The organism is Caldimonas thermodepolymerans (assembly GCF_015476235.1).
GTDB lineage: Bacteria > Pseudomonadota > Gammaproteobacteria > Burkholderiales > Burkholderiaceae_C > Caldimonas > Caldimonas thermodepolymerans.
Genome location: NZ_CP064338.1, coordinates 1844321 through 2300986 on the forward strand (window position 1 = coordinate 1844321; position 456666 = coordinate 2300986).

General features: G+C 70.6%; 410 protein-coding genes, 5 tRNA genes, 1 other RNA gene, 1 pseudogene and 2 riboswitches (2 of these 419 only partly in view). Of the genes and pseudogenes, 154 read left to right on the forward strand and 263 right to left on the reverse strand.

Features of this window, described 5'->3' with window-relative positions; translation table 11 throughout:
- Positions 1-933: the 3' portion of a serine/threonine-protein kinase gene (locus IS481_RS08705; protein WP_104356801.1), read on the forward strand. 468 nt of this gene lie to the left of the window's left edge; only the last 933 of its 1401 coding nucleotides appear in the window; the start codon falls outside the window, past its left edge; its stop codon occupies positions 931-933.
- Positions 934-994: 61 nt separating this feature from the next.
- Here IS481_RS08705 and mdoH read toward each other — a convergent pair whose 3' ends face one another.
- The 5 genes from mdoH to IS481_RS08730 form a co-directional block, all read right to left on the reverse strand.
- Positions 995-3259 carry a glucans biosynthesis glucosyltransferase MdoH gene (mdoH, locus tag IS481_RS08710; RefSeq protein WP_232529508.1) on the reverse strand — a complete coding sequence of 755 codons (2265 nt, stop codon included), beginning with the start codon at positions 3257-3259 and terminating at the stop codon, positions 995-997.
- Complete coding sequence (locus tag IS481_RS08715; protein WP_104356799.1) at positions 3256-4749, reverse strand: OpgD/OpgG family glucan biosynthesis protein; 1494 nt, start codon at positions 4747-4749, stop codon at positions 3256-3258. The genes mdoH and IS481_RS08715 overlap by 4 nt, the downstream gene beginning before the upstream one ends.
- 286 nt (positions 4750-5035) lie before the next feature.
- Positions 5036-6394 carry a sigma 54-interacting transcriptional regulator gene (locus tag IS481_RS08720; RefSeq protein ID WP_104356798.1) on the reverse strand — a complete coding sequence of 453 codons (1359 nt, stop codon included), beginning with the start codon at positions 6392-6394 and terminating at the stop codon, positions 5036-5038.
- A gap of 34 nt (positions 6395-6428) precedes the next feature.
- Entirely contained in the window at positions 6429-7022 is a 594-nt protein-coding gene (locus IS481_RS08725) for a hypothetical protein (protein ID WP_132763307.1), read from the reverse strand.
- A complete protein-coding gene (locus IS481_RS08730) occupies positions 7012-8436 on the reverse strand; it encodes a sensor histidine kinase (protein WP_104356796.1) in 1425 nt (474 codons plus the stop codon). Before IS481_RS08730 ends, IS481_RS08725 begins: the two co-directional genes overlap by 11 nt.
- A gap of 222 nt (positions 8437-8658) precedes the next feature.
- Positions 8659-8761, forward strand: a riboswitch (TPP riboswitch).
- A 79-nt stretch (positions 8762-8840) separates the two neighbouring features.
- Between IS481_RS08730 and thiC the strand changes: the two genes are divergently transcribed.
- Genes thiC through bioB form a run of 6 tightly spaced genes read left to right on the forward strand, consistent with a single transcriptional unit; the run spans position 8841 to position 15479 of the window.
- Positions 8841-10727, forward strand: coding sequence for a phosphomethylpyrimidine synthase ThiC (gene thiC / locus IS481_RS08735; protein ID WP_104356795.1), 1887 nt, complete (start codon positions 8841-8843; stop codon positions 10725-10727).
- 28 nt (positions 10728-10755) lie between these two features.
- Positions 10756-11826 carry an FAD-dependent oxidoreductase gene (locus IS481_RS08740; RefSeq protein WP_104356794.1) on the forward strand — a complete coding sequence of 357 codons (1071 nt, stop codon included), beginning with the start codon at positions 10756-10758 and terminating at the stop codon, positions 11824-11826.
- On the forward strand, positions 11823-12083 hold the full coding sequence (gene thiS / locus IS481_RS08745) for a sulfur carrier protein ThiS (protein ID WP_104356793.1): 261 nt from the start codon (positions 11823-11825) through the stop codon (positions 12081-12083). The genes IS481_RS08740 and thiS overlap by 4 nt, the downstream gene beginning before the upstream one ends.
- Before the next feature lies 1 nt (position 12084).
- Positions 12085-12879, forward strand: coding sequence for a thiazole synthase (locus tag IS481_RS08750; RefSeq protein WP_104356792.1), 795 nt, complete (start codon positions 12085-12087; stop codon positions 12877-12879).
- Entirely contained in the window at positions 12876-14429 is a 1554-nt protein-coding gene (thiD, locus tag IS481_RS18355; RefSeq protein WP_114699329.1) for a bifunctional hydroxymethylpyrimidine kinase/phosphomethylpyrimidine kinase, read from the forward strand. The genes IS481_RS08750 and thiD (IS481_RS18355) overlap by 4 nt, the downstream gene beginning before the upstream one ends.
- Positions 14430-14486: 57 nt before the next feature.
- Positions 14487-15479, forward strand: coding sequence for a biotin synthase BioB (gene bioB / locus IS481_RS08760; RefSeq protein WP_104356791.1), 993 nt, complete (start codon positions 14487-14489; stop codon positions 15477-15479).
- A gap of 92 nt (positions 15480-15571) precedes the next feature.
- Here bioB and IS481_RS08765 read toward each other — a convergent pair whose 3' ends face one another.
- The 5 genes from IS481_RS08765 to IS481_RS08785 form a co-directional block, all read right to left on the reverse strand.
- Positions 15572-15763, reverse strand: a complete 192-nt coding sequence (locus IS481_RS08765) for a hypothetical protein (RefSeq protein ID WP_104356790.1) — start codon at positions 15761-15763, stop codon at positions 15572-15574.
- A gap of 3 nt (positions 15764-15766) precedes the next feature.
- A complete protein-coding gene (locus tag IS481_RS08770) occupies positions 15767-16219 on the reverse strand; it encodes a hypothetical protein (RefSeq protein ID WP_104356789.1) in 453 nt (150 codons plus the stop codon).
- A gap of 229 nt (positions 16220-16448) precedes the next feature.
- Entirely contained in the window at positions 16449-17729 is a 1281-nt protein-coding gene (gene egtB / locus IS481_RS08775) for an ergothioneine biosynthesis protein EgtB (RefSeq protein ID WP_104356788.1), read from the reverse strand.
- On the reverse strand, positions 17726-18784 hold the full coding sequence (gene egtD, locus IS481_RS08780; protein ID WP_232529509.1) for an L-histidine N(alpha)-methyltransferase: 1059 nt from the start codon (positions 18782-18784) through the stop codon (positions 17726-17728). The genes egtB and egtD overlap by 4 nt, the downstream gene beginning before the upstream one ends.
- A gap of 49 nt (positions 18785-18833) precedes the next feature.
- Positions 18834-19313: a CBS domain-containing protein gene (locus IS481_RS08785; protein WP_232529510.1), complete on the reverse strand. Its 480-nt coding sequence runs from the start codon at positions 19311-19313 to the stop codon at positions 18834-18836.
- Positions 19314-19491: 178 nt separating this feature from the next.
- Here IS481_RS08785 and IS481_RS08790 point away from each other — a divergent pair, with 178 nt between their 5' ends.
- Together IS481_RS08790 and IS481_RS08795 are read left to right on the forward strand one after the other, a co-directional pair.
- Positions 19492-21006: a S8 family serine peptidase gene (locus IS481_RS08790; protein WP_104356785.1), complete on the forward strand. Its 1515-nt coding sequence runs from the start codon at positions 19492-19494 to the stop codon at positions 21004-21006.
- Between the two features lie 8 nt (positions 21007-21014).
- Positions 21015-21260 carry a hypothetical protein gene (locus tag IS481_RS08795; protein WP_104356784.1) on the forward strand — a complete coding sequence of 82 codons (246 nt, stop codon included), beginning with the start codon at positions 21015-21017 and terminating at the stop codon, positions 21258-21260.
- Positions 21261-21282: 22 nt separating this feature from the next.
- Here IS481_RS08795 and IS481_RS08800 read toward each other — a convergent pair whose 3' ends face one another.
- Positions 21283-21705 (reverse strand): four-helix bundle copper-binding protein, encoded by a 423-nt coding sequence (locus IS481_RS08800; RefSeq protein WP_198425464.1) that lies wholly within the window; start codon positions 21703-21705, stop codon positions 21283-21285.
- Between the two features lie 108 nt (positions 21706-21813).
- On the opposite strand from IS481_RS08800, the gene IS481_RS08805 reads away from it, so the two are divergent.
- Positions 21814-22317, forward strand: coding sequence for a hypothetical protein (locus IS481_RS08805; RefSeq protein WP_146079521.1), 504 nt, complete (start codon positions 21814-21816; stop codon positions 22315-22317).
- Between the two features lie 61 nt (positions 22318-22378).
- Here IS481_RS08805 and flhC read toward each other — a convergent pair whose 3' ends face one another.
- From flhC to IS481_RS08830, 5 genes are all read right to left on the reverse strand, one after another.
- Positions 22379-22915, reverse strand: a complete 537-nt coding sequence (gene flhC, locus IS481_RS08810) for a flagellar transcriptional regulator FlhC (protein ID WP_104356782.1) — start codon at positions 22913-22915, stop codon at positions 22379-22381.
- A gap of 30 nt (positions 22916-22945) precedes the next feature.
- Positions 22946-23275, reverse strand: coding sequence for a flagellar transcriptional regulator FlhD (flhD, locus tag IS481_RS08815; protein WP_104356781.1), 330 nt, complete (start codon positions 23273-23275; stop codon positions 22946-22948).
- 218 nt (positions 23276-23493) lie between these two features.
- Positions 23494-23676 carry a hypothetical protein gene (locus tag IS481_RS08820; RefSeq protein ID WP_104356780.1) on the reverse strand — a complete coding sequence of 61 codons (183 nt, stop codon included), beginning with the start codon at positions 23674-23676 and terminating at the stop codon, positions 23494-23496.
- A 149-nt stretch (positions 23677-23825) separates the two neighbouring features.
- Positions 23826-24218 carry a TraR/DksA family transcriptional regulator gene (locus tag IS481_RS08825; RefSeq protein ID WP_104356779.1) on the reverse strand — a complete coding sequence of 131 codons (393 nt, stop codon included), beginning with the start codon at positions 24216-24218 and terminating at the stop codon, positions 23826-23828.
- A gap of 55 nt (positions 24219-24273) precedes the next feature.
- Positions 24274-26283: a serine/threonine protein kinase gene (locus IS481_RS08830; RefSeq protein ID WP_104356778.1), complete on the reverse strand. Its 2010-nt coding sequence runs from the start codon at positions 26281-26283 to the stop codon at positions 24274-24276.
- A gap of 377 nt (positions 26284-26660) precedes the next feature.
- Here IS481_RS08830 and IS481_RS08835 point away from each other — a divergent pair, with 377 nt between their 5' ends.
- The 3 genes from IS481_RS08835 to IS481_RS08845 all read left to right on the forward strand — a co-directional run bounded on the left by IS481_RS08835 (position 26661) and on the right by IS481_RS08845 (position 29048).
- Complete coding sequence (locus IS481_RS08835; protein ID WP_104356777.1) at positions 26661-26873, forward strand: hypothetical protein; 213 nt, start codon at positions 26661-26663, stop codon at positions 26871-26873.
- Between the two features lie 57 nt (positions 26874-26930).
- A complete protein-coding gene (locus tag IS481_RS08840; RefSeq protein ID WP_104356776.1) occupies positions 26931-27593 on the forward strand; it encodes a phosphoribosyltransferase in 663 nt (220 codons plus the stop codon).
- Between the two features lie 234 nt (positions 27594-27827).
- On the forward strand, positions 27828-29048 hold the full coding sequence (locus tag IS481_RS08845; protein WP_104356775.1) for an ABC transporter substrate-binding protein: 1221 nt from the start codon (positions 27828-27830) through the stop codon (positions 29046-29048).
- A 42-nt stretch (positions 29049-29090) separates the two neighbouring features.
- Here the strand turns inward: IS481_RS08845 and IS481_RS08850 are convergent, their stop codons facing one another.
- Positions 29091-29582, reverse strand: coding sequence for a Rossmann-fold NAD(P)-binding domain-containing protein (locus IS481_RS08850; RefSeq protein ID WP_104356774.1), 492 nt, complete (start codon positions 29580-29582; stop codon positions 29091-29093).
- Between the two features lie 356 nt (positions 29583-29938).
- Here IS481_RS08850 and IS481_RS08855 point away from each other — a divergent pair, with 356 nt between their 5' ends.
- On the forward strand, positions 29939-30610 hold the full coding sequence (locus IS481_RS08855; RefSeq protein WP_232529511.1) for a Crp/Fnr family transcriptional regulator: 672 nt from the start codon (positions 29939-29941) through the stop codon (positions 30608-30610).
- On the opposite strand, the gene IS481_RS08860 is transcribed toward IS481_RS08855, so the two are convergent.
- Together IS481_RS08860 and IS481_RS08865 are read right to left on the reverse strand one after the other, a co-directional pair.
- Positions 30611-32701, reverse strand: coding sequence for a GAF domain-containing protein (locus IS481_RS08860; protein WP_104356773.1), 2091 nt, complete (start codon positions 32699-32701; stop codon positions 30611-30613).
- Entirely contained in the window at positions 32701-33438 is a 738-nt protein-coding gene (locus IS481_RS08865; RefSeq protein ID WP_104356772.1) for a winged helix-turn-helix domain-containing protein, read from the reverse strand. Before IS481_RS08865 ends, IS481_RS08860 begins: the two co-directional genes overlap by 1 nt.
- A gap of 256 nt (positions 33439-33694) precedes the next feature.
- On the opposite strand from IS481_RS08865, the gene IS481_RS08870 reads away from it, so the two are divergent.
- The 3 genes from IS481_RS08870 (at position 33695) to IS481_RS08880 (ending at position 36699) form a co-directional block, all read left to right on the forward strand.
- The gene (locus IS481_RS08870) at positions 33695-34060 is read left to right on the forward strand and encodes a YbaN family protein (protein WP_104356771.1); all 366 of its coding nucleotides are present in this window, start codon (positions 33695-33697) and stop codon (positions 34058-34060) included.
- 318 nt (positions 34061-34378) lie between these two features.
- Positions 34379-35350, forward strand: a complete 972-nt coding sequence (locus tag IS481_RS08875) for a response regulator (RefSeq protein ID WP_104356770.1) — start codon at positions 34379-34381, stop codon at positions 35348-35350.
- Complete coding sequence (locus IS481_RS08880; protein WP_146079520.1) at positions 35347-36699, forward strand: sensor histidine kinase; 1353 nt, start codon at positions 35347-35349, stop codon at positions 36697-36699. Before IS481_RS08875 ends, IS481_RS08880 begins: the two co-directional genes overlap by 4 nt.
- Here the strand turns inward: IS481_RS08880 and cqsA are convergent.
- On the reverse strand, positions 36675-37934 hold the full coding sequence (gene cqsA, locus IS481_RS08885; protein WP_104356768.1) for an alpha-hydroxyketone-type quorum-sensing autoinducer synthase: 1260 nt from the start codon (positions 37932-37934) through the stop codon (positions 36675-36677). The two genes, IS481_RS08880 and cqsA, sit on opposite strands and share 25 nt — an antisense overlap.
- A gap of 370 nt (positions 37935-38304) precedes the next feature.
- On the opposite strand from cqsA, the gene IS481_RS08890 reads away from it, so the two are divergent.
- Complete coding sequence (locus tag IS481_RS08890; protein ID WP_104356767.1) at positions 38305-40632, forward strand: penicillin-binding protein 1A; 2328 nt, start codon at positions 38305-38307, stop codon at positions 40630-40632.
- A 260-nt stretch (positions 40633-40892) separates the two neighbouring features.
- Positions 40893-42257 carry a sensor histidine kinase gene (locus IS481_RS08895; protein WP_104356766.1) on the forward strand — a complete coding sequence of 455 codons (1365 nt, stop codon included), beginning with the start codon at positions 40893-40895 and terminating at the stop codon, positions 42255-42257.
- Positions 42258-42314: 57 nt separating this feature from the next.
- Here the strand turns inward: IS481_RS08895 and IS481_RS08900 are convergent, their stop codons facing one another.
- Positions 42315-42812 carry an acyl-CoA thioesterase gene (locus IS481_RS08900; protein WP_232529512.1) on the reverse strand — a complete coding sequence of 166 codons (498 nt, stop codon included), beginning with the start codon at positions 42810-42812 and terminating at the stop codon, positions 42315-42317.
- A gap of 638 nt (positions 42813-43450) precedes the next feature.
- Between IS481_RS08900 and IS481_RS08905 the strand changes: the two genes are divergently transcribed.
- The 7 genes from IS481_RS08905 to IS481_RS08935 all read left to right on the forward strand — a co-directional run bounded on the left by IS481_RS08905 (position 43451) and on the right by IS481_RS08935 (position 51821).
- Complete coding sequence (locus tag IS481_RS08905; protein ID WP_165908611.1) at positions 43451-43603, forward strand: hypothetical protein; 153 nt, start codon at positions 43451-43453, stop codon at positions 43601-43603.
- Positions 43604-44063: 460 nt separating this feature from the next.
- Positions 44064-44486 carry an arsenate reductase (glutaredoxin) gene (gene arsC / locus IS481_RS08910; protein ID WP_104356765.1) on the forward strand — a complete coding sequence of 141 codons (423 nt, stop codon included), beginning with the start codon at positions 44064-44066 and terminating at the stop codon, positions 44484-44486.
- Positions 44487-45002: 516 nt separating this feature from the next.
- The gene (locus IS481_RS08915; protein WP_104356764.1) at positions 45003-45317 is read left to right on the forward strand and encodes an ATPase with chaperone activity; all 315 of its coding nucleotides are present in this window, start codon (positions 45003-45005) and stop codon (positions 45315-45317) included.
- Positions 45318-45400: 83 nt separating this feature from the next.
- Positions 45401-47410 (forward strand): acetoacetate--CoA ligase, encoded by a 2010-nt coding sequence (locus IS481_RS08920; protein WP_104356763.1) that lies wholly within the window; start codon positions 45401-45403, stop codon positions 47408-47410.
- Between the two features lie 490 nt (positions 47411-47900).
- Complete coding sequence (locus IS481_RS08925; protein WP_194963350.1) at positions 47901-49391, forward strand: M20 family peptidase; 1491 nt, start codon at positions 47901-47903, stop codon at positions 49389-49391.
- An 85-nt stretch (positions 49392-49476) separates the two neighbouring features.
- Complete coding sequence (locus IS481_RS08930; RefSeq protein ID WP_104356762.1) at positions 49477-51120, forward strand: ExeA family protein; 1644 nt, start codon at positions 49477-49479, stop codon at positions 51118-51120.
- On the forward strand, positions 51120-51821 hold the full coding sequence (locus IS481_RS08935) for a general secretion pathway protein GspB (protein ID WP_104356761.1): 702 nt from the start codon (positions 51120-51122) through the stop codon (positions 51819-51821). The genes IS481_RS08930 and IS481_RS08935 overlap by 1 nt, the downstream gene beginning before the upstream one ends.
- Here the strand turns inward: IS481_RS08935 and IS481_RS08940 are convergent.
- Together IS481_RS08940 and IS481_RS08945 are read right to left on the reverse strand one after the other, a co-directional pair.
- Positions 51815-54253: a membrane-bound PQQ-dependent dehydrogenase, glucose/quinate/shikimate family gene (locus IS481_RS08940; RefSeq protein WP_104356760.1), complete on the reverse strand. Its 2439-nt coding sequence runs from the start codon at positions 54251-54253 to the stop codon at positions 51815-51817. The two genes, IS481_RS08935 and IS481_RS08940, sit on opposite strands and share 7 nt — an antisense overlap.
- A gap of 65 nt (positions 54254-54318) precedes the next feature.
- Complete coding sequence (locus IS481_RS08945) at positions 54319-54642, reverse strand: thioredoxin family protein (RefSeq protein WP_104356759.1); 324 nt, start codon at positions 54640-54642, stop codon at positions 54319-54321.
- 549 nt (positions 54643-55191) lie between these two features.
- Between IS481_RS08945 and IS481_RS08950 the strand changes: the two genes are divergently transcribed.
- Entirely contained in the window at positions 55192-55497 is a 306-nt protein-coding gene (locus tag IS481_RS08950) for a hypothetical protein (RefSeq protein WP_146079519.1), read from the forward strand.
- 75 nt (positions 55498-55572) lie between these two features.
- Here the strand turns inward: IS481_RS08950 and IS481_RS08955 are convergent, their stop codons facing one another.
- The 8 genes from IS481_RS08955 to glgB form a co-directional block, all read right to left on the reverse strand.
- Complete coding sequence (locus IS481_RS08955; RefSeq protein ID WP_243654540.1) at positions 55573-56190, reverse strand: L,D-transpeptidase; 618 nt, start codon at positions 56188-56190, stop codon at positions 55573-55575.
- Positions 56191-56234: 44 nt separating this feature from the next.
- On the reverse strand, positions 56235-57263 hold the full coding sequence (locus IS481_RS08960) for a squalene/phytoene synthase family protein (protein ID WP_104356756.1): 1029 nt from the start codon (positions 57261-57263) through the stop codon (positions 56235-56237).
- Between the two features lie 55 nt (positions 57264-57318).
- On the reverse strand, positions 57319-58596 hold the full coding sequence (locus tag IS481_RS08965; protein ID WP_104356755.1) for an amylo-alpha-1,6-glucosidase: 1278 nt from the start codon (positions 58594-58596) through the stop codon (positions 57319-57321).
- 144 nt (positions 58597-58740) lie between these two features.
- On the reverse strand, positions 58741-60900 hold the full coding sequence (gene glgX, locus IS481_RS08970) for a glycogen debranching protein GlgX (protein WP_104356754.1): 2160 nt from the start codon (positions 60898-60900) through the stop codon (positions 58741-58743).
- Between the two features lie 84 nt (positions 60901-60984).
- Entirely contained in the window at positions 60985-61680 is a 696-nt protein-coding gene (locus IS481_RS08975; protein WP_104356753.1) for a mechanosensitive ion channel family protein, read from the reverse strand.
- The gene (treS, locus tag IS481_RS08980; RefSeq protein ID WP_104356752.1) at positions 61667-65017 is read right to left on the reverse strand and encodes a maltose alpha-D-glucosyltransferase; all 3351 of its coding nucleotides are present in this window, start codon (positions 65015-65017) and stop codon (positions 61667-61669) included. The genes IS481_RS08975 and treS overlap by 14 nt, the downstream gene beginning before the upstream one ends.
- 15 nt (positions 65018-65032) lie before the next feature.
- Complete coding sequence (locus IS481_RS08985; protein WP_104356751.1) at positions 65033-67075, reverse strand: alpha-1,4-glucan--maltose-1-phosphate maltosyltransferase; 2043 nt, start codon at positions 67073-67075, stop codon at positions 65033-65035.
- Positions 67068-68981: a 1,4-alpha-glucan branching protein GlgB gene (gene glgB / locus IS481_RS08990; protein ID WP_194963351.1), complete on the reverse strand. Its 1914-nt coding sequence runs from the start codon at positions 68979-68981 to the stop codon at positions 67068-67070. The genes IS481_RS08985 and glgB overlap by 8 nt, the downstream gene beginning before the upstream one ends.
- A gap of 204 nt (positions 68982-69185) precedes the next feature.
- On the opposite strand from glgB, the gene IS481_RS08995 reads away from it, so the two are divergent.
- The 4 genes from IS481_RS08995 (at position 69186) to IS481_RS09010 (ending at position 72774) form a co-directional block, all read left to right on the forward strand.
- On the forward strand, positions 69186-69533 hold the full coding sequence (locus IS481_RS08995) for a hypothetical protein (protein ID WP_104356749.1): 348 nt from the start codon (positions 69186-69188) through the stop codon (positions 69531-69533).
- Positions 69534-69603: 70 nt separating this feature from the next.
- On the forward strand, positions 69604-70854 hold the full coding sequence (locus IS481_RS09000; protein ID WP_104356748.1) for a cytochrome P450: 1251 nt from the start codon (positions 69604-69606) through the stop codon (positions 70852-70854).
- A gap of 132 nt (positions 70855-70986) precedes the next feature.
- Positions 70987-71748, forward strand: a complete 762-nt coding sequence (locus IS481_RS09005; RefSeq protein ID WP_165908612.1) for a PRC-barrel domain-containing protein — start codon at positions 70987-70989, stop codon at positions 71746-71748.
- A gap of 30 nt (positions 71749-71778) precedes the next feature.
- Complete coding sequence (locus IS481_RS09010; RefSeq protein WP_104356746.1) at positions 71779-72774, forward strand: SDR family oxidoreductase; 996 nt, start codon at positions 71779-71781, stop codon at positions 72772-72774.
- 9 nt (positions 72775-72783) lie between these two features.
- Here the strand turns inward: IS481_RS09010 and IS481_RS09015 are convergent, their stop codons facing one another.
- From IS481_RS09015 to IS481_RS09030, 4 genes are read right to left on the reverse strand one after another with little or no spacing between them, the layout of a single operon-like run.
- Positions 72784-73176 (reverse strand): ChaB family protein, encoded by a 393-nt coding sequence (locus IS481_RS09015; protein ID WP_104356745.1) that lies wholly within the window; start codon positions 73174-73176, stop codon positions 72784-72786.
- A gap of 59 nt (positions 73177-73235) precedes the next feature.
- Complete coding sequence (locus tag IS481_RS09020) at positions 73236-74756, reverse strand: tripartite tricarboxylate transporter permease (RefSeq protein ID WP_104356744.1); 1521 nt, start codon at positions 74754-74756, stop codon at positions 73236-73238.
- Positions 74757-74763: 7 nt separating this feature from the next.
- Entirely contained in the window at positions 74764-75255 is a 492-nt protein-coding gene (locus IS481_RS09025; RefSeq protein WP_104356743.1) for a tripartite tricarboxylate transporter TctB family protein, read from the reverse strand.
- Positions 75255-76229, reverse strand: a complete 975-nt coding sequence (locus IS481_RS09030; RefSeq protein WP_104356742.1) for a Bug family tripartite tricarboxylate transporter substrate binding protein — start codon at positions 76227-76229, stop codon at positions 75255-75257. Before IS481_RS09030 ends, IS481_RS09025 begins: the two co-directional genes overlap by 1 nt.
- A gap of 399 nt (positions 76230-76628) precedes the next feature.
- Here IS481_RS09030 and glgX (IS481_RS09035) point away from each other — a divergent pair, with 399 nt between their 5' ends.
- Genes glgX (IS481_RS09035) through IS481_RS09045 form a run of 3 tightly spaced genes read left to right on the forward strand, consistent with a single transcriptional unit; the run spans position 76629 to position 85754 of the window.
- A complete protein-coding gene (gene glgX, locus IS481_RS09035; protein ID WP_104356741.1) occupies positions 76629-78773 on the forward strand; it encodes a glycogen debranching protein GlgX in 2145 nt (714 codons plus the stop codon).
- Complete coding sequence (gene treZ / locus IS481_RS09040) at positions 78757-80568, forward strand: malto-oligosyltrehalose trehalohydrolase (protein ID WP_104356740.1); 1812 nt, start codon at positions 78757-78759, stop codon at positions 80566-80568. The genes glgX (IS481_RS09035) and treZ overlap by 17 nt, the downstream gene beginning before the upstream one ends.
- A complete protein-coding gene (locus IS481_RS09045) occupies positions 80565-85754 on the forward strand; it encodes a malto-oligosyltrehalose synthase (protein ID WP_104356739.1) in 5190 nt (1729 codons plus the stop codon). Before treZ ends, IS481_RS09045 begins: the two co-directional genes overlap by 4 nt.
- Before the next feature lie 188 nt (positions 85755-85942).
- Here IS481_RS09045 and IS481_RS09050 read toward each other — a convergent pair whose 3' ends face one another.
- The 6 genes from IS481_RS09050 to mltG form a co-directional block, all read right to left on the reverse strand.
- Positions 85943-86599 (reverse strand): ankyrin repeat domain-containing protein, encoded by a 657-nt coding sequence (locus tag IS481_RS09050; protein ID WP_232529203.1) that lies wholly within the window; start codon positions 86597-86599, stop codon positions 85943-85945.
- A gap of 43 nt (positions 86600-86642) precedes the next feature.
- Positions 86643-87458, reverse strand: coding sequence for a TatD family hydrolase (locus IS481_RS09055; protein WP_104356737.1), 816 nt, complete (start codon positions 87456-87458; stop codon positions 86643-86645).
- Between the two features lie 101 nt (positions 87459-87559).
- Positions 87560-87943 carry a PilZ domain-containing protein gene (locus IS481_RS09060; protein WP_104356736.1) on the reverse strand — a complete coding sequence of 128 codons (384 nt, stop codon included), beginning with the start codon at positions 87941-87943 and terminating at the stop codon, positions 87560-87562.
- Positions 87940-88941, reverse strand: a complete 1002-nt coding sequence (gene holB / locus IS481_RS09065; RefSeq protein ID WP_104356735.1) for a DNA polymerase III subunit delta' — start codon at positions 88939-88941, stop codon at positions 87940-87942. The genes IS481_RS09060 and holB overlap by 4 nt, the downstream gene beginning before the upstream one ends.
- A 4-nt stretch (positions 88942-88945) precedes the next feature.
- Positions 88946-89557 carry a dTMP kinase gene (gene tmk / locus IS481_RS09070; RefSeq protein WP_104356734.1) on the reverse strand — a complete coding sequence of 204 codons (612 nt, stop codon included), beginning with the start codon at positions 89555-89557 and terminating at the stop codon, positions 88946-88948.
- Complete coding sequence (gene mltG, locus IS481_RS09075) at positions 89554-90564, reverse strand: endolytic transglycosylase MltG (protein ID WP_104356733.1); 1011 nt, start codon at positions 90562-90564, stop codon at positions 89554-89556. The genes tmk and mltG overlap by 4 nt, the downstream gene beginning before the upstream one ends.
- A gap of 72 nt (positions 90565-90636) precedes the next feature.
- Between mltG and ygfZ the strand changes: the two genes are divergently transcribed.
- The 3 genes from ygfZ to IS481_RS09090 all read left to right on the forward strand — a co-directional run bounded on the left by ygfZ (position 90637) and on the right by IS481_RS09090 (position 92803).
- The gene (gene ygfZ, locus IS481_RS09080; protein WP_104356732.1) at positions 90637-91581 is read left to right on the forward strand and encodes a CAF17-like 4Fe-4S cluster assembly/insertion protein YgfZ; all 945 of its coding nucleotides are present in this window, start codon (positions 90637-90639) and stop codon (positions 91579-91581) included.
- Between the two features lie 71 nt (positions 91582-91652).
- Positions 91653-91940, forward strand: coding sequence for a DUF4936 family protein (locus IS481_RS09085; RefSeq protein ID WP_104356731.1), 288 nt, complete (start codon positions 91653-91655; stop codon positions 91938-91940).
- Positions 91931-92803 (forward strand): NRDE family protein, encoded by an 873-nt coding sequence (locus tag IS481_RS09090; protein WP_104356730.1) that lies wholly within the window; start codon positions 91931-91933, stop codon positions 92801-92803. Before IS481_RS09085 ends, IS481_RS09090 begins: the two co-directional genes overlap by 10 nt.
- A 29-nt stretch (positions 92804-92832) precedes the next feature.
- Here the strand turns inward: IS481_RS09090 and IS481_RS09095 are convergent, their stop codons facing one another.
- From IS481_RS09095 to IS481_RS09105, 3 genes are read right to left on the reverse strand one after another with little or no spacing between them, the layout of a single operon-like run.
- A complete protein-coding gene (locus tag IS481_RS09095; RefSeq protein WP_104356729.1) occupies positions 92833-93690 on the reverse strand; it encodes a YbgC/FadM family acyl-CoA thioesterase in 858 nt (285 codons plus the stop codon).
- Positions 93687-94625: an alpha/beta hydrolase gene (locus IS481_RS09100; protein WP_232529204.1), complete on the reverse strand. Its 939-nt coding sequence runs from the start codon at positions 94623-94625 to the stop codon at positions 93687-93689. Before IS481_RS09100 ends, IS481_RS09095 begins: the two co-directional genes overlap by 4 nt.
- A complete protein-coding gene (locus IS481_RS09105) occupies positions 94622-95491 on the reverse strand; it encodes a 2-keto-4-pentenoate hydratase (RefSeq protein ID WP_232529205.1) in 870 nt (289 codons plus the stop codon). Before IS481_RS09105 ends, IS481_RS09100 begins: the two co-directional genes overlap by 4 nt.
- Positions 95492-95592: 101 nt before the next feature.
- Between IS481_RS09105 and IS481_RS09110 the strand changes: the two genes are divergently transcribed.
- Positions 95593-96729 (forward strand): iron-containing alcohol dehydrogenase, encoded by a 1137-nt coding sequence (locus IS481_RS09110; protein ID WP_104356727.1) that lies wholly within the window; start codon positions 95593-95595, stop codon positions 96727-96729.
- Between the two features lie 10 nt (positions 96730-96739).
- Here IS481_RS09110 and paeA read toward each other — a convergent pair whose 3' ends face one another.
- From paeA to IS481_RS09140, 6 genes are all read right to left on the reverse strand, one after another.
- Positions 96740-98059, reverse strand: coding sequence for a polyamine export protein PaeA (paeA, locus tag IS481_RS09115; protein ID WP_194963284.1), 1320 nt, complete (start codon positions 98057-98059; stop codon positions 96740-96742).
- Between the two features lie 57 nt (positions 98060-98116).
- Positions 98117-99223 (reverse strand): patatin-like phospholipase family protein, encoded by a 1107-nt coding sequence (locus tag IS481_RS09120; RefSeq protein ID WP_104356725.1) that lies wholly within the window; start codon positions 99221-99223, stop codon positions 98117-98119.
- A gap of 105 nt (positions 99224-99328) precedes the next feature.
- A complete protein-coding gene (locus IS481_RS09125) occupies positions 99329-99862 on the reverse strand; it encodes a superoxide dismutase family protein (RefSeq protein ID WP_104356724.1) in 534 nt (177 codons plus the stop codon).
- Between the two features lie 102 nt (positions 99863-99964).
- On the reverse strand, positions 99965-102304 hold the full coding sequence (locus IS481_RS09130; RefSeq protein ID WP_272867898.1) for a Tex family protein: 2340 nt from the start codon (positions 102302-102304) through the stop codon (positions 99965-99967).
- Between the two features lie 128 nt (positions 102305-102432).
- A complete protein-coding gene (locus tag IS481_RS09135; RefSeq protein ID WP_104356722.1) occupies positions 102433-103026 on the reverse strand; it encodes a hemerythrin domain-containing protein in 594 nt (197 codons plus the stop codon).
- Positions 103027-103074: 48 nt separating this feature from the next.
- A complete protein-coding gene (locus IS481_RS09140) occupies positions 103075-104577 on the reverse strand; it encodes an MFS transporter (RefSeq protein WP_104356721.1) in 1503 nt (500 codons plus the stop codon).
- Positions 104578-104745: 168 nt separating this feature from the next.
- Here IS481_RS09140 and IS481_RS09145 point away from each other — a divergent pair, with 168 nt between their 5' ends.
- Together IS481_RS09145 and IS481_RS09150 are read left to right on the forward strand one after the other, a co-directional pair.
- Positions 104746-105381 (forward strand): L,D-transpeptidase family protein, encoded by a 636-nt coding sequence (locus IS481_RS09145; RefSeq protein WP_104356720.1) that lies wholly within the window; start codon positions 104746-104748, stop codon positions 105379-105381.
- 90 nt (positions 105382-105471) lie between these two features.
- Entirely contained in the window at positions 105472-106089 is a 618-nt protein-coding gene (locus IS481_RS09150; RefSeq protein WP_104356719.1) for a hypothetical protein, read from the forward strand.
- Positions 106090-106198: 109 nt separating this feature from the next.
- Here the strand turns inward: IS481_RS09150 and sorU are convergent, their stop codons facing one another.
- Entirely contained in the window at positions 106199-106531 is a 333-nt protein-coding gene (gene sorU / locus IS481_RS09155) for a SorU family sulfite dehydrogenase c-type cytochrome subunit (RefSeq protein WP_104356718.1), read from the reverse strand.
- A gap of 3 nt (positions 106532-106534) precedes the next feature.
- Positions 106535-107722: a SorT family sulfite dehydrogenase catalytic subunit gene (sorT, locus tag IS481_RS09160; RefSeq protein ID WP_419186895.1), complete on the reverse strand. Its 1188-nt coding sequence runs from the start codon at positions 107720-107722 to the stop codon at positions 106535-106537.
- Between the two features lie 357 nt (positions 107723-108079).
- Between sorT and IS481_RS09165 the strand changes: the two genes are divergently transcribed.
- The gene (locus IS481_RS09165; RefSeq protein ID WP_104356716.1) at positions 108080-109246 is read left to right on the forward strand and encodes a rhodanese-like domain-containing protein; all 1167 of its coding nucleotides are present in this window, start codon (positions 108080-108082) and stop codon (positions 109244-109246) included.
- Between the two features lie 180 nt (positions 109247-109426).
- Positions 109427-109912: a hypothetical protein gene (locus IS481_RS09170; protein WP_104356715.1), complete on the forward strand. Its 486-nt coding sequence runs from the start codon at positions 109427-109429 to the stop codon at positions 109910-109912.
- Between the two features lie 3 nt (positions 109913-109915).
- On the opposite strand, the gene thiD (IS481_RS09175) is transcribed toward IS481_RS09170, so the two are convergent.
- Positions 109916-110764, reverse strand: a complete 849-nt coding sequence (gene thiD, locus IS481_RS09175; protein WP_104356714.1) for a bifunctional hydroxymethylpyrimidine kinase/phosphomethylpyrimidine kinase — start codon at positions 110762-110764, stop codon at positions 109916-109918.
- A 24-nt stretch (positions 110765-110788) separates the two neighbouring features.
- A complete protein-coding gene (locus IS481_RS09180) occupies positions 110789-111829 on the reverse strand; it encodes an AraC family transcriptional regulator (protein WP_232529206.1) in 1041 nt (346 codons plus the stop codon).
- A 323-nt stretch (positions 111830-112152) separates the two neighbouring features.
- Here IS481_RS09180 and IS481_RS09185 point away from each other — a divergent pair, with 323 nt between their 5' ends.
- Complete coding sequence (locus tag IS481_RS09185) at positions 112153-112914, forward strand: Crp/Fnr family transcriptional regulator (protein ID WP_165908613.1); 762 nt, start codon at positions 112153-112155, stop codon at positions 112912-112914.
- A 45-nt stretch (positions 112915-112959) separates the two neighbouring features.
- Here the strand turns inward: IS481_RS09185 and IS481_RS09190 are convergent, their stop codons facing one another.
- From IS481_RS09190 to IS481_RS09265, 16 genes and pseudogenes are all read right to left on the reverse strand, one after another.
- Positions 112960-113880, reverse strand: a complete 921-nt coding sequence (locus tag IS481_RS09190; RefSeq protein ID WP_104356712.1) for an SDR family oxidoreductase — start codon at positions 113878-113880, stop codon at positions 112960-112962.
- Between the two features lie 79 nt (positions 113881-113959).
- The gene (locus tag IS481_RS09195; RefSeq protein WP_104356711.1) at positions 113960-115633 is read right to left on the reverse strand and encodes an isovaleryl-CoA dehydrogenase; all 1674 of its coding nucleotides are present in this window, start codon (positions 115631-115633) and stop codon (positions 113960-113962) included.
- Positions 115634-115691: 58 nt separating this feature from the next.
- Complete coding sequence (locus IS481_RS09200) at positions 115692-116711, reverse strand: NADP-dependent oxidoreductase (protein WP_194963285.1); 1020 nt, start codon at positions 116709-116711, stop codon at positions 115692-115694.
- Positions 116712-116769: 58 nt separating this feature from the next.
- On the reverse strand, positions 116770-117228 hold the full coding sequence (locus IS481_RS09205) for a PaaI family thioesterase (protein ID WP_104356710.1): 459 nt from the start codon (positions 117226-117228) through the stop codon (positions 116770-116772).
- Positions 117225-118010, reverse strand: coding sequence for an SDR family oxidoreductase (locus IS481_RS09210; protein WP_104356709.1), 786 nt, complete (start codon positions 118008-118010; stop codon positions 117225-117227). Before IS481_RS09210 ends, IS481_RS09205 begins: the two co-directional genes overlap by 4 nt.
- A gap of 136 nt (positions 118011-118146) precedes the next feature.
- Positions 118147-118428: pseudogene (locus tag IS481_RS09215) on the reverse strand (Dabb family protein); the annotation flags it as partial.
- Entirely contained in the window at positions 118425-118628 is a 204-nt protein-coding gene (locus tag IS481_RS09220; RefSeq protein ID WP_132763371.1) for a hypothetical protein, read from the reverse strand. The pseudogene IS481_RS09215 and the gene IS481_RS09220, both read right to left, overlap by 4 nt.
- A 5-nt stretch (positions 118629-118633) precedes the next feature.
- Complete coding sequence (locus IS481_RS09225; protein WP_104356706.1) at positions 118634-120454, reverse strand: acyl-CoA dehydrogenase; 1821 nt, start codon at positions 120452-120454, stop codon at positions 118634-118636.
- A gap of 84 nt (positions 120455-120538) precedes the next feature.
- On the reverse strand, positions 120539-121714 hold the full coding sequence (locus tag IS481_RS09230; protein ID WP_104356705.1) for an acetyl-CoA C-acyltransferase: 1176 nt from the start codon (positions 121712-121714) through the stop codon (positions 120539-120541).
- 85 nt (positions 121715-121799) lie between these two features.
- Positions 121800-123893, reverse strand: coding sequence for a 3-hydroxyacyl-CoA dehydrogenase NAD-binding domain-containing protein (locus IS481_RS09235; protein ID WP_104356704.1), 2094 nt, complete (start codon positions 123891-123893; stop codon positions 121800-121802).
- Positions 123894-124024: 131 nt separating this feature from the next.
- The gene (locus tag IS481_RS09240) at positions 124025-124720 is read right to left on the reverse strand and encodes an ABC transporter ATP-binding protein (protein WP_104356703.1); all 696 of its coding nucleotides are present in this window, start codon (positions 124718-124720) and stop codon (positions 124025-124027) included.
- A gap of 17 nt (positions 124721-124737) precedes the next feature.
- On the reverse strand, positions 124738-125520 hold the full coding sequence (locus IS481_RS09245; RefSeq protein ID WP_104356702.1) for an ABC transporter ATP-binding protein: 783 nt from the start codon (positions 125518-125520) through the stop codon (positions 124738-124740).
- Complete coding sequence (locus IS481_RS09250) at positions 125517-126860, reverse strand: branched-chain amino acid ABC transporter permease (protein WP_104356701.1); 1344 nt, start codon at positions 126858-126860, stop codon at positions 125517-125519. The genes IS481_RS09245 and IS481_RS09250 overlap by 4 nt, the downstream gene beginning before the upstream one ends.
- Before the next feature lie 15 nt (positions 126861-126875).
- Positions 126876-127910, reverse strand: a complete 1035-nt coding sequence (locus IS481_RS09255; RefSeq protein WP_104356700.1) for a branched-chain amino acid ABC transporter permease — start codon at positions 127908-127910, stop codon at positions 126876-126878.
- 153 nt (positions 127911-128063) lie between these two features.
- Positions 128064-129284, reverse strand: a complete 1221-nt coding sequence (locus IS481_RS09260; protein ID WP_104356699.1) for a branched-chain amino acid ABC transporter substrate-binding protein — start codon at positions 129282-129284, stop codon at positions 128064-128066.
- 143 nt (positions 129285-129427) lie between these two features.
- Positions 129428-131062: a 3-(methylthio)propionyl-CoA ligase gene (locus tag IS481_RS09265; protein WP_272867897.1), complete on the reverse strand. Its 1635-nt coding sequence runs from the start codon at positions 131060-131062 to the stop codon at positions 129428-129430.
- A 168-nt stretch (positions 131063-131230) separates the two neighbouring features.
- Here IS481_RS09265 and IS481_RS09270 point away from each other — a divergent pair, with 168 nt between their 5' ends.
- The 5 genes from IS481_RS09270 (at position 131231) to IS481_RS09290 (ending at position 134950) form a co-directional block, all read left to right on the forward strand.
- Entirely contained in the window at positions 131231-132733 is a 1503-nt protein-coding gene (locus tag IS481_RS09270) for a protein adenylyltransferase SelO (protein ID WP_104356697.1), read from the forward strand.
- On the forward strand, positions 132730-133134 hold the full coding sequence (msrB, locus tag IS481_RS09275) for a peptide-methionine (R)-S-oxide reductase MsrB (protein ID WP_104356696.1): 405 nt from the start codon (positions 132730-132732) through the stop codon (positions 133132-133134). Before IS481_RS09270 ends, msrB begins: the two co-directional genes overlap by 4 nt.
- Positions 133135-133156: 22 nt before the next feature.
- The gene (locus IS481_RS09280) at positions 133157-133783 is read left to right on the forward strand and encodes a septation protein A (RefSeq protein WP_104356695.1); all 627 of its coding nucleotides are present in this window, start codon (positions 133157-133159) and stop codon (positions 133781-133783) included.
- A 5-nt stretch (positions 133784-133788) separates the two neighbouring features.
- A complete protein-coding gene (locus tag IS481_RS09285) occupies positions 133789-134055 on the forward strand; it encodes a BolA family protein (RefSeq protein WP_104356694.1) in 267 nt (88 codons plus the stop codon).
- An 82-nt stretch (positions 134056-134137) separates the two neighbouring features.
- A complete protein-coding gene (locus IS481_RS09290; protein ID WP_104356693.1) occupies positions 134138-134950 on the forward strand; it encodes a peptidylprolyl isomerase in 813 nt (270 codons plus the stop codon).
- A gap of 55 nt (positions 134951-135005) precedes the next feature.
- On the opposite strand, the gene IS481_RS09295 is transcribed toward IS481_RS09290, so the two are convergent.
- A complete protein-coding gene (locus tag IS481_RS09295) occupies positions 135006-135743 on the reverse strand; it encodes an acetyltransferase domain-containing protein (RefSeq protein ID WP_104356692.1) in 738 nt (245 codons plus the stop codon).
- A 79-nt stretch (positions 135744-135822) separates the two neighbouring features.
- On the opposite strand from IS481_RS09295, the gene IS481_RS09300 reads away from it, so the two are divergent.
- The gene (locus tag IS481_RS09300; RefSeq protein WP_104356691.1) at positions 135823-137772 is read left to right on the forward strand and encodes a peptidase U32 family protein; all 1950 of its coding nucleotides are present in this window, start codon (positions 135823-135825) and stop codon (positions 137770-137772) included.
- 54 nt (positions 137773-137826) lie between these two features.
- Here the strand turns inward: IS481_RS09300 and purL are convergent, their stop codons facing one another.
- Positions 137827-141822: a phosphoribosylformylglycinamidine synthase gene (gene purL / locus IS481_RS09305; RefSeq protein ID WP_104356690.1), complete on the reverse strand. Its 3996-nt coding sequence runs from the start codon at positions 141820-141822 to the stop codon at positions 137827-137829.
- Positions 141823-141993: 171 nt separating this feature from the next.
- Between purL and map the strand changes: the two genes are divergently transcribed.
- Together map and IS481_RS09315 are read left to right on the forward strand one after the other, a co-directional pair.
- A complete protein-coding gene (gene map / locus IS481_RS09310; RefSeq protein ID WP_104356689.1) occupies positions 141994-142824 on the forward strand; it encodes a type I methionyl aminopeptidase in 831 nt (276 codons plus the stop codon).
- 9 nt (positions 142825-142833) lie between these two features.
- Positions 142834-145437 (forward strand): [protein-PII] uridylyltransferase, encoded by a 2604-nt coding sequence (locus tag IS481_RS09315; RefSeq protein WP_104356688.1) that lies wholly within the window; start codon positions 142834-142836, stop codon positions 145435-145437.
- Positions 145438-145456: 19 nt separating this feature from the next.
- On the opposite strand, the gene def is transcribed toward IS481_RS09315, so the two are convergent.
- Genes def through smc form a run of 4 tightly spaced genes read right to left on the reverse strand, consistent with a single transcriptional unit; the run spans position 145457 to position 152677 of the window.
- Positions 145457-145993 carry a peptide deformylase gene (gene def, locus IS481_RS09320; protein WP_104356687.1) on the reverse strand — a complete coding sequence of 179 codons (537 nt, stop codon included), beginning with the start codon at positions 145991-145993 and terminating at the stop codon, positions 145457-145459.
- A 12-nt stretch (positions 145994-146005) separates the two neighbouring features.
- Positions 146006-148075 carry an NAD-dependent DNA ligase LigA gene (gene ligA, locus IS481_RS09325; protein ID WP_104356686.1) on the reverse strand — a complete coding sequence of 690 codons (2070 nt, stop codon included), beginning with the start codon at positions 148073-148075 and terminating at the stop codon, positions 146006-146008.
- 13 nt (positions 148076-148088) lie between these two features.
- Entirely contained in the window at positions 148089-149165 is a 1077-nt protein-coding gene (locus IS481_RS09330) for a cell division protein ZipA C-terminal FtsZ-binding domain-containing protein (protein ID WP_104356685.1), read from the reverse strand.
- Positions 149162-152677 carry a chromosome segregation protein SMC gene (smc, locus tag IS481_RS09335; RefSeq protein ID WP_104356684.1) on the reverse strand — a complete coding sequence of 1172 codons (3516 nt, stop codon included), beginning with the start codon at positions 152675-152677 and terminating at the stop codon, positions 149162-149164. Before smc ends, IS481_RS09330 begins: the two co-directional genes overlap by 4 nt.
- A gap of 167 nt (positions 152678-152844) precedes the next feature.
- On the opposite strand from smc, the gene queF reads away from it, so the two are divergent.
- The 9 genes from queF to IS481_RS09380 all read left to right on the forward strand — a co-directional run bounded on the left by queF (position 152845) and on the right by IS481_RS09380 (position 161734).
- Positions 152845-153348 carry a preQ(1) synthase gene (gene queF, locus IS481_RS09340; protein WP_104356683.1) on the forward strand — a complete coding sequence of 168 codons (504 nt, stop codon included), beginning with the start codon at positions 152845-152847 and terminating at the stop codon, positions 153346-153348.
- A 16-nt stretch (positions 153349-153364) separates the two neighbouring features.
- Entirely contained in the window at positions 153365-154570 is a 1206-nt protein-coding gene (gene dapC, locus IS481_RS09345) for a succinyldiaminopimelate transaminase (RefSeq protein WP_104356682.1), read from the forward strand.
- 16 nt (positions 154571-154586) lie between these two features.
- Positions 154587-155408 (forward strand): 2,3,4,5-tetrahydropyridine-2,6-dicarboxylate N-succinyltransferase, encoded by an 822-nt coding sequence (gene dapD / locus IS481_RS09350; RefSeq protein ID WP_104356681.1) that lies wholly within the window; start codon positions 154587-154589, stop codon positions 155406-155408.
- Positions 155409-155464: 56 nt separating this feature from the next.
- On the forward strand, positions 155465-156679 hold the full coding sequence (locus IS481_RS09355) for a PilT/PilU family type 4a pilus ATPase (protein ID WP_104356680.1): 1215 nt from the start codon (positions 155465-155467) through the stop codon (positions 156677-156679).
- Between the two features lies 1 nt (position 156680).
- A complete protein-coding gene (gene dapE, locus IS481_RS09360) occupies positions 156681-157835 on the forward strand; it encodes a succinyl-diaminopimelate desuccinylase (RefSeq protein WP_104356679.1) in 1155 nt (384 codons plus the stop codon).
- Positions 157832-158707 carry a 50S ribosomal protein L3 N(5)-glutamine methyltransferase gene (prmB, locus tag IS481_RS09365; protein ID WP_104356678.1) on the forward strand — a complete coding sequence of 292 codons (876 nt, stop codon included), beginning with the start codon at positions 157832-157834 and terminating at the stop codon, positions 158705-158707. Before dapE ends, prmB begins: the two co-directional genes overlap by 4 nt.
- Positions 158704-160653 carry an ABC-F family ATP-binding cassette domain-containing protein gene (locus IS481_RS09370; protein ID WP_104356677.1) on the forward strand — a complete coding sequence of 650 codons (1950 nt, stop codon included), beginning with the start codon at positions 158704-158706 and terminating at the stop codon, positions 160651-160653. Before prmB ends, IS481_RS09370 begins: the two co-directional genes overlap by 4 nt.
- A gap of 77 nt (positions 160654-160730) precedes the next feature.
- Complete coding sequence (locus tag IS481_RS09375) at positions 160731-161234, forward strand: MarR family winged helix-turn-helix transcriptional regulator (protein ID WP_104356676.1); 504 nt, start codon at positions 160731-160733, stop codon at positions 161232-161234.
- 74 nt (positions 161235-161308) lie between these two features.
- Positions 161309-161734, forward strand: a complete 426-nt coding sequence (locus IS481_RS09380) for an organic hydroperoxide resistance protein (protein WP_104356675.1) — start codon at positions 161309-161311, stop codon at positions 161732-161734.
- 22 nt (positions 161735-161756) lie between these two features.
- On the opposite strand, the gene IS481_RS09385 is transcribed toward IS481_RS09380, so the two are convergent.
- Positions 161757-162701 (reverse strand): asparaginase, encoded by a 945-nt coding sequence (locus tag IS481_RS09385; RefSeq protein ID WP_104356674.1) that lies wholly within the window; start codon positions 162699-162701, stop codon positions 161757-161759.
- A 108-nt stretch (positions 162702-162809) separates the two neighbouring features.
- On the opposite strand from IS481_RS09385, the gene lexA reads away from it, so the two are divergent.
- The 3 genes from lexA (at position 162810) to IS481_RS09400 (ending at position 165087) form a co-directional block, all read left to right on the forward strand.
- On the forward strand, positions 162810-163484 hold the full coding sequence (lexA, locus tag IS481_RS09390; RefSeq protein ID WP_104356673.1) for a transcriptional repressor LexA: 675 nt from the start codon (positions 162810-162812) through the stop codon (positions 163482-163484).
- A gap of 4 nt (positions 163485-163488) precedes the next feature.
- A complete protein-coding gene (locus IS481_RS09395; RefSeq protein WP_104356672.1) occupies positions 163489-163971 on the forward strand; it encodes a helix-hairpin-helix domain-containing protein in 483 nt (160 codons plus the stop codon).
- A 201-nt stretch (positions 163972-164172) separates the two neighbouring features.
- Positions 164173-165087, forward strand: coding sequence for a hypothetical protein (locus IS481_RS09400; protein WP_104356671.1), 915 nt, complete (start codon positions 164173-164175; stop codon positions 165085-165087).
- Between the two features lie 62 nt (positions 165088-165149).
- On the opposite strand, the gene IS481_RS09405 is transcribed toward IS481_RS09400, so the two are convergent.
- From IS481_RS09405 to IS481_RS09445, 9 genes are all read right to left on the reverse strand, one after another.
- Positions 165150-166772: an ABC transporter ATP-binding protein gene (locus IS481_RS09405; protein ID WP_104356670.1), complete on the reverse strand. Its 1623-nt coding sequence runs from the start codon at positions 166770-166772 to the stop codon at positions 165150-165152.
- Positions 166769-167917, reverse strand: a complete 1149-nt coding sequence (locus IS481_RS09410; protein WP_104356669.1) for an ABC transporter permease — start codon at positions 167915-167917, stop codon at positions 166769-166771. Before IS481_RS09410 ends, IS481_RS09405 begins: the two co-directional genes overlap by 4 nt.
- Positions 167918-167925: 8 nt before the next feature.
- The gene (locus IS481_RS09415) at positions 167926-168966 is read right to left on the reverse strand and encodes a microcin C ABC transporter permease YejB (protein ID WP_104356668.1); all 1041 of its coding nucleotides are present in this window, start codon (positions 168964-168966) and stop codon (positions 167926-167928) included.
- A gap of 19 nt (positions 168967-168985) precedes the next feature.
- Entirely contained in the window at positions 168986-170815 is a 1830-nt protein-coding gene (locus IS481_RS09420; protein WP_104356667.1) for an extracellular solute-binding protein, read from the reverse strand.
- 38 nt (positions 170816-170853) lie between these two features.
- Entirely contained in the window at positions 170854-171816 is a 963-nt protein-coding gene (locus IS481_RS09425) for an LD-carboxypeptidase (protein WP_104356666.1), read from the reverse strand.
- On the reverse strand, positions 171813-172421 hold the full coding sequence (gene tadA, locus IS481_RS09430) for a tRNA adenosine(34) deaminase TadA (protein WP_165908615.1): 609 nt from the start codon (positions 172419-172421) through the stop codon (positions 171813-171815). The genes IS481_RS09425 and tadA overlap by 4 nt, the downstream gene beginning before the upstream one ends.
- Before the next feature lie 223 nt (positions 172422-172644).
- A tRNA-Val gene (locus tag IS481_RS09435) sits at positions 172645-172721 on the reverse strand.
- Between the two features lie 48 nt (positions 172722-172769).
- Complete coding sequence (locus tag IS481_RS09440; RefSeq protein WP_104356664.1) at positions 172770-175019, reverse strand: RelA/SpoT family protein; 2250 nt, start codon at positions 175017-175019, stop codon at positions 172770-172772.
- Positions 175016-175894 (reverse strand): alpha/beta fold hydrolase, encoded by an 879-nt coding sequence (locus tag IS481_RS09445; RefSeq protein WP_104356663.1) that lies wholly within the window; start codon positions 175892-175894, stop codon positions 175016-175018. Before IS481_RS09445 ends, IS481_RS09440 begins: the two co-directional genes overlap by 4 nt.
- 84 nt (positions 175895-175978) lie before the next feature.
- Between IS481_RS09445 and IS481_RS09450 the strand changes: the two genes are divergently transcribed.
- On the forward strand, positions 175979-176749 hold the full coding sequence (locus tag IS481_RS09450; RefSeq protein ID WP_104356662.1) for a 3-hydroxybutyrate dehydrogenase: 771 nt from the start codon (positions 175979-175981) through the stop codon (positions 176747-176749).
- A 15-nt stretch (positions 176750-176764) separates the two neighbouring features.
- On the opposite strand, the gene IS481_RS09455 is transcribed toward IS481_RS09450, so the two are convergent.
- A complete protein-coding gene (locus tag IS481_RS09455) occupies positions 176765-177481 on the reverse strand; it encodes an SIMPL domain-containing protein (RefSeq protein WP_104356827.1) in 717 nt (238 codons plus the stop codon).
- 244 nt (positions 177482-177725) lie between these two features.
- On the opposite strand from IS481_RS09455, the gene ompR reads away from it, so the two are divergent.
- Both ompR and IS481_RS09465 read left to right on the forward strand, forming a co-directional pair.
- Positions 177726-178463 carry an osmolarity response regulator transcription factor OmpR gene (ompR, locus tag IS481_RS09460; RefSeq protein WP_104356661.1) on the forward strand — a complete coding sequence of 246 codons (738 nt, stop codon included), beginning with the start codon at positions 177726-177728 and terminating at the stop codon, positions 178461-178463.
- Between the two features lie 146 nt (positions 178464-178609).
- Entirely contained in the window at positions 178610-179944 is a 1335-nt protein-coding gene (locus tag IS481_RS09465) for a sensor histidine kinase (RefSeq protein WP_104356826.1), read from the forward strand.
- Positions 179945-179961: 17 nt separating this feature from the next.
- On the opposite strand, the gene ispF is transcribed toward IS481_RS09465, so the two are convergent.
- Together ispF and ispD are read right to left on the reverse strand one after the other, a co-directional pair.
- Entirely contained in the window at positions 179962-180441 is a 480-nt protein-coding gene (gene ispF, locus IS481_RS09470) for a 2-C-methyl-D-erythritol 2,4-cyclodiphosphate synthase (RefSeq protein WP_104356660.1), read from the reverse strand.
- On the reverse strand, positions 180441-181133 hold the full coding sequence (gene ispD / locus IS481_RS09475) for a 2-C-methyl-D-erythritol 4-phosphate cytidylyltransferase (protein ID WP_104356659.1): 693 nt from the start codon (positions 181131-181133) through the stop codon (positions 180441-180443). Before ispD ends, ispF begins: the two co-directional genes overlap by 1 nt.
- A gap of 105 nt (positions 181134-181238) precedes the next feature.
- Between ispD and mfd the strand changes: the two genes are divergently transcribed.
- A complete protein-coding gene (gene mfd, locus IS481_RS09480) occupies positions 181239-184685 on the forward strand; it encodes a transcription-repair coupling factor (RefSeq protein ID WP_104356658.1) in 3447 nt (1148 codons plus the stop codon).
- A gap of 21 nt (positions 184686-184706) precedes the next feature.
- Positions 184707-185402, forward strand: a complete 696-nt coding sequence (gene serB, locus IS481_RS09485; protein ID WP_104356657.1) for a phosphoserine phosphatase SerB — start codon at positions 184707-184709, stop codon at positions 185400-185402.
- An 18-nt stretch (positions 185403-185420) separates the two neighbouring features.
- On the opposite strand, the gene IS481_RS09490 is transcribed toward serB, so the two are convergent.
- Positions 185421-186734, reverse strand: a complete 1314-nt coding sequence (locus IS481_RS09490) for a sigma-54 interaction domain-containing protein (RefSeq protein ID WP_232529208.1) — start codon at positions 186732-186734, stop codon at positions 185421-185423.
- A 220-nt stretch (positions 186735-186954) separates the two neighbouring features.
- Between IS481_RS09490 and IS481_RS09495 the strand changes: the two genes are divergently transcribed.
- From IS481_RS09495 to IS481_RS09510, 4 genes are read left to right on the forward strand one after another with little or no spacing between them, the layout of a single operon-like run.
- Positions 186955-187146 carry a YgaP family membrane protein gene (locus IS481_RS09495; protein WP_104356655.1) on the forward strand — a complete coding sequence of 64 codons (192 nt, stop codon included), beginning with the start codon at positions 186955-186957 and terminating at the stop codon, positions 187144-187146.
- A gap of 35 nt (positions 187147-187181) precedes the next feature.
- Complete coding sequence (locus tag IS481_RS09500) at positions 187182-188066, forward strand: MBL fold metallo-hydrolase (RefSeq protein WP_232529209.1); 885 nt, start codon at positions 187182-187184, stop codon at positions 188064-188066.
- A 43-nt stretch (positions 188067-188109) separates the two neighbouring features.
- The gene (locus IS481_RS09505) at positions 188110-189783 is read left to right on the forward strand and encodes a bifunctional protein tyrosine phosphatase family protein/NAD(P)/FAD-dependent oxidoreductase (protein ID WP_104356654.1); all 1674 of its coding nucleotides are present in this window, start codon (positions 188110-188112) and stop codon (positions 189781-189783) included.
- Complete coding sequence (locus IS481_RS09510) at positions 189783-191519, forward strand: SulP family inorganic anion transporter (RefSeq protein WP_198425420.1); 1737 nt, start codon at positions 189783-189785, stop codon at positions 191517-191519. Before IS481_RS09505 ends, IS481_RS09510 begins: the two co-directional genes overlap by 1 nt.
- Before the next feature lie 10 nt (positions 191520-191529).
- Here the strand turns inward: IS481_RS09510 and rraA are convergent, their stop codons facing one another.
- The gene (gene rraA, locus IS481_RS09515) at positions 191530-192039 is read right to left on the reverse strand and encodes a ribonuclease E activity regulator RraA (protein WP_104356652.1); all 510 of its coding nucleotides are present in this window, start codon (positions 192037-192039) and stop codon (positions 191530-191532) included.
- Positions 192036-192521 carry an Lrp/AsnC family transcriptional regulator gene (locus tag IS481_RS09520; protein ID WP_259371682.1) on the reverse strand — a complete coding sequence of 162 codons (486 nt, stop codon included), beginning with the start codon at positions 192519-192521 and terminating at the stop codon, positions 192036-192038. The genes rraA and IS481_RS09520 overlap by 4 nt, the downstream gene beginning before the upstream one ends.
- Before the next feature lie 136 nt (positions 192522-192657).
- Here IS481_RS09520 and yedA point away from each other — a divergent pair, with 136 nt between their 5' ends.
- The 6 genes from yedA to IS481_RS09550 all read left to right on the forward strand — a co-directional run bounded on the left by yedA (position 192658) and on the right by IS481_RS09550 (position 199506).
- Positions 192658-193563 carry a drug/metabolite exporter YedA gene (gene yedA, locus IS481_RS09525; RefSeq protein WP_104356650.1) on the forward strand — a complete coding sequence of 302 codons (906 nt, stop codon included), beginning with the start codon at positions 192658-192660 and terminating at the stop codon, positions 193561-193563.
- Positions 193564-193594: 31 nt separating this feature from the next.
- Positions 193595-193835: riboswitch (cobalamin riboswitch) on the forward strand.
- A gap of 82 nt (positions 193836-193917) precedes the next feature.
- Positions 193918-195771, forward strand: a complete 1854-nt coding sequence (locus IS481_RS09530) for a TonB-dependent receptor domain-containing protein (protein WP_104356649.1) — start codon at positions 193918-193920, stop codon at positions 195769-195771.
- Positions 195772-195781: 10 nt separating this feature from the next.
- Entirely contained in the window at positions 195782-196786 is a 1005-nt protein-coding gene (locus IS481_RS09535; protein WP_104356648.1) for a FecCD family ABC transporter permease, read from the forward strand.
- Positions 196783-197565: an ABC transporter ATP-binding protein gene (locus tag IS481_RS09540; RefSeq protein WP_104356647.1), complete on the forward strand. Its 783-nt coding sequence runs from the start codon at positions 196783-196785 to the stop codon at positions 197563-197565. The genes IS481_RS09535 and IS481_RS09540 overlap by 4 nt, the downstream gene beginning before the upstream one ends.
- 134 nt (positions 197566-197699) lie before the next feature.
- A complete protein-coding gene (locus IS481_RS09545; protein WP_232529211.1) occupies positions 197700-198197 on the forward strand; it encodes a cob(I)yrinic acid a,c-diamide adenosyltransferase in 498 nt (165 codons plus the stop codon).
- Positions 198198-198204: 7 nt separating this feature from the next.
- Positions 198205-199506 (forward strand): cobyrinic acid a,c-diamide synthase CobB, encoded by a 1302-nt coding sequence (locus tag IS481_RS09550; RefSeq protein WP_104356645.1) that lies wholly within the window; start codon positions 198205-198207, stop codon positions 199504-199506.
- A gap of 8 nt (positions 199507-199514) precedes the next feature.
- Here IS481_RS09550 and IS481_RS09555 read toward each other — a convergent pair whose 3' ends face one another.
- Positions 199515-200408 carry a cobalamin-binding protein gene (locus IS481_RS09555; protein ID WP_104356644.1) on the reverse strand — a complete coding sequence of 298 codons (894 nt, stop codon included), beginning with the start codon at positions 200406-200408 and terminating at the stop codon, positions 199515-199517.
- A gap of 31 nt (positions 200409-200439) precedes the next feature.
- On the reverse strand, positions 200440-201369 hold the full coding sequence (locus IS481_RS09560) for a cobalamin biosynthesis protein CobD/CbiB (protein ID WP_104356643.1): 930 nt from the start codon (positions 201367-201369) through the stop codon (positions 200440-200442).
- Positions 201370-201537: 168 nt separating this feature from the next.
- Here IS481_RS09560 and IS481_RS09565 point away from each other — a divergent pair, with 168 nt between their 5' ends.
- Entirely contained in the window at positions 201538-201822 is a 285-nt protein-coding gene (locus IS481_RS09565) for a hypothetical protein (protein ID WP_104356642.1), read from the forward strand.
- A 351-nt stretch (positions 201823-202173) separates the two neighbouring features.
- On the opposite strand, the gene IS481_RS09570 is transcribed toward IS481_RS09565, so the two are convergent.
- Both IS481_RS09570 and IS481_RS09575 read right to left on the reverse strand, forming a co-directional pair.
- Positions 202174-203469 carry an ISL3 family transposase gene (locus IS481_RS09570; protein WP_194963286.1) on the reverse strand — a complete coding sequence of 432 codons (1296 nt, stop codon included), beginning with the start codon at positions 203467-203469 and terminating at the stop codon, positions 202174-202176.
- Between the two features lie 173 nt (positions 203470-203642).
- Complete coding sequence (locus IS481_RS09575) at positions 203643-204938, reverse strand: ISL3 family transposase (protein ID WP_194963287.1); 1296 nt, start codon at positions 204936-204938, stop codon at positions 203643-203645.
- Positions 204939-205374: 436 nt separating this feature from the next.
- Here IS481_RS09575 and IS481_RS09580 point away from each other — a divergent pair, with 436 nt between their 5' ends.
- Positions 205375-206700: a UDP-N-acetylglucosamine 1-carboxyvinyltransferase gene (locus IS481_RS09580; RefSeq protein WP_104358472.1), complete on the forward strand. Its 1326-nt coding sequence runs from the start codon at positions 205375-205377 to the stop codon at positions 206698-206700.
- Positions 206701-206704: 4 nt separating this feature from the next.
- On the opposite strand, the gene IS481_RS09585 is transcribed toward IS481_RS09580, so the two are convergent.
- Positions 206705-207454 (reverse strand): metallophosphoesterase family protein, encoded by a 750-nt coding sequence (locus tag IS481_RS09585; protein WP_104358471.1) that lies wholly within the window; start codon positions 207452-207454, stop codon positions 206705-206707.
- A 110-nt stretch (positions 207455-207564) separates the two neighbouring features.
- Here IS481_RS09585 and IS481_RS09590 point away from each other — a divergent pair, with 110 nt between their 5' ends.
- The gene (locus IS481_RS09590; protein WP_232529213.1) at positions 207565-208377 is read left to right on the forward strand and encodes a nucleotidyltransferase domain-containing protein; all 813 of its coding nucleotides are present in this window, start codon (positions 207565-207567) and stop codon (positions 208375-208377) included.
- A gap of 13 nt (positions 208378-208390) precedes the next feature.
- On the opposite strand, the gene IS481_RS09595 is transcribed toward IS481_RS09590, so the two are convergent.
- The 5 genes from IS481_RS09595 to IS481_RS09615 form a co-directional block, all read right to left on the reverse strand.
- Complete coding sequence (locus tag IS481_RS09595) at positions 208391-209548, reverse strand: GGDEF domain-containing protein (protein WP_104358469.1); 1158 nt, start codon at positions 209546-209548, stop codon at positions 208391-208393.
- A gap of 205 nt (positions 209549-209753) precedes the next feature.
- Positions 209754-211034 (reverse strand): TIGR03862 family flavoprotein, encoded by a 1281-nt coding sequence (locus IS481_RS09600; protein WP_104358468.1) that lies wholly within the window; start codon positions 211032-211034, stop codon positions 209754-209756.
- 46 nt (positions 211035-211080) lie between these two features.
- Positions 211081-211668, reverse strand: coding sequence for a DUF3592 domain-containing protein (locus IS481_RS09605; RefSeq protein WP_104358467.1), 588 nt, complete (start codon positions 211666-211668; stop codon positions 211081-211083).
- 145 nt (positions 211669-211813) lie between these two features.
- Positions 211814-213532: a thiamine pyrophosphate-binding protein gene (locus IS481_RS09610; RefSeq protein WP_104358466.1), complete on the reverse strand. Its 1719-nt coding sequence runs from the start codon at positions 213530-213532 to the stop codon at positions 211814-211816.
- A gap of 51 nt (positions 213533-213583) precedes the next feature.
- The gene (locus IS481_RS09615; RefSeq protein ID WP_104358465.1) at positions 213584-214846 is read right to left on the reverse strand and encodes an MFS transporter; all 1263 of its coding nucleotides are present in this window, start codon (positions 214844-214846) and stop codon (positions 213584-213586) included.
- Positions 214847-214943: 97 nt separating this feature from the next.
- On the opposite strand from IS481_RS09615, the gene IS481_RS09620 reads away from it, so the two are divergent.
- The 5 genes from IS481_RS09620 (at position 214944) to IS481_RS09640 (ending at position 219840) form a co-directional block, all read left to right on the forward strand.
- Positions 214944-215840: an AraC family transcriptional regulator gene (locus IS481_RS09620; protein ID WP_104358464.1), complete on the forward strand. Its 897-nt coding sequence runs from the start codon at positions 214944-214946 to the stop codon at positions 215838-215840.
- A gap of 208 nt (positions 215841-216048) precedes the next feature.
- Positions 216049-217332 carry a roadblock/LC7 domain-containing protein gene (locus IS481_RS09625; RefSeq protein WP_104358463.1) on the forward strand — a complete coding sequence of 428 codons (1284 nt, stop codon included), beginning with the start codon at positions 216049-216051 and terminating at the stop codon, positions 217330-217332.
- Between the two features lie 121 nt (positions 217333-217453).
- Positions 217454-218566 carry a quinolinate synthase NadA gene (gene nadA, locus IS481_RS09630; RefSeq protein WP_104358462.1) on the forward strand — a complete coding sequence of 371 codons (1113 nt, stop codon included), beginning with the start codon at positions 217454-217456 and terminating at the stop codon, positions 218564-218566.
- A 12-nt stretch (positions 218567-218578) separates the two neighbouring features.
- Positions 218579-219445, forward strand: coding sequence for a carboxylating nicotinate-nucleotide diphosphorylase (nadC, locus tag IS481_RS09635; protein ID WP_104358461.1), 867 nt, complete (start codon positions 218579-218581; stop codon positions 219443-219445).
- 110 nt (positions 219446-219555) lie between these two features.
- A complete protein-coding gene (locus IS481_RS09640) occupies positions 219556-219840 on the forward strand; it encodes a late competence development ComFB family protein (protein ID WP_104358460.1) in 285 nt (94 codons plus the stop codon).
- 4 nt (positions 219841-219844) lie between these two features.
- Here IS481_RS09640 and nadB read toward each other — a convergent pair whose 3' ends face one another.
- Complete coding sequence (gene nadB, locus IS481_RS09645; RefSeq protein ID WP_104358459.1) at positions 219845-221482, reverse strand: L-aspartate oxidase; 1638 nt, start codon at positions 221480-221482, stop codon at positions 219845-219847.
- A gap of 249 nt (positions 221483-221731) precedes the next feature.
- Here nadB and IS481_RS09650 point away from each other — a divergent pair, with 249 nt between their 5' ends.
- The gene (locus IS481_RS09650) at positions 221732-222964 is read left to right on the forward strand and encodes a hypothetical protein (protein ID WP_104358458.1); all 1233 of its coding nucleotides are present in this window, start codon (positions 221732-221734) and stop codon (positions 222962-222964) included.
- A 66-nt stretch (positions 222965-223030) separates the two neighbouring features.
- Here IS481_RS09650 and clpB read toward each other — a convergent pair whose 3' ends face one another.
- The 9 genes from clpB to IS481_RS09695 form a co-directional block, all read right to left on the reverse strand.
- On the reverse strand, positions 223031-225634 hold the full coding sequence (clpB, locus tag IS481_RS09655; protein WP_104358457.1) for an ATP-dependent chaperone ClpB: 2604 nt from the start codon (positions 225632-225634) through the stop codon (positions 223031-223033).
- Between the two features lie 99 nt (positions 225635-225733).
- Positions 225734-226120: a fluoride efflux transporter CrcB gene (gene crcB, locus IS481_RS09660; protein ID WP_104358456.1), complete on the reverse strand. Its 387-nt coding sequence runs from the start codon at positions 226118-226120 to the stop codon at positions 225734-225736.
- Positions 226120-226611, reverse strand: coding sequence for a molybdopterin synthase catalytic subunit MoaE (gene moaE / locus IS481_RS09665; protein ID WP_104358455.1), 492 nt, complete (start codon positions 226609-226611; stop codon positions 226120-226122). Before moaE ends, crcB begins: the two co-directional genes overlap by 1 nt.
- Before the next feature lie 3 nt (positions 226612-226614).
- Entirely contained in the window at positions 226615-226866 is a 252-nt protein-coding gene (gene moaD / locus IS481_RS09670) for a molybdopterin converting factor subunit 1 (RefSeq protein ID WP_104358454.1), read from the reverse strand.
- Positions 226863-228086: a molybdopterin molybdotransferase MoeA gene (locus IS481_RS09675; RefSeq protein WP_232529214.1), complete on the reverse strand. Its 1224-nt coding sequence runs from the start codon at positions 228084-228086 to the stop codon at positions 226863-226865. The genes moaD and IS481_RS09675 overlap by 4 nt, the downstream gene beginning before the upstream one ends.
- A complete protein-coding gene (mobB, locus tag IS481_RS09680) occupies positions 228064-228588 on the reverse strand; it encodes a molybdopterin-guanine dinucleotide biosynthesis protein B (RefSeq protein WP_104358452.1) in 525 nt (174 codons plus the stop codon). The genes IS481_RS09675 and mobB overlap by 23 nt, the downstream gene beginning before the upstream one ends.
- A gap of 34 nt (positions 228589-228622) precedes the next feature.
- Complete coding sequence (gene thrC, locus IS481_RS09685) at positions 228623-230029, reverse strand: threonine synthase (protein WP_104358451.1); 1407 nt, start codon at positions 230027-230029, stop codon at positions 228623-228625.
- Positions 230030-230055: 26 nt separating this feature from the next.
- Positions 230056-231366, reverse strand: a complete 1311-nt coding sequence (locus tag IS481_RS09690; protein WP_104358450.1) for a homoserine dehydrogenase — start codon at positions 231364-231366, stop codon at positions 230056-230058.
- A 21-nt stretch (positions 231367-231387) separates the two neighbouring features.
- Positions 231388-232614: a pyridoxal phosphate-dependent aminotransferase gene (locus tag IS481_RS09695; RefSeq protein ID WP_104358449.1), complete on the reverse strand. Its 1227-nt coding sequence runs from the start codon at positions 232612-232614 to the stop codon at positions 231388-231390.
- Positions 232615-232763: 149 nt separating this feature from the next.
- Between IS481_RS09695 and IS481_RS09700 the strand changes: the two genes are divergently transcribed.
- The 3 genes from IS481_RS09700 (at position 232764) to IS481_RS09710 (ending at position 235540) form a co-directional block, all read left to right on the forward strand.
- A complete protein-coding gene (locus IS481_RS09700) occupies positions 232764-233138 on the forward strand; it encodes an Mth938-like domain-containing protein (RefSeq protein WP_104358448.1) in 375 nt (124 codons plus the stop codon).
- A gap of 103 nt (positions 233139-233241) precedes the next feature.
- Positions 233242-233718 carry a peroxiredoxin gene (locus IS481_RS09705; protein ID WP_104358447.1) on the forward strand — a complete coding sequence of 159 codons (477 nt, stop codon included), beginning with the start codon at positions 233242-233244 and terminating at the stop codon, positions 233716-233718.
- 172 nt (positions 233719-233890) lie between these two features.
- Complete coding sequence (locus tag IS481_RS09710; RefSeq protein WP_104358446.1) at positions 233891-235540, forward strand: PhoH family protein; 1650 nt, start codon at positions 233891-233893, stop codon at positions 235538-235540.
- A 75-nt stretch (positions 235541-235615) separates the two neighbouring features.
- On the opposite strand, the gene dnaB is transcribed toward IS481_RS09710, so the two are convergent.
- The 10 genes from dnaB to ppsA all read right to left on the reverse strand — a co-directional run bounded on the left by dnaB (position 235616) and on the right by ppsA (position 244918).
- On the reverse strand, positions 235616-237052 hold the full coding sequence (gene dnaB / locus IS481_RS09715) for a replicative DNA helicase (protein WP_104358445.1): 1437 nt from the start codon (positions 237050-237052) through the stop codon (positions 235616-235618).
- A gap of 159 nt (positions 237053-237211) precedes the next feature.
- A complete protein-coding gene (gene rplI, locus IS481_RS09720; RefSeq protein ID WP_104358444.1) occupies positions 237212-237664 on the reverse strand; it encodes a 50S ribosomal protein L9 in 453 nt (150 codons plus the stop codon).
- Positions 237665-237676: 12 nt separating this feature from the next.
- On the reverse strand, positions 237677-237961 hold the full coding sequence (gene rpsR / locus IS481_RS09725) for a 30S ribosomal protein S18 (RefSeq protein ID WP_104358443.1): 285 nt from the start codon (positions 237959-237961) through the stop codon (positions 237677-237679).
- A 47-nt stretch (positions 237962-238008) separates the two neighbouring features.
- The gene (gene priB, locus IS481_RS09730) at positions 238009-238290 is read right to left on the reverse strand and encodes a primosomal replication protein N (RefSeq protein WP_194963288.1); all 282 of its coding nucleotides are present in this window, start codon (positions 238288-238290) and stop codon (positions 238009-238011) included.
- 41 nt (positions 238291-238331) lie between these two features.
- A complete protein-coding gene (gene rpsF, locus IS481_RS09735) occupies positions 238332-238694 on the reverse strand; it encodes a 30S ribosomal protein S6 (protein ID WP_104358441.1) in 363 nt (120 codons plus the stop codon).
- A gap of 256 nt (positions 238695-238950) precedes the next feature.
- On the reverse strand, positions 238951-241071 hold the full coding sequence (locus IS481_RS09740) for a sodium:solute symporter family protein (RefSeq protein WP_104358440.1): 2121 nt from the start codon (positions 241069-241071) through the stop codon (positions 238951-238953).
- 3 nt (positions 241072-241074) lie between these two features.
- On the reverse strand, positions 241075-241332 hold the full coding sequence (locus IS481_RS09745; RefSeq protein ID WP_104358439.1) for a DUF4212 domain-containing protein: 258 nt from the start codon (positions 241330-241332) through the stop codon (positions 241075-241077).
- A 143-nt stretch (positions 241333-241475) separates the two neighbouring features.
- Positions 241476-242069: a tetratricopeptide repeat protein gene (locus IS481_RS09750; protein WP_194963289.1), complete on the reverse strand. Its 594-nt coding sequence runs from the start codon at positions 242067-242069 to the stop codon at positions 241476-241478.
- Positions 242060-242356, reverse strand: a complete 297-nt coding sequence (locus tag IS481_RS09755; RefSeq protein WP_104358438.1) for a hypothetical protein — start codon at positions 242354-242356, stop codon at positions 242060-242062. The genes IS481_RS09750 and IS481_RS09755 overlap by 10 nt, the downstream gene beginning before the upstream one ends.
- Positions 242357-242518: 162 nt before the next feature.
- Positions 242519-244918 carry a phosphoenolpyruvate synthase gene (gene ppsA, locus IS481_RS09760; protein WP_104358437.1) on the reverse strand — a complete coding sequence of 800 codons (2400 nt, stop codon included), beginning with the start codon at positions 244916-244918 and terminating at the stop codon, positions 242519-242521.
- A gap of 193 nt (positions 244919-245111) precedes the next feature.
- Between ppsA and ppsR the strand changes: the two genes are divergently transcribed.
- Positions 245112-245933 (forward strand): posphoenolpyruvate synthetase regulatory kinase/phosphorylase PpsR, encoded by an 822-nt coding sequence (gene ppsR / locus IS481_RS09765; RefSeq protein WP_104358436.1) that lies wholly within the window; start codon positions 245112-245114, stop codon positions 245931-245933.
- On the opposite strand, the gene IS481_RS09770 is transcribed toward ppsR, so the two are convergent.
- From IS481_RS09770 to rpsB, 16 genes are all read right to left on the reverse strand, one after another.
- Positions 245927-246709, reverse strand: coding sequence for a TrmH family RNA methyltransferase (locus IS481_RS09770; protein ID WP_104358435.1), 783 nt, complete (start codon positions 246707-246709; stop codon positions 245927-245929). The genes ppsR and IS481_RS09770 overlap by 7 nt on opposite strands.
- Positions 246709-247332, reverse strand: a complete 624-nt coding sequence (gene rnhB / locus IS481_RS09775) for a ribonuclease HII (protein ID WP_104358434.1) — start codon at positions 247330-247332, stop codon at positions 246709-246711. Before rnhB ends, IS481_RS09770 begins: the two co-directional genes overlap by 1 nt.
- Entirely contained in the window at positions 247304-248446 is a 1143-nt protein-coding gene (gene lpxB / locus IS481_RS09780; RefSeq protein WP_232529217.1) for a lipid-A-disaccharide synthase, read from the reverse strand. The genes rnhB and lpxB overlap by 29 nt, the downstream gene beginning before the upstream one ends.
- An 8-nt stretch (positions 248447-248454) precedes the next feature.
- Positions 248455-249243, reverse strand: coding sequence for an acyl-ACP--UDP-N-acetylglucosamine O-acyltransferase (gene lpxA / locus IS481_RS09785; protein WP_104358432.1), 789 nt, complete (start codon positions 249241-249243; stop codon positions 248455-248457).
- 11 nt (positions 249244-249254) lie between these two features.
- Complete coding sequence (gene fabZ / locus IS481_RS09790) at positions 249255-249695, reverse strand: 3-hydroxyacyl-ACP dehydratase FabZ (protein WP_104358431.1); 441 nt, start codon at positions 249693-249695, stop codon at positions 249255-249257.
- A gap of 2 nt (positions 249696-249697) precedes the next feature.
- Positions 249698-250726, reverse strand: coding sequence for a UDP-3-O-(3-hydroxymyristoyl)glucosamine N-acyltransferase (gene lpxD / locus IS481_RS09795; RefSeq protein WP_104358430.1), 1029 nt, complete (start codon positions 250724-250726; stop codon positions 249698-249700).
- A gap of 10 nt (positions 250727-250736) precedes the next feature.
- On the reverse strand, positions 250737-251252 hold the full coding sequence (locus IS481_RS09800; protein WP_104358429.1) for an OmpH/Skp family outer membrane protein: 516 nt from the start codon (positions 251250-251252) through the stop codon (positions 250737-250739).
- Positions 251252-253579: an outer membrane protein assembly factor BamA gene (gene bamA, locus IS481_RS09805; RefSeq protein WP_104358428.1), complete on the reverse strand. Its 2328-nt coding sequence runs from the start codon at positions 253577-253579 to the stop codon at positions 251252-251254. Before bamA ends, IS481_RS09800 begins: the two co-directional genes overlap by 1 nt.
- 5 nt (positions 253580-253584) lie before the next feature.
- Positions 253585-254952 carry an RIP metalloprotease RseP gene (gene rseP / locus IS481_RS09810; protein ID WP_104358427.1) on the reverse strand — a complete coding sequence of 456 codons (1368 nt, stop codon included), beginning with the start codon at positions 254950-254952 and terminating at the stop codon, positions 253585-253587.
- Complete coding sequence (ispC, locus tag IS481_RS09815) at positions 254949-256151, reverse strand: 1-deoxy-D-xylulose-5-phosphate reductoisomerase (protein ID WP_104358426.1); 1203 nt, start codon at positions 256149-256151, stop codon at positions 254949-254951. The genes rseP and ispC overlap by 4 nt, the downstream gene beginning before the upstream one ends.
- Positions 256148-256984, reverse strand: a complete 837-nt coding sequence (locus IS481_RS09820) for a phosphatidate cytidylyltransferase (protein WP_104358425.1) — start codon at positions 256982-256984, stop codon at positions 256148-256150. The genes ispC and IS481_RS09820 overlap by 4 nt, the downstream gene beginning before the upstream one ends.
- 4 nt (positions 256985-256988) lie before the next feature.
- Positions 256989-257720 (reverse strand): polyprenyl diphosphate synthase, encoded by a 732-nt coding sequence (gene uppS, locus IS481_RS09825; RefSeq protein WP_259376934.1) that lies wholly within the window; start codon positions 257718-257720, stop codon positions 256989-256991.
- 24 nt (positions 257721-257744) lie between these two features.
- Entirely contained in the window at positions 257745-258305 is a 561-nt protein-coding gene (gene frr / locus IS481_RS09830) for a ribosome recycling factor (protein ID WP_104358424.1), read from the reverse strand.
- A 14-nt stretch (positions 258306-258319) separates the two neighbouring features.
- On the reverse strand, positions 258320-259030 hold the full coding sequence (pyrH, locus tag IS481_RS09835) for a UMP kinase (protein ID WP_104358423.1): 711 nt from the start codon (positions 259028-259030) through the stop codon (positions 258320-258322).
- Between the two features lie 62 nt (positions 259031-259092).
- Positions 259093-259983, reverse strand: a complete 891-nt coding sequence (tsf, locus tag IS481_RS09840) for a translation elongation factor Ts (RefSeq protein ID WP_104358422.1) — start codon at positions 259981-259983, stop codon at positions 259093-259095.
- A 116-nt stretch (positions 259984-260099) separates the two neighbouring features.
- The gene (rpsB, locus tag IS481_RS09845) at positions 260100-260846 is read right to left on the reverse strand and encodes a 30S ribosomal protein S2 (RefSeq protein WP_104358421.1); all 747 of its coding nucleotides are present in this window, start codon (positions 260844-260846) and stop codon (positions 260100-260102) included.
- A 261-nt stretch (positions 260847-261107) separates the two neighbouring features.
- On the opposite strand from rpsB, the gene IS481_RS09850 reads away from it, so the two are divergent.
- Genes IS481_RS09850 through IS481_RS09860 form a run of 3 tightly spaced genes read left to right on the forward strand, consistent with a single transcriptional unit; the run spans position 261108 to position 265366 of the window.
- Positions 261108-262457: an amidase gene (locus IS481_RS09850; protein ID WP_104358420.1), complete on the forward strand. Its 1350-nt coding sequence runs from the start codon at positions 261108-261110 to the stop codon at positions 262455-262457.
- A gap of 5 nt (positions 262458-262462) precedes the next feature.
- Positions 262463-263773 (forward strand): NAD(P)/FAD-dependent oxidoreductase, encoded by a 1311-nt coding sequence (locus IS481_RS09855; RefSeq protein WP_104358419.1) that lies wholly within the window; start codon positions 262463-262465, stop codon positions 263771-263773.
- 54 nt (positions 263774-263827) lie between these two features.
- Complete coding sequence (locus IS481_RS09860) at positions 263828-265366, forward strand: NAD(P)H-hydrate dehydratase (protein WP_194963290.1); 1539 nt, start codon at positions 263828-263830, stop codon at positions 265364-265366.
- Between the two features lie 13 nt (positions 265367-265379).
- Here IS481_RS09860 and rnr read toward each other — a convergent pair whose 3' ends face one another.
- Positions 265380-267566: a ribonuclease R gene (gene rnr, locus IS481_RS09865; protein ID WP_104358417.1), complete on the reverse strand. Its 2187-nt coding sequence runs from the start codon at positions 267564-267566 to the stop codon at positions 265380-265382.
- A 112-nt stretch (positions 267567-267678) separates the two neighbouring features.
- Between rnr and IS481_RS09870 the strand changes: the two genes are divergently transcribed.
- Positions 267679-267763: transfer RNA gene (locus tag IS481_RS09870), tRNA-Leu, on the forward strand.
- 266 nt (positions 267764-268029) lie between these two features.
- A tRNA-Leu gene (locus tag IS481_RS09875) sits at positions 268030-268114 on the forward strand.
- A 255-nt stretch (positions 268115-268369) separates the two neighbouring features.
- Here IS481_RS09875 and IS481_RS09880 read toward each other — a convergent pair.
- The 20 genes from IS481_RS09880 to IS481_RS09975 all read right to left on the reverse strand — a co-directional run bounded on the left by IS481_RS09880 (position 268370) and on the right by IS481_RS09975 (position 289239).
- Complete coding sequence (locus tag IS481_RS09880; RefSeq protein ID WP_104358958.1) at positions 268370-268891, reverse strand: phosphoribosyltransferase; 522 nt, start codon at positions 268889-268891, stop codon at positions 268370-268372.
- 61 nt (positions 268892-268952) lie between these two features.
- Positions 268953-270284: an adenylosuccinate synthase gene (locus tag IS481_RS09885; RefSeq protein WP_104358959.1), complete on the reverse strand. Its 1332-nt coding sequence runs from the start codon at positions 270282-270284 to the stop codon at positions 268953-268955.
- A 69-nt stretch (positions 270285-270353) separates the two neighbouring features.
- Positions 270354-271517, reverse strand: coding sequence for an ATP phosphoribosyltransferase regulatory subunit (locus IS481_RS09890; RefSeq protein WP_104358960.1), 1164 nt, complete (start codon positions 271515-271517; stop codon positions 270354-270356).
- A 90-nt stretch (positions 271518-271607) separates the two neighbouring features.
- Entirely contained in the window at positions 271608-271796 is a 189-nt protein-coding gene (locus IS481_RS09895) for a DUF2065 domain-containing protein (protein WP_104358961.1), read from the reverse strand.
- 12 nt (positions 271797-271808) lie between these two features.
- Positions 271809-272693 carry a protease modulator HflC gene (gene hflC / locus IS481_RS09900; RefSeq protein ID WP_104358962.1) on the reverse strand — a complete coding sequence of 295 codons (885 nt, stop codon included), beginning with the start codon at positions 272691-272693 and terminating at the stop codon, positions 271809-271811.
- A 36-nt stretch (positions 272694-272729) separates the two neighbouring features.
- Positions 272730-274043, reverse strand: coding sequence for an FtsH protease activity modulator HflK (gene hflK, locus IS481_RS09905; protein ID WP_232529218.1), 1314 nt, complete (start codon positions 274041-274043; stop codon positions 272730-272732).
- An 89-nt stretch (positions 274044-274132) separates the two neighbouring features.
- Positions 274133-275377, reverse strand: coding sequence for a GTPase HflX (hflX, locus tag IS481_RS09910; RefSeq protein WP_104358964.1), 1245 nt, complete (start codon positions 275375-275377; stop codon positions 274133-274135).
- Between the two features lie 60 nt (positions 275378-275437).
- Entirely contained in the window at positions 275438-275680 is a 243-nt protein-coding gene (hfq, locus tag IS481_RS09915; protein ID WP_104358965.1) for an RNA chaperone Hfq, read from the reverse strand.
- A 67-nt stretch (positions 275681-275747) separates the two neighbouring features.
- On the reverse strand, positions 275748-277094 hold the full coding sequence (gene der, locus IS481_RS09920) for a ribosome biogenesis GTPase Der (RefSeq protein WP_104358966.1): 1347 nt from the start codon (positions 277092-277094) through the stop codon (positions 275748-275750).
- Between the two features lie 22 nt (positions 277095-277116).
- Positions 277117-278214, reverse strand: coding sequence for an outer membrane protein assembly factor BamB (gene bamB, locus IS481_RS09925; RefSeq protein WP_232529220.1), 1098 nt, complete (start codon positions 278212-278214; stop codon positions 277117-277119).
- A gap of 53 nt (positions 278215-278267) precedes the next feature.
- On the reverse strand, positions 278268-278933 hold the full coding sequence (locus IS481_RS09930; RefSeq protein WP_104358967.1) for a YfgM family protein: 666 nt from the start codon (positions 278931-278933) through the stop codon (positions 278268-278270).
- 52 nt (positions 278934-278985) lie between these two features.
- Entirely contained in the window at positions 278986-280272 is a 1287-nt protein-coding gene (gene hisS, locus IS481_RS09935; RefSeq protein WP_104358968.1) for a histidine--tRNA ligase, read from the reverse strand.
- A gap of 90 nt (positions 280273-280362) precedes the next feature.
- On the reverse strand, positions 280363-281646 hold the full coding sequence (gene ispG, locus IS481_RS09940) for a flavodoxin-dependent (E)-4-hydroxy-3-methylbut-2-enyl-diphosphate synthase (RefSeq protein WP_104358969.1): 1284 nt from the start codon (positions 281644-281646) through the stop codon (positions 280363-280365).
- Positions 281647-281676: 30 nt separating this feature from the next.
- Positions 281677-282600, reverse strand: coding sequence for a helix-turn-helix domain-containing protein (locus tag IS481_RS18525; RefSeq protein WP_104358970.1), 924 nt, complete (start codon positions 282598-282600; stop codon positions 281677-281679).
- Positions 282593-283363, reverse strand: coding sequence for a type IV pilus biogenesis/stability protein PilW (gene pilW / locus IS481_RS09950; RefSeq protein ID WP_232529221.1), 771 nt, complete (start codon positions 283361-283363; stop codon positions 282593-282595). The genes IS481_RS18525 and pilW overlap by 8 nt, the downstream gene beginning before the upstream one ends.
- A gap of 38 nt (positions 283364-283401) precedes the next feature.
- Positions 283402-284541 (reverse strand): dual-specificity RNA methyltransferase RlmN, encoded by a 1140-nt coding sequence (gene rlmN / locus IS481_RS09955; RefSeq protein ID WP_104358972.1) that lies wholly within the window; start codon positions 284539-284541, stop codon positions 283402-283404.
- Between the two features lie 40 nt (positions 284542-284581).
- On the reverse strand, positions 284582-285007 hold the full coding sequence (gene ndk / locus IS481_RS09960) for a nucleoside-diphosphate kinase (protein ID WP_104358973.1): 426 nt from the start codon (positions 285005-285007) through the stop codon (positions 284582-284584).
- A 125-nt stretch (positions 285008-285132) separates the two neighbouring features.
- Entirely contained in the window at positions 285133-286914 is a 1782-nt protein-coding gene (rluB, locus tag IS481_RS09965) for a 23S rRNA pseudouridine(2605) synthase RluB (protein ID WP_419186836.1), read from the reverse strand.
- Positions 286904-287968 carry an SMC-Scp complex subunit ScpB gene (gene scpB / locus IS481_RS09970; protein WP_104358975.1) on the reverse strand — a complete coding sequence of 355 codons (1065 nt, stop codon included), beginning with the start codon at positions 287966-287968 and terminating at the stop codon, positions 286904-286906. Before scpB ends, rluB begins: the two co-directional genes overlap by 11 nt.
- Before the next feature lie 284 nt (positions 287969-288252).
- Positions 288253-289239: an RluA family pseudouridine synthase gene (locus IS481_RS09975; RefSeq protein WP_104358976.1), complete on the reverse strand. Its 987-nt coding sequence runs from the start codon at positions 289237-289239 to the stop codon at positions 288253-288255.
- An 86-nt stretch (positions 289240-289325) separates the two neighbouring features.
- Between IS481_RS09975 and IS481_RS09980 the strand changes: the two genes are divergently transcribed.
- Positions 289326-290129: an outer membrane protein assembly factor BamD gene (locus IS481_RS09980; protein WP_104358977.1), complete on the forward strand. Its 804-nt coding sequence runs from the start codon at positions 289326-289328 to the stop codon at positions 290127-290129.
- 18 nt (positions 290130-290147) lie between these two features.
- On the opposite strand, the gene IS481_RS09985 is transcribed toward IS481_RS09980, so the two are convergent.
- Positions 290148-292211 (reverse strand): DNA repair helicase YoaA, encoded by a 2064-nt coding sequence (locus IS481_RS09985; RefSeq protein ID WP_104358978.1) that lies wholly within the window; start codon positions 292209-292211, stop codon positions 290148-290150.
- Entirely contained in the window at positions 292208-292411 is a 204-nt protein-coding gene (locus IS481_RS09990; protein ID WP_104358979.1) for a DUF465 domain-containing protein, read from the reverse strand. The genes IS481_RS09985 and IS481_RS09990 overlap by 4 nt, the downstream gene beginning before the upstream one ends.
- 106 nt (positions 292412-292517) lie before the next feature.
- Between IS481_RS09990 and IS481_RS09995 the strand changes: the two genes are divergently transcribed.
- Positions 292518-293297, forward strand: a complete 780-nt coding sequence (locus tag IS481_RS09995; RefSeq protein WP_104358980.1) for a PP2C family protein-serine/threonine phosphatase — start codon at positions 292518-292520, stop codon at positions 293295-293297.
- Between the two features lie 15 nt (positions 293298-293312).
- Here IS481_RS09995 and zapE read toward each other — a convergent pair whose 3' ends face one another.
- The 10 genes from zapE to IS481_RS10045 form a co-directional block, all read right to left on the reverse strand.
- Complete coding sequence (zapE, locus tag IS481_RS10000) at positions 293313-294413, reverse strand: cell division protein ZapE (protein WP_104358981.1); 1101 nt, start codon at positions 294411-294413, stop codon at positions 293313-293315.
- Between the two features lie 73 nt (positions 294414-294486).
- A complete protein-coding gene (gene lpdA / locus IS481_RS10005; RefSeq protein WP_104358982.1) occupies positions 294487-295917 on the reverse strand; it encodes a dihydrolipoyl dehydrogenase in 1431 nt (476 codons plus the stop codon).
- Between the two features lie 17 nt (positions 295918-295934).
- The gene (gene odhB / locus IS481_RS10010; protein WP_114699313.1) at positions 295935-297188 is read right to left on the reverse strand and encodes a 2-oxoglutarate dehydrogenase complex dihydrolipoyllysine-residue succinyltransferase; all 1254 of its coding nucleotides are present in this window, start codon (positions 297186-297188) and stop codon (positions 295935-295937) included.
- A gap of 109 nt (positions 297189-297297) precedes the next feature.
- Positions 297298-300156 (reverse strand): 2-oxoglutarate dehydrogenase E1 component, encoded by a 2859-nt coding sequence (locus IS481_RS10015; RefSeq protein WP_104358985.1) that lies wholly within the window; start codon positions 300154-300156, stop codon positions 297298-297300.
- Between the two features lie 259 nt (positions 300157-300415).
- Positions 300416-300676 carry a hypothetical protein gene (locus tag IS481_RS10020; protein ID WP_132765212.1) on the reverse strand — a complete coding sequence of 87 codons (261 nt, stop codon included), beginning with the start codon at positions 300674-300676 and terminating at the stop codon, positions 300416-300418.
- 73 nt (positions 300677-300749) lie between these two features.
- The gene (gene soxZ / locus IS481_RS10025) at positions 300750-301061 is read right to left on the reverse strand and encodes a thiosulfate oxidation carrier complex protein SoxZ (RefSeq protein WP_194963292.1); all 312 of its coding nucleotides are present in this window, start codon (positions 301059-301061) and stop codon (positions 300750-300752) included.
- A gap of 32 nt (positions 301062-301093) precedes the next feature.
- A complete protein-coding gene (gene soxY / locus IS481_RS10030) occupies positions 301094-301603 on the reverse strand; it encodes a thiosulfate oxidation carrier protein SoxY (protein ID WP_419186837.1) in 510 nt (169 codons plus the stop codon).
- Between the two features lie 127 nt (positions 301604-301730).
- Entirely contained in the window at positions 301731-304172 is a 2442-nt protein-coding gene (locus tag IS481_RS10035; RefSeq protein WP_104358989.1) for a sensor domain-containing protein, read from the reverse strand.
- Positions 304169-305461: a cyclic di-GMP phosphodiesterase gene (locus IS481_RS10040; RefSeq protein ID WP_104358990.1), complete on the reverse strand. Its 1293-nt coding sequence runs from the start codon at positions 305459-305461 to the stop codon at positions 304169-304171. Before IS481_RS10040 ends, IS481_RS10035 begins: the two co-directional genes overlap by 4 nt.
- 149 nt (positions 305462-305610) lie before the next feature.
- A complete protein-coding gene (locus IS481_RS10045; protein ID WP_104358991.1) occupies positions 305611-307506 on the reverse strand; it encodes a propionate--CoA ligase in 1896 nt (631 codons plus the stop codon).
- 283 nt (positions 307507-307789) lie between these two features.
- Here IS481_RS10045 and IS481_RS10050 point away from each other — a divergent pair, with 283 nt between their 5' ends.
- From IS481_RS10050 to moeA, 6 genes are all read left to right on the forward strand, one after another.
- Positions 307790-308437, forward strand: a complete 648-nt coding sequence (locus tag IS481_RS10050) for a C40 family peptidase (protein WP_104358992.1) — start codon at positions 307790-307792, stop codon at positions 308435-308437.
- A 63-nt stretch (positions 308438-308500) separates the two neighbouring features.
- A complete protein-coding gene (moaA, locus tag IS481_RS10055) occupies positions 308501-309616 on the forward strand; it encodes a GTP 3',8-cyclase MoaA (RefSeq protein WP_104358993.1) in 1116 nt (371 codons plus the stop codon).
- 7 nt (positions 309617-309623) lie between these two features.
- Positions 309624-309935 (forward strand): hypothetical protein, encoded by a 312-nt coding sequence (locus tag IS481_RS10060; protein ID WP_104358994.1) that lies wholly within the window; start codon positions 309624-309626, stop codon positions 309933-309935.
- Positions 309932-310525: a molybdenum cofactor guanylyltransferase MobA gene (gene mobA, locus IS481_RS10065; protein ID WP_104358995.1), complete on the forward strand. Its 594-nt coding sequence runs from the start codon at positions 309932-309934 to the stop codon at positions 310523-310525. Before IS481_RS10060 ends, mobA begins: the two co-directional genes overlap by 4 nt.
- Positions 310518-311057, forward strand: coding sequence for a GNAT family N-acetyltransferase (locus IS481_RS10070; RefSeq protein ID WP_104358996.1), 540 nt, complete (start codon positions 310518-310520; stop codon positions 311055-311057). Before mobA ends, IS481_RS10070 begins: the two co-directional genes overlap by 8 nt.
- The gene (gene moeA / locus IS481_RS10075) at positions 311054-312355 is read left to right on the forward strand and encodes a molybdopterin molybdotransferase MoeA (protein ID WP_104358997.1); all 1302 of its coding nucleotides are present in this window, start codon (positions 311054-311056) and stop codon (positions 312353-312355) included. Before IS481_RS10070 ends, moeA begins: the two co-directional genes overlap by 4 nt.
- Before the next feature lie 69 nt (positions 312356-312424).
- Here moeA and IS481_RS10080 read toward each other — a convergent pair whose 3' ends face one another.
- From IS481_RS10080 to IS481_RS10095, 4 genes are all read right to left on the reverse strand, one after another.
- Positions 312425-315508, reverse strand: a complete 3084-nt coding sequence (locus IS481_RS10080; protein WP_104358998.1) for an efflux RND transporter permease subunit — start codon at positions 315506-315508, stop codon at positions 312425-312427.
- 26 nt (positions 315509-315534) lie between these two features.
- Positions 315535-316758 (reverse strand): efflux RND transporter periplasmic adaptor subunit, encoded by a 1224-nt coding sequence (locus IS481_RS10085; protein WP_104358999.1) that lies wholly within the window; start codon positions 316756-316758, stop codon positions 315535-315537.
- Positions 316759-316879: 121 nt separating this feature from the next.
- On the reverse strand, positions 316880-317332 hold the full coding sequence (gene rnhA, locus IS481_RS10090) for a ribonuclease HI (protein WP_104359000.1): 453 nt from the start codon (positions 317330-317332) through the stop codon (positions 316880-316882).
- A gap of 70 nt (positions 317333-317402) precedes the next feature.
- Positions 317403-318212, reverse strand: a complete 810-nt coding sequence (locus IS481_RS10095; RefSeq protein ID WP_104359001.1) for a class I SAM-dependent methyltransferase — start codon at positions 318210-318212, stop codon at positions 317403-317405.
- Between the two features lie 25 nt (positions 318213-318237).
- Here IS481_RS10095 and gloB point away from each other — a divergent pair, with 25 nt between their 5' ends.
- Together gloB and IS481_RS10105 are read left to right on the forward strand one after the other, a co-directional pair.
- Positions 318238-319008, forward strand: a complete 771-nt coding sequence (gloB, locus tag IS481_RS10100) for a hydroxyacylglutathione hydrolase (RefSeq protein WP_104359002.1) — start codon at positions 318238-318240, stop codon at positions 319006-319008.
- 11 nt (positions 319009-319019) lie between these two features.
- Entirely contained in the window at positions 319020-320666 is a 1647-nt protein-coding gene (locus IS481_RS10105; protein ID WP_104359006.1) for a transglycosylase SLT domain-containing protein, read from the forward strand.
- 19 nt (positions 320667-320685) lie between these two features.
- Here the strand turns inward: IS481_RS10105 and IS481_RS10110 are convergent, their stop codons facing one another.
- The 4 genes from IS481_RS10110 to dnaX all read right to left on the reverse strand — a co-directional run bounded on the left by IS481_RS10110 (position 320686) and on the right by dnaX (position 324713).
- Positions 320686-321753: an ABC transporter substrate-binding protein gene (locus IS481_RS10110; RefSeq protein WP_104359003.1), complete on the reverse strand. Its 1068-nt coding sequence runs from the start codon at positions 321751-321753 to the stop codon at positions 320686-320688.
- 114 nt (positions 321754-321867) lie between these two features.
- Positions 321868-322455 carry a recombination mediator RecR gene (gene recR, locus IS481_RS10115; protein ID WP_104359004.1) on the reverse strand — a complete coding sequence of 196 codons (588 nt, stop codon included), beginning with the start codon at positions 322453-322455 and terminating at the stop codon, positions 321868-321870.
- A gap of 28 nt (positions 322456-322483) precedes the next feature.
- Positions 322484-322810, reverse strand: a complete 327-nt coding sequence (locus IS481_RS10120) for a YbaB/EbfC family nucleoid-associated protein (RefSeq protein WP_104359005.1) — start codon at positions 322808-322810, stop codon at positions 322484-322486.
- 64 nt (positions 322811-322874) lie between these two features.
- Positions 322875-324713 (reverse strand): DNA polymerase III subunit gamma/tau, encoded by a 1839-nt coding sequence (gene dnaX / locus IS481_RS10125; RefSeq protein WP_114699314.1) that lies wholly within the window; start codon positions 324711-324713, stop codon positions 322875-322877.
- A 115-nt stretch (positions 324714-324828) separates the two neighbouring features.
- Between dnaX and ffs the strand changes: the two genes are divergently transcribed.
- Together ffs and IS481_RS10135 are read left to right on the forward strand one after the other, a co-directional pair.
- Positions 324829-324926: signal recognition particle sRNA small type (gene ffs, locus IS481_RS10130), an RNA gene on the forward strand.
- Positions 324927-325038: 112 nt separating this feature from the next.
- Positions 325039-325115, forward strand: a tRNA-Pro gene (locus IS481_RS10135).
- A gap of 48 nt (positions 325116-325163) precedes the next feature.
- On the opposite strand, the gene pbpC is transcribed toward IS481_RS10135, so the two are convergent.
- The 3 genes from pbpC to IS481_RS10150 form a co-directional block, all read right to left on the reverse strand.
- Positions 325164-327431, reverse strand: a complete 2268-nt coding sequence (pbpC, locus tag IS481_RS10140) for a penicillin-binding protein 1C (protein WP_419186838.1) — start codon at positions 327429-327431, stop codon at positions 325164-325166.
- A gap of 19 nt (positions 327432-327450) precedes the next feature.
- Positions 327451-332523: an alpha-2-macroglobulin family protein gene (locus IS481_RS10145; protein WP_104358940.1), complete on the reverse strand. Its 5073-nt coding sequence runs from the start codon at positions 332521-332523 to the stop codon at positions 327451-327453.
- A 103-nt stretch (positions 332524-332626) separates the two neighbouring features.
- Complete coding sequence (locus IS481_RS10150; protein ID WP_104358939.1) at positions 332627-333562, reverse strand: carbohydrate kinase family protein; 936 nt, start codon at positions 333560-333562, stop codon at positions 332627-332629.
- Between the two features lie 116 nt (positions 333563-333678).
- Between IS481_RS10150 and modA the strand changes: the two genes are divergently transcribed.
- Positions 333679-334476, forward strand: coding sequence for a molybdate ABC transporter substrate-binding protein (gene modA / locus IS481_RS10155; RefSeq protein ID WP_104358938.1), 798 nt, complete (start codon positions 333679-333681; stop codon positions 334474-334476).
- On the opposite strand, the gene hrpA is transcribed toward modA, so the two are convergent.
- On the reverse strand, positions 334466-338356 hold the full coding sequence (gene hrpA, locus IS481_RS10160) for an ATP-dependent RNA helicase HrpA (RefSeq protein ID WP_104358937.1): 3891 nt from the start codon (positions 338354-338356) through the stop codon (positions 334466-334468). The genes modA and hrpA overlap by 11 nt on opposite strands.
- A gap of 67 nt (positions 338357-338423) precedes the next feature.
- On the opposite strand from hrpA, the gene argA reads away from it, so the two are divergent.
- Positions 338424-339764 (forward strand): amino-acid N-acetyltransferase, encoded by a 1341-nt coding sequence (argA, locus tag IS481_RS10165; RefSeq protein ID WP_104358936.1) that lies wholly within the window; start codon positions 338424-338426, stop codon positions 339762-339764.
- A gap of 36 nt (positions 339765-339800) precedes the next feature.
- The gene (locus tag IS481_RS10170) at positions 339801-340079 is read left to right on the forward strand and encodes an oxidative damage protection protein (RefSeq protein WP_104358935.1); all 279 of its coding nucleotides are present in this window, start codon (positions 339801-339803) and stop codon (positions 340077-340079) included.
- Here IS481_RS10170 and IS481_RS10175 read toward each other — a convergent pair whose 3' ends face one another.
- Positions 340080-340583 carry a response regulator gene (locus IS481_RS10175; RefSeq protein WP_146079564.1) on the reverse strand — a complete coding sequence of 168 codons (504 nt, stop codon included), beginning with the start codon at positions 340581-340583 and terminating at the stop codon, positions 340080-340082.
- Positions 340584-340735: 152 nt separating this feature from the next.
- On the opposite strand from IS481_RS10175, the gene IS481_RS10180 reads away from it, so the two are divergent.
- The 5 genes from IS481_RS10180 to IS481_RS10200 all read left to right on the forward strand — a co-directional run bounded on the left by IS481_RS10180 (position 340736) and on the right by IS481_RS10200 (position 344889).
- Positions 340736-341776, forward strand: a complete 1041-nt coding sequence (locus tag IS481_RS10180; RefSeq protein ID WP_104358933.1) for a Fe(3+) ABC transporter substrate-binding protein — start codon at positions 340736-340738, stop codon at positions 341774-341776.
- Positions 341777-341978: 202 nt separating this feature from the next.
- Complete coding sequence (locus IS481_RS10185) at positions 341979-342284, forward strand: H-NS histone family protein (RefSeq protein WP_104358932.1); 306 nt, start codon at positions 341979-341981, stop codon at positions 342282-342284.
- Positions 342285-342464: 180 nt separating this feature from the next.
- Positions 342465-342881 carry a DUF2946 family protein gene (locus IS481_RS10190; protein ID WP_104358931.1) on the forward strand — a complete coding sequence of 139 codons (417 nt, stop codon included), beginning with the start codon at positions 342465-342467 and terminating at the stop codon, positions 342879-342881.
- 160 nt (positions 342882-343041) lie between these two features.
- Positions 343042-343548 carry a copper chaperone PCu(A)C gene (locus IS481_RS10195; RefSeq protein WP_104358930.1) on the forward strand — a complete coding sequence of 169 codons (507 nt, stop codon included), beginning with the start codon at positions 343042-343044 and terminating at the stop codon, positions 343546-343548.
- 258 nt (positions 343549-343806) lie between these two features.
- Positions 343807-344889 (forward strand): TRAP transporter substrate-binding protein, encoded by a 1083-nt coding sequence (locus IS481_RS10200; RefSeq protein WP_104358929.1) that lies wholly within the window; start codon positions 343807-343809, stop codon positions 344887-344889.
- A 97-nt stretch (positions 344890-344986) separates the two neighbouring features.
- On the opposite strand, the gene IS481_RS10205 is transcribed toward IS481_RS10200, so the two are convergent.
- The 29 genes from IS481_RS10205 to IS481_RS10345 form a co-directional block, all read right to left on the reverse strand.
- Complete coding sequence (locus IS481_RS10205; protein ID WP_104358928.1) at positions 344987-345670, reverse strand: tetratricopeptide repeat protein; 684 nt, start codon at positions 345668-345670, stop codon at positions 344987-344989.
- A complete protein-coding gene (locus tag IS481_RS10210) occupies positions 345667-346098 on the reverse strand; it encodes a cytochrome c-type biogenesis protein (protein WP_104358927.1) in 432 nt (143 codons plus the stop codon). The genes IS481_RS10205 and IS481_RS10210 overlap by 4 nt, the downstream gene beginning before the upstream one ends.
- Positions 346091-346621: a DsbE family thiol:disulfide interchange protein gene (locus tag IS481_RS10215; RefSeq protein WP_104358926.1), complete on the reverse strand. Its 531-nt coding sequence runs from the start codon at positions 346619-346621 to the stop codon at positions 346091-346093. The genes IS481_RS10210 and IS481_RS10215 overlap by 8 nt, the downstream gene beginning before the upstream one ends.
- Complete coding sequence (locus IS481_RS10220) at positions 346618-348576, reverse strand: heme lyase CcmF/NrfE family subunit (protein WP_104358925.1); 1959 nt, start codon at positions 348574-348576, stop codon at positions 346618-346620. The genes IS481_RS10215 and IS481_RS10220 overlap by 4 nt, the downstream gene beginning before the upstream one ends.
- Positions 348573-349004 (reverse strand): cytochrome c maturation protein CcmE, encoded by a 432-nt coding sequence (gene ccmE / locus IS481_RS10225; protein WP_104358924.1) that lies wholly within the window; start codon positions 349002-349004, stop codon positions 348573-348575. The genes IS481_RS10220 and ccmE overlap by 4 nt, the downstream gene beginning before the upstream one ends.
- A complete protein-coding gene (ccmD, locus tag IS481_RS10230) occupies positions 349001-349177 on the reverse strand; it encodes a heme exporter protein CcmD (RefSeq protein ID WP_104358923.1) in 177 nt (58 codons plus the stop codon). The genes ccmE and ccmD overlap by 4 nt, the downstream gene beginning before the upstream one ends.
- Positions 349174-349914, reverse strand: a complete 741-nt coding sequence (gene ccmC, locus IS481_RS10235) for a heme ABC transporter permease CcmC (protein WP_104358922.1) — start codon at positions 349912-349914, stop codon at positions 349174-349176. The genes ccmD and ccmC overlap by 4 nt, the downstream gene beginning before the upstream one ends.
- 8 nt (positions 349915-349922) lie before the next feature.
- Entirely contained in the window at positions 349923-350594 is a 672-nt protein-coding gene (gene ccmB / locus IS481_RS10240) for a heme exporter protein CcmB (RefSeq protein WP_232529229.1), read from the reverse strand.
- A 15-nt stretch (positions 350595-350609) separates the two neighbouring features.
- The gene (gene ccmA / locus IS481_RS10245; RefSeq protein WP_104358921.1) at positions 350610-351245 is read right to left on the reverse strand and encodes a heme ABC exporter ATP-binding protein CcmA; all 636 of its coding nucleotides are present in this window, start codon (positions 351243-351245) and stop codon (positions 350610-350612) included.
- The gene (locus IS481_RS10250) at positions 351242-352369 is read right to left on the reverse strand and encodes an AgmX/PglI C-terminal domain-containing protein (RefSeq protein ID WP_104358920.1); all 1128 of its coding nucleotides are present in this window, start codon (positions 352367-352369) and stop codon (positions 351242-351244) included. The genes ccmA and IS481_RS10250 overlap by 4 nt, the downstream gene beginning before the upstream one ends.
- Positions 352366-352866 carry an ExbD/TolR family protein gene (locus IS481_RS10255; protein ID WP_104358919.1) on the reverse strand — a complete coding sequence of 167 codons (501 nt, stop codon included), beginning with the start codon at positions 352864-352866 and terminating at the stop codon, positions 352366-352368. The genes IS481_RS10250 and IS481_RS10255 overlap by 4 nt, the downstream gene beginning before the upstream one ends.
- Positions 352867-352870: 4 nt before the next feature.
- Complete coding sequence (locus IS481_RS10260; protein ID WP_104358918.1) at positions 352871-353365, reverse strand: ExbD/TolR family protein; 495 nt, start codon at positions 353363-353365, stop codon at positions 352871-352873.
- Between the two features lie 5 nt (positions 353366-353370).
- Positions 353371-354024: a MotA/TolQ/ExbB proton channel family protein gene (locus IS481_RS10265; RefSeq protein WP_104358917.1), complete on the reverse strand. Its 654-nt coding sequence runs from the start codon at positions 354022-354024 to the stop codon at positions 353371-353373.
- 29 nt (positions 354025-354053) lie between these two features.
- Positions 354054-354344, reverse strand: coding sequence for a hypothetical protein (locus IS481_RS10270; protein WP_104358916.1), 291 nt, complete (start codon positions 354342-354344; stop codon positions 354054-354056).
- A complete protein-coding gene (locus IS481_RS10275) occupies positions 354341-355030 on the reverse strand; it encodes a tetratricopeptide repeat protein (protein ID WP_114699316.1) in 690 nt (229 codons plus the stop codon). The genes IS481_RS10270 and IS481_RS10275 overlap by 4 nt, the downstream gene beginning before the upstream one ends.
- Entirely contained in the window at positions 355017-357851 is a 2835-nt protein-coding gene (gene bamD / locus IS481_RS10280) for an outer membrane protein assembly factor BamD (protein ID WP_104356837.1), read from the reverse strand. Before bamD ends, IS481_RS10275 begins: the two co-directional genes overlap by 14 nt.
- On the reverse strand, positions 357835-359739 hold the full coding sequence (locus IS481_RS10285) for a hypothetical protein (RefSeq protein WP_104356838.1): 1905 nt from the start codon (positions 359737-359739) through the stop codon (positions 357835-357837). Before IS481_RS10285 ends, bamD begins: the two co-directional genes overlap by 17 nt.
- A 16-nt stretch (positions 359740-359755) precedes the next feature.
- Positions 359756-360325: an AraC family transcriptional regulator gene (locus IS481_RS10290; RefSeq protein ID WP_104356839.1), complete on the reverse strand. Its 570-nt coding sequence runs from the start codon at positions 360323-360325 to the stop codon at positions 359756-359758.
- Positions 360326-360340: 15 nt separating this feature from the next.
- The gene (locus IS481_RS10295) at positions 360341-361540 is read right to left on the reverse strand and encodes a DUF3570 domain-containing protein (RefSeq protein ID WP_104356840.1); all 1200 of its coding nucleotides are present in this window, start codon (positions 361538-361540) and stop codon (positions 360341-360343) included.
- A complete protein-coding gene (locus IS481_RS10300) occupies positions 361527-361760 on the reverse strand; it encodes a DUF4266 domain-containing protein (RefSeq protein WP_104357076.1) in 234 nt (77 codons plus the stop codon). The genes IS481_RS10295 and IS481_RS10300 overlap by 14 nt, the downstream gene beginning before the upstream one ends.
- 5 nt (positions 361761-361765) lie before the next feature.
- The gene (locus IS481_RS10305; protein ID WP_232529231.1) at positions 361766-362293 is read right to left on the reverse strand and encodes a TlpA family protein disulfide reductase; all 528 of its coding nucleotides are present in this window, start codon (positions 362291-362293) and stop codon (positions 361766-361768) included.
- A 22-nt stretch (positions 362294-362315) separates the two neighbouring features.
- The gene (locus IS481_RS10310; RefSeq protein ID WP_104356841.1) at positions 362316-362966 is read right to left on the reverse strand and encodes an outer membrane beta-barrel domain-containing protein; all 651 of its coding nucleotides are present in this window, start codon (positions 362964-362966) and stop codon (positions 362316-362318) included.
- 17 nt (positions 362967-362983) lie between these two features.
- Positions 362984-363772, reverse strand: a complete 789-nt coding sequence (locus tag IS481_RS10315; RefSeq protein ID WP_232529233.1) for an outer membrane beta-barrel protein — start codon at positions 363770-363772, stop codon at positions 362984-362986.
- Between the two features lie 8 nt (positions 363773-363780).
- On the reverse strand, positions 363781-364395 hold the full coding sequence (locus tag IS481_RS10320) for a hypothetical protein (protein ID WP_104356842.1): 615 nt from the start codon (positions 364393-364395) through the stop codon (positions 363781-363783).
- Between the two features lie 11 nt (positions 364396-364406).
- On the reverse strand, positions 364407-367385 hold the full coding sequence (locus IS481_RS10325; RefSeq protein ID WP_104356843.1) for an HzsA-related protein: 2979 nt from the start codon (positions 367383-367385) through the stop codon (positions 364407-364409).
- Positions 367386-367430: 45 nt separating this feature from the next.
- A complete protein-coding gene (locus tag IS481_RS10330; RefSeq protein WP_104356844.1) occupies positions 367431-368420 on the reverse strand; it encodes an FAD:protein FMN transferase in 990 nt (329 codons plus the stop codon).
- Between the two features lie 488 nt (positions 368421-368908).
- Positions 368909-369292: an HU family DNA-binding protein gene (locus IS481_RS10335; RefSeq protein ID WP_104356845.1), complete on the reverse strand. Its 384-nt coding sequence runs from the start codon at positions 369290-369292 to the stop codon at positions 368909-368911.
- A 252-nt stretch (positions 369293-369544) separates the two neighbouring features.
- Positions 369545-371062: a class I adenylate-forming enzyme family protein gene (locus IS481_RS10340; RefSeq protein ID WP_104356846.1), complete on the reverse strand. Its 1518-nt coding sequence runs from the start codon at positions 371060-371062 to the stop codon at positions 369545-369547.
- The gene (locus IS481_RS10345) at positions 371059-372225 is read right to left on the reverse strand and encodes an acetyl-CoA acetyltransferase (protein ID WP_104356847.1); all 1167 of its coding nucleotides are present in this window, start codon (positions 372223-372225) and stop codon (positions 371059-371061) included. The genes IS481_RS10340 and IS481_RS10345 overlap by 4 nt, the downstream gene beginning before the upstream one ends.
- A gap of 150 nt (positions 372226-372375) precedes the next feature.
- On the opposite strand from IS481_RS10345, the gene IS481_RS10350 reads away from it, so the two are divergent.
- On the forward strand, positions 372376-372903 hold the full coding sequence (locus tag IS481_RS10350; protein WP_232529234.1) for a PAS and helix-turn-helix domain-containing protein: 528 nt from the start codon (positions 372376-372378) through the stop codon (positions 372901-372903).
- A gap of 22 nt (positions 372904-372925) precedes the next feature.
- Here IS481_RS10350 and IS481_RS10355 read toward each other — a convergent pair whose 3' ends face one another.
- From IS481_RS10355 to cysS, 15 genes are all read right to left on the reverse strand, one after another.
- A complete protein-coding gene (locus tag IS481_RS10355) occupies positions 372926-373771 on the reverse strand; it encodes a helix-turn-helix transcriptional regulator (RefSeq protein ID WP_147280038.1) in 846 nt (281 codons plus the stop codon).
- Between the two features lie 131 nt (positions 373772-373902).
- Positions 373903-374880: a Bug family tripartite tricarboxylate transporter substrate binding protein gene (locus tag IS481_RS10360; RefSeq protein WP_104356850.1), complete on the reverse strand. Its 978-nt coding sequence runs from the start codon at positions 374878-374880 to the stop codon at positions 373903-373905.
- Between the two features lie 72 nt (positions 374881-374952).
- Positions 374953-375963, reverse strand: coding sequence for a quinone oxidoreductase family protein (locus IS481_RS10365; RefSeq protein ID WP_104356851.1), 1011 nt, complete (start codon positions 375961-375963; stop codon positions 374953-374955).
- Positions 375964-375996: 33 nt separating this feature from the next.
- The gene (locus tag IS481_RS10370; RefSeq protein ID WP_104356852.1) at positions 375997-376578 is read right to left on the reverse strand and encodes an NADPH-dependent FMN reductase; all 582 of its coding nucleotides are present in this window, start codon (positions 376576-376578) and stop codon (positions 375997-375999) included.
- Between the two features lie 4 nt (positions 376579-376582).
- Positions 376583-377554 (reverse strand): Bug family tripartite tricarboxylate transporter substrate binding protein, encoded by a 972-nt coding sequence (locus IS481_RS10375; protein WP_104356853.1) that lies wholly within the window; start codon positions 377552-377554, stop codon positions 376583-376585.
- Between the two features lie 47 nt (positions 377555-377601).
- Positions 377602-378594 carry a fumarylacetoacetate hydrolase family protein gene (locus IS481_RS10380; protein ID WP_104356854.1) on the reverse strand — a complete coding sequence of 331 codons (993 nt, stop codon included), beginning with the start codon at positions 378592-378594 and terminating at the stop codon, positions 377602-377604.
- Positions 378591-379172 carry a VOC family protein gene (locus tag IS481_RS10385; RefSeq protein ID WP_104356855.1) on the reverse strand — a complete coding sequence of 194 codons (582 nt, stop codon included), beginning with the start codon at positions 379170-379172 and terminating at the stop codon, positions 378591-378593. Before IS481_RS10385 ends, IS481_RS10380 begins: the two co-directional genes overlap by 4 nt.
- 33 nt (positions 379173-379205) lie before the next feature.
- Complete coding sequence (locus IS481_RS10390) at positions 379206-379547, reverse strand: NIPSNAP family protein (protein WP_104356856.1); 342 nt, start codon at positions 379545-379547, stop codon at positions 379206-379208.
- Positions 379548-379631: 84 nt separating this feature from the next.
- Entirely contained in the window at positions 379632-381245 is a 1614-nt protein-coding gene (locus IS481_RS10395; RefSeq protein ID WP_170067445.1) for a bifunctional 3-(3-hydroxy-phenyl)propionate/3-hydroxycinnamic acid hydroxylase, read from the reverse strand.
- A gap of 388 nt (positions 381246-381633) precedes the next feature.
- Positions 381634-381726 (reverse strand) — tRNA-Ser (locus tag IS481_RS10400).
- A gap of 56 nt (positions 381727-381782) precedes the next feature.
- Positions 381783-383054: an aspartate kinase gene (locus IS481_RS10405; protein ID WP_104356858.1), complete on the reverse strand. Its 1272-nt coding sequence runs from the start codon at positions 383052-383054 to the stop codon at positions 381783-381785.
- Positions 383055-383172: 118 nt separating this feature from the next.
- Positions 383173-384498: a tRNA lysidine(34) synthetase TilS gene (gene tilS / locus IS481_RS10410; protein WP_104356859.1), complete on the reverse strand. Its 1326-nt coding sequence runs from the start codon at positions 384496-384498 to the stop codon at positions 383173-383175.
- A complete protein-coding gene (locus IS481_RS10415) occupies positions 384498-385469 on the reverse strand; it encodes an acetyl-CoA carboxylase carboxyltransferase subunit alpha (protein ID WP_104356860.1) in 972 nt (323 codons plus the stop codon). Before IS481_RS10415 ends, tilS begins: the two co-directional genes overlap by 1 nt.
- A 56-nt stretch (positions 385470-385525) precedes the next feature.
- Complete coding sequence (locus tag IS481_RS10420) at positions 385526-386167, reverse strand: DNA-3-methyladenine glycosylase family protein (RefSeq protein ID WP_104357079.1); 642 nt, start codon at positions 386165-386167, stop codon at positions 385526-385528.
- Between the two features lie 15 nt (positions 386168-386182).
- Positions 386183-387562 carry a cysteine--tRNA ligase gene (cysS, locus tag IS481_RS10425; RefSeq protein WP_104356861.1) on the reverse strand — a complete coding sequence of 460 codons (1380 nt, stop codon included), beginning with the start codon at positions 387560-387562 and terminating at the stop codon, positions 386183-386185.
- A gap of 359 nt (positions 387563-387921) precedes the next feature.
- Between cysS and IS481_RS10430 the strand changes: the two genes are divergently transcribed.
- Genes IS481_RS10430 through IS481_RS10445 form a run of 4 tightly spaced genes read left to right on the forward strand, consistent with a single transcriptional unit; the run spans position 387922 to position 390586 of the window.
- Positions 387922-388488, forward strand: a complete 567-nt coding sequence (locus IS481_RS10430; RefSeq protein ID WP_104356862.1) for a peptidylprolyl isomerase — start codon at positions 387922-387924, stop codon at positions 388486-388488.
- Positions 388489-388490: 2 nt separating this feature from the next.
- Complete coding sequence (locus tag IS481_RS10435; protein ID WP_104356863.1) at positions 388491-388985, forward strand: peptidylprolyl isomerase; 495 nt, start codon at positions 388491-388493, stop codon at positions 388983-388985.
- Between the two features lie 53 nt (positions 388986-389038).
- A complete protein-coding gene (locus IS481_RS10440; protein ID WP_104357080.1) occupies positions 389039-389794 on the forward strand; it encodes a UDP-2,3-diacylglucosamine diphosphatase in 756 nt (251 codons plus the stop codon).
- 18 nt (positions 389795-389812) lie between these two features.
- Positions 389813-390586, forward strand: a complete 774-nt coding sequence (locus IS481_RS10445) for a M90 family metallopeptidase (RefSeq protein ID WP_104356864.1) — start codon at positions 389813-389815, stop codon at positions 390584-390586.
- 82 nt (positions 390587-390668) lie between these two features.
- Here the strand turns inward: IS481_RS10445 and clpA are convergent, their stop codons facing one another.
- Entirely contained in the window at positions 390669-392972 is a 2304-nt protein-coding gene (clpA, locus tag IS481_RS10450) for an ATP-dependent Clp protease ATP-binding subunit ClpA (RefSeq protein WP_104356865.1), read from the reverse strand.
- Positions 392969-393325, reverse strand: a complete 357-nt coding sequence (gene clpS / locus IS481_RS10455; RefSeq protein WP_104356866.1) for an ATP-dependent Clp protease adapter ClpS — start codon at positions 393323-393325, stop codon at positions 392969-392971. Before clpS ends, clpA begins: the two co-directional genes overlap by 4 nt.
- Positions 393326-393522: 197 nt before the next feature.
- On the opposite strand from clpS, the gene IS481_RS10460 reads away from it, so the two are divergent.
- Positions 393523-393801, forward strand: a complete 279-nt coding sequence (locus IS481_RS10460) for a cold-shock protein (RefSeq protein ID WP_104356867.1) — start codon at positions 393523-393525, stop codon at positions 393799-393801.
- Positions 393802-394244: 443 nt separating this feature from the next.
- Here IS481_RS10460 and IS481_RS10465 read toward each other — a convergent pair whose 3' ends face one another.
- Together IS481_RS10465 and IS481_RS10470 are read right to left on the reverse strand one after the other, a co-directional pair.
- On the reverse strand, positions 394245-395078 hold the full coding sequence (locus tag IS481_RS10465; protein ID WP_104356868.1) for a GntR family transcriptional regulator: 834 nt from the start codon (positions 395076-395078) through the stop codon (positions 394245-394247).
- A 16-nt stretch (positions 395079-395094) separates the two neighbouring features.
- Positions 395095-396786, reverse strand: coding sequence for a sigma-54-dependent Fis family transcriptional regulator (locus IS481_RS10470; protein WP_104356869.1), 1692 nt, complete (start codon positions 396784-396786; stop codon positions 395095-395097).
- A gap of 301 nt (positions 396787-397087) precedes the next feature.
- Here IS481_RS10470 and IS481_RS10475 point away from each other — a divergent pair, with 301 nt between their 5' ends.
- The 18 genes from IS481_RS10475 (at position 397088) to IS481_RS10560 (ending at position 410763) form a co-directional block, all read left to right on the forward strand.
- Positions 397088-397303 (forward strand): phenol hydroxylase subunit, encoded by a 216-nt coding sequence (locus tag IS481_RS10475; protein WP_104356870.1) that lies wholly within the window; start codon positions 397088-397090, stop codon positions 397301-397303.
- 46 nt (positions 397304-397349) lie between these two features.
- A complete protein-coding gene (locus IS481_RS10480) occupies positions 397350-398342 on the forward strand; it encodes a ferritin family protein (protein ID WP_104356871.1) in 993 nt (330 codons plus the stop codon).
- A gap of 29 nt (positions 398343-398371) precedes the next feature.
- Positions 398372-398656, forward strand: coding sequence for an MmoB/DmpM family protein (locus IS481_RS10485; protein WP_104356872.1), 285 nt, complete (start codon positions 398372-398374; stop codon positions 398654-398656).
- 30 nt (positions 398657-398686) lie between these two features.
- Positions 398687-400261: an aromatic/alkene/methane monooxygenase hydroxylase/oxygenase subunit alpha gene (locus tag IS481_RS10490; protein WP_104356873.1), complete on the forward strand. Its 1575-nt coding sequence runs from the start codon at positions 398687-398689 to the stop codon at positions 400259-400261.
- Complete coding sequence (locus tag IS481_RS10495) at positions 400258-400614, forward strand: phenol hydroxylase subunit P4 (RefSeq protein ID WP_104356874.1); 357 nt, start codon at positions 400258-400260, stop codon at positions 400612-400614. The genes IS481_RS10490 and IS481_RS10495 overlap by 4 nt, the downstream gene beginning before the upstream one ends.
- Positions 400615-400624: 10 nt before the next feature.
- Positions 400625-401689 (forward strand): NADH:ubiquinone reductase (Na(+)-transporting) subunit F, encoded by a 1065-nt coding sequence (locus IS481_RS10500; RefSeq protein ID WP_104356875.1) that lies wholly within the window; start codon positions 400625-400627, stop codon positions 401687-401689.
- Positions 401690-401705: 16 nt separating this feature from the next.
- On the forward strand, positions 401706-402089 hold the full coding sequence (locus IS481_RS10505) for a 2Fe-2S iron-sulfur cluster-binding protein (RefSeq protein WP_104356876.1): 384 nt from the start codon (positions 401706-401708) through the stop codon (positions 402087-402089).
- 1 nt (position 402090) lies between these two features.
- Entirely contained in the window at positions 402091-403035 is a 945-nt protein-coding gene (locus IS481_RS10510) for a catechol 2,3-dioxygenase (RefSeq protein WP_104356877.1), read from the forward strand.
- Positions 403036-403051: 16 nt separating this feature from the next.
- On the forward strand, positions 403052-403510 hold the full coding sequence (locus IS481_RS10515) for a GlcG/HbpS family heme-binding protein (protein WP_104356878.1): 459 nt from the start codon (positions 403052-403054) through the stop codon (positions 403508-403510).
- A 22-nt stretch (positions 403511-403532) separates the two neighbouring features.
- Complete coding sequence (locus tag IS481_RS10520) at positions 403533-404987, forward strand: 2-hydroxymuconic semialdehyde dehydrogenase (RefSeq protein ID WP_104356879.1); 1455 nt, start codon at positions 403533-403535, stop codon at positions 404985-404987.
- On the forward strand, positions 404984-405835 hold the full coding sequence (locus tag IS481_RS10525) for an alpha/beta fold hydrolase (RefSeq protein ID WP_104356880.1): 852 nt from the start codon (positions 404984-404986) through the stop codon (positions 405833-405835). The genes IS481_RS10520 and IS481_RS10525 overlap by 4 nt, the downstream gene beginning before the upstream one ends.
- A gap of 19 nt (positions 405836-405854) precedes the next feature.
- Positions 405855-406640 carry a 2-oxopent-4-enoate hydratase gene (dmpE, locus tag IS481_RS10530; RefSeq protein ID WP_104356881.1) on the forward strand — a complete coding sequence of 262 codons (786 nt, stop codon included), beginning with the start codon at positions 405855-405857 and terminating at the stop codon, positions 406638-406640.
- A 20-nt stretch (positions 406641-406660) separates the two neighbouring features.
- The gene (dmpH, locus tag IS481_RS10535; protein ID WP_104356882.1) at positions 406661-407449 is read left to right on the forward strand and encodes a 2-oxo-3-hexenedioate decarboxylase; all 789 of its coding nucleotides are present in this window, start codon (positions 406661-406663) and stop codon (positions 407447-407449) included.
- 26 nt (positions 407450-407475) lie between these two features.
- Positions 407476-408048, forward strand: coding sequence for an antibiotic biosynthesis monooxygenase (locus tag IS481_RS10540; RefSeq protein ID WP_104356883.1), 573 nt, complete (start codon positions 407476-407478; stop codon positions 408046-408048).
- A gap of 26 nt (positions 408049-408074) precedes the next feature.
- A complete protein-coding gene (locus tag IS481_RS10545) occupies positions 408075-408989 on the forward strand; it encodes an acetaldehyde dehydrogenase (acetylating) (protein ID WP_104356884.1) in 915 nt (304 codons plus the stop codon).
- A gap of 13 nt (positions 408990-409002) precedes the next feature.
- The gene (dmpG, locus tag IS481_RS10550; protein ID WP_104356885.1) at positions 409003-410040 is read left to right on the forward strand and encodes a 4-hydroxy-2-oxovalerate aldolase; all 1038 of its coding nucleotides are present in this window, start codon (positions 409003-409005) and stop codon (positions 410038-410040) included.
- A 28-nt stretch (positions 410041-410068) separates the two neighbouring features.
- Positions 410069-410260: a 2-hydroxymuconate tautomerase gene (locus IS481_RS10555; protein ID WP_104356886.1), complete on the forward strand. Its 192-nt coding sequence runs from the start codon at positions 410069-410071 to the stop codon at positions 410258-410260.
- 104 nt (positions 410261-410364) lie between these two features.
- The gene (locus IS481_RS10560) at positions 410365-410763 is read left to right on the forward strand and encodes an RcnB family protein (RefSeq protein WP_165908681.1); all 399 of its coding nucleotides are present in this window, start codon (positions 410365-410367) and stop codon (positions 410761-410763) included.
- Between the two features lie 97 nt (positions 410764-410860).
- Here IS481_RS10560 and icd read toward each other — a convergent pair whose 3' ends face one another.
- The 3 genes from icd to hemN form a co-directional block, all read right to left on the reverse strand.
- The gene (icd, locus tag IS481_RS10565; RefSeq protein ID WP_104356888.1) at positions 410861-412114 is read right to left on the reverse strand and encodes an NADP-dependent isocitrate dehydrogenase; all 1254 of its coding nucleotides are present in this window, start codon (positions 412112-412114) and stop codon (positions 410861-410863) included.
- Between the two features lie 122 nt (positions 412115-412236).
- On the reverse strand, positions 412237-412905 hold the full coding sequence (locus IS481_RS10570; protein ID WP_104356889.1) for a sulfite exporter TauE/SafE family protein: 669 nt from the start codon (positions 412903-412905) through the stop codon (positions 412237-412239).
- A complete protein-coding gene (gene hemN / locus IS481_RS10575; protein ID WP_419186839.1) occupies positions 412905-414290 on the reverse strand; it encodes an oxygen-independent coproporphyrinogen III oxidase in 1386 nt (461 codons plus the stop codon). The genes IS481_RS10570 and hemN overlap by 1 nt, the downstream gene beginning before the upstream one ends.
- 205 nt (positions 414291-414495) lie before the next feature.
- Between hemN and fnr the strand changes: the two genes are divergently transcribed.
- Positions 414496-415215: a fumarate/nitrate reduction transcriptional regulator Fnr gene (fnr, locus tag IS481_RS10580; protein WP_104356890.1), complete on the forward strand. Its 720-nt coding sequence runs from the start codon at positions 414496-414498 to the stop codon at positions 415213-415215.
- Positions 415216-415275: 60 nt separating this feature from the next.
- Here fnr and IS481_RS10585 read toward each other — a convergent pair whose 3' ends face one another.
- Genes IS481_RS10585 through IS481_RS10625 form a run of 9 tightly spaced genes read right to left on the reverse strand, consistent with a single transcriptional unit; the run spans position 415276 to position 423194 of the window.
- Entirely contained in the window at positions 415276-415566 is a 291-nt protein-coding gene (locus tag IS481_RS10585) for a hypothetical protein (protein WP_232529237.1), read from the reverse strand.
- 11 nt (positions 415567-415577) lie between these two features.
- Positions 415578-415892: a FixH family protein gene (locus IS481_RS10590; protein ID WP_104356891.1), complete on the reverse strand. Its 315-nt coding sequence runs from the start codon at positions 415890-415892 to the stop codon at positions 415578-415580.
- 22 nt (positions 415893-415914) lie between these two features.
- Entirely contained in the window at positions 415915-417378 is a 1464-nt protein-coding gene (ccoG, locus tag IS481_RS10595) for a cytochrome c oxidase accessory protein CcoG (RefSeq protein ID WP_104356892.1), read from the reverse strand.
- 23 nt (positions 417379-417401) lie between these two features.
- Positions 417402-418337, reverse strand: a complete 936-nt coding sequence (gene ccoP, locus IS481_RS10600; RefSeq protein ID WP_104356893.1) for a cytochrome-c oxidase, cbb3-type subunit III — start codon at positions 418335-418337, stop codon at positions 417402-417404.
- 21 nt (positions 418338-418358) lie between these two features.
- Positions 418359-418502 carry a cbb3-type cytochrome oxidase subunit 3 gene (locus tag IS481_RS10605; protein WP_419186840.1) on the reverse strand — a complete coding sequence of 48 codons (144 nt, stop codon included), beginning with the start codon at positions 418500-418502 and terminating at the stop codon, positions 418359-418361.
- A 10-nt stretch (positions 418503-418512) separates the two neighbouring features.
- Positions 418513-419139 carry a cytochrome-c oxidase, cbb3-type subunit II gene (gene ccoO / locus IS481_RS10610; protein WP_104356894.1) on the reverse strand — a complete coding sequence of 209 codons (627 nt, stop codon included), beginning with the start codon at positions 419137-419139 and terminating at the stop codon, positions 418513-418515.
- 28 nt (positions 419140-419167) lie between these two features.
- Positions 419168-420616, reverse strand: a complete 1449-nt coding sequence (gene ccoN, locus IS481_RS10615; protein ID WP_104356895.1) for a cytochrome-c oxidase, cbb3-type subunit I — start codon at positions 420614-420616, stop codon at positions 419168-419170.
- A 28-nt stretch (positions 420617-420644) separates the two neighbouring features.
- Positions 420645-420845 carry a cbb3-type cytochrome oxidase assembly protein CcoS gene (ccoS, locus tag IS481_RS10620; RefSeq protein WP_104356896.1) on the reverse strand — a complete coding sequence of 67 codons (201 nt, stop codon included), beginning with the start codon at positions 420843-420845 and terminating at the stop codon, positions 420645-420647.
- A gap of 12 nt (positions 420846-420857) precedes the next feature.
- Positions 420858-423194 carry a heavy metal translocating P-type ATPase gene (locus IS481_RS10625; protein WP_104356897.1) on the reverse strand — a complete coding sequence of 779 codons (2337 nt, stop codon included), beginning with the start codon at positions 423192-423194 and terminating at the stop codon, positions 420858-420860.
- Positions 423195-423291: 97 nt separating this feature from the next.
- Between IS481_RS10625 and IS481_RS10630 the strand changes: the two genes are divergently transcribed.
- Complete coding sequence (locus IS481_RS10630; RefSeq protein WP_104356898.1) at positions 423292-423771, forward strand: DUF192 domain-containing protein; 480 nt, start codon at positions 423292-423294, stop codon at positions 423769-423771.
- Positions 423772-423781: 10 nt separating this feature from the next.
- Here IS481_RS10630 and IS481_RS10635 read toward each other — a convergent pair whose 3' ends face one another.
- From IS481_RS10635 to IS481_RS10655, 5 genes are all read right to left on the reverse strand, one after another.
- Positions 423782-425170, reverse strand: a complete 1389-nt coding sequence (locus IS481_RS10635; protein WP_104356899.1) for a sensor histidine kinase — start codon at positions 425168-425170, stop codon at positions 423782-423784.
- Positions 425171-425185: 15 nt separating this feature from the next.
- The gene (locus IS481_RS10640) at positions 425186-425896 is read right to left on the reverse strand and encodes a response regulator (protein WP_104356900.1); all 711 of its coding nucleotides are present in this window, start codon (positions 425894-425896) and stop codon (positions 425186-425188) included.
- A gap of 163 nt (positions 425897-426059) precedes the next feature.
- Positions 426060-426641, reverse strand: a complete 582-nt coding sequence (locus IS481_RS10645) for a superoxide dismutase (RefSeq protein ID WP_104356901.1) — start codon at positions 426639-426641, stop codon at positions 426060-426062.
- Between the two features lie 73 nt (positions 426642-426714).
- Positions 426715-428028, reverse strand: coding sequence for an exodeoxyribonuclease VII large subunit (gene xseA / locus IS481_RS10650; protein WP_104356902.1), 1314 nt, complete (start codon positions 428026-428028; stop codon positions 426715-426717).
- A gap of 76 nt (positions 428029-428104) precedes the next feature.
- Complete coding sequence (locus IS481_RS10655) at positions 428105-428329, reverse strand: hypothetical protein (protein WP_132765079.1); 225 nt, start codon at positions 428327-428329, stop codon at positions 428105-428107.
- A gap of 62 nt (positions 428330-428391) precedes the next feature.
- Between IS481_RS10655 and IS481_RS10660 the strand changes: the two genes are divergently transcribed.
- The 6 genes from IS481_RS10660 to adk all read left to right on the forward strand — a co-directional run bounded on the left by IS481_RS10660 (position 428392) and on the right by adk (position 432263).
- Complete coding sequence (locus IS481_RS10660; protein ID WP_104356903.1) at positions 428392-429021, forward strand: MotA/TolQ/ExbB proton channel family protein; 630 nt, start codon at positions 428392-428394, stop codon at positions 429019-429021.
- Positions 429022-429052: 31 nt separating this feature from the next.
- On the forward strand, positions 429053-429475 hold the full coding sequence (locus tag IS481_RS10665; protein ID WP_104357084.1) for an ExbD/TolR family protein: 423 nt from the start codon (positions 429053-429055) through the stop codon (positions 429473-429475).
- A 38-nt stretch (positions 429476-429513) separates the two neighbouring features.
- On the forward strand, positions 429514-430527 hold the full coding sequence (gene lpxK, locus IS481_RS10670; RefSeq protein WP_104356904.1) for a tetraacyldisaccharide 4'-kinase: 1014 nt from the start codon (positions 429514-429516) through the stop codon (positions 430525-430527).
- A 12-nt stretch (positions 430528-430539) separates the two neighbouring features.
- Entirely contained in the window at positions 430540-430746 is a 207-nt protein-coding gene (locus tag IS481_RS10675) for a Trm112 family protein (RefSeq protein ID WP_104356905.1), read from the forward strand.
- Positions 430743-431507, forward strand: coding sequence for a 3-deoxy-manno-octulosonate cytidylyltransferase (gene kdsB / locus IS481_RS10680; protein WP_104356906.1), 765 nt, complete (start codon positions 430743-430745; stop codon positions 431505-431507). Before IS481_RS10675 ends, kdsB begins: the two co-directional genes overlap by 4 nt.
- A 102-nt stretch (positions 431508-431609) precedes the next feature.
- Positions 431610-432263 (forward strand): adenylate kinase, encoded by a 654-nt coding sequence (adk, locus tag IS481_RS10685; RefSeq protein ID WP_104356907.1) that lies wholly within the window; start codon positions 431610-431612, stop codon positions 432261-432263.
- Between the two features lie 56 nt (positions 432264-432319).
- On the opposite strand, the gene IS481_RS10690 is transcribed toward adk, so the two are convergent.
- From IS481_RS10690 to IS481_RS10745, 13 genes are all read right to left on the reverse strand, one after another.
- Complete coding sequence (locus IS481_RS10690; RefSeq protein WP_104356908.1) at positions 432320-432721, reverse strand: RidA family protein; 402 nt, start codon at positions 432719-432721, stop codon at positions 432320-432322.
- The gene (locus tag IS481_RS10695) at positions 432721-433176 is read right to left on the reverse strand and encodes an acyl-CoA thioesterase (RefSeq protein ID WP_104357085.1); all 456 of its coding nucleotides are present in this window, start codon (positions 433174-433176) and stop codon (positions 432721-432723) included. The genes IS481_RS10690 and IS481_RS10695 overlap by 1 nt, the downstream gene beginning before the upstream one ends.
- Before the next feature lie 8 nt (positions 433177-433184).
- On the reverse strand, positions 433185-433895 hold the full coding sequence (locus IS481_RS10700; protein ID WP_104356909.1) for an ABC transporter ATP-binding protein: 711 nt from the start codon (positions 433893-433895) through the stop codon (positions 433185-433187).
- Positions 433892-434647, reverse strand: a complete 756-nt coding sequence (locus IS481_RS10705; protein WP_104356910.1) for an ABC transporter ATP-binding protein — start codon at positions 434645-434647, stop codon at positions 433892-433894. Before IS481_RS10705 ends, IS481_RS10700 begins: the two co-directional genes overlap by 4 nt.
- Positions 434644-435669 (reverse strand): branched-chain amino acid ABC transporter permease, encoded by a 1026-nt coding sequence (locus IS481_RS10710; protein WP_419186841.1) that lies wholly within the window; start codon positions 435667-435669, stop codon positions 434644-434646. The genes IS481_RS10705 and IS481_RS10710 overlap by 4 nt, the downstream gene beginning before the upstream one ends.
- Before the next feature lie 4 nt (positions 435670-435673).
- Positions 435674-436594, reverse strand: a complete 921-nt coding sequence (locus IS481_RS10715; protein WP_104356911.1) for a branched-chain amino acid ABC transporter permease — start codon at positions 436592-436594, stop codon at positions 435674-435676.
- A 61-nt stretch (positions 436595-436655) separates the two neighbouring features.
- Positions 436656-437831, reverse strand: a complete 1176-nt coding sequence (locus IS481_RS10720; protein ID WP_104356912.1) for an ABC transporter substrate-binding protein — start codon at positions 437829-437831, stop codon at positions 436656-436658.
- A gap of 70 nt (positions 437832-437901) precedes the next feature.
- Positions 437902-439536, reverse strand: coding sequence for an AMP-binding protein (locus IS481_RS18370; protein WP_104356913.1), 1635 nt, complete (start codon positions 439534-439536; stop codon positions 437902-437904).
- A gap of 15 nt (positions 439537-439551) precedes the next feature.
- Positions 439552-440706 carry an acyl-CoA dehydrogenase family protein gene (locus IS481_RS18375; protein ID WP_104356914.1) on the reverse strand — a complete coding sequence of 385 codons (1155 nt, stop codon included), beginning with the start codon at positions 440704-440706 and terminating at the stop codon, positions 439552-439554.
- Positions 440707-440727: 21 nt separating this feature from the next.
- The gene (locus IS481_RS10730; RefSeq protein ID WP_104356915.1) at positions 440728-441588 is read right to left on the reverse strand and encodes an enoyl-CoA hydratase family protein; all 861 of its coding nucleotides are present in this window, start codon (positions 441586-441588) and stop codon (positions 440728-440730) included.
- A 2-nt stretch (positions 441589-441590) separates the two neighbouring features.
- On the reverse strand, positions 441591-442115 hold the full coding sequence (locus IS481_RS10735; protein ID WP_104356916.1) for a MarR family winged helix-turn-helix transcriptional regulator: 525 nt from the start codon (positions 442113-442115) through the stop codon (positions 441591-441593).
- On the reverse strand, positions 442112-442879 hold the full coding sequence (locus IS481_RS10740; protein WP_104356917.1) for an SDR family NAD(P)-dependent oxidoreductase: 768 nt from the start codon (positions 442877-442879) through the stop codon (positions 442112-442114). The genes IS481_RS10735 and IS481_RS10740 overlap by 4 nt, the downstream gene beginning before the upstream one ends.
- A gap of 4 nt (positions 442880-442883) precedes the next feature.
- Positions 442884-445244 carry a bifunctional salicylyl-CoA 5-hydroxylase/oxidoreductase gene (locus tag IS481_RS10745; protein WP_104356918.1) on the reverse strand — a complete coding sequence of 787 codons (2361 nt, stop codon included), beginning with the start codon at positions 445242-445244 and terminating at the stop codon, positions 442884-442886.
- Between the two features lie 174 nt (positions 445245-445418).
- On the opposite strand from IS481_RS10745, the gene IS481_RS10750 reads away from it, so the two are divergent.
- From IS481_RS10750 to IS481_RS10770, 5 genes are all read left to right on the forward strand, one after another.
- Positions 445419-446177, forward strand: a complete 759-nt coding sequence (locus IS481_RS10750; RefSeq protein ID WP_104356919.1) for a 3-hydroxyacyl-CoA dehydrogenase — start codon at positions 445419-445421, stop codon at positions 446175-446177.
- 119 nt (positions 446178-446296) lie between these two features.
- A complete protein-coding gene (ggt, locus tag IS481_RS10755) occupies positions 446297-448066 on the forward strand; it encodes a gamma-glutamyltransferase (RefSeq protein WP_104356920.1) in 1770 nt (589 codons plus the stop codon).
- A gap of 62 nt (positions 448067-448128) precedes the next feature.
- Entirely contained in the window at positions 448129-449988 is a 1860-nt protein-coding gene (gene dnaG, locus IS481_RS10760; protein ID WP_104356921.1) for a DNA primase, read from the forward strand.
- A gap of 353 nt (positions 449989-450341) precedes the next feature.
- Positions 450342-452618: an RNA polymerase sigma factor RpoD gene (gene rpoD / locus IS481_RS10765; RefSeq protein ID WP_104356922.1), complete on the forward strand. Its 2277-nt coding sequence runs from the start codon at positions 450342-450344 to the stop codon at positions 452616-452618.
- Between the two features lie 282 nt (positions 452619-452900).
- Positions 452901-453839, forward strand: a complete 939-nt coding sequence (locus IS481_RS10770) for an adenylate/guanylate cyclase domain-containing protein (RefSeq protein WP_104356923.1) — start codon at positions 452901-452903, stop codon at positions 453837-453839.
- 13 nt (positions 453840-453852) lie between these two features.
- On the opposite strand, the gene IS481_RS10775 is transcribed toward IS481_RS10770, so the two are convergent.
- Positions 453853-454545 carry an HAD family hydrolase gene (locus tag IS481_RS10775; RefSeq protein WP_232529240.1) on the reverse strand — a complete coding sequence of 231 codons (693 nt, stop codon included), beginning with the start codon at positions 454543-454545 and terminating at the stop codon, positions 453853-453855.
- A gap of 148 nt (positions 454546-454693) precedes the next feature.
- On the opposite strand from IS481_RS10775, the gene IS481_RS10780 reads away from it, so the two are divergent.
- On the forward strand, positions 454694-456666 hold the 5' portion of the coding sequence (locus IS481_RS10780; RefSeq protein ID WP_146079524.1) for a PAS domain S-box protein. The gene runs 1642 nt beyond the window's last position; 1973 of the gene's 3615 nt are visible here — the first part of the coding sequence; the start codon lies at positions 454694-454696; its stop codon lies off the right edge, out of view.

A 456666-nucleotide genomic window follows, 5' to 3' on the forward strand; every position in this document is an offset into this window, starting at 1 on the left:
GGCATCGCGCGCGTGGATGCCGTGGGCCTGACCCAGGTGAACTCGGTGGTCGGCACCCCGGGCTACATGTCGCCCGAGCAGTACACCGGCCAGCCGGTCGACCACCGCGTCGACATCTGGGCGGCCGGCGTGGTGCTGTACCAGCTGCTGACCGGCCAGCTGCCCTTCAACGGCTCGGCGCAGAGCCTGATGTACAAGATCGTCCACGAGGAGCCGGTGTGGCCGTCCGAGCATGCCGGCCTCGCCTGGGCCCGTCGCTATGACGCCATCCTGGCGCAGGCGCTGAGCAAGCGGCCCGATGGGCGCTACGCCAGCGCGCTGGCGTTCCGCGAGGCGCTGCTCAGCCAGACCAGCGAACCGGTCCAGCCGGTCGTCTCGGAAGAAACCGTGATCATGGACCTGGGCCGTCACGAGGGCCGCAGCGCCGGCACTCCTTCACAGGGCGGCAGCGGAGCGGGCGCGGTGACCACGGCCCCGCCTTCGGGATGGGACGCCGACACGCTGTCGCGGCTGGAGGCGAGCCTGGCGAGGTTCGTCGGCCCGGTGGCCAAGGTGCTGGTGCGGCGGGCGGCACGTGACTGCGCCGACATTGACACGCTGGCGGCACGCCTGGCCGGGCACCTGCAGACCGACCAGGAGCGCGCGGCCTTCCTGCAGCAGACCGGCAGTCGCCCGAAGGCGCCCGGGCCGGCGTCCACCGGCAGCGGCATGACGGCCACGCTGGTGATGGACACCACGCGCCTGGATGCGGCCGTGGTCGATCAGGCCCAGCGCATCCTGGCCGCGCACATCGGGCCGATCGCGAAGATCATCGCCAGGCAGGCCGCGGCCCAGGCCGCGACGCGCTCGGCGTTCTTCGAGCTGGTGTGCGCCCGGATCGACAACGAGGACGAGCGCGCCCGGGTCCTGGCCGAGCTGCGCGCCATTCCCTGAGCCGGGGACGAAAAAAGCCCGGCCGCACGCGGCGGCCGGGCCGGGACGGGGAGGACCCAGGTCAGTGCAGCGTGCGGCTGTTGCCGCCGGCCGGGCGCAGGCTGTTGATCGCCAGCGCGTGCGGCGCGGCGCGCGGGCGGTCCATGTCGCGTGCCAGCTGGCGGCCGTAGACCTGGCCGCGCAGGATGCTGTGCCGCAGGCGCAGCTGTTCCAGGCTCTGCGGCTCGCTCAGGAAGCGCATGCGCTCCGTCGGTGCGAGGCTTTCGGCGCTGCGTTCGGCCGACAGGTCCAGCAGCAGCTGGCGGCGCGCCAGCGCGCGACGGCCGCGGTCGGTGTGGCGGTTGCCCATCGCGGTGCGCACGAGGTCGAACAGGCTTTCGTCCTGCAGCACGTCGGCCCAGCGGGTCGGGCGCTGCTGGCGCGCCGCGTAGCTCCAGGCGTGGCGCAGCACGGCCGGGGTCCAGGTTTCTTCCGGGATGCGCAGCAGGCCGCGTTCGCTGACGCGCCTGCCCCGGCCCTCCTGGCTGGTGAAGACGGCCAGCGGCACCGCCATCAGCAGCGGCAGCGCGATCGGCGCCATCCACAGCATCAGGGCCGGGTTGACGGCCGCGGCGGCCACGGCCGCGCCCAGGATCACCGAGGTGCTGGGCAGCAGCCGGCGGGCGGCATCGCGCCAGCGCAGGGATTCGGCCTCGCGCGGGGGCGACTTCCAGTCGATGCGCCAGCCGGTCAGGGCAGCGAACACGAACACGCTGTGCGCCACCATGCGCACCGGCGCCTGCAGCACGGACAGCCCGGCTTCCAGCAGCGCGCTCTTGAGCAGCACCGCGGTGCCGCCGTAGAAGCGCTGCTCGCCGCGCAGCAGGATGCCGGCAATGCCCAGCACGCGCGGCAGCACCAGCATGGCCAGCGTGCCGACCCACAGGCCGCCGACGGCGATCGGCAGGCCGAACGCGGTGACGCTGGCGCCCAGGCCACCGGTGAGCCACAGCGCGACGCCCAGCACCACGAAGGCCAGCCACAGCGGTGCCGAGGCATAGGCCAGCGCGCCGGTGGCCAGCATCGCGCGGTGCACGGCGTGCAGGCCGGGCTCGGCGATCAGGCGCGCGTTCTGCAGGTTGCCCTGGCACCAGCGGCGGTCGCGCTGCAGCTCTTCCAGCAGGTTGGGCGGCTGCTGTTCGTAGCTGCCGGTCAGGTCGGTGGCCAGCCAGACGTGGTAGCCGGCGCGGCGCATCAGCGCGGCCTCGACGAAGTCGTGCGACATGATCTCGCCGCTGAGCGCGCCGCGCCCGGGCAGCGGCGCCAGGCCGCAGTGTTTCATGAAGGGCTCGACGCGGATGATCGCGTTGTGGCCCCAGTAGTGCGACTCGCCCAGCTGCCAGTAGGCCATGCCCAGCGTGAACAGCCGGCCGGTGACGCGGCTGGCGAACTGCTGCGAGCGCGCGTGGATGGTGGCGTGGCCGACCGCCTGCGGCGCGGTCTGGATGATGCCGGCCTTGGGGTTGGCCTCCATCAGGCGCACCAGGTTGACCAGGCAGTCGCCGCTCATCACGCTGTCGGCGTCCAGCACCACCATGTAGCGGTAGTTGCGTCCCCAGCGGCGGCAGAAGTCGGCCACGTTGCCGGCCTTGCGCTTGGTGCGGCGCTGGCGCCAGCGGTAGTAGATGCGGGCGTTGTCGCCCAGTGTCTCGCGCAGCTCGCCCCAGGCCTTGATCTCGGCGCTGCGGATGTCCGGGTCGCTGGTGTCGGACAGCACGTAGACGTCGAACAGCTGCTGCGCCCCGGAGTTGGCGAGCGATTCGCAGGTGGCGCGCAGGCCGGCGAACACGGTGCTCACGTGCTCGTTGCAGATCGGCATGATGATCGCGGTGCGCGCGTCCGGGCGGATCGGGTCGTGCCGGACGTCCTGCCTGGACAGCGCGTGTCGATCGCCGCGCAGCATCACGTAGAAGCCCATCACCGCGGTGAAGAAGCCCGCCGAGACCCAGGCGAACAGCAGCGCGAACAGCACGATCTGGCCGTATTGCAGGGCCGGGTGCTGGTAGGGCGGCTGCACCTGCGCCATCAGCGCGGTCGCGATGGTGGTGGACAGGGCGATCAGCGCCAGGAACACGCGCCGGCGCGTGATCGCGGCGCGTTCCCACGCGGCAAGCGGTGCGGCGGGCGCGGCGTCCTGGCGGCGCAGCAGGCCGGCCAGTCCGGCGGCCAGGCCGCGGAAGAAACCGTGCCACGGCTGGGCCGGCATGGATGCCCGGCGGATCGGCGGCGCACTCGCGCCGGCCGTGGGGCCGGACGTGTGCGGCGGGGTGATGCCGCGAGGGCTCATCGGGGAAGAATGATGTTGCTCCATGTCTCGGTCAGGATGTCGTTGCCGTGTTGGAGGTAGCCCCGCAGCTCGACCGGCACGCCGGGTTCGAGCTGCTGGACGCGTACGGCCATCCGCCACGTGCCATTGGCCACGTTGCGGTAGACGTTGCGTTCGGTGATCCGGCCGTTGCGGTCGGCGCTGACGACGGCCTGCAGCGGGGCGTCCGCCGGCAGGGCCGCCAGCTCGGGGCCGGTGAAATCGACGATGAACTGGTGTTCGCCCGGTGCCAGCGGCTGCACGCCGCGTCCGGCACGGGTCTGCACCACCCAGCCGCCGGGCGGGCGCCGCTGCTCGTCGCCCTGCCAGTGCATGCGGTAGCGCAGTTCCAGCGGCTGGCCCGGTGCGGGCTGGCGATCGGGCACCCAGTAGGCGACGATGTTGTCGTGCGTCTCGTCGGGCGTGGGCAGCATGACCAGCTCGACGCGCCCCGGGCCCCAGTTGCCCATGGGCTCGATCCAGGCGCTCGGGCGGCGGTCGTAGCGGGCCTCGGCGTCCTCGTAGCTGGCGTAGGCACGGTCGCGCTGCATCAGGCCGAAGCCCTGCAGGCCGTCCATCGCGAACGAGGTGGGCAGGGGCCGGCGCGGGTTCTGCAGCGGGCGCCAGAGCCACTCGCCGCCGCGGGTGGCGACCATCAGCCCGTCGGAGTCGTGCACTTCGGGGCGGAAGTCCTCCGGGTGCGGCTGGTTCTCGCCGAAGAAGTACATGCTGGTCAGCGGCGCCAGGCCCAGCGTGGCGACCGGCGCACGCAGGTACAGCCGCGAGCGCACCTCGACCAGCGTCTCGGCGCCGGGGCGGATCTCGAACTGCCAGGCACCGGCCGCGCGCGGCGAATCGAGCAGCGCGTAGACCGTCAGCGACGTCGCGCCGGGCTCGGGCTTGCGCAGCCAGAACTCGGTGAAGCGGGGGAACTCCTCGCGTTCGGCCCCCACGGTGTCGATCGCGAGCGCCCGGGCCGACAGGCCGTAGTGCTGTCCCGCGCCCAGCGCGCGGAAGTAGCTGGCGCCGAGGAAGACGATCAGCTCGTCCTTGTAGTCGGGCCGGTTGAGCGGGTAATGCACCCGGAACCCGCTGAAGCCCAGGTCGCCCCAGTCGCGATTCCGAGACAAGGGCGTGCGGCCGTAGTCGAAATCGTCCGCATTGAAGGGGATCGTGCGCACGCCCTGCGGGGTGATCTCGTGGATGCGCACCGGCTCGGTCTGCAGGTTGCCGAGGTGGAAGAACATCACCTCGAACGGCAGTCCGTCGTTGCGCCACAGGGCGCGCTCGGGCTTGAAGCGGATGTCGCGGCGCTGGTCGTAGCTCAGCGCCTGCAGTTCGGCCGGCAGGGTGGCGGGGGAGGGACGGTACGGCTGCTGCGCCAGCTGGCGCGCGCGCCGGTCGAGCTCGTCAAAGCCGAAGGCGCTGGCCACCCCGGGCAGCGCGAGCGCAGCTGCCACGCAGACGACCATCCATCCGCCGGCCAGGCGGTCTCGTACAGGCACTTGCGAATCCTTTCCCTGATGCGTTCGAGCTCTGTCGGATGCCCCCGGCCGGAGGGCCGGAAGCGTCCGGTCGTGACGCAGTTCGCAATGCCTGTGCCAGGCAAAAAAACGCCGTCAAATCAACGGCTTGGAGGGATGTTTCAGGGTTTTTCAGTAGTGTGACATCCCGGGCGGCCGGAATCCGTCGCCGATCGGCGACAGGATTTCCGGCGGATCACCCAAGTGCCTGATTTTTCAGGGAAAAGTCCTGTCGCTAATCGGCGACGTGGCCATCGTTGCGGAACAGCCCGGGGGTCAGCCCGTGCTTCTGCAGCAGCCGGTAGAACTCGGTGCGGTTGCGCTCGGCCAGCCGCGCCGCATCGGCGACATTGCCGTCGGTGAGCTTGAGCAGCCCGACCAGGTAGTCGCGCTCGAAGCGGTGGCGCGCCTCGGCATAGCTCATCACCTCGACGCTGGGCACGCGCAGCGCCCGCTGCACCAGCGCCAGCGGCACCAGCGGCGTGGTGGCCAGCGCGCAGACCTGCTCGACCACGTTGTAGAGCTGGCGCACGTTGCCGGGCCAGGACGCCGTGGCCAGCGCCTTCAGCGCTTCGGGGGCGAAGCCGTTGAGCCGCTTGCCGTACTTCACCGACAGCCTGGCCAGGAAGTGGTTGGCCAGCAGCGGGATGTCCTCGCGCCGCTCGGCAAGCGTCGGCAACGTCAGCGTGACGACGTTGAGGCGGTAGTACAGGTCCTCGCGGAACTGGCCGGCCGCCATGGCCTCGTCCAGGTCGCGGTGGGTGGCCGAGATGATGCGCACGTCCACCGGCACCGCCTGCGCCGAGCCGACCGGACGCACCGAGCGCTCCTGCAGCACGCGCAGCAGCTTGACCTGCAGCGGCAGCGGCATGTCGCCGATCTCGTCCAGGAACAGCGTGCCGCCGTCGGCCGCCTGGAACAGGCCGCGGTGGTTGGCCACCGCGCCGGTGAAGGCGCCCTTGACGTGGCCGAACAGCTCGGACTCGAGCAGCGCCTCGGGGATGGCGCCGCAGTTGACCGCGACGAACGGCCGGGTGGCGCGCACGCTGGCCTTGTGGATCGCCTGGGCAAGCAGCTCCTTGCCGGTGCCGCTTTCGCCGCGGATCAGGATGCTGGCGTCGGAGGCGGCGACCAGCTTGGCTTCGGCGAGCAGCTCGGCCATGCGGGTCGAGCGGCTGACGATGGCCTCGCGCCAGCTCTCCTGGGCCGGCACGGCCTCGCCCTCCGGCGCGGCCAGCGCCAGCGCCTGGGCGATCTTCTCGAGCAGCTCCTTGCCGTCGAACGGCTTGGTCAGGTAGGTGAACACGCCGCGCGAGGTGGCTTCCACCGCGTCGGGGATGGTGCCGTGCGCGGTCAGCAGGATCACCGGCAGCGCCGGGTGCCGGGCGCGGATCTCGTCGTACAGCGCCAGGCCGTCCTTGCCCGGCAGCTGCACGTCGCTGACCACGAGCTGCGGGCGCTCCACCGCCAGCTGCGTGAGCGCCGCCTCGGCGCTTTCCACCGCGGTGACGCGGTAGCCGGCGGCGCCGAGGCGCATCGACAGCAGACGCAGCATGTCGCGGTCGTCGTCGACAACCAGCACGTGCGCACTCATGGCAGGCTCCTGGCGAGGACGGGCAGGGAGGGGTTCATGGCGAAGCCGGGCGCACGCCGGAGGCCGCCGGCGCCGGGGCCGGCGCCGGTCGGGGCGCCAAGCTGCGTTCGATGGCCTTCAGCGCTTCGAGTTTCTCGTTGAGCTGGTCGATGCGGCGCTGGCTTTCGCGCAGCTGCAGGTGCTGGCGGTCGACCTGCTCCTCGAGGCGACGCAAGTCGAGGAACCTGGCCAGCGTCATGCGCGCCATCGGCTGCCAGGGGGCGGCGTCGGGTTCGGTCGAGCGCGTCAGGCTCTCCAGCAGCGCGATGGCCTTGGGCAGGTCCCCGGGGATGCGGGTCTGGCCGAACACCAGCGCCAGTTCCAGCGTCGACACGGGCGTGACCGGGCTTTCGTTGAGCCGCACGATCTCCTGCTGCAGCTCGGGCAGCGACATCCGGCGCAGCCGTTCGGCGTACTCGAGCACGTGCCGGTTGGCCTGGTCCACCGGGTCCCGGACCGACACCGGAACCGGCACGTCCACGCGCACCGGCACCTTGACCTGCTTGACGTCGGTGACCTCGGGCAGGGGGGCGCAGGCGGTGGCGAGACACACCAGGCAGCAGAACAGCAGAAGGGACCTAGGCAGCATGCGGCAGCTCGATACGGAAATGCGCGCCGGGCGCGTTGGGCAGCAGCTCGACCCGTCCACCGTGCGCAGCGACGTACTCCTGCACGATGGACAGGCCCACGCCCGTGCCACGCGCCGCCCCTTCGGGTTGCCGTTCGCCGCGGTAGAAAGGTTCGAACACCCGCGCCCGGTCGGCCGGAGACACGCCGGGGCCCTCGTCGACGATGTCGATGCACGCGAGCCCGGCGCTTCGGGTGACGGAAAAGCGAATGGTACCGCCGGGGGGACTGAAGCGGATCGCGTTGGACAGCAGGTTGCCCACCGCGGTGCCGAGCTTGTCCGGGTCGACCTCGGCGTGCAGCGGCTCGCCGGTGATCTCGACGCGTAGGTGCTTGGCCTGCCACTGCAGCTTCTGTTCGTCGACCAGCTGCCGCAGCAGGGCCCGCAGGTCGGTGCGGCGGCGCTGCAGGCGGCGCGCCTCGAAGGCCGCGGCGTTGAAGCGCAGCAGGTCCTCGATCTGGCGCTGCAGCACCCCGGTGTTGTGGCGCAGGATGTGGGCGATCTCGCGCTGGTTGTCGGTGAGCTTGCCCGCGACCTCGTCTTCGAGCAGCGCGACGCCCTCGCGCAGCGCCGCCAGCGGGGTCTTCAGCTCGTGCGAGATGTGGCGCAGGAAGCGGGCCTTGTCGGCATCCAGCTCGGCCAGGCGCAGGCGCAGCCAGTCCAGCCGGCGGCCCACCTCGCGCACGTCGGTCGGGCCGCGGATCTCGATCGGCTCGTCCATGCGGTTCTCGCCCAGGCCCACGATGGCGCGTTCCAGGTCCTTGAGCGGGCGTGCCAGCCACAGGCCGAAGGCGAAGGCCAGCAGCACCGACACCGCGATCGCGGCAAGCACCTGGCGCGCCAGCACCAGGCGGCCGGCTTCCAGTTCCTGCTGCAGCTCGCGGTTGCGCTTCTCGTTGGCGCGGCGCACCTGCTCGGCCACCGCGGTGGTGACGTCGGCCAGCTCACGGAACGCCAGGCTCAGCGTCTGCTCGCGCATCAGCGCGGTGGCGCGTGGTCCCTGCATCTGCTCGCGGATGCTGTCCATGTGCAGCCGCCAGTCGTCGGCCAGCCGGGCCGGCAGGCCCTGCTCGGTCAGGCGATCGAGCACGGTTTCGGCGGCCGCCAGCTCCTCCTCGAAGCGCTTGTGCAGGGCCGGGTCGTCCAGCACCACGTACTGGCGTGCGGTGCGTTCCAGCCCGATGTTGCGGTCGGCCAGCGCCTGCGCCTGGGCGGTGAGTTCCATCGACTGCTCGGCGCCGGCCCGGGCCTGGGCGATCAGGCGCTCCAGCGTCAGCAACCCGCGCACCGACACCGCGCCGAGCACGGCGGCGATCAGCAGGAAGGCCACCAGCAGCAGCTGGCGGAAGGAGACGCGATGCAACAGCTTGAGCATGGAGGATCGAGGCGGCGTTTCACGACCGCCTTGCGGCGGCGACTATACCGGGGCCGGCCGGCCCTGTCGGGCGGGGGAGATGGCCGTGGGGGATGGCGGGCGCCTGTCCCCGGGGCGCCGTCGTCGCGTTCAGGCACGCGATGCGGTGCCGGTGGTCCCCATCGTCGCGGCGGGGCCTTGGCCGCTGCGGCTTGACCACGGGGGAGCCGGCTCCTTACACTTGCCGCCGCTCCGGGGTGCACTTGCTGTGCTGAGATGGCCGACAGGCCGAACCCGCGAACTTGATCCGGTTCATGCCGGCGGAAGGAGAGCAACATCCAGTCCCCTCGTGGCTTCCCTTGGCGGAGGCCCGTCGCCAGAGGGCACTTTCCGGAGCACCCACCACCACCGGAAGGAGCCCCGCGATGAACGCACCCGACAAGCTGACCCAACTGCTGGCGCTGACGCGCGAGCCATTCCCCGCCTCGCGCAAGATCCACGTGCCCGGCCAGCTGCATCCCGACATCCGCGTGCCGATGCGCGAGGTCACGCTGACCAACGGCGAGGTCGTCACGCTGTACGACACCTCCGGCCCCTACACCGACCCGCAGGCCCGCATCGACATCCGGCGCGGGCTGCCCGCGCTGCGCAGCGCGTGGATCGAGGCGCGCGGCGACGTCGAGCGCTACGAAGGGCGCGCGCGCCAGGCGCTGGACGACGGCGCCAGGCACGAGGCGCGCGACGCGCAGCGCCTGGAGCAGCTGCGCCGCGAGGCCGCCGGCCTGCAGCGCCAGCCGCTGCGCGCCCGGAGCGGCCGCAACGTCACGCAGATGCACTACGCGCGCCGCGGGATCGTCACGCCCGAGATGGAATTCGTCGCGATCCGCGAGAACCAGAAGCGCGAATGGATGCGCCAGTACCTGGGCGATGCCGAGCGCGAGGCGCGCCTGCGCGGCAATCCAATGGGCGCGGCCATCCCCGAGGTGATCACGCCCGAGTTCGTGCGCGACGAGGTGGCGCGCGGCCGCGCCATCATCCCGGCCAACATCAACCACCCCGAGCTGGAGCCGATGGCCATCGGGCGCAACTTCCTCGTGAAGATCAATGCCAACATCGGCAACTCGGCGGTGACCTCGTCGATCGAGGAAGAGGTGGAGAAGCTGGTGTGGGCGATCCGCTGGGGCGCCGACACCGTGATGGACCTGTCCACCGGCAAGAACATCCACACCACGCGCGACTGGATCATCCGCAACTCGCCCGTGCCCATCGGCACCGTGCCGATCTACCAGGCGCTGGAGAAGGTCGGCGGCGTGGCCGAGGACCTGACCTGGGAGATCTTCCGCGACACGCTGGTCGAGCAGGCCGAGCAGGGCGTCGACTACTTCACCATCCATGCCGGCGTGCGGCTGCCCTTCATCCCGCTGACGGCCCGGCGCCGCACCGGCATCGTCTCGCGCGGTGGCTCGATCCTGGCCAAGTGGTGCATCGCGCACCACAAGGAGAACTTCCTCTACACGCACTTCGAGGAGATCTGCGAGATCATGAAGGCCTACGACGTGGCCTTCTCGCTGGGCGACGGGCTGCGCCCGGGCAGCGCGGCCGACGCCAACGACGAGGCGCAGTTCGCCGAGCTGCGCACGCTGGGCGAGCTGACGCAGGTCGCGTGGAAGCACGACGTGCAGGTGATGATCGAGGGCCCGGGGCATGTGCCGATGCACATGGTGCAGGCCAACATGGCCGAGCAGCTCAAGCACTGCCACGAGGCGCCGTTCTACACGCTGGGTCCGCTGGTGATCGACATCGCGCCGGGCTACGACCACATTGCCAGCGCGATCGGCGCGGCGATGATCGGCTGGTTCGGCACCGCGATGCTGTGCTACGTCACGCCCAAGGAGCACCTGGGCCTGCCGGACCGCGACGACGTCAAGCAGGGCATCATTGCGTACAAGATCGCGGCACACGCGGCCGACGTGGCCAAGGGCCACCCGGGCGCGCGGGCACGCGACGATGCCCTGTCGGCGGCGCGCTTCGAGTTCCGCTGGCACGACCAGTTCAACCTCTCGCTCGACCCGGACACCGCACGCGACTTCCACGACGAGACCTTGCCGAAGGAATCGAGCAAGGTGGCCCATTTCTGCTCGATGTGCGGACCCAAGTTCTGCTCGATGAAGATCACCCAGGAGGTGCGCGAGTACGCGGCCCGGCAGGGTGTCAGCGAGGAAGCTGCGCTCGAGCAGGGGCTGCAGGCCAAGTCCGAGGAGTTCAAGCGCGCGGGCGGCGAGATCTACATTCCCATCGAGCCGCAAGGCTGATGGCATCCGAAGGAGTGCAATGAAACCCATGCATGTGGGGATCGCCGGGGCCGGCCTGCTGGGCCGGCTGCTGGCGTGGCGGCTGTCCACCCGGGGGCACCGCGTGACGGTGTTCGACCCGGCGCCCGACGCCGGCCCCCCGCAGCCCGGCAGCGTCTACGCGGCCGGCTGGACCGCCGCCGGCATGCTGAGCCCGCTGGCCGAGCTCGAATGCGCCGACGCCCACGTCGCCCGGCTGGGCCTGCGCTCGCTGGACCTGTGGCAGGCCATCGTCGCGCAGCTGCCCGGCGAGGTCTATTTCCACCGCCAGGGCAGCCTGCTGCTGGCGCACCGGCCGGACGTCGGCGCGGCGCAGCGGCTGCTGGACCTGCTGCACAGCAAGGCGCCCGGCGGGATGCAGCCGCGGCCGCTGCCGCTGGCCAAGCTGCGCGCGATGGAGCCGTCCATCCACGGCCCGGCGCAGGCCTGGCTGCTCGAGCAGGAAGGCCAGATCCACACCGTGCAGGCCATGCTCGCGCTGGCCGCGGGTGCCAGCGCGCAGGGCGTGCAGTGGCACTGGGGCCAGGCCGTGACGCAGGTGGCGCCGGGCCGCATCGAGGCCGGCGGCCGCACCCACGGCTTCGACTGGGTGTTCGACGCCCGCGGGCTGGGCGCGCGGCCGGACCTGCCGGTGCGCGGCGTGCGCGGCGAGATCTTCTGGCTGCATGCGCCGGGCGTGCAGCTGCTGCGGCCGACGCGGCTGCTGCATCCGCGCTGGCGCGTCTACATCGTGGCGCGGCCTGGCGACCTGATCGTGGTGGGCGCCAGCGAGATCGAGTCCGAGGACCGTTCGCCGGTCTCGGTGCGCACCACGCTGGGCCTGCTGAGCGCGGCGCACAGCGTGATCCCGGAGCTGGCCGAGGCGCGCATCGTGCACTCCGAATCCAACCTGCGCCCGGCGCTGCCCGACAATCTGCCCATGATCGACACACGAACAGGACTGACACGCCTGAACGGCCTGTTCCGCCACGGCTGGCTGATCGCCCCGGCCATCGTGGAGGACGCGCTGTCCCAGGTGCCCGGCCTCGAGGCCGGATCCCCCGAGCAGGTGACCGCATGAACGCCCGCAACGACGCCGCGAGCGACGCCTTCGTCGCCGCCGACCATCCGGGCGCCGTGCCCATCCACCTCAACGGCGAGGCGCGCCACGTGCCTGCGGGCACCACGCTCGCGCAGCTGCTCGAGCGCCTGGGCCATGCGCCGGCCTCGGTGGCCACCGCCGTCAACGGCAACTTCGTGGCGCGCGGGGCGCGCGACGGCTGCGTGCTGCAGCCCGGCGACCACGTGACCTGTTTCGCACCCATCGTGGGGGGATGAAATGAGCAGCAAGACCTCCGACATCCTGAAGCTCGGCGACGTCGAGCTGGGCAGCCGCTTCCTGCTCGGCACCGCCGGCTACCCGTCTCCCCAGGTGCTGAGCGACGCGATCGCGGCCTCCGGCACGCAGGTGGTGACGCTGGGCCTGAAGCGCCAGCTGGCCTCCGGCGCGGGCGACAACGGCTTCATCGAGATCATCCGCAACTGCGGCGCCAGGCTGCTGCCCAACACCGCCGGCTGCCGCACCGCGCGCGAGGCGGTCACGCTGGCGCACATGGCGCGCGAGCTGCTGGAGACGCACTGGATCAAGCTCGAGGTGGTGGGCGACGAGCACACGCTGCAGCCCGACCCGTTCGGCCTGGTCGAGGCGGCCGAGCAACTCGTCAAGGACGGCTTCGAGGTGTTCCCGTACTGCACCGACGACCTGGTGACCTGCCAGCGCCTGCTGGACGTGGGCTGCCGCATCCTGATGCCCTGGGGCGCGCCGATCGGCTCGGCGCAGGGGCTGCTGAACCCCTGGGCGCTGCGCACGCTGCGCGCGCGCTTGCCCGACGTGACGCTGGTGGTCGACGCCGGCATCGGTGCGCCGTCGCACGCCGCGCACGCGATGGAACTGGGCTACGACGCGGTGCTGCTGAACTCGGCGGTCGCGCAGGCGAGCGATCCGGTCGGCATGGCGCGCGCCTTCCGCCACGCGATCGAGGCCGGGCGGCTGGGTTACCTGTCCGGGCTGCTGGCGCCGCAGGACATGGCGGTGGCGTCCACGCCCGTGGCCGGCCGGCCGTTCGACCTATGAGCGCGCGGCCCATCGTCTGGAGCATCGCGGGCTCGGACAGCGGCGGCGGCGCGGGCATCCAGGCCGACCTGAAGGCGCTGGCCGCCTTCGAGGTGCACGGCTGCACCGCGATCGCGGCGCTGACGGCGCAGAACTCGGTGGCGGTCGAGCGCATCGAGGCGGTCGCCCCGGCAATGCTGGAGGCCCAGCTTGCCGCGCTCGCGTCCGACCTGCTGCCGCAGGTGGTCAAGACCGGGCTCCTTGCGAGCCTGGAGAACGTCGCGATCGTCGCGCGCTGGATCGACCGCCTGCGCGAGCGCGGCCCGGTCGCGCTGGTCGTGGACCCGGTGCGGCGCGCCAGCAGCGGCGCCAGCTTCGCGAGCGACGAGCTGCGCCGTGCCTTCGTCGAGCAGCTGCTGCCGCGCGCGACGCTCGTCACCCCCAACCGGGACGAAGCCGCCTGGCTGCTCGGCGTGGACGCGCTGGCCCAGGAACAGCTGCCCGAGGCGGCGGCGCGCCTGCGCGCGCTGGGCGCCCGGGCGGTGGCGATCACCGGCGGCGATGCGGCCGGCGAGTCCTCGCTGGACTGCATCGACACCCCGCAGGCGCGCGGCTGGCTGTCGCTGCCGCGCGTGGCGACCGCGCACACCCACGGCACCGGCTGCACCTATGCCTCCTCGGCCGCAGCGGCACTGGCGCTGGGCTTCTGCGAGGCCGACGCGACGGTGCTGGCCAAGATGGCGACCACCGCCGCGCTGCGCGACGGCTATGCCGCGGGGCAGGGACCCGGGCCGGTGCAGGCGCGCGCCGGGTTCGCGCTCCAGGGCGCGCTGCTGCCCGACCTGCTGGACCGACTGCTGGACGCGCCGGCCACGCCGTATGCCGCGCTGGCCAATGCCGACCTGGGCCTGTACCCGGTGGTCGACAGCGCCGACTGGGTCGAGCGCGTGCTGGCCGCCGGCGTGCGCACCGTGCAGCTGCGCATCAAGCAGGCAGCGCCCGGGCATCTCGCGCAGGAGGTGGCGCGCAGCGTCGCGGCCGCGCGGGCCGTGCAGGCGCAGCTGTTCATCAACGACCACTGGCGGCTGGCGATCGAGCACGGCGCCTACGGCGTGCACCTCGGCCAGGAAGACCTGCACACGCTCTCGGCGGCCGACCTCGCCGCGATCCGCGACGCCGGCCTGCGCCTGGGCCTGAGCACGCACAGCTACTGGGAGGTGTGCCGCGCCCGCGCGCACCGGCCGAGCTACATCGCCTGCGGGCCGATCCACGCCACCACCACCAAGGACATGCCGTGGCGCCCGCAGGGGCCGGACAACCTGGCCTACTGGTGCCGCGTGCTGGCCGAGCCGGTGGTCGCGATCGCCGGCATGGACGAGCCGCGCAGCCGCGTCGCGGCCAGCTGCGGCGCCTCCGGCATCGCGGTGGTGCGCGGCATCGTGCAGGCGGGCGACCCGGAGCAGGCGATTCGCCGCCTGCAGCAGGCCATCGCGCAGGGCCGGGCCGGCGCGCCCCATCCGGTGCCCGCGTTGCCGCGCCCGACGCTGGCCGGCCCCGTGCCCCGTGACTGAAACCGACCCGCCGGCGCCGGGCTCCCGTGCCCGCTGCCGGCATCGCAAGGAGATCCCATGACGAACACCGCAATCACCGCGCAGCCGGTGCAGGTGGTGCGCCGCGCCGCGCCATCGACCGGACCCTGGACCGTCGAGGCCGTGCAGGCGCTGCTCGACCTGCCGTTTGCCGACCTGCTGTACCGGGCCCAGACGGTGCACCGCGAGCACTTCGATGCCAACGAGGTGCAGCTGTCGACGCTGCTGTCGATCAAGACCGGCGGCTGCCCGGAGGACTGCGCCTACTGCCCGCAGTCGGTGCACCACGACACCGGCGTGGAGGCCGGCAAGCTGCTGGACGTCGAGGCGGTCAAGGCAGCGGCCGCCGCGGCGCGCGAGCAGGGCGCGACGCGCTTCTGCATGGGGGCCGCCTGGCGCGCGCCCAAGGACCGCGACATCGAGAAGGTCGCCGAGCTGGTGCGCAGCGTCAAGGCGCTGGGCATGGAGGCCTGCTGCACCCTGGGCATGCTGACCGACGAGCAGGCGCGCACCCTCAAGGAGGCGGGCCTGGACTACTACAACCACAACCTCGACACCGCCCCCGAGGCCTACGGGCGCATCATCACCACGCGCGACTACCAGGACCGGCTCGACACGCTGGAGCGGGTGCGCGCGGCGGGGATGCACGTGTGCTGCGGCGGCATCGTCGGCATGGGCGAGTCCCGCCGCGAGCGGGCCGGCCTGATCGCGCAGCTCGCCAACCTGGACCCGTACCCCGAGTCGGTGCCGATCAACCACCTGGTGCAGGTCGAGGGCACGCCGCTGCACGGGCTGGAGCCGCTGGACCCGCTGGAATTCGTGCGCACCATCGCGGTCGCACGCATCACCATGCCCCGCGCGCGGGTGCGCCTGTCGGCCGGCCGCCAGCAGATGGGCGAGGCCGTCCAGGCCCTGTGCTTCCTCGCCGGGGCCAACTCGATCTTCTACGGCGACAAGCTGCTCACCACCGGCAACCCGGACTGGGAGCGCGACCAGGCGCTGTTCGCCAAGCTCGGCCTGACCGCGGCCTGAGCCGGCCGCGGCGCTGTCGTGCCGGCGGGCGCGGCAGCGCAAAGGAAAGGCCCCGCGCGATGCGCGGGGCCGGTGGCGTCCAGCGGTTCAGCTCAACGTCCCTTGGAGCGGTCGTACCACATCCAGGCCATCGTGATCAGCCACGAGAAGACCGGCGGGCTCCAGTCATACATGCGCAGCGGGCGGGCGCCCATCGAGGTCGAGAAACCGATCACGATCAACGTCCAGATGAGCGCGACGGCGGTTATCAGGATGAAATGCTTGCCGGTGATCCGCTTTTCCATGATTCACCCCTTGCGGTTCTTGAAACCTTCCCACAGGAACAAGGGCTCGGCCTTTTTCCGCAGGTAGTCGACATAATAGCCACCATAAGCCAGCAGCAGGGAGCCGTTGATCAGCAGTTCCTGCGTCCCGGTGAATGCCTGCCGGGGGTGGGGCGACACGAACAGGTTGAGGTAGGAGATCTGCACGGTGATGCCGGCCATCACGATCAGCGCCAGCGGCACGAACCAGTTGAACAGCAGCATCGCGCCCAGCACCACCTCGAGGTACTTGACGAACGGGTAGAACCCGACGTTGTGCATCTCGGTCAGGTAGGGGCCCACCGGGCCGGCCTTGCTGAAGTCGGGCACGTAGTTGAAGATCACGAAATACAGCCCGGACTTGAGGTAATGGAAGGCGTAGTAATACCTCAGCCACATCACCAGGTATTTCCATGGTGATTCGTTTGCCTTGATCACGGCGTCTCCTCAATGATTGCGAACGCCGCGCAGCGTTAGAGAAGCCTGGAAAGCCGAACAAGCGCAAACACTGAATATCAGTTATGCGGCGGCGCAGGTATTCAATTCCGGACGAAAAGCCAGTTGGATATTCGCAACCCAGGGAAAATCCGGATATCCGGATCGGCGGGTATCCTGCGGACAAATCGGGGCAGCCCGTCACCCGGAAAAAGGGGCGGCGGGCGCCGCCTCACCAGGCGAGGCGGATGCCGCTGAACTGCCAGCGTGCCTGCGGCGGGAAGAAGTTGCGATAGCTGGCCCGCAGGTGCGAGGCGGGCGTCGCGCAGGAGCCGCCGCGCAGCACCATCTGGTTGACCATGAACTTACCGTTGTATTCGCCCACGGCGCCTTCAGCAGGGCGGAACCCGGGGTAGGGCAGGTAGGCGCTGCAGGTCCATTCCCACACGTCGCCGAACATTTGGCGCAACCCGCTGCCGGCGGCCGCCGGCCGGGGGTGGAACACGCCGTCCTCGAGCAGCGTGCCGAGCGAGGCGAGCGACGGCGGCGATTGCGCCGCATGCTCCCATTCGGCTTCGGTGAGCAGGCGAGCCCCCGCCCAGCGGGCGTAGGCATCGGCCTCGTAGTAGCTGACGTGGCACACCGGTTCGTCGGGCGCCACTTCGCGCAGCCCGTGCAGCGTGTAGTGCCACCAGCTGGGGCCAGGGCCGCGCTGCCAGTACAGCGGCGCCTGCCAGCCTTCGCGCAGGCGCGTGTCCCAGCCGTCGGACAGCCACAGCTCCGGGCGCTCGTAGCCGCCGTCGGCGATGAAGGCGAGGTACTCGGCGTTGGTCACCGGCCGCGCCGCCAGCGCATAGGGCTCCAGCCAGACACGATGCCGCGGCCGCTCGTTGTCGAAGCTGAAGCCGCAGCCGCCATGGCCGATCTCCACCAGCCCGCCGAGGAAGGTCAGCCGCTCGCCCGCAACATGTACCGCATGGACCGCGGGCGGCCGCGGACGGTAGGCCGGCGCCAGCGGGTTGCGCGAGAAATGGTGCTTCAGGTCGGTGAGGACGAGTTCCTGGTGCTGCTGCTCGTGATGCAGGCCCAGCTCGACCAGTGCGGCCAGGTCGTCCGGCAGGTCCGGCTGCGCCAGCAACCCGGCCATGCGTTCGTCGACCAGGCAGCGGTAGGCGCGCACCTCGTCGAGCGTGGGCCGCGACAGCATGCCGCGCTCGGGCCGCGGGTGGCGCTCGCCGACGCCGACGTAGTAGGAGTTGAACAGCCGGCGGTACGCCGGATCCACGCTGCGGTAGCCGGGCACCGCGCGCTCGAGCACGAAGGTCTCGAAGAACCAGGTCGTGTGGGCCAGGTGCCACTTGACCGGGCTGGCGTCGGGCATGGACTGCAGCAGGCAATCCTCGGCACTCAGTCCCTCGGCCAGTGCCTCGGTCTGCTCGCGCACCGCGCGGTAGGCACCATGCAGGGCGGCCGGACCGTGGCCCGGCGCCCGGGACGGGCTGGCCGCGCTCATGCCGCGGCCGCGACGAAGACATGGAACCAGCCGCGCTCGTCGCTCCAGTGTTGCAAGGCGCCGAAGCCGGCGTCGCGCAGCAGCGCGGCAAACCCGTCGGCAGCGTACTTGTAGGAGTACTCGGTCACGATGGCTTCTCCTGCGTCGAAGCGGCGCTCGGCAGCACCGATGCGCACCACCTGGGTCTCGCGCGAGACGAGCTGCATCTCGATGCGGCTCTCGCGGGCGTTGAACTGCGCGCGGTGCGCGAAGCGCCGCGGTTCGAAGTCGGCGTCGAGCTCGCGGTTCACGACGCGCAGCACGTTCAGGTTGAAGGCGGCCGTCACCCCCAGCGCGTCGTCGTAGGCGGCTTCGAGGACGTGGCGCTCCTTGAGGCCGTCCACGCCGATCAGCAGCCGCCCGTCGCGGCCAAGGTGCTCGCGCATCGAGCGCAGCAACGCGAGGGCCTCGTCGGGCGTGAAGTTGCCGATCGACGAACCGGGGTAGAAGAACACCGGCGGGGCGTCGAAGCGGGCCAGCACGCGCTGCAGGCGCAGCGGCCGGGTGAAATCGGTCGCCACCCCGGCGAGGGCCATGCCGGGAAAGCGCCCGGTGCCGGCCTGCAGCGAGATGCGCAGCCATTGCGGCGAGATGTCCACGCCGACCCACCGGCGTGCCCCCACCGCTTCCAGCCAGGGCCAGGACTTGGCGCCGTCGCCGCACCCCAGGTCCACCCACTGCGCGCCGCGCGGCAGGTGGCGCGCGATCTCCTCGCGGTGCCGTTCGAAGATCGCCGCCTCGGTGCGGGTCGGGTAGTACTCCTGCAGCTCGCAGATGGCGCTGTACAGCGCGCAGCCCTGGGCGTCGTAGAAGAACTTGGGCGAGACGCGTGCCGGCCGCTCGAACAGCCCGGCGCGCAGGGCGGCCAGCCGGGCGGCGCGGTCGGACAGCGCGTCGGCGGCCAGCATGTCGGTGATGTCATGGGCCCACGCCGCGGTCGGGACGTCGGGACGGGGGGAGGCGGGCGACCGCGCTGCCGCGGCGGCCTGGGCCGGGTGCTGTGGCGGAGGGTTCATCGAGGTCCTTGGCGGGGCCTGCATGCAGGTGCGGGTGGGAAAGGCGGGCTCAGTGCGCGGCGCGCGGGCCGCGGCCCGTGCGGGCCGTGCCGGTCGTCGAGCGGTCCGGCTCGGAGGGAGACGAAATGCGCTCCAGCGTGTCGTCCACGTCGGCGCCGTGGCGCGTGGCCAGGTCGCCCAGCGAGACGATGCCCACCAGCTGCTGCCGGCGGTCCATCACCGGCACGCGGCGGATCTGCACCTCGCCCATCTGCTGCATCACCTCGTCGACATCCTGGTCCTCGAAGCACCAGCGCACCTGCTCGCTCATCACGTCCTTCACCGGCGTGGCGTCGGGCGGCAGGCCGCTGGCCACCGCGCGCACGGTGATGTCGCGGTCGGTGATCATGCCGACCAGCGTGTGGCCGCTGCACACCGGCACCGCGCCGACGTTGATCTGGTCCATCAGCTGGGCGGCGACCTGCAGGCTGTCGTCGGGAGAGACCACGCGCACCTGGCGGGTCATGATCCCGGAGATCGGTCGTGGCATCGCATCCGCTCCTGGTCAGGCTGGCAAGGCAGGGGCGCACGCCACTGGGGGCGCGCGGACGTCCAGGCCCTGCGGCAAACCGCATGCCCGGCGCCTTGCAGGTCCGGACCCTGGCGTCGGGTGCCCGGTTGACTCCAGAATGGTCCACCCCACGACCACGACATCTCAGGAGGTTTCCTTGGCCCTCGCGACCTCATCCCCTGCGCCGGCCGCGCGGCGTTCCTCGCTGGCGCGCTTCCTGCTGTTGCCGGCCGCCGGCTTCGTCGCGGCCGGACGCTACACGTCGAACGCCACGCAGCGCCTGCTGCGCCAGCTGCAGCCCTGCGCGCCGGGGGAATCGCGCACCGTGGCGGGGGTGGCGTTGCGGGTCATCGCGTCGGCGGCGACCGACGGCACCAAGGTGATCGCGCTGCGCCCCGACGAAGCCGCCTTGCTGCAAGCCGAGGCGCCCGGGCTGCGGCTGGTGCCCGAGCGGCGTTACCTGCCGGCACGCGCGCCGCGGCTGCATGCGAAGCGCCGCCCGCAGGCCCGGGGCGGCGAGCAGCAGACCCTGGTGCTCAAGGTCACGGCCGGCGAAGGCGCACAGGCCCGGCCGCTGCCGGACTGCCTGGTCGTGATGCTCACCGACCTGGCCACCGGCGCGGGCGTCGAGGGCACCACCAATGCGCGCGGCGAGCTGCGGCTGCGCCTGCCGGCCGGCCTCGCCCAGGCGCCGCTGGTGGCAGCCTATCCGCTGCATGGCGCCTGGCCGCGCGAGTGGCGCCGGCTGCCCCTGCAGCCCGGGATGACGCTCGCGTTGCCCGCGCTGGAGCCCGATTTCGCGGATGCGCGCCGCACGCTCTACGGCGCGCCACAGGACCGCGCGGGCGAAGGGGTGACGGTCGGCGTGATCGACACCGGCGTCGGCCCGCATGCGGACCTGCCGGTCGCGCTGGGGCGCAACACGACATTGGTCGAGCCGGTCGACCAGTGGCACGACGAGGACGGCCATGGCACGCACGTGGCCGGCGTCATCGCCGCGCGGGCGCGCGCGGGCGAGCCGGGTGTCACCGGCGAGGCCGCCGGCGTGCGGCTGCACGCCTACCGCGTCTTCGAGCACGGCGAGGTGGGCGCCTCCAACGCGGCGATCCGCGAAGCCATCCGCCAGGCGGTGCTGGACGGCTGCGACATCATCAACATGAGCCTGGGCGGTGGCGGGCCCGACCCGGCGATCGCCGAGGCGATCCAGTTCGCGCGGCTGAGCGGCGCCGTGTGCGTGGTCGCGGCCGGCAACGAAGGCGGGCCGGTGAGCTTCCCGGCCAGCGACCCGCTGTCGGTGGCGGTATCGGCCATCGGGGTGCATGGCACCTGGCCCAAGGGGGCGGCGCAGCAACGCCACGTCACCACGCCGACCGGCAAACATGACAGCTTCGTGGCGCGTTTTTCCAACCGGGGGGTGCAGGTGCGGCTGGCCGCGCCGGGCGTGGGCATCGTCTCGACCATCCACCGCGACCGCTACGGGGTGATGGACGGCACCGCGATGGCCAGCCCGATCGCCGCCGGCGTGCTGGCCCGGGCGCTCGCACGCTCGCCGCAGCTGCTGCGCGTGCCGCGCGATGCGCGACGCTCCGAAGCGATCATCGAGCTGGCCATGCGCCATGCCGAAGACCTTGGCTTTCCTGCGACTATGCAGGGCAAGGGCCTGGCGCGATAATCGACCCCATGAAACGCTTCGTGCTCTACTGCGGTTCCGCGGGCGCGGATGGCCCGCAGGTCGGCCCCGAGGAGGCGGCTGCGGCCACCCGGGCCGAGGGCGCCACCGTGGTTGCCGCCGGCACGGGCACGCTGGTCGTCGACGCCGACCTGCCCCAGATCCAGCGCATCTCTCGCCAGCTGCCCGGCTGGTCCTACACCGTCGAGACCCGCAGCATCCGCAAGCCCGCGCCGCCGCGCCGCAAGGCCGCCTGAGGCGGCGGCTTCTCCGTCAGGTTCAACCGTAGGCGCCTTGGCGGGGCGGCCCGCCCGTGACGCCCGTGGTGGGCAGCTGGTCGCTGGCGTGCACGCCCGGCGCCTGCACGCCGCTGACGGTGCGGCAGCTGGCCGCACAGCGCTCGCAGGCGGCCACGCAGTGCTCCATCCCGTCCAGCTGCCGGCAGCTTTGCGCGCAGGCGCCGCAGACCGTGGCGCACAGGGCGCAGACCTCGGTGTGCAGCGTCGAGCCGGCCAGCATGAAGTGCGCCGCCGTGCCGCACAGCTCGGCGCAGTTGAGCATCAGGGTCAGGTGGCCGCGTTCGCTGTGCGCGCCCTGACGCTCCAGGCAAGGGCCCATGGCCATCGCCAGGCAGGTGGTGCGGCACTGCAGGCAGTCGTCGATGCACTGCCGTACGGCAGGGTCGTGGGTGATGCCGGTCATGTCATGGCTCCATCGGGTGTCCCGGGAGCGGCAAGCCGCATTCCCTGGGTATGGGGCTTGCCGTGCTCCCATCGCGCGGCCGCCCGGCCGCGACACGAGGAGCCTGGCATGATCCCTTCACCCGCGATGCGTACCCTGGCCGCCGGCGGTGCTGCCGGGCTGCTGTCGGCCGCCGCGCTCGCCTGGCGCGGGCGCCGCGACGCGCACAGCGCCGTTGCCCCGCTGAATGCCACCAGCCACATCGTCTGGGGCGAGGAGGCCTTGCACGCGGACCGGCCGACGCTGCGCCATACGCTGACCGGCTCGCTGCTGCATGCCGGCTCCGCGCTGATGTGGGGGCTGCTGTTCGACCGCCTGCTGCACCGGCTGCGGCCCCCGCGGCAGGCGCCGGCCGTGGTGCGCAGTGCGGTCGAGGCCACGGCCGCCGCGGCGGTGGTCGACCTGCTGCTGGTGCCGCGGCGGCTGACGCCGGGGTTCGAGCGCCGCCTGTCCGGACGCAGCCTGGCGCTGGTCTATGCGGCGCTGGCCGCAGGCATGGTCGCCGGCACCATGGCGATCCGCCAGGGCTCCCGGGAGGGGCAAAGAAAAACGGGCCCCGAGGGGCCCGTGTGAAGGCACAGCGTACTGTGCTTTTCTCAGGAGGAGACTGTCACCGACGCAAGGGGACAAGACGTCAATGGATGTGCAGGGCGCCCTTGGCCTTGCCCTTGCCGGCGCGCGCCGGCGGGTTGCACATGCCGCAGACGAAGTTGCGTGCGATCTCGTGCGGGTGGGTCACGAAGTGCCCGCCGCACTTGCTGCACTTGGTCATGGTCAGCATGCCGTTGTCGACGAACTTCACCAGGCGCCACGCGCGGGTGATCGACAGCAGCGGCTCCAGCGACTGCGCCTGGGTCTGCTCCAGGTACAGCCGGTAGGCCTTGATGATGGTGTCGATCTCGTCCAGTTCCGCGACCTTGTTCAGGTACTCGTGGATGTTCAGGAACAGGCTGGCGTGGATGTTGGGCTGCCAGGTCATGAACCAGTCGGTCGAGAACGGCAGCTGGCCCTTGGACGGTGACCGGCCGGCCACTTCCTTGTACAGGCGCAGCAGGCGCTCGTAGGAGAGGTCGGTTTCCGATTCCAGCACCTGCAGGCGGGCGCCCAGCTGGATCAGCGTGACCGCGCGTTCGATCTGACGCGCTTCGGAGAGGATGCTCTTGTTGCGCATGGCTGGCGACCTTCGCGATCGACGGGAGGATCAGGCGGCTTCCTGGTGGCGGCCGGCCATCAGGATCGAGGCGTGCAGGCGCGAGGTGCTGTCGTTGGCCGCGCTCTTGCCGTGGTTGGTGAGCAGGCCCCAGACCAGGTCGTCGTCGAAGCGGAAGCGGCACAGCAGCGTGTTGCCCGAGGCGATCTTCAACATCTGCGCGGGCGTCAGCATCGCCAGCATGTCGGCGGTGTCCTCGCTGATGCCCAGGCGGAACAGGGCTTCCTCGCGGTCGGCGCGGATCAGGTTCTGCGCCAGCATCAGGTACGACAGGTTGGCTTCGCGGATTTCGGTGAGGATCTGGTCGGCGGTGGTGCTCATCTTCGTTCTCCTTCGTGTCACCGCTGTCTCGCGGAACTGATGGTGTTTCGTGTGCTTGCTTTTGCTTGCAACGTGATACGAATTCTGTCCATCCCCGCAGGGCCAGCCCATCAGCCTCCTTCTGTTCGCGACGTCCCCTTCATCCGAGGGGTCATGTCAGACAAATTCCTACAAGGCCGCCTGAAACATCCCCTTGTTCCGGCTCAAGTTCACACTTTTCAGACATCCATGACCGGAACCACCTGGCAGACCCCGGCTTCCGGCCATTGCTCGGCCGCCAACGCGCAGGCCAACTGAAGCGCGCGTTCGCGCTCGGTTTCCGCGACTTCGATCCATCGGGGGGCGGTGTCCCCGGCCGGGTACTTGAAGGCGACCAGCCAGCCTGTGATTTCTGCAAACATCGGTGTCGTGCGCGCCGCCAGCGGACGCGCTCCACCCGCTCCATGCGGGGGCCAACGCATCGTATCGGCGCAGGCGGGCGCTGCGCGGCCGGGCAGCGCAGGCAGAAGGCGGTGGCGAGAAATATTTGTCCCGGCAACGCGCGCGGCGTTCAGCCGGGGTCGCGCAGGCGCGACGGGTGCATCTGCTCGTATCGCCCCTGGCAGAGGGCGCAGCGCAGCGCCGTGGGGTGGGCGAGCAGGCGCCGTGCTTCGATCGGTTGGTGGCAATCCACGCACTGGCCGTAGCTGCCGTCGTCCATGCGGCGCCGCGCGGCCTCGATCTCGACCAGCTCCTCGATGTCGCGGCTCATCTCCACGTGGCGGATGCCGTGCTGCAGCCGGTCGGTGGCGTTGTCGCCCTGGTCGCCCACCACCCCGGCCTGGCCGCTGGCCTGGTCCGCGGCGGCCTCGCGCGCGCCGCGCACCTGGGACTGCAGTTCGGCCTCGCGCTCGTCGAGCTTCTTGCGCAGCTGATGCAGCTGGGCGTCGGACAGGTGGGACATCGTTCGGCTTTCGGTGGGCCAGCCCGCAGGGGGCCGCGCGTGCGGCCCCGCGGTGCTACTGCATCACTTCATCGTGCTGGCGCAGGTAGACGCAGTGCGGATGGTTCACGAATTGCGCCTGCCGGCATTGCGTCTGCATGCAGTAGTAGAGGGCGAAGTTCGTGCGTGTGCCGCAGGCGGCGCGCGGGCTGCTCGGGCGCGCGACGACGCTGGTGCGGGTGATATCGGGCTCGGCGTCCTCCTCGGGCGGGTCCCGGGACGCCTCGGCGCGCGGCGGGGCCGCGGGCGCAGCAGGCGCTGCGGGCGTTGCCGCCTGGGGCGGGGCGGCCGGTGCGGACGGTTGCACCTCGACGATCTGCGGCGCGGTGCTTTCCGCACGCGTCGAGACCGGATCGGCATGCGGCGTCGGCCCGGCGGCAACGGGGGTGTCGGGTGGGGCGGCGGGAGCGGGCGCCGGCACGGGTGGCGACGGTGCCGGGGTGGCCTGCGCCGTCACCGGGGCGGGCGAGGGGACGGCCGCGGACGGGGCAGTGGCCGTGGCGGCCTCGGGCGCCGGGCCGGCGTCCGGCGCCAGCGGCGTGTTGGCCAGGCGCTCGAGCAGTTGCTGCGTCGTCCAGCGTTCCTGCCACTGCCAGGCGGCTGCACCCAGGACGAGCAGGATCGCCAGCGCAGCCATCCAGCGCGTGGTTGCCGGGCCACGCCTGGCCGCTGCGCGACGCTGCAGGTCGTCCTCGTCCGGGCGCATCGTCCCCCAGGCGGCATCGGGGCGGTCGTCGGGCAGGGAGCCGAGCGCCGCATCGAGCGCGGCCATCACGGCGGCGTCCGAAGGCACCTCCTCCGACAGCGTGGGCGGCACGGCCCCGGGGGCTGCCGCAGGCGAGGTGGCGGCCGGGGGACGGGCCGGTGCTGCCGCAGGCGGCGGTGTTCCGGCAGGAGGCTGCGGCGTGGCAGGCGCCACGGTGGCAGGCGGGATGGAGGCGAACCACGCGGGTTCGGCCGCCGGTGCCGGTTCCGGCGCGACGGGCGGCCGGATGGCCGTCGCCTCCGGCGGGGCGGCAGGGGGCGCTGCGACCCGGGGGCGACGCGGCGGCACCCAGCCCGGGGCGTCGAGTGCGTCGCGCAGCTGGGTGACGGTCTGCGGCCGGTCCTGCGGGCGCACGGCCAGGGCCCACTCGATCGCCGCGAGGAAGGACGGGCTGTAGCGCAGGTCGGTGAAGGTCTGCTGCAGCGAGGCGGCGACTTCGGCGAGCGGGCGCAGCTGGTCGTCGACGGCGCGTACCGTGGAGGGCAGCGGGGACCGCCCGCTGATCAGGTAGTACATCACCGCGCCGAGCGCGTAGAGGTCGGTCCAGGGCCCCTGCTGCAGGTGTCCGGCCTCGGCGTACTGCTCGATCGGCGCGTAGGCCGGCTTGAGGATGGCCGTCAGCGTCTGGGTGCGATCACCGATGACGCGCCGCGCCGCGCCGAAATCCAGCAGCACCGGCCGGCCGTCCGGCAGCACCAGGACGTTGTCGGGCGCGATGTCGCGGTGGTAGCAGGAGCTCGCGTGCAGCACCTCGAGCGCGCCCATCAGCGACAGCAGCAGCTGGCGCAGCCAGGCTTCGTCGGGCGGCCGGGTCATCGCAAGGCGTGCGGCGGCGACGGTCGTGCCTTCGTAGTACGGCATCACCATGTAGGCGGTGCCGTTGGCTTCCCAGAAGCGGTAGACGCGCACCAGCGACGGATGGTCGAAGCGGGCCAGCAGGCGCGCCTCGTTGACGAAGGAGCGCAGCCCCAGCTTGAAGGTCTCGGCGTGCGAGGTGGCGCGCAGCGTGACGGCGGCGCGTGCCCCGCGCGCGGCCAGCGCCGCCGGCAGGTACTCCTTGATCGCCACGTGGCGCTGCAGGCCGTGGTCCGCTGCGAGGTAGACGATGCCGAAGCCGCCTTCGCCGAGCACCCGCACCACCTCGTACTCGGCCAACCGCGTGCCGGGCGGCAGCGCGTCCTGGCTGGGCATCAACGTCTGGGTCGGCTGGAACGCCGGGTCGAACGGATCCGGCGCCGCAGGTGGACGGGGGTGGTTCATCGATCAGGCCAGTTCGGGCTTGGAAGCCCAGCAGGAACCGAGCCATCGCTCAGCAGATGTCTGGTGTTTATAGACGAAAGCGCTGCGCGCAACCGTAGCGAAGGGTGACCTGCACCAGGGACATTCCGGCGTGCGCTTGTCCCTGCCCGCGGGTGGGTCATGCCACGCGCCAGCGGCCCGCGCAGGGGCGGCGGGCCATGCGGGCGGCATCCACGGGCCGGCAGCGTTGCTTCACCCCAACGGCATGCCGACTAGTCCTCCCGGCGCCCGCGCTTCGTGGGATGCTTGCGGTCCCGTACCGGAACCGCAACGCCTGACGGCGCGAGCGGCTCAGCTGCCGAGGTGCCACCATGCCGCACGTCCTTCGCGATGCTTTCATGCTGTTGCACCATGTCGCCCGTCTGGTCCTGCCGCTGATGCGTCGCCGGCGCGGCGTCGCGGCGGGACCGAACGATGCCGCGGGGTTCAAGGGACCGTCGGCGCGCGTCGGCTTCCTGCCCCAGGCAGACTTCCAGGACACGCTGCCGCGCATCCACCCGGTGCCGGAGCTCCCGCCCACGGGCCGTGACGGCCCGTCCGCGCGGCACTGAGCGCCGCGGCACCTGGCGGGCCAGCGCGCGACGTGGCCAGGCGCGGGGCAGGTCATCATGGAGCCTCTGTTCGACGATCGAGCCCATGCCGGGCGGTTGCTCGCGCCGCGGGTGCAGGCGCTGGGCTGGCCGCATCCCCTCGTGGTCGCGCTGCCGCGCGGCGGCGTGGCCGTGGCGACCGAGGTGGCGCGGCGCCTGCAGGTGCCGCTGGAGCTGCTGCTGGTGCGCAAGATCGGCGCGCCGTGGCAGCCGGAGCGCGCCGTCGCCGCGGTGGTCGACGGCCTGCCGCCCGAGCTGGTGGTCGACGAGTCCGGCCTCGCGCAGGCGGGCGTCGAGCGCGCGCATGTCGAGGCCCAGGTGCGGGAAGCGGTGAACGAGATCGAACGGCGGCGCGCCGCCTACCTCGGCGACCGCCGCACGGCCGAGGTGGCCGGGCGCGACGTGGTGCTGGTCGACGACGGCCTGGCCACCGGCACCACTGCCCGTGCGGCCCTGCGGGCGCTGCGGCAGCGGGGGGCCCGGCGGCTGGCGCTGGCCGTGCCGGTGGGCGCGGCCGACAGCGTGGCCGCCTTGCAGGGCGAGGCGGACGAGATCGTCTGCCTGGCCACGCCGCGGTCGTTCTTTGCGGTCAGCCCGTACTACCGGCGTTTCGAGCAGCTCACCGACGCGCAAGTGATCGGGCTGCTGCGCCAGGCGGCCACGGACCCCGGTCGCGCGTGAGCCTGGTGCCGCATGCAGCAGCCGTGTTCAGCTGCGTTTCAGCATCGGTTCGCGCTCGTGCCGCGGTGCCGGCGTGACCGGTGTCGCGTTCCCTCCACAGTGCTCGTCGACCGACTGTGACATCGGTGGGGAAGCCGCGGGGAACGAGCGGTCCATCCGGTTTTCCGGGATCGCCAAGCGCCTCCACCCGCGCTAGCCTTGGCCGCCTCGAACATCCATGGAGGGAAGCCGGACATGAAGAACAGTGCAGCCCGACGGGCCCTGCGGTGGGGCGCGGCCCTGATGTTGTCCTGGTGTGCCGCGGCCGGCCACGCGCAGCCCCAGCCTCTGCGCATCGGGCTGGTCGGGCCGTTTTCCGGCGGCTCCGGCGACTTCGGCAACAGTGCCCGGTTCGGCGCCGAGCTGGCGGTCAAGGAGATCAATGCCGTGGGCGGCTTCCTGGGACGGCCGCTGGAACTGGTGATCCGCGACGACCAGGCGGTGCCCGACGTCGGACGCCAGGCCGCCGAGGACCTGGTGCTCAAGGAGAAGGTCGCCTTCACGATCGGCTACTGCAACACCGGCGTGGCGATGAAGGCGCTGGACGTGTTCCAGGACAACAAGCACCTGCTGATGGTGCCGTGCTCGCAGGGCACGGCGGTCACCACCAAGTACCCGCCGGCGCAGAGCTACATCTTCCGCGTCGCGCCGCCGGACCTGCTGAACGCGAAGTTCCTGATCGCCGAGATCGTCGACCGCCGCAAGCTGCAGCGCGTTGCCATCTTCGCCGACGAGACGGGGTACGGCGAGGGCGGGCTGCAGGACCTGAGCGCCGAACTTGCCAAGCGGGGCCTCAAGCCGGTGTACGTGGCGCGTTTCCCGCTGGGGGTGACCTCGCTGCACGCGCAGATGCGCGCGGCGCGCGACGCGGGCGCGGACGCGATCGTGGCCTACACCGTGGGCCCCGAGCAGGCCGTGGCGGTGCGCAGCCGGCTGGAAGTGGGCTACACGGCGCCGTTCTTCGCGCCGTGGACGCTGTCGTTCCGCAGCGTGCTGGAGAACGCCGGCCAGGCGGCCGTGGAGGGCACGATGATGGTCCAGACCATCATCCAGGACAACCACAACGAGCGGCGCGCCTCGTTCCTGGCGCGCTACTTCAAGCATTCGAACGAGACGCGCATCGGCTCGCTGATGGCCGCGGCGCAGACCTACGATGCGGTGCACCTGATGCTGTGGGCGCTGTTCCAGACCAAGGGTGACACCTCCGGCGACGCGCTCAAGCGCGCGCTGGAGACCCTCGAGCGGCCCTACCAGGGCGTGGTGACCACCTACGCGCGCCCGTTCAGCGACAAGGACCACGACGCCATTGCCGCCAACATGCTGTGGCTGGGCGTGTGGCGCAAGGGCCAGATCGAGTACTACTACCAGGACGACGCCCGGCGCACGGGGGTGGTGCGGCGCAAGGACGCGCAGTGAGGCCGTGAACCCGCGGGCCCGGCCGGCCCGCACCCGGCGCTGTCAGCCGAGCGTGTCGACCAGCAGGGCCTGCAGCAGGTAGGTCCGGCCGGCGCAGCCGGGCAGGCCCGGCTCGGCGTCGGCTTCGGCCTGCAGGTCCGGCAGCAGGTCGCACAGGTCGGCGTGCACCGGCACGCCGGTCTCGCGGCGCAGCGTGCACACCAGCTCGGCCGGCATGCCTTCGCACAGGATCGCGTCGTACAGGCGCCCGAGCATGCGCGCCGTCGTGGGGTCGTGCAGCCCGGCTTCCGAGGGGCGGATGCGCGCGACCTGCGCGCCCGCTTCGGTGGCGGCCCGGATCAGGTCGCGCGTGTCGTCGGCATCGTACGACTCGCTCAGCAGGGCGATGTTCTTGCCCCGCAGGGGGCGTTGGGGGGCCCCGGCATCGGCTGCCTGATACAGCGCCTGGGCCGCGTCCAGCAGCCGGCGCCTGCCGTCGACGGTGGTGAAGGGCAGGGAAGGCGCGGGACGGCGGTGGTCGAGGTTGGAATTCATGGAAACACGCAACGGCACTGCTGCAGTGCTCGTCCCGCGTAGGCTAGCGGCGCGGCCGGCATTCTTTTTGACAACCGTCAACGGTTTCGCCGCTCTAGGGGTTGACACGTACCGTATACAAACCGTTTACCCAGCGTTACCGAGCGAGCCCGTGCATTGGCATGGTGTTGACCGTGGCTTCCTAGAGTGACGCCATCGGACGAGGCGAGACCCGACGTCCGGTGACCGAACCAGAGGAGCCCATGACCATGCTTTCGATTGCTGCCCCCACCCCTGCCGTTGTCCGCGTTCCGCACACGGCCCGGCATGTCGATCGCGCGGCGCCCCAGACGGCCGGTGCACACATTGCCGAGGCGTTGAAGCTGCTGCAGGACACCCTGCCGATCCAGCGTCGCCTGGTGCATGCCGGGGACACGATCTACCAGGCGGGCGAGCGCTTCGGCTGCCTGCACGTGGTGCATTCGGGCATCTTCAAGATCATCACGTACTCGGCCGACGGTCGCGAGCAGGTCGCCGGCTTCCACTTCAAGGGCGACTGGATGGGCTTCGACGGCATCGCCAACGGCCGCTACGGCTGCGACGCGGTGGCGATGGACACGGCCGAGGTGTGGTCGTTCCGCTACGACACGCTGCTGCAGGCCTGTGTCGAGCATCCCGAGCTGCTGGCGCTGGTACACGCCGCGATGAGCCGCGAGATCACCCGCGACCGTGACTCGCTGCTGTCGCTGTGCACGCTGTCCGCCGATGCGCGCGTGGCCGACTTCCTGCGCTACTGGGCCGAGTCGCTCGCCGCACGCGGCCTGCGCACCGACCAGATCACGCTGCGCCTGACCCGCGCCGAGATCGGCAACTACCTGGGCATGAAGCTGGAGACCGTCAGCCGCGCGATGTCGCGCCTGGCGCGCGAGAAGGTGATCCGCTTTGCCGAACGCGGCCGCCGCGAACTGCAGATCCCGGACATCGACGCGCTGCGCGAGTTCGTGCAGCGCAGCCTGGGTGCACCGGCGGCCTCGCGCACGCTCCAGTGATCACCCTGCGCGCACGGCCGCCAGGGCCCGCGCCAGCGCCTGGGCCAACGCGGCCTTGGTGAACGGTTTGGGCAGCAGCTCGCAACGCAGGCCGGGGTCGCTGACGTCGGCCTGCGCCAGTTCCGACGAGTAGCCCGACATCAGCAGCACCGCCAGCTTCGGGCGGCGAGCGCGCACCTGGCGCACCAGCTCCGTGCCGCGCATGCCGGGGCCGAGCGCGACGTCGCTGAGCAGCGCGTCCAGTTCGGGTTCCGTGCCCAGCCGCACCAGCGCCTGTTCGGCGTTGGCACAGGCGATCACGCGGCACCCCAGTCCTTGCAGGAAGGCCTGCGCGACGGCGCGCACCTCCGGCTCGTCCTCCACCAGCAGCACCTTCAGTCCTGGCGGCAGCAGGCCGGCTCCGCTCTCGTCCCCGCTGCCCGCGGCCTGGCGCTCCTGGTAGCGCGGGATGTAGAGCGTCACGGTGGTGCCCGCGCCCAGCGCGCTGTCGATCAGGATGGCGCCGTGCGACTGCTTGACGAAGCCGTACACCGTGCTCAACCCCAGCCCCGTGCCGCGGCCCGGCTCCTTGGTGGTGAAGAAGGGCTCGAAGGCGCGCTCCTTGACCGCGTCGGGCATGCCGGTGCCGGTGTCGCTGATCGCGATGGCGACGAACGCATGCATCGGCGGGGCGTCGGTGTCCAGGTCGCTGAGAGCGGCCGCAGGCAGCGTCTCGCAGGGGCGGCAGCTGAACGAGATCAGGCCCCCCTCGGGCATCGCGTCGCGCGCGTTGATCGCGATGTTGAGCAGCGCCGATTCCAGCTGGCCCGGGTCGGCCAGGCAGGGCGGGCAGTCGGGGGCCGCGTCGACCTCGATGCGCACGCGCTGGTCCAGGGTGCGGCGCAGCATGTCGGCCAGCGACTGCAGCATCGTCACGACGTCCACCCGCGACGGCCGCAGCACCTGGCGGCGCGAGAAGGCGAGCAGCTTGCCGGTGAGCTCGGCGCCGCGCCGGCTGGCCCGCGCGGCAGCCGCCACCAGCTGCTGCGCGTACGCGTCGCCCTCGACGGCGGGGTGTTCCTCCAGCACTTGCAGGTTGCCCTGGATGATGGTCAGCAGGTTGTTGAAGTCGTGCGCGATGCCGCCGGTCAGCTGGCCGACGCTTTCCAGGCGCTGGGCGTGCTGCAGCGCCTCCTCGCTTTGCGCGCGCTGCAGCGTCGAGGCCACCAGGTTGGCGAGCGACTCGACGAAGCGGATCTCGTCGTCGCCGAAGGTCTGTGCGCGGCGCGAGCGCACGGTCAGCACGCCGATGGCGCGGCCGCGGTCGGACAGCGGCACCGCCACCGCGCTCACCAGGCCGGCGCGAAGGTAGGCGTCAGGCACCGAGAAGCGCTGCTCGGCAGCATAGTTCTCGATGACCACCGGCCGGCCGGCGTTGAGCACGTAGCCGAGCGGCGTGTCAGGCAGGTTGGGCACGCGCGCCCCGACATGTTCCTCGTCCAGCAGCCCGATGCCGCTGGCCACGCGGAACGCGAGCCGGTCGGGCTCGAGCAGGAAGATCGCGCACAGGTCGGCTTCCAGGCCGTTGACGGCCACCGCCGGCACCTGCTGCAACAGCAGCTGCGGGTCGCGCGTGTCGACCGCCAGCCGCCCCATCTGCGCCACGTGTTCGCTGTAGCGGGCGCGCTGCAACGCCTGCTTGACGCGCGGGTAGGCGCCGATGCCGCGGATCGCGGCCACCACGTACGGCAGGCCCTCGCCGTGCAGCGGGCTGAGCGCGATCTCGACCATCACCTCGCTGCCGTCGCGGCGCTTGGCCACCAGCTCCATCTGCGTGCCCATGGGCCGTGGCCGCGGGTTGACGCCGTAGGCCGCGCGGTAGGCCGCATGGCGCGGCCGGATCGCGTCGGGCACCAGGGCCTCGACCGGCAGGCCGACCAGTTCGTCCGGGGCGTAGCCGAGCAGGTCCGAGGCCATCGGGTTGGCCATCACGATCTGGCCGGTCGCGTCGACCAGCAGCAGCGCGTCGGGATAGGCCTTGAACAGGGCGCGGAAGACGCTCGGGTGGTCGACGTCGGGTCGCACCGAGCCGGGGGGAAGGTCGCCAGGCATCACACGAGCTCCACGTCCGGCACGAACAGGTAGCCGGCGCCGCGCACGGACTTGATGAAGGATTGCTCGCCGGCGTCGGTGCCGAGCTTCTTGCGCAGGCGGCCCACCAGCACGTCGACGGTCCGGTCGAAGGGCGCGGCTTCGCGCCCGCGGGTGTTCTCGAGCAGGAAGTCGCGCGACAGCACGCGCCCGGGGTGGCGTGCGAACACCGCGAGCAGGTCGAACTCGCCGGTGGTCAGCACCACCTCCTTGCCGTCGGGCGCCAGCAGGCGGCGCGCCGCGGTGTCCAGCTCCCAGCCGGCAAAGCGCAGCCGGGTGCGTTCGGCCGGGGGCGCCACGGCGAGCACGGCAGGCGGTGGCGCCGGCGGGGTGAGGCGCCTCAGCACGGCCTTGATGCGGGCCACCAGCTCGCGCAGGTCAAAGGGCTTGGTGACGTAGTCGTCGGCGCCGATCTCCAGCCCGACCACCTTGTCCACCGGGTCGCCGCGGCCGGTGACGATCACCAGCCCGCAGTGGAAGTGCTCGCGCAGCTGGCGGGCGATGACGAAACCGTCCTCGCCCGGCAGCCCGAGGTCCAGCAGCACGAGTTCCGGCGGATCGGCGCGCATCAGGTCCATCAGCGCGCGCCCGCTGTGGAGCTGGCTGACCCGGAAGCCGTGGCTGTGCAGGTAGCCGGCCAGCAGCTGGGTGATGTCGACTTCGTCGTCGAGAACGGCAATGTGGGTTACGGTGGTCACGGAATCGGTCTGGGAGGGAAGGGGGCCACGGCAGCCGTGGCGGTGTCGTTCTCTCCGGCTTTCGGCCGCATCCGGCATTCTGCCGTGCTCCGGCGCCGCCTGCGCGCGGGCCGCGTCCCGCCGTCCGGGTCTTGATGCATGTCAATCCGTTGCCCGCCTGCCGCGATGGCCCTTCGCACCCGGCGGGCACGCCGGGCCGTGGTACCGTTCGCGGCTGGATGCCGACTCCTGCGGTGCGCTTGCAACAACCGACTCCATGCTGCGTTCGACGGTGACCCTGCTGTGGCGCCTGCTGGCCGTGCTGGCGCTGGTCGCGGGAGCGATCGGGGTCTTCGTGCCCGTGCTGCCGACGGTGCCTTTCATCCTGGTGGCGGCCTGGGCCGGCAGCCGCGGCTGGCCCGCGCTGGAACGCTGGCTGCTCGACCACGCCCGCTTCGGCCCGGCGATCCGGGATTGGCGACACCGTGGTGCGGTGCCGCGCCGTGCCAAGTGGTATGCGACGCTGGCAATGACCGGCAGCGGCCTGATGATCTGGTGGTTCCCGCTGCCGCTGTGGGTGCAGGCCGGCGTGTGCGTCGTGATGGCGTGCGTCGCATGCTGGCTGTGGTGGCGCCCGGAGTAGGACAATGCAGGACTTTGTTGCGTCCTGTCACTTTCTACAGTTCACAGCACCGGGGCGGTGAATTGGAATCCGAGGCCAGCCTGAGGGACGGGTGCGTCGGTTGCGCGCCGCGTGACTTCCTTGGAGTTCCGACCGTTCCTGTCCTGACGCGCCCGCTTGCGCGGATCGGCAGCTGCCGCCACACTAGGCCGGTTGCCGTCCGGGCCTGCGGGCCCGGGCGATGGCAGGAGGGTACTGCAGAGGAGAGGCATCGGCGCCGCCCACACGGTGTCGGGACAAGACACTGAGCACTATCAGAGAAGGTAACGAAGGAACCTGATGTTCCACCCCACCCCCGAGCTGCTGCCGTACTGGTACACGACGGCCGTGCTCCTGGTCGATGACGACGAGGGCTACCTCGACGCTCTGGGTTCGCTGCTCTCCGCCGACCGCAAGGTTTACGCCTGTTCCAGCCACCAGGAGGCACTGGAAGTCCTGGAACACTCGAAGACGGTCAGCCGCAACTTCATCCGGCGCAGCACCGACCAGAGCACCGCCCCGCACGAACACCTGCTGGCCATCGACACCTCGCGCGTCACGAGCCTCGCGCACGAACCGCGCCGCCACGACGAGATCGCGCTGGTCATCGCCGACTACTCGATGCCCGAAGGCGACGGGCTCACGCTGTGCCGTGCGCTGTTGAACTATCCCTGCCGGCGCATCCTCCTGACCGGCGCGGCCGACGAACGGCTGGCGGTCGAGGCGTTCAACGAGCGCCTGATCCACCAGTTCCTGCGCAAGGCCGACCGGCTCGCCGACGTGTTGCCGCGCATGGTCGCGGTGCAGCAGCATGCCTATTTCCGCGAGCTGACCCGTCCGCTGGCCGAAGGGCTGCAGCAGCGCCTCGGCGCCTTCGAGCACGACCCCGCGGTGGCCGAGGCCGTGCTGGCGCTGTTTGCCGAAGCCGACGTGGCAGAGTACTACCTTTGCACCGAGCCCGGCGGCTACCTGGTGCGCACCGCGCGCGGGCAGTGGCGTTTCCTGCTCGTGCAGTCCAACGAGGAGCGCGAGTCCACCCTCGAGATCCTGCAGAGCATGCCGCGCTTCGAGCCGCTGGTCAGCCAGCATGCGCGCGGCGACGCGCTGCTGTACCTGTCCGACCCGTCGCGCCTGCCGCGTGCCGGTGGCTACGAGGGTTTCGTGGTGCCGCCGCTGCGGACCGTCTCCACCCCCGCGCAGACCTACCGCCTCGCGTGGGTCGACGCCCCGGGGCACATGACGCCGCACAGCGTGCGCGGAGGCCGCTGTTGAGCCGGCTGGCGTCGACCGGGCCCTATTCCTCCCCGGGGACACGCAAGCCGGGGGCGCTGTTTCACGCGTGGATCGCCCGCCTGCGGGCGATGATGGGCAGCTTCCAGCGGCCCAGTGGCGCGCCGATGCTCGATGCGGTGCTGGACAGCGCGATCGACGCCTGGCCGGCGCGGATCTGCGTCGGCCTGATGGGCGTGCTGGGGTTCCCGCTGTTCTACGTGGTGTGGAAGTACCTCGAGCCGCAACCCTACGAATCGCTCGCGCTGCGGCTGGCGCTGGCGGCGCTGTTCCTGCCGTTCCTGGCCCCGAGGTCATGGCTGGAGCCCTTGCGGCGCTACTGGCCGTGGTACTGGCACGGCACGCTGCTGCTCGCGCTGCCGTTCTTCTTCATGTTCATGGCGCTGGAGAACGACACCACGCAATGGGCGCTCAGCTACCTGACCGCGCTGATGTTCACCGTGGTGCTGGCGCCGGCCGCGCTCGCGGCGGTGATGGTGATCGCCGGTGGCGCCGCCGCGCTGCTGCTGCACCTGGCGCGGCACCCGGGCGCAGACCTGTCGCAGCACGTGATGGTCGACGCCTGGCCGGTGATGCTGTTCGCGTTCGGCGGCGGGCTGATCCTGAACCTCGCGGTGGCCCAGCACAAGCGCCGGCGCACCGAGGCGCTGCTGTCGGTGGCCGGCTTCGTCGCGCACGAGCTGCGCACGCCGCTGTCGGCCATCGAGATGCAGCTCGATGCCTGCGCCCACGCCCCGCAGCGCCTGGCCGAGCGCCTGCCGATGCTGCAGCGCGAAACCCGCCGTGCCCACGTGTTCATCGACATGCTGCTGGCCAGCGTGCAACCCACGCGGCTGCAGGCGCACCAGCACCAGCCGGTCAGCATCGCGCAGGTGGTGCGCAATGCCGTGCAGCGCTATCCGTACGCCAACGAACACCAGCGTCGCGCGGTGCGCATCCAGATGGCAGACGACTTCGTCGTCGAAGGCGTGGAGATCCTGCTCGAGCACCTGGTGCTCAACCTGATGAAGAACGCCTACACCCACGGCGGCGGCCTGCCGGGCTTCTGCATCACCATCTCCACCGAGACCCGTCCTGCGGCGCACGTGCTCGTGGTCGCGGACAACGGCCGCGGGATCGACGAGCACGAGCTGCCGCGCGTGCTGCAGCGCTACTACCGCGGGCAGGGCAGCACGGCCCTGGGCAGCGGGCTGGGGCTGTCGTTCTGCCAGGACGTGATGCGCAGCCTGGGCGGCAACCTGGAGGTCGAGTCCAGCACGCGGCGGGGGACCAGCATGAAGCTGGTGTTCCCCCGTTTTCCCGCCGATCAGGCGGCCAGGACCGCCGCCTGAGGCAGCGTCGGCACCGGCGCGGACGCCGCCGGTGCGGCGGTGCGGGCGGCGCCGCGGCCGGGCTGCAGGTAGGGCAGGGCGTACTCCATCGCTTCCAGCACGCGGTCGATGTCCGCGTCGCTGAGCCGGGCGTTGACGGTCAGCCGCAGGATGGCGTTGCGCCACTCGGTGGCCGGGTACCAGAACAGCGAGCCGTAGACCCCGCGGCGCTCCAGCGCGTCGCGCAGCGCCACCGCGTTGAGCACCGGGCCGCTGCGGATGCCGATGATCTGCTCTGTGCCGTTGCTGATGTCGTAGCCGAGCGCGCGGATGCCTTCGCGCAGGCGCCGCGTGTTGTGCCACAGCCGCTCGCGCCGCTGCGGCTCCCCGGCGATCACGTCCAGCGTCGCGTCGAGCCGGGCCACCTCGTGCTCCAGCAGCGTCGAGCTGAAGATCGCCGGGAACGACGAGAAGCGGATGTACTCCACGTAGCGCTTGCTGCAGGCGATGAAGCCGGCCCGGTAGGCGAAGGCCTTGGCCAGGCTGGCGGTGACGAAGTGCACCCGCGACGATAGGCCCAGCGCGCGGACCAGGCCCTCGCCGCGGTCGCCGTGGGTGCCCAGCGAGTGCGACTCGTCGACCACCAGCACGCAGCCGGTGGCCTCGGCGATCTCGACCATCGCAAGCAGGGGACAGACGCTGCCGCTGGTGCTGTAGACCGAGTCGACCACGATCACGCCGGGACCGTGGGTGGCCACCAGCTGGCGCAGCTCCTCGGTGTCGTTGTGCGGGAAGCGCACGGCCTGCGCCTCGGCGGCGTGGATGCCCTGCCACAGCGAGGCGTGCGCGTACTGGTCGATGTAGACGGGCTGCCCCTGCTGGGCCACGACCTGCAGCAGGCCGACGTTGGCGTCGTAGCCCGACTGGCACAGGATGCCCGCTTCCATGCCCATGTAGCTGGCCAGGCGTTCCTCGAAGCGCGCGGACGGGGTGGCCGCACCGCGCAGGAACACGAAGATCGGCGACATCACGCTGGCCGAGGCTTCCTCGCGCAGGCTGCGCACGGTTGCCTCGATGATGTGGGGATGGTCGGCCAGCGACAGGTAGTCGTTCGACTGCAGCGAGAGGCTGTCGCCCGCCGGCTGTTCCACGCTGTACCAGAACGGCAGTCCCGGCTTTCGCGGGTGGTCGAAGAACCGCTTGCGGAAGAAGCGGTCCACCTGCTGGTCGAGAAAGCTGGGATGGGTTGGCGTCATGGGAAGGCTCCTTGGTGTGAGTACGACTTGTGGAAAAGACGCGGGAACGACACCGGCGCTGCCTCGAGGACGAGCAGCCGGCCTCGAGACGGGTCGCCCGAAGGAAGGGTGAAGCCAATGACGCCTTCGGGAAGGGTTCTCTGCGATGCACGCCTGCTGCGACGCGGCACGCGCACCCCTGCTGCCTGACAAGGAGGGCACCGGCGGTCGCGTCCGCACAGAGCTTCGTGGATTGCGTGCAGGGCTGCAAGCTGCAACCGGACGGAGGGCAACGCCGTACCGATGACGGGCATGTCGTCGGGGCGGTCATCGGGCCAGGCGTGCATGGGCCTCCCTCTAGAATGCCGGCATTCCTCCAGTCCGAGCTGCCATGAGTGCCCCGCCTTCCGTAGCGACCGGTCCTGCGCGGCGATGGTGGCACGCCGTGCCGGCCGGCATGCGCGGGGTGCTGCGGGTCGTCTCGGTGGGGCTGGCTGCCGGTGCAGCACTCCTGGCCTCGGCGACGATGCTGGCCGGCATCTGCTACGCCGTGGCCTATCCCCACCTCCCGGACCTGGGCGAGCTTACCGACTACCGGCCCCGTCTGCCAATGCGGGTCTATGCCGCCGATGGCGTGCTGCTGGGCGAATATGGCGAGGAGCGCCGGCATTTCCTGTCGCTCGACGAGATCCCGCAGGTGATGCAGGACGCGCTGCTGTCGGTGGAGGACGCGCGCTTCCACCAGCACGGCGGCATCGACTTCCTGCGCGTGCTGGGTGCCAGCCTGCACAACCTCGTGGCACCGCTGAGCCAGGGGGCTTCGACGATCACGATGCAGCTGGCGCGCAACTTCTACCTGCCCACCGAGAAGACCTTCACCCGCAAGCTCTACGAAGCCATGCTGGCGCTGAAGATCGAGAGCCAGCTCGGCAAGCGGCAGATCCTCGAGACCTACATGAACCAGATCTACCTGGGGCAGCGGGCCTACGGCTTTGCCGCGGCCAGCGAGATCTACTTCGGCAAGCCCCTGCAGGACGTCACGCTCGCCGAGGCGGCGTTGCTGGCCGGCCTGCCGCAGTCGCCGTCGAGGCTCGATCCCCTGGTCAACCCGCAGCGCGCCAAGGCCAGGCAGCTGGTGGTGCTGGAGCGCATGTACCGCAACGGCATCATCACCCGCGAGCAGCGCGACGCGGCAGGTGCCGAGCCGCTGCACTACCGGGCGCGCGAGCAGCTGCCGCCCTATGCCCGCCCGCTGGCGGAGACGGCGCGTCGCATCGTCGTGCGGCAGTACGGCAGCGAGGCGTACACGCGCGGGCTGAACGTGCACCTGACCGTCACCTCCAGCGAACAGGAAGCGGCCTACCGCGCGGTGCGCGAGGCCGTGCTGGCCCATGAACGCGGCCGGCCCTACCGTGGCCCGGAAGGCGAAGTGCGCCTGCCCGACGATCCGGAGGCGGTGGACGAGCGGGTGGCCGAGGCGCTGCGCGCGCATCCGGACCGCGGCGAGCTGCTGGCCGCGGTGGTGCTGGAAGCGCAGCCCGGGCGCCTGCAGGTCATGCTGCGCGACGGCACGACGGTGACGCTGGGCGGGCCAGGGCTTGCGCTGGCCCCCCATGCAGCGACCTCGACACCGCTGCGGCGCGGCGCGATCGTGCGCGTGTGGCAGTCGCAGGCCGGTGCATGGCAGCTGACCCAGCTGCCCCGCGTGGAGGCGGCACTGGTGGCGCTCGACCCGCGCGACGGTGCGGTGCGTGCCTGGGTGGGCGGCTTTGCGCCGCGGCCCGGTGCCGAGGAGCGGGTCGCCCAGGGCGGGCGCGAGGCCGGCACCAGCCTGGCGCCCTTCATCTATGCGGCAGCACTCGAGCAGGGGCATACCGCGAGCACGGTGGTCGAATGGCGGCCCGGGGCACCGGAGGTCGCGGGGCAGGGGGAGGGGACGGTGCCCGAAGCGCGGAACGACGTCGCGCCGCTGGTGCTGCGCCAAGCGCTGGCCGCCGCGCAGCCGGAGACGACCCGGCGCCTTGTCGAGGCGCTGGGACCGGACCAGGTGCAGGCATGGTTGCGTCGCTTCGGCTTCGATCCGGCATCGCCGCCGGACGGTGCGTCGATGACCGCGGGCACCGAGGCGATCACGCCGCTGCAGCTGGCCTCGGCCCATGCCGTGCTGGCCAATGGCGGCTACCGGGTCCGCCCGGTGCTGGTGCGCCGGCTCACCGATGCGGACGGACGGGTGCTGAAGGAGACCTTGCCCCGGCTGCCGGGCGACTCGGCACGGGTCATCGATGCGCGCAATGCATTCGTGATCACCAGGCTGCTGCACGAGGCCAGCCGCATGAACTTCGGTGGCCGGGCAGGGCGCTGGCTGCACCGGCCGGACGTGCAGGGCCATGCCGGCAGCACCCGCGACGGCGGCGATGCCTGGTTCGCCGGCTTCCAGCCCGGTGTCGTGGCCGTGGCCTGGGTGGGCGACGAGCCGCCGCGCCCGCATGGCGAGCGCGATGCGCACGGCAAACCGAGCCTGCCGATCTGGCTGGACTACATGAGGTTTGCACTGCGCGACACCCCGGTCATGCGGCCGGCGGTGCCCGACGGCGTCGTGAACATCGACGGCCAGTGGTACTACCGCGAGTACACCCCCGACAGCGGCATCCGCAGCCTGGATCCGGCGCCGCCCGCAGGGCCGTCGCTGCCAGCCGATTCCCTGCCGAGCGGGGAGTGACGACCCGGTGCCGTGCCTGGCACGGCAGGCCCTGAAGCGCAACACCCTGGCAATCCTGCCGGCTTGCGCCGGCCATCCGCCGCGTCACACTCGGTGTCCGACGACCCGCCGGCGCATCCGGGCCGTCCGCGGCAAGGCGAGCACCACGGCGGGGCGTGCAGAAGTCGCAGGGGCGTGGCCCGCCTGCCGCCGCGCCCCGGACCGCGCTTGCTTCCGTCCGCCGGCATTGTCATCATCGTTGCGCGCTCGCGAACACGCCGATGTATTCCATCCTTCCTGCCCTCGTGGCTGCCCTGTTTCTCGCCTGTGGCCTGTACGTGGCCGTGGACCGCGGGCGCAGCCGCGTGACCGACGCGTTCCTGCTGCTGTGCCTGACCACCGCGGTGTGGCAGGGCACCTGGGCGGTGCTGTTCCAGACCGAGGATGCGGCTGTCGCGTCGGTGCTGGTGCGGGTCGGCTACCTGTTCATCCTGTTCCTGCCGACCGCGCTCTACCAGTTCCTCGCCGAGATCGCCGAGGTGCGCAGCGAGCGGCGCTGGGTCGGCGTGTCGTACGGCGTGGCGGGCCTGCTGGCGCTCACGCTGGTGACGACCGACTGGTTCGTCGCGGGCTACTACCGGTACGAATGGGGCTACTACCCCGAGGCCGGTCCGCTGCACCTGGTGCACGTGGCGCAGACCGCCATCGTCGTGCTGCGCGGGCTGTGGCTGAACGTGCGCGAGCAGGCGCATGCCCCGCCGCTGCAGCGCGCGCGCCTGCGCCTGTGCATCGCCAGCATGTTCATCTACTTCTTCGCGGCGACCGACTACCTCTGCAACTACGGCTACGACTTCTACCCGGTCGGCGTGCTGTTCAACGCGGCCAGCCTGGCCATCATCCTGGTCGCGATCCTCAAGTACGACCTGATGAACAACAACGTGGTCATCGCCACGGTGGCCCACGAGGTGCGCACGCCGCTGGCGACGATCCGGTTGCACGCAGCGGCGGTCGACCGTTACTGGCAGGAGGTGGTGGCCGGCTACCGGCTGGCCGTCGAACACGGGCTGTGCCCCACGGTGCCGACGATGGCGATCGAGGAGGTCGTCCGCCTGCCCGCGCGCATCGCGCGGGAGGTGGATCGTTCCAACATGATCGTCGACCTGATGGTGGCCTCCTCGCGGCTGAGCCGGGTCGACGAGAGCGACTTCGTGACCGCCAGCGCGGTGGCCTGCATCGAGGAGGCCGTCGAGCGCTACCCCTACGGCCCCGGCGAGCGCGAGCGCGTGCACGTGCGGCTGGGCGAGGACTTCGAGTTCTGGGGCTCGCCGGCACTGCTGGTCAACGTGATCTTCAACCTGCTGAAGAACGCGCTGCAGGCGATCAAGCAGGCCGGGCAGGGCGAGGTGACGATCGAAACCGGGCGGCAGGGCGCCCACCCGTGCATCATCGTCACGGACACCGGGCCGGGCATCCCGCGCCAGGTGCAGCGCCGCCTGTTCCACCCGTTCTGGACCACCAAGCGCGGCGATGCGGGCGGGATCGGGCTGGCGTTCTGCCGCAACGTCATGAAGGCGTTCGGCGGCAGGATCCGCTGCGATTCGCGGCCGGGACGCACGGCCTTCACCCTGCAGTTCCCGGCGGCTTGAGCCGCGCCGGCAGGGCGCCTGCCGGCACCCCGGCCGCGCAGCCGCATGCCGCCGCGCTCAGACGGGCAGCGGCGCTTCCGCGAGCTCGTACTCCTTGATGCGTGCCAGCACGTCTTCGGGCAGCCGCTGGATGCGCTTGTCCTCACGGGCGAAGACGATCTGCTGGTAGCCGGTCGACACCAGGGTGTCCTCGACGTGGAAGCGGAACAGCAGGTAGAACGAGCAGCGCGAGACGTTGAACGTGTTGAGGTGGCACTCGACGGTCTGGAACGGGAAGGTCTCGTGCACGTACTCCTGGTGCGCCCGCTTCGTGATGAACACCCCCTGGTCGCGCAGCAGGTCCGGCGCGATGCACTGGTAGAACCAGCGCTCGCGGCAGATGCCCTGCCACTCGAAGTAGCGCGAGAAATAGGTGTTCATGTAGGCGTTCGAGTCCTTCAGGTAGATCTCGATCGCGTGGCGGAAGGTCTTGGGCGCCGCCGGTTCGCAGACCTTGCGCTGCAGGGCGCGGGCGGGAGCCGTGACGGGGCCGCGGTGGGGGGCTTCGATGTACATTGAGTTCTCCTTCAGTTGAAAAGTGCTGTCCGCGACAGCGATATCCGCGGCCCATCGGCCGCAGGCATTCGGTGACTGTGAACTCAAGGGGACGCTTGCCGGGACATCGACCGGCCGCCGGTGCGTCGGCAGCGGCTCCTCCTCCAACGCTGCACGGTTGAAGCCGCCAGGGATCCGTCCGCCGTCGATGCTGTGGGGCGGCGATCCTTGCGTCAAGGCCCGTCGCGGCCCAGGACCGGTCCCTGGCGCGCGGGCTGGGTGCACCGCGAGCGGCTGCGACGGCATGACGGGTGGTGCGGGGCGCTGTGGATGGCACGTGGAGAGGCTCGCTGATGGCAGGTTCATGGCCTGCCTCCATTCGGGGATCCGGGGCAACCGACAGGGCAGGCGGGGCCGGTGGAGCGTCGGTCGCGTGCCGTACATGTCGGCGTTTGCGCGCCAAGCCTGAGGCTGCCACGGCCGAGGCTCGCACCGAGTTGGACGGCCGGCAGGACGTCGCGCGCTGTCTCCGGGACCCCTGTTGCGCATGCTTCACCCGCACGTCCGCTGCACCGCGCAGCGGGTTCGCCTTTCACGGCCCATTCCACGTGCGGTCGGCCAGTGAAGGGAACCTGTCAGTCTTCGCAGGTTCCGCTCGAGTGGGAGCGCCGCACTCGAGCCACCAGCCGGTGTACCAGTTCGAGTTCGTCGACGAGGACGCCCCGGTCCTCGGCGTGGGCATGCCGGCGCAGCCCGACCCCGGCTTCCGGCTGGGCGCCGAGCACCCGCCGCGCTCAACGGCCTGCTCCTGAACCGTTCGAACACCTCGCGCATCGACGCGACCGAGCTGCCTGCGCGTCGCAGCAGCTCGCCGGCCGCGCCACGCTGGCGGCGCCACGGTGCAGCGTCTGGCACCCGGCAAGGTCGGCCCGGTCGATGCGGCCAAGGCGCACCGTTGCGGGTTACGGCACGGGCTGTATCCGCAGCGCCTGCAGTGCTGAGTCCCGGCGCCGGCGCTGGACGCCCTGTCGCGCATCCGGGGCAGGGGGCGTTGACGCCCTCGCGTCGAACGGAACAGGAACGCATCAGCCCCTAGAATGGCCCGGCGCACCCGCCCGTGCGCAGGAAGATCCCCCGCCCGAATGCCCGACTTGGTGGCCGTGTCACTGGCGGATGCAGGATCGGCCCTTCATGCGCTCACCGTCGACCCGCGTGCGCAGTCCCGGGTCGACCGAGCCCGCGGGCAGATGTCTTTGTCCTGAAACAACCCTCATGAGCGAGATCACGATCTATCACAACCCTGCCTGCGGGACGAGCCGCAACGTGCTGGGGCTGATCCGTCACGCCGGCTTCGAGCCGCGCATCGTCGAGTACCTGAAGACGCCGCCGACCAAGGAAGAGCTGCGTCAGCTGCTTGCCGAGATGGGCATCGGCGTGCGCGACCTGTTGCGCGAGAAGGGCACGCCGTACGCGGAACTGGGCCTGTCCGACCCGAAGTGGACCGATGAAGAGCTGCTGGATTTCATCCAGCAGCACCCCATCCTGATGAACCGGCCCGTGGTGCGCACCCCGCTGGGGACCAAGCTGTGCCGTCCTTCGGACGAAGTGCTCGAGCTGCTGCCCGTGGGCAAGCTGGAGCCGTTCGTCAGGGAGGATGGCGAGACGGTCATCGACCACGGGAAGCGGCGCGGCTGAGGCCGCACGCGGCTGGCCTGCCTGGTGCGCCGGCCGGTCAAGGGGCCGGCACTGTCGCGGCATGCCGGCAGCCCCTCTGGTCAGGCGTGGGCGGATGTCCGAGGCTGCGGCTGGGTTCCGTCCGGACGTGTGGCCATGGCCGTTCGGAGAAACCGCTCGCACCTACGCGCCGGCTCGCAGCGAGGGCTGCCGGCCGGCATGCGATGCGCTTGCAGGGCGTTGGTTGCCGGAAGGCGACTCGACGGTCTCCCGGGGGCCGGTTCGTTCGCCTCGGCCCTCGCATCCTGTATTTGACATAACGCACATTCTGGAAAGTAAATCGGATGCCGAGAACAGATCCTGCCGATGCTTCCCCAAGGCCTGACGCCCATGGGCCGCCCGGCTTTCGCATGCGTTGCCCGTTTGCCGGCGCACGATAATCGCGGACCTGCCGTCCGGTCTCGTGCCGGCAGCGTGCAACCCGTCTTCCTCCGCTGCCGTGGCGCATCCGCGGCAGGCTCCTTGCGCAACCGACCCGTGTCCGACGACCACCAGCTGTACATCCCGCCGTCCTTCGTCGATCTCTACGTCGACCCCGGGCGCCTGAAGCCGCGCGAACCGCGCGACGTGATCGCGCAGCGCTACGAGTACTGCGAGGACCTGGCGCAGATGCTCACCGAGACCGCGCGCGACAAGCTCTGGCAGCTCCACGTCACCGAGGCCGACGTGCTCCAGCGCATCCACCAGGGCCTGGCTGGCGGCGATGCCGGCGTCGACGCAGCCGAAGCGCGCTGGGTGGTCCGGCGGCTGGCGGAACTGCTGGGCTGGGACGATCCGTTCCCGTCCGCCTGAGCCGCGCGCTTCGGGCGCATAGCGCACGCGCAAGGGACAAACCCTGAACCACGCGCCGCGGTGCGCCCCGTACGCTGCGGGTCATGAGACCCGCCTACGTTCCACAGCTTCGCCTCTACCAGGACTGGCTGCGCGAGCATCGCGGCCTGTCCTTTCCCGATTTCGAGTCGCTGCGCCGCTGGTCGGTCACCGACCTGGACGCCTTCTGGCGCAGCATCTGGGACTACGACCGCTTCGAGTCCCCGACCCCGTACACCGCCGTGCTGGAAGACGAGCGCATGCCCGGCGCGCGCTGGTTCCCGGGGGCGCAGGTCAATTACGCGCAGCGCGTGTTCCGCCATGTCGGGCCGGCGCACGCGGCCGGGATGCCTGCCATCGTCAGCGACAACGAACGCGGCGAGGCGCGCGAGCTGTCGTGGCCCGAGCTGCGCCGCCAGGTGGCATCGCTGGCGCTGACGCTGCGCGAGGCCGGCGTGCAGCGCGGCGACCGCGTGGCGGCCTACCTGCCCAACGTGCCCGAGACCGTGGTCGCGTTCCTGGCCTGCGCCAGCATCGGCGCGGTGTGGAGCGTCTGCGCGCCCGACATGGGCACGCGTGCCGTGCTGGACCGCTTCCGCCAGATCGAGCCGCGTGTGCTGATCGCGGCCGACGGCATTCATTACGCCGGCAAGGCGATGGACCGCGCGGAGACCGTCGCGGCGCTGCGTGCCGATCTGCCCAGCGTGCAGACCCTGGTGGTGCTGGAGACGCCCTACGCCAGCCGCCGGCTGCCCGCGGAACTGGGCTTTGCCGAGGCCACCGCGCGCGACGACGCGCAGACCGCGGCCTTCGAGCCCGAATGGCTGCCCTTCGACCACCCGCTGTGGATCGTCTACTCGAGCGGCACGACCGGCCTGCCCAAGCCCATCGTGCACGGTCACGGCGGCATCGCGCTGATGGCCGCCGCCAGTGCCAAGCACTTCGACATGGGCACCAGCTACAGCGCCAACAACTGGGGCGAACGCTTCCACTGGTACAGCAGCACCGGCTGGGTGATGTGGAACTGCCAGGTCAACGGGCTGCTGGACGGCGTCACGATCTGCCTGTTCGACGGCAGCCCCTCGGGGTCCAAGGACGCGCCGGACTGGGGCGTGCTGTGGCGCTTTGCGGCGAAACACCGCATCACCTACCTGGGCGCGGGCGCGGCCTTCTATGCCAACTGCATGAAGGCCGGGCTGGACCTGTCGCAATGCGGCGACCTGCGCGCGATCCGGGCGCTGGGCAGCACCGGATCGCCACTGTCGGAAGAGGTGCAGCGCTGGGGCACGGAGCAGTTCGAGCGCATCGGCACCCCCGGGATCTGGTGGAGCAACGTCTCCGGTGGCACCGACTTCTGCGGCGCCTTCATCGCCGGCAACCGCGAGCTGCCGCAGACGCCCGGGCGCATGCAGTGCCGGCAGATCGGCGCGGCGGTCGAGGCCTGGAACGAGGCCGGCCAGCCGGTCATCGACGAGGTCGGCGAGCTGGTCTGCACGCGCCCCCTGCCCTCGATGCCGCTGTACCTGTGGGGCGACCGCGACCATGCACGCTACCTGTCGAGCTACTTCGACGTCTACCCGGGCGTCTGGCGGCACGGCGACTGGCTGCGCATGCTGCCCGACGGCAGCTGCATCATCTACGGGCGCAGCGACGCGACCATCAACCGCCACGGCCTGCGCATGGGCACCAGCGAGATCTACGCGGCCGTCGAGGCGCTGCCCGAGGTGCTCGACTCGATGGTGATCGACCTGGAGTACCTGGGCCGTCCCAGCCGCATGATCTTGTTCGTCGTGATGCGTCCCGGGCACCCGCTGGACGCGCCGATGCAGGCGCGCATCCGCGACGCGATCCGCAACGCCCTGTCGCCGCGCTTCCTGCCGGACGACATCATCGAGGCGCCCGAGATCCCGCGCACCCTGTCGGGCAAGAAGCAGGAAGTGCCGATCAAGAAGCTGTTCCTCGGCCACGAGCTCGAGCGGGTGGTCAACCGCGACGCGATGGCCAATCCACAATGCCTGGCGTGGTACGCGCAGCAGGCGGCGGCCGCGGCCACTACCAGGGATGCCGCCCAATAGCCGTTGAATGACAACGAGATATCCATGATTTCTCGAGTTTTACATCAACAAATGTTCAAGTAAAACTTGAAGTCGTCTTCGGGTTGGCGCCGCTGGAGGCCCTGCGCCGTGGAAGCGCTTGGGCCGGCGTGGGACGCGTCGTAGACCGCCCCGGCCTGGCACGACGGGTGTCGACGAGGAGCTGCGCGCCCCTCGAAGTTGCGGGCGAGCACGGGGGCAGGATCAGCCGCTTGCCGTCCCAGCGTCGCCCGCTGGCTGGCGCCGCCGGCGGTGCAGCACGCCGCCCTGCACTTCCACCCGGTCGAGAGCCGCTTCGGGGGCCCGTCGGGTGTCGCAGTGGCGGATCGACCGCTTCGCGCGGGTCGAGCTGCATCGCTTGCTGGCCCCGGTCAAGCCGCTGTCGAGCTGACGCACCATCCGTGGGAAGCCCGATGCGGCGCGCCGCAGGGGCTTCCTATACTGCGCACGATCGTTCGTTTCCGGAGCTGTCGTGCGCATCACTGGCTGGACCGTCCTCAAGCGCCTGATCCTGGGCCTTCTGCTGCTGATCCTCCTCCTTGCGGCCGCCGTTGCGGTCAACACCTGGCGACAGGGCTCTCGACAGGTCGACGTCCCGGCCATCGCACCGCTGCCGGTCGACGAGGCCGGGCTGGCGCAGCGCCTGGCCGGCGCGATCCGCGCGCGCACGGTCTCCTCGGCCGACGATCCCGAGCTCAACGCCGACCAGTTCCGGCTGCTGCACGAGCACCTGCGCCAGAGCTATCCGCGCGTGCACGCCACGCTCAAGCAGGAGGTCGTCAACGGCCTGAGCCTGCTCTACACCTGGCCCGGCAGCGACCCGCAGGCCCGCCCCATCCTGCTGATGGCGCACCAGGACGTGGTGCCGATCGCGGCCGGCACCGAGGGCGACTGGACGGTGGACCCGTTCGCCGGCGAGATCCGCGACGGCTACGTCTGGGGGCGTGGCGCCTGGGACGACAAGGGCAACCTGGTCGCGCAGCTCGAGGCCATCGAGATGCTGCTGGCCGAAGGCTTCCAGCCGCGCCGCACCATCTACCTCGCCTTCGGCGCCGACGAGGAGGTCGGCGGCCAGCGCGGCGCGGTCGAGATCGCGAAGCTGCTCGCCTCGCGCGGCGTGAAGCTCGAGTTCGTGATCGACGAGGGCCTGCTGATCACCGAAGGCGTGATGCCGGGCCTGTCGAAGCCCGCCGCGCTGATCGGCATTGCCGAGAAAGGCTACCTCTCGGTGGTGCTGCGCGTCTCGGCCACGCCCGGCCATTCGTCGATGCCGCCGCCGCGCGGCAGTGGCGCGATCGCGATGATGAGTGCCGCGCTCAAGCGGCTCGACGACGAGCAGCTGCCGGGCGGCCTCCGCGGCGTGGCGCGCGAGATGTTCGAGACGCTCGCACCGGAGATGGACGGCTTCGGGCGCGTGGCGCTGTCCAACCTGTGGCTGTTCGGCCCGCTGGTGCAGAAGCAGCTGGAGGCCGGCGCCAGCACCAACGCGATGCTGCGCACCACCACCGCGCTGACGGTGGTGCATGCGGGCAACAAGGACAACGTCGTCCCCGGCCGAGCCGAGGCCACGGTCAACTTCCGGCTGCTGCCGGGCGACACGCAGGCCTCGGTGATGGAGCACGTGCGGCGCGCGGTCGGCAGCGACCGCTTCGAGCTGCAGGTGCTGTCGGGCAACGCCGAGCCCTCGCCGGTGTCGCCGACGCAGTCGCCGTCGTACCAGCTGATCCAGCGTACCGTGCGCGAGGTCTTCCCCGGCACCATCGTCGCGCCCGGCCTGATGATCGCGGCCACCGACTCGCGCCACTTCACCGGCATCAGCGACCACATCTACCGCTTCTCGCCGGTGCGCGCCCGGCCGGAGGACCTGCCGCGTTTCCACGGCACCAACGAGCGCATCGCCACCTCGAACCTGGCCGAGCTGGTGCGCTTCTACCACCGGCTGGTGTCGCAGGCCACCCGCTAGCCACCCGGTCCGGGCCCGGGCGGGGACACCGGCTTCGGCCGTCGCGTCGACAGGCTAGACTGCCACCCTGCTGCAGCCTGCTGACATGTACGCGAAGTTCTTCGGACTCAAGCAAGAACCGTTTTCGATCGCGCCCGATCCACGTTACCTCTTCATGAGCGAACGCCATCGGGAGGCGCTCGCGCACCTGCTGTACGGCGTGCGCGGCGGGGGCGGCTTCGTGCTGCTGAGCGGCGAGATCGGCGCCGGCAAGACCACCGTGTGCCGCTGCTTCCTCGAGAAGATCCCCAAGCGCTGCAACGTCGCCTACATCTTCAATCCCAAGCTCACGGTCGAGGAGCTGCTCCAGGCCGTGTGCGAGGAGTTCCGCATCCCGCTGCCCGAAGGCGGCCAGCGGGCGCTGACGGTGAAGGACTACGTCGACCGGCTCAACGAGTTCCTGCTGCGCACGCACGCCGTCGGACAGAACAACGTCCTGATCATCGACGAGGCCCAGAACCTTTCGGCCGACGTGCTCGAGCAGCTGCGCCTGCTGACCAACCTCGAGACCAGCGAGCGCAAGCTGTTGCAGATCATCCTGATCGGCCAGCCCGAGCTGCGCACCATGCTGGCGCGGCCCGAGCTGGAGCAGCTGGCGCAGCGCGTCGTCGCCCGTTTCCACCTGGACGCGCTGTCCGAGGCGGAGACCGAGCAGTACATCCGCCACCGGCTTGCGGTGGCCGGCATGGAGCGGCCGGTGCCGTTCGACCGCGGCGCGCTCCGGCGTATCCACGAGCTCTCGCGTGGCGTGCCCCGCCGCATCAACCTGCTGTGCGACCGTGCGCTGCTGGGGGCCTACGCGAGCGGGCGCAGCCGCGTCGACGAGCGCATCGTCGAGCAGGCCGCGCGCGAGGTCTTCGGTGCGCCGCGCAAGACGGCGTCGCGGCCGGTGCGCCGCATGGTGGCGGTCGGTGCGGTGGGCGTGGTCGCCGGTGCCGCGCTGATGGCCGCGATCGGCTACGCGATGCGCGGTACCGGCAAGCCCGTCGCGGCCATCGCGGCGGCCGCGCCCGCACCGGTGGCTTCGGCGGCGTCCGCCGGCCTGGCCCCGCGCGCCTCGGCGCCCGCGGTGCCGGCCGCAGCGGCGCGGCCGCAGGAAGACCTGCCGCCACGCGGCACCTTCAAGGCGCTGATCCCGGACGAACAGGAAGCCTGGCGCCAGCTGGCCGCGGCCTGGCAGCTGCAGCTCGGTCCGCGCGGCGACGCCTGCCAGGCGGCTCAGCGCCAGGGGGTGCACTGCTACCGCACGGCACGCAGCACCCTGGCGCAGATCCGGCTGCTCGACCGGCCGGGCATCCTGACTCTCGACGACGGCAGCCGCGACGGCGGGCGCGTGCTGCTGACCCGGCTGACCGCCGAGGAAGCGGTGCTGCGCGTGGGCGACATCGCGCACACCGTGCCGCTGTCGGCGCTGGCCCAGGTGTGGCGCGGCGACTTCGCCACCTTCTGGCGCGCGCCGGCCGGCTACGACAACAAGGCGGTCTCGGACCGCGGCCCGGTGGCCGAATGGCTGGCTCAGCAGCTCGCGAAGGTGCCCGGCCTGCCCAGCGAAGGCCCGCTGCGCGCGCGCATCCAGGCGTTCCAGCTGGCCGAAGGGCTGGAGGCCGACGGGCTGGCGGGACCGGTCACGTTCATGCAGCTCAACCGCGTGATCGGCGTCGACGAGCCGCGCCTGCAGGGAGTGCACTGATGTCCTACATCCTCGAAGCCTTGCGGCGGGCCGAGGCCGAGCGCGAACGCGGCGCGGTGCCGGGCCTGCATTCGCACACGGCGCCGCCGCCCGCAGGCGAGGCACCCGCGTCGCTGGCCGCGCGCCCCTGGGCCTGGATCGGCGTGGGCGCAGCCGTCGGCCTGCTCGTGCCGCTGGCCGCATGGTGGTTCTGGGGGAGCCAGCCCCAAGCGACCGGGGTCGTGGCGGCCCCGCCTGCCGCACCGGCGTCCCCCGCCCTGCCCCCGGCCCCGCCGGCGCGCGAGGCGGCCGCTCCCGTGCCGCGGGACCCGGCGCCGCCCGTGGTGGCCATCGCGCCGCCGGTGGTGGAGCGGGTCGCCCCTCCGCCACCACCGCCCGCCCCTGCCCCGGTCCCGGCCCAACCTGCCGCTGCCACGCCGGCCGCGCCGTCGCCCGCAGCTGCCGAGCCGGCACCGCCCCCGACCACCGAGGCGAGGATCTACCGGCAGGCCGAGCTGCCCGACGAGGTGCGCCGCAACCTGCCGGCCCTGACGGTGAACGGGTCGGTGTACTCGCCCCTGCGGGCCGACCGCCTGCTGATCCTCAACGGCCGGCCGGTGCGCGAAGGCGAAGCGGTGGCCCAGGACCTCACGCTGGAGGAGATCCGGCTCAAGAGCGCGGTGCTACGCTATCGCGACTACCGCTACACGATCGACTACTGACCGGAACGCGGCAGCGCATACGCGATGACGTGGTCGCCGGCCTGGGTGCCGAGCGAACCGTGGCCGCCCGCCACCACCAGCAGGTACTGCCGCCCGTCCTCGCCCAGGTAGCTCATCGGGGTGGCCTGGCCGCCGGCCGGCAGGCGTTGCGTCCACAGCTCGCGCCCGGTGGCCAGCTCGTAGCCGCGCACGTAGTAGTCCAGCGTCCCGGAGAGGAACGCGACGCCGCCTGCGGTGACCAGCGGCCCGCCCAGCGAGGGCACGCCCATGCGGAACGGCAGCGGCACGGGCGAGCTGTCGCGCACCGTGCCGTTGCGGTGCTTCCAGATCACCTCGCCGGTACGCAGGTCCACCAGCGCGACATGGCCCCAGGGCGGCGCCTGGCACGGGATGCCGAGCGGCGAGGTGAACGCGCCCATCTTCACCGCATAGGGCGCGCCGAAGTTCTCGTTCAGCGCGGGCAGCGGCTCGACGGGCTGCTGGCCCTGCACGTGCAGCGAGGTGTCGTCGCGCCGTCGCACCAGCTGCGAGGTGAAGGCCAGGTAGGCCGGCGTGGTGAACGCCACCTGCTGCACCGGGTCGACCGCGATGCCGCCCCAGTTGAACACGCCGAAGTTGCCGGGATAGACCAGCGTGCCCTCCAGCGACGGCGGCGTATAGCGTCCCTCGTAGCGCAGCCGGCGGAAGGCGATGCGGCAGTACAGCTGGTCGAACAGGGTCGTGCCCCACATGTCGCGCTCGCGCAGCGGCTCGGGTTCGAACGACAGCGCCGAGACCGGCTGGGTCGGCGCGGTGCGGTCGTCTTCGACCGCGCCTTGCGGGACGGGCCGCTCTTCCACCGGCAGCAGCGGACGGCCGTCGCGCCGGTCGAGCACGAACAGCTCGCCCTGCTTGGTCGGCTGCACCAGCGCCGGCACGCGCTCGCCGTCGATGGTCAGGTCCACCAGCGTGGGCTGCGAGGGCACGTCGTAGTCCCACAGGTCGTGGTGCACGGTCTGGAAGTGCCAGCGCACCTTGCCGGTGGCCAGATCCAGCGCGACCACGGAGGACCCGTAGCGCTCGACGTCCTCGCTGCGCTGCCCGCCCCACTGGTCCGGCGGCTGGTTGCCCAGCGGCACGTAGACCAGGCCGAGCTCGGTGTCGACGCTGGAGATGGACCAGCTGTTGGGCGAGCTCGGCGTGTAGGTGGCGTCGGGCGCGATCGGCTCGGTGGCCTCGGGCCGCGCCGGGTCCCAGTTCCAGACCAGCGCGCCGGTGCGCACGTCGAAGGCGCGGATCACGCCCGAGGGCTCGTTGGTGCTGACGTTGTCCAGCACCGTGCCGCCGACCACGACCACGCGGTCGGTCACCACCACCGGCGAGGTCGAGTAGTAGCCGCCCGCCCGCTTGTTCGGCATGTTGGCCCACAGGTCGATCTGGCCGGTGCCGCCACCGAAGCTGCGGCAGACCTGCCCGTCGTCCGGGTTCAGCGCGATCAGGCGCCCGTCGGCCGTGGGCATGAACAGCTTCGCCGGGCAGTCGTCCGTGGCCGGCGCGTCTTCCGCCGCGACGGGCTGGGAGCCGGAGCCGACCGGCGCACGCCCGGTGGCCGCGGGCGTCGCGGCGGTCCCTGGTGGCAGGTAGGACAGTCCGCGGCAGGTCAGGTGCTGCAACGCCAGCTCGCCTTCGATGCGCGGGTTGAAGCGCCAGACCTCGGCACCGGTGGTCGCATCGAGGGCCACCACCTGCTGGTGCGGCGTGCACAGGAACAGGCGGTTGCCGACCTTGAGCGGCGTGACCTCGAAGGTGGTTTCCTCCGGGTCGCCCGGCTGGCCCCGCATGTCGCCGGTGCGGAAGTGCCAGGCGACTTCGAGCCGCGCGACGTTCTGCGGCGTGATCTGGTCCAGCGGCGCGTAGCGCTGGCCGTGGCCGGTGCGACCATAGGCATGCCACTCACCGGCCGGCACGGGATCGTCAAGGGCCGCGGCGTTGCCCTGCAGCGGTGGCAGGCGCCCCTCGATGCGGTGCGGGTCCCGGGCCCACGAGGCCACGGCGACGACGACGAAGGCCAGCAGCGCGACCCCCAGCGCGATGCGGCCACCGCGCAGCGCCGGCGGTTCCAGGCGCCGCGCGATCCAGGGCGTGAGCAGCAGCAGGCCGAGCAGGAACGGCACGTTGTTGCGGATCGCCAGCGGCCACCAGTCCAGGCCGGCTTCCCACAGCGACCAGGCGATGGTCAGCCCCACCAGCGCCGCGAAGCTCCACAGCGCATGGGCGCGGCGGCGCGCCAGCAGCGCGGCGCCCAGCAGCATCAGCAGACCGGCCGCCAGGTAGTACCAGGCCCCGCCCAGGCTCAGCAGCCAGCCCCCGCCGATGGCCAGGGCCAGGCCCATGATGACGAGCAGCAGGGTCGTCAGCAGCAACAGCAGGGATGCGTGGGGTCGCACGGGCATCGGTCGCCTCCGTCGGCAGGTGGATGGTCCCGTCGACGGGCAAATTCGGCGCCTGCCGTGTCGGGCTACACGATGCCGGCCAGCGCCTGCGCGATCGCGGCCGCGTCCTGGGGGCGCACCAGCCGCGTGGTCTCCTGGCCGTCGCGCAGGAAGACCAGCGTCGGCCACAGCTTGACCTTGAAGGCGCGTCCCAGCGGCCGTCCCTTGCCGTCCTCGATCTTCAGGTGCCGCACCTCGGGATGCGCGGCCAAGGCCTGCGCGATCAGCGGCTGCGCGCCTTGGCACCAGCCGCACCACGGGGCGCCGAACTCGAGCAACAGGGGGCCGTGGCTGGCGTCGATCTCGGCGCGGGTCGGTTCGGCGATTTCGTACTGGCGGCTCATGGCCATGGCGGCACTCCGGATGGCGTTGTGCGGATCACTTTTCCGCGGACGGGCAAATTGTGCTCCGGCGATGCTGCGTGCGTGCGGTGGCGCGGGCGGCGCGCCCGGCCGCCTCCGTGCGCCGGCCTGCCGGGGTGAAGGTCCATGCCTGCGTCCCGCCTCCCGCGAGCGCTCGCTGCTGCGGATCCCGGGGCGAATCCGGTTCACCCATGGGGTCGACTCTTCGTCGTGAGGATGCGGATCGGGCCTCGCTTGGACCGGGCCGCTGAGCGCCAGCGACGCGGGCTTCTACCTGTTGATCTCGCGCGAGGAGGCCGGCAGGCCGGTCGGCTTCGGTCGCTGCGGCGGGCTGGCCACGATGCTCGCGCTGCGGTTGCCGTGGTGGGTGGGACGGCTGCCGCGTCGGGTGCCGCGTGGCGTCGGTGATCGGCTGACACGCGCGGGCGATCGCGGGCATGTGGGTTGCACGGCAAAGGTGTCGGGACGCCGGACGATTTCGTGGCTCGCCGAGCCCGCCGGTGCCCGTCGATCATCCCACCCTCACAGGAGACTCTGATGACCTCATTGACCAAGCGACTGGCCCTGGCCGCCGCGCTGTCCGCCGCCTTGGGCATGGCCCATGCGCAATCGACCGGCACGCCGGGCACGGCGCAGGGCTCGGGTGCTGCACCGACCACCCAGCCGGAAGCCGCCACCAATCCGGGCGGCGCTGCCACGCCGGAAGGTCGCGCCATGGGCAACGAAGCGGCCAGCGGCACCACCGGCACGACGCAGGGCACGCAAGGTATGGACTCGTCGTCCGACAGCATGGGCAGCAGCACGACGATGGAAGAGCGCGCCCCGCGCGCAGACCGCAACTGACCCTCGTCCTGCCGGGCGTGGCCACCCTGCGCGCCCGGCAGGACCGCACCCGACCGCATGGTCCGGTGCCTGGCATCAGTCCAGGAAGCCCAGCACCTCGTGCACCGGACGCGTTTCCGGCAGCACGTACACGACCGCATGGCGGGCCCGGAAGGTGGGCTTCAGGACGCGATCGTAGAAGTCCGCCGGCACGTTGATGCAGCCGTACGAGATGCGGTTGTCGGCAATGGTCGGTGACGCCAGCCGTTCGAGGCGCCGTTCGCGCGGGTTGGTCGCGCGGACGCGGTGCATCGAAACAGCAGCCTCGTAGTCCACCCAGATGATGTCCTCGCCCTGCACGTTGCGGCCATGCTCGGCCACGAAACGGCCCGCCGGCGTGGTGCGCTCGTGGGGCCGGATCTCGGACATCCTGCGCTCGCCGATCCCGGGTACGGAATGGTCGCCGCGTGCCAGCCCGAGCAGCACCGGTGCCGTCCCCTGCACGCGCCCCAGGGCGTCGTAGACGTGCAGGCGCGCTCCCGTCTTGTCGACGATCGCGAAGGCCATGCCCTGCGCGTCGCCGCTGCGCACCACGGCGTGGGCCACCTGCTGCACGACGCGCGCGCGCTCGCCCTCGTCGGCGCGGGACGCCGCCCATGGCAGGCACGCCCCGGCTGCGAGCATCGCCACGGCGCCCAGGTGCTTGAACGGCATCGGCATCTCCCCAAGGTGCGGCATGCGCCGCCCTGCCGCCTCGTTCAGCAAGCGGGGTGCCCGTCCAGCGCGCGGCAGGCGGCTTCGACCTCGGCCCAGGCCCGGTCGAACCAGTGCCGCAGCGCCCGGTCGGACAGGGCGAGCCACACCGAGCGGCCCAGGATGCGGTACACCTCGCCGCGCCGCACCTTGCTGCGGTGCCCCGGATCGGGCCAGTGCGGGTTGCGCGCGAGCTCGCGCAGGGTGGCCAGGCCGATCATCAGCGGCCAGAGGCTGGCCAGTCGCAGGCGCAGCGCACGACGCGGGATCGCCAGCACGTACGCCGCGGCCTGCCGGTACAGCGCGAGCGCCTCCAGGCTCAGCCGCCCCAGTGCCGGCAGCGCCTGGGGGCGCCCGAGCGGCCTGCCTTCCGGTGCGCCGGTGTACGCGCTCGGCAGGTAGCAGCGCCCGGCGGCCAGGTCCTCGCCGCAGTCGCGCAGCACGTTCGTCAGCTGCAGCGCCTTGCCGTAGTCCACTGCGAGCGCGCTCATCTGCGCGGCGGGCCAGTTGCGCACCGCCGGGCAATGGCGCATGGCCATCGCGGTCCAGAACTCGCCGACGCAGCCGGCCACGAGGTAGGTGTAGCGATCGAGTTCGGCGCGTTCGGCCAGCATCACCGGGGTGGCCGCCGTGCCGCCGGCAAAGCGGCGCAGGTCGTATTCCATCCCGTCGACCAGCGTGCCCAGCACGCGGCGGATCGCGGCCTGGTCTGCCGGGTCCAGGCGTTGCAGCAGCTGCAGTGCCTCGGGCAGCGCCGCCCACAGGCGGCGTTCGTCGTCCTGCCACGCCGGGGCCGCCGGCGGCAGGACCATGCCCTGCCCCAGGAACGCCGCGCGCAACTGCGCGAGGCCGGCGAGCCGCACGGCTTCGGGCTGGCCGGGCGTGTCGGCAACCGTGTCGGCCGCCCGCGCGAGCAGGTAAGCCAGGCTGACCGGCGTGCGCAGCCCCGCAGGCAGCGCCCGCAGGCTGAGATAGAAGGAGCGTGAGACGCGCTGCAGCAGTTCGCCCAGCAGCGCACCGGTGCGGTCGGTCATCGGCGATCGGCGTGAGGCCGCCCATGCGGCCGGCGCATTCTCGCCGATGCGGTGTTCAGATGGCGTAGCGTCCGCCGTCGAGCGCTTGCCTGGCGACCAGGAAGGCCGCGGCGTTCCAGCTCTGGCCGGCCATGCCGCACGGCTGCAGCGTGCGGCCGTGGAACCACTCGGTGAAGCGCCAGTCGTCCAGGCTCAGTGCCTGCGCCAGCTTGCCAAGCTCCTGCTGCGCCTGGTCGCGCTTGCCGAGCTGGGCCAGCGCCAGGGTCCAGAAGCCGCCGACGAACGGCCAGATGCCGCCGTTGTGGTACTGGTGCGGATGGTTCTGCCGGTGCCGGCCCATGTAGGCGCGCCACAGCGGATCGCGCGGGGACAGCGGGTCCACCACCACCCGCACCGGATAGGGGTCGGCCACGCGTGCCCGCGACAGCGCCTGCACGATGCCTTCGGCCATCGAGTCGCCGGCCAGGCCGTAGAGGATGGCCAGCACGTTGCCGAACACGTCGCCCTCGTTGCCGGCGAAGGACAGGTTCACGAAGCTGAGGTACAGGTCCGGGTTGCGCCGGCCGCGACGCGCGTAGTGGCCCAGCAGGCGGCTGCGCCGGTAGTCGGGCAGGTCGCGCCGGAACGGGTGGAACAGGTGGTTGAAGTGGTCGTGCGTCTCCTCCTGCCGCGGCAGGTCGTACAGGCGCTTGACGCGGTACCACAGCGCGTTGGTGTAGAGCACGAAGCCCGAGCGCGGCATGATGTCGGCCCAGTCGCTGGCCTCGTTCTGCTGCAGCAGGAAGAAGCGCTGGTGCTCCTGCGCCTGCAGCCAGGCGATCGCCTTGCGCACCTGGGGCTCCCAGCCGCCCTGCGCCTCGCACAGCGGGCTGTGGCGCCGCAGGTGGTCGACCGCGATGAGCCACCACAGTGTCGCGTCGATGCAGCCCAGGTACCAGAAATCCGCATCCTGCCCTTCCGGGTCGACGTACTTGGGGATCTGGCCGTTGGGCGCCTGCGCGCGCGCCAGCGCATCGATGCTGGCCAGCGCGCCGCGCTCCAGCGGTTCGACCCCGCTGCCGGCCATCGCCAGCACGCAGATCGCGGCGTCGCGGCCGAAGATGCGCGTGTAGCGGCGCGCCTCGGCCGCCTCGGTGGGGCTGGCCGCGAGGATGCCCTGCGGCGTCAGGTTGTCCTGCAGCAGCCGCAGCGACTCGACGGCGCAGCGGTCGAGCAGGTTGGGCGAGCCGGCCAGGCCCGCAGGCCGCAGCACGCGCGCCGGGCCGGCGACCGCCTCGGGGGCCGGTCCCGGGCGGGCAGCCGCGTCGCGGCTCGGGAGGATCTGCGGGTTCATGGTCGTTCCTGGCACATGGACTGCAGACCAGTTTAGGGAGGGTTTGGCGCACCGCCACCCCCGGATGGGGTGCGCGCGCCCTGCGCGTGACCCATTCAACGGCCGGATGTCACGCGTTGGCCGTGCGTTGCATGCGGCGGTGCCTTACCCCGGGGTGGCCGGCGTGTGCATGGGGCGCGTCAGCACCGCGAGCGATCGCCCCTGCAGCGGGTAGTGTTCACCGCGTGCGTGCTGCGTGGGCGGCGCTTCGCCGGTGTCGTGGCGCGTGTCGACCAGCGCGGTCCACGGCGCGCCTTCCAGCGGCGGCATGTGGAAGGCGATTTCGCTCTCGTGCGCGTTGAACAGGACCAGGAAATCGTCATCCTGCAGCGGCTCGCCGTGCGGAGAGACGTCGTCCAGCCCGGCGCCGGCCAGGTAGACGCCCAGGCAGCGGGCATGCTCGTGTTCCCAGGCCTCGGTGCCCATCTCGGTGCCGTCGGGCTTGAGCCACAGCAGGTCCTTCAGGTGCCCGCCCAGCAGGGCCTTGCCCTCGAAGAAGTCGCGCCGGCGGAAGGTCGGGTGGCCGCAACGCAGCTCGATCAGCCGGCGCACGAACTGCTGCAGCGCCTCGCGCTCGGGTGTGGGCGTCCAGTCGATCCAGCTGATCTCGTTGTCCTGGCAGTAGGCGTTGTTGTTGCCGTGCTGCGTGTGCCCGCGCTCGTCGCCGGCCAGCAGCATCGGCACCCCCTGCGACAGCAGCAGCGTGGCCAGCATGTTGCGCTTCTGGCGCTCGCGCAGCGCGTTGATGCCGGGGTCGTCGGTCGGCCCTTCGGCGCCGCAGTTCCACGACAGGTTGTGGTTGTTGCCGTCGCGGTTGTCCTCGCCGTTGGCTTCGTTGTGCTTGTCGTTGTAGGAGACCAGGTCGTGCAGCGTGAAGCCGTCGTGTACGGTGATGAAGTTGATGCTGGCGTGCGGGCGCTTGCCGGAGCGGCCATACAGGTCCGACGAGCCGGTCAGCCGCGTGGCGAACTCCCCGATCAGCCCGCCGTCCCCCTTCCAGTAGGCGCGCATGCCGTCGCGGTAGCGGTCGTTCCACTCGGCCCAGCCGAGCGGGAAGTTGCCGACCTGGTAGCCGCCATGCCCCAGGTCCCAGGGTTCGGCGATCAGCTTGACTCGGTTGAGCGTCGGGTCCTGCCGGATCACGTCGAAGAAGCCGCCCAGGTGCTCCACCCTGCCCCGCTCGCGTGCCAGTGCCGAGGCCAGGTCGAAGCGGAAGCCGTCGACGTGCATCTCCTCGACCCAGTAGCGCAGCGAGTCCATCACCATCTGCAGCACGCGCGGGTGCATCAGGTTGAGCGTGTTGCCGCAGCCGGTGAAGTCGTTGTAGTAGCGCGGGTTCTCCTCCGACAGCATGTAGTAGGCCGCGTTGTCGATGCCGCGCAGCGACAGCGTCGGGCCGAGCTGGTTGCCTTCGCAGGTGTGGTTGTAGACCACGTCGAGGATGACCTCGATGCCTGCCGAGTGCAGGCTCTTGACCATGGTCTTGAATTCCTTGACCTTGCGCGAGTACGAATACCGCATCACCGGAGCCAGGAAGCCGAAGGTGTTGTAGCCCCAGTAGTTCTGCAGCCCCTTCTCGGCCAGGTAGCGGTCGTTGACGAAGGAATGCACCGGCATCAGCTCGACCGTGGTGATGCCCAGGTGCTTGAGGTAGCTGACCGAGGGCGCCGACCCCAGCCCGGCGTAGGTGCCGCGCAGCGGCTCCGGCACCTTCGGGTTGAGCATCGAGAACCCGCGCACGTGCAGCTCGTAGATGACCATGTCGTGCCACGGGATCTCGGGGCGGCGGTCCTCGCCCCAGGTGAAGGCGGCTTCCAGCACCCGGCACTTGGGCAGGTAGGGGGCGCTGTCACGGCGGTCGAACGACAGGTCCTCCTTCCTGTGGCCGACGGTGTAGCCGTACAGCGCGTCGTTCCAGCGCAGCTCGCCGACGAAGTCCTTGGCGTACGGGTCGACCAGCAGCTTGTGCGGATTGAACCGGTGCCCCTCCTCCGGCCGGTAAGGCCCGTGCACGTAGTAGCCGTAGGTCTGCCCGGGGCGGGCTTCGGGCAGGTAGCAGTGCCACACGTGGTCGGTGCACTCCTTCATCGTGACGCGCTGGCGCTCGCGTCGGCCCGAGGGGTCGAACAGCGCCAGCTCGACCTTCTCGGCGTGTTCGGAGAACACGGCGAAGTTGACGCCTTCGCCGTCCCAGGTCGCCCCGCGCGGATAGGGCTTGCCCGGCCAGACGGCGGTGATCGGCGCTTCTCGGTCGGAGGATCTCATGGTCGGCCTGTGTGGTGATGCTGCGAAAGACGTTGCGTGCTGCGCCCGCGCTGCCTGCCGGCCCCGGGGCGCCGGGCCGGGCTGTCAGGAATCGTCGATGTCGTGGCGGGACCGGCCGGGCGTGGGCCACCACTGCTCCAGCCGCGCGGCGGCCCAGTCCTTGCCGCCCAGCCCGAAGGCGAGCGCGAAGGCCAGCACGATGCCGCCCAGCAGGATCAGGAAGGCATGCCGCACGATCACGCCGCCGATGTCCAGCTGGTCCAGCGCGATGATGACGACGAAGGCGGTGATGGCGTACCGGGCCAGCCGGCCCAGCGAATCGGCGTCGCGGATGCCGATGCTGCGCGTGTAGGCGGTGACCGAGGTGCCGACGAAGCGAGCGAAGTACATCCCGAACGCCAGGATCAGCAGCCCGACGACGACGCGCGGCACGAACAGCATCACGCGGCCGAGCAGCTCGGTGACGTAGGCCGCGCCCAGGCTGTTGAACGCGACGATCAGCGCGGCCAGGATCACCACCCAGTAGGCCAGCCGGCCGAGCAGGTCCACGGTGTCGGAGCTCGTGCCGCCGCGCTGCAGGAAGCCGTCCATGCCCGAGCGCTGGGTGACGATGTGGAGGTTGACGGCGCGCAGCCCCTTGACCAGCCCGAAGCGCAGCGCCCGCGCGAGCAGGTAGCCCACCAGCAGCACCACTGCCGCCAGCGCGAGCCGCGGCAGGAAGGCCGCGATCTGGTACAGGAAGGCCCGCGCGGGGTCGAGCAGCACTTCAATGCTTTCCATCGGGGCCTCCTGGGACCAGCGAGGCCAACCCGTGCAGCGGGATCTCCACCCAGTCCGGTCGGTGATCGAGCTCGTAGCGCAGCTCGTACAGCGCCTTCTGCAGCTCGAACAGCCCCAGCAGCCCGGCGCCCGGCGTCAGGGTGTCGTACAGCCCGGCGCTGCCCGCGGTGGCATGGTAGGCGTCGAGGAAGGCCAGGCGCACCTGGGCTTCCCATTCGGCCGCATGGGGCACCAGCGCGTCGTGTTCCTCGGGCGTCTGCGCCACCTGGCGCAGCGCCACCGCGCGCACGTAGCTGAAGGAGCGCAGCATCCCGGCCACGTCCTTCAGCGGCGACTGCTTCTCGCGGCGGGCCTCGAAGCTGTGACCCGGCTCCCCTTCGAAGTCGGTGATGATGAAGTCGTTGCGCTGCAGCAGCACCTGCGCCAGGTGGTAGTCGCCATGATGGCGCGTGCGCAACCCGTGCTGCGGCGCCGCCGCGGACTGCGCGATGCACTGCAGGACCGCGTCGCGGCGCTCGAAGACGCGGCGTGCCAGGGGCAGCACCCGCGGCGGCAGGGTCTGCAACGCGGCTTCCAGCCGGTCCAGCGTGTCGCGCGCCTGTGTGCCCGCGCGCTCGGCGTATGACGCGAGGTCCTCGGCCCGGAGGGGCTCGGGCTCGAAGGCCGGGTCGCCATGCGCCTGAGCAAAGGCCAGGTGCAGCTGGGCCGTGCGTTCGGCCAGCGTGCGCACCAGTGCCAGGTAGGCACCGTGCACGTCCGGCGGCACGGCTTCGGTGCTGGCGCGGCGCAATTCCAGGTAGCGCTCCAGGTAGTCCAGCGTGTAGGACCAGCCGTCGCCCTGGTTGGGCACGTAGGCCTGCACGATGCCGAGCGTCGCGCGGCTGCCGTCGCTGCCTTCGTACTCGATCACCCCGGCCACCGGCACGCAATGCGGGAAGCGGGCCTGTTCGGCCAGGAAGCGGCCGATCTCGTACTCGGGGTTCATGCCCTCTCGCAGGCGCCGGTAGCCCTTGAAGAACAGGCGCTCGTCCAGCGTCACCAGGGTGTTGCTGCTCTGCCCTTGCGGCTTGCGGATCGCCAGCCACGGCAGGTCCGGGCCGGCCAGCTCGGCAAAGGCGTCGGTCGGGCGGAAGCGGATCACGCCGTGCACGGTCGGGATCTCGCGCGCCTGCCCGAGCGCGGCCATCACCGCGCGCGTGAACGCGTCGTCCTGGAAGGCGTCGCCGACCACGCCGACGTTGGCCTGCTGACGGATGCGCGCGGCGGTGTTGAGCGCGACGCTGCGGTAGCGCTCCTCGTCCTGCTCCTCCCAGGCCAGGGCGAGCGGCACGAAGTAGCGCGGACGGTCGGCCGGGCCGTCCAGCTCGGTCAGCGCGAGCATCCAGCTGTGGTTGCCGTACTCCCAGATCGCCTGGTCGACCAGCCGCACCCGCTGCACCGCCTCGCCCTTGGACGCGTACCAGCGCTGCGCCTCGATGTAGCGCGGCAGCGTGTCGGTCTCGAACTGCTCGCGGATCTTCAGCGCCAGCCCGATGCGCCAGGGCACGACGTGGTCGCGGAACAGGCTGTTCCAGCCGTCGAACAGCACCAGCACCGGCCGGTCCTCGGTGGGCAGCACCTCCTCGTGCCAGGTCGGCACGGCCGCGTCGGTCGCGAGGCGGAACCAGTAGAAGCCGTGTGCCGGCAGTGTCAGCAGGTACGGCAGCTCGCCGATGGGCGGAAAGGTGGTGCGCCCGAGCAGCTCGACCGGCACGCGCGACTTGTAGGCCGAGAGGTTCAGCTCCACCGGCTGGGCCGAGCGCGACAGGTTGGCCACGCACAGGATGGTGTCCTCGCCGTGCTCGCGCAGGTAGGCCAGGATCTTGCGGTTGCCCGGCCGCAGGAAGGTCAGCGAACCGCGCCCGAAGGCGTGGCTGGTCCTGCGCACCGCGAGCATGCGGCGCATCCAGTTCAGCAGCGACGAGGGGTCGCGCAGCTGTGCCTCGACGTTGACCGACTCGTAGCCATACACCGGGTCCATGATGGGCGGCAGGTACAGGCGCTGCGGGTCGGCGCGGCTGAAGCCGGCGTTGCGGTCCGGGCTCCACTGCATCGGGGTGCGCACGCCGTTGCGGTCGCCGATGAACACGTTGTCGCCCATGCCGATCTCGTCGCCGTAGTAGATGATGGGCGAGCCCGGCATGGACAGCAGCAGGCTGTTCATCAGCTTGATGCGGTCCATGTCGTTGTCCATCAGCGGCGCGAGCCGGCGGCGGATGCCCAGGTTGATGCGCGCACGCGGGTCGGCGGCGTACATGCTGTACATGTAGTCGCGTTCCTTGCTGGTCACCATCTCCAGCGTCAGTTCGTCGTGGTTGCGCAGGAAGATGGCCCACTGGCAGGTGGGCGGGATCTCCGGCGTCTGCTGCATGATCTCGACCACCGGGTAGCGGTCCTCCTGTGCCATCGCCATGTAGATGCGCGGCATCAGCGGGAAGTGATACGCCGCGTGGCATTCGTCGCCGTCGCCGAAATAGTCGCGCACGTCCTCCGGCCACTGGTTGGCCTCGGCCAGCAGGAAGCGGTTCGGGTAATGGGCGTCGATCGCCGCGCGCAGCTGCTTGATGACCGCGTGGGTCTCGGGCAGGTTCTCGTTGCTGGTGCCGTCGCGCTCGACCAGGTACGGGATGGCGTCGAGCCGGAAGCCGTCCACGCCGCGGTCCAGCCAGAAGCGCATCACCTTGAACACTGCCTCCAGCACCAGCGGGTTGTCGAAGTTCAGGTCCGGCTGGTGGCTGAAGAAGCGGTGCCAGTAGTAGGCCCCGGCCACCGGATCCCAGGTCCAGTTGGAGGTCTCGGTGTCGGTGAAGATGATGCGCGTGCCCAGGTACTTCCGGTCGGTGTCGCTCCAGACGTAGAAGTCGCGCTCGGGCGAGCCGGGCGGGGCCTGGCGCGCACGCTGGAACCAGGGGTGCTGGTCCGAGGTGTGGTTGATGACCAGTTCGGTGACCACGCGCAGGCCCCGCCGGTGCGCTTCGTCCAGCATCAGCTGGAAGTCCTCCAGCGTGCCGTACTGCGGGTGCACCTCCTCGTAGCGGGCGATGTCGTAGCCGTCATCCTTGAGCGGCGACGGGTAGAACGGCATCAGCCAGAGCGTGTTGACCCCCAGGTCGCGGATGTAGTCCAGCCGGGACGCCAGGCCCCGGAAGTCGCCCATGCCGTCGTCGTTGGAGTCGAAGAAGGCCTTGACGTTGAGCTGGTAGATGACCGCGTCCTTGTACCAGAGCCGCTCGTCGTCATCGGGCGGGACCTGGCCGGCGTCCGGGGACGCCAGTTGCGGGGTGCGCGGGGCGTTCATGTCGGGGGACCTTGCTCAATCGAATCCGTCGAAGTCCTGCTCGCTGCGCACCCGGTGTTGCAGGCGGAACACGTGGGCCGGGACCTGGGAGGGGTCGAGGAGGATGAAGTTGCGGGTACCGTTCCAGACGAAGCGCTGATCGGTGAGCAAGTCATGTACCTGACAGGGCTGGCCCGCGTCGATGCCGAGCGCCTCGGCCTCCAGGTCCAGCCAGCCCGACTGCACGTGGTGCGGATCCAGGTTCACGACGGTGAGGATGACGTTGTCGCCGTCGGCGCTGCGCTTGGCGTAGGCGATCAGCTGCTCGTTGTCCGTGGGGAAGAAGCGCAGGCTGTCGTTGGACTGCAATGCCGGGTTGTCGCGCCGGATGCGGTTGATGCGCGCGACGAAGTGCCGCAGGCTGTCGGCGCGATCGAGGTCCCAGTGGCGCAGCTGGTACTTCTCGGAGTCCAGGTATTCCTCGCTGCCCGGCTTGAGCGGCGCGTGCTCCATCAGCTCGTAGGCCGGCCCGTAGATGCCGTAGCTGGCGCTCAGCGTCGCGGCCAGCACCAGCCGCGCCATGAACGCGGAGCGCAGCCCGGACTGCAGCGCCTCGTGCAGGATGTCCGGCGTGTTCGGCCAGATGTTGGGGCGGAAGTACTCCCTGCCCGGCCCCTGCGACAGCTCGGTGAAGTACTCGGTCAGTTCCTGGCGTGTGTTGCGCCAGGTGAAGTAGGTGTAGGACTGGGTGTAGCCCAGCTTGGCCAGCCGGTGCATCACCTTGGGGCGGGTGAAGGCCTCGGACAGGAAGATCAGGTCGGGGTGCTCGCGCTGGAGCGCGTCGATGCACCAGGCCCAGAACGCGAACGACTTGGTGTGCGGGTTGTCGACGCGAAAGATCTTCACGCCCTGCGCGATCCAGTGGTCGAAGATGCTCTTGAGCTCTGCCCACAGCGCCTGCCAGTCGCTGCTCTCGAAGTTGAACGGGTAGATGTCCTGGTACTTCTTCGGCGGGTTCTCGGCGTACTGCACCGTGCCGTCCGGGCGCCAGCGGAACCACTCGGGGTGTTCCTGGACGTACGGATGGTCGGGCGCGCACTGGAAGGCGATGTCCAGCGCGATCTCGATGCCGTGGTCGCGCGCGCGCTCCACCAGGTGCCGGAAGTCCTCCAGCGTGCCCAGCTCCGGATGCACCGCCTTGTGGCCGCCCTCTTCCGCGCCGATCGCCCAGGGGCTGCCCACGTCGTCCGGTGCGGCCGTCAGGGTGTTGTTCCTGCCCTTGCGCCTGGTTCGCCCGATCGGATGGATCGGCGGCAGGTAAAGCACGTCGAAGCCGAGCTCGGCCACGTACGGCAGGCGCGCCTCGACGTCGCGCAAGCTGCCGTGCCGGCCCGGTTCGGGCGCGGCCGAGCGCGGGAACAGCTCGTACCAGGTGCTGAAGCGCGCGCGTTGGCGGTCGGCCACCAGCGGCAGCTCCACCGGGTGGATCGCCGCGAACTTGCGGTCGGGATGGCGGTCGGCCAGCTCGGCCAGCTCCGCATCCAGCGCCAGGGCCTTGAGCGCCTGCGTGTCGGTGGCTGCCCCCGGCCCGGCTGCGGCGCCGCGCAGCCGCCGCGCCCAGTCCTTGAGGCGGCTGCGGTCGGCTCCGCCGGCGCGTGCGGCGGCCTCCTCCAGCAGCACGCCGCCGGCCAGCGCGGCGACGCGGATGTCCTCGGGATCGGTGCGGCGCTCGAGCTCGTGCCGCCAGGACCGGAAGTGGTCCACCCAGGCCGTGACGGTGTAGCGGTAGCGGCCTGGGGCCGGGGGCGCGAAGCCGGCCAGCCACTCGTCGTTGTAGCGCTGCTGCATCTCCACTTCCTGCCAGCCGGCGTCCGCCTCGGCGCGCCACAGCAGCAGCACGCGCAGCATGTCGTGGCCGTCGGCGAAGACATGCGCCTCCACCTGCACCGGCTCGCCGGCGATGCGCTTGACCGCGAACCGGCCCCCGTCGACGCAGGGGTGCACGGCATCGATCACGGCACGCACGCGCCCGTCGGGGACGGCGCCCTTGCGCGCGGGGCGGCGACGGGCCTCAGCCATGGGCCTCGTGCCTCAGCACGATGGTGGACAGCGGCGGCAGCGTGAGGCTCACCGACTGCGGCTGCCCGTGGGCCGGCTGCGGCACCGCGTCGACGCCGCCCAGGTTGCCCCAGCCGGCGCCGCCGAACTCCCGCGCGTCGCTGTTGACGATCTCGCGCCAATGCCCCGGCGCCGGCACGCCGACCACGTAGCGGGTGCGCGGCTCGGGCGTGAAGTTGCACACCACGAGCAGCGTGGCGGCCTGCGCAGCCTTGCCCCTGCGCAGGAAGGCGATCACGGTCGATTCGGTGTCGTTGGCCTCGATCCACTCGAAGCCGGCCGGCTCGAAATCCACCTCGTGCAGCGCCGGTTCCTCTCGCAGCACGCGGTTGAGCTGTTGCATGTAGCGTTGCACGCCCCCATGGTCGGGCAGCTGCGCCAGGTGCCAGTCGAGCTCGCCTTCGTGCGTCCACTCGCGGCGCTGGCCGAACTCGCCACCCATGAACAGCAGCTTCTTGCCGGGATGGGTCCACATGTAGCCGTACAGCGCGCGCAGGTTGGCGAACTGCCGCCAGGGATCGCCAGGCATGCGGCTGAGCAGCGAGCCCTTGCCGTGCACCACCTCGTCGTGCGAGAGCGCGAGCACGAAGTTCTCGTTGAAGGCATAGACCAGCGAGAAGCTCAGCCGTCCCAGGTGGTACATGCGATGGATCGGGTCTTCCTTCATGAACGACAGCGTGTCGTGCATCCAGCCCATGTTCCACTTCATGCCGAACCCGAGCCCGCCCAGGTGGGTCGGGCGCGAGACCATCGGCCAGGCGGTCGATTCCTCGGCCACCGTCATCACGTCCGGGTGCTCGCGGTACACGGCGCGGTTGAGCTCGCGCAGGAAATCGATCGCGTCCAGGTTCTCCTTGCCGCCGTGCACGTTGGGGATCCACTCGCCCGGCCGGCGGCCGTAGTCCAGGTACAGCATCGAGGCCACCGCGTCGACGCGCAGCCCGTCCAGGTGGTAGGTGTCCAGCCAGTACAACGCCGAGGACAGCAGGAAGCTGCGCACCTCGAGGCGGCCGTAGTTGAAGATGCTGGAGTTCCAGTCCGGATGGAAGCCCTGGCGGGGGTCGGCGTGCTCGTACAGGTGCGTGCCGTCGAAGTACTGCAGGCCGTGCTCGTCGCTCGGGAAATGCGACGGCACCCAGTCGAGCAGCACGCCGATGCCGTGGCGGTGCAGGTGGTCGACGAAGTACATGAAGTCCTGCGGCGTGCCGTAGCGCGCCGTGGGCGCGAAATAGCCGGTGGTCTGGTAGCCCCAGGAGCCGTAGAACGGGTGCTCGGTGACGGGCAGCAGCTCCACGTGGGTGAAGCCCATCGCCTGCACGTACTCCGCCAGCGCGTGGGCAAGCTCGCGGTAGCCCAGGGGCTGCCCGTCGGCGCGCCGCCACGAGCCTGCGTGCAGCTCGTAGATCGAGACCGGCGCGTCGAGTGCGTTGCGTGCCGCGCGCGTGCGCATCCACCCCTCGTCCTGCCATTCGTGGTCCAGGCTCCAGATGCGCGAGCCGGTCGCCGGCGGCACTTCCGCATGGACCGCGAACGGGTCGGCCTTGTCGACCACGTAACCTCCCTGCCCGTGCACGCGGTACTTGTAGACCTGCCCGTGGCGGGCCGCGGGGGCGTGGCCTTCCCAGATGCCGCTGCCGTCGGGGCGAGGCGCGAGCCGGTCGGCCCCGGGCGACCAGCCGTTCCACTCGCCGGTCACGGACACGGCATTGGCGTTGGGCGCCCAGACGGCGAAGCGTGCACCGCCGCCCGGATCCAGGTGGCAGCCGAGCTTTTCGTGCAGCCGCGCATGCGTGCCTTCCCGGAACAGGTAGACGTCGTGGTCGGTGATCGCGGCGGGCCGTGCGGCCCGCCTGCCTTGTTCGTGCATCGGTCGTCCTTGCCGCGTGGGGCCGTATGCCTGCATGCCGCAGGTGCGCATGGCGCGCGGCAATCCCTGTGCCCGCGGCCGGCCCGGCCAAGCGCGCTAGCATGTCGGCCTTTGCGCCAGGAATGACGCGATGAGCTTGCGCCGAACGATGCCGTTCTTCTTTCCGATCCGCCCGGCCCGGGCGCGCGTGCCGGGCTGCCACGCATGAGCACGCCCTCCGTTCCCGAGCACTGGGAGACCGATGCCGGCAGCGGCGACGTCGCCCACCTGGACATCCCGGCCGATGCCGTGCGCGACCGCCTGTTCGAGGTGTCGTGCACCTTCGTCGTCACGCACCGCGGCGACGCACCGGCCCGCCACGGCCTGCGCGTGCTGGTCGACGGCCGCCACCAGTGGTCGCGCGAGGTGCCGACGCACCCGGGCCAGGACACGCTGGACGTGAGCTTCCGCTGTCCCGTGCCGGTCGGCTCCCCGTTGCGCATCACCGCGATCGGCTCGGTGCACGGGGCGCTGCGCCAACGCCTGCTGGTCGTCGCTGAAGAACAGCTCTGACCGGCGCCCGCGCGAAGGCACGCCGGTTGCCGAAACCTCCGCAGCTCCACGGAGGTGACCCGTGTCCCGCATGCCCCGCGACCCCCGGCTGGACAGCAGCCTGGCCCTGCTCGCCGATCCGTACCGCTACATCGGCAAGCAATGCCGGGCATTCGGCACCGACCTGTTCGAGGCGCGCCTGCTGCTGCAACCGGCCATCTGCATGACCGGCCCGGCCGCCGCTGCGCTGTTCTACGACCCGCAGCGCTTCGTGCGTGCCGGCGCGGCGCCCGGGCCGTTGCGCGCGACGCTGTTCGGCAACGGTGGCGTGCAGGGCCTGGACGGTGCGGACCACCACCACCGCAAGGCGCTGTTCATGGCGCTGATGCAACCGGCCACGGTGGCCGAGCTCGGGCAGCGCTACCAGGAGCAGCTGGAACGCAGTGCCGCCGGCTGGATCGGCCAGCGGCGCGTGAGGCTCTACGAGGCGCTGCACCTGCCGCTGGCGCGGGCAGTGTGCGCCTGGGCCGACGTGCCCTGGCCCGAGGCCGAGGAAGCGGGCCGCTGCGCCGACCTCGTGGCGCTGTTCGACCAGGCCGCCGCCCCGGGCCGCGGCCACTTCTTTCATGCGCGCGCGGCGCGCAAGCGTTGCGAGGCCTGGGCGGGCCGACTCGTCGAGGCGGTGCGGCAGGGACGGCAGCCGGTGCGCGCCGGCAGTGCCCTCGCGGCCGTCGCCATGCACCGCGACGCAGGGGGCCAGCGCCTGCCCGTGCCGGTGGCCGCGGTCGAACTGCTGAACCTGTTGCGCCCGACCGTGGCGGTGTCGGTCTACGTCGTCTTCGTCGCGCATGCCTTGCACCGCCACCCCGAATGCGCGCTGGCGCTGCAGCAGCGCAGCAACGGCGACTACGCCGAATGCTTCGTGCACGAGGTGCGGCGCTGCTATCCCTTCTTCCCGGCGGTGGTCGCTCGCGTGCGCGAGGATTTCGAATGGAACGGCTACGCCTTCCCTGCCGGCCGCCGGGTGCTGCTGGACCTGTACGGCACCAACCTCGACCCGCGCACCTGGCACGATCCCCTCTCCTTCCAGCCGGAGCGTTTTCGCGAGCGCACGCCCGGCCGGTTCGACTTCGTGCCGCAAGGCGGCGGCGACCCGCACCTCGGCCACCGTTGCCCGGGCGAGGCCATCGCGCTGGAGCTGATGCAGCGCTCGGCGCGGTTCTTCGCCACCCGGCTGCGCTATGCCGTGCCCGAGCAGGACCTCACGCTGGACATGACGCGCGCGCCGGCGCTGCCGCGTGACCGCATGGTGATCGCACAGGCGATGCCCGCGCTGCCCTGATCCCCCTCCGCGCTGCGGGTACGCCCCTTGCCGCAAGCGGGGCGTGCATGTGCTTGTCCGGGAGCCCCGATGCCGAGTACCCCATCTGGCCGCCGTGCCGGGCTGCTGGCCGCCACTTGCGGCCTTGCCCTCATGCTGGCCGCCGCCTGGCCGGCCCTGGCGGCGGATGCCGGCACCCCTCGCGGGCCGGTCTCGGCCTCGCCCGACCTGCGCGCCAGCCGCCTGCTCGGCCGCGAGGTGCGCGACCCGCAGGGACGGGACCTGGGCGAGGTTCGCGACCTGATCGTCGACCTCCATTACGGGCGGCTGCACTACGCCATCCTCGCCTTCGGCGGCGTCCTGGGGCTGGGCGAGAAACTGCATGCCGTGCCGGTCAGCACGCTGCAGTGGACCGGCGCCCGGTGGGTGCTGGACCTGCCACGCGGGCGCGTCGAGCGGGCCCCGGGCTTCGAGCGCAGCCGATGGCCCGACTGGCAGGACCATCCCTACCGCGACGCGGTCGACCGCCACTTCGGCAGCGACGTGGCCCCTCGCCGGGACAGCGGCGAGCGCCTGATGCGCATCACCCGCTTGCTCGGCCTGGACGTGGAGGACCGCGACGGCCGGGAGCTGGGCGAGATCGAGGACGTGATCGTCAACCTGGGCCGCAGCGAGCTGCGCTATGTCGTGCTGGAGCTGGACGAGCGCTGGCAGCCCGGCGACAAGCTGCTGCCGCTGCCCCTGGGTGCCCTGAGTGTGCCGCAGGGACGCGGCGGCGACGCGCTGCTCAACGTCCCGCGCGACCAGCTGGACCCGTTCACGAGCTTCGACGAAGACCGGTGGCCGGACCTGGACGACCCGGCCTTCCGCGACCAGGTGGACCGGCTGCTGCGCGTCGACCCGCCGGCGCGCTGAACCGGTTGCCTCCACCGACAGGGAGATCCCATGCGCACGAGCGAGCCGCTGGTCGTGGTGGTGACGGGGGCCTCGGCCGGCATCGGCCGCGCCACGGTGCGCGCCTTCGCGGCGCGCGGGGCCTGGGTGGCGCTGCTGGCGCGCGGGACCGACGGACTGGCAGCCGCGCGGCGCGAGGTCGAAGCGGCCGGCGGGCGCGCGCTGGTGCTGCCCACCGACGTCGCCGACGCCGCCCAGGTGGACGCCGCGGCCGCGCGCATGATCGAGGCCTGGGGCCACATCGACGTGTGGGTCAACAACGCGATGGCGACCCTCTACGCCCCTTGCGAGCAGATCGTCCCGGACGACTTACGCCGTGCCACCGAGGTCACCTACCTGGGCGCGGTGTGGGGCACGCTTGCCGCGCTGCGCCACATGAAGCCGCGCAACCGCGGTGTCATCGTGCAGGTGGGCTCGGCGCTGGCGTACCGATCGATCCCCTTGCAGGCCCCCTACTGCGGCGCGAAGGCGGCGTTGCGCGCCTTCACCGACTCGCTGCGTTCGGAGCTGATCCATGACCGCAGCGCGGTGGCGCTGACCATGGTCCAGCTGTCGGCCTTCAACACCCCGCAGTTCGACTGGGCGCGCACCACCTTGCCCTGCAGGCCACGACCGGTGCCACCGGTCTTCCAGCCCGAACTCGCCGCGCAGGCCATCGTGTGGGCCAGCCGCCACCCGCGCCGCGAGGTCACGGTGGGCTTTCCGGCGTGGCAGGCCATGCTGGCGCAGAAGCTTGCCCCCGGACTGCTCGACCGGCTGCTCGCGCGGCAGGGCTACCGTGGCCAGCGCAGCGACACCCCCCTGCCGCCCGGCCACCCCGACAACCTGCATGCCCCGGTGCCGGGCGACCACGGCGCGCACGGTCGCTTCGACCACGGCGCGCGGCGCACCAGCTGGCAGTGGTGGCTGCACCACCACGCGCCGGAAGCCATCGCCACCCTCACCGCCGGGCTGCTGGCGCTGGCCCTGGCGCTGGTGCTGCGCTGAAGCGGTGCCTCAGTGGCGGTGCCGGGCCACCGCGCGCGCCAGTTCCTCCTTGCCCATGCGCGAACGCCCGGCAATGCCCAGGGCCTGCGCCTGGGCGTACAGCTCCTGGCGCGTGTGGCCCCGCACGTCCACGCCGCCCGCGGTGGCCTGGGGGCGTTCGCGCGCGGCGCGTCCCGACTGCGCGGCCTGGGCATCGGACGGCCCCTTGCGTGCCTTGGCGACCCACCGGTCGCCCACCTTCTCGAAGCCGTGCTTCAAGGCAGCATAGGCAGTGCGGGCGGCACGTGCGCCGCTGCCGTAGCTGTCCTCGGCACTGCGCAGCGCCTTGGCATAGGTGCGCTGCGCCTTGTCGGACGAGCGTTCCAGCGTGCCGGGCATCTCGACTCCGTACTTCCTGCTCATCGCGGCATCCTCCTGGTGAGAAGGAGGCAGGCAAACGCCATGCGCGGTCGCGTGAGGGCTCAGGCCGGCTGGTCCTGCACCGCCTGCCGTGCGGCCGCGCGCTGCCGCCGCCACGCGAACAGCGGCGGCAGGGCAAGCAGCAGCGCCGCGATCAGCAGCAGGCTGCCCGACAGCGGCCGGGTCACGAAGGTGCTCCACTGGCCCTGGCTGATCGTGAGCGCCTGGCGCATCGACTGCTCCATCATCGGCCCGAGGATCAGCCCGACCACCAGCGGCGCGACCGGGAAGTCGAAGCGTCGCATCGCGTAGCCCAGCGCGCCGAACGCGTACAGCAGGCCGACGTCGAAGACCGAGTTGCTCGCGCCGTAGACCCCGACCGTCGAGATCAGCACGATGCCGGCATACAGCAGCGGCGCCGGGATGCTGAGCAGCTTCACCCACAGCCCCACCAGCGGCAGGTTGAGCAGCAGCAGGATGACGTTGCCGATGTACAGGCTCGCGATCAGCGTCCACACCAGCCCGGACTCCGACGTGAACAGCATCGGCCCTGGCTGCAGGCCGTAGCCCTCGAAGGCCGACAGGATCACCGCGGCGGTGGCCGAGGTCGGGATGCCCAGCGTCAGCAGCGGCATCAGCACGCCGGCGGCCGAGGCGTTGTTGGCGGCCTCCGGCCCGGCCACGCCCTCGATCGCGCCCTGGCCGAACTCCTCCGGGTGGCGGGAAAGCTTCTTCTCGGTGTAGTAGGACAGCAGCGTCGGCAGCTCGGCGCCGCCGGCGGGCATGGCCCCGATCGGGAAGCCGAACAGCGCGCCGCGCAGCCAGGGCTTCCAGCTGCGCCGCCAGTCCTCCTTGCCGAGCCACAGGCGGCCGCTGACCTTGAGCACCTCGCTCTGGCCCTGGCGCCCTTGCCAGGCCAGGTACAGCGCCTCGCCGACGGCGAACAGGCCGACCGCCGCGGCGGTGAACTCGATGCCGTCCAGCAGCTCGGCCGTGCCGAAGGTGAAACGCGGCTGCCCGCTTTGCAGGTCCACCCCGACCAGCCCGAACAGCAGGCCCATGCACAGCGAGATCAGCCCGCGCAGCACCGAGGAGCCGAGCACCGCGGTGACCGCGACCAGCGACAGCACCATCAGGCTGAAGTATTCCGCCGGACCGAACCTCAGCGCCGCCTCGACGATCCACGGCGCGAAGAAGGTCAGCGCCAGCGTGCCGATCGTGCCGGCGACGAAGCTGCCGATCGCCGCCGTCGCCAGCGCCGGCCCGGCGCGGCCGCGGCGCGCCATCTTGTAGCCCTCCAGCGCGGTGACCACGGTGGCCGACTCGCCCGGCGTGTTGATCAGGATGGAGGTGGTCGAGCCGCCGTACATCGCGCCGTAGTAGACGCCGGCGAACATCACGAACATCGCCGCGGCCGGCACCTTGTAGGTCAGCGGCAGCAGCAGCGCGATGGTCAGCGCCGGCCCGATGCCGGGTAGCACGCCCACCAGCGTGCCGAGCAGGCAGCCGATGAAGCCGTAGATCAGGATCTGAGGTTGCAGCGCGGCGGCAAAGCCGCCCATCAGCGCGTCGAAGGTCTCCATCCGCGCCTCATCCCGGCCAGTGGACGAAGGGCCCGAGCTGCAGCCCCAGCAGCTGCTGGAACAGCAGCCACAGCGCGCCGCTCACCGCCAGCCCGATCAGCAGGTCGCGCAGCCAGCGCCGGCTGTCGAAGGCGCGCGCGATCAGCGCGAAGGCCGGCACCCCGGCCGCCCCGATGCCGAAGCCCGGCGTCAGCAGCACGAGCGCGGCCAGGCCGGCGACCATCCAGGCCGAACGGGCCACGCGACCGGGCAGCGGGCCCTCGACCTCGTCGTGCAGCGCGTCCGGGCTGCGTCCGCGCCAGCTCGCCACCAGGTACGCCAGCACCAGCACCGCCAGCACGGCGGCCACCGCCGCGGGCATCGCCGTGGCGCCCACCGGCGTGTAGCCGGGCGGCTCGGGGATCAGCGTGACCTGCCAGATCGCGATGCCGGTGAACGCGGCCAGCAGCAGCCCCAGGCCCAGGGCACCGCGCCGCTTGGGTGCAGCCGCGCCGTGCATCAGGCCAGCCCCAGGTCCTTCATCACCGTTTCCGTGGCCGCGATGTCCTTGGCGAGGAACTCGGCAAACGCGTCTCCGGCCAGGAAGGTGTCGGTCCACTTGCGCTGCTCCAGCAGCTGCTTCCAGGCGGGGGTGTCGTGCATGCGGGTCAGCAACTCGATCAGCGCGGCGCGCTGCTGCGCGCTGATGCCCGGCGCGCCGAACAGCGCGCGCCAGTTGGCGGTGGCCACGTCGACGCCCAGCTCCTGCAGCGTCGGCACGTCCACGCCCGGGATGCGCTTGCTGCCCGACACGGCCAGCGCGCGCATGCGCCCGGCCTGGATCTGCTCGGCAAACTCCGAGTAGCCCGAAATGCCCGCCGAGACCTGACCGCCGATGATGGCCGCGTTGGCCGGGCCGCCGCCGGCGAACGCCACGTAGGCGCCCTGGCGCGGGTCCTTGCCCAGCGTCTTGAGGATCATGCCGAGCAACTGGTGGTCGGTGCCGCCCGAGGAGCCGCCTGCCACGCTGACCGCACGCGGGTCGGCCTTGAAGGCGGCGGCCAGATCGTTCCAGCTCTTGTACGGGCTGTTGGCCGGCACGACGATGACGCCGGCCTCCTCGGTCAGGCGTGCCAGCGGCACCACGTCCTTGATCGTGACCGGGCTCTTGTTCGCGATGCCGCCACCCACCATCACCGAGCCGCCGACCATCATCGCGTTGCCCTGCCCCTTGCGCTGCGAGACGAAGCGCGGCAGGCCGACCATGCCGGCGGCACCGCCCACGTTCTCGAACTGGAAGCTGCCCACCAGGCCGGCGGCCTTGCAGGCCTGCTCGACCGCACGCGCCGTGCCGTCCCAGCCGCCACCTGGCGCGGCGGGCACGAACATCAGGATGGATTCGAACAGCGGCTGGGCCCAGGCCATGCCGGGCAGCGCGGCGGCCACCGGCGCGAGGCCCGCGGCGGTGATCAGGCGTCGACGATTGCGGTTCATGACGGTCTCCTCTCTCTGATGGGGGGTGGGTTCAGCGCACGCAACGGCACGCAGGTCGCCGGGATCGTCGTACAGGTCGGCGCGGCGCGCGATCAGGGCAAACGTCAGGCCCGCGCGCCGGGCGCCGGGCGATGCGGCGGTGGCGTCGCATCCATGCCACGCAGGCGTGGCGCGCTGCCGCCACCGTGGCTGCCCCCGGCGCGGCGGATTGCGAGGCACACCGATTGCCTCCTAGCCAGCGTGCGGCAGCCAGGACGCTGCACGCACCTTCGTGGCACGACAGGGAGCAGTCCATGGCGCACCAGCATACGCGCGAGCCGGCCCGCGGGCGACCCGTGAAACCGCGGCTTGCCACGGACACCGCCTGCCCGCCTGGCGCATGAACGTGCGGGACCCGGCATGCCGAAGAAGCCGCACGCGAGAACCGGCCGCCCCTGGCCGCTGGGCGCCACCTGGGACGGGCATGGCGTGAACTTCGCGCTGTACTCGGGCGTGGCCGAGCAGGTGCAGCTGTGCCTGTTCGACCGGGACGGCGGCCAGGAGCGGCGCCGCCTCGACCTGGCCCACCGTGGCAACGTCTGGTACGGCTACGTACCGGGCGGCGCGCCGGGCGACCTGTACGGCTACCGGGTGCACGGTCCCTACCGCCCCGAACAGGGCCTGCGCTGCAACCCGCACAAACTGCTGATCGACCCGTATGCCCGGGCCATCGTCGGTGCGCTGCGCTGGAGCGATGCGCACTACGGCTACGTGCGCGGCGCCGAGGACGCCGACCTTTCCTACAGCACGCAGGACAACGCGGCCGACATGCCCAGGTGCCAGGTGGTCGACGAGCGCTTCGACTGGGGCGACGACGCCCCGCCCCAGGTGCCATGGCGTGACACGGTCTTCTACGAGGCCCACGTCAAGGGCCTCACGCAGCGCCACCCGGACGTCCCCGCCGCCTGGCGCGGCACCTACGCCGGGCTGGCCTCACCGCCGGTGACCGAGCACCTGCGTCGCCTGGGCGTCACCGCGGTGGACCTGCTGCCGGTGCACGCCTTCGTCGACGACCACCGCCTGGTCGAGCTGGGGCTGCGCAACTACTGGGGCTACAACACGCTGGGCTTCTTCGCGCCGGAGCTGCGCTACAGCGCCTCGGGCACGGTGCAGGAGTTCAAGCAGATGGTCAAGGCGCTGCACGCCGCCGGCCTGGAAGTGATCCTCGACGTGGTCTACAACCACACGGCCGAAGGCAACCAGCTGGGGCCGACGCTGTCGTGGCGCGGCATCGACAACGCGGCCTACTACCGGCTCCGCCACGACGACCCGCGGCGCTACGACGACGTCACCGGCACCGGCAACACCCTGCACACCCGCCACCCGGTCGTCGTGCGCCTGATCATGGACAGCCTGCGCTACTGGGTCGGCGAGATGCACGTCGACGGCTTCCGCTTCGACCTGGCCACCGTGCTGGGGCGCGGCCCGGCCGGCTTCGATCCGCTGGCCGGGCTGTTCTCGGCCATCGCGCAGGACCCGGTGCTGGCCCATGTGAAGCTGATCGCTGAGCCCTGGGACCTGGGCGATGGCGGCTACCAGGTGGGCGGCTTCCCGGCCGGCTGGGCCGAGTGGAACGGCCGCTACCGCGACACCGTGCGCGCCTTCTGGGCCGGGGAGCCGGGGCACCTGCCGGAGCTGTCGCGCCGCCTGTGCGGCTCGAGCGACCTCTACCAGCTGCGCGGCCGCAGCCCCACCGACAGCGTCAACTTCGTGACCGTGCACGACGGCTTCACGCTGCACGACCTGGTGAGCTACCAGCACAAGCACAACGAAGCCAACGGCGAGGACAACCGCGACGGCGAGAACCACAACCGCAGCTGGAACTGCGGTGCCGAGGGCGAGACCGACGACGAGGTCGTGCTGGCACTGCGCGAACGCCAGAAGCGCAACCTGCTGACCACGCTGTTCGTCTCGCTCGGCACGCCGCTGCTGCTGGGTGGCGACGAGGTCGGCCGCACCCAGCGCGGCAACAACAACGGCTACTGCCAGGACAACGAGGTCAGCTGGCACGACTGGCAGCTCGACGAGCGCCGGCAGCGCCTGCTCGACTACGTGCAGCGGCTGATCGCCTTCCGCAAGGTCCAGCCGGCCCTGCGGCGCACCACCTTCTTCCACGGCGAGCCGGATGCCGGCGGCGTGCGCGACATCGCCTGGCTGCAGCCGAACGGCGAACCGATGACGCCCGCCGAGTGGGAGCAGCCCGGCCCCGGCGCGATGGGCGCGCTGGTGTGCGGCTGGCAGACCGGCGAGGTCGACGAGCGCGGCGCACCGCTGTGCGGCGATTCGGTGCTGATCCTCGTCAACGGCCAGCGCAACCCGCTGCCGTTCGTGCTGCCGCCGCTGCGCGGCGACGCGTGGGTGCCGCGCTTCGACACGCGCACGCCCAGCGGCCTGCCGCAGCACGAAGGCCGGCCCGTGCGTGGCGAGTACGTCGTCGGCGCCCGCTCGATCGCCATCCTCACCCAGGCCAGCACCGAGGATCCTGCCGATGCACTTTCAGCATGACATGCCCTTCGGCGCCCGGTTGCGCCCCGACGGTGGTGCCGGGTTCCGGCTGTGGGCTCCGGCCGCGCGTCGTGCCGCGCTGTGGCTGGGGGACCAGCGCATCGAGGCGCGGGCCGGCCCGCACGGCTGGTACGACGCCGAGGCCCCCGGGGCGCGCCCGGTCGACCTCTATCGCTGGGAGATCGACGGCGACCTCTTGGTGCCCGACCCGGCGTCGCGCTTCAACCCGCAAGGCCCGCACGGGCCCAGCCAGCTCGTCGACCCCCGGGCCTTCGCCTGGGAGGCAGGGTGGCGCGGCCGCCCCTGGCACGAAGCGGTGATCCACGAGCTGCACGTCGGCAGCTACACGCCGGACGGCACCTACGCCGCGGCCGAGGCGCGGCTGCCGGCGCTGGCCGGGCTCGGCATCACCGCGGTGCAGCTGATGCCGTTGGCCACCTTCCCCGGCCGCTACGGCTGGGGCTACGACGGCGTGCTGCCCTACGCGCCGCACCCGGCCTACGGCACGCCCGACGAGCTGAAGCACTTCGTGCAGGCCGCCCACCGGCTCGGGCTGATGGTGCTGCTCGACGTGGTCTACAACCACTTCGGCCCGGACGGCAACTACCTGCACCGCTACGCCCCGCCGTTCTTCAGCGACCGGCACCGCACCGCCTGGGGCGACGCGATGAACTTCGACGGACCGGGCAGCGACACCGTGCGCGAGTTCTTCATCCACAACGCGCTGTACTGGCTGCACGAATACCGCTTCGACGGCCTGCGCTTCGACGCCGTGCATGCGATGCTCGACGACAGCGAACCCGACATCATGGCCAGCCTCTCGCAGCGCGTGCGCGCGGCCTGTCCCGGCCGCCACGTGCACCTGGTGCTGGAAAACGACAGCAACGATGCCAGCCGCCTGGCCGCGCCGGGCACCGCCGGGCGCTTCGAGGGCCAGTGGAACGGCGACTTCCACCACGCCCTGCACGTGCTGCTGACCGGCGAGCGCGACGGCTACTACGCCGAGTACGACCAGCCGGTCGCGCAGCTGGCGCGCTGCCTCACGCACGGCTTCGCCCGCGAAGGCGGACCGCACAACGCCGAGCATGCACGTCCGCGGCAGGCCGCCCGCAGCACGCTGCCGCTCGGCACCACGGTCAACTTCCTGCAGAACCACGACCAGATCGGCAACCGCGCGTTCGGCGAGCGGCTGCTTGCCCTGGCCGACCCGCAGGCGGTGCAGCTGGCCGCGGCCATCCTGCTGCTTGCACCCGCGCCGCCGCTGCTGTTCATGGGCGAGGAGTTCGGCTCCACCACGCCCTTCCTCTACTTCGCGGACTGGGACGGCGACCTGCGCGAGGCAGTGCGCGAGGGGCGCCGTCGCGAGTTCGCGCACTTTCCGCGCTACGCCGAGGCCGCAGCGCGCGACGAACTGCCCGACCCGTGCAGCCAGCAGACCTTCGCGCGCTGCAAGCTCGACTGGGCGCAGGCCGCCGGCTCGCGAGCCTGGCGCGAGCTGCATGCCGCGTTGCTGGCCGTGCGCCGGCGCGTGCTGGCGCCGCACCTGCCGCGCCTGCTGACCGGCCGGCACGAGGCACGGATGCCCGGCGCCCGCATGCTGCAAGTGCGCTGGCGCTTCGACGGAGGCGAGGCGCTGGACATGTGCGTCAACCTCGGCCCGCAACCGCAGGCCGTCGCCATCGACCTGCCGGCGCTGCAGGACGCGGCGCTGCTGCATGCCGTCGGCGAGATGTCCGGCACCACGGCGGGGGCCTGGTCCGGCCGCTGGCACTGGGGACGGGAGTCGGCACGATGAACACGCAGCCCGGCCCCGCATTGCGCGCGCTGTGCGAGCGCGCCGGCGTGGCGATCCGCTATCGCGACTTCTGGGGCCATGAGCAGGACGTGCCGGCCGAGGCGCTGCGCGACCTCCTCGCCGCGCTCGGGCTCGATGCCCGCGACGAGGACGCCGCGCAGCGCAGCCTGCAGGCCCTGGAGGCGGCCCGCACGGCCGAGGTCCTGCCGCCGGTGGTGGTGGCCCAGGCCGGCACGCAGGTCGCCGTCCCGCTGCAGGCGCCCGGCCACGACGTGCGCTGGACGCTGCAGGTCGAGGACGGCGGCGTGCTCGAAGGCACGGCCGAGGCCGACGGCGTGGGCCATGCGATCCGCCTGCCGGCCGACCTGCCGCAGGGCTACCACACGCTGCTGGCCGCAGGCGCATGCAGCCGGGTGATCGTGTGCCCGGCCGCCTGCCACCTGCCGCCGGCGCTTGCGGCCGGCGAACGCCTGTGGGGCCTGTGCGTGCAGGTCTACGCATTGCGCTCGTCGCGCAACTGGGGCATGGGCGACTTCTCGGACCTCGCGCAGCTGGTCGAGGTCACCGCCGCGCTGGGCGGTGCCTTCGTCGGCGTCAACCCGCTGCACGCGCTGTTCATGCATGCCCCGGAACATGCCAGTCCCTACAGCCCCTCCAGCCGGCGCTGGCTCAACCCGCTGTACCTGGACGTCGAGGCCCTGCCCGAATACGCCGAGTGCGAGGCGGCGCGACGCCAGGTGGCGGCCCCGGCCTTCCGCCAGCGGCTGCGCCAGCTGCGCGAGGCCGAGCTGGTGGATTACGCCGGCGTGGCCGCCTGCAAGCGCGAGGTGCTGGAGACCTTGTACCGACACTTCCGGGCGCAGCACCTGGCCGCCGACACCGACTCCGCACGGGCATTCCGGCGCTTCCGCAGCGAACAGGGCCACGACCTGCACTGCCATGCCCTGCTCGAAGCGGTGCAGGCCCACCTGCATGCCCAGGATGCGAGCGTCTGGGGCTGGGCGGCCTGGCCCGAGGCCTGGCGCGACCCGCACGGCGCCGCGATCCGCGGTTTCGAGGCCGCCCATGCCGAACGCGTCGACTTCCACGCCTGGCTGCAATGGCACGCCGCCCTGCAGCTGGAAGCGGTGCAGCAGCGCGCGCTCGCGCTGGACATGCCGATCGGCCTGTACCGAGACCTCGCGGTCGGCGCCAGCGCCGGCGGCTCGGAGACCTGGTCGGCGCCGTGGGTGTATGCCCTGGGCGTGCACGTCGGTGCACCGCCGGAAGACGCCTACCCCGGCGGCCAGGACTGGGGCCTGCCGCCGGTGCGGCCCGAGGCGTTGCGCGCCCGGGGCCATGCCCCCTTCATCACGACGCTGCGCGCGAACATGCGCGCTGCCGGCGCCCTGCGGCTGGACCACGTGATGGCGCTGATGAGGCTGTTCTGGATCCACCCGGCGCACGGCGGGCGGCACGGCACCTACGTGCACTATCCGATGCACGAGCTGATGGGCATCGTCGCGCTCGAAAGCCAGCGCCAGCACTGCCTCGTCATCGGCGAGGACCTGGGCAACGTCGCCCCGGACGTGCGCGACGCCATGGCCCGACGCAGGCTGCTGTCGTACCGGCCGCTGTACTTCGAGCGCGACGACGCCGGCCTGGTGCGTCCACCGCGCCAATGGCCCGCGCGGGCCCTGGCGGTGATCGGCACCCACGACCTGCCGACGCTGCGCGGCTGGTGGCTGGGGCGCGACATCGCCGACCGGCGCCGGCTGGGCCTGTATCCCGAGGAGACCACCTGCCGCCGGCACGTGGTCGAGCGCGCCGCGGACCGCGCGCGCCTGCAACTCGCCTTGCAGGCCGAAGGCCTGCAGCCGGCCGAACCGGCGGCCGCGCCCCTGCCCGCGGACATCGACGCCGGCTTCAGCGCGCGGGTGCACGAGTTCCTCGGCCGCACCGCGGCGCAGCTGGTGGGCGTGCAGCTGGAAGACGTGCTGCTCCAGGTCGAGCAGCCCAACCTGCCCGGCACCAACGAGCAGCAATGGCCCAACTGGCGGCGCAAGCTCGCGGTCGACCTGGAAGACCTGCGCGCCGACCCGCGGCTGCGCGAGGTCGCCGAGGCGCTGCAACGCAGCCGGGCCCGGCCGGCCGCCGAGCCGGTGCCGGCGGCCTTGCCCACGCTCGACACCGCCCGGGTGCCGCGGGCCACCTACCGCGTGCAGCTGCATGCCGGCTTCACCTTCGACGACGCCACGGCCGTGCTGCCCTACCTGCACGCGCTCGGCGTCAGCCACCTCTACAGCTCGCCGTTCCTCAAGGCCCGCGCCGGCAGCACGCATGGCTACGATATCGTCGACCACAACGCGCTGAACCCGGAGATCGGCGACGCCGCCGCCTTCGAGCGCCTGTGCGCCACGCTCGCGGAGCTGGACATGCACCAGGTCGCCGACGTGGTACCCAACCACATGGGCGTGCTCGAAGCCGACAACGCCTGGTGGCTGGACGTGCTGGAACACGGCCCGGCTTCCCTGCATGCGCAGACCTTCGACATCGACTGGACGCCCCGTTCGCCCGGCCGCCCGCCGCAGGTGCTGCTGCCGGTGCTGGGAGCCCCTTACGGCGAGGTGCTGGAGGACGGCCAGATCCGGCTCGCGTTCGACGCCGCCCGCGGCGCGTTCGGGTTGCAGTACCACGACCATCGCTTCCCGCTCGACCCGCGCGACTACGGGCGCGTGCTGCACGCGGCCCCGCTGCCGGCCGCGCAGGACCCTGGGCAGACGACGGTGACGCTGGAGCTGCAGTCCCTGGCCGATGCCTTCGACGCCCTGCCGTCGCGCGATGACGGCGACCCGGCCTCGCGGCAGCGCCGCCAGCGCGACCAGGCCCTGCTGAAGGCGCGGCTGGCCGCCCTGGCCGCACGGCATCCCTGGGTGTGCCGCTGGGTGGACGCCTGCCTGCGCGCGCTCAACGGCCGGCCCGGTGCGGCGCGCAGCTTCGACGCGCTCGATGCGCTGATCCAGCGCCAGGCCTACCGGCTGGCCTACTGGCGGGTGGCCGGCGACGAGGTCAACTACCGGCGCTTCTTCGACGTCAACACGCTGGCTGCGGTGCGCATGGAAAGCGACGCGGTGTTCGACGCCACGCACCGCACGCTGCTGCGCTGGCTGTACGAAGGCAAGCTGGCCGGGCTGCGCATCGACCACCCGGACGGCCTGAGCGACCCGCTGCGCTATTTCGCCCGCCTGCAGGCGCGCCATGCCGCGATGCACCAGCGCGCGCTGTACCTGGTGATCGAGAAGATCCTGGCCGAGCACGAGCACTGGCCGCAGAGCTGGCCGGTGCACGGCGACACCGGTTACCGCTTCGCCAACCAGGCGGTGGGCCTGTTCGTCGACGGGCAGCAGGAAGCCGCGATGAGCGCGCTGTACGCGGGCTTCACCGGCGAACACGCGCCTTACGAGGACATCCTGCACGCCGCCAAGCATGCCGTCATGAGCGGCCCGCTGGCCGCCGACCTGCAGATGCTCACCGAAGCCGCCTACCGCCTCGCCCAGGGCGACCGGCGCACGCGGGACTTCACCCGCAACGGGCTGAAGGCGGCGCTGGCGGAGCTGGCAGCGGGCTTTCCGGTCTACCGCACCTACCTGACCGAGGACGCGGTCCATGACCTCGACCGCCAGCATCTGGACTGGGCCGTGGCCGCCGCGAAACGCCAGACGCAAGGCTGCGATCCGCTGGCGCTGGACTACCTGCGCGCGCTGATGCTCTCGCTGCCCGGGGAGCCGCCCGGCGCACGGCGCGAGGAACTGCTGCGCTTCGTGCAGCGCTTCCAGCAGTTCACCGCGCCGGTGATGGCCAAGGCCATGGAGGACACGGCGTTCTATCGCTACCACCGGCTGGTCTGCCTGAACGACGTGGGCGGCGAGCCGCAGCGCTTCGGCACCAGCGTGGCCGCCTTCCACGCCGCCAACCAGGCCCGTGCCCGCTTCCTGCCCCACACCCTGCTGGGCAGCTCGACGCACGACAGCAAGCGCTCGGAAGACGTGCGCACGCGCATTGCGGTGCTGTCGGAAATGCCGCAGGCCTGGGGCGAGGCGGTGCAGCGTTGGCACACGCTCGCCCACAAGCAGCTCGGGAACCTGGACGGCGGCCGCCTGCCCGCCCTGAACGACGAATACCTGCTGTACCAGACCCTGGTCGGCGCCTGGCCGCTGGAGCCGCCCGACGCCCCTGCCCTCGACGCCTTCCGCGCGCGGCTGCAGGCCTACATGCTCAAGGCCGCGCGCGAGGCCAAGGCGCACACCAGCTGGGAGCACCCGGATGCGGACTACGAGGCGGGGCTGGCACGCTTCATCGACACCCTGCTCGGGCAGCTGGAACCCAACCCCTTCCTCAACGACTTCCTGCGCTTCGTCGAGGTGCCGGCGCAGCTCGGTTGCTACAACAGCCTGGCGCTGGTCGCGCTCAAGCTCACCTCGCCCGGGGTGCCGGACCTCTACCAGGGCTGCGAGACCTGGAACTTCAGCCTGGTGGACCCGGACAACCGGCGCCCGGTGGACTACGCGGCGCTGCGAGGTCGCCTGCAGGAGGTGCAGGCGGCCTGTGCGGGCGGCGCGTTGCCGCGCGAGACGCTGGCCGGCTGGCGTGCCGGACTGGCCACGGGACACCTCAAGCTGCTGGTGACCTGGCGCCTGCTGCAGCTGCGACGCGCGCAGGCCGCGCTGTTTCGCGACGGCGGCTACCAGCCGGTCTCGGTGGACGGCCCCTGTGCGGAACACGTCGTCGCCCACGTGCGCAGCGACGCCAGCCTGCATTGCGTCACGGTCGCTGCACGCCTGCTGCACCGCCTCTGCGCGGGACGGCCTGCCGGCCTGTTCGGCGGGGGGGGGCTGGGGCGAGGCACGCCTGCCGGTGCCTGTAGGCCCTGCGGGGTGGATCGACGTGCTGACAGGCCACCGGCATGCAGGCGTGCCCGGCGAGGACGGCCTGCGGTTGTCGGCGCTGCTGGCCGAGCTGCCGGTGGCGGTGCTGGTGCCCGCCGGGGCGGCGGGCTGAAGCGAGGCGGCTTCAGCGCGGCGCGCGGAACTCCATGCCGTAGCTGCGCCCCTGCGGCCACTCGTCACGCTCGGCGGCGGGCCGGTCCAGCGGACGGTAGACGCGCCGCTGCAATCCGGCCAGCCGGGGCGACTGTTCCACGGCACTGAGCACCGCCTGCGGATCCATCATCAGCGCAAACGGGTTGCCGGTGCACGCCGGCGTTTCCGTCGGAGCGAGTTCGGGAGTCTGCATCTGTCTCTCCTTCCCTTCGAACGTCCATGGGCGGAATGTAGAGCCCGGTATCAGGCTGTAACCAGTCGGGATCGTGCCAATCTGCGTGTCAGATTTCCTCTGACTAGCGTTTTCCCGTGCCGTAGCGCGCCGCGTAGTCGCTGGCATAGCGCTCCAGCGCCTGCGCCAGCGCGTCCCGGCCGACGCTGCGCGCGAAGTCTGCCGCACTCAGCTCGCGCTCGTTGCGCAAGGTCGGATCGGCGCCGGCCTGCATCAGCAGGCGCGTGGCCTCCTCGCTGCCGTAGCGCGCGGCCATCATCAGCGGCGTCGTGCCGTTGGGCGAACGCGCGTCGGTGAACGCGTGGCGGTCGAGCAGCAGCTGGATGATCCCGACGTGCCCGCTGGTGGCCGCATAGTGCAGCGGCGTCCAGCCGGTCTTGTTGACATGCGCGCCACGCTCGACCAGGCGCTGGCACCACTCCAGCTCGCCGCGCAGCGCCGCCATCATCAGCGCGGATTCGGCCACCTGGTTGAGGCGGTTCACGTCCAGCTGCGGATGGCGCATCAGTGCCTCGGCGGCCTTGAACGACTGCTCCTGCAGCGCGATCACCAGGCCCGGGCGTCCTTCCGGGTCGACCGTGTTCGGGTCGAACCCCCGCTGCAACAGCGCCAGCACGGCGCCGCCGTCGTCGCGCCGCACGGCGCTGAAGAAATCCTCGTAGGCGCCGGCATGCACCGGCAAAACCCACAGCAGGACAAGAAGATGGAGAACGTTCTTCAAGTGATTTCTCAGCATCGGCCAGCCGGGGTTTGTCTGTTGAAAATCAACGGGTTGAAGCGGGCTCTTCAAGTCGCTTCGAGGGTGGCGCCACCTTGAACAAGCGCTCGAAATTGCGGCTGGTCGCCTCGCCCACGGCCTCGACCGGCAGGCCCTTGAGCTCGGCCAGCTGGCGCGCCACCCAGGGCACGTACGAGGGGTTGTTGGTCTTGCCGCGGTACGGCACGGGCGCCAGGTACGGGCTGTCGGTCTCGATCAGGCAGCGCTCCAGCGGCACGTGGCGCGCGACCTGGCGCAGGTCTTCGGCGTTGCGGAAGGTCAGGATGCCCGAGAACGAGATGTAGAAGCCCAGCTCCAGCGCGGCATCGGCGACCTGCCGAGACTCGGTGAAGCAGTGCAGCACGCCGCCCGCGGCTTCGGCCCCCTCCTCGCGCAGGATGGCCAGCGTGTCCTCGGCGGCGCTGCGGGTGTGGATCACCAGCGGCTTGCCGAGCTGCTTCGCGGCGCGGATGTGGTTGCGGAAGCGCTCGCGCTGCCATTCCATGTCGGCGACGCTGCGGCCGTCGAGCCGGTAGTAGTCCAGCCCGGTCTCGCCGACCGCGACGACCCGTTCGGCACGGCCCAGCTCGACCAGGCGCTCGACGCTCGGCTCCAAGACGCCCTCGTTGTCCGGGTGCACGCCGACCGTGGCCCAGAAGTTGTCGTACTGCTGCGCGAGGCCCAGCACCGCGGGGAACTCCTCCAGCGTGGTGCAGATGCACAGCGCGCGGTCGACCTGCGCCTCGGCCATCGCCTCGCGGATGGCTTGCAGGTTCTGGTTCAGCTCGGGAAAGGTGAGATGGCAGTGGGAATCGACGAACATGCGGCAGCCGCCACGGTGCCGGCGGGCGGACGTGACGGGGTCCTGGAAAAAAACGCTAGCCTACACGCCGCGCGTGCTGCGCGCAGGCGCCCCCGTGGTTCTCAGATGGTCTGCGTGGCCTTGGCCGACTGGATCGAGGTGCCCAGCAGCTCCTCGATCTTGGCCTTCAGCAGGCGCGACTTCTCGTCGCTCGGAAAGCGCACCCCCACCCCCTGCGTGCGCCCGTTGGACGCGTTGGCCGGCGTGATCCAGGCCACCTTGCCCGCCACCGGGTAGCGCTGCGGATCGTCCGGCAGCGACAGCAGCAGGTAGATGTCCTCGCCCAGGCGGTATTCACGGGTGGTCGGGACGAACAGGCCGCCGTCGGCAAACACCGAGATGTACGCGGCGTACAGCGCGCCTTTCTCGCGGAAGACCAACTGGATGACGCTGGGGCGCGACGGCGACGCCGTCGGTGCATGCGGACGCGACAGGGGCTCGTTCATATTGCATCCGAGTGTAAGGCGCGCTGCGCGTCGCTCACAAGCGACTCGAGCATCAGCCCGGCGTTCCAGGGATGCTCTTCGTGACGTGCGACACGCGAGAGCTCGCGCGACCAGGCCAGCAGGCCCGCCAGCGACGGGCGCGCATGCCGGAAGCATTCCGGCGCGAAGTAGCGCGGTCGCGCACCGGTGACGACGCACAGCGCGTCATGGCAGACCTTCTGCAAGGCTTCGACCGCGCGCGGCACCGGCCAACCGGCCAGCGCCTCGGCATCGCCCTTCGCGAGCCGCTCCGGCAGCTGCAGCCAGGCCTGCGCATCCAGCCCCTGCTGCTGCAGCTGCAGCGCGCTCACGGGCTGCCCGCCAGCGGCCGCGAGCAGCACCTCGGGACGCGGCATGCCCTGCTGCGCCAGCCAGGCCAGCGCGACCGCCTCGGGCGGCGGCGACAGGCGCAGGTGCTGGCAGCGGCTGCGGATGGTCGGCAGCAGCGCGTCGATGGCCTCGGTGCTGAGGATGAAGCGCGCCATGCCGGGCGGTTCCTCGAGCGTCTTGAGCAGCGTGTTCGCGGCGACGGCGTTCATGCGCTCGGCCGGATGGATGAGCACCACCTTGGCCACGCCACGCGAGCTGGTCTGCTGCGCGAACTCCACGACGCGCCGCAGCGCCTCGACCTTGATCTCCCGGCTGGGCTTGGCCTGGCTGGCCTTGGGCTCGGCCTCGAGCGGCGCCCAGCCCAGTTCTTCCTGCAAGGCCTCGGGCAGCAGCACCATCAGGTCCGGATGCGTGTGCGACGCCACCAGCGCGCAGCTGGCGCAGGTGCCGCAGGGCCGCGCCGCGTGGCCCTCTGCGCCTTCGCACAGCCAGGCCTGCGCCAGCGCCAGGGCCAACTCGAACTGGCCCACGCCCTGCGGGCCGGCCAGCAGCACCGCATGGCCGCGCTGGTGCGCCAGCAGCTCGCGCAGCGGCGCCTCCAGCCAGGGGTACGGCAACGTCACGCTCATCGATTCACAGCCCGCGCGCCTGCAGCGCCGCGGCGATGGCCTGCCCGACGGCCTCGCGCGTGCCCGAGGCGTCCAGCCGCACGAAGCGTGCCGGGTCGGCCTCGGCGCGGGCCCGGTAGCCCTCGTTGACGCGGCGGAAGAACTCGGCCGGCTGGGACTCGAAACGGTCCGGCACGCGCGCGCCGGCCAGGCGCTGCGCCGCGACCTCGGGCGAGAGGTCGAACCACAGCGTCAGGTCCGGCTGCCGGCCCTGCTGCACCCAGCGCTCCAGCTCGGCCAGCACCGCGAGGTCGAAGCCGCGGCCCGCGCCCTGGTAGGCGAAGGTCGCGTCGGTGAAACGGTCGCACAGCACGGCCTTGCCCGCCTGCAGCGCCGGCTCGATCACCTGCTGCAGGTGGTCGCGCCGCGCGGCGAAGATCAGCAGCGCCTCGGTCAGCGCATCCATCGGCGCGTGCAGCACCAGCTCGCGCAGCTTCTCGGCCAGCGCGGTGCCGCCCGGCTCGCGCGTCAGCACCACCTCGCGGCCGGCCGCACGCAGGCGCTCGGCCACGGCCTGGACGTGGGTCGACTTGCCGGCACCGTCGATGCCTTCGAAGGTGATGAAGATTCCGCTCATCGGCTCGCGGCGCTGCCGCGCCGCCGCTGGTATCGGTCCACTGCCCGGTTGTGCTCGGCCAGCGTCTCGCTGAACACGCTGGTGCCGTCGCCGCGCGCGACGAAGTACAGCGCCTTGGTGACGTCCGGTTGCACCGCGGCCAGCAGCGAGGCCTTGCCCGGCATCGCGATCGGCGTGGGCGGCAGTCCGGGGCGGGTGTAGGTGTTGTACGGCGTGTCAGTCAGCAGGTGGTGCTTGCGCAGGTTGCCGTCGAAGCTCTCGCCGATGCCGTAGATCACGGTGGGGTCGGTCTGCAGCGCCATGCCGATGCGCAGGCGGTTGTTGAACACGCCGGCGACCATGCCGCGGTCGGTCGCCAGCCCGGTTTCCTTCTCGACGATGGAGGCCAGGATCAGCGCCTCGTCCGGCGTCCTGACCATCGCGTGCGGCGCGCGCTGGGCCCAGGCCTCGGCCAGGCGTTTTTCCATCGCGCGGTACGCGCGCTTGAGCACGGCCAGGTCCGGGCTGCCGCGGCTGTAGGCGTAGGTGTCGGGGAAGAAGCGACCCTCCGGGTGTACGCCGGGCGCGCCGATCGCCGCCATGATCTCGGCATCGCTCATCGTCTGGCTGTCCGGCCGCAGCCCGGGCGCCTTGGCCAGCTCGGCGCGCACCTGGCGAAAGGTCCAGCCTTCGATGAAGCGCACGGTGGACAGGGTCTCGTCGCCCAGCACCATCTTGCGCAGCAGCTCGCGCGGCGAGGTGCCTGCGCCGATCTCGTAGCTGCCGGCGCGGATGCGCCGCGCCTGCCCCGACCAGCGGAACCACTCGTACAGCACGAAGGGCGAGGTCTGCACGCCCGCGGCGACCCAGCCGTTGGCGATCTGGCGCGGCGTCATGCCGGGCTCGACCGAGAACTCCACCGAGGGCGCGGCCAGGCGCAGCGGCTGGTGCAACCACCAGGCGACTGCTGCCGCGGCGCACAAGGCCAGCAGCACCAGGGTGCCAAGCAGACGCCGCAAGAATTTCATCGGTATCTCGAATCCCAGGTGAACGGAACCCCCGGCCGAACCGGTGGATGGGCCGCTGATGATAATGGAGCCATGACGACCGATAGTTTCAAGACCTCCACCATGGTGCCCCAGGGTGCGGTACAGCTCACGCACTGGGGCGTGATCGCCGTCGACGGTGCCGATGCCGCCAGTTTCCTGCACGGCCAGCTGACCCAGGATTTCTCGCTGCTGGGGGCGGACGAAGCCCGGCTGGCCGGCTACTGCTCGCCCAAGGGACGCCTGCTGGCGAGCTTCGTCGGCTGGAAGGAATCGTCCGAGCGCGTGCTGCTGGCCTGCAGCGCGGACCTGCTGGCGCCGACGCTCAAGCGGCTGTCGATGTTCGTGCTGCGCGCCAAGGCCAAGCTCAGCGACGCCAGCGCCGAGGTGCGCCTGTGGGGGCTGGCGGGCGATGCCGCCACCGGCTGGCTGGCCGATGCGGCCCCCACCCGCGCCTGGGGCAAGGCCGCAGCCCACGGCGGCACCGCGGTGCGGCTGCCCGACGCACACGGCAGCGCGCGCTACCTGTGGGCCGCGCCGGCGGACCGCACGCCGGACCTGCCTGCGCTGGACGCCGCGATCTGGCGCTGGCTGGAGGTCGAAAGCGCGGTGGCGCGCATCTGCGCCGCGACCGTGGACCAGTTCGTGCCGCAGATGGTCAACCTGGAGGCCGTCGGCGGCGTGAACTTCAAGAAGGGCTGCTACCCCGGCCAGGAGGTGGTCGCACGCAGCCAGTACCGCGGCACGCTCAAGCGGCGCGGCTACCTGCTCGCCTGCCCGGCCGAAGCCGTGGCCGGGCAGGAGGTGTTCCACAGCGGCGACCCCGGCCAGCCCTGCGGCATGGTGGTCGACGCCGCCGCCGCACCCGAGGGGGGCTGGAGCGTGTTTGCCGAACTGAAGATCGCCGCGACCGAAAGCGGCACGCTGCACCTGGGCTCGCCCCAGGGGCCTGCCCTGACGCTGCGCGTGCTGCCCTACGCGCTGCCGAGCGAACCCTGACGCGGCCGGCGAAAGCCCGGTCGAAGAAAGGCCGCAGCACGCCGCCCTGACCCCACCCGAGGAGCCCCCACATGCGCGCGCTGTTCATCTACTACCGCATCGCCTCGGCGGACGCCGGGGCCGCGCGGCCCGCGGTCGAGGCGATGCACGCCGCCTTGCGCCGGCGCCATCCCGAGCTGGAGGCGGCGCTGTGGCGCCGCCCGCAGGAGAAGGACGGCGTGCAGACCTGGATGGAGATCTACGCGCACCCGCAGGGCGTGAGCGAGGCGCTGGAAGCCGAGATCGAGGAGGCGGCTCGGACGCTGTCGCCCTGGCTGCAGGGAGCGCGCCACGTGGAGGTGTTCGTGCCATGTGTCTAGCGGCCGTCGCGATCGGCGCCAGCGCGCGCTTCCCGTTCGTCGTGGCAGCCAACCGCGACGAATACTTCGACCGCGCCGCCAGCGCGCTGGACTGGTGGACGCCGGCAGGCGGCGGCCCGGCCATCCTGGGCGGGCGCGACCTGCACGCCGGCGGCACCTGGCTCGGGCTGACGCAGGCCGGCCGCGTGGCGCTGCTGACCAACGTGCGCAACCCGGCGGACATCGTCCGCGACGCCCCCTCGCGCGGGGCCATCGTGCCGCACTGGCTGCGCGGCGACCTGTCGGTGGAGCACTTCTGGAGGCAGGTGGCGCAGGCCGGCTACAACGGCTTCAACGTGATCGCCGCGGACCTGGCCCGCGGCACCTGCGCCTGGGCCTCGAACCGGGCCGCGCGGCCGCACCCGTTGCGGCGCGGCATCCACGGGCTGTCCAACGCGCAGCTCGACACGCCCTGGCCCAAGGTCGAGCGCCTGAAGCGGCACCTGCGCGAGGCGCTCGACGCCGCCGCCTCGGCCGAGGCGCTGGCGCTGCGGCTGTTCGCGGCGCTGGGCGACGCCACCCCGGTGCCGGACGAACATCTGCCGCGCACCGGCGTGCCGCTCGAGTGGGAGCGCTGGCTCGCGCCCGCGTTCATCCGCACCCCGGACGGGCGCTACGGCACGCGCTGCTCCACCGTCATCGTCACCGAGCGGCGCGGCGCGCAGTGCGTCACCCACGTGATCGAGCGCAGCTTCCCCGGCCCGGAGGCCGGCCCGGGCGACGCGCTGGAGCGCCGCCACATGCTGCAGGACTGGCCGCCGGTGCGCGACGAGCGGCTGGCTGCCCCCGCACCCTGGGCAGAGGCGCCCCGGCCTGCCGGCTGACGGGCGGGGGGGGGCGCCCCTTCCCCCCTTTACAGCACCTTCACCATCTCGACGTGCGGGATGCCGGCCTCCTCGAACTCCGGCCCGCGCGCGGTGAACCCGGCGCGCGCATAGAAGCCGGCGGCCGAGGTCTGCGCATGCAGCAGCGCCTCGCGGTAGCCGCGCTCGCGCGCGGCCTGCATCAGCGCATCCAGCACCGCGCGGCCGACGCCGCTGCCACGCATCGTGCGTCGCACCGCCATGCGGCCGATCTTGGCCACGCCCGGCACGTGCTCGAGCATGCGGCCGGTGGCCAGCGCCATGCCGAAGCGGTTGTAGGCCACCGCGTGCAGGCAGCCGCGGTCGGCGTCGTCCCACTCCATCTCGGCCGGGATGCCCTGCTCCTGCACGAACACCTCGGTGCGCACCAGCTGCGCGTCGGCGCCCAGCTCGTCCCAGCCGCCCACGCGCACCTGGAACATCGGCTTGCCGGCCTCGAAGTCCGAGATCGTGTCGCGCAGCTCCTGCGGCACGCGCATCGAGGTCTGCGTGTTCGGGTCGGCGTAGACATACACCAGCTCGCCGGTGATCAGCAGCTCGTCCTGGCGGAAGATCCCCGCTTCGAACACCATCGACGAGTTGCCGATGCGCGAGCAGCGCAGCCCCACGTCCAGCACGTCGTCGTAGCGTGCCGAGGCGTGGTACTCGAGGCTGGCCTTCTTGACGTACAGGTCGCCGCCGTGGTGCTCCAGCGCGTCCGGGTACGGCATGCCGATGGCGCGCCAGTAGTCGGCGATCGCCGTGTCGACGTACATCAGGTAGTGCCCGTTGAAGACGATCTTCTGGGCGTCGACCTCGGCCCAGCGCACGCGCAGGCGGTGGAACAGGCGGAAATCACTGCGCTTCATGGAAACAGCACCTCCTTGAGCAGCTGCGCGCCGGCAGCCTGGGCCTGCAGGGCCTCGGGCACGGCCCGGCCCAGCTTGATGAAGTCGTGCGTGACGCCCTTGTACAGGTCCAGCGTCACGGGCACGCCGGCCAGCCGCAGCCGGTCGGCATAGGCCAGCCCCTCGTCGACCAGCGGGTCGCATTCGGCCAGGCACACCCAGGCCGGCGCGACGCCCTCCAGGTCCTCGGCCTCCAGCGGAGCGAAGCGCCAGTCCTTGCGCTGCGCGGCGTCGATGTACTGGGCGAAGAACCAGTCGATGGCCGGCTTCTCGAGGATGAAACCGTGCGCGAAGCGCTCGTGCGAGGGCGTGTCCTGGTGCGCCGTCGTGCCTGGCGTGATCAGCATCTGCAGCGCCAGCGGGAAGCCCGCGTCGCGCGCCAGGATCGCGCAGACGGCCGACAGCGTGCCGCCCGCGCTGTCGCCGCCGACCGCCAGCCGCGTGCCGTCCAGACCCAGGGCCGATGCCTGTTCGCGCAGGCGGCGCAACCCCGCCCAGGCGTCCTCGACCGCGACCGGGAAGTGGTGCTCCGGCGCGAGCCGGTATTCCAGCGACACCACGGCCGCCCCGCTGCGCAGCGCGAACTGCCGGCACAGGCTGTCGTGCGTCTCGACGCTGCCGATCGTGAAGCCGCCGCCGTGCAGGTACAGCAGCACCGGCAGCCGCTCGTGCGACGGGGCGTAGAGCCGGGCGCGCAGCGGCGTGCCGTCGTCGGCGGGCAGGAGGATGTCCTCCACGCGCGCCAGCGGCGCGCGCGGCAGGTCCAGGATCTCGGCCGCTGCCTCGTACGCCTGGCGCGCCCCGGCGGGCGTGAGCGTGTGGAACGGTGGACGGTTGGCGCGGCGGATGCGTTCGATCACGCCGCGCATCTGGGGCGTCAGCAGCGCTTCGCTCATTCGCGGAAACCCACCCGGACCTCGGGGGCGGCACCGGGGCCGCCCAGCCCTTCGTACACCACCCGCACCTGCAGGCCCGGCTTGGGCGGCAGCAGCTTCGAGAACGAACCCAGGCTCAGCAGGTCGCCCTTCTTGAGGCGCACGCCGCTGCGCGCCAGGTCCTCGGCCAGCCAGATCACCGCCTGCAGCGGGTTGCCGAGCAGGTCGGTGCCCTGCCCGCGGTCCAGCTCCTGGCCGTTGCCGTCCAGCACGCGCACCACCATGCGCTCCAGCTGCGTCTCCATGCCCGGCACCGGCTTGATCTCCGCGCCGAGCACGGCCCAGCGCGCGCCGACGTTGATCGCGGTGACGCCCGCACCGTCCAGCCTGGACGGATCGCGCACCAGCAGGTCGGGCAGCTCGATCATCGGGATGATCGCGTCGATGTGGCGCAGCACCTGCGCCGGGGTCTTCGCGCCGTGGATGCCGGCGTCCTTGACGCGCACCATCAGGTCGGCCTCGAATAGCGGCCGCGCGCCGAACCGCGCCGGCAGCTCGGCGCCGCTGGGCAGCAGCATGTCGGCGAACAGCACGCCGCGCACCGGCCGGTCGTGCCCGAAGCGCTTCTGCACCGCCGGGTTGGTCAGGCCCGCCTTGTAGCCCGCGCGCGGACCCAGGCGCTGCCCGATGAAGCCCACCAGCTTGTCGCGCGTGCACTCGGCGTCGGCCAGGCTCATCGGGCCGGGGTTGTCTGCGGGCTCGAGGTTCGCATAGCGCGCGGCCATCAGCGCCGCGTCGAGGTCGGACAGGCATGTCGCCTGCGCGACAGCGGCCGCGCCCGCAAAGGCGAATGCTGACAGGGTGCGAAGCATCGTTGTTCGGTTCATGGTGTCTCCTTGAAGGGCTGCCCCAGGTCGGCAAGCATACTGGCCTTCCCGTGCCGGCCGCATGAGCAGTTCACCCCTTCCCTTCACCGCGTCTGCCTGCCATGCCATTCATCAACTACGTCACCCAGATCCAGTTCGACTTCGGCGCGGTGTCGCTGCTGCCGCAGGAATGCGAGCGCATCGGCATCACCCGCGCGCTGGTGGTCACCGATGCCGGCGTGCGCGCCGCGGGCGTGCTGCAGCGCGCGCTCGATGCGCTCGGGACGCTGCCCTGCGCGGTGTTCGACCAGACGCCCTCCAACCCCACCGAGGCCGCGGTCCGCGCGGCCGTCGAGGTGCTGCAGCGCGAGCGCTGCGACGGGCTGATCGCGGTGGGCGGCGGCTCCAGCATCGACCTGGCCAAGGGGGTCGCGATCGCTGCCACCCACCCCGGCCCGCTCAAGACCTACGCGACCATCGAAGGCGGCAGCCCGAAGATCACCGCTGCCGTGCTGCCGCTGATCGCCGTGCCTACCACTTCGGGCACCGGCAGCGAGGTGGCACGCGGCGCGATCATCATCGTCGACGACGGCCGCAAGCTCGGCTTCCATTCCTGGCACCTGGTGCCGCGCGCGGCGATCTGCGACCCGGACCTGACGCTGGGCCTGCCGCCGCTGCTGACCGCGGCCACCGGCATGGACGCGATCGCGCACTGCATGGAGACCTTCATGTCCGCGGCCTTCAACCCGCCGGCCGACGGCATCGCGCTCGACGGGCTGAAGCGCGGCTGGGCGCACATCGAGCGTGCCACCCGCGACGGCAGCGACCGCGAGGCGCGCCGGCAGATGATGAGCGCGTCGATGCAGGGCGCGATGGCGTTCCAGAAGGGCCTGGGCTGCGTGCACAGCCTCAGCCACAGCCTGGGCGGCGTGAACCCGAAGCTGCACCACGGCACGCTCAACGCGATGTTCCTGCCCGCGGTGGTGCGCTTCAACGCCGAGGCCGAACCGGTGCGGCGCGAGCGGCGCCTGGAGCGCATGGCCCACGCGATGGGGCTGGCCTCGGCCAGCGACATCCCGGAGGCGATCCGCGACATGAATGCGCGCCTGGGCCTGCCGCGCGGGCTGGCCGAGATGGGCGTGGAGCGTGCCTGGTTCGACAAGGTGATCGCCGGCGCCCTGGCCGACCACTGCCACGCGACCAACCCGCGGCTGGCCAGCGCCGAGGACTACCGCGAGATGCTCGAAGCCTCGATGTGATCCGCCCGGCCTAGGCGCCGGTGGGGGTGGCTTCGGCCGTGGGCAGGCGCGTGACCATCACCTGGTCGATGCGGAAGCTGTCCACGTCCATCACCTCGAACTTGAACCCGCCCCAGACCACGCTGTCGGTGCGCCGCGGGATGCGGCGCAGCATCACCATCAGGAAGCCGGCCAGGGTGTCGTACTGGCCTTCGTGAGGCAGCGACTCGACACCGATCGCGCGCATCACGTCGACGATGGGCGTGACCCCGTCGATCAGCCAGGAGCCGTCGTCGCGGCGCACGATCTGCTCCTCGTCGTCCGGGCCGACCAGGCTGCCCATCACGGTGCTCATCACGTCGTTGAGCGTGATGACGCCCACCACCAGGCTGTACTCGTTGACGATGACCGCGAAGTCCTCGTGCGCCTGGCGGAACTGCGCCAGCATCTCCGACAGCGTGATGCGGTCCGGCACGATCAGCACCTTCTTGATCAGCCCTTCGGTGCGCTGCAGCGTCAGCGGCTGGTGTTGCAGCACGCGCTGGAACAGGTCAGCCGCATCGACGTAGCCCACCACCTCGTCGATGTGGCCGTCGCACACCAGGTAGGTCGAATGCGGTTCGGCCGCGATGCGCGTGCGGATCTGTTCCTCGTCGTCGCCGAGCAGGAAGTAGACGATGCGGTCGCGCGGCGTCATCGCGCTCTCGACGGTGCGCACGTCCAGCTCGAACACGTTGGCGATCACCTGCTGCTCCTGCTCCAGCAGCAGCCCGGCCTGCGCCCCGGCCTCGACCAGCGCGAGGATGTCGTCATGGGTGATGCGGTCGTCGCGCTGGCTGGGCAGCCCGAACAGCTTGAACAGCACGTTGGCCAGCCCGTTGAACACCCACACCACCGGCCGCAGCAGCAGGCCCCACCACTGCATCGGCCGCACCACGCGGATCGCCACCTGCTCGGGCTGGATCATGCCCAGCCGCTTGGGGAACAGGTCCGCGAACAGGATGAACAGCGAGGTCACCAGCAGGAAGGCGAGCACGAAACCGATCGACTGGGCGGCCGGCTCGGCGATCCCCGCCAGCTGCAGCCCCTGCACGAAGTACGGGCTCAGCGCGCCCTCCCCCACGATGCCGCCCAGGATGGCCACGGCGTTCAGGCCGATCTGCACCACGGTGAAGTAGTTGCCGGGCTGTTCCTGGACTTCCATCACGCGCAGGGCGCGCGTCTCGCCCTCGTCTGCCATCTGCTGCAGGCGCATGCGCCGGGACGCGGCCATGGAAATCTCGGCGATGGAGAAGAAGGCGCTCGCGCCGATCAGCAGCGCGATGACGATCAAGCTGGCAGTCAAACCCATGCACTGTCACTCCCCCGCTTCACGGCAGCGGGTTGCGGCAGTGTATTCAACCCGGGCTCACAGCGGCTGCACGTCGTCGACGGGCGCACCGCGCGCCAGCCACTGCGCCCACTCGTCGGCCAGGCGCTCGCTCTCGGCGACGGCCTGCGACCAGGCGCGCACCCGGGCGGCGGTGTCGGTGCCGTAGCGCTTGAAGTCGGTGCGGTCGGGCAGCTTGCCGTTGGGCAGGCGGGCCACCCACTCCGGCCGCGGCGCCAGCACGATGACGTTGTCCAGCCAGGGGGTCGGGCGGTGCCGCGCCTTCCAGGCCTTGTCCAGCCAGCCGGGCACCAGCGCGCGCTGGAAATGCGGGTACAGCACCAGCCCGCCGCAGCCGTCCGCCTGCGCCTGGGCGGCATCGAGCAGCGAGGCGTAGTTCCAGTGCAGGTGGTAGTCGGTGATGCCGCCATCCCAGTAGGCGCCCGGCGGCGCGCCGGGGATGTCGTGCACGGCCTTCAGGACGAAGGGGATCGAGCACGAGGCCAGCAACGCGGGCTTGAAGTTGCGCGCGTCCAGCGGCACCACGCGGTGCCGCAGGTCGCCCAGGTGCAGCGGCAGGCGCTCGCCATGGCTGGAAAACACCACGCGCTCCAGCCAGGCGCCCAGGGCCTTGCGGCTCGCGGCGTTGCACACCACCGCGCCGAGGTAGCCCAGCGGCGTGCGCCAGCGCCCTTCCCGGCGCAGCACGTGGCGGCCGCGCGAAGTGACGATGTGCACGCGGTAGCGCGGGTGCGAGAGCACGCCCTCGACCTCCCCGTCGAAGAACGCGTCGAGGGCGCGCGAGAAGGTGCGGCTGACCTCGTCCGCCGTGGGCAGGGAGCGGCCCGGCTCGACCTTGTATTCCTGGTGGATGTAGTCGTGCGCCAGCCGCTCGAACAAGCGGTGCGGGTCGCGGGTGGCCGCGGTGGCCATGCGCCATGCGCCGATCGAGGCGCCGATCAGGTGGACCGTGTGGGTGCTGCCGGGCAGCCAGTGCCCGAAGACGTGACGGTCCAGCGGGCCGAGGATCAGCCCCTTGGGCCCGCCTGCCGCGCCGGCGACGACGCGGATATCGCGCGGCGACAGGCCGCGCTCGGCGATGTGCCGGCGTGCCCGCGGCCCGGCAAAGATCTGGAGTGCTTGCATGCCCGAACCATCAGAGGCGTGCACCATCCCTTTCCGGGAAAGTGCACGATCGTTCGAAAGCCTGGATTATCGGGCGGGCCGCGCATCCGGCGCGGCACGGGGGCATCAGCTGCGGGTGATCACCGCGCAGGCCAGGCGCCCGCCGGCGTTGCCGACCGGCTGCGAGGTGTAGTCGTCCGGGTTGGCGTGGACGATCAGGCCGCGACCGACGATGTCGGTCGGACCCGAGCCGACGGTGACGCCGTCCAGGTGGAAGCGCGCCTCGGCCACGCCGTTGGCGTCGGCCTTCAGGTTCGGCATGTCCCCCGCATGACGCTCGCCCTGGCTGTAGTGGCCGTGCGGCTTGCCCAGCGGGTTGAAGTGCCCGCCGGCGCTCATGCCATCACCGCTGGAGCAGTCGCCCTTCTCGTGCACGTGGAAGCCGTGTTCCTGGTTCGGCTTCAGGCCGGTGACCCGCGCGTACACCATGACATGGTGGCCGTGCTGCTCGAAGCGCACCGTACCGGCCACGTTGTTGCCGCGGGTCGGCTGGAGCTCGGCCACGGCGGTCGCCTTGCTGCCATGGTGATGCCCGCCATGGGCGCAGGCGCCAAGCAGGGCGATCGCTGCCACCGGACCGATCCAACGGATGGAAAGCATGGACTGTCTCCTTGGTTGAAGTGGGTCAAAACCCGCGATGGTAGGACGCCCCGGCCGGACTGTGAAGTGGTTCACACCCTGCCGGGCGCCCGGGGTGCAGGATCAGCGCTTGGTCTGCTGCTGCAGCTTCGCGAAGGCCGCCGCCATCGCCGACTGGGGCTGGGCCTGCGCGCCGCGCGGGGCGCTGTAGCGCTCGCCGCGGCCGGCCGGGCGGTAGCTGTTGTCGCCCCGGTCCGCGCCGCCGCGCGGCGCGGCTGCATCCAGCTTCATCGTCAGCGAGATGCGCTTGCGGGCCAGGTCCACCTCCAGCACCTTCACCTTGACGATGTCGCCGGCCTTGACCACCTCGCGCGCGTCGTTGACGAACTTGTGCGACAGCTGGCTGACGTGCACCAGGCCGTCCTGGTGCACGCCCAGGTCGACGAAAGCGCCGAACTGCGCGACGTTGCTGACCGTGCCTTCCAGCACCATGCCGGGCTGCAGGTCCTTGATGTCCTCGACGCCGTCGTTGAAGCGCGCCACCTTGAAGTCCGGGCGCGGGTCGCGACCGGGCTTCTCCAGCTCGGCGAGGATGTCCCTGACCGTGATCGCGCCGAACTTCTCGTCGGCGAAGGCCTCCGGCTTGAGGCTGCGGATCACGTCCGAACGGCCCATGACCTCGGTGATGGGCTTGCCGACGTGCTGCAGGATCTTCTCGACCACCGGATAGGTCTCCGGGTGGACGCCGGACATGTCCAGCGGGTTGTCGCCGTCGCGGATGCGCAGGAAGCCGGCTGCCTGCTCGAAGGTCTTCGGGCCCAGGCCGGCCACCTCGAGCAGCTGCTGGCGGTTGCGGAACGCACCGTGGGTGTCGCGCCAGCGCACGATGCTCGCCGCCACGGTGGCGCTCAGCCCCGAGACGCGCGCCAGCAGCGGCGTCGAGGCGGTGTTCAGGTCCACGCCGACCGAGTTCACGCAGTCCTCGACCACGGCGTTCAGGCTGCGCGCCAGCTCGGCCTGGTTGACGTCGTGCTGGTACTGGCCCACGCCGATGCTCTTGGGCTCGATCTTCACCAGCTCGGCCAGCGGATCCTGCACCCGGCGCGCGATGCTGACCGCGCCGCGCAGGCTCACGTCCAGGTCCGGCAGCTCCTTGCTCGCGTATTCCGAGGCCGAATACACCGAGGCACCCGCCTCGCTGACCACGACCTTGTCGATCCTGGTGCCCTGGGCCATCTGCTGGATGCGCTTGATCAGGTCGGCCGCCAGCTTGTCGGTCTCGCGGCTGGCGGTGCCGTTGCCGATCGCGATCAGGCTGACGCCGTGCGTGGCGCACAGCCGGCCCAGCGTGTGGATGGCACCCTCCCAGTCGTTGCGCGGCTCGTGCGGGTAGACCGTGGCGGTGTCGACCACCTTGCCGGTCTCGTTGACCACCGCGACCTTGACGCCGGTGCGGATGCCCGGGTCCAGGCCCATCACCACGCGCTTGCCGGCCGGCGCGGCCAGCAGCAGGTCGCGCAGGTTCTCGGCGAACACCTTGATCGCGGTCTTCTCCGCCTCCTCGCGCAGGCGCGAGAACAGGTCGCGCTCCAGGCTCAGGCTCAGCTTGACCTTCCAGGTCCAGGCGATGGTCTTGCGGATCAGCTCGTCGGCCGGCCGCTTGGCGTGGCTCCAGCCCAGGTGACGCGCGATGCGGCCTTCGGCCAGCGTGGGCTGGCCCGGCACCACTTCCTCGTCCAGCACCAGCTTGGCTTCGAGGATCTCCTGCGTGCGGCCGCGGAACACTGCCAGCGCCCGGTGCGAGGGCACGGTGCGGATCGGCTCGCTGTAGTCGAAGTAGTCGCGGAACTTGGCGACGTCGGGGTTGTTCGGGTCCTTGCCGTCCATCAGCTTCGACTGGAACAGGCCCTCCTCCCACAGCCACTCGCGCAGCTTGCCGACCAGCACGGCGTCCTCGGCCCAGCGCTCGGACAGGATGTCGCGCACGCCGTCGAGCACCGCGAAGGCGTCGGCAAAGCCGGCGTCCGGGTTCAGGAAGGCCTGGGCCTCGGCCACCGGGTCCAGCGTCGGGTCGGCGAACAGCTTGTCGGCCAGCGGCTCGATGCCGGCCTCGCGGGCGATCATCGCCTTGGTGCGGCGCTTGGGCTTGTACGGCAGGTAGATGTCTTCCAGCTCCTGCTTGGTCGGCGCCGCCTCGATGGCCGCGCGCAGCTCGGGCGTGAGCTTGCCCTGCTCCTCGATGCTCTTGATGACGGCCTGGCGACGCTCCTCGAGCTCGCGCAGGTAGGTCAGGCGCGTCTCCAGCTCGCGCAACTGGGTGTCGTCCAGGCCGCCGGTCGCTTCCTTGCGGTAGCGCGCGATGAAGGGCACCGTGGCGCCGCCGTCCAGCAGTTCGACGGCGGCATTGACTTGGGCGGGGCGGACGTTCAGTTCCGCCGCGATTTGAAGAAGGATCTTGTCCAGCACTCGCGTCCCAGTGGTTCCTAGAAAAGAAGGGGCGCAGTTTGCCATAGCGGGCCCCGCCACCCGGCGAAAGTGCGGTGGCCGCACTGCCGGCGGCGGACGTGGGGCACGGCGGGGACGCGGGCGCCTCAGCGCCGGCCGCGGCTCACCCAGCCGCTGGCCTGCTGCATCAGGTAGGCGCCGGCGCCGACCGCGCCGCTGGCCATCACCGCAGCGCTCTCGGGGAAGGAGCGCACGGTGCTGGACATGATCTCGCCGGCATGCGCGGTCAGCAGCTGGGCGCGGCGGCGCATCATCTGCGCCCCCAGCTCGCCCAGGCGCTCGGGCATCAGGCGCTCGGCGGCCGGCAGCAGCGTGGTCTCCTCGTCGGCGACATGGTGCAGCGCGTCGCGCACCAGCTCGAGGAAGGTCGGGTCGTAGTCCGGGTCGATCGCGGTCATCGAGCGCAGGCGGGTGATCTGCCGGTGCATCTCGGCGTGCTCGGGAAAGCTCTTCTCGAGCACCTCGATGTCGCTGGCCAGCTCGCGCAGCGCCGGATAGAAGATCTCCTCCTCCAGCTGGGTGTGGATCTCCAGCGCCACGCAGGCACTGCCGACCAGCGCCTCCTTCTTGGCGATCGACATGCCGCTGCGGAACTGGTGGAAGGTTTCCAGGACCTGGCTGTGGTCCATGCGGATCATGTCGGTGATGCTGGGAGAGAGCTTGCTCAACAACGTACTCATGGCGGGCTCCGTGGCGCCTCGGATAGGGCAAACCGCGTGCCCGGTGCCTCAAGGTCCGTCCTGCGGCGGTGGTTCGGGCCGGTACACGGCGCGGTTGTGCATGCGCCGGTCGAACAGCCGGCCGAAGCTCATCAGGTTGCCCAGCATGCCGCCCACCGACGAGAGGTGGTTGACGCTGCACATGGCCTCCAGCGCGAACTGCTGCACCACCACCCGTTCGCTGATCCGGGGCCCCTCCTCGACGCGCGACAGCCGGTGCAGCGCATACAGCCCCATCGCTGCCGAGAGGAGGAACAGGAACTCGTAGTGCGTGAACGTGAACACCGAAAGTTCGTGCAACGGCCGCCCCAGCGCCCATTGCACGATCACCGACAGCTGCGCCGTCTCCAGCCACTGGGCCAGGCTGCCCGCCACGAGCGGCGCCAGCCCGCCGGCCAGCGACCCGGTCAGGCTGATCGCGGCGAGGTACGCCGTGCCCTGCCCCTGCGGCGCGAGCTTCAGCCCGATGTTGCCGTTGGCCAGCCCGATGCCGCCGGCGGCCGTGCCCATCAGCAGGTGCAGCAGGTACAGCAGCGGCAGCGTGAAGGCATGGGCATGCGGTTCAGCGCTGAACACCATCGCGACGAAGCAGGCGAACCACGCCGGCATCGCCACCGACAGCACCGCCTTGTTGGACAGCCGGTCCGACAGCCGTCCCCACAGGTACAAGGTCAGCGCGTTCGCGACCTGGCTGACCACCCACAGCGTGGTCACGGTGCCGAGCGGGTAGCCCAGGTGGCGCATCAGGTAGACCGTCAGGAACGGCGCGGCGAAGTTCGAGGCCACGTTCCAGGCCGCCATGAAGAACAGGAAGTTGCGGAAGTTCCGGTCTGCCAGCGGCAGGCGCAGCCGTGCCAGCATCGTGTCGTGCGACGGCACGTGCATCGGTGGCTCGGGCACGCGGGTCAGGTAGAACGAACTGATGAAGCCGGCCACCCCGGCGGCGGTGAACAGCACCGCGTAGGCGTCGAGCCTGGAGGCGAACGGCCAGTGGTCGACCAGCTGGCCGGCCGCGAGCGTCCCGGCACAGGCCACCGCCGTGGCCCAGAACAGCCGCTCGGCGAAGAACGCCCCGAGACTGTCGCGCGGCAGCAGCTGGTGCAGCCAGGAGTTGAGCGCACAGGCGCCGACCGACCCCAGCGCCGCGATCGCGAACTGCGCCCCCACCAGCAGCGTCAAGGGGTCCGTCGCGCCGCCGACGAAGGGCAGCAGCGCCAGGGCCAGGATGCACAGCCGCGCGGCTGTCGTCGCCAGCACCGCGATCTTGCGCCGCTGGCGCACCTGCTCCACCAGCATGATGGCCGGCAGCTGCACCGCCTGCGCGATCAGCGGGATCGCCGCCAGCAGGCCGATGTGGAACGGCCCTGCCCCGAGCGCCAGCGCGAAGCCGACCAGCACCACGCCGCCGTACAGCGACCCGGTGAGGCTGGCCCAGGCGGCGTCGCGGACCAGGGCGCGCTGGCCCCGCTCCAGGTCCTTGAGGGAAACGTCTTCGTCGGGACGCAGGCGCATGGAGCGCGCGGTGCAATCCGGATACCCGCAGGGCCCTGACGCCGTGAACCAGCTCACGCCGGGCGGCCCGTGGCGCAGGCAAGTTTTACAACCCCCCGCAAGTGCGCAGCCGCCGCGTCGTAAGCGGGAAGGTCTGCCACCGCATTCCACCCCTGCCAGCGCCGCCCGATGTCCCCTGCCCGCCACGCCCTGCTGCCGGCCCTGATGGCCGCCTTCCTCGCCCCGGCATCGCTGCCCTTGCAGGCCGGCACCCCGGCCGCGATCTCGGCCGACGCCGAGCTGGCGCGGCACTGGATCGAGCGCCGTGCCGATGCGCAGGGCCGCCCTTACGCGCTGGTCGACAAGCGCGCGGGCATGCTGTACGTCTACGCCGCCGACGGTGAACTGGCCGGCGCGACACCGGCGCTGACGGGGCTGGCGCCCGGTGACCATGCCGTGCCGGGCATCGGCGCCAAGCCGCTGTCGGCCATCGCGCCGCACGAGCGCACGACGCCTGCCGGCCGCTTCGACGCCGAGCCCGGCCACAACCTGGACGGTGAACACGTCGTGTGGGTCGACTACGACGCCGGTTTCGCGATCCACCGGCTGCGTCCCGGACCGCAACGGGCGCGGCGCCAGCGCCAACTGGCCACGCCGACGCCGTCGGACAACCGCGCCTCGTACGGCTGCGTGGTGGTGCCGGGCGACTTCTACGACCGGGTGGTGCGTCCCGTGCTGGGTTCTGCCCGCGGCGTGGTCTACGTGCTGCCCGAATCCCGGCCCGTGCAGGCGTGGCTCGCCCAGCTCGAGGGCCAGGGCCTGTGAGCTGCCCCCTCGGCCGCGGGACGCGGCCGGCTTGCCGCCGGGTGCGGAATTTGCCGACAATGCCGGCATCCATCGCTGTCCTTGACCGGCATGAAACCTTCGCTTTCCGCCCTCGCCCTGCTGCTGGGCGCCTGCTGCCTGCCTGCCCAGGCGCAGGATGACGGCACGCGCGAGCGCGCCGCGCGCACCTGCGAGGATGCCGTCGGCGAGACGGTACAGCAGATGCGCGGCCGCGCGGCCCAGGAAGTGCAGTTCGTCGGCAGCAAGCGGGCCGTCGCGCCCACGTCGGAGGCCAAGATCGGCGTGCGCGGCGAAGGCGTCTACCGCGGTCCCGGCAGCGGCGACGTGCGCTTCACCTACAGCTGTGCGTTCGACACCGCCACCGGCGGGACCTCGGGCGTGCTGTTCCGCGACGACGCGCGCCCGCAAGCCAGCGCGCAGCCGGTGGAACCCGACCTCGCCCTGATCTCGCCGGAGGCCTGCGAGACCGCCACCGCGGAAGCGCTGAAGCAGAAATACCCGCGCGTCGGACGCATCGTGTTCGACGTCTCGACCCGTGCGGTCGAGGCCACGCCCGACCGGCATCACCTGCTCAGGGGCCAGGTCGCAGTCGAACGCGCGCCGGGCATGGCCTCCATCCCGATGACCTACCGCTGCCGGTTCGCCCCGCGCACCGGGGCGTTGGTGGACACCACGCTGGACGGCTGAGGCGCCAGCCGGCCGACGCAGGCCCCCGTCGCCACGGGCGACGGCGACCAACAAGAAAAAACGCCCACCTTGTGGTGGGCGTTCGTCTTGTCTTTCTTCTTCGGCTGGCTTACGGGGCGCCGCCGCTGGCCTTGGACACGTAGTGGGCCAGCGCGTCGATCTGCGCCTCGGTCAGCGTGGCCGCATAGGACGGCATCACGCCCAGCCCCGAGCGCAGCGCGCGGGCGACCCGCGCGGCGTCGGGCCGGATCTCGTCCAGCTCCGGCCCGATGGCGCCTTCGCTGCCGGCGTCCTTGAGGGCGTGGCAGACGGCGCAGGCCGGGGTTGCCCCTTCGAGGAACAGGCGCTTGCCCAGCGCGAACTTCTCGTCGGCGTGGGCGCTGGCTGCCAGGATGACGGCCAGCGCCGGCAGCAGCTGCCGCAGGTACTGCACGGCAGCCACGGCTTACGCGACCTGGACGCGCACGGCGTGGTCGGCCCAGCTGTTGTTGTTGTAGCCGCGGTCGTTCTCGATGCGGTGCTCAGGCTGGACGTTGCCCTCCACATCGACCGCACGGCTGGCCAGCACGTACTCGCCAGCCGGCAGCTGGGCTTCGAACACGAACTGGCGCCAGGCGTACTTGCCGAGGTCGGGCCCGATCAGGCGGGCTTCCTTCCAAGTCTTGCCGCCGTCGACCGAGACCTCCACGCTGCGCAGCGCACGCGCACCGCCGAAGGCCACGCCGTGGATCTGCACCTTGCCGGCCTTGACCGGACCGCCCTCGCCGCTGGGCGAGTTGATCCAGGACTTGACCGGGATCTCCCACACCGAGGCATGCTGGGGGCTGCCCTTGCCCCCCGGCGGCGCCATGCGGTAGCTGTTGGCCATGATGCGGGCCTCGGACTCCTTCGGCGTGAAGGCCAGGCGCTTGATGTACTTGATGTTGTTGACGCCCTGGTAGCCCGGCACGATCAGGCGCAGCGGGCCGCCGTGCGCCAGCGGGATCGGCTGGCCGTTGAGCTCCCAGGCCAGCAGCGCGTCCTGCGCCGCGGCCACGGGCACCGAGCGCTCGACCACGACGCTCTTGGGATCGACGCCGTCGGGCAGCTTCTCGCCGCCGGTGCCGGTCATGTAGGGCACGCCATCGACCAGTCCGCCCAGCGCCTCGATCACCTTGCGCACCGGCACACCGCTCCAGACCACGCAGCCGGCCGCCCCCACCGTCCAGGGCGTGCCGCTCGGCTTGCTCGGGAAGAAGCCGCGGCCGTTGCCCGAGCACTGCAGCACCGTCGCGACGGTCTCCAGGCCCAGGGTCTTGAGCTCGCGCACGGTCAGCGTGCGCGGGTTCTTCACGCCCTCGATCGTGATCTCCCAGTCGTCCGGGTTCTCGACGATGCTGGCGTCCGGCGGCGGCAGGTTGTTGCGCACGTACAGCTGGTCGACCGGGGTGATCACGCTCGTGCCGAACGCGCTGCGACGGGTCTCGATCGTGTTGGCGCTGTGGACGATGACGTTCTTCGGGTTCTTCCAGCCGGCGTAACCCGGCAGCGGTTTCGCGGCCGTCGACTGGGCGGCTGCCCCGTTCGTCCAGCTGGCGAGGCCGGCGGCCGCCAGGGCGCTGGCCGTACCCGCCAGCAGGTGGCGGCGAGGCATAGAAAAGGATGAATGGCTCATGTTGCTTTTCCGGGGTTGCATCGAATGCGTGTATCGAGCGCATCGCGCGCGGGCCGCCCTTGACGTGCGGCACGGCCGTTTTTAGTGGCGTTGAGACGATTTGTCACCCCGGGGCCACCCTGATAATGTTTACAGGTTATCCGCCGTTCGCACAGCCGCTACGCCCATCGGTCCCTACAGGGCGCCGGCTGTGAATTTTTTCGCTTTCCGGCAAGTGTCAGTTTCCGGCCATCCAACCACAATACGGCCCGTTTCAGATTCACCGTGACGGCGTTGCGCCGGTGTTTCTGCACTGTCCGGGATAAACGACGTCGTTGGAAGGAGGATTCAAATCCCATGTTCAAGATCCGGATCGCTGCACTGCTGCTGTTCGCCGCCCTGGGAAGCGCAGCCCGGGCGGACCTTTCCGCCCTGATCGCGGTCGAGCCGACCAACAAGAAGGACGGCCTGTTGCTGTCGCGCCAGGGGCTGGAAGCGGGGCTGGGCAAGGCACTCGGCACCCGCGTCACCGTCACCATCACCGAAGACCTGGCCGAAGCGATGCGCGCCTCGCGCGGGGGCAGCTACGACATCTTCATCGCGCCGGCGCAGGTGGCTGCTTCGGCGCTGCTGCGCGGCTACGAGCTGGTCGGCTCCACCGACACCCCCGAGCAGTACCTGCTGGTCGGGCGCCCGGCACTGGCCTCGGCCGACGCTGTCAAGGGCCGCAAGCTCTACCTGCCCCAGCAGGATTCGATCTACACCTACATGGCGCGCGGCATGCTCAACGCCAGCGGGCTGTCGTTCAAGGACCTGGGGCTGGTACGCCATGAGCGCTACCCGCAGGCCGGCCTGACGGCGCTGTACCTGGGCGTCTCGGATGCCACCGTCGTGCGCGCCAGCGACTGGAACGACTTCGCCAAGCAGTACGGCAACGCGGCCAAGGTGCTCGCGATGTCCACGCCGGTGCCGGGCGGCTTTTCGGTCGTGATGCGCAAGGACCTGCCCGCGGAAACCCGGAACAAGGTGTCGTCGTGGTTCGCCAGCTCGGCCACTGCCGTGGGCCTGAAGCCGCTGACCGAGCGGCCGGCGCTTACCGAGTACCAGAAGGTCGCCGAACTGGGCCTGTTCACCCCCACCCACCTGCCTGGCGCCAAGGTCGTGACGGCCCGGGAGGTGCAGCAGTTGATCGCCAAAGGCGCGGTGGTGGTCGACACCCGCACCGAGCGCGAATATCGCGCCAAACATATTCGGGGCGCGGTATTCGCACCTTATGTCGAAAAAAGCCTGAAGGACGTGGCGTTCGACGCCGGCCAGGACGATTTCTCCAGCCTGGCCAAGCTTGACAAAAACAAGCCGACGGTATTTGCCTGCAACGGTGCCGAATGCTGGAAGTCCTACAAGGCCAGCAGGGTGGCCCTGCAACAAGGCTTCAAGGAGGTTTACTGGTTCCGTGGCGGCCTGCCCGAATGGGAAGCGGCCGGCCTGGAGGTCGAAAAGGCGGTGGTCGTCGCGCAGGAGTGATGCCGCCCCAGGCCCGGCATGCGCGGCCTGCCCGGGCCTGTCCTGCCTGCTCGGGGCCCCGCGTAGTCCTGCGCCTACGCGCCGCTCCCACCCCGTCCGGGCGACAGCCCGGCACGCACCGCGCAGCATGTCTCCTGCACCCTTGGCCGGTCCGCCGGCCGCAGCTCACAGGAGACGCTCATGGATCCCAACCGCCCGCCCGAAACCTTGGGGGCGTTCAGCCCGGTGGGGCACGTCGTCGTGTCCTTCCCTTCCGCCGAAGACACCAGTGACGCGATGGACGCGCTGCAACGCGCCGGCTACGGCGCAGCCGAGGTCGTGCGCTACGACCCCGAACAGATGCTCGCCCAGGTCGAACAGGAGACGGCCAACGCCAGCCCGATCGCCTCGATGGGGCAGGAACTCAACCTCGTGCGGGCGCACGGGGCGCTTGCCGAACAGGGCTACAGCTTCCTGGTCGTCAAGGCCCCGGAGGAGGAACAGGCGCGCGAGGTGGCCCGCATCGCGCAACGTTTCCGCGCCGAGCGGGCCCAGCGCTATGGCCGCTTCATCATCGAGGAGCTGATCGAGGCCCCCGGCGAGGAACGGCAGGTCTTCGAGTCCCCGCACCGGGGGCTGGACGCCCAGACCCCGTCCGGGCGGGAAGAAGACCGCGCGAAGCGCTGAAGCTCAGCCGCGCGCGGCGGCACGCACCGGCTGCGGGTCGAACGCGTGGTTGAGCGGGCCGCGCCCGCCACCGGTGCGCACCGGCGCGCCGGCCGACAGCGCCTGCCAGACGTAGCGCCGCGCGGCCTCCACCGCCTTGTGCAGGCGGTCGCCGTGCGCCAGCCGGGCGGCGACGGCCGAGGACAGCGTGCAACCGGCACCGTGCAGGTTGCGGGTGTCGATGCGCGGCGACTCGTAGCGGCGCACCTCGCCCTGCGCGGTGGCCAGCACGTCGACGACCGTCTCGCCTGCGAGGTGCCCGCCCTTGAGCAGCACCGCCGGCGCGCCCAGCGCGACCAGCTCGCGTGCGGCCGGCTCCAGGTCTTCGGCCGATCGCAGCGGTCGGCCCAGCAGCAGCGCCGCCTCGTCGAGGTTGGGCGTGATCAGTGTCGCGCGCGGGAACATGCGCTGCACCAGCACCTCGACCGTCTCGTCGGCGATCAGCCGGTCGCCGCCGGCGGCCACCATCACCGGATCGAACACCACCTGCCGTGCGCCGTGGCGGTCCAGCGCCGCGGCGACCAGCTCGGCCACCTCGGGCGCATGCAGCATGCCGATCTTGATCGCATCGGCGCCGATGTCCTCCAGCACCGCGTCGATCTGGCCCTGCAGGATGTCCAGCGGCACCGCGTGGATGGCGCGCACGCCGACCGTGTTCTGCACCGTGATCGCGGTGATCGCGCTCATTCCGAAGCAGCCCAGCGCCTGGAAGGTCTTCAGGTCGGCCTGGATGCCGGCGCAGCCGCCACTGTCCGAGCCGGCGATGGTCAGCACGCGCAGGTAGGCGAGCGGCGGGGAAACGGATGCTTGCATGGGGTCCTCCGAAGGTGCGCAACTTTAGCGCCGCCCGGACTCCGGTGCAGCGCCGCGGCCCCGGTACACCCCGGGCGTGTCGCCGGTCCAGCCCTTGAAGGCGCGGTGGAACGAGGCGGTGCTGTCGAAGCCCAGCTCGGCGGCGATCGCCGACATCGGCTCGCGCGTGCGGGTGAGCTTCTGCACCGCGATGTCGCGCCGCAGCTCGTCCTTCACGCGCTGGAAGCTGGTGCCCTCCTCGCCCAGGCGCCGGTGCAGCGTGCGCGTGGACACGTGCAACGCCGCCGCGGCGTCCTCCGCGGTCAGGGTGCGCGGCAGCTGGCGCGCCAGGTGCTCGCGCAGGCGCTGGCTGAGCAGCTCGTCCTTGAACGAGACGAACAGCCAGTCTTCCGGGGCCCGGCGCAGGAACTCGTTCAGCTCGGGCTTGGTGCGCCGCACCGGCATCTGCAGGTAGCCCGCCTCCAGGTGCATGGCCGTGCAGGGCTGGTCGAAGCGCACCGGCCCCGGGTAGAGCGCCTGGTACTCGGCGGCAAACGCCGGCCGCTCGAACGAGAAATCGACCCGGATCAGCGGGATGCGCCGCCCGATCAGCCAGGAAGCCACGCCATGGATCAGCTTGAGCATCAGGTCCAGCGCCACCGGCTTGCACGGGCGTGCCGCCGGGGACTCGATCAGTGCGACGCGGCAGATCGGCTGCGCCGGGTCCACCTCCAGCGTGAAGTCGTCCTGCAGCAGGTGCAGCACGTGCGACCAGCGGTGCAGCGCCACCGCCAGGTTGCGCGCATCGAGCAGGCTCAGGCAGGTGAACTTCAGCGCCCCCGGGCGCAGTGGCCGCGAGAACAGGCGCGGCATCTCGTCATCCGCGTAGGCGACCACCAGCCGGTACAGCGCGGCGAACTGCGCCTCGGTCAGCCGAGCGGTGCGCTGCTGCAGCAGGCCCGGCGCGATGCCCACGCGCTCGAGCAGCGCCGCCATCGTGGCCGGCGGCACCTCCATCGCGGTGCACACCGCATGCACGTAGGCCATCGAGATGGTCGGCGGCGAGCCGGCAGGCTTCAGCGGCATCTCAGGGTCATCCCGAACGGTCGTTCAAATTGGCACAACATGCAAGTACCTCGGCCGAGTTGGCGAGTGACGCACCGCAGCCCTGCAGGGAAACTTGTGCTGCACGCCGCCAAGGCGGCGACAACATAGCACGCACTGGCAGAAAGTGCGACAGTTCGCGCGGTCTGTGAGGGCCGCGCGGGATGCCCGAGGAGACACGAACCGATGCCAGCCACCAAGGCACAGGCCGCCCGGCCTTCCCTGCCCCGCCCGCGGTTCGCGGGCCGTCCGTCACTGCGTCTCGACCCGCCGGCGCTGCCCGGCCGCCCTGCCAGGAGGTCCACATGAGCCTGGCCACCATCGACCTGTGCCGCGTCGCCCCCTGGGCCGGGCTGCTCGGCGAGGCCGACCAGGCCCTGCTGCGCCGCGTGCTGCGCGAACGCCACGTCAAGGCCGGGGGCCACATCGGCTTTCGCGGCGACCCGGTGACGCACTGGGTCGGGGTGGCCGAGGGGCTGGTGCAGCTGTCGGTCGGCTCGGACGACGGCCGCATCTCGGCACTGGGCCACGTCGCGCGCGGCGAATGGTTCGACGAATGCGCCCTGCTGCGCGGCACGGCGCGCCGCTACGACGCGATCGCGCTGCGCGACAGCCGCCTGCTGCTGCTGCCCGACGAGGTGTTCCACGAGCTGCTGCGCACCCGCCCGGCGTTCAACCACTACGTGCTGGCGATGATGGCGGTGCGCGCCGAAGCCGCACTGGATGCACTCGAGGGCGACCGCCTGCACGACTGCGAGGTGCGCGTCGCACGGTGCCTGGCCGCGCTGATCGACCCCGACCTGCACCCCGGCGCGGTGCAGGTGGTGCGGCTGACCCACGGCGAGATCGGCCTGTTGTCGGGCGTGTCGCGCCAGCGCACCAACTGCGCGCTGCACAGCCTGGCGCGGCGCGGGCTGGTGCGCATGAACCGGCACTGCGTGCGCGTGCTCGACGCTCACGGGCTGCGCCGCTTCGCCGGCCTGCCGCAGAAGCCGGCCCTGCAACCGGTGCGGCCGGTCATGGTCCCGGCGATGGACTACCGCGAGCTGCGCTACGCGACGGCCTGAGCGCGCATCGCCCGCGCGCTGCCGAAGTCGCCGGCAGCGCGCCGCTCAGTCGCCGCGCTGCATGGCCTCGCGCAGCGCCTGGCGCAGCTGCTTTCCGATCTCGGGCCGGGACTCGAACGGGTCGCTCGGGTTGCGCGCCAGCACCACGTCCTCGAGGCGCTTCTGCACCATGCCGAGCGCGTGCGGGTGGCTGTAGATGTAGAACCGCCGCTGCTCCACCGCCTCCATCACCTTCTGCGCCACCTCGGCGGCCGTGACCTTGCCCGAGGTGACCGCCTTGGTGGCGCTCGCCTGGGCGATCAGCTGGCTGGGCGTGGGCCGTGCATTGCTGCGCAGCGCCTCGGGCCGGTAGCGATGCGACTCGTGGATGCCGGTGGGCACGAAGTACGGGCACAGCACGGAGCAGTCGACCTGGTCGGTGACCAGGTGCAGGTCCTGGTACAGCGTCTCCGACAGGCTCACGACCGCGTGCTTGGTGACGTTGTAGACGCCCATGTTGGGCGCGTTGACCAGGCCGGCCATCGACGCGGTGTTGACGATGTGGCCGCGATAGGCCGGGTCCTGCCGCGCGGCTTCCAGCATCAGCGGGGTGAACACGCGCACGCCGTGCGCCACGCCCATCAGGTTGACGCCGACCACCCATTCCCAGTCCGCCAGCGAGTGCTCCCAGATCAGGCCACCGGCAGCCACGCCGGCGTTGTTGAACACCAGGTGCGGCACGCCGAAGCGCTCGACGGTGGCCGCGCCCAGCGCCTCGACCTCGGCGGCCTTGGCCACGTCCAGCCGGAACGGCAGCACCTGGGCGCCGAGGCTGCGGATCTCGTCGGCCGCGCGCTCCAGCGCCTCGGCCTGCAGGTCGGCCATCACGACGTTCATGCCGGCCCGTGCGGCCAGGCGCGCCAGCTCCAGCCCGAAGCCGGAGGCCGCGCCGGTCAGCACGGCGGTCTTGCCCTGGAAGAAGCTCATCGGGATCTCCTGCGAGGATGTCGTCCGGACCGATCTTGCCGCCCGCCGCCGGCCAGGTCTGTCCGGCGGGGGACAGGGGTCACTGCGGCATCGCGCGCGCGAGGATGCCGTCGAAGTCGGTGGCCAGCGGCAGCGTGCCGAACGCCTGGCCCCAGTCGCCCCCCAGGCGGGAGGCGCAGAAGGCCTCGAACACGAAGTCGGGCGCATGCTGGCGCAGCATCGCCGCCTGCACCGCCAGCGCGACGTCCTGCGCCAGGCGGCGCGCCTCGGGCTCCTCGACGCCGTCGTCGATGCGTGTCAGCAGCGAGGCGACCAGCCGGTCGTACGCCGGGTGCGCGCCGCGCGCCGGCTCCAGCTCGGCTTCCAGCGCGGCGATCACGTCCTGTCCCTTGTCGTCGCGCTTGCGCAGCGCGCGCAACAGGTCCAGCGCCATGATGTTGCCGGCGCCTTCCCAGATCGAGTTCAGCGGCATTTCGCGGTAGATGCGCGCCATCACGCCCTCGCCGCCTTCCTCGACGTAGCCGTTGCCGCCCAGGCACTCCATCGCCTCCTGCGCGAAGGCGCTGCCGCGCTTGCAGATCCAGTACTTCGACACCGGCGTCAGCACGCGCCGGACCAGCGCTTCGCGGAGGTCGTCCTGGCGGTCGAAGGCACGCGCCAGGCGCAGGCTGAGCGCCACGGCCGCCTCGCTTTCCAGCGCCAGGTCGGCCAGCACGTTGCGCATCAGCGCATGCTCGATCAGCCGGTAGCCGAAGGCCTTGCGCTGGGTGGCATGGTGCAGCGCCAGCGCGAGCGCCTGGCGCATCAGCCCGGTGGTGCCAAGCGCGCAGTCCAGCCGCGTGAGCGTGCCCATCTCGAGGATCTGCGGCACGCCGCGCCCCTCCTCGCCGACCAGCCAGGCGTGGGCGCCGGTGAACTCGACCTCCGAGCTGGCATTGGCCTTGTTGCCCAGCTTGTCCTTCAGGCGCTGGATGCGCACCGCGTTGACCGTGCCGTCGGGCAGCAGGCGCGGCAGGAAGAAGCAGCTCAGGCCGGCCGGCGTCTGCGCCAGCACGAGGAAGGCGTCGCACATTGGCGCCGAGAAGAACCACTTGTGGCCGACCAGCCGGTAGCGCCGCCCCCAGGGCGTGGTCTCCTCGTAGACCGCCTGGGTGGTGTTGGCGCGCACGTCCGAGCCGCCCTGCTTCTCGGTCATGCCCATGCCCATCGTGACGCCGCGCTTGGCGGCGGCCGGCACGAAGCGCGGGTCGTACTCGGTGCTGGTGAGCTTGGGGAACCATTCGGCGAACACCGCCGCGTTGCCGCGCAGCGCCGGGGTGACCGCGTAGGTCATCGAGATCGGGCACAGCACCGAGGGTTCCAGCTCGGTGAACAGCATGAAGCCCGCGGCGCGCTCCAGGTGCGCGCCCGCACCGCCCGCCCACGGGAAGCCGTGCAGGCCGTGGCCCACGGCGGCGGACATCAGCGCGTGGTAGCTCGGGTGGAACTCGACCTGGTCGATGCGCCGGCCCCAGCGGTCGTGGCTGCGCAGCTGCGGCCCGTGCACGTTGGCCAGCCGCGCGTGCTGCTGCATCCCGGCGCTGCCGGCCTGCTCGCCCAGCGCACGCAGCCGGCTGTCGTCGAAGCCCGGCAGGTGGAAGGCCAGCGCGTCGCGCAGCGGGCGGTTCGAGGCGTAGAGGTTGTAGTCCGCCAGCGGGGCGCTCTGGTTGGTCACCTCGTGGGTCTGGTCCTCGGGGGAGAACGTCGCTGCCATGTTGCGCTCCTGTGCGTCTTGCGTCCGCGCACGGCCCGGCCGGCGGGCCGGCGCCCGGTCACACCAGCTTCACCAGCTGCTTGCCGAAGTTGCGGCCCTTGAGCATGCCGAGGAAGGCCTGCGGCGCGTTCTCCAGCCCCTGCGCCACGCTCTCGCGGTACTTCAGGCGTCCGGCGGCCACCAACTCGCCCAGTTCCTGCAGGGCCTCGGGCCACACCTCCATGTGCTCGCTGATGATGAAGCCTTCCACCCGCATGCGTTGCGTGAGGATCAGCTGCGGCCGCGCCATCGGGATCGGGCGGCTGTCGTAGCCGGAGATCATCCCGCACAGCGCGATGCGGCCGAAGGCGTTCATCTGCAGCATCACCGCGTCGAGCACCATGCCGCCGACGTTCTCGAAGCAGCCGTCGATGCCGTCGGGCGCGGCTTCCTTGAGTGCTGCGGCGAGCGAGGCCTCGTCCGGATGCTGCTTGTAGTCGATGCAGGCATCGAAGCCGAGCTCGGAGGTGACGTAGTGGCACTTGTCCGGCCCGCCGGCGATGCCGATCGCGCGGCAGCCGCGCAGGCGCGCGAGCTGCCCGACCACGCTGCCCACCGCGCCGCTGGCGGCGCTGACCACCACGGTCTGCCCTGGTTGCGGCTGGATCAGCTTCAGCAGCCCGTACCAGGCGGTCACGCCCGGCATGCCGACCGCGCCGAGGTAGGCCGACAGCGGGATGCGCTGGGCGTCGACCTTCTGCAGCACGCCGCGCTGGGTCGCGTCGACGATCGCATACTCCTGCCAGCCGCCCATGCCGCGCACGGTGTCACCCGGCTTGTAGCCCGCGTGCTTCGATTCGACCACCACGCCGACCGTGCCGCCGATCATCACCTGGTTCAGCGGCTGCGGCGCGGCGTAGCTCTTCGCGTCGTTCATGCGCATGCGCATGTACGGGTCGAGCGAGAGGTAATGGTGCCGCACCAGCACCTGTCCGTCGGCCAGCAGCGGCAGCGGGGTCTCGACCAGCTTGAAGTTGTCCACGCTCGCCTCGCCTTGCGGTCGCGAGACAAGCAGGATCTGGCGGTTGGTCACGGGCATGCGGTGTCTCCTCTCGTTGTCTGCAGGTGTTCCTGGCGGCCCGGCAGGCGTGCGGCAGCTAGTCGGAGCCTGAGCCTTCCAGCCGCCGCTGCAGGGGCTTGATCCCGCGTCCCTCGGACGGCAGCGCGCGCAGGTACTTGAAGGTGCCGGTCGCGTGCGCCAGGCGCTCCCCCGTGGCGTTGAAGATCTCGCCGTCGCAGAACGCCAGCGTCGCGGTGCGGTGCAGCAGCCGTCCCACGGCACGCAGCTCGCCTTCGCCGGGGCGCATGAAGCTGGTCTTCATCTCGACCGTCACCACGCCGGGGCCGAAATCGGGCCGGTCGCGGTGGATGCTGCGCGCCGCGTGCGCCATCGCCACGTCCAGCAGCGTCATGATCACGCCGCCGTGGGCGACGCCGAACGAGTTGCGGTGCATCTCCTGCAGCGCCACGCGCAGTTCGGCCTCGCCTTCGTCGATGCGCACCAGTTCGACCCCCAGCGCCTGGATGAACGGGATGTGGACGGGAAACTGCATCATCCCCCCACCACGGCGCTGACGCCGCCGTCCACCGCGAGGATCTGTCCGGTGATGTGCTTGCCGGCGCGCGAGGCGAACAGCAGCGCCGCGCCCTTGAGGTCCTCGTCGTCGCCGATGCGGCCCAGCGGCGCGTGCGCGGCCACGTTGTCCACGCCGACCTTCTCCAGCGTGCCGCGGGTCATCTTGCTCGGGAACATGCCCGGCGCCAGCGCGTTCACGGTGATGCCGTAGCGGCCCCATTCGCAGGCCAGCGCACGGGTGAAGTTGACCACCGCCCCCTTGCTGGTGTTGTAGGCGATGGTGTTCATGAACGGCGGGTTGCCGCCCAGCCCGGCGATCGAGGCGACGTTGATGATGCGCCCGTAGCGGCGCGGGATCATGCTCTTCCTGCCGATCAGCTGCGTGAGCAGGAAGATGCCGCGCACGTTGAGGTTCATCACCTTGTCCCAGGCATCCACCGGGTGGTCCTCGGCGGGCGCGCCCCAGGTCGCGCCGGCGTTGTTGACCAGGATGTCCACCGGCCCCACGCGCTGCAGCGTCTCGTCGGCCAGGCGCTGCACATCCTCCTCCCGGCTGGCGTCGGCCGCGATCCAGCGCGCGTCGATGCCCTGGTCCTGCAGGTGCGCCACCGCCTGCTCCAGGTCCTGGGACTTGCGCGAGCTGATCATCAGCTTGGCGCCGGCCGCGCCCAGCGCCTCGGCAATCTGCAGCCCGAGGCCGCGCGAGCCGCCGGTGACGAGGGCCGTGCGGCCGGTGAGGTCGAACAGGGAATTCACGCTCATCTCGATCGGGGAGGTTGAGGCGGCGCGCCGCGCCGCCGGGTGGAAGGCCCGCGCAGCACCCGGCTCACAGCGGAGCCGGCGCCGTCGGGGCGTACGAGAGGTCGTCGCCGAGGTCCACGTCGGCCAGCGACGGGGCCTCGGTCACGTAGTCGAGCACCGAGCGGGCGCTGCGCATCTTGGCCAGCTCCGCGCCCACCGCCTTGTGATGCGGGTGGTTCTGGTAGGCATCCAGCGCCGCCTTGTCGGTGAAGGTGGACACCAGCACCACGTCCATGTTCGCTTCGAGCCCGGGCGTGCGGGTGCCGACCTCGAACTCGACCATGCCGGGCACCAGCGCCTTGCAGCTGTCCAGCAGCGCCTTGAACTTCGGGGCATCGGCAGGATCGTGCAGTTGCCACATCACGATGTGCCGGATCATTGCGGGCTCCCCGGCACGTCCGCCATGCGGGACCGCACGTAGATCAGCACCGCGCCGACGACGGTCGCCAGCGCACCCACGGCCAGGAACCCATGGCCCAGGCCCTGCGCCTGCCGCGCCACGAACACGCCCAGGCACAGCACCAGCAGGCCGCCAAAGATCGCCACCCAGGCCAGGGTGTCCACAGAACTCGGTTTCATCGCTGTCAGAACCATGTTGTTTGCATCTCCAGGCAGGTCGTGTCGCGGGATTCCACCACCGCCAGCCAGGGACCGATTTTCGGCAATTCGTAGCGAAAGAAATAGCGGGCCGCGGCCAGCTTGCCGCGCCTGAAGTCGTCCGGCTCGCCACGTGTGGCACATGTTGCCACGTCCAGCCAGATCCACGCCAGCACCACGTGGCCGAAAGCCTGCATGTAGGGCGTCGCGTTGGCCAGCGCCACGACCGGGTCACCACTGCTCCAGGCCGCCCGCGTGGCCTGCTCCAGCCGCTCCAGCGCCTCGCCGAGCGCCTGGGCGCACCCGGCAAGCGCCGGCAGCTGCGCCGCGCGCGCGACGGCATCGCGGATGCGGCCGGCCAGCAACGCCAGCCCCTTGCCGCCTTCCATCACCACCTTGCGGCCGAGCAGGTCCAGTGCCTGGATGCCGTGCGTGCCCTCGTGGATCATGTTCAGCCGGTTGTCGCGCCAGTACTGCTCGACCGGGAAGTCGCGCGTGTAGCCGGAGCCGCCCAGCACCTGGATCGCCAGGCTGTTGGCCTCCAGGCACCATTCGCTGGGCCAGCTCTTGGCGATCGGGGTCAGCACTTCCAGCAGCAGCCGGGCGTCGTCGGCGGCCTGGGGCGTGCCGGTGCGCTGCTCGTCGACGAGGCGCGCGCAGTACAGCTCCAGCGCCAGCGCGCCCTCGCAGTACGCCTTCTGCGCCAGCAGCATGCGCCGGACGTCGGCGTGCTCGATGATCGGCACCTGGGGCTGCGCGGGATCCTTGCCGCCCGGGCCCACCGGCCGGCCCTGCGGGCGCTGCCGGGCATACTCCAGCGCGGCGAGGTAGCCGGCATAGCCGAGCATGGTCGCGCCCAGGCCGACGCCGATGCGCGCCTCGTTCATCATGTGGAACATGCAGGCCAGCCCCTGCCCCGGCGCACCGACCAGGTAGCCGATCGCCCCGGCCTGCCCGCGCACCGGGTAGCGGCCCTCGCCGAAGTTGAGCAGCGTGTTGGTCGTGCCGCGGAAGCCCAGCTTGTGGTTCAGCCCGGCCAGCGCCACGTCGTTGCGCTCGCCGGTCAACCGGCCTTCGGCGTCGACCAGGTGCTTGGGCACGATGAACAGCGAGATGCCCTTGACACCCGGGATGGTCCGGCCATCCGGGCCGGGGATCTTGGCCAGCACCAGGTGGATGATGTTCTCGCTCAGCTCGTGCTCGCCGGCCGAGATCCACATCTTGTGGCCCTTGAGCCGGTAGCGCGGCCCCAGGGGGTCGGCGGCGTGGTCGTCGCCGTCCGGGATGGCGCGCGTGGCGATGTCCGAGAGGCTGGAGCCGGCCTGCGGCTCGCTCAGGCACATGGTGCCGAACCAGCGCCCGGCCAGCTCGTTGCGTGCGAACACCTGCTTCTGCCGCGGCGAGCCGTGCGCGAGCAGCAGGTTCGCGTTGCCCTGGGTGAGCATCGCGTAGCCGCTCATCGAGACGCTGGCGGCCGAGAAGAAGCTGCGCGCGGCCATCTCGACCACGCAGGGCAGCTGCATGCCGCCCAGCTCGTAGTCGTGCGCGGCGGCCAGCATGCCCGATTCGACATAGGCCCGCATCGCCTCGTGCGTGGCCTGCGGCAGGTGCACGCGCTCGCCGTCGAAGCGCGGCTCCTCGGTGTCGCTCAGGCGGTTGTAGGGGGCGAAGCGCTCGCGCGCCAGGCGCTCGCAGGCGTCGAGCACCGCGTCGAACGTTTCGCGGGAATGCTCGGCAAAGCGCGGCCGTCCGTTGAGCGCTGCCGCATCGAGCCAGTCGTACAGCAGGAAGTCGAGGGTCGCGCGCACGGTCTGCCTCCGCGGGTCAGGGGGCGGGCTGCCGCCCGGCCGCGCGGCACCGGCCGGACGGGCCGCCGGGGTGGATGTCCAGCCTCAGAGCACCTCGAAGATGCCCGCCGCGCCCATGCCGCCGCCGATGCACATGGTCACGCACACGCGCTTGGCGCCGCGGCGCTTGCCTTCGATCAGGGCATGGCCGACCAGGCGCTGGCCGCTGACCCCGTAGGGGTGGCCGATCGCGATCGCCCCGCCGTTGACGTTGAGCCGGTCCATCGGGATGCCCAGCCGGTCCGCGCAGTACAGCACCTGCACCGCAAAGGCCTCGTTGAGCTCCCACAGGTCAATGTCGTCCACCTTCAGGCCCAGGCGCTGCAGCACCTTGGGCACGGCGAACACCGGGCCGATGCCCATCTCGTCGGGCTCGCAGCCGGCCACCGCGAAGCCGAGGAAGCGGCCCAGCGGCTTCAGGTTGCGCTGCTCGGCGAGCTTCTCGCTCATCACGACGCAGGCGCCCGCGCCGTCGGAGAACTGGCTGGCGTTGCCCGCGGCGATCACCCCGCCCGGCAGCGCCGGGCGGATGCCGGCCAGCACCTCGGGCGTCGTGCCCGGGCGCAGGCCCTCGTCCTGGGTCACGGTGACTTCCTTGGTGCGCATGCCCTGCGCCGGGTCGGCCACCCCCATCGTGACGGTGATCGGCACCATCTCGTCGTTGAACAGCCCCGCTTCCTGCGCGGCGCAGGCGCGCTGCTGGCTGCGCGCGCCGTACTCGTCCATGCGCTCGCGCGGGATGTTGTAGCGTTTGGCGACCTGCTCGGCGGTCTGCAGCATGCTCCAGTAGATCTCGGGCTTGTGCTGCATCAGCCAGCCCTCGCGCAGCATGTGCGTGTTGGCCTCGTTCTGCACGCACGAGATGCTCTCGACGCCGCCGGCGACGTAGATGTCGCCTTCGCCGGCGATGATGCGCTGCGCGGCCATCGCGATGGTCTGCAGGCCGCTGGAGCAGAAGCGGTTGACCGTCACGCCGCTGACCGTCACCGGCAGGCCGGCGCGCAGCGCGATCTGGCGCGCGATGTTGCTGCCGGTCGCGCCTTCGGGCGTGGCACAGCCCATCAGCACGTCCTCGACCTCGGCCCCGTCGATGCCGGCGCGCTCGATCGCGGCCTTGACCACGTGGCCGCCCAGCGTCGCGCCATGGGTCATGTTGAAGGCGCCCTTCCACGACTTGGCCAGCGGCGTCCGGGCGGTGGAAACAATGACTGCGTCGGTCATCTGCGTTCTCCTGGATACGGGTGGCTCCGGGCGCGGCGGCTGCCTTCACGCCCGGAGGCGGCAATGCATGACGGGCGGTGCGGCCTCAGTTGAACGTCCCGCCCTCGGCGGCCAGCCGCGCCAGCAGCGGCGCGGGCTCCCAGAACTGAGCGTCGTCGTGCGGGTTCTTCGAGAAGCGGCGCATGGCCTGCACGACGTTGAACAGCCCCACGGTATCCGCATAGCACATCGGCCCGCCGCGCCACAGCGGGAAGCCGTAGCCGGTGAGGTACACCATGTCGATGTCCGAGGCGCGCATCGCGATGCCCTCCTCCAGGATCTTGGCGCCCTCGTTGACCAGCGCGTAGACCAGGCGGCCGACGATCTCCTCGTCGCTGATCTTGCGCGGGGTGATGCCCAGCTCCTTGCGGTGCTTCTCGATCATCTCCAGCACCACCGGCGACGGGATCGGGTCGCGCTTGCCGGGCTGGTAGTCGTACCAGCCGGCGCCGGTCTTCTGCCCGAAGCGGCCCATCTCGCACAGCAGGTCGGCCGTCTTGCTGTAGCGCATGTGCGGCTTCTCGACATAGCGGCGCTTGCGGATGTACCAGCCGACGTCGTTGCCGGCCAGGTCGCCGACGCGGAACGGGCCCATCGCGAAGCCGAATCGCTCGATGGCCTTGTCGACCTGCTCCGGCGTGCAGCCTTCCTCCAGCAGGAAGCCGGCCTGGCGGCTGTACTGCTCGAGCATGCGGTTGCCGATGAACCCGTCGCACACGCCCGAGACCACCGCGGTCTTGCGGATCTTCTTGGCCAGCTGCATCACGGTGGCCAGCACGTCCTTGGCGGTCTTCTCCCCGCGCACCACCTCCAGCAGCTTCATCACGTTGGCCGGACTGAAGAAGTGGGTGCCGATGACGTCCTGCGGGCGCTTCGTGAACGAGGCGATCCGGTTGACGTCCAGCGTCGAGGTGTTGGTGGCCAGGATCGCCCCCGGCTTCATCACCTCGTCGAGCTTGCGGAACACCTGCTCCTTGACGTTGATGTCCTCGAACACCGCCTCGATCACCAGGTCGGCGTCACGGATGTCGTCGTAGCTGAGCGTGGTCGACAGCAGGCCCATGCGCTGCTCGTACTTGTCCTGCGCCAGCTTGCCCTTCTTGACCTGCGCCTCGTAGTTGCGGCGCATCACGCCGATGCCGCGGTCCAGCGCCTCCTGGCTCGTCTCCAGGATGGTCACAGGGATGCCGGCGTTCAGGAAGTTCATGCTGATGCCGCCGCCCATCGTGCCGGCGCCGATCACGGCCACCTTCTGGATCGGCCGCACCGGCGTGTCCTCGGGCACGTCCGGGATCTTGCTCGCCGCCCGCTCGGCGAAGAAGGCATGGCGCAGCGCCTTGCACTCGGGCGTCATCATGAGCGCGATGAACTGCTCGCGCTCGAACGCGAGGCCGTCGTCGAAGCGGCGCTTGACCGCCGCCTCGACCGCGTCGACGCACTTGACCGGCGCCGGGAAGTTCTTCGCGACCGCGCGCACCGTGTTGCGGGCGAACTGAAAGTAGCCGTCCGGATTGGGGTGCTCGGCCTTCAGGTGGCGCACCAGGGGCAGCGGGCGCTGCCCGGCCACCTCGTTGGCGAACGCGATGGCCGCCTCCAGCACGTCGCCGTCGACCACCTGGTCGAACAGGCGCTGGCCCGGGATGGCGGCCAGCAGCTCGGCCTTGACCGGATCGCCGCTGACGATCAGGTTGAGCGCAGGCTCCACGCCGATCACGCGCGGCAGGCGCTGCGTGCCGCCCGCGCCCGGGATCAGGCCGATCTTGACCTCGGGCAGCGCGACCTGGGTGCCCTTGGCGGCCACGCGGTAGTGGCAGCCCAGCGCGAGCTCGAGCCCGCCGCCCATGCAGACCGAATGGACGGCCGCGACCACCGGCTTGCTGCAGTCCTCGACCGCCTTGATGACGCTCAACAGGTTGGGCTCCTGCAGCGCCTTGGGCGAGCCGAACTCGCGGATGTCGGCTCCGCCCGAGAACGCCTTGCCGGCGCCGGTGATGACGATGGCCTGGACCTGGGGGTCGTCCTCGGCCCGGTTCAGCCCGTCGGTGATGCCCTTGCGGGTCTCGTAGCCCAGGCCGTTGACCGGCGGGTTGTTCAGGGTGATCACGGCCACCTGGCCGCGCAGTTCGTAGCTGGCACTCATCCGTTGTCTCCCGGAAGACGGCGATAGAACGTTCGTTCGATTCTAGAAAACAGCCACGCCGGCATCATGTCGCCGGCGTGACAGGATGTGGCTGGCGTCAACGCGAAAGGTGCAGTACAGGCCGCGGAGGCTCAGACCTCCAGCCATTCCTTGCGAATGTAGGAGTTGCTGCGCAGTTCCTCGGGAGTGCCCTCGAAGACGATGCGGCCATGCCCCATCACGTAGCAGCGCTCGGAGATCTCCAGCGCGATGGTGAGCTTCTGTTCCACCAGTAGCACGCTCACGCCGCGGCGCTTGAGCTCCTTGAGGTAGTCGGCCACCTGCTCGACGATCTTGGGCGCCAGGCCCTCGGTGGGCTCGTCGATCATGATGAGGTCGGGATCGCCCATCAGCGTGCGGCACAGCGTGAGCATCTGCTGCTCGCCGCCGGACAGCACCCCCGCCTCGGTGTGCTGGCGCTCCTTCAGGCGCGGGAACATCCGGTACATGTCGTCGAAGGTCCAGCGCCCGGCCTTGCCGCCGCGCTTCTCGCCCAGCATCAAGTTCTGGTGCACCGTCAGCTTGGGAAAGATGTCGCGGTTCTCCGGCACGTAGCCGATGCCGCGGTGGGCGATCTCGAACGCATGGCGGCCGAGGATCTCCTCGCCCTTCCAGCGGATCGATCCCTGCCCGTCGACCAGGCCCATGATGGCCTTGACCGCGGTCGAGCGGCCCGAGCCGTTGCGGCCCAGCATGCTGACGATCTCTCCCGGCTTCACCTCCATCGTGACGCCGTGGAGCACGTGGCTCTTGCCGTAGAAGGCATGCAGATTCTCGATTTGCAGCATCTCGTCGCGTCCAGGCTTCAATGCCCCGCCATGGCGGCCTGCTGTTCGGCCAGCACCGAGCCGAGGTAGGCTTCCTGCACGCGCTGGTTGGCGCGCACGGCCTCCGGCGTGTCGAAGGCGATGACTTCCCCGTAGACCAGCACGGCGATCTTGTCGGCCAGGCCGAACACCACGCCCATGTCGTGCTCGACGGTCAGCAGCGTCTTGCCTTCCGTCACCTCGCGGATCAGCTGCACGAAGCGCTTGGTCTCCGACTGGCTCATGCCGGCGGTCGGCTCGTCCAGCAGGATCACGTTGCTGCCGCCGGCGATCGTGATGCCGATCTCCAGCGCGCGCTGCTCGGCGTAGGTCAGGTTCATCGCCAGCACATTGCGCTTCTTGTCCAGCTTGATCATCTCGAGCACTTCCTCGGTGCGCTCGTTGACGTCCTGCAGGTCGGCAAGGAACTTCCAGAACGCGTAGCGGTAGCCCATGGACCACAGCATCGCGCAGCGCACGTTCTCGAACACCGACAGCCGCCCGAACAGGTTGGACACCTGGAAGCTGCGCGCCAGGCCGCGCCGGTAGATCTCGTAGGGGCGCTTGCCGTCGATGCGCTCGCCGTTGAGCAGGATCTCGCCGCTGGTCACGTCCAGCCGGCCGCTGATGAGGTGGAACAACGTGGACTTGCCCGCGCCGTTGGGGCCGATGATGGCCACCCGCTCGCCCGGCTTCACCGCCAGGCTGGCGCCCCGGATGATCTCGGTCTTGCCGAAGCTCTTGCGCACGTCGCGCAGCTCCAGCGCATAGGTGCTGCTCACAGTGCCTCCCTGCGGCGGATTTCCTGCTCGATCTCTTCCTGCACCTCGCCCCACTGGCGGGCGAACTCGCGGCGCGCCAGCTCGAACATCGCGATGCCGGTCAGCATCACGAAGGTCGCGCCGAACCAGCTGTCCACGCCCTGCGTGTCCAGCGTCGCGCCAAGGAACTGCACCTTGGGCCCGAGCGCGGCATTGAGCTGCATGTGGTAGACCATCTCGACCAACGCCGCGGCGCCGACCAGCAGCACCAACGCGGTGCCGCCCAGCGCCAGGTAGGCGGTCCAGAGCTTGCGCAACTTGCCGAAGGCCGCCACGCGCAGGTTCATCATGATCAGGCTGGCGATGCCGCCCGGCGCATACATCACCATGAACAGGAAGATCAGGCCCAGGTACAGCAGCCAGGCCTTGGTGAACTCCGACAGCAGCACGAAGGCGACCACCATCAGGACGCCGCCGATGATCGGCCCGAAGAAGAACGTCGCCCCGCCCAGGAAGGTGAACAGCAGGTAGGCACCTGAACGCGCCGCGCCCACCACCTCGGCGGTGACGATCTCGAAGTTCACGACGTACAGGCCACCGGCGATGCCGGCGAAGAAGCCGGCGAAGATGAACGCCAGGTAGCGGATGCGCTGCGTGCTGTAGCCGATGAACTCGACCCGCTCGTCGTTGTCGCGCACCGCGTTGAGCATGCGCCCGAGCGGCGTGCGGGTGAAGGCATACATCGCCGCGGTGCACACGAAGGTGTAGAACGCGATCAGGTAATACACCTGGATGTCCGGGCCGAAGGTGATGCCCAGCACCGGCTTGCCGATCACGCGGTTGGTCGAGATGCCCGCCTCGCCCCCGAAGAACTCCGGCAGCATCAGGGACATCGCGAACACCAGCTCGCCGATCCCCAGCGTGATCATCGCGAAGGTGGTGCCGGCCTTCTTCGTGGTCACGAAGCCCAGCAGGATCGCGAAGAACATGCCTCCCAGCCCGCCGACCAGCGGGATCAGGCTGACCGGCACCGGCAACGTGCCTCCCGCTGCGGCGTTCAGCGTGTGGATCGCGATGTAGGCGCCCAGGCCGGTGTAAACCGCGTGCCCGAAGCTCAGCATTCCGCCCTGCCCCAGCAGCATGTTGTAGGACAGGCAGGCGATGATCGCGATGCCCATCTGCGTGAGCATCGAGCGCGACATGCTGCTGTTGAACAGCAGCGGCGCGACGATCAGCACCAGTGCGAACAGCCCCCAGATGATCCAGCGACCGACGTTGTAGGGCTTGAAGTGGAAGTAGCGCTGCGGTGCGCGCGTCTCCTGGACGGGCACCGGCACGGTGCCGAGCGTGTCAGCTTTCATGCTAGTCATGCCGCCTCAGGTTTCACGGGTTCCCATCAGCCCCTTGGGCCGGAAGATCAGGATCAGCACCAGGAACAGGTACGGCAGGATGGGCGCGATCTGCGAGACCGACAGCGCCAGCACCGAATAGCCCGGCGTCTCCGGTCCCACGCTCCAGCCCAGTGCCTTGACGGCGCCCAGCAGCGAATGGTCCATCGCGACCGCGAAGGTCTGGATCACGCCGATCAGCAGCGAGGCCAGGAACGCGCCGGCCAGCGAGCCCATGCCGCCCACCACCACGACGACGAAGATCACCGAGCCGACGGTGGCGGCCATCGCCGGCTCCGTGACGAAGGTCGAGCCGCCGATCACGCCGGCCAGGCCCGCCAGGGCCGAGCCGGCGCCGAACACCAGCATGAACACCCGAGGCACGTTGTGCCCGAGCGCTTCCACCATCTCGGGATGCGTCAGCGCCGCCTGGATCACCAGCCCGATGCGGGTGCGCGTCAGCAGCAGCCACAGGGCGGCCAGCATCAGCACCGCCACCAGCATCATGAAGCCGCGCGTGGCCGGGAACGGCGAGCAGACCACCCGCACCGCCGCGTCGGCCGCCTGGCACATGGCCTCTGGGGCGCGTCCCCACACCACGCTCAGCCCGTCGATCGAATGGCTGACCAGCGTGAAGGCCGAGCCGCGCAGCGCCTCGGGCGGCTGGAAATCCACCGCGGTGCGGCCCCAGATCAGCTGTACCAGCTCCAGGATCACGTACGACAGGCCGAAGGTGACCAGCAGCTCCGGCACGTGCCCGTACTTGTGCACCTTGCGCAGGCAGGTGCGCTCGAAGATGGCGCCCAGCACGCCCACCACCAGCGGTGCAAGCACCAGACCCGGCCAGAAGCCGACCAGTCTGGCGATCGAGTACGCGATGTACGCGCCCAGCATGTAGAAGCTGGCATGCGCGAAGTTGAGCACGCCCATCATGCTGAAGATCAGCGTGAGGCCGGAACTCAGCATGAACAGCAGCAGCCCGTAGCTGATGCCGTTCAACATCGAGATGGTGAAGAACTCCATCCGGATCTTTCAGTCGTTGCACATCCCACCGGAGGCAGCACCGTGCCCCGCCGCGTCCCGCGACGCGGCCCGGACCGATGGGAACCGCGGCGGCTGCCGGCCGGCTGGCCGGCAGCGCCCTTCAGGACAGGCACGCGCGGCGTGCCGCCGCCGTCACGACGGCCGCTTCATCTGGCAGCTGGTCGGCGTGCTCGAGACGTAGGACGGGAACTCCTTCACCGGCGCCAGCGTCATGCCCGTGTTCTCCGGGCCGTAAGGATAGCGGTCGCTGGCCTTCTGCCACACGGTGATGTAGAGCGGCTGCTGCAGCTGGTGGTCGGTCTTGCGCATCTCGACCTCGCCGTTGAAGCTCTTGAACTTCAGCGTCTCGAGCACCGGCGCAACCTTCACCGGATCGGTCGACTTGGCGCGCGCCATCGCCTCGCTGAGCGCGGTGAAGATGTGGATCACCGCGCCGGTGTAGAAGTCGTCGTTGAAGCGCTTCTTGTACTCCTGCTGCCACTGCTGGATCTGGCCGCCCATGTTGTAGTGGCTGTAGGCGACCTGGTAGACCCGGCCTTCGCCCGTCTGGCCCAGCGCGGTGGGCGTGCCGGTCACGCCCGTGTAGTAGGTGAAGAACTTCGCGTTGAGTCCGGCCTCGTTGGCGGCCTTGATCAGCAGCGCGAGGTCCGAGCCCCAGTTGCCGGTGATGACCGCGTCGGCGCCGGAGGCCTTGATCTTGGCCACGTAGGGTGCGAAGTCACGCACCTGCGCGAGCGGGTGCAGGTCCTCGCCCACGATCTCGACGTCCTTGCGCTTGCGCGCCAGCGCTTCCTTGGCGTACTTGGCGACCTGGTGCCCGTGCGAGTAGTTCTGGTTGATCAGGTAGACCTTCTTGATCTCGGGCAGGTCCTTCATGAAGGTGGTGAGCGCCTCCATCTTCATGGACGTGTCCGCGTCGAAGCGGAAGTGCCAGTAGCTGCACAGGCTGTTGGTGAAGTCCGGGTCCACCGCGGCGTAGTTGAGGTAGATGACCTCCTTGCCCGGGTTGCGCTCGTTGTGCTTGTTGATCGCGTCGATCAGCGCGCCGGCCGCGGAAGAACCGTTGCCCTGGGCGACGTAGCGCACGCCCTGGTCGATGGCGGCCTTCAGCGCGTTCAGCGTCTCGGTCGGGCTCAGCTTGTTGTCCATGCCGACGACCTCGAACTTCACGCCCGCCGGGTTGTTCTGGCTGAACTTCTCGGCGAAGAACTGGAAGCTGCGCAGCTGGTTCTGCCCCACCGGCGCCATCAGGCCGGACAGCGGATCGATCCAGACGATCTTGACGGTCTCTCCTTTCTGCGCAAAAGCCGTAGCGCAGCACACCGCGGCAGCAGTGGCGATGGTTGCTTTCATCAGGGCTCGACGAGTGTGCATGGCTTGTCTCCTCGGTATGAACACACGATGTGCGCAGAGGCTATCCAAGTTGCCTGTGCCGGCAGAGAGGGAATGCCCGTAGCGCCTGTCACTCGCGCGACAGGCGCTGCATCAGGGCCCCCTCAGGTACCCGGCAGCTTGTAGTTGGCGAACTGCTCGCGCAGCTTGAGCTTCTGCATCTTGCCGGTGGCCGTGTGCGGGATCTCGTCGACGAACACCACGTCGTCCGGGATCTGCCACTTGGCGATCTTGCCTTCGTAGAACTTCAGCAGCTCCTCGCGCGTGACCTCCTGGCCGGGCTTGCGCACCACCACGAGCAGCGGGCGCTCGTCCCACTTGGGATGGCGGCAGGCGATCGCCGCGGCCTCGTGCACCGCCGGGTGGGCCATGGCGATGTTCTCGAGGTCGATCGAGCTGATCCACTCGCCGCCCGACTTGATCACGTCCTTGGAGCGGTCGGTGATCTGCATGTAGCCGTCAGGGTCGATGGTCGCGACGTCGCCGGTCGGGAACCAGCCGTTCTGCAGCGGCGAGCTGTCGCTGCGGAAGTAGCGGTCGATGACCCAGTGCCCGCGCACCACCAGGTTGCCCGAGGCCTTGCCATCCCAGGGCAACGCGTTGCCGTTGTCGTCGGTGATCTCCATGTCGATGCCGTAGATCACCTTGCCCTGCTTCTCGAGGATGCGCCGCTGCTCCTCGCGCGGCAGGTTCGCGTGCTTGGACTTGAGCTTGGACAGCGTGCCCAGCGGCGACAGCTCGGTCATGCCCCAGGCGTGGATCACGTTGACGCCGTAGTCGTCCTCCAGCGTGCGGATCATCGCCGGCGGACAGGCCGAGCCGCCGATCACGGTGCGCTTGAAGGTGCTGAACGTGAGCTTGTTCTCCTTGACATAGGTCAGCAGGCCGAGCCAGACGGTGGGCACGCCGGCGCTGAAGGTCACCTTCTCGGTCTCGAACAGCTCGTACAGCGACTTGCCGTCCAGGTGCGGGCCCGGGAACACGAGCTTGGCACCGACCAGCGCCGCCGAGTACGGGATGCCCCAGGCGTTGACGTGGAACATGGGCACGACCGGCAGGATCACGTCGGCCCCGCCGCAGGCCATCGCGTCGGGCAATGCCGAGGCGTAGGCGTGCAGCACCGTGGAGCGGTGGCTGTAGACCGCCCCCTTCGGATTGCCCGTCGTGCCCGACGTGTAGCAGATGCTGGAGGCGGTGTTCTCGTCGAACTGCGGCCAGGCGTAGTCGCCGTTCTCGGCCTCCACCAGCTCGTCGTAGCACTTGAGGTCCGGCAGGCTGGTCTGGGCCGGCATGTGGGCCCGGTCGGTCATCAGCACATAGTGCTGCACCGTCCTGAGCTGCGGCGCCAGCTTCTCGACCAGCGGCAGGAACGTGAGGTCGAAGCACAGCACCCGGTCCTCGGCATCGTTGATGATCCAGGCGATCTGCTCCGGGAACAGGCGCGGGTTGATCGTGTGGCAGACCAGCCCGGAGCCGGAAGTGCCGTAGTAGATCTCGAAGTGGCGATAGCCGTTCCAGGCCAGCGTGCCGACCCGGTCGCCCTCCTCGCACCCCAGCCGCGCCAGCGCCTGGGCCAGCTTGCGCGCGCGCAGCTCGGCATCGCGGTAGGTGTAGCGGTGGATGTCCCCTTCCACGCGTTTGGAAACGATTTCGATGTCACCGTTGTGTCGTGCGGCATGGACGAGCAGCGACGAAATCATCAACGGCATCTGCATCATCTGGCCCAACAAACGCGGCATTTAGACCTCCTCTGGTGGAAAACTGACCGATCGTTCGTCGCATCATAGGAACCGGGCTGCACGCCAGCGCCTGCTGTTTTCCCTAAAGGCACGCGCGCACCGCCCGCTGCCTGCCGCCAGCAGCCCTGGGGCCGGTGCTGGTACCGGCCGGCCGCTACACTGGCCCGGATGAAAAGCTCCGCCCAGCCACGTCCCCGGTTCGAGCCTGCCAACTTGCGCTGGATCAACCGCTACGCCGACCTTGGCCCGGACTTCCACACCGAACTGCCGCCGCAGGGGCTGCCCCGGCCGGCCTGGGTGGCCACCAGTGCCGCCGCGGCCGAGGCGCTCGGCTGGCCGGCGGACTGGTTCGCCGATCCGGCGCACTGCGCACTCGAGGTGTTCAGCGGCAACGCCGCCTGGCGCGGCATGCGGCCGCTCGCGACGGTCTACAGCGGGCACCAGTTCGGCGTCTGGGCCGGGCAGCTCGGCGACGGCCGCGCCCTGCTGCTGGGCGAGCTGGACCTGGGCGACGGCTCCGGGATGGAGATCCAGCTCAAGGGCAGCGGCCGAACCCCCTACTCCCGCATGGGAGACGGGCGGGCCGTGCTGCGCTCGTCGATCCGCGAGTTCCTCTGTTCGGAGGCCATGCACGCCCTGGGCATCCCGACCACGCGGGCGCTGTGCATCGTCGGCTCGCCACTGCCGGTGCGGCGCGAGGAGGTCGAGACCGCCGCGATCGTCACCCGGCTGGCCCCCAGCTTCGTGCGCTTCGGGCATTTCGAGCACTTCTGCCACCACGGCCAGCCCGAGGCGCTGCGCCGGCTGGCCGACCACGTGATCGAGCGCCACTACCCGGACTGCCGCGACGCCGCCAACCCCTACGCGGCGCTGCTGGAGGCGGTCACGCGCCGCACCGCCGAGCTGCTGGCGCAGTGGCAGGCGGTGGGGTTCTGCCACGGAGTGATGAACACCGACAACATGTCCATCCTGGGGCTGACGATCGACTACGGGCCGTTCGGCTTCTTGGACGCCTTCGTGCCCGACCACGTCTGCAACCATTCGGACACCCAGGGCCGCTACGCCTACCACCGCCAGCCCCAGATCGCGTTCTGGAACCTGCACGCGCTGGCGCAGGCCCTGCTGCCGCTGATCGGCGACACCGACGCGGCGCTGGCCGCGCTGGAGCCCTACCGCACCGTGTTCCCGGCGCGGCTGGAGGCGCTGATGCGCGCCAAGCTGGGGCTGGCGACCGAAGGGCCCGGCGACCGGGAGCTGGTCGACGACCTGCTGCGGCTGATGGCCGAAGAGCGCACCGACTACACCATCGCGTTCCGGCGCCTGGCCCGTTTCTCCAGCGCCGAAGGCGCGGACAATCACGAAGTGCGCGACCTGTTCGTCGACCGCGCGCGCTTCGACGCCTGGGCCGCGCGCTACCGCGAGCGGCTGCGGCGCGAGCACAGCGACGACCGCGAGCGCGCCGCGCGCATGAACCGGGTCAACCCCAAGTTCGTGCTGCGCAACCACCTGGCCGAGGTGGCGATCCGCCAGGCCCAGGCGGGCGACCCCGGCGAGGTGCAGCGCCTGCTGGCCATCCTGGAGCGCCCGTACGACGAGCAGCCCGAACACGAGGCCTACGCCGACTTTCCGCCCGCATGGGCGCAGACCATCGAAGTGTCCTGTTCATCATGAGCGATTACGAAGTCACCAAGCCCGACGAGGAATGGCGCCGGCAGCTCGACCCGCTGCAGTACCAGGTCACCCGCCAAGCGGCCACCGAGCGTCCGTTTACCGGCAGGTACTGGAACCACACCGCCGACGGGGTTTACCGCTGCGTGTGCTGCGGCGAGCCGCTGTTCGACTCCAGCACCAAGTTCGACGCCGGCTGCGGCTGGCCGAGCTACTTCGCACCGATCGACCCGGAGCGGATCGAGCGCACGATGGACTACAGCCACGGAATGATCCGCGTCGAGGTGAAGTGCCGCAAGTGCGGCGCCCACCTGGGGCACGTGTTCGACGACGGCCCGGCGCCGACCGGCGAGCGCTACTGCATCAACTCGGCCGCGTTAGACTTCGCCGACCGCAAATCCTGACCCCCGGCGCGGGGCCCACGCGATGAAGCTGCTGTTCGATTTCCTGCCCGTCATCCTGTTCTTCGGCATGTTCAAGTACGCCGAGGCACGGCCGGACTGGGCAGCGGCCACCGCCACCGACTGGCTGGGCTTCATGGTGTCCGGCGGCGTGGTCGGCCCGAAGGAAGCCCCGGTGCTGCTGGCCACGGTGGTCGTGATCCTGGCCACCGCGGCGCAGATCGCCTGGCTGGTGGCGCGCCGCCGCAAGGTCGACACGATGCTGTGGGTGAGCCTCGCGCTGGTGACGGTGCTCGGCGGCGCGACGATCTGGTTCCACAGCGAGACCTTCATCAAGTGGAAGCCCAGCGTCCTGTACTGGATCATGGGCGCGGCGTTCTGGATCAGCCAGGCCGTGTTCGGCAAGAACCTGCTGCAGGCCCTGATGGGCAGCCAGCTCGAACTGCCCGCAGCGGTGTGGCAGCGCCTCAACGTGGCATGGATCGCCTTCTTCGCGCTGATGGGCCTGCTCAACATCTACGTGGCCTACACCTTCTCCACCGCCACCTGGGTCAACTTCAAGCTGTTCGGCGGGCTGGGCCTGATGCTGGCCTTCATGGTCGCGCAGGGCGTCTACCTGAGCCGCCACCTGAAGAACGAGGAGCAGTCCTGACACCCATGGTGACCGCCGCACAGATCGAAGCCACCCTGCGCGAGCGGCTCGCGCCCGAGCAGCTGGAAGTGCAGGACGACAGCCACCTGCACGCCGGCCATGCGGGGGCCCGGGAAGGCCGCCATTTCACCGTCCGCGTGGTCAGCGGGCGCTTTCACGGATTGTCACGCGTGGCGCGCCATCGCCTCGTGTATGATGCCCTCGGCCCCCTGGTTCCGCAGGGCATCCACGCCCTGGTCATCCAGGCCCGAGCGCCCGACGAAGCCGACTGAACGTCATCGCCCCATGCCGCCCGGCGGTGGCATCGCCTCCCCGTCGCGCTTGTCTCCTTCCATTGAAGAGGTCCTACCCCTTATGAAGAAGAATGTCCTTGCCCTTGGCACGCTGAGCCTCGCCCTGAGCGCCGCCCTGCTGGCGCCGCTGTCGGCCTCGGCGCAAAACATCGCCGTCGTCAACGGCAAGCCGGTGCCCAAGGAGCGCGCCGAAGTGCTGAAGGCCCAGCTCGCCCGCCAGGGCCAGCCCATCACGCCGGAGATCGAACGCCAGATCAAGGACGAGGTGGTGCTGCGCGAGATCTTCGTCCAGGAAGCCGAGCGGCGCGGCATCGCCGCCAGCGAGAACTACAAGCAGCAGCTCGAGCTGACCCGCCAGGCGTTGCTGATCCGTGAGCTGTTCGCCGAATACCAGCGGACCAACCCGATCACCGCCGAGGAGATCCAGGCCAAGTACGACGAGTTCAAGGCCCAGGCCGGCGGCAAGGAATACCGTGCCCGCCACATCCTGGTCGAGAAGGAAGACGAGGCGAAGAAGCTGATCGCCGACCTCAAGCGCGGGGCCAAGTTCGAGGACCTGGCGCTCAAGAACTCCAAGGACCCCGGCTCCGCCAAGCAAGGCGGCGACCTCGACTGGTCGCCGGCCGACCGCTACGTGCCCGAGTTCTCCGACGCGATGGTCAAGCTCGAGAAGGGCAAGTTCACCGAACAGCCGGTCAAGTCGCAGTTCGGCTACCACGTGATCAAGCTGGAGGACGTGCGCGACGTCGAGCTGCCGACACTGGAACAGGTCCGGCCGCAGATCGAGCAGGCACTGATGCAGCAGAAGATCGCCCAGTTCCGCGACGACCTGCGCAAGAACGCCCGCACCGACTACAAGTTCGAGCAGCAGTAAGCTTGCGCTGCTTCCCGACCAAGGCGCCCGCGTGGCGCCTTTTTTCGTTCTTCGCTCAGCGGCTCAGCGCCAGCCAGGCCATGAGCAAGCCGATCAGCACCGGCTGGTGCACCATGTAGAAGCTCAGGCTCCAGCGCCCCAGCGTGGCCAGCGGCCGCAGCGCCCGGGGCAAGGCCCCGGTCAGCCACTCACGGCGATGCGCCAGCACCCACTGGCCGGCCGCCACGCCCCACCACATCACGCCCAGCCAGGGCAGCACCGGGACATGGTCCTCGGTGACCGGCTTGCGCGTGATCAGCCCGACCCAGCTGGTCCAGCGCGTGTCGAAGAACGGGTGCTGCACGAGGTGCGGCAGCACGATCGCCACCAGTCCCAGCGGCCACAGCCAGTGCCGCCAGCCGGCCGTCAGCCGCACGATGACCAGCATCACCGCGATGCCGTGCAGCACGCCGAAGTAGATGAAGCTGCGCGGGAACATCAGGTACGAGCCGAGGCTGACCAGCAGCGCGCAGCCGGCGATCTGGGCCCAGCGGCGCCAGAAGCGCTGCCAGCTCTGCTGCTGTTGCCAGGCCACCGCCTGCCCCAGCCCGGCGCAGAACAGGAACAGCGAGACGATCAGCGTGCGCTGCACCGTCCAGAACGGGTCGGCGTAGAAGTTCTGCCGCTCGATCAGGCGGAAGTGGTTCAGGTCGAAGCAGAAATGGAACACCGCCATCCACAGGATCGCGGCGGCGCGCAACGCGTCCAGGCGGTCGTAGCGGGGATGGCCGACGGCAGCGGGCGGTTTCGTCATGACGCCGGATTGTGCCGCGGCCGCGCTCGCTAAACTTCCGGGCTTTCCGTTGCCCTCCCCGTCGTTCCCGCTGCACGCCATGGCCCGACCCGAACTCGAACTGCTCTCCCCGGCCCGCAACGCCGACATCGGCATCGAGGCGGTCAACCATGGCGCCGACGCGGTCTACATCGGCGGGCCGGCCTTCGGTGCGCGCGCGGCCGCCGGCAACGAGCTGGCCGACATCGAGCGGCTGACCCGGCACGCCCACCGCTATGGCGCGCGCATCTTCGTCACGCTCAACACCATCCTGCGCGACGACGAGCTGGAGCCGGCCAGGCGGCTGGCCTGGCAGGTCTACGAGGCCGGGGCGGACGCGCTGATCATCCAGGACATGGGGCTGCTGGAGCTGGACCTGCCGCCCATCCAGCTGCACGCCAGCACGCAGACCGACATCCGCACCGTCGAGAAGGCGCGCTTCCTGCAGGACGTGGGCTTCTCGCAGATCGTGCTGGCGCGCGAGCTGTCGCTGCCGCAGATCGGCCAGATCGCCGCGGCCACCGACTGCACGCTGGAGTTCTTCATCCACGGCGCGCTGTGCGTGGCCTACAGCGGCCAGTGCTACATCAGCCACGCACACACCGGACGCAGCGCCAACCGCGGCGACTGCTCGCAGGCCTGCCGGTTGCCGTACAACGTGGTCGACCCGCAGGGCCGCATCGTCGCGCACGAGAAGCACGTGCTGTCGATGAAGGACAACAACCAGAGCGCCAACCTGCGCGCGCTGGTCGATGCCGGCATCCGCTCGTTCAAGATCGAGGGCCGCTACAAGGACATGGGCTACGTGAAGAACATCACCGCCCACTACCGCCGGCTGCTGGACGAGATCCTGGAGGAGCGCCCCGGGCTGCAACGTGCCTCGTCCGGGCGCTGCACCTTCTTCTTCACGCCGGACCCGGACCGCAACTTCAACCGCGGCGCCACCGACTACTTCGTCAACGGCCGCCAGCCCGACATCGGCGCCTTCGACAGCCCCAAGCACGCCGGCCTGCCGCTGGGCTGGGTCGACAAGGTCGGACCGGCCTGGTTCGACGTGGACACCGACCAGGAGCTGCACAACGGCGACGGGCTGACCTACTTCGACCTGCAGCGCGAGCTGGTCGGCGTGCAGGTCAACCGCGCCGAGCGCCTGGGCCCGTCACGCTGGCGCGTGCACCCGAACGAGCCGGTCGCCTCGCTCAAGGACCTGCGCGCCGGCACCGAGCTGCACCGCAACCGCGACGTGGCCTGGGACCGCCTGCTGGAGAGGAAGTCCGCCGAACGCCGCATCGGCGTGTGGGTGCGGCTGGAAGACACCGCGGACGGCTGCGCGCTGCACCTGACCGACGAGGACGGCCACGAGGCGCGCGCCACCTTCGCGCACGCCCGGGAACCCGCGCGCGACCCCGTCCGTGCCGAGGCCGCGTTGCGCGAGCACCTGGGCCGCTTCGGCAACACCATCTTCGAGCCGATCGAGGTGCGGATCGCCTGCGCGCAGCCGTGGTTCCTGCCGCCGTCGGTGCTGAACGCGGCGCGCCGCGAAGCGGTCGAGGCGCTGGAAGCGGCGCGCGCGGCGGCCTGGCAGCGCCTGCCGCGGGCGGTGCCGGTGGAGCCGCCCGTGCCCTACCCCGAGGACACGCTGAGCTATCTGGCCAACGTCTACAACCACAAGGCGCGCGACTTCTACGCCCGCCACGGCGTCAAGGTGATCGAGGCGGCCTACGAGTCGCACGAGGAGCTGGGCGAGGTGTCGCTGATGATCACCAAGCACTGCGTGCGCTACTCGCTGAGCCTGTGCCCCAAGCAGGCCAAGGGCGTGACCGGCGTACAGGGCACGGTGCGCGCCGAACCGCTGATGCTGGTCAACGGCAAGGAGAAGCTGACGCTGCGCTTCGACTGCAAGCCGTGCGAGATGCACGTGGTCGGCAGGATCAAGCGCTCGGTGCTGAACCAGGCCGCGGCCGTGCCGGTCACCTTCTACCGCACCCGCCCGGCGACGCCGGCGCGCTGATGCGGCGCCCCCGCCGGGCGGCACCGTACCGCCCGGTGCCCGGCCGGCGGGCCGTCAGCCCACCCACTTGCGGGCGTTGCGGAACATGCGCATCCAGGGGCTGAAGTCCGACGGATCGCCCGAAGTCCAGCTCATCTGCACGTTGCGGAACACCCGTTCCGGGTGCGGCATCAGCACCGTGAAGCGGCCGTCGGGCGTGGTCACCGAGGTCAACCCGTCCGGGCTGCCGTTCGGGTTGGCCGGGTAGGCCTCGGTCGGCGCACCGGTGTGGTCCACGTAGCGCATCGCGCGCAGCACCCGCGCCGCGTCGCCGCGCCGCGAGAAGTCGGCATAGCCCTCGCCGTGCGCCACCGCGATCGGGATGCGGCTGCCGGCCATGCCGGCGAAGAAGATCGACGGGCTGTCGAGCACCTCCACCAGGCTCAGGCGCGCCTCGAACTGCTCGCTCTTGTTGCGCGTGAAGCGCGGCCACGCCTCGGCACCGGGGATGATGGGCGCCAGCGCGGCCATCATCTGGCAACCGTTGCACACGCCCAGCGCGAAGGTGTCGCTGCGCCCGAAGAAGGCGGCGAACTGCTCGGCCAGCTGCGGGTTGAACATGATCGAGCGCGCCCAGCCCTCGCCGGCGCCCAGCGTGTCGCCATAGCTGAAGCCGCCGCAGGCCACGAAGCCCTGGAACTGGTCCAGGCGCGCGCGCCCGGCCTGCAGGTCGCTCATGTGCACGTCGTGGCTGTCGAAGCCGGCCTGCGCCATCGCGTAAGCCATCTCCAGGTGCGAGTTGACACCCTGCTCGCGCAGGATGGCCACCTTGGGCCGGCGGCCGGTGGCGATGAACGGGGCGGCGACGTCTTCCTTCGGGTCGAAGGTCAGGTGCAGGTGCAGGCCCGGGTCGGCCGCGGCACCGGCGGCCGCGTGCTCGCTGTCGGCGCACTCGGGGTTGTCGCGCAGGCGCGCGATGCGCCAGGACACCTCGTCCCAGGCCTGGTGCAGGCGCTCCAGCGGCGCCGAGAAGATCGCCTTGGCGTCGCGCCAGACCTCGACGATGCCACGCGGGTTGGGCTTGCCGATCACGTGGCTGTGGCGCGACAGGCCGTACTCGCGCAGCGTGCGCATCACCTCGTCGCGGTGCTCGGTGCGCACCTGCAGCACCACGCCCAGCTCCTCGGCGAACAGCGCACGCAGCGTCAGGTCGTTGCGGCGCTCGCTGACCTGGCTGGCCCAGTTCTTCGAGTCACCGTACTCGGCACGGCTGTCGGCGATGCCGTCGCTCTCGGTGACCAGCAGGTCCACGTTCAGCGACACGCCGGTGTGGCCGGCGAACGCCATCTCGCACACCGCGGCCCACAGCCCGCCGTCCGAGCGGTCGTGGTAGGCCAGCAGCTTGCCTTCGCGGCGCAGGCGGTTGACCGCCTCGACCAGGCGCTTGAGCAGCTCCGGGTCGTCCAGGTCGGGCACCGTGTCGCCCACCTGCCCCAGCACCTGCGCGAGGATGGAGCTGCCCAGGCGGTTGCGTCCCTGCCCCAGGTCGACCAGGATCAGCGTGGTGTCGCCCACGTCGGTACGCAGCTGGGGCGTGAGCGTGCCGCGCACGTCCTCGAGCGTGGCGAACGCCGAGACGATCAGCGACACCGGCGCGGTGACCTGCTTCTCGACCTCGCCGTCCTTCCAGCGGGTGCGCATCGACAACGAATCCTTGCCGACCGGCACCGCCACGCCCAGCGCCGGGCACAGCTCCATGCCGACCGCCCTGACCGTGTCGTACAGCGCCGCGTCCTCGCCGGGCTCGCCGCAGGCGGCCATCCAGTTGCACGACAGCTTCACGCGCGGCAGCTCGATCGGCGCAGCCAGCAGGTTGGTGATGGCCTCGCCCACCGCCATGCGGCCCGAGGCCGGGGCGTCCAGGCTGGCGATCGGGGTGCGCTCGCCCATGCTCATGGCCTCGCCGCGGAAGCCGGCATAGTCGGCCAGCGTCACGGCGCAGTCGGCCACCGGCACCTGCCAGGGGCCGACCATCTGGTCGCGGTGGCTGAGGCCGCCGACCGTGCGGTCGCCGATCGTGATCAGGAACCGCTTGCTCGCCACGGTCGGGTGGCGCAGCACGTCGAAGGCCACCTGCTCCAGCGGCACGCCGGTCAGGTCGATCGGGCTGCCGTGGCGCTGCACGCGCTCGACCACGCGGTGCATCTTGGGCGGCTTGCCGAGCAGCACGTCCATCGGCATGTCGATGGCGCGCTCGCCGCCCGGGCCGTCTTCCAGGATCAGCTGGCGGTCGTCGCGCACCACGCCGACCACCGCGAACGGGCAGCGCTCGCGCTCGCACATGGCCTGGAACAGCGGCAGGCTCTCGGGCGCGATCGCCAGCACGTAGCGCTCCTGGCTCTCGTTGCACCAGATTTCCTTCGGCGACAGGCCGGTTTCCTCCAGCGGCACGCGGCGCAGGTCGAAGGTCGCGCCCTTGCCGACGCCGTCGACCAGTTCCGGGAAGGCGTTGGAGATCCCGCCCGCGCCGACGTCGTGGATGGCCAGGATGGGGTTCTTGTCGCCCAGCTGCCAGCAGTGGTTGATGACCTCCTGTGCGCGGCGCTGGATCTCGGGGTTGCCGCGCTGCACCGAGTCGAAGTCCAGCTCGGCGGCGTTGACGCCGGCGGCCATCGAGCTGGCCGCGCCGCCGCCCATGCCGATGCGCATGCCCGGGCCGCCCAGCTGGATCAGCAGCGTGCCGGCGCCGAACGGCAGCTTGTGCGTCAGCCCGGCCGGGATGCTGCCCACGCCGCCGGCGATCATGATCGGCTTGTGGTAGCCGCGGCGCACGCCGTCGACGGTCTGCTCGTAGACGCGGAAGTAGCCGCCCAGGTTGGGCCGGCCGAACTCGTTGTTGAAGGCCGCCCCGCCCAGCGGGCCCTCGATCATGATCTGCAGCGGGCTGGCGATGTGGTCGGGCTTGCCGTAGGCGTCGCGCTCCCACGGCTCGCTCGTGCCGGGCAGCTCGAGGTTGGAGACCGAGAAGCCGGTCAGCCCCGCCTTGGGCTTCGCGCCGCGGCCCGTCGCGCCCTCGTCGCGGATCTCGCCGCCAGCGCCGGTCGAGGCGCCCGGGTGCGGGGAGATCGCGGTCGGGTGGTTGTGCGTCTCCACCTTCATCAGCACGTGCGCGACCTCCTGGCGCGCCTTGTACAGCGGGGCATTGGTGTAGCCGTCCGGCACCCAGCGCTCGATCGGGCCGCCTTCCATCACCGCGGCGTTGTCCGCGTAGGCCACCACGGTGTACTGGGGCGCCAGCTGGTGGGTGTTGCGGATCATCTGGAACATCGAGCGCTCCTGCTCGACGCCGTCGATCGTGAACTTCGCGTTGAAGATCTTGTGCCGGCAGTGCTCGCTGTTGGCCTGGGCGAACATCATCAGCTCGACGTCGCTGGGGTTGCGCTTCAGCTCGGTGAAGGCCTGCACCAGGTAGTCGATCTCGTCGTCCGACAGCGCCAGGCCGAAGTCGCGGTTGGCCGCCTCCAGCGCGGCGCGCCCGCGGCCCAGCACGTCCACGTGCTCCATCGGCTTGCCGGGCTGCTCGTCGAACAGGTGGGCGGCCGCGGCACGCTCCAGCACCACGCTTTCGGTCATGCGGTCGTGCAGCGCCGCCGCGAGCGCCAGCAGCTCGCCTTCGGCCAGCGGCTTGACGCCGCCCAGCAGGCCGGCCTTGAGCTCCAGCCGGTACTCGGTGACGCGCTCGACACGGCGGATCGCCAGGCCGCAGTTGTGGGCGATGTCGGTGGCCTTCGAGGCCCAGGGCGAGACGGTGCCGAAGCGCGGCGTGACGACGATCAGCGCACCGTCGGTCGGGCCGGCATAGAGGTCGCCGTAGGTCAGCAGCGCGGCCAGCTTGTCGTGCTCGGCCGGTGCCAGCGCATGGTCGGCCCACACCCAGTGCACGTGGCGCGCATGCACGCCCGTCACGCGCGGGTTGATCGCCTGCAGGGTGCGCAGCAGCGCCTGGGCACGGAAAGCGGAAAGGGCATTGCCGCCCTCGAAATGGATGAGGTGTTTGGCTGTCGCTGTCACGCTGGGGCTCGGGATGGGGGTGGGCAGACGCGCGGGGCCAGGCCCGCGGAATCCGTGATTTTAAGCGTTCCCCCTTGTCCGGCGCCCCGCCCGCCCCGGCCTGCGCGCGGCCAGCGCCGCAGCAGGCCGGTTGCCGCCATGGTGAAGGCCGAATTGCGATAATGCGGCGTCATGAGCATCTCCATCAAGACCGGCGAGCAGATCGACGGCATGCGCCTGGCCGGGCGACTGGCCTCCGAAGTCCTGGATTACCTGACGCCGCACGTCAAGGCCGGCGTCACGACCGAGGAGCTGGACCGCCTGGCCCACGACTACATCGTCAACGTCCAGGGCGCCATCCCGGCCCCGCTGAACTACGCGCCCCCGGGCTACAAGCCCTACCCGAAGTCGATCTGCACGTCGATCAACCACGTCATCTGCCACGGCATCCCCAACGAGCGGCCGCTGAAGAATGGCGACATCCTGAACATCGACGTCACCATCATCAAGAACGGCTGGCACGGCGACACCAGCCGCATGTTCATCATCGGCGAAGGGTCGATCCAGGCGAAGCGCCTGTGCCAGATCACCTACGAGGCGATGTGGCGCGGCATCCTGAAGGTCAAGCCGGGCGCGCGCCTGGGCGACATCGGCCACACCATCCAGGTGTTCGCCGAGAACGCCGGCTACTCGGTGGTGCGCGAGTTCTGCGGCCACGGCATCGGCACCAAGTTCCACGAGGAGCCGCAGGTGCTGCACTACGGCCGCCCCGGCACGATGGAGGAACTCCAGCCGGGCATGACCTTCACGATCGAGCCGATGATCAACGCCGGCCGCCGCGAGATCCGCGAGATGCCCGACGGCTGGACCATCGTTACCAAGGACCGCTCGCTGTCCGCCCAGTGGGAGCACACCGTGCTCGTCACCGAGACGGGCTTCGAGGTGCTGACGATGTCGGCCGGGTACCCGCCGCTGCCGGACTTCGTCAAGGAAGCCCTGGCGGCCAACCCCCCTGCCTCCTGACCTCGCCCCATGGCTGCCGTTGCCGACGACCCCGCGGCCGCCAGCGTCGCCGAACTGCGTCACCGCTTCCGTGCCCGCAAGGCGGCGCTGATCGAGGAGTTCCGCGAGGCGCGCCCGACCGCGGCAGCCGCCAACCGCCTGCTCAAGGGCCTGGCGCGCCATGTCGACCAGACCCTGCAGGAGCTGTGGGAGTGCGCCCTGCTGCCCCCCGGTGCGGCGCTGCTGGCCGTGGGCGGCTACGGCCGCGGCGAGCTGTTCCCCTACTCCGACGTCGACGTGCTGGTGCTGTTGCCGGACGACGTCTCGCTCGCGCATGACGCCAACGCCGCGCTGAAATCCAGCATCGAGGGCTTCATCTCGGCCTGCTGGGACATCGGCGTCGAGATCGGCTCCAGCGTGCGCACCGTCAGCGAATGCCTGCAGGAAGCCGAGCGCGACGTGACGGTGCAGACCGCGCTGCTCGAATCGCGCTTCCTGTGCGGCGCCAAGGCGCTGTACCGCAGGTTCTGCGAGGCCTTCGCGCAGCAGATGAACCCGCGCGCCTTCCTGCGCGCCAAGACGCTGGAGATGCGCCAGCGCCACCAGAAGTACGAGGACACCCCCTACTCGCTGGAGCCCAACTGCAAGGAAAGTCCCGGTGGCCTGCGCGACCTGCAGGTGGTGCTGTGGGTGGCCAGCGCCGCGGGGCTGGGGCGCACCTGGTCCGAGCTCGCCGCCAAGGGGCTGGTCACGCCCTTCGAGGTGCGCCAGCTGCAGCGCAACGAGGGGCTGCTGAAGCTGATCCGCGCGCGCCTGCACATGATCGCCGGGCGCCGGGAAGACCGCCTGGTGTTCGACCTGCAGACCGCGGTGGCCGAAAGCTGCGGCGACAAGGCCACCAAGGCTCGGCGTGCCTCCGAGGCGCTGATGCACCGCTACTACTGGGCGGCCAAGGCGGTGACGCAGCTGAACCAGATCCTGATGCTCAACATCGAGGAGCGCGTCAACGGCTCGCAGGACCCGCCGATGCGCCCGATCGACGAGCAGTTCCTCGACCGCGACGGCATGCTCGAGGTCGTCAGCGACGACCTCTACGAGCGCGACCGCAGCGCCATCCTGCGCACCTTCCTGGTCTACCAGCGCACCCCGGGCATCAAGGGCCTGTCGGCGCGCACGCTGCGCGCGCTGTACAACGCGCGCGAGCTGATGGACGCGCAGTTCCGCGCCGACCCGGTCAACCGGGCCACCTTCCTGCAGATCCTCAAGCAGCCGCAGGGGCAGACGCACGTCTTCCGCCTGATGAACCAGACCTCGGTGCTGGGGCGCTACCTGTGGGTGTTCCGCCGCATCGTCGGACGCATGCAGCACGACCTGTTCCACGTCTACACCGTGGACCAGCACATCCTGATGGTGCTGCGCAACGTGCGCCGCTTCTTCATCCCCGAGCACGCGCACGAGTACCCGTTCTGCTCGCAGCTGGCCGCGCAGTTCGACACTCCCTACGTGCTGTACGTGGCCGCGCTGTTCCATGACGTGGCCAAGGGCCGTGGCGGCGACCACTCCGAACTGGGGGCGATGGAGGTGCGCCGCTTCTGCCGCGACCACGGCCTGCCCCGGGAGGACGCGAAGCTCGCCGAGTTCCTGGTGCAGCATCACCTGACGATGTCGCGCATCGCGCAGAAGGAAGACCTCAGCGACCCGCAGGTCATCGAGAACTTTGCCGCGATCGTCGGCAACGAGCGCTACCTGACGGCACTGTACCTGCTGACCGTGGCGGACATCCGCGGCACCAGCCCCAAGGTGTGGAACGCCTGGAAGGGCAAGCTGCTGGAAGACCTGTACCGGCTGACGCTGCGTGCGCTGGGCGGCACCCGGCCCAACCTGGACGCCGAGATCGAGGCGCGCAAGCAGGAGGCCCTGCAGGACCTGGCGCTGCACTCGCAGCTGCCCGGCACCCAGGAAGCGCTGTGGAAGACGCTGGAAGTCAGCTACTTCGCGCGCCACGAGGCGGGCGACATCGCCTGGCACGCCCGCTCGCTGTGGCGCCATGTCCAGACGCAGCAGCCGATCGTCAAGGCGCGCCCCTCGCCGGTCGGCGAAGGCCTGCAGGTGCTGGTCTACGCCCCCGACCGCGCCGACCTGTTCGCGCGCATCTGCGGCTACTTCGACGGCGCCGGCTTCAGCATCCTGGACGCCAAGATCCACACCACGCGCGCCGGCTACGCGCTGGACACCTTCCAGGTGGTCTCACCCTACACCGACCACCACCGCGACCTGGTCGCGCTGGTCGAGACGCAGCTGGTGCAGGCGCTGGAAGACACCGGGCCGCTGCCCGAACCGAGCCGCGGGCGGCTGTCGCGGCGAGTCAAGTCCTTCCCGGTGCAGCCGCGCGTGATGCTGCGCCCGGACGAGCGCGCGCAGCGCTGGCTGCTGAGCGTCTCCGCGAGCGACCGCACCGGCCTGCTCTACTCGATCGCGCGGGTGCTGGCCAAGTACCGTGTCAACCTGCAGCTGGCCAAGGTCACCACCCTGGGCGAGCGGGTCGAGGACACCTTCCTGATCGACGGGCCGGCGCTGGCCCAGGCGCGCACCCAGCTCGAGCTGGAGTCCGACCTGCTGGACGCGCTGGCCTGATGCGCCCGCGGACGGCGGTTCAGTCGTCCGAGGCCGCGTCCAGCCCGGGGAACAGCACCTCGGTGTAGCCGAAGCGCGTGAAGTCGCGGATGCGCATCGGATAGAGCTTGCCGATCAGGTGGTCGCACTCGTGCTGCACCACCCGGGCGTGGAAGCCCTCGGCCTCGCGCTCGATGCGCCGGCCCTGCGGGTCGTAGCCCGTGTAGCGGATGTGCTTCCAGCGCGGCACCACGCCGCGCATCCCCGGCACGGACAGGCAGCCTTCCCAGCCCTCTTCCTCGTCGTCGGACAGCGGCTCGATCGACGGGTTGATCAGCACGGTGCGCGGCACCGGGGGCGCGTCCGGGTAGCGCGGGTTGTGGTCGAAGCCGAAGATCACCACCGCCAGGTTCACCCCGATCTGCGGCGCGGCCAGTCCCGCGCCGTTGGCGGCAGCCATCGTGTCGAACATGTCGGCGATCAGCGCGCGCAGTTCCGGCGTGTCGAACTGCTCGACCGGCCGGGCCACCCGCAACAGGCGCGCGTCGCCCATCCTCAGGATCTCGCGGACTGCCATCGTCGCCCTCCTTCAGCCGGCGCCCTGCAGCAGCTGCTGCAGCCCCGCCTCGTCCAGCACGGGCACGCCCAGCTCCTGCGCCTTGGCCAGCTTGCTGCCGGCTTCCGCGCCGGCCACCACGTAGTCGGTCTTCTTCGACACCGAGCCGGCCACCGTGCCGCCGGCGGCCTCGATCAGCTCCCTGGCCTGGTCGCGCGTCAGGTTCGGCAGCGTGCCGGTCAGCACCAGGGTCTTGCCGGCCAGCGGCTTGGGCGCGGCATCGGCCTGGCCGTCGCTTTCGCTCCAGTGCACGCCGGCCTCACGCAGCTGCTGCACCACCTCGCGGTTGTGCTCCTGTTCGAAGAAGGTGCGGATGCTCTGCGCCACCACCGGGCCGACATCGTTCACCTCGAGCAGCTGCTCGACGCTCGCGTCCATCACGCGCTCCAGCGTGCCGAAGTGGCGCGCCAGGTCCTTGGCGGTGGTCTCGCCCACGTGGCGGATGCCCAGCGCGTACAGGAAGCGCGGCAGCGTCGTGTCCTTGCTCTTCCCGAGCGCCGCGACGAGGTTGGCGGCACTCTTCTCGCCCATGCGGTCCAGCGCCGCCAGCTGCGCGACGTCGAGCCGGTACAGGTCCGGCAGCGTGCGCACCAGGCCGCCGTCCACCAGCTGGTCGACGAGCTTCTCGCCCAGGCCTTCGATGTCCATCGCGCGCCGGCTCGCGTAGTGCAGCAGCGCCTGCTTGCGCTGCGCGGCACAGAACAGCCCGCCGGTGCAGCGGTGCTCGACGCTGCCCTTCTCGCGCCGGACGTCGCTGCCGCACACCGGGCAGTGGCGCGGCATGCGGAAGTTCGGCACGTAGTCATTGCGCGGGCCGGGCACGCGGCCCACCACCTCGGGGATCACGTCGCCGGCACGGCGCACGATGACCGTGTCGCCCACGCGCACGCCCTTGCGCCGCAGCTCGAACAGGTTGTGCAGCGTCGCGTTGCTGACCGTCGTGCCGCCGACGAACACCGGTTCCAGCTTGGCCACCGGCGTCAGCTTGCCGGTGCGGCCCACCTGCACCTCGATGCCGTTGAGCCGCGTCATCTCCTCCTGCGCCGGGTACTTGTGCGCGACCGCCCAGCGCGGCTCGCGCGTCACGAAGCCCAGCTGCTTCTGCAGGTCGATGCGGTTGACCTTGTAGACCACGCCGTCGATGTCGAACGGCAGCTGGTCGCGCAGCTTCGCGATGCGCTCGTGGTAGGCCACCAGCCCTTGCGCGCCATGCACCACCGCGCGCAGGTCGTTCACCGGCACGCCGAAGGCGGCGATCGCATCCAGCGTCGCGCTGTGCGTGGCCGGCGCGTCCCAGCCCTCGGTCACGCCCAACCCGTAGGCGTAGAAGCTCAGCTTCTTGTCGGCCAGCCCCTTGGGGTCGAGCTGGCGGATCGCGCCGGCGGCGGTGTTGCGCGGGTTGATGAAGGTCTTCTCGCCGCGCTCGCGCTGGCGGGCATTCAGGCGCTCGAAGTCGTCGCGCCGCATGTAGACCTCGCCGCGGATCTCGATCAGCGGCGGCGCCTTGCCACGCAGCCGCAGCGGGATCTGGCCGATCGTGCGCACGTTCTGCGTCACGTCCTCGCCGGTCTCGCCGTCGCCGCGCGTGGTCGCCTGCACGAGCACGCCGTCCTCGTAGCGCAGGTTGATGGCCAGCCCGTCGAACTTCAGCTCCGCGCAGTACTCCACCGGCGGCGCATCGGCGTCCAGCCCCAGCTCGCGCCGCACGCGCGCGTCGAAGGCCTGCGCGCCGCCGGCGGTGGTGTCGGTCTCGGTGCGGATCGACAGCATCGGCAGCGCGTGCTTCACCGGCGTCAGGCCGTCGAGCACCTTGCCGATCACGCGCTGGGTCGGCGAGTCCGGGGTCAGCAGCTCGGGGTGCGCGGCCTCGATCGCCTGCAGTTCCTGGAACAGGCGGTCGTACTCGGCGTCCGGGATCTCCGGCGCGTCGAGCACGTAGTAGAGGTAGGCATGGTGGTTGAGCTGCTCGCGCAGCCAGGCGGCGCGCTCGGCCGGGCCGTCGGCGCGCGCCCCCGGCGCGTCGTCAAACAGGTCGGGCGTCATCGTCCGGCCCCCTTCAGCTGAAGAGCCGGCGCGCCGCGGGCGAGCCGGCACCCAGGCCCCGCTCTTCCAGCGTCTGGTACAGCTGCTCCAGCTCGCGGCCGATGGCCTCGAAGGCCGGCCCGGTGAGCGGCTGGCCGGCGTCGTCGACGATCACCGCGTCCATGTCCTGCGCCAGCGCCTGGGCACTGGCCTGCCAGGCCTGGAAGGGCTGTTCGCCCGGCGCGGTCTGCGGCACGTCGAAGGACAGCGTCACGTCGCGCACCGCGGCCAGGTTCGGGTCGTCGGCAAAGGCCGCCTGCGGGTCGAACTGCAGGCTCAGCACCGGCGGCGAGCCCTCCTCCCGCGCCGGCAGCACCAGGCGGCCGGGCACCACGCCCGGCACGAAGCCGTGGCGGCTGGCGTGCTGCTGCAGGTACGACACCGTCCAGGCCGCGCCCTTGGCGTGCAGGCGGCAGGCCAGCTGCGCGTCGTGCTGGCTGGCGAACTGGTCCAGCTCGCGGGCGCGCGCGACCACGTCCAGCATGTCCGGGAAGTCCACCGCGGCGCCGAGCGCGTCGGCAAAGGCCTGCACCTTCTGCACGAACTCGGAATACTCGATCTCGTTCAGCGCGCCGGTGCGGTTGGCCAGTTGCACGCCGGCCTGGAACTCGCGGTAGCTGTGGCCGGGTTGGGGCGCCTCCCATTCCGAGGTCTCGACGTTGAGCGCCTCGATGAAGAACGGCTTGCTGCCGGCGCGGCGCGTGGGCGGCAGGTGGGCGAGCACGCTGTCGCCGCTGACCGGCGTCTCGGTCGACAGCGTCGCGATCGCGTCGACCAGCGGGTCCAGCCGCACGCCCGGGTGGCGCCGCAACGCCGGCAGCGGGCTGACCAGCGGCGGCACGGACGGCAGCGCGTCGGCCTCCGTCCCCTCGCCCGCGGATGCCGCGTCGCCCGGCTCGCCGAAGCTCGGTTCGATGTGGCGCGGCGGCTCGGCGGGGCGCCGTTCGGCCGTGCGCACGCCGGCGCGTCGGGCCTGCCAGGCGCCATGCGCCACCACGCCGGCCAGCACCAGGCCGCCGACGATCGCCAGTGCGGTCTGCAGGCTGCTCACGCTGCCTCCGCCATGCTGATCGCGGCTTCCATGTCGACCGCCACGATGCGGGAGACGCCCTGCTCCTGCATCGTCACGCCGATCAGCTGCTCGGCCATTTCCATCGCGATCTTGTTGTGCGAGATGAACAGGAACTGCGTGTTCTTGGACATGCTCTTGACCAGGTTGGCATAACGCTCGGTGTTGGCGTCGTCGAGCGGGGCATCCACCTCGTCGAGCAGACAGAACGGCGCCGGGTTGAGCTGGAACATCGCGAACACCAGCGCGATCGCGGTCAGCGCCTTCTCACCGCCGGACAGCAGGTGGATGGTGCTGTTCTTCTTGCCCGGCGGCTGGGCCATGACCTGCACGCCGGAATCGAGGATCTCGTCGCCGGTCATCACCAGCTTCGCGTTGCCGCCGCCGAACAGGCTGGGGAAGAGCTTGCCGAAGTGCTCGTTGACGATGTCGAAGGTCTTCTTCAGCAGGTCGCGCGTCTCCATGTCGATCTTGTGGATCGCGTCTTCCAGCGTGCGGATCGCGTCGTTCAGGTCCGACGACTGCGCATCCAGGAAGGTCTTGCGCTCGCGCGCGGCGGCCAGTTCGTCCAGCGCCGCGAGGTTGACCGCGCCCAGCGCGTTGATCTCGCGGTTGATGCGGTCGATCTCGCCCTGCAGGCCGTAGAGCTTGACGTTGCCTTCCTCGATGGACTTCTGCAGCGCCTCCAGGTCGACCCCGGCCTGGGTCAGCTGCTCCATGAACTGCGCGCCGCCGAGCGACGCGGCCTGCTCTTCCAGCTGCAGCTTGGTGATGCGGTCGCGCAGCGGCTGCAGGCTGCGCTCGAATTCCATGCGCTGCTCCTCGGCGCGGCGCAGCTTGGCGGCCAGGTCGTCGTACTCGCTGCGCTTGGCCGCCAGCGCCGACTCGCGGTCCAGCTTGACGGCCAGGGCTTCCTCCAGGCCGGCCTGCGCCGCGGCGTCGTTGAAGCCGTCCAGCTCGGACTGCAGCTGCTGCGCGGTCTGCTCGTTGAGCGCGATCTGCTGGTTGGCCGTCTCGATCGAGCGCTGCAGCTCGCCCCGCCGCGCGGCCAGCGCGCGCGCCGAGAACTGCGCCTCCTGGGCCTCGCGCTCCAGCGAACGCAGCTGCTCGCGCGCCTCGTTGAGCTTGCGCTCGGCCTCGATCACCGCCTCTTCCAGCTCGGCGTGGCGCTCCTGCTCGTTGGCCAGCGCCATGTCGAGCTCCTCGAAGCGCGCCTCGCCGGTGGCGCGGCGCTCGTTGAGCTCCTCGAGCTGGCCGTCGATCTCGGCGAGTTCCTCCTCGATCTGCCCGCGCCGGGCGCTGGTCTGCTCGGCCTGCTGGGTCAGGCGCAGCAGCTCGACCTGCAGCTGGTAGGCGCGCGACTGCAGCTCGGCGGCCTCGCGGCGCGCGCCGGCCAGCCGCTGCGTGGCGTCGGTGTAGGCGGCCTCGGCGCGCACCAGCGCGGTGCGGGCGTCTTCGGCGATCAGGGCCTGGGCGCGTACCTGGCGCTCCAGGTTCTCGATCTCCTGCGCGCGCTGCAGCATCCCGGCCTGCTCGGAGTCCGGGGCGTAGAAGCTCACCGAGTACTGGGACACCGCATGCCCCTCGCGGGTCATGATGACCTCGCCGTGCGTGAGCTTGCCGCGCTCGGCCAGCGCCTCGTCCAGCGAGGCAGCGGTGTAGACGCCTTCCAGCCAGTCGTTGAGCAGCGCCTTGAGCCCTGCGTCGTTCAGGCGCAGCAGGTCCGACAGGCGCGGCAGCGTCTGGTGGGTGTTGCTGATCGCCGCCGACGGCAGCGTGTAGAACGCCAGCTTGGCCGGCGGGGCGTCGCTCGCGAAGGCGCGCACGGTCTCGACCCGGCCGACCTCCAGCGCGTTGAGCCGCTCGCGCAGTGCCGATTCCAGCGCGGTTTCCCAGCCCGGCTCGATGTGCACCTGGGTCCACAGGCCCGGCAGCCCGTCCAGCCCGTGCTTGGCCAGCCACGGCTTGAGCTTGCCTTCGGTCTGCACCTTCTCCTGCAGTGCGCGCAGCGCCTCCAGGCGGGCGCTCAGGTCGGCCTGCCTGGCGGTCTCGGCGTTGACCTGCTCCTGCTTGGCGCGGCGGTCCTCGTCGAGCTGCGGCACCTGCTCGGTCAGCTCGTGCAGGCGTTCCTCGGCAATCGCCAGCGCCTCGGCGGCCTGCTCGTGCTGGCGGGTCAGCTCGGCCAAGCGCAGCTCGTCGGGCGCGGCCAGCCCCTTGACCTCGCTCGCCAGGCGCTCGCGGCGCAGCGTCAGCTGGCGCGCCTGTTCCTCGACGTTGCGCGACTCGGCCGCCAGCAGCTGGATCTGCTGCTGCACGTTGGCGACGGCCGATCGCTGCTCGTTGGCGCGCTGGGTGGCCGCACGCACCGCGTCCTCGTAGCCGGGCAGGTTGGCCGCCTGCTCCTCGGCCTGCGCGGCGAGGATCTCGGCCTGTTCCTCGGCCTGCGCGATCTGCTCGGCGATGGTTTCCAGTTCGGCCTCTGCATCGGCGCGCCGCTGCGCCCACTGCTCGCTCTGGGCCTTGAGCTCGACCAGGCGCTGCTCGACCCGCTGGCGACCCTCGACCACGTAGCGGATGCGCTCTTCCAGGCGGCTGACCTCCAGGTTGGCCTCGGCCAGCGCGGCCTGCGCGGTGTGCAGCTCGTCGCTGGCGGCATAGTGGGCCTGCCGGATGGTCTCCAGCTCGGCCTCGACGTGGCGCAGCTCGGCCAGGCGCGCCTCCAGCGCGTTGGTGGCCTCCAGCACCTCCTTGTGCAGGCGCTCCTGCTCGCTGGCCGCGTCGCGGTGCTTCAGGAACCACAGCTGGTGCAGCTTCAGCGTGCCCTGCTCCTGCAGCGTGCGGTACTGGGTCGCGACCTCGGCCTGCTTCTCGAGCTTCTCGAGGTTGGCGTTGAGCTCGCGCAGGATGTCCTCGACGCGGGTGAGGTTCTCGCGCGTGTCCTTGAGCCGGTTCTCGGTCTCGCGGCGGCGCTCCTTGTACTTCGAGACGCCGGCGGCCTCCTCGAGGAACATGCGCAGCTCCTCGGGCTTGGACTCGATGATGCGGCTGATCGTGCCCTGGCCGATGATCGCGTAGGCGCGCGGGCCCAGGCCCGTGCCCAGGAACACGTCCTGCACGTCGCGGCGGCGCACCGGCTGGTTGTTGATGAAATAGCTGGAGGTGCCGTCACGCGTGAGCACGCGCTTGACGGCGATCTCGGTGAACTGGTTCCACTGCCCGCCGGCGCGCGCGTCGCTGTTGTCGAACACCAGCTCGACGCTGGCGCGGCTGGCCGGCTTGCGGTTGCTGGAACCGTTGAAGATGACGTCCTGCATCGACTCGCCGCGCAGCTCGGACGCCTTGGACTCCCCCAGCACCCAGCGCACGGCGTCCATGATGTTGGACTTGCCGCAACCGTTGGGGCCGACCACGCCGACGAGCTGGCCGGGCAGCTGGAAGTGGGTCGGCTCGGCGAAGGACTTGAAGCCGGACAGCTTGATCGAGTTCAGGCGCATGGGCTGGAAACCGCACGGGGCGGCGCACGCCTGTCGCAAAGCGCCACCAACACCGCTTTAAGTGCTTGATTTGCTTGGAAAATCTCGCGCTCCGGCGAGTTTCGATCGAGGCGGGATGATACCATCCGCCCCTTCGCTGAACTGTGTCCAGAGCTGTCGTTTTCACCATGCCCAAGACCGTGTCGAGAACCGCCTCCCGTCCTGCCGCCACCAAGGCCGCAGCCCCCAAACAGCGCCCGGTGCCGGCCACGCCGCCCTCGGCACCGTCCAAGGAGCTGCATGTCTTTCCGAACCCGGCCCCGAAGCGGGACTATGTGATCCAGTTCCAGATCCCCGAGTTCACCTGCCACTGCCCGCTGACCGGCCAGCCCGACTTCGCGCACTTCACGATCGACTACATCGCCGACAAGCTGTGCGTGGAGCTCAAGAGCCTGAAGATGTACATGTGGAGCTACCGCAACGAAGGCGCGTTCCACGAGAAAGTCACCAACGACATCCTGGATGACATCGTCAAGGCGATCGATCCGCGCTACATCCGCATCACGGCCAAGTGGTACGTGCGCGGCGGCATCTACACCAACGTCGTCGCCGAGCATCGCAAGAAGGGCTGGAAGCCCCAGCCGCGCATCGAGCTGCCGCAGCACGCGCACGAGACCGGCCTGCTCGGCTGACGCCCGGGAATCCGCGATGAACCCCCTGCTCTCCAAGCTGCAACCCTATCCGTTCGAGCGGCTGCGCGCGCTGGTCAAGGACATTCAGCCCAACCCGGCCTACCGCCCCATCAGCCTGGGCATCGGCGAGCCCAAGCACCCGACGCCGGCCTTCATCCAGCAGGCGGTCACGGCCGCGCTGGCGGGGCTGGCCAACTACCCGGCCACGGCCGGTGACATCCGGCTGCGCGAGGCGATGGCCGGCTGGGTGCAGCGCCGCTACGGCGTCACGCTCGACCCGGCGACCCAGGTCCTGCCGGTCAACGGCACCCGCGAGGCGCTGTTCGCGCTGGCGCAGACCGTGATCGACCCGACGCGGCACCGCGACCAGGGGGGGCCGGTGGTGGTCTGCCCCAACCCCTTCTACCAGATCTACGAAGGCGCGGCCCTGCTGGCCGGCGCCCGCGTGGCCTACGCCAACAGCGACCCGGCGCGCAACTTCGCGCCGGACCTGACGGGCATCCCCGAGGCCACCTGGGCCGCCACCCAGCTGCTGTACGTCTGCTCGCCGGGCAACCCGACCGGCGCGGTGATGTCGCTCGACGAGTGGGCGCGCCTGTTCGAGCTGAGCGACCGCCACGGCTTCGTGATCGCCTCGGACGAGTGCTACTCCGAGATCTACTTCCGCGACGACCAGCCGCCGCTGGGCGGGCTGGAGGCCGCGCTCAAGCTGGGGCGCGGCGACTTCCGCAACCTGATCGCGCTGACCAGCCTGTCCAAGCGCTCCAACGTGCCGGGCATGCGCTCCGGCTTCGTCGCCGGCGACGCGCAGATCCTGAAGTCCTTCCTGCTGTACCGCACCTACCATGGCGGCGCGATGAGCCCGGTGGTGCAGCAGGCCAGCATCGCGGCCTGGGGCGACGAGCAGCACGTGGCCGAAAACCGGGAAAAGTACCGCGCGAAGTTCGCCAAGGTGACACCGATGCTGGCCGAGGTGCTGGACGTGGCGCTGCCCGATGCCGGCTTCTACCTCTGGGCCAAGGTGCCGGGCAGCGACACCGAGTTCGCCCGCGGGCTGCTCGCTCAATACAATGTCACCGTCCTGCCCGGCAGCTATCTCGCGCGCGAAGCGCACGGCATCAACCCGGGCGCCGGGCGCGTGCGCATGGCGCTCGTTGCCGAAGTCGACGAATGCGTCGAAGCGGCCGAACGCATCGTGGCCTACGTCCGATCCCTGTCCTGAAGTACACGACAACACCATGACCCAACAACTCGAAGCCCTCATCAACCAGGCGTGGGAGGACCGCGCCAGCCTCTCCCCCAGTGCTGCCCCGGCCGAGGTGCGCGATGCCGTCGAGCAGGTGATCGCCGACCTGAACAAGGGCCGCGTGCGCGTGGCGGAGAAGATCGACGGCCAGTGGGTCACGCACCAGTGGATCAAGAAGGCGGTGCTGCTGAGCTTCCGCCTGAAGGACAACGCGCCGATGCACGCCGGCGACCTGGGCTTCTTCGACAAGGTGCAGACCAAGTTCGCGCACCTGTCCGAGGAGGAGATGCGCGCCACCGGCGTGCGCGTGGTGCCGCCGGCCGTCGCGCGCCGCGGCAGCTACATCGCGAAGAACGTGGTGTTGATGCCCTCGTACGTCAACATCGGCGCCTACGTCGACGAAGGCACCATGGTCGACACCTGGGCCACGGTCGGCTCCTGCGCGCAGATCGGCAAGAACGTGCACCTGTCCGGCGGCGTGGGCATCGGCGGCGTGCTCGAGCCGCTGCAGGCCAACCCGACCATCATCGAGGACAACTGCTTCATCGGCGCGCGCTCGGAGATCGTCGAAGGCGTGATCGTCGAGGAGAACTCGGTGATCTCGATGGGCGTGTTCATCGGCCAGAGCACCAAGATCTACGATCGCGAGACCGGCGAGATCATCTACGGCCGCGTGCCGGCCGGCTCGGTCGTCGTGCCGGGCAGCCTGCCCAGCGCCGACGGCAAGTACAGCCTGTACTGCGCGGTGATCGTCAAGCGCGTGGACGCCCAGACGCGCGCCAAGACCAGCATCAACGAACTGCTGCGCGCCTGAACGCGCGGCCGCGGCGAACCGGGACGACAGCACACAGCCAGGACGGAGGGATCGCGATGAGCAGCGGGAACATGGAGCGGGTGCTCCGGTTGATGGCGGAGAAGAAGGCGTCGGACGTCTACCTGTCCGCCAGGACGCCCATCCTCATCAAGATCCACGGGCAGATCCTGCAGGTCAGCGACCAGCCGCTGTCGCCCCAGCAGCCGCGCCAGCTGCTCGCCGAGGTGCTCACCCCGGCGCAGCTCGAGGAGCTGGACGACACCGGCGAACTCAACATCGGCCTGGTGCTGCCCAACGTCGCGAGCTTCCGCCTGAGCGCCTTCAAGCAGCGCGGCTCGATCGCCGCGGTGTTCCGCTGCATCCCGAGCGAGATCCCGTCGCTGGAATCGCTCAACGTCCCGCCCATCCTCGCCAACCTGGTGATGGAAAAGCGCGGGCTGATCCTGATGGTGGGGGCCACCGGCACCGGCAAGAGCACCACGCTCGCGGCAATGCTGGAGCACCGCAACCAGCTGGTGGCGGGCCACATCCTCACCATCGAGGACCCGATCGAGTTCCTGTTCACCAACAAGAAGTCGGTGATCAACCAGCGCGAGGTCGGCCGCGACACGCAGTCGCTGCAGGTGGGCCTGAAGAACGCGCTGCGCCAGGCGCCCGACTGCATCCTGATCGGCGAGATCCGCGACCGCGAGACCATGACCGCGGCGCTGTCGTACGCGCTGTCCGGCCACCTCGTGCTGGCCACGCTGCACGCGAACAACAGCTACCACGCGCTGGGCCGGATCCTGTCGTTCTACACGCCCGAGGCGCGCCCCGCGCTGCTGTCGGACCTGGCCTCGGGCCTGAAGGCCATCGTCTCGCAGCGCCTGATGCGCGCGGTGACCGGCGGGCGGATCCCGGCGGTCGAGGTGCTGCTCAACACCAAGCTGGTGGCCGAGCTGATCGAGAAAGGCGACTTCTCCGGCGTCAAGGAGGCGATGGAGAAGTCCATGGCCGAAGGCTCGCAGACCTTCGAGCAGGACATCGCCCGCCTGATCCACGAAGGGCTGGTCACCCGCGAGGAGGGCCTCACCTACGCCGACTCGCCGACCAACCTGATGTGGCGCCTGCAGAACGTGGTCGGGCCGCAATCCAAGGTCGAGCAGAAGAAGGAAGAGATCGACGACGGCCCGTCCTTCACCGAGATCACCCTGGACGTGCGCGACGAGCGCGGCAGCGGCTTCGGCACCACCGGGTTCGGCACGACCGGCTTCGGCACCCTCAACCGCTGACATGACCGCCACCCTGCGCCTCGTCGAGGAACTGGTTTCCCGCCCGTCGGTCACGCCCGACGATGCCGGCTGCCAGGCGCTGATCGCCGAACGCCTGCGCGGCGTCGGGTTCGCCTGCGAGACCATCGAAAGCGGCCCGCCGGAGTTCCGCGTCACCAACCTGTGGGCCAAGCGCACCGGCAGCGCGGGCGCGGCCGGGCGCACGCTGGTGTTCGCCGGCCACACCGACGTGGTACCCACCGGCCCCGTCGAGCGCTGGCACAGCGACCCGTTCGTGCCCACCCACCGCGACGGCAAGCTCTACGGGCGCGGCACCTCGGACATGAAGACGTCGCTGGCGGCGATGGTCGTGGCGGTCGAGGAGTTCGTCGCGAGCCACCCGCAGCACGCCGGCTCGGTCGCCTTCCTGATCACCAGCGACGAGGAAGGCCCGGCGCTGGACGGCACGGTCAAGGTCTGCGAGGCGCTGCAGGCGCGCGGCGAGCGGCTGGACTGGTGCATCGTCGGCGAACCGACCTCGGTCGAGACGCTGGGCGACATGATCAAGAACGGCCGCCGCGGCTCGCTGTCGGGCCGGCTGGTGGTCAAGGGCGTGCAGGGCCACATCGCCTACCCGCAGCTGGCGCGCAACCCGGTCCACCTGGCCGCGCCGGCACTGGCCGAGCTGACCACGATCGAATGGGACCGCGGCAACGAGTTCTTCCCGCCGACCTCCTGGCAGATCTCCAACATCCACGCCGGCACCGGCGCGACCAACGTGATCCCGGGCGAGCTGGTGGTCGACTTCAACTTCCGCTACTGCACGGAGTCGACCCCGGAGGCGCTGCAGCAGCGCGTGCACGAGGTGCTGGACCGCCACGGCCTGGACTACGAGCTGCAATGGACGCTGGGCGGCCTGCCCTTCCTGACCCCGCCCGGCGAACTGAGCCAGGCGCTGGTGGCGGCGATCGAAAGCGAGATGCAGGTGACGCCTGAACTGTCGACCACCGGCGGCACCTCGGATGGCCGCTTCATCGCGCGCATCTGCCCGCAGGTGATCGAGTTCGGCCCGCCCAATGCCACCATCCACAAGATCGACGAGCACGTGGACGTGGCCTTCATCGAGCCGCTCAAGAACATCTACCGCAAGACGCTCGAGCGTCTGATCGCGACATGACCGTCATCGAACTCATCGAGCGCTGCAGCGCCCGCCTCGAAGAGGCGGGCGTTTCGTTTGGACACGGCACCGACAACGCCGGGGACGAGGCTGCCTGGCTGGTGCTGTGGGCGCTCGGCCACCCGCTGGACGGCCTGGACGACGTGGCCGGGCAGCCGCTCGCCCCAGAGCAGGAACGGCGCGCGCAGGAGCTGGTCGAGCAACGCATCGCCACCCGCAAGCCGGCCGCCTACCTGACCCGCGAAGCCTGGCTGCAGGGCGTGTCGTTCTATGTCGACGAGCGCGCCATCGTGCCGCGCTCCTTCATCGCCGAGCTGTTGGCCGACGGCACCATCGACCCCTGGCTGTCCGACCGCACCCGCCGCGTGCTGGACCTGTGCACCGGCAACGGCAGCCTTGCCGTGCTGGCCGCGCTGGCCTACCCCGAGGTCGAAGTGGACGCCGCCGACATCTCCGGGGACGCGCTCGCCGTGGCCCACATCAACGTCGAGCGCCACCAGCTCGGCGCGCGCATCCGCCTGCTGCGCAGCGACCTGCTGTCGCAGGTGGCCGGCCCGTACGACCTGATCCTGTGCAACCCGCCCTACGTCAACGCGCGCTCGATGGCGGCGCTGCCGCCCGAGTACCGGGCCGAACCGGCGCTGGCGCTGGCCGGCGGCGAGGACGGCATGGACCTGGTGCGCCGCCTGCTGCGCGAGGCGCCGCAGCACATGAGCGAGGACGCGGTGCTGGTGCTCGAGATCGGCAACGAGCGCGAGCACTTCGAGGCCGCCTTCCCGCGGCTCGAGGTGGTCTGGCTGGACACCAGCGCCGGCACCGACCAGGTGCTGCTGGTGACCCGCGCCGCGCTGCTGGAGGCCTCGCGGCCATGATCGTGCTGAAGAACGTCACGCTGCGCCGCGGCACCAAGGTCGTGCTCGAGGGCGCCAACGTCACGCTGCATCCGGGCGAGAAGGTCGGCCTGGTGGGACGCAACGGCGCCGGCAAGTCCTCGCTGTTCGCGCTGCTGACCGGCGCCCTGCACCCCGACGCCGGCGACGTGGAGCTGCCGCCGCGCTGGCGCATTGCCGAGGTCGTGCAGTCCATGCCCGACACCGAGGACAGCGCGACCGACTTCGTGCTGGCCGGCGACACCCCGCTGATGGAAGCGCAGGCCGCGCTGGCCGAGGCCGAGGCACGCGGCGACGGCACCGCGATCGCCGAGGCGCACCAGCGCATCCAGGACGCCGGCGGCTTCGACGCGCGTGCCCGCGCCCAGGCGCTGTTGATGGGCCTGGGCTTCAAGTCCGGGCAGCTCGAGCGTCCGGTCAACAGCTTCTCGGGCGGCTGGCGCATGCGGCTGCAGCTGGCGCGCGCGCTGATGTGCCCGGCCGACCTGCTGCTGCTCGACGAACCGACCAACCACCTGGACCTCGACGCCCTGGTCTGGCTGGAGAGCTGGCTCAAGCGCTTCGAGGGCATGATGCTGGTGATCAGCCACGACCGCGAGTTCCTCGACGCGATCACGCGCGTGACGCTGCACCTCGAGGACGCGCGCCTGACCCGCTACACCGGCAACTACACCGCCTTCGAGGCGATGCGCGCCGAGCGCCTGCAGCAGCAGCAGGCGGCCTACGAGCGCCAGCAGGAGAAGATCGCCCAGCTGCAGCGCTTCATCGACCGCTTCAAGGCCAAGGCAACCAAGGCCCGGCAGGCGCAAAGCCGCGTCAAGGCGCTGGAGCGGATGGAAAAGCTCGCGCCGGTGCTGACCAGCGCCGACTTCAGCTTCGAGTTCCGCGAGCCCGAGAGCCTGCCCAACCCCATGCTGGCGCTCAAGGACGTGGCGTGCGGCTACACCGGCGCCGACGGCAGCCCGACCGTGATCGTGCGCGACGTGCGCCGCACCGTGCTGGCCGGCCAGCGCATCGGCATCCTGGGCGCCAACGGCCAGGGCAAGTCCACGCTGGTCAAGACCGTCGCCCGCGTGCTGCCGCCGCTGGGCGGGCAGATCACCGAGGGCAAGGGCCTGGCGATCGGCTACTTCGCGCAGCAGGAGATGGACGTGCTGCGCCCGGACGAATCGCCGCTGCAGCACATGGTGCGGCTGGCCCGCGAGGTCAGCCCGCAGGCGCGCGAGCAGGAACTGCGCGACTTCCTCGGCCGCTTCCGCTTCACCGGCGACATGGTGTCCCAGGCCACCGGCACCATGAGCGGCGGCGAGAAGGCGCGCCTCGTGCTGGCCATGCTGGTGTGGCAGCGCCCCAACCTGCTGCTGCTCGACGAGCCGACCAACCATCTGGACCTGACCACCCGCGAGGCGCTCAGCATGGCGCTCAACGGCTTCGAGGGCACGGTGATGCTGGTCAGCCACGACCGCGCGCTGCTGCGCGAGGTGTGCGACGAGTTCTGGCTGGTCGCCGGCGGCACGGTGCAGCCCTTCGACGGCGACCTGGACGACTACCAGCGCTGGCTGCTCGAGCAGGCGCGCCTGCAGCGCGAGGCGGCGGCCCCGGCGGACGCCGCCTCCCCGACGTCGCGGCCCGGGGCTGCCCCGCCCGCGGCCAACCGGCGCGAGGAGCGCAAGGCCCAGGCCCAGGAGCGCCAGCGCCTGGCCGAACAGCTGCGCCCGCTGAAGAAGGAGCTGGCGCAGGTCGACGCCCGCCTCGCCGCGCTGGCCGAGGAGAAGGCCGCGATCGAGGCCGCCTTCGCCAGCGGCCACCTCGACCCGGCCCAGGTGGCCGGGCACGGCCGGCGCCTCAAGGCCATCGCCGACGAGACCGAGGCGCTGGAGCTGCGCTGGCTCGAGCTGTCCGAAGACATCGAGCGGCTGAGCGCCTGACCCCCATGACCGCACCCGTGGCATGGTTGCCGCCAATTAAATTGTGCGCAATTAAATCGGTCTCTACCATTCCTGCCATGATATCCCGCAAGCCTGCCCCGATCTCGTCCGACGACGCGCTGCTGCAGCTCGACCACCAGCTGTGCTTCGCGCTGTACGCCACCTCGCTGGCCATGACCAAGCTGTACAAGCCCCTGCTCGACCGGCTGGGGCTGACCTACCCGCAGTACCTGGTGATGCTGGTGCTGTGGGAGCAGGATGGCCTGAGCGTCGGCGCCCTCGGCGAGCGGCTGTTCCTCGACTCGGGCACGCTCACCCCGCTGCTCAAGCGCATGGAAGCCGCCGGCTGGCTGGTGCGCGCGCGGGCCAAGGACGACGAACGGCGCGTGGTGGTCTCGCTGACGCCAGAGGGCCGCGCCCTGCGGGCCCGGGCGATCGCCGTGCCCAGGGCGATCGGCTGCGCCACCCGGTGCTCCATGGAAGAACTTGCCGACCTGCGCCAGCGCCTGCACGCGCTGCGACGCCGGCTCTCCCCCCAGCTCGTCGAATCAGCGGCCCGCGACGAAGCGCGCGCCGCCTGAGCCGGGCAGGAACGATGCTTTCTCTGACCCGGGCAGACCCGTCCCCTCCACCCACCTCGCCTCAGGAGAAGCTCATGGCACTCGACAAAGTCCTCTACCAGGTCCAGGCCACCGCAACCGGCGGCCGAGACGGACGCGCCGTCTCGTCCGATGGCGTGCTCGACGTCAAGCTGGCCACCCCGAAGGAGCTGGGCGGCCCCGGCGGCGCGGCGACCAACCCGGAGCAGCTGTTCGCGGCCGGCTATTCGGCCTGCTTCCTGAGCGCGATGAAGTTCGTCGCCTCGCAGCAGAAGAAGCCCCTGCCGGCTGACGCCTCGGTGACCGGCACCGTCGGCATCGGCCCGATCCCGGGCGGGTTCGGGCTGCAGGTGAAGCTGGGCGTGTCGCTGCCCGGCTGGGAGCGCGGCGACGCGCAGGCGCTGGTCGAGGCGGCGCACAAGGTCTGCCCGTATTCGAACGCCACGCGCGGCAACATCGACGTGACGCTCGACGTGCTCTGAGGCGCGTTGCGCGGGTGGCGGCTCAGCCGGCCGCCATCAGCTGCAGCATCAGCTCCACGCGGGCCTTCCACGGGGTCAGCGCCCCGGCCGACGGCAGCGCCTGCCGGCCCGTCGGCACCACCACCCCCTCGGCGCAGCGCGAGCAGCGCAGCACGCGCACCCCGCGTGCCTGCGCCCGCACCAGCTCGGCCTCCAGCCGTTCGTGCACCGTGCCGTTGCCGGTGCCGACCACCACCAGCCCCTGCACCGGCAGCCCGGCCAGGGCCGCGGCCCAGCGGCCATCCGCGCCGGCGTGGCTGCTGACGATCTCCACCCAGGGCCAGCCGGCGGGCGACGCCGGCAGGCATGCCAGCCCGAGCGGCTCGCCCTGCGGCCAGTCGCGCAGCTGGCGCAGCCGTCCTTCCTCCACGTAGCCCAGCGGGCCGGCATCGCCGGAGCCGAACGCATCGAGCCGGTAGGTGTGGGCCTTGCGCACCTCCAGCCCGCTGTGCACCTGCCCGGCCAGCACCGCGAGCACCCCCCGGGCCCCGGGCGTTGCCGCCACCGTCACCGCATCCAGCAGGTTCTGCGGGCCGTCCGGCCGCAAGGCGCTGGCCGGACGCATCGCCGCGACCATCACCACCGGCTTGGCCGGCGCCAGCAGGCGGTGCAGGAAATACGCCGTCTCCTCCAGCGTGTCGGTGCCGTGCGTGACCACGACGCCGCGCACTTCGGGACGCGCCAAGTGGTGCGCCACGCGCTGCGCCAGCAACTGCCACACCCCGAAGTCCATGTCCTTGCTGTCGAGCTGGGCCACCTGCTCGGTCTCCAGCGGCCAGCGGGCCAGCGCCGGCACCGCCGCGACCAGGTCGGCCACGCCCAGCTGCGCCGCGCGGTAGCCGACGTTGTCATGCGGGTCGGCCGCGGTGCCGGCGATCGTGCCGCCGGTGCCCAGGATGACGATGGGGCCGTGCTCGTTGCTTTGCATTTCTCGGAAAACTGGATAAAAATACAGTTACTGGATGCCTGCACAGTATCCGGGATCAAGGCCAGTCGCCTGGTCCGTGCCGGCAGGCCGTCACTTCGCGAGGTGTCCGTGGACCATCAACCCAAACTCACCGCCCGCCAGCAACAGGTGCTGGACCTGATCAAGAGTGCCATCGAGCGCACCGGCGCCCCGCCGACGCGGGCAGAGATCGCCGCCGAGCTCGGCTTCCGTTCGGCCAACGCGGCGGAGGAGCACCTGCAGGCCCTGGCGCGCAAGGGCGTGATCGAGCTGGTCGGCGGCACGTCGCGCGGCATCCGGCTCAAGTCTGACACACTGCGCTCGCTCAACGAATCGCGCAGCCGGCAGTTCAGCCTGCCCCTGCCCGGGCTGGCGCAGCTGGCCCTGCCGCTGGTCGGCCGGGTCGCGGCCGGCAGCCCCATCCTGGCCCAGGAACACATCGACCAGACCTACCACGTCGAGGCCGGCCTGTTCGCGAGCCGCCCCGACTACCTGCTGCGCGTGCGCGGCATGAGCATGCGCGACGCCGGCATCCTCGACGGCGACCTGCTCGCGGTGCAGCGTGCCAAGGAAGCCCGCAACGGCCAGATCGTCGTCGCCCGGCTGGGCGAGGAGGTCACCGTCAAGCGCTTCCGCCGCAGCCGCGGCAGCATCGAACTGGTCGCCGAGAACCCCGACTACAAGACCATCGTCGTCGAGCCCGGCCAGGATTTCGAGCTCGAAGGCATTGCCGTCGGGCTGATCCGCAACTCGCTGCTGATGTGACGCCATGAAGCACCTCGCCGCGGCCCTGCCGGCCACCGTCCTGTCCGCTGCGCCCTCCCGGGGACCGTCCCTGCGCACCACGTCGCAAGGACCGGCCACCCCGACGCGCTCGGGCGGCAAGCCGGCCAAGGCGCGGCACCGCAGTGCATGCCTGGCAGACGACGCGGCGCTCGAGTCGCTGCCCAACATCGGCCCGGCGCTGGCGCAGGGCCTGCGATTGATCGGCATCGAGACCCCGCGCGACCTGATCGGCCGCGACGCCTTCGTGCTCTACCAGGAGCTGTGCGCGCGCACCGGCGTTCGCCACGACCCGTGCGTACTGGACAGCTTCATGGCTGCGGTGGACTTCATGCGCGGCGCGCCGGCCGCGCCGTGGTGGCACTACACCGCGCAGCGCAAGCTGCTCTACGGGCAGGCCCAGGGGGAAGCATTGGCCCCGGGCGGTCCGGACGGCACGCCGCGCAACGGCGGGACCGGCCGCGGCTAGGCGCACTTTTTCCAGCTGCCCTGTGGGTGGCGGGCGTTCATGGGCAGCCGCCCATGCATCCCCGCGGGGCAGTCGTCAGGGCACAGGCCCTGTCATCGACCAATCCTGCCGAACGTCATGGTGGTGTTTTGATTTTCGGAGACGGACATGGCCCATGCACCCTGTGCACCTGAACACGACGCGTTTCGACTTCCCCCGGTGATGTCGTTCCGGCCGGCGGCACTCCCGCACCGCCCCTGGCGCCCGGCGCCTGCCACCTGCCTGGCGGCCCGGGACCCTGCCGCGCGCGATGCTGCCAACGATGCCGCGCCGACGGCCGGCTCGCCATGGTGGAAGCGCTGGAGCCAGGCGCTGGCGTGGCTGGAGCCGGCCGGGCCGGCGCCCAGCACCTGGACCAGCGGCTTTCCGATGCTCGATGCCGCCCTGCCCGGTGGCGGCTGGCCGTGCCACGGCCTCGTGGAGGTGCTGGCCCCGCGGCCCGGCCACCCCGAGTTCGCCCTGCTCGCCCCCGCGCTGGCCGGTGCAGCGGCGCGCCAGCAGCGCTTCGGCGCCATCGGCGCACCCGTGGGTGGCGTGGGCCTGGCCGCGATCGGCGGTTTCGAATCGACGGGCCTGCCGGCCTGGGGCGACGCCGAACCCGGCGACGCTGCCACCGGTACGCCGACGGCCTCCGTGCTGCAGGACGCGCTGCACTGGCTGCAACAAGGATCGGAAGGCGTGCTCGTGGTGTGGCTGCCGGAGATGGGCATGACGCAGCTGCGTGCACTCAAGCGCGCCGCGCGCCGGCGCCGCACCCTGGTCTTCGTCGTGCGTCCGTGGGTCGCGAACTGGGACGACAGCGAGGCCGACCTGCGCCTGTGCCTGATCGCCGGCAAGGGCGGCCAATGGGAGGTGCGGGTGCACCGCCAGGCAGCGCAGGCCGCGCCGACCGTGCGCGTGCCGGCGCTGGGGCCGGCGCCGGCACGCCACCTGCGCGTCGTGCGCGATCCGCAGGACCGACGCCGCGCCCTGCTGAGCGGCTCGTTCGAGCAGGTCTGCGCCGAGCTGGACCGCCTCGCCGAGATCGAGCGCCAGACCGAGTCGACCCAGCCGACCTGGCGCCGCATCGACGCCTGAGGCAGCTTCTGCACACCCGGGACGGCGCCCTGCTGGACACGTCCTGGATGCCGCGGTCCGGTTCAGGCCGCGGCCAGCAGCGTGCGGGTGTAGGGATGCTGCGGCCGCGCCAGCACCTCGTCGACCGGGCCGCGCTCGACCACCTCGCCGTCCTTCATCACGATCACGTCGTGGGCCATCGCGCGGATCACCTGCACGTCATGCGTGATCAGCAGGTACGCGAGCCCGTGTTCGCGCTGCAGGCGCTGCAGCAGCTGCAGCACCTGCTTCTGGATCGTCACGTCCAGCGCGCTGGTCGGCTCGTCGAGCACCAGCAGGCGCGGCTCGACGATCAGCGCGCGGGCGATCGCCAGGCGCTGCCGCTGCCCGCCCGAGAACTCGTGCGGGTAGCGCGACAGCAGTCCCGGGAACTGCGCCTCGGTCAGGCCCACGTCGGCCAGCACCGCGCGCACCCTCTCCCGCCGCTCCTCAGGCCCCAGGTGCGGCGCATGCACCGTCAGGCCCTCGCCGACCAGGGCCTCCACCGTCATGCGCGGCGACAGCGACGAGAACGGGTCCTGGAACACCACCTGCATCACGCGGCGCAGCGGTCGGTCGGCCTTCTGCACGTACTGCCAGCCGCGCCCGTCGATACGCAGCTCGCCTTCGTCCGGGCGCAGCAGGCCGAGCGCGGCCAGCGCCAAGGTCGACTTGCCCGAACCCGATTCGCCGATCACGCCCAGCGTGCGCCCCGGCGCGAGTTCCAGGTCCACGCCCTTGACTGCGTCGAAGCGCCCTTTGCGGAACCAGCCCTTGAGTCCGCCGAGCGGCACGGGATAGCGCACCACCAGCCGCCGGCCCAGCAGGATGGGTGGCTGGCCGGAAGGCGCCGGCGCCACCACGTCCCGCTCGGGCACGCTGTCGAGCAGCTTGCGCGTGTACGGGTGGCGTGGCGCGGCGAACACTTCGGCCACCGGGCCCTGCTCGACCAGCCGGCCGTGCTCCATCACCGCGACCCGGTCGGCGAAGCGCCGCACCAGGTTGAGGTCGTGCGTGATCAGCAGCACCGCCATGCCGATGCGCTGCTGCAGCTGCGCCAGCAGGTCGAGGATCTGCTGGCGCACCGTCACGTCCAGCGCCGTGGTCGGCTCGTCGGCCAGCAGCAGCCGCGGCTCGCCGGCCAGGGCCATCGCGATCACCGCGCGCTGGCGCTGGCCGCCCGAGAGCTGGTGCGGGAAGGCACGCGCGCGGCGCTCGGGCTCCGGGATGCCGGTGTCGGCCAGCAGCTGCACCGCACGCTGCCAGGCCTCGGCCTTGCCCAGGCCCTGCTTCAGCTCGACCACCTCGGCGATCTGGTCGCCCACCGGGTACAGCGGGTTGAGCGCCGTCATCGGCTCCTGGAAGATCACCGCGATGTCCTGGCCCCGCACCCCGCGCAGCTCGCGCTCTGACAGCGACAGCAGGTCACGCCCCTGCCCCTGGGCGCCGGCGTCGCCGGCATCGCGCAGCCAGGCACGGCCCTCGACCTCGGCGCCCGGCACCAGGCGCAGCAGCGACAGCGCGCTGACCGTCTTGCCCGAGCCGGACTCGCCCACCAGGGCCAGCTTCTCGCCGGCCCGCACCTGCAGGTCCAGGCGATGCACGACCGGCTTGCCGTCGAAGGCCACGGTCAGTCCCTGCACGTCCAGCAGCACCGGTGCGTTCATGTCGCGGTCTCCGAGGGGGATGCGGGCGTCGCGGCCGGCGCCGGGGACTGCTTCGGCTTGCCGCGGCGCCGCCCGGCGCGCGGGTCGTCCGGCACGCGCGGGTCCAGCGCATTGCGCAGCGCGTCGCCCATGAAGGTCAGCAGCAGCAAGGTGCCCACCAGCACCACGAAGGTGGACAGCGAGATCCACCACGCGTCCAGGTTGTTCTTGCCCTGCGACAGCAGCTCGCCGAGGCTGGGCGTCCCTTCGGGCACGCCCAGGCCGAGGAAGTCCAGCGAGGTCAGCGCCAGGATGGCCGCGCTCATGCGGAACGGCAGGAACGTCACCACCGGAGTCAGGCTGTTGGGCAGCAGGTGGCGCCAGATGATCTGCCAGTTCGACAGGCCCAGGGCCCGCGCCGAGCGCACGTAGTCCAGCTGCCGGTTGCGCAGGAATTCGGCGCGCACGTAGTCGGACAAGCCCATCCAGCCGAACAGGCTGAGCAGCGCGACCAGCAGCAGGATGCTCGGGTCGAACACCGCGGCGAAGATGATCAGCAGGTACAGCTCCGGCATCGAGCTCCAGATCTCGATGAAGCGCTGGAACGCCAGGTCGGTGCGGCCGCCGTAGTAGCCCTGGACCGCCCCGGCGGCCACGCCCAGCACCACGCCGATCACCGTCAGCGCCAGCGCGAACAGCACCGAGACCCGGAAGCCGTACAGCAACCGGGCGAACAGGTCGCGCCCGCGGTCGTCGGTGCCCAGCCAGTTGTCGCGCGACGGCGGCGCCGGGTTGGGCTCCTTCGCGAAGTAGTTGATCGTGCGGTAGTGGTAGCGGTTGAGCGGGTAGATCGCGAAGTTGTCCCCCTTGTGCAGCTGCTCGACGATGAACGGGTCGAGGTAGTCGGTCGGCGTGTCGAAGTCGCCGCCGAAGGTCGTCTCCGGCACGTCCTGCACGATGGGGAAATACCACTGCCCTTCGTAGCGCACCACCAGCGGCCGGTCGTTGCTGATCGCCTCAGCGAACAGGCTGATGACGACCAGCGTGCAGAACACCACCAGGCTCCAATAGCCCATGCGGTTGTTGCGAAAGCGTCGCCAGGCACGCCGGGCGGGCGACAGCGAAGGCGGGGATGCCGGGCCGGGATCGATGGAGGTCGACGACATGCAGGCCCTCAGTCGAATTTGACGCGCGGGTCCACCCACACGTAGCACAGGTCCGAGATCAGCTTGGTCACCAGCCCGATCAGCGTGAACAGGTACAGCGTGCCCAGCACGACCGGGTAGTCGCGCCGGATCACCGACTCGTACCCGAGCCGTCCCAGCCCGTCGAGCGAAAACAAGGTTTCGATCAGCAGCGAGCTGGCGAAGAAGGCGCCGATGAAGGCCGACGGGAAGCCGGTCACGAGGGGGATCAGCGCGTTGCGGAACACGTGCTTCCACAGCACCTTGCGCTCCGAGAGCCCCTTGGCGCGCGCGGTCAGCACGTACTGCTTGCGGATCTCCTCCAGGAAGGCGTTCTTGGTCAGCATCGTGATCACCGCGAAGCTGCCCAGCACGCTGGCCGTCACCGGCAGGGTGATGTGCCAGAGGTAGTCGACCACCTTGCCCCACAGGCTGAGCTGCTCCCAGTTCGGCGAGGTCAGGTCGCGCAGGGGGAACCACTGCACGAAGCTGCCGCCGGCGAAAAGCACCAGCAGCGCCACGCCGAGCACGAAGCCGGGAATCGCGTAGCCGACCAGCACGACCAGGCTGGTCAGCGCGTCGAAACGCGAGCCGGCGCGCACCGCCTTCGCGATGCCCAGCGGCACCGAGATCAGGTAGCTGAGGAAGAAGGTCCACAGCCCGAGGCTGATCGACACCGGCAGCTTCTCCTTGACCAGCGCCCAGACGTCCTTGTGGTGGAAGAAGCTCTTGCCGAGGTCGAAGCGCGCGTACGAGACCAGCATCTGCACGAAGCGCTCGTGCGCCGGCTTGTCGAAGCCGAACAGGCGCTTGATCTCCTCGACCTGCGCGGCATCCACGCCCTGCCGGCCGCGGTAGCCGCCACCGTGCGCGGCCGCCGCCTCGCCGCCGGTGTCACGCCCTTGCAGCTGCGCCACCATCTGCTCGACCGGCCCGCCCGGCACGAACTGGATCACCACGAAGGTCACCAGCAGCACCCCGAGCAGCGTCGGGATCATCAGCAGCAGGCGCTTGAGGATGTAGGCCCACATCGTCGCTCGTCCCTTCCCTTCACCGGTTGCGCGGGTCGGCCCACCAGGTGGACAGCGCCCAGCCTTCCGGCGAGTAGTAGCGCGGGATCACCGGCGGCAGCACGAAGCGCCCGCCGCGGTAGGCCACCCGGAAGGTGCTCGCGTACCACGCCGGGATGGTGTAGTGGCCGTGGCGCAGCACGCGGTCCAGCGCGCGCAGCGCCGGCACCAGCTCGTCGCGGGTGCGCGCGGCGACCACCTTGCGCAGCAGCGCGTCGACCGCCGGGCTCTTGATGCCGATGAGGTTGCTCGAGCCCTCGGTATCGGCCGCCTCCGAGCCGAACCGTGCCACCAGCTCGGCGCCGGGCGCCTCGCTGCCCACGATGCGCACGCTGATGATGTCGAAGTCGAACACGTCCATGCGCTTCTGCAGCAGCGCGAAGTCCACCACCTTGTAGGTGGAGCGGATGCCCAGCTTCTCCAGGTTCTGCATCATCGGCGTGACCACCCGCGCCATCGAGCCCTGGTTGTCGAGGAACTCGATCGTGAACTCGCGACCCTGGCGGTCGCGCAGCGCGCCGTCGCGGTAGGTCCAGCCGGCCTCCTCCAGCAGCGCCTTGGCGCGGCGCAGGTTGGCGCGCAGGCCGCCTGGCGTGTCGGTGCGCGGCGGCAGCGGCACCGGCTGCGTGAAGACCGCCTCGGGCAGGTGCGCGCGCAGCGGCTCGAGCAGCGCCAGCTCCTCGGGCGTGGGCATGTCCCGGGCCTCGAAGTCGCTCGCGACGAAGTAGCCGCGCACCCGGGTGTAGGCGTTGTAGAACAGCTGGCGGTTCATCCACTCGAAGTCCATCGCCAGCCCGATCGCCTCGCGCACGCGCACGTCCTGGAACTTCTCGCGCCGGATGTTGAACAGGAAGCCCTGGAAGTCGCCGGCATTGCCGTGCGGCAACTCGCGCTTGACCAGTTCGCCCGAGTCGAACTTGCGGCCCTTGTATTCGCGCGCCCATTCCTTGGCGACGAAGGCCTGGATGAAGTCGAACTCGCCGGCCTTGAACGCCTCCAGGCGCACCTTGTCGTCGGCGTACACCTTGTAGGTGATGCGGTCGAAGTTGAACATGCCGCGCCGCACGTTGAGGTCGCGCGCCCAGTACTCCGGATCGCGCACGTAGGTGATGTCGCGCCCGAAGTTGACCCGCCCGATGCGGTACGGGCCGGAACCGATCGGCGTGTCGAGGATGACCTGGTCGAACGGCTTGCGCTGCCCGTCGACCTCGCCCCACTTGCGGCTGAACACCGGCAGTGCCGTGCCCACCAGCAGCGGCAGCTCGGCGCTGTCATGCCTGAAGTCGAAGCGCACGGTGCGCTCGCCCAGCACCGTCGCGCCGGCGATGTCGCCGAAGTAGACGCGGAACTGCGGCGCCGCCTCCTTGCTCATCAGCGTGTCGAAGGAGTGCTTGACGTCGGCCGCGAGCACCGGGTCGCCGTTGTGGAAACGCGCCTTCGGGTTCAGGCGAAAGGTCGCGCTGCGCCGGTCGGGCGCGACCGTGACGTCCTCGGCCAGCAGCCCGTAGGCGGTGGTCGGCTCGTCCAGCGTGCCGGTCAGCAGGGTCTCGAACAGCAGCGAGCCCAGCCCCGGCGGGGCCGTGCCCTTGAGCGTGAACGGGTTGTACTTGTCGAAGTTGCTGATCCGCGTGGGCGGGACCAGCACGATCTCCCCGCCCTTGGGGGCGTCCGGGTTGACGTAGTCGAAGTGCGAAAAGCCGGGCGGGTACTTGATGTCGCCGAACTGGGCGTATGCATGGGCGGCCTGCGCAAGCGAACTGCCGGCCGCCACCCACGCACACAGCAGGAACTTTGCCAGGACACGGATCATGCGGGCGATTCTGCCCGAACGTCCCGCGCCCCGGAACGTCACCAGGCGACCAGCACGTCGCGGCCCTGCACGACCAGCCGCACCCGGGCGCCGACCGGCAGGGTGACCTTGGTGGCCACGTGCCCGAACGGCAGGCCGGTCAGCACCGGCACCGACGTGACGCTGCGCAGGTGATCGACGACGCTCTTGAGGCCGTAACCACGGTCCAGCGGCGACTTGCGGAACTCGGTGAAGCGGCCCAGCACGACGGCCTTCTGCGCCTCCAGCACCCCGGCCTGGTGCAGCTGCAGCAGGCAGCGCTCGATGCGGTAGGGATGCTCGTTGACATCCTCGAGGAACAGGATGCCGCCGCGGACCCTGGGCAGGTGCGGCGTGCCCAGCAGCGAGGTCAGCATCGTCAGGTTGCCGCCCCACAGCGTGCCCTTGAGCTCCAGCCCGTCGAAGCCGGCCTCGGTGCGGAAGCCCACCGCTTCCAGCTCGCCACGCATGGCTTCCAGGAAGCAGGCCTCGGTGACCTCGTCGACCGACTCGCCGCCGAAGTCGTAGGCGGCCATCGGGCCGGCCCAGGTGGTGCACTTGCCGTGCGCGAGCAGCGCCAGCTGCAGCACCGTGCAGTCGCTGTGGCCGACCCAGCGCATGCCTTGCTCGACGCTCCGCTGCAGCAACGGGTAGTCGATGCGGTCGAGCAGCCGCGTCAGGCCGTAGCCGCCGCGGATCGCCATCGCGATCGAGGCACCGCTGCGCGCGACGCGGTGGATCGCGGCCAGCCGGGTCTCGTCGTCGCCGGCAAAGCGCTGGTGCTTCGCCAGCGCCGCCTCGTCGATTCGCACCTCGAGCCCGTGGGCCGCCAGCCGCCTGGCCGCGCGTCGCACCGGCGTCGCCTGGGCCACCACGCCGGCCGGCGCATACAGCACCACCGAGGTCGGCGCCGGGTCGTGATCGTGATGATGGTGGTGATGATGATCGGCGGAATGACCGGCGTGGTCGTGGGCAGCGCTCAAGCGTCGTTCTCCGGGTCGTACAGTTCCAGCGTTTCGCCGGTGGGGATGGGCTCGTCGGGCGCGACGCCCAGGTCGAGCAGCGGCGCCTGCGGGCCGAGGCGCCGGTTGCGATGCATCGCGCGGCGCTCGACGAAGAACTCGCGCAGCAGCGCCCCGCAGGCGTCGCCCAGCACGCCGCCGGTGATCTGCGTGTGGTGGTTCAGGCGACGCTCGGCGAACAGGTCGACCACCGAGCCGGCCGCGCCGGTCTTGGGATCGAAGGCGCCGAACACCACGCGCTTGAAGCGCGCGTGCATCAGGGCCATCGCGCACATCGCGCAGGGCTCGAGCGTCACGTACAGCTCGCACTCGGGCAGGCGGTAGTTGCCCAGCAGCTGTGCGGCGTGGCGCAGCGCGACGATCTCGGCGTGCGCGGTCGGGTCGTGCTCGGTGATCGGCCGGTTGTAGCCGGTCGCGATGACCTTGCCGTCGCGCATGATGACCGCGCCGACCGGCACCTCGCCCACCAGCCACGCGTTGTGCGCCTGGTCGAGCGCGATGCGCATCGCGTATTCGTCGGAAGGAAGGATCTCGCTCATCGCCGTCGACTCGATCGGTGGGCTCATGATGCGCTGCCGGGCCTGGCGTCCCGGACCGTGCGCGCATGGAACCGGCTGCACCCAACGCAGCTGTTGTGCAGCTGTTGTAGCACGACCGCCCCCGGCACGCCGTGCCGCAGGTCCTGCACGACCGGCCTCTGGTCGGCTTCGCACGCAAGCCGCGACACAAAAACGAAACCCCGGAAAACCGCCGCGGTGATCGCGACGACTTGCCGGGGCCCGGTGTGTCTGGTAGGCGCGATTGGACTCGAACCAACGACCCCCACCATGTCAAGGTGGTGCTCTAACCAGCTGAGCTACGCGCCTGAAGAAGCAAGACTATAGCATGATTTTCCGCGATTGCACCAGTCCTGCTCACTTGCGGCGTGCGATGCGCACGCCCGGCACCTGGCGCACCACGCCCAGCACCTGCGCCAGCCGGGCCGAGTCCGACACCTCGACCGTGAAGGTCATCCACGCGGTGTCGCGCACCGACTGCGTGCGCACCCCGATCACGTTCATCTTCTCCTTCGCGAACACTTCGGAGATGTCGCGCAGCAGGCCCTGGCGGTCGTGCGCCTCGACGGCCACGTCCACCGGGTAGACCGCCGGCTTGTCGGCCGGCGGCTGCCCCCATTCGACCGGGATGACCCGTTCGGGGTCGCGCGCGGCGAGCTGGCGGAAGTTCGTGCAGTCGCTGCGGTGCACCGCCACGCCCCGGCCCTTGGTCACGAAGCCGCCGATCGCGTCGGGCGGCGCGGGCTTGCAGCAGCGTGCCAGCTGCGTCAGCAACGACTCGACGCCGACCACCAGCACGCCGCCGCGCGCGGACGCCGCATCGGCGCGCGGCTTGCGCAGCGGAATGAAGTCGTCGGACGGCTGCGGGGCCGAGCCCCCGGGACGCAGCACCTGCTCGATGTTGCGCAGCGAGTACTCGTCCTTGCCGACCACGTCGAACAGCGCGTCGGCGTTCCTGAAGCCGAGCTGCGCCGCCAGGTCCTCGAGGTTGATCGCGGTGCGGCCCTCGCGCTGCAGCAGGCGCTCGACCAGCTCGCGGCCCTTGGCGATGGTCTCCTGCTGCGCGAGCATGTTGAACCAGGCACGCACCTTGGCCTTGGCGCGCGAGCTCTTGAGGTATCCGAGTTCCGGGTTGAGCCAGTCCATCGACGGACCGCCCTCCTTCACCGTGATCACCTCCACCGTCTGCCCGCTGCGCAGCGGCGTGTTCAGCGGCACCATCACGCCGTCGACCTTGGCGCCTCGGCAGCGGTGGCCGAGGTCGGTGTGCACGGAGTACGCGAAGTCGATCGGCGTCGCATCCTTGGGCAGCTCGACGACCGACGCCTGCGGCGTGAACACGTAGATGTGGTCGTCGAACACGCCCGAGCCGCTGCCCTGCTCGGCGAAGTCGCGCTCCCACGCCAGCAGCTGGCGCAGCACCGCCTTGCGGGCCTCGGCCACCTGGGATTCGAAGTCGCCGGCGGCGACCACGCCCCCGTAGCCCTTGGTGCCGGCCTCCTTGTAGGCCCAGTGCGCCGCCACGCCGTGCTCGGCATGCTCGTGCATCTCGCGCGTGCGGATCTGGATCTCGATGGTGCGGCCCTGCGCGTCGTAGACCACCGTATGCAGCGACTGGTAGCCGTTGGGCTTGGGCTTGGCGATGTAGTCGTCGAACTCCTCCGACAGCGGCGTGTAGGCCTCGTGCACGACGCTCAGCGCCGCGTAGCAGTCGCGCACGGTGCGCACCACGACGCGCAGCGCACGGATGTCGAACACGTGGTCGAAATCCAGTTGCTTGCCGCGCATCTTCTTCCAGATGCTGTAGATGTGCTTGGGCCGGCCCTGCACCTCGGCGGCAATGCCGCGGCGCTTGAGCAGCGAGGCCACCTGCTCGCGCAGCGAGCGCACCACCTGCTCGCGCTCGACGCGCTTCTCGTCGAGCATGCGGGCGATCGACTTGTAGGCCTCGGGCTCCAGGAAGCGGAACGAGAGGTCTTCCAGCTCCCACTTGATCTGCCAGATGCCCAGCCGGTTGGCCAGCGGCGCGAACACCTGCAGCGACTCGCGTGCCAGCTCCTGCGGGCAATCGCGCTTGGACTGCGCGTAGTAGCGCAGCGTCTGCAGGCGCGAAGCGAGTCGCAGCAGGACCACGCGCAGGTCCCTCGAGAAGGCCAGCAGCATCTTGCGCACGCGCTCGATCTGCTCGGCCCGGTCGTCCTCGGCCACCAGCGCGCCGCGCGCGTTGCGCTGGATCTGCACCAGCTTGCGGGTGGCGCCCACCAGGCTCGCGTAGGACGGCCCGAAGGCCTTGCCGATGGCCTCCTCCGGGCGGTTCAGGTATTCGGCGACATAGACCAGGTACACCGCGGCGAGCATCGACGGCGAGGCGCCGATCGCCTGCAGGATGGCCACCACCCCCTCGGCGTGGTGCAAGGCATCCTCGCCGGTGTCGAGCACCTGACCGGTCAGCAGCGGGATCGCGAAGGAGCGCGCCCGCTCCAGCCGGGCCTGCTCCTCGGCCAGCACCTCGGGCGACGGCCGCGGCGTGAGCTGCCCGCCGACATCGCCCGCCAACGCGACGATTGCCGCGGTGTCGCGGCTGCTTCCCTGCAAATCGGTCTTCATGGTGCCGTCAGGAACTCCCGCACCACGGCGATCTGTTCGGGCGCGACCAGCGTCGGTGCGTGGCCCACGCCGGGAAACTCGTGCACCTGCGCCTTCGGCCCGCGTCGCGCCATCTCCTGCACCGTCGCACGCGACAGCAGGTCGGACTCGGCGCCACGGATCACCAGCGTGCGCGCCTTGACCGCCTCGTAGCGCTCCCACAGCAGCGCCTCCAGCGCCTTGCCGGCGCCCGGATCCATGGCCTGGAACGGCACCGCGATGCGCGGGTCGTAATGGGGCACGAAGCCGCTGCCCTGTTCGTCGGCGAGCGGCTTGAGCATCGGGCGGGTCAGCGCCAGCCACTGCTCGCGCGTGTGCGGTCCGAAGCCCTGCGAGATCGACCACATGTAGTCGGCCGCCTCGTCCAGCGTCTCGAAGCGCCGCACCTGCCCGATGTAGGTGCCGATGCGCGCCAGCGCCTGCGGCTCGATGGTCGGGCCGACGTCGTTGAGCACCAGCCGGCGCACCGGGCTGCCCGGCAGCGAGGCCAGGCCCAGCCCGATCAGGCCGCCCATCGAGGTGCCGACCCAGTCCAGCGTCCTGGCGTTGAGCCGCGCCAGCAGCGTGACCATGTCGGCCACGTAGGTGGGGATCTGGTAGCCCATCGGATCGCCCAGCCAGTCCGAGCGGCCGCGGCCGACCACGTCCGGGCACACCACCCGGTATTCGTCGCGCAAGGCCTTGGCCAGGCTGTCGAAGTCACGCCCCTGGCGCGACAGCCCGTGCACGCACACCAGCACCTTGGGATTGGCCGGATCGCCCCATTCCCAGTACGCCATGCGGTGCAGCCCCTGGGGATCCAGGCACTGCACGAAATCGAGGCGGGGCTCGGTCATGTTCGGGGCACCTCACTGGTCAATAATGCGGCAGTCAGCCTGTCGCTCAGTTTCTGTCGCAACGATATCAAAGAGGACTTGCTCATGTTGAAAGGTAAGACGGCTCTCGTGACCGGATCCACCAGCGGCATCGGCCTGGGCATTGCCTGTGCGCTGGCCCGCCAGGGCGCCAACGTGGTGCTCAACGGCTTCGGCGATGCGCAGGCGGCCAAGGCGGAGGTGGCGGCGTTCGGCACGCGCGTCAGCTACCACGGGGCGGACATGAGCCGCCCGGCCGAGATCGAGGACCTGATCCGGCACGCCGAGGCCGAGTTCGGCGGCGTGGACATCCTGGTCAACAACGCCGGCATCCAGCACGTCGCCAACGTGGAGGATTTTCCGGTCGAGAAGTGGGACGCGATCATTGCCATCAACCTGACGTCGGCCTTTCACACCACCCGCCTGGCGCTGCCCGGCATGAAGGCGCGCAACTGGGGCCGGGTGATCAATGTCGCCTCGACCCACGGGCTGGTCGCCTCGGCGCAGAAGTCCGCCTACGTGGCCTCCAAGCACGGCATCATCGGCTTCACCAAGGCCGTGGCGCTGGAGACCGCGACCACCGGGGTCACGGTCAACGCCATCTGCCCGGGCTGGGTGCTGACGCCGCTGGTGCAGAAGCAGGTCGACGCCCGGGCCGCGGCGGGCGGGCTGACCCAGGAGGAAGCCAAGCGCCAGCTGCTGGCCGAAAAGCAGCCCTCGCTGCAGTTCACCACGCCGGAGCAGCTGGGCGAGCTGGCCGTGTTCCTGTGTTCCGAGGCCGCCGCCAACGTGCGCGGCGTGGCCTGGAACATGGACGGCGGCTGGGTGGCGCAGTGAGCGCCGCCCGGCGCCTCAGCGCAGGATCACGCTGCCGCTGACCGTGACGGTCACCGTCGCCTTGCCGGCCTCGACCGGCACGGCGGCGTCCTCGGCGGCGGCCTTGGCGCGCATCATCATCGGCTGCGGCAGGCTGCCGCTGTCGCTGGTCGAGACGTTCACCTCGCGCAGCACGTAGCCGGCAAAGCCGAACTTCTCCGCGTACTCCTGGGCCTTGGCGCGGTAGCGGGCGATGGCCTGGCCGGCCACCTCGCTGGCGTGGCGCTCGCGCGCCTCGCGCGACAGGCTCTGGGTGATGTTGGCGACGCTGACGGTGTTCAGCCGCCCCGCCGTCTGCGCGATCAGCGGCATGTCGCGGCCTTCGAGCACCAGCTCGGCCGTGCCCTGCCAGCCGGTGATGCGGCCCTGCTGGTTGTAGCGCGGGTACAGCGAGAAATTGCCGGTGCGCACGTCCATCTGCCCCGGCGGGGCGTGCTTGCGCGCCTCGGCCAGCGCCGCGTCGATGGCCTGCTTCAGGCCGTCCTGCACCGCCTTGGCTTCCGGGCCCTCGCGGGTGGCGCGCAGCGTGATCGACAGCTGGTCCTTGGGCACTTCCACGCTGGCGCTCGCGTCCAGGCTGACCACGTTCTGCAGGTCCTGCACGAGCGTGACGGCCGGCTGGGCGTTGGCAACGCCGGCGGCCAGGGCCGCGGACAGGGCAAGGGCAGGAGCAATGGCAACGGGAGTCCTCACGGGCAAATCCTTTCCTGATGTGAAAAGCGGGATCGATTGTCATCCGTGAAACGCGCCCCCCGCCCGATCGGGGTCAACCCGCAGGCGGCTTCACCTTTCTTTACCTTGTCCCTGCCGCCCGTCGGGGACCGCTTGCGACCCGGTGCAGGGAGGCGCAAGATTTGTAACAGTTGGTCAGGTCCGGCAGAAATGCTCGGTTGCGCCGCACAAAATCCCGCCTGTTACAAGTTAGGGAGCGCTGCTCATGACATCTCAAACGCCCAATGCCCGCATGGACCGCATCGTGGTCGTCGACGACGACGCCCGCATCCGGGATCTGCTGCGTCGCTACCTCACCCAGGAGGGCTTTGAAGTCCTGCTGGCCGAGGACGCCAAGGCGTTGAACCGCGTGCTGACCCGCGAGACGGTCGACCTGATCGTGCTCGACCTGATGCTGCCCGGCGAGGACGGCCTGTCGATCTGCCGCCGCCTGCGTGCGGCCAACGACGCGACCCCGATCATCATGCTGACGGCCAAGGTCGAGGACGTGGACCGCATCGTCGGCCTGGAAGTCGGTGCAGACGACTACCTGCCCAAGCCGTTCAACCCGCGCGAGCTGCTGGCGCGCATCCATGCGGTGCTGCGGCGCCGCCCGACCCTGGAAGCGCCGGGGGCCCCGGCCAAGGAACCGCAGAGCGTGGTGTTCGGTCCGTTCGAGTTCGACCTGGCGCTGCGCCGCCTGACCAAGGACGGCGAGCCGATGCCGCTGACCACCGGCGAGTTCTCGATGCTCAAGGCCCTGGTGCGCCACCCGCGCCAGCCGCTGTCGCGCGACAAGCTGGCCCAGCTGGCGCGCGGCCGCGAGTTCGAGCCGTTCGACCGCAGCCTGGACGTGCAGATCTCGCGCCTGCGCAAGATGATCGAGCCCGATCCGTCCCAGCCGCGCTACATCCAGACCGTCTGGGGCGTCGGCTACGTGTTCGTGCCGGACGGCACCACCTGAAGCTCGCCGGGTTCCCCGGCCTGACGGCAAGGCGGCCTGCGGGCCGCCTTGCGTTTTGACCGCCCTGCCCCGCCCCTGTTGCTTTCCCCGGCCGCACACCGGCGGCCGGACGGGGCATACTCGCGGGCAGTCGATTTCCCATGTTCATGGCCCGCAAACGCGTCACGCTCAGCCTGTTCTGGCGCACCTTCATCCTGCTTGGCGTCCTGCTGGGCTTCGGCATCTTCGCCTGGGTGCAGACGTTCCGGGCCCTGGAGTTCGAGCCCCGGGCCGTGCAGGCCGCCCAGCAGCTGGCCAGCCTGGTGAACCTCTCGCGCGCGGCGCTGCGCTACGCCGACAGCATCAACCGCGTCACGCTGCTCAAGACCATCTCCGAGCAGGAGTCGATCAAGCTGCAGCCGCGCGAGAAGACCGACCTCTACGAGCCCTTCGAGACCGACCGCTTCACCCGCCGCATCGGGCAGGAGCTGCGCTCGCGGCTGGGGCCGACCACCGTGGTGGCCACCAGCGTCAACGACACGCCGGGCCTGTGGATCGACTTCTCGATCGAGAACGACCGCTACTGGCTGCAGGTCGACCCGGGCCGGGTGCAGGCGGTGGCCGGGCGCACCTGGTTCATCTGGGTCAGCATCGCGCTGCTGGCCACCGTGCTCGGCTCGGCCGGCGTCGCGCGGCTGATCAACCAGCCGCTCAAGCAGCTGTCGTTTGCCGCCAGCCGCATCCGCGAGGGCGAGTACGAGTCGCGCCTGGACGAGGAGACGCTGACCAGCGAGATCCGCGAGGTCAACATGGGCTTCAACCGCATGGCGCGCGAGCTCGCCAAGGTGGAGGAAGACCGTGCCGTGATGCTGGCCGGCATCTCGCACGACCTGCGCACCCCGCTGGCGCGCCTGCGGCTGGAGGTCGAGATGAGCGTCACCGACGAGGAAGCGCGCCGCAACATGGCCGCCGACATCGACCAGCTGGACGCGATCATCGACAAGTTCATGGACTACGCCCGCCCGGGCGAGGTCAAGCTGGTGCCGGTGCACCTGAGCAGCGTCGTGGACCGCGAGATCGCCGCGTTCCGCGACCTGAACCAGATCCGCATCGTCTCGCGCGTGGCGATCGACACCAAGGTGATGGCCGACGAGACCGAACTGGGCCGGGTGCTGGCCAACCTGTTCGAGAACGCGCGGCGCTACGGGCGCTCGCAGGACAGCGGCATCGCCCAGGTGGAGGTGACCTACGCCCGCACCGGCCCCTGGGTGATCATCACCGTGCGCGACCACGGTCCCGGCGTGCCTCCCGAGAAGCTGTCGCAGCTGACCACGCCGTTCTTCCGCGGCGACGCCGCGCGCACCGCGGCCACCGGTGCCGGCCTGGGCCTGGCGGTGGTGGAAAAGACGGTGGCCCGCATGGGCGGCACCTTCGAGCTGGCCAACGCGACCCCGCCCGACACCGGGCTCATCGCCCGCATCCGCCTGAAGAAGGCGCCGTAGCGTCGGCGTGCGCCGCCTCAGACGCGGCGCAGCAGCGCCACCGCGCGCGCCTCGATGGATTCCTGCCGCCCCACCGGGCCGAGCTTCTCGGCCGTCTTGGCCTTCACGTTGACCTGCGCGGGCGTGCAGCCCAGCGCCGCGGCGATGCGCTCGCGCATCGCGGGGATGTGCGGCGCCATCTTGGGCGCCTGGGCGACGATGGTGCTGTCGACGTTGACCAGTTCCCAGCCCTGCTCGCGCACGCGGCGCATCGCCTCGGCCAGCAGCGCGGAGGAATCGGCCCCCTTGAAGCGCTCGTCGGTGTCCGGGAAATGGCGGCCGATGTCCCCGAGGCCCGCCGCACCCAGCACCGCGTCGGTGATCGCATGCAGCAGCGCGTCGGCGTCCGAGTGGCCGAGCAGCCCCAGCGTGTGCGGGATCTCGACGCCGCCCAGGACGAGCTTGCGCCCGGCCACCAGTGCATGGGTGTCCCAGCCTTCCCCGATCCGGATGTCCATCAGCGCGTCCTCAGCAAGCGTTCCGCAAGCGCGAAGTCCTGCGGATAGGTGACCTTGAAGTTCTCCAGCGAGCCGCGCACCAGCCGCGGCGCATGACCCAGCGCCTCGACCGCGGAGGCCTCGTCGGTGACGCTGTCGCCGGCATGCAGCAGGGCCGGGCGCAGCAGGCCCAGGCGGAACATCTGCGGCGTCTGCGCCTGCCACTTGCCGCGCCGGTCCACGGTGGCGGCGACGCGGCCGCCCTCCTCCTGCTTGAGCGTGTCCGGCACCGGCAGCGCCAGCAGGCCGCCGACCTCGTCGTCCAGGCAGGCGTCGATCAGCTCGTCGACCCACTGCGGCTGCAGCAGGCAGCGCGCGGCGTCATGCACCAGCACCCAGTCGTGCGGCTGGGCGCCGCGCTCGACCAGCGCCGCCAGCCCGTTGGCCACCGTCGCGGCGCGCGTGGACCCGCCGACGCGCGCCACCCAGCCAGCGAAGCCGGGCACGGCCTCCTCGAAGCGCGTGTCGTCCGGCGCCAGCACCACCATCACGCCGTCCAGCCGCGACACGGCGGCCAGCGCCTGCAGCGTGTGGGCCACCAGGGCACGCCCGGCCACGCTCGCGTACTGCTTGGGCCCGCCGGCACCGGCACGCTCGCCGGTGCCGGCGCAGGGCACCAGGGCGAATAGGCGCGGGGGCTCGGTGGAATACATCGGGACAGCAGGGGCAACGGAGGGCGGAATTCTATAATTTGGTGTCTGTTTCGCCCCGGGAGGACACCCGCCCGGGGCGATTTGCATTGGTCCCACACCACGCGCATGCACCTTCCCCCCATCGCCCCCGGCAAGCGCCATACCGTGCCGCGCCCGCCAGGCTCTGCCGATGCGCTGCTGCTGGCCACCTTCGCCCGAGAGCAGGCGGCGAACCGGACGCTGACGGCCATCGTGACGGCCGAGCCGGCCGACGCGCAGCGCCTGCACGACGAGCTGGCCTTCTTCGCACCGGAGCTGCGCTGCGCGGTGTTTCCCGACTGGGAGACGCTGCCCTACGACACCTTCTCGCCGCACCAAGACCTGATCTCCGAGCGGCTGGCGACGCTGTGGCGCGTGCGCCAGGGCGAGGTCGACGTGGTGCTGCTGCCGGCCTCAACCGCACTGGTGCGCCTGGCACCGCCCTCCTTCCTCGCGGCCTACACCTTCCACTTCAAGCAGAAGGAGAAGCTGGACGAGGCCTCGCTCAAGGCGCAGCTGACGCTGGCCGGCTACCAGCACGTCAGCCAGGTGGTCTCGCCGGGCGAGTACGCGGTGCGCGGCGGGCTGATCGACCTGTACCCGATGGGCTCGCCGGTGCCGTACCGGGTGGACCTGTTCGGTGACGAGGTGGATTCGATCCGCACCTTCGACCCGGACAGCCAGCGCAGCCTGTACCCGGTGCCGGAGGTGCGCCTGCTGCCCGGGCGCGAGTTCCCGATGGACGAGGACTCGCGCGCGAGATTCCGCGCCCGCTGGCGCGAGCGCATGGAAGGCGACCCGAGCAAGGCGCGCATCTACAAGGACATCGGCAACGGGATCGCCACCGCCGGCATCGAGTACTACCTGCCGCTGTTCTTCGACGAGACGGCCACCATCTTCGAGTACCTGGGCGAGCAGGCGAAGCTGGTGCTGCACGGCGAGATCGACGAAGCGCTCAAGCGCTTCTGGACCGACACGCGCGAGCGCTACCGCTTCCTGAAGCACGACCCGGAGCGCCCCATCCTGCCGCCGGAAGACCTGTTCCTGAAGCCCGAGGACTTCTTCGCGCTGTGCAACGTGCACGCGCAGCTCGCGGTGCGCGGCCAGGGGGCGGTCGACTGGGCCCGCCCGCTGCCGGACCTGAGCGCCGACCGCGGCGCGCCCGAGCCGCTGCGGCGGCTGCAGGCCCATCTGGCCGCGACCCCGCACCGGGTGCTGATCGTCGCCGAGTCGCCCGGCCGCCGCGAGAGCCTGCTCGAGCTGCTGCGCGACAACCGGATCGAGCCGCCTGCGGTCGAGTCGCTGGCCGACTTCCAGTCCGGCGGCGAGAAGTACGCCATCGCGGTGGCGCCGCTGGCCGGGGGCTTCCACTGGGCCACCGGCGACGGCGACGCGCAGGGGCTGCAGTTCGTCACCGAGACCGAGCTGTTCGCCACCGCGCCGACCACGCGCCGGCGCCGCAAGCAGGAGCAGGTCAGCAACGTCGACGCGCTGATCAAGGACCTGTCGGAGCTGAAGGTCGGCGACCCGGTGGTGCACGTCAACCACGGCATCGGCCGCTACCAGGGGCTGCTCAACATCGACCTGGGCGACGGGCCCAGCGAGTTCCTGCACCTGGAGTACGCCGACAAGGCCACGCTGTACGTGCCGGTGGCGCAGCTGCACCTGATCAGCCGCTACACCGGCGTGAGCCCCGAGGAAGCGCCGCTGCACAAGCTGGGTTCCAGCCAGTGGGAGCGCGCCAAGCGCAAGGCCGCCGAACAGGTGCGAGACACCGCGGCCGAGCTGCTCAACCTCTACGCCCGGCGCGCCGCGCGCGAGGGCCACGCGTTCCGCTTCTCCGCGCACGACTACGAGGCGTTCGCCGCCAGCTTCGGCTTCGAGGAGACGCCCGACCAGCGCGCCGCGATCCACGCGGTGATCCAGGACCTGGTCTCGCCGCGGCCGATGGACCGGCTGGTGTGCGGCGACGTGGGCTTCGGCAAGACCGAGGTGGCGCTGCGCGCGGCCTTCGTCGCGGTCACCGGCGGCAAGCAGGTGGCGTTGCTGGCGCCCACCACGCTGCTGGCCGAGCAGCACTACCAGACCATCACCGACCGCTTCGCCAACTGGCCGGTGAAGGTGGCGGAGCTGTCGCGCTTCCGCTCCACCAAGGAGGTCAACGCCGCGCTCAACGGCCTGGCCGCCGGCACGGTGGACATCGTGGTCGGCACGCACAAGCTGCTGTCGCCCGAGGTGAAGTTCGCGCGCCTGGGGCTGCTGATCATCGACGAGGAACACCGCTTCGGCGTGCGCCACAAGGAGGCCATCAAGGCCATGCGCGCCGAGGTCGACGTGCTCACGCTCACGGCCACGCCGATCCCGCGCACGCTGGGCATGGCGCTGGAAGGCCTGCGCGACCTCTCGGTCATCGCCACCGCGCCGCAGCGGCGCCTGGCGATCAAGACCTTCGTGCGCAACGAGACCAGCAGCGTGATCCGCGAGGCGGTGCTGCGCGAGCTGAAGCGCGGCGGGCAGGTCTACTTCCTGCACAACGAGGTCGAGACCATCGAGAACCGGCGCCAGAAGCTGCAGGAGCTGCTGCCCGAGGCGCGCATCGCGGTGGCGCACGGCCAGATGCCCGAACGCGAGCTGGAGCGCGTGATGCGCGACTTCGTCGCGCAGCGCTACAACGTGCTGCTGTGCTCGACCATCATCGAGACCGGCATCGACGTGCCCACGGCCAACACCATCGTCATCAGCCGCGCCGACAAGTTCGGCCTGGCGCAGCTGCACCAGCTGCGCGGCCGCGTCGGCCGCTCGCACCACCAGGCCTATGCCTACCTGCTGGTGCCCGACGTCGAGGGCCTGACCAAGCAGGCCGCGCAGCGGCTGGAGGCGATCCAGAACATGGAGGAGCTGGGCTCGGGCTTCTACCTGGCGATGCACGACCTGGAGATCCGCGGCGCCGGCGAGGTGCTCGGCGAGCACCAGAGCGGCAACATGCAGGAGGTCGGCTTCCAGCTCTACAACGACATGCTGTCCGAGGCGGTGCGCGCGCTCAAGGCCGGCCGCGAGCCGGACCTGCTGTCGCCGCTGTCGGTGACCACCGAGATCAACCTGCACGCCCCGGCCCTGCTGCCAGACAGCTACTGCGGCGACGTGCAGGTGCGGCTGAACCTCTACAAGCGCCTGGCCTCGGCCGAGACCGGCGACCAGATCGACGCGCTGCTGGAGGAAATCACCGACCGCTTCGGCAAGCTGCCGCCGCAGGGCCAGACCCTGTTCGACGTGCACCGCCTGCGGGTGCTGGCCAAGCCGTACGGCGTCGTGAAGATCGACGCGGCGCCGGCGGCCATCCACATCACCTTCCGCCCCAACCCGCCGATCGAGCCGATGCGCATCATCGAGCTGGTGCAGAAGAACCGCCACATCAAGCTGGCGGGCAACGACAAGCTGCGCATCGACAAGGCCACCTCGGACCCAAAGGAGCGCGCCCAGTACATCCGCGACGTGCTGCGCTCGCTGGGCACGCCGGTGGCCCAACCCGCCTGACCCCTGGACCCCGACCGATCCATGCCTACCGACATCGCGCCCGGCCTGACCCTCCGCATCGCCACCCCGACGCTGAAGCTGTCGGACTTCAAGGTGATCGCGTTCGACATGGACTCGACGCTGATCAACATCGAGTGCATCGACGAGATCGCCGACGCGGTGGGCAGGAAGGCCGAGGTGGCCGCCATCACCGAAGCGGCCATGCGCGGCGAGATCGCCGACTTCAAGGACAGCCTGCGCCGCCGCGTCGCCCTGCTGGCCGGCGTGCCCTACGCCGCGCTGCAGGAGGTCTACGACCAGCGCCTGCGGCTGAACCCCGGCGCGCCCGAACTGCTGGCAGCCTGCCGCGCCGCGGGCCTGGCCACGCTGCTGGTCTCCGGTGGCTTCACCTTCTTCGCCGAGCGGGTGCGCGAGCGCCTGGGCATCGACGTCGCGCACGCCAACGTGCTGGAGGTGGTCGACGGCCGCCTGACCGGCAAGGTGCTGGGCGACATCGTCGACGGCGAGGCCAAGAAGCGCCACCTGCTGGAGCTGTGCCGCCAGGTCGGCTGCCCGCCGACCGCCGCGATCGCAGTCGGCGACGGTGCCAACGACCTGCCGATGATGGGTGCAGCAGGCTTGAGCGTGGCCTACCACGCCAAGCCCCGGGTGCGCGAGCAGGCGATGGTCGCGATCAACGAAGGCGGGCTGGACCGGCTGCTCGAAGTGCTGCGCTGAGGCGCCGCACGCCGCCCGCTACAGCCCCAGCGCCTTCAGGCGGCGGTACAGGGTGCGCTCGCTCCAGCCGAGGTGCGCCGCCAGTTCGCGCCGCGTGCCCGGGAACGTCGCCGCCAGCCGGCGCAGCTCGGCCGGTTGCCAGCGCGCCGTGACCGGCCCCGTCGCCACGCGGGCATCGGGTGCGAACGCCCCCGCCTCTCCCAGCCCCGCCGGCAGGTGCTCCGGCCGGATCACGCCGTCGTCGGCCAGCAGCCGCGCGCGGTCCAGCACGTTGCGCAGCTCCCGCAGGTTGCCCGGCCAGTCGTGCGCCTGCAGGCGCTGCAGGGCCTGCGGCGTCAGCTGCACCGGACGGCCGCCCCCGCCGCGCCGCAGAAAGGTCTCGGCCAGCAGCGGGATGTCCTCGCGCCGCTCGCGCAACGCGGGCAGGTGGATCGGGAACGCGCTGATGCGGTAGTAGAGGTCCTGCCGGAAACGCCCTTCGGCGACCATCTGCGCCAGCGGCTTGTGGGTCGCCGCCACCAGGCGGAAATCGGCCTGCCGGGTTTCGACCGAACCGACGCGGCGGAAGGTGCCGGTCTCGATCAGGCGCAGCAGCTTGACCTGCATCGCCAGCGGCACGTCGCCCATCTCGTCGAGGAACAGCGTGCCGCCGGCGGCGGTTTCCACCAGCCCCTGCTTGCGGGTCGTCGCGCCGGTGAAGGCCCCCTTCTCGTAGCCGAACAGCTCGCTCTCGAACAGCGTCTCGGTCAACCCCGAGCAGTCCACCACCACGAACGGCCCTTGCGCCCGCGGGCTGGCCTCGTGGACGGCTCGGGCGAACAGCTCCTTGCCGGTGCCGGACTCGCCGAGCAGCAACACCGGCAGGGTCGAGGGTGCCACGCGCTGCAGTGCCTCCAGCGCCGCGTTGAACGCCGCGGAACGCCCGACCAGGCGGTCGCCGCTGGCGCGCGGCGTGGCACTGCGCACGGTGGACAGCCGCTCGACGTAGGCGAGGATGCCGCCACGCCGGTCGAGGATGGGCCGCAGTTCGACATCGACATGCTCCGGCCCGCGCGGCGTGTGGTGGATGTGCAGGACCCGGTCCGGCCCCAAGGATTCCGCGGCGCGCTTCATCGGGCAATGCTCGCCGACCTGGTCGCAGGGCACGGCATAGCCGTGCGAGACGCGGTAGCACTTTTCCCCGAGGTGGGCCCGGTCGGCGCTGCCGAACTGGCGTCGGTACGCGGTGTTCGCGGCCAGGATGCGGTAGTCTGGGTCGAGCACGATCATCGGCTCGGTCTCGTGCTCGAGGAAGGACAGCAGGGGGTGGAGTTCGGGGGCGTCGGTGTCCATTGCGCCCATTGTCGGCCAGCCCGCCGCCACTGCCAATCGTGGCAGCCAGACTGCCACGTCACTGCCATGCGGCAGCGACGGTGCGCCCGGCAGCCTCCGCCCATCCCCAGCCCCCAGGAAAAACTCCTTCGGGGACAAGCACTTGCATGCCGGCCCCCACCCCATGCCGACTGGCATGCCTTTTGATAAGTCCGGGCACTTTCACCGAACGGAGGACCACATGAGCCGCAACGAAGGCACGTTCGACCGCACCCTGCGCGTGATCGCAGGCCTCGCCCTGATTGCCCTGGCCGCCACCGGCACCGTCGGCTGGTGGGGCTACCTCGGCGTCGTCCCGCTGCTGACCGGCATCGCCGGCTACTGCCCGCTCTACACCCTCCTGGGCATCAACACCTGCTCGCGCAAGCGCTGACCCCTACAGACAACGACGTACCGAAGGAGCACCCCGTGTCCCAACCCTCGCGCCTGTTCGTCGAAGGTCATTTCGACCCCGCCACCTGGACCATCAGTTACATCGTGATGGACCGCTCCACCCGCGACTGTGCGCTGATCGACAGCGTGCTCGACTACGACCCCAAGTCGGGCCGCACCTCGACCGACTCGGCCGACCGGCTGATCAAGCGGGTCCACGAGCTGGAGGGCCGGCTGCAGTGGATCCTCGAGACCCACGTGCATGCCGACCATCTCTCGGCCGCCCCCTACCTGCAGCAGCACCTGGGCGGCAAGCTCGGCATCGGCTGGAACATCACCACCGTGCAGGACGTGTTCGGCAAGCTGTTCAACGCCGGCCCCGAGTTCGCGCGCGACGGCAGCCAGTTCGACCACCTGTTCCACGACGAGGAACCGTTTTGCATCGGCACGCTGGAAGCGCGCGCGCTCTACACCCCGGGGCACACACCGGCCTGCATGACCTATGTCGTGAGCGACGGCGACGAGCATGCCGCCTTCGTCGGCGACACGCTGTTCATGCCGGACTACGGCACCGCGCGCTGCGACTTCCCCGGCGGCGACGCGCACACGCTGTACCGCTCGATCCGCAAGGTGCTGAGCCTGCCGCCGCAGACCAGGCTCTACATGTGCCACGACTACCAGCCCGGCGGGCGCGAGCTGCGCTACGTCAGCACCGTGGCCGAGCAACGCGCGCACAACATCCATGTCCACGACGGCATCGGCGAGGACGAGTTCGTCGCGATGCGCACCGCGCGCGATGCCACGCTGGCCATGCCCGTGCTGATCCTGCCGTCGGTACAGGTCAACATGCGCGCCGGCCACCTGCCCGAGCCCGAGGACAACGGCACGCGCTACCTGAAGATCCCGCTCAACGCCCTCTGAGCCGAGCCCACCACACACAACGAGACGACCGAAGAGAACGTCCATGGACATCCGCCGGCTGAGCCCCGAGCTCTCGGTGTCCCCGCAGATCCGCGCCGAGGACGTGCGCGCGATCGCCGAAGCGGGATACCGCACCCTGATCTGCAACCGCCCCGACGGCGAAGGCAACGACCAGCCGCTGTTCCGCGAGATCGCCGAACGCGCCCGCGAACAGGGGCTGGAAGCCCACTACCTGCCGGTGGAGTCCGGCAAGGTCACCGACGAACAGGCGCGCGAGTTCGGCGCGTTGCTGGCCCGCGCGCCCAAGCCGGTGCTGGCCTGGTGCCGCACCGGCACGCGCTCGACCACGCTGTGGGCGCTGTCGCAGGCGCAGGCCGGTGCCCTGTCGCTGCCGCAGATCGTCGAACAGGCGTCCCAGGCCGGCTACGACCTCCAGGGTGTGGTGCGGCGCATCGCCAACGGCGGGCGCACCGCGCTGGACACGGTCGACGCACGGCATGACGTGGTCATCGTCGGCGGCGGCGCGGCCGGCATCGCGGTCGCCTCCAGCCTGCTGGCGCGCGCCCCGTCGCTGGACATCGCGATCATCGACCCGGCGGACGTGCACTACTACCAGCCGGGCTGGACGCTGGTCGGCGCAGGCGTCTTCGACCCGCGCACCACCGCGCGCACCATGGCCTCGGTGCTGCCGCGCGGCGTGCACTGGATCAAGGCCGCGGTCGCGGCGTTCGAGCCGGAACAGGACCTGGTGATCCTCGACGGCTGCCGCGTGGTCGCCTACCAGCAGCTCGTCGTCTGCCCGGGCCTGAAGCTCGACTGGCATGCGATCGAGGGCCTGCCCGGGACGCTCGGCCGCCACGGCGTGACCTCCAACTACCGCTACGACCTCGCCCCCTACACCTGGCAGCTGGTGCGCGAGCTGCGCGGCGGCCGCGCCGTGTTCACCCAGCCGCCGATGCCGATCAAGTGCGCCGGCGCCCCGCAGAAGGCGATGTACCTGTCGGCCGACCACTGGCGGCGCAGCGGCGTGCTGCGGGACATCGACATCCAGTTCTGCACCGCCGGGGCGGTGCTGTTCGGCGTACCCGACTACGTGCCGACCCTGATGGAATACGTCCAGGCCTACGGCATCCACCTCGACTTCGGCGAGACCCTGGTCGCGGTCGACGGGCCGGCGCGCAAGGCGGTGTTCAACGCCGCCCAGCCCGACGGCAGCAGCCGCGAGGTGGTGCGCGAGTTCGACCTGCTGCACGTGGTGCCGCCGCAGAAGGCGCCGGACTTCATCCGCGTCAGCCCGCTGGCCGACGCGACCGGCTGGCTGGACCTGGATCCGGCCACGCTGCGGCACAAGCGCTACGCCAACATCTTCGGCCTGGGCGACGTCGGCAACACCAGCAACGCCAAGACCGCGGCGGCGGCGCGCAAGCAGGCGCCGGTGGTCGCGCACAACGTGCTGGCCGCACGCGGCGCGGTGCGCGGCGAGGCGCACTACGACGGCTACGGCTCCTGCCCGCTGACGGTGGAGCGCGGCAGGATCGTGCTCGCCGAGTTCCTCTACGGCGGCAAGCTCGCACCCAGCTTCCCGTCCTGGCTGATCGACGGCCGCCGCCCGTCGCGCCTGGCGTGGTACCTGAAGGAGCGCATCCTGCCGCCGCTGTACTGGCAAGCCATGCTCAAGGGCCGCGAATGGATGGCGCAACCCGAGCTGGTGGCCTGATGGCCCGCTGGCTGCCCATCCTCGCCTGGAGCCGCCGGTACGACCGCGCCACGCTGGCGCAGGACCTGCTCGCCGCCGTCATCGTGACGGTGATGCTGATCCCGCAGAGCCTCGCCTACGCGCTGCTCGCCGGGCTGCCGCCCGAAGCCGGCCTGTACGCCAGCATCGCGCCGCTGGTGGTCTACGCGGTGCTCGGCACCAGCAGCGTGCTGGCGGTCGGGCCGGTGGCCGTGGTCTCGCTGATGACCGCGGCCGCGGTCGGCCAGGTGGCCGCCAGCGGCACCGCAGGCTACGCGGCCGCCGCGGTGGTGCTCGCCGCGCTGTCCGGCGTGATCCTGCTCGTGATGGGGCTGCTGCGCCTGGGCTTCCTCGCGCACTTCCTCAGCCATCCGGTGGTGGCCGGGTTCGTGGCCGCCTCGGGCATCCTGATCGCCGCCAGCCAGCTCAAGACACTGATGGGCGTGCGCGCCGACGGCCAGACGCTGGTCGAGCTGCTGCCCGCGCTGTGGCGCGCGGCCCCCGAGACCCACCAGCCGACGCTGGCCGTGGGCCTGGCCGCCCTGCTGTTCCTGCAGTGGGTGCGCCGGGGGCTGAAACCCTGGCTGCTGCGCCTGGGGGTGTCCCCGCTGGCGGCCGACATGCTCGCCAAGACCGGGCCGGTCGCCGCCATCGTGGTCACCACCGCCCTCACCTGGCGGCTGGGCTGGCACGAGCAGGGGCTGCGCATCGTCGGCCACGTGCCGCAGGGCCTGCCGCCGTGGACCGTGCCGGCCTGGGATGCCCCGCTGTGGCGCCAGCTGGCCGTGCCGGCGCTGCTGATCAGCGTGGTCGGGTTCGTCGAGTCGGTGTCGGTCGGCCAGACCCTGGCCGCGCGCCGGCGCCAGCGCATCGAGCCGGACCAGGAACTCGTCGCGCTGGGCGCGGCCAACCTGTCTGCCGCATTCACCGGCGGCTTTCCGGTCACGGGCGGCTTCGCGCGCTCGGTAGTGAACTTCGACGCCGGCGCCCGCACGCCGGCCGCAGGGGCGTACACGGCCGTGGGCATCGTGCTCGCATCGCTGCTGCTGACCCCGACGCTGTACTACCTGCCGCAGGCCACGCTGGCGGCGACCATCGTCGTGGCCGTGCTGTCGCTGGTCGACCTGGGCATCTTCGGGCGCACCTGGCGTTACTCGAAGGCCGACTTCACCGCGGTGCTGACCACCTTTGCCGTGACGCTGGGCGCGGGTGTCGAGGCCGGGCTGATCGCCGGGGTGGGCGTGTCGCTGCTGCTGTTCCTGCTGCGCAGCAGCCGGCCGCACATTGCCGAGGTCGGCTGGCTGCCGGGCACCGAGCACTTCCGCAACGTGCTGCGCCACCCGGTCAGGACCAGCCCGCGCGTCGCGACCCTGCGCGTGGACGAGAGCCTGTGGTTCGCCAATGCCCGCGCACTGGAAGACCGCATCAACGACCTGGTCGCGCACCGCCCGGGGCTGGAGCACCTGGTGCTGCAGTGCTCGGCGATCAACGCGATCGACAGCAGCGCGCTGGAGAGCCTGGAGTCGATCACCGCGCGCCTGCGCGATGCGGGTATCCGCCTGCACCTGTCGGAGGTCAAGGGGCCGGTGATGGACCGGCTGCAGGGCACCGGCTTCCTGGCGCACCTGAGCGGACAGGTCTACCTGACGCAATACCAGGCGATGCAAGCGCTGGCGCCGGAGCTGTTCGCCGACGCACCGCCTCCGGCGGCGACCTGAGTCGCGGCGATCAGACCGCGGCCGGCGGCGCGGGCAGGATCACGATGCCGTCCTCGTCGGCGACCAGCCAGTCGCCCGGGCGCACCCACACGCCCTGCACCTGCACGGGGACGTCGCGCTGGCCCTCGTTGCGCTTCTCGGTGGGCAGCGGCATCGACGCGAGCGCGCGGATGCCGACATCGCAGGCTGCGAGCTCGGCCACGTCGCGCACGCAGCCGTCCACCACCAGGCCGGCCCAGCCATTGCGCGCCGCCGCCGCGGCCAGGTTGCCGCCCACCAGCGCGCGGCGCAGCGAGCCGCCGCCGTCGACCACCAGCACGCGCCCCTGGCCGGGCGACTCCACCGCGGCCTTGACCAGCGAGTTGTCCTCGAAGCACTTGACCGTGCTGACCGCACCGGCGAAGCGCCGGCGCTGGCCGAAGTCGCGGAACACCGGCGGCAGCACGCGGAACGCGCCGTCGCTGTCGTTCTTGTGCGCGTCGCACAGGTCGCAGGTGGGGATGAACTCGCTCGTGCTCATGCGTCGATCACTTTCTTGATGGGAGGTTTCACGTCCTCGCGCCGCGCCGGCAGCATGGGCTGGTGCTCGCGCGCGGCGTTGAGGATGATGGAGGTGGAGGTCTCGGCCAGCAGGCAGAAGCGGGTCACGACGGCGTCCAGGTGCGCCACGTCGATCACCGCGATCTCGAGCACCCAGCTGTCCTCGCCGGTGACGTTGTAGGCGTTGACGACCTCCGGCGTCTGCTGGATCTGCCGGACGACGCGCGCGTAGTCGGCGCGCCCCACCCGCACCAGCGCGCGGATGCCGTAGCCCAGCTTGCCCAGGTCGACGGTGGCGCGGTAGCCGGTGATGACGCCCGCAGCCTCCAGCTTGCGCACCCGCTCAGTGACGGCCGGCTGGCTCAGGTGCACGCGACGGCCGAGCTCGGCCATCGACAGGCGCGCATCGGCCTGCAGCTCCGCGAGGATCCGGGTGTCGTAGTGGTCCAGTTCGAGGTTCAAGGTGCCAGCCCCTTCCCACTTTCGGATTCCAAGGATTATCGACCTGCAATCCTTGAAATGCCACTTCAGCCTCGCGGCCCGCGTCCCTAGCATGGAGGCTCCAGCTCCCCTTCTTGCGCCTCCGACCTGCTGCATCATGACTGCCGTCGTCGCTGCCCGCACGTCCCCTGCCCTGACCCCGCTCGTCACCCTGTGCCTGGCCGCCACCTGGCTGGTGTGGGGATCGACCTACCTCGCGATCAAGTACGCGCTGGTCAGCTTTCCGCCCTTCTTCCAGATGGGCACGCGCTTCCTGTTCGCCGGAGGCCTGCTGCTCGCCTGGCAATGCCTGCGCGGCAAGCCGCTGCCCACGGGGCGCGAATGGCGCAACGCGCTCGTCGTCGGCACGCTGATGCTGGGCGGCGGCATGGGCGGCACAGCCTACGCCGAGCAGACCGTGGGTTCGGGCCTGGTGGTCGCCTTCATCGCGGTGGTGCCGCTGATGATCGCGGCCTTCAACCTGCTGTGGGGCGTGTACCCCACACGCTGGGAGATCGCCGGCATCGTCGTCGGCCTGTGCGGCGTGCTGATGCTCACGCAGGGGGCCGGCTTCCAGGCCTCGCCCGCGGGGCTGGCCGCGATCACCATCGCCTGCGTGACCTGGTCGCTGGGCAGCGTGCTGAGCCAGCGCAGCCTGCCGATGGCCAGCGGCGCGACCGGCTTTGCCAGCGAGATGCTGTGCGGCGGCGCGGTCCTGATGGTGCTGTCGCTGGCCAGCGGCGAGACACCCCGCTGGCCGCCGCAGCCGGTGGCCGTGGCGGCGTGGGCATACCTCGTGGTGTTCGGTTCGCTGATCGCCTTCAACGCCTACATGCTGCTGCTCGGGCGCGCCAGCGCGGCGCTGGCCTCGAGCTACACCTTCGTGAACCCGGTGATCGCGATGCTGCTGGGCGTGGCGGTGGCCGGCGAGCACATCACCGGCTACGAGTGGCTCGCCGCCGGCATCGTGCTGTGCGGCGTGGTGCTGATGCTGCGCGGCACGGCGCGACGCGCGCGCTCGTAGCGTCTTCCCGGCCGCAACGGCGCGCAAGCCTCTTACAATCCATCCCGTTGGTGCTCGCGCCGCCGTCCGGTGGCGCGGTTAAACGGGAAGCAGGGAGAAGCGCGGCACCGCCCGCCTTCCAACCTGCGCTGCCCCCGCAACGGTAAGCAGACGGCACGGCCTTGCGCCGTGCCCGCCCTGGGTCCACGACCACTGGCTGGCGCCTGCCGGCTGGGAAGGTCCTCCGGGGTCGTTCTGCCAGCCCGGATACCGGCCAACAGGGGGACGCGCGCCCCGGTGCGCGTCCATGGGGTTCGAGCCTGCGGGGAAGCAGGCACGAACGTACAGTCCTTCCGTACAGTCCTTCCGTCCTTCATGAAGACGTTCGTCCCAGCCCGTCGCCGCGCGCGATGGCTCCTCGCGCCGATCTGCGCGGCCCTGCCCTGCCTGGCGCTCGCCCAGGAACGCATCGCCCAGGCCTCCCTCGACACCATCGTCGTCACCGCCACCCGCATGCCGCAGCCCGTCGGCGAGGTGGTGTCCGACATCACCGTCATCGACCGCACCATGATCGAGCGCAGCGGCGTCACCGGCGTGGTCGACGTGCTGCGCCGCGTGCCCGGCATCGAGCTGTCGCGCGCCGGTGGCCTCGGCGGCACGACCAGCCTGTTCGTGCGCGGCGCCGAGATGCGCTTCACGCCGGTCTACGTCGACGGCGTGCGCTTCGACTCGCAGGCCACCGGCGGCGCGTCGTGGAACGTGATCCCGCTGGCCGAAGTGGAGCGCATCGAGGTCGTGCGCGGCCCCGCCGCGGCGGTCTATGGCTCGGACGCCGTCTCGGGCGTGGTGCAGATCTTCACGCGCAAGGGCGAAGGCCCGTTCTCGCCCTTCGTCACCGCCGGCATCGGCGAGCACCACACGGGCCGGCTGGGCGCCGGCGTGCAGGGCACGGCCGAGGGCTTCGACTACGCCGCCAGCCTCACCCGCGAGGTCAGCCGCGGCTTCGACGCCCAGCCGGACGGCGCCAACCCGGACCGCGACGGCCACCGCACCACCTCCGGCTCGCTGCGGCTGGGCTGGCAGCCCGCCGAGGGCCACCGCCTGGAGGCCTCGCTGCTGGCCAACGACATGAGCGCGCAGTACGACGGCTTCCTCGGCCCGGTCAACGACCGCGCGCGGCTGCGCATGCACACCGCCGCGCTGAACTGGACTGCACGCTGGAGCGAGCGCCACACCAGCCGCGTGTCGGTCAGCGAAGGCTACGACCGCTACGAGACCGAGCCCTCGACGTACCTGACCAGCACGCGCGTGCGCACCTACCTATGGCAGCACGAATGGCGCGCCGACCGGCACCTGCTGACCGCCGCGCTGGAACGGCGCGAGGACCGGCTGCACAACGTGTTCAACACGCCGCCGCGCAGCCGACGCTGGCAGGACGCGCTGGCGCTGGGCTACAGCTGGACCGACCAGACCCACACGCTGCAGCTGCACCTGCGCCACGATGACGACAGCGAGTTCGGCGGCGAGACCACCGGCAGCCTGGCCTACGCCTATGCGCTGAACCGCCACTGGCGCGTCTCCGCCTCGGCGGGCACGGCGTTCCGCGCGCCCACGCTCTACCAGCGCTTCAGCGAGTACGGCAAGGCGACGCTGCGGCCCGAGTCGGCACGCAACGTCGAGGTGGGGCTGAACTACAGCGGCGGCGCGACGACCTTCGGCCTGGTGCTGTACCGCAACCGGCTGAGCGACCTGATCGACTTCGTCTCCGGCCCGGGTCCGTGCCCGGCCGGCAGCGGGATGTTCCCCGGCTGCTACGACAACGTCGGCCGCGCCGAGTACCTGGGTGCGACGCTGAGCGCCACGCACCGCTTCGCCGGCATCAACCTCAACGGCTCGCTCGACCTGCAGCGGCCGCGCAACCGGGACACCGACGCACTGCTGCCGCGCCGCGCGCGGCGCCACGCGAGCCTGGGCCTGGACACCCTGGTGCACGGCTGGACGCTCGGCGCCGATGTACAGCTGTCGTCGCACCGCTACGACGACCCGGCCAACACGGTGCGCCTGGGCGGCTACGCGACGCTGGACCTGTACGCCAGCCGCCGCTTCCGGCGCGACTGGACGCTGCTGGCGCGCGTCGACAACGTGGGCGACAAGGACCACGAGTTCACGCGCGGCTACAGCACCGGCGGCCGCACCTTCTACGTCGAGCTGAAGTGGGCTCCGCGCTGAGGCAACCGTGATGCGACACACCCGCCGCCCGCTGCTGCCGCTCGCGCTGCTGCTCGCCGCCGCGGGCGGCAGCGTGCTGCTGGCGCTGATGCTGGGCAGCGAGACGCTGTCGCCGCGCGCGGTGGCCGACGCGCTGCGCGGCACCGACACCTCGTTCACGCGCGACATCGTGGTCGCGCTGCGCCTGCCGCGCGCGCTCGCGGCGCTGGCCTGCGGCGCGCTGCTCGCGCTGTCGGGCGCGCTGCTGCAGGCGCTGCTGCGCAACCCGCTGGCCGAGCCCTACGTGCTGGGCGTCTCCAGCGGGGCGTCGGTGGGCGCGCTCACGGCGCTGTGGCTGGGCGCGAGTGCGGGCGGGACCAGCGCCGGCGCCTCGGCCGGTGCGCTCGGCGCCACGGCACTGGTGTTCCTGCTCGGCGCGCGCGCGTTCCGCCGCCATGCCGACAGCGCCAGTGCCAGCGTGCAGCTGCTGCTGGTGGGCGTGATCGTGGCAGCCGGCTTCAGCGCCGTGGTCGCCTTCATCCTCTCGATCGCGCCCGAGGGCCAGCTGCGCGGCATGGTGTTCTGGTTGCTCGGCGACCTCAATGGCGTCGAGCGTTACGGCGTCGCGCTGGCGGGTGCCGTGGCGCTGCTGGCCGCCGCCCTGCTGCTGGCGCGCGACCTGAACCTGATGCTGCTCGGCGACGGCCCGGCCGAGGCGCTGGGCGTGCCGGTGCAGCGTCTGCGCATCGCGGTGGTGGTGCTGGCCTCGGTCGCCGCCGGCCTGGCGATCAGCGTGGCCGGCAGCATCGGCTTCGTCGGGCTGGTGGTGCCGCACGCGCTGCGGCTGGCGCTCGGCAACGACCAGCGGGTGCTGCTGCCGGCCTGCGCGCTGGGCGGCGGCGCCTTCCTGGTGCTGGCCGACACGCTGGCGCGCACGCTGGCGGCGCCGATGCAGCTGCCGGTGGGCGTGCTGACCGCCTTCATCGGCGTGCCGGCCTTCCTGTGGCTGCTGCTGCGCCAGGGAGGACGCACATGAACGCCCCGCTGCTCGCCACCCGGGCGCTGCAGGTGCGCGCCGGCCAGCGCGTGCTGGTCGACGGCCTGGACTGGCAGGTGCGCACCGGCGAACGCTGGGCGCTGCTCGGGCCCAACGGCTGCGGCAAGACCACGCTGCTGCGCGCGCTGGCCGGCCTGCGTCCGCCCGCCGGGGGCGAGGTCGAGCTCGGCGGCCGGCCGCTGGCCCGCATCCGCACCCGCGAGCTCGCCACGCTGCGCGCCTGGTGTCCGCAGCACCATCACGACGCCTTCGGCCTGTCGGTGCTGGAGGTGGTGCTCGCCGCACGCCAGCCCTACGCCGGCCGCATGGGCTGGCTGGGACCGGACGACGAGCGCCTGGCGCTCGAGGCGCTGCAGCGCTGCGACGTCGCACACCTGGCGGCACAGGACGTGCGCAGCCTCTCGGGCGGCGAGCGACAACGGGTCGCACTGGCCGCGATGCTGGCCCAGGCCACGCCGCTCGTGCTGCTCGACGAGCCGACCGCGCACCTGGACGTGCCGCACCAGCTGGCCGCCTGCGCGCTGCTGGCGCAGCTGCACGACCAGGCCGTGGTGATGTCGCTGCACGACGTGAACCTCGCGTTGCGCTGCTGCACCCATGCGCTGCTGTGGCTGCCCGATGGAAACGGCGCGCCGCGCTGGATGGCCGGCCCGCTCGACCAGGTGCTGCACCCCGACCACCTCGCCCGTGCCTACGGCAGCCGCATGCTCGCCGTCACGCTCGAAGGGCACCGTTACTACGTCCCCGCTCCCCGATGAACTCGCACCTGGAACATCCGGCCCTGGATGGACACCCCTGCCCCGCGCCGGGCGACTGGCATCCCGCCCCACCGCCAGCGCAGCCCGGCAAGGAGGCCGCGGCCCCGGCCAGGCCTGGCGGGCGGGATTGCGGCGTGATCGTCGTCAACACCGGCAACGGCAAGGGCAAGAGCTCCAGCGCCTACGGCATGGCCGTGCGGGCGTTGGGCCACGGCATGAAGGTCGGCATCGTGCAGTTCACCCGGGCCGCGCAGCCCACGGGCGAGGAGCGCTTCTTCCGCCGCTTCCCGCAGGATCTGCGCTTGCACGTGCTCGGCGACGGCGATGCCCCGCAGGCGCCTCACGCGGCCCAGGTGCGCACCGCCTGGGAGGTCGCACGCCGCATGCTGCGCGACCCGGAACTGGGCCTGGTGCTGCTGGACGAGTTCACGACCGCGCTCAGGGCGGGCCTGCTCGGGGGCCAGCAGGCCATCGTGGACCTGCTCGCGCGTCCCGAGCGCCAGCACGTGGTCATCACCGGCCCCGACGCCCCGCCCGCGCTGCTCGCGGTGGCGCACACCGTCACCGACATGGGCCGGCTGAAGCATGCCTTCCTGCAAGGCATCCGTGCCCAGCCGGGCATCGAGATGTGAGGCGGCCATGGCGAGGGCGCTGCTGATCGCCGCGGTCGCCTCCGGCCAGGGCAAGACCAGCTTCACCTGCGCCCTGGCGCACCGGCTGCGCCGGCAGGGACGGCGGGTGCGTGCCTTCAAGGTCGGCCCCGACTTCATCGATCCCTGCCACCTCGCTGCCGTGACCGGGGCGCCGGTGCACAACCTGGACCTGTGGATGGTCGGCGAGGCACGCTGCGCGCAATGGCTTGCGGACGCCGCCCGGCAGGCCGACTGGCTGCTGGTCGAAGGAGCGATGGGCCTGTTCGACGGCAGCCCGAGCGCGGCGGACCTGGCCGCGCGGCTGGCGCTGCCGGTGCTCGCGGTGATCGACGCGGGCGCGATGGCCGAGACCTTCGGCGCGCTCGCCTGCGGTCTGCGGGCCTACGGTGCCCCGCGCCGGCTGGCCTGGGCCGGCGTGGCCGCGAACCGGGTCGCCGGCGAGGCCCATGCGCGCATGCTGCGCGACAGCCTGCCGCCCGGCATGCCCTGGCTGGGGCACCTGGACGACGGCGTGCCACGGCTGCCCGAACGCCACCTCGGCCTGGTCGAAGCCCACGAGATGCAGGCCCGCCTGCCGGCGTCGTGGCAGGCGCTGGACGCCGCCTTGCACCTGGACCTGGCCGCGCTGCAGCGGCTGCCGGCATGGCACCGTCCGGCTTCGCTCGCTCCCCCGTCGGCACCCCCGCCCTTGCTGCGCGGGCGCACCGTCGCGGTGGCGCGCGATACGGCGTTCTCGTTCTGCTACGCAGCCAACCTGGACCTGCTGTGCGACCTGGGTGCGACCGTGACGACCTTCTCGCCGCTGGCCGACGAGGCGGTGCCGCCCGGAGCCGACGCGCTCTACCTGCCCGGCGGCTACCCGGAGCTGCACGCGGCCACGCTTGCGCGCAGCACGCGCTTCATGACCAGCCTGCGTGACTGGCACGCCGCGGGCCGGCCCCTGCTGGCCGAATGCGGCGGCATGATGGTCTGCGCCCGCACGCTGCGCGACCTGGAAGGTCGCGACCACGCGATGGCCGGGCTGCTGGACGCCACCGCGGAGATGGGCACGCGACTGGCGGGCATCGGGCTGCACGCGTGGGACACGCCGCACGGCGAGCTGCGCGGCCATGTGTTCCACTACGGCCAGCTGCACGCGCATGCGACGCTGGTCCCTGCGGCCCGCACCCGGCCGCAGCACCACGGCCGTCCCGAGGCGGTCTACCGCGAGCGCGGGCTCACCGCCTCGTTCTTCCACGCCTGCTTCGCGTCGAACCCCGAGGCCACCGCCGCGCTGTTCGGCGCGTGAGCACGCGCTCAGCGGCGCTTCGCGCGCGCCTCGTCCAGCACCTCGCAGACCCGCGCCGCCCCCTGCAGCAGCCGCGGTGTCGGGCGGTTCAGCAGGTCGCCGTCGATCGCGTAGAGGTTGTCGCGCGCCACCGCCTGCAGGCGTGAAAACCGCTTCCAGCCCTCCAGCCCGTCCACCGGCCGGGTCCCCGGCGTCGCGCCCATCGCGGCGGTAAGGATCACCTCCGGGTCCGCCTGGAGCACCGCCTCCTCGTCGAGGGTGGGTACCAGCGTGTCCAGGTGGCCGAACACGTTCACGCCGCCGCACAGGCGGATCACGTCGCTGACCATGTGGCGGTCGTTGAGCGTCATCAGCGGCGTGCGCCACACCTGGTAGAAGGTGCGCACCGGCGCGCGGCCCGCATAGCGCTCGCGCAAGGCCGCCAGGCCCTGTGCGAAGGCCTGCGCCTCGCGGCGCGCCACCGGCTCGGTGCCGAGCAGCCGCCCCAGCCGCAGCAGCGAAGCGCCGATGTCGTCGAGCCGCCTGGGTTCGCTCTGGTACATCGGGATGCCCAGGCGGCGCAGCTTGTCGATCTGGCGCGGCGAGTTGCCCTCGCGCCAGACCACGACGAGGTCGGGCTTCAGCGCCGCGATCGCCTCCAGGTCCAACGAACGGCTGTCGCCCACGCGCACGATGTCGCGCGCCTGCGGCGGGTGGTCGCTGTAGTCCACCGTGCCGACGATGCGCTCGCCGCCGCCGGCGGCGAACAGCAGTTCGGTCAGGTGCGGCGCGACGCTGACCACGCGCCTGGCCGGCGCCTGCAGCGTGACCGTGTCGCCATGGTCGTCGATCACCGACACCGGCTGTGCCAGCGCGGCCACGGCACCCAGCGCCAGCATCCCGGCGAACAGGGGTTTCAGCATCGGACCGTTCCTTCCTCCTTCGGCGCCAGGCTCATCGCGTCGCCACCAGGTGCAGCAGCCCCAGCACCACCAGCCACAGCAGCATCGCACTGGCCACCAGCGCCAGCGCGCGCGCCACGTCGCGCGGCTGCGGCGGCCGCCCCACACCGGCGATGGACCGCGGCGCAGCGCCGCCCGAAACACCCAGCCGCAGCCCCAGGGCCCCGGCGCCCGCCGCGACGATGGGCCCGGGACCGCCCCGCGGCCCGGCCTGGTGCTGCCAGCACCAGCGCGCCGCCCGGATGTCGCCCAGCACCGCGTAGCTGGCCGCGCTCAGCCGGGCCGGGACCCAGTCGAGCGCGTATGCCAGCCGTGCCGCCATCCTGCCGACGGGATCGGCGCCGGCGCCGCCGGCCTGCCAGGCGCCATGCAGGCGCCGGACCAGCCGGTACGTCAGCGCACCCGCACCACCGGCCAGGGCGAACCAGAACAGCGGCGCGAGGATGCGCTCGTGTCCCTGCGCCAAGGTGCCCGCGACCGCGGCATCGGCCACCGGCATCGCATCGGGCGCCAGCGCCTCATGGCCGAGCAGGTGCTGGATGGCCTGGCGCGCGGCCGGCAAGTCGTCGCGCACCAGCGCTGCGCCCACCTGCGCGACCTGCTCGTGCAGCCCGCGCGGACCGACGGCAAGGTACAGCACGAAGCCCTCGAACAGCCACCGCCAGCCCGCCGGCCACCAGTGTCGCAGCACCAGCACCGCGGCCGGCGGGGCCAGCAGCAACAGCATGCCCGCCACGAGGCCGGCGCCATGCGAGCTGTCCCCGGCGGCCCGGCGCCGGGCCGCGCCCCGCGCCGCCCGGTCGAACAGCACCAACGGGTGCCAGCGCCCGGGCTCGCCGCACACCACGTTCAGGCCGATGCCCAGCAACAGGGCCCAGGCCCATGCGGGATGCAGCAGCGATGGCAGGGCAAGCGAAGTCATGCGGCGAAACGGGAAATCATAATCGGCGCCCCCTGCAGTGGCGCGCGCCCGCCGCGCGAACGCCCCGCACACGGGGGCCGGCGCGCGGCGATTCCAGTGCAGCCCGCTTGCAGCCGCGCCGGCGTGAGATAGGCTCAAGGCCAGCTGCCCTGTCGCCCCGGAATCACCGTGATCGAGAAAAGCTTCGCCGCCCTCGTGTTCGCCGTCTGCATCGTGCTGCTGCTGCGCATGCTGGTCGGCGAGCGCCGTCGCGCCCGCCTCGATGCCGCGTGGCTGCGGCTGTGGCAGGCGTTGCGCCGGCGGGCCGTCGCCGTGTGGCGCTGGTGGCCCGCACGCCGCGAGGCGGCCCGGGCGGCCGAGCAGGCCATCCGCCGTGCCCGCGGCGAGCGGGGTCACTGGGAAGGCAACGTCTACCGGGCCGGAGCGTTCCGCCGGCCGCGCAAGCCTCGCTGACCGCGACACATGCGGAAGCGGCGCCCGAAGGCGCCGCCTGCCGAGCAAGCGCCGGCATCGGCTCAGTGGCGCAGCGCGCCGCGACGATGGAACCGATGCTTGGGCGCGGAGAACTTGCCGTGGCCGACCTTGTGACGCTTGCCGACGCGCTTGTCCTTTTCCATCGCGTAGTGCAGCGTCGCGTGGGACTGTCAGGACAGGTAACGCGCCGTGCTCACCGTTATGCGGAACAATGCAGACTGATCCAACTTGGACCAAGGTACGATGGCTTAGAGTAATGCAAGTAATGCAGTTTGGGGAGCGGCTTGACCTACAAGGGCTCCATGTCGTTTCGTGTGGAAAGCAACGCTGTCACTGGGGCATCGCCGGCGCGAATGGGCTGGCCGGCAGGTGCTTGAGCTTGGACATGCGTAGGTAGGCGATGGCGATGAAGTTCTGGCTCGTCCTGAAGCCGCGTGCGGCGCGCTTGGCCTGTTGCAGCAGCCCGTTCATCGCCTCGACGAAGGCGTTGCTGCGGTGATCGACCATGCCGCGCACCACCGCGTCGAACCGCTCCTTGAGCGTGGCGGCCAGCTTCTTGAACGGCTCGAGCCGGCAGCGCCGCGCCCAGCTCAGCCAGGCCCCGAGATCGGAAGCGGCCTGTTCGATGCTGTTGTGCGCTGTGGCCCGCGCGTACACCTCGCGCAGCGCCATCTTCAGCCGCCACGCCCGCGCGCTCTTGAGCGTCGAGCGCTGCAGCCAGTGCATCGCCTGGAGCTGGCGGGCGCTCCAGGTGCTGGGGTTGCGCCGCATGCCCCACAGCAGCTGCCTGAGCGTCTTACGCTGGCCAGTGCCCAGCGCGGCTCGCACCGCCTGCGCGTCGGTGGCCATCTCCGCGCGGCGCACCTGGTCCATCGTCTCGATGGCCATCGAGACGACGTGAAAGCGGTCGTAGCTGATCTGCGCCTCGGGCAGCGCCAGCGCCACGCCCTTGGCGTAGGCTGCGCTCATGTCCATGCACACGTGCCGCACCTGGGCGGGATCGCCGCCATGGGCCTTCAGATCCTCGGCGAACTCCACCACCGTGCGGTGCTCGCGCCCCTCGGTGGCGAACAGCAGCCGCTTGCGATCCAGGTCGTGCACGACGGTGATGTAGTGCTGCCCGCGCCGCAGGCTGGTCTCGTCGATGCCCACCGTGCGCACGCCGGCGAAGTCTTCCAGCGCACGCGCCTGCGCGACGTAGAACTCGATGCGCCGCCACAGCCGCTTGTCCTTGCAGCGCAGCAACTCGGCGGCCTGGCGCACCGGCAGGTCCAGGCACAAGGTCAGCGCCAGCGCTTCGAACGCCGCGGTGAAGCCCGAGCCCGGACGCGCCCAGGGCACGGCCACCTGCGTGGTCTTGCCGCAGGCACCGCAGGCCACGCGCGGCACGTCGCAGTGCAGCCAGGCCTCGAACTGGAAGAAGTCCAGGTGCCGCCAGGATCGGCGCAGCCGGTCGTGCACCGGTTGCGTGGCCGCACCGCATGCCGGGCAGGCGAGCCTGCTGGTGTGGCAGCCGATCTCGAAGTCGATACGCCGCTTAGCGGTGTCGAGCCTGACGTCATCGACGACCCACGGCGGCTGCAAGCCCAGCGCGCTGGTGAACAGAGCTTCTACGGCAATGCCCATGGACTCATCCTCCTGATCAAACACGCCTCGTGGACATGTGCACAGGCCGGCCAGCGGCCTGCACACATGCCCACCGGGCTCGACGACCAGGAGTCATTGTGACTGTTGGGTTCCACACGAAATGACGAAGAGCCCGATTGGCTCTATGCCGTTTTGTGTGGAAACGCTTCGCGTCATGTCGGCATGGCTGGCGCGAACGGACTGGCCGGCAGGTGCTTGAGCTTGGACATGCGTAGGTAGGCGATGGCGATGAAGTTCTGGCTCGTCCTGAAGCCGCGTGCGGCGCGCTTGGCCTGTTGCAGCAGCCCGTTCATCGCCTCGACGAAGGCGTTGCTGCGGTGATCGACCATGCCGCGCACCACCGCGTCGAACCGCTCCTTGAGCGTGGCGGCCGGCTTCTTGAACGGCTCGAGCCGGCAGCGCCGCGCCCAGCTCAGCCAGGCCCCGAGATCGGAAGCGGCCTGTTCGATGCTGTTGTGCGCTGTGGCCCGCGCGTACACCTCGCGCAGCGCCATCTTCAGCCGCCACGCCCGCGCGCTCTTGAGCGTCGAGCGCTGCAGCCAGTGCATCGCCTGGAGCTGGCGGGCGCTCCAGGTGCTGGGGTTGCGCCGCATGCCCCACAGCAGCTGCCTGAGCGTCTTACGCTGGCCAGTGCCCAGCGCGGCTCGCACCGCCTGCGCGTCGGTGGCCATCTCCGCGCGGCGCACCTGGTCCATCGCCTCGATGGCCATCGAGACGACGTCAAAGCGGTCGTAGCTGATCTGCGCCTCGGGCAGCGCCAGCGCCACGCCCTTGGCGTAGGCTGCGCTCATGTCCATGCACACGTGCCGCACCTGGGCGGGATCGCCGCCATGGGCCTTCAGATCCTCGGCGAACTCCACCACCGTGCGGTGCTCGCGCCCCTCGGTGGCGAACAGCAGCCGCTTGCGATCCAGGTCGTGCACGACGGTGATGTAGTGCTGCCCGCGCCGCAGGCTGGTCTCGTCGATGCCCACCGTGCGCACGCCGGCGAAGTCTTCCAGCGCACGCGCCTGCGCGACGTAGAACTCGATGCGCCGCCACAGCCGCTTGTCCTTGCAGCGCAGCAACTCGGCGGCCTGGCGCACCGGCAGGTCCAGGCACAAGGTCAGCGCCAGCGCTTCGAACGCCGCGGTGAAGCCCGAGCCCGGACGCGCCCAGGGCACGGCCACCTGCGTGGTCTTGCCGCAGGCACCGCAGGCCACGCGCGGCACGTCGCAGTGCAGCCAGGCATCGAACTGGAAGAAGTCCAGGTGCCGCCAGGATCGGCGCAGCCGGTCGTGCACCGGTTGCGTGGCCGCACCGCATGCCGGGCAGGCGAGCCTGCTGGTGTGGCAGCCGATCTCGAAGTCGATACGCCGCTTAGCAGTGTCGAGCCTGACGTCATCGACGACCCACGGCGGCTGCAAGCCCAGCGCGCTGGTGAACAGAGCTTCTACGGCAATGCCCATGGACTCATCCTCCTGATCAAACCCGCCCGGTGGACATGTGCACAGGCCGACAAGCGGCCTGCACACATGCCCACCGGGCTCAACAACCAGGGGAGCATTGTGAGTGTTGTGTTCCACACGAAATGACGAAGAGCCGTCGGTAGCCCCTGAACACGCCGGCGGATTGAGTCGCGCCTCGACGTACCATCGCAGGTTCTCACCCCCTTCTTCGGATTCCTCCGCGGCACGCAGCAACAGGATCATGCACAGGGGCTCGTCTGCGGGCCCTATCGGCTTGCCGGGTACCTCATGGGTTGTCGGGGCGTATGCCTGCGGTAACGGCTGGCAAGAGGCTTTGCCAAAGGCCCCAGGGCCTGTCACTTCACACAGGCTTCATGTTCGGTTCATGCGGCGCCCCGACACTGCGCGCGTGTCGGATCCCTCTCCCTCCCCCGCCATGTCCCACCTGATCGTCCACGGCGGCACGCCGCTCGTCGGCAAGGTCGTGCCGTCGGCCAACAAGAACGCCGTGCTGCCCGTGCTGTGCGCCACGCTGCTGACGCGCGAGCCGGTGCGCCTGCGCCGCGTGCCCGAGATCACCGACGTGAAGAAGATCCTGGACGCCTTCCGCGCCTGGGGCAGCTCGGTGCAGGTCGACTTCGCGCGCGGCACGCTCGAGGTCCGGCACCGCCACACGCTGTTCGACGCCGCGCGCCACCGCCTCCCCGAGGCAATGCGCTCCTCGGTGCTGCTGGTCGCGCCGCTGCTGGCGCGCTTCGGCGTCGCGCGCATCGAGAACGACGTGCAGGGCTGCACGCTGGGCGTACGCGAGATCGACCCGCACGTCGAGGTGTTCGAGCGCTTCGGCGCCCGGGTCGAGCGCGGCGACGACGCGCTGGTGCTGCGCTGCGACGCGCCGCTGACCGCCACCGACCACTGGCTGGACTACGCCTCGGTGACCACGACCGAGAACTTCGTGATGTGCGCGGCGCTGGCTGCCGGGACCTCGACGCTGACCAACGCCGCCTCCGAGCCGCACGTGCAGGAGTTCTGCCGCTTCATGCAGGTGCTGGGCGCGCGCATCGAGGGCCTGGGCACCTCGCGGCTGCGCATCACCGGCGTCGACGCGCTGGGCGGCGGCGAGTTCACCTTCACCGAGGACTTCCACGAGGTGGTGACGTTCCTCGCGCTGGGCGCGATCACCGGCGGCGACGTGCGGGTGAAGAACTCGGCACCCGAGCAGTTCCCGCTGATCGACCGCACCTTCGCGAAGTTCGGCGTACAGGTCATGCACGAGGACGGCTGGTCGCGCGCCCGCGTCGACGGCCGCCTGCAGGTGCGCGAGCCCTTCACCTCGCACATGCTGCAGAAGGTCGAGGCCGCGCCCTGGCCCTACCTGCCGGTGGACCTGCTGCCGATCTTCATCGCGCTGGGCGTGCGCGCCCAGGGCAGCATGATGTTCTGGAACAAGGTCTACGACGGCGCGCTCGGCTGGACCTCGGAGCTGTCCAAGTTCGGCGCCCACGCCTTCCTGTCCGACCCGCACCGGCTGGTCACCTTCGGCGGCAAGCCGCTGGTGCCGGCCGAGGTCGACAGCCCCTACATCATCCGCGTCGCGATCGCGCTGCTGATGGTCGCCGCGAGCATCGAGGGCCGCTCGGTGATCCGCCATGCGGCACCGATCCGGCGCGCGCATCCGCGCTTCGTCGAGAACCTCTGCCAGCTGGGCGCGCGCATCGAGTGGTCGGCCACGTGCGCTGCCACCCCGCACGCGCACGGCTGAGCGCTCAGGGCTCGGCCGGCCGCAACGGCACCTCGAGGAGGCGGAAGGCCGGCTGCTGCGGATACGCACGTTGCAACAATGGCCGGGCGACGTTGTAGACCGGGATGCCGTTGACCGTGCGCCCCTCCGGCTGGCCGCGGTGCGCGTGACCGTGGAAGACCGCAGTGACCGGGTAGTGGATCAGCGGATCCTCGAGCCGGCTGGTGCCGAGGAAGGCATAGATCTCGACCGGCTCGCCTTCCACCGTCCCGACGATGGGCGCATAGTGCAGCAGCACGAGGCGCTGCGGCGTGCGCAGCTTGGACAGCGCCGTCTCCAGCTTCAGCGCTTCCTGGATCGCCTCGTTGACGAAGCCCTTGATGACCTGCTCGCCCCAGGGCCCCAGGGCGTGCCGGCCATAGCCGCCGGCAAACCCCTTGGTGCCGGCGATGCCGACGCCGTGCACCTCGCAGGCCTCGCCATCGAGCACGACGATGCCGGCATCGATCAGGATGCGCCGCACCTCTTCCTGCCGGCCGGACTCGAAGTCATGGTTGCCGAGCACGGCCACCACCGGCATGTCGACGACCGCCAGTTCCTCGGCGAGCACCCGTGCCTCTTCCGGCTGCCCGTAGTCGGTCAGGTCGCCGCACAGCAGCAGCGCGTCGGCGGCCTCCGCAGCCTGCGCGAACAGGGGGCGCAACGCCCCGGCCATGTCCTGCCGGCAATGCAGGTCCCCGACCGCGGCGAAGCGCACCTGGTCCAGTCCATCCATCGGCTTTCCTTTCGTCGGGACGGCCCCTGCGCCTGGCTGGCGCAAGGCATGTCTTTTGCAGGAAGTGGCAATCCCCATACCTCGCGCCGCCCGCCATGCTGCACGCTCCCTTGACGCCCCCGTCCTGCGACGACCTGGACGCCGCCACCGCCGCGTTCTATCGGCAGGTGCTGCAGATCCTGGACGACGCCGGCGTGCCCTTCCTGGTCGGAGGGGCGTATGCCTTTGCCTGCTGTACCGGCATCGAACGCCAGACCAAGGACCTGGACCTGTTCCTGCGCCGCAGCCACTACGAGCGCGCCGCGCAGGCGCTGCAGGCTGCCGGCCACCGGCCGGAGCTGACCTACCCGCACTGGCTGGCCAAGGTCCGGGCCGGCGGCGAGTTCATCGACCTGATCTTCAACTCGGGCAACGGCATCGCCCTGGTGGACGACGACTGGTTCCGCCACGCCCTGGATGCACCGCTGCTCGATCGCCCGGTGAAGGTCGCGCCGGTCGAGGAAACGATCTGGTCCAAGGCCTTCATCATGGAACGCGAGCGCTACGACGGCGCCGACGTGGCGCACCTGCTGCATGCGCGCGCGACGGACCTGGACTGGCAGCGCCTGCTGCTGCGCTTCGGCGCGCACTGGCGCGTGCTGCTCAGCCACCTGGTGCTGTTCGGCTTCATCTATCCCGACGAACGCCGGCGCGTCCCCGCCTGGGTGATGCGCCACCTGCTGGACCGGCTGCGCGCCGAGACCGAGGCCCCGCCACCGCAGGACCGGGTCTGCGAAGGCACGCTGCTGTCGCGCCAGCAATACCTGAGCGACCTGGAGGCCCAGGGCTACCGGGACGGCCGCGCGCGGCCCCGGGGCAACATGAGCGAGGACGAGATCGCGCAGTGGACCCGGGCCATCCCGGAGCCGCCCGGCTCGTCCTGAGGTGTCGCCGTGGCTAGACGGTGGCGGCCACGTCCTGCGGGCGCCACGCCAGCGCCCGCGACGTCACCTCGGTCTCGACGCAGTTGCGCCCGCGCTTCTTGGCGCGGTACATCGCGACGTCGGCGCGCGACAGCAGGTTGGCAAGCGGCTCCGAGGCGGACTCCAGCACGGTGACCCCGACGCTGACCGTGGTGACGAGCGGACGGCCCTCGTGCGTCAGCCGCAAGGCCTCCACGGTGGCGCGCAGCCGCTCGGCCACCGCCACCGCGGCGCCCAGGTCGGTCTCGGGCAGGATGGCGACGAACTCCTCGCCGCCCATGCGGCCCAGGCAGTCGCAGTCGCGCAGCGACAGCGCACAGGCGTCGGCCACGGCCTTGATCACCCGGTCGCCCACCAGGTGGCCGTGGGTGTCGTTGATGCTCTTGAAGTGGTCGATGTCCAGCATCAGCAGGGCCATCGGGTGCCCGAAGCGCGAGGCACGCCGGATCTCGGCATTGCCGGTGGCCAGCAGGTGGTTGCGGTTGGCCACGCCGGTCAGCCCGTCGATGCGTGTCTGGCGCTCCAGCCGCGCGATCAGCTCCTCGTTGCGCAGCCGCAGCTCGATCGCTTCGGCCGTGGTTTGGTGGATCTTCGCGGCCACGCACAGCATCAGCGCGCAGTAGAACAGCCCGAGCATCGCCAGCCCGGTGTTGAAGGCCCCGGCGCTCAGCAGCGGGGGCGCCAGCAGCGCCACCATCGGGATGCTCATGTCCGACAGCAGCAGCCGCCGGTGCGGGTTGCTCATCGCCACGGTGGCCGACACCAGGCCCAGGTGCACGAGCATCGTGAACATCAGGTTGGCCGCGTCCCCCGGCACCCAGCCCCACACGATGATCGATGACCAGCTGAGCATGTGCGCCCCGTGCGCCCAGGCGATGCGCCGCGCCCACACGGGCTCCTCGTGCGGCTGCCGGTCCACCGCACGGAAGCGCCGGTAGCAGGTCAGGTAGGTCGCGATGATCGCCAGCTCGACCACGGCCCAGGTCACGACCCAGGCCAGCGGCCGCCAGGTCGTCAGCAGCGCCGCCACGATCACCGTCAACACCGGCGTCAGGTACTGGTCGTTGATGTGGTTGTTGACGTACAGCTGCAGCTGGGCCAGCCGGACGCGGGCATTGCGGTCTGTCTCCATGGCAAACGCGGTACCCCGCGAGGGACCTCCTGTTCCTGGATCGCACGGACGTGGACGTTCTTATACCTGCCCCACCGGCGGCGTTCCAGTCTGCCACGCGACAAAGCGCACGCGCCCGGCCCGATCCCCGCGCGACCTTGCGCTTCGTCAGCAGGAACCGCAGCACCTGCCGCCGGCAGCCCACGCCGCTGGAACTGCGGCCCCCCTACGCCCGCTGCCCGGCCAGCCAGCGCCGCACGCCCAGCCCTGCCGCGCGGCCGCTGGCAAAGCAGGCGGTCAGCAGGTAGCCCCCGGTCGGCGCTTCCCAGTCCAGCATCTCGCCGGCACAGAACACGCCGGGCAGGTCGCGCAGCATCAGCTGCCCGTCCAGGGCCTCGAAACGCACGCCGCCGGCGGTGCTGATCGCCTCGGTCACCGGGCGCGCCGCCACCAGGGTGAGCGGCAGCCGCTTGATCGCGCCCGCCAGCCGCGCCGGGTCGGCCATCGCCTCGCGGGGCAACAGCTCCCACAGCAGCGCGGCCTTGACGCCGGCCAGGCCCAGCCGGCTTTGCAGGTGGCTGGACAGCGAGCGCGAGCCTCGCGGGTGCGCCACCTCGCGCCCCACCTGCTCGGGCGCGCGCGCCGGCAGCAGGTCCAGCAGGAAGCTCGCCCGCCCCTGCGCCTCGATCGCGTCGCGCAGCGCGGCCGCATGGGCATAGATCAGGCTGCCTTCCACCCCGGTCGCGGTGATGACGAACTCGCCCTGCCGGGGGGCAGCCGCCCCGCCGTCCGGCAACGACAGCGCCACCGACTTGAGCGGCTGCCCGGCGAACCGGGAGCGGAAATGCTCGCTCCAGCCCGGCAGCAGCGTGCCGTCCGGCTGCGGGCGCGCCACGTCGAAGCCGCAGTTGGCCGGCCGCAGCGGCGCGACGGGAATGCCGCGCGCCTCCAGCAGCGGCTGCCAGGCCCCGTCCGAGCCCAGCCGTGGCCAGCTGGCGCCGCCCAGCGCCAGCACGGTGGCGTCCGCGGCGACGGCCAGCGGCCCCTGCGGCGTCTCGAAGCACAGCGCGCCGGCTGAGGTCCAGCCGGTCCAGCGGTGCCGCATGTGGAAGCGCACGCCGGCCTCGCGCAGCCGGTGCATCCAGGCACGCAGCAGCGGCGCTGCCTTCATCTCGTCGGGAAACACCCGCCCGGAGGTGCCGACGAAGGTCCGGATGCCGAGGCCATGCGCCCAGTCGCGCAGCGCCTGCGGGCCGAACTGCGCCAGCAGCGGCTCCAGCTGCGCCCGGCGTGCGCCGTAGCGCGACAGGAACGCCCCGAGCGGCTCGGCATGCGTGAGGTTGAGCCCGCCCTTGCCGGCGAGCAGGAACTTGCGGCCGGCCGAGGGCATCGCGTCGTGCACGTGCACCGTGCATCCGGCCTCGGCCAGGGTTTCGGCGGCCATCAGGCCCGCCGGGCCGGCGCCGATCACGTGGACGCCGGCAAGGGAACGTTCGGAAGACGACATCAGGCGCGAGTGTAGGTCCCGCGCCGCTGCCGCACGGCTCCGGGGGCTACAGCACGCGCGCCACGTCGGCCACCAGTCGCTCGCGGGCGCGCAGGCTGAAGACGGCGACCAGCAGACTGGCTCCCAGCACCGCCGCGGCGGCGGGCTGGCTCCACGCGGGCCAGGACCAAGGCAGGGTCTGCCCCAGCGCCATGCCCATCACGAGCAGCCCAATCAGCACCAGCGGCAGGCCCGCCAGTGCATGCAGCAGGCAGTGGCGGTTGACGCCGACCAGGATGGTCGAGCGTTGTGGCTGGTCCGGATGGACGTGGACTGCAATCACCGGACCGGCCTGCAAGCGGTTCAGCACGCCCTTGTGCAGCACCCGCTTGCCGGAGGCGGCGTAGCAGGGATGGATGCGGTGGCCGACATAGGATCCGTCGCCGTGGCGGTAGCGGTAGCTGACCAGCACCCGGTAGCGCTCGCCCCGGCCCACCCGCTGCAACACCATGGCCTGCAGCGTGGCCGGCGTGCGGTGCCAGCGCGTGGCGCGCCACGCCTCGACCATGGCCGGCAGGCGGGAGGCGAGCAGCAGCACGCCGGCAGCCAGCAACAGGCCGCCGGACACCCACAGCAGCACGACGCTCGCACTCATGCACTCCCCCTGTCCACCCCGTCCGGGTCGATGCGCCCGGTGCGGCCCGCGGATACGGGCAGCGCATTGTCCGCGGCGGCCGGGCTGCCGTCAGCGCGCACGATGTAAACGGGCGTCGAAGTGCGTGACCGGAGGTTGCAGCGCCTCAGCCCTGCCGCGAGGCGGCGGCGCGGATGGCCCCCAGCGTCGCGCGGCTGGACAGGTCCTCGAGGTCGAGCTTGAGGTGCAGCAGCGTCGCCCGCCCGCTGTGCAGCGCATCGCGCAGGGCCGGCTCGAACTCGTCGGTGCGCGTCACGCGCGCCGCCTCCCAGCCGAACGCACGGGCGTACTGCACGAAGTCCGGGTTGCACAGCACGCTGCCCGAGACGCGGTCCGCGAACACCCGTTCCTGGTGCATGCGGATCGTCCCGTAGGCGCCGTTGTCGGCGACGATCACGACCGGCCGTGCGCCGTGCGCGGCCGCGGTGGACAGCTCCTGCCCGGTCATCAGGAAGTCGCCGTCGCCGGCCAGCGCGACCACGGTGCGCTGCGGCTGCAGCAGGCTGGCGGCGATCGCGGCCGGCACGCCGTAGCCCATGGCCCCGGAGGTCGGCGCGAGCTGGGTGCGGCCCGCCCGGTGCAGGCCCGGGTAACGGTAGTAGCGGTGCAGCCAGCCGGCGAAGTTGCCGGCGCCGTTGGCCAGCACGGCGTCCTCGCGGCCCTCCTCCTGCAACACGCGCTGCAGGGTCCGCACCACCTGGCCCATGTCGAGCGCCCCGGCTGCAGGCGGCGGCTCGAGGTTGGCCTCGTAGTCGGCGTGCACGCCCTGCGTCCACGCGGTCCACGGCAGCGACGGCGGCGCGGCGAGCGTCTCCAGCGCCCGCCCGGCGCAGGCCATCGAGGCTTGCACCAGCAGGTCCGCGGCGTGGACGCGACCGAGCTCCTCGGCCCCGGCATGGACATGCACCAGCTTCTGCTTCGGCCGCGGCGCTTCGATCAGCGTGTAGCCGCCGGTGGTCACCTCGCCCAGCCGGGCGCCGACCGCGAGGATCAGGTCGGCCTCGCGGATGCGCTGCGCGAGCTTCGGGTTGATGCCCAGGCCCACGTCGCCCGCATACAGCGGGTGGCGGTTGTCGAACAGGTCCTGGAAGCGGAACGCGCAGGCCACCGGCAGCTGCCAGTTCTCGGCGAAGCGCTGCAGCGCCTTGCAGGACTCGGCATCCCAGCCGCTGCCGCCGGCGATCACCAGTGGCCGCTGCGCCCCCGTCAGCAGGGCCCGCAGCGCGCGCAGCGCCCCCGGCGCCGGCCAGGCCTGCGCCGGCTCCACGCGCGGCAGCACCGGCGCGTCGGTGGGCGTCATCAGCATGTCCTCGGGCAGCGCCAGCACGACCGGACCGGGGCGCCCCTGCAGCGCGACGTGGAAGGCGCGCGCGACGTACTCCGGCAGGCGCTCGGGGCGGTCGACCTCGGCCACCCACTTCGCGAAGCCGCCGGTGCCCGGCCCGAACATCGCCCGGTAGTCCACTTCCTGGAAAGCCTCGCGGTCGCGCACGTGGCTGCCCACCTGCCCGACGAACAGGATCATCGGCGTGGAGTCCTGGAACGCCGTGTGCAGGCCGATGGCGGCGTTGCTCGCCCCGGGCCCCCGCGTGACGAAGCAGATGCCCGGCCGCCCGCGCAGCTTGCCCTGCGCCTCGGCCATGAAGGCGGCACCGCCCTCCTGCCGGCAGGCGACGAAGCGGATGCGCCCGCGGTGCTCGTGGAAGCCGTCCAGCACCGCGAGGAAGCTTTCCCCGGGCACGCCGAAGGCCGTGTCGACGCCCTGCTCGATGAGCGCCTCCACGAGCGCGTGGCCGGCCAGGCGCGGGGCGGGACGTTCGCTCATGCCGTGGTTTCGTTCAGTCTGTCCCGGGATCTGCGCCACCTCGGACGCCCCTCAGGCGGCCGCGGCCGCCGAGGCGGTGCGTGCGCGCTGCTGGTGGCTCACCAGCGTGGCCGACAGCACGCCCATCACCAGGGTCAGCGCCGAGCCGTAGAACACCCAGTCCGGCAGCCCGCGGTCCAGCAGCATGCCGAAGGTCGGCGAGGCGACGGCGAAGCCCAGGTCCAGGCCCGAGTACACCGTGCCGTAGACCCGGCCGGTCGCCCCGGGCGGCGCGGCGCGCTTGATCAGCATGTCGCGCGACGGTCCCGCCAGCCCGATGCCGAAGCCCGCCAGCGCCGCGATCACCGCCGCGGCCACGCCCGGCACCAGGCCGCTGCCCGCCAGGGTCAGCAGCGCCGCGCCGACCAGCAGCGCGACACCGATCGTGAATTCGAGCCGCTCGACCCGCGCGACCAGGAAGCCGCCGATGATCATGCCGGCCGCCCCGCACAGCATGTAGCCGGTCACCACCATCGACGTGATCGACAGCGGCAGCCCGTAGAGCTGCTGCAGCGACGGGCTGGCGAAGCTCTGCACCGCGCTCAGCGCGCAGGTCGACCAGAAGAAGAACGAGAAGCACAGCCACACCGAGGGCAGCTTCAGGAACGCCAGCGGGTGCTCGGCCACCGCCGCGCTCTGGCCGCCCGCGCCCTTCTTCTCGTGCGCCCAGGCGCCCACGCTGTCGTCCACCGCATCGCGGTTGAGCAGCAGCAGCACCAGCACCGCGACCGCGACCAGCGCCGCCCCCGCGCAGGCCAGCCGCCACGATCCGGTGGCCTGGGTGATGCCGACCAGGAACACCGGCGCCAGCGCCCAGCCGAGGTTGCCGGTGATGCCGTGCACCGAGAAGGCATGGCCCAGCCGCGGCGCCGAGACGCGCTTGTTCAGGATGGTGAAGTCCACCGGGTGGAACGGTGCGTTGCCGAAGCCGGCCAGCGCGGAGGCCAGCATCAGCCCGACGTAGCCCTGCGCCGAGGCCGCCGCCAGCCCCGCGCCGACGAAGCAGCACAGCGCGACGAACAGCACCGGCCGCGCGCCGACCTTGTCGACCAGGAAGCCCGACAGCGCCTGCCCGACGCCCGAGATCACGAAGAACAGCGTCACCAGCAGTCCGAGTTCCGAATAGCTCAGCGAGAAGTCGCTGATGAACCAGGGGAACAGCGGCGGCAGCAGCATGTGGAAGAAATGCGAGGTGCCGTGCGCCACGCCGATCAGGCCGATGGTGCGCGCGTCCTGCCGCAGCGGGACGGGATTGGGAGTCGCGGTGGTCGCCATGGGTCGTGCGGTAAGGGGGGAAACGGAACGACGAGCCCGATGGTAGGCAGCCGGGCCAAGGCGCAGTTACGATAGCACGACAACTTCTGTCGAGAACATGCCAAGCCGCACCGTCCCGGCCCCCCGCCCCACGTCCAGCCGTGCGCTGGAGCAGATCGGGCCGCTGACCCCGCACCTGTTCTGCCCGACGCCGCAGCGGCCGGTGCGCGCCAAGGCGCACGGCCTGCGTGCCGACGTGCACGTCACGCCCCACAGCCATCCGTGGGCGCAGCTCACCTTCTCGGTCACCGGCGTGCTGCGGCTGAGCACCGAGCGCTCCACCTACATCGTGCCGCCCACGCGCGCCGTGTGGGTGCCCGCCGGGGTCGAGCATGCGATCACCGTGGTCGAGGACGCGGACATGCGCACGGTCTACTTCCACCAGCCGCCCGGCCACTGCGGGCCCGACCTGCGCGAGTCCGACCCGGCCGCATGGCAGCACTGCCGGGTGCTGGAGGTCTCAGAGCTGCTGCGCGCGCTGGTGCTGGAGCTGGACACCCGCCCGGACGGCAGCGGCCCGGCGCTCACCGACGAGCAGGCCTACCGTGAACACCACCTGAGCGCGCTGGTCTGCGACGAGCTGCGCCGCGCCCGCGAGGTGCCGCTGGGCGTGAACCTGCCCACCGACAAGCGCCTGCGCGCGCTCTGCGAGGCGGTGCTGCACCACCCGACCCGCCACACCACGCTGGAGGCCTGGGCGCGCGACGTCGGCGCCAGCCCGCGCACGCTGGCGCGGCTGTTCCGGCAGGAGCTCAACACCAGCTTCGTGCAGTGGCGCCAGCAGGTGCTGCTGGCCAAGGCCGTGTCGCTGGCCGCGCGCAGGCTGCCGATGAGCCACATCGCCAGCGAGCTGGGCTACGCCAGCCCCAGCGCCTTCACGGCCATGGTGCGCCGCTCGGTCGGCACCCCGCCCAGCCAGTTCTTCGGCAGCCAGTCGCCCCGCCAGGTGCCCTGAGCGGCTGCCGTTCGTCCCGCCTCCGTCGCCGCCCGGCCAGCCGGGATCGCCTCCCTCCTTTAGCGGGGGTGACCCTGGACAGGCCCTTCACTACACTGCATCGAGGTCGCCGCGTCCGGCCCCTGGTGCCCGGACGCTCTGCGGCCCCGTCTGGCCGTGCCGCAGGACGTGCCCCGTGCCGCCTGCATCGAACAGGAAAGGACGCCGTATGCTGACCTCCCTCTTCGGCGATCTGGGTGCCCCGACCACCCCCCGCCGGGGCCACGACACCCCCGACTTTGCCGCCACCGCCATCCTGGAGAGCTCGGCCGCCGAGGTCAGCGACCTGGGTCACATCGTCGACAAGCACACCAGCGACCTGTTCGTCACCGGGTCCCCCTCGGAGGCGATCCGCCAGCACCTCAAGGCGACCCGCGCCGACCTGGAGACCGCCACCCGGCAGATCACCCTGTTCGATCCGGCCCGCATGTGGGCCGGCAGCGTGATCAAGGCGCTGTCGGACGCCTCCGGGCAGCCGATCGAACGGCTGCACCTGCGCCATCAGAACACGCTGGCCACCATCGCGCTGATCGAGCGCACCGCGCTGCCGCGCCGGGTCGAGGACCCGCTGAAGATCTATCACACCGACGTGCGCGAGGAGAGCCCGGACGCGCAGGCCATCCCGCTCGCGCTGATGGAAAGCAGCCACCTCACGGCGGTGATCGTCGCGCCGATGCCGGCCGCTGCGGTCGAGCAGATCCTCGCCACGCTGCACGCCGCCACCCGCGGGGCGCACTGGCGCTGCCCCAACCTGCTGTTCATGCTCTCGACCCCGGTGGCGCAGATGGCGCCGCGCATCGCGGCCATGCCCTGGCCGCCGCGGCTCAACGTCACGGTGACGACCGAGCCGATGACCAGCGCCTCGGCGGTGTGGAACAACATCCTCAACGTCTGGAACAAGGTCAAGACCCTGCCGCGCTGGGAAAGCGTCGACGGAGGCCCGGCCGGCGGTGCCGGCGAGTTCCCGATCAAGGTCGCGGACCTCGACGCGCCGATCGCCGGCAAAGTGGCGCCGCGCACCGCACCGGCCAGCGCCTCGCCCGAGCCCACGGTGCGCATCGACACGCCGCGCTCCACGCTGGACCTGACCCGCATGCTGCGTACCCTCGAGCAGCTGACTGCGGTCGAGGGCCTGCTCGCCTGCTGCGTGATCGATGCCAGCACCGGCATGGTCCTCGGCAGCCGCCGCTCCGCCGAGGGCGAGGACATCGCGATCGACCTGGCCGCGGCCAGCCACACCGAAGTGCTCAAGGCGCACCGCCGTGCCGCGCGCGAGATGGGCAGCGGCGAGCGCATCGAGGAGATCATCGTCACCCAGGGCCGCCGCCACCACGTGCTGCGCACCGTGACCACGCACCCCGAGCTGTTCCTGCTGGCCGTGCTCGACAAGCAGCACACCAACCTGGCACTGGCGCGCTTCAAGGTCATGGAGGCAGAGAAAGCCCTGGGCTGAGCCCGGGGTGGCATCGCCTGCGCGCAGCGCCATATCCCATGTGGGCGAGCATCTTCGCCCGCTCGGCTACCATTTCTGGTCTTTTCCCCTCGCCATGCAGGCCGCAGGGCCTGCTCGCCACATGGAACAAGTGATCTACGACTACACCCGGCAGGACGCCTCGGGTGCCAGCTGCACGGCCCACGCCTGGGCCAAGGTGCCCCCGCCCCTGACGGCCGAGGAGCGCCGTGAATGGAAGGAGCGCGCCCGCGCGCTGCTTGCGAAGCATGACGCGGTGCTGGTGGCCCATTACTACGTCGACGGCGACCTGCAGGACCTGGCACTGGAGACCGGCGGCTGCGTCGCGGACTCGCTCGAGATGGCGCGCTTCGGCCGCGACCATGCGAGCAAGACCCTGGTGGTGGCCGGCGTGCGCTTCATGGGCGAGACGGCCAAGATCCTCTCGCCCGACAAGCGCGTGCTGATGCCCGACCTGGACGCGACCTGCTCGCTGGACCTGGGCTGCCCGCCGGACGAGTTCGCCGCGTTCTGCGACGCCCACCCGGACCGCAAGGTGGTGGTCTACGCCAACACCAGCGCCGCGGTGAAGGCGCGCGCCGACTGGATGGTCACCAGCTCCTGCGCGCTGGCCATCGTGCAGCACCTGAAGGACCAGGGCGAGAAGATCCTGTGGGCCCCGGACAAGCACCTGGGACGCTACATCCAGGAGCAGACCGGTACCGACATGCTGATGTGGAACGGCGCGTGCATCGTGCACGACGAGTTCAAGGGCCTGGAGCTGGAGCTGCTCAAGCGCGAGCACCCCGGCGCGATGGTGCTGGTGCACCCCGAATCGCCGCGCAGCGTGGTCGAGCAGGCCGACGTGGTCGGATCCACCTCGCAGCTGCTGCAGGCCGTGCTGCAGGGCAGCGCGCGCGAGTACATCGTCGCGACCGACAACGGCATCCTGCACCGCATGCGCCAGCTGGCCCCCGACAAGGTGCTGATCGAGGCGCCCACCGCCGGCAACAGCGCCACCTGCAAGAGCTGCGCGCACTGCCCGTGGATGGCGATGAACGCCCTGCAGGGCGTGGTCGCCTGCCTCGAGCAGGGCAGCGGCGAGATCACCGTGCCCGAGCCGACGCGCAGCCAGGCGCTCGGCTGCATCGAGCGCATGCTCGACTTCGTCGCCCGCCACCCCGCCGCGATCGCCAAGCCGGCGCGCGGCTTCGTGCCCGACATCGGGGCCGCCTGAGACCTGCTTGAGATGTTCGAGTTCAACGAGACCCTGGAACAGGCGCGCGAGCGCAACATCCGCGACGCGCTGATGGAGGACATCGGCCGCTGCGACTGGACCGCGCAGCTGGTGCCGCAAGGCCTGCGCGTCAAGGCGCGCGTGCTGGTGCGCGAGGAAGCCGTGCTGTGCGGCTGCGACTGGTTCGCCGGCTGCATCCGCGCCCTCGACCCTGAAGCGCGCATCGACTGGCACTACGCCGAAGGCGCGCTGATGCGACCCGACACGCTGGTGTGCCACATCGAGGCCGACAGCCGCGCCCTGCTGTCGGCCGAGCGGCCCGCGCTCAACTTCCTGCAGCTGCTGTCGGCCACCGCGACGGTCACGCGCCGCTACGTCGACGCGATCGCCGGCGCCTCGCCCAACCCGCGGGGCTGCCTGGTGCTGGACACGCGCAAGACCATCCCCGGCCTGCGCCTGGCGCAGAAGTACGCGGTGCGCGTCGGCGGCGGCGCCAACCAGCGCCTGGCGCTGTACGACGGCATCCTGATCAAGGAAAACCACATCGCCGCGGCCGGCGGCGTGGCCCAGGCGTTGCGCAACGCGCAGGCGCTGGACTCGGGCGTGCCGATCCAGATCGAGGTGGAGACGCTGCAACAGCTGCGCGAGGCGCTCGACGCCGGTGCGACCAGCGTGCTGCTGGACAACTTCGACCTTGACCAGGTGCGCGAGGCCGTGGCCGTCAACGCCGGCCGGGCGCTGCTGGAAGTCTCCGGCGGCGTGGGCCTGGACCAGGTGCGGGCGATCGCCGCCACCGGCGTCGACCGCATCGCCATCGGCCGCCTGACCAAGGACGTCAAGGCGGTCGACTACTCGATGCGCGTGCTCGGGCGGGTCTGAGGCCGCGCCGGCGGAGCCGCCGCCATGGCGGCGGCCCCTCCCCCGCAAACCGGCGCTTGCCGGCGTGCCGCCGGTGCGGATACTGCGCCCGTGAGCCAGGAGGGTCCGCGATGCACGCCGATTTCACGTCCATCCGCAACCACTACGAACGCCCGGTGCTGGAAGCCGTGGCCGCGATGGCGGCCCGCTACCCGTTCGTGCGCGACGACCAGCTGCCCGACGTGGCCTGCGTGGCGCTGAACCGGCTGCCGCCGCGTTACATCCGCCACGAGGTGGACCTGGCCTTCTACCTGACCGCCAAGGAGCACATCGAGATCGAGCGCTCCATCGAGGAGGCGGTCCGCTACGCGTTCGAGTTCGTCCAGGCCCGCACCGCGATGCGCGCCCGGACCTGACCGCTCACATGCCGAGGAAGTTGGGCACCGGCGCGCCGTTGCCGCCGCGCCGCCCGGCCGGCCGCACCAGGATGGTCGGGAAGCTCGCCGGCAGGGTCTGCGGGAAGTCGCGGCTGTAGTGCAGGCCGCGGCTTTCGTGCCGCATCAGGGCCGAGCGCACGATCAGCTCGGCGCAGTCGACCAGGTTGCGCAGCTCCAGCAGGTCGCGGCTGACGCGGAAGTTGGCGTAGTAGTCGTCGATCTCGGCGCGCAGCAGCTGGATGCGGTGCAGTGCCCGCTCCAGCCGCCGGGTGGTGCGCACGATGCCGACGTAGTTCCACATCAGCAGGCGCAGCTCGTCCCAGTTGTGCGAGATCACCACCTGCTCGTCGGCGTCCTCGACCTGGCTCTCGTCCCAGGCCGGCAGCGCGGGCGCCGGCTCGCTGCCGGCCGCCAGGATGTGCTCGGCCACCGTGCGGCCCAGCACCACGCACTCGAGCAGCGAGTTGCTCGCCAGCCGGTTCGCCCCGTGCAGCCCGGTGTAGCTGGTCTCGCCCACTGCATACAGCCCCGGCAGGTCGGCGCGGCCGTGCAGGTCGGTCACCACGCCACCGCAGGTGTAGTGCGCCGCGGGCACCACCGGGATGGGCTGGCGCGTGATGTCGATGCCCAGCTTGAGGCAGCGCGCGTGGATGGTCGGGAAATGTTCCTTGAGGAAGTCCGCGCCCAGGTGCGTGGCATCCAGCCACACGTGGTCCAGGCCGTGCTTCTTCATCTCGAAGTCGATCGCGCGGGCGACGATGTCGCGCGGCGCCAGTTCGGCGCGCGGGTCGTGCGCGGGCATGAAGCGCTCGCCGTTGGGCAGCTTCAGGTGGGCGCCCTCGCCGCGCAACGCCTCGGTGATCAGGAAGCTGCGCTCCTGCGGGTGGTACAGGCAGGTCGGGTGGAACTGGATGAACTCCATGTTGCCGACCCGGCAGCCGGCGCGCCAGGCCATCGCGATGCCGTCGCCGGTGGAGGTGTCCGGGTTGCTGGTATAGCGGTAGACCTTGCCGACGCCGCCGGTGGCCAGCACCACCGCCGAGGCCGGCAGCGTCTCGACCCGGCCGTTGTCGATGTCCAGCGCATAGATGCCGTAGCAGCGTGGCGGCTCGTCGCGCTTGAGGTGGCGCGAGGTGATCAGGTCCACCGCCATCCAGCGCTCGCGCAGGTCGATGTTCGGATGCGCCTTGGCCTGCGCCAGCAGCACGTCGTGGATGGCCTTGCCGGTCGCGTCGGCCGCATGCGCGATGCGGCGCACCGCGTGGCCGCCCTCGCGGGTCAGGTGCAGGCCGAGCGGGCCGGACGGGTCCGGCGAGAACTGCACGCCGCGCTGCACCAGCCATTCGATGGCCTGTGCGCTGTGCTCGGCGATGAAGCGGGCCGTCTGCTCGTCCACCAGGCCGGCGCCGGCGTCCTGCGTGTCACGCACATGGCTGTCGACGCTGTCGTCGCTGCCCAGCACGCCGACGATGCCCCCCTGCGCCCAGGCGGTGGCGGCCTCCTCGAGGTCACGCTTGGCCAGCACGATCACCGGCTGGCGATCGGCCAGGTGCAAGGCCACGGTCAACCCGGCCAGGCCGGCACCGACGATCACCACCGGGGCGGATGCAGTCGCTTGCATGCGAGTCCTGTGTGTTACTGCGAAGTGAAGGATCGATTCTATCGACCGGGCCCCGGCGCAGCCGGCGCCCCGCCGCCTTGCCACGCCGCCGACCGGTTCGAAAACCGCACGAATGGGGGCCTTTTCCCCCTCAATTGGGGAGAGCACATCCGCGAAACGGATAGTTACACTGCCTCCATGCTTCGAGAGATGTCGACCGTCATGCAAAAGCCACCCTTCCCGGCCGATCGGGGTTCGCGGGAGCGGGACGTGGCCCCCGAGTGGGCGCCGACGCGCCCGCTGGAAGGCCCTGCCACGGCCATCATGCACGGCGAGGCCGACGGGACCGGTTCCCACGACATCGGCCGGCCCGTCGGTGACAACGTGTGGGAACTGTTCGTGTCCTGCGACGCCGCCGAGGCGCTGCGCCTGCAGTTTTCCCACCGCGCCAGCCGCCACATCGCCCTGCACGACCTGGGTGACATCCACTCGCGACAGCTGCTGCGCCAGTTCGGCGCCTGGGGCTGCAGCCCGGTACAGCGGCTGGTGATCCGCCAGCAGGGCTACGGCACCACGCTGGCATCGATCGAATACGTCAGCTTCCTCGCCGAGGGTGGCGAAACCGTGCGCATCTACTCCACGGCGGTCGACAGCACCCCGGCGGCCCAGCAGGCGGTCGCGCGCGTGCTGCTGGAGATGAGCCAGGCCAGCATCGTGCTGCTCGGCGAGATGGGTGGCCAACACTGCGCCAACGCCCTGCGCTCGACGCTGCAGTACGTGCATGCGGCCGGCTGGACCTGCCCCAACCTGCTGGTGCTGCCGTTCGGCGCGCAGGCCGCCGCGGCGGCCGCCGCGCAATGCAACCAGGTGGTGCAGCGCCCCGGCCTGCTGCTGCGCGCCGCGCCCACCCCGGCGCGTCCGGCCGACGCCTGGAACTACATCCTCGGCTTCTGGCAGAAGAACCACATGCGCGGGCGCCTGGCGGCGCCGGCGAGGGCCGAGCGCAACGAGCTGCCCCCGCTGACGCTGGACCTGCCGCCGGCTCCTGGCAGCGGCACGCTGCCGGTCTCGGCCCCGATGCCCCTGCCCGCGGCCACCGCGCTGTCGACCGCCCCTGCGCCCGGCACGGGCCTGTCGGCCGCGCTGAGCACCTACCTGCGGCTGGTCTCGGGGCTGGCCGGCCTGCAGGCCTGCTGCATCTTCGACATCGACCAAGGCACCGCGCTGGCCCACGCCGGCAGCACGCCGAGTGCCACCCAGCTCGCCCAGCAAGGCGCGGCGCTGTTTCGCGCCCAGCACCTGGCACGCCTGGCGATGAGCCTGGCCGAGCCGACGCAGGAAATGCTGCTGTCGTCGGAGCGCCACCACCAGGTGGTGCGCCCGCTGCCGGGCGACCGGCGCCTGGCGCTGCACTGCGTCTTCGAGCGCAGCAAGACCAACCAGTCGCTGATCCGTTTCCAGCTGCAGAAGCTGGACGCCTGGCTCAAGCGCCAGCCGGCCTGAGCCCCGCCCCACAGGAAAACGGCCCCGGGGCACCAGGCACCGGGGCCGTTTCGCATCGGGCGTCGGTCAGTGCACCACGCGGTCGAAGGTGAACTCGACCCCGTCGTCGGTGACCTGCGCGTCCACCGGGATCACGTCCTTCGGGCCGAAACGCCCCTCCAGGATCAGCCGTGCCACCGGGTTCTCGATGCGCTGCTGGATCGCCCGCTTCAGCGGCCGGGCGCCGAACACCGGGTCGAAGCCGACCTTGGCCAGCTCGGACAGCGCCTCGGGCGACACCTCCAGCCGCATCTCCATCTTCTCGAGCCGCTGCTCCAGGCCCTTGAGCTGGATCTTCGCGATCGATTCGATGTGCTTCTGGTCCAGCGCATGGAACACCACCGCCTCGTCGATCCGGTTCAGGAACTCCGGACGGAAGTGCTGCTTGACCTCGGCCCACACCGCCTCGCGGATCAGCTCGGGGTCCTTGCCCGCCATCTGCATGATCAGGTGCGAGCCCAGGTTGCTGGTCATCACGATCACCGTGTTCTTGAAGTCCACCGTGCGGCCCTGGCCGTCGGTCAGGCGGCCGTCGTCCAGCACCTGCAGCAGCACGTTGAACACGTCCGGGTGGGCCTTCTCGACCTCGTCGAGCAGCACCACGCTGTAGGGCTTGCGCCGCACGGCTTCGGTCAGGTAGCCCCCCTCGTCATAGCCCACGTAGCCCGGCGGCGCACCGATCAGCCGCGACACCGAGTGCTTCTCCATGAACTCGCTCATGTCGATGCGGATCATGTGCTCCTCGGTGTCGAACAGGAAGGCAGCCAGCGCCTTGCACAGCTCGGTCTTGCCCACGCCCGTGGGGCCCAGGAACAGGAAGCTGCCCAGCGGCCGGTTCGGGTCCGACAGGCCCGCGCGCGAGCGACGGATCGCGTTGGCCACCGCGGCGATGGCGTCGTCCTGCCCCACCACGCGCTCGTGCAGGCGTTCCTCCATCTTCAGCAGCTTGTCGCGCTCGCCCTGCATCAGCTTGGCCACCGGGATGCCCGTGGCCCGCGAGACCACCTCGGCGATCTCCTCGGCGCCCACCTGCGTGCGCAGCAGGCGCGGACGGCCGCCATCCTGGGCCTTGCCGGCCTCCTTGGCCTGGGCTTCCTTGAGCTTCTTCTCCAGCTCGGGCAGGCGGCCGTACTGCAGCTCGGCGACCTTGTTGAAGTCGCCCTTGCGCTTCAGTTCCTCGATCTGGAAGCGCATGCGGTCGATCTCTTCCTTGATCTGGGCCGAGCCCTGGGCAGTGGCCTTCTCGGCCTTCCAGATCTCTTCCAGGTCGGCGTACTCGCGCTCCAGCCGGGAGATTTCCTCCTCGATCAGCGCCAGGCGCTTCTGCGAGGCCTCGTCCTTCTCCTTGCGCACCGCCTCGCGCTCGATCTTCAGCTGGATCAGGCGCCGGTCGAGCCGGTCCATCACCTCGGGCTTGGAATCTATCTCGATCTTGATCTTGGCCGCGGCCTCGTCGATCAGGTCGATGGCCTTGTCGGGCAGGAAGCGGTCGGTGATGTAGCGATGCGAGAGCTCGGCCGCGGCCACGATGGCGGGGTCGGTGATCTCGACGCCATGGTGCACCTCGTACTTCTCCTGCAGGCCGCGCAGGATCGCGATGGTCTGCTCGACGCTCGGCTCGTCGACCAGGATCTTCTGGAAGCGCCGCTCCAGCGCGGCGTCCTTCTCGATGTACTTGCGGTACTCGTCCAGCGTGGTCGCGCCGATGCAGTGCAGCTCGCCGCGCGCCAGCGCCGGCTTGAGCATGTTGCCCGCGTCGATCGCGCCCTCGGCCTTGCCCGCGCCGACCATCGTGTGGATCTCGTCGATGAACAGGATGATGCGGCCCTCGTCATGGGCCACTTCCTTCAGCACGGCCTTCAGGCGCTCCTCGAACTCACCGCGGTACTTGGCCCCGGCCAGCAGGCCGGCCATGTCCAGCACCAGCACGCGCTTGTTCTTCAGCGTCTCGGGCACCTCGCCGTTGACGATGCGCTGCGCCAGGCCTTCGACGATGGCGGTCTTGCCCACGCCCGGCTCGCCGATCAGCACCGGGTTGTTCTTCGAGCGACGTTGCAGCACCTGGATCGCACGGCGGATCTCGTCGTCGCGGCCGATCACCGGGTCCAGCTTGCCCTGGCGGGCGCGCTCGGTCAGGTCCAGCGTGTACTTCTTCAGCGCCTCGCGCTGCCCTTCGGCCTCGGGGTTGTCGACGTTCTGCCCGCCGCGCACCGCCTCGATCGCGGCCTCCAGCGCCTTGCGCGTCAGCCCGTGCTCCTTCACGACCTGGCCGATGTCGGCCTTGGTGTCGGTCAGCGCCAGCAGGAACATCTCGCTGGCGACGAACTGGTCGCCGCGCTTGATGGCCTCCTTCTCGGCGGCCTGCAGCAGCGAGACGGTGTCGCGGCCGACCTGCACCTGCTCGGCGCCCTGCACCTGCGGCAGCCGCTGGATGGCCGTCTCCATGGCCTTCTGCAGCCCGCCGATGTTGACGCCCGCGCGCGACAGCAGCGCCCGGGGGCCGTCCTCCTGCTTCAGCATGGCCAGCAGGACGTGCGCCGGCTCGATGTAGGGGTTGTCATGCGCCAGCGCCAGGCTCTGGGCATCCGACAGCGCCTCCTGGAACTTGGTCGTGAGCTTGTTGAGTGACATGGGAAATCCTCCGAACTGCGAAGGAAATGAGGCGGACCCGGCGCATTTCAAGTGCAAGCCACGTGCCGCGGCCTGCGCTGCATCAAACCGGCGCGACCGTCAGGACAGCAGCAGCCGCATCGCCCGCACGCCCAGCGCCGCACAACCCAGCGCCCCGAGCACGTGCGCCAGCGCGTGGGCGGCGGCGAGTGCCCATTGTTGCTTCTCGAGCAGCTGCAGGGATTCGGCCGAGAACGCGGAGAAGGTCGTCAGCCCGCCCAGGAAGCCGGTCACGAACAGCAGCCGCCAGAACTCGTCCGGCCAGCGGCTGAAGCCCACCAGCGCCGCGCCGATCAGCAGCCCGCCGACGCAGTTGACCAGCAGGGTGCCCATCGGGAAGCCGGCCCCGCTGCCGTTGAGCCACAGGCCCGCCAGCCAGCGCAGCACCGCGCCGAGCGCCGCACCGGCGCCCACGGCCACGGCATGAACCAGCGTCAGCTGGGCCATCAGCCTTGCCCGGCGCCGGCGTTGTCGGCCCGGATGCCCCAGCGCGCCAGCGCGGCGTCGTCGCTGCTGCGGGCATCGACCCAGCGCGCCCCGTCGGGCGTGTGTTCCTTCTTCCAGAACGGCGCCTGGGTCTTGAGGTAGTCCATCAGGAACTCGCAGGCCTGGAAGGCATCGCCCCGGTGGGCGGAGGTCACCGCCACCAGCACGATCTGGTCGCCCGGCAGCAGCGGGCCGACGCGGTGGATCACGCGCACGCCGCGGATGCGGAAGCGCCGCTGCGCCTCGTCGATCATCGCCTCGATGGACTTCTCGGTCATGCCCGGGTAGTGCTCCAGCTCCATGCGCTGGACCCCCTGGCCGTCGCTGACGTCACGCACGGTGCCGACGAACGTGGCCACCGCGCCGACGCCGGCATCGCCCTGGCGCAGCCGCGCCACCTCGGTCGACAGGTCGAAGTCCTCGGCCTGGATGCTCACGCGCGGCGTGCCCATGGTTCAGCCTCCGGTGACCGGCGGGAAGAACGCCACCTCGGCGTCGGCCGTGACGACGGCCGCTTCGTCGCACAGCGCCTGGTTCAGCGCCATGCGCAGCGCCTTGCCACGCGCCAGCGCCTCGCCGTGCGCCGGCGAGCGCGCGATCAGCAGCTCGCGCAGCGCGCCCACGGTCGCCCCCTCGGCCAGCTCGACCGTCTCGCCCGGGCCCAGGGCCTCGCGGATCGAGGCGAAGTACTTCACCGACACCTTCATTGCATCCACTCCGCAAACGGGATGAAGCGCACCACGTCACCCGCGGCGACGGTCTGGCCCGGCGGGTTGTCGACCACGCCGTCGGCCCACACCGTGGACGTCAGCACGCCCGAGCTCTGGTTCGGGAACAGCTCGACGCGGCCGTCCGCGGTGCGGCGCACGCGCAGGAACTCGCGGCGCTTGTCCGCCTTGGGCCAGTCGAAGGCCGCCGGCACCGCCCAGGGCCGCGGCATCGCCGGGTCGGCCCCCTGCAGCGCCAGCAGGAACGGCCGCACCGCGAGCAGGAAGGTGATGAAGCTGGACACCGGGTTGCCCGGCAGCCCGATGAACCAGGCCTCGCGCACCCGGCCGAAGGCCAGCGGCTTGCCCGGCTTGATCGCGATCTGCCAGAGGTCCAGCTGCCCTTCGGCCTGCACCGCCGGCTTGATGTGGTCTTCCTCGCCGACCGACACCCCGCCCGAGGTCAGGATCAGGTCGTGCCCGGCCGCGGCGCTGCGCAGCGCCTCGCGCGTGGCCTCCAGCGTGTCGGGCACGATGCCGAGGTCGGTGCACTCGCAGCCGAACTGGGCCAGCAACGCCCGCAGCGTGTAGCGGTTGGAGTTGTAGATCGCGCCGGGGCGCAGCGGCTCGCCGGGCATGACCAGCTCGTCGCCGGTCGAGAACAGCGCCACGCGGGGACGCCGCACCACCGCGACGCTCGCGGCCCCCACCGTGGCCGCCAGGCCGATGTCCTGCGGCTTGAGGCGCCTGCCGCGCGCCAGCACCACGCTGCCGCGGCGCACGTCCTCGCCCTGCTCGCGGATCCACTGCCGCGGCTGCGGCACCGCGTGGATGCGCACCCGGCCGCCCTCGAGCGCCTCGCACTGCTCCTGCATCACGATGGCATCCGCCCCCTCCGGCACCGGCGCGCCGGTGAAGATGCGCGCGGCGGTGCCGGGTTGCAGCACCGTGCCGACCTGCCCTGCGGCAATGCGCTGCGCCACCTGCAGCTCGGTGCCCGCGGCCGGCACGTCGGCCACGCGCACGGCATAGCCGTCCATGGAACTGTTGGCCAGCGGCGGCACGTCCAGCGGGGACACCAGGTCCTCCGCCAGCACGCGCCCCAGCGCTTCGGCCGTGGGCAGGCGCTCCTGTTCGGTGAACGGTCGGACGCCCGAGAGCAGGCGCTCGAGCGCCTCCTCCAGGCTCAGCATCGGGCTACGGGATGTACTGGTACTCATAGCGGGACGCATTCTCCAGCAGATACGCGGCGACCGCATCGATGTCATTGAGATCCAGCACCGGGCGCAGTGTCGGCTCGGGCAGGCGATCGGGCTGGTCCGTGGCGATCGCGAAGATGAACGGGTCGTCGACGTAGTGCGCGCGCTCGCCCGTGACGGGGCGCCACACCTCGATCTTGCCGATGTCGGCGTGCTTGTAGCCCTCGACGAACACCCAGTCCGCGTCCACCAGCTCGGCGATCAGCTGGTGGACGGAGGGCTCGCACTCGACCTCGAACTCGCGGATCTTCGCCAGGCGCCGCGCGGAGGCCACCACCACCTCGAAGGCGCCGGCCTGGCGGTGCCGCCAGGAATCCTTGCCCTCATGGTCGATGTCGAACTTGTGATGCGCGTGCTTGACGACCGAAACCCGCAGCCCCTCGCGCCGGAAGCGCCCGATGAGCTGCTCGATCAACGTGGTCTTGCCCGACCCCGAATAACCACAGAAACCAACGACCTTCATTGAACTGCCTTGAACTGCCGATCCTTGATGCGGATCAGCAATTCTGCGCGATATAGTCCTTCACCGCCTGCACCGACGGAGGAACCACCGTGAAACGCTTGGGCAGATCCTCGATGCCCTGCAGCGCGGCCGGGCGCTCCGGCTCGCGGCCCAGCGCCTCGCGGATCGTCGCGGCGAACTTGACCGGCAGCGCGGTTTCCAGCACCAGCGTGGTCACGCCCGGCTCCAGCCACTGGCGCGCGACCTTCAGGCCGTCCGCGGTGTGGGTGTCGATCATCGTGCCGCAGCGCTCCCAGGTGTCACGGATCGTCGCCAGGCGGTCGGCATGGGTGCTCTTGCCCGAGACGAAGCCGTAGTCCGCCACGCGGGCGAACTCCTGCGGCTGCAGCTGGAACGAGCCGCGCTGCTCCACGTCCTCGGCGAACAGCTGGCGCGTGCGCGCCGCGTCGCGGCCCAGCAGGTCGAACACGAAGCGCTCGAAGTTCGAGGCCTTCGAGATGTCCATCGAGGGGCTGGAGGTCTCGTGCGTCTCCGCGCTCTTGCGCACGCGGTAGACCCCGGTGCGGAAGAACTCGTCCAGCACGTCGTTCTCGTTGGTGGCCAGCACCAGGCGCCGGATCGGCAGGCCCATCATGCGCGCGACGTGGCCGGCGCAGATGTTGCCGAAGTTGCCCGAGGGCACCGCGAAGCTGACCTGCTCGTCGTTGCTCTTGGTGGCCTGGAAGTAGCCGGCGAAGTAGTACACCACCTGCGCGACTAGGCGCGCCCAGTTGATCGAGTTGACCGTGCCGATGCGGTAGCGGCGCTTGAACTCCAGGTCGTTCGAGACCGCCTTGACGATGTCCTGGCAGTCGTCGAACACGCCCTGCACCGCCAGGTTGTGGATGTTCTCGTCCTGCAGGCTGTACATCTGCGCCTGCTGGAACGGGCTCATGCGGCCGTAGGGCGAGAGCATGAACACCCGCACGCCCTGCTTGCCGCGCATCGCGTACTCGGCCGCGCTGCCCGTGTCACCGGAGGTGGCGCCCAGGATGTTGAGTTGCTCGCCGCGGCGGGCCAGCTCGTACTCGAACAGGTTGCCCAGCAGCTGCATCGCCATGTCCTTGAACGCCAGCGTCGGACCGTTGGACAGGGCTTCCAGGCACAGCCCCGGCTCCAGGGGCTTGAGCGGCACGATCGCGTCGGTGCCGAACACCGTGCGGTTGTAGGTGCGCTGCAGGATGTCGCGCAGGTCCGCCGCCGGGATGTCGTCGATGTAGAGCGACAACACTTCGAAGGCCAGCTCGGCGTACGACAGGCCGCGCCAGCGCGCCAGCGTCGCGGCATCGACCTGGGGATACTCGACCGGCAGGTACAGGCCGCCGTCCGGGGCCAGGCCTTCGAGCAGGATTTCGGAGAAGCCGCGGGGCGTGCGGTCGCCACGGGTGCTGATGTACTTCACTTGGAACTCCGTTCAGACCGACGCGTTCAGTTCAGCTCTTCCTTGCGGATGCGCACGATGGGCTGCAGCACCGTGGGCAGCGCCTCCATCTGAGCCATCGCGCGGTTCATGCGCCCTTCCTCGGTGTCGTGCGTCAGGATGATGAGGTCGGTCTGGTTCTCGTCGTCCCCCGCCTCGCGCTGCAGCACGGCATCGATCGAGATGTCGTGCTCGGCCAGGATGCCGGTGATGCGTGCCAGCACGCCGGCCTGGTCGGCCACGCGCAGCCGCAGGTAGAACGAGGTCACCACCTGGTCCATCGGCAGGACGGGCGTGTCGTCCAGCGCATGCGGCTGGAAGGCCAGGTACGGCACGCGATGGTCCGGATCGGCGGTGTGCAGGCGCGTCACGTCCACCAGGTCGGCCACCACCGCCGAGGCGGTCGGCTCCGAGCCCGCGCCCTTGCCGTAGTACAGGGTCGCGCCCACCGCGTCGCCATGGACGACGACGGCGTTCATCGCGCCCTCGACGTTGGCGATCAGGCGCGACTGCGGCACCAGCGTCGGGTGCACGCGCAGTTCGATGCCGTGCTCGCGGCGCTTGGTGATGCCCAGCAGCTTGATGCGGTAGCCCAGCTGTTCGGCATAGGTGATGTCGGCCGCCTGCAGCTTGGTGATGCCCTCCACATAGGCCTTGTCGAACTGCACCGGCACCCCGAAGGCGATCGCGCTCATGATGGCCGCCTTGTGCGCCGCGTCGATGCCCTCGATGTCGAAGGTCGGGTCGGCCTCGGCATAGCCCAGGCGCTGGGCCTCCTTCAGCACGGTGTCGAAGTCCAGTCCGCGCGAGCGCATCTCGCTGAGGATGAAGTTGGTCGTGCCGTTGATGATCCCGGCGATCCACTGGATGCGGTTGGCGGTCAGCCCCTCGCGCAGCGCCTTGATGATCGGGATGCCGCCGGCCACGGCAGCCTCGAAGGCCACCATCACGCCCTTGGCGCTGGCCGCCTCGAAGATCTCGGTGCCATGCACCGCCAGCAGCGCCTTGTTGGCCGTCACGACGTGCTTGCCGGCCTCGATGGCCTTGAGCACCAGCTCCTTGGCGCGGGTCGTGCCGCCGATCAGCTCGACGACGATGTCGATCGCCGGGTCGGTCACCAGCGCGTCGAAATCGGTGGTCAGCTCGACATCGGAACCGAGCGCGGCGCGCGCCTTCTCGGGGTTGCGCACGGCCACGCGGGCGATCTCGATCCCGCGGCCGGCGCGACGCTGGATTTCGGTCTGGTTGCGCTGCAGGACCTTGACGACACCGCTGGCGACGACGCCGGCGCCCAGCAATCCGATGCGGATGGGATTCATAGGAATGTGAACAGTGGAATTTCAGTAGGAATGACGTTTGCGGTAGTTCTCGAGGAAGCGCGCGATGCGTCCGAACGCCTCCGTCAGGTCGTCGGAGTTCGGCAGGAACACCACCCGGAAGTGGTCCGGCTGCGGCCAGTTGAAGCCGGTGCCCTGCACGATCAGCACTTTTTCCTCGGCCAGCAGCTCGTAGGCGAACTGCTGGTCGTCCTGGATCGGATAAACCTTCGGATCCAGCCGCGGGAACATGTACAGCGCCGCCTTCGGCTTGACGCAGCTGACGCCGGGGATCTCGGTCAGCAGCTGGTACGCCAGGTCGCGCTGGCGGCACAGGCGCCCGGTCGGCGCGACCAGGTCCTTGATGCTCTGGTAGCCGCCCAGCGCGGTCTGGATCGCCAGCTGCCCCGGCGTGTTGGCGCACAGGCGCATCGAGGCCAGCATGTTCAGGCCCTCGATGTAGTCCTGCGCGTGCTTCTTCTCGCCCGAGACCACCATCCAGCCAGCCCGGTAGCCGCAGGAGCGGTAGTTCTTCGACAGCCCGTTGAAGGTCACGAACAGCACGTCGTCGGCCAGCGAGGCGATGCTGGTGTGGGTGTTGCCGTCGTAGAGCGTCTTGTCGTAGATCTCGTCGGCGAAGATGATCAGCTGGTGCTGGCGCGCCACCTCGACCAGCTCCTTCAGCAGCGCTTCCGGGTACAGCGCGCCGGTCGGGTTGTTGGGGTTGATCACCACCAGCGCCTTGGTGCGCGGCGTGATCTTGGCCTTGATGTCGGCCACGTCGGGCAGCCAGTCGGACTGCTCGTCGCACATGTAGTGCACCGGCGTGCCGCCCGACAGCGACACCACCGCGGTGTACAGCGGATAGTCGGGCGCCGGGATCAGGACCTCGTCGCCGTTGTTGAGCAGCGCGTTCATCGCCATGCCGATCAGCTCGGAGGCGCCGTTGCCGAGGAACACGTCGTCGACGGTCACACCGCGGATGTTCTTTTCCTGCGTGTAGTGCACGACCGCCTTGCGCGGCGCGAACAGGCCCTTGGAGTCGGTGTAGCCGGCCGTGTGCGGGACGTTGCGGATCATGTCCTGCACGATCTCCTCGGGCGGCTCCAGGCCGAACGCGGCGAGGTTGCCGATGTTCAGCTTGATGATCTTGTGGCCCTCTTCCTCCATCTGGCGTGCCTTCTCCAGCACAGGCCCCCGGATGTCGTAACAGACGTTGGCGAGCTTGGCGGACTTGGACACAGGCTTCACGGGAACCTCCGCAGGTGGAAAGACCGGCACCAGCAGGGATTTGGGGCCGATGCTGCAGTGCAAAACCTATAATTTAACCACACGTATCTCCCGTGCCGCAGGCGCATTCCCCTCCTTGCCGCGCATCCGCGCATGTTTCTGACGTCATCGTGAAACTGCAGCCCGACCGGATCGATTCCGCCAACGTGATCGGCGCTCACGGCCCCGAAGGCGTGACCGTCAACGGCCAGCTGCATCGCAGCAGCATCGTCGTGCCCTTCCGGGGGGACGTCGCGGCCTGGCCGTGCACGCGCGTCGAAGACCTGCGCGCCGAGCACTTCGAACAGGTGGCGCGACTGCAGCCGGAGGTGGTGCTGTTCGGCAGCGGGCCGAAGCTGCAGTTCGCCCGGCCCGAGACCCTGCGCCCGCTGATCGAGCGCGGCATCGGCATCGAGACGATGGACACGGGGGCGGCCTGCCGCACCTACAACATCCTCGTGTCCGAGGGGCGCTCGGTGGTGGCCGCCCTGCTGCTCGCCGAATGAACGCCGCCGGCCCCGTACAAGCCCGCACGGAGCTTGGGACTTGACGGGAGCCGGTATAATCAAGTGCTACGCCGCACAGGCGCACCACTTCAAATAAACCTACATGACGCCAGCTCTGAATAAACCCCTTCCGGAATTTGAAGCGCTCGCGACTGGCGGTGTGAAGTACACGCCGCAGGCTTATGCCGGGCAGACGGTCGTGCTGTACTTTTACCCCAAGGACAATACTCCAGGCTGCACCACCGAGGCGATGCAATTCCGCGACAGGCACAAGGACTTCGTGAAGGCCGGTGCCGTGGTGTTCGGAGTCTCGCGCGACAACATGGCCTCGCACGACAAGTTCAAGGCCAACCTCGACCTGCCGTTCGAACTGATCGCCGACACCGAAGAAAAGCTCTGTCACATGTTCGGCGTGGTGAAGAACAAGATCATGTACGGCAAGAAGGTCAAGGGCATCGAGCGCAGCACCTTCGTGATCGACGGCGACGGCATCCTGCGCCATGAATGGCGCGGCATCAAGGTCGCCGGCCACGTCGAGGAAGTGCTCAAGGCCGTCAAGGCCCTCAAGAAGGCTGCCTGAGCGCCGTGGCGCGGCCGCCGCGCCGCACGCGCGACGCCGTTGATCCCGTATTCGACTTGTGCATAATGGGCCCATGCCCTTGCGCTGGACTCAAGCATGAATCGCAAAGCCGCACAGCTTGCTGTGCGGCTTTTTGTTTTCGCAGCCTGACGCCCGACATCGTCACTTCGCAATGCCACTGCCGAAACCTCCTGCCAAAAAGGCCACCATCCTGTCCCTTGCCGACATCGACGCCCAGGCTGCGCCGCGGGCGGCGAAACGTTCCTCCAAGGCAGAGCCGGCATCGCCTGCAGTGCTCGACCTGTTCGACCCGGTCGAGAAGCACCTTCCGGTGACGCGTCCGCCGCAGCAGGCCAGGCCCGCCGCCCCGGCCCCGGCCAAGTCCCCCGCCCGCGCCCGCTCGGGCAGCTCCCGGCGCACCGCCCCGGCAGGCCCCAAGCGGCTGTTCGTGCTGGACACCAACGTGCTGATGCACGATCCGATGTCGCTGTTCCGCTTCGACGAACACGACATCTACCTGCCGATGGTCACGCTCGAGGAACTCGACAGCCACAAGCGCGGCATGTCCGAGGTGGCCCGCAACGCACGCCAGGTCAGCCGCGAACTGGATGCCCTGGTGGCCGGCCACCCGGGCCAGATGCCCGAGGAGGGCATCCCGCTGTCGCGCACCGGCCACCGCGAAGCCGGCGGCCACCTGTTCTTCCAGACCCAGCTGCTCAACGTCGAGCTGCCGGACAGCCTGCCACGCGGCAAGGCCGACAACCAGATCCTCGGCGTGGTGCGCGCGCTGCGCGAGCAGCATCCGGAGCGCGACGTCACGCTGGTGTCCAAGGACATCAACATGCGCATCAAGGCGCGTGCCCTGGGACTGCCGGCCGAGGACTACTACAACGACAAGACGCTGGACGACGTCGACCTGCTCTACACCGGCGTGATGGCGCTGCCCCCGGACTTCTGGGAGCGTCACGGCAAGACGATGGAGAGCTGGCAGCAAGGCGGCTATACCTACTACCGCATCAGCGGCCCGCTGGTGCCCAGCCTGCTGATCAACCAGTTCGTCTACCTGGAAGCACCCGGCGTCGCGCCGCTGTACGCCAAGGTCACCGAGATCACCGGCAAGACCGCGGTGCTGCGCACGCTCAAGGAGTACACGCACCAGAAGAATGCGGTCTGGGGCGTGGTCGCACGCAACCGCGAGCAGAACTTCGCGCTCAACCTGCTGATGGACCCGGAGTGCGACTTCGTGACCCTGACCGGCACGGCCGGTACCGGCAAGACGCTGATGACGCTGGCCGCAGGCCTGAGCCAGGTGCTCGATGAACGCCGCTACACCGAGATCATCGTCACGCGGGTGACGGTGCCCGTGGGCGAGGACATCGGCTACCTGCCCGGCACCGAGGAAGAGAAGATGTCGCCCTGGATGGGCGCGCTGGACGACAACCTGGAGGTGCTCGCCAAGGCCGACACCGGTGCCGGCGAATGGGGCCGCGCGGCGACCAACGAGCTGGTGCGCTCGAAGATCAAGATCAAGAGCCTGAACTTCATGCGCGGGCGCACCTTCCTGAACAAGTACGTCATCATCGACGAGGCACAGAACCTCACGCCCAAGCAGATGAAGACGCTGATCACGCGCGCCGGCCCGGGCACCAAGATCGTCTGCCTGGGCAACCTGGCGCAGATCGACACGCCCTACCTGACCGAAGGCAGCTCGGGGCTGACCTACGTGGTCGACCGCTTCAAGGGCTGGCCGCACAGCGGCCACGTCACGCTGGCTCGTGGCGAGCGCTCGCGGCTGGCGGACTTCGCCAGCGACGTGCTCTGACGCCCCTGGCCTGCAGGTGCGCAAACGGCTCCCCCCGGGGAGCCGTTCCTTCCTGGGGCAAGGCCTCGCGGCGCCTCAGTACTCGTCGCCGCCGAAGCTGCCGGGAGCCAGGTTCTCGAACTTGGTCAGCGGCTTCAGGAAGGCCAGCTTCACGGTGCCCACCGGGCCGTTACGCTGCTTGCCGATGATGATCTCGGCGACGCCCGGCTCCTTGCAGGCTTCCTTGGTGTAGTACTCGTCGCGGTAGATGAACATGATCACGTCCGCGTCCTGCTCGATGGCGCCCGATTCGCGCAGGTCGGACATCATCGGCCGCTTGTCGGTGCGCGATTCCACGCTGCGGTTGAGCTGCGACAGCGCGATCACCGGGCAGCGCAGCTCCTTGGCCAGCGCCTTGAGGCCGCGCGAGATCTCGCCGATCACGGTCGCCCGGTTCTCCTCGCTGGTGTTGCTGCTGCCGCTCATCAGCTGCAGGTAGTCGACCACGATCAGGCCGAGCTGGCCGCACTGGCGCGCCTGGCGCCGCGCCCGGGCACGCAGCTCGCTCGGCGACAGGCCCGGCGTCTCGTCGATGAAGATGCTGGCGTTGCGCAGCCGCTCCACCGCCTCCGACAGGCGCGACCATTCGTCGTCGCGCAAGGCGCCGGTGCGCAGGTGCTGCTGGTCGATGCGGCCGAGCGAACCGACCACCCGCAGCGCCAGCTGGGCCGCCCCCATTTCCATCGAGAACACCACCACCGGCAGCCCCTCGTTGACCGCCACGTGCTCGGCGATGTTCAGCGCGAACGCGGTCTTGCCCATCGACGGGCGCGCCGCCAGGATGATCAGGTCGCCCGGCTGCAGGCCGGCCGTCATGCGGTCCAGGTCGAAGAAGCCGGTACGCACGCCCGTGACATCCTCGGCACCGTTCTCGGCCAGTTCCTGCACCCGGTCCAGCAGCTCGACGACCAGGGAGTCCATCGAATGGAAGCCTTGCTTGGCGCGCGAGCCCTCCTCGCCGATCTTGAAGATCTTGCCCTCGGCCTCGTCGAGGATCTGCGACACCGGCCGGCCCTGCGGGTTGAAGGCCGCGGTGGCGATCTCGTCGCTGGCAGCCACCAGCTTGCGCAGCACGGCGCGCTCGCGCACGATCTCGGCATAGCGGCGCAGGTTCGCGGCGCTGGGCACGCTCTGGGCCAGCGCGTTCAGGTACTGCAGGCCACCGCACTCCTCGGCCTTGCCCAGGCTCTGCAGGTGCTCGTAGACGGTGATCACGTCGGCCGGCTTGCTGGCGTTGATCAGCGCCCCGATCGCCGTGTAGATCAGGCGGTGCTCGTAGCGGTAGAAGTCGCTGTCGGTCAGCAGGTCGCCCGCCCGGTCCCAGGCGCCGTTGTCCAGCAGCAGGCCGCCCAGCACGCTCTGCTCTGCCTCGATCGAATGCGGCGGCACGCGCAGGCGCGCGACCTCGTCGTCGGCGCCGCCGCTGCGCGGCGCCGCCCCAGGAAATTCGGTACCGCTCGGGATGGCAGACATAAGGCAAAGAGCTTAGGACCAGCCCCCTGGCATGGCAAGGGAACAAGTCTGTGGACAAACGTTGGACAGCCTGGGGATGAAGCCCCGGGGCCGCCCCGGAAAAGCAAAAGGCCGGTCTTGCGACCGGCCTTGCCAGGACTGCAGCAGCCGCGAGGCGCCTCAGTCGGACTCGGGCACCACGCTGACGGTGATGTCGACCACGACATCGGTGTGCAGCGCCACCGACACCGGGTGCTCGCCGACGGTCTTGAGCGGGCCGGTGGGCAGGCGGACCTGCGCCTTGGCGACCTCGAAGCCCAGCTTGCCCAGGCCTTGCGCGATGTCGTAGGTGGTCACGGAACCGAACAGGCGGCCGTCGACGCCGGCCTTCTGGGCGATCTGGACCGTGATGCCGGACAGCTTCTCGGCCTGCGCCTGGGCCGCTGCCAGCTTCTCGGCCGCAGCCTTCTCGAGCTCGGCGCGCTTGGCTTCGAATTCCTTGATGGCCGCTTCGGTGGCACGACGGGCGGTGCCGGTCGGGATCAGGTAGTTGCGGGCATAGCCGTCCTTCACCTTGACCACGTCGCCCAGGTTGCCGAGGTTGGCCACTTTTTCGAGCAGGATCACTTGCATTGTTCGGGCTCCTCAGACCTTGTGCTGGTCGGTGTACGGCAGCAGCGCCAGGAAACGGGCGCGCTTGATGGCCGTCGACAGCTGGCGCTGGTAGATGGCGCGGGTGCCGGTCAGGCGGGCCGGGATGATCTTGCCGTTCTCGCCGATGAAGTCGCGCAGGGTATCGACGTCCTTGTAGTCGATCTCTTCAACGCCGGCGACGGTGAAGCGGCAGAAACGCTTGCGCTTGAACAGCAGGGACTGCTGGTTGCGACGACCTTTGCGGTCCTTGGAAAACTTGCTACGGGGCGGGGGCATGACGACCTCCTAAATGTCTATCTGTCGATCCGAATACAAAGCGTGGTTCAGAGAAGCTCGGTGATGTGGAACACCACCCCGCGACCGTTGCGCTGCGCAGCGAGGAAGCCGGCGAACTGCTGGGGCACGCCCAGCTCGATCCGGTTCAGGCGCTCTGCCATCGGCCCGATCACCACCGACCTCAGCTCCATGCGGACCTGGCGGGGGTGCCCGGCTTCCGTCACCGTCGACTCGTGCGCCAGGCGCAGGTCGAGGGCCGGAAGGCCGGCGGGCGTGTAGCGCATGCCACCACGCTCGACGATGCTTGCACTCAGAACCAGCCGGTTCATCAAGCCGCGTCGATGCAGGGGCTACGGCCGCAGCCTCGCCGTCAGGCCGACGCTTCCTGTTGCGCCTTCTTCGCCTCTTCCTTCTCGACCGCCTTCATCATCACGGACGGGGCGGTTTCGGCCTTGCTCTTCTGCACCGTCAGGTGGCGCAGCACGGCGTCGTTGAAGCGGAAGGCGGTTTCCAGCTCTTGCAGCGTTTCCTTGCTGCACTCGATGTTGAGGCAGACGTAGTGCGCTTTGGCGAGCTTCTGGATCATGTAGGCCAGCTGGCGGCGGCCCCAGTCCTCGACACGGTGGACCTTGCCACCGGCGTTGGTCAAGACGTTCTTGTAACGCTCGACCATCGCACCGACCTGCTCGCTTTGATCCGGATGGATCAGCAAGACGATTTCATAGTGACGCATGAACACTCCTTGTGGATTCGCGCCCTGGTCCTGTCGGACCCTGCGCAGGAAAGCCGCCCCGGGGCGTCACACCGTCGCGACGCCGCCCGGATGAAGGTCCACCCTTCCCTTCCGGATTGCGCCCCAATAGCCGGGTGCGGCAAGGAAAGCGGCAAAGTATAGCAGATTTGCAACAAAAAAGCCCGCCGGGATGGCGGGCTGGAGGAACCGGGCCGCCCTGGGCAGGTGGCGGCCCGTCGCGCAACCGAAGCCGGCCTCAGGCCGACTTCAGGTTCGGATACCGGACGTGTTCGACCAGTTCCTGGATCTCCTTCTTGGGCGCCGGCGTGATCAGGCTGACGATGATGATCACCGCAAAGCCCACCGGCACGCCGAACAGGCCGGCCGAGATCGGCTCGATGCCCCACCACAGCTCGATCGGGTCGGTGACGCCGAACACGCGGCGCAGCCAGGGCTGGGTCGTGGCCATGTAGTAGAAGGTCAGGCCCAGGCCGGCAACCATGCCGCACACGGCACCCGCGCTGGTCGCACGCTTCCAGAAGATGCCGAGCACGAGGGCCGGGAAGAACGCGGCGGCTGCGAACGAGAACGCGGCAGAGACCAGGAACAGGATGTCCGCGGGCTTCTGCGCGGCCACGTACGCGGCACACAGGGCCACCACCAGCAGCAGCATCTTGGAGATCATGACGCGGCGGGAGGTGGGCGCGTTCGGGTCGATCATCTTGTAGTACAGGTCGTGCGACAGCGCGTTCGCGATGGTCAGCAGCAGGCCGTCGGCGGTCGACAGCGCGGCCGCCAGACCACCCGCGGCCACCATGCCGGACACCACGTACGGCAGGCCGCCGATCGCCGGAGTGGCCAGCACGATGATGTCGCCGCCGATCTTCATCTCGCCGAGCTGGAAGATGCCGTCCTTGTTGACGTCGGTCACCGACAGCAGCGACGGGTCAACCCGGCTCCAGGCGGCAATCCAGTCAGGCAGCTGGTCGAACGGCGTGCCCACCAGCAAGGTGAACACCTCGTACTTGACCAGCACCGCCAGCGCCGGCGCCGTGAAGTACAGCAGGAAGATGAAGAACAGCGACCAGGCCACCGACTCGCGCGCTTCCTTCACCGACGGCGTGGTGTAGTAGCGCATCAGGATGTGCGGCAGCGCGGCGGTACCGACCATGAGGCAGAACACCAGCGCGAGGAAGTTGCGCCGGGACTTCACGAAGGTCGCCTGCTCCGCCTCCGAGCCGTTCGGGTCGCCCGCGAACACCTGCGCGTGCGGCGGCATGCCTCCCAGCGGCTTGGCGCGCGCCTCTGCCGCGGTCTTGGCCGCGGTGTAGGCCTGGCGCGCCTCCGCCTCGGTCTGCGGCAGCGCGGCGAGCGCCTTCTCGGCGGCCTGGATCTCGGCCAGCGGCGCATTCTGGGCCTTCAGGTCGGCCAGGCGCTGCTCGGCGGCGGCCTTGTCGGCTGCCATCGCGGCGGGCACGTCCTTCAGCTTGGCCTCGGCCGCGGCCGCCTGCTGCTTGAAGATCTCGATGACCTCGAGCTCCTTCGGATCGTTGCGCAGGCGGGCTTCGGCCTCGGTCACCTTCTGCAGCTGGTAGCCGTAGACGAGCTGCGGCAGCGGAATGTTGGTCTGCTTCACCGACAGCCAGACCACCGGGATCATGTAGGCGATGATCAGGATGATGTACTGCGCCACCTGCGTCCAGGTCACGGCACGCATGCCGCCGAGGAACGAGCAGACCAGGATGCCACCCAGGCCGACGAAGATCCCGATCTCGAACGCCAGCCCCGACAGGCGGGCGGTGATGATGCCCACGCCGTAGATCTGCGCCACCACATAGGTGAAGGAGCACAGGATCGCCGCGGCGATGCCGATCAGGCGGGCCAGGTTCCCGCCATAGCGCGCGCCCAGGAAGTCAGGGATGGTGAACTGCCCGAACTTGCGCAGGTACGGCGCCAGGAACAGCGCCACCAGGCAGTAGCCGCCGGTCCAGCCCATGATGAAGGCCAGGCCGCTGTAGCCGGTGAGGTACAGCGTACCGGCCATGCCGATGAAGGATGCGGCGGACATCCAGTCGGCGCCGGTGGCCATGCCGTTGTAGATGGCCGGCACGCGGCGCCCGGCGACGTAGTACTCGGCTGCGTCGCTCGTGCGGCTCATGATGCCGATGCCGGCATACAGCAGCACGGTGGCGAGCAGGAAGATGAAACCGATCCAGTTCCGGGGCAGGCCCATCTGCTCCAGGACGGCCAGCACCAGCACGAAGATGATGAAGCCGCCGGTGTACCAGCCGTACACCTTGTTGAGCTGCTTGCGGAACGCGGCATTCGCGGCTGCGCTCGAGCCGCTGCCGCCTGCGGTGGGGGTGAGTCCGGCCATGTGTCAGTCCTCCTCGGCAACGCCGTGTTCCTGATCCAGCCTGTTCATGTACCTGGCGTAGTAGACGATGATCAGCAGGTACACGATCAGGGCTCCCTGGGCGCCCACCCAGAAGCTGAATGGCCAGCCAAAGAACGTGAAGTTGAGATCGCGGGCGAAATATCCGATCACGAAGGTGACGAAGAACCAGATCAGCGTCAGGATGGCGCTGATCCGGAGGTTCTTCCGCCAGTACGCTTCGTGTTTGCTTGTCAACTGCATGGCAGTGGTCTCCTCTGGTGTGCACGCCCCGGACGGCACGCCCGGAGCACGAAAGCAACCCGCTTGCGTCTCCTCCTGCAAGCCTGCAGCCGGGCTGCGCGGGGCCTGACGCCACGCCGTCACCGGCATGGCGGCCTGCCACGTCACACGGCCAAGCCGGTTTCGCGCTCCAGCTGAGCGGCGACCTTGGGCTCGAAGCCCTTGAGATGGCGGATGATCTTCGCCGCCTCTTCGGGCTCGTGACGATCCACATGCACCCGCGCCAGCTGGTACCAGGCATACGGGCTCATGGGCTGCAGTTCGGTGTTGCGCTTGAGGGCCTCGATGGCCTCGTCGAAGCGGTGCGCGCGGATGAGCACGAGGCCCAGGCCGTACCACGCACGATCCAGCTTGGGATCGAGTTCGAGTGCCCGGCGGAAGGCGGCCTCGGCCTCGCCGTAGCGGCCGGCCTCCTCGAGCAGGAAGGCGTAGTTGAACCAGGCCGCCGCCCCGTAGTCGGGGTGCCGGTCGGTCAACTCGCGGTAGTCGGCGATCGCCTCCTCGCGCCGGCCGGCGGTGGCCAGCAGATGCGCCCGGCTGGTCAGCGCGTATGGATCGCCCGGGAACTCGTCGAGCATCCGGTCGAACACCGCCTGCGCCCGGGCGTTGCGGCCGAGCGCGAGCCAGAACATCGCCTCCCACTTGAGGCGACGGTAGTGCCAGCGGTGGTGGAAAGCGGTTCCTTGGTTCACCGACATGCCTGCACTCCGATCTCGACACAGATGCTGATGACCGTCAGCGTGGCCACCACCCAGGCCAGAGCCAGCAGGAGGAAGGCCACCAGGGGCACGTGGGCGTCGATCACGATGCGGGGCGAGATCAGCCGCGCCGCCTTCACGAAGGGCCGCGTGAGGATGCAGAAGATCTGGTAGAAGAGATTGCTGTCCCGGTGGCGACCGGCAATGAGACCCAGCAGCCATTGCCCCACGAACGCCATCAGGGCAATTTCTGCGATCAGCTTGACCGCGGATGCCAGGAACAGCATCGCTTACCTTTGTCTCGTGATCCTGTAACCATTCTTGGCCCGAGCCTTACAGATTTCTGACACGACGGGCGCATCCCGGAACAAGCGAGATCCGGAGTTTCCCTAGCCACAGGAACGAAAAAGGCTCCCCGTGGGGAGCCTTCGTCAGGGACCGCGGGCGCCTTACTTGCGCTCGGCCAGGCGCTGCCAGGTGTCGATCACGGTGTCCGGGTTCAGCGAGATGGACACGATGCCTTCCTGCGCCAGCCACTCGGCGAAGTCCGGGTGGTCGCTCGGGCCCTGGCCGCAGATGCCGACGTACTTGCCCACCGCGCGGCAGGCGGCGATCGCGCGCGAGATCAGCGCCTTGACGGCGGCGTCGCGCTCGTCGAAGTCATGCGCCAGCAGCTCCAGGCCGGAATCGCGGTCCAGGCCCAGGGTCAGCTGCGTCAGGTCGTTGGAGCCGATCGACATCCCGTCGAAGTACTCCAGGAACTGCTCGGCCAAGATGGCGTTGCTCGGCACCTCGCACATCATGATGACGCGCAGGTTGTCCTTGCCGCGCTGCAGCCCGTGCTCGGCCAGCAGCTGGGTGACGCGCTCGGCCTGCTTCAGGGTACGCACGAACGGCACCATGATCTCGACGTTGTCCAGGCCCATGTCGTTGCGCACGCGCTTGATGGCCTCGCACTCCATCGCGAAGGCCTCGGCGAACTCCTCGCTGATGTAGCGCGACGCACCGCGGAAGCCCAGCATGGGGTTCTCTTCCTCGGGCTCGTAGCGCGAGCCGCCGATCAGCTTGCGGTACTCGTTGGACTTGAAGTCCGACAGGCGCACGATGACCGGCTTGGGCCAGAACGCCGCGGCGATGGTGGCGATGCCCTCGGCGAGCTTGTCGACGTAGAAGGCCCGCGGCGAGGCATGGCCGCGCGCGACCGACTCGACCGCCTTCTTCAGCTCGCTGTCGACGTTCGGATAGTCGAGGATGGCCTTGGGGTGCACCCCGATGTTGTTGTTGATGATGAACTCGAGGCGGGCCAGGCCGACGCCGGCGTTGGGCATCTGCGCGAAGTCGAACGCCAGCTGCGGGTTGCCCACGTTCATCATGATCTTGACCGGGCAGTACGGCATCTCGCCGCGACGCACCTCGGTGATCTCGGTCTCGAGCAGGCCGTCGTAGATGTAGCCGGTGTCGCCCTCCGAGCAGGCCACGGTGACCAGGGCGCCGTCCTTCAGCACCTCGGTGGCGTTGCCGCAACCGACCACGGCCGGGATGCCCAGCTCGCGCGCGATGATGGCGGCGTGGCAGGTGCGGCCGCCGCGGTTCGTGACGATGGCCGAGGCCTTCTTCATGACCGGCTCCCAGTTGGGGTCGGTCATGTCGGTCACCAGCACGTCACCGGGCTGGACCTTGTCCATCTCGGAGATCGAGTGGACGATGCGCACGCGGCCGGTGCCGATCTTCTGGCCGATCGCGCGGCCTTCGGCCAGCACGGTACCCTGGCCCTTGAGCTTGTAGCGCTGCTCGACCTTGCCGTCGGCCTGGCTCTTCACCGTCTCGGGACGCGCCTGCAGGATGTACAGCTGGCCGTCGCCGCCGTCCTTGCCCCACTCGATGTCCATCGGGCGGCCGTAGTGCTCCTCGATGATGAGCGCGTAGCGGGCCAGCTCGACGACATCGGCATCGGTCAGCGAATAGCGGTTGCGCTGCTCGGGCGGCGTGTCGACCGTCTTGACCAGCTTGCCGCTGGCGGCCTTCTCCTGCGGCGTCGCGAACTCCATCTTGATCAGCTTGGAGCCCAGGTTGCGGCGGATGATCGGGAACTTGCCGTTCTTCAGCGCCGGCTTGTGCACGTAGAACTCGTCCGGGTTCACCGCACCCTGCACCACCGTCTCGCCCAGGCCGTAGCTGGAGGTGATGAACACCACGTCCTTGAAGCCGGATTCGGTGTCGATCGTGAACATCACGCCGGCGGCGCCCAGGTCGGAGCGCACCATGCGCTGCACGCCCGCCGACAGCGCCACCTCGCTGTGCGCGAAGCCCTTGTGCACGCGGTAGCTGATGGCCCGGTCGTTGTACAGCGACGCGAACACTTCCTTGATCTTGTGCAGCACGTCCTCGATGCCGACGACGTTCAGGAAGGTCTCCTGCTGGCCGGCGAACGAGGCATCGGGCAGGTCCTCGGCCGTGGCCGACGAACGCACCGCGAAGGAGGCACCGGGGTTGCCGGCCGTCAGCTTCTCGAACTCGCTGCGGATCGCCTGTTCCAGCGCCGGCGGGAACGGGGTGTCGATCACCCACTGGCGGATCTGCGCGCCGGCCTCGGCCAGCGCCCGCACGTCGTCGGTGTTCAGGCTGGACAGCTTCTCGTTGATCTTCTCGACCAGGCCGCCGTGCTTGAGGAACTCGCGGAAGGCATGGGCAGTTGTGGCGAAGCCACCGGGCACGCGCACGCCGGAAGCGGCCAGCTGGCTGATCATCTCGCCGAGCGAGGCGTTCTTGCCGCCGACCGACTCGACGTCGGTCATCCTCAGCTGTTCGAACGGCACGACCAGTGCGGTCGCCAATGCGGTTGATGACATGGGAAAGCTCCGTGATGTTGAGAAACCTGGGCTCCCGCGTCCCCGCGCCGCCGCCGCGGCGCCCGCCAGCCACCCCGCTTTGTGGATTCTTGTTCGTGCAGGACGGCGTGCATCGATTCGGACCGGGAGGTAAACCGGATAATTCTACGGGGGTTTTCCCCCTGTCCCCTGAACAAAGGCTAAACAATCCACCATGCCTACTCGCACCGTCTTCTTCGTTTCCGACGGCACCGGCATCACCGCCGAAACGTTCGGAAACTCCATCCTCAAGCAGTTTTCCATCCAACCCCGGCATGTGCGCATGCCCTTCATCGACACGGTGGAGAAGGCCCATCAGGTGGTCGAAGAGATCAACCGCACCGCGGAGTCCGAGGGGCGCAAGCCCATCGTCTTCACCACGCTGGTGAACGAAGAGGTGCTGTCCATCGTCAAGAACGGCTGCAAGGGCCTGGTGCTGGACATGTTCATGACCTTCGTCGAGCCGCTCGAGGCCGAGTTCGGCATGAAGTCCAACCACCGGGTCGGCCGCTTCTCGGACATCGCCCGCAGCCAGGAATACAACAACCGGATCGAGGCGATCAACTTCGCGTTGGCGCATGATGACGGCCAATCGGCGAAGAACCTCGAAGAAGCCGACGTGATCCTGGTGGGCGTCAGCCGCAGCGGCAAGACGCCCACCTCGCTGTACCTGGCGATGCAGCACGGCGTCAAGGCAGCCAACTATCCGCTGATTCCAGAGGATTTCGAGCGCAACTGCCTGCCTTCGGCGCTGGTGCCGCACAAGGCCAAGTGCTTCGGCCTGTCCATCGCCCCCGAGCGGCTGGCCGAGATCCGCAACTCGCGCCGCCCGGGCAGCCGCTACGCCAGCCTGGAGAACTGCCGCTACGAGGTGGCTGCCGCCGAAGCGCTGATGCGGCGCGAAGGGATCTCCTGGCTGTCCTCGACCCACCGCTCGATCGAGGAGATCGCCACCACCATCCTGCGCGACATCCGGCCGGACCGGCTGGTCTACTGACCGAGGCGCTGGCGCAGGCTTTCGTAGAAGCACACCGCCGCCGCGGCCGCCACGTTCAGCGATTCCTCGCCGCCGGGCTGGGGGATGCGCACCGTCAGCGCGCAGCGCGCCTGCAACTGCGGGTCCACCCCCTGCCCTTCGTTGCCCAGCACCCAGGCGCACGGCCAGGGCAGCCGGGTGGACGGCAGCTCGTCCTGCGTGTGCGAGCTGGTGCCGACCAGCGGCACGCCCAGGGCGTCGAGCCCGGCCGGGTCGACCGCCTCGACCAGGCTCAGGCCGAAATGCGCACCCATGCCGGCGCGCAGCACCTTCTGCGACCACAGCGCGACCGTGCCGCGCAGGGCCACGACCTGCGGCACGCCCAGCGCCGCCGCGCTGCGCAGCACCGAGCCGACGTTGCCGGCATCCTGCAGGCGGTCCAGGACCACGCTGGCCACCCCCGGCTGCACCGCCGCCGGCGGCTGCCAGGGCACGACGAAACCGTGCCCGGAGGGCGATTCGAGCGCGCTGACCCCGTGGAACAGGGCGTCGGGAATCAGCGTGATGCGGCGCGCGGCCTGGCACAGCGCCCGCACCGGCTCGCGCTCCCAGGCCGATTCCGAGACCACCGCCTGGGCCACCTCGCCACCGCGGGCCAGGTAGGCCGAGCACAGGTGCTCGCCTTCCAGCCAGACCTCGCCCAGCTTGCGGTAGGCCGCGCCGTCGCGGGCCAGCTTGCGCAGGCGCACCAGCAAGGGGTTGTCGCGGGAAGTCACCCGCTGCACGGCAACGCCCATCAGGACAGCTCCAGGCGGGCGCGCACGGGCGCGAAGCTGCGCCGGTGCGCCGGACACGCGCCGTGCCGTTGCAGGGCCGCCAGGTGCTCCGGCGTCGGGTAGCCCTTGTGCACGGCGAACCCGTACTCGGGATGCTGCTCGTGCAGCTGCAGGCACAGCCGGTCGCGGTGCACCTTGGCCAGGATGGAGGCGGCGGAGATCGCCTGGACCTTCGCGTCGCCCTGCACCACCGCCTCGGCCGCGACCTTCAGCACCGGCAGGCGGTTGCCGTCGACCAGCACCTTGGCCGGCTTCAGGCGCAACGCCTCCACCGCCCGGCGCATCGCCAGCATCGTGGCCTGCAGGATGTTGAGCCGGTCTATCTCCTCGACGCTGGCCTCGGCGATCGCACAGCACAGCGCCTTGGCCCGGATCTCGTCGTACAGGCGCTCGCGGGTGCGTTCGGTCAGGCGCTTGGAATCGGCCAGCCCCTCGATGGGGTTCTCGTCGTCCAGGATCACGGCCGCGGCAACCACGGGACCGGCCAGCGGCCCCCGCCCTGCCTCGTCCACCCCGGCCACCAGGCCGGGGCCGTCCCAGCTGAGCGGCAGCTGTTCATGCCTCGAGGACTTTCGCGATCGCATCGGTGGCAGCTTGGGCAGTGTTCCTGCGCAGCAGGTGGTGCAATTCGGTGAAACGGCCGGTCAGCGCCTCGCAGCGCTGCGGGTCGTCGAGCCAGGCCAGCGTGGCGTCGGCCAGGCTCTGTGGCGTGGCGGCTTCCTGCAGCAGCTCCGGCACGACGAACTCCCGGCACAGGATGTTGGGCAGGCCCACCCAGGGCAGGTAGCCCATGCGCCGCATGATGGCCGCGCTCAGCCAGTGCATGCTGTAGGTGATGACCATCGGTTTCTTGAACAGCGCCGCTTCCAGTGTGGCCGTGCCGCTGGCGATCAGCACCGTGTCGCAGGCCGCCAGCACCTCGTGCGAACGACCGTCGAGCAGCCGGATCGGCACGCCCGCCGCATGGCGGGACAGCAGCGGCTCGACCATCGCGCGCAGCCCGGGCACGACCGGCAGCAGGAACTGCAGCTGCGGGCGGCGGCGGTGCAGCTCGGCCGCGGCAGCGAGGATCTTCGGGCCGTTGTACTCGATCTCGCTGCGCCGGCTGCCTGGCAGCAGCGCGACGACCACCCCGTCGGGCGCCACGCCGAGCGACAGGCGCGAGGCCTGCCTCGGCACCTCCAGCGGGATGGTGTCGGCCAGCGGATGGCCGACGTAGGTGGCCGGGATGTCGTGCTGCGCGAGCAGCTCCGGCTCGAACGGGAACAGGCACAGCACATGGTCCGCGGAGCGCCGGATGCGGTGCACCCGCTTGCCCCGCCAGGCCCAGATCGACGGACAGACGAACTGGATGGTGCGGATGCCGCCGGCGCGCAGCTGTTCTTCCAGCCCGAGGTTGAAGTCCGGTGCGTCGACGCCGATGAACAGGTCCGGCCGCTCGTCGAGCAGCCGCTGCGCCAGCTGGCGCCGGATGCCTGCGATCTCGCGGTAGTGGCGCAGCACCTCGACATAGCCGCGCACCGCGAGCTTCTCGTGCGGCCACCAGGCCTCGAAGCCGTGCTCGGCCATGCGTGGCCCGCCGATGCCCTGCACCCGCGCATCGGGCCAGCGCTGGCGCATGCCGCCCAGGACCAAGCCGGCGAGCAGGTCGCCCGACGCCTCCCCCGCCACCATGGCCAGACGCAACCCGGTCGCCATCGCAGGCCTCAGCGCACGATGCCGCGGGTCGACTGGGCGAGGAAGCCGAGCATGGTCTCGATGTCGGCCCGCATCTGTTCGTCGTCGGCCGGCAGCGCGGCGATCTGCTGCTTGGCCTGCTCCAGCGTCAGCCCCTGGCGGTAGAGCAGGCGGTGCATCTGCTTGAGCAGGGCGATGCGTTCGCGCGAGAAGCCGCGCCGGCGCAGCCCCTCGACGTTGAGACCGTGGACGGCCAGCGGGTTGCCCGCGGCCGTCATGAACGGAGGAATGTCCTGCGACACGTGGCTGCCGAAGCCTGCCATCGCATGCGCGCCGATCTTGACGAACTGGTGGATGCCGGTCAGCCCGCCGATGACCACCCAGTCGCCGACGTGGACATGGCCGGCCAGCGTCGCGTTGTTGGCCAGGATGGTGCGGTTGCCCACCACGCAGTCATGCGCGATGTGCACGTAGGCCATGATCCAGTTGTCGTCTCCGATCACGGTCACGCCGGTGTCCTGCACCGTGCCACGGCTGAAGGTGCAGAACTCGCGGATCGTGTTGCGGTCGCCGATGCGCAGCTCGGTCGGCTCGCCGCGGTACTTCATGTCCTGCGGGTCGGAGCCCAGCGAGGCGAACTGGTAGATGCGGTTGTCGCGGCCGATCGTCGTCGGCCCCTCGATCGTGCAGTGCGCGCCGACGCTCGTGCCCTCGCCGATGCGCACGTTCGGGCCGATCACGGCATACGGGCCGATGACGACGTTCTCGCCCAGCTCGGCCTTCGGATCGACGATCGCGGTGGGGTGGACTTGAGCCATCGTGGTTCGGGTCAGCCCTCGACGATGCGCATCGTGCACATCAGTTCGGCCTCGACCGCCAGCTCGCCGTCGACCAGCGCCTGGGCCTTGAACTTGTAGATGCCGCCGCGCGCACGGTCGAGCGTCACGTCGAGGATCAGCTGGTCGCCCGGCTCGACGGGTCGCTTGAAGCGCGCCCCGTCGATGCCGACGAAGTAGTACACCGCGCGGGGATCGAGCTCGGCGTCGCCCGCATCGAAGGCCAGCAGCGCCGAGGCCTGGGCCAGGGCCTCCAGCATCAGAACGCCCGGCATCACCGGGCGGTTCGGGAAGTGGCCCATGAAGAAGGGTTCGTTGATGGTGACGTTCTTGAGCGCCTTGATCCGTTTGCCCTTCTCGATCTCGAGGACCCGATCCACCAGCAGGATCGGATAACGGTGCGGCAACTTCTTCAGGATGTTGTGGATGTCCATCGTTACTTCAGTTTCTTTTCCAGCGCGCGCAGGCGCTCGCGCAGCGCGTGGAGCTGCCGCACGGTCGCGGCATTCTTTTCCCATTCCTTATTGTCGTCGATGGGGAAGGCACCGCTGTAGACACCGGGCTTGAGCAGGGAGCGGCTGACCAGGCTCATGCCGGTGACATGGACGTTGTCGGCCAGCGTGAGATGCCCGGCAATGCCCACGCCGCCGGCGATCGTGCAATGGGCGCCGATGCGGGTGCTGCCGGCCACGCCCACGCAGCCGGCCATCGCGGTGTGCTCGCCCACCTGCACGTTGTGCGCGATCTGGATGAGGTTGTCGAGCTTGACGCCGTCGGCGATCACGGTGTCCTCGAGCGCACCCCGGTCGATGCAGGTGTTGGCGCCGACCTCCACGTCGTCGCCGATGCGCACCCCGCCGAGCTGCTCGATCTTCACCCAGCGGCCGGCCTCGGGCGCAAAGCCGAACCCGTCCGCACCGATCACGGCACCGGAATGGATGATGCAGCGCTGGCCGATCGTGCAGCCGTGCATGACCGTCACGCGCGGCGCCAGGCGCGTGCCCGCTCCGATGCGCGAACCCCGGCCGACCACGCTGTGCGCGCCGATGACGGCGCCGTCGCCGATCTCGACCTCGTCCTCGATCACCGCCAGCGCCTCGATGCGCACGCCCTGCCCCAGGCGCGCGCTGGCCGCCACCACGGCGGAAGGATGCACGCCGGGTTCCGGCGCCGGGCGCACGCGCTGCGCCCACCACTGGGTCAGGCGGGCGAAATAGAGGTAGGGGTCGTCGGTGACGATGGCCGCCCCCCGCTGGGTCGCCGCCTCCTTGAACGCCGGTGCGACGATGACGCAGCCGGCCGCGGTCTGGGCCAGCTGCGATGCGTAGCGGGGATTGGCGAGGAAGGAAAGGGTCGAAGGCGTTGCGCCTTCCAGCGGGCCCAGCCGGTCGATGCGCAGCCCGGGAGAACCGATCAGCTCTCCGCCGAGGGCCTGCGCGATCTCGCCGAGGGCCACATCGTTCACGGCACGAGGATCACTTGCCACCGTTGGCGTTCAGGGCGTTGATCACCTTGTCGGTGATGTCCACACGCTTGCTCGCATGCACGACCTCCTGGAGGATCAGGTCGTACTTTTCCTGTTCGGCGATGCGTTTGATCACCGCATTGGCGCGCTCGATGATCGCGGCCAGCTCCTCGCTGCGGCGGCGGCTGATGTCTTCCTGGTACTCACGCCGCTTGCGCTGGAACTCGCGCTCCATGTCCACCAGCTCGCGCTGACGGCGCGCGCGTTCGGATTCGGACAGCGTCGGCGCGTCCTTGTCCAGCTTGTCCGAGGCCGCCTTGAGCTTGGCGGCCATGTCGGCCAGCTCGCTCTCGCGGGGCTCGAACTCCTGCCGCAGACGGGCCTCGGCCGCCTTGGCGGGGGCCGACTGGCTCAGCACCCGGTCGCTGCTGACATAGCCGATCTTGATTTCCTGTGCCTGCACGCCGTGCATGGCCAGCACCAGCAGGCCACCGACGAGCGCAGACTTCGCAAAATTCTTCTTCATCAGAAGGCAGTCCCAATCTGAAATTGCAGACGTTCGATTCTATCCCCGGACTTTGCCCGCACCGGAATACCGTAGGCCAGTTTCAGCGGCCCGACCGGCGAGACCCAGCTGAAGCCGATACCCACCGAAGCCCGCAGGTTTTCCACCGACACCTTTTCCTGGCGGTCGTCAAAAACGTTGCCCGCGTCGAAATACCCGAACAGCCGCAAGGTCCGGTCGGTACCGGAGCCGGGGAACGGCACGTACAGCTCGGTATTCAGGTTCAGGCGCTTGTCGCCACCGACGCGGGCCCCCGTGCTGCTGTCGACGAAACCGAAGGAGCTCTGCGCGAAGCCGCGCACCGACCCCAGGCCACCGCCGGTGAAGTTCTTGAACACCGGCAGCGGACGGCCTGACAGCCCCTTGCCCACGCCCACCTCCGCGTTGAACGCCAGCGTGAAGGACTGGCCAAGCGGGATGTACTGCTGGAACTGGTAGTTCGCCTTGACATAGCGGGCGTCGCCGGCCAGGCTGGCCTCGCCGTTGAGGCGCTGGTAGCGCCCGCGGGTGGGCACCAGCGCACTGTCGCGGCCGTCGCGCGTCCAGCCGATGGTCAGCGGCATGCTGACGCTGCGCGCGCCGAATCGGTCGCGGTATTCCGAATAACTCAGCGGCATGCCGGCTTCGTCACCTTTGATTTCGGTGCTTTCCACGCCGATACCGAAATACACCGTGTCGTACTCGGTGAACGGCACGCCGAAGCGGATCGCCGCGCCGGGGGTGACCAGCTTGTAGTCCGAGCCCTGGCTGGACAGCGGCTGGTTGGTCCGGTAGTACAGGTCGATCGAGCGCGAGATCCCGTCGATCGTGAAGTACGGGTCCAGCGTGCTGATGATGAAGTTCTGGTTGTACTTGCTGGTGTTGAACTCGAAGCCCAGGTAGTTGCCCGAACCGAAGATGTTGTCCTGCTTGATCGACGCGGTCAGCGTCAGCTTCTCGGCGCTGGAGAAGCCGGCACCCAGCAGCAGGTTGCCGGTGGGCTTCTCGACCACGTTGAGCGTCAGGTCCACCTGGTCCGGGGAGCCGGGCACCTCGTTGGTCTCGATGCTGACCTCGTTGAAGTAGCCCAGGCGGTCGACGCGGTCGCGCGACAGGCGGATGCGGTCGCCGTCGTACCAGGCGGACTCGAACTGGCGCAGCTCGCGACGGATCACCTCGTCGCGCGTGCGCGTGTTGCCCGCCACGTTGATGCGCCTCACGTAGACCCGGCGCTGCGGGTTGGCCACCAGCACCACCTTGACGCGGCCGGTCTCGCGGTCGATGTCGGTCTGCGGCTCGACGCGCGCGAACGCATAGCCGAAGGCGCCGAAGCGCTCGGTGAAGGCGCGCACCGTCTCGGCCACGTCCTCGGCGCGGTACGGCTCGCCGGGCTTGATCGTCACCAGCGACTTGAAGTCGTCTTCCTTGCCGAAGTACTGGCCTTCCAGCTCCACGGCCGTCACGACGTACGGCTGGCCTTCGTGGATGTTGATCGTGATCGAGATGTCCTGCTTGTCCGGCGAGATCGCCACCTGCGTGGAGACCACCGAGAACTCGAGGTAGCCGCGGTTCAGGTAGAACGAGCGCAGCTGCTCCAGGTCCGCGTTCAGCTTCGCACGCGAATACCGGTCGGACTTGGTGTACCAGGTCATCCAGCCGCCTTCGGTCAGCGACATCAGGCCCTTGAGGCGGCTTTCCGGGAAGGCCTTGGCCCCGACGATGCGGATCTCGCGGATCTTCGCCACCCCGCCTTCGGTGACGGTGAACGTCACGTTGACGCGGTTGCGTTCCTGCGGCGTGACGGTGGTGATGACCTCGGCGCCATACAGGCTCTTGGAGAGGTACTGGCGCTTGAGCTCCTGCTCGGCGCGGTCGACCAGCGCCTTGTCGAACGGGCGACCCTCGGCGATGCCGACCTCGCGCAGCGCGCGCACCAGCACCTCGCGGTCGAACTCCTTGATGCCGACGAACTCGACATTGGAGACGATGGGACGCTCCTCGACGACGACCACCACCACGTCGCCTTCGATCTCCAGCCGCACGTCGGAGAACAGGCCGGTGGCGAACAGGGCACGCAGCGCCGCGGCGCCCTTCTCGTCGTTGTAGGTGTCACCGATGCGGAACGGCAGCGAACCGAACACGGTGCCCGGCTCGGTGCGTTGCAGGCCTTCGACGCGGATGTCGCGGAGCGTGAAGGGCTCGACCGCCCATGCCCATCCGGCATGCAATGCAGCGACGACGGCTGCGGCGATGAGGGAAGGTTTGCGAAGCGAAAACGAACGCTGATGCGAACGGGAGGATGACAGCATGGAGCTCAGTGGAGACCCAGGAGGCGGGCCACGTCGTTGTAGAGAGCGAGTGACATCATCACCAGCATGATGGCCACTCCGCCGCGCTGCAGCCGATCCAGCCACACGTCGGAGATCGGCCGCCCTGTCACTCCCTCGAAAAGATAATACATCAGGTGTCCTCCATCGAGGACCGGCAGCGGCAGCAGGTTGAGCACGCCCAGACTCACGCTGACCAGCGCCAGGAAGCCGAGGTAATACGACAGGCCCAGCTGCACCGACTGCCCGGCGAAATCGGCGATCGTCAGCGGCCCGCTCAGGTTCTTCACCGAGGCCTCGCCGATCAGCATCTTGCCCAGCATGCGCAGCGTCAGCGCCGAGACCTCCCAGGTGCGACGCATGCCGTACGCGACCCCCTCCAGCGGACCGTAGGAAACCTTCACGAACTCGACCGGCTGCCCCACCTCGGCCTCGATGCGCGCGATGCGCTGGCCCTGCTCCTCGATCAGCGCCGGCTCCACGCGCAGCGTCACGACCTGCCCGGCGCGATCCACGCGCAGGGTCAGCGGCCGCGCCCCCTCACGGTCGACCGAGGCGCGGATGCGCTGGCGCAGGCTCGCGGCATCGGCCACCGGCTCGCCGTCGATGGACAGCACCCGGTCGCCGCTGCGCAGCCCGGCGCGCTCGGCCGGACCGCCCGGCAGCACGCGCCCGAGCACCGGCGCACTGTACGGCTGGCCGAGGCCGATCTTCTGCATCAGCGTGGCATCCACCTCGCGCGAGCCCAGGATGCCGAGCGGCAGCACCACCTCGCGCGGCCGCTGGCCATGGGCATCGGTGAGCTGCAGGGCCAGGTCGCGGCCATGCACCGTGGCGTCGGTGACGTACCAGCGCAGGTCGTGGTAGGAGCGGATCTCGACCGGTTCGCCGCCAGGCTCCTGCACCGCCCGCACCCAGTCGCCCGCACGCATGCCGGCACGCTCGGCGAGGCTGCCGGCAGCCGGCGCGCCGAGCAGCGCCTTCGGCTCGTCGGTGCCGATCCAGCCGGCCGCGGCATACAGCACGATGGCCAGGATCAGGTTGGCCGCAGGCCCCGCGGCGACGATCAGCGCGCGCGAGCGCAGCGGCTTGCGGTTGAACGCCTGGTCCGCCAGCGCGGGCGGCACCACCCCTTCGCGCTCGTCGAGCATGCGCACGTAGCCGCCGAAGGGCAGCGCGCACACGACGAACTCGGTGCTGTCGGGCGTGCGCTGCCGACGCCACAGCACCTTGCCGAAGCCGACCGAAAAGCGCAGCACCTTCACGCCGCAGGCGCGGGCCATGCGGTAGTGGCCCCACTCGTGCACGACGATGAGGATGGCGATGGTCAGCAGGAATGCGAACACGGTGGTCATGCGGCCATCCCCTTCACGAGCTGGCGCGCGTGCCGGCGGGCGCCGGCGTCCAGGTCCAGCAGCCCCTCGAGCGAGGCGGCTGCGTCGGCCGTCGGCACCACGTCCTCGAGCGTGCGCGCGTTCACCGTGTGAATCTGGTCGAAGCGGATGGTTCCGGCCAGGAAGGCCGCCACCGCCTCCTCGTTCGCCGCGTTCAGCACCGCGGTGCTGCCGGCCGCCCCGCGCAGCGTCTCCCAGGCCAGCTGCAGGCCGGGGAAGCGGCGCGCGTCCGGGGCCTCGAAGCTCAGCCCCGCCAGCCGGGTGAAGTCCGGCGCCTGCGCGCCGGAATCGATGCGTTCCGGGTAGGCCAGGCCGAAGGCGATCGGCACGCGCATGTCGGGCGTGCCGAGCTGCGCCAGCACCGAGCGGTCGCGGCACACCACCATCGAGTGGATGATGCTCTGCGGATGGATCACCACCTCGATCTGTTCCGGCGCCAGGTCGAACAGCCAGCGCGCCTCGATGACCTCGAGCGCCTTGTTCATCATGGTCGCCGAGTCGACCGAGATCTTGCGCCCCATCACCCAGTTCGGATGCGCGCAGGCCTGCTCGGGCGTGACGTCGCGCAGGCTGGCCGGATCGGCCTGGCGGAACGGACCGCCCGAGGCGGTCAGGATGATGCGCTCGACGCGCTGCGCCCACGTGGCCGGATCCTCGGGCAAGCACTGGAAGATCGCCGAGTGCTCGCTGTCGATCGGCAGCAGCTGTGCTCCCCCCGCGCGCACGGCGTGCATGAAGAAGGCCCCGCCGACCACCAGCGCCTCCTTGTTGGCCAGCAGCAGGCGCTTGCCGGCACGCGCCGCGGCCAGGCACGGCGACAGCCCTGCGGCGCCGACGATGGCCGCCATCACGGTGTCGACCTCGGGGTGCGCCGCCACCTCGTCCAGCGCCGCCGCGCCGCTCAGCACCTCGGTACGGCAGCCGGCCGCCTTGAGCCGCTGGCGCAGCTCGGCCGCAGCCTGCGCATCGGACATCACGGCATAGCGCGGCGCCCAGCGCAGGCACTGCTGCAGGAGTTCCTCGACACGGCGGTGCGCGGTCAGCGCGAACACCTCGTAGCGCGAGGGATGGCGGGCGATGACATCCAGCGTGTTGACACCGATCGAGCCGGTGGAGCCCAGGATGCACACCTGCCGGCGTGCCGTGGACAAGGCGTTCATCTCAGCAGGCTCAGGTTCAGCGCGATGGGCAGCACCGGCAGCAACGCATCGATGCGGTCGAGCACGCCACCGTGGCCCGGCAGCAGCTGGCTGCTGTCCTTGGCCCCCACGCTACGTTTGATCAAGGATTCGAACAGGTCGCCGACCACGCTCATTGCCGCCAGGAAAGCGCAGACCACCACCACCCCGACCCAGCCGAAGCTGGCGCGGATGCCGGTGTACAGGCTCGCGCTGCCGAAGTCCCAGCGCGCGTCGGCGGCGATCCACAGCACGGCCAGCAGCAGCACGCCGGCCATGCCGGACCACACGCCCTCCCAGCTCTTGCCCGGGCTGATGGCCGGCGCGAGCTTGCGCTTGCCGAACGCGCGGCCGCCGAAGTAGGCCGCGATGTCGGCGGCCCACACGAGGCAGAACACCGACAGCAGGAAGTTCAGCCCGATGGCCTTGGACTGGGTCAGCGCCAGCCAGGTCAGCCACAGGATGCCCACCCCGAGCAGCAGGCGCAGCGCCTGCGGCAGACGGGGCCATTGCGTCGGGCCGAGCCGCAGCAGCCAGGCACCGCCCAGCACCCAGGCCACGGTGGCGATCCACCACAGGGTCGGGGCTTGCAGCGAGGCCAGCGCCGGCCAGCTGAGCAGGCAGATCACGGCCACGCCGGCCCCCATGCCGATGGCAGGCGCGGACGCGAGTCCGTTGAGCCGCCCCCACTCCCAGCCGGCCGCGGCGACCGCCACCAGCGTCAGCACCGCGAACGGCCAGACCGGCGCGGCAAACAGGGCCGGCAGCAGCACGGCCAGCAGCAGCACAGCGGTGATCACGCGCTGCTTGAGCATGGCCTCAGACCTCCTCGGCGGTGCGTGCGGGCGCAGTGGCGGGCTTGACGTCGCCGAACCGGCGCTCCCGGGCCGCGTAGGCGGCCAGCGCCGCGTCCAGCTGCCCGGCGTCGAAGTCCGGCCACAGACAGTCGGTGAAGTACAGCTCGGCGTAGGCCGCCTGCCACAGCAGGAAGTTGCTGATGCGCAGTTCCCCGCCGGTGCGGATGAACAGGTCCGGATCGGGCGCGTGGCTGAGCGCCATGTAGCGCGCCAGCGTCGCCTCCGAGAGGTCGTCGGGGCCGAGCCCGTCGGCCATCGCGCGGCGGCAGGCCTGCACGATGTCCCAGCGGCCGCCGTAGTTGAACGCGACCGACAGGACCATGCGGCTGTTGTGCCGGGTGGCGGCCTCCGCCTGGTCCCAGGACGCCTTGACCTTGTCGGACACCTTGGAGCGGTCGCCGACGATGTGGATGCGCACGCCCGCCTCGGCCAGCTGCTGGACATGCTTGGAAACGGCCACCAGCACCAGCTTCATCAACCCGGAGACTTCCTCCTCGGGGCGCTTCCAGTTCTCGGAGGAGAACGCGAACACCGTGAGGTATTCGATGCCGCGCTCGGCGCAGGCGCGCACGGTGCGCACCAACGCCTCGACGCCCTGCTCGTGCCCGAGGACACGAGGCATCCGGCGCCGGGACGCCCAGCGCCCATTGCCATCCATCACGATGGCCACATGGCGGGGAAGTGCGCCTGTCACGGTGCCGGGGGTGCCGCAGCAGCGTCAGATGGCCAGGATCTCGGCTTCCTTGGCCGCGACCAGCTTGTCGATCTCCGCGACGGTGCGGTCGGTCAGTTTCTGGATCTCGTCCTGCGACCGGCGCTCCTCGTCCTCGGTGATCTGCTTTTCCTTCATCAGCTTCTTGGCCTGCTCGTTGGCGTCACGCCGCAGGTTGCGCACCGCCACCTTGGCTTCCTCGCCGGCGTGCTTGACCACCTTGGTGAGTTCCTTGCGGCGTTCCTCGGTCAGCGGCGGCATCGGCACGCGCAGCAGGTCGCCCTGCGCGGACGGGTTCAGGCCCAGGTCGGATTCGCGGATGGCCTTCTCGATCTTCGGGCCCATGCCCTTTTCCCACGGCTGGACGCTGATGGTGCGGGCGTCCAGCAGCGTGACGTTGGCCACCTGGCTGATGGGCACCATGGAGCCGTAGTACTCCACGTGCACCTGGTCGAGCAGGCCGGGGTGGGCACGACCGGTACGGATCTTCGCCAGTTCCTGCTTGAAGGCCTCGACCGATTTCTGCATCTTCTGTTCGGTCGTCTTCTTGATCTCTGCAATGTTCATGTGCGTCGTACTCCTCAAACGTGGACGAGCGTGCCCTCGTCTTCACCGAGCACCACGCGCTTGAGCGCGCCCGGCTTGAAGATGCTGAACACCTTGATCGGCAGCTTCTGGTCGCGGCACAGCGCGAAGGCCGTGGTATCCAGCACCTGCAGGTTCTTGATGATGGCCTCGTCGAAGCTGATGTTGGTGTAGCGGACGGCGTTGGCGTCCTTCTTCGGATCGGCGCTGTAGACGCCGTCGACCTTGGTCGCCTTGAGCATGATCTGCGCGCCGATCTCGGCACCGCGCAGCGCGGCGGCGGTGTCGGTGGTGAAGAACGGGTTGCCGGTCCCCGCGGCAAAGATCACCACCTTGCCTTCCTCGAGATACTGCAGCGCCTTGGGCCGCACGTACGGTTCGACGATCTGCTCGATGCCGATGGCCGACATCACCCGGGCCGTCATGCCTTCCTGGCGCATGGTGTCGGCCAGGGCCAGCGCGTTCATGACGGTGGCAAGCATGCCCATGTAGTCGGCGGTGGCGCGGTCCATGCCGACCGAGCCGCCGGCCACGCCACGGAAGATGTTGCCCCCGCCGATCACGATCGCCACTTCGGTCCCCAGGGCCGTCACTTCCTGGATTTCGCGCACCATGCGGACGATGGTGGCGCGGTTGATGCCATATGCGTCATCGCCCATCAGGGCTTCACCTGAAAGCTTGAGCAGGATGCGCTTGTAGGCCGGCATGCAGTTCTCCAATCGTGCGGCGCCCGGGGTGACCGAAGTGTAGTGGGTAGTTTCGAAGCGAGTTACTGGCCCTTGGCTGCGGCGACCTGGGCGGCCACCTCGGCGGCGAAGTCGTCCTGCTTCTTCTCGATGCCCTCGCCCACCACGTACAGGGTGAAGCCCTTGACGGTGGTGTTGGCGGCCTTGAGCATCTGCTCGACCGACTGCTTGTCGTTCTTCACGAAGGCCTGGTTCAGCAGCGAGACTTCCTTGAGGTACTTCTGCACCGAGCCTTCGACCATCTTGGCGACGATGTCGGCCGGCTTGCCGGACTCGGCGGCCTTCTGCTGGGCGATCGAGCGCTCCTTCTCGATCAGCTCGGCCGGCACGTCGGCGGCCGACAGGGCCACCGGCTTCATGGCCGCCACGTGCATCGCGACGTCCTTGGCCGCCACGTCGTCACCGTCGTACTCGACAACCACGCCGATGCGGGTGCCGTGCAGGTAGTAGGCCAGCTTGCCGCCGCCGGCGTAGCGCTTGAAGCGGCGGATGGTCATGTTCTCGCCGATCTTGCCGATCAAGCCCTTGCGCACGTCCTCGACCGTCGGGCCGAAGCCGTCCTGCGACAGCGGCAGCGCCGACAGCGCGGCCACGTCGGCCGGATCGTTCTTGGCGACCAGCTCGGCCAGCGACTTGACGAAGGCCTGGAAGGCGTCGTTCTTCGAGACGAAGTCGGTTTCGCAGTTGACTTCGATGATCGCGCCGGTGCTGCCCTCGACGTAGGCTGCCACGACGCCCTCGGCGGTCACGCGCGAGGCGGCCTTGCCGGCCTTGTTGCCCAGTTTGACGCGCAGGATTTCCTCCGCGCGGGCCATGTCGCCGTCGGCCTCGGTCAGGGCCTTCTTGCACTCCATCATCGGGGCGTCGGTCTTGGCGCGCAGCTCGGCGACCATGCTTGCAGTGATTGCGGGCATCTCGTATCTCCGGTTCTCTACAGGAACTCCGGGGCGTGCGGCCCCGGCATCAATTCGTTTCGCGGCTTTAAAAAAAAGGGGCTGAAGCAGCCCCTCCTTTCCAGGCTCTGACGGGCTCAGGCGTTCTCGTTGACTTCCACGAACTCGTCCGCGCCCCCGGATGCGGCCTGCACGACCTCGTTCACGGCGTTGGCCTTGCCTTCGAGCACCGCGTCGGCGACCGCCCGGGCATACAGTGCCACAGCCTTGGCCGAGTCGTCGTTACCGGGGATGACGTAATCGATCTCGGCAGGCGAGTGGTTGGTGTCGACCACGCCGATCACCGGGATGCCGAGCTTCTTGGCTTCGGCCACCGCGATCTTGTGGTAGCCCACGTCGATGACGAACAGCGCGTCGGGCAGCGCGTTCATGTCCTGGATGCCGCCGATGTCCTTCTCGAGCTTGGCCAGCTCGCGCTGGAACAGCAGCGCTTCCTTCTTGCTCATGTGCTCCAGGCCGGCTTCGGCCTGGGCCTGCATGTCCTTGAGCTTCTTCAGCGAGGACTTGACCGTCTTGAAGTTGGTCAGCATGCCGCCCAGCCAGCGCTGATCCACGTAGGGCATGCCGCAACGCTGGGCTTCCTGGGCGATGATCTCGCGCGCCTGGCGCTTGGTGCCGACCATCAGGATGGTGCCGCGCTTGGCCGACAGCTGGCGGATGTACTTCATCGCCTCCTCGAACAGCGGCAGCGTCTTTTCGAGGTTGATGATGTGGATCTTGTTGCGATGGCCGAAGATGTAGGGGGCCATCTTGGGGTTCCAGAAGCGGGTCTGGTGACCGAAATGGACACCCGCTTCCAGCATTTCGCGCATGGTGACGGACATGGAATGCTCCAAAGTTGGGTCTAGAATCCGGCGCGAATTGCAACGAGCAGTCAACGAAGTTGCTCGCCGCAACACCTTGAAGTTGCCGGTTCGCGATTTGCTTATCTGGCGCCCTGCCTGGTCGTCACCAGCCGCTGCGGCTCAGCGGGAAATGCGTTGAAATCGCACTGAGAACAACGATGCCGGCGAATCACCGGGGCATCCCAGGCAGACAGAACGCCTGCCTAGCCTCCAGATAAACCCGAAGAGTATAGCATCACCATGCACACCGATCTCAGCGCCGCGCGCACCGCGGTGCACGCCGGCCGGCAGTCCGCGCTCGCGCTGCTGGCCGAAGCGCAAGCTGCCGCCGAGCAGCCTGCGGCGCGCCACGTCTTCATCCGCACCTTCGGCGAGCAGGCGCAAGCCGCCGCGCGCGCCGCCGACCTGGCCGCCGCAGCCGGCGCCCCCGGCCTGCCGCTCGCGGGCCTGGCTATCAGCGTCAAGGACCTGTTCGACGTGGCCGGCCACCCCACCACCGCCGGCTCGGTCGTGCTGGCCGACGCCCCGCCCGCCGCCCGGGACGCCACCGCGGTGGCGCGGCTGCGCCAGGCGGGCGCCGCGCTGGTGGGCCATACCAACATGACGGAGTTCGCCTTTTCGGGCGTGGGCTGGAACCCGCACTACGGCACGCCGGTGAACCCGTCTGACACGAGCGTCGAGCGCATCCCGGGCGGATCGACCTCCGGCGGCGCGGTGTCGGTGGCGCTCGGCGCCGCCTGGGCCGCGCTCGGCTCGGACACCGGCGGCTCGATCCGCATCCCGGCGGCCCTGCAGGGGCTGGTCGGCTTCAAGAACACCGCCTGCCTGACGCCGCTGGACGGCTGCGTGCCGCTGTCGACCACGCTGGACACCGCCTGCGCGATCACGAAGAGCGTGCGCGACGCCGTGCTGCTGCACGAGATCCTGGCCGCGCGCAGCGTGCGCCTGCAGGCGCGCCCGCTGTCGGGTTGGCGCCTGGCCGTGGCACGCACCACGATGCTGGACGGGATGGACGACACGGTCGCCGACGCGTTCGCGCAGGCCCTGCAGCGCCTGCGCGACCAGGGTGCGCAGATCAAGGAGATCGCGCTGGCCGAACTCGCGGAGCTGGCGGACATCCAGGCCACCGGCGGGTTTGCGGCGGCCGAAAGCTGGGCCTGGCACCGCGCGCGCCTGCAGGCCAGCGAAGACCGCTACGACCCGCGCGTCGCGCAGCGCATCCGCCGTGGCGCAGCGATGGGCGCGGCCGACTACATCGACCTGATCCAGGCACGCCGCGCCTGGATCGCGCGCGTCGAGCAACGACTGGCGGGCTTCGATGCGGTGCTGTCGCCGACCGTGCCGGTCGTCGCGCCGACGCTGGCCAGCATCGCGGAGGACGACGCGGAGTTCTTCCGCGTCAACGCCCTGCTGCTGCGCAATCCATCGGTCGTCAACATGCTCGACGGCTGCGCGCTGTCGCTGCCCTGCCACCGCCCCGGGCAACTGCCGGTCGGGCTGATGGTGTGGGCCGGCCACCTGCAGGACGACACGGTGCTGTCGGTCTCGCTGGAGATCGAAGCGGCCCTGGCGGCGACGAAAGGCGACTGAGCACCATGCGCATCGCCATCATCGGCGCCGGGATCGCCGGCGTCACGGCCGCACATGCGCTGGCGGCCGCCGGACACCGCGTCACGGTCTACGAACGCCGCGGCAGCGTGGCCGCGGAGGCAAGCTTCGCGCCGCTGGGCCTGCTCGCGCCCAGCCTGGCCAGCCCCGGCGTGCTGTCGCCCTTCGCCGCGCTGACGGCCGGCCGCTGGTGGCGCCTGCCGCACGAGGCCCACATCCGCGCCGGCTGGCGCCCCGCCAACTGGCACTGGCTGTGGCAGACCCGCCAGCAGCTGGCCCGGCGCGGGACGCTGCAGCAGGCCCTGCGCGAACTGGCCGCCTACGGCCAGCAGCAGCACGCACGCCTGGTGGCCGAGCAGCGGCTGGAGTTCGAGTCCTGTCAGGGTCACATCGTGCTGCTGCCCGAGGGCTCGCGCCTCAAGGCCGCGCAGCAGGCCTGCGAGGCGCTGCGCGTCCAGGGCGTGGCGGCCCGCTGGCTGAGCGCGGACGAGTGCCGGGCACTGGAGCCGGGCCTGGAGCCGGATGCGCCGCTCGCCGCCGCGATCCACTTTCCGCAGGACGAGGCGGTCAACGGCCGGCAGATCGTGCACCTGCTGAAGGAAGAAGGCGAGCGCCTGGGTGTCGAGTTCCGCTTTGCCACCGAGGTGACGCGCATCGAGCCGGGGCGTACGCCGCGCCTGCACAGCAACCCGTCGGGCTCGGCCACCAGCCGGGTCAGCCGCCATGCCAGCACGCTGGCCTCGCTCCCGCCCATGGAACCGCAGGAAGACGAGCACGACGCCGTGCTGCTGTGCGTGGGCGGCCGCTCGGACGCGCTGCTGCGCGCACTGCACCTGCCGCTGCCTTTGATGCCGGTGCACGGCTACACGGTCACCGCCAACCTGCGCCACATCGAGCGCACCCCGCGCGCGGCGATCACCGACGCCGCCCAGGGCGTGAGCCTGATGCGCCTCGGGCAGCGGGTGCGCATCGGCGGAGGGCTGGAAATCGGCACCCCGGTGGGCGACCACCACGAGGCCATGCTGGACCGGCTCTACGCGGTGCTGGACCGCTGGTTCCCCGGCGCGGCGCACAAGATGCACGCGCAGACCTGGAAAGGCACCTGCCTGCAGCTGCCCGACGGCCTGCCGCTGATCGGGCCGAGCCCGGTCGAAGGCGTGTGGCTCAACCTGGGCCACGCCAACCAGGGCTGGGCCACGAGCTGCGCCGCAGCCACCCTGCTGGCCCAGAGCCTGTCGGGCCGCAACCCGGACCTGCCGCTGGAGCGCTACGGCTTGGCACGCCTGCAGCGCGGCTGACGGGCGCCGCGCCCGGCTTGGAAGCGCGGGGCCCGCGCGCTATCGTTGGGCCCCATGTCACGCCCCCCTGCCCCGACACCACGGCCGGTGCGCCGCGTCACCCCGGCCGCCGCCTCTGCCTGGCCGTTGCACGGCACGGCGGCATCCCGCCGCATCGAACAACAGGCCCAGCAGGCCCTGCCCGCACACACGCTGATGCAGCGCGCCGGCGCCGCGGTCGCGCAGCTCGCGCTGGCGCTGGCGCCGCACGCGCGCCGGATCTGGGTGGCCTGCGGCCCCGGCAACAACGGCGGTGACGGCCTGGAAGCCGCGATGCACCTGCGGCGCGCCGGCCGTCCCGTGCAGGTCAGCCTGCTCGGCGACCCGGCCCGCCTGCCGGCGGATGCGCGCGCCTCGCTGCAGCGCGCGCAGGAGGCCGGCGTGCCGGTCGGCCCCGACCCGCTGCCGCCGGCGGACGCGCGCCCCGGCGACCTGGCCATCGACGCGCTGCTCGGCCTGGGCAGCAGCCGCGCGCCCGAAGGCGTGCTCGCGCAGGCCGTGGCCGGGCTGCGCCAATGGCCCGGCACCGTGCTGTGCGTGGACCTGCCGACCGGGCTGGCGGCCGACACCGGCCAGCTGCCCGGCGGCACGGAGCGGGCCGTGCATGGCCACCACACCCTGTCGCTGCTGACGCTCAAGCCGGGCCTGTTCACCGCTTCGGGACGCGACTGCGCCGGGCAGGTGTGGTTCGACGACCTGGACGTGCACGATGACGCGGCGCCCGACGCCTGGCTGTGCGCCCGCGAGGACGCCCCGCCCGCACGCCGCCATGCGCAGCACAAGGGCAGCTTCGGCGACGTGCTGGTGCTGGGCGGCGCCACCGGGATGACCGGCGCAGCGCTGCTGGCCGGGCGCGCGGCGATCGCCGCCGGCGCGGGCCGGGTGTTCGTCTCGCCACTGGGCGAGGCGCCGCTGGCGCTCGACCCGCAGGCGCCGGAGCTGATGCTGCGCGACGCGGACCATGCCGCGGCGCTCGACTGGAGCACGCTGACCGTGACCTGCGGTTGCGGCGGCGGCACGGCGGTGCGCGCAGTGCTGCCCAAGGCGCTGGGCAGCGCCGGCCGGCTGGTGCTCGATGCCGATGCACTCAACGCGATCGCCGCCGACCCCATGCTGCAGTCGTTGCTGGAAGCCCGTGGCCGGCGCGGTGCACCGACGGTGCTGACGCCCCACCCGCTCGAAGCCGCCCGGCTGCTCGCGCTGGACGGCGCGCAAGCGGTGCAGCGGGACCGGCTGGGTGCGGCACGCGCCCTGAGCGAGCGCTATCGCTGCGTCGTGGTGCTCAAGGGCTCGGGCAGCGTGATCGCCGCCGCCGGCGAAGCCCCCTGGATCAACCTGAGCGGCAACGCGGCGCTGGCGACCGCCGGCACCGGCGACGTGCTCGCCGGCTGGCTCGCCGGACTGTGGTCGCAGGGCCTGGAGGCGCTGCCCGCGGCACGCCTGGCCGTGCACACCCACGGGGCGGCGGCCGATGCCTGGGTGGCCGCGCACGCACGCCCGGGACCGCTGACGGCCAGCCGCCTGATCGGCCTGCTGGCCGGCGACGCGCCCTGAAGCTGCGCGGGGTTCAGCCGCGACGCGGGCGCGACTTCTTGGCGGCGCTGCGGCCCGTCTTGGCCGCGGCCCCGGCGGGACGGGCCCCGGCCGTCTTGCGCGCGGTCGTGCGGCTGCGCGCGCGCACCTGGCGGTCGGCCTCCTGCACGCCCTTGAGCTGCTCGACCTTGCTGCCTGCCTTCTCGCGCTTCGCGCGCGCGGCCAGCCGCTCGTCCAGCGTGTCACGCACCAGGCGGAAGTCGATCTTGCGACCGTCGAGGTCGACACGGCTGACCTGCACCCGCACGCGCGCGCCCACGGCGTAGCGCACCCCGGTGCGCTCGCCCCGCAGCTCCTGGCGCACCTCGTCAAAGCGGAAGTACTCGCTGCCGAGCTCGGTGATGTGCACCAGCCCTTCGACGTACAGGTCGTCGAGCTGCACGAACAGCCCGAACGGCGTGACCGCGCTGACCGTGCCCCCGTACTCCTCGCCCAGGTGCTCGCGCATGTAGCGGCACTTGAGCCAGGCCTCGACGTCGCGCGAGGCTTCGTCGGCGCGGCGCTCGCAGGCGCTGCAGTGGATGCCAGCCGCCTCCCACTGGGCCAGCTCGTTGGCCGCCACCGCCTTGCCGCGGCCGCCGCGCCGGGCCGGCTCCTCCTGCGCCACGCCGATCAGCTGGTAGCGCCGGCCGAGCAGCAAGGCCTTGATCACGCGGTGCACCAGCAGGTCCGGGTAGCGACGGATCGGGCTGGTGAAGTGGGTGTAGGCCTCGTAGGCCAGGCCGAAATGGCCGCTGTTGACCGGCGTGTAGATGGCCTGCTGCATCGAGCGCAGCAGCATCATGTGGATCTGCGCCGCGTCCGGGCGGTCCTTGGTGGCCTGCGCCAGCGCCTGGAACTCGCCGGGCTTGGGATCGTCGCTCAGGCCCATGCCGATGCCCAGCGCCCGCAGGTAGTTCTGCAGGATGGTGCGCTTCTCCGGCGTCGGGCCTTCGTGCACGCGGTACAGCGCCGGATGGTTGGCGCGCGAGATGAAGTCGGCCGAGCAGACGTTGGCTGCAAGCATGGCCTCCTCGATCAGCCGGTGCGCCTCGGTGCGCACGCGCGGCACGATCTTCTCGATGCGCCCGTTCTCGTCGCAGACGATCTGCGTTTCGGTGGTCTCGAAGTCCACCGCGCCGCGCTCGGCGCGCTGGCGCAGCAACGCGCGGTACACCTCGTGCAGGTTCAGCAGGTGCGGTACCAGGTCCTTGCGGCGCATCGCCTCGGGCCCGCGCGTGTTGGCCAGGATGGCCGCCACCTCGGTGTAGGTCAGCCGCGCATGCGAGCGGATCACCGCCGGGAAGAACTGGTAGGCGTGGATCTCGCCCTTGGCATTGACGAGCATGTCGCACACCATCGCCAGCCGGTCCTCGTCCGGGTTCAGCGAGCACAGCCCGTTGGACAGCTTCTCGGGCAGCATCGGGATGACCCGGCGCGGGAAGTACACCGAGGTCGCCCGCTCGTACGCGTCCAGGTCCAGCGGCTCGCCGGGCTTCACGTAGTGGCTGACGTCGGCGATCGCCACCACCAGCCGCCAGCCCTTGCCGCGGCCGACGCGCGCCGGCTCGCAGTAGACGGCGTCATCGAAGTCGCGCGCGTCCTCGCCGTCGATCGTCACCAGCGGCACGTCCGTCAGGTCGATGCGGTGCTTGCGGTCCGCGGCGCGGATCGCGTCGGGCAGCTTGGCCGCCTCGGCCAGCGCCTCGGGCGAGAACTGGTGCGGCACCTCGTACTTGCGCACCGCGATCTCGATCTCCATGCCGGGGTCGTCGATCTCGCCCAGCACCTCGGTCACGCGGCCGACCGGCTGCGAATACAGCGAAGGCGGCTCGGTCAGCTCCACCGCAACCACCTGCCCGGCCTGCGCCTTGGCGGTCGCGTTCTTCGGGATCAGGATGTCCTGCCCGTAACGCTTGTCCTCCGGCGCGACGACCCACACGCCGTTCTCGTGCAGCAGTCGCCCGATGATGGGCGTCTTGCGGCGCTCGAGGATCTCCAGGATGCGCCCTTCGGGGCGGCCCTTGCGGTCGTAGCGGATGATGCGCACGCGCACGCGGTCGCGGTGCAGCACCGCACGCATCTCCTGCGGCGAAAGGTAGACGTCGGCCTCGCCGTCGTCCCGGATCAGGAAGCCGTGGCCGTCACGGTGTCCCTGGACCACCCCTTCGACTTCGCTCATCAGCGAAGGGCCGGATGGGGTGCTTGCAACTTTCGAATTCTTGATGATAGAATCTCCTTCTCTGTTCGACGCCGAAGCAAAACAATACCAGCTTCGAATCGATCAGAACAAAGCCCAGGTGGCGGAATTGGTAGACGCACTAGTTTCAGGTACTAGCGGGTAACTCCGTGGAGGTTCGAGTCCTCTCCTGGGCACCAGACACAAGGCCTCGCATCGCAAGATGCGGGGCTTTTTCTTTGTCGTGTGTCGTTTCATGCAATCGCTAGTGTCTGTGACTGCTGCCGCGCCTTGCGCGACAGCCTCAAGGTACATTGTGACGGCATTGGCGCCGGTTTGTGCAGCCGACCTGCACGCTTGCGCGATCCGCGAGCATGACGGCGAGACAGCGCTGCGACAAACGATATAGAATCGCGCCTTCTGCAGCGACGACGAAACCCCACGGTTTCGAATCGCGCGGAACCCGGCCCAGGTGGCGGAATTGGTAGACGCACTAGTTTCAGGTACTAGCGGGTAACTCCGTGGAGGTTCGAGTCCTCTCCTGGGCACCAGACACAAGGCCTCGCATCGCAGGATGCGGGGCCTTTTTCTTTCCCTGCGGCAGGCACGGGCATGAGAAGGCCACGCCGCGCGCTGCGGCAGGGCTGGTGGCACTCCGGCCGCCCGGTTGACGGCCGGGGCAACCCGGCACCCCAGGGCTAGGGCTTGAGCGCCGCGCAGGACCGGGGCGTCGCGCCCTGCATCCGCTGCGCGCCGGCGGGGTGCCCCCTCGCCCGCCGCGGACCGAACCCGCCTGCCGGTCGGGTTCAGACTTCGAACTTCTTCGCCAGCCCTTCCGGACGCAGCGTGTCGTACTCCTCGAACGGCTGGTGGATCCAGGGGCTGGTCGGCAGCATCTCGACGTAGTAGTCGGGGGTGTAGCTCGAGACGCCCTTGACCCAGATCACCGCCGAGCGCAGCTCCGTGATCGCGGGCATGCCGCGCAGGCGCTCGACCACCGCGCGCAGCGTCACGCCCGAGTCGGCCAGGTCGTCGACCAGCAGCACGCGCCCGGCCAGCTCGCCCTTGGGCATGGTGATGTACTTGGCCATGTCCAGCCGCCCCTGGATCGTGCCCGCCTCGGCACGGTAGGAGCTGGTCGACATGATCGCCAGGGGCTTGTCGAACACGCGGGACAACACGTCGCCCGGGCGCATGCCGCCGCGCGCCAGGCACAGGATCTGGTCGAACTGCCAGCCCGAGTTGTGCACCTTGAGCGCCAGGCGCTCGATCAGCATGTGGTACTCGTCCCAGGAAACGTAGAGATGTTTGCCGTCGTCGGTCAGCATGGGGATTCCTTGATCTCGGCGGGCCTGCCGTGATGTTCGTCGGGTCGCGTTCGATGCTCGATCAGGCTTTGTACGGATGGCGCAACAGGATGGTGTGCTCCCGGTCGGGTCCGGTGGACACCATGTCGATCGGCGCACCGATGCACTCCTGCACGCGCTCGAGGTACTTGCGCGCGTTGACCGGCAGCTGGTCCCACTGCGTCAGGCCGGCGGTGCTTTCCTTCCAGCCCGGGAAGGTCTCGTAGACGGGCTTGCAGGCCTCGATCTCGTCGGCGTCCAGCGGCAGGATGTCCAGTCGCTGGCCGTCGAGCTCGTAGCCGACGCAGACCTTGATTTCCTCCAGGCCGTCGAGCACGTCCAGCTTGGTGATGCACAGGCCCGAGACGCCGTTGATCAGGATCGAGCGCTTGAGCGCGGCCGCATCCAGCCAGCCGCAGCGACGCGCGCGGCCGGTGACGGTGCCACGCTCTTGGCCGACGGTGGACAGGTGGTGGCCCACGGTGCCGGGCTGGTGGATGTCCAGCTCGGTCGGGAACGGGCCGCTGCCCACGCGCGTGGTGTAGGCCTTGGTGATGCCGAGGATGTAGTGCAGCTTGTCCGGGCCCACGCCGGAGCCGGCCGCGGCGTTGCCGGCCACGCAGTTGCTCGACGTGACGAACGGATAGGTGCCGTGGTCCACGTCCAGCAGCGTGCCCTGCGCACCCTCGAACAGCACGTTGCCGCCCTCGCGGTTGGTCTGCTCGATGCGCACGCCCACGTCGGCCAGCATGGGCCGCAGCTGCTCGGCCACCTTCATCGCATGGTCGAAGATGGGCTGGAATTCCAGCGGCGTGCCCTTCAGGTAGCCCTGCAGCACGAAGTTGTGGAACTCCAGCAGCTCGCGCAGCTTCTTCGCGAAGCGGTCCGGGTGCTTGAGGTCCTGCACCCGCAGCGCGCGGCGCGCGACCTTGTCCTCGTAGGCCGGGCCGATGCCCTTGCCGGTGGTGCCGATCTTGCCGGCGCCGCTCGATTCGCGCAGCGCCTCGCGCGCGCGGTCGACCTCGACGTGGAACGGCAGGATCAGCGGGCAGGACTCGCTGATGAACAGGCGCGAGCGCACCTCGACGCCGGCGGCCTCGAGGCGCTCGATCTCGCCGAGCAGGTGGGTCGGGTCGACCACCACACCGTTGCCGATGTAGCAGGCCACGCCATCGCGCATCACGCCGGAAGGGATCAGCTGCAGGGCCGTCTTCTTGCCCTTGATGACCAGGGTGTGGCCGGCGTTGTGTCCCCCCTGGAAGCGCACCACGCCGGCGGCATGGTCGGTCAGCCAGTCCACCACCTTGCCCTTGCCTTCGTCACCCCACTGGGTGCCGATCACGACGACGTTGCGCCCACGGTTTTGCTGCGTCATGGAAATGTCCCTGGAAAACTCAAACAGTCTGGAAATGCCGGGGCCGTCTCGTGGCCGGAACCGAAGGCGTCACAGCACCTTCACGACCCACTGACCATCGACCCGAGCCAGCTCGCGGTCGCAATCGAATTCCTGCACCTCGTGCTCGTGCCCGGGCAGCACGCACACGACGGTCTCGCCCTGCTCGCGCAGGCGGCGGATCATCTGCCGCAGCGCGGCATCCTCGCCCCACGGGGCGCGGATCGCCGCACGCACGCCGTTGACGCGCGACCAGCGCGCCAGCTCCTTCAGGTCGGTGCTGAAGCCCACCGCCGGACGGTTGCGGCCGAACACCGCGCCCACCTCGTCGTAGCGGCCGCCGCGTACCAGCGAATCGGCGCCGCCAGCGGCGTAGATCGCGAAGCGGGTGCCGCTGTAGTAGGCATAGCCGCTCAGGTCCGCAAGGTCGAAACCGATGGTGACGTCCGGGTGGGTCGCCTGCAGGTGCTCGGCCAGCCAGCGCAGGTCGGCGAGCGCCGAGCGGATCAGCGGGCGCTGCGGCAGCACCCGGGCCGCCTCGTCCAGCACCTCTAGGCCGCCGTACAGGCGCGTCAAGGCAAGCAGGCCGCCGCGGCTTTCGGCCGGGAAGTCTCGGGTCAGTTCCTCCAGGCCCGGCGCGTCCTTGGCCGCCAGGCTGGCATAGACCTCGTCCAGCACCAAGGCGTCCACCGGCACGCCCGCCAGCAGGCCGCGCACGATGCGGGCGTCGGCCATGTCCAGCGTCAGCTGGGAAATGCCCACGCGCTGCAGCCCTTCGAGGGCGAGTTCCTGCACTTCCAGGTCGGCTTCCAGGCCGGCATGGCCGTAGATCTCGGCGCCGAACTGCAGCGGTTCGCGCGTGGCATGCAGGCCCGAGGGGCGGGTGTGCAGCACCGGGCCGCAGTAGCACAGGCGGGTGACCCCCTGGCGGTTGAGCAGGTGCGCGTCGATGCGCGCCACCTGGGTGGTGGTGTCGGCCCGCACGCCCAGCGTGCGGCCGCTCAGCTGGTCGACCAGCTTGAAGGTGCGCAGGCCCAGCTCGCGCCCGGTGCCCGACAGCAGGGATTCCAGGTACTCGAGCAGCGGAGGCATCACGAGCTCGTACCCATAGCCTCTTGCCGCATCGAGCAGGGTCCGACGCAGTTCCTCGATCCGACGCGCCTCGGAGGGCAAGACATCGGCGATGTGCTCGGGCAGCAGCCAAGCAGACGACATAAAAACCACCGGGGATTAAAAGCGTGATTGTACCGGCGGCCCGGGATCGGGCCGATGCCTCACGCTGGCAACGTGACGCGCGGCGGCCCCTCAGGGGCCGAACAGCCACAGCAGGGCCAGGCCGCTGAGCAGGCTGGCCAGCCCCAGGAAGCGCAGCTGGCCGTCGGTCAGGCGCAGGGCCTGTTCAAAGACGCGGCGCCAGGCGGCCGGGCTCGCGAAGGGCAGCAGCCCTTCCAGCACGAACACCAGCGCCAGCGCCGTCCAGATCACCTCGCTCATCGACGCACGGCATCACTTGCGCGTCGGCAGCGCGCCCCCGCGCATCGCGCGGAAGAACTCGTTCGAGTCGGGGTCGAGCACCAAGATGTCCGAACGGTTGCGGAAGCTCTGGCGGTACGCCTCCAGGCTGCGGTAGAACTGCGCGAACTGCGGGTCGCGCCCGAACGCCGCGGCATAGATGGCGGCCGCCTTGGCATCGCCCTCGCCCTTGATCTTCTGCGCCTCGCGGTAGGCCTGGGCGATGATCATGTCGCGCTGCTTGTCGGCGTCGGCGCGGATCTGTTCGCCCTCGGCGGCGCCGGTCGAACGCAGCTCGGCGGCCACGCGCTTGCGCTCCGACTCCATGCGGCGGTAGACCGACTCGGTGATGTTGGTGTGGAAGTCGACCCGCTTGGTGCGCACGTCGACGATCTCGATGCCGAAGCTCTTGGCGTCGTCGGCCAGGCGCGCGCGCACGCCCTGCATCACCTGCTCGCGCTGCGTGGCCAGCACCTCGCGCACGGTGCGCTTGGTGACTTCCTCGTTGAAGGCGGCCTGCACGATCGGCGCCAGACGGATCTCGGCGTTGCGCATGTCCACGCCGTTGTTGCGGATGAACTGGCGCGGATCGACGATGCGCCACTTCACCAGCCAGTCGATCACCAGGCTCTTCTTCTCGGCGGTGAAGATCGGGCTGGTCTGCGGGCTGTCCAGGGTCTGGATGCGACGGTCCAGGAACACCACGTTCTGGAACGGCGGGGGCATCTTCACCTTCAGGCCGGGTTCGACGATGACCTCCTTGATCTCGCCGAGCGCGTAGACCACGGCGGCCTGGCGCTGGTCGACGACGAACAGCGTCGAGCTCGCGATGACCACGAGCAGCAGGAGGGTCGAGATGATGAGTCCGATGCGGTTCATGGGAGCCTTTTGTATCAGGTCTTGTTGTCGGTCACGTCAGCGGGTCTCGCGCTCGCGGCTGCGTTGGTTGTCGCGCGAACGGATGTCCGAACCCGACGACAGCGGCGCGCCTTCTCCCACTCCCGCGGACGGCGTCGTGGTGGCCGGGGCGGCCGTCCCGCCCGTGCCAGCCCCGCCGGACTGCTGCAGCAGCTTGTCCAGCGGCAGGTACAGCAGGTTGGCGTTGTTGCGGGTATCGATCAGCACCTTGGTCGCGTTGGCGTAGATCTGCTGCATCGTCTCGAGGTAGAGGCGGTCGCGCGTCACCGCCGGTGCCTTCTCGTATTCGGCCAGCACGCTGCGGAAGCGGTCGGCATCACCCTCGGCCTGCGCGATCACGCGCGCGCGGTAGCCCTCGGCCTCCTCGCGCAGCCGCGAGGCCGTGCCCTGGGCACGAGGGATCACCTCGTTGGCGTAGGCCTGCGCCTCGTTCTTGGCACGCTCGCGGTCGGCCGTGGCGCGGAACGCGTCGTCGAACGCGGCCTGCACCTGCTCGGGCGGCTGCACGCTCTGCACGTTGACGTTGGAGATCAGGATGCCGGCGTTGAGCCGGTCGAGCTGGGCCTGGATCGAGGCGGCCAGGTCGGCGGCGATCACGTCGCGCTGCTCGTAGAGCACCGAGTCCATCAGGCTGCGCCCGACGATCTCGCGCACCGCGGATTCGGCTGCCTGCACCACCGCGTCGTCGGGGCGGCGGTTCTCGAACACGTACTGCTTGACGTCCTTCAGGCGGTACTGGACCGTGAAGCGGATGTCGACGATGTTCTCGTCCTGGGTCAGCATCGACGAGTCACGCAGCCCCGTCTGCGGCACCACCGAGGAAGAGCCGATGTCGACCGAGCGCAGCTGCGTCACGGGCACCACCTCGTGCGACTGGAACGGGTACGGCAGGCGCCACTTGAAGCCGGCTTCGGCCGTGTAGCTGTACTTGCCGAACGACAGCACCACCGCCTGGTGGCCTTCCTGCACGATGAAGAAGCCGCTGCCCAGCCAGATCAGCACCGCCACGCCGACGATGAGGCCGGCCCCCAGGCCGGCGCCCTTCATGTCGGGCTGGAACGAGCCCCCGCCGCCACCGTCACCGCTGCCGCCCGGACGCGAGCCGCCGCCGCGGCCGCCGAACAGGCCGGACAGCTTGCGGTTGAAGTCGCGCCACAGTTCGTCCAGGTCGGGCGGACCTTCGTTGCGGCCGCCGCCCCCGGAGCCCTGGCTGCGCGCGGGCTCGTTGCCCTGCGGCTCGAGACCACGCCCCCAGCGGTTGTCGTTGAGGTTGAACAGGCGCTGGACGCCCCGGTATGCCGTAGCCCCCACGGCCTTCGCGAAGGCGGCAGCGACCGCCGAGAGCCGTCCGGGGAAGCCGCTTCCTGCGGGCGTACGGGGCGCGTGAGAGTTACTTGTGATCATGCTCGTGCAATCGAAACGGGTTGATGCTTGGTGTCATGGAGCTCGCCTGCGGTGCCCGCGCCGGCATCGGTGCCGGCCTCGGGCAGGGCGGCATCGGCCTGCGGCATGTCCGCCGCCAGCGTCCCCATCGCAGCCTGCGCAATGATATGGCGCAATGCGTCCATTCCCTCCCCTTGCGCCGCACTGATGAAGACGCGCGGCACGGAACGCCCCGGGGCGATCTCGAACGCGTCGACGCCCTGGCGCGGACGCTGGTCGGCTTCCAGCGCGTCCACCTTGTTGAAGACCAGCACCTGCGGCACGTCGGCGGCACCGATTTCGTGCAGCACCCGCTGCACTTCCTGCACGTGCTCGCGCCAGGTGGGGCTGGCAGCATCGACGACGTGCAGCAGCAGGTCCGCGTCGGCCGCCTCCTGCAGGGTGGCCTGGAAGGCTTCGACCAGGGTATGGGGCAGGTCGCGGATGAAGCCGACCGTGTCCGACAGCGACACCGAACGGTCGGCCTCGGCGAGGTACAGCTGGCGGGTGGTCGTGTCCAGCGTCGCGAACAGCTGGTCGGCGGCATAGGCGCGCGCCTTGACCAGCGCGTTGAACAGCGTGGACTTGCCGGCGTTGGTGTAGCCCACCAGCGAGACGTTGTAGGTATTGTTGCGCGTGCGCGAGCGCCGCTGCGTATGGCGCTGGCGCTTGACCTTCTCGAGCTGCGCCTTCAGCGCCTTGATGCGCTGGCCGATCATGCGGCGGTCCAGCTCGATCTGGGTTTCGCCCGGGCCGCCGCGGTGGCCGACGCCGCCGCGCTGGCGCTCCAGGTGGGTCCAGCGGCGCACCAGGCGCGTGGACAGGTATTGCAGGCGCGCCAGCTCGACCTGCAGCTTGCCCTCGTGGCTCTTGGCGCGCTGCGCGAAGATCTCCAGGATCAGCATCGTGCGGTCGGCGACCGGCACGCCGAGGTGGCGCTCGAGGTTGCGCTGCTGCGCGGGCGACAGCGCCTGGTCGAACAGCACGGACGCCGCGCCGTGCTCGGCCACCAGGGCCTTGATCTCGTCGGCCTTGCCCTCACCGACGAACAGGGCGGCATCGGGAGTCCGGCGCCGGGTGGTCAGCCGGGCCACGGGAAGGTCGCCGGCCGATTCGGCCAGCAACGCGAGTTCATCCAGGGTGGGATCGAAGGGCGAGCCCGGGCCGAGGTCCACGCCCACCAGCACGGTACGGGGAAGGTTCTCGCGGTCGGAGGGAATCAATGTCTTTGCCGCTGCCAGGGCTCGGGAGGGCCCGGGCGCGGACCCTCGTGCACGTCGGTGTCAGTTGGAATCGTTCGATTCGCCGGGGTGGAAATTCACCGCGCGGCCGGGAACGACCGTGGAGATGGCATGTTTGTAGACCATCTGGGTCACGGTATTGCGCAAGAGCACCACATACTGATCAAACGACTCGATGTGGCCCTGCAGCTTGATGCCGTTGACCAGATAGATCGAGACCGGCACATGTTCCTTGCGCAGCAGGTTCAGAAAGGGGTCTTGTAGAAGCTGCCCTTTGTTGCTCACGATATGCTCCGTGTTGAAAGTTTTGGAACCTGCACGTTAACACAGCCCCCCCGGGGCCGGGAAAAAGTCAGGAATCCTTGTCCGAGTAGGGGTTGCGCGAGGAACGCATCTCGATGCGCAAGGGCGTGCCGACCAGCTTGAAATGCTCCCGGAACCGCCCTTCCAGGAAGCGCTTGTAGGCATCCGTGACGTGCTCCAGCGAATTGCCGTGGATCACGATCACCGGCGGGTTCATCCCGCCCTGGTGCGCGTAACGCAGCTTGGGCCGGAACATGCCGGCGCGCTTGGGCGCCTGGAACTGCACCGCCTCGTGCAGCAGGCGCGTCAGCACCGGCGTGGGCATCTTCTTGAAGGCCGAGGCGTGCGCCTCCTCGATCGCCTTCCACAGCGGCCCGAGCCCCTGGCGCTTGAGCGCCGAGATGTGCACGATGGGCGCGAACTTCAGGAAGGCCAGGCGCTGGTCGATCGAGCGCTGCAGCATCATGCGCTGGTAGTCGTCGACCGCGTCCCACTTGTTGACCGCCACCACCACGGCGCGACCGCTGTCGAGGATGTAACCGGCGATGTGGGCGTCCTGGTCGGTCACCCCCTGGGTCGCGTCCAGCAGCAGCACGACCACGTTGGACTCGGCGATCGCCTGCAGCGTCTTGACCACCGAGAACTTCTCGATCGCCTCGAACACCCTGCCCTTGCGGCGCAGCCCCGCGGTGTCGATCAGCTCGAAGCGGCGGCCGCCGCGCTCGAACGGCACCGAGATCGCATCCCGGGTGGTGCCCGGCATGTCGAACGCGACCAGGCGCTCCTCGCCGAGCCAGGTGTTGATCAGCGTGGACTTGCCGACGTTGGGCCGGCCGGCCACCGCCAACCGGATGACCTGGGCACGGGCCTCCCGCTGTTCCTCGTCCTCCTCGTCTTCCTCGAAGACGAACGGCTCCAGCGCCACCTCGAGCAGGCTGCGCACGCCCTGGCCGTGGGCGGCGGACACCGGGATGGGCTCGCCCATGCCCAGTTCGTGGAACTCGGCGATCTGGGGTGCGTCGCGCATGCCCTCGGCCTTGTTCACGGCCAGCAGCACGCGCTTGCTGGTGGTGCGCAGGTAGCGCGCGATGTCATGGTCCTGCGCCGACAGGCCGGCGCGGGCATCGACGACGAAGATCACCACGTCGGCCTCGGCCACGGCCTGGCGGGTCTGCTTGGCCATCTCCCGGACGATGCCGGTGGAGGAATCCGGCTCGAAGCCGCCGGTGTCGACGACGATGAACTCGCGGTCCCCCAGGCGGCCGTCGCCATAGTGGCGGTCGCGGGTCAGGCCGGCGAAGTCGGCGACGATGGCGTCGCGCGACTTCGTCATCCGGTTGAACAGCGTCGACTTGCCGACGTTGGGCCGTCCGACCAGCGCAATGACGGGTTTCATGGGCGATCGCCTCGCTCTCGCTTCAGGGCATGCGCACGGCGTGGACGCTGCCGGACGCCGTCACGACGATGACCAGGCCGCCCGCGGCCACGGGCGTCGCGACCACGGCCGAGCCGTCGGTGGCCAGGCGCGCCAGGGGCGTGCCATCCTCGGCCGACAGCACGTGCACGTAGCCTTCGGCATCGCCCACCACCACCCGGCCGCCGAGGGCCTGCGGCGCGGTCAGGCCGCGGAAGCGGAACTGCTCGGCCTCCCACGCCACGTCGCCGTCGCTGCTGCGGTAGGCGGTGACGCGGTCGGTGGCATCGACGCCGTAGACCCGTTGCTCGTCCGCGGCCAGCCCCACGCTGCCACGGCTGGTCTTGCTCCACAGCAGCGCCCCGCGCAGCGCGTCGATGCAGCCGAGCGCAGACTGGAACGCGCGCACGCAGACGGTGTCGCCCTGGCGCGCGGCCGGGCCGACCAGGTCGGCCAGGCGCTCGACCTCGTTGGTGCCGCGCGGCGAGGCCACCGCGACTTCCCAGCGCACGTTGCCGCGCAGCGGGTCCAGCCCGGCCAGCCGGGGCCCCTGGCCCACCACCAGCGTGTTGCGCACCGCCAGCAGCACCCCGGGCTGCGACAGCGTCAGCGGATCGCCCGGGCGGCGCTGCGTCCACAGCTTGCCGCCGGTCTGCGCGTCATAGGCGTGCACCGAGCGGTCCGCGCCGTAGACGAACACCCGCTCGCCGGCCACCAGCGGCGCGGTGACGACGCGCGCGTCGACGCGCTGCCGCCACAGCGCCTTGCCCTGCTCCAGCACCACCAGCTCGTTGCCGGGCGTGACCACCGCCACCCAGCGGCCGTCGCTGCCCACCCCCGCGGCGATGCCGCCGTCGACCTGGGCGCGCCACAGCGCCCGGCCGGACGCGGCCTCGAGCAGCGCGACGCTGCCGTCGCTGGCCGCCACGGCCACCGTCTCGCCCGCCACGGCCACGCGCAGCGGCAGCCGCACGGCGCCGATGCGCTGGGTCCAGGCGGTCTCGACCCGCACGGCCGCGGGCGCCGGCTGGGCCAGCGGCGTGGGCTTGGGTTTCTCCGGCCCGCTGGAGCAACCAGCCAGCAACGCGGCCAATGCCAGCACGCCGGCACACGTCGTCCGGGCACCCGCACGCGCCCTGCGCACCACGGCCGACCTCACCGGACCACCTCCGCGGCAGGTGCAGGGGCGGCGCCCAGCGCGGTCAGCTTGGCCTCGACCAGCGAGCGGTAGCCCGCCGACTCCGGCATGGCCCGGTAGGCCTTCTCGTATTCGGCGCGCGCCTCGGCCTTCTTGCCCTGCGCCAGCAGGATGTCGCCGCGGCGGTCGGCCGCCAGGGCGGCGAACTCGCCGGGCAGGTCGGCGTCGAGCTGCTTGAGCGCCTCGTCGTAGGCCTTCGCGTCAAGCAACAGCCCGGCCAGGCGCAGGCGCGCGATGGCACGGTACGGCGCCTCGCTGCCCTTGTCGATCACCCAGGCCAGCGCGGCGCGGGCCGCGTCGGCCTTGCCCTGGTCGTGCAGGGCCTTGGCAGCAAGCAAGGCGGCCTGGCTGGCGTAGACGGTGCGCGGATGGCGGTCCTTCAGGTCGTCGAAGGCACGCTGCGCCTGCTCGGCGTTGCCTGCCTGCGCAGCCTTCTCGACCTCGTCGTACAGCGCGCTGGCCTTGTAGGCCTGGTCGCGCTGCCACCAGTTCCAGCCGTTCCAGGCGGCGAACGCGCCCAGCACGAGGATGACCACCCAGGTGATCAGGTTGCCGTACTGCTTCCAGAAATGCTTGATGTTCTCAAGCTGCTCTTGTTCTTGGAGGTCGAGTTGGGTAGCCATAGCGGGCGTTGCAGGAAATGGAACGGGCCGCACGCGGCGGCCGAAACTGCGATTATGCGTTGAGGAGTTCGCGCGCCCACTCGCCGGCCTGCGCCAGCGGGCGCAGGGTCTGGGCGGCCGAGGCATCGCGCAGCGGCTTGACCGCGACCTGCCCTTGCGAGACTTCGTCCTCGCCGAAGATCAGCGCGTAGCGGGCGCCACTGGCGTCGGCGCGCTTGAACTGGCTCTTCATGCTGCCGGGACCGTCCTTGCCGGCCGCGTGCATCAGCACCGAGACGCCCGCCGCGCGCAGCGCCTCGATCGTGACCATCGCGTTGCCGAGCACCGTCGCGCTCGGCACGACGGCGTAGGCCACCGGCGCCGGTGCCGGCGGGATGCTGCCCAGCTCCTTGAGCAGCTCCAGCACGCGCTCCACGCCCAGCGCCCAACCCACGGCGGGGGCCGGCTTGCCGCCGATCTGCTCGATCAGGTAGTCGTAGCGGCCGCCGCCGCAGACCGTGCCCTGGGAGCCGAGCCGGTCGGTGACCCACTCGAACACCGTCAGGTTGTAGTAGTCCATGCCGCGCACCAGGCGCGGGTTGATGCGGTACTCCAGCCCGTTGGCATCCAGGATCGCGCGCACCGCGTTGAAGTGCGCGAGCGACGCCTCGCCGAGGTAGTCCATCAGCTTGGGCGCGCCCTCGACCAGGGCCTGCATCGCCGGGTTCTTGGTGTCGAGGATGCGCAGCGGGTTGCTGTACAGGCGCCGCTGGGCATCGACGTCGAGCTGGTCGCGGTGCTGCTCGAAGTAGGCGATCAGCGCCTCGCGGTGGGCCTTGCGCTCGTCGGGCTGGCCCAGGCTGTTGAGCTCCAGGCGCACGTCGTGCAGGCCGATGTCGCGCCACAGCGCGCGGCACATCAGGATCAGCTCGGCGTCGACGTCCGGGCCGGCGTAACCCAGCGCCTCGGCGCCGACCTGGTGGAACTGGCGGTAGCGGCCGCGCTGCGGGCGCTCGTGGCGGAACATCGGGCCGATGTAGTAGATGCGCTTGCCGCCGTCATAGAGCATCGAGTGCTCGGTGACGGCGCGCACGATGCCGGCCGTGTTCTCGGGACGCAGCGTGAGCTTGTCGCCGTTCATCGAGTCCTCGAAGGAGTACATCTCCTTCTCGACGATGTCGGTCACCTCGCCCAGGCCGCGCACGAACAGCGGCGTCGGCTCGACGATCGGCGTGCGCATGTTCGCGTAGCCATAGCGCGCCATCAGTGCGCGCACCTTGTCCTCGAACCACTCCCAGCGCGCCGATTCCGGCGGCAGGATGTCGTTCATGCCTTTGACGGCCCGGAGCTGTTCTGCCATGTTGTCGTTCTGTCGTGTCTGTCTGGTGGGGCCGCCGGCCCCGTCGTCGCAGGAGCGCCCGCCCCTGCCCCGTCGGCGTTGCCGCCTCGCTCAATGCGTCGCCGGGGCCGCACCGAAACGCCGTTCGATGTAGTCCTCGACGATCTTCTGGAATTCCTGCGCAATGCCCTCGCCGCGCAGCGTCATCGCCTTCTGCCCGTCGATGAACACCGGCGCGGCCGGCGTCTCGCCCGTGCCGGGCAGGCTGATGCCGATGTCGGCGTGCTTGCTCTCGCCCGGACCGTTGACGATGCAGCCCATCACGGCGACCTTGAGCGTCTCGACGCCGGGGTAGCGGCTCTTCCAGACCGGCATCTGCGCGCGCAGGTAGTCGTCGATCTGCTTGGCCAGGTCCTGGAACACCGTGCTGGTGGTGCGACCGCAGCCGGGACAGGCGGTCACGCTGGGCACGAAGGTGCGCAGGCCCAGCGCCTGCAGGATCTCCATCGCGACCACCACCTCCTGGGTGCGCGGCTCGCCGGGCTGGGGGGTGAGCGAGACGCGGATCGTGTCGCCGATGCCTTCCTGCAGCAGGATGGCCAGCGCCGCGGCCGAGGCCACCGTGCCCTTCGCACCCATGCCCGCCTCGGTCAGGCCCAGGTGCAGGGGGTAGTCGCAGCGCGCGGCCAGCCCGCGGTAGACGGAGATCAGGTCCTGCACGCCGCTGACCTTGCACGACAGCACGATCTGCTCGCCGCGCATGCCCAGCGCCTCGGCGCGCCGCGCCGACTCGATCGCCGAGGTGATCAGCGCCTGGTACATCACCTGCTGCGCGTCCCACGGCGTGGCGCGGCGCGCGTTCTCGTCCATCAGCGCGGCGAGCAGCTCCTGGTCCAGGCTGCCCCAGTTGACGCCGATGCGCACCGGCTTGTCGTGGCGCAGCGCGACCTCGATCATCTGCGCGAACTGGCGGTCGCGCTTGTCGCCCTTGCCGACGTTGCCGGGGTTGATGCGGTACTTGGACAACGCCTCGGCGCAGGCCGGGTACTGCGTCAGCAGCAGGTGGCCGTTGTAGTGGAAGTCGCCGATCAGCGGCACGTCCACGCCCATGCGGTCGAGCTGCTCGCGGATCGCGGGCACCGCCTGCGCCGCCTCGGGCGTGTTGACCGTGATGCGCACCATCTCCGAGCCGGCGCGCGCCAGTTCCTTGACCTGCACCGCGGTCTCGATGACGTCGGCCGTGTCGGTGTTGGTCATCGACTGCACCCGCACCGGCGCGTCCCCGCCGACGGTCACGACGCGGCTGCCCCAGCGCACGCTGGCCTGGCGCGAGCGCCGCGGCGCGGGCCGCGCGGCCGGGGTGAAGGAGTCGGAATCGGAGGAGAACTGCTGCATGACGGAAGGCCGCGGACGCTCGCGCCGCGGTTACTTGACCTCGAAACGGGCCACGTTGTCGCGCACGAACGGGGTCATGTCGAACGGCTGGCCCCGCACGACGACCTCGGTCGCGCCCGCATTGCCGACCCGCATGCGCAGCGGAAAGCTGCCACCGAAGGTGAGCGTCTCGCCGGGCGCCACCAAGCGCGACAGCAGCACGCGGCCGTTGGCATCGCGCACCTCCATCCAGCTCTCGGCCGTGGTGCGCACCACCACCGGCGCCTCGGCCGCCTGCGGCGCGGCCGCCGGGGGAGCGGCCGGCACCGGCTGGGCAGCAGGCGCCGACGGCGCGGCCGGGGCCGCACCTGGCGACGGCTGCGGTGGCGGGTCGACGACCAGCGGTGCGGAATGCACGGTCTCGGACGCGGGCGCGTCGGTCGGCGGCATCACCGGCACGGTGCTGGTGACCGTGCCGTTCCCCGCGGCAGGTGCGGCGACGTCGTCGCGCGACCAGTTGCCCGGCAGCGTCAGCATCCCGGGCGGCAGCAGCCACAGCACGACGGCGGCGACGATCAGCAGCAGCGGCACCCACACCGCCGGGCGCGACAGCGCCGACAGGACCACGCCGTCGCCGGCGTGCGACGAGCCATCGCGGAACGGCTGGTTGAGCCCGCGCGCGACGTGCTCCAGCCGCGACGGCGTGCCGGGTTCGGGCAGCCGCGCCAGGATGGGCGCAGGATCGACCTTGAGGAAACGGCAGACGGTCTGCGCCAGCGCCCGCGCGAACGTGGGATCGGGCAGCTGGTCGAACTGGTCGGCCTCGAGCGCCTCGAGCTTCTTGACGCTGACCTTGATCGAGGCGGCCAGCGCGGCGATGTGCACCCCCTGCGCCAGGCGCGCCGCCTTGAGCATCTCGCCGGCCGACTGTGCCGGCGCGCCGGGTGCCGCCGTGCTGCGGTCCGCCTCAGTCATTGAAGTTCCTCCGCTCGAAAGCGGCCGCTTCGCGGGAGTTCGGGAAGCGCTGGCGCAGCTGGTTGCCGAAATCCAGCGCGCCGCCGGTGTTGCCCATCTTGTGCTCGATGCGCGCGGCCAGCCACAGCGTTTCCGCGTTCACGTACTCGGGCACGTTGTTGACACGGCGCACGTAGAAGCGTGCACGCTCCAGCTCGCCGCGGCGATACAGCACGTGGGCCAGGTTCACCGCGATCGCGGGGCTGGACGGGTCCAGCTCGTAGGCGCGCATCAGCGTCTTCTCGGCCTCGGCCAGGTCGCCGCCGCGCACCTGGCAGACCCCCTTGGCCAGCAGGGTGCGCGGCGCATCCCGGTACTGCGGGATCCCGATCGCCGCATCGAACTGGGCATGGGCTTCGGCGTAGCGCCGGCGCTGGCAGAGGAACCAGCCATAGTTGTGCATCACGTCCGCATCGCGCGCGTTGAGCTGCAGCGCGCGGCGGAAGCTGTCCTCGGCCAGCTGGTCTTCATTCATGCTGGCGTAGATCAACCCGCGCAGGTTGTAGGCCTGGGGCATGGAGGGATCGGCCTGCAGCGCCAGCTTGACCTCGTCCAGCGCGGTCGTCACCTGCCCCTGCGTGAAGTAGGCGGTGGCCAGTTCCAGGCGGATCTGGGCCCGCCGCTGGGCCTCGGTCTGGTCGGAAGCCGTGCGGATCTCCCCCGATCCGCCCGACGGTGCCGTCGCACAACCGGCCAGCCAGGCGCTGGCCGCGAGCACTGCCATCAGATGCCACACCCTGCGGGATGCGTGCCGACCCAACGTCATCGTCTCTTCTCCTGCCGGCTCGAGCCGGTCGTTGCATGGATGCGTATCGGCTGGCGGGTCAGGCGCTGCTGCACGTTGGTACGGTCCTGGACCTCGCCGGCCAGCTGACCGCAAGCCGCGTCAATGTCGTCTCCTCGCGTCTTGCGAACGGTCGTGACGATACCAGCATCCATCAGCACCTTCGCGAAGGCCTGCACCTGGGGACGCGCAGACCGTTTCAGGCCCGAGGAGGGGAAGGGATTGAAGGGAATCAGGTTCAGCTTGCAGGCCACCCGCCCCTTGAGCAGCGCCAGCAGCTCGCGCGCATGCGCCTCGGTGTCGTTCACGCCGTCGAGCATGCAGTACTCGAAGGTGATGAAGTCGCGCGGCGCGGTCTCGAGGTAGCGGTTGCAGGCGTCGAGCAGCTCGGCGATCGGGTACTTGCGGTTCAGCGGCACCAGCTCGTCGCGCAGCGTGTCGTTGGGCGCATGCAGCGACACGGCCAGCGCCACCGGGCAGTCCTGGCGCAGCCGGTCGATCATCGGCACCACGCCGGAGGTGGACACCGTCACGCGCCGGCGCGACAGCCCGTAGCCGTGGTCGTCGAGCATCACCCGCAGGGCCGGCACCAGCGCCGAGTAGTTCTGCAGCGGCTCGCCCATGCCCATCATCACGACGTTCGTGATGGCGCGCTCGCCCGGGGCCAGGTTCAGGCGCTGGCGCAGGTGGTGCTCGGCGTACCAGAGCTGGGCGAGGATCTCGCCGGTGGTCAGGTTGCGGCTGAACCCCTGGTGCCCCGTGGAGCAGAAACGGCAGCCGACCGCACAGCCGGCCTGCGAGGACACGCACAGCGTGCCGCGGTCGTCCTCGGGAATGAAGACGGACTCGACGGCATTGCCGTTGCCCACGTCGAACAGCCACTTGATGGTGCCGTCGGCGGACGCCTGCTCGGCCAGCACCGGCAGCGCACGCACTTCGGCCACGCCGGCCAGCTTCTGGCGCAGGGACTTGGCGAGGTCGGACATCTGCTCGAAGTCCGACGCGCCCTTCTGGTGGATCCAGCGGAACAGCTGGGTCGCGCGGAAGCGCTTCTCGCCCAGCTGCTCGCAGTAGACCGCCAGCCTGTCGAGATCGAAATCCAGTAGGTTGACGGTCATGTGCCTTCCTCGTTCGAGGATGCAGTGGCTACAACCGCGCTCAGCGGCTGTAGATGTTCATGCCGGGGAAGAAGAACGCCACTTCGGCAGCCGCGGTTTCGGGACCGTCGGAGCCGTGCACGGCGTTGGCGTCGATGCTCTCCGCGAAGTCGGCACGGATGGTGCCCTTCTCGGCCTTCTTCGGATCGGTGGCGCCCATCAGTTCGCGGTTCTTGGCGATGGCGTTCTCGCCTTCGAGCACCTGCACCATCACCGGGCCGGAGATCATGAACTCGACCAGGTCCTTGAAGAAGGGACGCTCCTTGTGCACGGCGTAGAACTGCTCGGCCTCGCCGCGCGACAGATGCACCATCTTGGCCGCCACGATCTTCAGACCCGCGCCTTCGAAACGAGAGTAGATCTGGCCGATCACGTTCTTGGCCACGGCATCGGGTTTGATGATCGACAGAGTGCGTTCGACCGCCATGAAAGTTCTCCTGAAATCAAGTACTTGGCAAAGCTTTTCATTGTAACGCCCGCACGGGGGTTTTCCCCAGGCAGGCGCCGCTATTTCCAGCGCGGGTCAAGGGCATCCGGCGGGTGGGGTGACCGTCAACGGCCCCTTCCGCCACGCTTGCCGCCCTTGCCGCGGCCACCGCCCTTGCCACCCTGCGTCTTGCGGTAGAACGCATCGCCGCCGATGTAGCCGACACTGGTCTGCATCGGGTCGGGCTGGCGCGGCGCGCCCCCCTTGCGGGCAGCCTGGACGAAGCGCTTGTCGTAGGTCTGCTCCAGCGGATCGGGAATGCGCGTGCTGCCGCCGCCGTTGCCGCCCCCCGAGCGGAACCGCTTGTCGAAGGTCTGTTGCAGCGGATCGGGCCCCGCCGCGGCGCGCGCGTTGCCGCGCCCCTTGCCGCGGCCCTTGCCGCCCTGGCGCTTCTCGCCCTTGGCCGCCTTGCCGCCTTCGGCGCCGGGCCCGGCCTGCGTGCCGCCGGCCAGGCGACGGATCGCCTGCACGTCGTCCTTGTCCAGCTCGACCCACACGCCGCGCTTGAGCCCGCGCGGCAGCACCACCGTGCCGTAGCGGATGCGGATCAGGCGGCTGACCGTCAGCCCGACCGCCTCGAACATGCGGCGCACCTCGCGGTTGCGGCCCTCGGTGATGACCACCCGGTACCAGCGGTTCGCGCCCTCGCCGCCACCGTCCTCGATGGACTTGAAGGCGGCCGGCTGGCCGTCGATCTTCACGCCTTCGAGCAGCCGGGCGCGCGATTCGTCGTCGAGCACCCCCAGCACGCGCACCGCGTACTCGCGCTCGACGCCGAACCGCGGGTGCATCAGCTGGTTGGCCAGCTCGCCCGAGTTGGTGAACAGCAGCAGGCCCTCGGTGTTGAGGTCCAGGCGCCCGACCGACTGCCACTTGCCCTGCGACAGCTTGGGCAGGCGGCGGAACACCGTCGGCCGGTTCTGCGGGTCGTCGTGCGTGACGACCTCGCCCGCGGGCTTGTGGTAGGCCAGCACGCGCGGCGGCGGCGGCGCGATGCGCACCTTGATCGGCTTGCCGTTGACGCGCACCTGGTCGCCGTAGGAGATGCGCTGCCCGATGTGGGCCGGCTCGCCGTTGACCGAAATGCGGCCCTCGAGGATCAGCTGCTCCATGTCGCGGCGCGAGCCGATGCCGGCCTGCGCCAGCACCTTGTGCAGCTTGGGCGCATCCGGCTCGGGCTGCAGCACCCGCTTGGGCGGCGGGGCCTCGGCCACGTCAGCCTCGTCCTCGACATCGAAGTGACCGGCCAGCACGTCGGCAAAGCGCTCCTGCGCCAGCTGCGCCGCACCGCCCTTGCCCCCCTTGTGGCGGGACGGCTGCGGCGCGTTGCCATGGCCGCGCGCGGTGTCCTCGCCCCCGGCAGCAGCCTCACCCTGGGCCTGAGCCTGCGCACGCTCGCCGCCGCGACGGCCGCGGCGGTCGCGCCGGCGGCGCGAGCCGCCTTCGCGCGGTGCAGCCGCTTCGCCTTCGGGCGATGCCTGCACGGCGGAGGCCGCTTCGTCGGAACCGGCCTCGCCGGCAGGCGCAGCCGCTTGCGCCGCAGCAGTCGTCGCCTCTGCAGCCGGCACGGCGTCCTGCGCGGCCCCGGCCGACGCCGCGGCCGGCGCCGCGTCCGCCTCCTGCGCCGCGGCAGCCGCCTTGCGGCGGCGCGTGGTCTTCTTGGCAGCAGGCGGCGTTTCCGTGGACGGGGCCTCGTCGCCGCCCGGCGCGGCGTCCGTCACCGGCTCGGCCTTGGGCTTGCGCGGGCTGCTGCGGCGCTTGGGCTTGGCCTCGGCGACGCTCTCGGCGGCGTCGGCGGCGCTGTCCGGTGCGGGCATCGGAGGCAGTTCTTGCGAATCAGAGTTCATGGCGAGTCGCTTCGGGAGCGCTGGAATCGGTGTCGTTGTCTACGCTGCCCGGTTCGGCGGCAGCGGGTTCGGTCGGTTCGGCATCGAAGCCGGGGGCCTCGTTCCGGGCCTCGGGCGCGGCACGGTCATCGTCGGCCGTGCCCGACGCGTCCGCGGCCTCGGCTGGCGGCTGCGGCGCGGCCTCGGCCGGCGGGAACGCGACGGCGGTCTCGGCGGTTGCGGACCCGGCATCCGCCGCGGCCTGGGCGGGCGCTTCGGTGTCGGGCTCGGGCGCAGCGGCGGCTTCGGCCGGTGCCGCCTGCGCCGCGGATGGGGGTTCGGCATCAGCCGTGGCATCCGGCGTGCCCGCAGGCGGCTCGCCGGCGCCTTCGTCCGCGCCGGTGGAAGCCTCGTTTGCCTGCGGCGCCACGGTGGCATGCGGGTGGGCCGCCTGCGCCTCGGCAGGCGCGGCCCCCTCCTCGCCCGCGGCCTGCGGCTCCTCGCCGTCCAGCAGCGAGGGCTGCTCGGGCTCGCCCTGCCGGGCCAGCGCCTCGGCGGCGTGGGCCATGCCTTCGAGCGCGGGCAGCTGGTCCAGCGATGCCAGCCCCAGGTCGTCCAGGAACTGCTTGGTCGTCGCATAGAGGGCCGGCCGGCCGGGTGCCTCGCGGTAGCCGATCACGTCGATCCAGCCTCGCTCCTCGAGCTGCTTGATGATCTGGCTGCTGACCGTCACGCCCCGGATGTCCTCGATGTCGCCGCGCGTGACCGGCTGGCGGTAGGCGATGATGGCCAGCGTCTCCATCGTCGCGCGCGAGTACTTGGGCGGCTTCTCCGGGTTCAGGCGGTCGAGGTATTCGCGCATCTCGGGCCGGCTCTGGAACCGCCAGCCGCTGGCCACCGCCACCAGCTCGACACCGCGGCCCTCCCAGTCGCGCGCCAGTTCGTCGAGCAGCATGCGGATCGTGTCGGCGCCCAGTTCGTCGTTGAACAGGGTCCGCATGTCACGCAGCGGCAGGGGCTGGTGTGCACAGATCAGCGCGGTCTCAAGGACGCGCTTGGCATCCTGCGTGTTCATGGATCGTCGTTTGTCGTCCTCAACCGGGTGGGGCGGCCGGCGCGCCTTGCGCAGAAGGTTGCAGCGGGCGGCCAACGTGCCGGACGCTGGTCAAGCAGGGTCTGCGATGCGTGCCTGGGGTCCGCCGCAGCGCGCCAAGTGCCCTGGCGGCTGCCCTGGCCTTGCAAGGTCTGCCGGGTCTGGAATCCGGGTGCCTGCGGGCTGGCGGTGAATGAATACCTCGCCCGCATTGTATCCAAGCCGGCTGACAGGCCCGAAACTTCCTGCGATCTGTGTCTCCTGCGTCACACCCGTGCTCCGGCGACGGCATCCCAGGCGCGCGCGAAATCGTCCGGCGGCGCCGCCTCGAACGACAGCGCTGCGCCACCCACGGGGTGGGCCAGCCCCAGTCGCCAGGCATGCAGGGCCTGCCGCGTCAGCCCGAGCAGGGGCCTGCCGCCGTACAGCGCGTCGCCCACCAGCGGATGGCCGCGGTGCGCCAGGTGCACGCGGATCTGGTGCGTGCGCCCGGTGTGCAGCCGGCATGCGACGGCCGTGACGCCGTCCCGCACGGCCTGCACCGTCACGTCGGTGCGGGCCGGCTTGCCGCCGGCGACCACCGCCATGCGCACGCGCGACTGCGGGTCGCGGCCGATCGGCGCGTCGATGCTCGCCAGCGCTGCCGGATCACGGATCTCGCCGTGCACCAGCGCAAGGTACTCGCGTCGCACCTCGCGCGCCGCGATCGCGCGCACCAGGGCCGTCACCGCCTCGAGCGTCTTGCCGACCACCATCAGCCCGCTGGTGTCCTTGTCGAGCCGGTGCACGATGCCGGCACGCGGCAGTGCGGCCGCGCCGGGATGGTGGGCCAGCAGCCCGTTGAGCAGCGTGCCGGACCAGTTGCCCGCGGCCGGGTGCACGACCAGCCCCGCCGGCTTGTGCAGCACGATGAGGTGCTCGTCCTCGTGGCGGATGTCCAGCGGGACCGGTTCGGGGCGGAAGGCCTGGCTCTCGGCGGTGGGGCGCAGCTCCACGACCACCTGCTGGCCGGCCTGCACCTTGCGGCTGGCCACCGTCACGACGCGCCCGTCGACCTGCACGCAGCCGTCGTCGATCAGGCGCTGCAGGTGACTGCGCGAGAACTCGCCGGCGATGTCCACCAGCAGCTTGTCCAGGCGCAGGCCATGCTGGGCGATGCCGACCTGGGCCGCGCGCCGCTCCACCTCCTGGGGTTCGTCGTCCGCCTCGGTTTCAAGGCCCTGCGGCGCACCGGGGCGTCGTGGGGGAAGCATATAGAATTCCCGATCCTTCTTTGACGGCGGCCGCTGGTGCCGCCCATGCGTGTCTTATGGTTGCTGTGCCGGGTGAGGTGAAGCGTATGTCCCGCTTGTCGGTGTCCGCGTGGGGCGCTGCGATCGCGCTGGCCATGCTGGCGGGTTGTTCGTCGACGCCGAAGGACGAGACCGCCGGCATGTCGAACGAGAAATTGTATTCAGAGGCCCGGGACGAGGCCGCGGCCGGCAACTACGAGCGTGCCATCAAGTTCTACGAACGCCTCGAAGGGCGCGCGGCCGGCACCCTGCTGTCGCAGCAGGCGCAGCTGGAGCTGGCCTACGCCTACTACCGCACCGGCGAACGCGCGCAGGCGCTGGCCACGCTCGACCGCTTCATCAAGCTGCACCCGAGCAGCCCGGCGCTGGACTATGCGCTGTACCTGCGCGGGCTGGTGAACTTCAACGACAACCTCGGCCTGTTCGGCAGCCTGTCGCGCCAGGACCTGTCCGAGCGCGACCAGCAGGCGGCCAAGGAAGCATTCCAGTCGTTCAAGCAGCTGGTCGAGCAGTTCCCGTCGTCGACCTATGCGCCCGACGCGAAGCTGCGGATGAACTACATCGTCAATTCGCTGGCGGCCTACGAGGTGCATGTGGCACGCTACTACTTCCGGCGTGGCGCCTACCTCGCCGCCGCGAACCGCGCGCAGGCCGCGATCCAGGGCTACCAGGAGTCGCCGGCGATCGAGGAAGCGCTGTACATCCTCGCGCGCAGCTACGACCGGCTGGGCCTCGAGCAGCTGCGCGACGACGCGGAGCGCGTGCTCAAGACCAGCTTCCCGGACAGCCCCTACCTCACGCAGGGCCTGCAGGCCCGGGAACAGGACAAGCCCTGGTGGCAGCTCTGGTGAGGTCCTGAACGCCGGCGCTCAGGTGCCGGCGCCCTCCTCGCGCAGCTGGCGCAACCACGACAGCGCCTCCTCTTCCGTCGCGACCCGCCGCATCGGCGGCAGCGCCGCGAGCAGCCGCCGGCCATAGCCCATGACGGCCATGCGCGGGTCGCACACCACCAGCAGGCCGCGGTCGCTCTCGGTGCGGATCAGCCGCCCGGCGCCCTGCTTCAGCGCCACCGCGGCCTCGGCGACGAAATACTCGTTGAACGCATTGCGGCCCTCGCTCTCGAGCCGCCTGACGCGCGCCTCCACCAGCGGGTCGTTGGGCGGCGGGAACGGCAGCTTGTCGATCACGACGCACTGCAAGGCCTCGCCGGGCACGTCGATGCCTTCCCAGAAGGTCTGCGAGCCGACCAGCACCGCGCCCTGCCCCGCCGCCGGCAGCGACGCGGGCCCCGGCCATCCCGAGGTGGCCAGCGACACCGCCGCGCCGTGCCGCTCGAGGAAGCGCTGCATCAGCTGGCGCTTGGGTGCCGCGCCCTGCACCAGCACCTCGATCGGCAGGCCCTCGGCCTCGAAGCGCTCCCGCAGTGCCTCGCCGATCTGCTGCAGCGCGCGCAAGGTGGTGGTCAGCACGAAGGTGCGCCCGCCCGCAGCCGCCGCCAGCTTCGCCGCCAGCGCCGCGACCGCGCCCGGATGGGCACTCTCGTTGGGCTTGGGGAACTGGCGCGGCACGTACACCCGCGCATGCGCCGGATAGTCGAACGGGCTGCCCACGCGCAGCGTCTGCGCATCGTCCAGCCCGGCCGGTTCGGTGAACCAGGACAGCCGCTCGTCGTCGCCCAGCGTGGCGGAGGTGAAGATCCAGGCCTTGGGCGAAGCCTCGAGCTGCTCGCGCATCGCGGCGCGGATGTCCAGCGGCGACTCCACCAGCCGCGCCTGCTGCGCGCTGATGTCGATCCAGCGCACGACGCCGGGGTCGCCCTCCTTCAGGAACAGCCGGGTGCGCGAGGCCAGCTCGGCCGCGCGCTCCTGCAGGCGCGGGAAGTCGGGCGCCACCTCGGCCACCGCCTCCAGCGCCTCGGCCGCGGTGCGCAGCTGCTCGTTGAGCGCACACAGGGCCTGCACGAACTCGGCCCGCCCGGCGCGATCCTGCCAGCGCAGCTTCAGCGTGCCGCGCACGTCGCGCAGCGGCCCGGCCGCCGCCAGGCGCAGGTCGCGCGCCGCCTTCTCGCAGGCCGCGGCCAGCTCCGACCACGAGCGCAGCCCGCGCGCATGCTGCAGCCCGGCGGCCAGCATGTCGCGCCCGAAGTCGATCACCTGCGCGGTGCCGAGCGTGGTGCCGAGGAACGAGACGCCCGCCTCGGTGAGCTGGTGTGCCTCGTCGAAGATCACCACGTCGACGCTGGGCAGCAGTTCGGCCATGCCGGTCTCGCGCAGCGCGAGGTCGGCGAAGAACAGGTGATGGTTGACCACCACCACGTCGGCCGCGAGCGCCTCGCGCCGCGCCTTCATCACGTGGCAGCTGCGGTAGCTCGGGCAGTCCGAGCCCAGGCAGTTGTCGCGCGAGGACGTGACCAGCGGGATCACCGGGGAGCGGTCGTCCAGGCCCTCGAGCTCGGCGAGGTCACCGCTGCGGGTGGACTGGGCCCATTCCTCGATGCGCGCCAGCGCACGCACCGCAAAGCGGTCGGGCAGCGTGGCGGACTGGCGCGCCTGCTGCAGGCGGTGCAGGCACAGGTAGCTGCCGCGGCCCTTGAGCAGCGCCAGCTGCACCGGCATCTGCAGCGCGTCGCGCACGTGCGGCAGGTCGCGCAGGAACAGCTGGTCCTGCAGGCTCTTGGTCGCGGTGCTGACCAGCACGCGCCCGTCGGCCAGCAGTGCGGGCACCAGGTAGGCGTAGGTCTTGCCGACGCCGGTGCCGGCCTCGGCGACGATGGGGCGGCGTGCTTCCACCGCGCGGGCGATCGCGCAGGCCAGCTCGGTCTGCGCGGCGCGCTCGCGGTAGTGCGGGTCGGCCTGGGCCAGGGCGCCATCGGCCGAAAAGGCATCGAGCACCGCCTGCACCAGCGGGCCGTCGTCGGGGTGCCGGTCCGTCATGCCGGCTCTTGGGGTTCCAGCAGGGCCTCCAGTCGCGCGATCTGGTCGCGCAGCAGCAGGCGCCGTTTCTTCAGGCGGCGCAACGCGAGTTCGTCCAGGGGGCGATGGACTTCGGCCCGGTCGATCAGGCTGTCCAGATCGGCATGCTCCATGCGCAGCTCGATCAGCCGTCGCTGCGGGGAGTGCAGGTTGTCGTCCATGGCATGCCGGTCGGAAGGCCGGTCCGCGCGGACCCAGGCGGGAATCCGTGGGGGCGGGAATCGGGTGCGGTGCATTATAGTTTTGGTCAGTTTTCATCTGCTGACCATGAGCTCACCCACCAAGGCATCCAAAGGCTACCGCCTCGCGGCAGCGACCGCCATCCACCGCGGCGATCGCATGTACCAGCAAGACCAGGTGGAGGTGCTGGCGCACCCCCGGGTCTCCGGCTGCCTGATGGCGGTGGTCGCCGACGGCATGGGCGGCAAGAGCGGCGGACGCAAGGCCTCCGACCAGGTCATCCTCACCGCCCGCCAGCTGTTCGACCGCTACTCCCCGGCGGTCGACGACCCGACCGAGACGCTCAAGCAGCTGGTGCTGGAATCGCACCTGATGATCAAGCTGACCGCCATCACTGCCGAGGAAGAGCCTCACAGCACGGTGGCCGCCTTCCTGATCAACCCCAACCGGGAATGCCACATCATCCATGCCGGCGATTCCCGCGTGTACCACTTCCGCGGCCCGGAGATGGTCAGCCGCACCAAGGACCACTCCTACGTGCAGCGCCTGGTCGACGAGGGCCAGATCACCGAGGACGAGGCCAACGTCCACCCGCAGTCCAACCTCCTGACCGGCTGCCTGGGCACCTTCCAGGACCCGCCCCTGACGCTGGCGCACATCGACCGGCTGGAGATCGGCGACACCGTGATGGCGTGCACCGACGGGTTGTGGCACTACTTCAGCCCGCGCGAGCTGGGCGCCATCGTCAACACGCTGCCGCCGCGCGATGCCAGCGAGATGCTGGTCACCAAGGCACGCCAGCGTGCCCGCGGCAGCGGCGACAACCTGTCGCTGGCGATCGTGCGCGTCGAGCTGCTGAGCAGCTGAGGCGGCGCGCGCCGCTCAGGTCAGGCGCGTGTCGACGTCGCGCCTGGCCTCCGACAGGAATTCCTTCGACTGCATCTCGTGCAGGCGCGAGACCGTGCGCGGGAACTCGTGCGCCAGCGGCCCTTCGGCGTAGAGCTGCTCGGGCGGCACCGCCGCCGACATGATGAGCTTCACGCGACGGTCGTACAGCACGTCGACCAGCCAGGTGAAGCGGCGCGCCTCGGACGCCAGCTTGGGCGGCATCTGCGGCACGTTGGACAGCAGCAGCGTGTGGAACTGCGCCGCCAGCTCCAGGTAGTCGTTCTGCGAACGCGGGCTGCCGCACAGGGTCTGGAAATCGAACCACACCACCCCGCCGGCGCGCCGGCGTGCGCGGATCTCGCGGTGCTCGATGTGCAGCACGTTGTCCTCGTCGCGCACCTCGGCCAGCTGGTCGAAGGCGCGCGCCATCGCTGCGTCGGCCTCGGGACCCAGCGGCGTGTGGTACAGCTGCACGTGCTCCAGCGTGCGGCGCCGGTAGTCGGTGCCGTTGTCGACGTTGATGACCTCGAGCTTGTCCTTGAGCAGCTCGATCGCCGGCAGGATGCGGTCGCGGTGCAGGCCGTTCGGGTACAGGTCGTCCGGATGGAAGTTGGACGTGGTGACGATGCTGACGCGATGGTCGAACAGCGCCTTGAGCAGGCGGTGCAGGATCATCGCGTCGGTGACGTCGGCGACGTGGAACTCGTCGAAGCAGATCAGCCGGTGGCGGCGCGCGATGCGCTTGCCCAGCTCGTCCAGCGGGTTGACCGTCCCCTTGAGGTCGGCCAGCTCGCGGTGCACCTCGCGCATGAACTCGTGGAAGTGCAGCCGCGTCTTGCGCTGCAGCGGCACGGCGTTGAAGAAGCAGTCCATCAGGAAGCTCTTGCCGCGCCCCACCCCGCCGTACATGTAGACGCCGCGCGGCAGCGGCGGATGCCGCAGCAGCTTGGTGATCGGATTCGAGCGGCGCGCCTTGTAGTCCAGCCACTCGTCGTAGCAGCGCTGCAGGGCCGCCACCCCGCGCAGCTGCGCGGGGTCGCTCTGGTAGCCGCGTTCCTTCAGCGTCCGTTGGTACAGCTCAGTGACGCTCACCATCCCCTCACCGTGTCAGCAAAAAAAGGGGCGACGGTGAAGTCGCCCCGGCGGTCCGTCTGGCCGTCTGCGCGGCTCAGAAGTTCAGCGTGCGCTTGTCCACCGCCAGCGCCGCCTCCTTGGTGGCCTCGCTGAGCGACGGGTGCGCGTGGCAGATGCGGGCGATGTCCTCGGCGCTGGCCTTGAACTCCATCGCCACCACGCTCTCGGCGATCAGCTCGGACGCGTACGGCCCGATGATGTGCACGCCGAGGATCTCGTCGGTCTTGGCATCGGCCAGGAACTTGACGAAGCCGGTGGTGTCGCCGAGCGCACGGGCGCGGCCGTTGGCCATGAACGGGAAGCTGCCGGCCTTGTAGGCGCGGCCTTCGGCCTTGAGCTGCTGCTCGGTCTTGCCGACCCAGGCGATCTCGGGGCTGGTGTAGATCACCCACGGGATGGTGTCGAAGTTCACGTGACCGTGCTGGCCGGCGATGCGCTCGGCCACCGCCACGCCCTCTTCCTCGGCCTTGTGCGCCAGCATCGGGCCGCGCACCACGTCACCCACCGCCCAGACGTTGGGCAGGTTGGTGCGGCACTGGTCGTCGACCACGATGGCGCCGCGCTCGTCGAGCTTCAGGCCCACGGCTTCCGGGTTCAGGCCGTTGGTGTTGGGCACGCGGCCGATCGAGACGATCAGCTTGTCGACCTCCAGCGTCTGGGCCTCGCCCTTGGCGTCGGTGTAGCTGACGGTCACGCCCTTGGCGCCGTTCTTGACCTCGTTGACCTTCACGCCCAGCTGAATCTTCAGGCCCTGCTTGGTGAAGACCTTGAGCGCCTCCTTGGCGACCTGCTCGTCGGCAGCGCCCAGGAAGGTCGGCAGTGCCTCGAGGATGGTCACGTCGGCGCCCAGGCGGCGCCACACCGAGCCCATCTCCAGGCCGATGACGCCGGAGCCGATCACGCCCAGCTTCTTCGGCACCTCGGGGATGCGCAGCGCACCGTCGTTGGACAGGACGTTCTGCTCGTCGAACGGCACGCCCGGCAGCGCGCGGGCGTTGGAGCCGGTGGCGACGATCACGTGCCTGGCCTCGATGACCTCCTCGTTCGCGCCGGACACCTTGAGCTCGTAGCCGATGCCGCCGGCCTTCACGAACGAGCCGCGGCCGTGGAAGAAGGTCACCTTGTTCTTCTTGAACAGGTACAGGATGCCTTCGTTGTTCTGCTTCACGACCGCATCCTTGCGGGCCAGCATCTTCGCCACGTCCATCGACAGGTTGGACAGCGAGATGCCGTGCTCGGCAAAGTGATGGCCGGCCTGCTCGTAGTGCTCGGACGACTGCAGCAGCGCCTTGGACGGGATGCAGCCGACGTTGGTGCAGGTGCCGCCCGGGGCGGGACCGCCCTTGGCGTTCTTCCACTCGTCGATGCAGGCCGTGTTGAAGCCCAGCTGCGCCGCACGGATGGCGGCGATGTAGCCGCCCGGGCCGCCGCCGATGACGACGACGTCGAATTGCTTGTTGCTCATCGTGTGGGGTCCCCGGCTCAGATGTCGAACAGCAGGCGCGACGGATCTTCCAGCGCCTCCTTCATCGCGACCAGGCCCAGCACGGCCTCGCGGCCGTCGATGATGCGGTGGTCATACGACATGGCCAGGTAGTTGATCGGACGGATCACGATCTGGCCGTTCTCGACCACCGGGCGGTCCTTGGTGGCGTGGATGCCCAGGATGGCCGACTGCGGCGGGTTGATGATCGGGGTGGACAGCATCGAGCCGAACACGCCGCCGTTGGAGATCGAGAACGTGCCGCCGGACAGCTCGTCCAGGCTCAGCTTGCCGTCCTTGGCCTTCTGGCCGAACTCGGCGATCTTCTTCTCGATCTCGGCGAAGGTCATCTGGTCGGCGTTGCGCAGGATCGGCACCACCAGGCCACGCGGCGAACCGACCGCGATGCCGATGTCGAAGTAGCCGTGGTAGATGATGTCGGTGCCGTCGACCGAGGCGTTCAGGATCGGGAACTTCTTCAGCGCGTGGACCGCGGCCTTGACGAAGAAGCTCATGAAGCCCAGGCGCACGCCGTGTTCCTTCTCGAACTTCTCCTGGTACTTCTTGCGCAGCTCCATCACCGGCGCCATGTTGACCTCGTTGAAGGTGGTCAGGATGGCGTTGGTGGCCTGCGACTGCAGCAGGCGCTCGGCGATGCGCGCGCGCAGGCGGCTCATCGGCACGCGCTGCTCGGGGCGGTCGCCCAGGTTCTGCGTCAGCGGCGCGGCCACCGGCGGCAGCGGCTTGGCCGCGGCCGGCGCCGGCGCGGCGGCGGGCTTGGTGCCGGCGGCGATGGCGCCCAGCACGTCGCCCTTGGTGATGCGGCCGTCCTTGCCGGTGCCGCTCACCTGCGAGGCGGACAGGTTGTTGTCGGCCAGCAGCTTGGCGGCCGCGGGCATGGCCACGCCGGCCTTGGAGGCACTGGCCGGAGCCGCAGCGGCGGCCGGCGCCGGGGCGGGCGCGGCAGCCGCGGGGGCCGGCGCCGGGGCCGGGGCCGCAGCACCGGCGGTGGCTTCGGTGTCGATCTTGGCGATGACCTGGTCGGAGGTCACCGTGCCGCCGTCGTCGACGACGATCTCGGTGAGCACGCCGGCCGAAGGCGCCGGCACTTCCAGCACCACCTTGTCGGTCTCGATCTCGATCAGGATCTCGTCGGCCGAGACGGCTTCACCGGCCTTCTTCTTCCATTGCAGCAGCGTGGCCTCGGCCACCGATTCGGAAAGCTGCGGAACCTTGACTTCTACGATTGCCATGTCTTGTCTTTCGATGATCTGCGCCGCGCAGGATGCCGGCCGCAGCCGGCGGTATGCGCACGGTCATCGCGGCGCGCAGCGCCCGCGATGACCGCCGGGTGACGTCAAATTACTTGGTGAGGATGAAGCCTTTGAGCTTGGCGAACGCCTGCTCCAGCAGCGCCTTCTGCTGCTCCTGGTGCAGGTGCGCGTAACCGACGGCCGGAGAGGCCGACGCCGGACGGCCGGCGTAGCCGAGGCGCTGGCCTTCGGTCATGTTCTCGTGGATGTAGTGCTGCACGAAGAACCAGGCGCCCTGATTCTGCGGTTCGTCCTGGCACCACACCAGCTCGGTCGCGTTGGGGTACTTCTTCAGCTCGGCACCGAACGCCTTGTGCGGGAACGGATAGAGCTGCTCGACCCGGATGATCGCGACGTCGCCGGCCTTCTTCTCCTCGCGCTTCTTGACGAGGTCGTAGTAGACCTTGCCCGAGCAGATGATCACGCGCTTGACCTTGGCAGCGTCGATCTCGGCATGGGTCTCGCCGATGACGGTGCGGAACTCGCCCTTGGTGAACTCGGACAGCGGCGAGGTGGCGTCCTTGTTGCGCAGCAGCGACTTGGGCGTCATCAGCACCAGCGGCTTGCGGAACATGCGCACCATCTGGCGCCGCAGCACATGGAAGATCTGGCTGGCCGTGGTCGGCTGGCAGATCTGCATGTTGTTGTCCGCAGCCAGCTGCATGAAGCGCTCCAGGCGCGCCGACGAGTGCTCGGGGCCCTGGCCTTCATAGCCGTGCGGCAGCATCAGCACCAGGCCGTTGGCGCGGCCCCACTTGACCTCGCCGGAGGCGATGAACTGGTCGATCACCACCTGGGCGCAGTTCGCGAAGTCGCCGAACTGGGCTTCCCAGATCACCAGGGTGTTCGGGTCGGCCGAGGCGTAGCCGTACTCGAAGCCCAGCACCGCTTCTTCCGACAGGATGGAGTCGATGACGGTGAACGGGGCCTGGTTCTCGGCCACGTTCTGCAGCGGGATGTAGGTGCCTTCGTCCCACTTCTCGCGGTTCTGGTCGTGCAGGACCGCATGGCGGTGGGTGAAGGTGCCGCGGCCGCAGTCCTCGCCGGACAGGCGCACCGGGTAGCCGCTGGCCACCAGCGACGCGAAGGCCAAGTGCTCGCCCATGCCCCAGTCGACGTTGATCTCGCCACGGCCCATGGCGGCGCGGTCGGCGATGACCTTCTCGACCAGCGGATGCAGCTTGAAGTTGCTGGGGATGGTCGTGATGCGCTCGGCCAGGCGCTTGATCTCCGCCAGCGGCAGCGCGGTGTCGGCGCTGTCGGTCCACTTCTTGCCGAGGAACGGTGCCCAGTCGACGGCGTACTTGCTCTTGTAGTTGGTCAGGACCGGGTCGACCGTATGACGGCCGGCGTCCATCGCGGCGCGGTAGGCCTTGACCATCTCGTCCGGCTCCTGCGCCTCGATCACGCCCTGCGCCACCAGCTTGTCGGCGTACAGCTTGCGCGTGCCGGGGTGCTTGGCGATCTTCTTGTACATCAGCGGCTGGGTCAGCGCAGGGGTGTCCTGCTCGTTGTGGCCCAGCTTGCGGAAGCAGACGATGTCGACGACGACGTCCTTCTTGAACTCCTGGCGGTAGTCCAGCGCCAGCTGCGTGGCGAACACCACGGCTTCGGGGTCGTCGCCGTTGACGTGCAGCACCGGCGCCTCGATCATCTTGACGACGTCGGTGCAGTACAGCGTCGAGCGCGCGTCGCGCGGGTCGCTGGTCGTGAAGCCGATCTGGTTGTTGATGACGATGTGCAGGGTGCCGCCGGTGTAGTAGCCGCGGGTCTGCGCCAGCGCCAGCGTCTCCATCACGACGCCCTGCCCGGCGAAGGCGGCGTCGCCGTGCACCAGCACGGGCAGCACCTGGTCGCCCTTCTTGTCGCCGCGGCGGTCCAGGCGGGCCTTGACCGAGCCTTCGACCACCGGGTTGACGATCTCCAGGTGCGAGGGGTTGAACGCCAGGCTCAGGTGCACCGGGCCGCCGGGGCTCGAGACGTCGCTCGAGAAGCCCTGGTGGTACTTCACGTCGCCGGCGGGCAGGTCCTCGGGGGCGGTGTGCTCGAACTCGGCGAACAGGTCCTTGGGCATCTTGCCCAGGGTGTTGACCAGCACGTTCAGGCGGCCGCGGTGGGCCATGCCGATCACGATTTCCTGCACGCCCTTGCTGCCGCCGTGCTGGATGACCTCATCCATCGCGGCAATGAAGCTCTCGCCGCCTTCCAGCGAGAACCGCTTCTGGCCGACGTACTTGGTGTGCAGGAAGCGCTCCAGGCCTTCGGCCGCGGTCAGGCGCTCCAGGATGTGGCGCTTCTTCTCGGCGGTGAAGGTGGGTTTGGCGCGGGTGCTTTCGAGCTTTTCCTGCCACCAGCGCTTTTCGGTCGGATCGGTGATGTGCATGAATTCCGCACCGATCGAACCGCAGTAGGTGTCACGCAAGGCCTGCACGATCTCGCGCAGGGTCATCTGCTCGGCCTTGGTGAAATAGGTGTTCGTGGCACTGAAAGTGATGTCCATGTCACTTTCAGTGAGGTCGTAGAACGCCGGCTCCAGCTCGGGGATGCGGGGACGTTCCTGACGCTTGAGGGGATCGAGGTCGGCCCAACGGGCACCGAGGAAACGATAGGCGGCAATCAGCGACTGGACGTGGACCTGCTTTCGGGCGACGGCCAGGTCGGCGCTGCTGGTCTTGACCGCAAAGGCGTTGGACTTGGCACGCTGCGCGAAGGATTCGATCACCGGCGCGTGGGGCACGTCACGGGCTTCGGAGCCGTCGACGGCAGGCACGTGCTGCAACGCATCGAAATAGGCTCGCCAGTTTTCCGGCACCGAACCGGGGTTGTCGAGATAAGCCTCGTACAACTCCTCGACATAGGGGGCATTACCCCCGAACAGGTACGAAGTCGCCCTGTATTGCTCCATCATTTCGCTCACCTTTCATCCTGGTTTCCAGGACTGTGGCTGGTTGAACAACCTTCCGCGACACGGCTTGACCGGTTGGCGGATTGCGACCCGCCTTTACTTCTGGGTTCAGGGCAGAAACCAGTAAAGGGGACGGGAAGGACCTGAGTCAGGGATGCGACTCTATCACCGATGGAATCATGGCGTCATGCGAGTTGTGCATACGCTGTCACGCAGCCATGGTCTTCCCGTGGAGCAAAGGGGTTTGAAAGCGGAACAGGAATCAGGGATTCGCAGGGGATGAAACCGGAGTGGCCGGCGCGTCCTGCGACCTGTCGCGTCTGGGCAACGACATCGTGCCACCCACGCCGACGCCCACCCCGCCGCGGCCGACGCCGACCGAGCCGCCGATGGTGCCGTCGGAGCCGACCGACACCCCCACGCCGCCGATGCCCACGGGCACGGCCACCCCGACCCGCGCACCGGTGCAGCCGGCCGCGAACACCGCACAAGAAGAAGCAAGCAACAGGGAAACGAAGCGCATGGGCCCCACTCTAGGGCAAACCGGCGCCGGCCGGCATCTCCCCGCACGGCGGCGGGTCTCGCCGGGCGCCGGGTCAGGCGATGGTGACCTCGTCGGTGCGCTGGTCGCCCCTGTTGTCGGTCCAGCTGATGGAGAGCTTGTCGCCGGCCTTGCCGCCGGCGAAGCTGAACTGCAGGTAGGGGTTCTTGGACACGGCCGGGCCCCATTGGGCGGTCAGCACGACCCGGTCGTTGTGACGCGCCGTCACCTCCTGGATGAACCAGGCAGGGATGACCTGGCCCGACGCATCCTTGCGCTGGCCGCTTTCCATCTCGTGCGCCATCAGCACACGCACCGTCACCTTGTCACCCTGCACCTGGGTGCGGATGCGCATGGGATCTGCCATCTCGATACTCCTCGTCTGCCGTCGGGTGGCCGTCAAGCGCCGCAGCCGCCCAGGGTCACCGTGACTTCCCGGGCCGCGAAATAGAACCGGTCGCCGGCCTGGACCAGGGCGTAGACGGTGGACGTCTGGCTCATCTTGATGTTGAAGGCGACGTTGGGTTCGGTGCCGGCGGGGATGTCGAACAGCGCCGCCAGCGTATTGGGGTTCTTGTCGACCAGCAGGGCCAGGCGCGTGGCGCCCGGCAGGGTGGTGGACACGCCCACGCGCACCACGTTGCCGTTCTCGGCGATCTCCGGCGCATGCAGCCGCACGTCCGGGCTTTCGACCGGCGCGGCGCCGCCCAACGCCTTCACCACCTCGGCCAGCCCCTTGGCATCGAACGCACTCTTGTTCCAGGCCGCCTGGGCGGCCGCAGGCAGCAGCCCGGCCGACGCGGCCAGGCCCAGAACCGCCATGCTGGCGCTCGTGTGCAGAAACTGCCTGCGGTTACCCATCGCGATCCACCTCCGACATCCATGCGAAACCCGTGAGGGCGGCACCATGCCGCCACACCGACAACCGGCCACGGCAGGGCGCTATTGTCCGCCAGGTGTCCCTGCCCTGCCCGCGCCGCGCCGCGAGGCCCACGACCGCAAAGGGTCTCCACGCAGGGAGGCGGCAAGGCCCGCTTCAGCCGGGCAGCGCCAAGTCGTCCGCGGCGCCGGCAGGCAGCGCCTCGCGCTCGAGCAGCGCGTCGAAGGCCGCGCTTTCGACCGCAGGCGAGAACAGGAAGCCCTGGAACTCGTCGCAGCCGGCCTGCAGCAGGAACTGCCGCTGCGCCTCGGTCTCGACCCCTTCGGCGATCAGCGACAGGCGCAGCGCCCGCGCCAGGTAGACGATCGAGCGCACGATGCCGGCATCGCTCTCGTCGGCCGGCAGGCCCTGGATGAAGGAACGGTCGATCTTGAGCTTGCGCAGCGGAAAGCGCTTCAGGTAGCCGAGGCTCGAGTAGCCGGTGCCGAAGTCGTCGATCGCCAGGCGCACCCCCAGCGCGGCAAGCGCGTTCAGGCGCAGCAGGGCCTCGTCGGCATCCTGGATCAGGATGGACTCGGTCAGTTCCAGCTCCAGGTTGCGCGCCGGCAGGCCGGCGGCCGCGATGATCGCCGCGACCCGCTCGACGAAGTTGCTGCGCTGGAACTGCACCGCCGAGACGTTGACCGCCACCACCAGGTCCAGGCCGCGCCGGTGCCACTGCGCCGCCTGGCGCACTGCCTCGGTCAGCACCCATTCGCCCAGCGGCACGATGAAGCCGCTTTCCTCGGCCACCTGGATGAAGCGCGCCGGCGACAGCTCGCCCAGCTCCTCGTCGTGCCAGCGCACCAGCGCCTCGGCGCCGACGATGGCCCCGGTGCGGATGTCGACCTGGGGCTGGTAGTGCAGCCGGAAGCCGCCGCGCGCGAGCGCCTGGCGCATGGCCTGGTCGATCTTCATGCGCGACAGCAGGTCCACGTTCATCTGCGGCTGGTAGAAGCGGAAGCCGGCGCGGCCGCGCTCCTTGACGCGGTACATCGCGGCATCGGCGTTCTTGATCAGGTCTTCGAGCGTGGCACCGTCGTTCGGGTGCAGCGCGATGCCGATGCTGCAGGTGACGGTGAAGCTCATGTCGTCCAGCACCAGCGGCTCGTTCAGCGCAGCGAGCACCCGGCGCGCGGCCAGCTCCGCCCCGCGCGCGTCGGCCTGGTGGATCAGCAGGACGAACTCGTCGCCGCCCAGGCGCGCGACGGTGTCGACCTCGCGCACGCAGGAGCGGATGCGGTGCGCCACCTCGACCAGCACCCGGTCGCCGAACGGGTGGCCGAGCGAATCGTTGATGTGCTTGAAGCGGTCCAGGTCGACCGACAGCACCGCGAACGGCTGGTTGTCGCGCCGTGCCAGCGCGAGCGCGAACTCGGTGCGTTCGGACAGCACCTGGCGGTTGGGCAACCCGGTCAGCGCGTCGGTGTACGCCAGCTCCTCGATGCGCTGCTTGGCGGCGAGCTTGTCGGCCAGGTCCTTGACGAAGGCGATGTAGTGCAGCGTCCGTCCGGCCTCGTCGGGCAGCCGCACCAGCGCGACGTGGCACGGGCCGCCCTCGCCCTGCTGGCGGAAGTGGTGCAGCTCGCCCTCCCAGTGCCCGTGGACATCGAGCCGCTCGCGCACGCGCGCGATCGTGTCGCCGCCGTCACCGTCGGTCAGCAGCTCGCGCAGGGAGCGGCCCACCAGGGCCTGCCGCGAACAGCCGGTCAGGCGCTCGCAGCTGGGGTTGGCGGCGACCACGCGGCCCGAAGCATCGGTGACGATGATGGCGTCCAGGCTGGCCTCGAACACCTTGGCCGCCAGCTGCAGGCGCGACTCGTCGGCCAGCCGCTGCGTGATGTCGCGGAACGAGTACACGCGCCCGATCGGCTTGCCGCGGCTGTATTGCGGCAGCGTGTTGCGCTCCAGCACCTTGCCCGAGCGCAGCACCAGCGTGTCGGTCGCCTCCATCAGCGGCTCGCGCGCGATCACCTGCAGGCGCTGCTCGTAGGCCGGGCCGTCGATCACGCTGTGCGACATCCAGGCGTACACCGCGTCGTCGTCGCGCCGCGTCAGCAGGCTGCGCGGCAGGCCCCAGAGTTCCGCGAAGCGCTGGTTGTAGCCGCGGATCGCGCCGTGCAGGTCCACCGCCAGGATGCCGTCGGCGGTGGATTCCAGCGTGGCGCGCAGCTCGGCGACGAGCTTCTCCAGCGCGTCCTGCGCCTCCTGCTGCTCGCTGCGGTCGCGCAGCGCCACCATGTAGGCCGACCACGCCGGCGGGATGCGCACGCGGCAGATGCGCCGCTCGACCGGCACGGTGCGACCGTCGGCGCGCCGCACCAGCGTCTCGGACAGGATGCGGTCGCACAGGCCCGCGGCGGCGTCTTCCCAGAACGCCTGGTCCTCGGGCGTGTCGATCAGCTCCACCGCGGACCGCCCGCACAGGGCACCGGACGGCACCCCCAGCAGCGCCTCGGCGGCGGGGTTGGCGGCGACCACGCGCAGGTCGATCGGATCGACCAGCCAGACCGCCTCCAGCATGCCGTCCAGCAGCGGTTGCAGGTGCACGGGCGTCATGCGAGCAGCCCCTTCCCTTGCCCGCCCTCGACGTCGCGGGCGCGCTCGAAGAAGTAGCACATGCGCGGCCGCGGCGAGAGGTAGTCCAGCGCGGCCTTGGGCAGCTGCTGCGGCTTGAAGCTGCGCCGGATGCCCAGTGCCGGCTCCTGCTCGAGGTCGAGCACCAGCGCTTCCTCGCGCGGCACGCGCACGTCGTGCACGAGGACGCGTGGCTTGAGCGGCCGCGCCGCGTTGACCGACACCACCATCGCATGGCGGTCGTCGGTCAGCTGCACCACCGAGCCCGGCGGGTAGACGCCCATCAGACGGATGAAGCTGTTGAGCAGCGCCTCGTCGAAGCGCGACTTCATCTGGGCGAACATCAGCGACAGCGCCTCGTGCGGCGTCAGGGCCTTGAGCGGGTTGAGCGGGTTGCAGAGGTTGTCGTAGCGGTTGACCATCGCGACGATGCGCGCCAGGCGATGGATGCGCTCGCCGGGCAGGCGCTGCGGAAAGCCGCTGCCGTCCGCGTGTTCGTGGTGCTGGCCGATCACCAGCATCGCGCCGGGACCGAGTTGCATCCGGCGCGCCAGCTCCACGCCGCGCGCGAGGTGCTCCTGGTAGTACTGGAACTCGGCCAGCGTGAAGTGCTCGTCCTTGACGCGCACCCGGTCGGGCAGGTCGATCTTGCCGATGTCGTGCAGCAGCGCCCCCACCCCCAGCTCGAGCAGCTCGGCATCCGGCAGCCGGATCGCGCGCCCCAGCAGCAGCGAGATCACCGTGACGTTGACGCTGTGGCAGCCGGCACGATCCCCCGCGCCTTCGCTGAGCAGCCGGATGCAGTTGTCGTGCGTGCCCTCCATCGCGTCGAGGAAGCCGCGGATCAGCGCCTGCGAGGCCTCGCGGGCCTCGTCCGGCCGCGCGTGCACCTGGTCGAGGGCCTGCCGGAAGGTGCGGGTGGCCTGGGCGTAGTAGCGCTCGCAGCGCGCCAGGCTCGCGGCCTGCGCGGCCAGCAGCTCGCGGCGCTGCCGGCGCGCCTCGGCCTCCTCCGCGGCCTCGCCCCCGGCCGGACCGGACGCCGGCCGCCGGGCGGCGCGCCACGCGGACAGCACCGCCGGATCGCTGCGCAGCGGATCCCAGCGGACGCGCTCCACCCCCAGGCTGCGCAGCGTGTCGATCTGGGCCTGAGAACCGATGCGGAAGCTGTTCAGCGCGAAGGGATGGTCCAGCCACCCCAGGTCGAGATGCACATGCATCCCGATCCGGAGATCCTGCACTGTCACGTAGGGGGAAGTACTGCCGTCGTTCATCCGTACCCGGCCGGTCGCGACATGCGACCGGCCTTCCGGAAGATCGGCATCATGCGGGAGATCTTGAGCGGGGCAAGCCCGTCAGAACCGACAGCTTGCCAGGCCGGCGCGGAGCCCCCTGCCCGCCGCGCGCCCGCCCCGGGGGAACGCTAGGCCGAGGCGACCAGCGCCTTGATCTGCTCCAGCGCGGTGGGGTCCTCGATGGTGGTCAGGTCGCCGGGATCGCGGTGCTCGCACACCGCCTGGATCGCGCGGCGCAGCAGCTTGCCCGAGCGGGTCTTGGGCAGCACGGTGACGAAGCGCACCCGCGCCGGCCGGGCCACGGCGCCCAGCTTCTGGTCCACCAGCTTCATGATGTCGCCCTCGAGCTGCAGCTGCTGCTGCGGCGTCTCCACCGCGCCCGCATCCTTGGGCACGGCGAACGCCATCGCGACCTGGCCCTTGAGCGAATCGGCCACGCCGACCACCGCCACCTCGGCCACCGCCGGGTGGCTGGAGATGCATTCCTCGATCTCGCGCGTGCCCAAGCGGTGGCCGGCGACGTTGATGACGTCGTCGGTGCGGCCCAGGATGAAGTAGTAGCCGTCGGCGTCGCGGATGCCCCAGTCGAAGGTGCTGTACGCCATGCGCCCGGGGAAGCTGCTCCAGTAGGTGCTGACGAAGCGTGCGTCGTCACCCCAGACGGTCTGCATGCAACCGGGAGGCAACGGGCCCTCGATCGCGACCACGCCCTTCTGGTTCGGGCCGGTCAGCTCCTCGCCGGTCACCTCGTGCAGCAGCTTGACGTCGTAGCCGTACATCGGCACCCCCGGCGAGCCGAAGCGGCTCGGGCGCGGCTCCACCCCGTTGGCGATCGTCAGGATGGGCCAGCCGGTCTCGGTCTGCCAGTAGTTGTCGATCACCGGGCGGCCCAGCGCGTCGGCGATCCAGCGCGCGGTCGGCTCGTCCAGCGGCTCGCCGGCCAGGAACAGCGCGCGCAGCGAGGACAGGTCGTACTTCGTCAGCCAGGCCGGGTCCTGCTTCTTCAGCACCCGCACCGCAGTCGGGGCGCTGAACATCACCGTGACCTTGTACTTCTCGACCAGCCGCCACCAGATGCCGGCGTCGGGCCGGATCGGCAGGCCTTCATAGAGGATGGTCGCCATGCCGGCGATCAGCGGGCCGTAGACGATGTAGCTGTGCCCGACCACCCAGCCGATGTCGCTGGTGGAGAAATAGGTCTCGCCCGCGTTGCCGCAGAAGATGTGGCGCATGCTGGCGGCCAGCGCGACGGCGTAGCCGCCGGTGTCGCGCTGCACGCCCTTGGGCCGCCCCGTCGTGCCGCTGGTGTACAGGGTGTAGCTCGGGTGGGTGGCCTCCACCCAGGTGCACTGCACCTGGGCGTCGAGGTGCTGCTCGCGCAGCGCGGCATAGTCGACGTCGCGCCCCTCGACCCGCTCCATCGGCGCCAGGCCCCGGTCGACCAGCAGCACCTTCGACGGCTTGTGCTGTGCCAGCCGGATGGCCTCGTCCAGCAAGGGCTTGTAGGCCACCACCTTGCCGCCGCGGCTGCCGGCGTCGGCGCTGACGATGACGGTGGGCCGCGCGTCGTCGATGCGGCTGGCCAGGCTCACGCTGGCGAAGCCGCCGAACACCACCGAGTGGATCGCGCCGATGCGCGCGCAGGCCAGCATCGCGAACACCGCCTGCGGCACCATCGGCATGTAGATCAGCACCCGGTCGCTCTGCCTGACGCCCAGCGACTGCAGGATGGCCGCCATGCGCATCACCTCGGCGTGCAGCTCGCGGAAGCTGTAGGCCTGCTCCTGGTCGGTCTCGGTGGAAACGTAGATCAGCGCGTTCTGGTCGGCACGGTCGCGCAGGTGGCGGTCCACCGCGTTGTGGCACAGGTTGGTGCGCCCGCCCACGAACCACCGGGCAAACGGCGGGTTGCTGTAGTCGCAGATGGTCTGCGGCGGGGTCTCCCAGTCGATGAGCCGGGCCTGTTCACCCCAGAACCCGTCGCGGTCGGTGATCGAGCGGCGGTGGAAATCCTCGTAGCGCATGCCTGTCGTCTCCTCTGGTGTACGGGGCGCAACTCTTATGTCTTATACAAGAGTGCCCGGACATTGGAGGCCGGAGAACTGACGCGACCCTGACGATGCACGGCCGCCCGCGGGAATGCCTTCCGGTCCGTGCTTCGGATGGTGCGCCGCCGCCCGGCCGGCTCCAAGCCGGGGCAACCCTCCCCCGATGCGTAGACGGCGTCTAAAAAAGTCTCCTAAGCTGTTGATACAGCAGGACTTTTCGGGTTGACGGCTGGCGGTCGCCGGAGTAAGGTTCGCCCCCATGCCGCCGCGCGCCGCCTTCCCCACCTTCCGGCTGTTCCTGTGCCTGCTGGCCTCGCTGGCGGCGCCGGCTTGCGCGACGCCGGACGTGGCGGCCGACCCGGTCACCCAGCTGCTCCAGGAACGCGGCCTGATCCCGGCCGAAGCCACGGCGGACGCCACGGCGCCGCCCCCCGCGTCCGACCAGGGGCTGATGTCCCAGGTCCGGCACAAGGCCTCCGAGCTGGTCATGACAGCGATGAACTTCCTCGGCGTGCCCTACCGCCGCGGCGGCAACACCGCCGAGGAAGGCTTCGACTGCAGCGGCTTCACGCGCCATATCTTCGAGCAGAGCCTCGGACTGGTGCTGCCGCGCCGCGCCGACGAGCAGGCCCGCGCGCCGGGGCTGCTGCAGGTCCGGCGTGACGAACTGAAACCCGGGGACCTGGTGTTCTTCAACACCCTGCGGCGCACCTTCTCCCACGTCGGGATCTACGTCGGCGACGGCAAGTTCATCCATTCCCCGCGCGCCGGCGCCGAAATCCGCATCGAGGACATGCGGGTCGCCTACTGGCGCAAGCGCTTCACCGGCGCGCGCCGCCCCGCCGCGCTGGCCGAACCGGCGCCCCCGGCGGCCGAGTGGACCGCGCTGGACCTGCATCAACCCTGATCGCTGCCGCATTTGCACGCGGGGCGGCGGTCATTCCTGCGCCGCTCGGGGCAAAATGGGGGAATGACCGGAAAAGTCATCCCCCTTGCGGATCATCGGTACGCCGCCAGCGTGCCGGTCGTGCCGTCCACGGCGGCCGCGCCCGACGGCCGGCTCCTCGACCGCCTGCACCGGCCGCTGCGCGACCTGCGCATCTCGGTGACCGACCGGTGCAACTTCCGCTGCAGCTACTGCATGCCGAAGGACGTGTTCGGCAAGGACTACGCCTTCCTGCCGCAGAGCTCGCTGCTGACCTTCGAGGAGCTGACCCGGGTCGCGCGCATCTTCGTCGCCCACGGCGTGCGCAAGATCCGCCTGACCGGCGGCGAGCCCCTGCTGCGCCGCCACCTGGAGCGGCTGATCGAGATGCTGGCCGCGCTGCGCACCGTCGACGGCGAGCCGCTGGACCTGACGCTGACCACCAACGGCTCGCTGCTCGAGCGCAAGGCCCAGGCGCTGAAGGACGCCGGCCTGCGGCGCGTGACCGTGAGCCTGGATGCGCTCGACGACGCCGTGTTCCGCCGCATGAACGACGTGGACTTCCCGGTCGCCGCGGTGTTGCGCGGCATCGAGGCGGCGCAGCGCGTCGGGCTCGGGCCGATCAAGGTCAACATGGTGGTCAAGCGCGGCACCAACGACCACGAGATCCTGCCGATGGCGCGGCACTTCCGCAGCACGCCCGTCGTGCTGCGCTTCATCGAGTACATGGATGTCGGCGCCACCAACGGCTGGCGCATGGACGAGGTGCTGCCCTCGGCCGAGGTGATCCGCCGCATCGACGCCGAGATGCCGCTCGAGCCGCTGGAGCCGGCACAGCCGGGCGAGACCGCGCAGCGCTGGCGCTATGCCGACGGCGCGGGCGAGATCGGCGTGATCTCCAGCGTCACCCAGGCGTTCTGCCGTGACTGCAACCGGGCCCGCCTGTCCACCGAGGGCAAGCTGTTCCTGTGCCTGTTCGCCGAGCGCGGCCACGACCTGCGCGCGCTGCTGCGCGGCAGCTACTCCGACGAGCAGATCGCCGCGGCGATCGGCCTGATCTGGCAGGGGCGCGACGACCGCTACTCCGAGCTGCGCGGGCAGCAGCAGGCTGCCCCCGGCAGCGGCCAGCAGCGCGTCGAGATGCACTACATCGGGGGCTGAACCCAAGATGTCCCACCCCTGGCTGCCCCGGCTTCCCGCCCTGCACCGCCGGCGCCTGTCCTGGGCGCTGGCGGCCAGCCTGGTGCTGCCGTGGATCGTCGGTGCGCTGGTCAAGACCACGATGCAGGCCGGCCTGCACGAAGACCCGCAGCGTGCCGCCGGCTTCGTCGACATCCTCGTGATCGCCATCACCGTCGCGCTGGTGCTGGCGGTCGTGACCACCGCGGTCGGCTGCTGGGTCGTCGCGGTGATGAAAGGTCCGATGCAGCGGGCCGACGCCTGCCCGGTCGACCCTGAACAACAGAAGGAAGGCAGATGAGCATTGCGCCCGAGCAGATCACGGGCCTGATCCTCGCCGGCGGCCGCGGCAGCCGCATGGGTGGCGTGGACAAGGGATTGCAGAACTTCCGCGGCATGCCGCTGGCGCTGCACGCACTGCTGCGGCTCGCCCCGCAAGTGGGCAGCGTGATGATCAACGCCAACCGCAACCTGGGCGCCTACGAAGCCTTCGGCGCGCCGGTCTGGCCCGACGCGCTGCCGGACTACGCCGGGCCGCTGGCCGGCTTCCTGACCGGCCTGGAGCATTGCGAGACGCCCTACCTGGTCACGGTACCCTGCGACACCCCGCTGTTCCCCGAGGACCTGGTCGCCCGGCTGGCCGACGCGCTGGCGCAGGCCGACGCCGACATCGCGATGGTCCGCACCGGCGAGCAGGTGCAGCCGGTGTTCTGCCTGCTCAAGAGCTCCCTGGTGGAGAGCTTGGTGCGCTTCACCCACGAGGGCGGTCGCAAGATCGACCGCTGGACGGCGCAACACCGCTGTATCGAGGTGCCCTTCGACGATGAGTCTGCTTTCTTCAATGCCAACACCCTGGAAGAACTCCGGCAGCTCGAGGCCTCCCATGGCTGAGACCGTCACGCCGCTGATCCGCCGGCTCGAGCCGCAGGACCTGCCCGCCTACAAGGCGCTGCGGGACGAAGCGCTGGAGCGACACCCGGAATCGTTCGTCTCCGACCCGGCCACCGAACGCATGCGCTCGCCCGAGAGCTACCTGGGGCGGCTCGGCTGGTCCGAGGCGATGGGCGGCACCTTCCTGCTGGGCGCCTGGCTGGGCGACGAGCTGGCCGGCAGCATCGCCTGCGAACGCGAGCTGATGCCCAAGATCCGGCACCGCGCCAACATCGTCGGCATGTACGTGCGCGAACGCCACACCCGCCACGGCATCGGCCGCCAGCTGCTCGGCGCCGCGATCGACCTGGCGCGCCAGGCCGACGGGCTGGAGATGCTGGTGCTCACGGTGACCGCTTCCAACGAACGCGCGGTGCGCATGTACGAGCGCGCCGGCTTCCGCATCTACGGCCTGCTGCCGCGCGCGATCCGCATCGAGACCGGCACGCGGGTGCGCTACTACGACAAGGCCCACATGATGCTCGAGCTATGAGCACCACGACCCTTCCCCCTTCCCTCGAACAGGTCGCCTCCTGCCTCGGAGGCTACGACCCGAAAGCCCTGCCGGTGGCGCAGGCGCAGGAGTTCATCGCGCGCTTCGTGCCGCGCGTGCAGGCCGTCGAGAAGCTCGCGCTGCGCGCCGCGCTGGGCCGCGTGCTGGCCGCCGACGTGGTTTCCCCGATCGACGTGCCGGCGCACGACAACTCGGCCATGGACGGCTATGCACTACGGGGCACCGAGCTGGCCACCGACGCACCGACGCGCCTGAAGGTCGCCGGCAGCGGCTTTGCCGGCCAGCAGTTCGAGGGCGAGGTGCCGCCGGGGGCCTGCGTGCGCATCATGACCGGCGCGGTGATGCCCGCCGGGCTGGACACCGTGGTGCCGCAGGAGTTCACGACGCTCGAAGGCGACACGGTGGTGATCCCGCCCGGCGTGGTGCGCCCCGGCGACAACCGGCGCCTGCGCGGCGAGGACCTGGCGCGCGGGCAGGCCGCGCTGCGCCAGGGCAAGGTGCTGGGCCCGGCCGACCTGGGCCTGATCGCCTCGCTGGGCCAGGCCGAGGTGCCGGTCTGGCGCCGCCTGCGCGTGGCCTTCTTCTCCACCGGCGACGAGCTGCGCTCGATCGGCGAGCCGCTGGACGCCGGCTGCGTCTACGACAGCAACCGCTACACGCTGCACGGCATGCTGCAGCGCCTGGGCGTCGAGCTGCTGGACCTGGGCGTGGTGCGCGACGACGCCGCGGCGCTGGAAGCGGCGCTGCGCACCGCCGCCGACAGCGCCGACGTGATCATCACCTCGGGCGGGGTGTCGGTCGGCGAGGCCGACTACACCAGGCAGGTAATCGAGCGGCTCGGCGAAGTGGCGTTCTGGCGCATCGCGATGCGCCCCGGCCGGCCGATGGCCTTCGGCCGCATCTGGAGCGCCGGGCCGGGCTCGCGCTCGGCGGTGTTCTTCGGGCTGCCGGGCAATCCGGTGGCGGTGATGGTGACCTTCTACGCCTTCGTGCGCGACGCGCTGCTGCGCATGGGCGGTGCCGAACCCCGGCCGCTGCCGATGCTGCGCGCACGCGCCGCCGGCGCGATCCGCAAGAAGCCGGGTCGCACCGAGTACCAGCGCGTGGTCGTGGAGCGCGAAGGCAGCGAGTGGGTGGCCCGCGTCACGGGCTCGCAGGGCTCGGGCATCCTGCGCTCGATGTCCGAAGCCAACGGGTTGCTGGTGCTGCCCCACGAGCAGGGCAACGTCGCAGCCGGCGACCCGGTCGACGTGCTGCCCTTCGAAGGCCTGGTCTGAACTGACGCGGAAATCGCGGCCGGCCCGGCGCGACAGCCAGCTGCGCGCCGGGCACCGCCCTGGCAGGCCTCAGACCGAGGCGTCCACCTCGGCCGGCGGGACCGGCGTGGTGATCGGGCCCGGGGTGGCCTGCCGCGCGAACAGCGTGTACATCGTCGGCACGACGAAGATGGTCAGCAGCGTGCCCAGCGTCATGCCGCCGACGATCACCCAGCCGATCTGCTGACGGCTCTCCGCGCCCGCGCCGTGGGCCAGCGCCAGCGGCAGCGCGCCCAGCACCATCGCGCCGGTGGTCATCATGATCGGGCGCAGGCGCAGCGCCGCGGCATGCTTGACCGCCTCCAGCACCGCCTCGCCCTTCTGCCGCTGCTGGTTGGCGAACTCGACGATCAGGATGCCGTGCTTGGTGATCAGGCCCACCAGCGTGATCAGGCCGATCTGCGAGTAGACGTTCAACGTGCCGCCGGTGAGCTTGAGCGCCACCAAGGCGCCGAGCATCGACATCGGCACCGACAGCATGATCACGAACGGATCGACGAAGCTCTCGAACTGCGCCGACAGCACCAGGAAGATGAACAGCAGCGCCAGCACGAACACCAGCCCCAGCGCGCCGCTGGAGGAGCGGAACTCGCGCGAGACACCGTTGAGCTCGGTGCTGTAGCCCTGCGGCAGCAGCTCGTTCGCCTTGGCGTCGAGGAAGTCGAGTGCCTCGCCCAGCGAGAACCCCGGCGCCAGGTTGGCCGTGATCGAGACGGAACGGCGCTGGTTGAAGTGGTTCAGCTCGCGCGGCGAGACGGCCTCGCGCACCCGCACCAGCGACGACAGCGGGATCATGCGGTTGTCGCGCCCGCGCACGAACAGCCGCTCGATGTCGTCCGGCCGGCTGCGGCCGCTCGCCTCGGTCTGCACGATCACGTCGTACTGCTCGGCGTCGCGCTTGTAGCGCGTGACCTTGCGCCCGCCCAGCATGGTCTCGATGGTGCGCGCCACCTGCTCGACCGCCACGCCGGCATCGGCGGCGCGCTCGCGGTCGACGTCGATGTAGATCTCGGGCTTGTTCAGCTCCAGGTCGGTGTCGGGCTGCACGAAGCCGCCATGGCGCTTCATCTCGTCGACGAAGCGCTGCGCCACCTGGGACAGGTTGGCGTAGCTGTCCGAGGTCATGATCACGAAGTTGACCGAGCGCTCGCGCATGCCCTGCCCCAGCGACGGCGGCGTCACCGGGAAGGCATTGATGCCCGGCAGCGCGGCCATCTTCGGCTGCAGGTCCTGCGCCAGCTCCATCGTCGTGCGCTTGCGCTCGCTCCAGTCCACCGTGCGCAGGAACGACACGCCCTGCGTGACGGTCGGGTTGCCGGCGACGATGAACACCCGGTCGAATTCCGGGTACTGCATGCCGATGCGCTCGATCTCCTGCATGTACTTCTCGGTGTAGCCGAGCGTCGAGCCGTCCGGGGCGCGCACGTTCACGAGCACGGTGCCGCGGTCCTCCATCGGCGCCAGCTCGCTGCGCATGTTCTTGAACAGCACCCAGCTGCCCGCCCCGCAGGCCAGCATCACGGCGACCACCAGCCAGCGGCGCTGCAGCGTCCAGCCCAGCGCCCCCGCATAGAGCTCGACCACCTTGTCCAGGCCGCGCTCCATGAAGCGGTCGAAGCGGGTCGGGTTCGCGGTGTGGCGCAGCAGCTTGGAGCACAGCATCGGCGACAGGGTCAGCGCGACGAAGCCCGACACCAGCACGGCACCGGCCAGGGTCAGCGCGAACTCGACGAACAGTCGGCCGGTGCGCCCCGGGGTGAACGCCAGCGGCGCGTACACCGCCACCAGGGTCAGCGTCATCGCCACCACGGCGAAGCCGATCTCCTTGGCCCCGCGGATGGCCGCCGCGAACGGCGTCATGCCCTCCTCGATGTGGCGGTAGATGTTCTCCAGCACCACGATGGCGTCGTCGACCACCAGGCCGATCGCCAGCACCAGCGCCAGCAGCGTCAGCGTGTTGATCGTGAAGCCGGCCGCCGACATCAGCGCGAACGCGCCGATCAGGCTCACCGGGATCGTCACCAGCGGGATGATGGAGGCGCGCAGCGTGCGCAGGAACACGAACACCACCAGCGCCACCAGCACCACCGCCTCGACGATGGTCGAGTAGACCGACTTCACCGAGCGGTCGATGAACACCGAGGTGTCGTTGGCGACCTGCACGCGCATGCCCGGCGGCAGTTCCTCCTGGATGCGCGGCAGCATGGCCTGCACGCCGGCAGACACCTCCAGCGGGTTGGCGGTGGCCTGCCGCACCACGCCGAGCGAGACCGAGTAGGTGCCGTTCAGGCGCGTGCTGGAGCGCTCGCTGGCGGGCGCCTCCTCGACACGCGCGACGTCGCGCAACCGCACCGTGTAGCCGTTGACCTGGCGCAGCGCGATCTCCTCGAACTGCGCCGGGGTGGTCAGGTTGGTCTGCGCCGTGACGCTGAACTCGCGCGCCTGCCCCTCGATGCGCCCGGCCGGCACCTCCAGGTTCTGCTTGCGCAGCGCGTCCTCGACGTCCTGCACCGTGACCTGGTAGGCCGCGAGCTTGTCCGGATCGAGCCAGACGCGCATCGCGAACTCGCGCTCGCCGCGCACCAGCACGTCGGCCACGCCCGGCACGGTCTGCAGGCGCGGCTTGATGATGCGGTTGGCGATGTCGGTGATCTGCAGCGGCGACACCGACTGCGAGGTGCTGGTGAAGGCCAGCCAGATGGTCGGGAAGGCGTCGGCCTCGACCTTGGAGATGATCGGCTCGTCGACCTCGTCCGGCAGGCGCCCGCGCACGCGCGAGACGCGGTCGCGCACGTCGGCCGCGGCGTCGTCCGGGTCCTTCTCGAGCTTGAAGCGCACCGTGATCTGGCTGCGCTCCTGGCGCGAGATCGAGGTGATGATGTCCACCCCGTCGATGCCGGCGATGGAGTCCTCCAGCGGCTTGGTGACCTGCGACTCGATCACCTCGGCCGAGGCACCGGTCAGCGTGGTGCTGACCGTCACCACCGGCTCGTCGATGCGCGGGTACTCGCGCACCTGCAGCCGGGTGAAGCTGACCAGGCCGACCAGGACCAGCAGCAGCGACAGCACGGTCGCGAAGACCGGGCGGCGAATGGAAATCTCGGGCAGTTGCATGGCGCCGTCCTTCGCTCAGGTTCGCGTCAGCGCGCCCGCGTGGGCGTCGGCTGGCCGGCCGCCACGCGGGCTTCGACGGCGCTGCCCACGGGGGCCGAGACGCCCGGCTGCGAGGCGGCGGGCGTGCCGCCCGGGTCGCCCAGCTCGATGATGCGCAGCGGCACGCCGTCGCGCTGCACCCGCTGGTGGCCCGCGGTCACGACGACGTCACCGGCCTGCACCCCCTTGAGGATCTCGACCTTGCCCTGGCGCCGCACGCCGGTTTCCACCTCGCTGCGCTGCGCCACCTGCGCCGGCTGGCCCTGCGCGTCCTGGCCCGGCACCACCTTGATCACGTACTGGCGCCCGGCGTCCGGCAGCACGGCCTCCTCGGGCACCATCAGCGCCTCGGCACGGGTGCCCAGCACGGTGTCCACCCGCGCGAACATGCCCGGGCGCAGCACGCCCTCGGCGTTGTCGATCGACGCGCGCACCAGCACGGAGCGGCCGGAAGCATCCACCAGCGGATCCATCGCCTCGACGCGGCCCTGGAAGCGCCGCTGCGGCAGCGCGTCCAGCGCCACCAGCACGGTCTGGCCCACCTGCAGCTGCGGCAGGTAGCGCTCGGGCAGGCGGAAGTCGACGTAGACCCGGCTGATGTCCTCGAGGTTGACGATGTCGGTGCCGGCGGCGACGAAGTCGCCCACGTTGACCTGCCGGATGCCGGCGGTGCCGTCGAACGGCGCGACGATGCGCATGCGCTCCAGCTGGGCCTGGGCCAGCGCGAGCTGGGCCTCGGCGACCTGCAGCGTCGCGGCGGACTGGTCCACCGCCGCCTGGCTGACGAAGTTCTGCGCCAGCAGCTCCCGGTTGCGCTCATGGTTGGCGCGCGCGATGCTGACCTCGGCCTGCGCCTGCCGCACCTGCGCCCGCACCAGGCGGTCGTCCAGCTGCACCAGCAGCTGGCCCTTGCGCACCCGCTGCCCGTCCTTGAAGCCGAGCGCCTCGACCCGGCCGGCCACCTCGGGCCGCACGACGATGCCCTGGCGCGAGCGGATCGTCCCGACGGCCTGCGCCGCGTCGGTCAGGGTGGCCTGCTCGACCTTGCCCACCTCCACGGTCACCGGCCCGTCGGTCGCCTGGCGGCCGCCGCCCGCGTCCGCCTGTGAGGCGGCCTGCGTGGCGGGACTGGCGCGGTGCTGATACCAGTAGGCAGCAAGGCTGGCGATGGCGATACCAACGACGGCAACGGTGGCGTGCAACTTCTTCATGTAGGTGTCTGTCGTGGAGTGCAGGGCGCAATGTAACGTCTCGCGGCCCGTCCGATTCACATTTCTTCACACGCCCCGCGGCCGGATGCGACGCGGTTCGCGCAGTTCGGGAAAGCAGCCTTCAGGCCACGCTGGCCACCCCCCGGTTGGCCAGCGCATCCGCACGCTCGTTGCCCGGATCACCGGCATGGCCTTTCACCCAGTGCCAGCTGACCTGATGCAGGGATGCCAGCGCATCGAGCCGCTGCCAGAGTTCCGCATTTTTCACCGGTTTGCGGTCGGCCGTCTTCCAGCCCCGGGTTTTCCAGCCGTGGATCCACTCGGTGATGCCTTTGCGGACGTACTCGCTGTCCGTGTAGATGTGGACGTCGCAGCTGCGCTTCAGACTGGCTAGAGCCTCGATGACGGCCATCAGTTCCATGCGATTGTTGGTCGTCGCCGGTTCGCCGCCGAAAAGTTCCTTCTCGTGGGAACCGGAGCGCAACCAGGCGCCCCAGCCGCCCGGGCCGGGATTGCCCTTGCAGGCGCCGTCGGTATAGATCACCACCTGGGGACGCGAAATGCCTGTGGCCATGTCTGTGTCGTGTGGGTTGCAGGTTGTCGTCAGGGAAGAAAAGAAGCGGATTGGGGCCGGCCCACCGCCCTCAGGCACGATGGCCGCCGCGGCCGCCGAGCCGCTGGGTGCGCGAGGCGGCCACCACCCGGGCCGAGCGCGCCTCCTTGCGCTTCCAGGCCGGGCCGATCAGTCGCATGCCGCGCACGCGCTTGACCGCGGTGAGGAAGTACACCGCGCCCAGCACCGGCCACCAGCGCTCGCCCCAGGGCTCGATCCAGCGGAAACGCTCCAGCCACAGCTCGGTCCGCGTGGCCGGACGGTAACAGCCGAAGCGGCCCTGGCCGATCTCGAAGTTCAGCAGCCGCAGCCAGTCGCACAGCCGCCAGTAGCCGATCAGGTCGCCGGTGTCAGGCAGCACGCCACGGCCGAAGCCCAGGCGCCGGCACAGCCCGGACAGGCGGTGCTGCAGCCACCACAGGCTCGCCGGGTTGAGGCCGACCACCACCACCCGCCCCTCGGGCACCAGCACCCGCTCCACCTCGCGCAGCGTCTGGTGCGGGTCGCCGGCCAGCTCGAGCGTGTGTGGCAGGATCACCAGGTCCAGGCTCTGTGTCTCGAACGGCAACGCGTGGAAGTCGGTCAGCAATGCCCAGGGCACGCCGTGCGGGCGCGGCGGCGCGGCCTCGCCGGGCGGCGCAGGGGCCTCCGTCGGCGCCGCCGGCGGCCGGTCCAGGGCCAGCCAGCGGTGCGGCATGCGGTTCTGCACCAGGCCGCCGAGCTGCGGCAGGCCCAGCTGGACGGCATGGAATCCGAACACGTCGCCCACCGCCGCATCGATCTGCTGTTGCTCCCACGCCAACAAATACCGGCCCGTCGGCGTGAGCAGCCACTCATCCAAACTTATAATTTGCGCGCTTTGCGTCATGAAACTGGTTGCCCTGCCCGCATTCACCGACAACTACGTCTGGATGATCCACGATGGCCTGCAGGCCCTCGTCGTCGATCCGGGAGAAGCAACGCCAGTGACGGACGCCCTGCAGGCTGGCGGGCTCCGATTGACGGGCATTCTAGTGACGCACCACCACGGCGACCACGTCGGCGGACTGCAGCAACTGCTGGATGTGCTCGATGGCCCGGTCTACGGGCCTGCCCATGAGAGCATGCCGGTGCCCTGCACGCCTGTGTCCGAAGGTGACGAAGCCCGCTGGAACGGGCTGCGCTTCCAGGTGCTGGACGTGCCGGGCCACACCGGCGGGCACGTGGCCTACTGGTGCGAGGACCTCGACGGCGCGCCGGTGCTCTTCTGCGGCGACACGCTGTTTTCCGCCGGCTGCGGACGGCTCTTCGAGGGCACGCCGGCGCAGATGCACGCCTCGCTCGGCAAGCTGGCGGCCCTGCCGGCCGACACGCGCGTGTGCTGCGCCCACGAGTACACGCTGAGCAACCTGCGCTTTGCGCAGGCCGCCGAGCCCGGCAATGCGCAGATCGCCGCCCACCTCGCCCACTGCGAGGCGTTGCGCGCCCGCGGCGAGCCGACGCTGCCCAGCTCCATCGGGCTGGAACGGCAGATCAACCCATTCCTGCGCTGTGACCAGCCCGCCGTGGCGGCCACGCTGCGCGCTCGCGGCACGCCCGCCGACGATCCCGTCGCCGTGCTGGCCGCGCTCCGACAATGGAAGAACGAATTCCGATGAAGCATCTGCTGATGCGCCTGGGCGCCGCCTTCGGCATCGCCGCGGTCCTGCTGACGACCGGCTGTGCCACGGCCCCCGCGCCGGCCGGCGCCCCGACGCCCGCGGCTGCCGCCAGCGCTGCGGCCCCCCGCCCTGCCCCCCAGCTCACCGATGTGCCCAGCGAGGCGGCCCTGATGGCCCTGCTGGAATCCGGGTCGGAGCAGGACGACAACGCCGACGCGGCCGTGATCGTCGAGGACCCCGAGGTCAACCCGGCATCGGCCACCCACCCCGGCCAGGCCCCGGACCCCGCGGCGGTGCAGCAGAACGACCTGTGGGAGCGCATCCGCCGCGGCTTCGCGATGCCCGACCTGGAAGGCGATCTGGTGAAGAACCGCGAGCAGTACTACGCCTCTCGGCCGGACTACGTGCAGCGCATGACCGAGCGCGCCAGCCGCTACCTGTTCCACATCGTCGAGGAAGTCGAATACCGCGGCATGCCGACCGAACTGGCGCTGCTGCCCTTCATCGAGAGCGCCTTCAACCCGCAGGCGATGTCGGTCGCGAAGGCCTCGGGCATGTGGCAGTTCATTCCCTCCACCGGCAAGCACTACGACCTCACGCAGAACATCTTCCGCGACGAACGCCGCGACGTGCTTGCCTCCACGCGCGCCGCGCTGGACTACCTGGGCAAGCTCTACGGCATGTTCGGTGACTGGCACCTGGCGCTGGCGGCCTACAACTGGGGCGAAGGCAGCGTGCAGCGTGCCATCGCGCGCAACCAGCGCGCCGGCCTGCCCACCGACTACGCCAGCCTGCGCATGCCGACCGAGACGCGCTACTACGTCCCCAAGCTGCAGGCGATCAAGAACATCGTGGCCAACCCGGCCGCCTACGGCCTGGCGCTGACCCCGATCGAGAACCACCCGTACTTCCTGACGGTGGCGATCCAGCGCGACATCGACGTCGACCTGGCCGCCCGGCTCGCCGAGCTGCCGATGGACGAGTTCCGCGCGCTCAACCCGCAGATGAACAAGCCGGTGATCCTGGCTGCCGGCACGCCGCAGATCCTGCTGCCCTACGACAACGCGCGCCGCTTCATCCGCAACCTGAGCGACCACGAAGGCCCGCTGGCCAGCTGGACCGCCTGGGTGGTGCCCACGACGATGAAGGTGGCCGACGCCGCCAAGCGCGCCGGCATGAGCGAAGACGAGCTGCGCCGGATCAACAAGATCCCGCCGCGCATGATGGTGCGTGCCGGCTCCACGCTGCTCGTTCCGCGCCATCCGCACAAGCACACCGAGGACGTGTCCGCCGAGGTGGCCGACAACGCGGTGATGTCGCTGGTGCCCGAAGGCGGCAGCGGCCGCCGCGTCGTCGTGCGTGCCAAGGGCCGCGAAACCGTGGCCGCCCTGGCGCGCCGCGTGGGCGTGCGGGCGGCCGACCTGGCGCAATGGAACGGCGTGAGCCCCTCGGCCCGCTTCGCCGCCGGCCAGCGCGTGGTGGTCTACAAGCCCGGCAAGGCCAAGGCCTCGACCGCCGTGGCGCGCACCGGCAAGTCCTCCAAGTCCTCCAAGGCCTCCACGCGCACGGCCTCGAAGAAGAAGGCCGCCGGCACCCGCACCGCGGCCAAGGGCAACGGCAAGTCCAAGTCGCGCGTCAACGTCGCACGCAACTGATCCGCGGGTGCCGGGACGCTCAGGTCTTGCTGAGCCTGGTGCGCGCCCGCTCGGCGAACTCGTTGGTGTAGCTGCGCGCCAGCACCTCCTCGGCCCGGGCCTCGCGTCCCTCGCCCAGGAGGGTCACCACGTTCCACGCCGTGCGCCCGCCCGCCTCGCCCAGCAGCCCGTCCGGCGAATAGGACTCGCGCAGGCGGTAGAACGAGGCCAGGTACAGCGCGCGGTCGCCCATCATGGAGGCCTCGGGCACCGTCGAGATGATGTCCTGCGGCTGCGCCGTCTGCAGCCAGGCCAGCGCCCGCGCCACGCCGTTGACCAGCGCCTGGCAGGCCGCGCCCTGGCGCGTGACGGACGCTTGCGGGACGAACAGGCAGGTGCCGGGCAAAGGTCCGCCGAACACCTGCTGCGCGCCCTTGAGCGTGCGGGCGTCGGCGATGGTGCGCAGCTCTCCCTTCTGCTCGAGCTGCGTCATGCCCGGCTCGAGATGGCTGAGCGCGTCGACCTCGCCCGAGCGCAGCGCCAGCACGGCGCTGTTCACCGGCGCGAGGCTCACCCATTCGACCTCGTCGGGCGCCACCGCCTCGCGGGCCAGCCACAGGCGCGCGAGCACGTGGCCCATCGTCCCCGGTGCCGGCACGCCGATGCGCCGCCCGCGCAGGTCGCCCGGGCCGCGATACGCGGGCAGCAGCCGCACCGACACCCCGAGCGCGACCTGCGGCACGCGCCCCTGCAGCACGATGGTCTGCACGGCCTCGCCGCGCAGCTGCCGCTGCAGCACGCCGAGGTACGGCCCTGAACCGGCCTCCGCGCGGCCGGCCTGGACGGCCTCGAACACCGCGGCCGCCCCGGCCAGCTCGATCAGCACCACGTCCAGCCCTTCCTGGCGGAAATAGCCGAGCCGTTGCGCGACGATGAGCGGCAGGTGCGCGAGCGACCCTTCCCGCTCGAGCGCCACCCGCACCCGGTTCGGTGCCGGCCGGGCCCACCGCCCGGGCGACGCCACCGTCGCGCACGCGGCCACCCCCAGCGCACGCAACATGCCGCGGCGCTGCAGCGGGATGGACAGGACATGCGAGGGACGCGCCATGTGAGGGAGCGTAGGCGGCGCACCGGTGCGATCCAATCCGGTGCGCTCCGGGCAGGGAAACTCCCCGGGTGCCTTGCCCGGCGTCAAGGCGGCCGCACGGCGGCCGGGCGGGACTCAGCGCCGGTCGACCAGCGCGTGGGCGATGGTGCCCAGGTCCACGTACTCGAGCTCGCTGCCCACCGGCACGCCGCGCGCCAGCCGGGTCACCCGCAGGCCCTGGGCCTTGAGGCCCTCGGCGAGCACATGGGCGGTGGCCTCGCCCTCGGCGGTGAAGTTGGTCGCGACGATGACCTCGCGCACCTGGCCGTCGGTGGCCCGCTCGAACAGGCGCTGCATCGCGATCTCGCGCGGGCCGATGCCGTCCAGGGGGCTGAGGCGGCCCATCAGCACGAAGTACAGGCCCTTGTAGCTGCCGGTGCGCTCCACCGCGGCCTGGTCCGCCGGGGTCTCCACCACGCACAGCTGCGTGGCGTCGCGCTGCGGGTCCAGGCAGGTCTCGCAGACCTCGTGCTCGGTGAAGGTGTTGCAGCGCCGGCAGTGGCGCACCCGCTCCAGCGCGGCGTCGAGCGCACGCGCCAGCAACCGCGCGCCTTCCTGGTCGTGCTGCAGCAGGTGGAAGGCCATGCGCGAGGCCGACTTGGGCCCCACGCCCGGCAGGCGGCGCAAGGCCTCCACCAGCGCGTCGAGGGCCGATCGGCTCATGGCAGTCTGCAAGGAAGAGCTCGGGGGATCAGAACGGGAACTTCATGCCCGGCGGCAGCGGCATGCCGGCGGTCAGCTTGGCCATCTTCTCCTGGCTCACTTCCTCGGCGCGGCGCACCGCGTCGTTGAAGGCCGCGGCAACCAGGTCCTCGAGCATCTCCTTGTCGTCCGCCAGCAGGCTGGGGTCGATGGTGACGCGCTTGACGTCGTGCTTGCAGGTCATCAGCACCTTGACCAGGCCGGCACCGGACTGCCCCTCGACCTCCAGCTGCGCCAGCTCCTCCTGCGCGCGCTTGAGGTTTTCCTGCATCTGCTGGGCCTGCTTCATCAGGCCAGCGAGTTGACCTTTGATCATTGCGTCGTCCTTTCTCGGGTTCTTGACGGGTGCAGGACGGTGCCTGCGGTTGTGGTCGTGATCGTCACAGCGGCCGGATCGAGCCGGGCACGATGCGCGCGGTGCTGAACTGCTGCATCAGCGACACCACCAGCGGGTCGTTCTGGATCAGCTGTTCGGCCTCGCGCTGGCGTTGCGCGCGGCGGGCCGCCTCGCGCCGCGCCGGGGTGTCCTCGGTGGGGCCGACCTCCAGCGCCAGCGTCAGCGGCTGCCCGAGCACCTCGGACAGCGCCGCCTGCAGCTTGCCACGTGCCGAATCGGTCGCCAGCGTCTCGCGCTCGACGCGCAGGCGCCATGCCGGCCCGTCGGCCGACAGCAGCTGCGCCTGCATGGCCAGCTCGCGCACCAGGGCACTGATCAGCTCGCGCTCGCACATCTGGCCTACCAGCTCCTGCCAGCGATCGCCCAACGCCGAGGACGGCACCAGGATCGGCGCGGCCTCCTCGGCCGGCGGTGCGGCCCGGGCGCGCGCAGGCGCCGGCGCGGCCGGCTCCTCGTCGGGCAACGGGGCGTCGACCCAGGGCGGCGGCGGTTCGGGCTCGCGCAGCGCGGGGCGGGCCGGTGCGACCGGCGCCTGCGCCGCAGCGCGCGGGGCAGCCACCGGCGTCGCAGCGGGACGCAGCGCGGGGCGTGCGGATGCGGGTGCAGGCGGCGCTGCCGCGGCAGGCCGCGCCACCGTCGGCGGGGCCGCCCGCGGGGCGACCCGGGTGCTGGCGGTCACGGTACGCTGCAGCGGGGCCGCGGCGGCCTTGCCGGCGCCGCCCTGCGCCGGCTTGAAAGCCAGCATGCGCAGCAGCACCATGGTCATGCCGCTGTATTCGTCGGGCGCCAGGCCCAGCTCGTTGCGCCCGTGCAGCGCGATGCTGTAGAGCAGCTGCGTCTCGTCGGGCGGCAGGAGGCCCGCCAGGCGCTGCAGCACCTGCACGTCGGGATCGTTCTCGTCGGCCGCCTCGGGCACGACCTGGAACACCGCCATCTGCTGCAGCACGCTGGACATCTCTTCCAGCGCCCCGGGTGCCGACAGGCCCTGCGCACGCATCTCCTGCACCAGCGCCACCACCGCCGCGCCGTCGCCGGCGGCCAGGTGCTCGATCAGTCGGTAGACATGGCTGCGGTCCACCGCGCCCAGCATCCGCCGCACGCCCTCCTCGTACAGCACGCCGGAACCGAAGGCGATCGCCTGGTCGGTCAGCGACAGCGCGTCGCGCATCGAGCCGCGTGCGGCGCGCGCGAGCAGGCGCAGCGCGCCCGGCTCGGCCTCGATCTGCTCAGCCGCGAGCACGCGCTGCAGGTGCTCGAGCACGGTCTCGGGCGCCATCGGGCGCAGGTTGAACTGCAGGCAGCGCGACAGCACCGTGACCGGCACCTTCTGCGGGTCGGTCGTGGCCAGCACGAACTTCAGGTATTCGGGCGGCTCCTCCAGCGTCTTCAACATCGCGTTGAACGCGAAGTTGGAGAGCATGTGGACCTCGTCGATCATGTAGACCTTGAAGCGGCCCACGACCGGCTTGTAGGCCGCCTGGTCCAGCAGCAGCGAGATCTCCTCGACGCCGCGGTTGGAGGCCGCGTCCAGCTCGACGTAGTCGACGAAGCGGCCGGCGTCGATGTCGCGGCAGGCCTGGCACACGCCGCAGGGCGTGGCGGTGATGCCGCCCTGCCCGTCCGCGCCCTGGCAGTTGAGCGACTTGGCGAGGATGCGCGAGACCGTGGTCTTGCCCACGCCGCGCGTGCCGGTGAACAGGTAGGCGTGGTGCAGGCGCTGCTGCGTCAGCGCGTTGGACAGGGCCTGCACCACGTGCTCTTGCCCGACCATCTGCTCGAAGGTGCGTGGCCGGTACTTGCGGGCAAGAACGAGGTAGCTCATGGCCGCGATTCTACGGGGCGGCATCCACCGCCCCGTCCGCAGTTCGCGCGACGCATGAGGGCAACGGCCGCGTCCGCCCCGGGGACTTCCCCGAGGTGGCCTACAATCCGTCCCTGACGGGCCTCCCCGCATGGGAGCGCGGCCAACCGGGTCAGGTCGGGAACGAAGCAGCCCTAACCGTTGCGACCAGTGCCGGGGTTAAGGCTCGTCACCTTTCCTCTTCCGCTCCTGCCCGCCCGTGACGCAGATGTCCGGGCGCCGGTGCGCCGCCCGCCCGAGGCCGTTCTTGGGTGCCGGTGCAAACCGCAGATAGAATTCTTGGCCTCGGGGTGTAGCGCAGCCTGGTAGCGCAACTGCTTTGGGAGCAGTGGGTCGGATGTTCGAATCATCTCACCCCGACCATCTCTTCTCCTGCGCTGCGTGCCCGTGCACGGCAGCGTCCTCGCCCCCTCACACGCCCCGGACCACCACCTCGATGCGGTGGAAGCGCCCCTGCCCGTCCAGCGCGGTGATGCTGTGCCGGCCGTTGCTGCGGAACTGCAGCGTGACCGCCTCGCGCGCGGACGCACGGCGCTGCTGCACCCCGTCGACCAGCCAGTAGACCGGCTGCGCGGCGCTGGCGGTGCCCAGCACGCTCAGGTGCACGTCGACGTGCTGCCGGCCCGGCGCCGGGCGCAGCAGCGCGCCATGCTCCAGCCCGGCGATGCGCAGCGCGGTGCCGCCGTCGAGCGAGCGGTCGCAGCCCTCGGGCACCGGGGCACGCAGCCAGGGCTCCAGCGCCGTGGGCCAGCGCACCGCGTGCCCGCTGCGGCCACAGCCGGCCAGGCTGACCAGCAGCCCGCCGCTGCGCGCGCGGTCGGGCAAGGTGGGCGGCACGCCGCCGTTCAAGGCCCAGCCGGTGCGGCGCACCAGGCAGTGCGCCGGGTCGGTGGCCTCGACACGCAGGCCGAGCGGCCAGCAGATGGTCACCGCCCTCACGCTGTCGGGACGGCGGCGCGTCGCGGCGGCCGCGGGCGAGACCGGCGGCAGCGCGTCGACGATGTCATGCAGCAGCGGCGCGGCCACGTTGGCGCCGAAGAAGCCGGGGTTGGGCGTGCCGTCCGGGCGCCCCACCCACACCCCCACCGTGTACTCGTCGGTCACGCCCACCGCCCAGGCGTCGCGGAAGCCGAAGCTGGTGCCGGTCTTCCAGGCCACGTGCCGGCGGGCGGTGGAGGACGGGCGGTCCGGATGGCCGCCCGATTCGAGGATGTCGCGCACGATGTAGGCCGCCCCGGCGCTCATCAGCGGTGCCTCGACGCGCGGCGCGTCGGGCGTCAGGCGCGGCCGCCCCGCCACGCCGCCGCGCGCGAAGGCCCGGTAGGCGCCGACCAGCTCTTCCAGCGTGGTGCCGGCACCGCCGAGGATGAGGCTCAGGTTGGGCGCTGAGCCGGCCGGCATGCGCAGGCGCAGGCCGCCGGCGCGCAGCACCGCGGCAAAGCGCGCCGGGCCGATGCGGTCCAGCAGGTCGACCGCCGGCACGTTGAGCGAGCGCTGCAGCGCCTCGGCGACGCTGACCGGCCCGCTGAACGAGGCCTGGAAGTTGCCGGGCTGGTAGCCGCCGAAGGACTGCGGCGCGTCGACCAACAGGCTCTCGGAATGCACCAGCCCGTCGTCCAGCGCCAGCGCGTAGAGGAAGGGCTTGAGCGTGGAACCGGGCGAGCGCACCCCGCGCACCATGTCGACGTGGGCGGCGCGCTGCGCGTCGTGGAAGTCGGCCGAGCCGGCGTAGGCGTGCACCTCCAGGGTGTCGTTGTGCATCACGAGCACCGCCATCGACACCTTGGGCGGCAGCGCGCCGGTGCGGTCCAGCAGCATGCGCTCGACGGTGGACTGCAGCTCGACGTCGAGCGTGGAGGCGATCTCGGCCTGGTCGGCCCGCCCGCCCTGCTGCCGGCGCAGCCGCTCGGCCGCCAGCGGCGCGATCCACTGCGCGCGCAGCGGCTGCACCGCGACGATCTCCATGCGCGCATCGGCCACGTCCCGGGCGCTCCACACGCCCACCGCGCGCAGGCGGTCCAGCACCTTGTCGCGCGCGGCCCGGGCGCGCTGCGGGGCGCGGTCCGGGCGCAGCCGCGACGGCGCCTGCGGCAGCGCGGCCAGCAGCGCCGCCTCGGCGTGGCTGAGGTGCCGGCTGGACTTGCCGAGGTAGGCGCGGCTGGCCATCTCCACGCCCTCGACGATGCCGCCCATCGGCGCGCGGTTGAGGTAGAGCGTGAGGATCTCGCGCTTGCTCAGGCGCAGCTCCAGCTGCACGGCGCGCAGGATCTGGCGCAGCTTGGCGCGCAGCGTGCGCGTCTGGCCGTCCGGCGGGGGCTCGAGGATGCGCGCCACCTGCATGGTCAGCGTCGAGCCGCCCGAGACCACGCGCCCGTGCGCGAGCCACTGCCAGGCCGCGCGCAGCAGCGCGACCGGGTTGACGCCCGGGTGCCAGCGGAACCAGCGGTCCTCGTAGTGCAGCAGCGCCTCGAGGTACAGCGGCGAGACCTCCTCGGGCGTGACTGGCTGGCGCCACACCCCGTCGGCACCCGGGTAGGTGCGCAGCGGCGTGCCGTCGCGCGCCACCACCACGGTGCCGCGGTCCGGCACGGGGATGGGCGGCGCGAACACCAAGTCCAGCGCGAGCAGCAGCGCCAGCAGCGCTGCCAGCCCGAGTTCCCGGCGCCGACCGCGGGTCACGGCCGCCTCCCCCGTCACGTCAGCGCGGCGCGCTGGCCGCGGCCTCCGCCGGCGCGGCGCTGCCGCCGTGCGGGTCGGTGATCGTGACCGGGGCCGGCGCGGCGCCCAGCGCGCGCAGCTCGGGCCGGTACATGTCCTCGGCGAACGGGGCCGGCACCACGTAGCGGCCCGGCGTGACGACCCGCACCAGGTAGAACAGGTTGAGCAGGTCCGGCTCCAGGCGCGCCGCGGCGACGTAACGGTCGTCGCGGTACTCGCGGTGCCGGATGCGGTGGTCGGACAGCGCGTGCGCCACGTCGACCCCGCCGACCATGAACTCCTCGGCCCGGGGGCCCTGCGAGAGGTTCAGGTTCTCGACCTCGAAGCCGGCCGGGATGCGGTCGACGATCAGCGCGTCCTCGAGCACGTGCCGCGCGCGCGCCTGCAGGCGCACGATCAGCATGTCGCCCACCTTGAGCGCGCGCCCGTTCCAGGGCCGGCCGTCCAGCTCGAACCACTGGCGCTTGAGCTCAATGACGTCGGCCTGCGGCGCAGGCGGCTGCTGCGGGTAGCCGCTCGCCTCGACCTCCAGGTACAGCGGCGCGTCGTGCGTGTTGGTCAGCGTCACGCCGCGCGCGACCGCGGCGGCATCGAAGCTGCGCATCTCGGTGCCGGCGGACTGCAGCGCCTGCGCCGCCTCGCCCGCCTGCAGCTGCGCGCTCCAGGTGCCGCCGCCCTGCTCGCCCGCCGCGCGCGCGGCGAGGAACAGCGCGAAGCGCTCCTGGGTCGAGAGGTAGCGCCGGCCGCCGAGGCGGTTCGCGGCGTCGAACAGCAGCTGCTCGCGGCGCGGATGCTCGACCTGGTGGCGCGCCAGCAGCGCGTACGACAGCGCCAGGTCGCGCACCGGCGAGCCGTAGTCGCCCAGCCACTCCAGCCCCGAGGGCTGGTGCTCGGTGCCCAGGTTGGCCTGCAGGCCGTAGGGGCGCTGCACCGCGTCCTCCAGCGCCGCCTGCGCACGCGCCTCGTCGCCCATCAGGCGCAGCGCGATCGACAGGTGCACCAGTGGCAGCGGCGAGCGGGCCCGGTCGCGCACCTTGTCATGCAGGTAGCGCAGCATCGCCAGCGGCGCACGCTGGTCGCGCGCAAGCACGTAGCCGATGTGCGCCAGCTCGGCGAAGCGCCGGTGGCTGTCGCGCAGCAGCGTGTACTCGCGCGAGTCGACGTCGCCGAGCTGGTCGGGCCGCGCGCTGGCGGGCAGCTCGGGGAAGCGGTTGGGCGCCTGCTGCAGCTGCTGCAGCAGCCAGTCCTGGCTGCGCCGGTAGACGGTCTCGGGCACCGCATGGCCACGTTCGCGCGCCTCCTGCAGGAAGCCCGCGACGTAGGCCGACACCCAGGCCTCGTAGGGACCGTCGCCCCACAGCGTGTAGCCGCCGTTGGCGCGCTGCATCCCGGCCAGCCGGCCGACCGCGCCCTCGACGACGCGGGTGCGCTCCTCGGGGCCCAGCGGCTTGAGGCCGTAGGCGCGCGCGGTCGCCTCGTCGATGTAGAGATGCGGATAGGCGGCGCTGACGGTCTGCTCGGTGCAGCCGTAGGGATAGGTCAGCAGGCCCTGCACCAGCTCGCGGATGTTGAGCGGCGGGCGGTCCGACACGGTCACGCTGGCCGCGGCCGAGGCCGGGAAGTAGCGCGCGATCCAGGCCGGCTCGAGCCGGAAGCTCTGGCCGGGCTCGAGGCGCACGCGGCGCACCTCGCGCTCGTGCGGCACCGGCGGCTGCACCTGCAGCACCGATTCGCGCACGATCCTGACCCCGGCGGGCGAGACCACCGTCAGGCGCAGGCGGCCCAGGCCGTAGGCGTCGGTCGCCTCGGCGGCAAAGCGCAAGGTGGTGCGCTGCTGGTCCTTCAGGTTCACGACGCGCTCGCCGTCGCGGATGCGCACCGGCTCGGCGCCTTCCAGGCGCACCTTCAGTTCCTGCGCCGCGCCGCTCAGGTTGGTCAGGTCCAGCGCCAGGGTCGCGGCGTCGCCCGGCGCAATGAAGCGCGGGGTGGCGAGTTCGGCCACCACCGGGGCGGCGGCCACCATCTGCGCCTCCGCGCTGCCATAGCGCTCGGCCGCGGCGGCCACGGCCATCAGGCGCAGCGTGCCGTTGAAGTCCGGGATGTCCAGCGGGATCTCGGCCTCGCCCTGCGCGTCCAGCGCCACCGGGCCGCTGAACAGGTCGACCAGCTGCACCTTCTTCGGCAGGCTGCGCGTGTCGCCGCGCATGTTGGCGTCGCCGCCGTAGGCCAGCCGGGCCTGGCGCCCTTCCATCTTCTCGATCAGCCGGCCATACATGTCGAGCATCTCGGGCGCGTAGCGGTGCTTGCCGAAGAAGAAGTCGACCGGGTCCGGCGTGCGGTAGCCGGTGATGTTGAGGATGCCCAGGTCTACCGCGGACAGGGTCACGAAGGCAGGCTGGCCCTGCAGGCCGTCGACCTTGACCTTCACCGTGGTGCGCCGCTCGGGCTCCACCTTGGCCGGCGCGGTGATCGCGACGTTCAGGCGCCGGTCGTCGCGCGCCAGCGGCAGGTGCACCAGGCCGACCGCACGCGCGGGCGTGACGCGGTCGCCGGTGCTGCCGGGGCGGAACACGGTCACGGTGGCGTACAGGTCGTGGCGCGCCCAGGCGGCATCGACCGGCACCTCGACGGTCACGCCCTTGGTCGTCACCTCGACGCGCTTGCTCCACAGCAGCCGGTCGCCTTCGACCGTGACCAGCGCGATGCCGTCGTGCGGCGGCGTGATGGTCAGGCGTGCCGGCTCGCCGGGCTTCAGGGGCGCGCTGGCGAGCTTGAGCTGCACGCGGTCCGGCCGGTTGCCGATGTCCTCGGCGTCCTGCGCGTTCCAGCCGGCATAGAAGCGGTAGCGCAGCACGAGCCCGGTCTGCGGGTCATGCGCTTCCAGGCGGTAGCGACCCCAGTTCACCGGGACGGCGAGCGCGGTGCGGCCGGCGATGTCCACGGTGCGCGACTCGACCGGCTCGTCGCTTTCGGTGTAGCCGGAGTGCCAGCCCTTCAGGTCGTCGTAGCGCCAGTAGTACTGGCGCACCTCGCGCACCAGCTGCAGCTTCACGCCCTGCACCGGCGCCGGCTTCCCTTCGGTGTCGACGCGCACCAGCTCGAATTCGGCCTGCCCGCCTTCGCGCGCGACGTGCCGGTCGAACAGCGGGCGCACCGCGAGCATCTGGCGCGCCGGCCAGGCGGTGCGCTCGACCGAGCGCACCACCGGGCGGCCGCCGGTCTCCAGCAGGCTGAAGCTGCCGCGCACGCGCATCGGCGAGGCCACGCCTTCGGGCGCGGCCGGCAGCGTCACGCGGGCGTGTCCGCGCTCGTCCAGGTCCACGTCGGCGACCTCCTCGCGCGACTTGCGCTGGTCGTCGGCCACGTCGCCGAACAGGAAGCCCGGCCATTGCGCCGGCAGCGCCTGCGCGAGGCGCTCGATCGACGCGCTGGCGAGCAGCCGGTTGCCGGCCGCGGGCGCGCCGAACAGGTAGTCGCCCTGCACCTCGACCTCGAACGGCTCGCCGGGCAGCAGCACGGTGGCCGGGGTGCGCAGGTCCAGCTTCATGCGCTCGGGCAGGAACTCCTCGACCTGGAACTTCCAGCGCCCGTTCGCCGGCCCGCCCGGGTCGGTGCGCAGCTCCAGCCACCAGGTGCCGGTCTGGGCGTCGGCCGGCAGCTCGATGCTGCGCAGGTAGTAGCCGGGACGCTGCTCGTCCGGACGCCAGGTGAGCGTCTGCACGGTGCGGCCGTCCGGGCGCTTGAGCGTGGCCTGCAGCGGCAGCGGCGCGGTCGCCCGGCCATCCGGGTCACGCGCCAGCACCGAGACCTGGAAGCGCTCGCCCGGGCGATACAGGTCGCGCCCGGCGTAGACGAACAGCTTGGTGTTGCTCGGCAAATGACCACCGACGTCGAACTCGGACAGGTCCAGCCCGGGCGCGCGCAGCACGATCACCGTCATCTCGCGGCCCTGGCGCGCCACCAGCAGGCGCGCGGCCGCCGGCACGTCGGCGAAGTGGACATGGCCCTCGCCGTCCGCACCGGCCTTGCCGAGCGAGCGGGCGTGCTCGTCGAGCAGCTCGAACTCGACGCCGGTCAGCGGCTGGCCGGTCTTGAGCGAACTGGCGAACGCGTCCAGCCCCTGGGCGTAGCGGCGCACGTGCAGGCCGATGTCGCTGACGTAGAAATAGGTCGCCTGGTAGTCGCCGCCGAAGCGGCCCGGCTGCGACATCACCGCGACATAGACGCCGGGCTCCTGCAGCTCCTTGAGGGTCTCCACAGGCAGGAAGGTGACGTGCCGGCGGTTCGGCGTGTCGTCGGTGCGGAAGCGCCCCATGTAGACGCTGCGCAGGCTGCCGCGCAGCTGTTCGAGCTCCCAGCCGCCCACGCGGCCCTGCAGGCTGCGATTCTCGAAGTAAAGCTCTTCGCCCGCGTCGTCGTCCCGGCCGGCCGACCGGCCGCCGGCGACGCGCTCGAGGAAGCGCGGCAGGCCGGCCGGCTCGACGCGCAGGAACTGCACGTCCACCTCGGGCTGGTTGATCGTGACGATGGGCAGGCCGCCGTTCTGGCCGGTGGGCAGCACCACCCCGCGGCTGGCAAAGAACCAGGCCGGCGCCATCGCCTCGCTCGCCACCTCGCAGCGCGTGCCCTGGGCCAGCGTCACGCCGTCGCCGGAGACCAGGCCCTCGCGCACCTCGATGCGGAAGCGGCGCTGCGGCCGGGTGTAGGGGAAGTAGGCGATGCGCGCGTTGTCGGCCACGCTCCAGTAGCCCTGCACCAGCTCGTCCTGCGCCTCGCCCCCCTGCGCCCCGTCGGCCGGGCCGAGGTCGGTCACGCGCAGGAACTCGCCCAGCTCCTGCTTGCGGTCCAGCGGCTGGGTGAACACCACGGCCAGCGCCGGCTGGTCGTCGATCAGCCGCGGCTTGCATTCGGCCACCGCGAACGGCGCGTTCGGGTCGTCGGCCGCCGCGGCGGCCGGCAGGTCACCCGGCGCCTGGCGCCACCACACGATCGCCGCCAGCAGGGCCAGGAGGAACAGCGCGGCCAGCAGCCACGCCCGTGTGGTCGTCTTCATGCTCGGGCTTTCTCGTCTTGGAAGGGTTGTCGTCGGGACGCAGGGAGCGCCGATTGTTGCAGACGCGTGTGAAGCGCAAGTGAAGCGAAGCGCGCGCCGGACTTCACGCAGCGCCCGGCAGCTCGTCGCGACGCGGCAGGTCGGCACCGCGCCGCGCGCAGGCCAGTCCTGCGGCCTGCGTGGCTAAGCGCAGCGCGGCCTTGAGCCGGGCCGCCTCCAGCGCCTCGAGTGCTTCGGGCGCCAGCAGGCCCTGCTCGTCCAGCCAGGCCAGCAGCGCGGCCTGGAAGGCGTCGCCGGCGCCCACGGTGTCCACCACCGTCACGGCCGGCGCCGGCACCGCGACCTGTACCGCACGGGTCCAGGCCCGGCAGCCAGCGCCGCCCTGCGTGACGACCGCCAGCCGCACGCCGCGCGCCAGCCAGCGCTGCACCACCGCCTCGGGCGCCTCGCCCGGGCAGAGCAGCGCGAGGTCCTCCGCGCTGACCTTGACGAGGTGCGCCAGGCCCGCCATCTCCTCGACCACCGCCTGCCAGCGCGCCAGCCCGGGATGGACGTTGAGGCGCACGTTGGGGTCGTAGGCGACCAGGCGGCGCCCGCGCTCGCGCGCCGCCAGCGTGCGCAAGGCCGTGCCGACCGGCTCGACCGCCATCGCGTAGGAACCGAAGTGCAGCGCCGTCGCGCCCGCCGGCAGGGCGGGCAGGTCCGCCACCGGCAGGTCGCGGTCGGCCGCGCCCTCGCCATGGAAGGCGTACTGCGGCACCCCCTGCGCATCCAGGCTGACGACGCTGAGCGTGGTGGGTGCCGCGCTGCGTCGCACCAGTGCGGTGTCGACGCCCTCCTCGACCAGCGCGCGCATCAGCCGCTCGCCGAAGGCGTCGGTGGAGATGCCGCCGAGGAAGGCCACCGGCCGCCCGAGCCGGGCCAGGCCCACGGCCACGTTGTAGGGCGAGCCGCCCAGGCGCGCGTCCAGGCGCAGCCCGCCGGACGTAGGCGCGCCGGCGTACACGTCCATCAAGGCTTCACCGCAGACCACGAACATCGGTGCGACTCCCCTGCTGCCGGCGCCCCGCCGGGCCCGGTCGGGGCATTCTAGGTGCGGGGCGGCGCCGGCACGCTCACTAGAATCGTCGGCAGCCCGATCACCGAGCCCCTGCCATGCGCGTTCCTTCCTCGCTGCTGCGTCGCCTGGGCCTGCCGGCCCTGCTCGCCTGCGCGCTCGCCGCGCCGGCGCATGCCGTCGAGGTCACGGTCTACGCCGCGGCCAGCCTGAGCCAGGCGCTGCAGGAAGCCGTGCAGGCCTGGAAGGCGCGTACGGGCCACGTGGTGCGCGCCTCGTTCGCGGCCTCCTCGACGCTGGCGCGCCAGATCGAGAACGGCGCGCCGGCGGCGCTGTTCCTGTCGGCCGACGAGGCCTGGATGGATTACCTCGCGCAGCGCGGCCGGCTGGTGCCCGGCTCGCGCGTGGACCTGCTCGGCAACCGCCTGGTGCTGGTCACGCCGGCCGACCGGCCGCAGGAGGTGCGGCTGGCGCCGGGGTTCGACCTGGCGGCGGTGCTGGGCAAGGGACGGCTGGCCACCGGCGACCCCGCGCACGTGCCGGTGGGCAAGTACGCGCAGGCGGCGCTGACCGGGCTCGGCGTGTGGCCGCAGGCGCAGCCGCGCCTGGTGCGCGCGGACTCGGTGCGCGCCGCGCTGGCTTACGTGGAACGCGGCGAGGCCGCGGCCGGCATCGTCTACGCGACCGACGCGGCAGTGGCGCCACGGGTGCACGTCGCGGGCGTGTTCCCGGCCGACTCGCACCCGCGCATCGTCTACCCGATGGCGCTCGTGGCCGGGCAGGACAGCGAGGCGGCACGCGCGCTGCACGATTTCCTGCAAGGCCAGGAAGCCGCCGAGGTGTTCATGCGCCACGGCTTCGCGGTGCTCGCCATGCCGCCGGCCGTCAGGCGTTGATCTGCGCCCAGGCCTTCTCCAGCCGCTTGACCGACACCGGCTGCGGGGTGCGCAGTTCCTGCGCGAACAGCCCCACCCGCAGCTCCTCGAGCAGCCAGCGGAACTCCTGCAGCCGCGTGTCGGGCGCGCCCTTGCGCTCGGCCAGCGCGCGCAGGTAGCGCTGCTCCAGCGGGCGCAGCTCGGCCAGGCGCTGGGCGTCGCGCGCCGGGTCGGCACGCAGCTTGTCCAGCCGCATCTGCACGCCCTTGAGGTAGCGCACGAAGTGCTGCAGCTGGGCGTACGGCGTCGTGACGAGGAAGCGCTTGGGCATCAGCCGCTGCAGCTGGGCGGCGATGTCGTCGGCCACCTCCTTGGGCGGGCGCGCGTCCTTGAGCTTGCGCTGCGCGGCCTGGTGCTCGACGAGGATGGCACCTGCCAGGCGCGCGATCTCCTGCGCGATCAGGTTCAGCCGCGTGCGCCCTTCGTCGATGCGCGCCTTGAACGAGGCCTCGTCGGCCGGCAGCGGCTCCTGCAGGAAGGCGCGGTCCAGCGCCAGCTCGACGATCTGCTCGCGCAGCTCGTCGGCCGTGCCCAGGCTCATGTAGGCCACGGCCATCTTCTGCAGGTCGGGGATGTTCTTCTCGAGGTACTTGAGCGGTTCCTTGAGCTGCAGCGCGACCAGCCGGCGCAGCCCGGCGCGGTGGCGTGCGGCGGCCACCTCGGGCTCGTCGAACACCTCGATCTCGACATGCGTGCCCTTGTCGATCAGCGCCGGGAAGCCCACCAGCGACTGGCTGCCGCGGCGCACCTCCATCAGCTCGGGCAGCTCGCCGAAGGTCCAGGCGGTGTACTTCGCCTGCGCCTCCACGGCCGGCTGCGCGGGCTCAGGGCGTGCCGCGGGCCTCGCGTCGCCGGCGGCGGCCGGCGCCGGAGCCGGCGCGTCGGCGGGCCGGGACGGCTGCAGCTTCAGCGCCGCAAGCGCCTGGAAGGCACTGCGCGCCCGGGAGCCCAGCTCGGCCTTCAACGCCGCGAGGTTGCGCCCCATGCCGAGCTGCCGCCCGTGCTCGTCGACGACGCGGAAGTTCATGAACAGGTGCGGCGACAGCGTCTCGAGCTTGAAGTCGCCGCGCTTGACGTCCAGCTGCGTGCGCTCGCGCACCGACTTCAGCAGCGCCTCCATCAGGCTGCCCTGGCCGAACTCGACCGAGCCGACGAACTGCTCGACGTACTCGGGCAGCGGCACCAGCCGCGCGCGCGGCTTCTGGTGCAGGCTCTTGACCAGCGCCAGCACCTTGTCCTTGAGCATGCCGGGCACCAGCCACTCGCAGCGCTCCTCGCTGACCTGGTTGAGCGCGAAGATCGGCACCGTCACCGTGACGCCGTCCTTGGGATCGCCCGGGTCGTGCAGGTAGCTGACGCTGCAGTCGACCCCGCCCAGGCGGATCGTCTTGGGGAACGCCGCGGTGGTGATGCCGGCCGCCTCGTGGCGCATCAGCTCCTCGCGGGTGAGCATCAGCAGCCTGGGCCGGCGGCGGCTCTCCTCGCGGTACCAGCGCTCGAAGGTGGCGCCGCTGGTCACGTCGGCCGGGACCTGCTGGTCGTAGAAGGCGTAGATCAGCTCGTCGTCGACCAGCACGTCCTGGCGGCGCGACTTGTGTTCCAGCTCCTCGACCTGGCGCACCATCTTCTGGTTGTGCGCGAGGAACGGCAGCCGCGTGTCCCACTCGCCGTGGACCAGCGCCTCGCGGATGAAGATCTCGCGCGCGCCGGCCGGATCGACCTTGCCGTAGTTGACGCGGCGGTCGTTGTAGATCACGAGGCCGTAGAGCGTGGCGCGCTCGACGGCGACCACTTCGGCGCGCTTCTTCTCCCAGTGCGGGTCGAGCAGCTGCTTCTTCAGCAGGTGGCCGGCGAGGCCCGGGATCCACTCGGGCTGGATCGCGGCGATGCCGCGCGCGTACAGCCGGGTCGTCTCCACCAGCTCCGCCGCGACGATCCAGCGCCCCGGCCGCTTCGACAGGTGCGCGCCGGGATGGCGCCAGAACTTGATGCCGCGCGCACCCAGGTACCACTCGTCCTCGTCGCTCTTGATGCCGATGTTGCCCAGCAGGCCGGACAGCATCGCCAGGTGGATCTGCTCGTAGGTGGCCGGCAGCGTGTTGAGCCGCCAGCCGTGCTCGGCCACCACGGTGTGCAGCTGCGAATGGATGTCGCGCCACTCGCGCACGCGCCGCGGGCTGATGAAGTGGTCGCGCAGCAGCTGCTCGTAGCGCCGGTTGGACAGCCTGGGCGCGTTGCCCTGCCCGCCGCGCGACTCGTCCAGCCACTTCCACAGCTTGAGATAGCCCATGAACTCGGACTTCTCGTCGTCGAACTTGCGGTGCTTCTCGTCGGCGGCCTGCTGCTGCTCGAGCGGGCGGTCGCGCACGTCCTGCACGCTCAGGGCGCTGGCAATGACGAGCACCTCGGCGAGCGACTGGCGCTCGCGCGCCTCCAGGATCATGCGGCCGATGCGCGGGTCCAGCGGCAGCTTCGCCAGCTCGCGGCCGATCGCGGTCAGCTCGTTGTGCTCGTCGACCGCGTTCAGCTCGGCCAGCAGCTGGTAGCCGTCGGCGATCGCGCGGCGCGGCGGCGGCTCGATGAAGGGGAAGTCCTCGACGTTGCCCAGCCCGAGCGACTTCATGCGCAGGATCACCCCGGCCAGCGAGGAGCGCAGGATCTCCGGGTCGGTGAAGCGCGGGCGGCTGGCGAAGTCCTGCTCGTCGTAGAGGCGGATGCAGATGCCGTTGGCAACCCGCCCGCAGCGACCGGCGCGCTGGTTGGCCGCGGCCTGGCTGACCGGCTCGACCTGCAGCTGCTCGACCTTGTTGCGGTAGCTGTAGCGCTTGACGCGTGCCAGCCCCGAGTCGATCACGTAGCGGATGCCGGGCACCGTCAGCGAGGTCTCGGCGACGTTGGTCGCCAGCACGATGCGCGGCGCACCGCCCGGCTCGAAGACCCGGTCCTGCTCCTGCTGGCTCAGGCGCGCGTACAGCGGCAGGATCTCCACGCCCGGCGGGTGGTGCTTGCGCAGGTGCTCGGCCGCGTCACGGATCTCGCGCTCGCCGGGCAGGAACACCAGCACGTCGCCCGGCCCCTCGCGCCAGAGCTCGTCCACCGCGTCGGCGATGGCGTCGTTGAGGTCGTAGTCGCGGTCCTCCTCGAACGGGCGCCAGCGCTGCTCGACCGGATACAGGCGCCCCGAGACGTGGATCACCGGCGCCGGCCCACGCGCCGAGGCGAAATGCTGCGCGAAGCGCTCGGCGTCGATGGTGGCCGAGGTGACGATGACCTTCAGATCGGGCCGGTGCGGCAGGATCTGGCGCAGGTAGCCGAGCAGGAAGTCGATGTTGAGGCTGCGCTCGTGCGCCTCGTCGATGATCAGCGTGTCGTAGGCCTTGAGCAGCGGGTCGGTCTGCGTCTCGGCCAGCAGGATGCCGTCGGTCATCAGCTTGACGCTGGCGCCCGGCGACAGCCGGTCCTGGAAGCGCACCTTGTAGCCGACGATCTCGCCCAGCGGCGAGTTCAGCTCCTGCGCGATGCGCTTGGCGACGCTGGAGGCCGCGATGCGCCGCGGCTGCGTGTGGCCGATCAGCCCGCGGCCGCCGGCGCCCAGGCCGCGGCCCAGCGCCAGCGCGATCTTGGGCAGCTGGGTGGTCTTGCCCGAGCCGGTCTCGCCGCTGACGATGACCACCTGGTGCTGCTCGATCGCGCGCGCGATCTCCTCGCGCCGGGCGCTGACCGGCAGCGATTCGGGAAAGGTGATCGGAGGAATCGGGTGGGCCTGCCGCGCCGGCCGCGCACCCGGCCCGTGCTTCGACCGTGCTGGCGGCGCAGGCAACGACTGCCGGGAATCCGTCATCGAAGGGGTTCGTGCAAAATCGTCGATTATTTCAAAAGCCGTTTGCTTCGCGCTGCAGAGCCCGCCGATGAACCTTGTCTTCCCGCACACCTTCGTTCCGTGGTTTCGCTCGGTGGCGCCCTATATCCACGCCTACAAGGGGGACACCTTCGTCGTCGCGATGGCCGGCGAAGGCATCGCCGCCGGCAAGCTCAACGCCTTCGTCCAGGACCTGGCGATCATGCATGCCATGGGCATCAAGCTCGTGCTGGTGCACGGCTTCCGGCCGCAGGTGAACGAGCAGCTCAAGGCCAAGGGTCATCCCGCGCGCTTCTCGCACGGCATCCGCATCACCGACGCAGTGGCGCTGGACTGCGCGCAGGAGGCCGCCGGCCAGCTGCGCTTCGAGATCGAGGCCGCCTTCTCGCAGGGGCTGCCCAACACGCCGATGGCCAATGCGACGGTGCGCGTGGTCTCGGGCAACTTCCTGACCGCGCGCCCGGTGGGCGTGGTCGACGGCATCGACTTCCAGCACAGCGGCGTCGTGCGCAAGGTCGACGGCATGGCGATCCGGCGCGCGCTGGACACCGGCGCGGTGGTGCTGCTGTCGCCGTTCGGCTTCTCGCCCACCGGCGAGGCCTTCAACCTCACGATGGAGGACGTGGCCACCAGCACCGCGATCGCGCTGCAGGCCGACAAGCTGCTGTTCCTCACCGAGATCCCCGGCATCCGCGAGAACCCGGACGACCCGGACAGCCCGATCGACACCGAGATGTCGCTGGCCGAGGCCGAGCGGCTGCTCGCCTCGCTGCCGGCACCGCACCAGCCCACCGACACGGCGTTCTACCTGCAGCACTGCATCAAGGCCTGCCGCGCCGGCGTCGAGCGCAGCCACATCCTGCCGTTCTCGGTGGACGGCGCGCTGCTGATGGAGGTCTACACCCACGACGGCATCGGCACGATGATCGTCGACGAGAAGCTCGAGAGCCTGCGCGAGGCCACCGCCGACGACGTGGGCGGCATCCTGCAGCTGATCGAGCCCTTCGAGCGCGACGGCACGCTGGTCAAGCGCTCGCGCACGGAGATCGAGCGCGACATCTCCTACTACACCGTCATCGAGCACGACGGCGTGATCTTCGGGTGCGCGGCGCTCTATCCCTACCCCGAGGCGCGCACCGGCGAGATGGCCGCGCTGACCATCTCGCCGCAGGTGCAGGGCCAGGGCGACGGCGAGCGCATCCTCAAGCGCATCGAGCAGCGCGCCAAGGCCATGGGCCTGGAGAGCATCTTCGTGCTCACCACGCGCACGATGCACTGGTTCATCAAGCGCGGCTTCCAGCAGGTCGACCCCGACTGGCTGCCCGAGGCGCGCAAGCGCAAGTACGACTGGGACCGGCGCTCGCAGGTGCTGGTCAAGCGGCTCACCTGAGCCGGCCTTCCCCCACGACAACCACAGGAGTCCGACATGCCCCGCATGGTGCAATGCGTCCATCTGAAGAAGGAGGCCGAAGGCCTCGATTTCCCGCCCTACCCGGGTGAACTGGGCAAGCGCATCTACGAGAACGTCAGCAAGGAAGCCTGGCAGGGCTGGCTGCGCCACCAGACCATGCTGGTCAACGAGAACCGGCTCAACCTGGCCGACCAGCGCGCCCGCCAGTACCTGGCGCGCCAGATGGAAAGGTATTTCTTCGGCGACGGCGCCGAACAACCGGCCGGCTACGTGCCGCCGGCCAACAACGGCTGATCAGCCGAACAGCGAGGGAGGGCGCAGCCCGGCCGGCAGCTGCTCCAGGCGCAGCGGCCGCGACAGCTGCCGTTGCAGCGCCCGCGGGTGCAGCGGCTTGAGCAGCCAGTGCGCCCCCGCCAGGGCCCCGCGCAGCCGCCAGCGCCGGCCCTGCCCCGGCGAACCCACCACCAGCACCTCAGGCGGCGCCCAGCACGGATGCGGGCGCCGCAGCTGGCGACACAAGGGCAGCGTCGCTTCTCCCAGCACGTCGGCATCGATGACGACCAGGTGCACCTCGTTCTGGGCGCAATGGTCGATCGCCTGCTCGACCGCCTCGGTTTCCCACACCTCGACCCGGTGCAGGCTCAGGCGCGTGCGCAGGTACAGGCGCTCTTCCCGCTCGCATCCCACCAGCAATGCACGTGGTTGCCATTCCAGTGCCGGCAAGGTGCTGACCTTGGCATGCCGGCGCACGCGCATCCGGCGACCGCCGCTGCTGGGATGGGGTTGGCTGCTGCTCACGCCGGGCATGATGGTCAGGGGTCTGCCACGCGACAAGCGGCAAAAGTCACACGAAGGCCCAGGGGTGGTTCGGGAGCTCAAGGAAATTCATTGCGAGAATGATTCTTGTTTACTCCTACAATACGCTCAGTTCCCAACTAGGAGATCTCCCGATGCGCCGTGTTGCCATCTCCCTGTCTGCCCTTGCGCTGGCCGCCACGCTGGGTGCGCCTGCCGCCGCGCAGGAGCAGGTGCTGAACCTGTATTCCGCCCGTCACTACCAGACCGACGAGGCGCTGTACGCCAACTTCACCAAGGCCACCGGCATCCGCATCAACCGCGTCGAGGCGGACGACGCCGGCATCATCGCGCGGCTCCGCAGCGAGGGTGCGGCCAGCCCGGCGGACGTGATCCTGCTGGTCGATGCCGCCCGCCTGTGGCGGGCCGAGCAGGAGGGCCTGTTCCAGCCGGTACGCTCGGCCGTGCTGGAGCAGCGCATTCCCGCCAACCTGCGCAGCGAGGACAAGGGCGAAGGTTCGGCCTGGTTCGGTTTCTCGACGCGTGCCCGCGTGATCGTCTACAACAAGATCAAGGTCAAACGGGCCGACGTCGATACCTACGAGGAACTGGCCGACCCGAAAAACAAGGGCAAGGTCTGCACCCGCTCCGGTTCGCACCCGTACAACCTTTCGCTCATCGGTGCCTTGATGGAACACCTGGGCCCGGAAAAGACCGAGGAATGGGCCAAGGGGGTGGTCGCCAACATGGCACGCGATCCGAAAGGCGGCGATACCGACCAGATCCGCGCCGTCGCCAGCGGCGAATGCGCGGTGGCGCTGTCCAACAGCTATTACTACGCGCGCCTGATGCGCTCGAAGAAGCCCGAGGACCGCGCGGTGGTCGAGAAGACCGGGGTGGTGTTCCCCAACCAGCAAAGCTGGGGCACGCACGTCAACGTCGCGGGCGGCGCCGTGGCCCGTCACGCAAAGAACCGCGAGGCGGCGATCAAGTTCCTGGAATACCTCGCCAGTGACGAGGCGCAGGTTTACTTTGCCAACGGTAACAATGAATATCCGGCCGTGCCGACCGTGAAGGTGCCGAACCCGGCCCTGGACTCGATGGGCGAATTCAAGACGGAACTGATCCCGATCTCGGTGGTAGGCGCAAACACGGCCAAGGTGCAGCAGATGCTGGACCGCGTGGGCTTCAAGTAATCCCTGCCCTCGCCTCCTGCCTGGACGCCCGCCCGGTTCGCCGCGCGGGCGTCTTTGCATCCACCGAAATATCCTGCACTGCGGAATTCACCCGGGGGCAAATCAGGCTGTCTCCGATATCGCTTGCACCCCGATATGGGGCGCAGTATTATCGCGCCGTTCGTACAGCCCACTTCCTCCAACCATTGCAGAGCATATTCGTATGGCAACCTACCAGGAACTCCTTGCACAGAAGGCCGAGCTCGAAAAGCAAATCGAGAACGCGCGCAAACAGGAGATTGCCGATGCAATCGCCCAGATCCGGTCGCTGATGGCGCAGTACGGTCTCACCCTGGCTGACCTGGGCAGCAAAGTGGGAGGCAAGAGCAGCTCCACGAAGGGCAGCAAGGTGGCGCCGAAATACCGCAACAAGGAGACCGGTGAAACCTGGACCGGTCGCGGCCGTCAGCCGAAATGGGTGGAGCAGGCCCTGGCCTCCGGCAAAACCCTGGAAGACCTCGCGATCTGATCGCGTCTGCGTCCCGATAAATGCCCGCCTCGTGCGGGCATTTGCTTTCTTCCCGCCTTTCCATCTCCCGACGCCGCGCGCGGCAGCCATGGCCCGCACAGGCAGCCCGGGACACCCCCACCCCGCCGGGCGGGCCTGCCGCCGTCGCGGGGCGCCTGCGCTTTCCGGCACAATCGCGCCATGATCCGGCGACGCCGCTTTCCCCGCCTGGCCTTCTGGGCGCTGGCTGCCGCACTGCTGCTGAAGGCGGCGGTGCCGCTGCTGGCCGTCGGCGCGGCGCAGGCGCAGGGCCGCGCCCTGGTCGAGATCTGCACCGTCTACGGCCTGCAGACGGTGGCCCTCGACGAGATGCTCCCGACCGCGGCGGAGACCACCGACGCCGGACGCGACGACAGCGCCGCCCTGCCGGGCGGCGACCCCTGCGTCCTGACCGCGGCCCTGTCGCTCGCCACCCCGGCCCCGTCCGCGGCCGATCCGCTGGCCGTCGCCGCAGCCCGCGCGCCGCATCCACCGGCCCGGGCCCTGCCGGCCCCTGCGCGCGACCGCACCTTCGACTGGGCTGCGCGTCGCAAGCACGGCCCGCCGGTCCTCGCCTGAGCCGACGCCAGCCCCGCCGCCGGCGCCCCGACGCACGCGGCGGCGCGCCGGCCACGCCTGCTTTCCGAAGCGAGCCGCGATGGGGACCGCACCAGCCCGTCGCTCGACCCGGGTCGTCCGGCTTGCCCTGCTCGCCTTGTCTCCAACGAGGACCAATGACATGAACCTGAACCTGCGATTTCCTTCCCTCGCCCTGGCGGCGCTGCTGGCCGCCTTCACCCTGCCCGCGGCGGCGCATGACTACCGCGTCGGCCCCCTGCACATCGACCATCCGTGGGCACGGCCCACGGTGCCCGGCCAGCAGTCCGGCGGGGCCTTCATGAAGATCGCCAACCGCGGCGAGGTGGACGACAAGCTGTTGTCCGCGCACTCGCCGGTGGCCGCATCGACCGAAGTGCACAGCATGACGATGGACGGCCACGTGATGCGCATGCGCGAGATCCCCGAGCTGCCGGTGCCGGCCGGGCAGACCGTCGAGCTGCGACCGGGCGGCTACCACGTCATGTTCATGGGGCTGCGCGCCCCGCTCAAGGCGGGCGAGAGCGTGCCGCTGACCTTGCGGTTCGAACGCGCCGGCGAGGTGACCGTGGCCGTGAAGGTCGAGATGCGCGCGCAACCGGCCCAGCCTGCCGGCGGGCACGGCACCGGCGGCCATCATCACCACTGAGGAAGCGGCAGGCGGCGGTGTGCGCATCTCGCACGACGAGGCGCGCGCCGCGCGTTGCGCATCCTGCCGATACAAGCACAGGTTGGCTGAATACCACCTAAAAATTGGCCCGTTCTACGTAGAACCGACAGGAGGAGTATTCCTCTGCCGGCACGCCCGCTTCGATCCCTAGAATTTTTTCGGCAGAGGTGCGGCCCTACCCGGGCTGCACCGCACCGCTTCCATCCACGTCTCACCTACACAGAGGATCAAGAACACATGGAACGCCGATCGTTCATCCGCAGTGCCGGCCTGGCCGGGGTGCTGGCCTCCGGCATCGCTCCGGCCGTGGTTCACGCCCAAACCACCCTGCGCTGGCGCCTGGCGTCCAGCTTCCCCAAGACGCTGGACACCATCTATGGAGGTGCCGAGGTTTTCGCGCAGAAGGTCAGCGAAATGACCGGAGGCAAGTTCCAGATCACGGTGCATGCCGCCGGTGAGCTGATGCCCGCCTTCGGGGTCGTCGACGGCGTGCAGAACGCCACCGTCGAGATCGCGCACACCGCGCCGTATTACTTCTTCGGCAAGGACGACACCTTCGCCATCGGCGGCGCCATTCCCTTCGGCATGAATTCGCGCCAGATGACCGCGTGGATGCACGAAGGCAACGGCATGAAGCTGATGCGCGAGTTCTACGCGAACTACAACATCATCAACTTCTCGGGCGGCAACACCGGCGCCCAGATGGGCGGCTGGTTCCGCAAGGAGATCAAGTCGCTCGCCGACATGAAGGGCCTGAAGTTCCGCATCGGCGGCTTCGCGGGCAAGGTGATCGAACGCCTGGGCGGCGTGCCGCAGAACATCCCCGGCGGCGAGATCTACCAGGCGCTGGAGAAGGGCACGATCGACGCCGCCGAATGGATCGGCCCGTACGACGACCTGAAGCTCGGCTTCCACAAGGTGGCGCCGTACTACTACTACCCCGGCTGGTGGGAAGGCGGCCTGGAGCTGGCCTTCTACATCAACACCAAGGCCTACGAGTCGCTGAACGCCGAGTACAAGGCCATCGTCGAGGCCGCTGCGTCGCACGCCCACCTCGACATGCAGGCCAAGTACGACGGCCGCAACCCCGAGGCGCTGAAGCAGCTGGTGGCCCAGAAGGTCAAGCTGATGCCGTTCCCGAAGGACACGATGGATGCGGCCTTCAAGGAAACGATGGCGCTGTACTCCGAACTCTCGGCCAAGAACCCGGCCTGGAAGAAGATCTACAGCGACTACGCCGCCTTCCGCCGCGACCAGAACCTCTGGTTCCGCTTCACGGAAGCGCAGTTCGACCGCTACATGCAGTCGGCCCGACTGTAAGCGGTCCTGCCCGACCCGCGAGGCCGTGCGGGACCTCGGCCTCGCGTCCAAGCTGTTCTCCTCTTGTTCGCCCATCGCCTCCCGCGATGGGCTTTTTTCATGGTCGCGACGCAGGGGACGGCCCGTCGCCGCGCGCGGCTGCCAGCTGCCGCGCCTGCGCGGCGCGCTCACGCAACGGCTGCGCCAGGGCGGCATCGTCTGCGCGCAACGCGGCCAGCCGTTCCCAGTGGCGCGCGGCCTGCACGAAGTCGCGCCGCGCGTAGGCCGCAGCCCCGGCCAGCGCCAGCGCCTGGGGCTGGTCAGGGTCCAGCGCCAGGGCCTGCTGCACCAGCCGCATCGGCTCGCCGTCCAGGCGCGAGCCCTGCAGCCGGGCGAGAAAGTCCGCATGGTCGGCCAGCAAGCCGGCGTCGCGCGGCCGCAAGGCGCGTGCCCGCTGCAACGCCTGCGCGGCCGGCACCGGTTCGCCCGCGGCCGCGTACGCGCGCGCCAGCAGCACCCACAGGCGCACCTCGTCCGGGTGCGCGGCGAGCTCGTGCTGCAGTTGCCGGATCGCCTCCCCCCACGGCCCGGCCCCCGGCACGGCGGCCGGGTCGTCCGCAAGCCGCTGCGGCGACCCGACTGCCAGGTAGCCCCCGGCGCCGACCGCCGCCAGGAGGCACGCCACCCCCGCCATCAGCGGCCACGACGGACGTGGCACCGCAGGCCCCGCCCAGCGTGCGCGGACCAGGCCCAGCCAGGCGAGCAGCCCCAACGTGCCGGCGGCGACGAGGAACGCGCTCATCGCGGCGCCCCCTCCCCGGGATCGGGCTCGAACCGGGCGGCATCCAGCCGTTGCCGGCGCCGCAGCGCGACGCACAGGCAGGCCATGCCGCCGGCCAGCAGCACGGACGGGGCAGCCCACAATGCCCAGGTGCTCGCGCTCCATGGCGGACGGTAACGCACCGCGTCGCCATGGCGTGCGCTCATGTACGCCAGCACTTCCTGCTCGCTGCGTCCTTCGGCGAGCAGGCGCCGCACCTGTTCGCGCAGGTCGCGCGCCAGGCCCGCCTGCGATTCCGCGACGGACTCGTTGGGGCAGACCGGGCAACGCAGCTCGGCGGCGATGCGCATCACCCGGGCCTCCAGCTCGACGCCGGTCTCCGCGGCCCGCACCCCCGCGGCGCAGCCGGCCAGCAACACGATGCAAGGCAGGACGCGCCACTCATTCATGCAGCGACTCCAGCAGGGGCAACAGGCGCGTGCGCAGCACTTCGTCGGTCACCGCGCCCACGTGGCGGAAGCGCACCACGCCGTCGCGATCGATGACGAAGGTTTCCGGCACGCCGTAGACGCCGAGGTCGAGGCCCACGCGCCCCTGCGCATCGATCACCGAGGCCCGGTACGGGTCGCCGTGGCGCTGCAGCCAGTCCAGCGCATCCTCGCGCCGGTCCTTGTAGTTGAGCCCGATCAGCGGAACCGCGTGGGTGCGCGACACCTCGACCCACAGCGCGTGTTCTTCCAGGCAGGTGGCACACCACGAGGCCCAGACGTTGAGCACCCAGGCACGCCCGCGCAGGTCCTCGCGCGTCAGCAGCATCGACGGTGCATGCAGCCGCGGCAGCGCGAACGCCGGCAGGGGCTGGTTGAGCTGCGGCGCCGGACCGGCCCGTGACTCCAGGGCCAGCCCGCGCCACAGCAGCGCGGCCACGACGAGGAAGATCGCCAGCGGCACGGCGTGACGCGGGGCCCTCATGCGCGCGCCTCCTGCCACGCTGGCGCCGGCACGTCGTGCCGATGCTCCCGGCCGCGGTAGCGCCGGTCGCTCGCCGCCAATGCCCCGCCCAGCGCCATCAGCAGCGCCCCGGCCCAGATCCAGTTGACGAAGGGCTGCAGGCGCAGCCGCACGATCCATGCCGCACCGCCGTCGACCGGCTCGGCCAGCGCGACGTACAGGTCGCGCACCACGCCGCGTGCGATGGCCACCTCGGTGACCGGGCTGCGTTGATGGTGGTACAGGCGTTTCTCCGGCGTCAGCTGCGCGACCAGCTGGCCGTCGCGGTGCACGTCGATGAGCGCCTGCTGCGCCAGGTAGTTGGGACCGTGCACGTCACGCACCCCGCGGAAGGTGAAGACGTGGCCGCCCAGCCCGGCGCTGTCGCCCATGCCCAGTTTCGCGTCGCGCTGCAGCACGTCGCCGCTCATGCAGACGCCGAACGCGAACACTGCCACGCCCAGGTGCGCCAGGTGCATGCCAGCTGCCGCGCGCGGCAGGCGCAGCATGCGCCCCTTGGCCCCGCGCTCGCGCAGGTCCGCCACGAGGGTGGCGAGGATCCAGCAGCCCAGCGCCCAGCCGAGCACGATGCCAGGGGCGCTGCGGCCCGTCACCCAGGCCGCGCCGGCGGCCGCACCCAGCGCCAAGGCGCCGGGCCGGCGCATGCGCCCCCACGCGTCGCGCCACGTCGCCTGCTTCCAGGGCAGCCGCACGCCCAGCCCGAGCAGCCACAGCATCGCCAGCAGCGGCGGCGCGAGCACGGTCTCGAAGTACGGTGCGCCGACCGAGATCGGTGCGGCACCCAGCGCCTCGATCACCAGCGGATACAGCGTGCCGAGCAGCACGGTCAGCATCGCCACCACCAGCAGCACGGTCTGGGCCAGCAGCAGGCTCTCGCGCGAGACCGGGCCGAAGCGCGCGCCCAGGCCCAGGCGTGGCGCGCGGGCGGCATACAGCGCCAGCGCGCCGCCCACCACCAGCAGCACGAAGACCAGGAGGGACAGCCCGCGTCGCGGGTCGGTGGCGAACGCGTGCACAGAACTCAGCACGCCCGAGCGGACCAGGAAGGTCCCGAGCAGCGACAGCGAGAACGCGAGCAGGGCCAGCAGCAACGTCCAGCCCTTGAAGGCGCCGCGCTTCTCGGTGACCGCCAGGGCGTGGATGAGGGCGGTCGCGGCCAGCCACGGCATGAACGACGCGTTCTCGACCGGGTCCCAGAACCACCAGCCGCCCCAGCCCAGCACGTCGTAGGCCCACAGGCTGCCGGCCAGGATGCCGAGCGTCAGGCCGCCCCAGGCCGCGGTGGTCCAGGGCCGCACCCAGCGCGCCCAGGTGGCATCCAGGCGCCCTTCGAGCAGGGCTGCCACCGCAAAGGCGAAGGTCACCGCCAGGCCCACGTAGCCGGTGTGGAGCAGCAGCGGGTGCAACGCCATGCCGGGGTGCTGCAGCAGTGGGTTGAGCCCCTGCCCGTCCAGCGGCGCCGGCCACAGGCGCCCGAACGGGTTGGACACGCCCAGGATGAGCAGCGCCAGCCCTGCCGCCATGCCACCCAGCACGGCCAGCACGCGTGCGACGAACGGCGGCGGCAGCCCGGCGCTGCCGCGTGCCACCGCCCAGGCCCAGGCATTGAGCATCAGCAGCCACAGCAGCATCGAGCCCTCGTGGCCGGCCCAGGCAGCCGCGATCCGGTAGCCGGTCGGCAGCATCGCATCGGCATGGCGTGCCACGTAGGCCACCGAAGGATCGAGCCGCACGAAGGACGCGACCAGGCAGGCCATGGCGGTGGCCGCCAGCAGGCAGCCGACGCCCGCGGCCGGACGCGCCAGCGCCATCCAGTCGGCGCGGCCGCGCACCGCCCCGGCCAGCGGCACGCTCGCCTGCACCAGCGCGACGGCCAGTGCGAGCAGCAGGGCCACCTGGCCCAGCTCGGGGATCATGGCCGTCCTCCGTGCGCGGCCTGCCGCACCGCCTGGGCGGCGGGCGGCGGCACGTAGTCCTCGTCGTGCTTGGCCAGCACCTGCCGGGCCAGGAACACCCCGTCCTCGCCGAGCCGCCCCTGGGCCACCACGCCCTGCCCCTCGGCGAACAGGTCCGGCAGCGGCCCCTCGTAGCGCACCGGCAGCGACTGCGCGGTGTCGGTGACGACGAACTGCACCTTGAGCCCGTCGCGCCGCACGCTGCCGGGCTCGACCAGGCCGCCGATGCGGAATGCCCGGCCGGCCGGTGCCTCGCGCGCGGCCACCTGGCTGGGCGAGTAGTAGAAGACCAGGTGGCTGCGCAGGGCCTGCACCACCAGCGTCGCGGCCAGCGCCACCGTGGCCAGCAGGCCGAGCACGGTCGCGAGGCGGCGCCGGCGCGGGGTCATCGTGCGCCCTCCCCGTCCATCAGCTGCGCCACCAGGCCGACCGCGCGCCGGCGCCGGCGCGCGACCAGCCAGCCCTCCAGCAGCACGGCCAGCAGCGCGAGGCCGTAGGCGCCCCAGACGTAGCCCCCGTGACCGTCCAGGGCTAGAAGCGCCGTGACGTGTTCCCAGCTCATGCCACGCCCCTCGCGCCGGACAGCGCCTGCGCCCAGGCGGCATGCGCCTCGCGCTCGAGCACGATGGCGCGGGCACGCGTCAGGCTCACGGCCGCCGCATAGGCCCAGCAGGCCAGCGTCATCAGCAGCATCGCGACGAACATGACGGTGGCCATGCGCGGCGCCGCGTCGAAGCGCACCGTGGCGCCCTGGTGCAGGGTGTTCCACCACTGCACCGAGAAGTAGATCACCGGCACGTTGACCACCCCGACGATGGCCAGCAGCCCGGCCGCGCGGTCGCCGCGGCGCGGGTCCTCGTGGGCCTCGGCCAGCGCGATGTAGCCCAGGTAGAGGAACAGCAGGATCAGCTCGGAGGTCAGCCGCGCGTCCCACACCCACCAGGTGCCCCAGGTCGGCTGGCCCCACAGCGCGCCGGTGGCCAGCGCCAGCGCGGTGAACATCGCGCCGGTGGGCGCGAGCGAGCGCGCCAGGATGTCGGCGGTGCGCACGTTGAGCGTCCAGCCCAGCACCGCCCAGCCCGCCATCACCACGTAGAGGAACATCGACATCCAGGCCGCCGGCACGTGGATGTAGACGATGCGGTACACCTCGCCCTGGCGCGCTTCCGGCGGCGCGACGCACAGGCCGATGTACAGGCCCGCGGCCGCACACAGCGCGGCGACGGTCCACAGCCAGGGCACCAGGGCGCCGGCCAGCGCGTAGAAGCGCGGCGGGGCGGCACAGGCAGTCCAGCGCATGACGATCCTCACTCCATCGACAGACGCAGCGCCGCCGCGCCGGCCGGCACGGCGACCAGCGCGGTCAGCATCAGCACGGCGGCCAGCAAGGCACAGTACGGCGCGGGCGACTGCCCGCCCTCGACGGCCGCGACCGCGCCGGTGCCGAACACCAGCACCGGCACCGCCAGCGGCAGCACCAGCAGCACGACCAGCAGGGAACCGCGCAGCCCCAGCGTCAGCGCGGCCGCCAGCGCCCCCAGCAGGCTCAGCACCGGCGTGCCGAGCAGCAGCGAGGCACCGAGCGCCGGCCAGGCCGACGCGGGCAGGCCCAGCGCCGCGCCAACCGCGGGCGCCAGCAGCGCGAGCGGCACGCCGGTCAGGCTCCAGTGCGCCAGCACCTTGGCGACGACCACGACCCCGGCGCCCCGGCCGCTGCACAGCATCTGCTCCAGCGACCCGTCGGCATGGTCGCCGGCGTATAGCGAGCCGACCGACAGCAGCGCCGCCAGCAGCGAGCAGGCCCACACCACGCCCGGCGCGATGCGGCGCAGCAGCTCGGGCTCCGGCCCGACGGCCAGCGGGAACACCACCGCCGCGGCGACCAGGAAGGCCCAGGGCAGCACCAGGTCGAGCCGCCGCCGCGAGGCCAGCCGCAGCTCGCGCAGGTACAGGGTCCAGCACAGCGCACCCGGGTTCACGGCCCCTGCTCCTCCTCAGTGCGGCAGCCCGTCCAGGTCGAGCTCACGCGGCGCGAGCCCCGGCCACTGGACGAACTGGTGGCTGGTCAGCAGCACGCTGCCGCCGCGCCGGCGGTGCGCGACGATCAGCTCGTGCAGGCGCGCGCAGCCTTCCAGGTCGAGCGCGTCGAACGGTTCGTCGAGCAGCCACGTGGCGACCGCGCTCGCGGCAACCAGCCGCGCCAGCGCGACGCGGCGGCGCTGCCCCTGCGACAGCAGCCGCACCGGCGCCGGCGCGAGCGGCTTCAGGCCCATGCGGTCCAGCGCCCAGGCGACGCTCGCCGGGTCCGCCGCGCTGCCCTGCAGGCGCAGCAGGAAGGCCAGCGACTCGGCCACGCTCAGCTCGTCCTTCAGCGCGTTGTGGTGCCCCAGGTAGAGCGGCTGCCCGGCCAGGCACTCGACGCTGCCCTCCGCGGGCGGCGCCAGCCCCGCGAGCAGGCGCAGCAGGCTGGTCTTGCCGCTGCCGTTGTGCCCGCGCACCCACAGCAGCTCGCCGCCGTGCAGCTCGACGTGCAGGTCCCGGAACAGCAGCCGCGCGCCGCGCCGGCAGGCCAGCGCCCGTGCGCGCAGGTGCAGCGCGGCCGCATCGGTGAAGGCGGCGCGCACGATCATGACGGCAGGAAGTCCACGGGCCAGGTCACGACCATCTGCTCGACGTCCTTGGCCCCGAAGTCGAACTGGCGCACGCGCGCGAGCAGCTTGCTCTCCAGGTCGGGCGCGTTGAGCTCGCTGGAGACGATGCGGCAGTTCACCACCGCCCCCGAAGGCGCGATGGTCAGCTGCATCACCACCTTGCCCTGCAGCGTCGGGTCCTCGCGCAGCGCGCGGTTGTAGATCGCGTAGATCGCGCCCTTGTGGCGCTCGAACACCAGCTTGATCTCCTCGATCGAGCGCGAGGCCTTGCCGCTGCCACTGCGCTGCACCGTGCCGCCGGCGCTCCCCTTGCCGCTGCCGGTCCCGGTGCCCATGCCGTCGCCGCGGATGCCGCCCGTGCCCGGGCCGCCCCCGCCCCCGCCGCCGGCCACGCCTTCGACCAGCGTGGTCGCGCGGCCGGCCAGGCCCCCGCCGCCGGTGTGGCGGCTGTAGGCGGCGGTGTTGATGCCGCCGCTGCCGCCGGTGGCGTTGGAGGTGATCAGCGAGCGCGTCGGGATGCCCGGCTCGGAGCCGGCGCCCACGCCCACGCCTTCGCCGCTCCCGACGCCCTTGCCGGGCTTGACGTCCTGCGGGATCTGCACCGCCAGCGGCGCGCCGCGCAGCTCGGCCAGTTCGTCCTTCATCGCCAGCAGCCCCACCCCGGCGGCGCGCCGGCGCGCCTCGCCCACCTCGCCGGGAGCCTTGCCGGGCTGCGGGTTGCGCGCCTCGACCACCGGATTGCGCACGGTGGCCGGCTTGTCCGGCTCGGGCTTGCGGTCACGCGGCGAGGTGGTCGGCGCGGCGCGCTCGGGGGTCGCGGCCTCGCGCGGCGGCGCCGGCGTGCGTGCCGCCTGCGGTGCGGGCGGTGGCGGCGGCACGGGCCGCGCCAGCTCTCGTTCGAGCATCATCTTCGCGACGCGCGGCGGCAGCGCCTGCACCGGGCCGCGTTCTTGCACCGGCCGCGGCCACAGCATGAACAGCAGGCACAGCATCACGCTGATGCCCAGCACGTTGCGCAGGATGCGCCGGAAGCGCGCCTCGTCCTCGGGCGAGACGGCCCAGGGCAGCACCGGGGCGCGGAAGGAGACGGTGGCGGCGCTCATGAGGCCTCGTACTTTCTGATCACGGCGAACGACACGTCGGTGAAGTCGGCGCGCGCCGCCGTGTACATCACCTTGCGCAGCAGGCGGTACGGGATCTGCCGGTCGCCCATGACCGTGACGGCGCGGCTGGCCGCCTCGTTCTCCTCGCGGATCACCTTGCGCTGCGTGCGCAGCCGCTCCAGCTCCGCCTGCAGCGGCGCGATCAGGTCGCCCTCGGCGGCCATCACCTCGTCCACGGTGGCGACCACCCGCCCGTCGACCAGGATGTCCTCGGCGCTGACGGTCACCACCACGGTCTCGTGCGGTGCGGCCTCGGCCGTGGAGTACGGCAGCTTCACCGCCTTGTGGCTGGGCAGGATCTCGACCCCGGTCGCGCTGGACAGCAGGAAGAAGATCAGGATCGTGAAGATGTCGATCAGGGCCACCAGGTTCATGTCGACGTGCGACTGGTTGCGCGCACGCCGTTCGGCCCGTTTCTGCAGCGGCGTCAGCTTCATCGCCTCACCTCCGCTGGGCGACCGGCGCGTCGCCGATCGAGATGTCGGGGAACAGCTCGGTGTGCACGAGCTCCGCGCCCGCGGCACGGTAGGTCGCGCGCACCGCGTCCATCACCTGCACCAGCACGTCGTACGGCGTCTCGGGACTGGCCAGCACGGTGGCGCTGCGGGTGTCGGGAAAACGCTGCTTGAGCGCCAGCACCAGCGCCGCCAGCGCCTTCGTGTCGGGCCCCGCGGCACCGTTCGGGATGCGCTGGATCAGCCCGCCGATGCGGTCGCCGACCTCCAGCGCGTCGGGACGGATCACCACCTCCAGCTTGAGGTCGTCGACCTTCAGCTGCTCGACGCCGGAGGACTGCGCCGGCAGCGACAGCTCCAGCACCGACAGCCGCGTGAACACCGCGGTGGACAGCAGGAACGGCACCAGCACCACGATCAGGTTGATGAACGCGGTGACCTCCAGCGAGGCCGGCTGCTTGCGAAGGCGTCGGACGGCCATGGCGGTCACCGCGCCGGGGCAGCCTCGGCCTTGAGGCGCTGCACGACGTTCAGGAAGCTGATCTTGGCCGCCTCCAGCCCGTCGACGATCTCGCCGGTGCGCGCCTGCAGGAAGGCGTGGATCAGCAGGAAGGGGATCGCCACCGTCAGCGCGAACGCGGTGTTGTTCATCGCGATCGAGATCGAGGCCGACAGCATCTCGGCCTTCTCGGCCGGGTTGACCTGGGCCACGGCAGTGAAGCCCTTGATCAGGCCGACGATGGTGCCCAGCAGCCCCACCAGCGTGATCACGTTGGCGAAGGTGGCGATGTAGTGCGTGCGCTTCTCCAGCCGCGGCACGATCTCCATCATGCCCTCCTCCATCGCCGCGTCGATGTCCTCGCGCCGCGCCGGGCTCTGCATGCGCGCCAGCCCGTTGGCGACGATCTTGCCGATCGCCGCGTCGGACTCGGAAGCGAGGTGGTAGACCTCCTTGAAGCGGCCGCTTTGCAGCATCGGCAGGACCTGCGCCCACAGCTTGCGGTTCTGCGAGCGGGCGCGCTGCAGGAAGATGTAGCGCTCGATCGCGATGGCCAGGCCCACCGCCATGATGAGCATGCTGATGTAGATGAACATGCCGCTGTCTTGGACGAACTTGACGGCGAACTCGAAGACACTCATCGGTTTCCTCCTCAGCGATGAAGATGGTCTCAAGGGGCGGTCGCCGGCGCGCCGGCCTGGCGCGCCCGCACCTGGGCGTCGTAGTGCACGTGGCGGCGGAACACGTCACGGTCCAGCGGCGCGAGCACCTCGTCCAGCACGCTCTCCACCGGGCGCCCGGCCAGCTCGCCGGGCACCGGCTTCTTCCACGGCACGATGTAGAGCACCTTGGGCAGCTCGCGATTGCCGATGATCTGGGTGCGGTCCAGCTCGGCGCGGTCCTGTGCCACGGCGGCGCCGGCGACCGCGGCCAGCGCGAGGACGGTCAGTGCGGCTCTCATGGCCCCTCCTTGGCCCTCGCCGCGACCGGCGCCGGCTTGCGGTTCCTCAGGTCGGCCACCCACTTGGCGACGGTCGCGTCGCCGTCGGCCAGCTCCAGGTAGCGCTCGTACAGCTCGAGCGCACGGGCGGCGTCGCCGAGGTACAGGTCGTGCAGGATGCCGAGGTTCAGGTGCGCGTCGGCGTATCCCGGATCGAGCGCGATGGCCTGCTCGTAGGCGGCTCGCGCCTTGGCGAACTCGCCCAGGTGGCGATAGGTGATGCCGAGCTGGTGGTGGTAGACGGCGCGCTGCGGGCTCAGTCGGACCGCGGCCTCGAGCGCCTGGGCCGAGGCCTGCAGCCGGCCCGCACGGCGATGGATCAGGCCCAGGTTGGCGTGCGGCCCGGCCAGCTGCGGATGCGACTGCGCGAGCGCCCGGAAGCCCCGCTCGGCCTCGTCGAGGCGCCCGGCCGCCAGCGCCTGGCGGGCCGCGTCGAAGGCGCGCTGGACGGCGGCGTCCACCACGGGCGCCGGCGCGACCGCCGGGGCGGGGTCGGCCGGTTGCGGCGCGGCCGCAGGCACCGGCGTGGCCGTGCCCGCCGGCGCCTGCGGTGCGGTCGCGACGCTGCCGCACCCGGCCCCGAGCACCGCGAAGGCGGCGCCCAGCAGCGCGGCCAGCCCACGCAGGCGCAGCTCACCGGATCGCATCGACCACCCCCTCGCTGCGTTCGACCTTGCCGTAGCGCACCGGGCGCAGCTGCGCCAGCGCCGCGAAGCTGCGCCGCACCCACTCGTCGTAGACGCCGGAGGCGGCACGGCGCGCGTTGACCTCGTGCAGCTCGATCGCCTTCTCCTCGAAGGGATAGGCTTGTTCCTCGAGCATCACCTCGTACTGCTCCAGCTCCAGCTTGGACAGCTTCTTCGGCCGCTGCGAAGCCAGCATCGCGCGCGCGAAGTCCTGGTAGAGCGAGGCGATGTGGAAGGTCGCCGCGGTGGTCACCTCGGCCACGCCGTACTCCGCGGCGGCCGAGTACGCCTGCAGGGCCGCTTCCATGCGCGTCTTCTTGAGCCTCAGCTGCCGCGCCAGCGGCTCGACCAGCGCGACCTTGCGGTAGTCCTCGGCCAGCGGCTGGGCCAGCGCCAGCGCGGCGCTGGCGCCGAGGTAGCGCGTGCGCGCGGTGCGTGCCGCGCCGCCGTTGCGGTCGGCCTGCAGCACCTCCTTGAGCCAGGCCTGCTCGCGCTGCGGCTGCCCTGCGGCGCGCGCCAGCTGCGCGAGGCGGTAGCGCGCCTCGACCGCCGGCTCGAGCGGCTGCGGATGCGCCTTCAGGTAGCGTTCGTACGCCTGGATCGCCGCCGCACGCGAGCCGCCCGGCTGTCCGGCCGCCTTCTCGCGCAGCGTCGCGGCCTGCCACAGCGCCTCGCGCGCCACGGCGGGATCGCGCGCGCTGCCGGCGATGCGCTCGAACTCGCCCGCCGCCTGGGCCCATTGCTGCTGCTCGAGGTAGACCACCGCCAGCTTGGCCGGTACCTCGGCCTGCAGCGGGTGCTGCGGATGGCGGCGCCGGAAGTCCTCCAGCGTGCGTGCCGCCGCGCCCCAGTCCTTGAGCGCGATCAGCGCGGCCGCGGCGTCGTACTGCGCGGTCGCGCGCACCGCGGAGTCGGGCGCGACCGCCGCGATGCGCTCGAAGTGCTGCACCGCCTCGCGTTCGCGACCGGTCGCGCGCGCCTGCTCGCCCTGCTTGTAGATCGCCGCCGCCTGGCGCTCGACCAGCTCCTTGCGCGCCGGCTCGCCGGCCGGGGTCAGCGCCAGCACCTGCGCGTAGGCCAGCTCGGCCGCGTCGAAGCGGCCATCCTCGAAGGCATGGTGGGCGATCACGGTCCAGGCCACGCGCCGCTGCGCGTCCGCGGGCGGGGGCTGCAGCGCCAGCACGCGCTGCGCGACCTCGGCCGCGCGCTCGCCCTCGTCCAGCGCGTACAGCTGCTCGGCCGCGTGGGCCAGCACGGGCGCGGTCCGTGGATCGGCCGGGAAGGCCTGCGCGAAGCGCAGCGCGCTGTCGACCGCGGTGCGCTGCAGCTGGCGCGCGGCCGCCGCGTCGAGGCGCTTGTGCTGCTCCGCGTAGGCCAGCAGCGCGGCGTAGCCGGCATCGGCGCTGCGCTCGTGCAGCGGGTAGCCGTAGGCCACCCTCTCGTATTCGGGCGCAGCCTCGTCGTAGCGCTTGTCCTCGTACAGCAGCTCGGCGAGCAGGAAGTGGTTCTGCGCCGCCTGCGGGTCGTCCGGGAACGAGGCAAGGTAGACGCGGTACCAGTGCACCGCCTCCTGGTAGTCGGCGCTGCTGCGGCTGTGCTGCGCGCTCGCGTGGTAGTGGCGCGCCAGCTCCGACAGGTAGGCCCGCACCCGCGACCGGGCGTTGTCCCAGCCGGCCGGGTTGGCACGGCGGAACTCGCTGTCCACGCCGTAGTGGGCCACGTAGTGCTTCTTCGCCTCCAGCGCGAGCGTGGCGAAGCCGTGCGCCTCGTAGATGTCGATCACGCGCGCCTGCAGCACCGGCGACTGCGCGTGCAGCGGGTGGCGGCGCGCGAACGCCCCCAGCGCGTCGGCCGCATCCTTGATGCGTTCCTGGCGGATGTACAGCTCGCCGAGCTGCTGGTAGACGCGGAACTCGTAGCTGCGGCGCGCGTCGCTGGTGATGTAGGCGGGAATCGAGCCGGCGCCGTCGAGGTTCTGCAGCGACAGGCTCATGACGCGGAAGGTGTCCTCGACCAGCTCGCGGTCGGCCCGGCCGAGCCCTTCGATGCTGTCGAGCTCCAGCCCCCCTTCGCGCCCGGCCACCTTGTGGTCGAGCACGCCGAAGAAGGAATGCAGCGCGGCCTCCAGCTGGCCCTGCTTGAACAGCGCCCAGCCGTGCATGTACAGCGCGCGCTCGCGGTACGGGTTGTCCGGCGCACCGGCCAGCACCGCCTCGTAGGCCTGCTCGGCCTTCGCGTAGTCGCGCGCGGTGAAGAGCAGCTCGCCGCGGCGGAACTGCGCCTCGTCGCGGTAGGCGGTGTCGGGGTGCTGCGCGACCAGCCGGTCCAGCGTCGCGAGCGCCGTCTCCAGCGCGCCGCCCTGCTCGTGGGCCCGTGCCAGCTGGTAGAGCACGCGGTCGTTGCCCGGTGCATCGGGATGCGCGCGCAGGTAGTCCTGGTAGCGCGCGATCGCGGCGCGGTAGTCCGGCGCCCCGGTGGCGCCCTCGCCCGTCGCGGTGGCAGCGCGCCGGTCGGCCAGGTCCATCTCCAGGTCGCCCAGGCGGCGCATGGCCTCGGCGCGCTGCGGGGCCTGCGGCGCCGTCTCGAGGAAGCGGCGGTAGGCGTCGATCGTGCGTTCCTCGTCGGCCTCGATGCCAGGGTCGGCGCCGACCTCCACCGTGCGCCCGGCCAGCGTCTTCAGCGTCGGCTCGTTGTCGTGGTCGGGCGTGCGCACCCCGAACGAGCAGGCGCCAAGTGCCAGCGCCGCCGCCATCGCCACCCAGCGGTCAAGGACGCGTCGCATCGCCGTCCTCCTGCCGCCGCTGGCTGGCATGGTCGTAGAGCTGCGCCACCGCGAAGCGCGCCTGCGTCATGTAGACCGCCAGCCGCTCTTTCTGCCGTTGCAGCTCGGCCACCGCCAGGTCCTCCACCGCGCGCTGCTGTGCCTGCGTCAGCGACGCCACGCGCGGCGCCAGCGCCCGGAGGCGCGCCGCCAGCTCCGTGATGCGCGCGGCGAACTGAGCAAGGCGCTGCGGCTCCTCGCGCTGCGCGCGCGCCAGCGCCGCCTCGCGCTCGCGCGCCTGCCCGATCTGCGCATCGATGTCGCGGAACCCTTTGCGCGCCTGCCACGACCGCTCGGGAAACGCCTGGGCCAGCTCCCACTCGAGCACGCCGGCGGCCAGTCGATGCCGCTCGCGCGTGGCCTGCGCTTCGGGGGCGTCGCCCAGGCGCGCCAGCGTCTCGCGCACGCGCTGCAGCCGCGCCAGCAGCCGGCGCTGGCGTGCGTCGGCATGCGCGCGGCCGTCGCCCGCGGCCTCGGCGGCCTCCAGCTCGGCGGCCAGCCGGTCGTGCCGCTGCTGCAAGGCCTGCAGGCCGGTCCCGGCATGGCGGGCGCGCTCGAGGATCTGCGGCAGGCGCTCGGCGTAGGCGCGGCTGCGGTGCTCCAGCATGTCGTGGAACACGCCGAGCTTGTCCTGCCAGTCCTGCAGGTTCCTCGTCAGGAACAGCAGGTCGCGGTAATTCTTCAGTGCCTCCTGGAAGTCATGGCGCGCCAGCACCTGCGTCAGGTGCCCGGCATGGGGCATCTCGGGCAGCTCGTGCAGGCGCCAGAACCAGCCCATCTCCTCGCCCGGGTTGTGCCCGAGCAGGCTGTCGAGCCAGTGGCCCGAACGGATCGTCGCGATCGAGGCGTCCAGCGCCGCGGCCTCGCGCTCGTAGGTGGCGATGGCCTCCTGGTAGCGCTGCAGGGCCTGCCCGTAGGCGCCCAGCTCGGCATAGGCGTACGGCACGGCGATCAGCGCTTCCAGCACCGCGGCGTCGCTCGGGTCGCGCGCGGCCAGCTCGGTCCACGGCACCAGGGCGGCCCGGGGTTCGTCCAGCCCGGCCGCGGCCCAGCCGAAGCCGAGCAGCGCCTTGTTGGCCTGCGCGCCGGACAGGCGCACCCGCTCCAGGTAGCGGCGCGCCTGCGCCGCCCGTCCCTCCTGCAGCGCAGCGAAGCCCAGCGCCACGTTGGCCTTGTCGCGCAGGCTGCGCCGCTCCTCGTCGCGTGCCGGGGCCTGCCCCAGCGCGTCGAGCCAGCCGCTGCCGGCCGCGGCATCGCCGCCGCGGACCAGCGCGACCCCCAGGTTGTAGCGTGCGTACTCGGCCCCTTCGGGCTCGCGGGTCAGGGTGCGCAGCAGCTCCGCCGCCCCGGCGTGGTCATGCCGTGCCATCTTCAGGTAGGCGGCCAGCAGCACGCGGTCTTCCTCCAGCGGCTCCGGCAGCGGGCTGCCGATGCGTGCCAGCGCCTGCTCGGCCTCGTCGGGCAGGCCGCGCTGGTAGCGGATGCGGGCCAGGTAGTACCAGGCGCGGTCGCGCACCGAAGGACTCGCCCCGTGATCGATCAGGCGCTCGAAGATCCGCGCGGCCTCGCGGTGCAGGCCATAGGACAGCAGCATGCCGCCGCGCAGGATCTCGGCCTCGTCGTCGTGCGGCGACAGGCGCCCGAAATGCTGCGAGACCATCAGCGTGGTCAGCGCGGTGAAGTAGCGGTCCTGGAAGAAGTGGAACAGCCCGTCTCCGTAGTGCGGGGCCTCGACGACCCGGGGCGGCGCCTCGCGGGCCCAGGCCGCTGCGCCGAGCACGGCCGCGACCGTCCCGGCCAGCAGCCGGACGGCCAGGCGGACGGTCAGTGCATGGCGGCGTGCTCGCATGGTCCTCCCACCACGGTCACTGCCAGACCTTCACGTCGAACTCCGGCTGCAGCTTGCCGGTCGAGTCCTTGATGCGCAGCTCGATGTAGGCCGGGTCGTCGCCCTTCTCGAAGCGCACCGTGGCGCCGCGCCGGTAGTCGCGCTCGTGCGGGCCGACGCCGGTGAAGAACGCGACGATCTCGTGCTCGCCGGCCTTCAGGTTGCCGAGGTAGACGCGCTGCACGCCACCGCGGTGCAGCGCGGCGACCTCGGCCGGGGTGTACAGGTGGTTGGCCACCACCTTGTCGTCGATCCTGACCTGCACCGAGTCGAGCGCGAACATCTTGCCGACATCCATCGAGACGAACACCGCCACCTGGGTACTGGCCGGGAACAGCAGCTCCTCCTCCAGCACCAGCAGGTCGCGGTTGAGCTGGATGACATCCTGCTTGAGCGCCTCGATGCGGTCGTCGAGGCTGCCCGCGGCCGGCGCGGCAGCGGTCTCGGGCTCGCCGGCCTGACCGGCATCGGCCGCCCGGGCACCTGGCAGGCCGGCAGCAAGCGCCAGCAGCCAGGCGACGAGCATGCGGCAGCAAGGGCGGTTCATGGGCGTGCGTCCTCCTCAGTAGGTGGCCGACAGGTAGAACTGCAGGATGTTCGCGTCGTGCGAGTACTTCCTGCCGGTGCGGATGTCGGTGAAGTCGCTGTAGTCGAAGCGCTTGAACTCGTAGGCCGCATGCGCCTTCAGGTCGTAGCGGCCCGGCTGGTGCATGAAGCGGTACGACAGCTTCAGCCCCAGGCTGGCCGAGTCGAAGCTGCTGAGCTGCCGGTTGCGCGAGATGTAGGTGGTCTCCTGCATCGCGTTGTCGCTGTAGAACAGCGCCTTCGACTGCGTGTGGTAGCGCACGTAGCCGTCGGCCAGCCATTTCTCGCCGAAGTAGCGGCTGTAGCCGAACTGCACCGTGTGCGCCTTGATGTCCCAGGTGTCCCAGAAATAGCGGTACTCGCCGTGCACCGAACTGCCGGCCCAGGGTGCACCGACCACGCGGAACTTGAGCGCCCGGCTGGTGCGGGTGCGCGGGCTGCGCTCGGGCACGGCCGCGCCGAACACCCGCGCGACGCGGTACGGGTTGCCCAGGTAGCCGCTGTCGGACACCACCTCCAGGTTCGCGCTGGCCAGCCACGCGGGCGTGAGGATCTGCGTCGCGCCGAGCCGGTAGCGCCAGTGCCGGGCACGGTCGAAGAAGCCGGTGTCCGAGCGCCCGACGTCGTCGGCCGCGCGCGTGAAGCCCAGGTTCACCGTGGTCATGCCGCCGAACACGTCCTGCGCGACGTCGATGCTGATGCCCTTGGCGACGTAGTCGGGCTCGCGGCTGTGCGAGACCGACACCGACATCAGCGTGTCGCGGTAGACGTAGTCGGCCCCGAAGCCGTACTCGTCGCGCTTCTCGTCGAAGGGGCTGGCGGTGGTGACCACGTCGATCGAGGCGTTGCTGACCGCGTCGACGTAGTACGAGGCCGACAGCGACACCTGGTCGGCCAGGCTCTTGCGCACCAGCAGCGCCGGGCCGGTGGCGCGCACCCCGCCGCCGTCGTACATGTGGTACATCAGCTCGGCCTTGTCTTCCGGCAGCGTGGCGGCCGCGGCCGGGCCGGCCAGCCACAGGCCACCGGCCACGCCCAGCGCGCCGGTGGCCAGTGCCGCATGGCGGCGCAGCGGGCGCGCCGGCACGGCCGCGCCGCGTTCGCGCAGCCGCTGGCGCAGGCGCTGCCAGCGTTGCGGCCAGGTATGCCGCCGGCGGGAACGGTCAGTTGCAGCCACAGCCGCCTCCTTGCACGCCGGTGGCGCCGCGCGCGCCTTCGCGCACGTCGTGGATGTGCTCGAAATGCTTGGCCGCCAGCGCGTCGCGGTTGACCTGCATGACCGGATCGGCGAGCCGCTCGCGCTCGTAGGGCCGCACCCAGGGCTCGACGGCGCAGCCGGCCAGCAGCACCGCGGCGAGCGCCGGCACCGCGAACCTCGAGGCAGGGAACGGGAACATCGGCATCACTCCTTCAGCAGTTCGCGGATCTGCTTCTCGTAGGTCTGCTCGTAGCCGCTCAGGTAGCCGCGGTGCAGGTAGCGCACGCGGCCGTCGCGGTCGACCATCACCGTCGAGGGCATGGCCTTGAGGTCGTACAGCTTGCTGACCTGCTTGGCCGTGTCGAGCAGCACCGGGAACTTCAGCCCGAGCCTCGCGGCCATGCTCTCGGCCTGGCGGGCGTCGTCGTCGATGTTGACCGCGAGCACGACGAAGCCCGAGTTGCGGTACTTCTCGTACAGCCGGTTCAGGTGCGGCATCTCCTCGCGGCACGGCCCGCACCAGGTGGCCCAGAAGTTGATCATCACCACCTGGCCCACCTGCTCCTTCAGGCGCAGGTTGCCGCCCTGCATCGCGCGCAGCGTGAAGTCGGGCGCGGGCGACTGCAGCGTCACCGCCTCGCTGCGCAGCGAGGCGAGCAACGCGACCGCCAGCGCGACCACGAGGCACACGGCCTTGAGGATCTTCATGCTGATCTCTTTCCTGCTGCCCATGGGTCGTTCCTGCCTCCAGCGTTCAGAAGAAGAAGCTCAGCCCCAGCGTGAACTCGAGGTTGTGCGTGCGCTTGCGCTCGCCGAGCAGGTCGTACGAGAACATGTGGTCGCGCATGTCGACCTGCACGGCCGCCCAGTCGGCCAGGAACACGCGCCCGCCGAAGCCGACGTTGATGGTCTGGTTGCTCTGGTCGGCCAGCTTGGTGCTGCCGATGCCGGCGATCAGGTACAGCGCCGAGGCCTTGGCGCGGCGCGCGCCGAGGAACACCTCGCCGGGCAGCAGGTTGTAGCCGACCGAGACGTTGTAATAGCTCAGCGTCTCCTTCTCGTCGGTGAACACGCCGCCCGGCAGGATGCGCCGGAACGCCTCGTCGCTGACGCGCGTGCGGGCGTAGGCCGCCTCGACGAAGAAGTCCTCGGTGACGTGGTAGCCCAGCCGCACGCCGGCGACCACGCTGGAGCCGAAGCTCTCGGTCGCGTAGATGCCGGTGAACACGCCCGCCTCGAAGTCGTTGGACGGGATGCGCGGCAGGCGCACGTCGCGACGGTCGATCTCGGGCACCACCACCTGCTCGGTGGCGGGGGGCGACGGTTCCTGCTGCGCCGCCGCGCACAGCGGCATCGCCAGCGCGGCACTGGCCGACAGGGCAAGGATGGAGGGCTTGAACTGCATGGTGTGGACGGCTCGGGTCAGAAGAAGAAGGCGATGCCCAGCGTGAAGGCGCGGTATTCGGTGGAGCGCTCGTCGGACACGAAGGCGGTGTAGAGCGAGTAGTCGGCGCTCAGCATGAAGCGGTCGCTCAGGTGGTAGCGCACGCCCAGGCTCGCGTTGGCCAGGTTGGCGTTGGTGCGCCGCGCATCGACCAGGCTGGCGTTGGGCACGTTCTTGAAGCGGCCCACGCCGACGCCGAAGGTCGGCGACAAGCGCCGGTCGGCCCAGGGCTCGACCACCGCGTTGACATGCCAGAAGTCGGTGCCGGAGAACACGCCCTGCACCTGCGCCAGGGTGGCTTCCACCCCCAGCACCGGCGAGAAGCGGTAGCCGGCCCACAGCTTGAGCATGGGCTCGCCGTCGAAGCGGCCCCAGGCCCCGCCCATCTGCAGGCGCCGCTGCAGGTAGTCGTCCAGCACCACGTCGCGGAAGGTCTTGGCGTGGCCCGCTTCGGTCAGCGTGGTCTCGAGCTGGCGCCGGTGCACCCAGCCGACCTTGCCGTCGACGGTGCGCACCTGGTACCAGTCGGTGTGCCGCATCAGCACCTCGATCCATTCGTGGCGCGCCGCGACATGGAACACCGGGTAGCCGCGTCCGGCCCCGGTGTGCAGCTCGATGTACGGATCGGTGATCTGCAGGCGCTCGCGCGCCTCGTCGCCGGCCCGCGCGGGCCATGCGACGGCCAGCGCGATCGCGCACGCCAGGGTCAGGGTCCAGCGGACCGGGACCGGTGCGGGCCCTCCGCGTCGGGGTACTGCCAGGGACATCGGAAGGCTCATTCGGTGTTGCAGGCCCCGACCGCCGGGTCGGGGGGCGTGAACATGCTGTGGGCCGCGGCACTGAACTCGTCCTGCCCGGCCGGCATCGGGCGGTTGATCCAGTACTCGATGCGCTTGACGTACTCGTGCTCGGCGTCGTCGAAGATCAGCCCGCCGCCGTGCAGCACGTTGCGCACCATGGGCTTGGTCAGCAGCCGGCTCTGCAGCGGCGCGCCGGGCAGCACCTCGCCCTGGGCCGAGTAGAAGTTCTTGTACATGTCGGTCTCGCGCACCACCTCGGGCGTGTTGGCCGGGTCCGCGAGGTCGACCGGCTGGGCGTCGGGCACGACGCGGAACGCCCCGCCGGTGCCGCTGGTGTTGTCGTGGCAGCCCGCGCTCGCGCAGGTGTTGACCGACGTGACGCCGTTGTGGTGGACCGGCAGCGGCTCCAGGAAGATCGGGTTGATGCACTTCTGGAAGTACTCGTACGACAGCCGCTGCCCGCCGCCTCCGACCGGGTTGTCGACGCTGGGCGGGTTGTCGAGCGGGTTGGAGCCGCCCCCGCCGCAGCCGGCCAGCGCAAAGGCGGCGCCCGCAAGCACGGCTGCCACGGCATGTCGGTACGGCTTCATCCGGACAGGCTTCAATTGCGGCACCCCGTGGCAATCCAGTTGGCGATGGCGGCGTAGGCCGTGCCACCCGGCGGCAGCACCGCGCTGGCCTGGCCGGTGGCGCCGCTCGGGTGCGGCACGTTCGACGGGCGCGCCAGCAGCGGGTTGGCCGCGGCGTTGCAGGTGTCGTTGATCATCGTGAGCGTGACGTTGAAGTCGCCCTCGACGTCGCCGGTCAGCACGTAGCGGTTGCCGCGGAAGTTCGGGCCGGCTTCCAGCCCAGCCTGGTGGCAGGCGATGCAGCTGTTGCGCAGGATGGGGTAGACCTGCGCGCGGAAGGTCTCCAGGCTCAGGCTCGTGACGGTGCGCACGCCGCTCGACGGGTGGAACGGGTCGTTGTAGTACTGCGCGCCCAGGTCCATCCACTCGGCCAGCAGGCGCTTCTCCGCCGCGTTGAGCATCGAGGCGTGGTCAGGTGCCCCGGCCGGTGGATCCGGGTAGGCGGTGCGCGCCGCATTGCCGGCCAGCAGCTGCTGCCCCCAGAGGATCTCGGTCAGCCGGCTCTTGCGCGCGATGCCTGCGGTGTTCATTGCGCTGGAGCTGGCGTTGACCAGCGGCACCTGGCGCTCGAGCATGGGCACGCCGTCGCGGATGCGCGTCACCGGCGCACCGCTGGCATCCAGCAGCGGGTCGCCGATCAGCAGCTCGTCATACGAGACCAGCCGCCCGCTGCCGCCGAGGGTGCCGCGCAGGTCCAGCCGCGCGTTCTCGTTGTGGCAGCTCACGCAGGTGTTGCTGCCGCGGTCCCGCTCCCACAGCGGCTGGATGTGCTCGGGGTAGTTGATCACCCCGTTGACCGGCACCGGCGTCGCGAGGTCGTCCTGCGCATCGGCGTTGCCGGTGTAGCGCACCTCGATCGACGGACGCGCCGTGATGCCGGGCCGGCTGGTGTCGGCCCAGACGTCGGTGTACGAGAGATCCGCCAGCAGGTTCAGCACGTCGGGGTCGAGCCGGGTGCGCGTCGAGGCCATGGTCTCGCCCGGCTGGTGGGCGCCGGCCAGCGCCGGGCGCAGCGCCGCGGGCATGGTGTCGACCATCGCGCCGGAGTTCAGCGCCCCGCCGCGCCGCGGGCTGTGGCAGCCGTCGCAGGTGCGGCGTTCGCCGGGGCGCACCTGGATCCAGTTGGCGTGCGTCTGGAACGCCCGGCCTTGCGCATCCAGCACCGCCAGCGCGAGCGGGATGTCCGCCGGCACGAGCAGCTTGAAGGAACCGTCCGGCTCGATCGGCGCGTAGCCGAGGATCTGCTGCTGCTCGAAGTCGGTCTCGCCGATCGCCTCGCGCACCCCGGTGGCGCCGGACGGCGGCGGGATCGCCTTGGTCGCACGCACGAAGCGCGCCGGTGCGCAGTGGTAGGCCGGGTCGGCCGGATCCTTGATGCGCACCAGGTCGGCCACCTGCGCGCGCGTGTCGGTGGGCTCGGTGGGCGCGCGCAGGGCGATCGCCCGCGTGCAGCCGGGCGGCCGGTCGGCGTCGGTCAGCATCATCTCGCCCATGCGGCCGAGGCCGTCGGTGTCGTAGACGCTGCGCACCTCGATCAGCGCCAGCCCCTGTGCCGCAAGTGCCGGGTCGACGTTGGTCGGGTCGGCCGCATGCGGCTCGGGCCGCGGCTGCAGCGCGATCGGGTCGGTGTACATGTACCCGGGCGGCGGTGCGGCGACGATGCGCCAGGTCTGCTTCGCGGGGTCGAACATGTAGATGGCGTAGTTCGGCGGCACGTCGTCCTGCAGCTCGTCCGCCTGCATCTGCTCGAGCGGTCGCTCTCGATCGCTCAGGCGCTCGATCTCGGCCCGGGTCAGCGTCGAGCACGGCACCACCTCGCCCCGGCGCGTGACCTCGCAGGGGCGGTACGCCAGCAGCACGCGGTCGGTGCCGTCCCACAGCGGATATGGCGTGGTCACGCGTCCATACAGCGACAGGCCGCGTTCCTGGTTGAGCTCCTGCGCCGTGACCTGGCGCTGGCCGCCTTGCGCCGGCACGGTGTTGTTGGCCGGCGTGTTGTACTCGGAATAGTTGGCCGCATCGACGAACACCAGCGCGCCGCCCTCGTCGGTGCCCTGCAGCGGCATCAGCGTCGTCGCGAGGAAGCCGGCGTACGGGCCGCGCGGGTCCATGTCGCGCGGGTGCAGGAAGCTGTTGCCCGGGCTGTGCGCGCCGTACAGCACGAACATGTCGGTGCCGTCGGGCTTGACGCGGAAGATCGCGAAGCGGTTGCGGTCACCCAGGTGCTCCCAGCGCGAGAACAGGATGTCGCCGTTCGGCCGCACCACCGGGTTGCGGTCGTGGCTCTGGTTGAAGGTGATCTGCTGGATGTCGCTGCCGTCGGCCTTCATCGTGTGCAGGTGGAACACCCGCTCGCGCTCGTACTCGTCGAGCGCGTAGTAGCTGCGCCCCAGCGCCTGGTCGAGGCGCGACTTGGTCTGGCGGTTGGACGAGAACACGAACCCGCGCCCGGCCGGCAGGTAGACCGGGTCGACGTCGTCGTCCTGGTCCGAATGCGTGATGCGGCGCAGGCGGCCCCCGGTCAGGCCGCCTTCGCTCATGTCGTATTCCCAGATGTTCCAGCGTCCGGTGCAGGCCGGCTGGCCGTCGATGGTCGCGGTGTTGGTCCTGGGGCAGCGCAGCGAGAAGACGATCTTCTTGCCGTCGTAGGACACCTCGGGGTCGGAGACGTCGCCCTGCCCCTGCGTGATGCGACGCGTGATGTTGTGCTCGCGCGCGCTCGGCGAGGAGCGCTCGCGGACCATCAGGTCGCCGCCCGGCGCGGTGGGCGCGCCGTTGGTCGGCGCCATGCGCACCTGGCTGGAGCGCATCACGTAGGCGATCGGGACGTCGCCCTCGACCGTGACGGTATCCGTGCTGCTCCTGCTGCCGCCACCACAAGCGACCAGCGCCGCAGCAGCGGCGGTCGCGGCGGCAACGAGCGCGATGGATCGTCCTGCTGGTGTGCTCATGATCCCCCTCCTGCGCGGCCCCTCCCCGGGCCGGTGGCACGCGCGCTACACCGGCTTCGGCCTCCACAGGCCCGAAGAACAGTGCAGCCTCCCTTGCGCGTCGACCACCACGGCGTCGACGCCCTCCTGTGTCTCGATCAGTCGCAAGCCCGCGTCCACCCCGAGCACGAACACGGCCTTGGACAGCCCCTCTGCCGTCACCCCGTCGGGCGCGATGATGGTCACGCTGCGCACCGCACTCGGCGAGCGGCCGCTGCGCGGGTCGATCAGGTGGTGGTGGCGCACGCCGTCGCGCTCAAAGTAGCGCTCGTAGTCGCCCGAGGTGGAGATCGACACGTCCTGCAGCGGCAGCACCGCGACGATGCCGTCCGGGTCGCGCGGGTCGCGGATCGCGATGTGCCAGGGACGTCCGCAGCGGTCGCCCAGCACGTGGCTGTCACCACCGGCGGCGACCATCGCGTGCCGGATGCCGTGCTGCCGCAGCAGTGCGACGGCGTTGTCGACCGCATGGCCCTTGGCGATGCCGCCGAGGTCGATGCGCATGCCCTCGCGGGCAAAGCGCACCGTGCGGTGCGTGCGGTCGAGGATCAGCTGCCCGTAGCCGATCGCCGCACGGGCGCGCTCCAGCGCCTCGTCGCTCGGCATCGTGCCGCAGCGGTAGTCGAACAGGTGGCCGACCGCGGCATAGGTGATGTCGAACGCGCCGCCGGACAGCACCGAGAACGCTTGCGCCCGCTCGAGCAGGCGGAACATCTCGTCGCTGACCGGTACCGGCGCCTGCGCCGCCTCGCGGTTGATGTGCGAAAGCTCGGAGGTCTCCTTGTAGGGGCTCATCGCGCGGTCGATGCGGTGCATCTCGCGCATCACGGCCTCCATGGCCTCCTCGGCGGCAAGGCCGTCGTCGCACCACAGCTCCACGCGCACCGGCGTGCCCATGATGGCCTCCTGGCGGGCATGCCAGCGCCCGTCCAGACGGGCGCGCCGCACGTCCAGGCGACGTACGGGACGGGGTACGGCTAGGGAAGTCGGGCCCATCGACGGCACTCCGCGGTGGATACGGGTCGCCCACGGCGCAAAGTGCATGCCAGGCCCCGTGACGCCGTGCCGGCAGCCGCCGGCGCAGGGCCGTCCTGCCCTTGCGCTTCAGCGAGGACTTTCAGAGGGAAAACCGGCGCGGCGCGGGCCGGTTCGGGCACGCCTGCAGGCGTCGGCCCGCGCGTGCCCGAAGGGCAGCATTTGGATACAAAACCTCGGACAAACCCCGATCAGAGTCTGTCGGCGTGTTTTCAACTGCTAACAAAATGGACCGGCGTTGTCGGTCGCATTTGTAACTGGACCCCGAAGGCTTCAGCAAAGTGCAAACGCCGTGGAACGGGGGGAGCGGGCTCAGTACCGGAGAGGGGAAGGATCGGAGGTCCCGGCGCGGCGGCCGGGGCGCAGCGGGGCGCGGGCCCCGCTCGCCGGGCAGGCGTGCTGCGCCGGCGCATCGCCATGACGCAGCACGTGCCGCAGGCCGGCAGCGATCAGCGGGCCTTCTTGGCGGCCGACTTCTTGGCAGGAGCGGCCTTCTTCGCAGCGGGCTTCTTGGCAGCAGCGGTCTTGGCGCCGGCAGCGGCCTTGCGCGCAGCGGCCTTCGGATCGACAGCCGCCTTGAACGCGCTGCCCGGCACGAACTTCGGCACCTTGGCGGCAGGAATCTTGATCGCCTTGCCTTCGCGCGGGTTGAAGCCGGTGCGGGCGGCACGGCTGACCTGCTTGAACGTGCCGAAGCCGACCAGCTGCACGGTGTCACCCTTCTTGACGGCGCCGACGATGGTGTCGATCAGCGTGTCCAGGATGCGACCGGCAGCAGCCTTGCTCAGGTCATGGGAAGAGGCGATTTTTTCAATCAGTTCAATGCGGTTCATGCGTACAGTTGCTCATCGGTTGCAGGCGTGAAACACAGCGCGCCCGCACCTTCCGCGTCGGAAGGCGCCGCAAGTGTAGCGGCGCGCATGGATTCCGTCCGCGGCTTGCTGCACGCGACGAACGCCACGCGCACAAGGCCGGGCGGCCGGCCTGCCGCGCAGGCCTTGCGGGACGGCCTTCCGTGCGGGGCCTGCCCGCGCAGCCGCCTGGGCGTGGGGCTGGCGCGCGACGCCGGCCCCGCCACCCCGGTCTCAGGCCTGCAGCCGCTGGCGCAGTTCGGTCTTGAGCACCTTGCCGTAGCTGTTCTTCGGCAGCAGCTCGACCTGCAGGTAACGCTTGGGCCGCTTGAAGCGCGCCAGGTTCTCCAGGCACAGGCGGTCCAGCGCCGCCTCGTCGAGCACGGCCCCGGGGCGCAACACGACGAAGGCCGCGACCACCTCGCCCCACTCCTCGTCCGGCGCACCGACCACCGAGACCTCGGCCACGTCCGGGTGCAGCAGCAGGACTTCCTCGACCTCGCGCGGGTAGATGTTGGAGCCGCCGGAGATGATCAGGTCCTTGGAGCGGTCCTTCAGCGTCAGGAAGCCGTCCTCGTCCAGCGCACCGGTGTCGCCGGTGCAGAGCCAGCCGTCGCGCAGTGTCGAGCGCGTCGCCTCGGGGTTGCGCCAGTAGCCGGGCATCACCGGCGTGCCGCGCACCACCACCTCGCCGATCTCGCCCGCCGGCAGCGCATGGCCCTGCGCGTCGACGACCCGCACCTCGACCAGCGAGTGCGGGCGCCCCACCGACGCCAGGCGCTCGGTCCAGCGCGGATGGCCGCGGTCCCATAGTTCGGCGCGCGACAGCGTGGTGATCGTCATCGGGCACTCGCCCTGCCCGTAGATCTGGACGAAGCGTGGCCCGAACAGCTCCAGCGCGTGCCGGATGTGCTCGACGTACATCGGCCCGCCGCCATAGACGATGGTCTTGAACCCGGACGGGTCGGCGCCGGTGGCCTCGACATGCTCGACCAGGCGCTTGACCATCGTCGGCGCGGCGAACAGGCTCAGGCGCCCGACCCGGGCGGCCAGCTGCGCGAGCTCGGCCGGGTCGAAGCCGCCCGAGGCCGGCACCAGGTGCCGCGCCCCCTTGAGCATGTGCACGTAGTTGTACAGGCCGGCGCCGTGCGACATCGGCGCCGCATACACCATCACGTCCTGCGGATCCACGGCGTCGACGTCGGCGAGGTAGCAGACCGTCATCGCCTGCAGGTTGGCGTGCGTCTGCATGACGCCCTTGGGCCGACCGGTGGTGCCGGAGGTGTAGAACAGCGACGCCACGTCGTCGGGCGCACGCCCGACCAGCGACACGCCGGGATGTTCCAGCGCGCGCCCGTAGTCGGCGCTGCCCATCACCAGCACATGGGCCGGCGCCTGCCCCAGGCCGGCCACGGTCGCGGCCAGGTCGGGCGAGACCAGCAGCACCCGGGGTTCGCAGTTGCCGAGGATGTACTCCAGCTCCTTGACGTGCAGCTTGTAGTTGATCGGCACCGAGATCGCGCCGATCCACAGGATCGCGTGCAGGGCTTCGAGGTACTCGAGGCAGTTGGACGCGTAGATGGCCACGCGCTCGCCCGGCGCCACGCCGAGCCGCTGCTGCAGGTGCCCGGCCAGCGCGGCGGTGCGCTGCGCCAGCTGGGCGTAGGTCAGCCGCAGCTCCTCGCCGACGAAGACCGCGGGTGCCTCGCCGTGGGCCCGCGCCGTGCGTTCCAGGTAGGACGCCAGGTTCATCGGACGCGCTCCAGGATGCTCACGTAGTTGGCGACGGCCGCCCCGCCCATGTTGAAGACGCCGGCCAGCCGCGGCGACGGCAACTGCATGTCGCCGGCCTCGCCGCACAGCTGCATCGCCGAGATCGCGTGCATCGAGACCCCGGTGGCACCGACCGGGTGCCCCTTGGCCTTGAGCCCGCCGGAGACATTGACCGGCAGCCGGCCGTCGCGCATCACGGTGCCGTCCTCGAGCACGCGCGCGCCCTGCCCGGCCGGCGCGAGGCCCATCGCCTCGTAGGACAGCAGCTCGGCGATCGTGAAGCAGTCGTGCACCTCGGCGAACGAAAGGTCGTCGACCGTGCAGCCGGCCGCCTGCAGCGCCTGCTGCCAGGCGCGGCGCGGCCCCTCGAACCCGGCCACGTCGCGACCGGCCAGCGGCAGCACGTCGTTGACCTGTGCCCGCGCCCGCAGCGCCACCGCCCGCGGGAAGCCCTGCGCGACGTCCTCGCGGGCGATCACGACCGCGGCCGCGCCGTCGGAGACCAGCGAGCAGTCGGTCTTGCGCAGCGGCGCCGCGATCATCGGGTTCTTCTCCGAGACGGTGTTGCAGAACTCGAAGCCGAGGTCGCGCCGCATCTGCGCGTAGGGGTTGAGCACGCCGTTGGCGTGGTTCTTCGCGGCGATGCGCGCCAGCGTCGCCGAGTGGTCGCCGTGGCGCTCGAAGTAGGTGCGCGCGACCTGCGCGAAGATGCCGGGGAAGCCCCCCGGCGGGTTGCCGGCTTCGCCCGAGTAGGCGCACTGGCCGAGGATGCGCGTGACTTCCGCCCCGCTCACCGCGGTCATCTTCTCGGCGCCGACGACCAGCGCCAGCCGCGCGCGCCCCGACTCGACCGCATCGCACGCGGCATAGAGCGCCGCCGACCCCGAGGCGCAGGCGTTCTCCAGGCGTGTCGCCGGCTTCCAGCGCAGGCCGGCATCGGCCTGCAGGGCCAGCGACGCGGCGAAGATGTCCGGCGTGAAGCCGCCGTTGAGGTTGCCCAGCCAGACGCCGTCGATGTCCGCGCCGGCCACGCCCGCGTGTTGCAGGGCCTGAGCCGCGGCCTGCGCGATCAAGTCTTCCAGGCGCAGGGCATCCAGGCGCCCGAACGGCAGGTGACCCCATCCGATGATCGAAGCTCTCATGTCGAACTCCCGAGTGGCATGACGTGCCGCCATGTTGGCAACGGACGGACGCGCGCGACAGTGTCATGAATACACTAGTGGTTTCCCGAGCCCCGCCCCGCCAGGATGAATCCGGACGCGCTGACGCCGCAATCCCGCCACGACCTCCTGATGGCCTTCGACCTCGCGCCGGTCGGGCTGCTGGTCTCGCGCAACCGCATCATCCAGTCGTACAACCAGGCGTTCGCGCGCATGTTCGGGTTCGAAGCCGAGGCGCTGGCCGGGCAGTCGCTGGCCTGCCTGTACCCCTCGGCCGAGGAGTTCGAGCACATCGGCGACCGCGCGCTCGAGGCGATGCGCAACACGCTGGTCTATGCCGACCAGCGCATCATGAAGCGCCGCAACGGCGAGCTGTTCTGGTGCCGCGTGATCGGCCAGGCGCTGGACAAGCTCGACCCGTTCGGCGCCTCGGTGTGGGTGTTCGAGGACATCTCGGAGGAGCGCCCGGTGACCGCGGCGCTGACGACGCGCGAACGCGAGATCGCGCAGCTGCTCGCGCAGGGCAAGAGCAGCAAGGAGACCGGTCGCCTGCTCGGCATCTCCTACCGCACGGTGGAAGCGCACAAGGCGCGCCTGATGCGCAAGTTCAACGTCGGCTCGTCGATCGAGCTGATGGCGAAGCTGGTGGGGCTGGAATGAGGCGCGCGGCGGCGCGACAGGCTCAGCAGTAGCCGAGGTAGCGCAGCAGCAGCTCCTGCTTGCTGGACACGCCCAGGCGGGCGTAGGCGCGCTTGCGGTAGGTCTCCACCGTCTCGGTGCCCACGCCCAGCTCGGCCGCGATGGCCGAGATCGCGCGGCCGCAGATCAGCCGCGCACACACCTGCGCTTCGCGGGCGGTCAGTCGCACCGATTCGCCGTGCTGCAGGGCCTGCTGGATCTCCGCCAGCCGGTCCTCGCTCACCGGGTTGTAGGCGTTGCGCTGCGAGGCGATCTGGCGGTGCTTGGCGACGATCGAGATCAGCGTGTCGGCCACGCTGCCCAAGGCGTCGAGCTGGTCGTCCGAGAACGGCCCGCGGTCCTCGCCGCGCACCACGCTCAGGCCCAGCGTCGCCTCGGCGCTCGGCTGGCACAGCACCACGCGCTCGCGGATGTGGTCCTGCCCGTACAGCGACTCGCGGATCAAGGAATCCGGAACGCGGCGCGGGTCCATCACCACCATCACCGGGCGGTCCGGCTGGCCGTGCCGCCGCACCACCGTCAGCGCCGGGTCGCGCCGCCAGTACTTGGGGTCGGAGTACTGGTGCAGGCGGCGCCGCGCATGGTCGGCGCCGTTCCAGCTCGCCGCGCCCACCTCCTGCATGCGGCCGTCGCGCAGCTCCCAGGCGATGCAGTGCTCGCCGCCGGCGACATGCTCCAGGTAGTCGATCAGCCGCGGCCAGAAGCTCACGCTGCCGATGCCGTCGACCACCGCCGGCAGCCCGGCATGCGCCGACGGCCGGTTCGCGGCCACTGCGGTGAAGACGGTCAGCGGCTCCATCGGACGGCGAACGGCGGACGTGACGGACATGGCGATCTCGGGCATTCGGTGCTTTCTGAAGATGTGAAGCATGATCCGGCGCGCTGCCCGGCAAGATCGGGACAAACCATGACCGCCGCGTCGGCGCGACGGTCAGGGCGTCCCCGCGGCCCCCGGGGCCGTCACAGGTCCAGGCGGATGCCCAGTTCCCTGATCAGCGGGTGCCAGCGCGCGATCTCCTGCTGCAGGATCGCGGCGAACTCGACCGGCGTGGTCGTCAGCGTCTGCAGGCCGCGCTCGGCGAAGTGCTTCGAGACCTCCGGCGTGGCGGCCACCGTGCGCACCTCCTGGCTGAGGCGCTCGACGATGTCGGCCGGCGTGCCGCGCGGCGCCAGCATGCCCACCCAGGGCAGCACCTCGACGCCCTCGATGCCCAGCTCGGCCGCGGTCGGCACGTCGGGCAGCTGCGTCATGCGCCTGGAGTCCAGCACCGCCAGCGCCTTGAGCTTGCCCGCGGCGATCTGCGGCAGCGCCGGGATGGTGTCGATCGGCGCGACCTCGACGTGGCCGGCCATGACGTCCTGCATCGCCGGCGCGGCCCCCTTGTAGGGCACCGGCGTGGCCTTCAGCCCGGTGCGGCGCTTGAGCAGCTCCATGCCCAGGTGGTGGTAGGTGCCCAGGCCCGGTGACGCGTAGGAAATGCCCTCGGGCGAGCGCCTGGCATGGTCCAGCAGGCCCTTGAGGTCCGACACCGGGAAGTCCGGGTGCGCGACGATCAGGATCGGGTGGCGCATCACCAGCGAGATCGGCGCGAAGTCCTTGACCGGGTCGTACGGCAGCTTGGAGTACAGCGCCCCGTTCAGCGCCAGCGAGCCGCCGTCGGTGCCCAGCAGGTTGTAGCCGTCCGGACGCGACTTGGCGACGTACGAGCAGGCGATCGACGCCGAGGCACCCGGGCGGTTGTCGACCACCATGGTCTGCCCCAGGCGCTGGCCCATGCCCTGCGCCAGGCTGCGCACGATGAAGTCGACGCCGCCGCCGGCGGCGAACCCCACGGTCACGGTGATGGTCTTGTCGGGGTATTCCTGCCCTTGCGCCCAGGCGGGCAGGCAGGCAGCAGCGCTGGCGGCCAGGGCGAACTGGCGTCGGGTGATGGACATGTCGTCTCCTCTTGTGGGTCCTGGATTGTGGGAGGGAAGCGCCGGGACCGCTGCCCGGCGCGGTTCAGGGGTTCAGGGGATCAGCACGATGGCGCCGGCATGCGCGCCGCCCTGCGCGGCGCGGTGCGCGTCGGCGGCGCGCTCCAGCGGGTAGGTGGCACCGACCTCGACATGCAGCACGCCCTGCAGCACCAGGTCGAACAGCTCCTGGCAGTAGCGCTCGCGGTCCGCGCGGGTGCGCGTCAGCCAGCCGAAGCCGGGACGGTGCAGCGCGAAGCAGCCCTTCTGCGCCAGCAGCATCACGTTCAGCGGAGGCACCGGGCCGGAGGCGTTGCCGTAGTTCACCATCACGCCGAACGGTCGCAGGCAGTCCAGCGACGGCAGGAAGGTGTCCTTGCCGACGCCGTCGAGCACCGCCGCGACGCCGTCCGGGTACAGCTCGCGCACCGCCGGCACGAAATCGCGCTCGCGGTACAGGATCACGTGCGCGCAGCCGTGCCGCTTCGCCACCTCGGCCTTGGCCGCGCTGCCCACCGTGCCGATCACGGTGGCGCCCAGGTGCGCGTACCACTGCGCCAGCAGGCCGCCGACGCCGCTGGCCGCGGCATGGACCAGCACCGGGTCGCCCGGCTGCGGCGTGAAGCAACGGTGCACGATCACCGAGGCCGTGAGCCCCTTGCAGAACAGGCCCGCGGCCTGCTCGTTGCTGATGCCGTCGGGCACCTTGACCAGGTAGTCGGCCGGGACGTTGCGGTGCCGCGCATACGCGCCAGTGTTCTCGAAGAACATGCCACCGACGCCGGCGTAGGCCACGCGCTCGCCGACCGAGAACCCGGTCACCTCCGGGCCGACCGCCTCGATCACGCCGACCGCCTCGTTGCCCAGCACGATCGGGAATCGCGGACCCGATCCGAGGTAGAAGCCGCCTTCGCGCAGGTTGATGTCGGAGAAGTTCTGCGCGATCGCCAGGTGGCGCAGGCGCACCTCCTTCGGCCCGGGCGCGGCCAGCGGGATCTCGCGCCATTCGAGCACTTCGGGGCCGCCGTGGCGTTCGATCACGATGGCGTGCGTGGTGGAAAGCATCGATAACACCTTTCTGCGTTGTGGGATGGAACCTCAGGCGGCCGCGCCGGCCGGCGTGCCCGTGCACGGCTCGAGCAGCGCGTCGACCCAGCGCGACAGCGCCGCGAGCGCATCGGCATCGGTCAGGCGCCCGGCCTCGAAGAGGCGCTGCGCGTCCGAGAGAAAGACCTCCGGCTTGCACATCACCTGCGCCTCCATGCATTGCAGGACCTGGCGCAGGTGGTACTGGGCCCGCGCCGAACCCAGCTTGCCGGTGGCCGCCCCCAACACGGCGACCCGCTTGTGGCGCAGCGGCTGGCGGGGCAGCCGCGACACCCAGTCGAGCGCGTTCTTCAGTCCGCCGGGAATGGAGAAGTTGTATTCGGGCGTGGCGATGATCACCGCGTCGGCGCGTTCCAGCGCTTCGGCCAGCGCGAGCACGGGCGCGGGAAACGACGCGGCGGTGCGCTCGTCCTCGTTGTAGACCGGGATGCCGGCGATGCCGGCCAGCTCGAACCGCGCCCGCTCGCCCAGCAGCGCCGCGCAGGCACGCAGCGCGGCGGTGTTGTACGAGTCCTGGCGCAGGCTGCCCGAGAGGCCGACGATCAGCGGCACGTCGCTGGACAGGCGGGCCATCGCGTCAGTCCATCTTGATCTTGGCCGCGTCGGCCACCGCCTTCCAGCGGTCGATGTCGCCGAGGATGTAGCGCTTCATGTCGGCCGCGCCCATGTCGTGCGGCTCGCTGCCGTACGAGCGCACCTGCGCCGCGTATGCCTCGGACGCCACCACCTCGCGCACCTCGCGCTCGAGCCGCTCGCGGATCGCTGCAGGCGTGCCCGCCGGCACGGCCAGCCCCGTCCACGAGGTGACGTCGAACCCTCGGATGGTCTCGGCCACCGCCGGGACGTCCGGCAGCGTCGGCCAGCGCTGCGCCGAAGACACCGCCAGCGCGCGCAGCTGCCCGCCCTTGATCTGCCCCATCAGCGCGGTCAGGCTGTCGACCACGGCATCCAGGCGTCCGCCCAGCAGGTCCGTGATCTGTCCCGCGGAACCCGGGTACGGCACGTTGGCCCACTGGATGCCGGCGGCCGAGGCGAACATCTCGCCGGTCAGGTGCTGCGTGGTGCCCACCATGGCGCCGAAGGTCAGCTGCCCCGGCGCCTTGCGCGCCGCCTCGATCAAGTCGGCCAGGGTGCGGTAGGGACCGTCGGCGCGCACCGCGATGACCACCGGGAAGCTCGACAGCATCGCGATCGGCTCGAAGTCGGTGCGCAGGTTGTACGGCAGCTTGCTGCTGATCGCGGTCTGGCTCACGATGCCCGCGTTCAGCATCGCCAGCGTGTAGCCGTCCGGCGCGGAGCGGGCGACGGCCACCATCGCCAGGCTCTGCCCGGCCCCGGAACGGGGCTCCACGACGATGCTCTGGCCCAGGCGCCCGGCCAGCTGCTGGCCCGCGCTGCGCGCGATCAGGTCCGAGTTGCTCCCCGGTCCGCCGCCATGGATGATGCGCAGCGGCTTGTCGGGCCAGTCCGCGGCCCCGGCCGTGCCGCCGGTGGCCAGCAGCAGCGCGGCTGCCGCATGCATGAAGGTGCGCCTGTTCAGCCTGGTCATCGTCTGTCTCCTCTCGTTGTCGTTCAGGTGCCGGCGGGTCGTGCCGGCTAGCCGGTGCGGCGTTGCAGCCGCTGCCGGATCGCGCCGAAGACCGAACGGCCCTCGGCGTCGAACATCTCCAGGTGCACCTCGTCGCCGAAGCGCAGCAGCTCGGTCCTGGGCGCGCCTTCGGTGATCTGCTCGCGCGCACGCTGCTCGGCGATGCAGCCGCTGCCATGGCGACGGTCCTTGTTGGCCAGCGTCCCCGCCGCGAACAGGCTGCCCGCCACGATGTGGCGCGTCCGCGCGGCGTAGGCGACCAGCTGGGCGTAGTCGAAGATCACGTCCTGGCCCGGGTCGAGGTCGCCGAGCCACTGGCCGCGCACGTGGATGCGGTAGCTGCCGCCGGTGAACATGCGGCCGTTCCACAGCGGCCCCAGCTCGTCGGGCGTGACGACGAACGGCCCCATCGCGCTTTCCGGCTTGCTCTGCAGGAAGCCGAAGCCGCGCGCCAGCTCCGGCGCGACCAGGTGGCGCAACGAGACGTCGTTGATCAGGCCCAGCAGGCGGATCTTCCCCGCCGCCTCGTCGGCCGTCGTGCCTGGCGCCACGTCGCTGACGATCGCGACGATCTCGGCCTCGAGGTCCACGCCCAGCGACGCGTCGTCGTCCACGACGATCGGCGCGTCGGGCGCCATCATCGGGGCGGCGACCGACTGGTACATCAGCGGCCGCTCGTGGAAGTCCGCCGGCAGCGTCGCGCCGCGCGCCTGCCGGATCACCGAGATGTGCTCGGGGTAGGCAGCCGTGTCGTAGAACGCGAACGGCCGTGGCAGCGGCGCCACCAGCTTCACCCGGGCCAGGTCGAACGCCTGCGCGACGCGGCCGGCGTTCAGCGCGTCCGACAGCGCCTGCAGGTCGCCGGCGCAGGCGTCCCAGTCGTCCAGCGCCGCCTGCAGGGTCGGCACCACGTCCTTCGCGCTCACCGCGCGCCGGCGCTCGCGGTCGACCACCAGCAGTTCGCCGTCGCGCGATCCGTTGTCCAGCGTCGCGAGGATCATGCCGACACCTCCTTGTTCGCCGCCTGGTCACGCTGGTAGCCGCTGCGGCTGCCGAACAGCAGGTGGCGCTGCGACCAGTCGTGGGTCTTCTCCCACAGCGCGAGCACCTGAGGCGCCTCGTCCTCGAAGGACTTCAGGCGCACCGGGTCGTGGCAGGTGCGCGCGGTCAGCTCCAGGCGGTGGCCGGAGGGGTCGAAGAAGTAGATCGACTCGATGAAGTCGTCGTGGTTGGTCGGGCCGATCACCTTCAGCCCCTTGGCCTCCAGGTCGGCCTTGGCCTGGAGCAGCACCTCGACGCTCTCCACCTCGAACGCGAAGTGCTGCACCCAGTCGGGCGTGCCCGGGTCGCGGCCCGACGGCTCGCCGGGATCCTGCGGGCACTCGAAGAAGGCAATGCTCGAGCCATCTTCCATCTCGAAGAAGATGTGCACGTGCGGCGAATACTTGCCGGTGGACGGCACGTGGTCCTCGCCCATCGCGTGCGAGAACTTCAGCCCGAGCACCTCGGTGTAGAACTTGACCGTCTCGGCCGCATCCCGGCAACGGTACGCCGCATGGTGCAGCTTCTTGCAAAGCATGGTTGTCTCCTTGAATGGTCGGTATCGAAGGGATCAGGACGCTTCGTCCGGCATGGGGTCCCACACCGGCGTGAAGAACGGGGCGGGCACCAGGATCTGCGAGGTCTGGCTGACCAGCAACGGCAGCATCCGGCTGACGTAGGCGCGGAACTCGGGGTCGGCCTGCAGCCGTGCCCGGCGCTCCTGGCGTTCGTCGAGATCCTTGAACGCCCACATGTGGACGACCTGGTTCAGGCCGCCGATCTCGCTCGAGTAGTAGCCGACCAGGCGGCCCAGGATGCGCTTCTGCGGCGCCAGCCCCATGGACTCGTACAGCGCCAGGTACTCCCGGACCTTGCCGGGTTGCAGGACGTAGGTCCGTTGCTCGACGAACATCTGTCTGGATCCTCTCGTGCGTTGCGGGTCGTGCCCAATTTAGGAAGATGGCCGGGGGCTGTCTGTCCCGCCGGGCCGGGACAGTCAGGCCGCCATCGCGGGTTCCTCGACGAGCGCGGCCACCAGCTGGTCGCACAGCTCGCGCAGCGCCGCGGGGTCGTCGGCGCAGCCGAAGGCGTAGTGGTCCGGTCGCACCAGCGCGACGCGCGCGCCGCGCTCGCGGAACCAGTCGCGCGCCAGGTGCCCCTCCTCCTCGCAGCACCGCACGCCCGGCGCCTGGCCCAGCAGCACCACGCTGGCGCCGACGCGCTGCAGCGCCTGCTGCACCCGCGCGTCGATCCACTCCAGCGCCTGCGCGTCGGCCAGCACCAGCGAGAAGGAGCGACCCAGGCAGTCGTCCATGCGCACGCGCTGCGTGCCGCTGCGCACCCAGGGCTGCACGAACAGGTCACCCGCGCCGCACGCCAGCGTCCCGTCCGCGCGTCGGCCGAGCACACCAGTTTCCAGGCCCGGCACGAACTTCTGGCGGATGGTCTCGGCGGTGCCGTTGCGCAGCTGCTCGCCGAGCAGCTCGTCGCGGCGGCGGGCGGCCTCCAGGTCGAGCTCGCCGATGATCTGGCCGAAGGTCTTGGCATGCGCGACGAGCGTGCGCACGTGCGGCTTGCGTTCCTGCGTGTAGCTGTGCAGCAACCGCGGGTGGTAGCCGCGGCGCATCACGCCCTCGAGCTTCCAGGCGAAGTTGTCGGCGTCTCGGATGCCGGCACACATGCCCTGGCCCATGAACGGCGGCGTCTGGTGTGCCGCGTCGCCCATCAGGAACACGCGCCGGTGCCCCCAGTCCTCGACCACCAGCGCGTGGAAGCGGTAGATCGCGACGCGGTGGATCTCGATCATGGAGACGTCGACGAAGTGCGAGAGCACCTCGAGCAGGCGCTCGCGGGACTCGAACGATTCCGGCCTCTCGTCCGGCAGGATCTTGATCTCCCAGCGCCGCAGGTCGCCCGGGCCGACGATGAAGGAGCCCGGCCGCCACGGATGGCAGTACTGCGTCGCGCGCGGCGGCAACCCGGCGTCGCCGCGCAGCCAGGCATCGACGACGATCCACCATTCGTCGAAGGCCAGGTCCTCGATCGTGCCGTTCATCTGCCGGCGCACCACGCTGCGCGCGCCGTCGCTGCCCACCAGGTAACGTCCGCGCAGCGTGACCGGCCGGTCGTCGGACAGGCGGTTCAGGTGCACGACGACGTCCTCCTCGCGCTCCTCGTAACGCACCAGCTCGTGCGCGAGGTAGGTATGCACCGTGTCGAAGCGCTCGACGCCGCGCCGCAGGCTGCGCTCCAGCGTCGGCTGCACGAACATCCACGTCGGCTCCCACGACAGCGGGTGCGGGGCCGGCGCAGGGTAGAAGCGCTTGATGACCTGGTCGTGCAGGCCGATGTAGTCGGTGCCCGGGTGCGGGATGGTGTCGGCCGAGATCTCGTCGGCCAGCCCGCAGGCCTGGAAGATCCGCATCACCTCGTGGTCCGCCGTGATCGCGCGCGGCTTGTCGTACACGTCGGGCAGCTTGTCGACCACCGCCACGGTGAAGCCGCGCAGCCCCAGCAGGTTGGCCAGCGTCGCGCCGGTCGGCCCGTAGCCGACGATGATCACGTCATAGGGAGCCGGCGCCGCTGCATCGTTCGTGGCACGCGTGTCCATGTCCTCGTTGTCCTTTCCTGTCTCCTGGCCGGAACGCATGCAAGTGGCGCAGCGTCTGTCGCGTTGCCGTCGTTCCGGTCTGGCAGGCATTGTGGAAACCGCACCGGCTCGCGTCTGCCCCGGCGAAAGGGGACAGCCGCGCCGGAACGTGCACGCGCGCAGGCGCCGGGCGCGGCCGTGCGATGCGTGGGGCGGAGGTGGTCCGGCATGGGCCGGGTGACGGGACAGGAACGGAGCGCGGCAGCACGCTGCCGCGGCGCATGCCTGGTGGAGGAGCGCGCGTGCGTGGACGGTGGAGTGCGCGCCATGCCCGGTCCGTGGTGCCGGGCAGGCAGGAAAGGACAGGCAACAAAAAAGCCGCTCGAAAGCGGCTTTTCTGCTTTGGCCTTGGCGGAGACGGAGGGATTCGAACCCTCGATGCGGCTCTACACCGCATACTCCCTTAGCAGGGGAGCACCTTCGGCCTCTCGGTCACGTCTCCAACCGGAAAATCGGCGAAAGCGGCATTCTAAACCGGAAAATGCCTCTGCGGCGAAATCAGGCCGCAGATTCCTGGTCCAGCCCGAACGCCTTGTGCAGCGCGCGCACGGCGAGCTCCATGTACTTCTCGTCGATCACGACGCTGGTCTTGATCTCGCTCGTGGTGATCATCTTGATGTTGATGCCTTCCTCGCTCAGCGCGCGGAACATCGTCGCGGCCACGCCGGCGTGCGAGCGCATGCCGATGCCGACGATGGACACCTTGCAGATCTTGGTGTCGCCGATCACCTTCTCGGCGCCCAGCGCGGGCACCACCTTGCTGTTCAGCAGGTCCATCGTCTTCTCGTAGTCGTTGCGATGGACCGTGAACGAGAAGTCGGTCTTGCCCTCGTGCGAGACGTTCTGCAGGATCACGTCGACGTCGATGTTCGCGTCGGCCACCGCACCGAGGATCTGGTACGCGATGCCCGGGCGGTCCGGCACACCGATCACGGTGATCTTGGCTTCGTCGCGGTTGAAGGCGATGCCCGACACAACGGCTTGTTCCATGTTCTCGTCTTCCTCAAAGGTGATCAGCGTTCCCGACCTGGCTTCTTCCTCGATCGGGATGTCCCACGGCGTGAAGCTCGACAGCACACGCAGCGGCACGCGGTACTTGCCGGCGAACTCGACCGACCGGATCTGCAGCACCTTGGAGCCGAGGCTGGCCATCTCCAGCATTTCCTCGAAGCTGATGGTGCGCAGGCGACGCGCCTCGGGCACGATGCGCGGGTCGGTGGTGTAGACGCCGTCGACGTCGGTGTAGATCAGGCACTCGTCGGCCTTCATCGCCGCGGCCACCGCGACGGCCGAAGTGTCGGAACCGCCGCGGCCCAGCGTGGTGATGTTGCCATCGTCGTCGATGCCCTGGAAGCCGGTGATGATGACGATCTTTCCGGCGTCCAGGTCGGCGCGCACGCGGGCGTCATCGATGCTCTGGATGCGCGCCTTGGTGTAGGCGGAGTCGGTCTTGATGGGCACCTGCCAGCCGGTGTAGCTCACCGCCTGCAGCCCTTCGGCCTGCAGCGCGATCGACAGCAGCCCCACCGAGACCTGCTCGCCGGTGGCGGCGATCATGTCCAGCTCGCGGGCGTATGCGGTGGTCTGCGTGGACGGCGCAAGTTCCTTGGCCAGGGCAAGCAGCCGGTTGGTTTCGCCGCTCATGGCCGACGGCACCACCACCATCTGGTGGCCGGCCCGTGCCCATTTGGCGACGCGCTTGGCGACGTTGCGGATGCGCTCGGTCGAGCCCATCGAGGTGCCGCCGTACTTGTGAACGATCAGTGCCATCGAAGTCCGGTACTGGGAGTTGGGTGCGCGGGAGGTCGGAAGTCAGGATTCGCGCCGCGTCGCGAACGAAACGGCGATTGTATCCTGTTGCAGCGCAGCAACCCGGACGCGGGGGCCTTCAGGCCGGAGCCAGCGGCTCCCAGCGCAGCGTCACGCGTGAGCGGCCGGGCATGGCCACGGCGCGCGCATCCAGGCCCAGCCCCGGCACGAACACCAGGGCATCGCCCGCGTACAGCAGCGGCCCCTGGCGCGCCCAGCCAGGCACGCCGGCCTGCTGGAACTGCTTCTTCAGGCTGCGCGGCGGCCGCCCTGCCCCGGCCTGGAACCGCTCGCCGCCCTGGCGCGGCACGAGGCGCAGCGCCTCCAGCAGCGCCAGCGGCACGCCGCCGCAGCCATCGCAGCGCTCCACGTGCAGCACGCCGCCCCAGCCCGGCAGTTCGTAGCGGCCGGCGCGGCGCACCTGCAGCAAGGTCTCCGGCATCGGTGCGCCCGCCGGCGCCGCGGCGACCGCCGGCTGCCAGCGCAGCACCCCGCGGTAGCTGCGCAGCACGCCCTGCGGCAGCGGCCACTGGCCGGTGCGCACGCACGGCAGCTCGTCCCACAGGCGGTCCACCCAGCTGGCGGGCAAGGGCTCGCCGGCCTGTGCGCGGTACCAAGCCCGCAAGGCGTTGCGCGCGCGTGCGGCACCGAGCGCCTGCCAGGGCTGCAGCTGCAGGCCCTGCGGCGTCGCCACGACGGCCAGGTCCTGCGCGGCCAGTTCGTCCAGGCAGGCGGCCGCCTCGCGCGCCCAGGCGGCGGCATCGGCCAGCGCGGCCTCGGCCTGCCCGAAGGCCTGCGTCAGGGCCGGCCACACCTGCAGGCGCAGGCGGTTGCGGGCATAGCGGGCGTCGGCATTGCTGTCGTCATCGACGTAGCGCAGGCGATAGCGCCGCACGTAGGCCTCGATCGCTGCGCGCGGCTGGGCGAGCCACGGGCGCACCCAGGCCACGCCGTCGCGCTCGACCGCCACCGGCATGCCGGCCAGCCCGGCCACACCCGCGCCGCGCAGCGCCTGCAACAGGAAGGTCTCGGCCTGGTCCTGGCGGTGGTGGGCCAGCAGCACCGTGTTCGCACCATGCGACAAGGCCATCTCGCGCAGCGCGGCATAGCGCGCGTCGCGCGCGACCGCCTCGATGCTCTCTCCCTTGCCGGGTCGAAGGTCCAGCCGCCGGCTGACGAAGGTGACCGGCCAGCCCCGGCGCCGCCAGGCGGCGCACTGCCGCTCGCAATGGTCCAGCCACGCGTCGGCCTGCGGCTGCAGGCCATGATGGACATGCAGGGCCAGCACCTGGACGCCTGCGTCCCGTGCGGCCCTGAGCGTGGCATGGAGCAAGGCGCTGGAATCGCGCCCGCCGCTGTAGGCCACCGCCACGCACGGGCGATCGGCCGACAGCCGCGCGTTCATCAGCGCTCTTTGGTGTCGATGAAGCGCCCGTAGCTCTGCAGGCGCTCGTAGCGGCGCTGCAGCAGCTCCTTGGGCTTGAGGTCGCTGACCTGGCGCAGCGCATCGTTGAGCGCACGCTTCAGGTAGGCCGCCATCTGCTTCGGATCGCGGTGTGCACCGCCGACCGGTTCATTGACGATCTTGTCGATCAGGCCCAGCGCCTTCAGGCGGTGCGCCGTGATGCCCAGTGCATCGGCCGCTTCGGCGGCACGGTCGGCGGTCTTCCAGAGGATGGAGGCGCAACCTTCCGGCGAGATCACCGAGTACACCGAGTACTGCAGCATCAGCACCTGGTCACCGACGCTGATCGCCAGCGCGCCGCCGGAGCCGCCCTCGCCGATGATGGTCGCGATGATGGGCACTTCCAGCTGCGCCATCTCGAAGATGTTGCGGCCGATCGCCTCGGACTGGCCGCGCTCCTCGGCGCCGATGCCCGGGTACGCGCCTGGCGTGTCGACGAAGGTGAACACCGGCAGGCCGAACTTCTCGGCCAGCTTCATCAGGCGCAGCGCCTTGCGGTAGCCCTCGGGACGCGACATGCCGAAGTTGCGCGCGGCGCGCTCCTTGGTGTCGCGGCCCTTCTGGTGGCCGATCACCATGCAGGCCTGCCCGTTGAAGCGCGCCAGGCCGCCGACGATGGACTGGTCGTCGGCAAAATGGCGGTCGCCGTGCAGTTCCTGGAACTCGGTGAAGATCTCGTTGATGTAGTCCAGCGTGTACGGCCGCTGCGGGTGCCGTGCAATCTGCGTGACCTGCCAGGGGGACAGGTTGGCGTAGATGTCCTTGGTCAGCTGCAGGCTCTTCTTGCTGAGCCGGTCGATCTCTTCGGAGATGTCGACGGCCGACTCGGTCTGGACGTAGCGCAGCTCGTCGATCTTGGTTTCAAGCTCGGCAATGGGCTGCTCGAACTCGAGAAAGTGTCGTTTACTCATCCCAAGTCATCCATCTGTGAACGAGGCGCCTCGCGCTTCTTATGGTTGTATGGTGGTCAGTATTCCACCGGCAGGGGGTCGAGGCTGCGCCAAATGTACCACGTGGCCACCGAGCGAAACGGGGCCCAGGCCTCGCCCACTTCCCGGGCTTCCGCCCGCGACACCGGCTCGCCGCTGAAGTAGTTGATGCTGATGCCCTTGAGCAGGCCGAGGTCGTCCAGCGGCAGCACGTTCGGGCGCATCAGGTGGAAGATGAGGAACATCTCGGCCGTCCAGCGGCCGATGCCGCGGATGGCCACCAGTTCCTCGATGATGGCTTCGTCCTCCATCGCCGCCCATTCCTTGACGTGCACCGCGCCACTGTGGAAGTGGCTGGCCAGGTCACGCAGGTACTCCACCTTGCGCGCGGACAGCCCGGCCGTGCGCAGCGCCTCGACGGGCAGCTGCAGCACCTCGGCCGGCGAGATCCGGTTGGACGGCCCGCTCAGCAGCGCCGCGAAGCGGTCCCAGACCGCCTGCGCCGCCTTGACCGAGATCTGCTGCCCCACGATGGAGCGCGCCAGCGTCGTGAAGGCGTCGCCGCGGCTTTGCAGCCGGGCCTCGCCGAAGCGCGGGATCAGCTTGCGCATCACGCGGTCGCGCCGCGACAGATGCTTGCACGCCTCGTCCCAGTAGTCGGGCGTGACGACCTTGGACATCGCCATGCGCCGCCCTCAGGCCCGCACCCAGGTGGTGCCCTGCGGCGTGTCCTGCAGCACGATGCCCTGCTCGGCCAGCGCGGCGCGGATGCGGTCGGCCTCGGCGTAGTTCTTGGCCTTCTTCGCCGCCGCGCGGGCCTCGATCTGCGCCTGGATCGCCGCTTCGTCCAGCCCGCCGGTGTGTCCGCCCTGCAGGTACTCGCGCGGCGAGCCCTGGAGAATGCCCAGCGTGCCACCCAGCGCCTTCAGCAGGCCGGCCAGCGCGGCCGAGCGCGTGCGGTTCACTTCCGTGGCCAGCTCGAACAGCACCGCCACCGCCTCGGCGGTGTTGAAGTCGTCGTTCATCGCCGCGCGGAAACGCGCCGCGTGCGGCTCGTTCCAGTCGATGCTCACCTCGGCGGGCGGCACCGCGTCCAGCGCCGTGTACAGGCGACGCAGGGCATGGCGCGCGTCCTCGAGGTGCGCATCGCTGTAGTTGAACTGGCTGCGGTAGTGCGTGCGCAGCATGAAGAAGCGCAGCGTCTGCCCGTCGTAGCTCTTGAGCACGTCGCGGATGGTGAAGAAGTTGCCGAGCGACTTCGACATCTTCTCGTTGTCGACGTTGACGAAGCCGTTGTGCATCCACACGTTGACGAACGGCTTGCCCGTCGCGCCTTCGCTTTGCGCGATCTCGTTCTCGTGGTGCGGGAACTGCAGGTCCATGCCGCCACCGTGGATGTCGAAATGCTCGCCCAGCAGCGCGCAGCTCATCGCGGAGCACTCGATGTGCCAGCCCGGACGCCCGCGGCCGAACGGCGCATCCCATTTTGCATCGTCGGGTTCGGTGTCCTTGGCCGCCTTCCACAGCACGAAGTCGAGCGGGTCTTCCTTGTCCCCGGATACCGCGACACGCTCGCCCGCGCGCAGCTGGTCGAGCGACTTGCCCGACAGCTTGCCGTAACCGGGGAAACGCCGCACCGCGAAGTTCACGTCGCCGTGCGGCGTGCGATAGGCCAGGCCCCTGTCTTCGAGCTGCTCGATCATGCGCACCATCTGCGGCACGTACTCGGTCGCGCGCGGCTCGTGGGTCGGCGGCTCGATGCCCAGCGCCGCGATGTCCTCGTGCATGGCCTGGGCCATCTCCTCGGTCAGCTGGCGGATCGTGATGCCGCGCTCCAGCGCCCGCCGGATGATCTTGTCGTCGATGTCGGTGATGTTGCGCACGTAGGTGACGCGGTAGCCGAGCACCTTGAGCCAGCGCTGTACCACGTCGAACGCCAGCATCATGCGCGCGTGCCCGATATGGCAGTAGTCGTAGATCGTCATTCCGCACACGTACATGCGCACGTGGCCGGGCTCGATCGGCTCGAACGGTTCTTGGCGGCGCGTGAGGGAGTTGTAGATCGACAGCGTCATGAACGGATCTGCGAAATGAATCGCCGGGCTTCGGTACGGGAGATCAGCGGGCCGGGAGCCGGGCGCCGAGGCCGGCGCAGCGACACATGAAGGGTCGCGGAAATTTCAACACGGCGCCAGACCTCGAGGGATGCGGGTTTGCAGGGATGGCCGCGAGGGGCACAGTAGAATCCGACGAGTATATCCGCTATGCCGTCATGGCATCGTGCCCTGCCCGGACAGGCAGGATGCCGACGTGCTGCTGCCCGCGCCAGCCTGCGCCGCTGCCCGCGCCATCGCATGCACCACCCGCGTGCACAACCGCCCGCCCCGGACGGGGCGACAATGGCGCGATGACTGCTGTCCCAAGGAGTGTCTGGATGACGATCAAGTTGCGCCATGTCCTCGCGACGCTGACGCTGACCGCCGCCCTCGCCCCGCTCGCCTCGGCGCAGACGGTGCGCATGACCACCTCGATGGGCGACATCGTGCTGGAACTGGACGCCGCCCGCGCACCGAAGACGGTGGAGAACTTCCTGCAGTACGTGCGCGCCGGCCACTACGACGGCACGGTGTTCCACCGCGTGATCGAGAACTTCATGATCCAGGGCGGCGGCTTCACGCCCGACATGGCGCAGAAGCCGACGCGCGAGCCGATCCCGCTGGAGAGCCGCAACGGCCGGTCGAACCGGCGCGGCACGATCGCGATGGCGCGCACCTCGCACCCGCATTCCGCGACCGCGCAGTTCTTCATCAATGTCAAGGACAATGTCTTCCTCGACGCCGCCAACTCGCGCGATGGCTACGGTTACGCGGTGTTCGGCAAGGTGGTCGCCGGCATGGACGTCGTCGACAACATCAAGCGCGTGCGCACCACGACGGTGGGCATGCATCAGGACGTGCCGGTCGAGCCGGTCGTCATCCAGAAGGTCACCGTGGAGAAATGAACATGGCCGTTGAACTGCACACCACTCATGGCGTCATCAGGATCGAGCTGGACGCCGAAAAGGCGCCCAAGACCGTCGCCAACTTCCTGTCGTACGTCCGCAAGGGCCACTACGACAACACCATCTTCCACCGCGTCATCGACGGCTTCATGATCCAGGGCGGCGGCTTCGAGCCGGGCATGAACCAGAAGCCCACCGATGCGCCGATCGAGAACGAGGCCAACAACGGCCTGAAGAACGACCGCTACACCATCGCGATGGCGCGCACCCAGGTCCCGCACTCGGCCACGGCGCAGTTCTTCATCAACGTCGCCGACAACGACTTCCTGAACTTCCGCTCCGAAAGCCTGCAGGGCTGGGGCTACGCGGTGTTCGGCAAGGTGGTCGAAGGCACCGAGGTGGTCGACAAGATCAAGGGCGTCAAGACCGGCCGCAAGGGTTTCCACGACGACGTGCCGCTGGAGGACGTCGTGATCACCAAGGCCGTCGAGGTCTGAATCCCGTCCCCCTGCACGCCGTGAGTTCCGGCGCCCTGCCCGCCACGCCCGAGATGCACGAACTGCCCGCGCCTGCGGGCTGGCAGTGCATCGACCTGATCTCCGACCTGCACCTGCAGGCGGGGATGCCGCGCACCTTCGAGGCCTGGCGGCACCACCTGCTGCACACGCCCGCCGATGCGGTGCTGATCCTGGGCGACCTGTTCGAGGTCTGGATCGGCGACGACGCGGCCGACGAAGGATTCGAGCACGAATGCGCCGAGGTGTTGCGCGCCGCGGCCGCGCGATGCTGGGTCGGTTTCATGGCCGGCAACCGCGACTTCCTGGTCGGCGGGCGGCTGCTCGACGGCTGCGGCGTGCACCTGCTGCCCGACCCGACGGTGCTGGCGTTCGCCGGGCGCCGCTACCTGCTGTCGCACGGCGACGCGCTGTGCCTGGACGACGAGGACTACCAGCGTTTTCGCGCCCAGGTGCGGCAACCGGCCTGGACCGCGCGCTTCCTCGCCCAGCCGCTGGCGGTGCGCCGCCAGGTCGCCACGCAGATGCGCGAGGCCAGCGAAGCCCGCAAGCGTACGCAGGGCCCGGAATCCTACGGCGACCTCCACGCCGAGGCCGCCCTCGCCTGGCTGCGCGCGGCCCGCGCCGACGCGTTCATCCACGGACACACCCACCGCCCGGCCGACCATGCACTGGCCCCGGGCGTGCTGCGGCACGTGATGAGCGACTGGGACCTGGACCACGCCCGGCCCCCGCGTGCCGAGGTGCTGCGCCTGACGCGCGACGGCATGCAGCGCATTCCCCCGGCCTGAACCGCCGCCACGAGGGCCATGATCCGGTGGCTGTCACGCTGGCGTGAGGCACGCGAAGCGCACCTGCTGCGCAGGCACGAGATCCCGGCCGGGCTCTGGCACCGCGTGCTCGACGCCTACCCGTTCCTCGCGCGCCGCAGCGCCGAGGACCTGGCCGAACTGCGCCGCCTGGCCACGCTGTTCCTGCGCCGCAAGGAGTTCACCGGCGCGGGCGGCTTCCAGATCACCGACGAGGTGGCCGTGGCGATCGCCGCGCAGGCCTGCCTGCCGGTGCTGCGGCTCGGGCTGCACCTCTACGACGGCTTCGTGGGCATCGTCGTGCACGGCGACCAGGTCGTCGCGCGCCGCACCGTGGTCGACGAGACCGGCGTCGTGCACGAGTACGACGAGGTGCTCGCCGGCGAGGCGATGGAAGGCGGCCCGGTGACGCTGTCGTGGCAGGACGTGCAGGAGGCCGGCCAGTCGGCCGAGCTGGGCTACAACGTCGTGATCCACGAGTTCATCCACAAGATCGACATGCTCGACGGCGAGCCCGACGGCGTGCCGCCCCTGCCCGACCGCGCCCGGCGCGAGGCCTGGATCGCGCAGATCGACGACGAGTACGAGCGCTTCTGCGACGAGGTCGACGCCGGCGTCGAGACCTTCCTCGATCCCTACGGCGCGGAGTCGGTCGACGAGTTCTTCGCGGTCGCGGCCGAAGCCTTCTTCGTCGCCCCCGGGAGCTTCCGCGCCGCCCACCCCCGGCTGCACGAGCTGTTCCGCGACTACTTCAGGCAGGATCCGCCCGCCTGAACGCCACCGGGACCCCGGTCGCAGGCGTGAAAAAGGGCCCCGCAGGGCCCTCTTGGCGGGAGGCACCGGCCGGCGCCGCCGCTCACTCGGTGACCGCCGGTTCGGCCTTCGGCTTGTCGCTGCGCCGGTTGGGCTGGATGTCCAGCACCACCTCGTCCTTGTCGTCGATGTCGACCGTGAGCCGGCCACCGTCGACCAGCTGGCCGAACAGCAGTTCGTCGGCCAGCGCGCGGCGGATGGTGTCCTGGATCAGGCGCTGCATCGGGCGCGCGCCCATCAGCGGATCGAAGCCCTTGCGTGCCAGGTAGCGGCGCAGCGCGTCGGTGAAGGTGGCTTCCACCTTCTTCTCGGCCAGCTGGCTTTCCAGTTGCAGCAGGAACTTGTCGACCACGCGCAGGATGATCTCCTCGTTCAGCGGCTTGAAGCTGACGATGGCGTCCAGGCGATTGCGGAACTCGGGCGTGAACAGCCGCTTGATGTCGGCCATCTCGTCGCCCTGCTCGCGCCGCGTCGTGAAGCCGATCGTCGACTTCTGCATGGTCTCGGCGCCCGCGTTGGTCGTCATGATGATGATGACGTTGCGGAAGTCCGCCTTGCGCCCGTTGTTGTCGGTCAGCGTGCCGTGGTCCATGACCTGCAGCAGCACGTTGAAGACGTCCGGGTGCGCCTTCTCGATCTCGTCGAGCAGCAGCACCGCGTGCGGCTTCTTCGTGATCGCCTCGGTCAGCAGGCCACCCTGGTCAAAGCCCACGTAGCCCGGCGGCGCGCCGATCAGGCGGCTCACCGCATGGCGCTCCATGTACTCGGACATGTCGAAGCGGATCAGCTCGATGCCCAGGATGTAGGCGAGCTGCTTGGCCACCTCGGTCTTGCCCACGCCGGTGGGGCCGCTGAACAGGAACGAGCCGATCGGCTTGTCCGGCTTGCCCAGGCCCGAGCGCGCCATCTTGATCGCCGCGGCCAGCGCGTCGATCGCCTCGTCCTGGCCGAACACCACGCTCTTGAGGTCGCGGTCGAGGTTCTTGAGCTTGGAGCGGTCGTCGTTGCTGACGCTCGCCGGCGGGATGCGCGCGATCTTCGCGACGATCTCCTCGACCTCGGCGCGGGTGATGGTCTTCTTCTGCTTGCTCTTGGGCAGGATGCGCTGCGCCGCGCCCGCCTCGTCGATCACGTCGATCGCCTTGTCGGGCAGGTGGCGGTCATTGATGTACTTGGCCGACAGCTCGGCAGCCGCCTGCAGCGCGTTGAGCGCGTACTTGACGTTGTGGTGGTCCTCGAAGCGCGACTTCAGGCCCTTGAGGATCTCCACGGTCTGCTCGACCGACGGCTCGACCACGTCGATCTTCTGGAAGCGCCGCGACAGCGCCGCGTCCTTCTCGAAGATGCCGCGGTACTCGTTGAAGGTGGTCGCGCCGATGCACTTGAGCGTGCCCGAGCTCAGCGCCGGCTTGAGCAGGTTGCTCGCATCGAGCGTGCCGCCCGAGGCCGCCCCCGCCCCGATCAGCGTGTGGATCTCGTCGATGAACAGGATCGCGTTGGGCTGGTCCTTCAGCGCCTTGAGCACGCCCTTGAGGCGCTGCTCGAAGTCGCCGCGGTACTTGGTGCCGGCCAGCAGCGCGCCCATGTCCAGCGCGTAGACCACGGAATCGGACAGCACCTCGGGCACGTCGCCTTCGGTGATGCGCCAGGCCAGCCCCTCGGCGATCGCGGTCTTGCCCACGCCCGCCTCGCCGACCAGCAGCGGGTTGTTCTTGCGCCGGCGGCACAGCACCTGGATCACGCGCTCGACTTCCTGCTCGCGGCCGATCAGCGGGTCGATCTTGCCCTCGCGCGCCAGCTGGTTGAGGTTCTGGGTGAACTGCTCCAGCGGCGACCCCTTGCCCTCGCCCTCTTCCTTCTCGACCTCCTGGCCGCTGCCCTCGGCGGGCTTGGCCGGCTCGGGCGGATCGGACTTGCGGATGCCGTGGGCGATGTAGTTGACCACGTCCAGGCGGGTCACGCCCTGCTGGTGCAGGTAATAGACCGCATGCGAATCCTTCTCGCCGAAGATCGCCACCAGCACGTTCGCGCCGGTCACTTCCTTCTTGCCGCTGCCGGTGGACTGCACGTGCATGATCGCGCGCTGGATCACGCGCTGGAAGCCCAGCGTCGGCTGCGTGTCGACCTCGTCGGTGCCGCCGACGGTCGGCGTGTTTTCCTTGATGAACTGCGTCAGGCTCTTGCGCAGGTCATCGATGTTGGCCGAGCACGCCCGCAGCACCTCGGCCGCCGACGGGTTGTCGAGCAGTGCCAGCAGCAGGTGCTCCACCGTGATGAACTCGTGGCGCTGCTGGCGCGCCTCGACGAACGCCATGTGCAGGCTGACTTCAAGTTCCTGGGCAATCATGCGGCCTCCATAATGCACTGCAAAGGATGCCCCGCGCGGCGCGCGGCGGCAAGCACCAATTCGACTTTCGTGGCGGCTATGTCCTTGGTGTAGACGCCACAGACGCCGCGGCCTTCGTGGTGGATCTTCAGCATGATGTGGGTCGCCGTCTCCAGGTCCCGGTGGAAGTACTGCTGAAGCACCATCACCACGAATTCCATCGGGGTGTAGTCGTCGTTCAGCATGACCACCTGGTACAGACGGGGCGGCTCCACCTTCGATGACTGTCTTTCGACAACGACAGTTCCTTCCCCGCCGTCCGGCAGCGCGGGCTGGGCGAGCGTTGCTGGGAGCTTGGGCGTGTCGCTGGGCATGAAACGATTCTATCGAGTTGGGCTGGACAGGGAGCGGGTTCGCGCCATTTGCTCTGCACTCGTCAAGGTCAACCTGAGAATATGCACAGGAACCGTCACCAACGCTCACGAACCCGGGCTTGATCCGTTCTTGACACCGTGGAACCTGCCGCAGAGAATTTTTCGCGAATCAGGAGTGTTTACCCGGGGAGGAAGCAATGGGTACGCATGCAGGAACGGTCAAATGGTTCAATGACGCCAAGGGCTTCGGGTTCATTGAGCCGGACGAAGGCGGCGAAGACGTCTTCGCCCACTTTTCGGCCATCCTGATGGATGGTTTCCGGACGCTGAAGCAGGGCTCGAAGGTCACCTTCGACCTGGTCCAGGGTCCGAAAGGCAAGCTGGCGCAAAACATCCAGTTGCTCGAACCCCGGGTCGCGCCGGCTGCCGTCCGGCCGCCAGCCGGCACCAGCCAGTCCGCTTCCCTGGCCGACTGAGCTCTTTTTCGCAAGGGCCTGGCACCAGGCACGTCCTGTTTCGCTCGTCCGGGCCACCCGCAGGCGCCCAAGCCTCAGATCGGGCTTGGGCTGCCGCATTTCAAGGGGTGCATGAAGGATCGCGTGTTTTTGTGCACTCGCCAGAAATAACGGAGCCCACTTGCGCGGGTTTATTGCCCACGCACCTGGGAAAGCATGCGCTTTCAGGCACCACCGCGAAAGCCGGATATATTCATATACATCCATTCGCATGAAGGCAGCCTCCCTGCGTCCATACGGCGAATGCGATGAAAAACCTTCACTTCGGCAGGGTCTCGCAAGGCTGCGCCGCATGGGCCCTGCGGCGGCCCCTGCCTATTGAAGACCCGGAACGCGACGGACGCATTCCCCCCGGATGCGGGGGATGGGGCACCGCGCCCTCCGGCGCTTCCCGACGGTCCCCTTCACGTGGCAAGCGGTTCACCCGCGGGCTGCGTCCACGGCCGCTGTTGCGGCGCGGCACCGGCCCCGGCGGGCGTCGCGCGTGCGTGCGCCGCGGCCGGCGGGCGCGCGCCCGGCAGGACAATGCGCCCCTCGCGCAGGGCACGGATCAGCATGTAAGGCGTCGCGCTGATGTGCGCTTCGAGCGCCAAGGCGGCGCGCGCCTCCTGGCCGCTGATCGCCAGCTGGTAGATCTCGGTGTGCTCGGCGTGGACGTCACGCCCGCTGTCGGGCAGGCCGATCGCATAGCTGCGGTAGCGCTCGCTGTGGCGCGCCAGCAGGCGCAGCACTCGCTGCGTCCAGGGCGAGGCGTGGCCGGACAGCAGCGCTTCATGGAAGCGCAGGTTGAGCGCCTCCCACTGGCGGCGGCGCTCGGGCCGCACCGGCTGCTCCTCCGCCGACAGGGCCTCGTAGGCCGCCGTCACGCGCGCGCGCCAGGCGTCGTCGCCGCAGCGGATCGACTGGCGCAGGGCGTCGGTCTCGATGTGCACCCGCAGGCGCGTGATGTCTTCCAGGTCCTCGATCGCGATCGGCGCCACGCGAAAGCCCCGCTGCCCCTCGGCCACCACCAGCGCGTCGCTGACCAGCCGGGTCAGGGCCTCGCGCAGCGTGCCGGCACCGACCTGGTACTGCTGCCGCAGGTGCTCGATGCGCAGGCGGCTGTCCGGTGCCAGCCGGCCCTCGATGATGTCGTCGCGCAGCGTGGTGTAGGTCTGTTCGATCAGGGTGCGCGTGGCCGCGCCGTCGGCCGGGTCGACGGGGAGGGGGCTGGGCGGCTGGAAGGAACGCTTGGCCATGCTCGGGCCCTGCCGCTCAGGTCGCGCGGCGCGCGTCGTCCTGGATGCGCGAGAGGCGGTAGCTCAGCTGGGGACGGGTGATCCCCAGCGCCCGAGCCGCCGCCGACAGGTTGCCGCCGGCGCGCTGGACCGCCTCGCGGATCAGCGCGTCCTCCATCGCATCCAGCGTCAGGCCGCTGCGCTGCAGCATGTCGTAGAAGTCGGCCTGCTGGGCGCAGGCGGCGTTGCTCTCCAGGCCGCCGGAAGCATTGACCGTCAGCATGTCGGCGGAAGTCAGCTGGGGGAACAGCATCGGGGCATCGACCATGCCGCCCGACGACGCAAGGATCACGCCACGCTCGACCAGGTTCTCGAGCTCGCGCACGTTGCCCGGCCAGGGATGGGCGCGCATCGCGGCCAGCGCCAGGTCGGTGAAGCCCTCGACGCGCTTGCCGTGCCGCGCGGCGTACTTCTGCAGCAGGTGCATGGCCAGCAGCTCGATGTCCTCGGCCCGTTCGCGCAGCGGCGGGATGCGGATCGGGTAGACGTTCAGCCGGTACAGCAGGTCGCGCCGGAAGCGCCCCTCCTCCACCGCCTTCTCCAGGTCGACGTTGGTGGCGGCGACCACCCGCACATCGACCTTGCGGGCCTGGGTCGACCCCAGCCGCTCCACCTCGCCCTGCTGGAGCACGCGCAGCAGCTTGGCCTGCGCCGGCAGCGGCAGCTCGCCCAGTTCGTCCAGCAGCAGGGTGCCGCCGTGGGCGCGCTCGAAGCGGCCGATGCGCGTCGCGTTGGCACCGGTATAGGCGCCCTTTTCCGCACCGAACAACTCGCTTTCGATCAGCTCGGCCGGCAGCGCCGCGCAGTTGACCGCGACGAAGGGCTTGTCCGCACGGGGCCCCATCGCATGCAGCGCGCGCGCGAAGCGCTCCTTGCCGACGCCGGTTTCGCCGGTCAGCAGCACCGTGACCTCGGTCGGGGCGGCCTTGCGCAGCAGCTCGACGGTCTGCCGGAACGCCGGGGAATGCCCGATCAGCGGCCCCTGGTCGTCGGCCGGCTGCAGCTGCGTGCGCAGCGCCTCGACCTGCGAGCGCAGCTCGTCGATGCGCACCAGCATCGAATCCGGGTCGTAGTCGCGTGCCAGCTGCTCGCCGTCGGGCCATTCGTGCGCGAAACGGCCTTCGATCAGGCAACAGTCATGGCCGCTGGCCGAGCACTGGACCTCCTTGAACAGCGCCGGGCGGCCGAAGAAGCCGCTCGTGTAGCCCGAGGCATAGCCCAGCAGCATCCAGCACACGGGCTCGTCCGACGGCCCGCAGCTGCGCTGGTGCATCTCGGCCTCCCAGCTGTGGTCCCAGCGGAACACGCCGCGGAAGTGACCTTGCGCCTCGTCGACCTCGAGCACCTGCGGCGTGACGCGCACCGCGCCTTCGAGCATGTGCAGCTGGGGCCCGACGGCAAAGGCGTCGAACAGCGACGCGTCGGGGCGCACCTTGCGCGCCAGCATCGCGTCGCGCGTGCCTGCGGTGTAACCCGCGCGCATGAGCAGGCGCCGGGTGTGCTCCGGCCCCAGGCTGGACATCAGCTCGCGCCGCAACGCCTGCAGGCTCGCCGCGTGGAGCAGCAGCATGCGCTGGTCCGCCAGCCAGATGCGCCCGTCCACCGTGGAGAAATGGACCAGGCGACGCAGGTCGGCGTCGGACGGCAGCGGTGGCAGGAGCGTGGGCATGGCGGACAAAGTATCGATAAACCTCTGAACACCGTCCATAGGGTTCACCCGCCCCACCCATTTCATCATTTCAGCAATCGGGCGCGCCGGCACCTCACCAAATGATCATGCTGCCCTGCAGCAATCGAGTCACGGCTGGTCACAAGCACCCCCTCGCGTGGTCGAGGCGTCGCCGCAGTCGCGGCCGATCGGGGCTGAATGCTCCGGATTAACCCTTAATTTATCGATATTTTCGGACGGTTCGCGCGGGATTGGCATGCCTCCTGCGATGGAGGCGGCCAACACAGCACAGGCCCCTGCCATGACGCGAACCGCCCCGCCCCCTGCCGCCGAGCCTGCCATGCCGGCGTGCGACCTGACCCAGAAGTTCGTGCGCGTCCTCGGCCGCAAGGACGACCTCGTCGAGTTCAGCTTCTCGGTCGGCTGGCCGGAACTGTCGGTCGAACTGCTGCTGCCGACGCCGGCCTTCGAAGCCTTCTGCGCGGAGCACCGCGTGCGCTACCTGCCCGACGACTGACATCCGCCACCGCTCCCACGCCACACCACCAAGGAGACAAGCCCCCATGAACATCGACCTGCAGGCGCGCGAGATCCAGCCCTTGCGCCACACCTTCGCCCGCGTGGCGGCCTACACGGGCGACAAGCCGGCTTCGCGCTACCTCGAAGCCACACTCGGCGCGCAGCCGAGCGCCAACTTCCACTACCGCCCCACCTGGGAGCCGGAATTCGAGCTGTTCGACACCCGGCGCACCGCGGTGAAGATGAAGGACTGGGACAGCCTGCGGGACCCGCGCCAGTTCTACTACGCGACCTGGACCATGGCGCGCGCACGCCAGCAGGACGCGATGGAGGCGAACTACCAGTTCGTCGAATCGCGCGGCCTGCTCGACAAGATGCCCGATGCCGTGCGCTCCCACGCCTGTGACGTGCTGATGCCGCTGCGCCACGTGGCCTGGGGCGGCAACATGAACAACTGCACCATCTGCGCGCGCGGCTACGGCACCGCCTTCACCGCGCCGGCCATGCTGCATGCGATGGACCAGCTGGGCGTGGCGCAGTACCTCACGCGGCTGGGGCTCGCGATGGACGAGCCCGGCGTGCTCGACGCCGGTCGCAACGCCTGGCTGCACGACGCCCACTGGCAGGTGCTGCGCCGCTACGTGGAAGACACGCTGGTGCTGCAGGACCCGTTCGAGCTGTTCATCGCGCAGAACCTCGCCCTCGACGGCCTGCTGTATCCGCTGATGCTGGGCCACTTCGTCGACGAGCACCTGGCCCTGCAGGGCGGCACGGCCGTCGCGATGCTCACCGCCTTCATCCCCGAATGGCACGACGAGAGCGCGCGCTGGATCGACGCGGTCGTCAAGGTCGCCGCGGCCGAATCCGAAGGCAACCGCCGCCTGCTCACCGACTGGTACGTCACCTACGCCTGGCAGGCGCGCGCCGCACTGACGCCGGTCGCCGAGCTGGCCCTGGGCGAGGTGGGGGCCACGGCCATGCAGGAGGTGCGCGAGGCACTGGACGCCCGCGCACGCAAGGCCGGCCTGGACGTCTGACCGACAAGCCAATCCCGAGGAGACATCCCATGACGACCGCAGCCACCTCCAAGGTGTTCATCGCGTTCCAGGACAACGAGGAAGCCCGTCCGGTGATCGAGGCCATCCAGGCCGACAACCCCGAGGCCGTGACCGTCCATTCGCCCGGGCTCGTGAAGATCGACGCCCCGGGGCGCCTGGTCATCCGCCGCGCCACGGTCGAGGAACACACCGGCCGCCCGTTCGACCTGCAGCAGATCCACGTGAACCTCGTCACCCTGTCCGGCCACATCGACGAGGACGACGACGAGTTCACGCTGCGCTGGAACCACTGAACGGCCTCACCCCATCCACAGGAGACAAGCATGGACACCCGAGTCACCCGCAAGAAGCTCGGCCTCAAGGAACGCTACGCCGCGATGACGCGTGGCCTCGGCTGGGAGACCACGTACCAGCCGATGGAGAAAGTCTTCCCGTACGACCGCTACGAGGGCATCAAGATCCACGACTGGGACAAGTGGGAGGACCCCTTCCGCCTGACCATGGACGCCTACTGGAAGTACCAAGGCGAGAAGGAGAAGAAGCTCTACGCGGTCATCGAGGCCTTCGCGCAGAACAACGGCCAGCTGAGCGTCTCCGACGCACGCTACGTCAACGCGCTCAAGCTGTTCATCCAGGGCGTCACGCCGCTGGAGTACTACGCGCATCGCGGCTTCGCGCACGTGGGCCGGCACTTCACCGGCGTGGGCGCGCGCGTGGCGGCGCAGATGCAGTCCATCGACGAGCTGCGCCACTTCCAGACCGAGACGCACGCGATCAGCCACTACAACAAGTACTTCAACGGCATGCACAACGCCGCGCACTGGTTCGACCGCGTGTGGTACCTGTCCGTGCCCAAGTCCTTCTTCGAGGACGCGCTGACCGCCGGCCCGTTCGAGTTCCTCACCGCGGTGAGCTTCTCGTTCGAGTACGTGCTGACCAACCTGCTGTTCGTGCCCTTCATGTCCGGTGCGGCGCACAACGGCGACATGTCCACGGTCACCTTCGGCTTCTCGGCCCAGAGCGACGAGTCGCGCCACATGACGCTGGGCATCGAGTGCATCAAGTTCATGCTCGAGCAGGACCCGGACAACGTGCCCATCGTGCAGCGCTGGATCGACAAGTGGTTCTGGCGCGGCTACCGCGTGCTGACGCTGGTGGCGATGATGCAGGACTACATGCTGCCCAAGCGCGTGATGAGCTGGAAGGAAGCCTGGGAGATGTACGCCGAGCAGAACGGCGGCGCCCTGTTCCGTGACCTCGCCCGCTACGGCATCCGCGAGCCGCTCGGCTGGAAGGAAGCCTGCGAGGGCAAGGACCACATCAGCCACCAGGCCTGGAACACCTTCTACAACTACGCTGCCGCCGCGCCCTTCCACACCTGGGTGCCCAGCGACGAGGAAATGGCCTGGCTGTCGGAGAAGTACCCCGAGTCCTTCGACCGCCTGTACCGCCCGCGCCTGGAGTACTACCGCGAACGCCAGCAGCAGGGCAAGCGCTTCTACAACAAGACGCTGCCGATGCTGTGCACGACCTGCCAGATCCCGATGGTCTTCACCGAGCCCGGCGATCCCACCAAGACCTGCTACCGGGAGAGCGACTACTTCGGCAACAAGTACCACTTCTGCAGCGATGGCTGCAAGCAGATCTTCGACCACGAGCCGGAGAAGTACGTGCAGTCCTGGCTGCCGGTGCACCAGATCTACCAGGGCCACTGCTTCAAGCCCGACGTCGACCCGACCCAGCCCGGCTTCGACGCGCTGGGCGCGGTGCTCGACTGGTACGGCCTGAACTTCGGCCGCGACAACCTCGACTTCGAAGGATCTGAAGACCAGAAGAACTTTGCCGCCTGGCGCGGCGAGGCCAAGGGTGACACCACCCAGGAAGGAGCATCGGCATGAGCGTCACCGCGATCGGTACCTACGACTTCCCTGCCAAGGACGTCCGCGAGAACTTCCCGGCGCCGCTGCTGTACATCGGCTGGGAAGACCACCTGATGTTCTGTGCGCCCTTCTGCCTGCCGCTGCCGTCGGACATGCCGTTCGGTGCGCTGGTCGAGAACGTGCTGCCCGGCGCGTGCGGCGACCATCCCGACTTCGAGCGCATCGACTGGGGCCAGGTGCAGTGGTTCAAGTCCGGCCAGCCCTGGCAGCCCGACTTCGGCAAGACGCTGGCCGAGAACGGGCTGGGCCACAAGGACGTGATCCGCTTCCGCACGCCGGGGCTGACCGGCATCCGGGGTTCGTGTTCCTGAGCATGCCACGATGAGCTACCAACTGACCATCGAGCCCCTCGGCACGACGATCGACGTCGAGGAGGGCCAGACCCTGCTCGACGCGGCACTGCGCCAGGGCATCTACCTGCCGCACGCCTGCGGGCACGGGCTGTGCGGCAGCTGCAAGGTGCAGGTCTGCGATGGCGAGGTCGACCATGGCGCGGCCAACCCGTTCGCGCTGATGGACTTCGAGCGCGACGAGGGCAAGACCCTCGCCTGCTGCGCGACGCTGTGCTCCGACGCGACCATCGAGGCCGACATCGACGAGGATCCCGACGCCGAGGTCATCCCGGTGCGCGACTTCGCGGCAACCGTCGAACGCATCGAGCCGCTCACGCCGACCATCAAGGCCATCCACCTGCAGCTGGACAAGCCGATCCGCTTCCAGCCCGGGCAGTACGTGCAGCTGGAAATCCCGGGGCTTGGCCAGAGCCGCGCCTTCTCGATCGCCAACGCACCACAGGCCGGTGGTCAGTCCGGGTGCATCGAGCTCAACGTGCGCCTGGTGCCGGGTGGCGCCGGCACCACCTGGTTGCACGACGAAGCCCGCGAGGGGGCCCGGCTGCGCCTGTCCGGCCCGTACGGCCGCTTCTTCGTGCGCCGCTCGGCACACATGCCGATGATCTTCCTGGCCGGCGGCTCGGGCCTGTCCAGCCCGCGCTCGATGATCCTGAGCCTGCTGGCCGATGGCTGCACCGAGCCGATCACGCTGGTCTACGGCCAGCGCAGCCGCGAGGAGCTGTACTACGACGCCGAGTTCCGGGCGCTCGCGCAGCAGCATCCGAACTTCACCTACGTGCCGGCCCTCTCGGACGAGCCCGAGGGCTCCGGCTGGGACGGTGCCCGCGGCTACGTGCACGAGGCGGCCAAGGCCCACTTCGGCGGCGAGTTCGCCGGCCACAAGGCCTACCTGTGCGGACCGCCGCCGATGATCGAGGCCTGCATCGCGACGCTGATGCAGGGACGCCTGTTCGAGCGCGACATCTACACCGAGAAGTTCATCTCGGCGGCCGACGCGCAGGGACAGCGCAGTCCGCTGTTCAAGCGGGTCTAGGACGGAGGAGAAGAGCATGCTGTTCGACACCCGGACCCGCGTGGACGTGCACGTCGTCCAGACCGGCGAGTCCTACCCCTGCGCGACCGACGAGAGCCTGCTGCGCGGCATGCTGCGGCTCGGCCGCCGCGGCATCCCCGCCGGCTGCGTCAACGGCGGCTGCGGCGTCTGCAAGGTGCAGATCGTCGAGGGCGAGGTGCGGGCGCTCGGCCCGGTCAGCCGCGCCCACGTCAGCGTCGAGGAGGAGGCCCGGGGCTACACCCTGGCCTGCCGCGCCGCCCCCGTCACCGCCGTGCGCCTGGAAGTGTGCGCACGGCTGGCCAAACCGTTTACCCGAGCTGCGGCCCCGGCAGCCTCGGCCGTTCCCCACCGACCCACAGCAACCACGAAGGAGACATGACATGGGCGTTCTGCGTATTGGCCACGCCAGCCTGCGAGTAATGGACATCGATGCCGCCGTGACGCACTACGAGAAGGTGCTGGGCATGCGCACGGTGATGAAGGACCGTGCCGGCAACGTGTACCTCAAGTGCTGGGACGAGTGGGACAAGTTCTCGCTGATCCTCACGCCCTCCGACCAGGCCGGCCTGAACCACGTGGCCTACAAGGTCAAGGACGACGCCGACCTGGACGAGATCCAGCAGCGCGTCGAGGCCTGGGGCATCAAGACCCAGATGCTGCCCGAGGGCACGCTGCCGTCGGTGGGCCGCATGCTGCAGTTCCACCTGCCCAGCGGCCACGACATGCGGCTGTACGCGTTCAAGGAGTACGTGGGCACCGACGTCGGCACCGACAACCCCGACCCCTGGCCGGACGGCATCCGCGGCGCGGGCGCGCACTGGCTGGACCACCTGCTGCTGATGTGCGAGCTCAATCCCGAGGCCGGCATCAACACGGTCGAGCAGAACACGCGCTTCATGAAGGAGTGCCTCGGCTTCTTCCTGACCGAGCAGGTGCTGGTGGGCCCGGAGAAGAACGTCCAGGCCGCCACCTGGATGGCGTGCACCACCACGCCGCACGACATCGCCTTCGTCGGCGGCCCGCGCAGCGGCCTGCACCACATCGCGTTCTTCCTCGACTCGTGGCACGACGTGCTGAAGGCCGCCGACGTGATGGCCAAGAACAAGGTGCGCATCGACGTCGCGCCGACCCGCCACGGCATCACGCGCGGCGAGACCATCTACTTCTTCGACCCGAGCGGCAACCGCAACGAGACCTTCGCGGGCCTGGGCTACCTCGCGCAGCCGGACCGTCCGGTGACCACCTGGAGCGAAGACCGCCTCGGCAGCGGCATCTTCTACCACACCGGCGACCTGGTGCCCTCGTTCACCGAGGTCTACACCTGAACGGAAGGACCGCACCATGCAGGCACCGCACCAGGCCCCGGATGACGCGCTGAGCGCCGCGCAGCGCGTCATCGACGCCCCCGCCGCACTGCGCGCCATCCAGGCCGCCGTGCGCCATGCCGACGCGCTGGGCGTGCGCGTCAACGTCTCGGTGGTCGATGCGGCCGGCGTGCCGGTCGCCTTCGCCCGCCAGGCCGGCGCGCCGCTGCACTCGGTCGAGATCGCCGTCGACAAGGCCTACACGGCGGCGAGCTTCGGCCTGCCGACCAGCGCCTGGCACGCCGAGCTGCAGCACCACTCGGAGGCCGTGCGGCAGGGGCTGGTGCTGCGGCCGCGCTTCGTCGCGTTCGGCGGCGGGCTGCCCATCGTGGAGCACGGCGTGCGCATCGGCGGCATCGGCGTCTCCGGCGGCAGCGAAGCGCAGGACGAAGAAATCGCCCGCGCCGGCCTGCAGGCCCTCGGGCTGCAGGCCTGAGATCCCAACCCATGGACCCACCATGAAACAGTTCCTGAACTTCATCAACGGCGAGTTCGTCGCCACCGGCAAGACCTTCGAGAACCGCAACCCGGCCACCAACCAGGTGATCGGGCTGGTGCACGAGGCCGGCCAGGCCGAGGTCGACGCCGCCGTGGCCGCCGCCCGCGCGGCGCTCAAGGGCGAATGGGGCCGCATGAGCGTGGTGCGCCGTGCCGAGCTGCTGCACGCCGTGGCCGACGAGATCAACCGCCGCTTCGACGACTTCCTCGAGGCCGAGATCGCCGACACCGGCAAGCCGCGCTCGCTGGCCAGCCACGTGGACATCCCGCGCGGCGCTGCCAACTTCAAGATCTTTGCCGACATCGTCAAGAACGTCCCGACCGAGAGCTTCCAGATGGCCACGCCCGACGGCGGCACGGCCCTGAGCTACGCGCTGCGCACGCCGCTGGGCGTGGTCGGCGTGATCTGCCCCTGGAACCTGCCGCTGCTGCTGATGACCTGGAAGGTCGGCCCGGCGCTGGCCTGCGGCAACACCGTGATCGTCAAGCCCTCCGAGGAAACGCCGGCCACCGCGACGCTGCTGGGCGAGGTGATGAACGCGGTCGGCGTGCCCAAGGGCGTGTACCAGGTGCTGCACGGCTTCGGCCCCGGCTCGGCCGGCGAGTTCATCACCCGGCACCCCGGCATCAACGGCATCACCTTCACCGGCGAGACCCGCACCGGCGAGGCCATCATGGCCGCCGCGGCCAAGGGGGTGCGCCCGGTCAGCTTCGAGCTGGGCGGCAAGAACGCGGGCATCGTGTTCGCCGACGCCGACTTCGAGAAGGCCGTGGCCGGCATCACCCGCAGCGCGTTCGAGAACTGCGGCCAGGTCTGCCTGGGCACCGAGCGCGTGTACGTGCAGCGGCCGATCTTCGAGAAGTTCGTCGCCGCGCTAAAGGAGAAGGCCGAGGGCCTGAAGATCGGCGGCCCGGACACCCCGGGGGTGGGCATCGGCCCGCTGATCTCCGCCGAGCACAAGAAGAAGGTGCTGGGCTACTACGAGCGCGCCCGCGCCGAGGGCGCGACCATCGTGACCGGCGGCGGCGAGCCGCAACTGGACGGCGAGCTGGCCCACGGCCACTTCGTGCAGCCGACCATCTGGACCGGCCTGCCCGAGACCTCCGCCGTGATCCGCGAGGAGATCTTCGGCCCGTGCTGCCACATCGCCCCCTTCGACACCGAGGAGGAAGCGATCGCGCTGGCCAACGACACGGACTACGGTCTCGCCACCACCGTGTGGACGAGCAACCTGGAGACCGCGCACCGCGTGGCCGCGCGGATCGACGTCGGCCTGTGCTGGATCAACTCCTGGTTCCTGCGCGACCTGCGCACCGCCTTCGGCGGCGCCAAGGCCAGCGGCATCGGCCGCGAGGGCGGCGTGCATTCGCTCGAGTTCTACACCGAGCTGCGCAACGTGATGGTGAAGCTGTGACGAACCCTGCCAACCCCGAGATCGGCCGCCGCGTGCGCACCGGCGGCTTCGACACCAACGTGCACGACCTGGGCGCCTCGCGCCCGGGCCAGCCGCCGGTGCTGTTCATCCACGGCTCCGGGCCCGGCGTCAGCGCCTGGGCGAACTGGCGCCTCGCGATCCCCGTGCTCGCGAAGGAGCGCCGCGTGCTCGCGCCCGACATGGTCGGATTCGGCTACACCGAGCGGCCCGCCGGCATCGCGTACACGATGGACACCTGGGTGCAGCAGGCGCTGGACCTGCTGGACGCGCTGGACCTCCCCCAGGCCGACGTGGTGGGCAACAGCTTTGGCGGCGCGCTGTCGCTGGCGCTGGCGATCCGCGCCCCGCACCGGGTGCGCCGCCTGGTGCTGATGGGCTCGGTGGGCGTGTCCTTCCCCATCACGCCGGGCCTGGACGCGGTGTGGGGCTACCAGCCCTCGGTGGAGAACATGAAGCGCATCATGGACGTGTTCGCGTACAACCGCGACCTGCTGACCGACGAGCTGGCCGAGATGCGCTATCGCGCCAGCATCCGCCCGGGCGTGCAGGAGTCCTATGCCGCGATGTTCCCCGCGCCGCGCCAGCGCTGGGTCGACGCGATGGCCAGCCGCGAGTCGGACATCCGCGCCCTGCCCCACGAGACGCTGATCCTGCACGGCCGCGAGGACCAGGTCATCCCCCTGCAGACCTCGCTGACGCTGTCGAGCTGGATCCCGCGCAGCCAGCTGCACGTGTTCGGCCACTGCGGCCACTGGACCCAGATCGAGCACGCGGCGCGCTTCACGCAGCTGGTATCGAACTTCCTCACCGAGGCCGACGCGGCCTGAGGCCCCACCCGAGACGACCATGGACGCTTCCACCCTCCAACGCTACGGCGACGAGCTGTACCAGGCCCTGGTCCACCGCGAACCGGTGGCCCCGCTGACCGAGCGAGAACCCGGCATCACCATCGACGACGCCTACCAGATCCAGCTGCGCATGATCCAGCACCGGCTCGACGCCGGCGAGCGGGTCGTGGGCAAGAAGATCGGCGTGACCAGCAAGGTCGTGATGGACATGCTGGGCGTGAACCAGCCGGACTTCGGCCACCTGCTGTCAGGCATGGCGTACGATGAAGGCCAGCCGATCTCCGTCGGCCGCCTGATCGCCCCGCGCGCCGAGGCCGAGGTGGCCTTCATCCTGGCGCGCGACCTCGAAGGCCCCGGCGTGACCGCGGCCGACGTGCTGCGCGCCACCGACTGCGTGATGCCCTGCTTCGAGATCGTCGACTCGCGCATCCGCGACTGGAAGATCCGCATCCAGGACACCGTGGCCGACAACGCCTCCTGCGGCGTGTTCACGCTGGGCGGCGTGCGACGCAGCCCGCGCGACCTGGACCTGGCGCTGGCCGGCATGGTGCTGGAGAAGAACGGCGAGGTCATCAGCACCTCCACCGGCGCCTCGGTGCAGGGCTCGCCGGTCAACGCGGTGGCGTGGCTGGCCAACACCCTGGGCCGGCTCGGCATCGCCCTCAAGGCCGGCGACGTGATCCTCTCCGGCTCGCAATCGCCGCTGGTGCCGGTGGTCGCCGGCGACAGCCTGCATTGCAGCGTCGGCGGCCTGGGCAGCGCCTCGGTGCGCTTCGTCGCCTGATTTCCAAGGACACCCCTCACATGGCACTCGACCAACACACCATCGCCCGGCTTGCCGAGCACCTGGAAACCGCAGAGCTGCAGGCGCGCGACGTCACCAAGATCACCGACGACCACCCCGAAATGGACTGGGCCGACGCCTACGCCATCCAGGAGGCGATCCGCGCCCGCAAGGAAGCCCGCGGCCACCGCACCGTGGGCCTCAAGTGCGGCCTGACCTCCTACGCCAAGATGAAGCAGATGGGCGTGGACTCGCCCGTGTTCGGCTTCGTCAGCGACTACATGGCCTGCCCCGAAGGCAGCACCATCCCGATGGCCGGCCTGATCCATCCCAAGGTGGAAGCCGAGATCTGCATCGTCACCAAGGCCCCGTTGACCGGTCCGGGCTGCCACGTCGGCGCGGTGCTGGCCGCGATCGACTTCGTGATCCCCGGCGTCGAGATCATCGACAGCCGCTACCGCGACTTCAAGTTCGACCTCAAGAGCGTGATCGCGGACAACACCTCGGCCTCGCGCTTCGTCACCGGCGGCCGCGCCCGCCGCCCCGATGACCTGGACCTGCGCACGCTGGGCGTGGTGCTGGAGAAGAACGGCGAGATCGTCGCGATGGCCGCCGGCGCCGCGGTGATGGGCCACCCGGCCGCCGCCGTCGCGGCCCTGGCCAACCACCTGGGCGCGCGCGGCCAGAGCATCCCGGCCGGCACCTTCATCATGACCGGCGGCGTGACCGAGGCGATCGCGGTGCAGGCCGGCGACCAAGTGAACGTGCGCTTCCAGGACCTGGGTTCGGTGAGCATGCGCTTCGCCTGAACCGTCACCTGCACCCGACCGGCGCCATGTCCAGCCCCGCCCCCACCCCGCCGCGTGCCGTGACCGTGCTGATCACGCGGCACGTGCCGCCTTCGCAGGCCGCCGCGTTCGAGGCAGCCATGGCCGGCATGCTGGAGGCCGCCGCCCGCTTTCCCGGCCACCTCGGCGGCCAGGTGGTGCGCCCCGGCGACCCCGGCAGCGGCGACGAACCCATGCTCTACCACGTGGTGTTCGCCTTCGACGACGAGGCCCACCTCGCGGCCTGGGAGTCCTCCCCCGAGCGCGCGCACTGGCTGGCCCAGGTGCAGGCGCACACGGTGGGCGAGCAGCGCGACCGCGTCAGCGGCGTCGAGTACTGGTTCCAGCCGCCCGGCGGCGCCCCGCAGGCGCCGCCACGCTGGCGCGTGGCCGTGGTCACGTGGCTGGGCATCTTCCCGACCGTGCTGTTCCTGTTCCTGACCGTGGCGCCGTGGCTGGAGCACTGGCCGCTGGTGCCGCGCGTCTTCGTCATCACCGTGCTGGTGGTGGTGATCATGACCTGGCTGGTCGCGCCGCGCCTGACCCGCTGGCTCGCGCACTGGCTGCATGCGGGCCGCTGAGCCCGCGCCACTGAGGAGTTGTTCCCATGACCGAGAAGATCAGATGCGCCGTCATCGGCCCCGGCAACATCGGCACCGACCTGCTCGCCAAGCTGCAGCGCAGCCCGGTGCTGGAGCCGGTGTGGATGGTCGGCATCGACCCGGCTTCCGACGGCCTGAAGCGCGCCCGCGAGCTGGGCCTCAAGACCACGGCCGACGGCGTCGACGGCCTGGTGCCCCACCTGCGCGACGACCGCGTGCAGATCGTCTTCGACGCCACCAGCGCCTACGTGCACGCCGAGAACTCGCGCAAGGTCAATGCGCTGGGCGCGCTGATGATCGACCTCACGCCCGCGGCGATCGGCCCGTACTGCGTGCCGCCCGTGAACCTGCGCGAGCACCTGGGCAAGCGCGAGATGAACGTCAACATGGTCACCTGCGGCGGCCAGGCCACGATCCCCATCGTCGCGGCGGTCAGCCGCGTGCAGCCGGTGGCCTACGGCGAGATCGTCGCCACGGTCTCCAGCCGCTCGGTGGGGCCGGGCACGCGCAAGAACATCGACGAGTTCACCCGCACCACCGCCGGCGCGGTCGAGCAGGTCGGCGGCGCGAAGCAGGGCAAGGCCATCATCATCATCAACCCGGCCGAGCCACCGCTGATCATGCGCGACACGGTGCACTGCCTGACCGAGGACGAGCCGGACCAGGAAGCCATCACGCGCTCGATCCACGAGATGATCCGCGAGGTGCAGCGCTACGTGCCGGGCTACCGGCTGGTCAACGGCCCGGTCTTCGACGGCAAGCGCGTCAGCGTCTTCCTCGAGGTCGAGGGCCTGGGCGACTACCTGCCGAAGTACGCCGGCAACCTGGACATCATGACCGCGGCCGCCGCCCGCACCGCCGAGATGTTCGCCGAGGAAATCCTCAAGGGCGAACTGGTGCTCGAACCCGTGGCCGCCTGACGAGGAGCATCCCATGACACTGACGAACCGGAGCATCACCCTCCACGACATGACGCTGCGCGACGGGATGCACCCCAAGCGCCACCAGATGACGCTGGAGCAAATGAAGTCCATCGCCCAGGGTCTGGACGAGGCCGGCATCCCGCTGATCGAGGTCACGCACGGCGACGGCCTGGGCGGCGCCTCGGTCAACTACGGCTTCCCCCGGCACCGCGACGACGAGTACCTCGGCGCGGTGATCCCGCTGATGAAGCGCGCCAGGGTCAGCGCCCTGCTGCTGCCCGGCATCGGCACCGTGGACCACCTCAAGATGGCGCACGAGCTGGGCGTGTCCACGATCCGCGTGGCGACGCACTGCACCGAGGCCGACATCTCCGAGCAGCACATCACGCTGGCGCGCAAGATGGACATGGACACGGTCGGCTTCCTGATGATGGCCCACATGGCCAGCCCCGAGAAGCTGGTCGAGCAGGCGAAGCTGATGGAAAGCTACGGCGCCAACTGCGTCTACGTGACCGACTCGGCCGGCCACCTGCTGCCCGACACCGTCAAGGCCCGGGTCGGCGCGGTGCGCGAGGCGCTCAGGCCCGAGACCGAGGTGGGCTTCCACGGCCACCACAACCTGGCCATGGGCGTGGCCAACTCGATCGCCGCGATCGAGGTCGGCGCCAGCCGCATCGACGCGGCGGCCGCAGGCCTGGGCGCGGGCGCGGGCAACACGCCGATGGAAGTGCTGGTCGCGGTGTGCTCGCTGATGGGCATCGAGACCGGCGTGGACGTGTTCAAGATCCAGGACGTGGCCGAGGACCTGGTCGTGCCCATCATGGACTTTCCGATCCGCATCGACCGCGACGCGCTGACGCTGGGCTATGCCGGCGTCTACGGGTCCTTCCTGCTGTTCGCCAAGCGCGCCGAGCAGAAGTACGGCGTGTCCGCGCGCGACATCCTGGTCGAGATGGGCCGCCGCGGCATGGTCGGCGGCCAGGAAGACATGATCGAGGACACCGCGCTGACGCTGGCGCGCCAGCGCGCCGAACGACGCGCCGCCTGAGGGCGCACCCTGACCGGAGGACATCCCCATGCCGTTCGCACAGATCTTCCTGATCGAAGGACGCACCGAGGAACAGAAGAAGGCGGTCATCGAGAAGGTGACCCAGGCGCTGGTCGAGGCGGTCGACGCCCCGGCGGCCAACGTGCGCGTGCTGATCACCGAGGTGCCGAAGGAGAACTGGGGCATCGCCGGCGTGTCGGCGAAGGCGCTGGGGCGCTAGCGCCGCCCGGTTTCACGCAACTTTACAAAGCGGCAGCAGGCAGACGCATGGCGTAAAGGATGCGTCCGGATACTGGCTCCATCGACAACCCGAAAGGAGCACAGATGATGTCCAAGCGCAGCCTCATCGCCATCGCCACCCTCGCCGCCCTCGGCCTGCAGGCAGGGCTGGCCCAGGCCCAGCCGCGCGAGCGGCACGATCGTGCCCCCGCGCCCGTGGTGCATGTACATCATCACGTCCACACGGTCCACCACCCCGCCCCGCACGCGGGCAAGGGCAAGCCGCCGGCGCATGCACGCCACCAGGTCAAGGCCCCGCCGCGCTGGCGCCCGGGCGACCGCCTGCCGGCCGTCCATCGCGCCCCCGCGCACGTGGTCAAGGACTGGCGCCACCACCGCCTGAGCGCGCCGCCGCGCGGCCATGAGTGGGTGCGCGTCGGCACCGACTTCGCGCTGGTCGCCGTGGCCTCGGGCATCATCGCGCAGATCGTCGTCAACCTCTGACGCACGCCCTGCCCGGAAAACAAAAAGCCCCGCTTCCGAGGAAGCGGGGCTTTTTTCGTCCGGCGTCGCCGCCCGGGCGGGCCCGGGCGGCGGACGATCACATGTGGTCGATCATCACCTGGCCGAAGCCCGAGCAGCTGACCTGGGTCGCGCCGTCCATCAGGCGGGCGAAGTCGTAGGTCACCTTCTTGCTCTGGATGGCCTTTTCCATCGAGCTGATGATCAGGTCGGCGGCTTCCTTCCAGCCCATGTGGCGCAGCATCATCTCGGCCGACAGGATCTCGGAACCGGGGTTCACGTAGTCCTTGCCGGCGTACTTCGGCGCCGTGCCGTGGGTGGCCTCGAACATCGCGACCGAGTCGGACAGGTTGGCGCCCGGGGCGATGCCGATGCCGCCGACCTGCGCGGCCAGCGCGTCGGAGATGTAGTCGCCGTTCAGGTTCAGCGTCGCGATCACCGAGTACTCGGCCGGACGCAGCAGGATCTGCTGCAGGAACGCGTCAGCGATGGCGTCCTTGATGACGATGTCCTTGCCGGTCTTCGGGTTCTTGAACTTGCACCACGGGCCGCCGTCGATCAGCTCGGCGCCGAACTCGCGCTGCGCCAGGGCATAGCCCCAGTCGCGGAACGCGCCTTCGGTGAACTTCATGATGTTGCCCTTGTGCACCAGCGTCACCGACGGCTTGTCGTTGTCGATGGCGTACTGGATGGCCTTGCGCACCAGGCGCTCGGTGCCTTCCTTGGAGACCGGCTTGATGCCGATGCCCGAGGTTTCCGGGAAGCGGATCTTCTTGACGCCGAACTCGTCCTGCAGGAACTTGATCAGCTTCTTGGCCTTGTCGCTCTGGTAGTCGAACTCGATGCCGGCGTAGATGTCTTCCGAGTTCTCGCGGAAGATCACCATGTCGACCTTCTCGGGCTCCTTGACCGGCGAGGGCACGCCCTTGAAGTAGCGCACCGGGCGCAGGCAGACGTACAGGTCCAGCTCCTGGCGCAGCGCGACGTTCAGCGAGCGGATGCCGCCACCGACCGGGGTGGTCAGCGGGCCCTTGATCGAGACCACGTATTCGCGCACGGCATGCAGCGTCTCCTCGGGCAGCCACACGTCCGGGCCGTACACCTTGGTCGACTTCTCGCCGGCGTAGACCTCCATCCAGTGGATCTTGCGCTTGCCACCGTAGGACTTGGCCACCGCAGCGTCGACCACCTTGATCATCACGGGCGTGATGTCAAAGCCCGTACCGTCACCCTCGATGTAGGGGATGATGGGGTTGTCGGGAACGTTGAGCGAGAAGTCCGGGTTGACCGTGATCTTCTGGCCACCCTCGGGCACCTTGATGTGCTGGTACATGTGAGAAAGCTCCGCGCGAACGGGTTGAGGAATTTTTATGCGGCCGGACTCGACCACCATGCGGCAGCGGCCCGAACCGGCAATTCTAAGTCACTGGCGCCGCCGCAGGCGGGCGCGCCCGCTCAGCACAAGGCCGGGACGTGGTCGGGCCACAGGCCGTGGGCCACGGCCCAGATCGAGGCGCCGGCCAGCGCCAGCCCGGCCAGCCGCACCGCCCAGGCGCCCGGCGCTCCGCCACAGGCCCGGAAGCGCCGCCACAGCGCCGGCCCGAGGTGCAGGCTGACCGCCGAGCCGGCGGCAAAGGCGGCCATCACCGCCGCCCCTTCCCAGGCGGTGGAGGCCAGCGCAGCCACCACCAGCCCCGAGTACAGCAACCCGCACGGCAGCAGGGTCCACAGCGCCCCGGCCAGCGCCGGCCAGCGGCGCTCGTCCAGTCCCAGCGTGCGGTGCCGCACCGCCTGCCAGACCCGGTGCGCGCCCTGGTCCACCCAGCGAGGCTGCCGGCCGAGCCAGACCAGGCTCAGCCCGAACACGATCACCGCCAGGTGGAACATGGCCCAGAACGGGCGCAGCAGCGCGGCGTGCTGGGTGGTCCAGGCCAGCGCCTGCACCGAGGCGGCGACCACCGCCCCGGCGGTGGCGTAGCCGGCCACCCGCCCCGCCTGGAAAGTCCACAACCGGCGCGGGGTGCAGCCGATCCCGGCCGTGGCCGCCCCGCACATCGCGATGCAGTGCGGGCCGCCGGCCAGGCCCATCAGCAACCCGGTGAGGACGAGGCTGGAGGCGGCCATCAGATGATCTTGGAGAAGCGCTCGCGGCTGCGGTCGGCCTGCAGGTAGCGGTCGAACACCATCGCGATGCCACGCACGAAGTACCAGCCGGTCGGGGTCACGCGCAGCCCGTCGGGCTCGATGGTCACCAGCCCCTGCTCGGCCATCTGCTCCATCTGCGCCATCTCGGCAGCGAAGTAGCGCCGGAAGTCGATCAGGTGCGCCACCTCGATGGACTCGAACACCACGTGGCCCTGGCACATCAGCGCCATGATGACGGCGCGGCGCAGCAGGTCGTCGCGCGACAGCGCCAGGCCGCGCACCACCGGGAACTGGCCGTGGCGCAGCGCGTCGTAGTACTCCGGCAGGGTCTTGGCGTTCTGGCTGTAGGTCGGCCCCACCCGGCCGATCGCCGACACGCCCAGGCCCAGCAGGTCGCAGTCCGGCTGCGTGCTGTAGCCCTGGAAGTTGCGGTGCAGCCGGCCCTGCCGCTTGGCCGCGGCCAGCGCGTCCGAGTGCAGCGCGAAGTGGTCCATGCCGATGTAGTCGTAGCCGCGCGCCAGGAAGGTGGCGATGGCGTTGGACAGCATCGCGATCTTGTCACGCGCGGCGGGCAGCTCGGCCGCGTCGATGCGCCGCTGCGGCTTGAAGCGCTGCGGCAGGTGCGCGTAGGCATACAGCGCGATGCGGTCGGGCCGCAGCTCGCCGATCTGCTGCAGGGTGCGCGCGAAGGACTCGGGCGTCTGCCGCGGCAGACCGTAGATCAGGTCGGCGTTGATCGAGTCGAAGCCCAGCTCGCGCGCCGACTGCATCAGCGCCGCGACGCTCTCGTAGGGCTGCACCCGGTGCACCGCCTTCTGCACGTCCGGGTCGAAGTCCTGCACGCCGAAGCTCAGGCGGTTGAAGCCCAGGCTCGCCAGGTGCGCAAGGCGCACGGGCGTGACGGTGCGCGGGTCGACCTCGATGGAGTATTCGCCGCCCGGCACCAGCCGGAACGCGGCGCGCAGCCGCCCCATCAGGCGTTCCAGCTCCGCGTCGCTGAGGAAGGTCGGGCTGCCCCCGCCGAAGTGCAGCTGCGACACCGACTGCCCGGTGCCCAGCACCTGGGTGTGCAGCTCGATCTCGCGCTCCAGCGCGTCCAGGTACTCGGCGGCGCGCTCGTGGTGCTTGGTGATGACCTTGTTGCAGGCGCAGTAGTAGCACACCGATTCGCAGAACGGGACGTGCACGTACAGCGACAGCGGCGCGCGCCGCCCGCCCACCGCCCCCGCCGCGCTGGCGCGCTGCTCCAGGGCCTGGCGGTACTGCTCCGCCGTGAAGGCCTCCACGAAGCGGTCGGCCGTCGGGTAGGAGGTGTAACGCGGGCCGGGCACGTCGAAACGGGCCAGCATCTCTTGCGTCAGCATGGGCACAGCGGTCGGGTCCATGTCGGGCACTGTGCCAGAGCCGGATGGCGCCGACTTGACACACCTCAAGGGGGATGCGGGCGGCCGAAGGAACAATGGCACGACGCTTGAGGGCCATCATGTCGCTCGACGGGAGACCTCCCCGGCCGCCGGCCGCGCGCATGCCCCGAGCCCGACCCTGACCGCGAAGCAAGGTGCGCGTCCGATGATGAAGCTGAACGAACTCAAGGTGGCCTGCTCCAGCTGCAACCTGCGCGAGCTGTGCCTGCCGGTGGGACTGTCCCGGCCGGAACTGGAAAAGCTCGACACGCTGGTGGCCAACCGGCGCTCGGTCAAGCGCGGCGAGGCGCTGTTCCATGCGGGCGACCCGTTCCAGTCGCTGTACGCGGTGCGCACGGGCTTCTTCAAGACCTGCGTCTCGTCCGAGGACGGCCGCGACCAGGTCACCGGCTTCCAGATGGCCGGGGAGCTGCTGGGGCTGGACGCGATCAGCCAGGACCGCCACACCTGCGACGCGGTCGCACTGGAGGACTCGCAGGTCTGCGTGATCCCCTACCACCAGCTGGAAACCCTGTCGCGCGAGTTCAACGACCTGCAGCGGCAGTTCCACAAGATCATGAGCCGCGAGATCGTGCGCGACCACGGCGTGATGCTGCTGCTGGGCAGCATGCGTGCGGAAGAGCGCCTCGCGGCCTTCCTGCTCAACCTGACGCAGCGCCTGCAGGCGCGCGGCTTCTCGCCCTCCGCGCTGGTGCTGCGCATGACGCGCGAGGAGATCGGCAGCTACCTCGGGCTCAAGCTCGAGACCGTCAGCCGCACCTTCTCCAAGTTCCAGGACGAAGGCCTGCTCGAGGTGAAGCAGCGCCACATCCGCATCATCGACCAGGACGGCCTGCGCCGCCTGGTCAACGGCGGCACCTGCTGAAGCGCCCGGGCAGGCCCGGCGCCCTGCCCCGGGGTCCGCGCGCCCCCGCCCCCGGCATGCTCAGCGCGCCGGAGAGCGCGGGCAGACGTCCGGGCGACCGTCCACCGGCAGCGGGCAGCGATTGATCTCGAACGGCGACATCGACAGCATCGTCGTCAGCGCACTGGAGCCCATCGTCACGGCCCAGAACACGAAGAAGCTGAGCGTGTAGACGGCCGACCGGGACAGCTCCAGCGGCGCACCGCCGAAGGTGTGCAAGTCCTCCGGGTCGACCATCGCGAAGACCAGCATCTCCAGCACCCCGGCCGCCAGGAAGGCGGGCCAGGCGATCCACATCCAGCGCTGTTTCATCGTCGTCTCCTCTACGGCTTGCCGCCCGCGGCCCCGTCATCCGGGGCCGGCGTGGCGGCGTGGTTGCGTGCCTGCAGCGCAGGTCGCAGCGCCGCCGCCTCGGCGGCCTCGCGTTGCTGCGCCAGCGTCTTGTTGATCTCGATGCCACGCCGGTAGTAGTCGTCGGCCACCACCGGGTCGGGCCGCGCCACCGCGATCATCACGGTGGCCACGCCGGCCACGACCACGGCGGCCGGGCCGCCGACCACCAGCCACATCATCGGCTCCCGCCACCAGGCCCGGGAGCGGGGTTCGACAGCGGGGGCGGAAGCGATGGTGGTGTTCATGGAAGGACTCCGGAAGGTGCCGTCAGCGCGGCACCAGGAAAGTGGATTTCTCGGTCACGGTGCGCGCCGGCTCGTCGTCGCTCGCCAGCCGCTCGATGTGGAACCAGATCGTGCTGGAGCGCCCCTGCAGCTCGTAGCCGGCCTCGGGCGGCAGCTGCACGCGCACGGCCAGCCAGCGGGCTTCGGCCGGGCCGACCTCGACCTGCGGATCGGATGCCACGGCCAGGCCGGGCAGCCCGTCGACCGACACGCGATAGCGTTGCACCGCTTCCGTGCCGTTCATGACCTGCAGGCGGTAGACGTTCTCGATGTAGCCGTCCTCGACGATGCGCGCCAGCGCACCGCGGTCGCGGATGACGTCCACCTTGAACGGGCTGCGCAGCGCGATGCTCACGACGAAGGCGATGCTGATGGCCAGCAGGATGGCGCCGTAGATCAGCACCCGGGGCCGCAGCACGCGACGGAACATCTGCGCGCGGCTCCAGCGGTTGGCCATGCCGTTCTGCGTGGAATAGCGGATCAGCCCCCGGGCATAGCCCATCTTGTCCATCACCCCGTTGCAGACATCGATACACGCGGCACAGCCAATGCACTCGTACTGTAGCCCGTTGCGGATGTCGATCCCGGTAGGACAAACCTGTACGCACAGCGTGCAGTCGATGCAGTCGCCCAGGCCCAGCTGCTTCGGGTCGGCCTTGCGCGAGCGCGAACCGCGCGGCTCGCCGCGCTGCTCGTCGTAGGTGATGATCATCGTGTCCTTGTCGAACATCGCGCTCTGGAAGCGCGCGTAGGGACACATGTACTTGCACACCTGCTCGCGCATGTAGCCGGCGTTGCCGTAGGTCGCGAAGCCGTAGAACAGCACCCAGAACCATTCCCAGGGGCCGAAGCCGAACGACAGCGCCGAAGCGGCCAGCGTCTTGATGGGCGTGAAGTAGCCGACGAAGGTGAAGCCGGTCCACAGGCCGATGGCGATCCAGACCGCCTGCTTGGCGGTCTTGCGCCAGATCTTCTCGAAGGTCCAGGGGGCCTTGTCCAGCCGCATGCGGGCGACGCGGTCGCCCTCGATCTTCTGCTCCACCCACATGAAGATCTCGGTGTAGACCGTCTGCGGGCAGGCATAGCCGCACCACAGGCGGCCGGCGACCGCGGTGAAGAAGAACAACCCGAGGGCCGAGATCACCAGCAGCGTGGTGAGGTAGATGAAGTCCTGCGGATACAGGACCAGGCCGAAGATGTAGAACCTGCGCGCGGCCAGGTCGAACAGCACCGCCTGGCGCCCGTTCCATTCCAGCCACGGCAGGCCGTAGAAGACCAGCTGGGTGAACCACACCAGCGCCCAACGCCATCCCATGAACCAGCCGCTGACGGCGCGCGGGTAGATCTTCTTCTGCTTCTGGTACAGGGAGACGACCTGCACCGCGGCGTCGCCGTCTTCGGCATCGGCGGACTGGATCGGGATGATCTTGCGGGGAACTTCGCTCACGAAACGACTTTCTCAGTGCAGCATCACCGTGCTGCGTCAGCCTGCGCGGACTCCATGCCACGCGCGCGGTTGGACAGACCCCAGACGTAGGCGGCCAGCACGCGGATCTGCGGAGCGGTCAGCTTGTCGCCGTGGGCCGGCATCTGGTTGTCGCGGCCGTTGGTGATGGCGGAGATGATCGCCTGCTCACCCCAGCCGTGCAGCCAGACCTTGTCGGTCAGGTTGGGCGCGCCCAGGGCCTGGTTGCCCTTGCCGTCCGCACCGTGGCAGGCGGCGCACACGCCGAACTTGGCCTTGCCGAGCTGCGCGGCGATGCTGTCGTGCGGGCTGCCCGACAGGCTCAGCACGTAGTGGGCGACGTTGCGCACGTCCTCGCTCGTGCCGACGGCCGCGGCCATCGGCGGCATCACGCCGTGCCGGCCGTTGGTGATGGTCTCGATGATGGCCTCGTGCGAGCCGCCATAGAGCCAGTCGTTGTCGGTCAGGTTCGGGAAACCCTTGCTGCCGCGCGCATCAGAACCATGGCACTGGGCACAGTTGTTGACGAACAGGCGCTCGCCGATGCCCATGGCCTGCGCGTTGGCTGCCAGCTGCTCGACGTCCATCGCCTCGAACTGGGCATAGATCGGTTCGATCTGCGCACGCGCCTTCTCGACCTCGGCCTCGTACTGGCTGATCTGGCTCCAGCCCAGCTTGCCCTGGTAGCTGCCCAGGCCCGGGTAGAAGGCCAGGTACACGCCGGCAAAGACGATGGTCAGCACGAACAGGCCCATCCACCAGCGCGGCAGCGGGTTGTTCAGCTCGCGCAGGTCCTCGTCCCAGACGTGGCCGGTGGTGTTGTCGTCGGCCAGCACCTTGCGCTTGCTCGCCAGCAGGAGCAGGACCAGACAGCCGACGATGCCGCCGATGGTCGCCACGGCGATGAAGATCGACCATCCGTTGTGGAAGAAGTCACTCATACGTACTCCTGAGTCCGATCCTCACTCGGACAGGAAGGGAACCTGTGCCGCCTCGTCGAAGCGGCCGCGGTTGCTGCGACGGTAGGCCCACCAGCAGATGCCGAGGAACAGCGCCAGGGACACCACCGTGACGATGGAACGCAGGTCGTTGATGTCGATGTTCATGACGGTGTCCTCACTTCAGCGCGGTGCCGAGCACCTGCAGGTAGGCGACCACGGCATCCAGCTCGGTCTTGCCCTTGACCGCCTCGGCGGCGCCTTCGATCTCCTCGTCGGTGTAGGGCACGCCGACCTTGCGCAGCGCCTTCATCTTGGGCGCCAGCTCCTCGGGCTTGAGCGGCGCGGTGGCCAGCCAGGGGTACGCAGGCATGTTCGATTCGGGCACCACGTCACGCGGGTTGATCAGGTGCACGCGGTGCCATTCGTCGCTGTAGCGGCCACCGACACGGTGCAGGTCCGGGCCGGTGCGCTTGGAGCCCCACTGGAACGGGTGGTCGTACACGAACTCGCCGGCCACCGAGTAGTGCCCGTAGCGCAGCGTCTCGGCGCGGAACGGACGCACCATCTGCGAGTGGCAGTTGTAGCAACCCTCGCGGATGTAGACGTCACGCCCGGCCAGCTGCAGCGGCGTGTAGGGCTTGAGCCCCGCCACCGCCTCGGTGGTCGACTTCTGGAAGAACAGCGGCACGATCTCGACCAGACCGCCGACCGACACCACCAGGATGATCAGCAGGATCATCAGGAAGTTGTTGGTCTCGATCTTCTCGTGCGAGAAGGTATCGGGGGTGTGTTGGGTAGCCATTTCTTGTCCTTGAATCGAAGACCACACCTCAGGCCTGGGCCGGCACGGCCGGCACCACGGGGCGGTTGCCCAGCCCCTGGCGCACCGTCATCACGGTGTTCCAGGCCATGATCCCCATGCCGCCCAGGTAGAGCACGCCACCCAGCAGACGGATCACGTAGAACGGATAGGTGGCCTTGACGCTCTCGACGAAGCTGTAGACCAGCGTGCCGTCGGGGTTGACCGCGCGCCACATCAGGCCCTGCATCACGCCGGCAATCCACATCGCGGCGATGTAGAGCACGATGCCGATGGTTGCCACCCAGAAGTGCAGCTCGATCGCGCGCACGCTGTACATCTTCTTCTGGCCGAACAGGCGCGGGATCAGGTAGTACAGCGAACCCATCGAGATCAGGCCCACCCAGCCCAGCGCGCCCGAGTGCACGTGGCCGACGGTCCAGTCGGTGTAGTGCGACAGCGCGTTGACCGTCTTGATCGACATCATCGGCCCCTCGAAGGTCGACATGCCGTAGAAGGACAGCGAGACGATCAGGAACTTCAGGATCGGGTCGTCACGCAGCTTGTGCCAGGCACCCGAGAGGGTCATGATGCCGTTGATCATGCCGCCCCAGCTCGGCGCCAGCAGGATCAGCGAGAACAGCATCCCCACCGACTGCGCCCAGTCGGGCAGCGCGGTGTAGTGCAGGTGGTGGGGGCCAGCCCACATGTAGGTGAAGATCAGCGCCCAGAAGTGCACGATCGACAGCCGGTAGCTGTAGACCGGGCGCTCGGCCTGCTTCGGGATGAAGTAGTACATCATCCCGAGGAAGCCCGCGGTCAGGAAGAAGCCCACCGCGTTGTGGCCGTACCACCACTGCACCATCGCGTCCTGCACGCCGGCGTAGGCCGAGTAGCTCTTCAGGAAGCTGACCGGGATCGCCGCGCTGTTGACCAGGTGCAGCAGTGCCACGGCGATGATGAACGCGCCGTAGAACCAGTTGGCCACGTAGATGTGCTTGACCTTGCGGATGCCCACGGTGCCGAAGAACACGATGGCGTAGGCGACCCACACCAGCGTGATCAGCACGTCGATCGGCCACTCGAGCTCGGCGTACTCCTTGCCGCTGGTGTAGCCCAGCGGCAGCGTGACGGCCGCCGCGACGATCACCGCCTGCCAGCCCCAGAACGTGAACGAGGCCAGCTTGGGCAGGAACAGCGCCGTCTGGCAGGTGCGCTGGACCACGTAGTAGCTGGTGGCGAACAGCGCACAGCCGCCGAAGGCGAAGATCACGGCATTGGTGTGCAGCGGTCGAAGTCGGCCGTAGCTCAACCAGGGGATGCCGAAGTTGAGTTCGGGCCAGGCAAGCTGCGCGGCGATCCACACGCCGACCAGCATGCCGACCACGCCCCAGACCACGGCCATGATGGCGAACTGACGAACGACCTTGTCGTTGTAGTTCACCGCTGGCAGCGCGGCAGTTGTCGAAGTGGCACTCATGGAACCTCTCACTTTATGAATGGCTGAATCATTGTTGGCGAGCGGTCTCCGGGGCGCCTTGATCGCCATCAACCGTTGCGCGAACAGGCGGTGCGTCGTCCCAGAGAATGCGCTCGCCTTCGCGTTCGACGTTGTCGAACTGCCCGCTCTTGAGGGCCCATGCGAACAGGCCCAGGATGCACAGGACCAGCACCACCGACAGCGGCACCAGCAGGAACAGGATGTCCATCGTCGAGGCCTTTCAGCGTGTGGCCGGTGCGGTGTTCGCCACCGGCACCGGGAGCGATGCGGCCGGCTCGAGGCCGCGCGTCAGGCGCCAGGCATTGAGCACGACCAGCAGCGAACTTGCGGCCATGCCGAGGCCGGCCAGCCACGGCGGCATGTAGCCCAGCACCGCGAGCGGGATGCTCACCGCGTTGTAGGTCGCGGCCCAGGCGAGGTTCTGCGCGATCACGCGCAGCGTGCGCACCGCGAGCCGCCGTGCCGCGACGACGTCGCCCAGCCGCCCGGACAGCAGCGTGAAGTCGGCCTGGGCGCGTGCGAGCGCCGCACCCTGCCCCATCGCCAGCGAGACGTCGGCACGCGCCAGCACCGGCCCGTCGTTGATGCCGTCGCCGACCATCGCGACGCGCCGGCCCGCCGCCTGGGCCTCCTGCACCACCTGCAGCTTGCCCTCGGGCGTCGCGCCGGCGCGCACCTGCTCGATGCCGAGCGCTTCGGCGATGCGCCGGGCCGCGGGCAGCCGGTCGCCGGTCAGCAACAGCACCTCGACCTCGTCCTCCCGCAGGGCGGCCACCGCGCGGCGCGCGTCCGGACGCAGGCTCTCCTCGAACATGAAGCGCGCGACCACCTCGCCGTCGACCGACAGCCACGCGGTCGTGCCCGACATCGGCGAGACCAGCGCGAGCGGCGCCGCGTAGCCGGGCCGCCCGAGCCTCCAGCAGCGTCCCTGCGCGTCCAGCCCTTGCAGGCCCTGCCCCGGCAGTTCCTCGACCGACTGCAGTGGCGCAGCTGTCGCCTGCGCGGTCTCGCGCCGCAGCGCCTGCGACACCGGGTGCAGCGACGCACGGGCCAGCGCCGCGACCATCGCGGCGACCTGTTCCCGGGTCCAGGGCGGCGACACGTCCTGCTGGACCAGCGTCAGGCGGTCCTCGGTCAGCGTGCCGGTCTTGTCGAACACGAACAGGTCCGCGCGCGCCAGCGCCTCCAGGGCCTGCAGCCGCTGCACCAGGATGCCGCGGCGCGCCAGCGCACCGGCGGCAGACAGCAGCGCCGACGGCGTGGCCAGCGACAGCGCGCACGGACAGGTGACGATCAGCACCGCGACCGCGACCCACACCGCGCGCTGCGGCTCGATGGTCGCCCACACCGCCGCGGCACCGACCGCAGCCAGCAACACGACCCACAGGAACGGTCCCGCGATGCGGTCGGCCAGCCGCGCGAGCGCGGGGCGGTCGGCGCTGGCGCGCTCCATCAGCGCGACGATCTGCGCATAGCGGGTGTCCTGCCCGGTGCGCTGCACCAGCATCACCACCGGGGAGCTCAGGTTGTAGCTGCCCGCCACCAGCGGGTCGCCGGCCACGCGCAGCTGCGGGCGCGATTCGCCGGTCAGCAGCGCCTCGTCGACCTGGGCGCGCCCCTCGAGCAGGCGCCCGTCGGCGGGGAAGGCCTGGCCGGGGTGCACGCGCACGCGGTCACCCGCGCGCAGCTGGCGCACCGGCACCGTGCTCGTGCGGCCGTCGGCCTCGAGGCGCTCCACGGTCTCGGGCAGGCGGTGCATCAGCGCCTCCAGGGCACCGGCCGTGGCGTTGCGCGCGCGCAGTTCGAGGTAGCGCCCGCACAGCAGGAAGAAGACGAACATCGTCAGCGAGTCGAAGTAGACCTCGCTGCCGAAGATGCCGCCCGGGTCGAAGGTGGCCCCCGTGCTGGCGATGAACGTGACGACGATGCCGAGCGCGACGGGGACGTCCATGCCGATGCGGCCGGCGCGCAGGTCGCGCCAGGCGCCCTGCAGGAACGGGCCCGCCGAGAACAGCACGACGGGGATGCTCAGCAGCCAGCTGGCCCACTGCAGCAGCTGCCAGATGTCGTCGGTCATGTCGCCGGGTGCCGCGTAGTACGTCGGCACCGCGTACATCATCACCTGCATCATGCAGAAGCCGGCGACGAACAGCCGCCACAGTGCACGGCGGCTTTCCTCGTGGCGCGCGGTCTCGGCCTGCAGCGCGAGCACCGGCGTGGCGCGGTAGCCGGCACGCTCGACCGCGGCCATCATCTCGGACGGGCGCACCCGCCCTTCTTCCCATTGCACGCGGGCGCGCCGCGTGCCGGGGTTGACGTCGGCCTCGCGCACCCCCGGCAGGGCCTTGAGCGCTTCCTCGATCGCCACCGAGCAGGCGGCGCAGTACATGCCCTCGATCGAAAAGCCGGAGACGCCGACGCGCGGCCCGTCCGTGCCGGGCAGCCAGCGCGTGAAGCGGTCGCGCTCCTCCGGCTCGTCCCAGACGGTGGGGTCCGGCACCTGCGGGGGGCCGTCGGTCTTGGGCGACAATGGGGCGCTGGGATGCGGTGATGCCATGCGGAGACTCAGGGGCGACGCCGATGTCGTGCACAGGCATCGGGCCCCGTCACTCTAGGCCGGCCCCTCCGCTTTCGACATGACGTATATCAAGCCGATGACACACGCCTATCGACCTTTCGCACGCCGCACGGCCGTCGCGTGGCTGGCCGGCCTGGTGCTCAGCCTGGCGCTGCCCGCAGGCGCGCAGGACCGCGCCCAGCGGCTGCCCGCGGTGGAACTGCGCGCGGGCTTCCACCTGATCCGCGCGGAGGTGGCGCGCACCCCGGAACAGCGCGCCATCGGCCTGATGCATCGCAAGGAGCTGGGGGCCAACGACGGCATGCTGTTCGTGTTCGAACAGCCCGCCACGCAGTGCTTCTGGATGAAGAACACGCTGATCCCGCTGTCGATCGCCTTCCTGGACGACCAGGGCCGCGTGGTCAACATCGCCGACATGCAGCCGCAGTCGCTGGATTCGCACTGCTCGGCACGCCCGGTGCGCTTTGCGCTCGAGATGAACCAGGGCTGGTTCGCGCGCCGCGGCATCGAGCCGGGCTTCAAGCTGGACGGCCCGCCCTTCGCGCCGGCGCGCTGAAGCCGGCGGCTCAGCCCCGCAGTTCGACGGTGAAGCAGGTGCCGTCGAACGCCGGGCGGCTGGCCACGCGGATGCGGCCGCCCATCCCCTCGACCACCTCCTTCACGATGGCCAGGCCCAGGCCGGTGCCCTCGTGCTCGCGCACGTCCGCGCGGTCGCCGCGCCAGAACGGCTCGAAGATCAGCTCGCCCTGCGCCTCCGGGATGCCGTCGCCGTCGTCGCACACCTGGATGACGACGCCCGCATCCTGGGTCTCCACCTTCACCTCGATGCTGCGTCCGCCATAGCGCAGCGCGTTGTCGAGGAGGTTGGACACCACCTCCCCCAGCCAGACCGGGTGCGCGCGCGCCCACGCCTGGTCGGGCGCCTCCAGCGACACCTGCTTGCCCTCGGAGTCGGCACGCAGCAGCAGCGGCTCGGCCGCTTCGCGGATCACCGGCAGCACGTCGATGGGCTGCAGCTCGCCCGAGGCCAGGTTGCGCAGCGCCGATTCCGAGCGCGCCAGGTTGAGCAGCTGGCCGATCAGGCGCGACATGCGCTCGGCCGAGCCGACCAGGACCTGCAGCAGCGCCTGGGTGCCGCGGTCCGCGCCCGCGCCGCGCAGCTCCTGCTGCAGCTGCTGCGCCAGCACGCGCACCCCGGCCACCGGCGTGCGCAGCTGGTGCGCCGCGTCGGCGACGAAGCGGCGCTGCAGTTCGACCGAGCGCGCCACGTTGCCCAGCAGCGTGTTGATGCGCTCGATCAGCGGCACCGCCTCGGCGGGCACGTCCCCCAGCGGCAGCGGCCGCAGGTCGCGCGGGTCGCGCCGCTCGACCTCGCCGGCGATGCGGGCCAGCGGCGCCACGCCGCGGCGGATGCCCCAGGCCAGCAGCACGAACGTGAGGCTGCCCAGCAGCACGGTGGGCACCAGGATGGCCAGCTGCACCTCGCGCACGAGGTCGGAGCGCTTGCGCTTGGTCTCGATCACCACCACCGTGACGTAGGTCTCGAGCATCGGCGAGCGGATCGAGTACATCGCACCGCGCACCGGTTCCTGGCCGTACATCGCATCGAACACCTCGGGCGCGTCGAAGCTGCCGCTGCGATCCTGCGGCAACGGCAGGTCGCCCGAGCCGGCGAGGATGTTGCCGGCCGCATCGATGACCATGAACGCGTTGCGGTCCGAGCTGTGACGCGCGAGCAGCTGCTGCGCCTGGGTGCTCAGTTCGAGCAGCGGGCCACGGTCGGTCCAGTAGATCTGGGTGGCGATCGCGCTGGCCTCGTCCTGCAGGCTGCGGTCGTAGGCGGTGTCGCCGGCGTAGCTTGCCAGCCGGAACGCGCCATAGGCGGCCACCACCACGCCGAGCAGCCAGACCCACAGCAGCGGGCCCAGCAGCTGCGAACGCAGGCTGGGGTTCATCAGCTCAGGCCGTCGTCACGCCTGGGTCGGGGCCGGCGCGGAGGCGGCATCGGAAGGGGGCGCGGCCGCTTCCATCAGGTAGCCGAAGCCGCGCACGGTCTTGATCGTCACGCCCAGATCGGCGAAGCGCTTGCGCAGGCGGTGGATGTAGACCTCGACCGAGTTCTCGCTGAAGTCGGTCTCCCAGCTCGACAGCGTGGAGACGATGTGGTCCTTGGGCACGACGCGCCCGGCGCGCGCCATCAGCAGCTCGGTCAGCGCCTGTTCGCGCGGGCTCAGGTGCACGCGCTCGCCGCGCCAGCGCAGCTCGCGGTGCCGGATGTCCAGCTCCAGGTCGCCCAGCACCAGCCGGTCCTCGGCACGGCCGGCCGCGCGCCGCACCAGCGCGCGCACGCGCGCCACCAGCTCGGGCAGGTCGAAGGGCTTGACGAGGTAGTCGTCCGCCCCGCTGTCCAGGCCCTGCACGCGGTCGCTCAGCTCGTCGCGCGCGGTCAGGATCAGCACCGGCAGGCGTGCGCCGCGACTGCGCCAGTGACGCAGCACCTCCATGCCGTCGCGCCGGGGCAGGCCCAGGTCGAGCACCGCCAGGTCGTACTGCGTGATCAGGCCCTCGGCGCAGGCCGACATCCCGTCGCCCAACGTGTCGACCTGCCAGCCCTCGCGCTGGAGCGCCCGGGCCACGCCGAAGCTGAGTGCGGGATCGTCTTCAACCAGGAGAATTCTCATGACTGACTGCTGCTAGACGTGATCGGCAGCTATTGTGCCGCCGCGGAAATACCCCCCTGGCTGATGAAAACGCTGACCCCGGGGGCTCCTGCGTGCGCTTTTCGGCACCCGGAACGCAAAAAGCCGGCACGGGGCCGGCTTTGCTGTGCGGGTGACGCGCGCCTCAGGCGAAGTTGGCCTGGACGAAGTCCCAGTTCACGAGATGGTTCAGGAAGGTCTCGACGAACTTCGGACGCAGGTTGCGGTGGTCGATGTAGTAGGCGTGCTCCCACACGTCGATCGTCAGCAGCGGCTTGTCCTCGGTGGTCAGCGGGGTCGCGGCGTTGCTGGTGTTGACGATGTCGACCGAGCCGTCCGGCTTCTTGACCAGCCAGGTCCAGCCCGAACCGAAGTTGCCGACCGCGCTCTTGGTGAAGGCTTCCTTGAAGGCGGCGTAGCTGCCCCACTTCTTGTTGATCGCCTCGGCCAGCGCGCCGGTGGGCTCGCCGCCGCCGTTGGGCTTCATGCAGTTCCAGAAGAACGTGTGGTTCCACACCTGACCGGCGTTGTTGAAAATGCCGCCGCTGGACTTCTTGACGATCTCCTCCAGCGACATGTTCTCGAACTCGGTGCCCTTGATCAGGTTGTTCAGGTTCACGACATAGGCGTTGTGGTGCTTGTCGTGGTGAAACTCGAGCGTTTCCTTGCTCATGTAGGGCTGCAGCGCATCGTGGGGATACGGCAGCGGAGGCAGGGTGTGTTCCATGTCGTTCTTCCTTTCTGTGGGTGGAGTAGAGTGTGAATTCCGGCTCGGATTGTAGGCAGCTGGCGAATTCCCTTCAGGCATTGCCCCGACGGACCTCGCGGACCTCGGCGTCCAGCCGCCCGTCGGCCAGCACGGCCTGGACCCGGTCGCCCGCATGCACGCCGCGTGCCGAGACGATGGCCTGGCCCTGCGCGTCGGTCAGGTAGGCGTAGCCGCGCTGCAGCACGCGGTCGGGGTTGACGCCCTCCAGGCGCGCGCCCAGCGTGTCCAGCCGGGCCGCAAGCTGCTGGCGCCGGTTGGCCACCGCCCGCTCGAGCCGCTGCGCCAGGCGCTGCGCGCGCTGGCGGGCCAGCTCGACGCTGCGCACCGGCGCGGCCTGCAGGCGCAGCGCCAGCCCCTGCAGCCCCTGCTGCATGCGCGACAGCACCTGCGCCGGGCGGGCCAGCCGCAGCCCGGCATGGTCGACGCGCTGCGCCTCGCGCTCGAGCCGGCGCTGCACGCACCGCTGCATCGTCACCGCCATGCCCTGCAGCTCGGCCAGGCACTCCTCGCGCAGCGGCGCGGCCAGCTCGGCGGCGGCGGTCGGGGTCGGTGCGCGCAGGTCGGCGGCGAAGTCGGCGATCGTGAAGTCGGTCTCGTGGCCGACGCCGCACACCACCGGCAGCGGGCAGGCAGCGATCGCCCGCGCGACGCGCTCGTCATTGAACGACCAGAGGTCCTCCAGCGAGCCGCCGCCGCGGCAGACGATCAGCGTGTCGACCTCGCGGCGCGCGCCGGCCAGTTCGATCGCGCGCACCAGCTCCTCGGGCGCCTGGGCCCCCTGCACGCTGGCCGGGTAGACGATCACCCCGACGTGCGGCGCACGCCGCGCCAGCGCGGTCAGCACGTCGCGCAGTGCCGCGGCGTTCAGCGAGGTCACCACGCCGACCGCGCGCGGGTAGGCCGGCAGCGGGCGCTTGCGTGCCGGGTCGAACAGGCCCTCGGCCTCGAGCCGGGCCTTCAGGCGCAGGAACTGCTCGTACAGCGCCCCCTGCCCGGCCGGGCGCATGGCCTCGACGACCAGCTGCAGGTCGCCGCGGGCGTGGTACAGCGCCAGCCGCCCGCGCACCTCGACCAGCTGGCCCTCGCGCGGCACGAAATCCAGCATCGCGGCGGCGCGGCGGAACATCGCGCAGCGCACCAGCGCCGGCTCGACGGCCTGGTCGTCCTTGAGCGAGAAGTAGCAATGGCCGCTCGGCGCCCGGTTGAAGCCGGACAGCTCCCCCTGCACGGTGACCAGGGCGAAGCGCGCCTGCAGCGCGTCGGCCACGGCGTTCAGCAGCGCCGCGACGGTGTAGACCTGGCGCGGCTGGCGCAGGCCGATGGAAGGGGAAACGCGGTCGATCATGCGGCGAGCCCAGGCGTGATGCGGGTTCAGAACTCCACAACCGCGCCAATACGCCGCTGGCGAGCAGGTTTGGCCGTCACGAGCCCGTCACGTTCGTGCAAGTTGTTGATATACAAGGAAAATCTCCTGCCCAATCATGCAGCAATTTGTTCTCCCCCGCGTCAATCTGCGCCTTGCAGCCCGGTGGCGACAACTTGCCCACAAAGTTATCCACAGCAAGAGTGGATTGCGTCCGGTTCGCGTACGGCGTCACGCCGGGATCGGCCGAGGGATCGTCCGGGCGGGTCGGCAGCGCCGCCATGGGCGGGCTTCGCGCCATAATCGCCCCCACGTTTTCCGTGACTCACGAGAGGGGAGTAAGGATTGTTCTCGATCATACAAGCCGCCGGCTGGCCGATCTGGCCCCTGATCCTGTGTTCCATCGTCGCGCTGGCGCTGATCATCGAACGCTTCTCCAGCCTGCGTGAATCGCGCATCGCGCCGCCCAAGCTGCTCGACGAGGTCATCTCGGTCACCCGCTCCAGCCTGCCCGCCCCCGACGTGGTGAACAAGCTGGCGGAGAACTCGCTGCTCGGGCGGGTGCTGGCCACCGGGCTGCGCGCGGTGATCGCCGATCCGCGCATTCCCGAGCACACCCTGCGCAACACCTTCGAGACCGCGGGCCGCGCCGCGGTGCACCAGATGGAGCGCTACCTGAACACGCTTGGCACCATCGCCGCCGCCGCCCCGCTGCTGGGCCTGCTCGGCACGGTGATCGGGATGATCGAGATCTTCGCGTCGCAAGGCGGCGCCACCGGCTCCAACCCCCAGCAGCTGGCGCACGGCATCTCGGTGGCGCTGTACAACACCGCCTTCGCGCTGATGATCGCGATCCCGTCGCTGATGTTCTACCGCTACTTCCGCGGCAAGGTCGACGAGTACATCCTCGACCTCGAACAGGCGGCCGAGCGCATGGTGCCGCACCTGCTGCGCTTCACCGTCGACCACCGCTGAGCCGGTGCAGCGCAAGGAGAGCGCGATGGCGATGAACTTCCACCACCGCCGCAGCGAGGAACCGGAGATCAACCTGATCCCGTTCATCGACGTGCTGCTGGTGATCCTGATCTTCCTGATGCTGACGACCACCTACTCCAAGTTCACCGAGCTGAAGGTGAACCTGCCGGTGGCCGATGCGGAGAAGCTGCGCGACCATCCGAAGGAGCTCATCGTCTCGGTCGCGGCCGACGGCCGCTATGCAGTCAACCGCAAGCCCGTCGAGGGTCGCAGCGTCGACCTGCTGGCCGCCGAGATGCGCGCGGCCGCCGGCAACGGCGAGAACACCGTGGTGATCGTCTCGGCCGACGCCACCGCGGCGCACCAGAGCGTGATCAACGTGATGGACGCCGCCCGGCGCGCGGGGCTGAGCCAGCTGACCTTCGCCACCCAGGCCTCCGGCGGCGCGCGCTGACGGCGCTGCGCGCCTTCCCCGGGGTCCCTCTTTTCACCATGTCGTGGCGGCAACGTGTCCAGGCGGCCTGGCTGCAGCGCGGGCCGATGGCCTGCGCGCTGCTGCCGCTGGCCGGGCTCTATGCCGCCGCCGTCCGGCTGCGCCAGGCCTTGTACGCCACCGGCCTGCGGCGGCGCGAGCGCCTGCCGGTGCCGGTGGTGGTGGTCGGCAACGTGATCGCCGGCGGTGCCGGCAAGACACCCACCGTGATCGCGGTCGTGCAGCACCTGCAACGGCGCGGCGAACGCCCGGGCATCGTCTCGCGCGGCTACGGCGGGCGTCGCCACGAGGTGCCGCACGAGGTGCAGCCGGACAGCCCGGCTGCCGAGGTCGGCGACGAACCACGCCTGATGGCCCGCCGCACCGGGGTCCCGGTGGTGGTCGGCGCCGACCGGGTGGCCGCCGCGCGCGCGCTGCTGCAGGCGCACCCCGACACCACGGTGATCGTCAGCGACGACGGCCTGCAGCACCTGCGGCTGGCGCGCGACGTGGAGATCCTGGTGTTCGACGAGCGCGGTGCCGGCAACGGCTGGTGGCTGCCGGCCGGGCCGCTGCGCGAAAGCGCCGCGCGCCGCGCCGACCTGCTGCTGTACAACGCCCCGGTGCCGTCGACGCCGCGCCCCGGCTTCGTCGCGACGCGCCGGCTGGGCGACGCGGTGCCGCTGGCGGCCTGGCGTGCCGGAGACCGCCAAGGCCTGCCGCTGCCGCAACTGGCCGCGCGCCGGGTGCTGGCCGCGGCCGGCATCGCCCACCCCGAACGCTTCTTCGCGATGCTGGAAGCACTGGGCCTGCGCCCCGAGCGCCTGCCGCTGCCCGACCACGCCGCGCTGGACCCCCTGCCCTGGTGCGGCTGGGACGGCGACGTCATCCTGGTGACGGAAAAGGACGCAGTGAAACTGGATGCTGCAACCGACCCGCGCCTGCATGTCGTGGCGCTAGACTTTGAGCCCGATCCCGCCTTCTTTGCGGCGCTCGACCGGCTGCTGCCGGCATCTTCCGCGCCCGCCCGATGAGGATGCTTTTCCATGGACACCCGATTGCTCGAACTGCTCGTCTGCCCGGTCTGCAAGGGCCCGCTGGAGCACGATCGCGAGGCGCATGAGCTGATCTGCCGCGCCGACCACCTGGCCTATCCGATCCGCGACGGCATTCCGGTGATGCTGGAGTCCGAAGCCCGCGACCTCGACGCCACCGCCGCGGCCGCCCCAGCGACGCCGGGGACCGCGGCATGAGCTTCACGGTCCTGATCCCCGCCCGGCTCGCCTCCACCCGCCTGCCGAACAAGCCGCTGGCCGACCTGGGCGGCCTGCCGATGGTCGTGCGCGTCGCGCAGCAGGCCTGCAAGAGCCGCGCCCAGCGCGTGGTGGTCGCGGCCGACGACGAGCGGGTCGCGCAGGCCTGCCGCAGCCACGGGGTCGAGGTCGTGATGACCCGCCCCGACCATGCCACCGGCAGCGACCGCCTGGCCGAGGCCTGCGAGCAGCTCGGGCTGGACGGCGGCGAGGTGGTCGTCAACGTGCAGGGCGACGAGCCGATGATCGACCCGGCGCTGATCGACGCCTGCGCCGACGTGCTGAGCCGCCGCATCGGTTGCGTGATGAGCACCGCCGCGCACCCGATCGAGGACATCGCCGAGTTCACCAGCACCAACGTGGTGAAGGTGGTCTGCGACGCCATGGGGCGCGCGCTGTACTTCTCGCGCGCGCCGCTGCCCTGGTGGCGCGACGGCTACCGCGACGGCATCGGGCGCCTGAGCTCGCCCGCGCCGCTGCGTCACATCGGCATCTACGGCTATCACGCCGGCTTCCTGCGCCGTTTCCCGACGCTGGCGCAGAGTCCGCTGGAGATCACCGAATCGCTGGAGCAGCTGCGCGTGCTGTGGCACGGCGAGCGCATCGCGGTGCACGTGACCGACGTGCGCCCGGGCCCCGGCGTCGACACCCCGGAGGACCTGGCCCGGGTGCAGGCGTATTTCGACACGCTGCGTGCGTAAGTTTGGTGCAGCAGTGCGCGTGGTATCCTCGCCCCGGATCAGCCACGGGGCGACTGCAAACGTTGCGGCGACCCCTGCCGCAACATCTCTCCAGAGGAACCCATGCGATTGATACTGTTGGGCGCGCCAGGCGCCGGAAAAGGCACGCAGGCCGCGTACATCTGCCAGAAGTACGGCATCCCCCAGATTTCCACGGGCGACATGCTGCGCGCCGCCGTCAAGGCGGGCACCCCGCTGGGTCTGGAAGCGAAGAAGGTCATGGACGCCGGCGGCCTGGTGAGCGACGACATCATCATCGGCCTGGTCAAGGAACGCATCGCGCAGCCTGACTGCGCCAACGGCTTCCTGTTCGACGGCTTCCCGCGCACCATCCCGCAGGCCGACGCGATGAAGGCTGCCGGGGTCAAGATCGACTACGTGCTCGAGATCGACGTGCCCGACGAGGCCATCATCGAGCGCATGAGCGGCCGCCGCGTGCACGTGGCCTCGGGCCGCACCTACCACGTCAAGTACAACCCGCCCAAGGTGGCCGGCAAGGACGACGTGACCGGCGAGGACCTGATCCAGCGCGACGACGACAAGGAAGAGACCGTGCGCAAGCGCCTGGACGTCTACAAGAGCCAGACCCGCCCGCTGGTCGACTACTACTCGCAGTGGGCCGCCACCGGCGACCCCGCCGCGCCCAAGTACCGCCGCATCAGCGGACTGGGCACGGTCGACGAGATCACCGCCCGCGCGCTCGAGGCGCTCGCCTGAACGCTCACGCGCCCCTTTGGTCCTGACACGGCCGCCTGCGGGCGGCCGTGTCGCTTTCAGCCCGCCTCGTCGGGGATGACGGCGGTGACCTCGATCTCGACCTTGGCGCGGTCCTCCATCAGCGCCGAGACCTCCACCGCGGTCATCGCCGCGTTGTAGCTGCCGATGATCTCGCGGTAGGCCGCGCCGATCTCCTTGTTGCGCGCCAGGTACTCGCGCTTGTCGGTCACGTACCAGGTCATGCGCACGATGTGCTCCGGCCTGGCGCCGGCCTCGGCCAGCACCGCGACCACGTTCTGCAGGGCCTGCCGGGCCTGCCCGGCCAGGTCGTCGGTGTGGAACACGCCTTCGGCATCCCAGCCGACCATGCCGGCCACGAACACCATCTGGCCCCTGGCCAGCACGCCGTTGGCGTAGCCGCGCGGGCGCGGCCACCCGGGGGGAAGCAGGACTAGCATCACGTGTCTCCAGTCGATGAGGGTGCGTCGCGCACGAACCGCCCCAGCGCCGCGCGCACGTCGTCGGGCAGCGGGATCGCGCGGTGCGTCTCGAGCGAGGTCGACACCAGCACCTGGCGCGCGCGCACGCGCGCCTCGTCTCCATGCCGGCAGCCAAGCTGCAGCGTCAGCGACGCCCCGCCGATGCGCTCGACCGACAGCCCCAGCGTCACGGTCTCGCCCATGCGGCTGGGCGCGCTGAACTCGCAGTTCAGGCTCACGGTCGGCAAGCCGGTGCGCCTGGGCCCCAGCAGCGAGGCGTACTCGATGCCGAGCCCTTCGGTGAACCAGTCCTCGACCAGGTCGTTGAACATCACCAGGTATTGCGGGAAGAAGACGATGCCCGCCGGGTCGCAGTGCGCGAAGCGGATCAGGCGTTCACGCTCGAAGGCGTGGCGGATGGCCGTGTGAGTCATCTCGTTGGTCATACCCCGACATAACGCACCCACAGCCCTTCGTCGGCCGCGAGCTGCTGCGAATCGCCCTGCCAGACCACCCGGCCGCGCTCGATCAGCGTGTGCCGGTCGGCCAAGCGCACCAGGCGCTTGACATACTTGTCGATCACCATGATCGCCTGGCGCTGCCCGCGCAGCGTCGCCAGGCACCGCCAGATCTCCTCGCGCACCAGCGGTGCCAGCCCCTCGGTGGCCTCGTCGAGGACCAGCAGGTGCGGGTTGGTCATCAGCGCCCGGCCGATCGCGAGCATCTGCTGCTCGCCGCCCGAGAGCTGGTGCCCCATGTTCTGCCGCCGTTCCTTCAGGCGGGGAAACAGCGCGTACACGCGCTCCAGCGTCCATGGCTGCGCGACGCCGGCCCGGTTGGCGGCGAAGGCGCGCAGGTTCTCCTCGACCGTCAGGTTGGGAAAGATCTGCCGGCCCTCGGGCACCAGCGCCAGGCCCATGCGCGCGATGCGGTCGGGCGAGCGCCCGTCGATGCGCTCGCCGAGGAAGCGCACCGTGCCGCCCCTGGGCGGCGTCAACCCCAGGATCGCGCGCACGGTGGTGGTCTTGCCCATGCCGTTGCGGCCGAGCAGCGTGGCCACCTCGCGCTCGCCGACCGTGAAATGGATGTCGAACAGCACCTGGCTGCTGCCGTAGGCGCATTGCAGGTGTTCGACCTCGAGCAGCGCGCTCATGCCGGCACCTCCTCGTCGCCCAGGTAGGCACGCCGCACCTCGGGATGCCCGCGGATCTCGTCCACCGTGCCGCAGGCGATCACGCGCCCGGCCACCAGGGTCGAGACCCGGTCGGCGAGCCGGAACACCGCGTCCATGTCGTGCTCGACCAGCAGCAGCGTCACCTCCTGGCGCAGGCCCTGCAGCAGCTCGACCATGCGGGCCGACTCGTCCGGCCCCATGCCGGCCATCGGCTCGTCGAGCAGCAGCAGCTTGGGCCGGGTCGCCAGCGCCAGGCCCACCTCCAGCTGGCGCTGCTCGCCATGCGCCAGGGCGCCGGCGATGGCCTCCAGTCGGTGTCCCAGGCCGATGCGCGCCGCCACTGCCGCCGCTTCCTCGTAGCGCTGCCGCTCGGCGCGAGCCGGGCGCCAGAAAGAGAAGCTGCTGCCGCTGCGCGCCTGCACGGCCAGCGCCAGGTTGTCCAGCACGCTCAGGCGCCGGAAGATGCTGGTGATCTGGTAGGAGCGTGCCAGCCCGCGCATCACCCGCTGCGGCATCGCCAGCCCCGTGACGTCCTGCCCGTCGAACACGATGCGCCCGGCATCGGGCGCCAGCGCACCGGAGATCTGGTGGATCAGCGTGGTCTTGCCCGCACCGTTCGGTCCGATCAGTGCGTGCACCTCGCCCGGCCGCACCTCGATGCGTGCCTGGTCGGTGGCGACCACCCCGCCGAAGCGCTTGACCAGGCCGTCGATCAGCAGCAGCGGCGTCATGCCGACCCCCGACGTCGCGGCAGCAGGCCGACCAGGCCTTGCGGGGCGACCAGCACCACCAGCAGCAGCACGGCACCGACCCCGAACTGCCAGTGGATCGTGTAGCCCACCGCGATCTCCTCGAGCAGCAGCAGCACCAGCGCACCGACGAAGCCGCCGTACAGGTGCCCCACCCCGCCCAGGATCACCATCACCATCAGCTGCCCGGACTGGCTCCAGTGCATCAGCGCGGGACTGATGATGCCGCTCTGGTTGGCCGCCAGCGCCCCCGCCAGCCCGGCCAGTGCACCAGCCAGCGTGAAGGCCGCCAGCCGGTAGCGGTACACCGGAAAGCCGATCGCCGCCATGCGGGTCTCGTTCTCGCGCGCGGCCTGGAGCACATGGCCGAAGCGCGCGTTGAGCAGGCGCTGGATCGCGAGGAACGCCAGCACGAACAGCACCAGCACCACGTAGTAGAAGCTGGCATCGTCGCCCAGGTCCAGCGCGCCCAGCGTCGAGCGCGCCGGCAGCGGCAACCCGTCCTCGCCGCCGTAGTCGCGCAGCGAGATCATCACGTAGTACAGCATCTGCGCGAAGGCCAGCGTGATCATGATGAAGTACACGCCGCGCGTGCGCAGGCTGATCGCGCCGATCACGAAGGAGAACGCCGCGGCAGCGGCCACCGCCACCGGCCACGCAATCCAGGCCGAGGTGATGCCCTCCTGCATCAGGATGCCCACCGCGTAGCCGCCGATGCCGAGGAAGGCCGCATGGCCGAAGCTGACCATGCCACCGAAGCCGAGGATGAGGTTCAGGCTGGTGGCCGCCAGCGCGAAGATCAGGATGCGGCTGCCCAGCCCGATGTAGAAGCTCTCGTCCAGCGCCTCGGCCGCCAGCGGGAAGGCCACCAGCAGCGCGAGCAGCACCAGGGCCACCGGCCAGTGCAGCGGATGATCGAGCACGCCGGTGCGTGCGCCGGCGCCCGGGGCGGCAGCCCGGGGACTCGCGGTCATCGGCGGGGAGGGCGAGGTCACGGCATCCATCCCCTCACCCCCGCGCCGGGAACAGGCCCTGGGGCTTCCAGAACAACACCACCGCCATCAGCACGTAGATCAGGATCGAGGCCAGCGCCGGCCCGGCCCCCGAGGCCGCCGACGGGCCCAGCAGGCCGCCCAACGCCACCGGCACGAAGGTGCGCCCGACCGTGTCGACCAGCCCCACCAGCAGCGAGGCCACCAGCGCCCCGCGGATCGAGCCGATGCCGCCGATGACGATCACGACGAAGGCGAGGATCAGGATGTTCTCGCCCATGCCGACCTGCACCGCCACCAGCGGCCCGAGCAGGCCGCCGGCCACCGCGCACAGCGCCGCGCCGACGCCGAACACCAGCGTGAACAGGCGCCGGATGTCCGAGCCCATCGCCAGCGCCATCTCGCGGTTGGACGCGCCCGCCCTCACCCGCATGCCGATGCGCGTGCGCACCACCAGCAGGTACAGCAGCGCCGCCACCGCCAGCCCGACCGCGATGATCAGCATCCGGTACGCCGGGTACTGGAAGCCGGGCCACAGCTCCACCGGCCCGGCCAGCGCCGCCGGCGGGTTGAGCAGGATGGGCTGCGCGCCCCAGATCATGCGCACCGCCTCGTTGCACATCAGCAGGATCGCGAAGGTGCCGAGCACCTGCGACAGGTGGTCGCGCTGGTAGAGCCGCCGCAGGATCGTCACTTCCAGCGCGATGCCGAACAGCGCGGTGCCGGCGATGCCGGCTGCCAGCCCCGCGAGGAAGGACCCCGAGGCCTGCGCCGCCGCCGCGGTGAGGTAGGCCCCCACCATGTACAGCGAGCCGTGCGCCAGGTTGATCATGTCCATGATCCCGAACACCAGCGTCAGCCCGGCGGCGAGCAGGAACAGCATCAGGCCGAACTGCAGGCCGTTGAGGGCCTGCTCGAGGATCAGCGTGGCGGTCATCCGCGCCCCCCTGCGGCCCGGCGCCCGCCCGGGCTGCGTCGGCGTGCAGGCAGGCGGCGCATCACTTCATCCTGCACTCGCCGACATAGGCGTCGGCATGGTCCTTGAAGACGGTGGACAGGGTGCGGTTGGTCACGCGCCCCTGCGCGTCCTTGACCACCACGCGCAGGTAGTAGTCCTGCACCGGGTGATGGTTGGTGTTGAAGCGGAACGCGCCGCGCACCGACTTGAAGTTGGCCGCCTTGAGCGCACGCCGCACGGCGTCCTTGTCCTCGATGCGGCCCTTGACGTCGCGGATCGCCGCATCGATCAGCATCGCGGCGTCATAGCCCTGGGAGGCGTACAGCGACGGCAGCCGGCCGTACTCCTTCTCGAAGTCGGCCACGAAGCGCTTGTTCTGCGGGTTGTCGAGGTCGTGCGCCCATTGCGAGGTGTTGAACATGCCGAGCATGGGATCGCCCACCGCGCGGATCACGTCCTCGTCGGCCGAGAATCCCGGGCCGAACAGCGTGACGTCCTTGGACAGGCCCGAGGAAACGAACTGCTTGATGAAGTTGATGCCCATGCCGCCGGGCAGGAAGATGTACAGCGCATCGGGCTGCGCGGCGCGGATCTGCGCCAGCTCGGGGGCGTAGTCCAGCTGCCCGAGCCGGGTGTAGATCTCCTGCACCACCTCGCCCTTGTAGAAGCGCTTGAAGCCGGTCAGCGCGTCCTTGCCGGCCGGGTAGTTGGGCGCCAGCAGCGCGACCTTCCTGAAGCCCTTGTCCGCCACCGTCTTGCCCACCGCCTCGTGCAGGTTGTCGTTCTGCCAGGCGACGTTGAAGTAGAACGGGTTGCACTGCGCACCGGCGTACTGCGACGGCCCGGCATTGGCGCTGATGTAGAAGGTCTGCGACGCGAAGATCGGCTGACCGATCGCCAGCATCACGTTGGAGAACACCACCCCGGTCATGAAGTCCACCTTGTCGCGCTTGAGCAGGCGGTCGGTGGTCTGGCGCGCCGCATCGGGGCTCTGCTGATCGTCGGCGACGATGACCTCGGCCGGCAGCCCGCCCAGCTTCCCGCCGGTGTGCTTCAGTGCCAGGTTGAAGCCGTCGCGGATGTCGATGCCCAGGCCCGCGCCCGGCCCGGACAGGGTGCTGAGAAACCCGATCTTGACACGGTCGGCAGCGGGGGCGCCGGTCGCCGCGGCCGCCAGGGTCAACGCAAGGACAAGATGACGCAAGGGCTCGGACATCACGGTCTCCTGGTGTGGGTGGAACGGAAGGCGCAAGCATGCACGAAGTCGGGGGCTTCCCGACAGCGGGTTACACCGCACCCGGCTTGAGCCGGTAGCGCTGCAGCTTGCCGGTCTCGGTGCGCGGCAGCGAGTCGCGGAACTCGATCGCGCGCGGGTACTTGTACGGCGCGATGCTGCGCTTGACGAAGTCCTGCAGCTCCTGCACCAGCGCCTCGCCCGGGCGGTGCCCCTCGCGCAGCACGACGAAGGCCTTGACGAGCTGGCCGCGCTCCTCGTCGGGCACCCCGATCACCGCGCATTCGGCCACCGCAGGGTGCGCCAGCAGGGCATCCTCCACCTCGGGCGCGGCGATGTTGTAGCCGGCCGAGACGATCAGGTCGTCGGTGCGTGACTGGAAGTGGAAGTAGCCTCGCTCGTCGAGCACGTAGGCGTCGCCGGTGACGTTCCAGCCGTGCTTCACGTACTGGCGCTGCCGCTCGTCGGCCAGGTAGCGGCATCCGGTCGGCCCCTTGACCGCCAGGTGCCCGATCACCCCGGGCGCGACCGGCCGGCCCTCGTCGTCCAGCACGCAGGCCTGGTAGCCCGGCACCACGGTGCCGGTCGCGCCGGGCACGGCATGCGCCTCGTCGGCCGAGATGAAGATGTGCAGCATCTCGGTCGAGCCGATGCCGTCGATCAGCTCGATCCCGGTGGCGTCCTTCCAGAGCTGGCGGGTGGCCGCCGGCAACGCCTCGCCGGCCGAGACGCACTTGCGCAGCGTGCCGCCGTGCGGCGCGCCGATGCGCAGGCGCTTCGCGTCGGCGGCCATCGCGCGGTACGAGGTCGGCGCGGTGAACAGCACGGTGGCCCCGAACTCCTGGATCGCCGGCAGCAGCAGCGGGGGCGCGGCCTTCTCCAGCAGCACGGTGGAGGCACCGATGCTCATCGGGAACAGCAGCAGGCCGCCCAGGCCGAAGGTGAAGGCCAGCGGCGGGCTGCCGATGAACACGTCGTCGGGCGCGGCCTTCAACACGTGCGGCGGCCAGCACGCGCAGATCGCCATCACGTCGCGGTGGAAGTGCATCGTGCCCTTGGGCTGGCCGGTGGTGCCGGAGGTGAAGGCAATGATGCAGGTGTCGTCCGCCGCGGTCGCGACATTGTCGAACTGTGCGCCCTGGCGCGCCATCGCCGCCTCCAGCCCCTGCGGCGACGGGTCCCGGAAGTGGCGCAGCTGCTGCAGCGTCGGGCACTGCGCCGCGGCCGCCTCGAGCTCCCCGGCCAGCGAATGGTCGCACAGCGCGTGCGAGACCTGGGCCTTGTCGATGATCTGCTTCAGCTCCTTGGCGCGCAGCAGCGGCATCGTCGCCACCGCGATGCCGCCGGCCTTCATCACCGCGAACCAGCAGGCCGCCAGCATCGGGTTGTTCGGCGCGCGCAGCAGCACCCGGTTGCCGGGCACCAGGCCCATCTCGCGCACCAGCACGTGGGCGATGCGGTTGGCCTGCGCCTGCAGCTGCGCGTAGGTCCAGCACACGCCCCCCGGCGCCCGGATGCACGGCCGGTCGCCCTGCCCGCTCTCGACCCAGCGGTCGAGCAGCTCGTGGGCACAGTTCAGCCGCGCGGGAAACTGCAGCTCGGGCAGCGTGAAGAGGAACTCCGGCTGCAGCTCCGGCGGCGGCAGGTGGTCGCGCGCGAAGGTGTCGACATGGGCGGTGTACGTCATGGCGCATGCTCCTTCTCAGGCTCGGGCGGCCTTGAGCAGCTCGCGGGCGATGATGAGCTGCTGCACTTCGGTCGCTCCTTCGTAGATGCGCAGGGCACGGATCTCGCGGTACAGCCGCTCGACCGTCTGCCCGCTGGTCACCCCCAGGCCGCCCCACATCTGCACGGCCGCATCGATGACCTGCTGGGCGCCTTCGGTGGCGGCCATCTTGGCCATCGCGGCCTCCTGCGTCACGGACTGCCCCTGGTCGCGCAGCCAGGCCGCGCGGTAGGTCAGCAAGGCGGCGCTGTCGATGGTGGTGGCCATCTGCGCCAGCCTGGCCTGGGTGAGCTGGAAGTCCGCCAGCGTCTGGTTGAACATGCGACGCGTGGTGGCACGCTGCAGCGCCTCGTCCAGCGCGCGGCGCGCGAAGCCGAGCGCGGCAGCCGCCACCGAGGTGCGGAACACGTCCAGCGTGCGCATCGCGAGCTTGAAGCCCGCACCCGGCATGCCCAGCCGGTTGGCCGCCGGGATGCGGCAGCCGCTGAATCGCAGCCGCGCCAGCGGGTGCGGCGCGATCACGTCGATGCGCTCGGCGATCTCGAAGCCGGGCGTGCCCGCCTCGACGATGAAGGCCGAGATGCCGCGCGCGCCGGGCGCCTCGCCGGTGCGCGCGAACACCACGTAGAGGTCGGCGATGCCGCCGTTGGAGATCCAGGTCTTCTCGCCGTCGAGCACGACCTGCCCTCCCTCCTCGCGCGCGGCGCACTGCATCGCCGCGACGTCCGAGCCGGCCTCGGGTTCGGACAGCGCGAAGGCACAGATCACCTCGCCGCGCGCCACGCGCGGCAGCCAGTGCGCACGCTGTCCGGGCGTGCCTTCCAGGCTGATCGCCCCCGAGCCCAGCCCCTGCATCGCGAACGCGAAGTCCGCCAGCCCGTCGTGGCGGGCCAGCGTCTCGCGGATCAGGCAGATCGCGCGGGTGTCGATCGGGGCAGTGCCGTCGGCCACCGCGTGACGCAACCAGCCGCCCTCGCCCAGCAGCCGCACCAGCGTGCGGCAGGTGGCATCGACGTCCGCCCCGTGGGCGGCGCCGGGCAGCCGCTCCTGCGCCCAGGCGTCCAGCGCCTGCACGAGGCGCCGGTGGCGCTCCTCGAAGAACGGCCAGTCGAGATAGCGGGTGTCGCTCATGGCCGTCTCCTGCTCCTGGCTTCAGTTGCCCTCGAAGGTCGGGCGGCGCTTCTCGACGAAGGCGTGGTAGGCCCGCGAGAAGTCCTCGGTCAGCATGCACAGGGCCTGGGCCTGCGCCTCGGCCTCGATGGCCTGGTCGATGCCCATGTCCCATTCCTGGTGCAGCATGGCCTTGGTCAGGCCGTTCGCAAATGTCGGGCCATGCGCCAGCTCGTGCGCCAGTGCTTGCGCCTGCTCGAGCAGATGCTCCGGCTCGCACAGGCGGTTGAAGAAGCCCCATTGCAGGCCCTCCTCGCCCCCCATCGCACGGCCGGTGTAGAGCAGCTCGCTGGCCCGGCCCTGTCCGATGATGCGCGGCAGCAGCGCGCAGGCGCCCATGTCGCAGCCCGCCAGCCCGACACGGTTGAACAGGAAGGCGGTGCGGCTGCGCGCCGTGCCGTAGCGCAGGTCCGAGGCCATCGCGATGATCGCGCCGGCACCGGCACAGACCCCGTCCACCGCGGCGACGATGGGCTGCGGACAGTGCCGCATCGCCTTGACCAGGTCCCCGGTCATGCGGGTGAACATCAGCAGCTCCGGCGCCTTGAGCCGCAGCAGCGGGCCGATGATCTCGTGCACGTCGCCGCCGGAGCAGAAGTTGCCGCCTGCGCCGGTGACCACGACCGCCTGCACGTCCTCGGCGTGGCGCAGCCGGCCGAACAGGTCGCGCAGCTCGGCGTAGGCATCGAAGGTCAGCGGGTTCTTGCGCTGCGGCCGGTCCAGCGTGACGGTGCCCACGCGCTCGTGCACCGTCCAGCGGAAATGCCGCGCCTCGTAGCCGGACAGCCGGATGCGGTTGCCGGCCACCAGGGCCGGGTCGACACGGGGTTGATCTGCGGACATCGTCACACCACCTCCTGGGACTGGTTCTGGCGCGCGGCCATGTGCACTCGCAACCGGCCAAGCAGCTCGTACAGCGTCTTGCGATCGCCATAGCTCAGGTCGGAAAACAGCTCGATGACCCAGGCCTCGTGCTCGCTCGCGATGCGCTCGAACACCTCGCGGCCCTGGCGCGTCAGCTTGAGCAGGAAGGAGCGCCGGTCGTCGGGCACCGCCTCGCGCACGACCAGGCCCTCCTTCTCCAGCTCGTCGGTCAGGCCGGTGATGCTGCCGCCGGTCACCATCAGGTAGCGCGACAGCGCGTTCATGCGCAGCCCCTCCGGGTGACGGTGCAGCTGGGCCAGGTAGTCGAAGCGAGCCAGCGTGATGCCGAAGCGCGCGCGCAGGCGCTTGCGGATCTCGGTCTCGATCTGCGTGGTGCACGACAGCAGGCGCAGCCACAGCTTCAAGGCCATGTGGTCGTCCGACGCCACCCGGGCCTCCAGCCCGATGCGGTGATCGTCCAGCGGGGAGACGGGCTTGCGCTTCATGCCAGCTCCCCGCCGCAGATCGCGATCGCCTGGCCGTTGACCGCGCCGGCCGCCTCCCCGCACAGCCAGCGCACCGCGTCGGCCACCTCCTGCGGTTGCACGATGCGCCCCTGCGGATTGCCGGCGGCGAACTGCGCGCGCACCTCGCCGGCGCTGCGGCCGGTCTTCTCGACGACGCGGGCGATGCTGTCGCGCAGGATGTCGGTGTCGGTATAGCCCGGGCACACCGCGTTGACGGTGACGCCCTGTCGCGCCACCTCCAGCGCCAGGGCGCGCGTCAGCCCCACCACGCCGTGCTTGGCGGCCACGTAGGCCGAGACGTACGCGTACCCCTTCAGCCCGGCGGTGCTGGCGATGTTGACGATGCGGCCCCAGCCGGCCTCGAGCATGTCGGGCAGCGCCTGCTGCGCGCACAGGAAGCTGCCGGTGAGGTTCACCGCCAGCATGCGCTGCCACAACGCCGCCGAGGTCTTGCGAAACGGCGCGCTCTCGGCCTGGCCCGCGTTGTTGACCAGGATGGCCACCGGCCCCAGCCGCCCGCGCGCCGCGGCGAACGCCGCCTGCACCGCCTCGGCCTCGGCCACGTCGACCGCCACCGCGGCATGCGGGCCGCCCGGCAGCTCGCGCGCGAGCGCCTGCAGCGCGTCGTGATGGCGTCCCATCAGGGTCAGGCGCGCCCCCTCGGCAGCCAGCGTGCGCGCGATCGCCGCGCCGATGCCGCGCGCCGCGCCGGTGACCACTGCATGACGTCCTGGCAGGCCCATGCGCTCACACCCCCAATGCCAGGTTGGCCTGCTGCAGCGGCGACAGCCCCGCGACCTGCGCCGCGGCCGCCTTCTCGCGTTCCAGGTTGCGCTCCAGCTGCGTCTTGGCCGCGCGGTACGGGCGGGGCCATTCGAGATCGGTGTAGCCGATCCGGGCCGCCTCCATCAGCGTCCAGGCCGGGTTGGCCAGGTGCGGCCGCGCGATCGCGCACAGGTCGGCACGGCCGGCGGCGATGATGCTGTTGACGTGGTCCGCCTCGGAGATCGCCCCGACCGCGATCGTGGGGATGCCCGCCTCGTTGCGGATGCGGTCGGCAAAGGGCGTCTGGTACATGCGCCCGTACACCGGCTGCTGGCGCACGCTGACCTGGCCCGAGGAGCAGTCGATCATGTCGGCACCGGCGGCCTTGAAGGCGCGCGCGATCTCGACCGCGTCGTCGGGCGTCGTGCCGCCCTCGACCCAGTCGTGCGCCGAGATGCGTACCGACATCGGCAGGTGCCCGGGCCAGGCCTCGCGCATCGCGCGGAACACCTCGAGCGGATAGCGCAGCCGGTTCTCCAGCGGCCCGCCGTACTCGTCGTCACGCCGGTTGGTCAGCGGCGAGATGAAGGCCGACAACAGGTAGCCGTGCGCGCAGTGCAGTTCCAGCCAGTCGAAGCCGGCCGCGGCGGCGCGCCGCGTCGCGGCGACGAAATCGGCCTTGACACGGTCCATGTCCTCGCGGGTCATCGCGCGCGGCACCGGGCCGTCCTCAAGGTAGGGCACCGCCGAGGCCGAGATCAGCGGCCAGTTGCCTTGCGGCAGCGGCCGGTCGGCGCCCTCGCCCTCCCAGGGGGCGTTGGTCGAGCCCTTGGGGCCGGCATGGCCCAGCTGCAGCGCGATCTTCGCGTCGGTATGCGCATGCACGTAGTCGACGATGCGCTGCCAGGCCTGCTGCTGGGCGTCGTTCCACAGCCCCGGGCAATGCGGCGTGATGCGCGCATCGGGTGACACGCAGGTCATCTCGGCGAACACCAGGCCCGCCCCGCCCATCGCGCGGGCGCCCAGGTGCACCAGGTGGTAGTCGCCCGGGATGCCGTCGACGGCCGAGTACTGCGCCATCGGCGAGACCACGACGCGGTTCTTGAGCTGGAGGCCGCGCACGCGGTACGGCGTGAACATCGGCGGCACCGGCTGCGCGTGCGGCGCGCGCCGCACCCCGCTGCGCTCGGCCAGCCAGTCCTCGTAGCGTTCGACGTAGCCGCGGTCGCGCAGGCGCAGGTTCTCGTGGCTGATGCGCTGCGAGCGCGTCAGCAGCGAGTAGGCGAACTGCTCGGGCGGCAGGTGCACGTAGCGCCTGACGTTCTCGAACCACTCGGTCGAGTTGCGCGCCGCGTTCTGGATGCGCAGCACCTCGACGCTGCGCACCGCCTCGTAGTCCTGCAGCGCGCCCATCAGGTCGCCGCGGCGTTGCCCGATGCAGCGCGCCAGCTCGATCGCATCCTCCAGCGCCAGCTTGGTGCCCGAGCCGATCGAGAAGTGCGCCGTGTGCGCCGCGTCGCCCATCAGCACCACGGGCGCGCGCCCGTTGTGATGCACCCAGGTCCGGCAGACCACGCGCGGGAAGCGGATCCACTGTGCCGAGCCGCGCAGGTGCGCCGCGTTGGACATCAGCCGGTGGCCGTCCAGGTACTTCGAGAACAGCGTCTCGCAGAACGCGATGGCCTCTTCCTTGTCCATCCGGTCGAGGCCCGCGGCCCGCCAGACCTCCTCGGGCGTCTCGACGATGAAGGTCGAGGTGTCCGTGTCGAAGCGGTAGGCGTGGGCCTGGAACCAGCCGAACTCGGTTTCCTCGAAGGCGAAGGTGAAGGCGTCGAACAGCTTGTGCGTGCCCAGCCACACGAAGCGGCAACGACGCAGGTCGATGTCGGGCTGGAACACGTGGGCATACCGGTTGCGGATGCGGCTGTTCAGCCCGTCGGACGCGATGATCAGGTCGGCATCGGCGAACTGCTCGTCGCTTTCCACCTCGGTCTCGAACTGCAGCTTCACGCCCAGCGCCTCGCAGCGCGCCTGCAGGATGTTGAGCAGCCGCTTGCGACCGATTCCGCAGAAGCCGTGTCCGCCCGAGCGCACCGTGCGGCCGCGGATGTGGATCTCGATGTCGTCCCAGTGGTTGAAGGCATCCAGGATCGCCTGCGCGGTCGGCGCGTCGGCCGCCTGCAGGTTGCCCAGGGTCTGGTCCGAGAACACCACGCCCCAGCCGAAGGTGTCGTACGGCCGGTTGCGCTCCACCACGGTGATGTCGTGGCCCGGATCCGCCTTCTTCATCAGGAGGGCGAAGTACAGGCCGGCCGGCCCGCCGCCGATGCAGACGATCTTCATGCCAGGACACTTTAGGTCTCAAGTATTGAGACTTCAATGAATTTCTCGCCGGCCGGCCTCATGGTTTCTACCGAGCCCCCGTCGCACCGGCGGCCTGCCGGATCGGCCCGGAGTTCGTCCACAATTGACGTTTACGTTCACGTCAATCCCACACGACCTTTCAGGAGCACGAACATGGACATCCAGGGCAAGGTTTTCATCGTCACCGGCGGCGCCTCGGGGCTGGGTGAAGGCGCGGCACGCATGCTCGCGCGCGAGGGCGGCAAGGTGGTGATCGCGGACCTGCAGGTCGACAAGGGCGAGGCCGTCGCCCGCGAGCTGGGCGGCGCCTTCGTCAAGTGCGACGTCGCCAGCGAGGCCGACGGCAAGGCGGTGGTCGAGAAGGCCACCTCGCTGGGCAAGCTGGTCGGCCTGGTCAACTGCGCCGGCATCGCCCCGGCAGCCAAGACCGTGGGCAAGGACGGTGCCCACCCCCTGGACCTCTACACCAAGGTGATCACGGTCAACCTGATCGGCACCTTCAACATGATCCGCCTGGCCGCCGAGGCCATGTGCAGGAACGAGCCCGAGCCCACCGGCGAGCGCGGCGTGCTGATCTCCACCGCCTCGGTGGCGGCCTACGACGGCCAGATCGGCCAGGCCGCCTACTCGGCCTCCAAGGGCGGCGTGGTCGGCATGACGCTGCCCATCGCCCGCGACCTGGCGCGCAACGGCATCCGCAACATGACCATCGCCCCGGGCATCTTCGGCACGCCGATGCTGTTCGGCATGCCCAAGGAGGTGCAGGATTCGCTGGCCGCCAGCGTGCCCTTCCCCTCGCGCCTGGGCACGCCCGAGGACTACGCCAAGCTGGTGCATGCGATCGTCACCAACGAGATGCTCAACGGCGAGGTGATCCGCCTCGACGGCGCGATCCGCCTGGCTCCGCGCTGATCGTCCCGGGCTCGGGTAACGCTTCGACACGCAGGCGGAGCACGGCGCCGCCGTAAGATGCCCCGGCACTCCCGGCCGCCAGGCGACTGGCGGCGCCCGCCAGACCCACGAGGAGTCCCATGAAGCTGCGCCTTGCCCTTTCCTGCCTGGCCGCCGCGGCCCTGTGCGCCGGCTGCGCCACCGCCCCCGAGTTCCGCTACACCCCGCCGGACGAACCCGAGGCCGCGTCCGGCTACATCGACAAGCCGGGCTGGGCCACGAAGACCTTCGCGGTCGCCGCCGCCAACCCGCTGGCCACCGACGCCGGCTACCAGATCCTCCGGGCCGGCGGCTCGGCGGTCGACGCGGCGATCGCGGTGCAGATGGTGCTGACCCTGGTCGAGCCGCAGTCCAGCGGCATCGGCGGCGGCGCCTTCCTGCTGCACTGGAACGGCCAGCAGCTCGAGGCCTACGACGGCCGCGAAACCGCGCCGGCGGCAGCCGACGAGAACCTCTTCCTCAAGCCCGATGGCCAGCCCATGGCCTTCTACGAAGGCGTGGTCGGCGGCCGCTCGGTGGGCGTGCCCGGCACGCTGCGCATGCTGGAGCTGGCGCACAAGGAACACGGCCGCCTGCCCTGGGCCACGCTGTTCCAGCCCGCCATCACGCTGGCGGAAAACGGCTTCCGGGTCAGCCCGCGGCTGCACGCCCTGCTGCGCAGCGAGCAGCACCTGAAGAAGGACCCGGTGGCCGCGCGCTATTTCTACAAGCCCGACGGCGACCCGCGTGACGTCGGCATGGTGCTGCGCAACCCCGAGCTGGCCGCGGTGCTGCGCGAGGTCGCCGCGCGCGGCGCGGATGCCTTCTACACCGGCGCGATCGCGCGCGACATCGTCGCCAAGGTGCAGGGCCACCCGACCAACCCGGGGCGCATGACCGAGCAGGACCTGGCCAGCTACCGGCCGAAGAAGCGCGAGGCGCTGTGCTCGGACTGGCTGCGCTACCGCCTGTGCGGCTTCCCGCCGCCCTCGTCCGGCCACATCGCGATCGCGCAGATCCTGGGCATCATGGAGCACGCCGCGCCGGTGGCGCAGCCGCTGGTCGACGGCCTGCCCGGCCCCGACCTGCTGCACGTCTACACCGAGGCGGCCCGGCTGGCCTTCGCCGACCGCGCCCGATACGTCGCCGACCCGGACTTCGTCCAGCCCCCCGCCGGCTCCTGGCGCAGCCTGATCGACCCCGCCTACCTGAAGGAGCGCGCCGCGGCCATCGGTGTGCAGTCCATGAAGACGGCCAAGCCCGGCGCGCCGCGCGGCGGCGCGGTGGCCTACGCCCCGCAAGCGGACCAGGTCGAGCGCGGCACCTCGCACATCTCCATCGTCGACCGCTACGGCAATGCGCTGGCGATGACCACGACGATCGAGGACCAGTTCGGGGCGCGCCAGATGGTGCGCGGCTTCCTGCTCAACAACGAGCTGACCGACTTCTCCTTCGCGCCCGCGGCCGACGGCCTGCCGGTCGCCAACCGCGTCCAGCCGGGCAAGCGCCCCCGCTCCAGCATGAGCCCCACGCTGGTGTTCGAGCAGGGCACGAACCGGCTGGTGATGAGCCTGGGCTCGCCCGGCGGCGCGGCCATCATCCACTACACCGCCAAGACGCTGCTCGGCACCCTGCAGTGGGGCCTGGACGCGCAGCAGGCGATCAGCCTGCCCAACTTCGGCTCCAACAACGGCCCGACGCTGCTGGAGGAAAAGCGCTTCCCGGCCGCCACGCTGGAGGCGCTGCGTGCGCGCGGCCACGAGATCCGCGAGATGAACATGACCAGCGGCCTGCAGGCCATCCAGCGCACGGCCGAGGGCTGGTTCGGCGGCGCCGACCCGCGCCGCGAAGGCATCGTGATGGGCGACTGAGCGCCTGCACCGGCGGGAACCCCGCCGCCCCGGCCGGGCGGCGGCTTGGGTAGACTCCTGCAGTGATCCCGCCGAGCTTCAAGCAAGACCTCCTCGCACGCGCCGACATCGTCCAGATCGTCGGCCGCTACGTGCAGCTCAAGAAGGCCGGCATCAACTTCAAGGGGCTGTGCCCCTTCCACAACGAGAAGACCCCCAGCTTCATCGTCAGCCCGACGCGCCAGACCTACCACTGCTTCGGCTGCGGCGCGCACGGCAACGCGATCGACTTCCTGATGGAGCACGGCGGGCTGGGCTACGTCGACGCGGTGCGCGAGCTGGCACAGGAATTCGGCCTGCAGGTCCCCGAGGAGCACGGCACCCCCGAGCAGCGCGCCCAGGCCGCGCAGGAGCGCGAGCGCCGCGCCACGCTCACCGACGTGCTGGGCCGTGCGGCCGAGCACTACCGCAAGCAGCTCAAGGCCAGCCCCCGGGCGGTGCAGTACCTCAAGGGCCGCGGCCTGACCGGCGGGATCGCGGCCCGCTTCGGGCTGGGCTACGCCCCGCCCGGATGGCGCACGCTGGCCAGCGTCTTCCCGCAGTACGACGACCCGCTGCTGACCGAGTCGGGCCTGGTGATCGCCCAGGGCGAAGGCGAGGAGGCGCGCCACTATGACCGCTTCCGCGACCGCATCATGTTCCCGATCCGCAACGTGCGCGGCGAGGTGATCGGCTTCGGCGGGCGCGTGATCGACGAGGGCGAGCCGAAGTACCTGAATTCCCCCGAGACGCCCGTGTTCGTCAAGGGTCGCGAGCTGTACGGCCTGTACGAGGCGCGCGCCGCGCTGCGCGAGCGCGGCTACGCGCTGGTGGTCGAAGGCTACATGGACGTGGTCGCGCTGGCCCAGCTGGGCTTTCCCAACGCGGTGGCCACCCTCGGCACCGCCTGCACCGCCGAGCACGTGCAGAAGCTGTTCCGCTTCACCGACCAGGTCGTGTTCAGCTTCGACGGCGATGCCGCCGGCCGGCGCGCCGCGGCCCGCGCGCTGGAAGCCGCCCTGCCCCACGTGACCGACACCCGCAGCGCGCGCTTCCTGTTCCTGCCGCCCGAGCACGACCCCGACTCCTACATCCGCGCCTTCGGGCCCGAGGCCTTCGAGCGCTGCGTCGCCGAGGCCGTGCCGCTGTCGCGCCAGCTGGTCGAGACCGCCCGCGAAGGCTGCGAGCTGGGCAGCGCCGAGGGCCGGGCGCGCTTCCTGGCGCAGGCGCGCCCGCTGTGGCAGGCGCTGCCCGACGGCCTGCTGCGCCGCCAGATCTTGGCCGAGCTGGCGCAGCACGCCGCGATGCCGGTCGACGAGCTGCATCAGGCCTGGATCGGCGACGGCGGCCATGCCGCGCCGTCCCACCGGCCGGCCGGGCGCGAGGCCGGGGGCCCCGGCAGCCGCCCGGGCCGGCGCCCGCCCGCCTCGCGCCGGCTGCTGTCGGGCACTCCCACGTTGCTCGACCGGGCGCTGTGGCTGCTGGTATGCCGCTGCGAGCTGTGGAACGAGCTGTCGCCGGCGGCCCACGACCTGCTGGCCGAGCAGGTCGCCCCCTACGGCCCGGCCTTTGCCTGGATCGAGCGGCACCTGAACGACCAGGGCCCGGTCAGCGCCACCACCCTGCTGGAAGAAATGGCACGCGAGGACTTCGGCAACGGCAGCGAGGCGCTGGTGCAGCGCCTGCGCGAGCTGCACGAGCCCGAGGACGGCGTGGACCTGTCGTGCGAGCTGGCCATCGTGGTGGACCGGCTGCTGCTGCGTGCGCTGGAGGACGAGCGGGCCATGCTGTTCGAATCCGGCGCCCTCGACCCCGAGACCTTGCAGCGGGCGCGCGAGTTGCTCGACCAGTGCAAGGCGCTGAAAGACCGCATCGAAAGCCTGGTCGCCGCCCGCGACCGTTGATTTGCCACGGTTTTCGGCCCTTGACAAACCCGTTTTTTTGACAAACAGGGATGCGTCGGCGATAATTTCCGGTTTGATGCGCGGCAAGAGTGACAGCAGCACCTTCCGGATCCGGCCACCCGCGACACGGGGATGATCAGGCCAAACCCTCCCGCAAGGGCTGCCCTCGAAGACAGTTCACGCCAGCTTGCCCACCTGAGCCGACGCTTGACCTTCGGATCGATGTCCTCATCTGTTCCGGATCAGACGCGTCAGGCTCTGTCCTGCCTGCCAGTTTTCCCGCATGTGCCCGCCGGTGGCGTCATGCGGCCTGCCGGCTGGCCGTCTGAGCCCAGATCCATCCGAGGAAGTTCATGACCGCGAAGAAATCCGCCCCCGCGAAATCCACCGCCAAGGCTGCCAAGGCCACGGAGACCGAAGAGAAGAAGGTCACCAAGGCGGCCGCGGCGAAGGAAGAGAAGGAAAAGACCAAGCCGGCTGCCAAGGCCGCCGCGAAGACCACCCGCGCGGCCAGGAGCAGCGCGGCCGACGACGGCAAGCCCAAGGCCAAGCGCGGCCGCAAGCCCAAGGCTGAAACGGTCAGCCGCAAGGCCAGCGCTGCCGACCTGGATGCCGACGACGATTTTTCCGATGTCGACGCGGACCTCGAGGCCGACCTGGAGGTCGAGCCTGAGGAGGTGGTGGCGGCCGACGACGACAAGCCCAAGGCCAAGCCCCTGCGCATGAAGGTCTCGCGCGCCAAGGAGCGCGCGCTGATGCGTGAATTCGGCCTGGACGAGACGACGCTGACCGAAGACGAGGTCAACAAGCGCCGCCAGGAGCTGAAGACCCTCATCAAGATGGGCAAGACGCGTGGCTTCCTGACCCACGCGGAAATCAACGACCACCTGCCCGAGAAGCTGGTCGAGACGGAGATCATGGACGCCATCGTGTCCATGCTCAACGACATGGGCATCGCCGTCTACGAGCAGGCCCCGGACGCCGCCACCCTGCTGATCGCCGGCGGCGCCACCACCACGGCCACCGAGGAGGAAGCCGAGGAGGAAGCCGAAGCCGCGCTGTCCACCGTCGACTCCGAATTCGGCCGCACCACCGACCCGGTGCGCATGTACATGCGCGAGATGGGCTCGGTGGAGCTGCTCACCCGTGAAGGCGAGATCGAGATCGCCAAGCGCATCGAGAAGGGCCTGCAGGACATGATGCTGGCCATCTCGGCGTCGCCGACGACCATCGCCGAGATCCTGCAGCTGGCCGAGAAGATCCGCGCCGGCGAGGTGCAGATCTCCGAGGTGGTGGACGGCTTCGTCTCCGAGGACGAGGCCGACGACTACGTGGCCGAGGAAGACGTCGACTTCTTCGACGACGAGGACGACGACGACGGCAACGGCGGCTCCAAGGCGCTGACCAAGAAGCTGGAAGAGCTGAAGAACGCCGCGCTGGAGCGCTTCGACCAGCTGGCCGTGCACTTCGACAAGATGCGCAAGGCCTACGAGAAGGAAGGCTACAAGTCGCCCGGCTACAACAAGGCCCAGGCCGCGGTCAGCAACATCATCATGGGCATCCGCTTCACGGTGAAGACCATCGAGCGGCTGTGCGGCATCCTGCGCTCGCAGGTGGACGACATCCGCCGCTACGAGCGCGAACTGCGCAAGATCCTGGTCGACAAGTGCGGCATGCCCCAGGAGTACTTCATCAAGCACTTCCCGCCCAACGCGCTGAACCTGAAGTGGGCCGAGAAGGAAGCCGCCGCGGGCAAGCCCTACAGCGAGGTGCTGCGCCGCAACCTGCCGGCCGTGCAGGAGTTCCAGCAGAAGCTGATCGACCTGCAGGCGAAGGCCGTCGTGCCCATCGAGGATCTCAAGGAGATCAACCGCAAGATGAACGAGGGCGAGAAGGCCTCGCGCGACGCGAAGAAGGAGATGATCGAGGCCAACCTGCGCCTGGTGATCTCGATCGCGAAGAAGTACACCAACCGCGGCCTGCAGTTCCTCGACCTGATCCAGGAAGGCAACATCGGCCTGATGAAGGCGGTGGACAAGTTCGAATACCGCCGCGGCTACAAGTTCTCGACCTACGCGACGTGGTGGATCCGCCAGGCCATCACCCGCTCGATCGCCGACCAGGCGCGCACCATCCGCATCCCGGTTCACATGATCGAGACGATCAACAAGATGAACCGCATCTCGCGCCAGCACCTGCAGGAGTTCGGCCACGAGCCGGATGCCCCGACGCTGGCCGAGAAGATGGACATGCCCGAGGACAAGATTCGCAAGATCATGAAGATCGCCAAGGAGCCGATCTCCATGGAAACGCCGATCGGCGACGACGACGATTCGCACCTGGGCGACTTCATCGAGGACACCAACAACGTCGCGCCGGTGGACGCGGCCATGCAGGCCGGCCTGCGCGAGGTGGTCAAGGAGATCCTCGACAGCCTGACCCCGCGCGAGGCCAAGGTGCTGCGCATGCGCTTCGGCATCGAGATGTCCACCGACCACACGCTGGAGGAAGTGGGCAAGCAGTTCGACGTCACCCGCGAGCGCATCCGCCAGATCGAGGCCAAGGCCATCCGCAAGCTCAAGCACCCGAGCCGCTCGGACAAGCTGCGCACGTATCTCGACAACCTGTAAGGTGGGCGGGATACGCAGCCCGCAGGGCTGGCGGCAGCGAAAGCAACCGCACGCAGCTTGCGGCGCCAGCCACAAGCTGCGCACGTATCTCGACAACCTGTAAGGTGGGCGGGATATGCAGCTTGCGGGGCGGCCGGCCCGGAGGCACCGCGCCCGTCCCGGGCCACCGCCCGGTACACCGCCTGGCTTGCATCAGGCTTGCAACACGGAAGGCCGTTCTTCATTGCCGGGTTGCACGCTACACTCGGCGCGTTCATCCCCCTTCCGACGCCTGAAGCCTGCATGACCGGATCCTCGGCCCGCACCGTCCTGTTTGCCGACCTGCGCGGCAGCACGGCGCTGTTCGGCACGCTGGGCAACGCGCAGGCGGCCGCCGTCGTCACGCAGACCATCGGCCTGTTGAGCCGGGTCGTGACGCAGAACAGCGGCAAGGTGGTCAAGACCTTGGGCGACGGGCTGATGGCCCTGTTCGAGCGCGGCCCCATGGCGGTGCGCGCTGCCCGCGAGATGCAGGATTCGATCGCCCGCATCATGGCCGAGGCCGACACCGGTGCCGCCGCGCTGCGGCTGTACGTCGCGATGGCGCATGGCGAGATCGTCGAGGTGGCCGGCGACAGCTTCGGCGATGCGGTCAACGTGGCCGCCCGGCTGCTCGACCACGCGGGCGACAACGAGGTGCTGATCACCCAGCAGGTCTACGAGCAGCTCGCCGCGGTCGACCGGCAGCGCTTCAAGAGCCTGGAGCGGCTGCACCTGCGCGGGCGCAGCGAGCCCTGCCACGTGTACCGGCTGGAGTCCTGGTACGACGACGATGCCACCCCGTCCACCCTGTTCGCCGACTTCACCGACACGCCGCTGGCCGACTGCATCCGCCTCGCGCTGGCCGACGCACCGCAGCAGGTGTTCACGGTGCAGCAGATGCCCGTGGTGATCGGCCGCAGTCCGGACTCCACCTTCTGCATCGACGATTCCCGGGTGTCGCGGCTGCACGCGCGCATCGAATGGCACGGCGGCAACTTCCACCTCTCCGACCAGAGCAGCAACGGCAGCTTCGTGCGTTTCACCGGCGACCACGAGGTCGTCATGCTGCGCCGCGGCGTGTGCGTGCTGCACGGCAGCGGGGTGATCGGCCTGGGGGCCTCCCCGGCCGACAGCAGCGCCGCCGTGCTGCACTTCGAGGTGTTCTCGCTGGCCAGCGAGCTGCCGATCGGCGGCAGCTGAGCCGCGCGGCGCCTCAGGCGCCGATGCGGTCGGCCAGCTCGGCCAGGTCCTTGACCACGTGATGCGTCCCTGCCGGCGGCACGCCCGGCTCGGGATGGATCTGCGGGCGCACGATCCAGGCCGCCTGCAGCCCGGCCGCCAGCGCCCCCTCCACGTCCAGCGCCAGGTCGTCTCCCACGTGCAGCACCTGCTGCGGCGCCGCGTCCGCCACGCGGCAGGCCTCGCGGAAGATGCGCGCATCGGGCTTGCCGACGCCGAAGCCCCGCGCCGACACTGCCCCGCTGAACCAGCGCGCCAGGCCCACGGCCTGCAGGTCGGCATTGCCGTTGCTCAGCGCCACCAGCCGGAAGCGCGCGGCCAGCCGCTCCAGCGCCGGGACCACGTCGTCGAACAGCTCGACCCGCTGCCGTTCGGCGAAGAACACCTCGAACGCCGGCCCGGCCAAAGCCGGATCGTCGCCGCACCGGGCCAGCGCCAGCTCCAGGCTCTTGAGGCGGATGGTCGACAGGTCGTGCGCCCACTCCGGGTGGCGCTCGGCCACCTCGTTGCGCAGCTGGCGCAGCGACGCGGGATCGTGACGCGCGGCGGTGGCCGGGGCGTGCTCGGTGAGCCAGGCGTGCAGCACGGCCTCGGCCCGGGCGATCGCCGGCCAGATCGGCCAGAGGGTGTCGTCCAGGTCCAGCGTCAGGGCAAGCAGGGGTTTCAATTCGGATCCTTGGCGAAGGGGAAGCGGCGCGGGCGCCCGGCCCGTGCCACACGGGCAACATTTTGCCGATCCGCGCGAATCCGGGCGCAGCGGCGGCCCGGCATGGCCTATAGTGCGGCGGGCCAATCCGACGTCCGAGACGCAGCGCATGACTCCAGCCGTTCCTCCCGACGACGAAGAATCCGGGCGCCTGCGCGTCCTGCGCGAACTGCGCCTGCTCGACTCCTCGCGCGAGGAATGCTTCGACGCCGCGGTGCGGCTGCTGGCGCGGATGGCCCGGGTACCGATCGCGACGCTCAGCCTGGTCGATGCCGGGCGGGTCTGGTTCAAGGCAATCCACGGCGCCGAGCTGGACGAACTGTCGCGCGACCAGACCTGCTGCACCTGGACCATCGCCGGCGACGTCCCCTTCCTCGTCGACGACCTGACGGCCGACCCGCGCTTTGCCGGCGTGCGCACCGTGACCGGCGCGCCCTACGTGCGCGCCTACGCCGGCCTGCCGCTGACCGTGGAAGACCAGCGCATCGGCGCGCTCGCCGTGCTGGACGTGCAGCCGCGCCACTTCGGCGAGGCGGAGCTGGCGGCGCTGCACGACGTCGGCCGCCTGGTCTGCGAGCTGCTGAAGGCGCGCCTGAAGGAACAACGCTGGCGCCTGCAGGAAGCACGCGTGCGCACGGCCAGCCGGGCCGGTTCGGACTGGCTGTGGGAGACCGATGCCCAGGGCCGCTTCACCTGGGCCTCGGCCTCGATGGAGACCCACACCGGCCTGCGCATCGAGGACAAGCTCGGCAAGCTGCCGCACGAGATCCTGCTGCGCCGCGACGACCCCGAGCACGCGCGCTCCTACGACCGCTACCTCGCCGCGCGCGAGCAGCGCGAGCCCTTCTTCAACCTGATCGCCGACATGAGGACCCCGGGCGGCCTCGTCACCGTGGCGGTCAACGGGGTGCCGGTGTTCGATTCGGCCGGCAGGTTCCGCGGCTACCGCGGCGCCACCCGCGTGGTCACCGCCGAGATCGAAGCCCAGCGCCAGGCGCGCGAGGCCCAGGCGCTGCGCGAGGCGCAGCTGCGCGAGTCCGAGGCCCGCACCGCGGCGGTGCTGCAGTCGCTGCCCGACCTGTGGTTCGTGCTGGATGCCGAGGGCCGCTACGTGCAGTGCGGCACCGCCGCGCAGCACCTGCTGCACATGCCGTTCGAGCAGATGCGCGGCGCCAGCCTGGAGGAAGTGCTGCCCCCGGCTGTCGCGGTGCAGCACAAGAACGCCCTGCAGCGCGCCCTGGCCACCGGCACCCTGCAGCGGGTGGAGTACGAGCTCCAGCCGATGGGCGACCCGACCACGCGCACCTTCGAGGGCCGCTTCATGCCGATGTCGGGCACCCAGGTGCTGCTGATCGTGCGCGACCTGACCGAGCTGCGCACGATGGAGCGCGAGCTGCAGATCATGCACCGCGCCATCGAGGGCGAGGCCTCGCTGCCGATCACCGTGGTGGACGTGCTGGCGCCGGATCACCCGGTGGTCTACGTGAACCCGGCCTTCGAGCGCCTGACCGGCTACGGCCGCGACGAGGTGCTGGGCCGCAACTGCCGCTTCCTGCAAGGCCCGGAGACCGACCAGCCCGCGCTCGGCCAGGTGCGCGAGGCGCTGCGGCACGGGCGCTCGACCACGGTCGTGCTGCACAACTACCGCAAGGACGGCTCGCGCTTCATCAACGAGCTGCACATCGCCCCGGTGCACGACAGCCACGGCCGGGTGACGCACTTCATCGGCGTGCAGACCGACATCACCGAGCGCAGCATCGCCGCCGAGCGTCTGCGCGTGAGCGAGGAGCTGTACCGCTCGGTGGCGCTGTCGATCAGCGACGGCCTGATGGTCGTCACCAGCGGCAGCTACGTCGTCGCGGTCAATCCTGCGGCCTGCCGCATCCTCGACGCGACGATGGAGGAGCTGGTGATGGCCCCGGGCCTGGAGCTGCTGACCGAGTCGCTGCAGCCGCTGCCGCCGGCCGAGCACCCGGTGGCGCGTGCGCTGGCCAGCGGCGAGCCGGTCACCGAACGCGTCTACGGCCTGCGCCGGCGCGACGGGCAGATCCGCTGGCTGGGCGTGAGCGCCCAGCCGCTGCG

Coding starts and splice junctions, on each gene's coding strand:
- IS481_RS09205 (WP_104356710.1), bottom strand. CDS start 117,228: ATGATGCAGTTTCCCGTCCACATCCCGTTCATCCAGGCGCTGGGGGTC.
- IS481_RS10485 (WP_104356872.1), top strand. CDS start 398,372: ATGACGACCGCAGCCACCTCCAAGGTGTTCATCGCGTTCCAGGACAAC.
- IS481_RS08805 (WP_146079521.1), top strand. CDS start 21,814: ATGATCCCTTCACCCGCGATGCGTACCCTGGCCGCCGGCGGTGCTGCC.
- IS481_RS10745 (WP_104356918.1), bottom strand. CDS start 445,244: ATGAAGATCGTCTGCATCGGCGGCGGGCCGGCCGGCCTGTACTTCGCC.
- icd (WP_104356888.1), bottom strand. CDS start 412,114: ATGTACCAGCACATCAAGGTGCCCGAGGGTGGCCAGAAGATCACGGTC.
- IS481_RS08765 (WP_104356790.1), bottom strand. CDS start 15,763: ATGGAAAAGCGGATCACCGGCAAGCATTTCATCCTGATAACCGCCGTC.
- IS481_RS10640 (WP_104356900.1), bottom strand. CDS start 425,896: ATGAGAATTCTCCTGGTTGAAGACGATCCCGCACTCAGCTTCGGCGTG.
- hflC (WP_104358962.1), bottom strand. CDS start 272,693: ATGAACCGCATCGGACTCATCATCTCGACCCTCCTGCTGCTCGTGGTC.
- IS481_RS10545 (WP_104356884.1), top strand. CDS start 408,075: ATGACCGAGAAGATCAGATGCGCCGTCATCGGCCCCGGCAACATCGGC.
- bamA (WP_104358428.1), bottom strand. CDS start 253,579: ATGCTGTCATCCTCCCGTTCGCATCAGCGTTCGTTTTCGCTTCGCAAA.
- IS481_RS10360 (WP_104356850.1), bottom strand. CDS start 374,880: ATGTCCATCACCCGACGCCAGTTCGCCCTGGCCGCCAGCGCTGCTGCC.
- IS481_RS10080 (WP_104358998.1), bottom strand. CDS start 315,508: ATGCAACTGCCCGAGATTTCCATTCGCCGCCCGGTCTTCGCGACCGTG.
- IS481_RS08715 (WP_104356799.1), bottom strand. CDS start 4,749: ATGGTCGTCTGCGTGGCAGCTGCGCTCGCGCTGCCCGGGGTGGCCAGC.
- IS481_RS09440 (WP_104356664.1), bottom strand. CDS start 175,019: ATGAAGACCGATTTGCAGGGAAGCAGCCGCGACACCGCGGCAATCGTC.
- nadB (WP_104358459.1), bottom strand. CDS start 221,482: ATGCAAGCGACTGCATCCGCCCCGGTGGTGATCGTCGGTGCCGGCCTG.
- IS481_RS09140 (WP_104356721.1), bottom strand. CDS start 104,577: ATGCGCCTGCGTCCCGACGAAGACGTTTCCCTCAAGGACCTGGAGCGG.
- mobB (WP_104358452.1), bottom strand. CDS start 228,588: ATGAAGGTCGTTGGTTTCTGTGGTTATTCGGGGTCGGGCAAGACCACG.
- IS481_RS09405 (WP_104356670.1), bottom strand. CDS start 166,772: ATGAACGCACCGGTGCTGCTGGACGTGCAGGGACTGACCGTGGCCTTC.
- IS481_RS09260 (WP_104356699.1), bottom strand. CDS start 129,284: ATGAAAGCAACCATCGCCACTGCTGCCGCGGTGTGCTGCGCTACGGCT.
- dmpG (WP_104356885.1), top strand. CDS start 409,003: ATGACACTGACGAACCGGAGCATCACCCTCCACGACATGACGCTGCGC.
- mobA (WP_104358995.1), top strand. CDS start 309,932: ATGAGCATTGCGCCCGAGCAGATCACGGGCCTGATCCTCGCCGGCGGC.
- scpB (WP_104358975.1), bottom strand. CDS start 287,968: ATGAACACGCAGGATGCCAAGCGCGTCCTTGAGACCGCGCTGATCTGT.
- fabZ (WP_104358431.1), bottom strand. CDS start 249,695: ATGGACATCCACAACATCCTGAAGAAGTTGCCGCACCGTTATCCGATC.
- IS481_RS09185 (WP_165908613.1), top strand. CDS start 112,153: ATGAGCCTGGCCACCATCGACCTGTGCCGCGTCGCCCCCTGGGCCGGG.
- IS481_RS09300 (WP_104356691.1), top strand. CDS start 135,823: ATGGCCCGACCCGAACTCGAACTGCTCTCCCCGGCCCGCAACGCCGAC.
- IS481_RS10200 (WP_104358929.1), top strand. CDS start 343,807: ATGGAACGCCGATCGTTCATCCGCAGTGCCGGCCTGGCCGGGGTGCTG.
- sorT (WP_419186895.1), bottom strand. CDS start 107,722: ATGCCTCGCCGCCACCTGCTGGCGGGTACGGCCAGCGCCCTGGCGGCC.
- IS481_RS10585 (WP_232529237.1), bottom strand. CDS start 415,566: ATGAAACAGCGCTGGATGTGGATCGCCTGGCCCGCCTTCCTGGCGGCC.
- IS481_RS09235 (WP_104356704.1), bottom strand. CDS start 123,893: ATGAGTGCCAGCTACGAACTGCGCGGCCAGGTGGCCGTGATCACCCTG.
- IS481_RS09120 (WP_104356725.1), bottom strand. CDS start 99,223: ATGCAAGCACTCCAGATCTTTGCCGGGCCGCGGGCACGCCGGCACATC.
- hrpA (WP_104358937.1), bottom strand. CDS start 338,356: ATGACGGATTCCCGGCAGTCGTTGCCTGCGCCGCCAGCACGGTCGAAG.
- IS481_RS09045 (WP_104356739.1), top strand. CDS start 80,565: ATGAACACGCAGCCCGGCCCCGCATTGCGCGCGCTGTGCGAGCGCGCC.
- IS481_RS08965 (WP_104356755.1), bottom strand. CDS start 58,596: ATGAACCCGCAGATCCTCCCGAGCCGCGACGCGGCTGCCCGCCCGGGA.
- bioB (WP_104356791.1), top strand. CDS start 14,487: ATGACGAACACCGCAATCACCGCGCAGCCGGTGCAGGTGGTGCGCCGC.
- IS481_RS09240 (WP_104356703.1), bottom strand. CDS start 124,720: ATGCTGCAAATCGAGAATCTGCATGCCTTCTACGGCAAGAGCCACGTG.
- ccoS (WP_104356896.1), bottom strand. CDS start 420,845: ATGGACATCCTGTTCCTGCTGGTGCCGCTGTCGGTGGTGCTGGTCCTG.
- ligA (WP_104356686.1), bottom strand. CDS start 148,075: ATGACGCCCGACCTGTTTGACGACGCGCCGGGGGCGCGCGCCGACGGC.
- IS481_RS08985 (WP_104356751.1), bottom strand. CDS start 67,075: ATGGCTGAGGCCCGTCGCCGCCCCGCGCGCAAGGGCGCCGTCCCCGAC.
- IS481_RS09290 (WP_104356693.1), top strand. CDS start 134,138: ATGAAGAAGAATGTCCTTGCCCTTGGCACGCTGAGCCTCGCCCTGAGC.
- IS481_RS10290 (WP_104356839.1), bottom strand. CDS start 360,325: ATGAACCGCCCTTGCTGCCGCATGCTCGTCGCCTGGCTGCTGGCGCTT.
- IS481_RS10470 (WP_104356869.1), bottom strand. CDS start 396,786: ATGCCCACGCTCCTGCCACCGCTGCCGTCCGACGCCGACCTGCGTCGC.
- IS481_RS10770 (WP_104356923.1), top strand. CDS start 452,901: ATGACCGGATCCTCGGCCCGCACCGTCCTGTTTGCCGACCTGCGCGGC.
- IS481_RS10015 (WP_104358985.1), bottom strand. CDS start 300,156: ATGATGGAGCAATACAGGGCGACTTCGTACCTGTTCGGGGGTAATGCC.
- IS481_RS09975 (WP_104358976.1), bottom strand. CDS start 289,239: ATGCTTCCCCCACGACGCCCCGGTGCGCCGCAGGGCCTTGAAACCGAG.
- IS481_RS09620 (WP_104358464.1), top strand. CDS start 214,944: ATGCCAAGCCGCACCGTCCCGGCCCCCCGCCCCACGTCCAGCCGTGCG.
- ccmA (WP_104358921.1), bottom strand. CDS start 351,245: ATGATCGTGCGCGCCGCCTTCACCGATGCGGCCGCGCTGCACCTGCGC.
- IS481_RS08740 (WP_104356794.1), top strand. CDS start 10,756: ATGCATGTGGGGATCGCCGGGGCCGGCCTGCTGGGCCGGCTGCTGGCG.
- IS481_RS10690 (WP_104356908.1), bottom strand. CDS start 432,721: ATGCTAGTCCTGCTTCCCCCCGGGTGGCCGCGCCCGCGCGGCTACGCC.
- IS481_RS09575 (WP_194963287.1), bottom strand. CDS start 204,938: ATGGGCATTGCCGTAGAAGCTCTGTTCACCAGCGCGCTGGGCTTGCAG.
- IS481_RS10695 (WP_104357085.1), bottom strand. CDS start 433,176: ATGACTCACACGGCCATCCGCCACGCCTTCGAGCGTGAACGCCTGATC.
- IS481_RS10190 (WP_104358931.1), top strand. CDS start 342,465: ATGATCCGGCGACGCCGCTTTCCCCGCCTGGCCTTCTGGGCGCTGGCT.
- IS481_RS09705 (WP_104358447.1), top strand. CDS start 233,242: ATGACGCCAGCTCTGAATAAACCCCTTCCGGAATTTGAAGCGCTCGCG.
- IS481_RS08860 (WP_104356773.1), bottom strand. CDS start 32,701: ATGCCTGGCGACCTTCCCCCCGGCTCGGTGCGACCCGACGTCGACCAC.
- tsf (WP_104358422.1), bottom strand. CDS start 259,983: ATGCCCGCAATCACTGCAAGCATGGTCGCCGAGCTGCGCGCCAAGACC.
- ppsR (WP_104358436.1), top strand. CDS start 245,112: ATGCCTACTCGCACCGTCTTCTTCGTTTCCGACGGCACCGGCATCACC.
- IS481_RS09255 (WP_104356700.1), bottom strand. CDS start 127,910: ATGGAGTTCTTCACCATCTCGATGTTGAACGGCATCAGCTACGGGCTG.
- IS481_RS10520 (WP_104356879.1), top strand. CDS start 403,533: ATGAAACAGTTCCTGAACTTCATCAACGGCGAGTTCGTCGCCACCGGC.
- gloB (WP_104359002.1), top strand. CDS start 318,238: ATGAAACTGGTTGCCCTGCCCGCATTCACCGACAACTACGTCTGGATG.
- treZ (WP_104356740.1), top strand. CDS start 78,757: ATGCACTTTCAGCATGACATGCCCTTCGGCGCCCGGTTGCGCCCCGAC.
- kdsB (WP_104356906.1), top strand. CDS start 430,743: ATGAGCTTCACGGTCCTGATCCCCGCCCGGCTCGCCTCCACCCGCCTG.
- ispC (WP_104358426.1), bottom strand. CDS start 256,151: ATGAACGCCTTGTCCACGGCACGCCGGCAGGTGTGCATCCTGGGCTCC.
- IS481_RS09415 (WP_104356668.1), bottom strand. CDS start 168,966: ATGTGGGCCTACATCCTCAAGCGCCTGCTGCTGATGATCCCGACGCTG.
- IS481_RS10365 (WP_104356851.1), bottom strand. CDS start 375,963: ATGCTTTCCACCACGCACGCCATCGTGATCGAACGCCACGGCGGCCCC.
- queF (WP_104356683.1), top strand. CDS start 152,845: ATGCCCAAGACCGTGTCGAGAACCGCCTCCCGTCCTGCCGCCACCAAG.
- IS481_RS10050 (WP_104358992.1), top strand. CDS start 307,790: ATGCCGCCGCGCGCCGCCTTCCCCACCTTCCGGCTGTTCCTGTGCCTG.
- IS481_RS10330 (WP_104356844.1), bottom strand. CDS start 368,420: ATGGGCCCGACTTCCCTAGCCGTACCCCGTCCCGTACGTCGCCTGGAC.
- ggt (WP_104356920.1), top strand. CDS start 446,297: ATGAAGCTGCGCCTTGCCCTTTCCTGCCTGGCCGCCGCGGCCCTGTGC.
- IS481_RS09190 (WP_104356712.1), bottom strand. CDS start 113,880: ATGAGCTTCTTCCAGGGCAAGACCGCCGTGCTGACCGGCGCGGCCTCC.
- IS481_RS09560 (WP_104356643.1), bottom strand. CDS start 201,369: ATGACTTCGCTTGCCCTGCCATCGCTGCTGCATCCCGCATGGGCCTGG.
- thiC (WP_104356795.1), top strand. CDS start 8,841: ATGAACGCACCCGACAAGCTGACCCAACTGCTGGCGCTGACGCGCGAG.
- flhC (WP_104356782.1), bottom strand. CDS start 22,915: ATGCGCAACAAGAGCATCCTCTCCGAAGCGCGTCAGATCGAACGCGCG.
- IS481_RS10415 (WP_104356860.1), bottom strand. CDS start 385,469: ATGAGTAAACGACACTTTCTCGAGTTCGAGCAGCCCATTGCCGAGCTT.
- IS481_RS10040 (WP_104358990.1), bottom strand. CDS start 305,461: ATGAACGACGGCAGTACTTCCCCCTACGTGACAGTGCAGGATCTCCGG.
- ccoO (WP_104356894.1), bottom strand. CDS start 419,139: ATGGCTACCCAACACACCCCCGATACCTTCTCGCACGAGAAGATCGAG.
- nadA (WP_104358462.1), top strand. CDS start 217,454: ATGGAACAAGTGATCTACGACTACACCCGGCAGGACGCCTCGGGTGCC.
- IS481_RS09395 (WP_104356672.1), top strand. CDS start 163,489: ATGAAGCACCTCGCCGCGGCCCTGCCGGCCACCGTCCTGTCCGCTGCG.
- ispF (WP_104356660.1), bottom strand. CDS start 180,441: ATGGACATCCGGATCGGGGAAGGCTGGGACACCCATGCACTGGTGGCC.
- IS481_RS08725 (WP_132763307.1), bottom strand. CDS start 7,022: ATGCTGCCTAGGTCCCTTCTGCTGTTCTGCTGCCTGGTGTGTCTCGCC.
- lpdA (WP_104358982.1), bottom strand. CDS start 295,917: ATGAGCAACAAGCAATTCGACGTCGTCGTCATCGGCGGCGGCCCGGGC.
- IS481_RS09980 (WP_104358977.1), top strand. CDS start 289,326: ATGTCCCGCTTGTCGGTGTCCGCGTGGGGCGCTGCGATCGCGCTGGCC.
- IS481_RS08890 (WP_104356767.1), top strand. CDS start 38,305: ATGAGTGCCCCGCCTTCCGTAGCGACCGGTCCTGCGCGGCGATGGTGG.
- IS481_RS09010 (WP_104356746.1), top strand. CDS start 71,779: ATGCGCACGAGCGAGCCGCTGGTCGTGGTGGTGACGGGGGCCTCGGCC.
- adk (WP_104356907.1), top strand. CDS start 431,610: ATGCGATTGATACTGTTGGGCGCGCCAGGCGCCGGAAAAGGCACGCAG.
- rpsB (WP_104358421.1), bottom strand. CDS start 260,846: ATGTCCGTCACCATGCGCGAAATGCTGGAAGCGGGTGTCCATTTCGGT.
- IS481_RS09090 (WP_104356730.1), top strand. CDS start 91,931: ATGTGTCTAGCGGCCGTCGCGATCGGCGCCAGCGCGCGCTTCCCGTTC.
- pilW (WP_232529221.1), bottom strand. CDS start 283,363: ATGGCAGTGCTCGCGGCCAGCGCCTGGCTGGCCGGTTGTGCGACGGCA.
- IS481_RS10300 (WP_104357076.1), bottom strand. CDS start 361,760: ATGTTCCCGTTCCCTGCCTCGAGGTTCGCGGTGCCGGCGCTCGCCGCG.
- IS481_RS09410 (WP_104356669.1), bottom strand. CDS start 167,917: ATGTCGTCGACCTCCATCGATCCCGGCCCGGCATCCCCGCCTTCGCTG.
- rpoD (WP_104356922.1), top strand. CDS start 450,342: ATGACCGCGAAGAAATCCGCCCCCGCGAAATCCACCGCCAAGGCTGCC.
- IS481_RS10070 (WP_104358996.1), top strand. CDS start 310,518: ATGGCTGAGACCGTCACGCCGCTGATCCGCCGGCTCGAGCCGCAGGAC.
- IS481_RS09125 (WP_104356724.1), bottom strand. CDS start 99,862: ATGCTTTCCATCCGTTGGATCGGTCCGGTGGCAGCGATCGCCCTGCTT.
- egtD (WP_232529509.1), bottom strand. CDS start 18,784: ATGAACCCTCCGCCACAGCACCCGGCCCAGGCCGCCGCGGCAGCGCGG.
- IS481_RS10700 (WP_104356909.1), bottom strand. CDS start 433,895: ATGAGCGCGCTGCTCGAGGTCGAACACCTGCAATGCGCCTACGGCAGC.
- IS481_RS09400 (WP_104356671.1), top strand. CDS start 164,173: ATGTCGTTCCGGCCGGCGGCACTCCCGCACCGCCCCTGGCGCCCGGCG.
- priB (WP_194963288.1), bottom strand. CDS start 238,290: ATGAACCGGCTGGTTCTGAGTGCAAGCATCGTCGAGCGTGGTGGCATG.
- IS481_RS10020 (WP_132765212.1), bottom strand. CDS start 300,676: ATGCGCTTCGTTTCCCTGTTGCTTGCTTCTTCTTGTGCGGTGTTCGCG.
- IS481_RS18370 (WP_104356913.1), bottom strand. CDS start 439,536: ATGACGTACACCGCCCATGTCGACACCTTCGCGCGCGACCACCTGCCG.
- IS481_RS08785 (WP_232529510.1), bottom strand. CDS start 19,313: ATGCCACGACCGATCTCCGGGATCATGACCCGCCAGGTGCGCGTGGTC.
- IS481_RS10420 (WP_104357079.1), bottom strand. CDS start 386,167: ATGTCCAAGGTCGTCACGCCCGACTACTGGGACGAGGCGTGCAAGCAT.
- lpxB (WP_232529217.1), bottom strand. CDS start 248,446: ATGGCGACCGGGTTGCGTCTGGCCATGGTGGCGGGGGAGGCGTCGGGC.
- tilS (WP_104356859.1), bottom strand. CDS start 384,498: ATGAACGCGCGGCTGTCGGCCGATCGCCCGTGCGTGGCGGTGGCCTAC.
- IS481_RS09465 (WP_104356826.1), top strand. CDS start 178,610: ATGGCCCGCAAACGCGTCACGCTCAGCCTGTTCTGGCGCACCTTCATC.
- IS481_RS09110 (WP_104356727.1), top strand. CDS start 95,593: ATGCCATTCATCAACTACGTCACCCAGATCCAGTTCGACTTCGGCGCG.
- IS481_RS09355 (WP_104356680.1), top strand. CDS start 155,465: ATGAGCAGCGGGAACATGGAGCGGGTGCTCCGGTTGATGGCGGAGAAG.
- IS481_RS08900 (WP_232529512.1), bottom strand. CDS start 42,812: ATGTACATCGAAGCCCCCCACCGCGGCCCCGTCACGGCTCCCGCCCGC.
- IS481_RS09895 (WP_104358961.1), bottom strand. CDS start 271,796: ATGAGCGAGGTGATCTGGACGGCGCTGGCGCTGGTGTTCGTGCTGGAA.
- serB (WP_104356657.1), top strand. CDS start 184,707: ATGCCTACCGACATCGCGCCCGGCCTGACCCTCCGCATCGCCACCCCG.
- IS481_RS09585 (WP_104358471.1), bottom strand. CDS start 207,454: ATGGATGGACTGGACCAGGTGCGCTTCGCCGCGGTCGGGGACCTGCAT.
- IS481_RS08820 (WP_104356780.1), bottom strand. CDS start 23,676: ATGTTTGCAGAAATCACAGGCTGGCTGGTCGCCTTCAAGTACCCGGCC.
- IS481_RS09200 (WP_194963285.1), bottom strand. CDS start 116,711: ATGCCCGTGACCAACCGCCAGATCCTGCTTGTCTCGCGACCGCAAGGC.
- modA (WP_104358938.1), top strand. CDS start 333,679: ATGCGCGTTCCTTCCTCGCTGCTGCGTCGCCTGGGCCTGCCGGCCCTG.
- dapC (WP_104356682.1), top strand. CDS start 153,365: ATGAACCCCCTGCTCTCCAAGCTGCAACCCTATCCGTTCGAGCGGCTG.
- IS481_RS09990 (WP_104358979.1), bottom strand. CDS start 292,411: ATGGACGACAACCTGCACTCCCCGCAGCGACGGCTGATCGAGCTGCGC.
- rseP (WP_104358427.1), bottom strand. CDS start 254,952: ATGACCACCGTGTTCGCATTCCTGCTGACCATCGCCATCCTCATCGTC.
- lpxA (WP_104358432.1), bottom strand. CDS start 249,243: ATGGCTCAAGTCCACCCCACCGCGATCGTCGATCCGAAGGCCGAGCTG.
- dnaB (WP_104358445.1), bottom strand. CDS start 237,052: ATGTCTGCCATCCCGAGCGGTACCGAATTTCCTGGGGCGGCGCCGCGC.
- IS481_RS10705 (WP_104356910.1), bottom strand. CDS start 434,647: ATGACGCCGCTGCTGCTGATCGACGGCCTGGTCAAGCGCTTCGGCGGG.
- IS481_RS10495 (WP_104356874.1), top strand. CDS start 400,258: ATGAGCGTCACCGCGATCGGTACCTACGACTTCCCTGCCAAGGACGTC.
- IS481_RS10460 (WP_104356867.1), top strand. CDS start 393,523: ATGGGTACGCATGCAGGAACGGTCAAATGGTTCAATGACGCCAAGGGC.
- IS481_RS08940 (WP_104356760.1), bottom strand. CDS start 54,253: ATGCCCGTGCGACCCCACGCATCCCTGCTGTTGCTGCTGACGACCCTG.
- moaE (WP_104358455.1), bottom strand. CDS start 226,611: ATGGGCACGCCGCGCGTGAGCATCCAGGCCGAGGACTTCGACCTGTCG.
- tmk (WP_104356734.1), bottom strand. CDS start 89,557: ATGAGCGGAATCTTCATCACCTTCGAAGGCATCGACGGTGCCGGCAAG.
- dapE (WP_104356679.1), top strand. CDS start 156,681: ATGACCGCCACCCTGCGCCTCGTCGAGGAACTGGTTTCCCGCCCGTCG.
- IS481_RS09385 (WP_104356674.1), bottom strand. CDS start 162,701: ATGCAAAGCAACGAGCACGGCCCCATCGTCATCCTGGGCACCGGCGGC.
- IS481_RS09015 (WP_104356745.1), bottom strand. CDS start 73,176: ATGAGCAGGAAGTACGGAGTCGAGATGCCCGGCACGCTGGAACGCTCG.
- IS481_RS10275 (WP_114699316.1), bottom strand. CDS start 355,030: ATGCGATCCGGTGAGCTGCGCCTGCGTGGGCTGGCCGCGCTGCTGGGC.
- prmB (WP_104356678.1), top strand. CDS start 157,832: ATGACCGTCATCGAACTCATCGAGCGCTGCAGCGCCCGCCTCGAAGAG.
- IS481_RS08795 (WP_104356784.1), top strand. CDS start 21,015: ATGAAACGCTTCGTGCTCTACTGCGGTTCCGCGGGCGCGGATGGCCCG.
- IS481_RS09710 (WP_104358446.1), top strand. CDS start 233,891: ATGCCACTGCCGAAACCTCCTGCCAAAAAGGCCACCATCCTGTCCCTT.
- soxY (WP_419186837.1), bottom strand. CDS start 301,603: ATGGTGCCGCCCTCACGGGTTTCGCATGGATGTCGGAGGTGGATCGCG.
- IS481_RS09675 (WP_232529214.1), bottom strand. CDS start 228,086: ATGAGTACCAGTACATCCCGTAGCCCGATGCTGAGCCTGGAGGAGGCG.
- IS481_RS10260 (WP_104358918.1), bottom strand. CDS start 353,365: ATGGCCGTCCGACGCCTTCGCAAGCAGCCGGCCTCGCTGGAGGTCACC.
- IS481_RS10465 (WP_104356868.1), bottom strand. CDS start 395,078: ATGGCCAAGCGTTCCTTCCAGCCGCCCAGCCCCCTCCCCGTCGACCCG.
- arsC (WP_104356765.1), top strand. CDS start 44,064: ATGAGCGAGATCACGATCTATCACAACCCTGCCTGCGGGACGAGCCGC.
- IS481_RS10710 (WP_419186841.1), bottom strand. CDS start 435,669: ATGGATGCCGTGACCTCGCCCTCCCCGCCGATGACCGCGAGTCCCCGG.
- IS481_RS09230 (WP_104356705.1), bottom strand. CDS start 121,714: ATGACCGACGCAGTCATTGTTTCCACCGCCCGGACGCCGCTGGCCAAG.
- IS481_RS10325 (WP_104356843.1), bottom strand. CDS start 367,385: ATGAGCACACCAGCAGGACGATCCATCGCGCTCGTTGCCGCCGCGACC.
- IS481_RS09420 (WP_104356667.1), bottom strand. CDS start 170,815: ATGATCCGTGTCCTGGCAAAGTTCCTGCTGTGTGCGTGGGTGGCGGCC.
- IS481_RS09030 (WP_104356742.1), bottom strand. CDS start 76,229: ATGAACCGCAATCGTCGACGCCTGATCACCGCCGCGGGCCTCGCGCCG.
- dmpE (WP_104356881.1), top strand. CDS start 405,855: ATGGACGCTTCCACCCTCCAACGCTACGGCGACGAGCTGTACCAGGCC.
- ccoN (WP_104356895.1), bottom strand. CDS start 420,616: ATGAGTGCCACTTCGACAACTGCCGCGCTGCCAGCGGTGAACTACAAC.
- IS481_RS10310 (WP_104356841.1), bottom strand. CDS start 362,966: ATGCAGTTCAAGCCCTCCATCCTTGCCCTGTCGGCCAGTGCCGCGCTG.
- IS481_RS09490 (WP_232529208.1), bottom strand. CDS start 186,734: ATGGACACCGACGCCCCCGAACTCCACCCCCTGCTGTCCTTCCTCGAG.
- IS481_RS09220 (WP_132763371.1), bottom strand. CDS start 118,628: ATGAAACCGAGTTCTGTGGACACCCTGGCCTGGGTGGCGATCTTTGGC.
- IS481_RS10350 (WP_232529234.1), top strand. CDS start 372,376: ATGGCCTTCGACCTCGCGCCGGTCGGGCTGCTGGTCTCGCGCAACCGC.
- IS481_RS09450 (WP_104356662.1), top strand. CDS start 175,979: ATGTTGAAAGGTAAGACGGCTCTCGTGACCGGATCCACCAGCGGCATC.
- IS481_RS10335 (WP_104356845.1), bottom strand. CDS start 369,292: ATGAACCGCATTGAACTGATTGAAAAAATCGCCTCTTCCCATGACCTG.
- IS481_RS10675 (WP_104356905.1), top strand. CDS start 430,540: ATGGACACCCGATTGCTCGAACTGCTCGTCTGCCCGGTCTGCAAGGGC.
- IS481_RS10715 (WP_104356911.1), bottom strand. CDS start 436,594: ATGACCGCCACGCTGATCCTCGAGCAGGCCCTCAACGGCCTGCAGTTC.
- IS481_RS08720 (WP_104356798.1), bottom strand. CDS start 6,394: ATGAGTGCGCACGTGCTGGTTGTCGACGACGACCGCGACATGCTGCGT.
- IS481_RS09600 (WP_104358468.1), bottom strand. CDS start 211,034: ATGTCGTCTTCCGAACGTTCCCTTGCCGGCGTCCACGTGATCGGCGCC.
- IS481_RS10170 (WP_104358935.1), top strand. CDS start 339,801: ATGCCCCGCATGGTGCAATGCGTCCATCTGAAGAAGGAGGCCGAAGGC.
- IS481_RS09610 (WP_104358466.1), bottom strand. CDS start 213,532: ATGAGCGAACGTCCCGCCCCGCGCCTGGCCGGCCACGCGCTCGTGGAG.
- IS481_RS09380 (WP_104356675.1), top strand. CDS start 161,309: ATGGCACTCGACAAAGTCCTCTACCAGGTCCAGGCCACCGCAACCGGC.
- IS481_RS09820 (WP_104358425.1), bottom strand. CDS start 256,984: ATGCTCAAGCAGCGCGTGATCACCGCTGTGCTGCTGCTGGCCGTGCTG.
- IS481_RS09690 (WP_104358450.1), bottom strand. CDS start 231,366: ATGAATCCCATCCGCATCGGATTGCTGGGCGCCGGCGTCGTCGCCAGC.
- moaD (WP_104358454.1), bottom strand. CDS start 226,866: ATGAAGGTGTCGGTGAAGTACTTCGCCTCGATCCGCGAGGCCCTGGGC.
- IS481_RS09930 (WP_104358967.1), bottom strand. CDS start 278,933: ATGGCTACCCAACTCGACCTCCAAGAACAAGAGCAGCTTGAGAACATC.
- fnr (WP_104356890.1), top strand. CDS start 414,496: ATGATGAAGCTGAACGAACTCAAGGTGGCCTGCTCCAGCTGCAACCTG.
- ygfZ (WP_104356732.1), top strand. CDS start 90,637: ATGACGACCGATAGTTTCAAGACCTCCACCATGGTGCCCCAGGGTGCG.
- IS481_RS10315 (WP_232529233.1), bottom strand. CDS start 363,772: ATGTCCCTGGCAGTACCCCGACGCGGAGGGCCCGCACCGGTCCCGGTC.
- IS481_RS09555 (WP_104356644.1), bottom strand. CDS start 200,408: ATGCTGAAACCCCTGTTCGCCGGGATGCTGGCGCTGGGTGCCGTGGCC.
- IS481_RS10105 (WP_104359006.1), top strand. CDS start 319,020: ATGCGCCTGGGCGCCGCCTTCGGCATCGCCGCGGTCCTGCTGACGACC.
- IS481_RS10035 (WP_104358989.1), bottom strand. CDS start 304,172: ATGACGCCCGTGCACCTGCAACCGCTGCTGGACGGCATGCTGGAGGCG.
- IS481_RS08995 (WP_104356749.1), top strand. CDS start 69,186: ATGAGCACGCCCTCCGTTCCCGAGCACTGGGAGACCGATGCCGGCAGC.
- rpsF (WP_104358441.1), bottom strand. CDS start 238,694: ATGCGTCACTATGAAATCGTCTTGCTGATCCATCCGGATCAAAGCGAG.
- IS481_RS10285 (WP_104356838.1), bottom strand. CDS start 359,739: ATGCGAGCACGCCGCCATGCACTGACCGTCCGCCTGGCCGTCCGGCTG.
- ccoP (WP_104356893.1), bottom strand. CDS start 418,337: ATGAGTGACTTCTTCCACAACGGATGGTCGATCTTCATCGCCGTGGCG.
- IS481_RS10210 (WP_104358927.1), bottom strand. CDS start 346,098: ATGAATGAGTGGCGCGTCCTGCCTTGCATCGTGTTGCTGGCCGGCTGC.
- IS481_RS09020 (WP_104356744.1), bottom strand. CDS start 74,756: ATGGAGACCTTCGACGCGCTGATGGGCGGCTTTGCCGCCGCGCTGCAA.
- rluB (WP_419186836.1), bottom strand. CDS start 286,914: ATGAACTCTGATTCGCAAGAACTGCCTCCGATGCCCGCACCGGACAGC.
- ccmD (WP_104358923.1), bottom strand. CDS start 349,177: ATGAGCTGGGAACACGTCACGGCGCTTCTAGCCCTGGACGGTCACGGG.
- IS481_RS09025 (WP_104356743.1), bottom strand. CDS start 75,255: ATGCACGGCGCGGCTGCACCCAAGCGGCGCGGTGCCCTGGGCCTGGGG.
- hisS (WP_104358968.1), bottom strand. CDS start 280,272: ATGGCAGAACAGCTCCGGGCCGTCAAAGGCATGAACGACATCCTGCCG.
- IS481_RS10305 (WP_232529231.1), bottom strand. CDS start 362,293: ATGGGCAGCAGGAAAGAGATCAGCATGAAGATCCTCAAGGCCGTGTGC.
- IS481_RS09605 (WP_104358467.1), bottom strand. CDS start 211,668: ATGAGTGCGAGCGTCGTGCTGCTGTGGGTGTCCGGCGGCCTGTTGCTG.
- hemN (WP_419186839.1), bottom strand. CDS start 414,290: ATGCTGACGCAAGAGATGCTGGCCCGTTTCGACGTGCCCGGCCCGCGT.
- IS481_RS09890 (WP_104358960.1), bottom strand. CDS start 271,517: ATGTCGTCTGCTTGGCTGCTGCCCGAGCACATCGCCGATGTCTTGCCC.
- IS481_RS09995 (WP_104358980.1), top strand. CDS start 292,518: ATGAGCTCACCCACCAAGGCATCCAAAGGCTACCGCCTCGCGGCAGCG.
- IS481_RS10730 (WP_104356915.1), bottom strand. CDS start 441,588: ATGTCCGCAGATCAACCCCGTGTCGACCCGGCCCTGGTGGCCGGCAAC.
- rnhA (WP_104359000.1), bottom strand. CDS start 317,332: ATGGCCACAGGCATTTCGCGTCCCCAGGTGGTGATCTATACCGACGGC.
- IS481_RS09295 (WP_104356692.1), bottom strand. CDS start 135,743: ATGACGAAACCGCCCGCTGCCGTCGGCCATCCCCGCTACGACCGCCTG.
- IS481_RS09145 (WP_104356720.1), top strand. CDS start 104,746: ATGTCCCCTGCCCGCCACGCCCTGCTGCCGGCCCTGATGGCCGCCTTC.
- IS481_RS09280 (WP_104356695.1), top strand. CDS start 133,157: ATGAAGCTGCTGTTCGATTTCCTGCCCGTCATCCTGTTCTTCGGCATG.
- dapD (WP_104356681.1), top strand. CDS start 154,587: ATGACCCAACAACTCGAAGCCCTCATCAACCAGGCGTGGGAGGACCGC.
- ispD (WP_104356659.1), bottom strand. CDS start 181,133: ATGTATTCCACCGAGCCCCCGCGCCTATTCGCCCTGGTGCCCTGCGCC.
- smc (WP_104356684.1), bottom strand. CDS start 152,677: ATGCGCCTGAACTCGATCAAGCTGTCCGGCTTCAAGTCCTTCGCCGAG.
- rpsR (WP_104358443.1), bottom strand. CDS start 237,961: ATGCCCCCGCCCCGTAGCAAGTTTTCCAAGGACCGCAAAGGTCGTCGC.
- IS481_RS10555 (WP_104356886.1), top strand. CDS start 410,069: ATGCCGTTCGCACAGATCTTCCTGATCGAAGGACGCACCGAGGAACAG.
- treS (WP_104356752.1), bottom strand. CDS start 65,017: ATGAACGCCCCGCGCACCCCGCAACTGGCGTCCCCGGACGCCGGCCAG.
- IS481_RS10145 (WP_104358940.1), bottom strand. CDS start 332,523: ATGAAGACGACCACACGGGCGTGGCTGCTGGCCGCGCTGTTCCTCCTG.
- IS481_RS09060 (WP_104356736.1), bottom strand. CDS start 87,943: ATGAACGAGCCCCTGTCGCGTCCGCATGCACCGACGGCGTCGCCGTCG.
- IS481_RS09170 (WP_104356715.1), top strand. CDS start 109,427: ATGGATCCCAACCGCCCGCCCGAAACCTTGGGGGCGTTCAGCCCGGTG.
- IS481_RS10625 (WP_104356897.1), bottom strand. CDS start 423,194: ATGGCATCACCGCATCCCAGCGCCCCATTGTCGCCCAAGACCGACGGC.
- IS481_RS08945 (WP_104356759.1), bottom strand. CDS start 54,642: ATGGCCATGAGCCGCCAGTACGAAATCGCCGAACCGACCCGCGCCGAG.
- IS481_RS10220 (WP_104358925.1), bottom strand. CDS start 348,576: ATGATCCCCGAGCTGGGCCAGGTGGCCCTGCTGCTCGCACTGGCCGTC.
- bamD (WP_104356837.1), bottom strand. CDS start 357,851: ATGCGACGCGTCCTTGACCGCTGGGTGGCGATGGCGGCGGCGCTGGCA.
- IS481_RS10180 (WP_104358933.1), top strand. CDS start 340,736: ATGCGCCGTGTTGCCATCTCCCTGTCTGCCCTTGCGCTGGCCGCCACG.
- IS481_RS09615 (WP_104358465.1), bottom strand. CDS start 214,846: ATGGCGACCACCGCGACTCCCAATCCCGTCCCGCTGCGGCAGGACGCG.
- IS481_RS10395 (WP_170067445.1), bottom strand. CDS start 381,245: ATGGACACGCGTGCCACGAACGATGCAGCGGCGCCGGCTCCCTATGAC.
- IS481_RS08830 (WP_104356778.1), bottom strand. CDS start 26,283: ATGAACCACCCCCGTCCACCTGCGGCGCCGGATCCGTTCGACCCGGCG.
- IS481_RS09640 (WP_104358460.1), top strand. CDS start 219,556: ATGCACGCCGATTTCACGTCCATCCGCAACCACTACGAACGCCCGGTG.
- IS481_RS08920 (WP_104356763.1), top strand. CDS start 45,401: ATGAGACCCGCCTACGTTCCACAGCTTCGCCTCTACCAGGACTGGCTG.
- IS481_RS09370 (WP_104356677.1), top strand. CDS start 158,704: ATGATCGTGCTGAAGAACGTCACGCTGCGCCGCGGCACCAAGGTCGTG.
- IS481_RS09750 (WP_194963289.1), bottom strand. CDS start 242,069: ATGTCGGTGAACCAAGGAACCGCTTTCCACCACCGCTGGCACTACCGT.
- IS481_RS10750 (WP_104356919.1), top strand. CDS start 445,419: ATGGACATCCAGGGCAAGGTTTTCATCGTCACCGGCGGCGCCTCGGGG.
- ndk (WP_104358973.1), bottom strand. CDS start 285,007: ATGGCGGTCGAACGCACTCTGTCGATCATCAAACCCGATGCCGTGGCC.
- IS481_RS08950 (WP_146079519.1), top strand. CDS start 55,192: ATGACCTCATTGACCAAGCGACTGGCCCTGGCCGCCGCGCTGTCCGCC.
- odhB (WP_114699313.1), bottom strand. CDS start 297,188: ATGGCAATCGTAGAAGTCAAGGTTCCGCAGCTTTCCGAATCGGTGGCC.
- IS481_RS10515 (WP_104356878.1), top strand. CDS start 403,052: ATGCAGGCACCGCACCAGGCCCCGGATGACGCGCTGAGCGCCGCGCAG.
- msrB (WP_104356696.1), top strand. CDS start 132,730: ATGAGCGATTACGAAGTCACCAAGCCCGACGAGGAATGGCGCCGGCAG.
- paeA (WP_194963284.1), bottom strand. CDS start 98,059: ATGGGTTTGACTGCCAGCTTGATCGTCATCGCGCTGCTGATCGGCGCG.
- IS481_RS10720 (WP_104356912.1), bottom strand. CDS start 437,831: ATGTCCGAGCCCTTGCGTCATCTTGTCCTTGCGTTGACCCTGGCGGCC.
- IS481_RS10440 (WP_104357080.1), top strand. CDS start 389,039: ATGCACGAACTGCCCGCGCCTGCGGGCTGGCAGTGCATCGACCTGATC.
- IS481_RS10375 (WP_104356853.1), bottom strand. CDS start 377,554: ATGACCAGGCTGAACAGGCGCACCTTCATGCATGCGGCAGCCGCGCTG.
- cqsA (WP_104356768.1), bottom strand. CDS start 37,934: ATGACGCCAACCCATCCCAGCTTTCTCGACCAGCAGGTGGACCGCTTC.
- IS481_RS09595 (WP_104358469.1), bottom strand. CDS start 209,548: ATGGAGACAGACCGCAATGCCCGCGTCCGGCTGGCCCAGCTGCAGCTG.
- IS481_RS10510 (WP_104356877.1), top strand. CDS start 402,091: ATGGGCGTTCTGCGTATTGGCCACGCCAGCCTGCGAGTAATGGACATC.
- cysS (WP_104356861.1), bottom strand. CDS start 387,562: ATGACGCTGTCGATCTACAACTCCCTCACGCGCCGCCAAGAACCGTTC.
- IS481_RS10590 (WP_104356891.1), bottom strand. CDS start 415,892: ATGAACACCACCATCGCTTCCGCCCCCGCTGTCGAACCCCGCTCCCGG.
- IS481_RS10195 (WP_104358930.1), top strand. CDS start 343,042: ATGAACCTGAACCTGCGATTTCCTTCCCTCGCCCTGGCGGCGCTGCTG.
- IS481_RS09315 (WP_104356688.1), top strand. CDS start 142,834: ATGGCTGCCGTTGCCGACGACCCCGCGGCCGCCAGCGTCGCCGAACTG.
- IS481_RS08800 (WP_198425464.1), bottom strand. CDS start 21,705: ATGACCGGCATCACCCACGACCCTGCCGTACGGCAGTGCATCGACGAC.
- IS481_RS09535 (WP_104356648.1), top strand. CDS start 195,782: ATGCGACACACCCGCCGCCCGCTGCTGCCGCTCGCGCTGCTGCTCGCC.
- IS481_RS10185 (WP_104358932.1), top strand. CDS start 341,979: ATGGCAACCTACCAGGAACTCCTTGCACAGAAGGCCGAGCTCGAAAAG.
- recR (WP_104359004.1), bottom strand. CDS start 322,455: ATGAGCCGATCGGCCCTCGACGCGCTGGTGGAGGCCTTGCGCCGCCTG.
- IS481_RS10605 (WP_419186840.1), bottom strand. CDS start 418,502: ATGAACATCGACATCAACGACCTGCGTTCCATCGTCACGGTGGTGTCC.
- rraA (WP_104356652.1), bottom strand. CDS start 192,039: ATGAGCACGAGCGAGTTCATCCCCACCTGCGACCTGTGCGACGCGCAC.
- IS481_RS08975 (WP_104356753.1), bottom strand. CDS start 61,680: ATGGAAAGCATTGAAGTGCTGCTCGACCCCGCGCGGGCCTTCCTGTAC.
- xseA (WP_104356902.1), bottom strand. CDS start 428,028: ATGATCGACCGCGTTTCCCCTTCCATCGGCCTGCGCCAGCCGCGCCAG.
- IS481_RS10255 (WP_104358919.1), bottom strand. CDS start 352,866: ATGAAGCTGACGCCGCTGCAGAAACGGGCCGAACGGCGTGCGCGCAAC.
- IS481_RS09985 (WP_104358978.1), bottom strand. CDS start 292,211: ATGACGGACCGGCACCCCGACGACGGCCCGCTGGTGCAGGCGGTGCTC.
- IS481_RS10405 (WP_104356858.1), bottom strand. CDS start 383,054: ATGGCACTGATCGTTCACAAGTACGGCGGCACCTCGATGGGCTCGACC.
- IS481_RS08845 (WP_104356775.1), top strand. CDS start 27,828: ATGAAGAACAGTGCAGCCCGACGGGCCCTGCGGTGGGGCGCGGCCCTG.
- IS481_RS09550 (WP_104356645.1), top strand. CDS start 198,205: ATGGCGAGGGCGCTGCTGATCGCCGCGGTCGCCTCCGGCCAGGGCAAG.
- IS481_RS10045 (WP_104358991.1), bottom strand. CDS start 307,506: ATGCGCTACGAGGATTTCCACCGCCGCTCGATCACCGACCGCGACGGG.
- IS481_RS10345 (WP_104356847.1), bottom strand. CDS start 372,225: ATGAGAGCTTCGATCATCGGATGGGGTCACCTGCCGTTCGGGCGCCTG.
- IS481_RS10385 (WP_104356855.1), bottom strand. CDS start 379,172: ATGCTTTGCAAGAAGCTGCACCATGCGGCGTACCGTTGCCGGGATGCG.
- flhD (WP_104356781.1), bottom strand. CDS start 23,275: ATGAGCACCACCGCCGACCAGATCCTCACCGAAATCCGCGAAGCCAAC.
- rnhB (WP_104358434.1), bottom strand. CDS start 247,332: ATGCGATCGCGAAAGTCCTCGAGGCATGAACAGCTGCCGCTCAGCTGG.
- IS481_RS08835 (WP_104356777.1), top strand. CDS start 26,661: ATGCTGTTGCACCATGTCGCCCGTCTGGTCCTGCCGCTGATGCGTCGC.
- moaA (WP_104358993.1), top strand. CDS start 308,501: ATGACCGGAAAAGTCATCCCCCTTGCGGATCATCGGTACGCCGCCAGC.
- thiD (WP_104356714.1), bottom strand. CDS start 110,764: ATGCAAGCATCCGTTTCCCCGCCGCTCGCCTACCTGCGCGTGCTGACC.
- moeA (WP_104358997.1), top strand. CDS start 311,054: ATGAGCACCACGACCCTTCCCCCTTCCCTCGAACAGGTCGCCTCCTGC.
- IS481_RS10430 (WP_104356862.1), top strand. CDS start 387,922: ATGACGATCAAGTTGCGCCATGTCCTCGCGACGCTGACGCTGACCGCC.
- IS481_RS10655 (WP_132765079.1), bottom strand. CDS start 428,329: ATGGCGGCGCTGCCGACCCGCCCGGACGATCCCTCGGCCGATCCCGGC.
- IS481_RS08875 (WP_104356770.1), top strand. CDS start 34,379: ATGTTCCACCCCACCCCCGAGCTGCTGCCGTACTGGTACACGACGGCC.
- argA (WP_104358936.1), top strand. CDS start 338,424: ATGAACCTTGTCTTCCCGCACACCTTCGTTCCGTGGTTTCGCTCGGTG.
- IS481_RS08935 (WP_104356761.1), top strand. CDS start 51,120: ATGTCCTACATCCTCGAAGCCTTGCGGCGGGCCGAGGCCGAGCGCGAA.
- IS481_RS09085 (WP_104356731.1), top strand. CDS start 91,653: ATGCGCGCGCTGTTCATCTACTACCGCATCGCCTCGGCGGACGCCGGG.
- IS481_RS09570 (WP_194963286.1), bottom strand. CDS start 203,469: ATGGGCATTGCCGTAGAAGCTCTGTTCACCAGCGCGCTGGGCTTGCAG.
- IS481_RS09265 (WP_272867897.1), bottom strand. CDS start 131,062: ATGCCGCGTTTGTTGGGCCAGATGATGCAGATGCCGTTGATGATTTCG.
- ccmE (WP_104358924.1), bottom strand. CDS start 349,004: ATGACCCCGCGCCGGCGCCGCCTCGCGACCGTGCTCGGCCTGCTGGCC.
- IS481_RS09195 (WP_104356711.1), bottom strand. CDS start 115,633: ATGGCAGCGACGTTCTCCCCCGAGGACCAGACCCACGAGGTGACCAAC.
- IS481_RS08930 (WP_104356762.1), top strand. CDS start 49,477: ATGTACGCGAAGTTCTTCGGACTCAAGCAAGAACCGTTTTCGATCGCG.
- rnr (WP_104358417.1), bottom strand. CDS start 267,566: ATGAGCGAAGTCGAAGGGGTGGTCCAGGGACACCGTGACGGCCACGGC.
- yedA (WP_104356650.1), top strand. CDS start 192,658: ATGACTGCCGTCGTCGCTGCCCGCACGTCCCCTGCCCTGACCCCGCTC.
- IS481_RS18375 (WP_104356914.1), bottom strand. CDS start 440,706: ATGAGCGACACCCGCTATCTCGACTGGCCGTTCTTCGAGGAGCGCCAC.
- ccmC (WP_104358922.1), bottom strand. CDS start 349,914: ATGCGCTGGACTGCCTGTGCCGCCCCGCCGCGCTTCTACGCGCTGGCC.
- IS481_RS10370 (WP_104356852.1), bottom strand. CDS start 376,578: ATGGCCCGCCTGTCCAGCGACGTGCCGCTGATCGTCGGCCTCTCGGGC.
- IS481_RS09495 (WP_104356655.1), top strand. CDS start 186,955: ATGAGCCGCAACGAAGGCACGTTCGACCGCACCCTGCGCGTGATCGCA.
- clpA (WP_104356865.1), bottom strand. CDS start 392,972: ATGATTGCCCAGGAACTTGAAGTCAGCCTGCACATGGCGTTCGTCGAG.
- IS481_RS09800 (WP_104358429.1), bottom strand. CDS start 251,252: ATGAAGAAGAATTTTGCGAAGTCTGCGCTCGTCGGTGGCCTGCTGGTG.
- ompR (WP_104356661.1), top strand. CDS start 177,726: ATGACATCTCAAACGCCCAATGCCCGCATGGACCGCATCGTGGTCGTC.
- rplI (WP_104358444.1), bottom strand. CDS start 237,664: ATGCAAGTGATCCTGCTCGAAAAAGTGGCCAACCTCGGCAACCTGGGC.
- IS481_RS10355 (WP_147280038.1), bottom strand. CDS start 373,771: ATGTCCGTCACGTCCGCCGTTCGCCGTCCGATGGAGCCGCTGACCGTC.
- IS481_RS08825 (WP_104356779.1), bottom strand. CDS start 24,218: ATGTCCCACCTGTCCGACGCCCAGCTGCATCAGCTGCGCAAGAAGCTC.
- clpS (WP_104356866.1), bottom strand. CDS start 393,325: ATGCCCAGCGACACGCCCAAGCTCCCAGCAACGCTCGCCCAGCCCGCG.
- IS481_RS10505 (WP_104356876.1), top strand. CDS start 401,706: ATGCTGTTCGACACCCGGACCCGCGTGGACGTGCACGTCGTCCAGACC.
- glgX (WP_104356754.1), bottom strand. CDS start 60,900: ATGAGATCCTCCGACCGAGAAGCGCCGATCACCGCCGTCTGGCCGGGC.
- IS481_RS09540 (WP_104356647.1), top strand. CDS start 196,783: ATGAACGCCCCGCTGCTCGCCACCCGGGCGCTGCAGGTGCGCGCCGGC.
- IS481_RS10475 (WP_104356870.1), top strand. CDS start 397,088: ATGACGCGAACCGCCCCGCCCCCTGCCGCCGAGCCTGCCATGCCGGCG.
- IS481_RS09005 (WP_165908612.1), top strand. CDS start 70,987: ATGCTGGCCGCCGCCTGGCCGGCCCTGGCGGCGGATGCCGGCACCCCT.
- IS481_RS10540 (WP_104356883.1), top strand. CDS start 407,476: ATGTCCAGCCCCGCCCCCACCCCGCCGCGTGCCGTGACCGTGCTGATC.
- clpB (WP_104358457.1), bottom strand. CDS start 225,634: ATGTCACTCAACAAGCTCACGACCAAGTTCCAGGAGGCGCTGTCGGAT.
- IS481_RS10740 (WP_104356917.1), bottom strand. CDS start 442,879: ATGGGCCTGCCAGGACGTCATGCAGTGGTCACCGGCGCGGCGCGCGGC.
- IS481_RS09530 (WP_104356649.1), top strand. CDS start 193,918: ATGAAGACGTTCGTCCCAGCCCGTCGCCGCGCGCGATGGCTCCTCGCG.
- IS481_RS10150 (WP_104358939.1), bottom strand. CDS start 333,562: ATGTTCGTGGTCTGCGGTGAAGCCTTGATGGACGTGTACGCCGGCGCG.
- IS481_RS10120 (WP_104359005.1), bottom strand. CDS start 322,810: ATGATCAAAGGTCAACTCGCTGGCCTGATGAAGCAGGCCCAGCAGATG.
- IS481_RS10320 (WP_104356842.1), bottom strand. CDS start 364,395: ATGAAGCCGTACCGACATGCCGTGGCAGCCGTGCTTGCGGGCGCCGCC.
- IS481_RS09150 (WP_104356719.1), top strand. CDS start 105,472: ATGAAACCTTCGCTTTCCGCCCTCGCCCTGCTGCTGGGCGCCTGCTGC.
- glgX (WP_104356741.1), top strand. CDS start 76,629: ATGCCGAAGAAGCCGCACGCGAGAACCGGCCGCCCCTGGCCGCTGGGC.
- IS481_RS09770 (WP_104358435.1), bottom strand. CDS start 246,709: ATGGGCGTTGCCGTGCAGCGGGTGACTTCCCGCGACAACCCCTTGCTG.
- frr (WP_104358424.1), bottom strand. CDS start 258,305: ATGAACATTGCAGAGATCAAGAAGACGACCGAACAGAAGATGCAGAAA.
- IS481_RS10480 (WP_104356871.1), top strand. CDS start 397,350: ATGAACATCGACCTGCAGGCGCGCGAGATCCAGCCCTTGCGCCACACC.
- thiS (WP_104356793.1), top strand. CDS start 11,823: ATGAACGCCCGCAACGACGCCGCGAGCGACGCCTTCGTCGCCGCCGAC.
- ppsA (WP_104358437.1), bottom strand. CDS start 244,918: ATGTCATCAACCGCATTGGCGACCGCACTGGTCGTGCCGTTCGAACAG.
- glgB (WP_194963351.1), bottom strand. CDS start 68,981: ATGCACGAACAAGGCAGGCGGGCCGCACGGCCCGCCGCGATCACCGAC.
- mfd (WP_104356658.1), top strand. CDS start 181,239: ATGCACCTTCCCCCCATCGCCCCCGGCAAGCGCCATACCGTGCCGCGC.
- IS481_RS09855 (WP_104358419.1), top strand. CDS start 262,463: ATGCGCATCGCCATCATCGGCGCCGGGATCGCCGGCGTCACGGCCGCA.
- IS481_RS09270 (WP_104356697.1), top strand. CDS start 131,231: ATGAAAAGCTCCGCCCAGCCACGTCCCCGGTTCGAGCCTGCCAACTTG.
- IS481_RS09445 (WP_104356663.1), bottom strand. CDS start 175,894: ATGACCGAGCCCCGCCTCGATTTCGTGCAGTGCCTGGATCCCCAGGGG.
- IS481_RS09745 (WP_104358439.1), bottom strand. CDS start 241,332: ATGCAGTTGACAAGCAAACACGAAGCGTACTGGCGGAAGAACCTCCGG.
- IS481_RS10270 (WP_104358916.1), bottom strand. CDS start 354,344: ATGAGAGCCGCACTGACCGTCCTCGCGCTGGCCGCGGTCGCCGGCGCC.
- IS481_RS10630 (WP_104356898.1), top strand. CDS start 423,292: ATGACACACGCCTATCGACCTTTCGCACGCCGCACGGCCGTCGCGTGG.
- IS481_RS10570 (WP_104356889.1), bottom strand. CDS start 412,905: ATGGCCGCCTCCAGCCTCGTCCTCACCGGGTTGCTGATGGGCCTGGCC.
- IS481_RS09100 (WP_232529204.1), bottom strand. CDS start 94,625: ATGAGCGAAGCGCTGCTGACGCCCCAGATGCGCGGCGTGATCGAACGC.
- tadA (WP_165908615.1), bottom strand. CDS start 172,421: ATGAGCCCACCGATCGAGTCGACGGCGATGAGCGAGATCCTTCCTTCC.
- IS481_RS10265 (WP_104358917.1), bottom strand. CDS start 354,024: ATGAGTGTCTTCGAGTTCGCCGTCAAGTTCGTCCAAGACAGCGGCATG.
- thiD (WP_114699329.1), top strand. CDS start 12,876: ATGAGCGCGCGGCCCATCGTCTGGAGCATCGCGGGCTCGGACAGCGGC.
- IS481_RS08895 (WP_104356766.1), top strand. CDS start 40,893: ATGTATTCCATCCTTCCTGCCCTCGTGGCTGCCCTGTTTCTCGCCTGT.
- IS481_RS09165 (WP_104356716.1), top strand. CDS start 108,080: ATGTTCAAGATCCGGATCGCTGCACTGCTGCTGTTCGCCGCCCTGGGA.
- IS481_RS10445 (WP_104356864.1), top strand. CDS start 389,813: ATGATCCGGTGGCTGTCACGCTGGCGTGAGGCACGCGAAGCGCACCTG.
- map (WP_104356689.1), top strand. CDS start 141,994: ATGAGCATCTCCATCAAGACCGGCGAGCAGATCGACGGCATGCGCCTG.
- IS481_RS09135 (WP_104356722.1), bottom strand. CDS start 103,026: ATGAGTACGTTGTTGAGCAAGCTCTCTCCCAGCATCACCGACATGATC.
- egtB (WP_104356788.1), bottom strand. CDS start 17,729: ATGAGCGCGGCCAGCCCGTCCCGGGCGCCGGGCCACGGTCCGGCCGCC.
- mltG (WP_104356733.1), bottom strand. CDS start 90,564: ATGAAATTCTTGCGGCGTCTGCTTGGCACCCTGGTGCTGCTGGCCTTG.
- IS481_RS10085 (WP_104358999.1), bottom strand. CDS start 316,758: ATGAAGAAGTTGCACGCCACCGTTGCCGTCGTTGGTATCGCCATCGCC.
- IS481_RS09210 (WP_104356709.1), bottom strand. CDS start 118,010: ATGAGCGTGAATTCCCTGTTCGACCTCACCGGCCGCACGGCCCTCGTC.
- IS481_RS09580 (WP_104358472.1), top strand. CDS start 205,375: ATGTCCCACCTGATCGTCCACGGCGGCACGCCGCTCGTCGGCAAGGTC.
- IS481_RS10215 (WP_104358926.1), bottom strand. CDS start 346,621: ATGAGGGCCCCGCGTCACGCCGTGCCGCTGGCGATCTTCCTCGTCGTG.
- IS481_RS10560 (WP_165908681.1), top strand. CDS start 410,365: ATGATGTCCAAGCGCAGCCTCATCGCCATCGCCACCCTCGCCGCCCTC.
- IS481_RS10110 (WP_104359003.1), bottom strand. CDS start 321,753: ATGGCGCGTCCCTCGCATGTCCTGTCCATCCCGCTGCAGCGCCGCGGC.
- IS481_RS09880 (WP_104358958.1), bottom strand. CDS start 268,891: ATGCTGACCGACGACGGCAAACATCTCTACGTTTCCTGGGACGAGTAC.
- IS481_RS08870 (WP_104356771.1), top strand. CDS start 33,695: ATGCTGCGTTCGACGGTGACCCTGCTGTGGCGCCTGCTGGCCGTGCTG.
- lpxK (WP_104356904.1), top strand. CDS start 429,514: ATGTCGTGGCGGCAACGTGTCCAGGCGGCCTGGCTGCAGCGCGGGCCG.
- IS481_RS10060 (WP_104358994.1), top strand. CDS start 309,624: ATGTCCCACCCCTGGCTGCCCCGGCTTCCCGCCCTGCACCGCCGGCGC.
- IS481_RS09000 (WP_104356748.1), top strand. CDS start 69,604: ATGCCCCGCGACCCCCGGCTGGACAGCAGCCTGGCCCTGCTCGCCGAT.
- IS481_RS08960 (WP_104356756.1), bottom strand. CDS start 57,263: ATGACCGACCGCACCGGTGCGCTGCTGGGCGAACTGCTGCAGCGCGTC.
- zapE (WP_104358981.1), bottom strand. CDS start 294,413: ATGGTGAGCGTCACTGAGCTGTACCAACGGACGCTGAAGGAACGCGGC.
- IS481_RS08750 (WP_104356792.1), top strand. CDS start 12,085: ATGAGCAGCAAGACCTCCGACATCCTGAAGCTCGGCGACGTCGAGCTG.
- pyrH (WP_104358423.1), bottom strand. CDS start 259,030: ATGCCGGCCTACAAGCGCATCCTGCTCAAGCTTTCAGGTGAAGCCCTG.
- IS481_RS09250 (WP_104356701.1), bottom strand. CDS start 126,860: ATGAAAGCTGACACGCTCGGCACCGTGCCGGTGCCCGTCCAGGAGACG.
- IS481_RS10665 (WP_104357084.1), top strand. CDS start 429,053: ATGAACTTCCACCACCGCCGCAGCGAGGAACCGGAGATCAACCTGATC.
- dmpH (WP_104356882.1), top strand. CDS start 406,661: ATGGCACTCGACCAACACACCATCGCCCGGCTTGCCGAGCACCTGGAA.
- IS481_RS10205 (WP_104358928.1), bottom strand. CDS start 345,670: ATGAGCGCGTTCCTCGTCGCCGCCGGCACGTTGGGGCTGCTCGCCTGG.
- dnaX (WP_114699314.1), bottom strand. CDS start 324,713: ATGAGCTACCTCGTTCTTGCCCGCAAGTACCGGCCACGCACCTTCGAG.
- IS481_RS09375 (WP_104356676.1), top strand. CDS start 160,731: ATGATATCCCGCAAGCCTGCCCCGATCTCGTCCGACGACGCGCTGCTG.
- IS481_RS09850 (WP_104358420.1), top strand. CDS start 261,108: ATGCACACCGATCTCAGCGCCGCGCGCACCGCGGTGCACGCCGGCCGG.
- IS481_RS09285 (WP_104356694.1), top strand. CDS start 133,789: ATGGTGACCGCCGCACAGATCGAAGCCACCCTGCGCGAGCGGCTCGCG.
- IS481_RS08850 (WP_104356774.1), bottom strand. CDS start 29,582: ATGAATTCCAACCTCGACCACCGCCGTCCCGCGCCTTCCCTGCCCTTC.
- IS481_RS10435 (WP_104356863.1), top strand. CDS start 388,491: ATGGCCGTTGAACTGCACACCACTCATGGCGTCATCAGGATCGAGCTG.
- IS481_RS09095 (WP_104356729.1), bottom strand. CDS start 93,690: ATGAAGCGCAGTGATTTCCGCCTGTTCCACCGCCTGCGCGTGCGCTGG.
- IS481_RS08730 (WP_104356796.1), bottom strand. CDS start 8,436: ATGCTCAAGCTGTTGCATCGCGTCTCCTTCCGCCAGCTGCTGCTGGTG.
- IS481_RS10250 (WP_104358920.1), bottom strand. CDS start 352,369: ATGAGCGCCGCCACCGTCTCCTTCCGCGCCCCGGTGCTGCCCTGGGCC.
- holB (WP_104356735.1), bottom strand. CDS start 88,941: ATGAGCGTGACGTTGCCGTACCCCTGGCTGGAGGCGCCGCTGCGCGAG.
- IS481_RS10635 (WP_104356899.1), bottom strand. CDS start 425,170: ATGAACCCCAGCCTGCGTTCGCAGCTGCTGGGCCCGCTGCTGTGGGTC.
- IS481_RS10380 (WP_104356854.1), bottom strand. CDS start 378,594: ATGATCCTCGCGACGCTGGACAACGGATCGCGCGACGGCGAACTGCTG.
- ispG (WP_104358969.1), bottom strand. CDS start 281,646: ATGCAGCAGTTCTCCTCCGATTCCGACTCCTTCACCCCGGCCGCGCGG.
- IS481_RS10500 (WP_104356875.1), top strand. CDS start 400,625: ATGAGCTACCAACTGACCATCGAGCCCCTCGGCACGACGATCGACGTC.
- IS481_RS09105 (WP_232529205.1), bottom strand. CDS start 95,491: ATGAACCGAACAACGATGCTTCGCACCCTGTCAGCATTCGCCTTTGCG.
- nadC (WP_104358461.1), top strand. CDS start 218,579: ATGTTCGAGTTCAACGAGACCCTGGAACAGGCGCGCGAGCGCAACATC.
- IS481_RS09740 (WP_104358440.1), bottom strand. CDS start 241,071: ATGGCCGGACTCACCCCCACCGCAGGCGGCAGCGGCTCGAGCGCAGCC.
- IS481_RS18525 (WP_104358970.1), bottom strand. CDS start 282,600: ATGACTGAGGCGGACCGCAGCACGGCGGCACCCGGCGCGCCGGCACAG.
- soxZ (WP_194963292.1), bottom strand. CDS start 301,061: ATGGCAGATCCCATGCGCATCCGCACCCAGGTGCAGGGTGACAAGGTG.
- IS481_RS10340 (WP_104356846.1), bottom strand. CDS start 371,062: ATGAACCTGGCGTCCTACCTGGAACGCACGGCGCGGGCCCACGGCGAG.
- IS481_RS09510 (WP_198425420.1), top strand. CDS start 189,783: ATGGCCCGCTGGCTGCCCATCCTCGCCTGGAGCCGCCGGTACGACCGC.
- rlmN (WP_104358972.1), bottom strand. CDS start 284,541: ATGACCGTCAACCTACTGGATTTCGATCTCGACAGGCTGGCGGTCTAC.
- IS481_RS09755 (WP_104358438.1), bottom strand. CDS start 242,356: ATGCTGTTCCTGGCATCCGCGGTCAAGCTGATCGCAGAAATTGCCCTG.
- IS481_RS09860 (WP_194963290.1), top strand. CDS start 263,828: ATGTCACGCCCCCCTGCCCCGACACCACGGCCGGTGCGCCGCGTCACC.
- mdoH (WP_232529508.1), bottom strand. CDS start 3,259: ATGAGCCCTCGCGGCATCACCCCGCCGCACACGTCCGGCCCCACGGCC.
- crcB (WP_104358456.1), bottom strand. CDS start 226,120: ATGGCCCAGCTGACGCTGGTTCATGCCGTGGCCGTGGGCGCCGGTGCG.
- IS481_RS08840 (WP_104356776.1), top strand. CDS start 26,931: ATGGAGCCTCTGTTCGACGATCGAGCCCATGCCGGGCGGTTGCTCGCG.
- IS481_RS09180 (WP_232529206.1), bottom strand. CDS start 111,829: ATGCCGCTGAAGCCTGCCGGCTCGCCGCCGACCATCTCGATGGCCTAC.
- der (WP_104358966.1), bottom strand. CDS start 277,094: ATGAAACCCGTCATTGCGCTGGTCGGACGGCCCAACGTCGGCAAGTCG.
- IS481_RS09885 (WP_104358959.1), bottom strand. CDS start 270,284: ATGACGCAGCAAAACCGTGGGCGCAACGTCGTCGTGATCGGCACCCAG.
- IS481_RS10490 (WP_104356873.1), top strand. CDS start 398,687: ATGGACACCCGAGTCACCCGCAAGAAGCTCGGCCTCAAGGAACGCTAC.
- IS481_RS10645 (WP_104356901.1), bottom strand. CDS start 426,641: ATGGAACACACCCTGCCTCCGCTGCCGTATCCCCACGATGCGCTGCAG.
- IS481_RS10390 (WP_104356856.1), bottom strand. CDS start 379,547: ATGTTCGTCGAGCAACGGACCTACGTCCTGCAACCCGGCAAGGTCCGG.
- IS481_RS09625 (WP_104358463.1), top strand. CDS start 216,049: ATGCTGACCTCCCTCTTCGGCGATCTGGGTGCCCCGACCACCCCCCGC.
- IS481_RS09505 (WP_104356654.1), top strand. CDS start 188,110: ATGGACATCCGCCGGCTGAGCCCCGAGCTCTCGGTGTCCCCGCAGATC.
- IS481_RS09055 (WP_104356737.1), bottom strand. CDS start 87,458: ATGTTCGTCGATTCCCACTGCCATCTCACCTTTCCCGAGCTGAACCAG.
- IS481_RS08955 (WP_243654540.1), bottom strand. CDS start 56,190: ATGCCGTTCAAGCACCTGGGCGCCGTGGCGATGCTCGCAGCCGGGGCG.
- IS481_RS10735 (WP_104356916.1), bottom strand. CDS start 442,115: ATGAAGCGCAAGCCCGTCTCCCCGCTGGACGATCACCGCATCGGGCTG.
- def (WP_104356687.1), bottom strand. CDS start 145,993: ATGGCAGTCCGCGAGATCCTGAGGATGGGCGACGCGCGCCTGTTGCGG.